Below are 453170 nucleotides of genomic sequence, written 5' to 3' on the forward strand. Positions count from 1 at the left end.
CGTCCGGCCGGCGGTTTTGAGCGTCGCGACGACCGCCCGCGCGGTCCGCGTCGCGATGACGACCGTCCCGGCGGCTTCCGCCGCGACGACAACCGTGGCGGCAGCACCGGCGGCGGCTTCCGCCGCGACGACAGCCGCGGTGGCAGCACCGGTGGTGGTTTCCGCCGTGACGACAGCCGCGGTGGCGGTTTCGAGCGTCGCGACGACCGTCCCCGCGGTCCGCGCCGTGATGACGACCGTCCCGGCGGCTTCCGCCGCGACGACAACCGTGGCGGCGGCACCGGTGGTGGTTTCCGTCGTGATGAGCGTGCTCCGCGGCGTGAGGACGACCGGGGTGGATACCGCGGTGGTCAGCGTGATGACCGTGGCGGTCGTCCGGCCGGCGGTTTTGAGCGTCGCGACGACCGCCCGCGCGGTCCGCGTCGCGATGACGACCGTCCCGGCGGCTTCCGCCGCGACGACAACCGTGGCGGCAGCACCGGCGGCGGCTTCCGCCGCGACGACCGCGGCGACCGTGGTCCGCGTCGTGATGACGATCGGCCGAGTACCTTCCGTCGTGATGAGCGTGCTCCGCGGCGTGAGGACGACCGGGGTGGATACCGCGGTGGTCAGCGTGATGACCGCGGTGGCCGTCCGGCCGGCGGTTTTGAGCGTCGCGACGACCGCCCGCGCGGTCCGCGCCGTGACGACGACCGTCCCGGCGGCTTCCGCCGCGACGACAACCGTGGCGGCAGCACCGGCGGCGGCTTCCGCCGTGACGACAGCCGCGGTGGCAGCACCGGCGGCGGCTTCCGCCGCGACGACCGCGGCGACCGTGGTCCGCGCCGTGACAACGACCGGGGTGGCGACCGTGGCGGCTTCCGGGGTCGTGACGACCGCGGTGGTTACCAGGGACGTGACGACCGGGATCGTGAGCCCGTCAAGCGGCTCCCGATCCCCGACGAGGTCACCGGCCACGAGATCGACAAGGACGTACGGCAGGAGCTCATGAGCCTGCCGAAGACCCTCGCCGAGGACGTCGCCCGGAACCTCGTCATGGTCGCCCGTCTGATCGACGACGACCCGGACCAGGCGTACGCCTACTCCCGCATCGCCCTGCGGCTGGCATCGAGGGTCGCCGCCGTGCGTGAGGCTGCGGGCTTCGCTGCGTACGCCACGCAGAAGTACGCCGAAGCGCTGGCGGAGTTCCGCGCGTCGCGGCGTATGACCGGGTCCGTCGAGCTGTGGCCCGTCATGGCCGACTGCGAGCGGGGCCTCGGGCGTCCCGAGCGCGCGATGGCCATGGCCGGTGAGCCGGAGGTGCAGAAGCTGGACAAGGCCGGACAGGTCGAGATGCGCCTGGTCGCCGCCGGCGCCCGGAGGGACATGGGGCAGATCGACGCGGCCATCGTCACGCTGCAGGGTCCTGAACTCGCCTCCAACGCGGTCCACTCGTGGACTCCGCGGCTGCGCTACGCCTACGCCGACGCGCTCCTGGAAGCAGGTCGCGAGAACGAGGCCCGTGAGTGGTTCGGCAAGGCGCTGGAGGCGGACAAGGACGGTGCGACCGACGCGTCCGACCGCCTGGCCGAACTCGACGGAGTTGAGTTCGTCGACGCCCTCGGGGACGACGACGAGCAGTCCGCCGGGACAGCCGGCGCCGACGTGCACGAGGCGGCCGACCGCGACGAGGAGCTGGACGACGCCGACGCCCACGCCGACGCCCACGATGCGGACGAGCGTGAGCACGACGGCGACGGCGATGACGACGATGACGATGATGACGACGACGCGGATGACTCCGCGAAGGTCTGATCTCGCCTGAGGCACGGATGAAGGGCGGCACCCACGCGGGTGCCGCCCTTTGTGCGTTCCGGGCCGTCCGTTTCGTATGCTCCGGGCCGTCCCGAGCCGTGGACCAGGCTCTCGTGCGGCCGGCGGTTCAGTCGGTGGTCAGGCTCCGCAGCACCAGTCCCGTGGCCGGCTTCGGGCCGAACGACGTCGATTTGCGAGGCATCGTGACCCCCTGCCGGGCCAGCCGCCGGACGACTTCCTCGCGTACCGGATGCATCAGGACCGCCGTGGCGTCATGCCGTTCCGCCTGCTCCACCACCGCTGCGGTGTCGTGGATGTAGGCGATGTGCCGCGGGTCGTCCGGGATGCCCCAGACCTCGTCGAGGAGGGTGGAGTGCAGCACCGTCGCGTCCAGAGTCCGCCAGGCGTCCGGCCGGTCCGTGCGGATCGTGCGGGCCAGCAGGCGTTCGTCGGGCCGGTCGGCCAGGTGGTACCGGCCGTCGCCCGCGAGCAGGAAGGCGTTGCTCTCCGAGGCGGCCTCCGCGAGGGCGTCGAGTGCCCCGGGGAGGGGCAGGTCGACGGTACGGACACGGAAGCGGCCGCCGAGGGCTTCGAGTGCCCGGGCGACCGGGAACCGGTGCAGCAGCCGGTGGATGGCGCGTACGCGCAGCGGGTAGCGGGCCGTGTCGACGAGCAGCACGAGACCGAAGTCCCAGGGCCCCGGCGTCGACTGTTCCTCCTGGAGCCGGAGATAGGTGGCCCATCGGTGGTGGCCGTCGGCGATCAGTGCCTGGCGCCGGGAGAGGTCGGACTCGATGCCGGCCCGCTCGTCGGGATCCGAGACGGCCCAGAGGCGGTGGCCGAACCCGTCCTCGGTGGTCGTGTCGAGCAGCGGTGGGCGCTCCGCCACCCGTTCGACGACGTCCGCCGCGCCATTCGGCCCGCCGTCCCCGGCGTAGCTGAGCAGCAGTGGTTCGAGGTGCGCCGCCACGGTCCGCATCAGGTCGGCCCGGTCCTCGACGATGTCCGCCATCACGTCCTCGTGCGGCATCACGATCCCCTCCGACGCGGGGGAGAGCGCGAGGGCGCCGATCACGCCGCGCTGGAGGATGTCGCCGGAGCGCTGCTCGTAGACGTAGAGCACGGGTTCCGGGTCCGGCGCGAGCACGCCCTCCGCGAGCCACTTCTTCAGGGTCGCGGCGGCCTGGCGGTGGCGTTCGGTCGCCGTGCCGGCCTGCGGGAGGATCAGCCGCACGATGTTGTGCGGGTCCGCGGACTCCAGATGGTGCAGCCCGTCCGGCCGCACGACGACGTCGTACGGCGGCGAGGTGACCGCCGCCAGGCTGCCGACCCGGTCGGGGACGTACCGCAGTCCGCGGAAGGGGGTCAGCCGCAGTCCCCTGCCGGCGGCGGGCCCGGTTGTGTTCATTCCGGCATCGTATGTGCGCTCCCGACATGCGCGATGATCGGGGGAGAAGCATGGAAAGAGGAGCGCAGGCATATGAGTCAGCAGGACAGGTCCCGGCCGCTCGGGAGCAGCAAGGCGCTCAGTGAGGCGTACGACACCGCTCTGCTCGATCTGGACGGTGTGGTGTATGCGGGCGGGCACGCGATCGTCCACGCGGTCGAGTCGCTGGCCGACGCCCGGAAGGGCGGCATGCGGCTGGCGTACGTGACGAACAACGCCCTGCGGACGCCGGACGCCGTGGCCGGGCACCTGACGGAGCTCGGAGTGCCTGCCGAGCCCGCCGACGTCATCACGTCCGCGCAGGCGGTGGCCCGGCTGATGGCCGATCAGCTGCCGTCCGGGGCGAGGGTGCTCGTGGTCGGCGGGGAGGGTCTGCGCGTCGCACTCCGCGAGAGGGGTCTGGTGCCGGTGGAGTCCGCGGACGACGAGCCGGTCGCCGTGGCGCAGGGATACGGCGGGCCCGATCTTCCGTGGGGCCGGTTCGCCGAGGCGGCGTACGCGATCGCGGGCGGTGCCGTGTGGTTCGCGTCCAACACGGATCTGACGATCCCGAGCGCCAGGGGTATCGCACCTGGCAACGGCGCCGCGGTGGAGGTCGTGCGCATCGCGACCGGTGCCGAGCCGCAGGTGGCCGGCAAGCCGCTGCCCCCGATGCACCGCGAGACGGTGCTGCGGACCGGGGCCGAGCGGCCGCTGGTCGTGGGGGACCGGCTGGACACGGACATCGAGGGGGCGTTCAACGGCGGTGTGGACTCGCTGCTCGTGCTCACCGGGGTGACCGACGCCGCGCAGCTGCTCGCGGCCGAACCCAAGTACCGGCCGACCTATGTGGACCGGGATCTGCGCGGGCTGCTCACCGGCCAGCCCGAGGTGTCGCCGGAGGGCGACGGGTTCGGCTGCGGCGGCTGGACGGCACTGGTGCGCGGGGACGCGCTCGCGCTGGAGGGCGGCGGCGACCCCGTGGACGGGCTGCGGGCCCTGTGCGCGGCCGCGTGGACGCACGCCGGGGACGGGGCGTGCGGGCTGGACTCGGCCGGGGCCGTGGCGGCGCTGAACCTCTAGGTGTGTCCACGCGGCCGCGTCCGGGGCTCTCGCGGAGCCCTGGCCCCGGGTGCGTCACCGCGGAGTTGGAGCGGTGGGAGGATAGGCTAACCTAACCACGTGTTGGTCGAGAGTCCCCCCGAATCGAGTCCCGGTTCCGCGCCCGCGCCGGACACGTCCGGGCGCGCCGGGCGCCATGCGTTCCGCGCAGCCGGTCTGCTGGTGGCCGTGGGCGTTCTGGTGCTGGTGTGTCTCGCGAGTGTCGCGGTCGGCGCAAAGGCCCTTCCGCTCCCCGACGTGTGGCACGGCCTGTTCCACTACTCCGGGACGAACGGCGACGTCCTCGTCCGGGACGTGCGAGTCCCGCGCACCGTGCTCGGGCTGATCGTCGGGGCCGCACTCGGGCTCGCCGGGGCGGTGATGCAGGCGCTGACCCGCAACCCGCTCGCCGAGCCCGGGCTGCTGGGCGTCAACGCGGGCGCGGCCGCCGCCGTCGTCTCGGCCATCAGCTTCTTCGGCGTCACATCCCTGACGGGATACGTCTGGTTCGCGTTCGGCGGCGCCGCCCTGGTGTCCGTGGCCGTGTACCTCCTCGGCGGCAGCCGGTCCGCGAACCCCGTGCGGCTGGCGCTCGCCGGCACGGCGGTCACCGCGGCGCTGTTCGGCTACGTCAACGCCGTACAGCTGCTGGACTCGGCGGCCCTGGACCGGCTGCGCTTCTGGACCGTCGGATCGCTGGCCTCCGCCAACACGGAGACCGTCGGCAAGGTCTGGCCGTTCATCGCGGTCGGCGTGGTGCTGTCGCTGCTCATCGCCCGGCCGCTCAACGCCCTGGAGATGGGCGACGACACGGCCAGGGCGCTGGGCGCGCACCTGACCCGCACCCGCGTCCTCGCCATGGTGTCCGTCACCCTGCTCTGCGGGTCCGCGACCGCGGCCTGCGGTCCGATCGTCTTCATCGGGCTGATGATCCCGCACCTCGTCCGCACCATCACCGGGCCCGACATGCGGTGGATCCTGCCCTACGCGGCCGTCCTCGCGCCCGTGCTGCTGCTCGGCGCCGACGTCGTCGGCCGGGTCGCCGCCCGGCCCTCCGAACTGCAGGTCGGCATCGTCACCGCGCTGCTCGGCGGACCCGTCTTCATCCATCTCGTACGACGCAAGAGGATGGCCCAGCTGTGAAGGCCGCGCAGGACACCACCAGGACGGTCCACGCCGTGCGGACGGCCGGCGGGTTCTCCTTCCGGGTGGACGCCCGGGCCTTCGCGGTGATCGCACTGCTCCTCGCGGTCGCGGCCTTCATGGCCGTGGTGCTCATCGGCAGCGGCGACTACCCGATGTCCCCCGGCGAGGTCGTCACCACGCTGTCCGGCAACGGGACCTTCCAGCAGGAGTTCATCGTCACGGAACTGCGGCTGCCGCGGGTCCTGGTCGGGCTCCTCGTCGGCGCCGCGCTCGGTGTCGGCGGCGCGGTCTTCCAGAGTGTCTCCCGCAACCCGCTCGGCAGCCCCGATGTGCTCGGCTTCGGGCAGGGCGCCGCGGTCGGCGCCCTCGCCGTGATCGTGCTCTTCCACGGCGGGCCCACCGAGGTCGCGGCCGGCGCCGTCGCCGGCGGCCTGCTGACCGGGGTGGCCGTCTACCTGCTCGCGTGGAAGCGCGGGGTGCACGGCTACCGGCTCGTGCTCGTCGGCATCGGGGCGGCCGCCATGCTCACCGCGGCGATCCACTACCTGATCACCAAGGCCAACCTCGTCGACGCCACCCGTGCCGTCGTCTGGATGACCGGCTCCCTGGACGGCAGGGACTGGGCCCAGGTGTGGCCGCTACTCGCGGTCTGCTGCGCGCTGCTCCCGGTGATCCTGGGGCACGGCCGGGCACTCCGCATGATCGAGATGGGCGACGACGCGGCGCACGCCCTGGGCGTGGGAGTGGAACGCACCAGGCTCGTCCTGCTCGGCTGCGCCGTCCTGCTCGTCGCCGTCGCGACGGCCGCCGCGGGCCCCATCGTCTTCGTGTCGCTGAGCGCCCCGCAGGTCGCCCGGCGGCTGACCCGCGCCCCCGGGCCCAACCTGGCCGCAGCGGCCGGCGCGGGCGCGGCCCTGCTCCTCGTGGCCGACTGGACGGCGATGAACGCCTTCGGGGACCGCCAGCTCCCCGTGGGCGTGGTCACGGGCGTGCTCGGCGGCTGCTATCTCCTGTGGCTGCTGGTGTCCGAGCGCCGGGCGGGACGCATATGAAGCCGGGCACGCCGGACCCCTCGCAGACCACGCCCACCGATTCCGGGAGTACGACCATGCAGCGCCTCACCGCAGACTCGGTGACCCTCGGCTACGACCAGCGTGTCATCGCCGAGAACCTCTCGGTCGAGATACCCGACCACTCGTTCACGGTCGTCGTCGGCCCCAACGCCTGCGGCAAGTCGACCCTGCTGCGCGCACTCTCCCGGATGCTGAAGCCGAGCAGCGGGGACGTCCTGCTGGACGGGGAGTCCATCCACCGGCTGCCCGCGAAGAAGGTCGCGAGGACGCTGGGCCTGCTGCCCCAGTCCTCCACGGCCCCCGACGGAATCACCGTCGCCGACCTCGTCTCCCGCGGCCGCTACCCCCACCAGGGACTGCTGCGCCAGTGGTCGCCCGAGGACGAGCGGATCGTGAAGGAGTCCATGGAGTCGACCGGGGTCGGGGAACTCGCCGACCGCTACGTCGACGAACTGTCCGGCGGCCAGCGCCAGCGCGTCTGGATCGCCATGGCCCTCGCCCAGCAGACCCCGCTGCTGCTGCTCGACGAACCGACGACGTACCTGGACATCCAGCACCAGATCGACGTGCTCGACCTCTGCGCCGAACTGCACGAGACGCGGGGACGCACCCTGGTGGCCGTCCTGCACGACCTCAACCACGCGGCCCGCTACGCCACCCACCTCATCGCCATGCGCGCGGGGAAGGTCGTCGCCGAGGGGGCGCCCGGTGACATCGTCACGGCGGAACTCGTCGAGGAGGTGTTCGGGATGAGGTGCCAGGTCATCGACGACCCGGAGACGGGGACGCCGCTCGTGGTGCCGGCGGCCCGCAGGAAGCGCACGGAGACCGCCGTCTGAGGCCCCCCGGCCCGCCGGTCCCGTCCCCCTCAGAGCATGGACTTGAGCTTCAGCAGATCGCGGAAGCCCGCCTCCAGCCGCACCCGGCCGGAGGCCCACGCCTTAGCGAAGTTGAGTTCTCCGTCGACCATGGCCACCAGGTCGTCACCGGTCATCGCGAGCCGGATCTCGGCCTTCTCCCGGGGCGGGCCGTCGAGGGTGTCCACCACCTGGATGCGGCCGTGTGACAGCCGCCCGGTGAAGGTCACGTCGAGATCCCTGATGTGGCAGCTCAGCGAGCGGTCGAGGTCGGCGGCGCCGCGCACGTCGCCGTCCGCGCCCGCCAGATTGCCGGAAAGTGTGTCGAGTGCGCTGCGGCACTCCTCCATGGTCGCCATCGTCACCGACGGTACACCGGCCCTTCGGGGTAGCGTTCCCGCATGAGCGACAGGATGCCGGGGCCGGAGCCGGTGCAGCGGGCCGGGGCGGACGACGGAGCCGCACCACCCGCCGCGCCCTCCCACGACCCCGCCCCGCCCGAGCCCCTCGGCGTCGCGCGCACCCCGACCGGGCATCCCGGAGTGGACGCGCGGCTGGAACGGCTGGCCGACGCCGACCACCTCGCCGCCGACGGCCACACCGAGGTGTACGAGGATGTACACCGTGGGCTGCGCGAAGAGCTGACCGCTCTGGACGCCGGGCCCGCACCCGCACCGACGCCCGCGCACGACAACAGGAGCTGAACCGAACGTGGCAGGAGTGGCACGTCGCCGCCTCGACGCCGAGCTGGTACGCCGCAAGCTCGCCCGCTCGCGTGAGCACGCGAGCCAGCTGATCGCGGCGGGGCGGGTGACCGTCGGCGGCAACACGGCGACCAAGCCGGCGACCCAGGTCGAGACCAGTGCCGCCGTCGTCGTCGTCAAGGACGACAGCGACCCCGAGTACGTCTCGCGGGGCGGTCACAAACTCGCGGGCGCCATCGCCGCCTTCGCGCCCCTGGGGCTGCGGATCGAGGGACGGCGGGCCCTGGACGCCGGCGCCTCGACCGGCGGGTTCACGGACGTGCTGCTGCGCGCCGGGGCCGGCCACGTCGTCGCCGTCGACGTCGGGTACGGCCAGCTCGCCTGGTCGCTCCAGTCGGATGAACGCGTCACCGTCAAGGACCGTACCAACGTGCGTGAGCTGACGCTGGAGCAGATCGACGGGAAGGCGGTGGACCTGGTGGTCGGGGATCTCTCGTTCATCCCGCTCGGTCTCGTGCTGCCCGCCCTCGCGCGCTGCGCGGCCCCCGACGCCGACCTGGTGCTGATGGTCAAGCCGCAGTTCGAGGTGGGCAAGGAGCGCCTCGGCAGCGGCGGTGTGGTCCGCAGCCCCGAGCTGCGGGCCGAAGCGGTACGCGAGGTGGCACGCCGGGCCGGACTGCTGGGCCTCGGCGTCCAGGGGGTGACGGCGAGCCCGCTGCCCGGGCCGTCGGGAAATGTCGAATACTTTCTGTGGCTGCGGGCCGGCGCACCTGAGCTGGACCCCGCGGACGTCGATCGTGCAGTGGCGGAGGGGCCCCGTTGACGACGCATGCTGCACAACCCGGTAACCCGGAACGAACCGTCTTCCTGCTCGCGCACACCGGCCGACCGGCCGCCATCCGCAGTGCGGAGCTCGTCGTCGAGGGCCTCCTGCGGAACGGCCTCGGCGTCCGGGTGCTGGCCGCGGAGGCCCAGGACCTGCCACTGCCGCCGTCCGTCGGGACGGTCACGGACGCCACGCCCTCCGCGGTCGAGGGGTGCGAGCTGCTGATCGTCCTCGGCGGGGACGGGACGCTACTGCGCGGTGCCGAGATCTCCCGTGCCTCCGGCGTGCCCATGCTCGGCGTCAACCTCGGGCGGGTGGGTTTCCTGGCCGAGGCCGAGCGCGACGACCTCGACCAGGTCGTCGACCGGGTCGTCACCCGGGCCTACAAGGTCGAGGAGCGGATGACGCTCGACGTCGTCGTGCGCAGCAACGGTGAGATCGTGCACACCGACTGGGCGCTCAACGAGGCCGCGGTGCAGAAGGTCTCACCCGAGCGGATGCTGGAGGTCGTCCTGGAGGTCGACGGCCGGCCGGTGACCGGCTTCGGCTGCGACGGAATCGTCTGCGCCACCCCGACGGGATCCACCGCGTACGCCTTCTCCGCCGGCGGACCCGTGGTCTGGCCGGAGGTGGAAGCCCTGCTCATGGTGCCGATCGGGGCCCACGCGCTGTTCGCCAAGCCACTGGTGACCTCGCCCGACTCCGTGCTGGCCGTGGAGGTACAGCAGCACACTCCGCACGGAGTGCTGTGGTGCGACGGGCGCCGGACCGTCGAGCTGCCCGCCGGGGCCAGGGTCGAGGTGCGGCGCGGCGCCGTGCCCGTGCGGCTCGCGCGGCTCCACCAGGCATCGTTCACCGACCGCCTGGTGGCCAAGTTCGCGCTGCCCGTGCAGGGCTGGCGGGGCGCTCCGCACTGATCCGCGGGCGCGCCGCTCACACCCGCGTGAGTGAACCGGTCACCGGGGTCCGTCGCACACCGGGCTCCGGACCTCGTAAGGTCATGTCCGTGTTGGAGGAGATGCGGATACGGTCGCTCGGAGTCATCGACGACGCGGTGGTGGAGCTGTCACCCGGCTTCACCGCGGTGACGGGCGAGACCGGCGCGGGCAAAACCATGGTCGTCACCAGCCTCGGGCTGCTGCTCGGCGGCCGTGCCGACCCCGCCCTGGTGCGGATCGGTGCCAAGGCCGCGGTCGTCGAGGGGCGCATCACCGTGTCCCCGGGCGACGCGGCGGCGGTGCGGGCCGAGGAGGCCGGGGCCGAGATCGAGGACGGCGCGCTGCTCGTGAGCCGTACCGTTTCGGCGGAGGGGCGCTCCCGTGCCCACCTGGGCGGCAGATCGGTGCCCGTCGGTGTGCTCGCCGAACTCGCCGACGAGCTCGTCGCCGTGCACGGCCAGACCGACCAGCAGGGGCTGCTCAAGCCGGCCCGCCAGCGCCAGGCCCTGGACCGCTACGCCGGCGGTGGTGTCGACGTGCCGCTGGCGAAGTACTCCGACGCCTACCGGCGGCTGCGCGCGGCCGTCACGGAGCTCGACGAGCTGACCACCCGGGCCCGGGAGCGGGCGCAGGAGGCCGATCTGCTGCGCTTCGGCCTCGACGAGGTCGCCGCGGTGGAGCCGCTGCCCGGCGAGGACACCGAACTCGCCGCCGAGGCCGAACGGCTCGGCCACGCCGAGGCCCTCGCGTCCGCGGCCGCCCTGGCGCACGGGGCGCTGGCCGGGGATCCGGAGGACCAGGAGGGCGTGGACGCCACCACGGTCGTCGCCGCCGCCGGGCGCTCCCTGGACGCCGTGCGGGCGCACGATCCCGCGCTCGCCGCGCTCGCCGACCGGATCGGCGAGATCTCGATCCTGCTCGCGGACGTCGCCGGGGAGCTGGCCGGTTACGCCGACCAGCTGGACGCCGACCCGCTGCGGCTCGCCGCCGTGGAGGAGCGGCGGGCCGCGCTGGCCGCGCTCACCCGCAAGTACGGCGAGGACATCGCCTCCGTGCTCGCCTGGGCCCAGGAAGGCGCCTCCCGGCTCACCGAACTGGAGGGCGACGACGACCGCATCGGTGAACTGACGGCGGAGCGCGACGCGCTGCGCGGTGAACTCTCCGCCCTCGGGCAGGAGCTGACCGACGCGCGGACGGAGGCCGCCGCGCGCTTCGCCGCCGCGGTGACGGAGGAGCTGGCGTCGCTCGCGATGCCGCACGCCCGGGTCTCCTTCGCCATCCGGCAGACCGAGGCGCCGGACGAGGCCTCCGGCATCGACGTCGGCGGCCGGAGCGTGCTCTACGGGCCGTCCGGCGCCGACGAGGTGGAGCTGCTGCTCGCGCCCCACCCCGGGGCGCAGCCCCGGCCGATCGCCAAGGGCGCCTCGGGCGGTGAGCTGTCCAGGGTGATGCTCGCCGTCGAGGTGGTCTTCGCGGGCTCCGATCCGGTGCCGACGTATCTCTTCGACGAGGTCGACGCGGGTGTCGGCGGCAAGGCGGCCGTCGAGGTCGGCCGGCGGCTGGCGAAACTCGCCAGGTCCGCGCAGGTCGTCGTGGTCACCCACCTGCCGCAGGTGGCGGCCTTCGCCGACCGCCAGTTGCTGGTCGAGAAGACCGTGGACGGATCGGTGACCAGCAGCGGCGTCACCGTCCTGGAGGGGGAGGACCGGGTCAGGGAGCTGTCCCGGATGCTGGCCGGCCAGGAGGACTCGGAGACGGCCCGCGCCCACGCCGAGGAGCTCCTGGAGACCGCGCGCGCCGACGGCTGAGGGACCGGCGGACGTCAGTTCCGGACCGGCCGCCTCACTCGTAGGAGTGAGGCGGGGGTCCCGTCGCCGCCGAGACGGCGGGAGCAACGTTTCATCGGTCCCGGAACGTGCGTACGGACTGGCATCCTTGGCGCTGTACCTTCCACCGACTCGGGAGCCCCGGGAGCCGATCAACGTGTCACAGCTGCGTACGGTCCAAGTCCTCGGCGGTGGTGCCGGAAGCAGCGCTCACGTCAGCTCGCTCGCCGCCGGCCTCGTCGCCCGGGGGGTCCAGGTCACCGTCTGCGCCCCCGCCGGCGCCGGCCGTGCCCACGGCCTCCCCGCGACGGGGGCCCGCTTCGTCGCGGTGCCGCGCCGCAGCGACCCCGCCGCCGTCGCCGCCCTCCGCACCGCCTGCACCGGTGCCGACATCGTCCACGCCCACGGCCTGCACGCCGCCGTGCGCGCGGCGATCGCCATCAGCGGACGCGGTACGCCGCTGGTGATGACCTGGCACTCCCGCGTCCACGCGGAGGGCACCCACGGCCGGTTGCTGCGCCTGCTGGAGCGAAGAGCCGCGCGTGCCGCGGCCGTCGTCCTGGGCACCTCGTGGGAGCTGGTCGACCGGGCCCGCCGGCGCGGTGCCAGGGATGCCCGGCTCGCACCGGCGGCCGTCCCGGTGAGCCTCTTCGGCGGCGCGGCCGACGCGGACAAGACGCGCGCCGAACTGGGCGCGGTGGGAAGGCCGTTCCTCGTCTCGGTGACCCAGGACGGAGACGACACGCTGCTGGACGCCGTACGTGAGTGGCGTGCGCTGGACCCCTTGCCCCTGCTGGTGGTCGTGGGAAAGGGCGCCAGGTCCGGGGCGCTGCGGCACCGGATCGTGGACGAGGACCTGCCCGTCGTCCTCGCGGACGGCCGGGAGGACGTCGGCGCGCTCCTCGCCGCCGCCGACCTGGCCGTGCTCGCGGGCGGCGGGGACGACGGGCCGGTGCTCGCCCGGGAGGCGCTGCGCCGCGGCGTCCCGCTGGTCGCGGCCCGGAGCCACGGTCTGCCCGAACTCGTCGGCGACGCAGCAGCGTTCGTGCCGCCCGGCGACGCGGCGGCGCTGGCGGCCACCGTCGTACGCCTCCTCGGCGACGCGGAGCAGTGCGCGCGGCTCGTCGACGCCGGGCGTGCTCAGGCAGCCGGCTGGCCGACCGAGGACGACACGATCGCCCACGTCCTGGCCGTCTACGACGAGCTGGCCCAGCCGTTGGCCGCCGCCCGGGCGTGAACCCTCAGCGGGCGTGACGGCGCGCCCGCAGGGCCAGGCTCAGGGCGAGCACCGCCTGCGGGTCGTCCAGGTCGGTGCCGAGCAGTTCACCGATGCGGGCCAGCCGGTTGTAGAGCGTCTGCCGGTTCAGGTGCAGGTCCCGGGCCGCCTCCGCCTTGCGCCCCGCATGGGCGAGATAGGCCTCCAGGGTGGGCAGCAGCGCGGGGCGGGACGTCCGGTCGTGCTCCCGCAGGGGCCCGATCGCCCGGTCCACGAAGGACGCCAGGTCCTGGTGGTCGCGCAGCCGCCACAGCAGCAGGTCGATGTCCAGGCTGCGCGCGTCGTACCAGGGGCGTTCCCCGAGCACCTGCGCGGCGGCCGCCGCCTCGGCGGCGTGCCGCAGCCCCGGGCCCGCGGACCCCCAGCCCCCCGCGGCCCCCACCACGACGACGACCGGGGTCCGGCCCCCGGCCCGCTCCAGGCCCGCGCGCTCCGCCCCGGCCCGCAGCGCCGCCGCCACCCGGTCCGCGAGCGCGGTGCGCGTCGTCTCCGGGCGCAGCGCGAGCAGCAGCGGCACCCTGTCCTCCACCGGCCGCACCCCGACCAGGACCGGCGCCCCCACCGCGGCCAGCTCTTCCGTCACCGCCCTGGCCAGCAGCGCCCAGCTGCCCGACGGAGCCGACTCGGGGGCGAGCCGCATCACCACCGGCAGCAGCGGGTCCTCGCCCGGCCTGAACCCCAGGACGCCGGCCTGGGCCGGGGCGTCCTCCGGAGCGACCCGGCCCTCGGCGAGATCGGTGAGGAAGTCGCCCCGGCCCCGTGCCGCGACCTCTTCCTCCTGGCGTGCCTGCATCAGCACGACCGCCAGGATGCCCGCGGCGCGCTCCGCGGCCATCCGGTGGACCGTGACCAGCGGCCCCGACACGGCGAGCAGCACCAGCCGGGCCCGCACGGCACCGGCACCCGCGCCACCGCCCGGCACCTCCACCAGGACGGCCCCCGCCGGTGGCGCGTCACGCGCGGCGCGTGCGCCGCGCAGCCCCTCCCAGACCTGCAGCGGGTCGGTGCCCGCCGGTCCCGTCCCGGTGCCCGCCGCGAACAGCAGCCTGCCGTCCGGGGTCTCCAGGAACACCGGGTTGCCGGTGAAGTCGGCCAGGATCTGCAGGACCTGCGGCACCCCGCCCCCGCCGAGGACCGCCTGGGTGCACCGCCGGTGCACCTCCTCGGCCCTCCGCAGCAGCGCGTAGTGCCCGTTGACGATCTCGGTGTGGATCTCCTCGGTCACGGACACGAACGGCACTTCACGGTGCAGCTGCACCAGGGGGAGCCCCGCAGACCGCGCCGCGTCCACGATGGCCGCGGGCAGCACGTCGAAGCGCGGACCGAGCTCCACCACCAGGGCGGCGATGCCGCGGTCCGCCAGCCTGCGCACGTAGGCACGCTGCTCGGCGGGCCGGGTCCCGAGTCCGAGGCCCGTCATGAGCAGCAGCTCCCCGCCCTTGAGGAGCGAGGGGATGTTCGGCGCCTCACCCGCGTGCACCCAGCGCACCGTGCGGTCCAGCCGGTCCTCGCAGGTGAGCACCTCCGGCAGCCCGCCGCGCAGCCCCGGCAGCTCCAGTGCCCGCCGTACGGTGATCCCGCCCTCTTGTTCCACTGGCTCCGGCCTCGTGCTTCCACTCGTGCGCCCGCGCGCTCGTGAACGGGGGACGCGAACGCCCGGTCAGGAAGCTACCGGACGCCGCCCGGGCACGTCACACCACGGCCACCGCGGGCTTCACGTTGTGGTTCAGGCGGAAGACGTTGTCCGGGTCGTAGTGCGCCTTCACCCCGGCCAGGCGCTCGTAGGCCCGCTCGCCGAATCCGGCGACGACGCGTTCCTGTCCCTCACGCCCGATGAAGTTGAGGTACACGGCGCCGCTCGCCCACGGCGCCATCGCGCCCCGCACCTCACGCACCCACTGCCTGACGCGTTCGTCGTCCGCCTCGTCCTCCCAGACGCCGAAGGGATGTACGGCCCACGGGGAGGAACGCCAGGGCAGCGGGTAGTCGGCGGGCCCCCGCGCGACCGCGCCGCCCATCGGGAACAGCACGTGCTGCGAGTTCGTGGGGACGGGCAGGGTGGCCGCGCCCGCGCAGTAGGCGGCCGCCGCCTCGTCGGGCAGGCCGTCCAGGTACTCCGCCGACCAGTAGTTCCGCAGGCCGGGCGGGTCGTCCAGCATGCACTGCAGATCCGCGTAGCCGACCGCGTCGACGATCTCCGCCTCGTGTTCCAGCGCCAGCAGGGGCGCGGCGACCTCACGGGCCTCCGGCACCGTGCCGGCGAAGGTGACCAGAGCCGCGCACACGAGGTGGCCCACCAGTTCCCCTGGCACCCACTCTTCGGGCGGCCCGGTGATGTAGATGCAGGCCCCGCCCGCCTCGTCGGGGGCGGACTCCATCACGTCCCGGTACGTGCGGACCACGTCGGGGCCGCTCTCGGGGCGGAAGAGCAGCAGCACCATGCTCATCGCGGGCAGTGCGTGGAGCCGCAGCGTGAGCGACGTGACCACGCCGAAGTTCCCGCCGCCGCCGTGCAGTGCCCAGAAGAGTTCGGTGTTCTCGTCCTCACTCGCGCGTACGGTCTCCCCGTCCGCCGTCACCACGTCCGCGGCCAGGAGGTTGTCGCAGGCCAGCCCGAACTTGCGCTCCAGCCATCCCGAGCCGCCGCCCAGGGTGAAGCCGCCGACGCCCGTGGTGGAGACCCGCCCGCCGGTGGTGGCCAGCGCGTGGGGCTGCGTGGCCCGGTCCAGGTCGCTCATGACGGCGCCTCCGCCGACGCGGGCCGACCGGGAGTCCGGATCGACGGTCACCCGGGACATCCCGCGCAGGTCGACGACCACCCCGCCCTCGCTGGCGGACATCCCCGCCACGCTGTGGCCGCCTCCGCGCACCGCGACCTCCAGGTCACGGTCGCGGGCCAGCGCGAGCGCACGCGCCACGTCCGCCTCGGAGGCGCACCGGGCGACCACCGCGGGTCTGCGGTCGATCATGCTGTTGAAGACGGTGCGGGCCTCGTCGTAGCCCGGGTCACCGGGCGCGTGGACCTCACCGGCGAAACCGGAGCGCAGGCCGGTCAGGGCGGCGTCCGGCAGGGACGTGCGGGGTGTCATGCTGAGCCCCCTTCGCAGGGCGTGACAGGACCCTTCCATCGTAGGTCCGGCCGCGGACATCGGCCGTTCCACCGAAGCCCTGTCACGCCCGCACGGTCAGCCCACGTACGCCCCGCTGGCCGTCAGCCGCAGCGCCGTGTCGATCAGCGGGACGTGGCTGAACGCCTGCGGGAAGTTCCCCACCTGGCGCTGGAGCCGTGAGTCCCACTCCTCGGCCAGCAGGCCGAGGTCGTTGCGCAGGGACAGCAGCTTCTCGAAGAGCCGGCGCGCCTCGTCGACCCGGCCGATCATCGCCAGGTCGTCCGCCAGCCAGAAGGAGCAGGCCAGGAACGCGCCCTCGTCGCCCTCCAGGCCGTCCACGCCGGCCTCGTCGCCGTCCGTCGGATAGCGCAGGACGAACCCGTCCTCGGTGGACAGCTCGCGCTGGATCGCCTCGATCGTGCCGATGACCCGCTTGTCGTCCGGCGGCAGGAAGCCCATCTGAGGGATCAGCAGGAGCGAGGCGTCCAGCTCCTTCGACCCGTAGGACTGGGTGAAGGTGTTGCGCTCGGGGTCGTAGCCGCGCTCGCAGACGTCCCGGTGGATGTCGTCGCGCAGCTGGTGCCAGCGCTCCAGCGGCCCCTCGGCGTCGCCCGACTCGACCAGTTTGATGGTGCGGTCCACCGCGACCCAGGCCATCACCTTGGAGTGCACGAAGTGGCGGCGCGGCCCGCGCACCTCCCAGATGCCCTCGTCCGGCTCCTCCCAGTGCTTCTCCAGGTACTCGATCAGCTTGAGCTGGAGGCCCATCGCGTAGTCGTTGCGCGTCAGGCCGGTCATGTGGGCCAGATGGAGCGCCTCGGTGACCTCGCCGTACACGTCGAGCTGGAGCTGGTTCGCCGCGCCGTTGCCGACCCGGACCGGACCGGAGTTCTCGTAGCCGGGCAGCCAGTCCAGTTCCGCCTCGCCGAGCTCCCGCTCACCCGCGATGCCGTACATGATCTGCAGGTTCTCCGGGTCGCCGGCGACCGCGCGCAGCAGCCACTCGCGCCAGGCGCGGGCCTCCTCGCGGTACCCCGTGCGCAGCAGAGAGGACAGCGTGATCGCCGCGTCGCGCAGCCAGGTGTAGCGGTAGTCCCAGTTGCGGGAACCGCCGATGTCCTCCGGCAGGGAGGTGGTCGGCGCGGCCACGATGCCGCCGGTGGGCGCGTAGGTGAGCGCCTTCAGCGTGATCAGCGAGCGGACGACCGCCTCGCGGTAGGGGCCGTGATAGGTGCACTGCTCGACCCACTCGCGCCAGAAGTCCCCGGTCGCCTCCAGGGACGCCTCCGGCTCCGGCATGGCGGGCGGCTCGTGGTGCGAGGGCTGCCAGCTGATCGTGAAGGCGATCCGGTCGCCGGGGGCGACGGTGAAGTCGGAGTACGTCGTGAGGTTCTGGCCGTACGTCTCGGCGTCGGTGTCCAGCCACACGGAGTCGGGGCCCGCGACGGCGACCGTACGGCCGTCGACCTTGTGGACCCAGGGGGTGACCCGGCCGTAGCTGAACCGCATCCGGAGCTCCGAGCGCATGGGGACGCGGCCGCTCACCCCTTCCACGATGCGGATCAGCTGGGGGGCGCCGTCACGGGGCGGCATGAAGTCCGTCACGCGGACCGTGCCGCGGGACGTGTCCCACTCCGATTCCAGGATGAGGGAGTCGCCGCGATAGCGGCGACGGTCCGCCGCCGGCGCCGGAGCGCCTTCGGGACGGGCGGGTCCCAGCCGCCAGAAACCGTGCTCCTCGGTGCCGAGAAGTCCGGCGAAAATTGCATGGGAATCGAAGCGGGGCAAGCACAGCCAGTCCGCTGTGCCGTCCCGGCAGACCAGGGCAGCGGTCTGCATGTCTCCGATGAGTGCGTAATCCTCGATGCGCCCGGCCACGTGCGTCTCCAGTCGAACGGCCATGTCGCCCCGCAGGGCGCTTATTGCTGGTCAAGGGGTCGTTGTAATCGAACCGACGAGCTCTTGCGCGGGTGAGCGGGCTGGGGTGGAGCCGCTGGGCCGGCCAACTCGGCAGCGAGTGTCCGAGCAGGATACGACGCACCTGGAAGATCCGCGCGCCTGTCCACAAGTTGTCCGTCGCCTGTCACGGGGCGAATGGGTGGGACCTGAAAGAGACGTGATGATCTTGTGTTCACCGCGGGGGACGCATGGCCGGAAGCAGCCTCTCCTCGTCGCTGTTACCCTGGTGGCCCGTGGACCGGTGGTCGTCCCGACAGTGGACGAGGCCCCCGAACCGCAGCGACGGCACCGACGGAGATCTCCGTCCGGCACGCCGGCACGCACCTCACGATCGCGACCACGGGAGCCCCCTTTGGCTATGCAGCCCTCATCCACGACGACCAAGCACATCTTCGTCACCGGGGGTGTCGCCTCCTCCCTCGGCAAGGGTCTGACTGCCTCCAGCCTGGGTGCCCTGCTCAAGGCGCGTGGCCTCCGGGTCACGATGCAGAAGCTCGACCCCTACCTCAACGTCGACCCCGGCACGATGAACCCCTTCCAGCACGGTGAGGTGTTCGTCACCAACGACGGCGCCGAGACCGACCTGGACATCGGCCACTACGAGCGCTTCCTCGACGTCGACCTCGACGGCTCGGCCAACGTCACCACCGGCCAGGTCTACTCGCAGGTCATCGCCAAGGAGCGGCGCGGCGAGTACCTCGGCGACACCGTCCAGGTCATCCCGCACATCACGAACGAGATCAAGCACCGCATCCGCCGCATGGCGACCGACGACGTCGACGTCGTCATCACCGAGGTCGGCGGCACGGTCGGCGACATCGAGTCGCTCCCCTTCCTGGAGACGGTCCGCCAGGTCCGCCACGAGGTCGGCCGCGACAACGTGTTCGTCGTGCACATCTCGCTGCTTCCCTACATCGGCCCGTCGGGCGAGCTGAAGACCAAGCCCACCCAGCACTCCGTCGCCGCGCTCCGCAACATCGGCATCCAGCCCGACGCCATCGTGCTCCGCGCCGACCGCGACGTCCCCACCTCCATCAAGCGCAAGATCTCGCTGATGTGCGACGTGGACGAGGCGGCCGTGGTCGCGGCCATCGACGCCAAGTCGATCTACGACATCCCCAAGGTGCTGCACACCGAGGGACTGGACGCCTACGTCGTCCGCAAGCTGGACCTGCCGTTCCGCGACGTCGACTGGACGACCTGGGACGACCTGCTGGACCGCGTCCACAACCCCGACCACGAGATCACCGTCGCCCTGGTCGGCAAGTACATCGACCTCCCCGACGCCTACCTCTCCGTCACCGAGGCGATCCGGGCCGGCGGCTTCGCCAACAAGGCCCGCGTCAAGGTCAAGTGGGTCGCCTCGGACGACTGCAAGACCCCGGCCGGCGCCCAGGAGCAGCTCGGTGACGTCGACGCGGTCTGCATCCCCGGCGGCTTCGGCGAACGCGGTGTGATCGGCAAGGTCGGCGCCATCCGGTACGCCCGCGAGAACAAAGTGCCGCTCCTCGGCCTCTGCCTCGGCCTGCAGTGCATCGTGATCGAGGCCGCGCGCAACCTCGCCGGCATCACCGACGCCAACTCCACCGAGTTCGACGCCGCCACGAGCCACCCCGTCATCTCCACGATGGAGGAGCAGCTCGCGTACGTCGAGGGGGCCGGCGACCTCGGCGGCACCATGCGGCTCGGCCTGTACCCGGCGAAGCTCGCCGAGGGCTCCCTGGTCCGCGAGGCCTACGACGGCGAGCCCTACGTCGAGGAGCGCCACCGCCACCGCTACGAGGTCAACAACGGCTACCGCACCGAGCTGGAGAAGAAGGCCGGGCTCGTCTTCTCCGGCACCTCCCCGGACAACAAGCTCGTCGAGTACGTCGAGTACCCGCGTGAGGTCCACCCCTACCTGGTGGCCACCCAGGCGCACCCGGAGCTGCGCTCCCGCCCGACCCGCCCGCACCCGCTCTTCGCCGGCCTGGTGAAGGCGGCCGTGGAGCGCAAGGTCGCCGCACACGGGACGGACGCGTAAGAGCGTCCGGGGCGATACGGTTGACCGGGGTACGGATCCTTCGCGGATGCGTACCCCGGTTTCTGTTTTGTTCGTGGGAGGACGTACATGGGTTTCCAGGACACGCCCGAGGAGTGGCAGGTCACCGAGACGGTGACCCCCTTCACCGGTAACAAGACCAGCGTCCGCACCGACGGCGTCGTGATGCCCGACGGCAGCGTCCACAACCGCGACTACCAGGTCCATCCGGGGTCCGTCGCCGTGCTCGCGCTCGACGAGGAGGGCCGCGTGCTCGTCCTGCGCCAGTACCGCCACCCCGTGCGCCAGAAGCTGTGGGAGATCCCGGCGGGTCTGCTCGACGTCCCGGGCGAGAACCCCCTGCACGCCGCCCAGCGCGAGCTGTACGAGGAGGCGCACGTCAAGGCCGAGGACTGGCGGGTGCTGACCGACGTCTACACCACGCCCGGGGGCAGCGACGAGGCCGTGCGCGTCTTCCTCGCGCGGGACCTCTCCGAGGCCGAGGGGGAGCGCTTCGAGGTCTCCGAGGAGGAGGCCGACATGGAGCACGCCAGGGTGCCCCTCGACGAGCTCGTGCGGAGTGTGCTCGCGGGCGACCTGCACAACAACTGCCTGGTGGTGGGTGTCCTGTCGCTCACCGCCGCGTTCGCCGGTGACGGGGTGGACTCGCTGCGCCCGGCCGACGCGCCGTGGCCGGCCCGGCCGTTCGAGGCCTGACGCCCAGTCCGGCCGCCGCCGGGGAGACCCGTCGGGTCCGGCGCGGGGCACGCCCCGCGACGGGCCCGATCGTATGAAACTCTGATGCGATCGAGGGACGTTTCAGCCCTGCGCGGCAGTGATCGTCCGCACCGCTGAACTACGCTCGAAAGGCCCCGACCGGACTTCCGGCGGGCAACCGCGTGCAGTGAAGTGGAGCGTGGCCCGTGACCGACCAGGCGGTGGACACCAGCATCCCGGCCGGACCGGCCCGGACGGCGGGAGCCGAGCAGCCGTCCGACGTCACCGCGGTCCAATTCTTCGGGCGCGAAAGAGAGTTGAGGGCCCTTCAGGAGGACATCGAGCGGGCCGGACTGGACACCCTGGCCGGCCGTAAGGCACCACGAGCCAGGGTCCTGCTGATCGCCGGGCGGCCCGGATCCGGACGCTCCGCTCTCGCCGCCGAACTCGCCCGCAGGCTCGCCGAGCCGGGCGACTACCCGGACGGGGTGTTCCAGGTCGCCCTCACCGACTCCGGCGGCGAGCGCGTCCCCGCGGAACGCACCGCGCGCCGGCTCCTGGACCTCCTCTCGGTCGCCGCCCCGCCCGGAGCCGGCGAGGACGAACTGTCGGAGATGGTCCGCCAGGCCTTCGCCGTACGCCGTGCCGTGATCCTGCTCGACGACGCCGTGGACGCCGCGCAGGTCGATCCCCTGCTGCCGGACAATCCGGACTGCCTGGTCGTGGCGACGGCCACCGGCCCGCTCACCGGAATCCCCGGCGTCCGCCCGTGCACCATCGGCGGGATGGACCCCGGTTCCGCCGTCCAGCTGCTCGCCCGCACCATCGGCCGGGTCCGCATCACCGTCGACCCGCGGGCCGCCGAGACCCTCACCGAGGAGTGCGGGGGCCAGCCGGCCGCCCTGATCCTGATCGCGGGCTGGCTCGCGGCCCGGCCCGGGGCCTCCGTCGCCGACGTCACCAAGCAACTGTGCGAACAGCAGGAAGGCTCCGAGCAGCTTTCCGGGACGCGGCCGCTGGCCCGGGCGTTCCGGCTGGTCCACGACTCGCTGCCGCCGGCCGCCGCCGCGGTGCTGCGGCTGCTCGCCCTCGCGCCCGCGGGCACGGCCGACGCCCACACGGCCTCGGCCCTCGCCGGATGCTCCGTGTCGGCCGCCGCCGCCGTCCTCGACGACTTCGTGCGGCTGGGACTGCTGCGGACGGACCCCGCAGATCCGGAGCAGTACGAACTGCCGGGCTGCCTCGCACCGCTGGTGCGCGCGATGCTGGACGAGCGGGAGCGGCCCGCGGAGGTCCAGCTGGCCCGGGCCAGGATGCTGGAGCGCACCGTGCGAAGGCTCCAGGCCTGCCGCGCGGTCACCGACCCCGAGGACTCCCCGGCCCGCCGCAAGCTCGCGGCGCTGCCCCGCTCGCTCCGCTTCCCGGATCCCGAGTCGGCGGCCGAATGGCTGCGCGTCCGCGAACCCGCCCTCGTGGCCTCCGCGCGGCTCGCGGTGCGGGACGGAGGCCTCGACACCCTGGCCCGCCGCCTGGTGGCGGCGCTCGTCCGCGCTCTCGCCGTGCACCGGGGCACCGAGGACGCCGCTCCCGTGCTCTACGGGCTGCACGGCCTGGTCCTCGACGTGGCCGAGCGCCGCGACCTGCCCAGGGAGAAGGCCGCGGCGCTGCTCAACCTCGCCGATCTGGACGCCAGTACCGGCCGCACCCGGGAGGCGCTGGTCCGGTACCGGGCCGCACTGGACGCCGGGCGCGCCGCGAACGACCTCTACGCGACCGGCAGGGCGATGGAGTCCGCGGGCGGCGCCTACGCGGAGCTGGGGGACTTCGCCCGGGCCGCCGACTGGTACGGCAGGGCCCTCGCGCAACGGCTGGGCCAGGGGGAACGCGCCGACGAGGCGAGGCTCTACGGGCGGCTGGGAGCCGTCCACACGTACGCCGGCCGCTACGGCGAGGCCCTGCGGAACTGGCGCGCCTCGGCCGCGGGCCACCGACGGCTGGGAGACCTTCCCGCTCAGGCGCGGGCCCTCAGCGAGGCCGCGCGGGTGCAGGAGTACGCGGGCAGGCCGCAGGAGTCGCTGCACACCTGCCGTGAGGCGGTCGAACTGGCCCGCCGGGCGGGCGACGTGCGCCTTCAGGCGGCCCTCGAACTGAGGCTGGCCGACACCCTGGACCGGCTCGGTGATCCGGCTGCGGCCCGCCTGCACCGGGCCGCGGCGGACAGGCTGCTGGGAGAAGACGAGGCTGCCTACGAAATCCGTAGTGCTTCGCCGGAAAGTTAATGCTTTGTAAGGCTGGACAGCGAGAAGTCCTTCATTAATGATGGCTCTGCCGCACATCCCTGCGGTGTCTCCCTTTATGCTTGGTTCATGCGGGTTCGTCCCGCTATGCCCGAGCACCATCCGAGCCAAGGACCGTGATCGACGTGAAGGTCGGCATCCCCCGCGAAGTCAAGAACAACGAGTTCCGGGTGGCGATCACCCCCGCCGGAGTGCATGAGCTCGTCCGTCACGGCCACCAGGTCCTCGTCGAGCAGCACGCCGGCGAGGGATCGTCCATCCCGGACGCGGAGTACGTCGCCGCGGGAGCGCGGATCCTGCCCACCGCCGACGAGGTCTGGGCCGCGGCCGACCTGCTGCTCAAGGTCAAGGAGCCGGTCGCCGAGGAGTACCACCGCCTCCGCAAGGGGCAGACGCTCTTCACCTACCTCCACCTCGCCGCGTCCCGCGCGTGCACGGACGCCCTGATCGAGTCCGGCACGACCGCCATCGCCTACGAGACCGTCGAGACCGCGACCCGCGCGCTGCCGCTGCTCGCCCCGATGTCCGAGGTCGCGGGCCGTCTCGCCCCGCAGGTCGGCGCCTACCACCTCATGCGCTCGGTCGGCGGGCGCGGGGTGCTCCCCGGCGGCGTCCCCGGCACGGGGGCGGCCAGGGCCGTCGTGATCGGCGGCGGTGTCTCCGGCTGGAACGCCACGCAGATCGCCGTCGGGCTCGGTTTCCACGTCACGCTGCTCGACCGGGACATCAACAAGCTGCGCGAGGCCGACAAGGTCTTCGGCACCAAGGTGCGGACGGTCGTCTCCAACGCCCTCGAACTCGAGAAGGCCGTCGTCGAGGCCGACCTCGTCGTGGGCGCCGTGCTGATCCCCGGCGCGAAGGCCCCGAAGCTGGTCACCAACGAGCTGGTCGCGAAGATGAAGCCCGGAAGTGTTCTTGTCGACATCGCGATCGACCAGGGAGGCTGCTTCGAGGACTCGCATCCCACGACGCACGCCGAGCCGACCTTCATGGTCCACGACTCGGTCTTCTACTGTGTCGCGAACATGCCGGGTGCGGTCCCGAACACCTCCACCTACGCGCTCACCAACGCCACGCTGCCGTACATCCTGGAGCTCGCCAACCGCGGCTGGGCCGACGCCCTGCGTCGCGACGCCGCACTGGCCAAGGGTCTCAACACCCATGACGGCCAGGTGGTTTACCGCGAGGTCGCCGAGGCGCACGGTCTCGACCACGTCGAACTGAGCACGCTCCTCGGCTGAGCGGTCAACCCTCCGGGTCAACCTCATGCGTCCGGCCGGACCTTGCCCAGCAAGGTCCGGCCGGACGCATGAGCGGGCCCGTGCCAACTGGCCGGAGACGTAACCCTCTACCCTTTTTGCACCCCTGCGAAAGGTGCGCCGCGAGCGCTCCACACCCTTGACAGGAGGGTGTTCGATTGCCGACACATCGGGCCGGGTCCGGCGGATTGTGTTGCTGCGAACCGGTGACACGCCATAGAGTCGCCAATCGTCGGCATGGTGCCACGCTGACCTATCGATAAGTAGTCCTGGTCACATCCAAGGAGGTAAGACGACTTGTGAATGAGTCGACAATTACTCCCGGGGGTGGTCAACCAGGGATGCCTGCACGGGGTCTGAGCCCGATCGGGCTCGAAGCTGTCGGCTCCGTCGCAGTCCGCACCTTCGCCACCCACCAGCACATGACGACAGCCCCCCAGATGATGGACGGCCAACACGTGAACGCCATGGCCGGCAACGAGAGTGGCCGGGACACCGCCCACTTCGCCGACTTCGCCGAGGTGCCCGAGGGGCACTTCTACGACCCCGATGCCGAATACGAGCCCGATCCGGAGTACGCGGCCACGCTCGCGCCCGACGCCGCCCGCCAGCGCCGCGAGCGCATCGGCCCGACCGGCCGGCCCCTGCCGTACTTCCCGATCCCCGGTCCGCTGACCGATCACGGCCCCGCGAAGATCATCGCGATGTGCAACCAGAAGGGCGGCGTGGGCAAGACCACGTCGACCATCAACCTGGGCGCCGCGCTCGCCGAGTACGGCCGGCGCGTCCTGCTCGTCGACTTCGACCCGCAGGGAGCCCTGTCGGTCGGTCTCGGGGTCAACCCGATGGAGCTCGACCTCACCGTCTACAACCTGCTCATGGAGCGGGGCATGGCGGCCGACGAGGTCCTCCTGAAGACCGCCGTGCCCAACATGGACCTGCTCCCCAGCAACATCGACCTCTCGGCCGCCGAAGTGCAGCTCGTGAGCGAGGTGGCCCGGGAGTCGACACTGCAGCGCGCCCTCAAGCCGCTGATGGCCGACTACGACTACATCGTGATCGACTGTCAGCCCTCGCTCGGCCTCCTCACCGTCAACGCCCTGACGGCGGCTCACAAGGTGATAGTCCCGCTCGAGTGCGAGTTCTTCGCCCTGCGCGGTGTGGCGTTGCTCACCGAGACCATCGAGAAGGTGCAGGAGCGGCTCAACCCCGAGCTGGAGCTGGACGGCATCCTCGCCACCATGTACGACTCCCGCACGGTGCACAGCCGTGAGGTGCTCGCGCGCGTCGTCGAGGCGTTCGACGAGCACGTCTACCACACGGTCATCGGGCGCACGGTGCGTTTCCCGGAGACCACGGTCGCCGGTGAACCCATCACCACGTACGCGTCCAACTCGGTCGGTGCCGCCGCCTATCGCCAGCTCGCCAGGGAGGTGCTCGCCCGGTGTCACGCCGAGTGAGTCTGCCGGGGGCCGACGAGCTGTTCCGTACGACCGGGGGCATGGGCCTGCAGGCCTCGTCCCCCGCCGAGAGGCGGCGCAAGGCGAACGGCGAGGCGCGGGTGCCCGCGCCGGCCGGAGGAAGCGATTCCGCGCCGGGGGACACCGGCCAGGGCGGCGCCCCCGGTGCGGCCCCGGAGCCGTCCCAGGAGGAGCACGCGGCGGCGGACGCCGACGCCGGGGCCCCGCACAGCCGGGCCGAGGGGGGCGACCGCGGTGCGGCCGCCCCGGACCGTTCCCGTACCGCGCCGCCCCAGGAGGCGGCGGTCACCGTCCAGCCCCAGCGGGGGCGCGGCGGCGGCCGGGGGGCGAACCGCAGGCCGAGCGGCCGGGAACGCCACGACGAGAAGATCACCGTCTACGTGTCGGCCGAGGAACTGATGGACCTGGAGCACGCGCGACTCGTGCTGCGCGGTGAGCACGGACTCGCCGTCGACCGCGGGCGCATCGTCCGTGAGGCGGTCGCCGTGGTGCTGGCCGACCTGGAGTCCCGCGGCGACGCGAGCATCCTCGTGCGGAGGCTGCGGGGCCGCTGACCGGCGCGGCGCCGGTAGCCTGCCCGGGGGAAGGGCCGCCGACCGGGCGGCTCCGCCCAGGGCCATCGCCCGACATCCCGCCGCACCCCTGGACCCCAGCACATGCGAGACGCCGACGACCCGCCCCGTCCCACCCGCCGTGCCCTCGGCCGCGGACCGGGGATACGGCCGTCGGCGCATCCCGGCGAGGACACCGGACCTCCGCGCCCGCCCCACGCCGACAGCGGCGTACCCGCCGCGGTTCCTGCGGCCCCGAAGGCCCCTGTGGCCGCCTCCGGGCCCCCGGCGGTCTCTGAGGTCTCCGAGGGGCCGGTGACGGCCTCCGGGCCCCTCCCGGACCACCCCGAGGGTGCGGGGGAGACCGGGGGCGGAGTCCCGGCGGCGGGTGAGGCCCCGGCTTCCGCCGCCCATGGCGACGACCGGCGGTTCACCGTGCGGCTGGTCAACTTCGAGGGCCCCTTCGACCTGCTGCTCCAGCTGATCTCGAAACACCGGCTCGACGTGACCGAGGTGGCGCTGTCCCGGGTCACCGACGAGTTCATGGCGCACATCCGCGCCATGGGACCGGACTGGGACCTCGACCAGACCACCGAGTTCCTCGTGGTCGCGGCGACCCTGCTCGACCTCAAGGCGGCCCGGCTGCTTCCGACCGCCGAGGTGGAGGACGAGGCCGACCTCGCCCTCCTGGAGGCGCGGGACCTGCTCTTCGCCCGGCTGCTGCAGTACCGCGCGTACAAGCGGATCGCCGAGATCCTCAGTGACCGGCTCGACTCCGAGTCGCGCCGCCACCCCCGCACCGTCGGCCTCGAACCCCAGCACGCCGAGCTGCTGCCCGAGGTCGTGATCAGCATCGGCCCGGAGGGGTTCGCCCGGCTCGCGGTCAAGGCGATGCAGCCGAGGCCCGAGCCCCAGGTGTACGTCGACCACATCCACGCCCCCCTCGTCAGCGTGCGCGAGCAGGCGGAGATCGTGGTGGCGCGGCTGCGCGCGGACGGCGAGGCAAGCTTCCGGGAGCTCACCGAGGACGCGGCGGACACCCTCACGGTGGTCGCCCGGTTCCTCGCGCTGCTGGAGCTCTACCGGGAGAAGGCCGTCGCCCTCGACCAGGAGGAGGCGCTCGGCGAACTCCTCGTGCGCTGGGCGGGGGGCGAAGGGGCCGGTCCCGTGGTCACCGACGAGTTCGACCGAGAGGCGCAGGAGGACGTACAGGAATGAGCACTGACGAGGGGCGCGACGCCCGGGTCGCCGCACTCGACCTCAAGCCCGCGCTGGAGGCCGTCCTGATGGTCGTGGACGAGCCCGCCACCGAGGAGCACCTGGCCAAGGTCCTCCAGCGGCCCCGCAGGGCCGTGGCCGACGCCCTGCGGGAGCTGGCCGACGACTACACCGTCCAGGGGCGCGGATTCGACCTGCGGCTCGTCGCGGGGGGCTGGCGCTTCTACACCCGCCCGGAGTACGCGGACGCCGTCGAGGGCTTCGTCCTGGACGGCCAGCACGCCCGGCTGACCCAGGCGGCGCTGGAGACACTTGCGGTCGTCGCCTACCGGCAGCCGGTGAGCCGGTCGAGGGTCTCGGCGGTGCGCGGAGTCAACTGCGACGGCGTGATGCGGACCCTGCTCCAGAGGGGTCTGGTCGAGGAGGCGGGCGCGGAACCCGAAACAGGTGCGATCCTGTACAGGACGACGAACTACTTTCTGGAGCGCATGGGCCTGCGAGGCCTGGACGAGCTCCCGGAGCTCGCGCCCTTCCTCCCGGAGGCGGACGCGATCGAGGCTGAGACGCTAGAGGGTGTGCCGTCGTTCGATCCGGACGCACCGGACACCCCGGAAACTCACGCAGACGACAAGACGGATTTTTGATGCGAAGCAGTGGCAGCAACAGCGGACGTGGCAGCGGCGGCGGCAGGAGTGGCGGCAGCGGCTCCCGGAGCGGCGGCAGCGGCTCCTGGAGCGGCGGCGCGGGCGGCAGGAACAACAGCGGCAGCGGCCGGAGCAGTAACCCGAACCCCCGGGTCTCCGGCTCCGGGCGCGACGACAAGCAGGAGCAGCGCCCCCGCCGGCCCCGTCCCGAGGAGCGCCGCTACGACGTGGGCTCGGACAAGCCGGGCGGCGACGGAGGCCCCCGCAAGGGCCGCGGCGCGGCCGCGCGCGGCGGGGCCAAGGGCGGACCGAAGCCCGCGCAGAACGTGAGCAAGGGCGGCCGCCGGCAGGGCGCGCCCGCCCGTCCGCGCGAGCTCGACGCCAAGATCGAGCAGCGCAACCGCGACCGTTACGCCGAGAAGCCCGAGATCAGGACGCCCAAGACCCACCCGGGCGCCGAGCAGGAGGGCGAGCGTCTGCAGAAGATCCTCGCCCGGGCCGGCATGGGCTCGCGCCGCGCGTGTGAGGAGCTCATCGAGCAGGCCAGGGTCGAGGTCAACGGCGAGATCGTCCTGGAACAGGGCATGCGGGTCGACCCGCACAAGGACGAGATCAAGGTCGACGGCCTGACCGTCGCGACGCAGTCGCACCTGTTCTTCGCGCTGAACAAGCCCGCCGGCGTCGTCTCCACCATGGGTGACCCGGACGGCCGCCAGAACCTCGGTGACTACGTCAACAACCGCGAGACGCGGCTGTTCCACGTCGGCCGGCTCGACACCGAGACCGAGGGCATCATCCTGCTCACCAACCACGGTGAGCTCGCCCACCGGCTGACGCACCCCAAGTACGGCGTGAAGAAGACCTACCTGGCCGCCATCCAGGGTCCGCTCCCGCGCGACCTCGGCAAGCGGCTCAAGGACGGCATCCAGCTGGAGGACGGGTACGCCCGCGCCGACCACTTCCGGGTCGTCGAGAACACCGGCAAGAACTACCTGGTCGAGGTCACCCTCCACGAGGGCCGCAAGCACATCGTCCGTCGCATGCTGGCCGAGGCCGGTTTCCCGGTCGACCGCCTCGTGCGGACGTCCTTCGGGCCCATCCCGCTGGGCGACCAGAAGTCCGGCTGGCTGCGCCGCCTGACCAACACCGAGGTCGGCATGCTGATGCGCGAGGTCGGCCTGTAGCCCGTCCCGACCCGAACGGCCCGCGGCCGGTCCCTCGTTCACTTTTCCGAACGGGACCGGCCGCGGGCCTTTTGCCGCCGCGGATTCTTCTTTATAGTCAGAGTGACTATTAAAGAGAGGGAGGGCGGCGCGTGACGCTCGCGGACATACTCGAACCCCTGCAGCAGCCCCTGGTGACGGTGCTGGACACCCCGGTCGGCTGGACCGAGGTGCTGGGCTTCGGCAGTGGCGCGCTGTGCGTGTGGCTCGTCGCCCGTCAGCACCTCGCGAACTGGCCGATCGGCATCGCCAACAACCTGTTCTTCATCCTGCTGTTCGCCCAGTCCGGTCTGTACGCCGACGCCGGCCTCCAGATCGTCTTCATCGCCCTCGCCGCGTACGGCTGGTGGACCTGGACCCACGGGGGTGGACCGGGGACGTCCGTCCTGCCGGTGCGGAGCACCACCCGCACCGAATGGGCCTGGCTGCTCGCGGCGGGGGCGATGACGACCCTCGGCCTCACCCTGCTGCTGTCCCGGGTCACGGATTCGACCGTGCCGTTCTGGGACGCGCTCACGACCTCCCTGTCGCTCATGGCGACGTACGGGCAGTGCCGCAAGCGCGCCGAGTCGTGGTGGCTGTGGATCGCCGCCGACCTGGTGTACATCCCGCTGTACGCGTACAAGGAGCTCTACCTCACCTCCCTGCTGTACCTCGGCTTCCTCGCGCTCTGCCTCATCGGGCTGCGCGACTGGAACCGAGACATGGCGGCGGGCCGGCGCGACGGCGCGGTGGTGCCGGTATGAAGCGCCACGGACACGGCCTGGTCCTCGGCAAGTTCTATCCGCCGCACGCCGGTCACCACCATCTCGTCCGCACCGCCCGGGACCGCTGCGAGCGGCTCACCGTCCTGGTCTGCGCCGCCTCCGTCGAATCCGTACCGCTCGCCGACCGGGTCGCCTGGATGCGGGAGGCGCACCCCGACGCCCGGGTGGTGGGCGCCGTCGACGACATCCCCATGGACCTGAACGACCCCGCGGTCTGGGACGCGCACATGGCCGTCTTCGGCGCCGCCGTGCCCGAGCGCATAGACGCCGTCTTCTCGTCGGAGAGCTACGGCCCGGAGCTGGCACGCCGCTTCGGGGCGGAATCCGTCCTCGTGGACCCCGGCCGCACCCTCTTCCCCGTGTCGGGCACCGCGGTACGCGCCGACCCGGCCGGCTGCTGGGACTACCTGGAGCCGCCCGTGCGGGCCGCGCTCACCCGCCGGGTCGTCGTCCTGGGCGCCGAGTCCACCGGCACCACCACCCTGGCCCTGGCCCTCGCCGAGCACTACCGGCGCCGCGGCGGGACCTGGGCCCGGACGGGATACGTCGCCGAGTACGGGCGCGAGTTCAGCGAGGCGAAGCTCGCCGCACTCCGCGGCCGGTGGCCCGGCGCCCGGTGGGAGGACGTCAGCTTCACCACCGACGACTTCCCCCACATCGCCGAGACGCAGAACGCGCGGGAGGAGGCCGCCGCGCGCGTTGGGTCCCCGGTGCTGATCTGCGACACCGACTCCTTCGCCACCACCGTCTGGCACGAACGCTACGTCGGAGGCCGCAACCCGCTCGTCGAGAAGACCGCCGACCGGGTCACCCACCACCTCTGGCTGCTCACCGGTCACGAGGGCGTCGCCTTCGAGGACGACGGCCTGCGCGACGGCGAGGAGCTGCGGCCCTGGATGACGGAGCGCCTCCGGGCCGAACTCACGCGGACCGGAAGGAACTTCGTCGAGATCACCGGGAGCCGCCGGGAACGGCTGGACGCGGCCGTCACCGCCGTGGACGGACTCCTTGCCACCGGATGGCGCTTCACCGACCCCCTCCCGGAGCGACGATGAGCACCGTGCCCGAGGGGTACGACCCCCACGCCTTCACCCCCTTCGCGGTCACCGTCGACCTCGCGGTCTTCACCGTCCGCGAGGGGCGGCTGCACGTCCTGCTGGTGGAACGCGGCGAGGAGCCGTACAAGGGCCGGTGGGCGCTGCCCGGAGGCTTCGTCCTGCCGCGGGAGTCCGCCGAGGCGGCGGCCCGCCGTGAACTCGCCGAGGAGACCGGCCTCACCCGGCACACCGCGCGCGCCCTGCACCTGGAACAGCTGCGCACCTACAGCGACCCGGACCGCGACCCCAGGATGCGGGTCGTCTCCGTCGCGTACGCCGCGCTCATCCCCGACCTGCCGGAGCCGCGCGGCGGCGGTGACGCCGCGCACGCGCGGTGGTGGGACGCGGGAAGCACCGGGCCGCTCGCCTTCGACCACGACCGCATCCTCGCCGACGCGCACGACCGGATCGGCGCCAAGCTCGAGTACTCCTGCCTGGCGACGGCGTTCTGCCCCGCCGAGTTCACCCTCGGCGAGCTCCAGCGGGTCTACGAGACGGTCTGGGGCGTCGAGCTCGACCGGCCCAATTTCCGGCGCAAGGTCCTCACCACGCCCGGCTTCGTGCAGGCCGTGGAGGGACCGCCGCGCCGCACCGGCGGACGGGGGAAACCGGCCGCCCTCTACCGGGCGGGTGCGGCCACCGCGCTGCACCCGCCACTGCTGCGCCCGGAAGGACGGACACCATGATTCCCACGAGGATCTCCACCAAGCAGGCGGCCACGGGCGCCCTTACCGGGCTCGCGCTCGGTGACGCGCTCGGCTTCCCGACCGAGTTCAACGACGTGCCGTCGATCCTCGCGAAGTGCGGGCCGTGGCGGCAGATGCCGCTGCCGAAGCCGGCCTTCGTCACCGACGACACCCAGATGACCCTCGCGCTCGGACGAGGCATACGCACCGCCATGGACCGCGGGCTGCTGACCCCGGAGCGGATGGTGGGCCCGGTCCGGGAGGAGTTCGTCCGCTGGAACCGTTCACCTGACAACAACCGGGCTCCCGGACGCACCTGCCTGGAGGCGTGTGAACTGCTGGAGGGCGACCGGATCTGGCAGGAGGCCAGCAGGACCGGCTCCAAGGGCTGCGGCGCCAACATGCGCGTGGCACCCGTCGGCCTCGTGCCCGGCCTCAGCGACGAACAGCGCGCCGGGGCGGCCCAGCTCCAGGCCGCCCTCACACACGGCCACCCGACCGCCCTCGCGGCCTCGGACCTGATGGCCCGCGCGGTGTACCTCCTCGCGCAGGGGGCCGAACCGCTCGGCCTGGTGGGCCGGCTGCGCTCCTACGCGTACGAGAACCGGGACCGCTACCTCACCCGCTGGCTCGGTGACCTGTGGCGATACACCCATGACCCCTCGCCCGAGGCGTTCATCAGCCGCGGCTGGGACGAGTGCCTGGCCGCACTCGCGCGCGTCCAGGACGCCCTGCGCGACCCGTCCCCGGAGACCGACCCGTGCGAGCGCACCGGGGACGGCTGGATCGCCGAAGAGGCACTCGCCACCGCGCTGCACTGCTTCCTGCTCTTCCCCGAGGAACCCGTCACCGCCCTGCGCAGGGCCGCCTGCACCCGGGGCGACTCCGACTCGCTGGCGTGCCTCACCGGAGCGCTGGCCGGCGCGCACCTGGGGGCGGGGGCCTGGCCCAAGGAATGGTCGGAACGCATCGAGTACCGCAGCGACCTGCTGTCGCTCGCCGCGCTCTGGGACGCTTGATCCATGCACATGGACACGACGCTCCTGCGAGGGGCCGGGCTGCCGGACATCGACCTGCCGCGGATACTCGCCGAGGAGCCCAGCCCGCTCCTCTTCGCCACGGTCTCGGGCGCGCACCTGTACGGCTTCCCCTCGCGGGACTCGGACGTGGACCTGCGGGGGGTCCACGTCCTGCCCGCCGAGGACCTGGTCGGCCTGCGGCAGCCGGAGGAGACCCGGGCGAGGATGTGGGAGCACGACGGCGTCGAGATGGACCTCGTCACCCACGACCTCCGCAAGTTCGTCCGGCTCATGCTGAAGCCCAACGGCTACGTACTGGAGCAGCTCCTGTCGCCGCTGGTGGTGCACACCACACCGCTCCACGCGGAACTCGCCGCTCTGGCCCCCACGGTTCTCACACGTCATCATGCCCACCACTACCGGGGATTCGCCGGCACGCAGTGGCGGCTGTTCGAGAGGACCGGCGAGCTCAAGCCACTGCTCTACACCTTCCGGGCGCTGCTCACCGGCATCCACCTCATGCGTACCGGCACCCTGGTCGCGCACCTGCCGACCCTGAGCGGTGAGGCGTCCGCGCCCGCCGGCCTGCCCGCCCTGATCGAGGCGAAGGCCGATGCGGAGCACGGTGCGGCGCACATGGTCGACGCCGCGTCGGCCGCCCGTGACGTCGAGGCCCTCCACGCCGTCCTCGACGAGGCGCAGGCGCGGTCCCGGCTCGCCGAGGCCCCGTCGGGTCTCGACGCCCTGCACGACTTCGTCGTCCGGGTACGGCTGGGGGAGCCCGGTCTGCTCCGGGCTCGGAGCGGCGACCCGATCGGTGGCGGGGAGTCAGGACCGCTCTGACCGCTGCCGGGCGTCCGCCGAGGCCCGCCTGGTCCGGATCAGGAACGCCTCCACCCGGTCCCTGTCCGGCTCGGGCGGCAGCGGGGAGCGCGCCGCCGCTTCGTCGTTCTCGGCGGCCAGGCGCGCCATCCGGCGTTCGACCTCGGCCCAGGTGACCTCGCCCCGCTTCACCGCGAGCAGGTCCTCACGCGCGTCCCCGACCTCGACCCGCAGCTCGCCCGTCCGCAGCAGGTCCCGCCCGGCGGCCAGCAGGCGCAGCAGATGCATGGCGTGCTTCCAGCGCGGGGCGCCGTGCGTGCGGACGTCCGCCTCCAGCTTCCGCCGCTGTCCCAGCGCATAGCGCAGATACGTCTCGTGGGCACGCAGGGACAGGAAGGCCCCGCGGAGACCGAGGAGTTCGCGGCCCGTGTCGTCGATCCGCTCCACGAGCGGGGAGTGCAGGCACTCCAGCACATTGGGGTTGGCCCGGAGCGCCAGCTCGCAGAAGCGTTCCAGCTCCCACGAGAACTGCTCCTCGTCCGGCCCCTCGACGTGGGCCGGCGGCTTGGTGAACCCCCAGAACAGAGGGGTGGGTGCGAGGAACACCCCGCGCCGGTCCGTGTCGCTGCCCTCGGTGGCGAGACCGAAGGCGCGGGACCCCGTCACACAGGAGTAGACGGTGTGATCCCGCACGAGCCGTTCGCCTTCAGGGGTGATCATGGGCGAGACGGTACGCGCCCCGGGTCCTTCGTCCGGATCGGGGTGCGGTTTCAGGACGTGCGAGCCCGGCACGATCCGAACGGGACGGCCCTCAGGCCTGTCGGACCGCACCGCCCTCGACGGTGATCCGCTCCGGGGGGAGCGGCCGTGTCGCCGGGCCCCGCTCGACCGCCCCGTCCTCGATGGCGAACCGGCTCCCGTGGCACGCGCAGTCGATGGTGCCGTCCGCCACCGTCGCGACGATGCAGCCCGCATGCGTGCACACCGCGGAGAAGGCCTTGAACTCGCCCTCCTTCGGCTGCGTGACCACGATCTTGCGGTCCTTGAAGATCGTGCCGCCGCCGACGGGGATGTCCGAGGTCCGGGCCAGCTCGGCACCCCCGGACGCGGGCGCCGAGCTCTCGTCGCCGCCACCGCCGCCCCCGTCCCCGGAGGAGCCGCAGCCGGTCACCAGGACCGCGGCCCCCGCGCCCAGGAGCGTCCTTCGCCGTGCGTCCATGACTCTCCTCGTGTGGTGGTCGTCGTGCGGCGGTCGCCGGACCGCGTGACGGCCGCCGAAGGGCATCGTGGCGCCCCGCGGTGCACCGGCGAAGCAACCGGGCGGCGGCTACGGCCGAGTGGGTGACGGTCCGGCTATTTCCTGTACAGTCGTCCAGAAAATTCCGCCGCAGGAGGCCCCATGCAGACCGCCGCCCAAGTGCTGGTCGCGCTCGTCGCACTGATCCACACCTACTTCCTGGTCCTGGAGATGTTCCTCTGGGACACCCCGCGCGGCCGCAAGGCCTTCTCCACCACCGAGGAGTTCTCCGCGCAGAGCGCCACGCTCGCCGCCAACCAGGGGCTCTACAACGGCTTCATGGCCGCCGGACTCGTCTGGAGCCTGATCGCCGGTGACCCCGTCGGCCACCAGGCGGGGATCTTCTTCCTGAGCTGCCTGATCGTCGCGGGCGTGTACGGGGCTGCCACCGTCAGCCGCAAGATCCTCTACGTCCAGGCGGCGCCCGCCGCACTCGCCCTCGCCGTCGTGCTCGCGGCGGGCTGAGCGCATGGCGCCCGCCGTGACCGGCGGCAGCAAGGACCCGAGGACCGCCCGCACCCGCGCCAGGCTCAGGGCCGCCCTGCTGGAGGCCTGCGAGCAGCAGCCGCCGGACCGGGTCACCGTCGCCGAGGTGGTCCGCCGGGCCGGTGCGGGACGGGCCACCTTCTACCTGCACTACGACGACCTGCACGCGCTCGCCCTGGACGCCTGCGCGGAGACCGTACGGGAAGCGGTCGAAGCCCTGCACGCCTGGGACCGCACGCCGCCCGGCCCCGAATCCCCACCGCGTGAGCTCGTCACCCTGCTCGGCGAGGTCCGCGGCCGGTCAGCCGTCTACCGGAGCCTTCTGGGACCCGGCGGCGGTCCGCTCGGCGAGCTGCTGCACCAGGAGCTCCGCCGCCGCAGCCACGACGAACTGTGCCGCCGCAGGCCCGCGGGAACCGGTCACGACCTGACCGCGAGCGCCGTGGCCGGACTGTTCACCGGCGTACTCACCGACTGGGTCCACGACCGGATCGACGCCGGGCCGGAACAGCTCGCGGGCCAGGTCTGGCGCGCGCTCCTCGCCGTGCACGCGGCCGCCGCGTCTCACGGACGGAGCACGGTGACCGGACCGCCCGCCGCGCCTCTAGGCTGAAAGGGCACGCAGCACGAGCGACGAGGGGTACGACGTGGCGGTACGAGCGGTCCGTGGAGCCGTCCAGCTGGAGCGGGACGAAGCCGGTCACATGGCCGAGCGCGTGAGCGAGCTGCTCACCGCCGTCCTGGAGCGCAACCGGATCGTCGCCGACGACCTGATCAGCGTGTGGTTCACGGCCACCCCGGACCTGCACAGTGACTTCCCCGCGGCCGCCGCCCGGGGACTCGGCATCGTCGACGTACCGCTGATCTGCGCCCAGGAACTCGACATCGCCGGTGCCATGCCCCGGGTGGTCCGCATAATGGCCCACGTCGAGACGTATCTCTCCAAGGCGGAGATCAGCCACGTCTACCTCGGCGCCACCGGCGCCCTCCGCAAGGACATCGCCCAGTGAGAACCGCCCTCGTCATCGGAACCGGCCTCGTCGGGACCTCCGCCGCCCTCGCCCTCGCGGGACGCGGTGTCCAGGTGCACCTCGTCGACCGCGACCCCGCATCCGCGCACACGGCGGCCGCCCTCGGCGCCGGCACGGACGAGCCGCCCGAGGGGCCCGTCGACCTCGCCGTCGTCGCCGTGCCGCCCGCCCACACCGCCTCCGTGCTCGCCGCGGCGATGCGGGACGGGGCGGCCCGTGCCTACCTCGACGTCGCCAGCGTCAAGGGCGGACCGCGCCGCGAGCTGGAGGCGCTCGGCGTCGACCTCGCTCCGTACATCGGCACGCACCCCATGGCGGGCAAGGAGCGCTCCGGCCCCCTCGCCGCCACCGCCGACCTCTTCGAGGGGCGCCCCTGGGTCCTCACCCCGACCCGGGACACCGACACCGAGGTCCTCAACCTCGCCCTGGAGCTGGTGGCGCTCTGCCGGGCCGTTCCGGTCGTCATGGACGCAGACGCCCACGACCGTGCCGTCGCCCTGGTCTCCCACACCCCGCAGCTGATCTCCTCGATGGTCGCCGCCCGGCTGGAGGAGGCCGACGAGACGGCCGTCCGCCTGTGCGGGCAGGGGATCAGGGACGTCACCAGGATCGCCGCCTCCGACCCCCGGATGTGGGTGGAGATCCTCTCCGCCAACCCCGGCCCGGTCGCCGACGTGCTGGCCGGGGTCGCCACCGACCTGGAGGAGACGGTCCGGGCGCTGCGCGGTCTGCAGTCCGCCGACGAGGACAAGCGCCGCTCGGGCACCGAGGGCATCGAGGACGTCCTGCGGCGCGGTAACGCCGGCCGGGTCAGGGTGCCCGGCAAGCACGGAGCGGCTCCGGCGTCGTACGAGGTCGTGGCCGTGCTGATCAGCGACCGGCCCGGCGAGCTGGCCGCGATCTTCGCCGACGCGGGCCGTGCCGGGGTCAACATCGAGGACGTCCGTATCGAGCACGCCACCGGTCAGCAGGCCGGTCTGGTCCAGCTCATGGTCGAGCCGAGCGCGGCACCCTCGCTGAGCGCCGCACTCAGCGAACGCGGCTGGTCGATCAGGCCCTGAAGGACCCGGCGGACGGGCACCCGGCCACAGGGGTGCAAAGGCGCGTCGCGCACTCGGTAACCTTGGGGGGAGGCCTTTCCGTGGCCCGTTCGCCCGCCCCCGTGTACCAGGAAGGTGTCCACCACCGTGGAAACCGTAAGCGCCGCCGCCCGGACCGCTCCGGCCGCAGTGATCGTCGCCATCGACGGTCCCTCCGGCACGGGCAAGTCGAGCACCTCCAAGGCCGTCGCGGCGCAGCTCGGGCTGCGCTACCTGGACACCGGCGCCCAGTACCGCGCGATCACCTGGTGGATGCTGAACAACGGCATCGACGTCCGGGACGCGGCCGAGGTCGCCAGGGCCGCCGCCAAGCCGGTCATCGTCTCGGGCACGGACCCGGCCGCCCCGACGATCACCGTCGACGGCGAGGACGCCTCCGCCCCGATCCGCACTCAGGAGGTCACCTCCCAGGTCAGCGCCGTCAGCGCGGTGCCCGAGGTGCGTGCGCGGATCACCGGGCTGCAGCGTTCGATCGCGGCCGAGGCCGAGGGCGGCATCGTCGTGGAGGGCCGGGACATCGGCACCACCGTGCTGCCCGACGCCGACATCAAGATCTTCCTGACCGCCTCCCCCGAAGCGCGTGCGGCCCGCCGCAGCGGCGAGGTCAAGGGTTCCGACCTGGCGGCCACCCGGGAAGCCCTGATCAAGCGGGACGCCGCCGACTCCGGGCGCAAGACCTCGCCGCTGGCCAAGGCCGGGGACGCCGTCGAGGTGGACACCACCGAGCTGACCCTCGCGCAGGTCATCGAGTGTGTGGTCACTCTCGTCGGGGAGAAGCGGGCGGCGAAGTGACCGGAGCCACCGCCGCGCCCACGCCGCGTGGAGCGGCCGTCGGGCGCGGTATCGGCATCGGGCTCATGTACGGGCTGTTCAGACCCCGTGTGCTCGGCGCGTGGCGGGTTCCCGCCGCCGGACCCGTCATACTCGCGGTGAACCACGCGCACAACCTCGACGGGCCGATGCTGATGGGCACCGCGCCCAGGCCCGTCCACTTCCTGATCAAGAAGGAGGCGTTCGTCGGCCCCCTCGACCCGTTCCTGCGCGGAATCGGGCAGCTGAAGGTGGACCGCACGACCGTCGACCGCACCGCCATCACGCAGGCGCTCGGCGTGCTGGCCGACGGCGGGGCGCTCGGGATCTTCCCCGAGGGCACCCGGGGCGAAGGGGACTTCGCCTCCCTCCGCGCCGGACTCGCGTACTTCGCGGTCCGAGGCGGGGCGCCGATCGTCCCCGTCGCGGTCCTGGGAAGCACCGAGGGGCGCGGCCGGCTGATACCGGCGCTGCCGCCGCTGCGCAGCCGGGTCGACGTCGTCTTCGGCGACGCCTTCCTGGCCGGCGACGGAAGCGGGCGGCGGACCAGGAAGGCGCTGGACGAGGCGACGGCGCGCATCCAGTCCGAGCTGACCGCTCACCTGAGGAACGCCAGGCGTCTCACCGGACGCCTGTGACACTTGAGTAGTGGGCCGCGCGATCGTGGCCCATCGATGATGATGCAAAGAGGAACGGACTTCATGAACGACCAGATTCACTCCGACGGCTCGGACCACGAGCACGGAGCACTTGGCGACGCCGAGTACGCGGAGTTCATGGAGCTCGCCGCGCAGGAGGGGTTCGACCTCGAGGACGTCGAGGGCGCGATCGGTGAGGCCGGTCACGGACCGCTTCCCGTGCTCGCCGTCGTCGGCCGCCCGAACGTGGGCAAGTCGACCCTGGTGAACCGCATCCTCGGCCGCCGTGAGGCCGTCGTCCAGGACAAGCCGGGCGTCACCCGTGACCGGGTGACCTACGAGGCCGAGTGGGCGGGCCGCCGCTTCAAGCTCGTCGACACCGGCGGCTGGGAGCAGGACGTGCTGGGCCTCGACGCCTCCGTCGCCGCCCAGGCCGAGTACGCGATCTCGACCGCCGACGCCGTCGTCTTCGTGGTCGACGCCACCGTCGGCGCGACCGACACCGACGAGGCCGTCGTCAAGCTGCTGCGCCGGGCCAAGAAGCCCGTCGTCCTGTGCGCCAACAAGGTCGACGGACAGAGCGGCGAGGCGGATGCCACCGCGCTCTGGTCACTCGGTCTCGGCCAGCCCCACCCGGTGTCCTCCCTGCACGGGCGCGGCACCGGCGACATGCTCGACGCCGTGCTGGAAGCCCTTCCCGAGGCGCCGGCCCAGACCTTCGGCAACGCGATCGGGGGCCCGCGCCGCATCGCGCTCATCGGCCGTCCGAACGTCGGCAAGTCCTCGCTGCTGAACAAGGTCGCCAACGAGGACCGCGTCGTCGTCAACGAGCTCGCCGGCACCACCCGCGACCCGGTCGACGAACTGATCGAGCTCGGCGGCATCACCTGGAAGTTCATCGACACGGCAGGCATCCGCCGCAAGGTCCACCTCCAGGAGGGCGCGGACTACTACGCCTCGCTGCGTACCGCGGCCGCCGTTGAGAAGGCCGAGGTCGCCGTCATCCTGATCGACTCCAGCGAGTCGATCAGTGTCCAGGACCAGCGCATCGTCACCATGGCCGTGGAAGCGGGCCGTGCGATCGTGCTCGCCTTCAACAAGTGGGACACCCTCGACGAGGAGCGCCGCTACTACCTGGAGCGCGAGATCGAGACGGAGCTCGCGCAGGTCTCCTGGGCGCCCCGCGTCAACGTCTCGGCGGTGACCGGCCGCCACATGGAGAAGCTGGTCCCGGCGATCGAGACCGCGATCGAGGGCTGGGAGACCCGTGTCCCCACGGGCCGGCTGAACGCCTTCCTCGGTGAGATCGTCGCCTCCCACCCGCACCCCGTGCGCGGCGGCAAGCAGCCCCGCATCCTCTTCGGGACCCAGGCGGGCACCAAGCCGCCCCGCTTCGTGCTCTTCTCGTCCGGCTTCCTGGAGCACGGCTACCGCCGCTTCGTCGAGCGCCGGCTGCGCGAGGAGTTCGGCTTCGAGGGCACCCCGCTGCACATCTCCGTGCGCGTGCGCGAGAAGCGCGGCCGCAAGAAGTGAGCTGAGGGCTTCCCCGGCCCCCGACGGGCACACGACGAAGCCCCGGACCGCCCGCCCTCGCGGGAAGGTCCGGGGCTTCGTCGTGCCGTCACGCGTCCGTGGACCCCGGCGGCAACGCGGCCGGCCTGGCACGGCCCGCGTGCCGTCCCACGCGCTGCCAGGAGCCCGGGTTGGCGCCGCCCGCGCCATGACTTCCCTGGGCGTTCGCCGCCGTACGGCCGCTCAGCGGTGCACGGCTGCCGAACATCCCGATGCCGAACGTCCGGAAGCCGAGATTCTCCTCGCCGGTGCGGTCCCCCGGAAGCGCCCGGAACGATCGCCGGTACTCGGAGTACAGCGCGTCGTAGATCGGGGTGGGGGACTTGCCTCCCGAGGGTTCCTGCGACGGGCGCATGGCCGGGATCGGGGGCTGCTGGTGGCGAGAAGGGTCGTATGAGTGCACGTAGGTGCCAACGACCTCACCGCCCGTCGGATGCGGGCCGGACGGAGAAATCGCTGTTCGGCGGGCAGGGGAGAGCGGCGCGGACACGATCAGGTCCCGGCCAGCGGCATCGTCGCGGCGACCAGGAGCCCGTTGACCGCGGCCTTGTCCAGCGCGTCCCGGAGGAGGTCCTCGCGGGGCTGCTGGCCGATGGAGCCGGCGGGCGCGGCGAACACCAGGACGCTCCGCGACTTGCTCGCGGCCGTACGCCAGCCCTCGGTGACCTGCAGCGGCTGGTGCGCCTGCCACCAGGCGACCGGGTTGCCGCCGCCGGCGCCCGGCTGCAGCACGGCGTGCAGCTGACCCATCGCCAGGAGGACCGACCACCCGGGAAGGACGCCGGGGAGCTGGTTCAGGTCCGGGGTGGGCAGGAATCCCTGCTCCAGCAGCAGTTGCAGGAACTGGTCGCCGCCGCTGCCGTCCGTCCCGGGCCGGGCGATCGGACCGGTCGGTTCGACGACCAGCGCCGGGCGGAGGTCGTCCTCGATCAGGACGAGACCGCTGGTGATACCGAGGACGGCCTGTTCGGGCATGAGGCCCTCCGGATTCTGTGGCTCGCTGCCGGTGATGGACCGCACCGCTCCCTGCAACTGGTCCTCCGCGACCTGCACGACCTGCGAGGGGATGCAGGTCGCGTGGGCGAAGGCGAGCACGGCGGTCTCGTCACCGACGAACAGCACGGTGCTGGTGCGTTCCTGGTCGGAGTCGCCGGGGGTGCGGCAGGAAGTGCAGTCGTAACTGCCTGGGGCACTGTCGCCGACGAGCAGCCTGTCGGCTTCGGCATCGCCGATCTCGGCGCGTACGTCCTCGCTGACGTCGAGCATGCGCGGCACGGGTGGCTCCTCGAACTCGGGGCGTGGGCCGGGCGGTTCCCGGCTCATGAAGAGACAACGGCCGTAACGGTCCGGGGGTCACGCGCGAATCGGGAGATTGAGCGGCCGGACCGGCACGGTGGACGGGACGGAGCGGCGAGCGGCGGATCCGGAGCCGGGAGTCCCGTCACATGCCCCTCAGATGACGGCTGTTCGTTCGAATCGTCACGAGTCTGTACGACTCCTGTGCGAGTCCTGTGTTCTCGTCTGACGCCGCGTAAGGTCCGAAGCCGACCAGTCGATCAGGGGACACGACGACGCAATGCACCTTTCGTTTCTGCTTCACAACGCGTACGGCATCGGGGGAACGATCCGTACGACCTTCACGCTCGCCAGAACCCTGGCCGAGCAGCACGACGTCGAGATCGTCTCCGTCTTCCGCCACCGGGACGACCCGGTGCTCGGCGCGCCCGCCGGTGTCCGGATGAGCCATCTCGTCGACCTCCGCAAGTCGAGCGCGGACTACGAGGGGGACGTCGCCGACCACGCCGTACCCGCCTCGGTCTTCCCCCGCGGCGACAGCAGGTACCGGCAGTACAGCCGGCTCACCGACAGGCGCATCGCCGCCCACCTCGGAGCCCTGGAATCCGACGTCGTGGTCGGTACGCGCCCGGGCCTCAACATCCACATCAGCAGGCAGGCGCGCCGGGGCCCGGTCCGCGTCGCACAGGAGCACCTCACCCTGGAGAGCCACGGCTACCGGCTGCGCCGTGAGATAAGGCACCGCTACGGACTGTTCGACGCGCTGACCACGGTCACCGAGGCCGACGCCCGGGACTACCGCAGCAGCTTCCGGCTGCCCGGTGTCAGGATCGAGGCCATCCCGAACAGCGTTCCCGAACCGGACGGACCCCCCGCCGACTGCGACGCGAAGTGGATCGTGGCGGCGGGACGCCTGCACCGAGTCAAGCGCTACGACGTCCTGATCCGTGCCTTCGCCGAGGTGGCGGCCGCCCGTCCCGAATGGCGGCTGAGGATCTACGGCGCCGGTGACGCGTCCGGGAACGAGCGGCAGCCGCTGCGCGCACTGGTCGACGAGCTCGGGCTCGCCGAGCGCGTGTTCCTGATGGGCTCGGTCGACCCGATGGAGGCGGAGTGGCCCAAGGGCTCCATCGCGGCCGTCACGTCGGAGCGCGAGTCCTTCGGGATGACCATCGTCGAGGCGATGCGCTGCGGGGTGCCGGTCGTGGCCACGGACTGCCCCCACGGACCCGCCGAGATCATCGAGGACGGCACCGACGGCCGCCTGGTGCCGCCGGGCGACACGGCGGCCTTCGCCAAGGCCCTCCTCGGTCTGGTCGACGACCACGGTCTGCGGCAGCGGATGGGCCGGGCCGCCCGCGCGTCCGCCGCCCGGTTCGATCCCGGGATCATCGCGGAGCGGCACGAACGGCTCTTCGCCGATCTGGCCGCGCGCGGTGCGGGCGGCCGCTCGCGCGGTGCGCTGCGCACCGCGCTCCAGCGTTCCAGGGGTGATGTCATGGACGGGGCGTACGCGCTGCGCCACAAGGCGGCGGACGTGATCCGCAGGGGCCGGAACTGAGGGCTGTCCCGGAGGCCCCCGGGCGCCGGCGTTCGCCGGACTGTTCCATTCCGGATGGCGCCGGGGGCCGTCTTGCCCGGAGGCTCTCCGCGGGGGAGGGGCGCCGCCGAGTAAGCCCCGTATAAGGGGTCGTGAATTCCGGGTGGCGCGGTCGTGTATTCACCTTTTCCTCGGCACGGGAATGCGGAGATCGCATGGGATTCGTCCTGCGTGCAATTGGGCACGGCGGAGAGGGAGCCGCATAGTGCGAAGGCTTCGCAATTACGGTTCGTCGCAGCCCGTCCGCCCGTTCGGATGAACTGGTCCGGCGTAAACCGTCGTGGGGATCCTGTGACACAAGCGTGACCGTCGAGGGACATCGGGGTGCGCCGGTGCCGGGATGTGCGCCCGCTTCCGTCACGCTGCGACGCGGCCTACGGTGAGGGGTATGGCACCTCTACCCCACGCTTCCGCCCAGCCCGACGACAACCCCGAGTCCTACGTCGGCCTCGCCGCCGAGGCCGCCGACCAGCAGGCCAGAGCGCGCGGCTGGAGTACCGTCCGGGCCCTCCCGCCGGGCACGGTCATCACCATGGAGTTCCGGAGCGGCCGCATCAACTTCGAGGTCGAGGACGCGACGGTGACCCGCTGCTGGGTGGGCTGAAGCCCGTCCCGCGGGAGACCGTGCGTGAGTGTGAGTGAGGGCCCCGGCGATGCCGGGGCCCTCACTCACACTCACGCACGGTCTCTGCCGCCGTCCCCGCAGGTCAGGGGGACACCGTCCCGCCTGTGACGGGACGGGACGGGGTGGTGGCGCCGCGCGGCGCGCGGTCCGCGTGCGGCGGGCGGCGTGAGCCGCCCGGGGTCGGCGGCGTCCGCTCGGAGCGCACGGGGTGCGCCCTCGCCCGGGCCGCCCCCGGATGGCCGGCCGGGCCCGCCTGGCTCTTGGCCGGCTCCTGGGCGCCTTCGCCGACGCTGAGGGACTGCGGCAGGAGGACGACCGGTCCGGGACCCACGGGGATCGCCGGAACGGTCTCCCGGAGCCCGCGCCGGGACCGCAACTGCTCGCGCACCGACAGGATCCACGCCTCGGTACGCGTGATCAGCGGCTCGAACCACGGCAGAGCCAGCAGGATCAGCAGGCCGGCCGCCCAGCCCAGCAGGACGTCGCTCAGCCAGTGGGTACCGATGTAGACCGTGGTGAGCCCCACGCCCAGGGAGACGAACGCCGACACGGCCGACAGGTAGCGCCTGGCGCGCGGCGTGGTGGCCAGGTAGGCGAGGATTCCCCAGGTCACGACGGCGTTGGCGGTGTGTCCGGACGGAAATATATCGCCGCCGGCGAAGAGCTCGGCGGAGCCGATCCGGGTCGCGTAGTGGGGCCCCAGACGCCCGAGGCCGAGCTTGACCGCGCCCACCGTCACGTTGAGCAGCAGCAGGGACGTGCCCAGCGTCAGCAGGGGACGCAGCGTGTGCTGGCGCCAGGAGCGCCAGCCGAGCCAGGCCGCGACCATCACGGCCGTGGGGCCGCGCTGCCCGAGCACGACGTAGTAGTCGAGGAACGCGTGGAGTCCGGGCCACTGCTGATACGGCCGGAACAGCATGACCTTCCAGTCGAGGGCCACCAGCCACGACGAGGCGAGCACGGCGAAGACGATGGCGAGATAGAACGCCAAAGTCCCGCCGAAGAGAGCGATGCGGTGACGGCTCATCCGCGGGATCTCTGTCGTCGGCGGTTCCGGCTCCCGGTCCAGACGGGCAAAGATGTCGGTACGCACGCAATGGACGTTACAGCGAGTGAGTGTGCGATCCGGCCGATCCCGCGTCTTTGTGATGACGATGTGATGTGGACTTCGTCTCAGTCGGGTATCCATTCCCGGCTCTCCACGGAATCTCCCGGACTCCTCCCACTATTCGCATGCGGCGCTATTCGCAGAAATGTTTGAGCGTCGATGAAATGGCGCAGGACAGCTCGCTCGCGCATGCGTGAAGGTATTCGGGGCAGGCACCCGACGGCCCGGCGCCGCACCGCGGACCGGCGGGCGCGGCGGCGCGGAGGACGCCCCGGAGGCCGGAAGTCAAGTGGCGTACGCCACACTCCATGGCTCACGAACGTATGAGGTGCACCACGTGTGACCACGGAGAACTCGCGTACGCTGGCGCCCACTCGCCCGTCGATGCCGGGCCTGGGGGATGCCGGAAGCCGGATCCCCAGCGGTCTGCCGAGCGCGAGGGACTCATTGTGGGAGGTACGTACATGACCGGGACGTCCACAGCCGTGAGCAGGCTGCGCGCTGCGGCCGACGGTGCCAACCGCTGGGTCGTGCTGGTCGTCCTCTGTTTCAGTCTGCTGCTGGTCGCGCTGGACGCGACCGTGCTGCACGTCGCCGTCCCCGCCGTCACCGAGGACCTGCGGCCGAGCGCCGTCGGGCTGCTGTGGATCGTGGACGCCTACCCGCTCGTCTGCGCCTCGCTCCTGATCCTCTTCGGCACTCTGGGTGACCGGATCGGCAGACGCCGGGTCCTCCTGATCGGCTACGCGCTGTTCGGAGTCGCCTCCGCACTGGCGGCGACCGCCGACTCGCAGGGCATGCTGATCGCCGCCCGCGCCCTGCTCGGCGTCGGCGGCGCGATGATCATGCCCGCCACCCTGTCGATACTCCGCCAGGTCTTCCCCGACCGGCGGGAGCGGGCCCTCGCCATCGGGGTGTGGACCGCGGTGGCCGCGGTGGGCGCCGCGGCCGGACCCGTCATCGGCGGATTCCTCGTCGAGCACTACTGGTGGGGCTCGGTCTTCCTGATCAACATCCCGCTCATGGCGCTGATCCTCCCGCTGGGGCGCTGGCTGCTGCCCGAGTCGCGCGGCGGGGACGACGGTCCCTGGGACGTGCTCGGCGCGCTGATGGCCGCGGCCGGAGTGCTCGGTGTCGTCCTCGGGATCAAGAGGATCGGCGGCGGCGAGGGACTGGTGGACCCCGCCACCCTCGTGCCCCTGTTCATCGGCGCCGCCCTGGTCGTCCTCTTCGTGCGCAGGCAGAAGCGCCGTACGCACCCGCTGATCGACATCTCCATGTTCGCCCGGCCCGCGTTCACCACCTCGGTCGGCTGCATCGTGCTGGCCATGCTCGCCCTGGTCGGCCTCGAGCTCATCGCCGTGCAGTACCTCCAGCTGGTCCTCGGGCTCAGCCCGCTGGAGACCGGCCTGCGGCTGCTCCCGCTCACCTTCGCGGCGATGGCGGCGGGCGCCACCGGTTCGTACACCCTGCGCAGGGTCGGCCCGCGCCGGATGGTCGGCTGGGGCTTCGTGCTCACGGCGGCCTCGGTGCTCCTGCTGACCCTGATGGGCGGGCACGACCGGCCCGCGCTGCTCACGGCGGCCTTCGTGCTGCTGGGCTTCGGGCTGCAGTCCACGCTCTTCGGGGCGTACGAGTCCATGCTGAGCGAGGCCCCCGCCGAACGGGCCGGGGGAGCGGCCGCGATCGGCGAGACGTCGTACCAGCTGGGGGCCGGCCTGGGGATCGCCCTGCTCGGCAGCGTCATGAACGCCGCCTACACCCCCGGCCTCTCCCGGCTCCACGAGCAGGGGGTGCCCGCGTCGGCCGGATCGGCCGCCTCGCACTCGCTCGGCGAGGCCTACCAGGTCGCGGGGCGGCTCGGCGGCCCCATGGGGGAACTGCTGCGGGACACGGCGCGGCACGCCTTCGTGCACGGGCTGCACGTCACGCTCCTCGTGAGCGCCGGTCTGCTGCTGCTCGGGGCCCTGGCGGCGCTGCGTCTGCCGCGGGTGATGGACTGCTCCACCGCGCCGGAGTCCCGCCGGGAGCCGTACGCCGCCGTACCGGAGCAGGCCGCCGCGGCCGGCGGTCCGGGCCGCGAGCCGGGGCCGCGCGAGGTGCCGGCCGGGCGGCGGCGCGGGCCGGCGCTGCCCGCACGGCGCGAACCCGCCGAGGCGGCGGGCTCTGGACGGGCCGCACGCTGAGCCGTAACGTCGGCAGGGCGTCCTAAATGAGCACTGCTAGTTTCAGTACCGTGGCGCGTCCGTTTCCGTACCGTGCGAGCCGCCGGAGGCACCCTGATGTCCACCACCGAGTCCGCGAAGCCGTCGAAGCTGCCCCCCTTCGACCCGCGCGACCCCCTCGGCATCGACGATCTCCTCGACCCGGAGGACCTCGCGATCCGGGACACCGTGCGCACCTGGGCCGGCGAGCGGGTCCTCCCGCACATCGCCGAGTGGTACGAGAGCGGAGAGCTGCCCGGCATCCGTGAGCTGGCCCGGGAGCTGGGTTCGCTCGGCGCGCTGGGCATGTCCCTGCAGGGATACGGCTGCGCGGGAGCGAGCGCCGTCCAGTACGGCCTGGCCTGTCTTGAGCTGGAGGCAGCGGACAGCGGGATCCGCTCCCTGGTATCGGTCCAGGGCTCCCTAGCGATGTACGCCATCCACCGCTTCGGCTCCGAGGAGCAGAAGCAGCGGTGGCTGCCCGGCATGGCCGCGGGCGAGACCATCGGCTGCTTCGGCCTGACCGAGCCCGACCACGGCTCGGACCCCGCCGGGATGCGCACCCACGCCAAGCGTGACGGCACGGACTGGATCCTGACCGGACGCAAGATGTGGATCACCAACGGCTCGGTCGCGGGGGTGGCCGTCGTGTGGGCGCAGACCGACGAGGCGAGCGGCGGCGCGGGCATCCGCGGGTTCGTCGTGCCGACGGACAGCCCCGGTTTCTCCGCGCCCGAGATCAGGCACAAGTGGTCACTGCGCGCCTCCGTCACCAGCGAGCTGGTCCTCGACGAGGTGCGGCTGCCCGCCGACGCGGTCCTGCCCGGGGCGGCCGGACTGCGTGGACCGCTCAGCTGTCTCGGTCACGCCCGCTACGGCATCGTCTGGGGATCCATGGGCGCGGCGCGCGCGAGCTTCGAGGCCGCGCTGGACTACGCGAGGTCCCGCGAGCAGTTCGGCAGGCCGATCGGCGGATTCCAGCTCACGCAGGCCAAGCTCGCGGACATGGCCCTGGAACTCCACAAGGGGATCCTGCTCGCCCACCATCTGGGCCGTCGGATGGACGCGGGCAGGCTCCGCCCGGAGCAGGTCAGTTTCGGAAAACTCAACAACGTGCGAGAGGCGATCGAGATCTGCCGCACCTCGCGGACGGTCCTCGGCGCCAACGGGATCTCCCTGGAGTACCCGGTCATGCGTCACGCGACGAACCTGGAGTCGGTGCTCACCTACGAGGGAACCGTGGAGATGCACCAGCTCGTGCTGGGCAAGGCGCTCACCGGCCTGGACGCTTTCCGGTAGGACTCCCCGGCGAGCGCCCTGCTCAGCTCTGGTTGAAGAAGCCGTCGGCCGGCCGGCCGGCGGCTTCGCCGTTCACCACCTGGGTGTGGGCGGGGGTCAGCAGGAAGACCCGGGTCGCCACGCGCTCGATCGAGCCGCGGAGTCCGAAGGTCAGTCCCGCCGCGAAGTCCACGACGCGCTTCGCGTCGGTGGGGTCCATGGCCGTCAGGTTGACGATCACCGGTACGCCGTCCCGGAAGAGCTCACCGATGCCCCGCGCGTCCCGGAAGCTGTCCGGGGTGACGGTGGCGATCCGGCGGCCCGTGTCCTCGGCCTTGTCCGACGCGACCTGAACGCGCGGGTCGGTCACCCAGGGCTGGTTCGTGCCGGTATCGCCGTCCTCGGTGTACTCGTCGTCGTAGTACCGCTCGTCGTTGTCCTCCACGAGGCCCAGCCAGGCACTTGCCTTGCGCACCGATCCCATGGACGCCTCCTCTCACCGCGGTTCTCTGGTGTTCCGCATCTCTTTCCTATCCCTATGGTCGTCCATGATGCGGATACAGCGCCAAGGGGATAGTCGGCGCGCAGGCGATTCGTGACGCTACTGGTGCAGATCATGTGGCGATTCGTCAGGGTTCCTACCGCATAAGTAGGGTTGCGGAAGGAAAATATGACGCTCCCGTCCGTACGGGTGACATGGAGTACGTACGGGTGAACGGATCACTCGATACGATGCACGCCGCGCAGCCGCACGAGTGCGGCGCGTCAGGTGAACGGCTCCCGGGGGATCGTCGTGTTCGGAATCGTGAGGCCCTGTACCCATCGGCTCTCCGAGGGGCTCAGGACGGAGTGGATGGCGCATCTCTGCGGGCTGTGCCTCGCTCTGCGTGCCGACCACGGGCAGTTCGCCCGGATCGTCACGAACTACGACGGCCTGATCGTCTCGGTCCTGACGGAGGCTCAGTCCGCCCGGGACGGCGGGCGGAGGCGCACGGCGGGACCCTGCCCGCTGCGCTCGATGCGGACCGCCCCGGTGGCCCGGGGCGAAGGGGCCAGGCTCGCCGCCGCCGTGTCGCTGGTCCTGGCCTCCGCCAAGGTCCGTGACCATGTGGCCGACCGGGACGGTCTGTTGAAGCGGCGCCCCGTCGCGGCCGCCGCACGCCGGGTCGCCGCAGGCTGGGACAGGGCGGGCGCGCGCACGGGCGCCGAGCTCGGCTTCGACACCGCCGTGCTGGTCGACGCCGTCGACCGGCAGACCGGGATCGAGTCCCTCGCCGGGCCCGGCACCCCTCTGCTGACGGTCACCGAACCCACCGAGACGGCCACCGCCGCGGCCTTCGCGCACACCGCCGTGCTCGCAGGAAAGCCGGGTAACGCCGCGCCGCTCGCCGAGGCCGGGCGTCTCTTCGGCCGGCTCGCCCATCTGCTGGACGCCGTGGAGGACCGGGAAGCAGACGCCGCGTCAGAAGCCTGGAACCCGCTCACCGCGACCGGCACACCGCTCACCGAGGCCCGCCGGCTGTGCGACGACGCCCTCCACGGCGTGCGGCTCGCGCTGCGGGACGCGGAATTCACCGACGCCACGCTCGCGCACGTGCTGCTGGTCCACGAGCTGCGGCGCTCCGTCGACCGGGCCTTCGGCTCCGCGTCGTGCACCCACCAGGAGGGCGGGACGCCGGCCGGATCGTTCGGCCCGCCCCCCGGGAACCCGTACGCCCCGGCCCCCGGAGGCCCGCCCGGCCCGCCGCTCCCTCCCGAGCCGCCTCGCAACCGGCGGGGTCTCGTCGCCGGCTGCCTGGTCTGGGCCGGCCTCGCCTGCACCTGCCAGTTGTGCTGCGCCGGCAGTTTCCACGACCCCTGGAGCGGCCGGGAGCGTGAAGGGCTCTGCCACAAGGCCGACTGCTGCGACTGGTGCGAGGGGTGCGGGGAGGGCTGCAACTGCTGCGGGAACTGCTGCAGCTGCTGCGAGGGCTGCGACTGCGGGTGCGACTGCTGAGACGGGGGCGCCGGGCCGGTGCGCCGGAGCGGGCCCGGAAGCCCGCCGGCACCCGCCCGCCGTCCCGTCCCCGCCGCCTCACCGGATCTCGGGCGGCGAGATCCGGGACGACTCGATGGCCGACTCCCCGGTGCCCCACTTCTTCAGGATGCGGTCGTAGGTCCCGTCCTTCTTGAGGCTGTTGACCGCGGCCTGGAACGCGGGCGCCAGCGGGGTGCCCTTCTTGAAGGCGAACCCGACGTCCAGCCGCTTGAACTCGTTGAGGAACCGCAGCCCCTCCTGCTGCGACACGGCGTACCGCAGCCCGTTGATCGTGCTCATCAGGACGTCGCTGCGGCCCTGCTGGAGCGAGATCCAGACGGCTGCCTGATCCGCGTACGTCCTGACCTCGTACGGTTTCTCCCCCGCGTCTGCGCACACGTGCTTGTTCTCCTCCAGTGTGGCCTCGAAGGTGGTCCCGGCGCCGGTGCCGACCGTCAGGCCGCACAGCTGGGACAGGTCGGTGACCTTCTTGAGCTCACTGTCGTCACGGACGGCGAAGCCCTGACCGTCGTTGATGTACGTCACGAAGTCGATCGTCCGGCGGCGCTCGTCCGTCACCCCGAAGTTGCCCGTGCCCAGGTCGTACTTCCCGCTGCCGAGCGCGGGCAGGATCGCCTCGAACGAGGCCACCTCCCGCTTCAGCTTCAGCCCGAGCTTCTTCGCCACCGCGTCCGCGAAGTCGATGTCCGCGCCGGCGAGCGTCTTCCCGTCCTCCAGGTAGAACGCCCCGGGCGGGGCCCCGATGCTGGACGCCAGGGAGAGGGTGCCCGAGTCGCGCACCTTCCCGGGGAGCAGCTTCGCCGCCGCCTCGTCCTTCCTCACCGACGACACCACGTCCGTGACGGGGACCTTCCCCTTGCCCGCGGCCTTCGCCCCCGCCGCCGGCGAGGCGGCGGGGCCACCCGACCCGCAGGCGGTGAGTGAGAGGGCGGCCACGGTGATCAGTGCGAAGGCAGCGGTGTGCCTGTTTCTGGGCATGACGGAGTTTCTCCGGGTTCGTCGACCGCGCTCCGTGGCATGGGCGGCACGGAGCGTCGCGGCGGGAGATCAGCGATACGAGGGGAGGGCGGAGCGGAGTTGTGCACGCGAAGGAACGCTGCGGAAAGAGCTCGGACGCCGCAGGGGGCGCGAGCGGAAGCAGGGGAGACGCAGGGGGGTCAGCTCAACAGGAACAGGACCACACACGACCGAAGTCGATGTGGGAGCGGGTGACCAGCCACAGCTGCGGATACATGGCCCAAGTGGAACAGGCATCCGGGTGCGCGTCAACTGCCGTGAGACGTACGGCTCATACTGTGGACAGGCTTGACAACAGGCCCCGGATGACGCTTTTCTCAGGAACGGACCGGCGCTGAGGGGCCCGGTCCACGTTGTGTTCGCGCTGAAGGCACGCCCCGTGTTCGATCTCTGCATCCACGGAGCCTTCGCATGTCCGCGCAGACAGACAGCCCTCCCTCCTCGCCCGCCGCGCCGCCCCGCAAGGACGACCACGCCGGGGCCACGGTCCCGCGCATCGTCCCCGTACGCCGAACAGGGCAGTGGACAGCGGCCGTCGTGGTCCTGGCTCTCCTCGCCGGCGTCCTCGTGTCCGTCGTCCGCAACGACGCCTTCCAGTGGGACGTCGTCGGTGACCACCTCACGACCGGCTCCGTGCTGCGGGGCCTCGGACTGACCCTGTGGCTGACCGGCCTGGTGATGGTGCTCGGCTTCGTCCTCGGCACCCTTCTCGCCGTGTTCAGGCTCTCGGGCAACCCGGTCCTGCGGGGCGTCAGCTGGGGCTACATCTGGCTGTTCAGGTCCACACCGATCCTGGTGCAGCTGCTCTTCTGGTTCAACATCGGCGCCCTCTACCCGCAGATCCTCGGCGTGGACACGGTCAACCTGCTCGGTCCCGTCGCCGTCGCCGTCATCGGACTCACCCTCCACGAGGCCGCGTACGCCGCCGAAGTGGTCCGCGGCGGAATCCTCTCCGTCGAGCCCGGCCAGATCGAGGCCGCCCAGTCGCTGGGCCTCGGGCCCTGGCGCCGGCTCCGCCGGATCGTGCTGCCGCAGGCCATGCGCTCCATCGTCCCGCCCGCCGGGAACATGCTGATCGGGACGCTCAAGGGCACCTCGATCGTCAGCATCATCGCCGTACAGGACCTGCTCTACTCGGTGCAGCTCGTCTACCACCGCACCTACGAGGTCATCCCGCTCCTGCTGGTCGCCACCCTCTGGTACGTCGCCGTCACCTCGCTGCTGTCCGTCGGCCAGCACTACGTCGAACGCCACTACGCGCGCGGCACGGCGGGTGCACGATGAGCCGTACACCCGTCCTGGCCGTCATAGGCGGCGGACCGCGCGGCACCGGAGTCCTCGAACGCATCGCCGCCAACGCGGCGGAGCTGTACGGCGACCGGCCCCTGGACATCCACCTCGTCGACCCGTATCCGCCCGGCGGCGGCCGGATCTGGCGCGAGGACCAGTCCCCGCTGCTCTGGATGAACTCCATGGCCGAGGACGTCACCATGTACACCGACGACACGGTCCCGCTCGACGGCCCCGTGCGCCCCGGGCCGGCCCTCCACACCTGGGCCGCCGACGTGCGCGACGGGCGGACCGCCGTCGGAGCCGCCCCCGGGATCCTGGAGGAGATCCGCCGCCTGGGGGACCAGGACTTCCCCAGCCGGCGCCTGCAGAGCGCCTACCTGCGCTGGGTGTACGAGCAGGCGGTCGCCGCACTCCCGCCGGGCATCACCGTCCACGAGCACACCGGCCTCGCACACCGCGTCTCGGGACCCCGTGACGGCCGGCAGCGCGTCTGGATCGAAGGGCACGCCGAACCGGTCGACGCCGACCTGGTCGTCCTCACCGTCGGGCACCTCGACGCGGAACCGGACGGCGAGCAGAGCGCGCTGGCCGCGTTCGCCGCGCGGCACGGCCTCGTGCACCTGCCGCCGGACTTCACCGCCGACACCGACCTGACGGCCCTGCCCGCCGGGGAACCCGTCATCGTGCGCGGCTTCGGCCTCGCCTTCATCGACCTGATGGTGCTGCTCACCGAGGGCAGGGGCGGACGCCACGAGGACGGGGTCTACGTGCCCTCCGGGCGGGAACCCGTCCTGTACGTCGGATCACGGCGCGGTGTCCCGTACCACTCCAAGATCGGCTACACCTGGCAGGGCGAACGCCCGCCCCTGCCACGCCACTTCGGGCCGGAGCAGCTGACGGAGGCCCTGAACCGCCCCGGCCCCGCGGACTTCCGCCGCGACCTGTGGCCGCTGATCGCCAGGGAGCTCGGCCACGCGCACTACCACCGGCTGTTCACCGCCCACCCCGAACGCACCGCCGTCGGCCTCGCCGACTTCGAGGAGAAGTACGCGGTCGCGGATCCCGGCAGCCCCGAACTCGCCGCCCTCGTCGCGTCCGCCGTACCCGACCCGGCGGACCGGCTCGACCTGGACGCCCTCGACCGGCCGCTCGACGGGGTGCGCCACGCCTCGTACGACACCTTGCAGGACACCCTGCGCGACTACATCACCGCCGACCTCGCACGCCGCCACGACCCCCGGCACAGCCCCGACCTCGCGGTGTTCCTCGGACTGCTCTCCGCCTACGCGCAGCTGACCCGGCTGGGCGGCGACACGGGAAGCCACTGGCACGGCTTCTTCAGCTACCTCGCCTCGGGCCCGCCCGGGCAGCGCCTGCGCGAACTCCTCGCCCTCTCACGGGCCGGGATCGTGCGCTTCCTCGGCGCGGGGACGACCGTCGAGACCGACGAGGCACGGGGCGTCTTCCGGGCCCGCAGCGCCACCGTGCCCGGCGCGTCCACCGAGGCCCGCGCCCTCGTCGAGGCCAGACTGCCCGACCCGTCGCTGCGCAGCACCCGCAGCACCCTGCTGAGCGGCCTGTACGCGGACGGGGCCGCCGGCACCGAATCGGGACTCCTCGCCGTCGACCCCGCCGACAGCCGGATCCTGGACCGCGACGGCCGCCCGCACCCCCGCCGCTTCGCGCTCGGCCCCTACACCACCGCACGCTCCAGCGGCGCCTTCACCCGGCCGCGCACCGGCGGGCCGGCCTTCCGGCAGAACGACGCCACGGCCCGTACGGCCCTCGCGTTCCTGCGCGACCTCTCCTGTCGGGACCTCCGCACCGCCTGAACGCGCGTCCCCTTTCCGCACACGTCGCAGAAGGAACCCACACCATGTCGCTGACCAGCGATCCACCCGTCGACAGCCCCGCCGGGGCCGGCCCAGGAAAAGAGGCGGCCGCGCTCGAATACGCGGCTCTGAAAGTCGTCCCCGTGCGCCACCCCTGGCGCTGGGCCGCCGTCGTCGTGACCGCCGTCCTGCTCGCCCAGTTCGTGAACGGGCTGATCACCAACCCCGGCTGGGAATGGGACGTCTTCGCCCGCTTCGTCACCACCGAGACCATCCTGCACGCCGTCTGGATCACCCTCCAGCTCACCTTCTACGGCACCGTGATCGGCTTCGCGCTGGGCATCGTCCTGGCCTTCATGCGGCTGTCCGCCAGCCCGTTCCTCAGGGCGGTCGCGTACGCGTACATCTGGGCGTTCCGCTCGATCCCGCTCATCGTCCAGCTGCTGTTCTGGTTCAACCTCGCCTACCTCTACAAGGAGCTCCGGTTCGGCATCCCCTTCGGGCCCGGATTCGTCTCCTTCGACACCATGAACCTCGTCGGTGCGATGAGTGCCGCCGTGCTGGGGCTCGCGCTGCACCAGGCCGCCTACGCCGCGGAGATCGTCCGCGGCGGAGTGCTCGCCGTGGACGGCGGTCAGCTGGAGGCCGCCGCGGCGCTCGGCATCCCACGGCTGCGGCAGCTGCGGCGGATCGTGCTGCCGCAGGCGATGCGCTCCATCCTGCCCAACGCCGCCAACGAGATCATCTCCCTCTTCAAGGGCACCTCGATCGTCTCCGTCATGGCGATCGGCGAACTCTTCTACCAGGTCCAGGTCGTCTACGGACGCAACGGCCGGGTCGTGCCGCTGCTCATGGTCGCCACGGTCTGGTACATCCTCCTGACCACCGCCCTCTCCGTCCTCCAGCACTACGTCGAACGTCACTACGCCAAGGGGGCCGTGCGATGAGCGCACCCGTCGGGACCACCGGCAGCGAAGCCATGGTCGAGATCCACTCCGTGCACAAGAGCTTCGGCCCCCTCGAAGTGCTCAGGGGCATCGACCTGTCCGTACGCGCGGGGGAGGTGACCGTCGTCCTCGGCCCCTCCGGCTCGGGGAAGTCCACCCTGCTGCGCACGATCAACCACCTGGAGAAGGTCGACCGGGGCTGGATCAGCGTCGACGGAACCCTGGTCGGCTACCGCAGGTCCGGCGACAAGCTGTACGAACTGCGCGAGCGCGAGGTCCTGCGCCAGCGCACCCGGATCGGCTTCGTCTTCCAGAACTTCAACCTCTTCCCGCACCTCACCGTCCTGGAGAACGTCATCGAGGCCCCCGTCGCCGCGCTCGGCCGGCCACGGAAGGAAGCCGTCGCGGCGGCGGAGCGGCTGCTGGCACGCGTCGGGCTCGCCGACAAGGCCGGGTCCTATCCCAAGCAGCTCTCCGGCGGACAGCAGCAACGGGTCGCGATCGCCCGCGCCCTCGCCCTGGAACCGAAGCTCCTCCTCTTCGACGAGCCGACCTCGGCACTGGACCCCGAACTCGTCGGCGAGGTCCTCGACGTCATCAAGGACCTCGCCCACGGCGGCACCACGATGATCGTCGTCACGCACGAGATCGGCTTCGCCCGCGAGGTCGCCGACACCGTCGTCTTCATGGACGAGGGGCGGATCGTCGAACAGGGCCCGCCCGCCGACGTACTCGACCGCCCGGTCCGGGAACGCACCCGCGCCTTCCTCTCCAAGGTCCTCTGAACCGTGGAGCGGCAGGCCGTGCACCCGAGAACCGCGTCCCCGGGATCGCCGTCCCCGGGCGCCGCGCCCGCGAGGGGCCTTTCCCCGAACGTCACTTCCCCGAACGTCACGTCCCCGCAGTCAAGGAGCAGCCACGTGTCCGTCCCCCGCACCCTCACCACCGCCCTCGCCACCCTGACCGCCGCGGGGCTGCTCACCGCCTGCGGCGCCAGCGACGCCACCGAGGACGTGATCCGTCCCAAGGGCCAGAAGGACACCGGCATCAACATCGGTCCCGACCAGAACCGCATCAGGGGCAAGAAGGTGGACGCCCTCGCGGCCGAGGTGCCGGCCGCCGTCCGGAAGCGGGGCACGCTGCGCTTCGGCGCGAGCGCCGACGCCTCGCCGCCGCTCGGCTTCTACGCGACGGACGACAGGACCCGGATCGGCAGCGAGATCGACCTGGCCACCCTCATCGCCGACACCCTCGGTCTGAAGCCCGAGTTCGAGGAGGTCTCCTGGGAGAACCTCTTCGTCGGCCTCGACAGCGCGAAGTTCGACGGAGTCCTGTCCAACGTCACGGTGACCGAGGAGCGCAAGGAGAAGTACGACTTCGCCACCTACCGCCTCGACAACATCGCCTTCGAGGCGAAGAAGGGATCGGGCTGGAAGGTGAAGGGCCCGGCCGACGTCGCCGGGAAGACGGTCTCCGTCGCCTCCGGCACCAACCAGGAGAAGATCCTCGTCGACTGGAACGAACAGAACGTCAGGGCCGGACGCGAGCCGGTGGACATCAAGTACTTCCAGAAGGACACCGACTACTACCTGGCCCTCCAGTCGGGGCGCATCGACGCCTACCTCGGGCCGAGCCCCTCCGCCAACTACCACGTCGCCTCGGCGGGTCAGTCCGAGATCATCGGCACGCTCTCGGGCGGTGGCGACGGTGTCCAGGGGAAGATCGCCGCCACCACGAAGAAGGACAGCGGGCTGGTCAAGGCCTACGGGGCCGCGATCGACCACATCATCCAGGACGGTTCGTACGCCGAGGTGCTGGGGCGCTGGGGCCTGTCCAACGAGGCCGTCGAGAAGTCCGAGATCAACCCGCCCGGCCTCCCCAGGACCAAGAGCTGACGCCCGGCCTCCCCACGACCGAGACCCGATTCCGAGAGGTCCGCATGTCCGCCACCAGGCCACTCCACCTCGCCGCCGAGATCGGCGGCCCGCCCCGCTACGACGCCGGCAGCCACGTCGCGCTCGCCCGCCTCGCCGAGCAGGGCGCCCTCGACTACGTCACCCTCGACGACTCCTTCGCCCGCCCGGGCCCCGACGCGCTCGCCGTACTGGCGCGCGTCGCCCCCGCCACCAGCCGGATCGGTCTCGTGCCGACCGTCACCACCACGCACACCGAGCCCTTCCACGTCTCGTCCGCCGTCGCCACCCTCGACTGGGTCAGCAAGGGCCGCGCGGGCTGGCAGGCCGACGTGTCCACGACCGAGGCCGAGGCGAGGCTGTTCGGCCGACGCTCCGCCGCACCCGCCGCCGAGCTGTGGGAGGAGGCCGGCGAGGTCGCCGACGTCGGGGCCAGGCTGTGGGACAGCTGGGAGGACGACGCGGAGATCCGCGACGTCACCACCGGCCGCTTCGTCGACCGGGACAAGCTGCACTACGTCGACTTCGAGGGCCGCACCTTCTCCGTCCGGGGTCCGGCCATCGTGCCCCGGCCACCGCAGGGACACCCCGTGACCGTCATCGACGGCACGAGCGGCGCGGCGAGGGAGCCCGCCGCCCGGCACGCCGACGTCGTACACATCCGGGCGACCTCGCCCGAGCAGGCCGGAGCCCTCGCCGACGACCTGCGGCGCAGGGCCGCCGCCCACGGGCGCGACCCCGCAACCCTGCGGGTCCTGGTCGCGCTCACCGTCGACCTCGGGGACGCGGAGACGGCACCCGAACCGGGGCTGGAGAGCGGTCCGCGACTGGCCGGGCGGGGGACCTACTTCCGGGGCGGGCCGGTCGACCTCGCCGAACTCGTCGCCCAGTGGCACCGGGGCGGAGCCGTCGACGGGTTCCACCTCACACCGATCGCCCCGGAGCGCGATCTGGAGCGGATCGTCAACGGGACCGTGGCCCTGCTCCAGCACCGCAGCCTCTTCCGCACCTTCCACCCGGGCGGCACCCTCCGCGAGCACCTCGGCCTGGCCCGGCCGGCCGGCCGTTTCGCAGCCGCGAGCACCTCGGAGCCGCGCTCATGAAGCAGATGCACCTCGCCGCCCACTTCCCGGGCGTCAACAGCACCACGGTGTGGACCGACCCCCGCTCCCGCAGCCAGATCGACTTCAGTTCCTTCGAGCACCTGGCCAGGACGGCGGAGCGCGGCAGGTTCGACTTCTTCTTCCTGGCCGAGGGGCTTCGTCTGCGCGAGCACAACGGCCGGATCCACGACCTGGACGTGGTGGGCCGCCCCGAGTCCCTCACCGTCCTGAGCGCGCTGGCCGCCGTAACGGACCGGCTGGGGCTCGCCGCCACGGTCAACGCCACCTTCAACGAGCCCTACGAACTGGCCCGCCGACTGGCCACGCTCGACCACATCAGCGCCGGGCGCGCCGCGTGGAACGTGGTGACCTCCTCCGACGCCTTCACCGGCGAGAACTTCCGCCGGGGCGGCTATCTCGACCGCGCCGACCGGTACTCCCGGGCCGCCGAGTTCGTGGCGACCGCGCGGGAGCTGTGGGACTCCTGGACGCCGGACGGCACGTCGCGGCCGTTCGCCCACTCCGGTCCGCAGTTCGACATCGCCGGGGAGTTCACCGTCCCCCGCTCACCCCAGGGGCACCCGGTCGTCATCCAGGCGGGGGACTCGGGCGAGGGCCGGGAGTTCGCCGCCTCCACCGCCGACGTCATCTTCACCCGGCACGGCACCCTGGAGGCCGGCCGGACGTTCTACGCCGACGTCAAGGGACGCCTGGCGAAGTACGGCAGGCAGCCCGAGGACCTGAAGATCATGCCCGGTGTCACCGTCGTGCTCGGCGACACCGACGCGGAGGCCCAGCACAACGCCGTGGAGATCCGCACCCAGCAGGTCTCGCCGCAGAACGCCATCCTCGCCCTCGAACAGGTCTGGGGCCGCGACCTCTCCGCCTACGATCCCGACGGCCCCCTCCCCGACATCGATCCGGACCCCGGGTCGAGCCTGGTCCAGGGCCGGGTGAGGGTCGCGGACCCCCTCGCGGTGGCCGCGAGGTGGCGCGCGCTCTCGGAGGCCAAGGGGCTCTCGATCCGGCGTACGGTCATCGAGTCCACGGCCCGGCAGTCCTTCATCGGCTCACCGGAGACGGTCGCCGCCGAACTCGCGAGGTTCGTCGCCGCCGACGCGGCCGACGGCTTCATCCTCGTACCGCATCTCACCCCGGGCGGCCTCGACGGCTTCGTCGACCAGGTCGTCCCGCTCCTCCAGGAACGCGGAGCCTTCCGCTCCGAATACTCCGGCTCCACGCTGAGGTCGCACCTCGGCCTGGCCGAGCCGGTATGGAAAGGTTGACCGCATGAGCACGGACGCACAGCAGGACAGCGAGGAGTTCCACGCCTGGCAGCGCTGGCACGAGGGCCGCATCGTCGCGGTGGCCGCGCCGCACGGACCTCTCTCCCTCACCGGCACCCACTGGCTCGCCGACCACCCGGAGGGCCGCATTCCGGCCGTTCCCGGACAGTGGATCGAGGACGGCGACGAGGTGGTGCTCACCGCCGGCCCCGAGGACACGCTGACGGTCGACGGGAAACCGTTCACCGGCGAGGTCCGCCTGGACGCCGACCGCGGCGCCATCGACACGTCGAGGGTGGCCCGGGGCGAGCGCCGACTGGTCGTGCTACGCCGCGAAGGGCTCTGGGCGGTCCGGGACTTCGACCCGCTCTCGCCCGCCAGGCACGCCTTCCGGAGCATCGACGCGACCCCGTACGACCCGCGGTGGTCACTGGACGGCACCTTCAGGCCCTACGCCGCAGAGAAGAACATCAGGGTCGGGAACGCCGACGGGCGTGAGCGGGGGCTGGGCCTCTCGGGCGAGATCGCCTTCACCGTGGACGGAACCGAGCACACCCTCCAGGTGGCGGTCGAACCGGACGGCTCGCTCTGGGCCGTCTTCGCCGACACCACCAGCGGCACGAGCAGTTACCGCTTCCGTTTCCTGCGGCCCGAGGCGCCGGCCGGGGACGGCACGGTACGAGTCGACTTCAACCGCGCACTGCTGCCGCCGTGCGCCTTCGCGGACCACTTCATCTGCCCCTTCCCGCCGCCCGGCAACACGCTCCCCGTGGCCGTACCGGCGGGGGAGCGGAACCGCATCGACGGCTGATCCGTACCCCTTCCAGCCGGTCACCGAGGCGCTCAGTGCCTGCGGGGTGAGCGTGTTCCGACCCGGCCGGGCACCGCCGCACTCCCGTGAGCCCCTGCCGAATCCCCGGCGGGGGCTCCCGTTCGGCCGGGAGCCTTTGAGAGGATGACGGTACGGTCGGTCGCATTGGCATCACGGGGGCGGAGGCTGTGCGCTCCGGAGGTGTGCCCTCCGGAACCCCCGCAGACACCAGGGGGTTCCAGGTCCGTGAAACGCATCGGAGTGACCGGTCACCGCTCCATCCCCCCGGAGGTCCACGCCCATGTGCTGGAGGGCCTGAGAGCGGCGCTCTGCGGTCACGAAGGTTCCCTCGAAGCCCTTTCCAGCCTGGCGGTCGGGGCCGACCAGCTCTTCGCCGACATCGCACTGGCCCACGGCGCCGAGCTGACCGTGGTCATCCCCAGCGGGGACTACGAGGAGGGCTTCGCCGACCGGGCCGAACTCACGCGCTACCGGGCTCTGAAGGCGCGTGCCGCGCGCGAGGTACGGCTGGACTTCCCGCACTCCACCGACGAGGCCTACTACGCGGCGGGTGCGTACATCGCCGACCACTGCGACCGGCTGCTCGCGGTCTGGGACGGCCTCCCGGCACGCGGGCTCGGCGGCACGGGCGACATCGTGACGTACGCCCGGGCGCTCGGCCGGCCGGTCACCGTCATCTGGCGGGACGGCGTGGAGCGCGGGTGAGGCGTGTGCCGGCCGGCACGGGACCGTGACCGGGGGCGGTGTCACGTCCGGTGGCGGCGTCACGTCCGGTGTCGGACCAGCCAGTCCGTGTGTTCGGGGGAGACGATCCGCTCGGTCTCGAAGACCGCCGCGGCCCAGTGCCGCTCGGTGAGGGTCGTCTCCATCGCGGCCTGCATGTTCTCCAGGTCCTCCTCCACCAGGGAGTGCGCCGAGACGAGAGGGTGATGCCGCCTCATCTCGTTCCAGGCGAGACAGGCGGCGGCAGCGGCGGAGAACGACCCGGTCAGGGCGAAGGAGTCGGCTCTGCCGAACGCCTGGAGCACGGCGAGTACCAGCGCGGGGAGCGTCAGCAGGGCGATGGTGCTCGACCAGACGAGCGCGCCGCGCCGCGACACCTGCATGCGCCTGCGGTACCAGCGCCGCTGCTCGATCAGCCGGTCCCGGACGTACGTCTCCTTGCGCACGGTGAACGCCTTGTCGCGTAACTCCCGCATGGACGCGGTGATGAGCCCGCCCCCGGAGTCGGCCATCCGCTCCCGGGGGTCGTCCCAGCCGACCTTCCGCAACTCCTGGAGCCCCTCCTCCAGCCGGCTGGCGAACACCGCCTCCGGGTGCTGGATGCCGCTGTCGAAGGGGGAGCCGTGGACGGCGTAGCGCCAGCAGTTGGACTTGATGAACTCCGCTGCGGAGCGGTTGAGTTGCCAGTGCGACTTTGCTTTGCGGCGAGAGGCGAGGAAGGTCGTGATCAGGACACCCGTGTAGGCCGACACCGCCAGCAGATCCAGGAGCTGGAACGAGCCACCGACCTGTGCGTGCCAGGGCAGCGCGGCGGGCACGGTGCCCAGGACGAGAAGGAACAACTGCGCGCGGGTGCTGTTGACCGCCTCCCGCTGGCGCGCGACGGCGACGGCGTCCGTGTGGTGGAAGAGCGCGGGCAGGTCGGCGCTCCTGAAGACCATGCTCTGCAGCGGTCCGGGAATCGCTGTCATGTTCACCCCCGTCGGCAGTTACGGCTCACGTGCGGGTCGTGCGGCCGGGGCCGGCTGCCGGGCCGGGACCGACGGTGCTGCCCGGGGCTCTGAGGGTGCGCGGCCGCCTGCCGGGGCCACGAGAGTAGGTCGCGCCTCCGTCGACGGCAATGGCGCCTCGGTGGCGCACGGAGGCACGGAGGCCTCCGGGGGACACTCTCGTGCGATGCGCACTCCTGTGCGAGTATCGTCCAACAGCGTTTCTGTGCAGGGGAGTTGTCGGGCAACGGGAGGCGGCTGCCTCCTCGTCGGACCAAGGAGGGCCGAGTGGCCGAAGCGGGGCCGGGGGGTGCCGCACCCAGGGCCGGTGCCCAGCGCAGAGTGCGCCGGAGCCCGTTGCTGTTCACCGCGCCCCTGGTGCTGCTCCTGCTGCTGGCGCTGGTCCTCGTGTGGGAGTCCGTGCGCGCCAACGTCGGACCCGGGACGCGGAGTGACTGGCCCTGGCGGTTGCAGCTGCTCGACACGGAGGCCCTCGGCAGCCTTCTGGCCGTCGCCGCCGGCGCGGTTCTGGCGCGGGCCCAGTACGCCCGGACCGTGCGCCCCTACCTGGGCTGGCGGGGAACCTGGGCGAAGGAACACCTCAGGGGCAGTGTCCAGGCATGGAGGGTCGGCCTGCTGAACGGCGGTCAGCACATCGCCGCCGTCCAGTCGTACGACTTCCTGGTGGTCCCGGCCGGATCGGCCGCCCCAGGCCGTGCCCGGTGGACCGATGTCGCGGGCACCGCGACCGAACTGACGGCCCTCGGCCTCACGGTCGCCGAGGACTTCCAGCTCATCGACATCGGGCCGGGATTCCCGCTGGTGGGTACCGGCAGCTATGAGACGGTGCTGGTGGGCGCCTTCTCGAAGAAGTGCCTGGAGCGTGTCGACGCGCTCTACACGCGAGTCCGGGTGGTCGACGTCGTCGGCGACAGCCATGAGCGCATCGGGGACTGCCTGAGGGGTGCGCGGGCCACGGCCTTTGCTCCGCTCGACTGACCCCCGAGTCCGGCGCGATCCCCGGGACGCAGGGTGTCTGAGCGCCGGACGGGTGAACACCGTTTGTGTGGAAGCCTGTTGGCGCGAGGCGTGCCGGTGCTCCCCGTGCGCTGCCGTTCGGGTGGTACCGCGCCGCGTGGTGTATGACGCGCGGGCAGGAGGTGAAACCGCCGTTCGCAGCCAGAATCACGAGGTGGAGCGGCCCCGTCACCCCGTGTGTCCGGACGCCGGTGCGCGGCGCAGCCGATGGGCGCTCACTCACGTGGCTCAATCGGCGTCAGGATTTCGGCCATCGCAATTCGGCGTAAACGCAGGATTTCCTCTCACGGCGGCGTTTGCGGCCGCCCGTGAGGACGGTAAAGTCGTGCCGCCGGGCACTGTGAATATGCAGGTACCGGCTGTGATCCAGTGTCCAGAAACAATCCATCAAGGACGGCCCGTGAAGACCTACGAGACCTCCCCCTCCTTCGCCATTGCGAAGAAGAGCCGTGTACCGCTCGCCAAGATCGACGCCCGGGGCGCCGACGCGTCAAGGAAGATCGGGCGGGTATTCGGCACCTCCACGAGTCGCCCCACCGAGATTTCGACCTTCAGCTCCGCACTCTGAGGCGAGGGCCGATGGCTAGACTGGGGGAATGACAGGACCCCTGGTCCCCTTTCGCGAGGTCGTGCTGAAGGTTCACAGCAGATGTGACCTCGCGTGCGACCATTGTTACATCTATGAACATGCAGATCAGAGCTGGCGCACCCGCCCTAAGTCCATCTCTGACGACGCCATTTCATGGACGGCTCGACGGTTGGCCGAGCATGCCTCGCAGCATGCACTCGATTCGATGTCAGTGATCCTGCATGGAGGCGAGCCGCTCCTGGCCGGCCCTGCGCGACTGCGCCGCGTCTGCGAGGAGCTCACATCGGCGTTGGACGGTATCGCTGAGCTGGACCTGAGGATCCATACGAACGGCGTCCAGCTCAGCCCCCGCTATCTCGACCTCTTCGACGAGTTCGGCGTGCGGGTCGGCATCTCCCTCGACGGCGACCGTGCGGCGAACGACCGGCACCGCCTCTTCGCCAACGGCCGTACCAGTCATCCCCTGGTCCTCAGGGCCGTCGAGCTCCTGCGGCAGGACCGCTACCGGCACCTGGATCTCGGGCTGCTGTGCACCATCGACATCCGCAACGACCCGGTCGCCGTGTTCGACGCGCTCGCGGATCTCGACCCTCCGCGAGTGGACTTCCTTCTGCCGCACGCCACCTGGGACGAAACTCCGTTGCGGCCCGACGGCTCACCCACTGCCTACGCCGACTGGCTCCTCGCGGTCTACGACCGCTGGACGGAGCGCGGCCAGGAGGTGCCGGTGCGGCTCTTCGCGTCGGTGCTCTCGACGCTGAGCGGTGGCCCCAGTCTCACCGAGTCCCTGGGACTCGCGCCGACGGACCTCGTCGTCATCGAGACGGACGGGCAGCTGGAGCAGGTGGACTCGCTCAAGAGTGCCTATGAAGGCGCGGCGGCCACCGGGTTCGACGTCTTCGGGAACACCTTCGACGACGTGGCCGCACACCCCGGGGTGCGGTCGCGTCAGCTCGGGCTGGCCGGCGTCAGCGAGACGTGCCGCTCGTGCCCCGTCGTACGTTCGTGCGGGGGTGGGCTCTACACGCATCGTTACCGCTCGTCCAACGGCTTCGACAACCCCTCCGTCTACTGCGCGGATCTGGCGGCGCTGGTGCGCGGTATCGAGGAACGCGCCGCCGTGTCCCTCGGATCCGCCGCGGTCACCGACCCCGCGGAGCTCGTGGCGGCGGGACTCGACGTCAACAGGACCCTCCTCGCCGGACTGCACACCAGGCTCGGCGGGCGCGGGCACGACGGCTGGGAGGAGGCCTGGAGTCTGGCGGCCGAGGTCGAGCGGACCGAGCAGGGGGCCGTCGCCCTGGACGAGGTGCTCGCCCACCCCTTCACCCGTGCCTGGCTCCGCGAGGCGAACGCCGCGCCGGACGGTCTCGCACACGCCGACCGTGCGGCCGGGCGACTGGCCGTGTCGGTGGCCGCCGCGGCCGTCCGTGCGAGGCTCGCCGCCGCCGTCCCCGTCGAGTTCGCGGACGGGGCGCTCTTCCTGCCCACTCTCGGCGAGGTGCGGATCGGTGGCCCGGTGGAGCGGGGCCGCGTTCTGGTGAGGGCGGAGGGGGAGGGGTTCCTGGTCCTCGGTGCCGACGCCGGAGCCGGGCGGCGCGTCGCCTCCCTCACGGAGGAGGGCCCGGACTGGCTGCCACTCAGGCGGACGGGGGGTGACGGCACGCCCGAGCTCGTCATCGACGACCTGGACCCGTACCGGATGTGTTTCGACGTCCCCGCGGCCGCGCGGCTCACCGCTCGGGAGGCCGGGGACCTGGGCGCGAGGCTGGCCCTGGCCTGGAAGCTGTTGCGGGAGAGGGTGCCGGCGCAGGCGGCCGAGGCGGCGGAGACCCTGGTGACACTGACACCGCTCGCCACCGGACCCACCCGTGCCGGAGGACATGGTTACGGCGCGCTGGGCATCGGTGACGACGGCGGCGAAGAGGAGCTGGCGCTCGCACTGCTGCGCGGATTCCGCCGCACCAAGTTCCAGGCTCTCGTCGAAGTGACGGATCTTTTCGCGTCGGACGGGGCATGGAATTACCGGGTGCCGTGGAATCCGGAATCCGTGCCGATCTCGCAAGCACTCTCGGAGACTTTCGAACGGGTCGGTGCGGGACTCTTCGCTCCGAGGCTCCTGAACGGCGTGCGCCACGCCCTGGATTCGATCGAATCGGCTCCCGAACTGACCATCGACGGAGCGCGGATTCTGAGTGGTCTTCGAAAGGAGATCATCGACGGCGCACAGGGGACATCCGGGGAAGAACGACTGCAGGGCCGTTTCTGATCAAGAGCAGCGCTGACCGCACGTGGGGATGGATGACTGAAAAGCAACGGTGAATGACCGAACGGCAGGGGGGTGGAGTGTGGTCCGCTCCGTAATGATGATTTCGCTCGCATCGATCGTTCCACTTCCTGATGCGAGTGCTCACACAGGACGGGGGTCGTGTGCACGCATCGACGCAGCAGCGAGCGGCGGACCATCGGCCGTACTTCTTTCTGAGTTACGCGCACACACCGGGGTACGGCGGTGGCACGGACCCCGACATGTGGGTCGAACGGCTTTTCCAAGATCTCTGCGGTCATGTGATGGCCATGACCGATCTGCCGGCGGGCGCGTCCGCCGGCTTCATGGACCGGGAGATACGCTCCGGCGAGGGCTGGTCGGAACGCCTGGGCGGCGTCCTCGCCACCTGCCGGGTCTTCGTTCCGCTGTTCTCGCCGCGCTATTTCGCCAGTGAGATGTGCGGCAAGGAGTGGTACGCCTTCGAACAGCGGGCCATCCACCACCGGGCACGCTCGAACCAGCCCGCGGAGGCCATCGTGCCCGCGCTCTGGGTTCCGGTCCCACCTCATCAGATGCCTGGTTCCGCCGAACGTCTGCAGTTCAACCACCGTGATTTCGGGGAGCGTTACGTCAGTGACGGGCTCTACGGGCTGATCAAACTCAGGCTCTTCGCCCAGGAATACGAGCGTGCCGTCTACGAGTTGGCCAAACGCATCGTCAGCGTCGCCGACACGGTGCGCATAGACACCGGGAGACCGGTGGACTACCGGCTCGCGCCGAGTGCCTTCGGGTCTCCCAGCAGCGGGGTGGGAGCGCCGCGGCCGATGCAGATCACCATCGCCGCGCCCACGCGCCACGACCTTCCGGACGGGCGCGCCGCCGAGTACTACGGCGACCACCCGCAGGACTGGAACCCCTACCATCCGGCTGCCGCGAAGCCACTGGCCTACGTCGCCGAGGAACTGGTCCGCTCCCTCAACTACCAAGCGGTCATCACGTCGTTCGACGAGGACACGGGGCAACGGGAGGGCAAGCAGCCCCCCACGACACCCGAGATACTGCTGGTCGACCGCTGGGCTCTGCGGGACGAGGACCTCAGACGCAGACTCGCCGCCTTCGACGCCGAGAACAGGCCGTGGGTGACCATGGTCGTCCCCTGGTGCCGGGACGACCACCAGAGCAGGGCGGCCGAGGCCGAGCTGATCGAGAAGCTCGAACAGACGATGCCGACGAAGATGCGGCAGGGCAGGGCCTTCTGCCGGGCCGCCGCCAAGGGCGTGCCGACGATGGAGGCATTCGGGCAGGTGCTCCCCCAGGTCGTCGAGGTGGCCGCGCAGCAGTATCTGCGGCACGCGACGGTGTATCCCCCCGCCACGGGCGGACGGCAGAGCGAACGGAAGCGGCTGATGGGTCCCATGGGCGACACACAGTTCATACCCGACAGGCACGACCCTGCGACGAATGCGGAGGACGTATGACAGCCGGGCGTGACGGGCGCGTCGTCACTTTCTACTCGTACAAGGGCGGCACGGGGCGCACCATGGCCCTCGCCAACACCGCCTGGATCCTCGCGGCCAACGGCAAGCGGGTGCTCGCCGTCGACTGGGACCTGGAGGCACCCGGGCTGCACCGGTTCTTCCACCCCTTCCTCGACCCCTCGACACTCGGGGCGACCACCGGTGTGATCGATCTGATCACCGAATACGCCTGGGCGGCCACCAATCCCGCCCAGCGCGCCGACGACTGGCACCGCGACTACGCACGCATCCAGCCGCACGCGGTCTCGCTCAACCCCGAGGCCCTCGGCTGGGAGTTCCCGCGGGGCGGCACCCTCGACTTCGTCTCGGCCGGCCGGCAGAACCGTGAGTACTCCGCGACCGTCTCCACCTTCGACTGGGACAACTTCTACGACCGGCTCGGCGGCGGCCACTTCTTCGACGCCCTGCGGGACGACATGAAGGCCAACTACGACTACGTCCTCATCGACAGCCGTACGGGTCTCAGCGACATCGCCGACATCTGCACCGTTCACCTCCCGGACGTGCTGGTCGACTGCTTCACCCTCAGCGACCAGTCCATCGACGGCGCGGCCTCCGTAGCCCGCCAGATCGCCGAGCGCTACACGGGCCGGCCCATCTCCATCTTCCCGGTCCCCATGCGGATCGACGAGGGCGAGAAGGAGAAGGCGGACGCCGGCCGTGCGCTGGCGCGGCTCAAGTTCGACCGGCTGCCCCGCGACCTCTCCGGCGACGAACTCACCGCGTACTGGGGAGCGGTCGAGATTCCGTACCGCCCCTACTACGCCTACGAGGAGACCCTGGCGACCTTCGGCGACGAGGCGGGACTGAGCAACTCGCTGCTGTCCGCCTTCGAGCGTCTCACCGCGGTCGTCACCGAGCAGGAGGTCACCGCCATGCCCCCGGTGGGGGAGGAGGTGAGGCTGCGCATCCGCGACGCGTTCACCCGGCGCAGGCCCGCGCTGCCCGCGGATCTCTTCCTGAGCTACGTGGCGGAGAACCGCATGTGGGCCGACTGGATCGAATCCGTCCTGAGCAGGGCCGGATTCCGGGTGGTCCCGCGCGACGTCTCGGCCGACAGCGGGACGGCGGATCCCACGCAGCCCACACCGGAGAGCGCCGCCCGCACGGTCGTCCTCCTCTCCAGCGCCTACCTCAAGTCCCAGCGCGCCGTGAACCTCTGGGAACGCGCCGTCGCCGAGGACCCGGGCGGCGGGCGGCGCCAGCTGCTGCCGCTCAGGATCAGCGACGTGCGCCTGTCCGCGCCGTACATCGACCGCAACCCGGTCGACCTGTTCCGGCTGGACGAGGTCAACGCCACCACGGCACTGCTGCGCGCCCTGGACCGGCCGGTACAGCTCGGCGACGGGGTGTCGCCCGGGCCCCGCTTCCCCGGCACGGTGCCCAGGATCTGGAACGCGCCGCCTCGCAACCCCGGATTCACGGGGCGCTCCCTGGTCCTGGAGCGCATGCGTGACCAGCTCGGCGGAGGCATGGCCGTGGTGCTGCCACAGCCGCAGACCCTCTACGGTCTCGGCGGCGTGGGCAAGACCCAGGTCGCACTCGAGTACGTGCACCGCTTCATGGCCGACTACGACCTGGTGTGGTGGATATCGTCGGAGCAGACCGACGACGTGATCGCGGGGCTCGCCGAACTGGCCGTACGGCTCGGTGCCCAGGGCGGCGACGACATGGCGGCGGCGTCCCAGGAGGCCGTGGACCTGCTGAGGCGCGGGGTGCCGTCGGACCGGTGGCTGCTGGTCTTCGACAACGCCGACGACCCGGAGCGGCTCAGGCGCTACTTCCCGCAGGGCGGCTCCGGGCACATCCTGGTCACGTCACGGAACCAGGCCTGGTCCCAGCACGGGGACGCGCTTCCGGTCGACGTCTTCCTGCGGGAGGAGTCGATCGAGCACCTGCAGCGCAGGGCGCCCGGCCTCAGCGTGGAGGACGCGGCACAGGTGGCCACGGCCGTCGGCGACCTTCCCCTCGCGGTCGAACAGGCCGCCGCCTGGATCGCGGAGACCGCCACCCCTATCGACACCTACCTGGAACAGCTCGCCCAGCAGGCTCCGCAGGTCCTGGCCCTGAACCAGCCCGCCGGCTATCCGCAGCCCGTCGCGGCGACCTGGAACATCTCCATCGAACGCCTCAAGGAACGCTCGCCCGCCGCGGTACGCCTGCTCCAGCTCTGCGCGTTCTTCGCGCCCGAGCCGATCTCCGCCAATCTCCTCTACAGCAAGGAGATGATCGAGGCGCTCAAGCCCTACGACTCCTCGCTCCAGGAGAAACTGGTGCTCGGCCGGGTCATCCGGGAGATCGGCCGCTTCGCCCTCGCCAAGGTCGACCAGGTGTCGAACTCCATCCAGGTGCACCGTCTCGTGCAGGCGGTGATCAGGGCCCAGCTCAGCGAGGAGGAGCAGACCGAGGCCAGGCACGTCGTCCACCTCATTCTGGCGGGAGCCCGGCCCGACGACACCGAGCCGATCGACAACCCCGCGACCTGGCCGCGCTTCGCCACGATCTGGCCGCACCTCGCCACTTCGGACGCCCGCTACTGCAGGGACCACGAGACCCGCAGACTGCTGATCGACCGCGTCCGGTACCTCTGGAAGCGGGGCGACGTCCGGACCGCCGGGACCCTCGGGGAGGAACTGCGGGAGGCCTGGCTGGAGATGCTGGGCGAGCGCGACATCCAGTACCTGTACCTCTGCTTCCACCTCTCCAACATCCTCCGCACCCGTGGGCGCTACGTGGAGGCCAAGGAACTCGACGAGTTCACCCTGCGGCTCCAGCGGGAGGTGCTGGGCCCGGAGCATCCGCACACCTACATGACCACCAGCAGCCTGGCGATCGACCTGGGGCTGCTCGGGGACTACGCGAAGGCGATCGAGCTGGCGACGGAGGCCCACGAGGGCTTCAACCAGATCTTCCACGAGCGGCACGCACGGACCCTCGCCGCGGCCAACAACCTGGCGCTGAACCTGCGGAGCGTGGGGCAGTACGCCAGGGCGCGGGAGATCGACCAGGACTGCTACGACCTGCGGTCCGAGGTGCTGGGCCAGGAGCACCCGCACAGCCTGTCGTCCGCACTGAACCTGGCTCGCGACCTGCGGGAGGTCGGGCGGTACGAGGACTCCGTCGCACTGCTCAGCCGCACCTACGACAGCCTCAAGGCCACCCTCGGACGGACCTACCCCACCACGCTCAGCGCCGCCAAGAGCCTGGCCGTCTCGCTCCGCCGGGCGGGGCAGCTGGAGGACGCCCGCCGGCTGACGGTGGCGACCCGGGCCAGGTACCGCGCCAAGTACACCTCGGCCAACCCGGAGTCGCTGGCCTGCGACCTCAACATGGCCTCCGACCAGTACGCCTCGGGGGAGGCGATCGAGGCGCGGGACACCGCCCAGGAGGTGGTCGACCAGTACATGAAGGTGCCGGGGGAGCGGCATCCGTACACCCTCGCCGCGCAGAACAACCTCGGCGTCTACCTGTCCGGCGCGGGCGCGTCCCGGGAGGCGGAGCAGCTGCTGACGCGGGTGGTCGCCACGATGCGCGAGGTGTTCGGGCGCGAGCACCCGAACACCCTGTTCACCGTGATGAACCTGGCCAACGCGACGGCCGAGCTGGGCGGTTTCGACATCGTCCTGGAGACGGAGAGGCGGGTTGCCTCCCAGCTCCGGGAGGTGCTGGGAGCGCACCACCCGGAAACCCTGGCCATGACCTCGAACCTCGCGGTCACGCTCACGGCCATGGGCCGCACGGACGAGGCGCTGCGCGTGCGGGCCGAGACGGGTGACGAGCTGGCGCGCCAGCTCGGCGACGACCATCCGCTGACCCGGATAGCGAGGGACGAGGCACGGTTCCAGCGGGAACTGGAACCGATGTCGGTCTGAGCCGTCGGTCCGGGCCCCGGTCGACGGGGTCCGGACCACCGGGATCGCTGATCCGGCGCCGCGGAGACGCCCGGAATCAGCAGACGGCGGCCTCGGGGTTCTCCTCCAGCAGCCAGTTGAGGATCGTGGGGAGCACCGACAGCGCGTCGAAGTGCGCCGCGGCCGGCTCCAGCACGGTGGTGGCGCCCGGGATCCGGCCGGCGAGCCAGCGTGAGTGCCCCACCGGTGAGAACACGTCCTTCACACCGTGCCACAGCATCACGGGACATCTGATCTCCGCCGGATCGAAACCCCACGGCCGGCAGAAGGCGATCGCGTCGTCGATCCATCCGTACGCCGAAGTACGCAACCCCTCACGGTAGTTGGCGAGCAGCATCGTGCGGATGCCGGCATCGTTGACCACGGTCCGGTCGGAGTCGGTCAGCTCCCGTCGCAGGTCGTCCAGCAGCCGGACCGGGTTCTGCCGGATCTCGGCGGAGCGGCTGATGAAGGACTCGGCCAGCCCGTCGGGGTCCGCCGCCGCGGTGGAGTAGGCGAGGACGTTCGAGGCCGCCATCCCGTCGAACCAGTCGAGCCCCACCGCGTCCCACGGGGCCAGGCTGACCAGTGCCGCGCCCCGGGTGACCCGTTCGGGCATCAGCGCGGCGCAGGCCAGGGCGTGGGGCGCTCCGCCGGAGCGGCCCACCACGGCGAAGCGTTCGAGGCCGAGCGAGTCCGCTATCGCGCGTACGTCCTCGACGACGTCCCTCACCCTGCGCCCGGGCAGCCGGTCCGAGCCGCCGTATCCCGGACGGTCGTACGTGATCAGCTGCGTCTTGCGCTGGTAGAGGACCATGCCGCGGGGAGCGGGGCCCAGCCTGCTCCCCGGCATCCCGTGCAGGAGGAACACCGGTCTGCCTCGCGGATCCCCCTGACGCTCGACCATCAGATGCCGTCCGTCCGCCGTGCGCACCCGACTTCGCACGCCGCCCCCTCCACTCGGTCCGGGCGTCAACTGCCCGATGGGTGTTGCCAGTTCGATGATGTCCTATCGAAAGCGATACCGGCACTCCCCGCGGGGATGAACCGGTGGTGTTCGGGGCGTCCGGGAGCGTTGGGTGGTGTTCGGCTTCAGGGACGCCCTCCGCGGCATCCGGACTCCGGCCGCGATTACAGGACAGGACTAGTCCTCACCCGCTGCCGATCCCCGATCGCACCGGGTGTTCGCGAACGGAACCGACGTGGTGCGAAGCCCGGGTTGTGAACAAGCCGCGGGTGAACGGTCGCCGTCATGTGCGCGTCCGGAAGTCGACCTTGTGTGCTATCGGCGGCATCGGAATAGTGGGCGCCCCATCCTCCGTGTTCCGGGCACCCCACTTGCCCGTGCACGGCCCCACAGGAGGTCGAAGTTGAAGCACCGACGCATATCCAGGAAGCGCGCGGCGATGGCCGGATCGGCCGTCCTCGCCCTGGTCGCAGCAGGAGTGACGTTCCAGACTGCGAACGCCAGTGACGACGTACCCCAGTTCACGGCGAAGACCCTCGACGCCCACTCGGCCGGCAGTCTCGCCGCCACCCTCGACAAGGCTCTGGGCGGCGACACGGCGGGCGCGTACTACGACGCCGATAGCAAGAACCTCGTCGTCAACGTCGTCGACGAGGCGGCGGCCGAGCACGTCCGCCAGGCCGGCGGCAAGGCCAGACTCGTCCAGAACACACTTGCCGAGCTGACGAACGCCCGCCGCACCCTCTCGGCGAAGGCGACCATCCCGGGCACCTCCTGGGCCGTCGACCCGGTCAGCAACAAGGTGATCGTCACCGCCGACCGCACGGTCGACGGCGTGGCCTGGGACAAGCTCAGCACGGTCGTCAAGGGGCTCGGTGCCAAGGCCGAGCTCACCAAGTCGGCCGGGGAGTTCAAGCCGCTCATCGCCGGAGGCGACGCGATCTGGGGCAACGGCGGGCGCTGCTCCCTCGGGTTCAACGTGGTCAAGGGCGGCGAGCCGTACTTCCTGACGGCCGGGCACTGCACCGAGTCGATCACCAGCTGGTCGGACTCCCAGGGCGGCGGGGAGATCGGCGCCAACGAGGGCTCCAGCTTCCCGGACAACGACTACGGCCTCGTCAAGTACACGTCGGACACGGCGCACCCGAGCGAGGTCGACCTCTACAACGGCTCCACCCAGGCGATCACCAAGGCGGGCGACGCGACCGTCGGCATGACGGTGACGCGCAGCGGCTCCACGACCCAGGTCCACGACGGCGAGGTCACCGCCCTGGACGCCACGGTCAACTACGGCAACGGCGACATCGTCAACGGCCTCATCCAGACGACGGTCTGCGCCGAGCCGGGCGACAGCGGCGGTTCGCTGTTCGCCGGCGACACCGCGATCGGCCTGACCTCCGGCGGCAGCGGCGACTGCTCCGCCGGCGGTGAGACGTTCTTCCAGCCGGTGCCCGAGGCGCTGGCGGCATTCGGCGCCGAGATCGGCTGACACACGGTCCGGACGTCATACGGTCCCGACGCCCCGACGCCCCGCTCACCTCCGAGGAGGCGGGCGGGCCGTCGGCTGTGACGCCTGCCTGCGGGCGGCGTCGCGCGTACGGACTCAGCACCGGACCGGACTGCCTGCCCAGTCGTACCTCAGGTGGCGGACCCCGGGGACGCCTCGATAGTGGGCTTCTTCGCCAGCGGGTCGTTCTCGCAGCCGAGTGCCTCGGCGGCTCTATGGGTCATGAGATAGAGGAAGGTGACCTGCTGCTCGATCGTCTTCCGCTGGACGTCGGTTCCCACGAGCAGCGTATTGGAGGCTTCTCCCCGAAGCAGAACCTTCCGCGACGCCTTCTCGAGATCCGGCAGCCGACACGGCACCGTGAGTCGTGACAGCGTGTCATTGGCCTGCACGGTCGCGTCGTTCACGGTGAAGCGACGGACCTTCCCGGGAAGGACTTCGGAGCTTCCCCCGGCTTCCTCGCGGGGAAGCCAGCCGAACTCGATGCTCACCGTACGCGCGCCGGTGGTCTTCGCCGGACGGTACGAGCACATGCGCAGGGGGAGCGCCGACCTCTCCGCACCGCCCGGCTGCAGCCAGTCCCGCATGCTCTCGGTGAGATCGTCGGTGTCGTTGGAGATGTCCGTCCTGACGTCGTCGTCACCCAGCAATCGACGCAGCGTGCCGCTCTCGCCGGAGCCCGGGGCGAGCCGGCACAGCTCATCGTGGGCCTGAGGCCCGGCGGAGTCACCGGACGTACACCCTGATGCCGCGATCGCCAGCGCTGCCACCACACATGCGGCGCCCGGACCGCGGCGCTTCCTACCCAAGGTGGGCTTCAGCGGCTGCGCGCCCGCCGGAATACGCGTCGTTCGCTTCGTCCTTGGCCGTTCTGTGAGCCCCGGTGCCGGAGATCCCATTCTGCTCTCCCCATTTGTCCATGAGCTCGTTGGTTCCGTTCTTGCCCTTGGAGTAGTTCTCGCTTGAATCCTGCTTGCCCTGTTCCTCGGCCGCGTCGGTCACGTCCTTCGTCCAGTCGTACTTGACGGAGTCGATCAGCGCTCCGCCTGCGGTGCCCAGAACGGGGATCTCGCCAATGAGCCCGTTGGCGCCGATGGACGAATACTCCGCCATGTCCTCGGCCCACTCGACCTTGTCCTCCTCCTTGTCCTTGCAGACGTCGGCGCCGATGCCGTTCATGGCTCCCATCGCCGATCCGACTTCGTGCCCGCGATGGTTCCAGTCCGCACTGACGCCATGATCGGGGTCGCCGCTGTATGCGGGTGCTTCGGCAAGGACGACGGCGGAGTAGGTCCGCTCCGCCTCGTACAGCAACGAGTAGGACGGCGCGTCATCGGAGATGCCTCGCATCACCCGGATGAGGCTTCCCTGACCGACAGCGATATGGGACTTGTCGCCCGAGCCGTGGACGGAGTCCTGGCCGTCCGAGCCACCGTAGGCGGATTCCTGACCGCCGAGGATGATGTGCGTGTCGGAGACGTAGTCCGCCAGGGTCCTGGCCATCGGCTGCTGCAGATTCTTCAGGTCCTCGGGGAACTCGTCCCCGCCCATCTCGCTGTCCAGGTAGCGGATGGTGTTGTGCATGACGCGTGCCTGGCCCTCGGTGTGCGGACCCGGAGCTCCGAGCCTCTCTCCCGGTACGTGGCCGGTGGCGGCTGCCTGAATGGCAGCTCCCAGCCCTGTGGCCTTGCCCGCGTCCTCGACGTCCATGACCCGGCCGGGCCCGGAGAGGTACTCGTCGGGCCATTCCTTGCGGTCCGTCAGCAGGTACTTCAGGTGGTCGTTCCTGTTTCCCCCTGCCTCCGGGTCGAGGAAGTAGGTGGCCGCTTCCGGATCCTTGCCCATGATGCCCAGGACGCCGTCCAGCGGGTCGTTCGCCAGAGTCGGGCGCTGGGCGTCGACGTGGTGCAGCCAGACGTTCGGGTTCTTCTTCTCGGCGTCGATGATGTCGTTCGCGACGTCGTTGAGGAACTGCTTCCCGTACCCGCTGCCGTGTTGCATGAGGGTGATCGCGGTCTGGTATCCGTTCACCGGACGGAGGTTGTCACCGATGTTGTCCGTACCGGCGTCCTTGAGTCCCTCGACGAACGGCCGGTACGCGTAGCCGGTCGGATCCTTCGTGGCCGAGGCCACTGTGTTCGCCAGGCTGGTGTTGATCGAGTCGTAGAGTTTCTTGTCTTCCCGCGACACGCCTCGTTCATTGGCCGCCAGCTCCATCCTGTCGGCCAGGTCCAAGGTGCCTTTCGCGCCGAGACCGTTGATGTAAGCCTCGCCGAAGTGCTTGTCCTCGGCGTTCTCGTTCATGATGTCCCGGTAGCGGCGCAATTCCCTCTCGGAGGTCTTGCCGGATCGGACCTTCTCCGTGAGACCGAGCGCCTCGACGGCCTCGACGTCGTCGACCGGCTTCGCATTGAATCCGAAGAGCCCCGATTTGTCGGCACCCGAGGCCTGAAGGAGGGCTGCTTTGACGTCGTGATCGTATTCGGTCACGGATTTCACGGCGTCGGCGACTGCCTGCGTGTAGGAATTCTCCACGTTCCGCAGGTCAGGATCGTGCTGGATGCTGTACTTCATCTGTGCGTCGACCTTGCTGAAGTCATAGCTCGCCGTCCCCCGGGCCGAGACCTTCATTCCGGCCTTCTCGGCCGCCGCCACGGCGGACTTGACGCGCCCGATCAGCTCGATGAGCCGGTCATGGGCATCGCGAAGGAGTGACTCCATGGCTTTCGCCTCTTTTTGCGCGGCATCGTACTCGCTGCGCGTCAGAGCGAAGTTCGTGGATGATACGGAGGCGCTTTCGCCCGTCCAGAGCTGCCCCTTGGAGATGCTCTGGACTTCGTCCTCATACATGTCCTCCAGCGTCTTGAACTTGCCTGCCATCGTCTTCCAGCCGTCCGCCGCCGTGATGAGCGCGGAGAGGTCTGTCTGTGTGATCTCTTCGTACGTCGGCACCGGTTCCCCTAGACGCCCGAGACCTTGGACACCGGGACGAAACCCGCCTCGGTCTCCAAGTCATTGTTGCTGAAGAGGACCGCAGTGCTGCGGAGCGCCGACTTCTCCTGACTCAGCCGCCCCAGCAGTCGCTTGACCTGCTCGTCCCAATGAGAGTGGGCCTTCTTGAGTCCTGCGGACGTCTCCCATCCCGTGAATTCCGCAATGGCGCCGCGGACGGACTCGTCGGCGACATCGGCGGCGGTCCTGGTGCCCGGCTCGATGTTGTTCTCGATGCTGTTCGCCGCCTTCTTCTTCCCGGCGGACGTGGTCGCCAGGTCCGGTGACTGGCTGCTGCCCAGCAGGGGCGGTTGTCCGGTGGGGCCCTGGTCACCCTGAAGCTGATTCAGTCGCATCTGCGTCGAGTGGCGGTCCGCCACCTCGTCCTTCCGCTGCGCCCATTCGCGCTCGAACGACATGGGGTCCCCCTTGCTGGCTTCGCTGATTGCAGTAGCGATCACTCTATCGAGCGGCTCGCATCCCGATCGGCAAGGGGAATCGCGCATGTATGTACATGTAACCGACCCCATTTGGAGGGCATATCTGCGCATATGACTCAGGGGCTCTTCGTGGCTCGTCCACGGAGTGGGTCATCAAGTTCGGTGTGTTCGGATCGTGAAGGGCGGGAAGATCTCGCATGAACCAGGGGTCCGGAGTTCGGAGCCCCTGGTTCACACGGTGAGCTGCGGCGTGTGTGCCGGGTCGCGGCGGGCGGTCGGTCAGGCGGCCTGGGGCAGTCCCGCGGGGGTCGCCTTGGCCGGTGCGACTCCGAAGATGTCCACGGCGTGGTAATACGTCCAGGCCGTGGCGTTACACGAGGTCAGCGTCGCGCCGGAGTAGGCCGCGCACACTCTCTTGAGGTCCGAGTAGAACGCCGAGTCGATGCGCGACTTGTTGGCGGAGAAGGTGCCCGCGGCCTTGTAGTTCCGGTAGCCGAAGTCGTGCCGGGCGCAGGCCGTCTGGAAGGGGAAGCCGAAGGGGTTGTCGGGGGAGGTGCTGCAGTAGTCCGTGGACCAGTCGAAGCCGTAGGCGGACCAGGCGCCCTGGTTGTTGCGGGCGGAGTTCCACGCGTTGTAGCTGGAGGCGCTCGTCTGGGTCCAGGAGCTGAGGACCTGCGGCTTGTCCGACGGGGCGGCCGAGGCGGACGCGGCGGGGATCAGAGCGAGCGGGAGTGACAGGGCTACAGCGATGAGGGGGGCGGCGAAGCGGCGACGCATGAACAACCTCCGTGGGATGAAAGGGGGTCGAGAGCAGCCGTGCACCTCGTGGGTCCCACGAGGCCGCTCCAGAATGACGCCACGGACCTGCCGTGCATAGCCTGCGTCGAGGGAACATCCTGCTGTCTTCGGATGACCGGCCGGTGATCGCGGGGGACTACCCGATGACCACGGTCCGCGCCCACTCGGGCGGTGACCTCGGGACGTGTTCGGGATCGTCCTCGTCCCACGACGTGCGGTGATGTTCCCGGGGGAAAAGACCCACCACCGTCCGGCATTCCGGTTTCACCGACGGCCAGCGTGTCTGACCATCCGTCAGCACCACGACGACGTCCGGGCGAGGCCGGGACCGGAGCGCCCTGGCGAAGCCCGCGCGCAGGTCCGTACCCCCGCCGCCCACCAGCGGAATACCCTCGGCACGGCACAGCGGGTGCACGACGCCGGCGGCGGCGTCGCACGAGAGGACGCTCACCAGATCGCGACGCCCGCCCACCGCACGGGAGATCGCGGCGACCTCCAGGAGCGCGCTGCCCAGTTCCGCGTCGCTGACCGAGCCCGACGTGTCGATGACCACGGTGACCCGCGGCGGCCTGCGCCGGAGGCTCGGGAGGACGGCGCCCGGCACCCCGGCCGAGCGCCGTGACGGTCGGCCGTACGTGTAGTCCTCGCCCGCACCGGACGCGGAGGCGGCCGAACGGACCGCCGCGCCCAGCAGGTCCCGCCACGCCTGCGGCGGATGGAAAGCCTCCTCGGCCCATCGCTGCCAGCCCCTCGACGCGTTCCCCGGGCGGCCCGTGATGCCCTGGGCCACCCGGAAGCGGACCGCGTCCTGTTCCTGCGCGCTGAGGGCGTGCGCACCGTCCGGGCCCAGATCCCACTCCCGCTCCAGCCCGTCCGCCCCGCTGCCGCAGTCCAGCCACGTGAACTCCCGGGTACGGGGGCCGAGTCTGAACTGGCGCAGGTAGTCCTCCATGAGTTCCCCCGGGGCGAGGTGCAGGGACTCCGGCATGACGGCGCCCTCCGGCCGGGCCAGCCCCTCGCCGAACACGTCGTCGTTGATCTCGCAGTCCGCGGCGATGTTCATCCGCAGCCGTTCTCCCGGGCCGGTCAGCCCGCGTTGCCGCGCGACCCGGTCACTGCGGCCGTGATGGTCGCGCAGCAGATGCGACACCTCGTGCACCCATACGCCGGCGAGCTCCTCCACCGGGGTCCGCGTCACGAAGCCCGGGGAGACGTAGCACCGCCAGTGCCGGTCGACCGCCATCGTGGGGACCTTCCGGGACTCGACCGTGTGCAGGGCGAAGAGGGCGGTCGCCAGATAGGGGCGGGCCCGGACCGCCTGCAGCCGGGCGGCGAAGAGTTTGTCGAGGTCCAGTGACCCCGGAGCGTTCGCGCTCATCGGCCGGCCTTCACCGCCGCGACCCGGGCCGCCGCGTCGTCCGCCCGCCGGGACAGGGAGATCACCCCGGCGAACCGTTCGATCGATGCGGGGACGTCCCAGTCCTCCCGGCGCAGCGAGGCGAGCGAGGTCGCCGGCACGACGACCAGGTCGGGGGCGCCCGTCTCCAGTGCTCGGACCAGCAGGGCCCAGGCCGCGTCCCAGCGCGACTTCTCCGGTCTGGTGCGGACCGCCGCGACCACCCCGTCGAGCACGGCCTGACGCAGGTCTCCCCGGTCGGGCAGGACCGCCGCCGCAGGATCGGCGAGCAGCACTTCCGGGTCCGGCAGGTCCATCCGGTCCAGGCTCGCCAGCAGTTCCAGCCCCGGCCCGTCTCCCACGGTGCCCCTGACCAGCAGCGCGAGTACGTCGCGCGAGGAGCCGGCCGCCGTTGCGAAGGCGATCAGATGCAGGGCCATCTCCCAACTCCTCGGAGACGGCCACGCACCGCCCCGGCGTGTCTCGCTGGAGGGCAGCCTGTGGATGAGTTCGGGCCTGGCCGCGAGGAGGCCGCACACCCCGCGGCGGGCGAGGTCCACCGCTTCGGGCAGCCGCTCGGGGGCGAGCCGCGGCAGTGTCGCCCGGGGCCAGGTGCCCCCGAGGCCGCGTATGACGACCTCCTGGTCGTGGACCCACTGGAGGTGGACGAAGCGGTTGGCCAGCGGCGGGCTCAGTTCCCACCCGTCGGCCGCCGAGGACCGCGGGTTCGCGGCGGCCACGATCCGTACGCCGGGCGGCAGACGGAGCACACCGATGCGGCGTTCCAGGACCAGGCGGAGCAGAGCGGCCTGCACGGCCGGTGGTGCGGTGGACAGTTCGTCCAGGAAGAGCAGTCCCCGGCCCGCCCGTACCAGGCGGACCGCCCAGTCCGGTGGGGCCATCGGGACACCCTGCTCCGCCGGATCGTCTCCGATGACGGGCAGCCCCGAGAAGTCGGACGGCTCGTGCACGCTGGCGATCACGGTGGTCAGGGGCAGGCCGAGGGACTCGGCCAGCTGCGTCAGGGCCGCAGTCTTGCCGATCCCCGGCTCACCCCACAGGAGCACCGGCAGGTCGGCGGCGACGGACAGGGCCAGGGCCTCCAACTGCATGTCCGGGCGCGGTTCGGTGGTGGTGTCGCGGAGCAACGCCGTGAGCGAACCCGCGACTTCGAGCTGGTCCGTGGCGAGGCCGGGCTGTGGCGGGTGGGGCTTGTCGGGGAGGGCCGCAGTCGTGAGGAACGGGGTGCACGTGGGCATGTCTGATCACCTGTGGGTTCGCGAAGGGGGCCCTGGAGGCCACGGAGGCAGGAAGGGAGGGAGGAAGGGAGGAGAGGAAAGGAGAGGGGGAAGAGCAAGAAGGCGGAGACGGGGCGAGAGGGTCAAGGCACGCAGCCGGGCGCGGGTTCGTATCCCGGTGTGCAGGGGGCAGGGGTCAGCGGGCGGTGGCGCGGCGCCTGCGCGAGGGGCGAGTGCGGGCGGACCTGCGGTCGGGGCGGTGGCTGCCGGGCCCCGGTCCGGTCATGTCCGCCCGGAACAGGCCGTAGGTGATCCGTCGCAGCGCCGCCGTCTCCAACTCGTCGCGCAGGGGGCCGTCGCGCAGCAGCGCCCCTGGTCCGAGCAGACCCTCGACGACGGCCAGCGCACCGGCGATGTCGCCGTGGTCCAGGCGCTCCCGGACGCCGGTGAGGCATTCGGGACGCCGGTGCGCCGCATCGATGACCTGGAGGCAGGGTAGGGGGGTACCGGTCAGCGCGACCAGCAGTTCCTCCCGGCGGATCTCGTCCGCGCCGTGGTCCAGCGGGACCAGCACCCCGTCGACCTGACCGATTCTGTGCCGGGCTCCGCGGCAGTCCACGACATGCGGCTGCCCGGGGCCGGCGGGACCGTCCGCCGGTACGGCCCGCGGATGGTCCGGTGCCAGGGCGGAGGCGACCAGCGGGTGCAGCCGGCCGGCCTCGATCGCACCGGTACGGAGGAGTTCGAGGTCGGGCAGCACCCAGGCCGCCGCATCGGGCAGGAGCGGCAACGCGGAGACGTCACGGCTCGCGGATGCCGTCGTGATCCGCAGGGCGGACGGCCCCGCGTCCTGGTCCCCGGCCCGCTCCAGGAGCAGCCGGTGCCGCGCGCCGAGCCGCACGGCCACGGTCCCGGAGACCCGCCCTTCCGCACGCAGCAGGATCCCGGCCTCCGCCGCCCACCGCCCCATGGCCCAAGTGCCCGCCCGGGGAGCCGTGTTCGTCGAATCCCGTTCCAGCGGCGGCAGGTCCGCGGCGGGCGGCCGGTCGGCCCCGGAGCGTATGCGCAGCTCGCCGGTTCTGCGGGCGTCCCACAGGTGCCGGTGCAGGTCGAGCCGGAACCGCCTGTCGGGGTGGGGGTGCGGATGGCGGCGGGCCGAGGCCTCCGCCCGCCAGGAACCGTCCCACAACGCGAGGCTGATCCGCTGGCCGGCATCCGCCCAGGCCGGAGGGGTCCGGGCCACGAGGTGCACTGTGCGCACCCCGTCCCGCCCCGCCTCGTCGTACCGGGCCAGGGCGACCGTCAGGCCCGGGCGCAGCAGTCCGTCGGGGGCGATCCTCGGCATGTGCCAGCGCAGCAGGTCGGGAGCCAGATGGCGCAGGTCGTCCCTGAGGCGGGCCGCCAGTTCACGGCCGTGGGTCCGTGCCACGGACCGTGGGGCGACATCGACATCCACGCCGGCCGCGGCACAGGCTCCTGCCCAGTCCCCGGCATGACGCCGGGCGGTCGCAGTCTCGATCATGGAGGCCGGTACGGCGAACTCGCGTACGCGCGGCCAGAAGGACGGGAGGGTGTCCCCGTTCGCGATTTCGGTGAGCATCAGCACTCACCTTGCGCGGACGGGTCCCCCATTCTGTTCACAGAGTGAGTGGTCATCGCGGAGCAGCGTAGCGCTCCGTGATGACCATGGCCAGAGTTTTTTGTCCGCGCCGGTACGGGGGGCGGCGTACCGGGCCAGTGCGTCCTCATCGCCGTGGACCTGAAACGAGTGATCACCCGTGTCCCGGTCGGCGCGGGATCTGAAGCAGGGTCCGGCGAACGTCACGACGCGGGCCGCCGATCTCGTCGAGGGGATGCTGGGCCGGCCTTCGGTCTCAGGCCGGGCCCGGGCCGTTCCCGGGGGAGGCCGTGTATCAGAGGAGAGGCGCGGCGCCGGGGGCCCCGGCTTCCCGCTTCCGCCCCTCGTCGCGCCCGCCCCGCATCGACAGCAGCAGGGTGAGCACCGTGCCGCCGACTGCCCAGGCAGAGAGCACCAGCAGGGGGCCGGTGACCGCGTTGCCCTTGAAGTACGCGATCGAGCGGGCCGTCCAGGTCCCCGCGCCGGGCGGCAGGGCGGGGCCGATCGACCGCCAGAAGTCCGGGAGCATCGGCAGCGGGAAGGCGCCGCCCGCGCTCGGATTGCCCGCGATGACGATGATCAGGACGGCCAGGCCGATGCCGACGATGCCGGTGAGGGCCTCCAGGGCGAGTGTGATCATGCCGACCGAGAAGACGACCAGGGCGCCCAGCCCGGCCAGTGCCCACACGCTGCCGGGGAGTGCCCCGAGGATCGGGCCGATGATGACCGCGCCGCCGATCCCGCCCGCGATCGCGTACAGCGCCATGACCGCGGTGCGGATCACCGCGCGCTGCCGGTTGGCGGGCTTGGTGCCCGCGCTGATCGCGAGGATGGAGGCGCAGAGGTAACCACCGACGCACCAGCCCACGACCAGATAGAACGACGAGAGCCCGTCGAAGTCGTCGGGGGAGGCCGGTGCCACGTCCACGGTCCTCACCGTGCGCTGCCGGGGTGCTTCCGCCTGCCTGATGATCTTGTCGAGTGAGGTGGCCAGCACGGTGCCGCCGCCGGAGGCGACGAGCACGGTGTCGGCCGGCCCGGTGGGGTTGACGATCAGGGCGCCGTCGATCTCGCGGTTCTGGATCTGCCGGCGCGCCTCGGCCGCGTCGGACACCGCCCGGGGGTCCAGCGGGCCGCCCGGCAGGCCGTCCAGCCGGGTGACGAGCTGCCCGGACACCTGCTGGGGGGCGACGACCCCGAAGGGGACGTCCGTCGGATCGGGCCGGTGCAGTGCGCCGACGTAGGAGGCGATGAACAGCAGCTGCAGTCCCAGTACGCCGATGACCAGCAGCGCGGCCCGTGCGGTGACGGCGCTCTTCACCTCGTCAGCGAAATTCATGCCCCCACCGTCCGGCGAGTCCGGAGTTCGCGCAGGCGGGACCGGCCGAATGGCGGAGGAGCGGCCGAACGGCGGGGGGCCGGCCGCATGGCGGGGGAGCGGCCGATTGCAGGAGGAGCGGCCGTGCCCTCGGTTATCGTACGAACGTTCGAAACTTGGTCTATGGTGGAGAGCGAGGGGGTGGCGAGTACGGATCGGTCCAGGAGGTGCGGTGCCAGGGTTCACGCATCTGCACACCGTTTCCGGGTTCTCCCTGCGGTACGGGGCGTCGCATCCGGAGCGGCTGGCCGAGCGCGCCGCCGAGCGGGGGATGGACTCCCTCGCGCTGACCGACCGCGACAGTCTCGCGGGCACGGTCCGCTTCGCCAGGGCCTGTGAGAAGGCCGGGATCCGCCCGCTCTTCGGGGTCGAGCTCGCGGTGGCACGGCAGGCGGAGGGCGAGGGCCGCGTACACCGGCCCCGTACACCGGCCCGGGGAGGTTCCTTTGTCGACGAATCCGCACCCCGGGTCACCTTCCTCGCCCGGGACGGCGCACTCGGCTGGGCCGGGCTGTGCCGGCTGGTCACCGCCGCCCACGCCCCGGAGGCGGGCGCCGGGCAGCCGCTGCTCGCCCGGTCCGCGCTGCCCGCCGACGGGCTCACCGTGCTGCTCGGCCCCGCCTCCGAGGTCGGGGCGGCGCTGGCCGCCGGCCGCCCCGACCGGGCCGCCGCACTGCTCGCCCCCTGGCGGGAGATCTACGGCGACGCCCTGCGCCTCGAAGCCGTCCACCACGGCCGTGAGGGCGCCGGGCCCGGCTCGCTGCGGCTCGCCGCGCGTACCGTCGGGTTCGCCGCCGAGCAGGGGGTGCGGGCCGTGCTGACCAACGCCGTCCGGTACGCCGACCCCGGGCAGGGCCCGGTCGCCGACGTGCTCGACTCCGCCCGCAGGCTCGTCCCCGTCGACCCGCGGCGTTCCCCCCTCGACAGCGGGGAGCGCTGGCTCAAGGACGCCCGCGCGATGCGGGAGACCGCCGGGCGGATCGCCACCGCCGCCGGGCTCGGGCGGGACGCGGGGGAGCGGCTGCTCGCGGAGACGCGGGAGACCGCCGACGCCTGCCGCGTCGGTCCGGCGGACGACCTGGGCCTTGGCAGTGTCCACTTCCCCGAGCCGCACCTCGTCGGGGCCGGGCTGCGTACCGCCCAGCGGGTACTGGCCTCCCGCGCCGCCGCCGGCATGGTGCGGCGCGGCTACGACCGCCGGCGCGACCACTGGGAGCGGATGCACCACGAGCTGGACATCATCGCCCACCACGGCTTCGCCTCCTACTTCCTGACGGTCGCCCAGGTGGTCGACGACGTGAAGGGGATGGGGATACGGGTCGCCGCGCGCGGCTCCGGCGCCGGGTCCCTGGTCAACCACCTGCTCGGGATCGCCGACGCCGACCCGCTCGAACACGGGCTGCTCATGGAGCGCTTCCTGTCCAAGCGGCGCTTCGTGCTGCCCGACATCGACATCGACGTGGAATCGGCCCGGCGCCTCGACGTCTACCGCGCGATCATCGACCGCTTCGGCGTCGAGCGGGTCGCGACCGTGTCCATGCCCGAGACCTACCGGGTGCGCCACGCCATCCGCGACGTGGGCGCCGCGCTCTCCATGGACCCGGCCGAGACCGACCGGCTCGCCAAGGCGTTCCCGCACATCCGGGCCAGGGACGCCCGCGCCGCGATGGAGGAACTGCCCGAACTGCGGGAGGTGGCCGGGCGCAAGGAGAGGTACGGCCGGCTCTGGGAACTGGTCGAGGCCCTGGACGCGCTGCCGCGCGGTATCGCCATGCACCCGTGCGGGGTGCTCCTCTCCGACGACTCGCTGCTGCGGCGTACGCCCGTCATGCCCACCAGCGGCGAGGGCTTCCCGATGGCGCAGTTCGACAAGGACGACGTCGAGCACCTCGGGCTGCTCAAGCTCGACGTGCTCGGCGTGCGGATGCAGTCGGCGATGGCGCACGCGGTGACCGAGGTCAAGCGGGCCTCGGGGCGGGAGGTCGACCTGGACGCCGTGCCGCAGGGCGACCCGGAGACGTACCGGCTGATCAGGAGCGCCGAGACGCTGGGCTGCTTCCAGATCGAGTCGCCCGGCCAGCGTGACCTGGTCGGCAGACTCCAGCCCGCCACCTTCCACGACCTGGTGGTCGACATCTCGCTGTTCCGGCCGGGCCCGGTCGCCGCCGACATGGTGCGGCCGTTCATCGAGGCCAGGCACGGACGCGCGCCCGTGCGCTACCCGCATCCCGACCTGGAGGGCGCGCTCCGCGACACCTACGGCGTGGTCGTCTTCCACGAACAGATCATCGAGATGGTGGACATCATGACCGGCTGCGGCCGGGGCGAGGCCGACCGGGTGCGGCGCGGACTCTCCGACCCCGGGTCGCAGGACCGGATCAGGGTCTGGTTCGCGGGGCGCGCGGCGGAGCGGAAGTACGGCGCCGAAGTGATCGCCCGCGCCTGGGAGATCATCGAGGCGTTCGGCAGTTACGGCTTCTGCAAGGCGCACGCGGTTGCCTTCGCCGTGCCGACGTACCAGTCCGCCTGGCTCAAGGCGCACCACCCGGCGGCCTTCTACGCCGGGCTGCTCACGCACGATCCGGGGATGTACCCCAAGCGCCTGCTGCTCGCGGACGCGCGGCGGCGCGGGGTCCCCGTGCTGCCGCTGGACGTGAACCGGTCCGCAGCCGCTCATCGGATCGAACTGGTGTCTGGCGAGAATGGAGATAAATGGGGATTGCGGCTGGCCCTCTCGGACGTCCACGGCATCAGTGAGGCCGAGGTCGCCCGGATCGAGGCCGGGCAGCCCTACGCCTCACTGCTGGACTTCTGGCAGCGGGCCAGGCCCGGGAAGCCCGCCGCCGAACGGCTCGCGCAGGTCGGCGCACTGGACGCCTTCGGTGCCAACCGGCGGGATCTTCTGCTGCACCTGTCCGAGCTCCACCGCGCCCAGCGGAGCTCCGGCTCCGGCGCGGCGGGAGCCCAGCTCCCGCTCGGCGGCGGACACCGGACCGGCAGCATCGGGCTGTCCGACCTCAACGACGCCGAACGCCTCAGCGCCGAGCTCGGCGTGCTCAGCATGGACGTCTCGCGCCACCTGATGGGTGATCACCACGCGTTCCTCGAGGAGCTGGGCGCGGTCTCCGCCAAGCGGCTGCGGGAGGCCGGGCACGGGGAGACCGTGCTGGTCGCGGGCGCCAAGGCGGCCACCCAGACCCCGCCGGTCCGCTCCGGCCGCCGGGTCATCTTCACCACCCTGGACGACGGTACGGGCCTGGTCGACCTGGCCTTCTTCGACGACAGCCACGCCGCCTGCGCGCACACCGTCTTCCACTCCTGGCTGCTGCTGGTGCGCGGGGTCGTCCAGCGGCGCGGCCCCCGCAGCATGAGCGTGGTCGGGTCGGCGGCCTGGAACCTGGCGGAGCTGGCCGAACTGCGCCGCACCGGCGGCCTCGACGCGGTCGCCGCACGGCTCGCGGAGGTGCCCGGCGCCGACGAGGGCGAGGAGGAGGCCGCGGAACCCGGCCGCCGCATCCAGATGTCCACCGGCTACGAGATGAACCCCTGGGCCGACCTCCGGCCGGCCGGTGAAGGGACGCCCACCGGAAGGAAGCTGTGGCACCGGAGCCCCGGGAGCGCGGGATGAGCGACGAACCGGCCGTCCTGTACCTGCGGTTCCGCCGGATCGGCGGAGGACCGCCGGACAGCGCTGACTACGAAGGGCTGCTCGCCCTCCTCGGGGCGTTCACCCCGGTCGTCGAGGCGGCTCCGCCCCGCGCGGCGCTCGCCGACGTCGGCGGGGCGCTCCGCTACTTCGGACAGGACGCGGCGGGCCTGGCCTCGGTGATCCGGGTGCGCGCCCTCGCCCTGCACGGGGTGGACTGCGCGATCGGGGCGGCCGTCAACCCCATGCTGGCGCGGATGGCCGCGCGCCGGGCGCCGGCCGGGACGACCCTCGTGGTGCCGCCCGGTGAGGCCGCCGGCTTCCTCGCGTCCCTGCCCGTGGCCGCCCTGGACGGTGTCGGGGCGGCGACCGCGCGCACCCTGTGCGGATACGGCCTCGACTCCATCGGCCGGACCGCCGCGGCGCCGCTCGCCACCCTCCAGCGGATCACCGGGGTGCGGGCCGGGCGCGAACTGTGGGAGCGGGCCAACGGCATCGACCGTACGCGGGTCGTGCCCAACGCCGCGGCCCGGTCCGTCGCCGCCGAACGCACCTTCCCCCGCGACGAACTGGACCCGGAGCAGCACCGGCGCGCGCTCCTCTCGCTCACCGAGGAACTGGGTGCCAGGCTGCGGGGCGACGGGCAGGTGTGCCGCTCGCTCGCGGTCTCGGTGCGCTACGCCGACCGGAGCGGGTACGCGACGCTCACCCGCAGCCGCACGCTCGCGGAGCCCACCGCGCACTCGGCGGCGCTCACCTCGCTCGCGTACCGCATCCAGGACTCCTTCGCCCTGCAGAGGGCGCGGGTGCGGGGCATCGGGCTGCGGGCGGAGGGGCTGCACGACGCCGAACGCGCCTCCCGCCAGCTCACCTTCGACCCGGTGGACGAACGGGCGCGGCGGATCGAGGCGGTGTCCGACCGGCTGCGCGCCAGGTTCGGCCCGCAGGCGGTGAAGCCCGGGCGGCTCGCGGCCTGAATCCCGCGCCGTCCGGCGTCCGCGATTTTTTACCGACGCGTAACTTCCCCCGCAACCTTACTCATGCGTAATTTGGCATGAGCACGCAGAACTGGCAGTTCACTGTGGTCCGGGCCGCAGGGCGCACCGACATCGCACCTCCCTTGAGCCGCAAGGAGACCACCCGATGCTGCCCTGGACCCGCCCCCGGCGCTCCCCCCGCGCCCGTCGCACGATCACCGCCCTGATCCTCGCCCTCACCGCGTTCGTCGCCGCCCCCACGGCGACCGCCGGTGCGGCCACCACGGGGACCGCCGCACCCTCCCGCGGGTGGAACGACTACTCCTGCAAGCCCTCCGCCGCCCACCCCCGCCCCGTCGTCCTCGTCCACGGAACCTTCGGGAACTCGGTCGACAACTGGCTCGTCCTGGCGCCGTACCTCGTCAACCGGGGCTACTGCGTCTTCTCCCTCGACTACGGACAGCTCCCCGGCGTCCCGTTCTTCAACGGTCTCGGCCCGATCGAGAAGTCGGCCGGTCAGCTGGACGTGTTCGTCGACAAGGTCCTCGGTGCCACCGGCGCCTCGAAGGCGGACCTCGTCGGCCACTCCCAGGGCGGCATGATGCCCAACTACTACCTGAAGTTCCTCGGCGGCGCCGCAAAGGTGAACGCCCTCGTCGGGATCGCCCCCGACAACCACGGCACCACGCTCCTCGGCCTCACGCGGCTGCTGCCGTACTTCCCCGGCGTCGAGGACCTCCTCACCACGAACACCCCCGGACTCGCCGACCAGATCGCCGGATCCGCCTTCCTCACCAAGCTCAACGCGGGCGGTGACACCGTGCCCGGAGTCCGCTACACCGTCATCGCGACCCGGTACGACGAGGTCGTCACGCCGTACCGCACGCAGTACCTGAGCGGTCCGAACGTACGCAACGTCCTGCTCCAGGACCTGTGCCCGGTCGACCTCTCGGAGCACGTCGCGATCGGCACCATCGACCGCATCGCCTTCCACGAGGTCGAGAACGCCCTCGACCCCGCGCACGCCACACCGACGACCTGCGCCTCGGTCATCGGCTGAGACGTGCTGCCGGACCCCGCACCGGGGTCCGGCAGCCGTCCGGCGCGCCGTCAGCGCCGGTGGGCTCCACCGGCGGCCCGCCGGCGCACGGAGACGAACAGGGCGCTCGCCCCGAGGGCCAGCGCCGCCGCTCCGCCGACCGTCAGGTACGAGGTGGCGGCGCTGCCGCCCGTCTCGGCGAGGACGTCGCCCCCGGCGGGAGCGGCGGCGCTGTCGGGCTCCGGGGCGTTCGCGCCGGCCTCCGCGGTGCCGCCGGATCCGGCGGTTCCGGCTGCCGGAGCGGCTTGCGTGACCTCCGCGCCGGTCGCCGCGTCGTCGTCGCCGTGGCCGCCGTGCTCGACCGACGACTTGTCCGCGCCCTCGTCGATGTCCGTCTCGGAGGGAGCGGAAGCGGCCGGCGCCGGGGCGGTCCCGGCCGCGCCGCCCGAACCGCCGCTTCCGCCTCCGAAGACCACGTCGGAACAGGCGTAGAAGGCCTCGGGGGAGTCCGAGCGCTGCCAGACCGTGTAGACCAACTGCCGCCCGGACGCCTGCGGCACGGTGCCGTCGAAGACGTACGACCCGTCGGTCAGGGCCGGGTCGGTGACCGTGGCGAACGGCTTCTCCCGGAGGTCCGACCACTTCAGGGGCTGCGACGGGTCGTAGCCCGGCTTGGTCAGGTACAGCTCGAACGAGCCCTTGTGCGGGGCGGTGGCCCGGAAGCGGAAGGTGTGCCTGCCCGCCTCCATCGGCGTGGACGGCCAGTCGGCGCGCGGCAGGTCGAGCCCCTTGAACTTGTCGTTGCCCGCGCTGCAGAGCCTGCCGTCCGGGATCGGCCCGCGGTGGTTGCCCGCCGCGTTCGCGATGTTCACACCGTTCCAGTCGTACAGCGCCTGGGTGCCGCCCGCCGCCACCGCGGCCCGGCACGCCGCCGACCGGGGGTTCTCCGGCCCCTCCGCGAAACAGGCCGAGACCCGGCTGACCGGATCGGTCAGCGAACCGTGGGCGGCGGCCGGAGTGGCGGCGAGCGCGGTCAGCGCGAGCGGAGCGACGCCGAGGGCGACGACGGCTCCGGCGGCCTTGCGGCGGGCGGTGATGAGGGCGGCCATGGTGGTGGTTCTCCTTCGGCGGGCACGGCTGGGTGATCAGCAAACTAGCCGCCGCCGAGGGCGGATTCGGGCGCGGAAAGCCGCAGGTGGGCATCGTTATGGCGGGCTTAAGGGGCGGTTAGGGGAGGGTTCAGGCACCTCCCCGCAGCGGGCACGGGCACCCCGTCTCCGGGGTACCCGTGCCACGGTGAGGAGGGGTCAGATCTGGACCCCCGGTGTGCCGTCCTCCACCACGACGCTCGCGCGTGTGCTGATCGGCGCGTCCGGCTTCGTCACGAAGGGCAGGACCCGGTAGTCGCTCGTCCAGCGGTCGGGCTCCACGGTCACACGGACGTAGCCGCGCTGGTTGTTGAAGAACTTCATGTGCGGATTCGCCGCCAGGAACGTCCGGCCCTGGGCTGTCATGTCGGCGCCGTCGCCACCGCTGGTGATCGACGTCCCCACGAACTCCGACCCCACGGTCCGCGACTCCGGGTCGGAGTAGTCGCGCTTGAGGTCCCACGCGTAGTTCTGGTGCCGGTCGCCCGTGATGACGACCAGGTTGCGCACGCCCCGGTTGTCCGCCTGAGCCAGGAGCCGGTTGCGTTCGGCGACGTAACCGTCCCACGGGTCGGTCCAGACCGTCGTGCCGGGGCCCGGGTCCTGGTCGGTCTGGCCCATCGGCGCCTGGTTGCCGAGGATCTGCCAGCGGGCGGGCGAGCGGCCGAAGCCCGCGAGGACCCAGGCCCGCTGGCGGGGGCCGAGCAGGGTGCGGTGCTTGTCGAAGCGCTCCGCGCAGTCGGCCGACGAGCCGTCGCCGCACGCCTGGTCGTCCCGGTACTGCCGGGTGTCCAGCATCGTGAAGTCCGCGAGCCGGCCGTAGCGGAGCCGCCGGTACATCTGCACGTCGGGACCCTTCGGCAGCTGTGCGCGGCGCAGCGGCGCGTGCTCGTACAGTGCCTGGAACGCGGCGGCGCGGCGCAGCAGGAACGTCGCGGGGTCCTCGTCGTTCTCCGAGGTCTCGTCCGCCCAGTTGTTCTCCACCTCGTGGTCGTCGAACGTCATGATCCACGGGAAGGCGGCGTGTGCCTCGCGCAGGGGGGCCTCGGACTTGTAGAGGCCGTACTGGAGCCGGTAGCGGGCGAGGTCGAGCGTCTCCGTGTGGAACCTCGGGTCGGTGACCACACCGCGCTTGTTCGTGCCGACCCCGTACTCGTAGAGGTAGTCGCCGAGGTGCACCACCAGGTCGAGGTCCTCCTGCGCCATGTGGTGGTAGGCCGTGAAGTAGCCGTCCTGCCAGGCCTGGCAGGACGCGAAGGCGAACTTCAGCTCGCGCGGTGAGCCGGAGGGGTCGGGAGTGGTGCGCGTGCGCCCCACGGGAGAGATCGAGGATCCGGCCCTGAAACGGAACCAGTAGGTGCGGTCGGGGGCGAGCCCGTGCACCTCGGGGTGGACGGAGTGGGCCAGCGCGGGGCTCGCCACGACGCTGCCCCTGCGTACGACCCGGCGGAACAGCTCGTCGAGCGCCACCTCGTACTGGACGCGGACCGGTGCCGCGGGCATGCCGCCGAGGCCGTCCTGGGCGAAGGGGTCGGGAGCCAGACGTGTCCACAGCACGAAGCCGTCCGACGTCGGGTCGCCCGAGGCGACCCCCAGGGTGAACGGGTCACCCTTCAGCGGGGGCGCGGCGAACGCGGACTGTGCCTCCCACGCCCCCGTCCCGAGCATCAGCGCGGCGGCTGCCGCGCCGCCGAATCCGAACATCTGCCTGCGGGACACGGATGGTGCGGCCACGGGGCCTCCTCGGTCGGTCTGCGTCAACCTGAAACAAACTGACGGGAGTTGATGTCGTGCTCGCGCGCGGTGGGTGGCCGGTGGCCGAGCGGTACGTGAACACCGCAGCTATCACCGCCGGGTGACGGGCCGGCCGTCGCCCCCGCCCCGCCCCCGGCGTCCCATCGATCCTGGTGGGGCCCCTGGTGAGGAAGCCGCGGTGCGGACATCGGGTGTGACGGGCTGTCGGTGGCGGCTGACAAGATGGTTCCCATGACCACGATCGACTGGGACGCCGCCGCCGACTCCTTCGACGAGGAGCCCGACCACGGGCTCCTGGACCCGGTGGTCCGCAGTGCCTGGGCACAGCGGATGGAGACCTGGCTGCCCGCCACGCGCTGCGAGGTCCTCGACCTCGGATGCGGCACGGGCAGTCTCGCCCTCCTCGTCGCGGGACAGGGCCACCGGGTGACGGCCGTGGACCGCTCGGTGCGCATGGTGGAACAGGCACGGACGAAGCTGGCCGGCACCGGCAGCGAGGTCCTGCTCGGGGACGCGGGCCTTCCCCCGGTCGGCAACCGGCGCTTCGACGTGATCCTCGCCCGCCACGTGGTCTGGCTGATGCCCGATCCCGACGCGGTCCTGCGGCACTGGTTCTCGCTGCTGCGGCCGGGCGGGCGGCTGGTGCTCATCGAAGGGGTGTGGGGCGGCGTGGGCCTCTCCGCCGACCGGCTCACCACCCTGCTCCGCCGTCACACCGAGAGCGTCCACCACGAGCCCCTCGCGGGCGACGCCCGGCTCTGGGGCAAGGAGGTCGACGACGAGCGGTACGCCCTGGTCGCCCGCCTGGAACCGCCCCGCCGGCACCGCGAGGTCGTCGACGTCCACCTCATCCTGCGCAGGGGCCCGGACGTCCTGCTCGCCCGGCGGTCCGGCACGGGATACGCCGACGGGCTGCTGCACGCCCCCTCCGGCCACGCCGAGGACGGCGAGGACGTCCGGGAGGCGGTGATCCGGGAGACTGCGGAGGAGATCGGGGTCGTCCTGGACCCGGACGAACTCCGGACGGCGCTGGTCATGCAGCACAAGGGCCCGGGCGGGAATCCGCGGATGGGCTGGTTCTTCGAGGCGCGGTACGACCCCGAGCGCCCGCCCCGCAACGCCGAGCCGGAGAAGTGCTCCGAGCTCGCCTGGTTCCCGCTGGACGCGCTGCCGGACGACATGGTCGCGTACTGCCGGGCGGGACTCGACGGTTACCGCACCGGGGAGCGCTTCCTCATCCACTGGCACGAGGACGGCGACCCCGTCGCGTTCTCACCGGAGGGGGCCCGGCGGGCCGTCCCGCTGCCCGCGACGGCCGCCCCCGCCGGCGGGGTCCATCACATCGAGCTGTGGGTGCCCGACCTGGCGCAGGCCGAGTCGGACTGGGGCTGGCTGCTGGGAGAGCTGGGCCACGTCCCGTACCAGCGCTGGGCACGGGGCCGCAGTTGGCGGCGCGGTGACAGTTACGTGGTGGTCGAGCAGTCACCCGACCTGACCGGTGACACGCACGACAGGATGCGCCCCGGCCTCAACCACCTGGCGTTCCACGTCCAGGACCGCGAGACCCTGGACGCGCTCGTCCGCCGGGCCCCCGAGCACGGCTGGCGACCGTTCCTCCCGGGCGGCTCCGCGGGCACCGGAGGCGGCGGGCACCGTGCGGCGTACCTGGAGAACACGGCGGGGTACGAGGTGGAGCTGGTGGCGCCCTGACCTGTGCGGAGGAGACCTCGCGAGGTGCCGTCCCCGCGGCGGGCACCAGCCGCGGGGACGCGGACCGGCCTCAGCCGAGGAGACCCGTCAGGCCCTCGGTCCTGGCCAGGTGTTCCAGCTCGTCCAGGGCCCGGACGGCCGCTCCTGCCGCCCGCGGGTCCCGGGCCGCGAGACCGCTCTCCTCGAACTCGTCCTCGTCCAGCCGGAGTACGGCGGATCCGTCCGCGGACACCCACAGGTCGAGGTCCAGGTCCTCGACCACGAGCTCCGCGCCCCGCAGCACGGCCGGCCTGGTGATGTCGCAGTACCAGCCCTTGAGCTCCCCGCCGCCGGTGCGGACCTCCTTGACCGCGTACCACCGGTCCCGCCAGTAGTGCTCGGTGAAGACGTCCCCCGGCTCGAAGCGCACGAAGCCGAAGTCCCGTGCCCCCGGGGCCGCCCACGGCGCCCGGACCGTGATCCGGCTGCCGGCGTCGCCGACCCGCAGCGCCGGATACCGGATCTTGGTGCGGCCCGCCTTGACCAGAATGACCGTCAGCGCGGCCGAGGCGTCAGACGATGCTGCGGACATGACGCACCTCGGTCGCGCAGACCTCGTAGCCGAACCACCGGTTGACCGCCAGCATCGGACCGTTGCCCGCGTCGTTGCCCGTGTACGCGTCCGTGCAGCCGGCGGCCCGCGCCCGGTGCAGCGAGTCGTTCTTGGCGAGCTTCGCGAGCCCCCGGCCGCGGAAGGCGCGCCGGGTGCCCGTCATGGCCGACGAATAGCGGGTCAGCCCATCGGTCAGTGCCGCACTGAACGCCGCGACCTCTCCGTCGACCGTCACGACCGTGGTGAGCGCGTGGTCGAAGCCCGGCCGGTGCCAGGTCGTGGCGAGCCAGGCCTCGTAGTCGCTGAACTCCGCCGTGACGTCGCTCGGTTCGTCGGCGGTGACCTCCGCGTCCGCCTCGAACAGCGGGCGCGGATCGTCCTCGAAGTCGGCGCCGCTCAGCAACGCGACCCCGGCTGGCAGCTCCGGGAGGGGCGGCAGCGATCCGCCCGCCAGGTCGAGGCGGAGGAAGTGCGCGGACCGGCGCGCCTCGTACCCGCGCTTCTCGGCGAAGGCGCGGTTGGCCGGCTCGTCGAGGACCCAGGAGAAGACGTCGGTCGCGCCCGCGGCGGCGAGGTGTTCCTCGGCGGTCCTCAGCAGCAGCGACCCCGCGCCCCGCCCCAGCCGGTCCGGACGGACGTAGGGATTGCAGAAGCCCTGGCCCGGGACCGGGCTCTCGTGGGCGATGCCCACCTGGGCGGTGCCGATCAGTTCGCCGTCCTCCTCCGCGACCAGCAGCCGGAGACGCCGGTCCGGATGGGATGCCGCCAGGTCGTTCAGGACCCCCTCGGGAGTCGTCACCATGTAGGGCAGCGCCGCACGGCGCACCCGCACCCAGGCTTCGGCGTCGGCAGGGAGGAAGTCGCGCACGGATACCGTCATGCCCGGACGGTACGTCGCACACGGGGAGGACCGCTCCCGAATTTCCGGCCGCGAGACGGAGCCCGGACCCCGGGGTGGGAGACAATCGCCGCGTGACCCTGAAGATCGCCGTTGATCCGGACTCCGCCACCGCCCCGTACGAGCAGCTGCGCGCCCAGCTGTCCGAACAGGCCCGCTCCGGCATCCTGCCCGTGGGCTACCGGCTCCCGACCGTGCGGGGCCTCGCCGGGGAGCTGGGCCTCGCCGCCAACACCGTCGCCAAGGCCTACCGGGCGCTGGAGTCCGACGGGGTCATCGAGACCCGGGGCCGCAACGGGACGTTCGTCGCCCCGGCAGGCGACGCGGCGGCCCGTCACGCCGCGACGGCGGCACAGGAGTACGCGGAGCAGGTGCGGCGCCTCGGACTGTCGGAGGCCGACGCGCTCGCCCGGGCCGAGGATGCGGTGCGGGCGGCCTACGCCCGCTGAGACCACGGGCCGCCGCAGCCGCACGCGTCCGGAACGCGCACCGGCGCCCGCCCCCGGCACAGTCCCCCCGAGCGACGGCGTGCGGACCTCCGCCGGGGGTCCGCACGAAAGCTCAGAGGTACAGGCCGGCGTCCGCCCCGGCGTCCTGCTTCGGCACGGACGCCGGGCCGCCGCCCCGGCGCAGTGCGTAGAGCTCGGCGAGCGTGGCGCCCTCCCTGCCCAGTCCCTCCTCCGTGCCCAGCCAGGACACCGACTCCGGGCGGGTCAGCGGTCCCACCTCGATGCGGGCCAGGCACCGGCCCGGCCGCACGACCGCGGGGTGCAGCCGTTCCAGGTCCTCGTTCGTCGTCACCCCCACCAGCACGTTGCGGCCCTGGCCCAGCAGACCGTCCGTCAGGTTCAGCAGCCGGGACAGCGCCTGCCCGGCGGTGTGCTTCGCCTCGCCGCGGATCAGTTCGTCGCAGTCCTCCAGGAGCAGCAGACGCCACCGGCCCTTCGCGGAGCCGTCGTCCTCACCGATCGCGATGTCCATCAGGTATCCGACGTCGTTGAACAGCCGCTCCGGGTCCAGCACGCAGTCGACCTGGCACCAGTCCCGCCAGGAACGGGCGAGCGTGCGCAGCGCGGAGGTCTTGCCCGTGCCCGGCGGGCCGTGCAGCAGCAGGAGACGGCCGGAGATGTCGTCCGGGGTGACCTTCATCAGCCGGTCCATGGCGTCGGCGACCCGTGCCGTGTAGTTGGGCCGCACCTCGTCCCAGGTGCCCGCGGCGATCTGCCGGGTGGTGCGGTGCGGGCCACGGCGCGGGGAGACGTACCAGAAACCCATCGTCACGTTGTCCGGCTGCGGTTCCGGCTCGTCCTGCGCGCCGTCGGTCGCCTCGGACAGGATCTTCTCGGCGAGCTCCGGCGTCGCGGCGGTCACCGTGACGTCGGCGCCGCGGTTCCACCGTGAGACGAGGACGGTCCACCCGTCGCCTTCGGCGAGCGTCGCGCTGCGGTCGTCGTCCCGGGCCGACCGCAGCACCTTGGCCGCCGGGGGCAGCAGGGTCGCCCCCGACTTCACCCGGTCGAGGGAGGAGCTGTGCGAGTACGGCTGCTCGCCCGTCGCGAAGCGGCCCAGGAACAGCGCGTCCACGACGTCGGACGGCGAATCGCTGTCGTCCACGTTGAGCCGGATCGGCAGGGCGGACTCGGGGTTGGCAGACATGACGCCCATGATCCGGCACGGGGGCGGCCCGCGCACCCGGGTTTCGCGACCTGCCCGCAGACGCCGGGCCGGAGTGGGGCCCCGGCGGGCAGGCCGCTCGGGCGCTCTGTCCGCGAGGGGGTTTGCCCCTCGGTGTGCCGGATGTCGGAACACGTATGACGCACCGTCAAAAATGTTTTGCCCAGGCACCCTTGAAGCATTTTGGCATGAACACTTCCGGAATCCCGGTGGGTCCTGCTACCACGGAGTAGGCAGAGATCCTGCCCAAGGAGGTTCCATGAAAATGTCCAGACTCGTGGCGTTCTCGTCCTCTCTCCTGCTCGGCACCGTTCTCGCTCTGACCGGTGCCGGCGTCGCCCAGGCGAAGGAATCCGCGGCCGTCGACTACGTGGCCCTGGGTGACTCGTACTCGTCCGGAGTGGGCGCGGGCAGCTACGACAGCGCGAGTGGTGACTGCAAGCGCAGCACCCGCGCCTATCCGGCTCTCTGGAAGGCGGCCAACAACCCCGCGTCGTTCGCCTTCACCGCCTGCTCGGGAGCCAGGACCGGTGACGTCACGGCCGGTCAGCTCGGTCCGCTCAGCTCCGCCACCGATCTCGTCTCGATCACCATCGGCGGCAACGACGCGGGCTTCGCCGACGTCATGACCACCTGCGTCCTGCAGTCCGAGGCCACCTGCCTCAGCCGGATCGCCACCGCTCGCGCGTACGTCGACTCGACCCTCCCCGGCAAGCTGGACGCCGTGTACGCGGCCATCAGCGCCAAGGCGCCCTCCGCGCACGTCGTCGTCCTCGGATACCCCCGCTTCTACAAGCTCGGCGGCAGCTGCATCGCCGGACTGAGCGAGGCGGAACGCTCCGCCATCAACGGCGCCTCCGACTATCTCAACGCCGCCACCGCCAAGCGGGCCGCCGATCACGGCTTCACCTTCGGCGACGTCTCCTCCACCTTCACCGGGCACGAGATCTGCTCGGGCAGCGCATGGCTGCACAGTGTGAACTGGCTCAACATCGGCGAGTCCTACCACCCCACGGCCGCCGGACAGTCGGGCGGCTATCTGCCCGTGCTCAACGCGAAGGACTGATCCGCCGGGTGCGACGTGCCGCGCCGGGCCGGCGCGTCCGCCCGGGGAGGAGGCCCCGCCCTCGGGGGCCTCCTCCCGGTGCCTCCCGCAGCCGTGCCGCGCACCTCCGGGGGCGCGACCGGCCCGGCCCCGGCGCCGAGCGCTTCCGGGCGGCGCACGGAAGCAGCCGAGCGCGAAGGGGCCCGCCGAAGGCCGCGTGGCGCGCCCGGCGTACGCTCGGAGCGAAGGAATCCGGCCGGACGGCCAGATCACCCGCGACGGCAGGCGGGGCAGGGTGTCCGGGCCGCCGCCCGCCGGAATCCGGCGAATCACGGCCAAGCCGGCCCAACCCGCGCCGTCCCCGGCGGGGTTGCGGTAACGGCCCGTCAACACCCGTACGCGGGGATGCAATCCTGCGGCCGGGATACACGAGTGTCGTCGCGGGACGATAGGGTTAACCTGCCCGGGCCGGGTGCCCTCGTACGGGTGGGGAGTGACATGGAACAGATAACGATGCGCAGCAGGCCGCGTGTGCCTGCCATCACATGCGGGAGCGGAGCGACCAGTTCGCGCCTCGACCGCCATCTCGCAGTGCTGGGCGGCCCCGCCGTCCCGCAGCGCGAGTCCGCGGAAGCGACGCTGCTGATGCTCGAGCTCACCTCGCGCGACGCGGCGCACACCCGCAGGAGCAGGAGCGCGCGTGTCTCGCTCTTCGCCCCCCTGCGGCGACTGCGGCGTTCGCTCTTCGGCAGCCGCCACTGACCGACGGCTGTCACGAACGGTCCGGCCCTCCGCTCGGGGCCGTGCCCACGATCACTCCGTCCCGGCGCAGTGCTGCTGTCTGCCCGTCCGTCATCCCCAGGGCCCGCAGCGTTGCGTCGGTGTGTTCCCCCAGCGCCGGTACGGCACCCATCGGCGCCGGCGCTCCGCCCGGCAGCGTGATCGGGGGAAGCAGGGCCCGCAACGCGCCGACGGGCGTGTCCACCTCCCGCCACCGGTCCCGCGCCGCCAGCTGAGGATGGGCGGCCACGTCCGCGACCGTGTTCAGCCGCGCGCAGGCGATTCCCGCGGCGTCCAGCCTCGCCAGTGCCTCCTCGCACGTCAGACCCGCGAGCACGCCCCCCACGACCGCGTCGGTCCGCTCCCGGTTCGCCGTCCGGGCGGTGTTCGTCGCGAAGTCCGGATCGTCCGCCAGACCCGGCCGCTCCAGCACCTGGCAGGCGAGCCGGCGCCACTCCCTGTCGTTCTGCACGGAGAGCAGCACCTGCCCGCCGTCAGCGGTGGCGTAAGCGTCGTACGGTGCGATCACCGCGTGCGCGAGCCCCGTGCGGGCCGGGGCGGGGCCTCCGTGCATCCCGTGGTGCAGCGGATGGCCCATCCACTCGGCCAGCGAGTCCAGCATGGAGATCTCCACGGGGCCCCCGCGTCCCGTCGTGGCGCGCCTCAGCAGGGCGGCGAGCACACCGGAGAAGGCGTACATCCCCGCCGCGATGTCGGCGGCGGGCACCCCCGCCTTGACCGGCCGCTCCGGCGTCCCGGTCACGGACACCAGGCCCGCCTCGCACTGCACGAGCATGTCGTAGGCCCGCTTGTGCGCGTACGGACCCCCGGCGCCGTAGCCGGAGATGTCCACCGCCACCAGCCGTGGGTGCGCGGCGCACAGGGAAGCCGCGTCCAGGCCGAGTCTCGCGGCCGCCCCCTGCGCCAGGTTCTGCACGAACACGTCGGCGCGGGCGGCCAGTCGGAGCACCACGTCCAGACCGCGCGGATCCTTGAGGTCGACCGCGACGGACTCCTTCCCGCGGTTGCACCAGACGAAGTGGGAGGCTAGGCCCCGCGCCGCCGTGTCGTAACCGCGCGCGAAGTCACCGCCGTCCGGACGTTCGATCTTGATGACGCGTGCGCCGAGGTCCGCGAGCTGGCGGGTCGCGAAGGGGGCGGCGACTGCCTGCTCGACGGCCACCACGGTGACGCCGTCCAGGGGGAGGGGCTGTGTGCTGCTCATGGGCAGCGTGCTTACCGTGTGCGTGGCCGCCCTGTCACCCGGGCACGCGGACGACGGCCCGGCGCCCGCACCTCACAGCAGGGCGAACTGCCCCTCGGGCCCCTCTTCCCGGTGGCCCAGGACGGACGCGGGCCGGCGGGACGCGGCGGGGACGGGAAGGACCCCGGCCGCACGCAGCCCGCCCCGGGTCAGGGCGTCCGACCCCAGGAGACGCTGCCGCAGCGCCTCCTGCCGGGGCCGCGCCGCGCCGAGCAGTGCCAGCAGCGTGATCAGTTCCAGCAGCTCCGAGGTGCGCTCCTGCGGCCAGCCGCGTGGGCCCAGCATCGCGAGCCCCGCCGCCGGCCGCGTGGCCCGGCGCTCGAACCAGAGGTCCAGCACGCGTACTCCGCTGACCCGGAAGTCCCAGGCCTCCGCGGGCACGGGCGAGACGCGCCCGTCGCCGACGGAGAGCGTCTCGTCCCCGGCGTCGTACGCCAGGCCGTCCGGCACGGCCGGTATCGCGGCGCGTACGTACGGCCGCCGCCCGCCCGGCAGCCGGGGCCGCACCCCGTCGCGCGCCCCGCGCAGCTGGAGCCGCAGCAGCTCCCGGCCGAGCTCCACGCCCTCGGCCCACAGGGCCGCCCCGGAGGGCAGCGGGACCAGGGGCCCGGCGGGGGACGGTCCCGCGGCGGCGAGCGTCCAGGCCAGGACGCACTCGGCGGTGACCGGTGCCCCGTAGCGGGCCTCCAGCAGGGCGGCCAGACCCGGGGTCAGATTGGGCTCCAGTCCGCCGGGCCGCCGGTAGAGCGGCCGTATCCGGCCGGGACGCCCGGCGGGGGAGTGCCCGTCGGGCAGCAGGGCGGTCGCGGACAGCGCGGGCCCGGTGTCCTGGGAGACGTAGCCGTGCTCCACGGCGAAGAGCTGGTGCGCGTCGGCGACCCGCCACAGCTCGGGGCGGGCCGCGTCGAGCAGGCGGTGGTCGGGGATCATCCACTGCTCGTCGAAGGGGCCGTGCAGGATGCGCACGGGCTCCGGATACGGCCCCGGCTCCCTGGCGAACGCGCGCGTGGCGGTGCGCCGGCCGGGCAGCGCCGCCGCCGGGGTGTGCGGCGAGCGGGACCGGGTGGCCCCGAACAGCTCCTCCTGCTCGGCGCCCTCGGTCCCCGCCAGCAGATCCCACCGTGCCCGGAGCGAGGCCGCGTCCGGGGCCGTCACCCAGGCGCGTCCCGCTCTCAGGGGCCGCACCGACCAGGGCATGAGGTCGTCGAGCAGAGGGGACCCGTCGTCCCCGCCGGCTCCGGCCGCCACCCGTGCTGCCACCGTGCCGTCCTTCCCCGTCACCGCGTCCGCCGCCCCCGGCATCGTAACGACCGGCGCCCGCGGGCCGTCAGTGCGCGTCGACCGTCACGGAGAAGGAGAAGCGGTCGCCCCGGTAGCGGATGCGTGCCACGTCCACCACGGTGCCCTCCTCGTCGTACGTCACCCCGGTGTAGTGCAGGATCGGGCTGAGCAGCGGGACCTGCAGCAACTCCGCCGTCTCGGGGTCGGCGAGGCGGGCCTCGACGGTGTCGGTGATCCGGGAGATCCGCACGCCGACGGCGTCGCGCAGGACCTTCGTCATCGGCCACCGCTCCAGATCGGCCACGTCGAGCCCGGCCGCGATCTCGGGCCGCACCGCGTTCTCCGCCCAGTTGGTGGGCTCACCGGTCTCGTCGTCGCAGCGCAGCCGCCGGTAGGCGGCCACCTCGGAGCAGCCGGGGAAGTACTCCGCGAGGTCACCGGGGACGGGTGTCCGGCCGTGACCGAGCACGGTCGTCCGCTCGCCCGACTGCTGGGCGACGATCGCGTCGATGGACCCCATCAGCTGGACCGGTGACACCCGCCGGGCGCGCGGCTCGATGAACGTGCCGCGCCGCCGGTGCCTGCTGATGAGCCCCTCGCTCTCCAGCTCCTTGAGGGCCTGGCGCATCGTGAGCACGCTGACCCCGTAGTGCACCGCCAGCTGCTCCTCGGTGGGCAGCCGCGTCGACGCGTCCTGCGGGCGCCCCAGTATGGAGGCCCGCAGGGACTGCGAGACCTGGTACCAGAGCGGCAGTTTCCGGTTCAGCACCAGGGAGTCGGGAGCGAAGCCGGGGGTGTGACGCAGTTCGTTCACCTGATTCATCCGGTCCACCTGAGCTCTCTGCGCTGTTCGCCGGTCATGCGGTCACGGCCGGAAGTTGCCGCTCAGACCCTGCCATACGTCGTCGTATCCCTGCTGGAGGTGTCCGGCACCGGCCGCCTGCGCGGTCGCCGTGACCGGCCAGCGCGTCTCGAACATGAACGCCAGACCGTCGTCGATCCGCTGCGGCTTCAGCTCCGCCGCACTCGCCCGGTCGAAGGTCTCACGGTCCGGGCCGTGCGCCGACATCATGTTGTGCAGCGATCCGCCACCCGGCACGAACCCGCCCGCCTTGGCGTCGTAGGCGCCCTCGATCAGGCCCATGTACTCGCTCATCACGTTGCGGTGGAAGTACGGCGGCCGGAAGGTGTCCTCACCGACCAGCCAGCGCGGGGCGAACACCACGAAGTCGACGCCGGCCAGACCCGGAGTGTCGGAGGGCGAGGTCAGCACGGTGAAGATCGACGGGTCGGGGTGGTCGTAGCTGATGGTGCCGATGACGTTGAAGCGGCGAAGGTCGTAGACGTACGGCGTGTGGTTGCCGTGCCAGGCGACGACGTCGAGGGGCGAGTGGCCGTACGTCGCCGCCCAGAGGTTGCCGCAGAACTTGTTGACCACCTCGACCGGGCCCTCGTGCTCCTCGAACGCGGCGACGGGCGCCAGGAAGTCGCGCGCGTTCGCGAGGCCGTTGGCACCGATGGGGCCCAGGTCGGGGAGGACGAACGGCTGCCCGTAGTTCTCGCAGACGTAGCCACGCACGGCGGGGTCCAGCAGCTCGACGCGGAAGCGGACGCCGCGTGGGATCAGCGCCACGTGTCCCGGCTCGACGCGCAGCAGGCCCAGCTCGGTGCGCAGCAGCAGCCCGCCCCGCTCGGGGACGATCAGGAGCTCCCCGTCGGAGTCGCTGAACACCCGGTCGGTCATGGAGGCGTTCGCGCTGTACAGGTGGACGGCCATGCCGGAGCGCTGCGCGGCGTCGCCGTTGCCGCCCAGTGTCCACAGTCCGGCCAGGAAGTCCGTGCCCGGCGCCGGGTCGGGCAGCGGGTCCCACCGCAGCCGGTTGGGATCGGGGGCCGTCTCCGTGAAGGGGGCGGTGCGCAGGGCGCCGTTGCCGATGCGGGTGAAGGCGGGATGCGCCGCCGAGGGGCGGATCCGGTAGAGCCAGGAACGGCGGTTGCGGGCCCGGGGTTCCGTGAAGGCCGACCCGCTGAGCTGCTCCGCGTACAGCCCGAGGGGCGCCCGCTGAGGGGAGTTGCGGCCGTGCGGCAGGGCTCCCGGCACCGCCTCCGAGCTGTGCTCGTTGCCGAAGCCGGATGTGTGGCCGAGGCCCTCCGCCGTCTTTCTCGCCTGCTCGATGCCACTCATCATGCGCTCCCGGTGGACTGGGGATCCCGTGGATCCCACCGAAGGATCCCCTGACGAAGATTCCTATGGATCACCGTAGGAATCGAAGGGCGGCCCGTCAACGGCATACCGGCATCATGGGGAACGTGTCCCGTGCTCATACGAACCTCCGACGCGTCCCCGTGCAGCAGCGCAGCGCCGACCGTCTCGCCCGGATCCTCGACGCCGGCGCCGAACTCCTCGACGGCGGCGGCTACGAGCAGTTGTCCACCCGGGCGGTCGCCGGCCGCGCCGGGGTGCCCATCGGCTCCGTCTACCGCTTCTTCCCCAACAAGAGAGCGCTCGTCGACGCCCTGGCCGAACGCAACCTGCAGGTCTACGCCGAACGAGTCACCGGCAGGCTCGCGGAGATACCGGAGCAGGAGTGGCGCGCGGCCATCGACGCCGTGCTCGACGAATACCTGGCGATGAAGCGCTCCGTGCCCGGATTCGCGCTGGTCGACTTCGGCCTTCCCGTGCCGGTCACGGGCCCGCTCGACGACGTGAACCGGCTCGTGGCGGCCCGTCTCGCGGAGCTGCTCTCCGGGCACCTCGGGCAGGGGCGCGACGGGGCCGTCGACGATCCCGGGCTGCTCCGCACGGTGCTGGTCTGCGTGCAGGCCGCCGACGCGCTGCTGCAACTCGCCTTCCGGGCCGACCCGGAGGGGGACCCGGACCTGATAAGCGAGACCCGGATCCTGCTCCAGGCCTACCTCGCCGGGGTCCTCGGCTGAGGGCGCTCCGGTCAGGTACCAGGGAGGGCATCCGGTCGGGCGTCCGTTCGGGCATCCGGCGGCGCGAACACCTCGCCACCATCCGTACCGGTCGGTATGCTCGGTCCCGCCGGGAACCCGCGCCGCCGTGCGCGCCGCGGGAGGCCGGCCGACGCCCGCGTGCCACCGCCGCCGCCCCGGGGAGGGCCCATGTCTCACGAATCCCGCACCGCCCTGCGCGTCTGCCCGCTCTGCGAAGCCACCTGCGGACTCACCCTCACCATCGAGGGGACGACCGTCACCGGGGCGCGGGGTGACCGCGACGACGTCTTCAGCCAGGGCTTCATCTGCCCCAAGGGCGCGTCCTTCGGCGGTCTCGACGCGGACCCCGACCGGCTGCGCGCCCCACTCGTCCGCACGGACGGCGTCCTGCGCGAGGCGACCTGGCGAGAAGCCTTCGACCTCATCGCCGAACGGATCCCCGCCCTGGTCGAGGAGCACGGCAAGCAGGCGGTCGGGGTCTTCCTCGGCAACCCCAACGTGCACACGGTGGCGGGCGCGCTCTACCCGCCTCTGCTGCTCTCCGCGCTCGGGACCCGCAACGTCTTCACCGCGAGCACCCTGGACCAGATGCCCAAGCACGTCTCCAGCGGACTGCTCTTCGGCGACGCCCAGGCCATCCCCGTACCCGACCTGGACCGCACCGCGCACCTGCTGCTGATCGGAGCCAACCCCCTGGAGTCCAACGGCAGCCTGTGCACCGCCCCCGACTTCCCGGGCAAGCTCAAGGCGCTGCGCAAGCGCGGCGGCACCCTCACCGTCATCGACCCCCGCCGCACCCGCACGGCGCGGCTGGCCGACCGGCACGCCGCCATCCGGCCCGGCACCGACGCCCTCCTGCTCGCCGCGCTCACCCAGGTCCTCCTCGACGAGAAGCTCGCCGACCCGGGAGCGCTCACCGGACACCTCGACGGCTACGACGAACTGGCCGAGGCCATAGCCGACTTCACCCCAGAGGCGGTGTCCGGGGCGTGCGACCTGGAGCCGGACACCATCAGGGCGATCGCCCGCGAGCTGGCCGCGGCCCCCGCCGCCGCCGTCTACGGGCGCATCGGCAGCTGCACCGTGGAACACGGGACGCTGGCCAGCTGGCTCGTCGACGTGCTCAACATCCTCACCGGCAACCTCGACCGGCCGGGCGGCGCGCTCTTCCCGCTCTCCGCCACCGGACGCGCGCCCCGCGCCGCCGCCCCCGGCAAGGGCTTCGCCCTCGGGCGCTGGAGGAGCCGGGTCTCGGGACACCCCGAGGCCAAGGGCGAACTCCCCGTCGCCGCGCTGGCCGAGGAGATCGAGACCCCGGGGGAGGGGCGGATCCGGGCCCTGATCGTCATCGCGGGCAACCCGGTGCTGTCCGCACCCGACGGCGACCGGCTGGACCGGGCGATCACCGACGGCGTCGACTTCATGGTCAGCGTCGACCCGTACCTCAACGAGACCGCGCGCCACGCCGACGTCGTGCTGCCCCCGCCGCCGCCCTCGCAGAGCGCGCACTTCGACTTCGCGTTCAACTCCCTCGCCGTACGCAACCAGGTCCGCTACAGCCGCCCGGCCGTGCCCCTGGAGGAGGACCGGATGGCCGAGAGCGAGATCCTCGCCCGGCTGATCCTCGCCGTCGGAGGCATGCACGGGGCGCCCCCCGAGGCCGTCGACGATCTCGCCGTGTCCACCGCGCTCGCGAAGGCGGGCGCCCCCGAGTCCCTCGCGGCCGGTCTGACCGGCACCACGGGGGCCGAGCGGCGCCTCGACCTGATGCTGCGCCTCGGTCCCTACGGCCTGACGCTGGACCAGCTCCTGGCGCACCCGCACGGGATCGACCTCGGCCCGCTGGAGCCCCGCGTCCCCGAGGTGCTCAGGACCCGCAGCGGCCGCATCGAGCTGTTCCCGGCGCCGATCGCAGCCGACCTGCCCCGACTGCGCGCGTCGCTCGGCGCGCGGCCCGAGGGGCTCGTGCTCGTCGGCCGCCGCCACCTGCGGTCCAACAACAGCTGGATGCACAACGTCGCCGCGCTCCGCGGAGGTTCGAACGTCTGCACCCTGCAGATCCACCCCGCCGACGCCGCCCGGATCGGGCTCGCCGAGGGCGACACCGCCCGGATCACCGCGGCGGGCGGCGAGGTCGAGGCCCCCGCCGAGATCACCGACTCGGTCCGGACGGGTGTCGTCAGCCTTCCGCACGGCTGGGGCCACAGCCGTCCGGGCACGCGCATGGCGGTCGCGGGGTCGGAGCCCGGTGTCAACGTGAACCAGCTCCTGGACGGCACGCTCCTGGACCCCCTGTCCGGCACCTCGGTGCTCAACGCCGTCCCGGTCTCCGTCACGCCACGTCGCTGACCTGGGGTTCTGCTCATATTGCTCACGCGCCGACATCTTGTCGACGCCGTTTCGGGGCCCCTAACGTCATCCGGACCGCCGGCACCGGCGGGAGTTCGATGGTGAACGTGAGGCAGCCCCTATGTTGACAATCCTCGGCTTCGTCATGATCGCGACCTTCCTGGTCCTGATCATGACGAAGAAGATGTCGCCGATCGCGGCGCTCGTCCTGATCCCCGCCCTCTTCTGCGTGGCCGTCGGACAGGGCGCGAAGCTCGGCGACTACGTCATCGAAGGGGTCGGCACCCTCGCGCCGACCGCGGCGATGCTGATGTTCGCCATCGTCTACTTCGGCGTGATGATCGACGTCGGCCTCTTCGACCCGATCGTCCGGGCCATCCTGCGCTTCTGCAAGGCCGACCCGATGCGGATCGTCGTCGGTACGGCGCTGCTCGCGGCCGTCGTCTCGCTGGACGGCGACGGGTCCACCACCTTCATGATCACGGTCTCGGCGATGTACCCGCTCTACAAGCGGCTGAAGATGAGCCTGGTCGTGATGACGGGCGTCGCCGCCACCGCGAACGGGGTCATGAACACCCTCCCCTGGGGCGGGCCCACCGCCCGGGCGGCCACCGCGCTCAAGGTGGACGCCGCCGACATCTTCGTCCCCATGATCCCGGCCCTCGCCGTCGGTCTCCTCGCCGTCGTCCTGCTGGCCTGTGTCCTGGGCCGCCGCGAACGCAGGCGGCTCGGCACCCTCAGCCTCGACGAGGTGCGCGCCGGTGAGCCCGAGACCGTCCTCGCCGGTGCCGGCGACCGGCTCACGAAGAGCGGTACCGTCCCCAAGCGCGCCGGAGGCACGGGAGGCACCGGTGACGCCCCGGGCGCCGACGGCGGCACACGGGGTGCGGACGGCGCCGAAGGCGGCCCCGGGGACGAGGAGTTCCAGGGCCTCGACCCCCGCAGGCCCACCCTGCGGCCCAGGCTCTACTGGTTCAACGCAGGTCTCACCATCGCCCTGCTGACAGCGATGATCACGGAGCTCATGCCGATCCCGGTGCTCTTCCTGCTCGGCGCGGCCCTCGCCCTCACGGTCAACTTCCCGCACATGGCCGACCAGCGGGCACGGATCGCCGCGCACGCCGACAACGTCCTCAACGTCTCGGGCATGGTCTTCGCCGCGGCCGTCTTCACCGGCGTGCTCACCGGCACCGGCATGGTCGACCACATGGCGGACTGGCTCGTGGGCGCGATCCCGGAGGCGATGGGCCCGCACATGGCCCTCGTCACCGGCCTCCTGAGCCTCCCGCTCACCTACTTCATGTCGAACGACGGCTTCTACTTCGGGGTCCTGCCCGTGCTCGCCGAGGCCGGGGCCACCCACGGCGTCTCCTCGCTGGAGATCGCCCGCGCGTCCATCGTGGGGCAGCCGCTGCACATGTCGTCCCCGCTCGTGCCCGCCGTCTTCGTCCTGGTCGGCATGGCCCGGGTCGAGTTCGGCGACCACACCCGCTTCACCGTCAAGTGGGCCGCGCTGACCTCGCTCGTGGTCCTCGGCGCGGGCATCCTCTTCGGAATCATCTGATGCCCGGCGGACCACGGCCCGGCAGGGGCTGGCTGCTCCGCCTCGTCATCGCCTTCGCCTTCGCGCAGGGGGCGGTGTCGATGGCGCGGCCCGCCGTCTCCTACCGGGCCCTCTCGCTCGGCGCCGACGAACGGGCCGTCGGCGTCATCGCCGGGGTGTACGCGCTGCTGCCGCACTTCGCCGCCGTACCCCTCGGACGGCGGACCGACCACGGCCGCTGCGCACCCCTGCTGCCCCTCGGTGTCGTCCTGATCGGCGGCGGCTGCGCCCTCGGCGGCGCCGCGGGCTCGCTCCCGGCCCTGGCCGCCTGGAGCGGAGTGATGGGCCTCGGCCACCTCTGCTTCGTCATCGGCGCCCAGTCGCTCGTCGCCCGGCAGTCGGCCCCGGCCGAACAGGACCGCAACTTCGGACACTTCACCATCGGGGCCTCCCTGGGCCAGCTGATCGGGCCGATCGCCGCCGGCTGGCTGATCTCCGAGCGGGACGGGGCCATGGCCCGCACGAGCGCCCTCGCGCTGCTCGTCTCGGCGGCCGTCGCCGCGGTCTCCCTCACCTCACTGTGGCGCATCGAGCACACGCGGTCCGCCGCTCCGCCCCGACGGGTCGCCGGGAGGGTGCCGGTCGTCGGCATCCTGCGGAGCAGGGGGGTCCCGGCGGGCATTTTCATCAGCCTCGCCGTGCTGAGCGCCACGGACATCCTCACCGCCTACCTGCCGGTCGTCGGCCAGGACCGCGGGATCGCCCCCGCCACCGTGGGTCTGCTCCTCAGCCTGCGGGCCGCCGCCACCATCGCCTGCCGACTGGTCATGACGCCGATGCTGCGTCTGGCCGGCCGGGCCGCCCTGCTCTCCGTGACCTGCCTGGCCGGCGGCCTCCTCTGCGCCGCCGTCGCGCTGCCCGTCCCCGTGTGGGCGCTCGCCGTCGTGCTCGGCGCGCTGGGCTTCTGCCTCGGCGTCGGCCAGCCGCTGTCCATGACCACGGTCGTCCAGGCCGCTCCGGCAGCCGCCCGCTCCACCGCCCTCGCGCTCCGGCTGACCGGCAACCGGCTGGGCCAGGTCGCCGCCCCCGCGTCGGCCGGGCTGATCGCCGGACTCGCGGGCACGGCGGCGCCGTTCGTGATGCTGGGCGGCCTGCTCGTCGCGGCCGCGGGGCTCGGTCTGCGGAGCGGCGGGGCGGGGGAGGCGCCCGGCAGCGCCGCGCCCGTTCCCGGCAGGCGTGCCCCGGCCGGGCGGAGCTCCGGCTGAGGCACGGCCCCCCGTCGTGCCGCGCCGACCCGGGACTTCCGCGGCGAGCCGTGCGAACGCGGGCCGGCCGCGCGTGATCTGTGTCTCCGGCCGTTCCCTGGCGCCGAAAAACTAACAGCGCTAGTTTGGGGCCGGGACGGCATACGTCCGTACGACGCACGGCTTCGGCGGCAGGCACAGTGAGCCCGGGAGGGGCAGCCATGAAGGCGCATGACGGGATGTACATCGGCGGGGAGTGGCGGCCCGCCGCCGGAGGGGACACGATCGCGGTCGTGAACCCGGCGGACGAGCAGGTCATCGGACACGTCCCGGCGGGCACCGCCGAGGACGTCGACGCCGCGGTGCGCGCCGCCCGCGCGGCCTTCCCCGGCTGGGCCGCCACTCCGCCCGCCGAGCGCGCCGCACGGCTCTCGGCCCTGCGCGACGCCCTCGCGGCCCGTGCGGACGAGATCGCCGGGACCGTCACCGCCGAACTCGGCTCACCGCTGCCGCTGTCCCGGGCGGTGCATGCGGGCGTACCGGTGCTCGTGGCAGGTTCGTACGCCGAACTGGCCGCCTCGTACCCCTTCGAGGAGAAGCTGGGGAACTCCACCGTCCTGCTGGAGCCCGTCGGCGTCGTCGGGGCGATCACGCCCTGGAACTACCCGCTGCACCAGATCGTCGCCAAGGTGGCCCCGGCGCTCGCCGCCGGCTGCACCGTCGTACTGAAGCCCGCCGAGGACACCCCGCTCACCGCGCAGCTCTTCGCCCAGATCACCCAGGAGGCCGGTCTGCCCGCCGGTGTCTTCAACCTGGTCACCGGGACCGGTGCCGTCGCGGGCCAGGCGCTCGCCGGACACGAGGACGTCGACCTCGTGTCGTTCACCGGGTCCACCGCGGTCGGCAGGCAGATCGGCGCCACCGCCGGAGCGGCCGTCAAGCGCGTCGCGCTGGAGCTCGGCGGCAAGTCCGCCAACGTGATCCTGCCGGGCGCCGACCTCGCCAGGGCGGTCAACATCGGCGTGGCCAACGTGATGTCCAACTCCGGTCAGACGTGCAGCGCCTGGACCCGGATGCTGGTCGACGCGGAGCGGTACGAGGAGGCCGTGGCACTCGCCGCGGCGGCCGTCGCCAAGTACGTCCCCGGTGAGCGCGTCGGCCCCGTCGTCAACGCCAGGCAGCAGGCCAGGGTGCGGGGTTACATCGAGAAGGGCGTCGAGGAGGGGGCCCGCCTGGTCGCGGGCGGTCCCGAGGCGCCCATGGAGCGGGGCTACTACGTCAGCCCCACCGTCTTCGCCGACGTCACCCCGGACATGACCATCGCCCAGGAGGAGATCTTCGGCCCGGTGCTCTCGATCCTGCGGTACGAGGACGAGGACGACGCCCTGCGGATCGCCAACGGCACCGTGTACGGCCTGGCCGGGGCCGTCTGGGCGGCCGACGACGAGGCGGCCGTGGCCTTCGCCCGCCGCATGGACACCGGGCAGGTCGACATCAACGGCGGGCGCTTCAACCCCCTCGCCCCCTTCGGCGGGTACAAGCAGTCCGGTGTGGGCCGCGAGCTCGGCCCGCACGGCCTCTCCGAGTACCTCCAGACCAAGTCCCTCCAGTTCTGAGTACCCCGCCGATCCGCCGAGGAGTCCATTCGTGGTCCGCGCAGCCGTACTGCCCGCCGTCGGTTCCCCCCTGGAGATCACCGACATCGAACTCCCGCAGCCCGGCCCCGGCCAGGTGAGCGTCAGGCTCACCGCCGCCGGGGTCTGCCACTCCGACCTGTCCCTGTCCGACGGCACCATGCGGCTGCCGGTCCCCGCCGTCCTCGGCCACGAGGGCGCCGGCACGGTGCTCGCCGTCGGCGAGGGCGTCACCCACGTCGCCGCGGGTGACCCCGTGGTCCTCAACTGGGCGCCGTCCTGCGGGGTGTGCTTCCACTGCGGGATCGGCGAGGTCTGGCTCTGCGCCGACGCGCTGAAGGGCGCGGCCCGCGTCCACGCCCGTACGGCGGACGGGACCGAGCTCCACCCCGGGCTCAACGTCGCCGCGTTCGCCCAGGAGACGGTCGTCGCCGCGAACTGCGTGCTGCCCGCCCCGGCCGGCATCCCGCTCGACGACGCCGCCCTGCTCGGCTGCGCCGTCCTGACCGGATACGGAGCGGTGCACCACTCCGCCCGGGTGCGCGAGGGCGAGAGCGTCGTCGTCTTCGGGATCGGAGGCGTGGGCCTCGCGGTCCTGCAGGCGGCCCGGATCGCGGGGGCGTCCAGGATCATCGCCGTCGACGTGTCGCCGGAGAAGGAGGAACTGGCCCGCCGGGCCGGCGCCACCGACTACGTCGTCGCCTCCGACACCACCCCCCGCGCCGTACGCAGACTCACCGGCGGCCAGGGCGCGGACGTGGCCGTGGAATGCGTCGGACGGCCCGCCACGATCCGGGGGGCCTGGGAGTCGACGCGCAGGGGCGGCCGGACCACGGTCGTCGGCATCGGCGGCAAGGACCAGACGGTCTCGTTCAACGCCCTGGAGATCTTCCACTGGGGCCGGTCGCTGACGGGCTGCGTCTACGGCGACAGCGTCCCCGAGCGCGACCTGCCCGTGCTGGCCGAGCACATCCGCGCGGGCCGGTTCGACCTCTCCATGATGGTCACCGAAAGGATCGCGCTGGAGGACATCCCGACCGCCTTCGAGAACATGGTCGCGGGCAAGGGCGGACGCGCGCTGGTGGTCTTCTAGCCCGGCCCGGGGGCGGGGGCGTCGATTCGCCGCCCCCGCCCCCGCCGTTCGCGGTGCCCGTCCGGCCCGCCGTCCGCCGTCAGCCGCGCGTGGAGCCGACGACCTCGTTCAGCGGCCGGCGCGGCGAGGCCGGGGGCTGCGCCGTCGCGTATCCCATCCGCAGCACCATCTGCGGGCAGCCGTAGTGCGCGGCGCCGTCGGACACCTCGGGGCGCAGGTCGGCGTCCTCCAGCGGCTGGTTGGCGAACGAGGCCGCGATGCCGTGCCCGGTCGCCTCCAGCAGGAGCCTCTGCAGCGCCTGGCCCGCGTGGATCCAGGCGGCGGGTTCGTCGTCGGCCGTCTCCAGGACGGCCAGATCGGGGTGCGGCTCGAAGGACGCGCTCGTGCGCGCGGGCAGGTCGAGGCCCTCGGCCATGTCCCGTACGGGCGGGTCGTCGGGGAGTTCGCGCCGGGGCACGGGCCCGAGGTTCCCGGCGGGGATCGCCGGCGATCCGGTCCGGGACGAGAGCCGGGCGTCGCGGTCGGCCCGGACCTCCTCGTCCTCGGTCCAGGTCGCGCGGCGTATCGACGTCAGCATCCGCTGGTACTCGGGCTCCCCGTCCAGGAGCCGCAGAGGCTCGTCGTGCTCAGGGCCGGTCCACCGCCACCTGCTCGGCCCCCGCGGACGGCTCCGACGCCGCCGCCCCGCCGCCGGGCGCCGTGCCGCGCCGCCCCCGGGTCCGCGAGACCGCCACCCCGGCCAGGCACAGCAGCCCGCCGCCGACCGTCAGCAGCGCGGGAACCTCGTCGAGCAGTACCCACGACATCAGCACCACCAGAGCGGGCACCGCGTAGGTCGTGGCGCCCATCCGCCCCGCGGTCGTCCGCGCCAGGGCGTACGCCCACGTCGTGAAGGCCAGAGCCGTCGGGAACACACCGAGGTAGACCATGTTCAGGGTGGCCTGGAGCGGGGCGTGGGCCGCCTCCGAGACGAGCACGCCGCTGAACGGCAGGCAGGCGGCCGTACCGATCAGACAGCCGAACGTGGTGATCTGCAGCGGTGAACCGTGCCGCAGCGCGGGCTTCTGGATGACCACCCCGCCCGCGTACGACAGGGCCGCCAGCAGGCACAGGAGCACGCCCAGCACCGAGGAACCCCCGTGGCCCGACATCGACAGGCCGACGACGACGGCCCCCGCGAACGAGACGCCCATGCCCGTCAGGAGCCGGCGCGGCAGGCTCTCCCCGAGGAGCCTGGCGCCCAGCAGCGCCATCAGGATCGGCCCGATGTTCACGATCATGGCCGCCGTGCCCGCGTCGACCTGCTGCTCACCCCAGTTGAGCACCACCATGTAGAGCCCGAACCACAGCAGTCCGGATCCGATGATGCCGGGCCAGGCCGCCCGCGACGGCAGCCCCTCGCGGCGCAGCAGGAGGATCGCGCCGAGGGTCAGCGTGCCCGCGAGCAGCCGGCCGAGGGCCAGGGCCCCGGGGGAGTAGGCCTCGCCGGCGCTGCGGATGGAGACGAAGGCGGAGGCCCACAGGAGCACGGTGGTGCACGCGGCGGCCGGTGCGCGCCAGTCGCGGGCCGGTGAGGAGGCCACGGGCGGTGGCGGTGTCGACGTCATGACGACGACCGTAGGGCCGTCACGCCTCGGAGCCCACCGAATTGTCGGGGAGCGTCAAGTGACGCCGTGTCGACTCCCCGGAGCCGCGCCGGGGCATCCCACGCAGGGGCGTGCCCGGGACGCGGCGGGGATGCGGCCGGGGTGCGGCCGGGTCGTGCGGTGCAGGGGCGATGTATCCGGGAGGCGTCAGGAGCCGTTCGGTGACGGCCGGCCCGTACGGCCGGCCGCCGCCTGCTCGTACTGCAGCTCCAGGCCGTCCAGCAGGGCGCGCAGTCCGGTCTCGAACGCGCCCTCGTCGACCTGCTGGCGGCGGTCGGCCAGCAGATGGGCCTGGCCGAGGTGGGGGTAGTCCGCGGGGTCGTAGGCGGTCTCGTCGTCGACGAAGCCGCGCGCGAAGGAGCCGAGGGCCGAGCCGGTGATGAAGTAGCGCATCAGCGCGCCGATGTAGGTGGCCTGCGCGGGCGGCCAGCCGGCCCGGACCATGGCGCCGAAGACCGCGTCGGCGACCCGCAGGCCGGCCGGGCGGCGGCCCGGGCCCTGGGCGAGGACCGGGACGATGTGCGGGTGCGCGGCGAGCGCCGCCCGGTAGGAGACGGCCCAGTCGTGCAGGGCGGCGGGCCAGTCGCGCGGGTCGGACTCCTCGAACATCGACAGGTCGACCTGTGCGGAGACGGCGTCGGCGACCGCGTCGAGGATCTCGTCCTTGTTCCGGAAGTGGTTGTAGAGCGAGGGGCCGCTCACCCCGAGTTCCGCGGCGAGACGGCGGGTCGAGACCGCGCCCAGTCCTTCGGCGTCCACGAGCGCGCCCGCCGCCTCGACGATGCGGTCTCTGCTCAGGAGGGGCTTGCGCGGTCGGGCCATGCGGCACATAGTAGGGCCTGCGAATCAAAAACTAGCAGTGCTAATTAAAAGTGGGGTGTCGCAGGATGAACCTGGAGCTGAGCGAGGAGCAGGAAGCCGTCCGGCAGCTCGCCGAGGACTTCGTCGTACGGGAGATCACCCCGCACGTCGTCGCGTGGGACCGTGCCGAGAGTGTCGACAAGTCGATCGTGAAGAAGCTCGGCGCCCTGGGCTTCCTGGGGCTGACGATTCCCGAGGAGTACGGCGGCTCCGGCGGCGACCACCTCGCGTACTGCCTGGTCACCGAGGAGCTCGGGCGCGGGGACTCCTCGGTGCGCGGCATCGTGTCCGTATCGCTCGGCCTGGTCGCCAAGACGATCGCGTCCTGGGGGAGCGAGGAGCAGAAGCGCCGGTGGCTGCCGCCGCTCACCGCGGGCGACGCCGTGGGCTGCTTCGGTCTCACCGAACCGGGCACGGGCTCCGACGCCGGCAACCTCACCACCCGTGCCGTGCGGGTCCGAGGGGCTGCCTCCGGGTCGAGCGGAGACGGCAGCGAGGGAGAGTACGTCCTCAACGGCACCAAGATGTTCATCACCAACGGCACCTGGGCCGACGTGGTCCTGCTCTTCGCCCGCACCGGTGACGCGCCCGGGCACCGGGGGATCTCCGCGTTCCTGGTGCCGGCCGACTCCCCGGGCCTGACCCGGCGCACGGTCCACGGCAAGCTCGGGCTGCGCGGCCAGGCCACCGCCGAACTGGTGCTTCAGGACGTCCGCGTCCCCGCCTCGGCCATGCTGGGCCCCGAGGGGAAGGGCTTCTCCGTCGCCATGTCCGCCCTGGCCAAGGGGCGGATGTCGGTCGCCGCGGGCTGCGTCGGGATCGCCCAGGCGGCACTGGACGCGGCGGTGCGCTACGCGGGCGAGCGCGAGCAGTTCGGCAAGCCGATCGCGAGCTACCAGCTGGTCCAGGAGCTCATCAGCGACATCTCCGTGGACGTCGACGCCGCCCGCATGCTGACCTGGCGCGTGGCCGACCTCGTCGACCGGGGGAAGGATTTCGCCACCGCGGCGTCGACGGCCAAGCTGTTCGCCTCGGAGGCCGCGGTGCGCGCCGCGAACAACGCCCTCCAGGTCTTCGGCGGCTACGGCTACATCGACGAGTACCCCGTCGGCAAGCTGGTCAGGGATGCCCGCGTGATGACCCTGTACGAGGGCACCAGCCAGATCCAGAAGCTCATCATCGGCCGCGCCCTGACGGGTGTCTCCGCCTTCTGAGCGGTGCGGCTCCGGCGGCCGGTCCCCCGTGGGCCGGCCCCGCCCGCCTGAGTACCCACTGAGTACGCCGACGGATGCCCGCGTCCTGCGGCGCGGTGGATGCTGTGGCACATGAGTGAGACAACATCGGTCAAGCAGCAGAACACCGCCGCCTTCTACGGCCAGGCCGTCCTCTCCTTCGCCGTGGCGGCGGGGGCCGTGGCCCTCGGCATCTTCTTCCTCGACGCCGACGCCTGGGTGCGGGCCTTCCTCGCCATCGGCGTCCTCTACCTCATCACCTCGTGCTTCACCCTCGCCAAGGTCATCAGGGACCGGCAGGAGGAGGGCCGGATCGTCAGCAGGGTCGACCAGGCCCGGCTGGAGAAGATCCTCGCCGAGCACGACCCCTTCCAGAAGCTCTGACGATCTCCGTCCGACGGTCTAAGCGCTTGCTCAGGTTCGCGGTATGGTGTTCGTCCTGCCAGCGGAAAGGGGCACGTGGCGATGAGCACGGCGGAGCAGACCGACGGCGAGAACGCGCCGTGGAGCGAGGTCACGCCCGAGGCGGCCAGGCGGCTGCTCGTCGCGGCCGTCGAGGCGTTCGCCGAGCGCGGCTACCACGCGACCACCACCCGGGACATCGCCGGCCGTGCGGGGATGAGTCCGGCCGCTCTCTACATCCACTACAAGACGAAGGAAGAGCTGCTCCACCGGATCAGCCGGATCGGTCACGACCGCGCGCTGCTCCTCCTGGAGACGGCCGCGGGCAGCGGCGGCACCGCGTCCGAGCGGCTCGCCGACGCGGTGCGGTCCTTCGTCAGCTGGCACGCCGAGCGGCACACGACGGCCCGGGTCGTGCAGTACGAGCTGGAGGCTCTGGCCGAGGAGCACCGCACGGAGATCGTCGCCCTGCGCCGCAGGACCGACGCCGTGGTGCGCCGCATCATCGGTGAGGGTGTCGAGGCCGGCGAGTTCGACGTCCCCGACGTACCGGGAACCACGCTGGCCGTGCTCTCGCTCTGCATCGACGTCGCGCGCTGGTTCAACGCGCAGGGCAGCCGGACCCCCGAGGAGGTCGGCACGCTCTACGCGGACCTGGTCCTGCGGATGGTCGGCGCCCGGAAGTGACGCCGGGCCCCCCGGGGGCCCGGCGCCGCCCGCCGCTCAGAAGTAGTAGCGCGACACGGACTCCGCGACACAGGCGGGCTTGTCGCCGCCCTCGCGTTCGACGGTGACGAGGGCGGTCACCTGGACGCCGCCGCCGGCCTCCTGGACGTCCTTGACGACCGCGGTGGCGCGCAGCCGCGAACCGACGGGGACGGTCGAGGGGAAGCGGACCTTGTTGGTCCCGTAGTTGATGCCCATCTTCGCCCCCTCCACCCGCAGGATCTGCGGGACGAGCACCGGCAGCAGCGACAGCGTCAGGTAACCGTGCGCGATCGTCGTGCCGAAGGGGCCGGCCGCGGCGCGCTCCGGGTCCACGTGGATCCACTGGTGGTCGCCGGTGGCTTCGGCGAACTGGTCGATCCGCTTCTGCTCGATCTCCAGCCAGTCGCTGTGACCGAGTTCCTGGCCCACTCCGTCCCGCAGCTCCTGAGCGGACGTGAAGATCTTCGGCTCTGCCATGTTCCTGGTCCCTGCCTTCCGGCTGTCTGCCGCCATGTCCGGGCAATGTCTAAGCGCTTGCTCAGCATGCTGGGGGCGCGCGCTCCTGTCAACGACGGTCCGGGGGGTCCGGGCACGGTCACCGGGCCCCGGCAGCGGCCGTCCGCCGGAGCCGCCGGCCGGCTCGTCGGGCGGGAGCACCGCGGATCACCGGAGTCCGAGGAGGGAAATCCGGCAACCGCGCGCGCGACGCGCCCAGTTCGCCGCAGGCATGGCCCTCGGGGAGATCCGCCGAACCTGCTTCCTCCCCCTCGGCCCGAGCCGTACAGTGATCGCCGCGATGCTCGCGCACGATGCCGTGGACCTTCCGTGCGGCGGATCGTGCCCCACCTCGGGACGCCGTCCTCGCCGGACCTCCGGCAAGGACCGGGCACCCTCGGCGCAGAGATGAAGTGCGGTGTCGGACGACCTCATAACAAAGCAGAAGCAGGAGCAGGCCGCGGCCGGCCGCGGGAAGGAGTCCTTCAGGGGGACCGGGTTCCTGCGCCTATGGTCGGGCGAGACGGTGTCCCTGGCCGGCACCGAAGTGACCTTCATGGCCATCGGGATCGCCGCGGCCACCACCCTCGCGGCGACCCCGTGGCAGATGGGTGTCCTGGAAGCCGCGGAGTCCGCGGCCGTCCTCCTGCTCGGTCTGTCCGCGGGCGTCTGGGCGGACCGCTACGAGCGCCGCCGCATCATGCTGGTCGCCAACCTGGCGCGCTGCGTACTGATCCTCTCCGTCCCCTTGCTGTACTGGCTGGACGCGCTGTCGATGCCCGTGCTCTACGCGGTCGTCTTCCTCGTCGGCGCGCTGACCCTGCTCTTCGACAGCGCGATGTCGGCGTACCTGCCGCGCCTGCTGCCACGCAGCCGGCTGGAGCGCGCCAACTCCTGGATGGAGGCCAGCACCTCGGTCGGTTCGGTCGCGGGTCCGGGACTCGCCGGGATGCTCATCCAGGTCATGAGCGCACCGGTCGCGCTGCTCGTCGACTCCGTCTCGTACCTGGTCAGTTACCTCACCCTGGCCCGGCTGCCCAAGGCCCCGCCGTCCGCCGACCCGGACGCCCCGGACTCCGAGCCGCGGGAGTCTCACCGGCGGGCCGTGCTCAAGGGGCTGCGCCTGCTGCGCGTCGACCGCATCCAGCGACCGATGATCCTGGCCGCCGCGCACTTCAACATCTTCCACACCATGTTCTTCGCCGTGCACACCCTCTTCGTGCTGCGCGTGCTCGGCTTCAGCCCCGGCCTTCTCGGCGCGACCAGCATGGCCGGCGGTGTCGCCGGCCTTCTCGGCGCGTCCTTCACCCCGGCCCTCACCCGTCTCCTGGGCCAGGGCCGCACCCTGATCATCGTCTACGCGGCCCCCGGTGTCTCGGCGCTCCTGGTGCCGCTCGCCGACCACGCGGGTCACCGGGCCGTCGCCATCGCCCTGGTCTCGGCGTCCACCTTCACCTGGACGTTCGCCGTCGTGGTCAATCTGGTCATCAGCGAGACGGTCAAACAGGCTCTGGTCCCCGACCACCTGCTGGGCCGGGTCACCGCCACGACTCGCTTCGTCAGCTGGGGGGTCCAGCCGGTGGGCGCCCTCGTCGGCGGCTGGCTCGGCGGCAGGCTGGGGCTCTTCGAGGTGATGCTCATCTCGGCGGCGGGCTTGTTCACCTCCGCGCTGTGGCCGCTCCTCAGCCCGGTACGCGGTCTCGTCTCCGTGCCCGGGGACGATGAGACGGCGAACGGCGGGAACGACGGCGGAGGAACTCCGTGACCGGGCCACCGTTCCGGTGCGCAGGGCCTGAAACCGTCCCTGGGCCCCGCCGGCGACGGGGCACGGGCCCCTCGCGCGGGCGGTGAGGGCCGTAGGGTTCGAGGGGTGCCCCAGATCCCGCAGACACTTCACGAGCTCACGGTCGGCCAGCTCTCCGCGCGCAGCGGCGCCGCCGTCTCGGCCCTGCACTTCTACGAGTCCAAGGGCCTGATCAGCAGCAGTCGCACCAGCGGCAACCAGCGCCGTTACACCAGGGACGCCCTGCGCAGGGTGGCTTTCGTGCGGGCGGCCCAGCGGGTGGGCATCCCGCTGGCCACCATCAGGGACGCGCTGGCCGAACTGCCCGAGGAACGCACGCCGAACCGCGAGGACTGGGCGCGGCTCTCCCGGGCGTGGCGCTCGGAACTCGACGAACGCATCGAGCAGCTGGGGCGGCTGCGCGACCACCTCACCGACTGCATCGGCTGCGGATGCCTGTCGCTGGAGACCTGCGTGCTGTCCAACCCCGACGACGTGTTCGGCGACCGGCTCACCGGATCGCGCCTCATGCCGGAAAAGGGCACGGCGAAGCGCCCCTGAGCGCGCCGGGCTCCGTGCGGCGTGCTCCGCGTGCGTGCGCGACGGTCCCGCGCGGGGCTGCCCGCGCGCACGCGCCTCGGGCGGCGGGTGTCTCCGGGAGGGCACTCAGGCCGCCGACGCCGCCAGGTTCCTGGTCCGCGCACCCCGGGCCCTGGCCAGCGCGCCCGCCGTCAGGACGGGCCGGGGAACCACGATCCCGCACCGTGTGCAGACCGGGCCGGCCCCGGGTTCGCGGTCCAGGTCCTGCCGCCAGACGATTCCGGTCCCGGTGCAGACCGGACACGCGGTGCCGGGCTCGGCACCGAGGGCCGAGATCAGCCGGCCCAGCACCTCGGCCAGGGGCGCGCTCGGGTGGACCTCCGGATCGTCGCAGTGCGCGATCCCGTATCCGCCCCAGGTCCTGCGGTGCCAGTCGTCGAATGTGCCGGGCCTGCGCAGCCCGTCGTGCTTCTCACGGCGCCGCCGCTCGGCGAAGCCCGTCTCGTACACGAGCCAGACGGCCCGTGCCTCCTCCAGTTCCTCCAGCGCGTGGATCAGTCGCGCCGGGTCGGGGGCCCGGTCCTCGGGCCCGAACCCGTGCCGGGCGCACAGGTGATCCCAGGTCGCCCGGTGACCGTACGGGGCGAATCGCTCCAGGCATTTGCGCAGCGAGTACCGCCGCAAAGCCAGATCGCCCCGTGGATCGCGGACCTGTCTCGCAAGACTCCGGAAACCGGCCATGGCACTGCCACCTCCGTCGCTCGTACTTCGGCGTCAAGGGATGGACGTACGACTGCCCGATTCGGCTCCATCGAAAGGTGAAATGCGTCCACGGATCGAGACGGTGCCTGTGAGGCGGTGCACAGGCGTGTGGCGATTCGGAAAAAGTGACTGATGTTCATCTTACCGGCGGGGCGTACCGCCAGTAACCTCCGGCGCATCGGCCACCCGGAGGAGCACGCATGCCCCCACGCACCCGCACGCTCACAGCCGCCGCAGTCGCGGCCGTTCTCGCTCTCGGCACGTCCCTGCTCGCCTCGGCGCCCGTCGCCGGAGCCGCGCAGCCGAAACCCCTCGCCGTCACCGACCACTGCGCGAACCAGTGCGCGGACATCCTGCCGCCCGGCGAGAACGGCAACGCGACCCTCGTCGAGATCCTCGGCAACAAGGCGTTCGGCACGCACCCCGCACACAGCGACGACCAGCTCGACCGTTACAACGGCCTGGTCGCGGGCCACACCGGCCTCACCGACCAGAAGCTGACCGACTTCTTCAACGACGCCTCCTTCGGAGTCGCCGCGAACCAGGTGGAATCCGTCATCTCGCCACGCGAGGACGTCACCATCACCCGCGACAAGAAGAGCGGCGTGCCGCACATCAAGGGCACCACCCGCTACGGCACCGAGTTCGGCGCGGGGTTCGCCGCAGGCCAGGACCGGCTGTGGCTGATGGACCTCTTCCGGCACATCGGGCGCGGCGAGCTGACCTCGTTCGCCGGCGGGGCCCTGGCCAACCAGGGGCTGGAACAGCAGTTCTGGCCGCAGGCCCCGTACACCGAGGCGGATCTCGAAGCCCAGGTCGAGCGCATCAGGGCCACCGAGGGCGCGCTCGGCGAGCAGGCGATGGCCGACGCGCAGGCCTACGTCGACGGGATCAACGCCTACCGGGTCAAGTCGAAGAACGGCCGCTACTTCCCCGGCGAGTACGTCCTCACCGGCAAGATCGACTCGATCACGAACGTGGGCGAGATCCAGCCGTTCAAACTGACCGACCTGATCTCGATCGCCTCCGTCGTCGGCGGGCAGTTCGGCGGGGGAGGGGGCGGCGAGGTCCAGGCCGCGCTCTCGCTGCTCGCCGCCCAGCAGAAGTACGGCGTCGAGGAGGGCACCCGGGTCTGGGAGTCCTTCCGCCAGCGCAACGACCCCGAGGCCGTCCTCACCGTCCACGACGGCACCTCGTTCCCGTACGCGGGCAAGCCCGACAACGCCCGCGGCACCGCGCTGCCCGACCCGGGCTCCGTCACCCCCGAGCCGCTCATATACGACCGCACCGGATCGGCGGGCAGCAACCGGAAGGCGCCCGTCGACGCACCGGCCGCACTGAAACCGGTGCAGGGCGTGTTCGACGACGGCGTGATACCCGAGGGGTCGCTCCCCGGATCCGGCGACGGCGCCCAGAAGCGGGGCATGTCCAACGCCCTCCTGGTGTCCGGCAAGCACACCGCGAGCGGCAACCCGATCGCCGTCATGGGCCCCCAGACCGGCTACTTCGCACCACAGCTGATGATGCTCCAGGAGCTGCAGGGCCCGGGCATCAGCGCCCGCGGCGTCTCCTTCGCCGGAGTCGGCATGTACATCCAGATGGGCCGGGGCCAGGACTACGCCTGGAGCGCCACCTCCGCCGCCCAGGACATCACCGACACCTACGCCGTCGAGCTCTGCGAGCCCGACGGGTCCACGCCCACCAAGGACTCCGCGCACTACCGCTTCCGGGGCGCCTGCGCGGCGATGGAGAAGCTGGAACGCAGCAACTCCTGGAAGCCCACCGTCGCCGACTCCACCGCCAAGGGCTCCTACCGGATGCAGGTGTGGCGCACCGACTACGGCATCGTCACCCACCGCGCCACGGTCGGTGGCAAGCCCGTCGCCTACACCTCGCTGCGCACCACCTACCGCCACGAGGCCGACTCGATCATCGGCTTCCAGCTGCTCAACGACCCCGCGTACGTGACGGACGCGGCCTCCTTCCAGCGGGCGGCGAGCCACATCGACTACGCCTTCAACTGGTTCTACGCGGACTCGCGCACCGCGGCCTACTACAACAGCGGCATGAACCCGGTGCGCGCCGCCGGCGTCGACGCCGCTCTGCCCGTCAAGGCCGAGCAGGCGTACGAGTGGCGGGGCTACGACCCGGCGGCCAACACCACCGACTACACCCCGTTCGCCGAACACCCGCAGTCCAGCGGCCAGGACTACTACATCTCGTGGAACAACCGGCAGGCCAAGGACTACTCCACGGCGGCGTTCGGATTCGGCGCCGTGCACCGGGGCGACCTCCTCGACGACCGGGTCTCCGCACTGGTCGAGGCCGGCGGCGTGACCCGCGCCTCCCTCACCCGTGCCATGGCCGAGGCCGCGCTCACCGACCTGCGCGGTGAGCAACTGCTGCCCGAACTGCTGAAGGTGCTGCGCTCCCAGCCCGTCACCGACCCGGCGCTCAACACGGCGGTGCAGCAGCTGGACTCGTGGCGGGCCGCCGGGGCGCAGCGCAAGGAGACCAGCCCCGGATCGCACACGTACACGCACGCCGACGCGGTACGGATCATGGACGCGTGGTGGCCGAAGCTGGTCGAGGCGGAGTTCCGTCCCGGGCTGGGCGACGGCCTCTGGACCGCGCTCACCGCGAACCTGGCCACGGACGAGTCCCCGGCCGCGAGCCACGGCCCGAGCGGCGCGCACAGCGGCTCCGCGTTCCAGTACGGCTGGTGGGGCTTCGCCGACAAGGACCTGCGCCAGGTCCTCGGGCAGACCGTCAAGGGGCCGCTGGCGAAGACGTACTGCGGGGGCGGCGACCTCGGCGCCTGCCGTGCCGCACTGCTCGCCACCCTGAAGGACGCGGTTGCCGTGCCCGCGGCCACGGTCTACCCGGGTGACGACAGCTGCAAGGCCGGCGAGCAGTGGTGCACCGACTCGATCGTGCACCGTCCGCTGGGCGGCATCTCGCACAAGTCGATCCACTGGCAGAACCGGCCGACGTACCAGCAGGTCGTGGAGTTCCCCTCCCACCGCTGAGCGGCACCCGCAGCACCCGGTCGTTATCTGACGCATCAACAGAAATGCCTCCCTGTACCGCTGTTGTTCACGGCGGTACGGGGAGGCGCGTTCCCGGGGGAGCCGGATACCCGCGGGCGTCCGGGGCCTTGGGGCCGTAGGATGCGCAGTTCGATCAAGCTGCATCAAGGGGTGGGGACAACTTGAGAGTGAATCGGGTACGCGGGACGGCTGTGGCCGCCGCACTCGGAGTCATCGCCGTTCTGGGGTTCCAGAACGCGGCGAACGGCGCCGCCGCCGAAGACCCGCGGAACGAAGGCCTGCCGGCCGCATACAGTGCCGCGGCGGACCGGGACGGCCCGGTCAGGAGCGAGGTGCACCGGCTCGCCCTGAAGTCAGAGGGGCGGGGAGAGGCCGCCCTCTCACGGCGTATGACGCAGCCGTTCGGCATGCTGGGCGTGTCCTGGCCCGACGCCGACGCCGAGGTCGACGGCAGGATCGAGGCGAGGACCCGCAGCGCGGAGACCGGGGAATGGTCCGACTGGATCACCCTGGAGCCGTACCGGCCCGGCCTCGACGGCGAACGTCCCTCCGAGCGCGGCTCCACCGAGCCCGTCTGGGTCGGCCGCTCCGACGGCGCCGAGGTGCGGGTCGGCGACGGCGCGGCCTCCGGCACCCTTCCGGCCGGGCTCCGGCTCGACATGATCGACCCGGTGGCCGGCGGGAGTCCGGCACGGGACGGGGCCGCGGCCTCAGCACCCTCTGCGGTCGACCCGGGCCCCCCGTCGACGGTTCCTCAGCCGCCGGTCGTCACCCGTGCCCAGTGGGGTGCCGACGAGTCGCTGAACGACGAGGGTCCGACCTACCTCGAGAAGGGCGTCATCAAGGCCGTCTTCGTCCACCACACCACGGACGGGGCCTACAACTGCGCCGACTCCGCGGCCGTCGTGCGGGCCCTGCACGTCTACCACGTGAAGACGAACGGCTGGCGCGACCTCGGCTACAACTTCCTGGTCGACAAGTGCGGGGCGATCTTCGAGGGGCGTCAGGGCGGCATCGACCAGCCCGTCATGGGCGCGCACACCTACGGCTTCAACAGCGAGTCGACCAGTGTCGCGATCATCGGCGACTACACGGCCGCCGGTGCGTCGGCCGCCGCTCTCGAGGCGACCGCGCGGGTCGCGGCGTACAAGCTCGGGCAGTACGGCGGTGACCCGGCCGGCGAGACCACCCTGGTGGCCGGCGCCACGCAGAAGAACTACGCCGGCAAGGACTTCGTCGCCGGGCAGTCGTACTCCTTCGGGCAGATCTCGGGACACCGGGACGGATTCAACACCGAATGTCCCGGGATGAAGCTCTACCCGCAGCTTCCGGCCATCCGCACGCTGGCCGCCGGACCCGTGCAGGCGCTCAAGGTCACGTCGGTCGGAGGCGGGGCGTTCGCCGTCGACTCCGGCTACGAGACCCCCGGTCCCGTCTCGCTGAACTGGTCCACGGACACCCCGAGTTCGCTCATCAGCGGCTTCGAGCTCCTTGTCGACGGCCGCACCGTGGCGACCGTCGCGGGCAGTGCCCGCTCCGCGTCCACGACACTCGTCCCGGGCGCCCACAGGATCGAGGTGAAGGCCGTGCACCAGTCGGGCAGGACCGCCGTCACCTCAGCGGTGAACGTGAACGTCCCGAGCCCGAAGAAGTTCGTACCCGTGACCCCCGAGCGCGTGATGGACACCCGCGCGGGCCTCGGGGTGCCGAAGGCGCCGGTCGGCGCGGACGGAGTGGTCACGCTTCAGGTGACCGGTTCCAACGGCATCCCGTCCACCGGCGTCGGCGCCGTCGTGCTGAACGTGACGGCGACGAACGTGACCGGGACGACGAGTTACGTGTCGGTCTATCCGGACGGCACGACGAGGACCAGCGCGTCGAACCTGAACCTGGTGAAGGGGCAGACGGCTCCGAACCTGGTGATCGTGCCGGTCGTGAACGGCAGGGTGAGCTTCTACAACCGCTCCGGCACCCTGGACCTGATCGCGGACGTCACCGGCTACTTCACCTCGGTCGGTGAGGGGGCCACGCACGTCAACCTGGGTCCGAAGCGTCTGATGGACACGCGTGCGGGTCTGGGTGTGCCGAAGGCGCCGGTCGGTGCGGACGGTGTGGTGACCCTGCAGGTCGCCGGTGTCGACGGTGTGCCGGCGGAGGGTGTCACGGCGGTCGTGCTGAACGTGACGGCGACGAACGTGACCGGGACGACGAGTTACGTGTCGGTCTATCCGGACGGCACGGAACGCACCAGCGCGTCGAACCTGAACCTCGTGCAGGGGCAGACCGCTCCGAACCTGGTGATCGTGCCGGTCGTGAACGGCAGGGTGAACTTCTACAACCGCTCCGGCACCCTGGACCTGATCGCCGACATCACCGGCTACTTCGCCTCCGGCGACGGTGGCGCCTCGCACGTCAACCTGGGTCCGAAGCGAGTGATGGACACGCGTGCGGGTCTGGGTGTGCCGAAGGCGCCGGTCGGTGCGGACGGTGTGGTGACCCTGCAGGTCGCCGGTGTCGACGGTGTGCCGGCGGAGGGTGTCACGGCGGTCGTGCTGAACGTGACGGCGACGAACGTGACCGGGACGACGAGTTACGTGTCGGTCTATCCGGACGGCACGGAACGCACCAGCGCGTCGAACCTGAACCTCGTGAAGGGCGAGACGGCCGCGAATCTGGTGATCGTGCCCGTGGTGAACGGCAAGGTGAGCTTCTACAACCGTTCCGGCACCCTGGACCTGATCGCGGACGTCACCGGCTACTTCCGCAAGTGAGCTGACACGGAGGCGGGGTGGTACGGGACGCCCCGCACCACCCCGCCTCCGTGCGCCGCCGGCCGGCCGCTCACCGGTACAGCAGGTACTCCCGCCGCGTCTTCCGGAACGCCGCCAGGTCGGCCTGCCACGCCCCCACGACCTCGTCGGTGCCGGCCCCCGCGTCGATCATCGTGCGCACCCGCGTGTTGCCCGAGAGCCGGTCGATCGCGTTGTCGGGACGCCAGCCGAAGCCGCTCCAGGTCCGCTTCGCCGTCACCAGCAGGCCGATCCCGGTGCGCACCGGGTCGAAGACCTCCCGGTCCTGGACGTGCACCTGCACCCCGCCCACCGTCTTCCCCTGGAACTTGGAGAACGTCGGCGTGAAGTAGGCCTCGCGGAACGCCACCCCGGGCAGCTCCAGCGCGTTCGCGGCGGCCGCCCAGCGGTGGTCGACGCCTTCCGCTCCCAGCAGCTCGAAGGGCCGCGTCGTGCCCCGGCCCTCGGACAGGAGCGTGCCTTCGAACAGACACGTACCCGAGTAGACCAGCGCCGTCTCCGGGGTCGGCATGTTGGGGCTCGGCGGGACCCACGGCAGACCCGTCGCGTCGAAGAAGTCGCCGCGCCGCCACCCCGACATCTTCACGACGTCCAGCTCCACGGGGCGGTCCGCCAGGAACTCGGAGTTGAAGAGCAGCGCCAGCTCCGCGACCGTCATACCGTGCGCCTGGGAGATCTCCCGGCGGCCCACGAACGAGGCGAAGGCCCGGTCGAGCACGGGCCCCAGGGCGGCGCGGCCGGTGACCGGGTTGGGCCGGTCCAGCACGACGAACCGCTTGCCCGCGAGCGCCGCCGCCTCCATGCAGTCGTACAGCGTCCAGATGTACGTGTAGAAGCGGGCCCCCGCGTCCTGGATGTCGAACACCACGGTGTCGACCCCGGAGGCCGTGAAGATGTCGGCGAGCGCCTGCCCGCTCTTCAGATACGTGTCGTAGACCGGGAGCCCCGTCGCGGGGTCGTCGTAGCGCCCCTCGGAACCGCCCGCCTGCGCCGTCCCGCGGAAGCCGTGCTCGGGTCCGAAGACCGCGGTCAGGTTCACCCGGTCGTCGGGGTGCATCACGTCGACGATGTGCCGGACGTCCGAGGTGATCCCGGTCGGGTTCGTGACGATGCCGACCTTCTCCCCGGCCAGCATCCGGTAACCGTCGGCGGCCAGCCGGTCGAAGCCGGTGCGGACACCGCCGCGCCCGGCTCCGTGCCCCCGGCCCGCCGCCGCGGCCGTCCCTGGCCCGGCCGCGGCGGCCGCGAGGGCCCCGATCGCTCCGCCGGCGGCCAGCACACCACGCCTGGACAGGGTCATTCCACTACCTCCATGATCGCGACGACTGCCATGGTCAGGCACGCTAGCGCGGGTGTGGTCTACACGGAACGCCTGGGACTGGGCAGATTCCCAGTCCTGCCCCAGGCCCCTTCCCGGATCACATACCGACTGGTTAGTCTGCCGGGTAGGACGGACGGGAAAGGCGGGACCGATGAGTACGGTGCAGGGCGCAGGAGTAGTGGTGACCGGAGCCGGAGGCGGCATCGGAGCCGCCCTGGCCCGCAGATTCGCCGCGGAGGGCGCTCGGGTCGTCGTCAACGACCTGAAGGCGGACCGGGTCCAGGCCCTCGCGGAGGAGATCGGCGGCACCGTCGTGGCCGGCGACGCGTCCACGGTCGTGGACGCCGCACGCGAAGCCCTCGGCGGCACGGTGGACGTCTACTGCGCCAACGCCGGTCTCGCCTCGGGAGGCGACGCCTTCGCCGACGAGGAGGTGTGGGCGGCGGCCTGGGACGTCAACGTGATGGCGCACGTCCGCGCGGCAAAGGCCCTGCTGCCGGACTGGCTGGAGCGCGGCAGCGGCCGTTTCGTCTCCACCGCGTCGGCGGCGGGTCTGCTCACGATGATCGGGGCGGCTCCGTACAGCGTGTCCAAGCACGGCGCCGTCGCCTTCGCCGAATGGCTCTCCCTGACCTACCGGCACCGCGGCGTCAAGGTCCACGCGATCTGCCCCCAGGGGGTGCGCACGGACATGCTCGCGGCCGCCGGATCGGCCGGGGACCTCGTCCTCGCGCCCACCGCGATCGAACCGGAAGCGGTCGCCGACGCGCTGTTCGAGGCCATGGAGCAGGACCGCTTCCTGGTGCTGCCGCACCCGGAGGTGGCCGGCTACTACCGCGCCCGGGCCAAGGACCCCGACCACTGGATCGGGAGCATGAACCACCTGCAGCAGAAGTGGGAGGAGGCCGGAGCATGACCGAGTCGATCTACGCGGCGAAGCCCTGGACGGCACTGCTCAGCGAGGCCCAGCTGGCCCCCGTGCACCCCGCCGAGACCGTGGTGCACGCCTTCCGCGCCGCCGTCGGGCGGGCCCCGGAGCACACCGCGCTCGCCTATTTCGACGGACGCATCGGCTACCGCGAGGCCGACGCGCTCTCGGACTCCGTGGCCGGACACCTGGCGGCCGGGGGACTGGAGCGCGGCGACCGGGTGGCGATCATGCTGCAGAACACCCCGCACTTCGTGATCGCCCTGCTCGGCGCCTGGAAGGCCGGAGCGACGGTCGTGCCGCTGAACCCGATGTACAAGTCCGGCGAGGTCGGGCACGTGCTGAAGGACGCGCAGGCCGCCGCGCTGATCTGCTCCGACCGGGCCTGGGCGTCCTACCTGCGGGCCACGGCCGAGGCCGCCCCGGCCGTGCGGATCGCGGTCACCGCCTGCGAGCTCGACCTCCAGTCGGCCGACGACCCGCGCGTCCTGAACGTCGAGCGGATGCCCGCGCCCGGCCCGGACGACTGGGCCGACGACCTGCTGGACGTGGCCCGCCGGGGCCTCGCCGCCCCCGCGGACCGGGAACTCACCGCCGCCGACACCGCCCTGATCAGCTACACGTCCGGGACGAGCGGCACCCCCAAGGGCGCCATGAACTCCCACGGCAACATCATGGTCAACGCGGAGCGGCAGCGCGCCGGCCACCCCATCGCCGAGGGTTCGGCCTACTTCGCCCTCGCACCGCTCTTCCACATCACGGGCATGGTGTGCCAGCTCGCCGCCTGCATCGCGAACGCCGGAACCCTGGTCCTCGCCTATCGCTTCGAGGCCGGCGTCGTCCTGGAGGCCTTCGCCGAGCACCGCCCCGCCTACACCGTGGGCCCCTCGACCGCCTTCATGGCGCTCGCGGCTCACCCGGACGTCACCCGGGAGCACTTCGCCTCGTTCCAGGTGATCTCCTCCGGCGGCGCCCCCCTGCCGCCGGCGCTGGTCGAGAAGTTCCGCGAGGGCTTCGGCCCGTACATCCGCAACGGCTACGGGCTCACCGAGTGCACCGCGCCCTGCGCCTCCGTGCCACCGGAGCACGAGGCGCCCGTAGACCCCGTGTCCGGAACCCTGTCGGTCGGCGTCCCCGGGCCCGACACGCTGGTGCGGATCATCGACGAGAAGGGCGACGACGTCCCGTTCGGCGAGCAGGGCGAGATCGCCGTACGCGGTCCGCAGGTCGTCTCCGGCTACTGGAACCTGCCCGAGGCCACCGAGGCGGCCTTCCCCGGCGGGGAACTGCGCACCGGCGACATCGGCTTCATGGACTCCGCGGGCTGGCTGTACGTCGTCGACCGCAAGAAGGACATGATCAACGCCTCCGGATTCAAGGTCTGGCCGCGCGAGGTGGAGGACGTCCTCTACACCCACCCGGCCGTGCGCGAGGCCGCCGTCGTGGGTGTCCCCGACGCCTACCGCGGCGAGACGGTCCGGGCCTACGTCAGCCTGCGCCCGGGAGCCGTGGCGGACGGCGCCGAGCTCGGCGCGTACTGCAAGGAGCGGCTGGCCGCGTACAAGTACCCCCGCGAAGTGGAGATCCTGACCGAACTTCCCAAGACGGCGAGTGGGAAGATCCTGAGGCGGGAACTGCGTTCCCCCCGGTAGAACGGTTCACGCGCGGTACGAGAGGGCAGGTGGCGGCAATGGCCAAGGCGACGGACGGGGACGGTGTGCCCGTCCCCCAGAGGCTGCTGGCCGCCGCCACCCGCCTCTTCGCGGAGCGCGGCTACGACCGCACCTCCGTCCAGGAGATCGTCGAGGCGGCGGGGGTCACCAAGGGCGCCCTTTACCACTACTTCGGCTCCAAGGAGGACCTCCTCCAGGAGGTCTACGCCCGGGTGCTGCGGCTCCAGCAGGAGCGCCTCGACGCGTTCGCCGACGCCGAGGCGCCCGTCGAGGAGCGACTGAGGGACGCCGCCGCCGACGTCGTCGTCACGACCATCGACAACCTCGACGACGCCTCGATCTTCTTCCGCTCCATGCACCACCTGAGCCCGGAGAAGAACAAGCAGGTGCGGATCGAACGCCGCCGCTACCACGAGCGCTTCCGGGCGCTGATCGAGGAGGGGCAGCGGTCGGGGGTCTTCTCCTCCGCGACCCCGGCCGACCTGGTCGTCGACTACCACTTCGGCTCGGTGCACCACCTCTCCACGTGGTACCGCCCGGACGGCCCGCTCACCCAGCAGGAGGTCGCCGGCCACCTGGCGGACCTGCTGCTGCGGGCGCTGCGTCCCTGAAGGTCCCCTGGTGCCCGCCCCGCCGCCGGAAGCCGGCGCATGACGAGGGGCCGCCCGCCCGGTCAGCCGGGCGCGCGCGTTGCTGACCGGCCGGGCTCGTCATCGGGCCGTCGGCGCTGCGGGCTCCGCAGGACCGTGTGTCCCCGGCGATCCGGCATCAGGAGACGGGCGGACAGAGCACCAGCAGACAGCTCTGGACCCGCACGTCGTCGATGACGGGTCCGCCGACCCCGGGACTGGTGCCGGCGAAGGTGAGGGTGACGGAGTTCTTCAGGAGGTTGGTGAAGACGGCGGTCTGCCGGGTCCAGCCCATGTTCCGGAAACCGTGGCCCGTGATGTCGAAGGCGAACGTCTTCACCGGGACGCCGTCGACCCTGAGTTCACCCGTCTTCAGCGCGGGAGCCCACGCGGGGTTGCCCGCCAGCTGGAAACTGACGACGTACGAGGTCAGGGGGTGCGTCGATATCTCCTGCGAGACACTGCCGGACATGCTGCCGTTGAGGTCCAGCGACTGGCTGCCCTCGGCGGCGTCCCACAGGCGGTCGGAGGTGAGGTCCACGCTGTGGCCGCCCGCTGTCCAGGGGCCGACGGCCTGTTCGCCGAGGTAGGTGGTGAAGGGGGACGGAGCAGGGACGACGGGCGTCTCGAAGCCTCCGCCGGCGATGTCCGGCACGGTGGTGTGCGTCTTCGTGTCGTGCGTCCTCGCGTCGTTCGGGTGGGCGACCGCGGTGGTCGAGGCGGCGGCCAGCAGGAGGGCCGCGGCGGACAGGGAAGCGGCCGACAGGCGGAGCGGGAGCATGGTGGGCCTCTCGTTTCACGCTACGTGGACTTCGTGGGCGGGGCTGCCCGGCTGCGAGCCCATTCGGAGTGTGCGGCCACCGGCGCACCCCGCCAAGAGGCCTGACGACGGCGCGTGAAGCGCGCTGAGCAGGCAGAACACCACGGCTGAGCGCCCCCGGCGCGTGGCCTGCCGTCAGACGCTCCGGCACACGCGTGAGTCGGCTCCAGGAGATGTGGTGTCCGGTCAGCGAACGCTCCTGTCCGAATCCCACCCTTGACGGTACTCGGTCATCTACCCGAGCATCGGGGGCGCGCTTCCAGCCCTACCGCTCCAGGTCCAGGGCCGTGCACCGCCCTGGGACCCCCCGCACGTTCCGTCAGTCCCCGAACGGAATCCGGAGCCCTCGATGAGACCTGTCAGACGCACACTCCTGCCCGCCGCTGCGGTCGCCGCCGCTGCTCTGCTGGCGACCGCCGCGCCTGCCGTCCAGGCCGCACCCGCGAAGGTCGCGGCCGCCCCCGACATACCGCTCGCCAACGTCAAGGCGCACCTCACCCAGCTGCAGTCGATCGCCACCGCCAACGGCGGCAACCGGGCCCACGGGCGCACCGGTTACAAGGCGTCCGTCGACTACGTGAAGGCCAAGCTGGACGCGGCCGGATACACCACCGCGCTCCAGCAGTTCACCTCCGGCGGCGCCACCGGCTACAACCTCATAGCCGACTGGCCGGGCGGTGATCCGAACAGCGTCCTCATGGCCGGCTCGCACCTCGACTCGGTGACCTCCGGGGCCGGGATCAACGACAACGGTTCCGGATCGGCGGCGGTGCTCGAAACCGCCCTCGCGGTCTCCCGGGCACAGCTCGCGCCCGACAAGCACCTGCGCTTCGCCTGGTGGGGAGCCGAGGAGCTGGGCCTCGTCGGATCGAAGTACTACGTCAACAACCTGGCCTCCACCGAGCGTTCCAAGCTCGCCGGCTACCTCAACTTCGACATGATCGGCTCGCCCAACCCGGGCTACTTCGTCTACGACGACGACCCGGTCATCGAGCAGACCTTCAAGGACTACTACGCGGGTCTGTCGATACCCACGGAGATCGAGACCGAGGGCGACGGGCGTTCCGACCACGCCCCGTTCAAGAGCGCGGGCGTCCCGGTGGGCGGCCTGTTCTCGGGGGCGGACTACACGAAGACGAGCGCGCAGGCCCAGAAGTGGGGCGGCACGGCCGGCCAGTCCTTCGACCGCTGCTACCACTCGTCGTGCGACACGACGACGAACATCAACGACACGGCCCTCGACCGCAACAGCGACGCGGTGGCCCACGCGGTGTGGACCCTGTCCGCCGGGACGGTCACCCCGCCGACCGGGACGGTCTTCAGCAACGCCGCCAACTTCAACGTGCCCGACAACGGCGCCGCGGTGACCTCGCCGGTCGCGGTGACCGGGCGCACGGGCAACGCCCCGTCCGCGCTGAAGGTCGGTGTGGACATCAAGCACACCTACCGCGGTGACCTCGTCGTCGACCTCCTCGCCCCCGACGGCACGGCCTACCGGCTGAAGAACTCCAGCAGCAGCGACTCCGCCGACAACGTGATCGCGACGTACACGGTCAACGCGTCGAGCGAGGTCGCCAACGGCACCTGGAAGCTCCAGGTCAGGGATGTCGCCGCGCAGGACACGGGTTACATCGACAGCTGGCAGCTCACCTTCTGACCCGAGGGGGAGGCGCTCCACGGGCGCCTCCCCCACCGGTTCAGAGGTACTTCTTGATCTCCCGCCGCGCCAGCGACCGCTGGTGCACCTCGTCGGGGCCGTCCGCCAGCCGCAGCGTCCGCGCCGAGGCCCAGAGTTCGGCCAGCGGAAAGTCCTGGCTGACACCCCCGGCGCCGTACAGCTGGACCGCCCGGTCGAGGATGTCGCAGACCGCGCGCGGGGTGGCGATCTTGATCGACTGGATCTCGGTGTGCGCCCCGCGGTTGCCCACCGTGTCCATCAGCCAGGCCGTCTTCAGCACCAGCAGCCGCAGCTGCTCCACCGTCACCCGGGCGTCCGCGATCCAGTTCTGGACGACGCCCTGCTGTGCGAGCGGCTTGCCGAAGGCGTTGCGGGCGACGGCCCGCCTGCACATCAGCTCGATCGCGCGCTCGGCCATCCCGATCAGCCGCATGCAGTGGTGGATACGGCCGGGACCCAGTCGGGCCTGGGCGATGGCGAAGCCGCCGCCCTCCTCGCCGACCAGGTTCGAGACCGGCACGCGGACGTCCGTGAACACGACCTCGGCGTGGCCTCCGTGCGAATGGTCCTCGTAGCCGTACACCCGCATCGCCCGCCGGACCTCCAGGCCCGGGGTGTCGCGCGGGACGAGGACCATCGACTGCTGGCGGCGGATGTCCTCGCCGTCCGGGTCCGTCTTGCCCATCACGATGAAGACCGCGCAGTCCGGGTTCATCGCCCCGGAGATGTACCACTTGCGCCCGTTGATCACATAGGAGTCGCCGTCGCGTGCGATCCGCGTCTCGATGTTCGTGGCGTCCGAGGAAGCCACCTCCGGCTCCGTCATCGCGAACGCCGAGCGGATCTCCCCGGCCAGCAGCGGCTCCAGCCACTGCTTCTTCTGCGCGTCCGATCCGAACTGGGAGAGCACCTCCATGTTCCCGGTGTCCGGGGCCGCGCAGTTCAGCGCCGTCGGTGCCAGATGAGGGCTGCGGCCGGTGATCTCGGCGAGCGGGGCGTACTGGAGGTTCGTCAGCCCGGCGCCGTACTCCGCGTCCGGGAGGAAGAGGTTCCACAGGCCCCGCCTGCGCGCCTCCGCCTTGAGGTCCTCGACGATCCGGGGGGTGTCCCACGGCGAGGCGAGCCGTGCGCGCTGCTCCTCGGCGACCTCCTCGGCGGGGTACACGTGCTCGTCCATGAACGCGAGCAGCCGGGTGCGCAGCTCCTCGGTACGGGCGTCGAATGCGAAGTCCACGGTGTGGTCAGCCTTCCTGGAGGGTGGTGAGGCCGTGCGCGATGAAGACGGGGACCAGGTCGCCGATGCGGTCGAAGCCCGCACCGACCGTCTGGCCCAGCGTGTAGCGGTAGTGGATGCCCTCGAGGATCACGGCGAGCTTGAACCACGCGAACGCCGTGTACCAGGAGATGGCGGAGGTGTCACGGCCGGAGCGCTCCGCATAGCGCGCGATCAGCTCGGCGGGGCCGGGGTGGCCCGCCGCTCCGCTGGTCGTGGAGACCGGTGACTCGGGCAGGTCCAGGTCGGAGCTGTACATCACCAGCAGGCCGAGATCCGTCAGCGGGTCGCCGAGCGTCGACATCTCCCAGTCCAGCACGGCCTTGATGCGGTCGTCGTCGCCGATCAGCACGTTGTCCAGGCGGTAGTCGCCGTGCACGACGGTGGGGGCGGCGGAGGCGGGGAGCTCCCGGCCGAGCGAGGCGTGCAGCTCGTCGATGCCGGGGAGTTCGCGGTTGCGGGACGCGTCCAGCTGCTTCCCCCAGCGCCGCAGCTGCCGGTCGAGGAAGCCGTCCGGGCGCCCGAAGCCGCCCAGGCCGACGCTCGCGGGATCCACCGCGTGCAGGTCGACCAGGGTGTCGACGAGCCCCAGGACCACGGCGCGGGTGCGTTCCGCGCCGAGTGGGGCGAGCTGCTCGGCGGTGCGGTACGGCGTCCCCTCGACGTACTCCATGACGTAGAAGGGCGCGCCGATGACCGAGTCGTCCTCGCAGAGCAGGAGCGGCCTCGGCACCGGGACCGCCGTCGGGTGCAGAGCGCTGATCACCCGGTGCTCGCGCTTCATGTCGTGGGCGGTGGCGAGGACGTGACCCAGCGGCGGCCTGCGCACGACCCACTGCCCGGAGCCGTCGGTGACGACGTAGGTGAGGTTCGAGCGTCCGCCCTCGACGACCCGTGCGTCGAGCGGCCCGCCGGCCAGCCCCGGCCGCTCACGGTCGAGATGGCCGCGCAGCAGGTCCAGGTCGAGACCTGGCGGGTGGACTGGGCTCATGGTGCGCACCTCCGGGGCGGTTGAACGATCGGCACCATGATGCCGACCAGTCGGTATGTCGTCCAGTGTCCGCCCGGAATCGGCCACGTGATCTCCGGCTCCCCGTGCCGGGTGCCGGCCGGCCCCTGGCGGTCCGCCGGGCGCCGTCGAGGGCCGGTGGCCCGGACGTGCGGCCGGTCAGAGGAGCGTGGCGACGCCGAACACCGCGAGCGCGACGGTGCACCCGGCCGCCGTCAGCGCCTGGCGCGGCGACAGGGGGACGGGCCGTGCGCTGCCCATGCCCGTGACCCGGCGGTGTGCCACCGCGAGGAAGCCCAGCCAGGCCGCCAGACTCAGCGCCACCGCGAGCACACCGGCCGGCCGCGCCCCGCCGTGCAGGGCCTGCCGGCCCGCCAGCAGACCCACCACGGTGCACGCCAGCGTGGTGCGCCGCCATGCGAGCCGCGTCCGTTCCGGCTGGAGACCCGGATCGCGCGGCGGTCCGGTCACCGGCCCTCCCAGCCGAACAGGACGACCACCACCATCGCGACCGCCACCACGGCGACGACCAGGCTCAGCAGCGCGGGGAAGCGTGATGCGGGCAGATCCTCGCCGCGCCGCATGGCCCGTTCGCACCTCACCCAGTGGTCCACCGCCCGGAGCGCGCAGAGCACCCCCGCCGCGAGCAGCCCGAGGGCGAGGCCCGCCCGGACGCCCCATGCCAGGTCCGGCAGGAACTGGTCGACCGCGAAACCGCCGCCGATCAGTGCGAGTGCGGTCCGGATCCAGGCCAGGAAGGTGCGCTCGTTGGCCAGGGAGAAGCGGTAGTCCGGTGTGTCCCCCTCCTCGCGGATCCGCTCCGGCGCGAACCACAGCCGCAGCCCCCGCACGAAGCCGCTCACCCGCGCGCGCCCGGCGAGCCCGCCCGGAAGGCCCGCAGCCGGTGGTACGTCTCCAGCCCGTCCGGCACCCAGGTCCAGCCGGACAGCCGCTCCGACAGCTCCGAGTCCGTCAGGAAGGTGTGCCAGGCGACCTCCTCGCGCTGCGGCAATACGGGCAGTTCGCAGCGCACCTCGTACACGTACGACCACCAGCTGTGCCCGTCGCCCTCGTAGAGGAACCTGAACAGCGGTGTCGGGCGGGGGAGCCCCGACACCCCCAGCTCCTCCTCGGCCTCACGCAGCGCGGCCGCGTCGTAGGACTCGCCGGCGCCGACGACGCCGCCGACGAACATGTCGTAGTGCGAGGGGAAGACGAGCTTCGTCGCCGTTCTGCGGTGCACGAACAGGCGGCCCGCGCCGTCCCGCGCCTCGATGAAGACGCAGCGGTGGCGCAGCCCGCGCGCGGTCGCCTCACCGCGTGTCGCCTGTCCGACGACCTCGTCGTTCTCGTCGACGATGTCCAGTAGCTCGTCAGCCGGATTCATGCCTTCCATCCAACATCAACCGGTCGGCGGCCGTGGAACCGTGCTTCTCCTTCCCCGCCGGCATGGCCGGGTGCAGCCCCAGCAGCACGATCCCGGCCACGATCGCCGCCAGCCCCGCGGCCTGCCAGGCCAGCGCCCCGGTGTCGGTGCGCACCTGGTCGCCGAGGAAGCCGATCCCGCAGACGATCCCGGCCAGCGGCTGGGCCGCGGTCAGCGCCGGCAGAGACATCCGCAGCGGGCCCGCCTCGAACGCGCTCTGGACGAGGATCAGGCTGGTCACACCCAGCACGACGAGGGCGTACGGCTGCCAGCCCGTGAACAGCGCCGCCCACCCGCCCTCCTCCAGCCGCAGGACGCAGACCCGGGTCAGGGCGTCCTGGAGCCCGTACAGCAGACCCCCCGCCAGGCCCAGCAGCGTGGGGGTCCACGGCATGCGCGGGTGTCTGGCGAAGGCGGTCAGGGCCAGCGCGAGCCCGACCACCAGACCGATCACCAGCCAGTGCCGGAGCGGTTCCGTCACCGCCTCGCCGCCGCGCGGCTGGCCGGCCAGCAGGAACGCGGTGACGCCGCCGGCCAGCAGCCAGAGACCGCCCCAGCCCTGGCGGCCGAGACGCTGTCCGGTGAGGAAGCGCGAGAGGGCGAGCGCGAAGAGCAGATTGGTGGCCAGCAGCGGTTCGACGACCGACACCTCGCCCCGCCCGAGCGCCAGTGCCCCCAGGACCATGCCGCAGATCATCAGGCCGATGCCGGCCAGCCAGCTCGGCACCCTCATCAGGTCCAGCAGCAGCCGGGGCGAGAGGAAATCGCTCGGCGGCGCGTGGCGGGCCGCGTCCTGCTGCAGGACGAAACCGAAGCCCGCACAGCACGCCGCAGCCACGGAAAGGGCGATCACCAGCAAGGACACGGTCCGACGATAGCCCTGCGGCTGTATCGGAGACGTGAAGCCGGCGTCGACCGGACGGTTGACGCGGGCGCGGCACGTACAGAAGATCTGACCCACAAGTAACTTCGCCCCGCCTCCCGCCCCGCACAGCCCCGAAGGATGGAACCCATGGCGTACGACGCTGATGTGATCGTGATCGGGGCAGGACTGGCGGGGCTCGTCGCCACCGCCGAGCTCGTCGACGCGGGCCGCACCGTCATCCTCCTCGACCAGGAGCCCGAGCAGTCCATCGGCGGGCAGGCGCACTGGTCCTTCGGCGGGCTCTTCCTCGTCGACTCGCCCGAGCAGCGCCGCATGCGGATCAAGGACAGCCGGGAGCTGGCCCTGCAGGACTGGTACGGCACGGCGGGCTTCGACCGCGAGGAGGACGACTGGCCGCGGCGGTGGGCCGAGGCGTACGTGGACTTCGCCGCGGGGGAGAAGCGGTCCTGGCTGCACGCCCAGGGGCTGCGCTTCTTCCCCGTCGTCGGCTGGGCGGAGCGCGGCGGCTACGACGCCACGGGGCACGGCAACTCCGTACCCCGCTTCCACATCACCTGGGGCACCGGTCCGGGGGTCGTCGCGCCCTTCGAGCGGCGGGTCCGCGAGGGCATCGCCAAGGGCCTCGTCCGGCCGCGCTTCCGCCACCGGGTGACCGGGCTCGGCCGCTCCGCCGGAGCGGTTGACACCGTCACCGGTGAGATCCTCGCGGACAGCGGCGCCGAGCGGGGCACCGCGAGCAGCCGCGAGGTCGCGGGGGCCTTCGAGCTGCGGGCCCAGGCCGTGATCGTCACCTCCGGAGGCATCGGCGGGAACCACGACCTCGTGCGCTCCCAGTGGCCCGAGCGGCTGGGTACCCCGCCGGAGAAGATGCTCTCCGGGGTCCCCGCCCACGTCGACGGGCTGATGCTGGGCATCGCGGAGAAGGCGGGCGCCCGCCACATCAACCGCGACCGCATGTGGCACTACACCGAGGGCATCGAGAACTGGGACCCGATCTGGGGCAAGCACGGCATCCGGATCCTGCCCGGCCCGTCCTCGCTCTGGCTGGACGCCCGCGGCAAGCGCCTGCCGGTGCCGCTCTTCCCGGGCTTCGACACGCTGGGCACCCTCGAACACATCATGCGGTCCGGGCACGGCTACACCTGGTTCGTCCTCGACCAGAAGATCATCGGCAAGGAGTTCGCCCTCTCGGGCTCCGAGCAGAACCCCGACCTCACGGGCAAGTCCGTCCGCGGTGTGATCGGCAGGGCGCGTGCCGACGTCCCCGCGCCGGTGCGGGCCTTCATGGACAAGGGCGCCGACTTCGTCGTGGAGAAGGACCTCGGCGCGCTCGTACGGGGCATGAACGCCCTCACCGGCGAGGGCCTGATCGACGAGGACGACCTGCGGCGCGAGATCACCGCCCGCGACCGCGAGATCGCCAATCCCTTCACCAAGGACCTGCAGATCACGGCGATCAACGGTGCCCGCTCCTACCTGGGCGACAAGCTGATCCGCACCGCGAAGCCGCACCGCATCCTCGACCCGGCCGCCGGTCCGCTGATCGCCGTCCGGCTCAACATCCTGACCCGCAAGTCGCTGGGCGGACTGGAGACCGACCTGTCCTCCCGGGTCCTCGCCGAGGACGGCGCCCCGCTGCCCGGGGTGTACGCGGCGGGAGAGGCGGCCGGCTTCGGCGGCGGCGGGGTGCACGGCTACCGGTCGCTGGAGGGGACGTTCCTGGGCGGCTGCATCTTCTCAGGCCGTGCCGCCGGCCGCGCGGCCGCCGAGGCCGTCGGCTGACGAACCGTGTGACGGGCGCTCCGCGTCCCCCCGTCGCGCGGCGGCTTCGCACCGCCTGGACCGGTGTGGCGGGCGTCCGGACCACGGCTGCCCGTCACACCGGTCCGGCTGCCCGTCACAGCAGCCGCTCCACCACCCGGAACCGCTCGGCCACGATCATCGTGGCGTCGTCCACGGTGAACAGCGGGTCCCCGAGGGCCTCCCGCATCTCGTCGCCGTGCCAGAACTCCTCGTGCGCCGCCCGCCACTCCGCCACCGAGGTGTGTCCTTCTCCTTCGTCCCGTACGTGCCGTTCGTCGACCGACCCCAGGGGCAGGACCCGGACCTCCGTCAGTTCGACGACGGCGACCTCCCGCCCGGCGGAGTCGATGAGCGCGGACCGTTCGCCGACGGGTGGCAGCTCCTCCTTCTCCGCCTCGTACTCGGCGAGCAGGCCGGAGGTCGATACCTTCGCGCCGGAGAGCACCGCCGCCACCAGCCGGTCGCGCAGGGGGCCGGGAAAGGCGAGGAGGAAGGGCTTCAGCGGTTCACGGTTCTCCATGGCGGCAGTGTGGCACGCGTCACCTCACCCCCACCCGTCACTTCCCTGACCGGGGCGCGAACTGCACGAAAGGACCGGTCCAACCCGTCCGGACGCCAACTGCTTCTTAATCAAGCGTAGTTGGGACAGGCTGCCGCTTGACTTGAAGCGTTGCCTACCGCTTTGCTGTCCGCGATCGTTTGCTCGCACACAGCATCGATATGTGCCGTGCCATGTCGAAGTGGAAAAGGAACCCCGCGGATGTCTCCGCCTCCGCCACCCCTGGGCCGCGCCCGCCGCAGGGGCGGGCGCTCGGACCACACCTTCGACCCGGCGCTCGACGACGGCGAACTCATCGAAGTGCGCGGTCAGTTCGCCCAGGGCCGATGGACCCGGGCCCGCTCCCTGCTCGTCGCCACGGGCACCGACTGGGACCACAGGGGCCACCGCATGCTCACCCTCGCCGCCGTTCCGTCCGCCGCCGGGTGGGCCGGTGACTGGCTGCTCGCCGAACCGGACAGCGCCGACGCGGCCACGCTGCTCGCCTGCGCCGCCGTGGCGCGCGCCCAGCGGCCCAGGGCCGGGGCCGACGAGCGCGACCGGGCCCGCGAGGCCTGCCGCACCGCCGCGGCGCTGGACCCGGCCGATCCCACCCCGTGGCTCGGGCTGATGGCGCTGGAGCGCACTCATGGCACCCAGGAGACGGTCGCCCGGTACTTCGAGGAGATCCGCGCCCGCCACCCCGAACACCACCAGGCCCACCACCTCATGACCGCGGGCATCGCCGAGGCGCGCCCCGAGAGCGACCCGCTCCACGAGGTGTACGACTTCGCGGCCTGGGCCGCCGAACAGGCCCCGGCCGACTCGCCGCTCGCGGTCCTCCCCGTCGTCGCGCACGCGGAGCGCTACCGCGTCCTCGTCGCCGCCGGAGCCCTGGAGGACGACCCGGCCGCCTCCGGCCACTGGACCGGCCGCCGCGCCCGGCAGGTGATGAAGGCGGCCTTCGACTGGTGGCTCGAATGGGAACGGGAGGACCACCCCCGCCACCGCGCCGACCTCAACTTCCTGGCCCACGCGAAGATCTGCGAAGGCAGGCCCGCCGAGGCGGCGGCCCTCTTCCACCGCATCGGCCCCCATGCGACCGAGGCCCCCTGGTCGTACTCGGGCCGCGACGCCTACCCCGAATTCCTCGCCGCGCGCACGTACGCGCTCGGCGCCCCGTGATGCAGGTTGCTCTCAACGAAGGGACCACCCCCGCCATGTCGACGGGCAGATCAGATACGAGCGGGACCACGACGGGCCGGGCGGCCGACGGCACCGGCGGCATCAACACCTACAAGGGTGCGGAGCGCGCCCTGCGCGCCGACCGGCTCGGCACCCCGGGGCTGCTCCTGTCGGTCCTCGCGGCCAGCGCCCCGCTGATGGTCGTCGCCGGAGTGATGCCGACCGTCTTCGGCGTCATGGGCATCACCGGACAGCCCCTGCTGTACGTCATCCTCGGCCTCGTCCTGATGCTGTTCAGCGTCGGCTACGCGGAGATGAGCCGGCACGTCCACAACGCCGGCGCCTTCTACGCCTACATCGCGCGCGGCCTCGGCCCGACCGCCGGCGCGGGTGCCTCGCTCGTCGCCCTGGTCGCCTACAGCGCCATGCAGGTCGGCATCTACGGCATCCTCGGCTTCGAGGTCTCCGGCCTCTTCGCCACCTACCTCGACATCGACCTGGTCTGGTGGGTCCCGGCCCTCGTCTCCGTGGCCGTCGTCGGCGTGCTCGGCTGGCTGAAGATCGACCTCAACGCGAAGGTGCTCGGCGTGCTGCTCGTCGTCGAGTGCGCCCTCGTGGTGGTCTTCGACATCGCCGCCGTCGGCAAACCCGGACCGGAAGGGCTGTCCCTGCACGCGTTCAACCCGGAGACGCTCACCGGAGCCGGCCTCGGCACCGCGCTCTGCTTCTGCATCGCCGCGTTCGTCGGCTTCGAACAGGCCCCGGTGTACGCGGAGGAGACCAGCCGCCCCCAGATCGTCGTCTCCCGGGTGATGTTCCTCGCCGTCGGCTACGCCGCCCTCTTCCTCGCCGTCAGCTCCTGGGCGCTCACCGTCGCCGCAGGCCCGTCCTCCATCGCGGACACCTCGCTGAAGCAGGGCCCGGGCATGCTCTTCGGCCTCACCGAGGAGCGCCTCGGCTCCACGTTCACCGACGTCCTGCACGTCCTGTTCGTGACCGGCATGTTCGCCGCGCTGCTCAGCTTCCACAACGTCGTCGCCCGTTACGCCTTCGCCATGGGCCGCGAGGGACTGCTGCCCGCCGGCTTCGGCCGCACCAGCAGGGCGAGCGGCGCGCCCGCCACCGGATCCATGCTCCAGTCCGTGTTGTCCGTCGTCATCGTGCTGGCCTTCGCGCTGGCCGACGACCACCCGGTCGGAGACCCCACGGCGCCCGTCCTGCACCTCTTCACCTGGATGGGCAACGTCGGCGCGCTCGGAGTCATCGTGCTGATGGCCGCCGCCTCCTTCGCCGTCATCGCGTTCTTCGTACGCCGCGGAGCCGGCCGGGCCCAGGCGCCCCGCCTCGTCGCCTCGGGACTCGCGGGAGCCGCCCTCCTCGCCATAGCCGTCTTCACGGTCCGGGACTTCGACGTCCTGGTCGGCTCCGGCCCCGGCTCGGTGCTCGGCTGGGTGCTGCCCGGCGTCATCGTCCTGGCACTCGTCGTCGGCCTGGCCTACGGCGCCGTGCTGCGCCGCACCAGGCCCGAGGTCCACGCGAGGATCGGGCTCGGCAACGAGGCCTTCCAACTGGAGAAGGCGTCGGAGGGCGCGGCAGCGGACCCGCGCTGACAGCCCGTCGCCCACCGAGGAACGACATGCGCCCGCGGCCCCCTGATGACGGGACGGCCGCGGGCGCGCGAACGGGCCGGGTCCTGGCACCCGCTGTGGGCGGGAGCCGGACGAGCAGGGGAGAGTCCTCGCGCCGGCTACAACACCAGTGACAGCAGCAGGATGAAGGCCAGTGAGACGACGGAGATGATCGTCTCCATCACCGACCAGGTCTTCAGCGTCTGCGGGACGTCCATGCCGAAGTACTCCTTCACCAGCCAGAATCCCGCGTCGTTGACGTGGCTGAAGAAGAGCGAGCCCGCACCGACCGCGAGGACCAGCAGCGCCGTGTGCGAGGACGACATGCCGGCGGCCAGCGGGGCGACCAGACCGGCCGCCGAGATGGTCGCCACGGTCGCCGAACCCGTCGCCAGACGGATCGCGACGGCGATCAGCCAGCCGAGCAGCAGGGCCGGCACCGACCAGTTCTCGGAGAACTCCAGGATCATCCGGCCCACACCGGCATCGATGAGGGTCTGCTTGAAACCGCCGCCCGCACCCACGATCAGCAGGATGCCCGCGATCGGGGCGAGCGACTTCTCCACGGTGGCGCTGAGCCGGTCCTTGGTGAACCCGGCCGCGCGGCCCAGGGTGAACATGCCCACGATGACGGCCGCGAGCAGGGCGATCAGCGGCGAGCCGATGACGTCGGTGACCCGCTGGACGTGGTTCTCGGGATCGTCCACCACGATGTCGACGAGGGCCTTGACCAGCATCAGGACGACGGGAAGCAGGATCGTCGCCAGGGTCGCACCGAAGCCCGGGCGGCGCTCCAGGTCCTCGGACGGCCGCTGCGGGATCATCTTCTCCGGCGCCTCGATGTCCACCCAGCGGGCGGCGTAGCGGGAGAAGACGGGCCCGGCGATGATCACGGTCGGGACGGCCACGAGCACGCCGAGGGCCAGCGTGACACCGAGGTTGGCGCCGAGAGCGTCGATCGCCACCAGCGGGCCGGGGTGCGGCGGGATCAGCCCGTGCATCACGGAGAGACCGGCGAGCGCGGGGATGCCGATCCGCATCAGGGAGTAGTTGCCGCGCTTGGCGACCAGCAGCACCACCGGAATCATCAGCACGATCCCGACTTCGAAGAAGAGCGGAAGCCCGATGATCGAGGCGATGAGGACCATCGCCCACGGCATGGCCCGGCCGCCCGCCTTCGCGAGGATCGTGTCGACGATCTGGTCGGCGCCGCCCGAATCGGCGAGCAGCTTGCCCAGGATGGCGCCGAGCGCGATGAGGACACCGACACCCGCGACCGTGGAACCGAGCCCCGCGGTGAAGCTGGTGATCGTCTTCGCCGGATTGGCGCCCGCGAAGGAGCCGAGGGCGAGGGAGCCGATGGTCAGCGCGAGGAACGCGTGCATCTTGAACTTGGTGATGAGCAGGACGATGACGGCTATGCCCGCCAAGACGGCGATGCCCAGCTGCGCGTTGCCGGCCGAAGTGATCGGTTCGACGGCGTCCGCTGCCAGCATCTCGACGCTGAGATCTGCCACGGTGATGATCCTCAGTTCTCGAGCCGGCGCAGCGCGGCGACGGCCCGGTCGGTGATTTCCTCGGGTGTGCCGGAGACGTCGACCGACACCCCGGCCTCGTCCTCCTCCAGCGGCTGCAGGGTGGCGAACTGGGAGTCGAGCAGGGCCGTCGGCATGAAGTGGCCCTTGCGGGCCGCCATCCGGCGTTCGATGAGCGCCCTGTCGCCCGTCAGGTGCAGGAAGAGGGCGCCGGGCGCCTCGGCGCGCAGCCGGTCGCGGTAGACGCGCTTGAGGGCGGAGCTGCTGACGACACCGCCGAGCCCCGCCCGGCCGTGTGCCCACCGGCCGACCGCGTCCAGCCAGGGCCAGCGGTCGTCGTCCTCCAGCGGGGTGCCCGCGGACATCTTCGCGATGTTGGCGGGCGGGTGGAAGTCGTCGCCCTCGGCGTAGGGAACGCCGAGCCGGTCGGCGAGCAGGGGACCGATCGTGGTCTTGCCGGTCCCTGCTACGCCCATCACCACGACGACGTGGGGGGTACTCATCGGTGCCTCGCTGTCTTCATCGACATCGGTCCGTCGACATCGGTCCGTCGCGCTACTGAAACCCATTACATATGACTTATTCAAGAGGCTGTGACATAAACGTCGTACTTTTTGGTCTCGGGGTGGCACCGTAGGCTGGTGAGCATGACCACACAGGGCCAGGGGCTGCATACACATGTGCTGGACACCCTGGGTCTCGAAATCGCCGCGGGTGACAGCCCGCCCGGCAGGATCCTGCGCACCGACGAGCTCGCGCAGCGCTTCGACGTCTCACGCACCGTCGTACGCGAGGTGATCCGCGTCCTGGAGTCCATGCACCTGGTCGAGTCCCGCCGCCGGGTGGGCGTGACCGTGCGGCCCGCCGAGGAGTGGAACGTCTACGACCCGCAGGTCATCCGGTGGCGTCTCGCCGGCTCGGACCGGCCCCGGCAACTGCGCTCCCTCACCGTCCTGCGGTCCGCGGTGGAGCCCGTCGCGGCGGGCCTCGCCGCACGCCACGCCACGGCCGAGCAGTGCGCGGAACTCACGGAGTGCGCCCTCGGCATGGTCGCCACCTCGCGCGGCGGGCAGCTGGAGGGCTACCTCCGGCACGACGTCGCCTTCCACCGCATCGTGCTCAACGCCTCCGGCAACGAGATGTTCGCGCGGCTCGGCGACGTCGTCGCCGAGGTCCTCGCCGGCCGCACGCACCACCAGGTCATGTTCGAGGACCCCGACCCCGCCGCGGTCACCCTCCACGTGCGGGTCGCCGAAGCCGTGCGCGAGGGCGACGCGGCGGCCGCCGAGCGGCTGACCAAGGAGATCGCCGTGGGCGCGCTCCACGAACTGGACGTACTGGCCCCTTGAGCCGAGCCCCTTCCGGGTACGGTGGGCGGGCCCGATCCTCGGGCGGACGGGGCAGTCGGAATGGGAGACCACGGCATGGCGCAGCAGGTACAAGGAGTCATCGCACCGGGCAGGGACGAGCCCGTTCGCGTCGAGACGATCCTCGTGCCGGACCCCGGGCCCGGCGAGGCCGTGGTCAAGATCCAGGCGTGCGGCGTCTGCCACACCGACCTGCACTACAAGCAGGGCGGGATCAACGACGACTTCCCCTTCCTCCTCGGCCACGAGGCGGCGGGTGTGGTGGAGTCCGTCGGCGACGACGTCACCGACGTCGCCCCCGGTGACTTCGTCGTCCTCAACTGGCGTGCCGTGTGCGGCCAGTGCCGCGCCTGTCTGCGCGGCCGCCCCTGGTACTGCTTCAACACCCACAACGCCAAGCAGAAGATGACCCTCCTGGACGGCACCGAGCTGTCCCCGGCGCTCGGCATCGGAGCCTTCGCGGAGAAGACCCTCGTCGCCGCCGGTCAGTGCACGAAGGTCGACCCGGAGGTCTCCCCGGCCGTCGCGGGCCTCCTCGGCTGCGGTGTCATGGCGGGAATCGGCGCGGCCATCAACACCGGCCAGGTCGGACGGGGCGACTCCGTCGCCGTCATCGGGTGCGGCGGAGTCGGCGACGCGGCGATCGCCGGCGCCCGGCTCGCGGGAGCGGCGAAGATCATCGCGGTCGACATCGACGACCGCAAGCTGGAGACGGCCAAGAAGATGGGCGCGACCCACACCGTCAACTCCCGGTCCGACGACCCGGTCGAGGCGATCCGCGCGCTGACCGGAGGCAACGGCGCCGACGTCGTCATCGAAGCGGTCGGCCGCCCGGAGACGTACAAGCAGGCCTTCTACGCCCGCGACCTCGCCGGCACCGTCGTCCTCGTCGGCGTCCCGACCCCCGAGATGCGCCTCGAACTCCCGCTCCTCGACGTGTTCGGCCGCGGAGGTTCACTCAAGTCGTCCTGGTACGGCGACTGCCTGCCCTCCCGCGACTTCCCCATGCTCATCGACCTCCACCAGCAGGGCCGCCTGGACCTCGGCGCCTTCGTCACGGAGACCATCGGGCTGGGCGACATCGAGCACGCCTTCGGCCGGATGCACGACGGCGACGTCCTGCGCTCGGTGGTGGTCTTCTGATGACCGCCCGCATCGACCACCTGGTCACCTCCGGCACCTTCGCCCTCGACGGCGGCGAGTGGGACGTCGACAACAACGTCTGGATCGTCGGCGACGAAAGCGAGGCCGTCGTCATCGACGCCGCCCATGACGCCGCGGCCATCCGGGCCGCACTCGGCGGACGCACCCTGCGCGCGATCATCTGCACCCACGCCCACAACGACCACATCGACGCGGCCCCGGCCCTGGCCGACGCGACCGGGGCGCAGATCCTGCTGCACCCCGACGACCTGCCGCTGTGGAAGCAGACCCACCCGGACCGCGCCCCCGACGGCGAACTCACCGACGGACAGGTGCTGGAGATCGCCGGCGAACGCCTGACGGTCCTCCACACCCCGGGCCACGCCCCCGGCGCCGTCTGCCTCCACGCCCCCGGCCTGGGCACCGTCTTCACCGGCGACACCCTCTTCCAGGGCGGGCCGGGAGCCACCGGCCGGTCGTTCTCGCACTTCCCGACGATCATCGACTCGATCAGGGACCGGTTGTTGGCCCTCCCGCCGGAGACCACCGTCCGCACCGGGCACGGCGACTCCACCACGATCGGCGCCGAGGCGCCGCAGCTGGACGACTGGATCGCCCGCGGCCACTGACGGGCCGCTCACTCCCCGCCCGGCCACGCGGCGAGCCGCAGCCCGCTCTCGAAGCGGCGCGGCTCGCCCGTGACCGGGTCGGTGAACTCCAGAAGCCTCGACAGGAGCTGCAGCGGCCGCCCGTAGTCCCCGGGGGCCGGCTCCGGCTCCACGACCGGATAGACCGGATCGTTCACCAGCGGCAGCCCCAGCGCGTTCATGTGGACCCGCAGCTGATGCGTGCGCCCGGTCACGGGCAGCAGCCGGTACCTGCCCAGCCCGGCCCGGTGGTCCAGCAGCTCCACCCGGCTCTCGCTGTTCGCCTCACCCGGCTCCTCACGGGCGGCGATCACCCCGCGCTCCTTCACGATCCGGCTGCGTACCGTCCGGGGGAGCGCCACCCCGGGGTCGTGGGGTGCCACCGCCTCGTACTCCTTGCGTACCAGCCGGTCCCGGAACAGCGTCTGGTACGCGCCCCGTTCACCCGGCTGTACGACGCAGAGCACCAGGCCGGCGGTCAGCCGGTCGAGCCGGTGCGCGGGCTGGAGCTCCGGCAGCCCGAGCTCGTCGCGCAGCCGTGCGACCAGGGTCTCGGTGACGTGCCGGCCGCGCGGAGTGGTGCTGAGGAAATGCGGTTTGTCCGCGATCACCAGGTGCTCGTCGCGATGGACCACCCCGACGGGGAAGGGCACGGGCACCTCGGGAGCGAAGTCCCGGTGGAACCAGAGGTACCGGCCGGCCGTGTACGGCTCGTCCGCCCCGACGGCCCGGCCGTCCGCCCCGACGAACCTGCCGCCGGCCAGCATCGCCGTCACGCGTTCCGCGCCGACCGCCCCCGCGAACCGCGCCAGAAGATGGTCCCCGACCGTCCGCCAGGCCCCCTCGGGGTCGGCCGGCAGCCGCACCCGCACGGGATCCACGCCCGCGCGCTGGGGAAGTGGGGCGGGAGGCGGTTTCGCCCGTCCTCTCATGGCATCGGTCCTTGTCGACGGAGGGGCCCGAGGGACGGGCGCGGCCCGGCCGTCATCCCGCCCGCACCCCCCGACTCCGGGCCTCGCGCGATGTCCGTCCGCCCGTCCGCCGAAGAGCTGCGTGAAAAGCGAAAACCCCCAGGTGACCTGGGGGTTTTCCGCTGTGTCCGAGGGGGGACTTGAACCCCCACGCCCGATAAAGGGCACTAGCACCTCAAGCTAGCGCGTCTGCCATTCCGCCACCCGGACCGGGTGCGTCTTCCCGGGCCCTGCCCGTTCCGACGTGGAAAACCATAGCAAACATTCGGGGGTGCTCGATCACGCCCCCGGGCTTGTGAAAGGCGCATGACGAGCGACGGGCGGCCTTGGGTGCGGGGCGCGGGCGCGGGAGTATGAGTAGGGAGTACCACCGCGACAGTGGAAGGAACCAGCGTGAGCGAGACCAGCACGGCCCGGGCCGGCACCGGCGAGAGCGCCGAGAGCGAGGTCGTCGACCTCTGTCGCGACCTGATCCGGATCGACACCAGCAACTACGGAGACCACTCCGGCCCCGGTGAGCGGGCCGCCGCCGAGTACATCGCGGAGAAGCTCGCCGAGGTCGGGCTCGAACCCCAGATCTTCGAATCCCACAAGGGCCGGGCGTCCACCGTGGCCCGGATCGAGGGCGAGGACCCCTCCAGGCCGGCGCTCCTGATCCACGGGCACACCGACGTCGTGCCGGCCAACGCGGCCGACTGGACGCACGACCCGTTCTCCGGCGAGATCGCGGACGGGTGCGTGTGGGGCCGCGGCGCGGTCGACATGAAGGACATGGACGCGATGACCCTCGCGGTCGTACGCGACAGGATGCGCAGCGGCCGCAAGCCCCCGCGCGACATCGTGCTGGCCTTCCTCGCGGACGAGGAGGCGGGGGGCACGTACGGCGCGCGGCACCTGGTCGACAACCACCGCGATCTCTTCGACGGGGTCACGGAGGCCATCGGCGAGGTCGGCGGCTTCTCCTTCACCGTCAACGAGAACCTGCGCCTCTACCTGGTGGAGACCGCGCAGAAGGGCATGCACTGGATGCGGCTCACCGTGGACGGCACGGCCGGTCACGGGTCGATGACCAACGACGACAACGCGATCACCGAACTCTGCGAGGCCGTCGGCCGGCTCGGCCGGCACAAGTGGCCGGTCAGGGTGACCAAGACCGTGCGGTCGTTCCTCGACGAGCTGTCCGACGCGCTCGGCACCCCCCTCGACCCCGAGGACATGGAGGCCACCCTCGCCAAGCTGGGCGGGATCGCCAAGATGGTCGGCGCGACCCTGCGCAACTCCGCGGCCCCCACCATGCTCGGCGCCGGCTACAAGGTGAACGTGATCCCCGGGCAGGCCACCGCGCACGTCGACGGGCGCTTCCTGCCGGGTTACGAGGAGGAGTTCCTGGCCGACCTCGACCGGATCCTCGGGCCGCGGGTGAAGCGCGAGGACGTGCACGGCGACAAGGCGCTGGAGACCGGCTTCGACGGCTCCCTGGTGGACGCGATCCAGCTGGCGCTCAAGGCCGAGGACCCGATCGCGCGCGCGGTGCCGTACATGCTCTCCGGTGGCACCGACGCCAAGTCCTTCGACGACCTGGGCATCCGCTGCTTCGGGTTCGCGCCGCTGAAGCTGCCGCCGGAGCTGGACTTCGCCGGCATGTTCCACGGTGTGGACGAGCGGGTTCCGGTTGAGGGGCTGACCTTCGGGGCGCGCGTGCTCGACCGTTTCATCGACCACTCCTGACCCTGCCGTCCACCCAATTCGCCTGCCTGTACGGCCCTCACCGGAAAGGGTGAAAGGGGCCGCGCAGTCGTAGCCCCCTCACCCCCTCCTCGTTACACGGGATGCGGTCCGCGGCTGGGACCGCACTTGTCAACACAGGAGGAATAATGATCAAGAAGGTCGTCGCAATCGCGGCTGCTACCGGTGGTCTCGTGCTCGCTGGTGCGGGTATGGCTTCCGCCGACGCCGGTGCCCAGGGTGCCGCCATCGGCAGCCCCGGCGTGCTCTCGGGCAACGTCATCCAGGTTCCGGTTCACGTCCCGGTGAACGTGTGCGGCAACACGATCTCCGTGATCGGTCTGCTGAACCCCGCCTTCGGCAACACCTGCGTCAACGCGTGACGATGCGCGTCAACCCGTGAGGGTTTGAGTCCGGTCGGCCCCGGAGTGCGCCCCATGCACTCCGGGGCCGCTGGGCATTCGGCCCCGCGCGCTCGTGCCGGGGCATTTCGTTAGGCAGAAGGCAGGAAAGCAACCTATGCGACAGGTCACACGTAAAGGCCTGATCACCATGGCCGCGGCGGGCGGAGTGCTCGCGCTCGGTGGCGGCTACGCGCACGCGGACGCGGGTGCGGCCGGCGCCGCGACGAACTCGCCCGGAGTGCTCTCCGGGAACTCGATCCAGGTCCCGGTCGACGTTCCCGTGAACGTGTGCGGCAACTCCGTGGACGTCGGTGGTCTGCTCAACCCCACGTTCGGAAACGACTGCGGAAACGGATCTTCGGATTCCGGTCAGGCGCGGGGTCACTCGCGCGGGTCCTCGCACCACGAGGACGGCGGCTCGGGGCACGGTCCCGACAGCCGGGCGTCCGGCCACCAGGACACGCGTCACGGCCAGGAGGGGACCGGCAGGCACCGGGCCTCCGGCACCTCGGCGCAGGCGGAGACGACCGGTTCGCCGGGAATCCTGTCCGGCAACCAGGTGCAGGCGCCGGTGGAGATCCCCGTGAACCTCTGCGGGAACAGCGTCACCGTCGGAGGGCTGCTCAACCCGGTCTTCGGCAACGACTGCGAGAACATCGCCGAGGACGTCCCGCCCCCCGCGGTCCCGGAGACGCCGGAGACCCCCGGGACGCCGGTCAGCCCGCACGTCCCCCACACTCCCGAGCCCCAGCTCGTGCCGGGCGAACAGCTCGCGCACACCGGAGCCGGCGGTCTGGGTCTGCTGATCCCGGCGAGCGCCGGAATGATGCTCGCCGGCGCGGGCACGGTCCTGTACCGGCGTTCGCGCAGCGCGGCGTAGCACCGGCACGACGGCCGGCGCACGACGAGCGGGTTCCGCACACGCGGGACCCGCTTCGCGCTACCAGGTGGGCCGGAGCTGACGGATGATCCTGCGGCGGAGCCGCACCCGGCGGCTGCCGTCGCGGCGCAGCGTCAGCCGGTCCAGCTCCCAGTGCCCGTACTCGGCGTGGTCGGTCAGCAGTCGGGCCGCATCTGTGCGGGAGACCCCGCGCGGCACGTACACGTCGACAAATTCGTATTCCGGCATCGCATCTATTGTGCGGGCAGACCCCCGGTACGGATAGCGTCTGTCCCATGTCTGATGCTGCGCAGCCCACCGCTGCCGAGGTACGCGCCGCCGCCGATGCGGTCAAAGCCGCGCTCGACCGCCACCTCGAGGCCGTCGAGCGCCGTACCGGGGACGATGATCCCGCCGTCTTCGACGCGTTCAACGCACTGGCCGCCGCGGCCGAGGTGTACGACGAATTCCTCTACGACCGGTACGACGAGGTCACCCCCTTCGAGATCCCCGGTGCGGAGGACTCGCTGCCGCCCTACGCGGGCCCGGAGGAGCCGCACGCGCTGAGCGTGCTGATCAGGCGCGACTACGCGGTGGCGCAGCCCGCGCGGCTGCTCGCCCAGGCGCAGCGTCTCGCGGATCTCGACCCCGAGGGCCGTGAGGGCGACCCGGTGCCGGTCGTCGGGGCCGGTGTGCACGCCGCGCTGGGTGTGCTCTTCGGCGAGTACGAGGCCGACGAGATCGCCTCCCGGCACAAGGAGTTCGGCCTGGAGGAAGGGGACTCGACGCTCTGGGTCTCGGCACTGGAGGAGCTCCCCGAAGCGGGGGAGTGGCTCGGGGCGCCGTTCGAGGACGCCGATCCCGAACTGGTCGTGTGCCGCTTCGACGTGAGCTCGGTCTTCGACGAGGAGGACGAGCGGGACGGCGAGCGGGACGACGCCGTCCCGGAGCGCGCCTGACCGCACGGTGAGCGGACGGCGGCCCCGGTGCGTTCGGCGCACCGGGGCCGCCGTCATGTCCCGGCCGTTTCGCGGCCGTCGTGTTCCGGCCGCCCCGCGGTCCCGGACGTCGCCGCCCACGAGTGCGGCTCAGCCGCCCCGCGCTACGACGCGTCCGGTGTCGGCAGAGCCTCCAGCAGGGGGCGCAGCCTCGTCGTCCGCTCCTGCGCGGGGATCTCCGCCACCGCACGGGCCAGCGCCTGGTCCACGCCGTGGACCACGGACAGATGCCGCTCACCCCTGCTGAACGCGGTGTACACCCAGGGCCGGCTCAGCCCTCCCGCCGCGTCACCCGGCAGGACGACGACGGCCGCCGGCCACCGCATCCCCGCCGCCTGGTGGGCGCTGAGCGCCCACCCGTGGCGTACCGCCGTCTCCACCAGCTCCTGCGGTACGACGACGGGTGTGCCGGAGCAGTCCAGGTGCAGGCCCTCGGCATCGGCCGAGACGACGGTGCCCGGCACCGCCCTTCCCGGTGCGGGCACGTGGACCACACGGTCGCCCGGGTCGAAGCCGCCGAACCGCCCCGGGCCCGGGTTGAGCCGCTGCTTGAGCGCCGCGTTCAGTGCCGTCGTCCCCGCGGAGCCGCCGTGCCCGACGGTGATGACCTGCGTGTCCGAGGACGGCACGCCGAGGGCGCGCGGTACCGAGTCGGCGACGAGCTGCACCGTGCGGTGGACCGCCTCGCCCGCGTCGCGGACGGGCACGATCACCACCTCTCTGCCCGGCGCCTCGACCTGTGCGAGCTCCCCGACGCCGATGCCCGAGACCAGCTCGCCGATCGGCCCGGGATCGGGCGTGCGCGAGACCACGTGCGGGCAGGCGCGCGCGGCGATCACGTCCGCGAACACCTGGCCGGCCCCCGCGGACGCGAGAACCCCCGGATCACCGCTCAGCACCAGCCGTGTGCCGTCGGCGAGGGACTCCACCAGCACCGCGGCGGTCTCCACGTCGAGCTGCGGGGCGTCCAGCACGACCAGCAGGTCGACGGCGAACGCGCCGTCCGCGTCGCGTCCCGGACCCGCCTCGCCGGAGAGCAGGGCGGAGAGCGTGACCGCGGCCTTCGGGTCACCCACGGCCGCCGCCAGCCGGTGGAGGCCGTCGACGCTGTGGGCGGTGCCCACGGCACGCAGCCCGAGACGGCGAGCGGCGGCGATCAGGGCCGCGGGCTCGGCCCTGGCGCTCTCACCTCCGCTGTGCACGACCAGGCCCGCGGTCGCGGCGGTCCGGATCAGCTCGGCCGCCGAAGGCGAGGGGGCGCCGGCGGCGGCCTCCGCCCAGTCGGCGCCCTTCTCCACGGAGTTGACCAGCCGGGCCAGGCCGTCGGCGAGACTCTCCTCGGCCAGCGCGTACCGGTCGAGCCCGAGCAGGACGAGCACCGGCGCCTCGTCGTCCCCCGTCCCGGCTTCCGGCGCGTCCCCGGGGTCCTCCCCGGCGTCCTCCCGCTGACCGGCCGGCTCCTGCGCACCGTCCTCGCCGTCCTGGAAGACCAGCACGACGCCCTCGGCCACCGCGTGCTGGACGGCCGCGCCGGGGTCGGTGACCGCGAACCCGGACAGTGCCGTACGCACTTCGGCCGCGTCCAGGGCCGTGTGGCCCCGCAGCGCCGCCCGCTCCAGCAGCCAAACGACGAGTGCCGCGGTGCGCCGCTCGTCGTCCGGGCCGCACTCCCCGCCCAGCAGCGCCCGGGCGAAGCCGTCCGCCTGCTCCGGGCGGACACCGGGCAGCGACAACAGCTGCCAGGGATCCTCCCGGAGGATCGCGGCCGCCTGCTCGCCGAGCGCCGCGGCCGCGGGGCGCGCCAGCGCTTCGGGGGCCCCTCCCTCGGCGAGCACCGCCGCGGCCGAGGCGGCGGCCTCCGGGGACGCGCCCCGTGGGGCGGGCTGTCCGGCAGCCGTGGCCGCCCGAGCGGGCGCGGCTGCCGCCTGCGGGGCCGCCCTGCGGGGCGACGGGGCGGACGCGGGTGAGTCGAAGAAGGCGCTGCCCGGCTTCTCGCCGCTCTCCACGGCGCGCACGGCCGCGAGCAGATCGGCGGCGGGGCCGCTCAGTTTCGCGCCCGCGGCGATGGGGCCCTCCTTGCCGGCCTTGCGCTGCTCGATCCGCAGGCGCAGCTCGCGCTGCGCGGCCAGCTCGGCCGCGGCCTCCGACATCTCGGGCGTCCCGGACGCCTGCGCCGTGTCCCGGGAGGTCTCCCCGCCCGCGTCGGCGCCTTCCGCGCCGGTCTCTTCCGCGCCGGTCTCTTCCGTAGCGTCCGGGCCCTCACCGGCGCCGGCGCCGCGCGCGGCCCGTGTCGCCCCGGCATCCTGGGCGGCACCGGTGTCCTGCGGCGCGTCCGCGCCGTCCGCGGCCTCCGTGCCGTGCTCGCCGGGCGAGCCGGCCGCTGCCGCGGCCTCGTCGCCGGTGCCCTCGCGGCCCTCGTCGTCCTCGGCGGCGGGGTCCGGGGATTCTCCCCGGGGAAGCGCAGTCACAGCGTGCTCCAGTCCTGGTCGGGATAGCGGTGCACGGGCGCCGACACATCGTCGAGCGCCTGGCAGATCTCGTCAGGAAGACTAAGCGCCTCCACTGACAACGCCTCGGTCAGCTGCCGTGCGTTGCGCGCGCCCACGACCGGTGCCACCACTCCCGGCCGGTCGCGCACCCAGGCCAGCGCGACCTGCAGAGGCGTCGTGGAGAGGCCGTCGGCGGCGGTGGCCACCGCGTCCACGATGCGGCGCGCCGCCTGGTCGAGGTACGGCTCGACGAACGGAGCGAGCTGCTCCGAGGCGCCCCGGGAGTCCGACGGGGTGCCGGTGCGGTACTTGCCCGTGAGCACACCGCGGCCCAGGGGCGACGACGGCAGCAGCCCCACCCCGAGGTCCAGCGCGGCCGGCAGCACCTCCCGCTCGACGCCCCGCTGCACCAGCGAGTACTCCATCTGGGTGCACGCCAGCCGGGTGCGCACCCCGGGCGCGGCGAGCTGCCAGGTCGCGGCCTTGGCCAGCTGCCAGCCGCTGAAGTCGGAGACGCCCGCGTAGCGCACGCGGCCCGACGACACCGCGATGTCCAGCGCCTGCAGCGTCTCCTCCAGCGGGGTCACGGGGTCGAACGCGTGGATCTGCCACAGGTCGACGTAGTCCGTCCCGAGCCGCTTCAGGGAGGCGTCCAGTGCGGCGAGGAGATGTCCCCGGGAGCCGTCGAAGCGCCGGTAGGGGTCGGCCACGCTGCCGGCCTTGGTCGCGACGACCAGATCCTGCCGGGGCACCAGCTTGTCCAGAAAGCGGCCGAGCAGGTATTCGGCCTCCCCGTCGGCGTAGACGTCGGCGGTGTCCACCAGGGTGCCGCCGGCGTCCCAGAAGGCCTTGAGCTGGTCGGCGGCGTCGTGCTCGTCGGTGTCCCGGCCCCAGGTGAGGGTGCCCAGCCCGATACGGGACACGCGAAGGCCGGTACGGCCGAGATGCCTCTGCTCCATGGGCGCTGAGATTACTGGCCAAGGCCCGGCCCGGTGGAAGCCTGTGGACAACCCCGGCGCCCGGGGGCGAGCCTGCCGGATTCCGGTGCCCCGCGCTAGAGTCCCGGGCACAAGTACGTTACTGATCAGTAGAGGGAGCGTGGCTATGCGGCTCGGCATCAATCTCGGTTACTGGGGTGCGGGAATGGACGGCGACAACCTCGCCGTCGCCCAGGAGGCGGACCGGCTCGGCTACGACGTCTGCTGGGCCGCCGAGGCCTACGGCTCCGACGTGCCGACGGTGCTTGCCTGGGTCGCCGCCCGGACCGAGTCCATCGACGTCGGCTCCGCCATCATGCAGATCCCGGCCCGCCAGCCCGCGATGACGGCCATGACGGCCGCCACGCTCGACTCCCTCTCCGGGGGCCGCTTCCGCCTGGGGCTCGGCGTCTCGGGACCGCAGGTCTCGGAGGGCTGGTACGGCGTCAAGTTCGACAAGCCGCTGGCCCGCACGCGCGAGTACGTCGAGATCGTGCGCCGGGCCATGTCCCGCGAGCGGCTGTCCTACGAGGGCGAACACTGGACCCTGCCGCTGCCCGACGGACCCGGCAAGCCCATCAAGCTCACCGTCCACCCGCAGCGCGAGCACATCCCGCTCTACATCGCCGCGATCGGCCCCAAGAACCTGGAGCAGACCGGGGAGATCGCCGACGGCGCCCTCCTGATCTTCCCGTCCGCCGAACACATCGAGGAGACGGCGCTCAAGCACCTGCGGGCCGGACGGGAGAAGGCAGGGAAGACCATGGACGGGTTCGACGTCTGTCCGACCCTGCCCCTGGCGGTCGGAGAGGACATCAACGGCCTCGCCGACATGTTCCGCCCCTACACCGCGCTCTACGTCGGCGGCATGGGCAGCCGCAAGCAGAACTTCTACAACCAGCTCGCCCAGCGCATGGGGTACGAGAAGGAAGCGGCCGAGATCCAGGACAAGTACCTGTCCGGCGACAAGGCCGGCGCGGCGGCAGCCGTGCCGCACCGGCTCATCGACCAGACCACGCTGCTCGGCTCCGTGGAGCGGATCGCCGACCGGATGCGGGCCTACGCCGAGGCCGGCGTCACGACGCTGACGCTCGCCCCCGCCGGCTTCACGCTCGACGAGCGCCTCGCGGCCCTGCGGGCGGGCACCGACGCCCTCGAGCGCTCCGGCGTCGCGGCGTAACGGAAGCCCGTCACTCTCCGGGCGCGGAGCCGGTCTTTGGGCGCGGGAGGGAGACCACTACGGCCGTGGTGGGGGCTCGGGGGTCCTCCCCGCCACGGCCGTCACGGGGAACAACGCCGCGCGCCGCTCGCGGTTACGCCCCGTACCCCTCCCGGCGCGGCGTCACCGGTCCGGGAGCCGTGCGGCGCCCGTTCGGCCCTGCCCCGCCCCGCTCGTGTTGCCTACCGGGCCGTACCGAATTTGACTGTGTCTCCGCGGACACCGGTGCGAAAGGTGGCAGTGATGCTCTCGGCAAAGAGTCTGTTCCAGGAGATCCTCGACAACGACGAGTCGTTCCGGCTGTTCTGCTCGATCGCCGCGGGCGGGGAGGCCCAGGGCGGCTGGGAGAACGGGCGCATCGCCGCCCTGGTGCCCCCGGGACTGCGCGAACTCGCCCCCAAGGTCGCCCGGCACGGTGCCGACGAGGACAAGCACGGCCGGATCTTCAACGCGCTTCTGAAGCAACGCGGACTCCAGGCCGTGGCGGTGCCCTACGAGACCGACTACACCCTCCTGCTGGAGCGCCACGGCATCGGCCTGGCCCACGACCGGCTCAGCCGCGAGGAGCCCCTCACCGAGCGGGACATCATCGTCTACCTGGCCCACAGCAGGGTGACCGAGCAGCGAGCCTCCGAGCAGATGCGGCTCCTCCTGCGGCACTTCTCCGAACACCCGGTGCTCGGCCGCGCCGTCAGGATGATCTCGCGCGACGAGGACAACCACCTCGCGTACTGCCACGAGGAACTCCTCCGCTTCGCCCGGGCCGGACACGGCCGGACGATCCAGTCCGTCCTGCGGGAGTGCGCCCACGCCGAGATCCGCGTCTACCGCGACGTCAGCCTCGCCGTGATGCGTCACATGGGCGAGGTGCTGCGCTGGTCCCGTGCCAAGAGCACGCTGCTGAGTGCCGGCATCCACGCGATGTACGCCTACGAGCGGCTGGTGGGCTGGCAGCGCATGGTGAGCCTGCGTCAGCCCGTGCTGCGCGACGCGCTCGGCGCCCCGGCCGCCCCGGAGACCGAGTTCGCCTGAGGGCCGCGGCGGGCCTACATCCAGCCGCGCCGCTTGAACATGCGGTACAGGCTGAAGACCGCGACGCCCATCAGCGCGATCACCGTGGGGTAGGTCCACACCCAGTCGAGCTCGGGCATGTGCTCGAAGTTCATGCCGTAGATGCCCGCCACCAGGGTCGGCACCGCGGCCATGGCGGCCCAGGCCGAGATCTTCCTCATGTCGTCGTTCTGCCGCACGCCGACCTGCGCCAGGTGCGCCGAGAGGATGTCCGAAAGCAGCCGGTCCAGGCCCTCGACGTGCTCGACGGCACGGGTCAGGTGGTCGTTCACGTCGCGGAAGAACGGCTGCGAGCCGACGTCGACGAACGGCACGCCCGCGCCGGACAGCCGTGCCATCGGGCCGCTCAGCGGGTTCGTCGCCCTGCGGAACTCCAGCACCTGCCGTTTGAACGTGTAGATGGCCGCGGCCGTGTTCGTGGTGTCGCGCGAGCCGGTCGGCGCGAACACCTGGGCCTCCAGCTCCTCCAGGTCGACCTGGAGTTCGGCGGCGACCTCGATGTAGTGGTCGACCACCGCGTCGCTGACCGCGTACAGCACCGAGGTGGGCCCGTGCTTGAGGACCTCCGGCTCGGCCTCCAGACGACGCCGTACGGCAGCCAGCGGCGCGCCCTGGCCGTGCCGCACCGTGACGACGAAGGAGTCCCCTATGAACAGCATGAGCTCCCCGGCGCTCACGGTGTCGCTCTCCTGCTCGTAGACCACCGGCTTGATCACCACGAACAGGGAGTCGTCGTAGATCTCCAGCTTGGGCCGCTGATGGGCGCGCAGCGCGTCCTCGACGGCCAGGGGGTGCAGCGCGAACTCGCTGGTGACGTGCTCGAACTCCTCCTCCGTCGGTTCGTGCAGCCCGATCCAGACGAACGCGTCGCCCGTGGCCCGCGCCTCGTCCAGGGCATCGGAGAAATCGGCGGGACCATCGGTCCTGCGCCCGTCCCGGTAAATTCCGCAGTCGACGATCACCCGCCGCATTCTTCCCCGCCCGCGCTCCTCCACGCACCTTTACGCTGGCAGGCATGCCCACGCTCATCCTCGTACGCCATGGACGCTCGACCGCCAACACCGCCGGAGTGCTCGCCGGACGGACTCCGGGGGTCGCTCTCGACGAACGCGGCGCCGCCCAGGCCGCCGCCCTCCCGGACCGGCTGTCCGGCATCGCCCTCGCGGCGGCCGTCAGCAGCCCGCTGCAGCGCTGCCGCGAAACCCTCCAGCCGCTCCTCGACGCCCGCCCGGACCTCGCGTCGCACACCGAGGACCGGATCAGCGAGTGCGACTACGGGGAGTGGTCGGGCCGCAAGCTCGCCGAGCTCTCCGACGAACCCCTGATGAAGGTCGTCCAGCAGCACCCCTCGGCCGCGGCGTTCCCCGGCGGCGAGTCGATGCGCGGCATGCAGACCCGGGCCGTGGAGGCGGTGCGCGAGTGGAACGCCCGTATCGAGGCGGAGCAGGGTGAGGACGCCACCTACGTCATGTGCTCGCACGGCGACATCATCAAGGCGATCGTCGCCGACGCCCTCGGCATGCACCTCGACCTCTTCCAGCGCGTCCACGCCGACCCGTGCTCGGTGACCGCGATCCGCTACACCCGGCTGCGGCCCTTCCTCCTGCGCCTCGGTGACACCGGCGACCTCGCGTCCCTCGCGCCTCGTGAGCAGGCCCTCGGAGCCGACGCGACGGGTGACGCGACGGCGGACGCGGCCGTCGGCGGCGGCGCTGGGGCGCCGTGATCGCTCAGCGCAGTAGGGTGGACGCGCCGTAGCGGCCTCGCGGGAGGAATCCCCCAGGGCCCGGGCCGAACCCCATTCGCCATCACATTTCAAGGGAGACAGGACGTGTCCCGTCAGGTGTTCCTCTACGACCCCCCGGACCGTTTCGTGGCCGGTACGGTCGGGCTGCCTGGCCGCCGTACGTTTTTCCTGCAGGCGACCTCGGGCGGACGCGTCACGAGCGTGGCCCTGGAGAAGACCCAGGTCGCCGCGTTGGCCGAACGGATCGACGAGCTGCTCGACGAGGTCGTCCGGCGGACCGGCGGCAACTCACCCGTGCCCGCCGTCGCACCCACGGACGTCGCCGACACCGCACCGCTGGACGCCCCCGTGGAGGAGGAGTTCAGGGTCGGCACGATGGCGCTCGCCTGGGACGGCGACGAGCAGCGCATGATCGTCGAGGCGCAGGCACTCGTCGAGCTGGACGCCGACTCCGACGACGACCTCGCCGAAGCCGAGGAAAGGCTCCTGCAGGACGAGGAGAACGGCCCGCCGATGCTCCGCGTCCGGCTGAGCGGCGCGCAGGCGCGGGCCTTCGCCAAGCGGGCCCTGGACGTCGTGAACGCCGGCCGCCCGCCCTGCCCGCTGTGCAGCCTCCCCCTCGACCCGGAAGGACACGTATGCCCGCGCCAGAACGGATACCGTCGCGGGGCCTGACGGAGGCCGGGCTGCGCACCCTGCTCACCGAGGGGGAGCTCACGGTCCTCGGGCAGGTCAGGGGCGCGTCGAACGCGGTGCTCTACTGCACCGTGGCCCATGAGGGCGAGGAGCGCACCTGCGTCTACAAACCGGTCGCCGGGGAGCAGCCGCTGTGGGACTTCCCCGACGGCGACCTCGCCCGGCGCGAGGTCGCGGCGTACGAGGTCTCCGAGGCCACGGGCTGGGGCCTCGTGCCCCCCACGGTGCTGCGCGAGGGCCCCTACGGCGAGGGCATGTGCCAGCTGTGGATCGAGGCGGAGGAGACCGCGGACGACGACCCCGGCCGGACCCACGGACTGCCCCCGCTGCTCGCGCTCGTCGAGGACGAGGAGCCGGGCGAGGGCTGGAAGGCGGTGGGCTTCGCCGAGGTGGGGGAGGGCCGGACCGCGCTGCTCGTGCACGCCGACGACCCCCGGCTCCGCCGGCTCGCCGTACTGGACGCGGTGATCAACAACGGGGACCGCAAGGGCGGGCACCTGCTGCCCGCGCCCGGCGGCCGGCTCTACGGCATCGACCACGGCGTCACCTTCAACGCGGACGACAAGCTGCGGACGCTGCTGTGGGGGTGGGCGGGCGAGCCCCTGACGGCCGAGGCCGTGGCCGTGCTCGGCGGGCTGTCCGCCGCTCTGGCCCCCGGTACGGCGCTCGCCACCCGGTTGGCGGAACTGATCACGCCCGCGGAGCTCGACGCCCTGCGGGCCCGGGTGGAGGCCCTGCGTACGTCCGGGCACCATCCGCAGCCCAGCGGTGAGTGGCCCGCGATCCCGTGGCCCCCGGTCTGACGGCCGAGGCCCCCGCACACGGCCCACCCGCCGGACGGCAGCCCCTCCCGGGCCCGTCCGGCGGCGCCGGCCGCGCGGCCCGCGAAATCACGCCGGGAGGCGACGCGTACGGGGGGACAGCCGACGGCGGCGTTTCGCGCAAGACCGCCTCTTCGGCCACGATCCGTCATCCGGTTCGTATCCGGAAGCATCGTCCGGTTACGCTCATGACATGCATGCCTGGCCCGCTTCTGAGGTCCCCGCCCTGCCTGGCAAGGGCCGCGACCTTCGGATCCACGACACCGCGACCGGCGGACGGATCACCCTTGACCCCGGTCCCGTCGCCCGCATCTACGTCTGCGGCATCACGCCGTACGACGCGACCCACATGGGTCATGCGGCGACCTACAACGCGTTCGACCTCGTTCAGCGCGTGTGGCTCGACACCAAGCGGCAGGTTCACTACGTCCAGAACGTGACCGACGTGGATGACCCGCTGCTGGAGCGGGCCGTGCGCGACGGCGAGGACTGGACCGAGCTCGCGGAGCGCGAGACGACCCTCTTCCGGGAGGACATGACCGCTCTGCGCATGCTTCCCCCGAAGCACTACATCGGCGCGGTGGAGGCGATACCCGGGATCGTCCCGCTCGTCGAACGCCTCCGGGACGCGGGCGCCGCCTACGAACTCGACGGCGACGTGTACTTCTCGGTCGAGAGCGACCCCCGCTTCGGCGGGGTCTCCGGTCTCGACGCCGAGGCGATGCGCCTCCTCTCCGCCGAGCGCGGTGGTGACCCGGAGCGCCCCGGCAAGAAGAACCCGCTCGACCCGATGCTCTGGATGGCGGCCCGCGAGGGCGAGCCGAGCTGGGACGGGGGCACGCTCGGCCGCGGACGGCCCGGCTGGCACATCGAGTGCGTCGCGATCGCGCTCGACCACCTCGGCATGAGCTTCGACGTCCAGGGCGGCGGTTCCGACCTGGCCTTCCCGCACCACGAGATGGGCGCCTCGCACGCCCAGGTGCTGACGGGCGAGCACCCGTTCGCCCAGGCCTACGTGCACGCCGGCATGGTCGCCCTCGACGGCGAGAAGATGTCCAAGTCCAAGGGCAACCTGGTCTTCGTCTCGGCGCTGCGCCGGGACGGCGTCGACCCCGCCGCGATCAGGCTCTCCCTGCTCGCGCACCACTACCGGTCCGACTGGGAGTGGACGGACCAGGTCCTCGCTGACGCGGTCGAGCGCCTGGCGCGGTGGCGTGCCGCCGTCTCCCGGCCCGACGGACCCTCCGCGGAATCCCTGGTCGAGGAGGTCCGGGAGGCACTGGCCGACGACCTGGACGCCCCGGCCGCCCTCGCCGCCGTGGACCGCTGGGTGGCCCGGCAGAACGCGGACGGGGGCACGGACGAGGGCGCCCCCGGCGTCGTCTCCCGCACCGTGGACGCCCTCCTCGGCGTCGCGCTGTAACCCCCTCGGCAGACGAGACGGCCCCGGTCCCCGCGAGAGATCGCGGGGACCGGGGCCGTCTCCGGTTCCGGCCGTCGGGCGGTCAGCCGTCCGACGGGTCCTCGTCCGGCCCGGACGGCGGGTCGCCCGGTGTGCCCCCGTCGCCGTCCTTGGGCCGCCCCCTGTCGGGGCGCTGCGGCTTGGGCGGCCGCGTGCGCCCTCCGGAGGTGTCCCGCAGGTACGGCGCGTCGCCGCTCTCCGTCGCGTGCCCGCCGGGCGCCTGCCCGGGGCCGCCGACGTCCCTGCGCCGGAGATACCGCTCGAACTCCCGCGCGATGGCCTCGCCGGACGCCTCGGGCAGCTCGGCGGTGTCCCGCGCCTCCTCGAGGGTCTGCACGTACTCCGCGACCTCGCTGTCCTCGGCGGCCAGCTGATCGACCCCGAGCTGCCAGGCGCGGGCGTCCTCGGGCAGTTCGCCCAGGGGGATCCGCAGTCCGAGCAGGTCCTCCAGCCTGTTCAGGAGCGCCAGCGTCGCCTTGGGGTTCGGCGGCTGCGACACGTAGTGGGGCACCGCCGCCCAGAGGCTCACGGCGGGCACCCCGGCGTGCGTACAGGCCTCCTGGAGAATGCCCACGATGCCGGTCGGGCCCTCGTAGCGCGTCTCCTCCAGGTCCATCGTCCTGGCCAGGTCGGGGTCGGAGGTGACACCGCTGACGGGCACCGGCCGCGTGTGCGGGGTGTCGCCGAGCAGCGCCCCCAGGATCACGACCATCTCGACACCCAGCTCATGCGCGAAACCAAGGATCTCGTTGCAGAACGAGCGCCAGCGCATGGAGGGCTCGATGCCTCGGACCAGCACGAGGTCACGGGGCTTCTCCCCGCCGATCCGGACCACGGAGAGCCGTGTGGTGGGCCAGGTGATCTTGCGGGAACCACCGTCCATCCACACCGTGGGGCGATTGACCTGGAAGTCGTAGTAGTCCTCGGCGTCGAGCGCCGCGAAGACCTCGCCCTTCCATTCCCGGTCCAGATGTCCGACCGCGGTGGAGGCGGCGTCACCGGCGTCGTTCCAGCCTTCGAACGCGGCCACCATGACCGGGTCGATCAGCTCGGGTACCCCCTCGAGCTCGATCACCCAGGCCTCCTTCCCAAGTTCCCTTGTGTACGGACCAACCTTACGACTTCCGGGTCCCTGTGCCGCAGCCCGTTTGCATGCGGCGGCGAACCGTGCTGTGCGTGATTCATCCGGGCCGTGGGGGTCCGTCCCGGCCGGTGGCCTGTCACTTCCAGAGCGTGGAGGGAGCCTCGCGCCGTACGACCGGCGCGATCTCCTCGGCGAACCTCTGCAGCGTCTCCAGCTGCTCGCCGAGCGCCAGGCCGAAGCCGTCCACGGTGACCGACTGCAGATCGTGCCGGTAGGCGGCGTGGAAGCCCAGGATCTTGTCGATGATCTGCTGCGGGGAACCGATGAGCTGGGGGCCGCCGGCCATCGCGTCCTCGATCGTGCGGAACGGCGTGTTGTATCCGGCCCTGCCCTCCAGATGCGGCTTGAAGGCCTGGGCGACCCTGGCCTCGTACAGCTCCTTGTAGCGTGCGACGGTCCGGCGCGGGGTGTCCCCGATCAGCAGACCGCCCGAGCCCGCCGCCACCCGTGCGGTGGCCGGGTCGTGTCCGTACTCCTCGTGGCGGCGCCGGTAGTGGGCCACCAGCTTCGCGTACGCCTCACGCGGCTGGACCGCGTTGGCGGTGAACAGCGGGTCGCCGTGCCGCGCCGCGAGTTCGGTGGACTCGAGGCTGGTGGCCGAGCCGTGCCAGACGCGCACAGGGCCCGCGTACGGGCGCGGCACGGTCGTCACGTCCTTCAGCGACGGCCGGAACTCGCCCTCCCAGTCCACCCCCTCCTCGGCCCACAGGCGCCTCAGCAGCTCGTACTTCTCCCTCTGCAGATCCCACTGCCGGGCCTCGTCCAGACCGAAGAGGCTGAAGTGGCCCGCCTCCGCACCCTTGCCGACGACGAGTTCGACCCGGCCCCGCGCTATCTGGTCGAGGGTCGCGAAGTCCTCCGCCACCCGCACCGGATCGAGGATGGCGACGACCGTCACCCCGGTCAGCAGCCGGATCGTGGAGGTGCGGGCCGCCAGCGCGCCCAGGACCACGCCCGGACTGGAGGAGAGGAACGGTCCTGCGTGCCGCTCCCCGACGGCGTACGCGTCGAAGCCGAGCGCCTCCGCCGCCACACCGGTCTCGATCACCTCGTGGAACCGGTCCGCGGCCGGGAGCAGTTCACCGGTGAGGGGATGCGGGGCATGTCCGACGAGGGAGAGTACGGAGAATCTCACAGGACTCGTTCCTTCCGTGGCAGGGGATCCGGGCGGTGCCGGACCGCCCGGCGGCACGGCCGGCCGCAGCCGTCGGCGCCGTCCGGACATCCCTCCACTCTCCCCGCGCCACGTTGCGCCCGTATGGCGGCGGTGTGGCACGGTCCCGGGCGCCACGCGGCGCCCCCGGTCCGGCACGCCGCAGGGGCGGCCCCGTCCCGGGAACCGCCCCTGTCGCGTGTGCAGTGCAGTGCCGTCAGCGTCCGTCGGCCAGCATGTCCTCGACCCGCGTCCGGATGTCGTCGGTCGCCAGACCGCGGATCGTCAGCGTCGTCCGGCGCCGCAGCACGTCGTCCGCGGTCTGCGCCCACTCGCGGTCGCGCGCGTAGGCCACCTGCGCCCAGATCTCCGGGGCGTCGGGGTGGATGCGCTCGGCGAGCGCCGGGTCCTCGTCCGCCAGCCGCGCGATGTCGAAGGAGAGCGAGCCGTAGTGGGTCGCGAGGTGCCGCGCGGTGTCCGCGGACATCTGCGGCCCCGGCACCCCGCCGCCCGACAGGAGCCGGTGGGCGACCGCGTTCGGGTTGGCGATGCCGGGCAGCGGCATCTTCCTCGGCAGCCTGGCCATCGGCTGCATGTCCTCGGCGAGCGGCTGCCCGGGGAGTTCGGCCAGCTTGTTCATCACCGTACGGCCGATGTGGCGGAACGTCGTCCACTTGCCGCCGGCGACCGACAGCATCCCGCCGCGGCCCTCGGTCACGACCGTCTCGCGCTTCGCCTTCGAGGTGTCCCCGGGGCCGCCCGGCAGCACCCGCAGGCCCGCGAAGGAGTACGTGATCAGGTCGCGGGACAGCTGCTGGTCCCGGACCGAGAAGGCCGCCTCGTCGAGGATCTGCGCGGTGTCCTTCTCGGTGACCGAGACGTCGGCCGGGTCGCCCTCGTACTCCTCGTCCGTCGTGCCGAGCAGGAGCATGTCCTCCCACGGCAGGGCGAACGTGATGCGGTACTTGTCGATCGGGGTCGCCAGCGCGGCCCGCCACGGACGGGTCCGCTTGAGCACCAGGTGCGCGCCCTTGGACAGGCGTATGGAGGGCGCCGCGTTCGGGTCCTCCAGCTTCCGCAGGTGGTCGACCCAGGGCCCGGTGGCGTTGAGCACCAGGCGCGCGTCGATGCCGAACTCCGTGCCGTCCTGGCGGTCCTTCAGCTCGGCGCCGGTCACCCGGCCCCTGGTGAAGCGCAGTCCGGTGACCGCGGCGTGGTTGAGGACCTCCGCGCCCGCGTCGACGGCCGCGCGGACGGTCATCAGTGCCATGCGGGCGTCGTTCATCTGGTCGTCGCCGTAGACGGCGACGGCCTTCAGGTTCTCCGTGCGCAGCTCGGGCACGTCGCGCTGGGCGCGGGCCGGGCTGATCACGTGGCCGACGCCGTCACCGAAGGCGGACAGCGCCGAGTAGGCGAAGACGCCCGCGCCGAGCTTCGCGGCGCCGTGCGGGCCGCCCTTGTAGACCGGCAGGTAGAAGGTGAGCGGGTTGGCCAGGTGCGGGGCGACCTGGCGCGAGACGGCACGCCGCTCGAAGTGGTTCTCCGCGACCAGCTTCACCGCACCGGTCTGCAGGTAGCGCAGACCGCCGTGGAGCAGCTTGGACGAGGCGGACGAGGTGGCGCCGGCGAAGTCGCCGGCGTCCACCAGGGCCACCCGCAGTCCGGACTGCGCCGCATGCCAGGCGGTGGAGATGCCCAGGATGCCGCCGCCGATCACCAGGAGGTCGTACGTCGCCTTGGAAAGCCGCTCCCGGGTCTCGGCGCGGCTCTGGAGGGAGCCGGAGGCCGGATGCGTCCCGAGGGCGGGGACGCTCTGCAGGGTGGTCATGTCGTGTGCTCCTCAGCTCTCTTCGTCCTCGATCCAGCCCATGGTCCGTTCGACGGCCTTGAGCCAGCTCTTGTATTCGCGGTCACGCGTGGCCGCGTCCATGCGGGGTGTCCACTCGGCGGCCCGGCGCCAGTTGGCGCGCAGTGCGTCGGTGTCCGGCCAGAAGCCGACGGCGAGACCGGCGGCGTAGGCGGCGCCGAGGCAGGTGGTCTCGGCGACCATGGGGCGCACCACGGGCGCGTCCAGGAAGTCGGAGAGGGTCTGCATCAGCAGGTTGTTGGAGGTCATTCCGCCGTCGACCTTGAGCGCGGTCAGCTCGACGCCGGAGTCCTTGGTCATGGCGTCGCTGATCTCGCGGGTCTGCCAGGCGGTGGCCTCGAGCACGGCACGGGCGATGTGCGCCTTGGTGACGTAGCGGGTGAGGCCGGCGATGACGCCGCGGGCGTCGGGCCGCCAGTACGGCGCGAACAGGCCGGAGAACGCGGGCACGAAGTACGCGCCGCCGTTGTCCTCGACGGACGAGGCCAGCGTCTCGATCTCCGCGGCGGACTTGATCAGGCCCATCTGGTCGCGCATCCACTGCACCAGCGAGCCGGTGACGGCGATGGAACCCTCCAGGGCGTACACCGCCTTCTGGTCGCCGATCCGGTAGCCGACCGTCGTCAGCAGGCCGTTGTACGAGTTCACCGGGGTGTGGCCCGTGTTCATCAGCATGAAGGTGCCGGTGCCGTACGTGGACTTGGCCTCGCCCTGGGCGAAACACGTCTGGCCGAACAGCGCCGCCTGCTGGTCGCCCAGCGCGGAGGCGACCGGGACGCCGTCGAGGACGCCGCCCCTGGCGTTGCCGTACACCTCGGCCGACGAGCGGATCTCGGGCAGTACGGCGGCCGGGATGTCCATCGACTGGACGATCTTGTCGTCCCACTGCATCGTGTGCAGGTTCATCAGGAGGGTGCGCGACGCGTTGGTGACGTCGGTGACGTGGACGCCGCCGTCGGTGCCGCCGGTCAGGTTCCAGATGACCCAGGAGTCCATGGTGCCGAAGAGGATGTCGCCCCGCTCGGCGCGCTCGCGCAGCCCCTCGACGTTGTCGAGCAGCCAGCGGACCTTCGGCCCGGCGAAGTACGACGCGAGCGGGAGCCCGGTCTCGCGGCGGAAGCGGTCCTGGCCGACGTTGCGGCCCAGCTCCCGGCAGAGTGCGTCGGTGCGGGTGTCCTGCCAGACGAGGGCGTTGTGGACGGGCTCACCGGTGTTCTTGTCCCAGAGCAGGGTGGTCTCGCGCTGGTTGGTGATGCCGATCGCCTTGACGTCGGCGGAGGTGATGCCGGCCTTGACCACGGCCCCGGCGACGACCTCCTGGACGTTCTCCCAGATCTCCTTCGCGTCGTGCTCGACCCAGCCCGGCTTGGGGAAGATCTGTTCGTGCTCCTTCTGGTCGACGGAGACGATCCGGCCGTCCTTGTCGAAGACGATGCAGCGGCTGGACGTGGTGCCCTGGTCGATGGCCGCGATGAACGGGCCGGTGGTGTGTGCGTCGGTCACGGTGTGCTCCCGGAAGTCTGTGTGGTGTGCGGTCTGGCTCAGGCGAAGGCGAGGTTGTAGAGACCGCCCGCGAGCGCGGCCCCGATGAGCGGTCCTACCACCGGTACCCAGACGTAGCCCCAGTCCGAACCGCCCTTGTTCGGAAGCGGCAGCAACGCGTGCACGATCCGCGGACCGAGGTCGCGCACCGGGTTGATGGCGTAGCCGGTCGGGCCGCCGAGCGACAGGCCGATGCCGACGACCACCAGCGAGGTGATCAGCGCGCCGAGTACGCCGAGGCCGTTGCCCTCTGCGTTGAGGCCCTGGGTCAGGATCGCCAGGATCAGCACGAAGGTGGCGATGATCTCCGTCACGATGTTCTGCACGCCGTTCCGGATCTCAGGTCCCGTGCTGAAGACGCCGAGTACGGGGCCCGCCTTCGGCGCCGACTTCTGGTCGACCATGCCTTCCTCGGCCGGCTGGGCCCGCGCGATCTCGGGGTCGGTCAGGTGCGCGTGGAACTGTCCGTAGTAGACGGCCCAGACGAGCACCGCGCCGATCATGGCCCCCAGCAGCTGGGAGGCGAAGTACAGGGGCACCTCGCTCCACGGGGTGCTGCCCTGGATCGCGAGGGCCAGCGTGACCGCCGGATTGAGGTGGGCGCCGGACACGCCGGCGGATATGTAGGCGCCGGTCAGCACGGCGAAGCCCCACCCGAAGGTGATGGCCAGCCAGCCGGCGTTCTGCGCCTTGGAGCGCTTGAGCGTGACGGCGGCACAGACACCGCCGCCGAGCAGGATGAGTATGGCGGTACCGATGGTCTCGCCGATGAAGATGTCGGAGCTGGACACCCGCGACTCCTTTGTCCTTCGTCCAGGGGAAGGCGAAACACCGGGTCCCTCCGGTGGATCGCGCCCCAGGTGGGTATCCGTCTGACGGCGGCTACTCACCTGTAGGGCTTGACCGGCCCTCGGCACTGTCACACTCTAACGCGTATTGCCGTTAGGTGTTCGGCAATGCCGACCGGTGAGCGGCAATGTTTCTCCCTGGCAGGGGGTGAGTCAAGGGGTGTGTGACGCGCGACTCGATCGTTACCGACGCCGCGGGTACCGCTCAGAAGCGCCCGGCGCCCAGGTCCCGGGAGACGGCCCGCGCGCAGTCCCGGACCGCCGCGACGAGCTCGGGGCGCATCTCGCCGCCCACGCAGACCCGCTCGACCGCCCCGGTCACGGCCACGGCGCCGACCGGCATCCTGCGCCGGTCGTGCACGGGGGCGGCCACCGCGGCCACGCCCTCCCAGGTCTCCTCGACGTCCGCGGCCCAGCCCTGGGCCCGGATCAGGTCGAGCATCGACTCGAACTCCGCGTCGCCGGTGACGGTGCGGGGCGTGAAGGACCTGCGCTCGACCTCGGTCGCCTCGCTGTGGGCGACGGGGTCGTACGCCGCGATCACCTTGCCCAGGGCGGTGGAGTGCAGTGGCTGCATGGCGCCGACCTCCAGGACCTGCCGGCTGTCGTCCGGGCGGAAGACGTGGTGGACGATCAGGACGCCGTGCTGGTGCAGCACGCCCAGGTGCACGCTCTCGCCGCTCGACCGGGCCAGGTCGTCGGTCCACACGAGCGCCCGGGCGCGCAGTTCGTGCACGTCCAGGTAGCTGTTGCCCAGCCGCAGCAGCTCCGCGCCGAGCTGGTAGCGACCGGACGCGGCGTCCTGCTCGACGAAGCCCTCGTGCTGGAGCGTGCGCAGGATGCCGTGCGCGGTGCCCTTGGCCAGGCCCAGGGAGGACGAGATGTCGGACAGTCCGAGCCGACGCTCGCCGCCCGCCAGCAGACGCAGCATCGCGGCTGCCCGCTCCAGCGACTGGATGTTCTTCGCCATCGCGCCGTACTCCTCCACCTCGGTTCGACAATGCTGAACACTATCGGTCGATGTCGACCTCTGTCCGGTCGCGCGAACATTCTCCGTCACCGGGTGAGCGGGCCCGCTCACCCGACAGCATGCAGTCCGCCCCGTGGGACACGGCGACCGCCCCGGGCACCGCCCGGCTACGCTGGCCGCGTGCCCTCTCCGCAGATGGGCGCAAAGCCGACAGCCGTCGCATCCCAGGGAGAACATCCATGGCCTCGTCGCCGACCCCCTCAGCTGACAGCCGGAACCGGGCCGCTGCGCTCCGCGAGGCGCTCGCCACCCGCGTGGTGGTGGCCGACGGTGCCATGGGCACCATGCTCCAGGCCCAGGACCCGACACTCGAGGACTTCGAGAACCTCGAAGGCTGCAACGAGATCCTGAACGTCACGCGCCCCGACATCGTCCGCTCGGTGCACGAGGAGTACTTCGCGGTCGGCGTCGACTGCGTCGAGACCAACACCTTCGGGGCCAACGCCTCCGCCCTGGGCGAGTACGACATCCCCGGACGGATCCACGAGCTGTCCGAAGCGGGCGCCCGCATCGCCCGCGAGGTCGCCGACCGCTTCACCGAGTCCACCGGACAGCAGCGCTGGGTGCTCGGTTCCATCGGCCCCGGCACCAAGCTGCCGACCCTCGGCCACGCCCCCTACACGGTTCTGCGCGACGGCTTCCAGCAGAACGCCGAGGGCCTGATCGCCGGCGGCGCGGACGCGCTCATCATCGAGACCACCCAGGACCTGCTCCAGACCAAGGCCGCGGTGCTCGGCGCGCGGCGCGCCCTGGAGGCCATGGGCAGCGACCTCCTGGTGCTGTGCTCGCTGGCCTTCGAGACCACCGGCACCATGCTGCTCGGCTCCGAGATCGGGGCCGCGCTGACCGCGCTCGAACCGCTCGGCGTCGACATGATCGGCCTGAACTGCTCGACCGGCCCCGCCGAGATGAGCGAGCACCTGCGCTACCTCACGCGCCACTCCCGCATCCCGCTCCTCTGCATGCCGAACGCCGGCCTGCCGGTCCTCACGAAGGACGGCGCCCACTTCCCGCTCGACGCCGAAGGCCTCGCCGACGCCCAGGAGACCTTCGTCCGGGAGTACGGCCTCTCCCTCGTCGGCGGCTGCTGCGGTACGACGCCGGAACACCTGCGCCGGCTCGTCGAGCGCGTGCGCGGCACGGCTCCGTCGGCGCGCGAGCCGCGCCCCGAACCCGGCGCCGCCTCGCTCTACCAGACCGTCCCGTTCCGCCAGGACACCTCGTACCTCGCCATCGGTGAACGCACGAACGCCAACGGATCGAAGAAGTTCCGCGAGGCCATGCTCGAAGCGCGCTGGGACGACTGCGTGGAGATGGCCCGCGACCAGATCCGGGAGGGCGCGCACATGCTCGACCTCTGTGTCGACTACGTGGGCCGCGACGGCGTCGCCGACATGGAGGAGCTGGCCGGCCGCTTCGCCACCGCCTCCACCCTGCCCATCGTCCTCGACTCCACCGAGGTGCCCGTCCTGCGCGCGGGCCTCGAGAAGCTCGGCGGCCGCGCCGTGCTCAACTCGGTCAACTACGAGGACGGGGACGGCCCCGAGTCCCGCTTCGCCCAGGTCAGCGCGCTGGCCGCCGAACACGGCGCGGCGCTGATCGCGCTGACCATCGACGAGGAGGGCCAGGCCCGCACCGTCGAGCACAAGGTCGCCATCGCCGAGCGGCTCATCGAGGACCTCACCACCAACTGGGGCTTCCACGAGTCCGACATCCTGATCGACTGTCTGACCTTCACGATCTGCACCGGTCAGGAGGAGTCCCGCAAGGACGGCGTCGCGACGATCGGCGCGATCCGCGAGCTGAAGCGGCGCCACCCCGACGTGCAGACCACCCTGGGCCTGTCCAACATCTCCTTCGGCCTGAACCCGGCCGCACGCGTCGTACTGAACTCCGTGTTCCTGGACGAGTGCGTCAAGGCCGGACTCGACTCGGCGATCGTGCACGCCTCCAAGATCCTGCCGATCGCCCGGCTGGAGGAGGAGCAGGTCAAGGTCGCGCTCGACCTGATCCACGACCGCCGGGCGGAGGGCTACGACCCCCTGCAGCGGCTCATGGAGCTCTTCGAGGGCGTCAACACCAAGTCGATGAAGCAGGGCAGGGCCGAGGAGCTGAAGGCCCTGCCGCTGGACGAGCGGCTCCAGCGCCGCATCATCGACGGCGAGAAGAACGGCCTGGAGGCCGACCTCGACGAGGCACTGCTGACCACGCCCGCACTCGAGATCGTCAACGACACCCTCCTGGCGGGCATGAAGGTCGTCGGAGAGCTCTTCGGCTCCGGTCAGATGCAGCTGCCCTTCGTGCTCCAGTCCGCCGAGGTCATGAAGACGGCGGTGGCCTACCTGGAGCCGCACATGGAGAAGTCGGACGACGAGGGCAAGGGCACGATCGTGCTGGCCACGGTCCGCGGCGACGTCCACGACATCGGCAAGAACCTGGTCGACATCATCCTGTCCAACAACGGCTTCAACGTCGTGAACCTGGGCATCAAGCAGCCCGTCTCCGCGATCCTGGACGCCGCCCAGGAGCACCGCGCCGACGTCATCGGCATGTCCGGTCTGCTGGTGAAGTCCACCGTGATCATGAAGGAGAACCTGGAGGAGCTGAACCAGCGCAAGCTGGCGGCCGACTACCCGGTGATCCTCGGCGGCGCGGCCCTCACCCGGGCCTACGTCGAACAGGACCTCCACGAGATCTACGAGGGCGAGGTCCGCTACGCCCGGGACGCGTTCGAGGGCCTCCGGCTGATGGACGCTCTCGTCGCGGTCAAGCGCGGTGTCCCCGGTGCCGCCCTCCCCGAGCTGAAGCAGCGCAGGGTGCCCAAGCGCGACACCCCCGCCGCGGAGGCGGAGCTGCCCGAGGAGGGCGTGCGCTCCGACGTCTCCGTCACCAACCCGGTCCCGGAACCGCCCTTCTGGGGCACCCGGGTCGTCAAGGGCATCCAGCTCAAGGAGTACGCCTCCTGGCTGGACGAGGGCGCGCTCTTCAAGGGGCAGTGGGGCCTCAAGCAGGCCCGCGCCGGCGACGGGCCGACGTACGAGGAGCTCGTGGAGACGGAGGGCCGCCCGCACCTGCGCGGCTGGCTGGACAAGCTCCACACCGAGAACCTGCTCGAAGCCGCCGTCGTCTACGGCTACTTCCCCTGCGTGTCCAAGGGCGACGACCTGATCCTGCTGCACGAGGACGGCTCCGAGCGCACGCGCTTCACCTTCCCGCGCCAACGCCGCGGCCGCCGCCTCTGCCTCGCGGACTTCTTCCGTCCGGAGGAGTCGGGGGAGACCGACGTGATCGGACTCCAGGTCGTCACCGTCGGCTCGAAGATCGGCGGGGCCACCGCCGAACTCTTCGAGGCCAACTCCTACCGCGACTACCTGGAGCTGCACGGGCTGTCCGTGCAGCTGGCCGAGGCCCTCGCCGAGTACTGGCACGCGCGGGTCCGCAGCGAGCTCGGTTTCGCCGGCGAGGACCCGTCGGACGTCGAGGACATGTTCGCGCTGAAGTACCGCGGCGCCCGCTTCTCCCTGGGCTACGGCGCCTGCCCCGACCTGGAGGACCGGGCGAAGATCGCCGCGCTCCTGGAGCCCGAGCGGATCGGGGTCAAGCTCTCCGAGGAGTTCCAGCTGCACCCCGAGCAGTCCACCGACGCCATCGTCATCCACCACCCCGAGGCGAAGTACTTCAACGCACGGTAGTCAGATGTTCGACGCGCGGTAGTGCCCCGTTGCGAGCGCCGCGCGCGGACGAGTCGTAGACTGGTCGGTCCAGTGCAGGCCGGTCGCCGTTCCCACCGGGAAGGCGGCCGGCCTTCTCGTCCCTCATGGAGGTGTGCCGGATGACCAGTACGGTTCCCGCGTCCCTGACCCGTACGACCGAAGGGTCGGCGCTGCAGGCGGTTCTTCTCGACATGGACGGCACGCTGGTCGACACCGAGGGATTCTGGTGGGACGTGGAGGTCGAGGTCTTCGCCGACCTCGGTCACCGTCTGGAGGAGGCATGGCGTGACGTGGTCGTCGGCGGCCCCATGACGCGCAGCGCCGGCTACCTCATCGACGTCACCGGTGCGGACATCGCCATCGAGGAACTCACCGTGCTGCTCAACGACCGCTTCGAGAAGCGCATCGGCCGCGGGGTGCCGCTGATGCCCGGGGCCGCGCGACTGCTGGGCGAGCTCGCGGCGCACCAGGTTCCCACCGCGCTGGTCTCCGCCTCGCACCGGCGCATCATCGACCGTGTCCTGGAATCGGTGGGCCGTCACCACTTCGCGCTCACGGTCGCGGGCGACGAGGTGACCCGCACCAAGCCGCACCCGGAGCCCTATCTCGCGGCGGCGGCCGGTTTCGGCGCCGATCCCCGGCGCTGCGCGGTCATCGAGGACACCGCGACCGGGGTCGCGGCCGCCGAGGCCGCGGGCTGCCGTGTCGTGGCGGTGCCCTCCGTCGCGCCGATCGCGCCCGCGCCGGGACGGGTCGTCGTGCCCTCGCTGGAACACGTGGATCTCGCGTTCCTCCGTGAGCTGGTCACGGTGGAGCGATAGCCGCCGCACCGGGAGTCCTCGTCAAAAGACGACAGGAATCCGGGGCCGAAGTCTGTCCGGTCCCGGCTTTCCCGCGGCGGAAAAATCAGGTCCATGTCAATGCGCCACTTGAGGCACCGATGTGATCCTCATCACTCCCTGCGCCCGTCGAAGCGCTTGCGGCCCGACCCGTCCGTCCGTTTCGTACACCCAAAAGTCCGGTTGGTGAAGCCGTGTACGAAACATTCTCCAGCGTGACATGGACAGCCGGTCATCGCCGATAACCGAGTGGATACGGGGCCGTCCGGTGCCGGTGAAGTGCCCCCGGCGACGCCTACTAATCTCAGTTTTCTCACATGCCGGAATGAGGGAGAACGCCCAGATGAACCGCAAGACGCTGGTGCTGCCGGCCGTAGTGGGCCTGCTCGCGCCCGTGCTCGCCGCCTGTGGCGGGTCGGACGAGGGGGGTGAAACCATCGTGGTCGGGACGACGGACCAGTTCATCGCCTCGGCGGACAGCCCGGCACCCCTCGACCCGGCGATCGGCTACGAAGCGGGCGTCTGGAACGTGCTCCGGCAGACCGTGCAGACACTCACCCACATTCCGCGCGGCGGCGGCGAGCCGGTGCCCGAGGCGGCCGAGCGCTGCTCCTTCACCGACACGGAGAACGAGAGCTACCGCTGCACCCTGCGCGACGGGCTCACCTTCGCCGACGGCACCCCGGTCACCCCGGAGGACGTGAAGTACTCCATACAGCGCGTCATCGACATCAAGGACGAGAGCGGTCCGATCGGTCTGCTCGACAACATCGACACGATCGAGACCAAGGGCGAGAAGGAGGTCGTCTTCCACCTCCGCACGCCGGACGCGACCTTCCCGTACAAGCTCGCGACGCCGGCGGCCGGCATCGTCCCGAAGGACAAGTACCCGGCGAAGTCCCCCCGTGAGGGCTTCCAGGTCGACGGTTCCGGCCCGTACACCATGAAGCCCGAGGTCAAGGACAACCAGGTCGTCAAGGTGGTCTTCACCAAGAACCCGAAGTACAAGGGTGACCTGAAGATCAAGAACCAGAAGGTCGAGCTGAACCTCTTCCCCGACGCCGCGGCGATGGGCAAGGCGCTCGACGACAAGAAGATCGACATGATGACGCGCACCATGTCGCCCGAGCAGTCCCAGAAGCTGCTCGCGGAGCCGAAGGAGGGCGTCAAGCTGACCGAGATGCCCGGACTCGCCATCAGCTACCTCGCCTTCAACACCGAGGCCCCCGAGGTCAGGAACAAGGCCGTGCGCCAGGCGATGGCCCAGGTCATCGACCGCGGGTCGATCGCGAGCAAGGTGTACGGCAGCACCGCCGAGCCGCTCTACTCGCTGATCCCCTCCGGCATCACCGGCCACACGACCCCGTTCTTCGACAAGTACGGCGAGCCGAACGTCTCGAACGCCGCGGAGACCCTGGACAAGGCGGGCATCAGCACGCCGGTCAAGTTCACGCTGCACTACACGACGGACCACTACGGCCCCGCCACCAAGACCGAGTTCGAGGCGCTGGCGAAGCAGCTCAACGCCTCGCAGCTGTTCCAGGTCGACATCGAGGGCAAGCCGTGGGACAAGTACCGTCCCGAGCAGAAGAAGGGCAAGTACGCGGTCTACGGCATGGGCTGGTTCCCCGACTTCCCGGACCCGGACACCTACACCGCGCCGTTCCTCGACAAGAACAACTTCCTCAACTCCCCGTACCAGTCCACCCTGGCCCAGAACACGCTCATCCCGCAGTCGCGACGTGAGGCCGACCGCAGCGCCGCGAGCCCGGCCTTCGAGAAGCTCCAGGACATCGTCGCCACCGACGTCCCCGTGCTGCCGATCTGGCAGGGCAAGCAGTACGTCGCCTCGCTCGACGGGCTGAACGGCGTCGAGTACGCCGTCAACTCCTCGGCCGACCTGCAGCTCTGGGAGCTGGGGCGCGGCACCTCCTGACGGAGCGCCGTCCGGACGACCGGTGCGGGCCAGGGCCGACGGCCCTGGCCCGCACCGGTTTCGCACGCACCGTCACTGTGCGCCGGGACGCACCAGTCCGCTCTCGTAGGCGTAGACCGCGGCCTGCACGCGGTCGCGCAGTCCCAGCTTCGTGAGCACGTGGCCGACGTGTGTCTTGACCGTCGTCTCGCTCACGAACAGGTCGGCGGCGATCTCCGCGTTCGACAGTCCGCGCGCCACCAGCTTCAGCACCTCCACCTCACGCTCGGTGAGCGTGTGCAGGGCGTCCGGGACCGGCTCCTCGCCCGACGGCAGGTGGTCGGCGTACTTGTCGAGCAGCCGGCGCGTGATGCTGGGCGCCAGCATCGCCTCACCCGCGGCCACCACGCGGATGGCCTGCACCAGTTCGTTGGCGGGCGCGTCCTTCAGCAGGAAGCCGCTGGCCCCCGCGCGCAGCGCCTCCACGACGTACTCGTCGAGGTCGAAGGTCGTCAGCACCAGGACCTTCGCCGGGCCGTCCCGGCCGGGCCCGGTGATCTGGCGCGTCGCCTCCACGCCGTCCATCCGCGGCATGCGGATGTCCATCAGCACCACGTCGGGCTGCAGCGCCCGCACCTGTTCGATGGCCTGCAGTCCGTCGCCGGCCTCGCCGACCACCGCGAGATCGCCCTCCGCCTCCAGGATCATCCGGAACCCGGTGCGCAAGAGGGGCTGATCGTCGACGAGCAGGACGCGGATAGCCACGGAATCTCCTTAAGGGCCTTCGAGGGCCACCGGTTGTCCGGCCTCGGACGGGACCGGCTCCATTCTGCCCTGCACACCCTCCACCGGGTCCGCCGGGCGGACGGACAGCGGATATACCGGGGGAGTCCCGCCGAACTCGGGGCAGACCGCCCGGTGGTCGCACCAGCCGCACAGCTTCGTCGGCCTCGGCCGCCACTCGCCCGTCTCCGTCGCCACCCGGATGGCCTCCCACAGCGCGAGCAGCTTGCGCTCCATCCGCTCCAGGTCCGCCGGGACCGGGTCGTACGTCAGCACGTCACCGCTGCCGAGATAGACGAGCTGGAGCCGGCGCGGCACCACGTTCTTCAGGCGCCACACCACCAGGGCGTAGAACTTCATCTGGAACAGGGCGCCCTCCGCGTACTCCGGCCGCGGCGCCTTGCCCGTCTTGTAGTCCACGATCCGGACCTCGCCGGTGGGGGCCACGTCGACCCGGTCGATCACCCCGCGCAGCCGTAGCCCCGAATCCAGCTCGGTCTCGACGAACAGCTCCCGCTCGGCCGGCTCCAGGCGCGTCGGGTCCTCCAGGGAGAACCACCGCTCCACGAGCCGCTCCGCCTCGCCCAGCCACCCCGCGAGCCGCTCGCCCTCCGGATCGCCCGCGAACAAGCCGGTCAGCTCGGGCCTGGACTCGAGCAGCCGGTCCCACTGGCCGGGGATCAGCGCCTTGGCCCGCGGCGCCGTACGGTCCGCGGCCGGAGCGTCGAACAGCCGCTCCAGCACCGCATGCACCAGCGTGCCCCGGGTAGCGGCCTCGCTGGGCTTCTCGGGCAGCTTGTCGATCACCCGGAAGCGGTAGAGCAGCGGGCACTGCATGAAATCGCTCGCGCGCGACGGCGACAGGGACGAGGGTGGCGAAGGCGGGCGCGGTACGGACGTCATGTCGCAGACCCTACGGCCCGCCACCGACAGCCACCGGCATACCATCGACCACAGAGCTCGCGCACAGCACGACCGTGGCAGCAGCCACCGACCGGAGGGATCCCGTGGACGAGAGCGGCGACAGCGGGCGCCCGCAGCCCGGCGCAGGGGGCGGTGACCCCGGCACCGGACCCGGCAAGGGCAAACCGCGACGTCCGGCCGACCCCGGCGGCGGCCTCCTCATGGGCCGTCCCTTCGGGGTGCCCGTGTACGTGGCCCCCAGCTGGTTCGTCGTCGCGGCCCTGATCACGTGGGTGTTCGGCGGCCAGCTCGACCGGGTGCTGCCCGGCCTCGGCGGAGCCCGCTACCTGGTCGCGCTCTTCTTCGCGATCGCCTTCTACGCCTCCGTCCTGGTCCACGAGCTCGCCCACACCGTCGCGGCCCTGCGCTACAAGCTGCCGGTCCGCCGCATCCAGCTCCAGTTCTTCGGCGGCGTCTCCGAGATCGAGAAGGAGTCCGAGACCCCGGGGCGCGAGTTCGTGCTCGCCTTCGTGGGGCCGCTGCTCTCACTCGTCCTCGCCGGGATCTTCTACATCCCGCTCCAGTTCGTCGAGGCCGGCACCGTCCCCGGCGTGCTCCTCGCCGGGCTGATGATCTCCAACCTCATCGTCGCCGCCTTCAACCTGCTGCCCGGCCTGCCCCTGGACGGCGGGCGCATGCTCCGCGCCGTCGTGTGGAAGATCACCGGCAAGCCCATGAGCGGCACCGTCGCCGCGGCGTGGGTCGGCAGGGGTCTCGCCGTCACCGTCCTGATCGGCCTGCCCCTGCTCACCCACACCGGCGCCCTCGGCGACGCCGGCAGCGACATCGGCGGGGTGGAGACGGTCACCGACGCGCTGCTCGCAGCGATCCTCGCCGGCATCATCTGGACCGGGGCCGGGAACAGCCTCCGCATGGCCCGTCTGCGGGAACACCTCCCCGACCTCAGGGCCCGCACCCTGACCCGGCGCGCGGTCCCCGTCGAGTCGGCCACCCCGCTGTCCGAGGCGCTCCGCCGCGCCAACGAGGCCGGCGCCCGCGCCCTGGTCGTCGTCGACGGACAGGGCAGTCCCAAGGGCGTCGTGCGGGAGGCCGCCATCGCCGGGGTCCCCGAGCACCGCCGCCCCTGGGTGCCGGTCAGCGGCCTCGCCCAGGACCTCACCGACGGCATGAAGGTCCCCGCCGAACTCGCGGGCGAAGCGCTCCTGGACCGGCTCAAGGCCACCCCCGCCACCGAGTACCTGGTGATGGAGGAGACCGGCGAGATCTACGGCGTCCTGTCGACGGCCGACGTGGAGCGCGCGTTCGTCGCGGCCATGGCCCGTCCCTCGTCCTGAGGCCCCCGGAAGGCCGCCCCCGAAATACCGGTAGGCTGGCCGCATGTCCGAACCGACCGGTGCCGCCCGCCGTCGCGGCCCATTCAAAGTCGGGGACCAGGTCCAGCTCACCGACCCCAAGGGACGCCACTACACCTTCACGCTCGAGGCCGGAAAGAACTTCCACACCCACAAGGGTTCTTTCTCCCACGACGAGCTGATCGGTGCTCCCGAGGGCAGTGTTGTCCGAACCACGGGAAACGTCGCCTACCTCGCGCTGCGCCCCCTGCTCCCCGACTACGTCCTGTCCATGCCCCGCGGCGCCGCCGTGGTCTACCCCAAGGACGCGGGGCAGATCCTGGCCTTCGCCGACATCTTCCCCGGCGCCCGCGTCGTGGAGGCGGGGGTCGGCTCCGGAGCGCTCAGCACCTTCCTGCTGCGCGCCATCGGTGAGCAGGGCATGCTGCACTCCTACGAGCGCCGCGAGGACTTCGCCGAGATCGCCCAGCAGAACGTGGAGCGCTACTTCGGCTCCCCGCACCCGGCCTGGGAGCTCACGGTCGGCGACCTCCAGGACAACCTGTCGGACACCGATGTCGACCGGGTCGTCCTGGACATGCTCGCCCCGTGGGAGTGCCTCGACGCCGTCTCCAAGGCCCTGGTGCCCGGCGGCATCCTCTGCGCGTACGTCGCGACGACGACCCAGCTGTCGCGGACGGTCGAATCCATCCGCGAGATCGGCTGCTTCGCCGAACCGCAGCCGTGGGAGTCGATGATCCGCAACTGGCACGTCGAGGGCCTGGCCGTCCGGCCGGACCACCGCATGATCGGCCACACCGGCTTCCTCGTCACCGCACGCCGGCTCGCGGACGGCGTCGAGCCGCCCCTGCGCCGTCGCCGCCCCTCCAAGGGCGCGTACGGCGAGGACTACGACGGTCCCGGCGCCCGGAGCGGCAGCGCGAACCGCGACTGACCTCCCGTAACCCACAGGCGCCGCCGCCGAGTTCCCCGGACCGATCCGGGGAGCCGGCGGCGGCGCCTTTCCGTGGCTGACGGCCGTCTCGACGGACCCCGCCGTTCCGCTGCGGTGTGAGGTGTGGCACGATGCTGGCCACCCCCCGCCCGCCGAGGTCCGCTCGGCACCGCCTCTACAGGCTTCCAGGAACCACATGGAGACATACCGCGTGCAGACCTCCGCGCTCCCGGACCTCGCGCACACCGACGCCAGGGCGGTGCACTGGCTCGCCACGGCCACGGCGATGGCGGCCGTGGTCGCCGTCGCGGGGCTGCTGCAGCCCGAAGCGGCCACGGCCACGGCCTCGGCGTCCGGACACGGCGTGACCTCCCGCCACGAGGGCGCCCCGGCCGAGGCGCCCGATCCGGCCGGTGTGACCTTCCCGCTCGACTGCGCAGGCGCCGGACAGACCGTGGCGGACAGCGCCCCCGGGGACCTCGACGGGGACGGCGGCCCCGAGACGGTCGCGGTCGTCCACTGCGCGGCGGGTTCCGGCACCCCTCCGAGCGGCATCTACGTCGTCACACAGCGGAGCGGGGCCGCACCCCGGGTCGTGGCGACCCTGGTGGACCCCGCCCAGAAGCTGGCGGTCACCGGCCTCGCCGTACGTGACGGCCGGATCTCGGCGAACCTGCTCGGCTACTCGTCGGCCGACGTGCCGCGCTGCTGCCCCGACGAGACCGAGAGCGCCTCCTGGCGGTGGAAGGGCAACGCGTTCGTCCGCTCCTCCGTGCCCGGCGGCAGCGCGCGTCCGGCCTGAGCCGTCACTCGGCGTCCGGCCCGAAGACCTCCACGCTGTCCGAGACGCGACGCACGTGAATGCAGTCGCCCGGGCACTCCTTGGCCGAATCCACCACGTCCTGGAGCAGGGGCAGCGGCACCGGAGTGGTGGCCCCCTTGTCCTGGAGCAGCTCGTCCTCGGGGCTCTTGACGTACGCCAGACCGTCGATGTCCAGCTCGAACACCTCGGGTGCGTACTGCACGCAGATGCCGTCGCCCGTACAGAGGTCCTGGTCGATCCAGACCTCGAGGTCCTGGGTCCCGGTGTCTCCCGGAGCGTCCTGCTGCACGGTCATGTGTCCTGCCGTTCCCTGCGTATCTGCACCAATTGAAGCCAGCCCTGACGGGTGTTGAACACTTCGACGATACAACCGGCTGCTTTCCGGTGCCGAAGGGTGGGTATTCCTCTGGCGTGAGGGAGAGCGCAAGGGTGAAGATCGGACAGACACCCGGGTCTTTGTGATCTAGGGGTTTCAATCATCACCCACCCAGGTAGGGTCAGGAAGCGTCCAGCTCCCCTTGGAGGAGGTGAGGACCGTGGCAGCCCACGACGACGACATCAACCGCGGCATCCGGCCCGGGCGAGGGTCGGAAGACCCAGCCGGGCAGGTTGCCTTTCTCGAGCAGGAAATCGCCGTCCTGCGACGTAAGCTCGCCGACTCTCCGCGTCATACGAGGATTCTCGAAGAGCGGATCGTCGAGTTGCAGACCAGTCTGGCCGGCGTGTCCGCGCAGAACGAGCGGCTCGCCAACACGCTCCGCGAGGCCCGCGACCAGATCGTGGCCCTCAAGGAGGAGGTCGACCGGCTGGCCCAGCCACCGGCAGGCTTCGGTGTCTTCCTGCAGGCCAACGAGGACGACACCTGCGACATCTTCACCGGGGGCCGCAAGCTCCGGGTGAACGTGAGCCCGAGCGTCGAGCTCGAAGGCCTCCGGCGAGGCCAGGAGGTCATGCTCAACGAAGCGCTCAACGTGGTCGAGGCCATGGAATTCGAGCGGGCCGGGGACATCGTCACCCTCAAGGAGATCCTCGAGGACGGCGAGCGCGCCCTGGTCGTCGGGCACACCGACGAGGAGCGGGTGGTGAGGCTCGCCGAGCCTCTGCTGGACATCACCATCCGCCCCGGAGACGCCCTGCTGCTCGAGCCCAGGTCCGGCTACGTCTACGAAGTGGTGCCCAAGAGCGAGGTCGAGGAGCTCGTCCTCGAAGAGGTACCGGACATCGACTACGAGAAGATCGGCGGCCTGGGCGACCAGATCGAACTGATCAGGGACGCGGTCGAGCTCCCGTACCTCCACCCGGACCTCTTCAAGGAACACGAACTGCGTCCGCCGAAGGGCATCCTGCTCTACGGCCCTCCCGGCTGCGGCAAGACACTCATCGCCAAGGCCGTCGCCAACTCGCTGGCCAAGAAGGTCGCCGAGGTGACCGGGCAGCCCGCGGGGAAGAGCTACTTCCTCAATATCAAGGGCCCCGAGCTCCTCAACAAGTACGTCGGCGAGACCGAGCGGCACATCCGCCTCGTCTTCCAGCGTGCCCGGGAGAAGGCGAGCGAGGGCACCCCCGTCATCGTCTTCTTCGACGAGATGGAGTCCCTCTTCCGCACCCGTGGTTCCGGTGTCAGCTCGGACGTGGAGAACACCATCGTCCCCCAGCTGCTCGCCGAGATCGACGGTGTGGAGGGCCTGGAGAACGTCATCGTCATCGGCGCCTCCAACCGCGAGGACATGATCGACCCCGCGATCCTGCGGCCCGGCCGGCTCGATGTGAAGATCAAGATCGAGCGTCCGGACGCGGAGGCGGCGAAGGACATCTTCGCGAAGTACCTCACCCCCTCGCTCCCGCTGCACTCGGACGACCTGGCCGAGCACACGGGATCGAAGGAGGCGGCCGCCCACGCGATGATCCAGTCGGTCGTGGAGCGGATGTACACCGAATCCGAGGAGAACCGCTTCCTCGAGGTCACCTACGCGAACGGCGACAAGGAAGTCCTGTACTTCAAGGACTTCAACTCCGGCGCGATGATTCAGAACATCGTCGACCGGGCGAAGAAGATGGCCATCAAGGCATTCCTCGAGCAGGGCCAGAAAGGCCTGCGCGTCTCCCATCTCCTCCAGGCGTGCGTGGACGAGTTCAAGGAGAACGAGGACCTGCCCAACACGACCAACCCGGACGACTGGGCCAGGATCTCCGGAAAGAAGGGAGAGCGGATCGTCTTCATCCGCACTCTCGTCACCGGAAAGCAGGGCGCGGACACCGGTCGCTCCATCGACACAGTGGCAAATACCGGACAGTACCTGTAAAACGCAGACCGGCTGCGGATGCCCGGCAGGGTATCCGCAGCCGGCCGTTTTCCCGGCAGGTCCGGCCACACCCGAACAATGACGCAATTGATCTCCCCACCGGCGCAGAGGCGCTCTAGGCTCTGCCGTACCGCCGAGTCGCGCAGTGCGGGGACGGGCACCGCGGACCAGCAGCGGTACTTGAGCGCCGCTTCCGCAGGGGGGCGCCGCCGGGCAAGGAGGGCCGCATGACCGTACGGCGAGTGATGGGCATCGAGACGGAATACGGGATCTCCGTTCCCGGCCAACCCAACGCCAATGCCATGCTCACCTCGTCCCAGATCGTCAACGCCTACGCGGCGGCGATGCACCGGGCGCGCCGCGCCCGCTGGGACTTCGAGGAGGAGAATCCGCTGCGCGACGCGCGAGGCTTCGACCTCGCCCGCGAGACCGCCGACTCCAGCCAGCTCACCGACGAGGACATCGGCCTGGCCAATGTGATCCTCACCAACGGTGCGCGGCTGTACGTCGACCACGCACACCCCGAATACAGCTCACCCGAGATCACCAACCCGCTGGACGCGGTGCTCTGGGACAAGGCGGGCGAGCGGGTGATGGCCGAGGCGGCGGAGCGTGCCGCCGCGATCCCCGGGGCCCAGCCGATCCACCTGTACAAGAACAACACCGACAACAAGGGTGCGTCCTACGGCACGCACGAGAACTACCTGATGAAGCGGGAGACCCCCTTCTCGGACATCGTGCGCCACCTGACACCGTTCTTCGTCTCCCGCCAGGTCGTCACGGGCGCGGGAAGGGTCGGCATCGGCCAGGACGGGCACGAGCACGGATTCCAGATCAGCCAGCGCGCCGACTACTTCGAGGTCGAGGTCGGCCTGGAGACCACGCTCAAGCGCCCCATCATCAACACCCGCGACGAACCGCACTCGGACGCCGAGAAGTACCGCAGGCTCCACGTGATCATCGGCGACGCCAACCTCTCGGAGATCTCGACCTACCTGAAGCTCGGCACCACGTCCCTGGTCCTGGCCATGATCGAGGACGGTTTCATCAACGTCGACCTGGCGGTGGACCAGCCGGTCCGCACCCTGCACCAGGTCTCGCACGACCCCACGCTGAAACAGCTGATCACCCTCCGCAGCGGCCGGACACTCACCGCTGTGCAGCTCCAGATGGAGTACTTCGAGCTGGGCCGCAAATACGTCGAGGAGCGGTACGGGGCGGACGCCGACGAGCAGACCAAGGACGTCCTGGCCCGCTGGGAGGACACCCTGAACCGCCTGGAGAACGATCCGATGAGCCTGTCCGGCGAGCTGGACTGGATCGCCAAGCGGGAGCTCATGGAGGGCTACCGGCGCCGGGACGGCCTGGACTGGGACGCCCCGCGCCTGCACCTGGTGGACCTCCAGTACGCCGACGTACGGGCCGACAAGGGCCTGTACAACCGCCTGGCGGCCCGGGGGAAGATCAAGCGGCTGCTCGACGAGGGCGACGTCGAGCGGGCCCGTACGAAGCCTCCGGAGGACACCAGGGCGTATTTCCGGGGCCGCTGCCTGGAGCAGTACGCGGACGACGTCGCCGCGGCCTCCTGGGATTCGGTCATCTTCGACCTGCCCGACCGCGACTCGTTGCAACGGGTCCCCACCATGGAACCCCTGCGCGGTACACGCAGTCACGTCAAGGAGCTCCTGGACCGCTGCCGCACGGCGGAAGAGCTGGTCCGGACGCTGACGGGGGCCTGAAAGGCGCTCCGGCTGGGAATCAATGAGATGACCTCCGGACGTTGAGGAAAGTACCGGGCCAATGTCGGACCCCGTAGGTAGGGTCTGATCAAGTGCTTCGAACCGAGCGGGGTGAGCTACATGGCGACCAAGGACACCGGCGGCGGACAGCAGAAGGCGACGCGCACCAACGAGGAGACCGAGGAGCAGGCGCAGGACGCGCAGGCCTCCGAGGACCTCGCGGAGCGGCAGGAGAAGCTCAGCGACGACGTCGACGACGTCCTCGACGAGATCGACGACGTCCTCGAGTCGAACGCCGAGGACTTCGTACGCTCGTTCGTCCAAAAGGGCGGCGAGTAACAGCCGGAGATCCCGTCCGGACGATCATCGGCGGTCTCGCGCCGCCGGCCGGAGCTTTCCGTGGGGTGCCCTCGCGCGCACGGGCACCCCACGGAACCGCTTCCGCATCCAGGATCATGTTGATCACCGTCACGAGGCGGGTAGGGTCCGTGGCGTACCGTGCCGCACCTGCAATCCGGCCATCGGCAAGTCGGGGGATGATCCTGACTCCTTGCGCAGGGCCATCGCATACCTGGAGGGAAACGCGTGGAAGCCAACACTCGTAGCACCGGGCGTCTACCAGCTGCCTTCCTGACGCCGGGATCGTCCTCGTTCATGGACTTCCTGTCCGACCAGTCGCCCGGGATGCTTCCGGGGAACCGGCAGCTGCCGCCCATGAAGGGCGTCGTCGAGGCTCCGCACGGCACCACGATCGTCGCGGCCACCTTCCCGGGCGGCGTCGTGCTCGCCGGTGACCGGCGCGCGACCATGGGCAACATGATCGCGCAGCGCGACATCGAGAAGGTGTTCCCGGCCGACGAGTACTCGGCGGTGGGCATCGCCGGCACGGCCGGCCTCGCCGTCGAGATGGTCAAGCTGTTCCAGCTGGAGCTGGAGCACTTCGAGAAGGTCGAGGGCGCCACGCTCTCCCTGGAGGGCAAGGCCAACCGGCTCTCCACGATGATCCGCAGCAACCTGGCGATGGCCATGCAGGGCCTGGCGGTCGTCCCGCTGTTCGCGGGCTTCGACGTCGACCGCGAGAAGGGCCGCATCTTCTCCTACGACGTCACCGGCGGGCGTTCGGAGGAGCACGGATACGCGGCGACCGGATCCGGCTCCGTCTTCGCCCGGGGCTCGATGAAGAAGCTGTACCGCAACGACCTGACGGAGGAGCAGACGCTCACCCTGGTCGTGCAGGCGCTGTACGACGCGGCCGACGACGACTCGGCGACCGGCGGCCCGGACGTCGCACGCCGGATCTACCCGATCGTCACCGTCATCACCGACGAGGGCTTCCGCAGGCTGGACGACACGGAATCCTCGGAGATCGCGCGCGCGATCCTGGAGCGCCGCCTGGAGCAGCCCGACGGCCCGCGCGCCGCGCTGCTCTGACCGTTCCTGATGCTCCTCCGATGCACTCGTCACTGACAGAAAGGGACGGATAGCCGGTGTCGACGCCGTTCTATGTCTCACCTCAGCAGGCCATGGCCGACCGGGCGGAATACGCCCGGAAGGGCATCGCCCGTGGTCGCAGCCTGGTTGTGCTGCAGTTCGCCGACGGCATTGTGTTCGTCGGCGAGAACCCGTCCCGCGCGCTGCACAAGTTCAGCGAGATCTACGACCGGATCGGCTTCGCAGCGGCCGGCAAGTACAACGAGTACGAGAACCTCCGGATCGGTGGTGTGCGCTACGCGGATCTGCGGGGCTACACCTACGACCGCGACGACGTGACGGCCCGTGGGCTGGCCAACGTCTACGCGCAGACGCTCGGCACCATCTTCTCCAGCGCGGCCGAGAAGCCGTACGAGGTGGAGCTCGTGGTCGCCGAGGTCGGCGCCGGGCCGGAGGGCGACCAGATCTACCGCCTCCCGCACGACGGATCGATCGTGGACGAGCACGGCTCGGTGGCGGTCGGCGGCAACGCGGAGCAGATCAGCACCTTCCTGGACCAGCGCCACCGCGACGGCATGTCGCTCGCGGAGGCGCTCAAGCTGGCCGTGCAGGCACTGTCCCGCGAGGCCAACGGCAACGAGCGGGAGATTCCCGCCGAGCGGCTCGAGGTCGCGGTGCTGGACCGCACGAGGCCGCAGCAGCGCAAGTTCAAGCGGATCGTCGGGCGCCAGCTGGCCCGGCTCCTCGGCGCCGACGGCGCCGGGGCCACCCCGACGGACGCCCCGTCGGACACGGAGGAACCGGACGGCCCCGTGGCTCCCGCCGCCGGGACCGACGCCCCGGGTGCGGACACCGACGGTCCTTCCGAGGACACGGGCGGGTCCGCGAAGAAGTAGCAGGTCGCTCCGGCGACCGCTTCGACCGGTGCCCCGGGGCGCGACGCGCGTCCCGGGGCACCGTCATGAGGCGGGCGGGGGAGCGGTGGAGCCGCGTACCACCAGGCCGACCGGGAGGTCGCTGTCGTCGGCGGCCCTGCCGTCCAGGACGGCCAGCAGGGCCGACATGCCACGCCGCCCCACCTGTTCGGCGGGCAGGCGCACCGTGGTGAGTTCCGGTTCGACCGCGGTGGCCAGCGCCAGGTCGTCGAAGCCGGTCACGGAGATGTCGTCGGGGACCCGCAGCCCGCGTCGGCGGACCGCCTTGCAGGCACCGGCGGCCAGGATGTCGTCGTCGCAGACGACGGCCGTCGGAAGCGGACCGGGAGACGACAGTACGGCCTCGACGGCCTCCCGCCCCGCCCTCACGTCCAGCGGCGCCGTGACGGTGCGCAGGACGGCCCCGGGAACCTCCCGCACCGCGTCGCCCAGTGCCCGGGCGCGCACCGCGAACGTCCAGGAGTCCACCGCGGACGCCAGATGGACGATCCTGCGGTGCCCGAGTCCCAGCAGATGGTCCGTCACCTGACGCATGCCGTCCGCGATGTCCAGGTTCACCCGTGCCGCCGCACCGCGGTCCCCGGGATCGCTGTCCAGCATCACGAGCGGCAGTCCCGCGGTCCTCAGCGCCCCGAGCGCGCCGGCGGCCATCGACGACGCGATCACCCCGTCGAGGGCCGCCCGTGCCGAGGCGAAGGGGTCCCGGGCGGGCCCGGTGCCGTCGGGCGACGGGTACAGGACGACGCCGAAGTCGTGCTCGGCCGCGACGGCGGCGGCGCCGGTGTGGACGCGGGCGAAGAACTCGTTGGTGAGCGCGGGGACGACCAGGAGAGCGGTACGCGTGCGGCCCAGCCGGAGGCTGCGGGCGGCCAGATTGGGCCGGTAGCCGAGCTCCCTGGCGGTGTCTCGCACCCGGTCTGCCGTCGCCGCCGACACCCGCCCGCGCCACTTGCCGCCCATCACCAGGGAGACGGTCGCCTGGGACACGCCCGCGGCCCGGGCTACGTCACGGCTGGTGGGCCGGGGTGGGGCGGGCTGCCGCGCGCTGCTCACTCGTGCCTCCGTGCTGTGCCGGCCGGGCGCCCGGGATGGACTCGCGGACTGCCCACATGGTACGTATGAGCGCAGACGTTATACGTAAAACCCCGAGGGTGCGAAGCCCGGCCGGGGGAGAGGGGCGGAGATGGCCGCGGGATATCTGGACATCCTCCGGGCGCGGCACGCCGCCCGGCTCCTGGCGGGCACGCTCGTGGGGAGGCTCCCGAACGGCACCGCCCACATCGCGATCGTCCTGTTCACCCGCGCGGAGGGCGGCAGCTACACGCTGGCCGGCGCCCTGGCGGCCGCGTACGGACTCGCCACCGCTGTCGGGCAGCCGCTCCTGGGCCGGGCCGTCGACCTGCACGGCCAGCCGCGCGTCCAGCTGCCCGCCGCCGTCCTCTCCGCCCTCGGCATGGCCGCGCTGGCCCTCGCCGGTCTCGGGTCCCTCCCGGTGGCGTACGCGGCGGTGGTCGTGGCCGGTGTCTTCACGCCCCCTCTGGAGGGCGGCCTGCGAGCCCTGTGGCCGACGGTCCTGGGCGGCGAGGACCGGGTGCACCGGGCGTACGCCATGGACGCGGTGGCGCAGGAGGTCATGTTCACCGTGGGGCCGCTCCTGGTGACGGTCCTGGTCGCGCTCTGGTCGCCGGCGGCCGCGCTGCTCGTCATCAACGCCATAGGAGTCCTCGGGGCCCTGTCGGTGGTGCTCTCCGAGCCCTCCAGGACCTGGCGCTCGGCGCCCCGCGAGGCGCACTGGCTGGGCGCCCTGCGCTCTCCCGGTCTGCTGGCCCTCCTGGGCGCGTTCTTCTTCGTCGGACTCGCTCTCGGCTCGATCACGGTGGCCGGTGTCGCCTACGCCGACGACCACGGCAGGGAGTCCGTGTACGGCTGGCTGATGGCCGCCCTCGGCCTCGGGGCCCTCATCGGCGGAGTCGCGTACGGGGCGCGGCAGTGGGCCGGGACACCCGAACGGCGGCTGCGCGGCATCGTCGCCCTCCTGGCCCTGTGCTACCTGCCGTTGACGCTCACGCCCGGCGTGGCAGCCATGACCGCCCTGTCCGCGCTGGCGGGGGTCTTCCTGGCCCCGGCCATCGCCTGCTCGTTCATCGTGGTGGACCGCCACGCGCCGCGGGGCACGGTCACCGAGGCCTTCTCCTGGCTCGTGACGACCTTCGGGGTGGGGGCTGCCGCCGGAACGGCGGTGGCCGGCCCGGCGGCCGAGACCGGCGGTACGGCGTGGAGTTTCGCCGTCGCCGGGGCCGGTGGAGTGGCGGCGCTGCTGGTCCTGCTGGCCACCGGAAGGGTCCTCGCAGCTCCCGGGCGTACGCCCGCTGTCGTGGCCGGTTCGGAAAATGATCGAAACGGTGCAGCCGAACCCGGTTTCAGCTCAGGCCATAAGGCGTAATGTTCAGTCATGGACCGCCGCATTTTCGGGCTGGAGAACGAGTACGGCGTCACGTGCACGTTCAGGGGACAGCGCCGACTGTCACCTGACGAAGTGGCGCGCTACCTCTTCCGCCGTGTCGTGTCATGGGGCCGCAGCAGCAATGTCTTCCTGCGGAACGGCGCCCGCCTGTACCTCGACGTGGGATCGCATCCGGAATACGCAACCCCCGAATGCGACAACGTGACGGAACTCGTCACGCACGACAAGGCAGGCGAACGCATTCTCGAAGGCCTGCTCGTCGACGCCGAACGCCGCCTGCACGAGGAGGGAATCGCGGGCGACGTCTATCTCTTCAAGAACAACACCGACTCGGCTGGAAACTCCTACGGGTGCCACGAGAACTACCTCGTCGCCCGCCACGGAGAATTCTCCCGGCTCGCGGACATCCTCATTCCGTTCCTCGTCACCCGGCAGCTGATCTGCGGTGCCGGCAAGGTGCTGCAGACGCCGCGCGGGGCCGTCTACTGCGTGAGCCAGCGGGCGGAACACATCTGGGAGGGCGTCAGCTCCGCGACGACCCGCTCCCGTCCGATCATCAACACCCGGGACGAACCGCACGCCGACGCCGAGCGGTACCGCCGCCTCCACGTCATCGTCGGCGACTCCAACATGTCCGAGACGACCATGCTCCTCAAGGTCGGTGCCACCGACCTCGTGCTCCGCATGATCGAGGCGGGCACCGTCATGCGCGACCTGACCCTGGAGAACCCGATCCGGGCCATCCGCGAGGTCAGCCACGACATCACGGGGCAGCGCAAGGTGCGCCTGGCCAGCGGCCGGGAGGCATCGGCGATCGAGGTCCAGCGCGAGTACTACGAGAAGGCCGTCGACTTCGTCGAGCGCCGCGGCATCCGTACCGGCAACGTCGACCAGGTCCTCGAACTGTGGGGCCGCACGCTGGACGCCATCGAGGCCGAGGACCTCGACCGGATCGGCACCGAGATCGACTGGGTCATGAAGTACAAGCTCATCGAGCGCTACCGGGCGAAGCACAACATGACGATGTCGAATCCGAGGGTCGCCCAGATAGACCTCGCCTACCACGACATCCACCGCCGCCGCGGGCTCTACTACCTCCTGGAGCGAAAGGGGCAGGCCGCCCGCATCTGCAACGACATGAAGATCTTCGAGGGCAAGTCGGTGCCCCCGCAGACCACCAGGGCGCGCCTGCGCGGTGACTTCATCCGGCGGGCCCAGGAACAGCGCCGGGATTTCACCGTCGACTGGGTCCACCTCAAGCTCAACGACCAGGCGCAGCGCACCGTGCTGTGCAAGGACCCGTTCCGCTCGGTCGACGAGAGGGTGGAAAAGCTGATCGCGGGCATGTGACCGGGACGGAGAACTCCCGCCCCGCGTAGGTGATCGGGCCCCGTACGTACCTCGTGCGGGGCCCCTCGCGCGGCCCGGGGGCCGTTCCGCAATCCCCGGCAGGTGTCGTCGCGTGCCCGCCGGGGATGACCGGACAGCCCTTAGAGTGTCGGGGACCACTCACGTGCCGTCTGAGATCTGAGGAACCAGTGCGCCGACTTGCCGGCCTTCTCGTCGTCCCCCTTCTGCTGCTTTCCACAGCGGCATGCGGCGATGACAAGGCCTCCGACTCCGCCTCGACCGAGAAGGGTGTTCCCGCGATCACGGCGGGAGCCAAGTTCGGCGAGAAGCCCACTCTGGCGAAGGGTGAGGGCGATCCCCCCAAGGAACTGAAGACCGACGTCATCAGTGAGGGTGACGGCGCGAAGCTCAAGAACGGCGACGCGATCCAGGTCAACTACCTCGGACAGGCCTGGGACTCCACCAAGCCGTTCGACAACAGCTTCGACCGCAAGCAGCCCTTCGACCTGACGCTCGGTGCGGGCATGGTCATCCAGGGCTGGGACAAGGGTCTCGTCGGCCAGAAGGTCGGCAGCCGCGTCGAGCTGGTCATCCCGCCGGACCTCGGCTACGGGGCGCAGGGCCAGGGCGACATCAAGCCCAACGCCACCCTCGTCTTCGTCGTGGACATCGTGAAGGCGACGCAGATCCCCGCCTCCGCCAAGGGCACCCCGGTCGCCCAGGACAACATCGACCTGCCCAAGGTCGGCACCAACACCGACGGCAAGGCCCCGACGGTCACGATCCCCAAGAGCGACCCGCCGAAGAAGCTGGTGTCCAACTACGTCCTCGAGTCCGACGGCGAGGTCATCAAGGACACCGACAGCGTCGTCGTGAACTACGTCGGTCTGCTCTGGAAGGGCAGCAAGCCCTTCGACAACACCTACGAGGCGGGCAAGACCCAGACGTTCCCGCTGGCGCAGGTCACCCTCAAGGGGCTGAAGGACGGTCTGGTCGGCAAGAAGGTCGGCAGCCGTGTCCTGCTGGTCATCCCGCCGGCCCAGGGATTCGGCGACAAGGCCCAGCAGGCCGTGCCCGCCAACTCCACCCTCGTCTTCGCCGTGGACCTCCTGGCGAAGATGTAAGACTGTCCCGGTTGACCAGTTCATCAGTAGGAGGAGCAGTTCAGTGAGCATCGAGAAGCCCGAGATCGACTTCCCGGGCGGCGAGCCGCCGGCCGACCTGGAGATCAAGGACATCTGGGAGGGCGACGGACCGGTGGCCGAGAAGGGCCACAACGTCTCCGTGCACTACGTCGGCGTGGCGTTCTCCACCGGCGAGGAGTTCGACGCCTCCTGGAACCGCGGCGCGCCGCTCAAGTTCCAGCTCGGTGCCGGCCAGGTCATCGCGGGCTGGGACCAGGGTGTCCAGGGCATGAAGGTCGGCGGCCGCCGCCAGCTGACCATCCCCGCGCACCTCGCCTACGGTGACCGCGGCGCGGGCAGCGCCATCGCCCCGGGTGAGACGCTGATCTTCGTCTGCGACCTCGTCTCGGTCTGATCCCCCCGGTACAGGAGCCAGGGCCCGCGCCGCAAGGCGCGGGCCCTGGCTTTTGGTCCGGACACCCCGGAGCGGTACGGTCGACGGTCGGAGAGCACGTCGAGAAAGGGCGTCGATGGCGATTGCCAAGGCCGAACGGCTGATGAACCTGGCACTGTGTCTGCTGGGTACCCGGCGCCCGCTCAGCAAGCGTGAGCTCCGCGGATCCATCGAGGCCTACCTGGAAGCGGGCTCCGACGAATCCTTCAACCGCATGTTCGAGCGCGACAAGGACGATCTGCGCGAACTCGGCCTGGTCATCGAGACCGTGGAGAACCTGGACGGCGACACCGGCTACCTCGCCCGCCGTGACAGCAACCGGCTGCCCCCCATCACCCTGGACGCCGAGGAGGCCGCCGCCCTCGGGCTCGCCGCCAAGGTCTGGCAGCAGGCCCGCCTCGCCGGGGCGGCCAGCGGCGCCCTGCAGAAGCTGCGCGCGGCCGGGATGCCGGAGGCCGAGGACGACTACGAGCCGCACAGCGCCCTCGAACCCCGTATCCCCGTCCACGAGGCCGCCTTCGAACCGCTCATGCTCGCCTGCCGGGACCGCCGCACCGTGACCTTCGACTACCGCAAGGGGAACGCGGCCCGTCCAGAGCAGCGCCAGGTCGAGCCCTGGACCCTGGAGTGCTGGCGCGGCCACTGGTACCTGGCGGGCTGGGACCGCGACAGGGGGGCCGAGCGCGTCTTCAGGCTGTCCCGGATCGCGGGCCGCGTCCGCTCCCGCGCCGGGGCGTTCACCGCTCCCGTTCCCGACGCGGTGACCGTCCGGGAGACCGTCGAGAGCTGGGCCGGCGAGACCGCCACCAGGACCGCCCGCATCCGGCTGCGTACCGGCGCCGGATACCCGCTGCGCTCCCGCGCCATATCGGTGCGGGAACTCGGTGACGGCTGGGACGAGTTGGAGATCCCGTACGGACACGGCCTGGACGCCTGGCTCGTCGAGTTCGGTCCCGACGTGATCGTCGGCGAGCCCGCCGATCTGCGGGCCGACGTGATGGACCGGCTGCGCGCCGTGGCCAAGGACTGAGGGGCCCGTACACATGGCGACCAACGCGATCGACCAGACCCGGCGGATGCTCTCCCTGGTCACCTATCTGCGGGAGCGACCCGGCGCCCACGTCCAGGACGTGGCCCGGGCCTTCGGCATCACCGAGGACGAGCTGATCTCCGACCTCGACGTGCTCCCCATGTGCGGGACCAGCTTCCGCGGCGGTGACCTGCTCGACATCGACACCGACGGCGACCGGATCTGGTGGCACAACCCGGACGACGTGGCCGAACCGCTGCGGCTCGCCGCCGACGAGGCGACCGCGCTGCTCGTCGCCGCCCGTGCCGTGGCCACCCTCCCGGGCCTGCGCGAGAGCGACCGGGCCGCGCTCGTGCGCGCGACCGCGAAGCTGGAGACCGCGGCCGGCGAGGTGGGGGCCGCCAGCTCGCGGCTCTCGGTGACCTTCGAGTCCGAGGGCGGCGTCTTCGCCGACGTGGACCGGGCGATCTCCGAGAGGCGCCGGCTCTGGCTGCGCTACTACTCACCGGCCCGCGACGAGCTGACCGAGCGCGAGGTGGACCCGATCCGGCTGTTCGCCGTCGGCCACACCTACATGGAGGGCTGGTGCCGGCTCACCGAGGCGCGACGGACCTTCCGTCTCGACCGGGTCGCGGAGATCCGGCTGCTGGACGCCCCCTCAGCCCCGCCGGAGCTGGAGCTGCGCGACCTCTCCGAAGGCCTCGTCCAGCCGGCCGCCGAGGACCCCGAGGTCGTCGTCGAGGTCGGGCCCGGTGGCCGGTGGGTCGCGGAGTACTACCCGCACGACAGCGCGGAAGAGCTGCCCGACGGCGGACTGCGGATCACCCTGCGCACCCCCGACCCGGCCTCGCTGCGCAGGCTGGCCCTGCGACTGGGCGGGGAAGGGCGCATCACCGCCCCGCAGGAACTCGCCGAGAGCGCCAGACGGGCCGCGCGTGAGGCATTGGCCGGCTACGACGACGCGATCTGAGCGGGGCACCGGTGCACCGAGGAGACAAAGTTCATATGACTGCGATATCCGGCATGCGGACCGGCCCGGCCGCGGTCGCGGTGTCCGCCGCGATACGGTTCCGGGCCGCATGCCCCGACTGCCGTGAGCGTTTCGAACTCTCGGCGGGGGCGCTGCGGCTGGCGATAGGGGCCAGCCGGCGTACGACCTTCTACTCCTTCACCTGCCCCGAGTGCGGCTCCGCGGTCCGCAAGCCGGCCGGGGAGCGCATCGTCGAGCTCCTCAGCGGCGGCGGAGTGCGGACGCTGCGCCTCCACACCGCCCTGCGGTAACCCCCACAGGCCGCCCCGCGGCACACGAACACATCGAGGCTCCGTCCATGTTCTGGCCCATGCTCGCCATCGCTCTGGGATTCCTCGGCCTGGCCGTTCTCGGCGTGCTGGCCGTCAAGGTCTTCATCGAGGCACAGCGGCTCGCGCAGCAGATCTCCGCCACCACCGGCAGGATCAACCGAGCGGCGGAAGATCTCGAACGAGCGGCCACCACGCTCGCCGACACCGGCGAAGCCCTGCGTTGACCGGTCGCGGCCTCCAGTTTCACCGGTTCGGGGGGTACGCTGCATGAGCGGCCCAGGCAGGGAGGTGTGGGCCGCAATCGGGAGTATGCGCGGGCATTGCCCCGCGTTCACCCCTGCGGGTTACGATCGCTCCCAGCGTGCAAGCCGGATGCATGTCCGGGTGAACGGGTAGCGAGCCCACCCTCCAGACGCCTCAGTTGAGAAGGAAGTCGCACATGATCGGCAATCTGAAGCCCCTCGAGATCGTTCTGATCATCGCTGTCATCCTGCTGCTCTTCGGTGCCAAGAAGCTTCCCGACATGGCGCGTTCGCTCGGCAAGTCGGCCCGCATCCTCAAGAGCGAGGCGAAGGCCATGAAGAAGGACGACGAGCCCGCGGCGCCCGCCACGGAGACTGTTGCCGACACCGCGCCGCCCGCGGCCGCCGCCCGCACGATCCAGGCCGCTCCGGGAGACGTCTCCAGCTCCCGTCCCGTCGGCGAGGCCAAGCCCACCACCCAGAGCTGACAGCTGATCCGCACGACCGGCAGCTGCCGCACGAGACGAGGGAAGTGGGTTGCTCAAGTCTGCCCGCAAGCAGGAGAAGGACGACGAGGGGCGGATGCCCCTCCTCGATCACCTGCGTGAGCTGCGCAACCGGCTGCTGAAGTCGGTCCTGGCGATCGTGATCGCCGTGATCGTCGCGGCGTTCTTCCAGAAGGAGATCTTCGAGTTCCTGATGAAGCCGATCCTGGACTCGGTCGGCTGCAGGAACGGCGCCCTGACCATGGTCAACGGTCGGCCCTGCGCGGAGATGACCACCAACGGTCTGCTGTCTCCGTTCACCATCGCGCTGAAGGTGTCCCTGATGGCGGGCGTGCTGGTGGCCACGCCCATCTGGCTCTACCAGCTGTGGGCGTTCGTCGCCCCCGGCCTGCACAAGCAGGAGAAGCGCTACTCGATGGCCTTCGTCGCCGCCGGGGTCCCGCTCTTCCTGGCCGGTGCCTACCTGGCGTACGCGATCCTGCCGCAGACCGCGCAGATCATGCTCGGTTTCACGCCGGACAACGTGAAGAACCTGCTGCCGCTCGACGACTTCCTGGACCTGATCACCCGCATGGTGATCGTCTTCGGGCTCGCCTTCGAGCTGCCGCTGCTGCTGATCCTCCTCAACATGACCGGGGTCCTGTCGGGCGTCCGCATGCTGCGCTGGTGGCGCGGCATGATCGTCGGACTCACCGCGTTCGCCGCCATCGCCACACCGGGCGGCGAGCCCATCTCGATGCTGCTGCTCGCGGGCCCGCTCGCGGTGCTGTACTTCATCGCGGTCGGTATCTCCCTGCTCAACGACAAGCGCAAGCGGCGGGCCAACCCCGACGCCGAGCTCGATGACGACGAGGCGTCGCGGCTCGACCTCACCCCGGAACCCGTCGGCGCGGTCGAAGGCGTATCCACCCCGCGTGCCGCACTGCCCGAGCAGGCGAGCGGCGACTCGGACGGCGGGCGGTCCCACCGGCTCAACGGTTACGACGACATCACCTGACCTTGTAGGGTCCCGCAGGTGACCAGCGAGATCACCCTCTTCGTCAATCCCACCGCGGGAAGCGGCCGGGGCGCGCGTGCCGCGCAGCCGGCCGCTTCCGCGTTGCGGGACGCCGGCTTCTCCGTCCGCACCGTGCTGGGCGAGGACGCGGGCGACTCGCTGCGCAGCGCCCGGGAGGCCGTGGCGGGCGGCACCGGCGCGCTGATAGCCGTGGGCGGGGACGGCATGATGTCCCTCGCCCTCCAGGCCGTCGCGGGCACCGCGACTCCGCTCGGCGCCGTGGCCGTCGGCACCGGCAACGACTTCGCCCGGGCGCTGGGGCTCCCGATCAGGGACCCTGCCGCGGCCGGACGCCTGGCCGCTGAGGCGCTCAAGGCGGGATCGGTGCGCGAGATCGACCTGGGGCGGGTCGGGGAACGCTGGTTCGGTTCCGTGCTGGCCTCCGGCTTCGACTCCCGGGTGAACGACCGGGGCAACCGGATGCGGTGGGCCGGCGGACGGTTCAAGTACGACCTGGCGATCCTCGCCGAGCTGGCGACGTTCAAGCCGATCCCGTACCGCGTCAGGCTGGACGGCGGGCCCGTGACCGAGATCGAGGCGACCCTGATCGCGGTGGGCAACGGGACCACGTACGGCGGCGGCATGCGGATCTGCGCCGACGCGGTCATGGACGACGGGCTCTTCGACGTGACCGTCGTGGGCGACTGCAGCCGCACCACCCTGCTCAAGGTCTTCCCGAAGGTGTACCGGGGGACGCACCTGGGGCACCCGGCGGTCACCGTGCACCGGGTCTCCTCGATCGAGCTCGCCGCGGCGGACGTCACGGCGTACGCGGACGGCGAGCCGATGGGCGCCCTGCCGCTGACCGCCACCTGTGTGCCCCGCGCGGTCGGGGTCCTCACCGCGTGAAATAAAGATCGGGCTGACTGTCATACGTGGCGGGTAGGCTCGTATCAAGATGACAGAGGACCTCTCACCAGCTGAGCGATACCAGGCTTCCCGGGTGCGTGCCGCCGAGCAGGCGACGGCCCTCGGGCCCTTCCGCGACATGTACGAATTCGGTCTGGACCCGTTCCAGATCGAGGCCTGCCAGGCCCTGGAGGCGGGCAGGGGAGTGCTGGTCGCGGCCCCCACCGGGTCGGGCAAGACGATCGTCGGCGAGTTCGCCGTCCACCTCGCCCTGCTGCAGGGCCGCAAGTGCTTCTACACCACGCCGATCAAGGCGCTGTCCAACCAGAAGTTCACCGACCTCGCGCGCCGCTACGGCGCGGACAAGGTCGGTCTGCTGACCGGCGACAACAGCGTGAACGCGGACGCGCCCGTGGTGGTCATGACCACCGAGGTCCTGCGCAACATGCTGTACGCGGGATCCCAGTCCCTCACCGGCCTCGGCTACGTGGTCATGGACGAGGTGCACTACCTCTCCGACCGCTTCCGCGGTGCCGTGTGGGAGGAAGTGATCATCCACCTGCCCGAGTCCGTCACCCTGGTCTCGCTGTCGGCGACCGTGTCCAACGCCGAGGAGTTCGGCGACTGGCTGGACACCGTCCGGGGCGACACCCAGGTGATCGTCTCGGAGCACCGTCCCGTGCCGCTGTGGCAGCACGTCATGGCCGGACGCCGGATGTACGACCTCTTCGAGGAGGAGAGCGATCACGGCGGCCGGGGCACCGGACGCCGCGAGGTCAGTCCGGACCTCGTCCGGCTCGCCCGGATGGAGAACCAGCGCGGATACAACCCGCGCGAGCGCCGGCGCGGGAAGATGGTGCGTGAGGCGGACCGGGAGAGGGAGCGCCGGCAGCGCAGCCGGATCTGGACACCGTCCAGGGCCGAGGTCATCGACCGTCTCGACGCCGAGGGGCTGCTGCCCGCCATCACCTTCATCTTCAGCCGGGCCGGCTGCGAGGCCGCCGTGCAGCAGTGCCTCCAGGCCGGACTGCGGCTGAACGACGAGGACAAGCGCCGTCTGGTGCGCGAGATCGTGGAGGAGCGGACGGCGTCCATTCCCCCGGAGGACCTCCACGTCCTCGGCTACTACGAGTGGCTGGAGGGGCTGGAGCGGGGCATCGCCGCCCACCACGCGGGCATGCTGCCCACCTTCAAGGAGGTCGTGGAGGAGCTGTTCGTCCGCGGTCTGGTCAAGGCCGTCTTCGCCACCGAGACCCTGGCACTCGGCATCAACATGCCGGCCCGGTCGGTGGTGCTGGAGAAGCTGGTCAAGTGGAACGGCGAGCAGCACGCCGACATCACCCCGGGCGAGTACACCCAGCTGACCGGACGCGCCGGGCGCCGCGGCATCGACGTCGAGGGCCACGCGGTCGTCCTGTGGCAGCGCGGCATGGACCCCGGCGCGCTCGCCGGCCTCGCGGGCACGCGCACGTATCCGCTGCGCTCCAGCTTCCGGCCCTCGTACAACATGGCCGTCAACCTCGTCCAGCAGTTCGGCCGGCACCGGTCGCGCGAGCTGCTCGAGACCTCCTTCGCGCAGTTCCAGGCGGACCGGTCCGTCGTCGGGATCTCCCGGCAGGTCCAGCGCAACGAGGAGGGCCTCGAGGGCTACCGGGAGGGGATGACCTGCCACCTCGGGGACTTCGAGGAGTACGCCCGGCTGCGCCGCGACCTCAAGGACCGGGAGACGGACCTCGCCAAGCAGGGCGCGGCCCAGCGCCGGGCGGCGGCGTCGTCGTCCCTGGAGAAGCTGAAGCCGGGTGACGTCATCCACGTGCCCACCGGCAAGTTCGCCGGGCTCGCGCTGGTCCTCGACCCGGGGATTCCGGCGGGGCGGGCCAACGGGCATCGCGGGCTGGAGTACAACGATGGCCCGCGTCCCCTGGTCCTGACCGCCGAGCGGCAGGTCAAGCGGCTGGCCCAGATCGACTTCCCGGTCCCGGTGGAGGCACTGGAGCGGATGCGGGTGCCCAAGTCGTTCAACCCCCGCTCCCCGCAGTCGCGCCGTGACCTCGCCTCCGCGCTGCGGAGCAAGGCCGGGCACATCGATCCGGGCCGGCACCGCAAGCAGCGGGCGGCCGCGGCCGACGACCGGGAGATCGCCCGGCTGCGCACGGAGCTGCGGGCGCACCCCTGCCACGGCTGCGACGAGCGTGAGGACCACGCCCGCTGGGCCGAGCGCTACCACCGGCTGCTGCGCGACACCAAGCAGCTGGAGAACCGCATCGAGGGCCGGACGAACACCATCGCCCGCACCTTCGACCGCATCGTCGCCCTGCTCACCGAGCTGGACTACCTGCGGGGCAACGAGGTCACGGACAACGGCCGGCGGCTCGCGCGGCTCTACGGCGAACTGGACCTGCTCGCCAGCGAATGCCTGCGCGACCGGGTCTGGGAGGGCCTGAACCCGGCCGAACTCGCCGCGTGCGTCTCGGCGCTGGTCTTCGAGGCACGTCAGGCGGACGACGCCGTGGCGCCGAAGCTGCCGTCGGGTCCCGCGAAGGTGGCGTTGGGCGAGATGGTCCGCATCTGGGGCCGGCTCGACGCGCTGGAGGAGGACTTCAAGATCAGCCAGACGGAAGGGGTCGGCCAGCGCGAGCCCGATCTCGGCTTCGCCTGGGCGGTCTACATGTGGGCCTCCGGCCGCACGCTGGACGAGGTGCTGCGCGAGGCGGAGATGCCCGCCGGTGACTTCGTGCGGTGGTGCAAGCAGGTCATCGACGTGCTCGGCCAGATCGCGGCCGCCGCTCCCCGTGACGGGAGTTCGGTGGCCAAGAACGCCCACAAGGCCGTCGACGCGGTGCTGCGGGGAGTGGTGGCGTACAGCTCGGTGGGCTGAGGCGTACACGAGGGCGGACCCGGGGGGCCGGGCCGCCCGTGAGGGCAGAGGAGTGGCCGCAGGCGGATCGCCTGTGGCCACTCGTGCGCCTACCCCCTCAGGTTTTCTTGTTCTTGAACGCGACCCCCGCACAGACCGCCCCCAGCACGATCGCCAGGCCGCCGACGATGACGTTGTTCAGGATCACGCCCAGGTCCGGGCCCGAACCCACGACCCAGGTCGACACGATGAGCCAGACACCCAGTGCGCAGATGGCGAGGCTCATGCCCGTCATCCGCTCGGGCATGGCGGTGAAGCAGAGTGCCAGCACGGCTATCGCGATGCCGATGACGAGGTTGTGGGTCACCAGGGAGGACTGACTCGCCGTGAAGTGGAGGACCCACGGGGAGACGGCGCAGTACAGACCGAGCAGGAACACCGGAGCGTCGGCCATGGCCGTGCTGCGTCCACCGCCCATCACCCGGTCGTGGCGGGCCCGCATCTCCTCGGCATCGGGATGCCCGGAGAGGTCCCTTCCGGTGTGTGAGAGGTTACTCATGAGGATGGTCTCCTTCGAACTTGCCGGAGCGACCGCAGTCAGGAAGGCGGTCCTGTGCTCTCCTGACCAGTGTGCTCTTACATGTCCCTTATGTGTAGTTTTTCTGGTGACCAATTCCTGCGATTCCGTCGAGGCGGCGCCGGACGCGCTCCACGCGCCTCTGCCCGGATACGGGGCCCGGGTACCGCTGCTCCACCGCGGGGCGGACCACCGCGCGGACGGCACGAGCCCCGCGGTCCGTGCCGCTCCGGCCGTTCGGTCGGAGCGCGCGGTCCTCGGGGCTCGTCGGTGTCATTCCGTCAGCGTGGTGACGGGCCGTGAGGTCAGCTCGCCGGCATCAGCACGGTGTCGACGATGTAGACCGTGGCGTTGGCGGTCGGGACGTTGCCGCAGACGACCTTGGAGGAGTCGTTCACGGTGTAGGAGGTGTCCGACCCCGACGTCGTGAGCCCGGTCTTGGCCAGGGTGTCGAACGACCCCTTCTCCAGCTGCTTCGGCGCCAGCTTCTCGCCGACGACATGCGCGGTGAGCACCTTGGTGAGCTGGGCCTTGTCGGCGAGCAGCTTGTCCAGGTCGGCCTTCGGGATCTTGGCGAAGGCGTCGTTGGTCGGGGCGAACACCGTGATGTTCTGGGCGCTGTTCAGGGTGTCGACGAGTCCGGCCTGCTTGACGGCCGCGACCAGGGTCGACAGCGCCGGGTTGTTCGACGCGGCCGTGGCGACCGGGTCCTGGGCCATGCCCGCGAACGAGCCCGCGCCCTCCTTGGGAACCGTCGCACAGCCCGGACCGAACGGCTCGTCCATGGTCGCGGCGCTCTCGGTCTCCTTGGCCGGGGCGGACGCGGCCTTGTCCGCACCGGAGTCGGACGACTTGCCGGAGTCGCTGGAGCACGCGCTCAGGGCGAGCGGCAGCAGCGCCGCGGCGGAGACGGTGACGGCGATGCGGCGAAGGTGACGGTTGTTCATGGTGTTCTCCTGGATGGATCGTTGTCCGGTAAGGGGAAAGGAAGAGAAGGGGATTCGGTGAGGGGCCGGTGGTCAGGTCACGTCGACCACCACCGAGTGCCACCCGGTCGCACCGTCCGGCACGGTGCCGGCCCGCTCGTCGGTCTGTGTGACGCCGGTACGGTCCGTGGCGCGGACCTCGAGGATGTGGTGGCCGGCCGTGGCGGGCCACTCCCACATCCACTGGCGCCAGGTGTCCCGGCCGGCCTCGTCGGCCAGCCGTGCGGTGTGCCACGCGCCGCCGTCGACCCGGACCTCGACCCGGGCGATGCCCCGGTGCTGGGCCCAGGCGACACCGGCCACGGGCACGGTGCCCGCCCGCGGTGCGGCGAAGGGGCGGGGCGTGTCGATGCGTGACTGGGTCTTGACCGGAGCCTCGCGGGACCAGTCGCGCTCGACCCAGTAGGCGTCGTACGCGTCGAACGTCGTGAGCTCGATGTCCTGGATCCACTTGCACGCCGAGACGTAGCCGTACAGGCCCGGGACGACCATCCGGACCGGGAAGCCGTGGTCGAACGGCAGCGGTTCACCGTTCATCCCGACCGCGAGCAGGGCGTCGCGGCCGTCCATGACCTCCTCGACCGGGGAGCCGATCGTCATCCCGTCCACGGAGCGCGCCACGATCTGGTCGGCCGGTCCGCCCTCGGACGGGGACTTCACCCCGGCCTCGCGCAACAGGTCGGCCAGGCGCACCCCGATCCACCGGGCTGTGCCCACGTAGGGTCCGCCCACCTGGTTGGACACGCAGGTCAGCGTGATGTCGCGCTCGATGAGCTCGCGTCCCAGGAGGTCCTGGAAGCCGAGGGTCAGCGGGCGCGCCACCCCCTTGCCGTGGATCCGCAGCTGCCACCGGTCGGCGTCGACGCGCGGAACCACCAACGCGGTGTCCACCCGGTAGAAGTCCTTGTTCGGCGTGGTGAACGAACTCAGACCCCGGATGCCCAGATCCGCCCCGCCCGGTATCGCGCGGGCGGGGGAGCCCGGCGCCGGGAGGACGATGTCGCCGCGCGAGGCGGAGACCCCGGCCAGCCGGTTCGCCTGGAGTCGGCGCCCCAGGAGCCCCGCACCGGCCGAGGCCGCCGCCGCAGCGGTCGCCGCGATGACGAATCCGCGGCGGTCGAAGGCACCTTGTTCCCCGACGCCCGTCTCCCCAGCCGCGGGAGACGGGGCGTCGGCGGAGGTGAGCCGTCCGGTCAGGAGATACAGCACTCCCGCGGCCACCAGGGCACCCACGGCCGAAGGCAGTACGTCGCCCGGACGGCCCTCGGGCCGCCCGGCCGCGGACACTGCCCCGACCACACCGAAGACCAGTACGGCCGCAGCGCCGGTCAGCCGGTGCCGGAGCGCGAGGATCCCCACCGCCATGGCGAACAGCGCCAGGAGCACGAGGATGCCGAGCTGCAGCACCAGTTTGTCGTCGGTTCCGAAGTTCCGGACTGCGAAGTCCTTGACGGCCGGCGGGGTGCGGTCGATGACCGCACCCCCCACGGCCGTGACCGGACCCGCCTCGGGACGGACGGCGGCCGCGACGAGTTCGGCGGCGCACAGGGCGGTGAACCCGGAGATCAGACCGCTGAGCGCGGCGAACGCGGCGCGCGCCCAGCGGGATCGCCGGGACCCGGAAGCCCCTTGCTCCTGCGAAACGTATCGGTCTGTTGTCACACCGGGAGTTCGGCGCCGATCGCCCGGCGGATTGGTCGTTCACCCGATCGAAGGAAGTCCGATCATCGGCCAATCCGCGGCGCCCGCTGCCTCGAATGACCTCTGAGGGGCACTCCAGCAGGGCTCCGGCCAGCCATGCGACACCGGAAGGAACCCGAATGACAGGGGAGCGGCGGCGGACAGCCGTAGTGGGCAGCGGGGTGGCGGGACTCACCGCCGCGCACGTCCTGGGGAAGGCCCACGACGTGACACTCGTCGAGGCGGACGACCGCGTCGGCGGGCACGCCCACACCCATGACCTGACCTCGTCGGACGGCCGGACGCACCGTGTCGACTCGGGGTTCATCGTGCACAACCGCAGGACGTACCCGAACCTCCTGCGGCTCTTCGACGAACTCCGGGTGGCCACCCAGGAGTCCGAGATGAGCATGTCCGTGCGCTGCGAGGGGTGCGGACTGGAGTACGCGGGGGCCCGGGGCCCCGCCGGGCTCCTGGCCCGGCCCGGCTCCCTGTTCCGGGGCCCGTACCTGCGGATGCTCACCGAGGTGCCCCGATTCCACCGGGCGGCGCGGGCGTTGCTCGCCATGCCCGAGAGCGCCGGGGTCATGACGCTCGGGGAGTTCGCGGCGCGCGGCCGGTTCTCCCCGTACTTCCGCGCGCACTTCCTCACCCCCGTGGTCTCCGCGGTCTGGTCCTGCGACCCGGTGACCGCGCTGAGTTACCCGGCGCGCTACCTCTTCCGGTTCCTGGAGCACCACGGGATGCTCTCGATCGGTGACTCGCCGGTCTGGCGGACGGTCACGGGCGGATCGCGTGAATACGCCGACCGCATCGCCAAGCAGGTGCACTCCGTGCGGACGGCCACCCCGGTCAGGGCGATCCGCCGGCACAGCGACGGCGTCGAGATCGTCACCGAGGACGGCACCACCGAGGACTACGACGCGGTGGTCGTCGCCACACACCCCGACCAGGCGCTCCGGCTCCTCGCCGACCCCACCGACGCGGAGCGGGAGACCCTCGGCGCGTTCCGCTACTCGCACAACCCCACACTGCTGCACACCGACACCACCCTGCTTCCGCGCAGCCGGGGTGCGGCGGCCTCGTGGAACTACCTGATGCCCTCCTGTGCCGCCGACGCCGACCGGGTCACCGTCAGCTACGACATGAACCGCCTCCAGCGCCTGGACGCGCCCGAGCGGTTCGTTGTCACGCTGAACGGCGCCGACCGGGTCGACCCCGACCGCGTACGGGCCCGCATGGTGTACGAACACCCCGTCTTCACACCGGAGTCCGTCGCCGCCCAGACCCGGCTCCCCGCGCTCTCGGGACCCGTCACCGCCTACGCGGGCGCCTACCACGGCTGGGGCTTCCACGAGGACGGCTGCCGTTCCGGGGTCGAGGCGGCCGCCGCACTGGGGGTGGCGTGGTGAGCGGCGCCCTCTATCCCTGCACCATCACCCACGTACGGACCGCGCCCCGCAGGTACGCGCTGCGGCACCGCACCTACCTGTGGCTCATCGACCCGGACCGCCCGCCGGGGCTGCCCGCCGTCCTGCGCCCGCTGGCCCGCTTCGACGCGCGCGACCACTTCGGCGGCACCGCGCCCACCATTCGCGCCGGACTCGAACGCTTCCTCACGGCCCGCGGCGTGGACCTCGGCGACGGCACCGTCACCATGCTCACCCAGGCCCGGGTGCTGGGCCACGTCTTCAACCCCCTGACCGTCTACTGGTGCCACCGCCCCGACGGCAGCCCGCTCTGCGTGGTCGCCGAGGTCCACAACACCTACGGCGAGCGCCACTGCTACCTGCTGCGCCCGGACGCCGACGATCAGGCGGTGACCGGCAAGGACTTCTACGTGTCGCCGTTCTTCCCGGTGGACGGCGACTACCGGATGCGGCTGCCCGAACCGGACGGGCGGCTCAGCCTGACCGTCCATCTGGAGCGTGAGCAGGCCCGCCCGTTCACCGCGACCGTGCGCGGCACCCGGCGCCCCGGGACGCCCGGCCACCTGCTCCGGCTGTTCCTGCGCCACCCCTTCTCCACCCTGGCCGTGTCCGCCGCCATCCGCCTGCACGGTGTCCGGCTGTTCCTGCGCCGGCTGCCCGTCCAGCCCCGTCCCCGTCATCGCACCCAGGAAGGCATGCAGTGAAGGTGCCCACCTCTCCCAACCCGCCCGCCGCTCCCGCCCGCAGCGGCACCATCCCGGCCCAGGCCCGTCCCGCCACCGTCCCCTTCGCGGGCGTGGACGCGGACCGGTGGCCGGACATCGCCGCCCAGCCGGCGGCTTCCGGGCTCAGAACCGCCGTGGCCGAACGGCTCGTACGGCATGCGCTCTCCAGGCTCCCGCTGCGCGCCCGGCTCGCCGGCCGCGACAGCATCGGGCTCGGCGGGCCGCTCATGGAGATCCGCCGGCCCGACGCGTTCTTCCGCCGGATCGGCGCGGGCGGCCTCATCGGCTTCGGCGAGTCGTACATGGCCGGTGAGTGGGACTCGCCCGACCTCGTCGGCGTCCTGACCGTCCTCGCCGGACACGCGGCCGGCCTCGTGCCCGCGCCGCTGCAGAAGCTGCGCAAGGTGTGGGCGCCCCGGCAGCCCGCCGCGCAGGCCAACACCCCGGAGAACTCGCGCGACAACATCAGCCACCACTACGACCTGTCGAACGACCTCTTCGCCCTCTTCCTCGACGACACCCTGACGTACTCCTCCGCCGTCTTCCGGGGGTTCCCGGCGGAGCACGACCTGCTGCCCGCCGCCCAGCACCGCAAGATCGACCTGCTGCTCGACATGGCCGGCGTGGGCGAGGGCACCGAGCTGCTGGAGATCGGCACCGGCTGGGGAGAACTCGCCCTCCGGGCCGCCGCGCGCGGAGCCCGCGTCACCACCCTCACGCTCTCCCGGGAACAGCGGGAACTGGCCAGGGGCCGCATCCGCGAGGCCGGCCAGGAGGACCGGATCGACGTGCGGCTCTGCGACTACCGCGACGTCACCGGCACCTACGACGCCGTCGTCAGCGTCGAGATGATCGAGGCTGTCGGCGAGGAGTTCTGGCCGGTGTACTTCAGGACCCTGGAGCGCTGCCTCGCCCCCGGCGGACGGATCGCGCTCCAGGCCATCACCATGCCGGACGACCGGATGCTCGCCAGCCGCAGCACCTACACCTGGATCCAGAAGTACATCTTCCCCGGCGGCCTGCTCCCCTCCACCGAGGCCGTCGAGCGCGTCACCACCGCGCACACCGGCCTGCGGACGCGGCAGCGCAGCACCTACGGCATGCACTACGCCGAGACCCTGAGGCTCTGGCGGGAACGCTTCGAGGAGCGGGCCGCCCAGGTGGACGCCCTCGGCTTCGACGCGACCTTCCGCCGCATGTGGACCTTCTACCTCGCCTACTCGGAAGCCGGCTTCCGGTCCGGCTACCTCGATGTGCAGCAGCTTCTCCTGACCCGTGAGGACACCGCGTGAACACCTTTACCGACACCCCGGGCACCGGCGCGGCGCAGCGGATCGCCCCGGTCATCGAGCAGTTCCTCGGCGGCCCGCCGCCCGTCAGGATCAGGATGTGGGACGGCAGCGAGACCGGTCCCGAGGACGCCCCCACGGTGCACGTCCGCTCCCGGCGCGCACTGCGCCGGCTCCTCTGGCAGCCGGGCGAACTCGGCCTCGCCGAGGCCTACATCACCGGTGACATCGACATCGCCGACGACCTCGCCGACGGGCTGCGCGCCATGCGCCGCGCGTCGCGGCAACAGGGCCTGGGACTGCCGCGCCCCGGCGTCGCCGACCGCCTCCGGGCGGCCGGCACCGCCCTGCGACTCGGCGCGGTCGGCCCCCGCCCGCCCGTCCCGGCGGCCAGGGCCGGACTCAGCGGCGCGCTGCACAGCAAGGCCCGCGACCGGGCGGCCATCAGCCACCACTACGACCTGTCGAACGCCTTCTACGCCCTGCTGCTGGACGCGACGATGGCGTACTCCTGCGGTTACTGGACCGGCGGCGGGCCGGACTACGGCCTGGCCGACGCCCAGCGCGACAAGCTGGAGCTGATCTGCCGCAAGCTCGGGCTGCGGCCCGGCGCGCGCCTCCTCGACATCGGGTGCGGATGGGGGTCCCTGACCCTCCACGCGGCCGCCCGGCACGGGGTCCGCGTCACCGCGGTCACCCTGGCCAAGGAGCAGGCGGCGTACGTGCGCGGACAGGTGACGGAGCGCGGCCTGGAGGACCTCGTCGAGGTGCACTGCTGCGACTACCGCGACGTCGCCGCCCTGCCGGACTTCCGGGGCGGGTACGACGCCGTGTCCACCGTCGAGATGGGGGAGCACGTCGGGGACGCCGAATACCCGGCCTTCACCGCACTGCTCCACTCGGTGCTCCGCCCGCAGGGGCGCGCCCTGGTCCAGCAGATGTCCCGCGGCTCCACCGCGCCCGGCGGCGGGGCCTTCATCGAGTCGTACATCGCGCCGGACATGCACATGCGCCCGCTCGGTGAGACGGTCGGACTCCTCGAAGGGGCGGGGCTGGAAGTGCGTGACGTGGAGTCGATGCGCGAGCACTACGTCCTGACCGTCGAGGCCTGGCACCGCACCCTGGAGGAGCGCTGGGCCGAGTTCACGGCGCTCGTCGGCGAGGAGACCGCCCGGGTGTGGCGGCTCTACCTGGTGGGCGGCGCCCTGGCCTTCGAGGAGCGGCGCATGGGGGTGGACCAGATCCTGGCCGTGCGGCCCGACGCGGAGGGGACGGCGCACATGCCGCCCACCCGCCACGGCTGGTACGCGGGGCTCGGCGCCGCGGAGCACAGCGCCGACGCCCCCGCCGAACCGGCCGTCGCCGCGCAGCGCGCCGGCTCAGCCCGGTGAACGGCTTCGCCTGGCAGGCCTTCGCCACGAACCTCGGGGCGGCGGCGGGGGCCGCCCTCGCCGTCATGCTCGTGACGTTCCTGATCGCCCTGCGCAAGCGCCTGCACCGGATCGTCGACGTGGCGTGGGGCCTCGGCTTCGCGGCCGTCGCCCTCGTCTCGTACGCCGCGTCGGCCGACGCGGGGGACCAGGGACGCCGGCTCCTCGTCACCGCGCTCACCGTCGTCTGGGGTGTGCGGCTGGCCGTGCACATCGGCCGGCGGGGCCGCGGCCACGGGGAGGACCCCCGCTACGCGGCCATGCTGGCCAAGGCGCCGGGCCACCCCGACCTCTACGCCCTGCGCAAGGTCTACCTGCTCCAGGGCGCGCTGGTCTGGGTCATCTCCCTGCCGGTACAGGCCGGTTACTACCTGCCCGGGCCACTGGACGGCTGGGCCTGGGCCGGTGCGGCGCTGTGGGCGCTGGGCCTGGGGTTCGAGGCCGTCGGCGACGCCCAGCTGGCCCGCTTCAAGCGCGATCCCGCGAACAAGGGCCGGATCATGGACCGCGGACTGTGGTCCTGGACCCGCCACCCGAACTACTTCGGCGACTTCTGCGTGTGGTGGGGGCTGTTCCTCGTCGTGTGCGCCGACCCGGCGGTGGCGGCCACCACGGTCGTCTCGCCCGTCGTGATGAGCCTGCTGCTCACGAAGGGCAGCGGAAAGGCCCTGCTGGAGCGGCACATGGAGGGGCGGCCCGGTTACGCGGAGTACATCGCCCGCACCAGCGGCTTCTTCCCGCTGCCGCCCGGCACTCCCCGCCGGGGCCGGTGCACGTGACGAGGCGTGTGCCCCCGGCCGACGGCCGGGGGCACACGCGTGGGCGGGGCGGTTCAGGCGCCGCCGAACTCCATCAGGGCCACCGGCTGCGAGGTCGGCTCGTCCGAACCGCCCGCCGGCTCGACGGTGATGCCCATGCCGGAGGCCCGGTCCACGGGGCCGTCCAGCAGCACGGTCTCGTCGGTCACCGCCGGGTCCATCAGACCGGCCGAGCGCATGGTGCCGGCGTCGTTGAACCACAGTTGGTACACCTTGCCGCCCGGTGGCCGCGTCAGGTCCGAGGCCAGGAACACCGCGCGGTTCACGCTCTTCGAGACCACCACCGTGCCCCGCGCGCCGTCCGCCAGGTCCGAGGCGCTGGTCGAGGCGTCCGGCGCGGTCAGCACCTGAGCCACCCGCTCGTTGTGCTGCCGCGCCCGGGCCGCCTCCTGCCGGGCGTCCTGGGCGACCTGGTTCTGCCACACGGCCACTCCGCCGAGCGCGGCGGCCGCGGCCACACACGCGGCCAGCGCGTACGTCGTCCACCTGCCGGCCCGGCCGGTGGACGACCCGGCCCGCACACCGCGCCCCTGGGAGGGCGCCTCCTGGCGTACGGTCGTGATCTCGCGCATCACCCGTTCCTTCAGCGGGGGCGGCGGGGCCGCGGACACCGCGAGCCCGAGCCGGGCGGCGGTGGCGGAGAACTCCCGTACCTCCTGGCTGCACGCCTCGCAGGCACCCAGGTGGCGTTCGAACGCGACCCGCTCGTCGTCCGGCAGCGCGTGCAGGGCATAGGCCCCGGTCAGCGTGTGCAGCTCGGCGGTGCTCATGCGTTCACCCCCAGGCAGTCGCGCAGCCGGATGAGCCCGTCGCGCAGTCGTGTCTTGATGGTTCCCAGCGGCACGGACAGCAGTTCGCCCACCTCGCGGTAGGTCAGGCCCTGGTAGTAGGCCAGGGTCACGGACTGCCGCTGGATCTCCGAGAGCGTCCGCAGACAGCGCCTGACCTGCTCCCGTTCGAGCCGGGACTCGACCTGTTCGGACACCTCGTCGAACTCCGGTGTGCGGTCGAGCAGCGCGGCCCTGTGCTCCCGCGCGGCCGTCGCCTCGGCGGAGCGCACACGGTCCACGGCCCGGTGATGAGCCAGCGTCAGCACCCAGTTCATGGCGCTCCCGCGGGACGGCTGGTAGCGGGGAGCGGTGCGCCAGACCTCGACGAGCACCTCCTGTGCCACCTCCTCCGACTGGGCCGGATCGCGGAGCACGCTCCGCACGAGGCCGAGAACCGGCCCGCTGACCTGGTCGTACACCCGGGTGAAGGCGTCCTGGTCACCCCGTGCCACCTGGACGAGCAGCTCCTGGAGGTCGGGCCCCGCCGTGGGGATCCCGCTGATGTGTACTGCTTCTTTCACGCGGACGTTCCTCCCGGAGCACGCATCGGTTTTCCAGGTGATTCGGAGCCGGCGGCCATGCGGATTGGTGGGCGGCCGGACATCTTCGCACGCCCTCCCCCCGAACACGCACGCGTCAGCGGGACGTCCGGCGTCCGCCCGCACGGAGGGCGGGAGGGCCCGCACCGTCCCCGAGCGCGCCGTCCCCGGGTGACGCGACGCCGGGAGCCCGGTCGCCGTCGGGACGGCGACCGGGCTCCCGGCTCTGCTGGTGCCTTACGCGACGTTCTCCTGTTCGCGTTCCACCTGCGCGTTCCACTCGCGCTTGACCGCGCGCCAGGCGTCGTCGTTCTGGCCGAGCCGCCAGTAGCCCGAGATCGACAACCGCGCGAGCGGTATGCCGCGTTCCACGCGCAGATGGCGCCGGATCTCCTTCACGAAGCCCGCCTCGCCGTGCACGAATGCCTGCACCTCGCCCTCGGGGAAGTCCAGCCCGGCCACCGCCGCGACCAGACCCTCGCCGACCGGACGGGCACCGCGGTGCAGCCACGTCAGCGAGACGCCGTCGGGAGCATCGAGCTTCTGTTCCTCCGACGCGTCCTGCACCTCGACGAAGGCGTGGCCCCGCGCGCCGGCCGGCATCTGCTCCAGCGCGGCCGCGATCGCGGGCAGGGCGCTCTCGTCGCCCACCAGAAGGTGCCAGTCCGCCGACGCCTCGGGGGCGTAGCCGCCTCCGGGGCCCAGGAAGGTCACCAGGTCGCCCGGCTGCGCCCGCGCCGCCCAGGGGCCGGCGAGGCCCTCGTCGCCGTGCACCACGAAGTCGACGGCGAGCTCACGGGCACGGGGGTCCCAGGAGCGCACCGTGTACGTCCGGGTGGTGGGCCACAGCTCGCGCGGTTGCTCCTCGCGGATGGCGGCCATGTCGAAGGGGTGGGCGTAGTCGGCGCCCTCGGGCGCGAAACACAGCTTGACGTAGTGGTCGGTGAAGCCCGCGAGGGCGAAACCGTCCAGCCCTTCGCCGCCGAGGACCACGCGCACCATGTGCGGGGTGATCCGCTCGGTGTGCAGGACCTGAGCCCCCTGCGCTGTCGGGGTCCGGCGTTGCGGCCGCTCTGCCACGAGGTTCTCCCTGCGTCTGGACATGCCTGAGGTCCGGTGGACTTAGGTTTACCTAAGCTACACCCTCAGGTCTGCAGTGTGAGCAGGAGCCTCTGCAACGAGCCACCCAGACCCCAGCGGTTCGCGAGTTCCTCCAGCGCGGCGGGGTCGCGGGGCTCGCGGGGGAGGGCCGCCCGGAACTCCGGCAGGGGTACGTCGCCGGCGACACGGACGACCTTCGGGGCGACCGCCACGTAGTCCCGGGCCTCGTCCAGCCGCTTGCGCTGGGACGGCGTCAGCCGGGAGGCGGGGTCGTCCACGGCGGCCATGATCCCGGCCAGGTCGCCGTAGGCGTCCAGCAGCTTCGCCGCCGTCTTCTCGCCGATGCCGGGGACCCCCGGCAGGCCGTCGCTCGGGTCGCCGCGGAGCAGGGCCAGGTCGACGTACCCGGCGCCGTCCACGCCGTACTTGCCGCGCAGCCACTCCTCGTCCGTCACCTGGAGCGTCCCCACGCCCTTCAGCGGGTAGAGGACCCGCACCCGGCGGGCGTCGTCCACCAGCTGGTACAGGTCGCGGTCCCCGGTCACGATGTCCACGGGCCCGGCGGCGAGCCCGGTCAGTGTGCCGATCACGTCGTCCGCCTCGTACGGCGAGACGCCCACCCGGGCGATGCCGAGAGCGTCCAGCACGGCCTCGATCACCGGGACCTGCGGGGAGAGGGTGTCGGGGACCTCCTCCTCGTCCGGCACGCCTTCGGAGGTCTCCGCGGCCACCCGGTGGGCCTTGTAGGTCGGAATCAGGTCGACCCGCCACTGCGGGCGCCAGTCGGCGTCCATGCAGGCGACCAGGTCGTCGGGCCGGTGGTCCTGCACGAGCCGGGCGATGAAGTCCAGCAGTCCGCGCACGGCGTTCACCGGGGTGCCGTCCGGTGCGCGCACCGAGTCCGGGACGCCGAAGTAGGCGCGGAAGTACAGGGAAGCGGTGTCGAGGAGCATCAGGCGTCGCGTCACACCCCGATGATGCCGCACCCCGCCGACAGGGCCGGGTGCGGCAGGCGCGTGAGGCCGCGGCCGTGACCGGCCCGCGGGCGCGTGGTTCCCGGATCGGGCGGCGTTTCGAGTGAGCTGGATCACACAAGTGTTTGGGTCGCGTAAGTGCGGGCAGGCGCGGCACCGGAGCGGACCACGTCCATTTCTCGACGGATGGCCCGTGCTCTGCGGACCGAATCCGCACCGCTCCACGGTCTGCCGGCGGGGGTGGCGGACCGTTTCGGTTCAACGCGTGAGGTGTATGTGTCAAGGCTGCAAGCGGAGCACTTGTACAAGGTGTTCGGCAGACGACCCGATCAAGCCGTGCAGAAGCTCGAGAACGGTGCCCACCGCGACGAGCTGCGCGCCGACGGAACGACCGCAGCGGTGATCGACGCCTCGTTCACCGTGGAACCGGGACACATCTTCGTCGTCATGGGGCTCTCCGGATCCGGGAAGTCCACGCTCCTGCGGATGCTGAACGGGCTCCTGGAGCCGACGGCCGGCCGCGTGCTGTTCGACGGCCAGGACCTCACCGCCCTGAGCCCCCGCGAGCTGCGCGGCGTACGTTCGAACAAGATCAGCATGGTCTTCCAGCACTTCGCGCTCTTCCCCCACCGGAGCGTCCTCGAGAACGCCGCGTACGGCCTGGAGGTCCAGGGCGTGGCACGCGCCGAACGGGAGGAGCGGGCCGCACAGGCACTTGAGCTGACCGGTCTCGCGGGCTGGGAGAAGTCCTGGCCGGACGAGCTCTCCGGCGGCATGCAGCAGCGCGTGGGCCTGGCCCGCGCACTCGCCACCGACGCCGACCTGCTGCTGATGGACGAGTCCTTCAGCGCGCTCGACCCGCTGATCCGCCGCGACATGCAGGACCAGCTCCTGGAGCTGCAGAAGCGGCTGAAGAAGACGATCGTCTTCATCACCCACGACCTCAACGAGGCCATGCGCCTCGGCGACCGCATCGCCGTGATGCGCGACGGCGAGATCGTCCAGCAGGGCACCGCCGAGGACATCCTCGTACGGCCCGCGAACGACTACGTGGCCTCCTTCATCCAGGACGTGGACCGCTCCCGGGTGCTCACCGCCGGCTCGATCATGGAGGTGCCCGGCGCGGGCGTCTCCCACGCGGATCTGCTGGCCGAGGCACCCGCGACCGTCACGTCGCAGACGCCCGTCGCGGAGCTCTTCGCCCCCTGCTCGACCAGCGGTGCGGACGTCGCCGTCACCGACCAAGACGGCGGCCTCATAGGCGTCGTCCCGCGCGAGCGGCTTCTGGCCGCGCTCGGCGAGGAACCGAGGGTCGAGGCGCAGGCCGGTACCCAGGTGCCCGCCGCCCGGGTCGAGGCCATGGAGGAGAAGGTGATCGCCGGTGCCTAGGATCTCCTTCGGTTCATGGGTCGAGGACGCGGTCGACTGGCTCCAGTCGAACCTCACCTGGATCTTCGACGCGATCAAGGCCGTGCTCGGCGGGATGTACGACGGCGTGTACGCCGTGCTGGGCGGCGGCGAACCATTGCTGATGGCCGCCATCTTCGCCGTCATCGCCTTCTGGCTGCGCGGCGCGATCCCCGCCGTCCTCACCTTCGCGGGCTTCGCGCTCATCGACTCCCTCGCCCTCTGGGACGAGGCGATGGCCACCCTCTCGCTGGTCGTCGTGGCCGCGGTGATCACGATCGTGATCGCGGTGCCCACCGGTATCTGGGCCGCGCGCAACAGCAGGGTCAGCGCCGCGCTGCGGCCGGTGCTGGACGTCATGCAGACGATGCCCGCCTTCGTCTACCTGATCCCCGGCGTCATGTTCTTCGGTGTGGGCGTCACCCCCGGCGTCATCGCCACGATCGTCTTCGCGATGCCGCCCGGTGTCCGCATGACCGAGCTCGGCATCCGCCAGGTCGACGGCGAGCTGGTCGAGGCCGCCGAGGCCTTCGGCACCACGCCCAACCACACCCTCACCCGGGTGCAGCTGCCGCTCGCCCTGCCGACGATCATGGCCGGAATCAACCAGGTCATCATGCTGGCCCTGTCGATGGTCGTCATCGGCGGCATGGCCGGCGCCGGCGGCCTCGGCGAGAAGGTGTACGCGGCGATCACCCAGCTCCAGGTCGGCCTCGCCGCCGAGAGCGGCATCGCGGTCGTCATCCTCGCCATGTACCTGGACCGGATGACCGGCGCGCTCAACGAGCGGGTCTCCCCGCTCGGCCGCCGCGCCGCCGCCAAGGTCGCCGCCGGTGCGCGACGGCTGAAGTTCGCGCACTACAAGCCGGGTACCGCCGTCGCGATGACCGGTGTGATCGTCCTCGCGCTTGTCGCGGGCGGCCTCAACATCGCCGGTTCCGGAGACTCGAAGGCCGCGCAGGCCGGTGGCGCCGACGTCGGCAAGGGCCAGAAGATCAACATGGGCTACATCCCCTGGGACGAGGGCATCGCCTCCACGTTCCTGTGGAAGGAGATCCTGGAACAGCGCGGCTTCGAGACCGGGATGACCCAGCTCGACGCCGGGCCGCTCTACTCCGGTGTCGCCCGCGGCGACATCGACTTCCAGACGGACTCCTGGCTGCCCACCACGCACAAGGACTACTGGGACAAGTACAGCGCCCAGCTCGACGACCTCGGTTCCTGGTACGGGCCGACGTCGCTGGAGCTGACGGTCCCCTCGTACGTCAAGGGCATCGACTCGCTCGACGACCTCAAGGGTCAGGGCAAGAAGTTCAACGGCAAGATCATCGGCATCGAGTCGAGCGCCGGGATGATGGGCACCCTGAACAAGAAGGTGCTCAAGGAGTACGGCCTCGAAGGTGAGTACAAGGTCGTCTCCTCCAGCACGTCCTCGATGCTGGCCGAGCTGAACCGGTCGATCAAGAAGAAGGAGCCGGTCGTGGTGACCCTGTGGTCGCCGCACTGGGCCTACGGCAAGCACGACCTGAAGAAGCTCAAGGACCCGAAGGGTGCCTGGGGCAAGGGCGAAGAGGTCCACACCGTCGCGCACAAGGGCTTCGCGAAGAAGTCGCCCACCGTGGCCAAGTGGCTCAAGGACTTCAAGCTCACCGAGAAGCAGCTCACGGGTCTCGAGAACGAGATCCAGAACGCCGGTCAGGGCCAGGAGCAGGACGGCGTCCGCGCCTGGCTGAAGAAGAACCCCGGCCTCGTCGACAAGCTCGCACCGGTCCCGGGTGGCGGCACGCAGCAGGGCAAGGATGCGGGCAAGACCGTCGACATGGGGTACTTCCCGTGGGACGAGGCCATCGCCACCACCTACCTGTGGCAGAACATGCTGGAGGACCGGGGGTACAGGACCACGGTCAAGCAGCTCGACCCGGGCCCGCTGTACACGGGCCTCGCACAGGGCCAGCTGGACGTCCAGTTCGACTCCTGGCTGCCGACCACGCACAAGGACTACTGGGACCGGTACAAGGACGACCTGACGGACCTCGGTTCCTGGTACGGGCCGACGTCGCTGGAGCTGTCCGTTCCCTCGTACGTCAAGGGCATCGACTCGCTCGACGACCTCAAGGGTCAGGGCAAGAAGTTCAACGGCAAGATCATCGGCATCGAGTCGAGCGCCGGGATGATGGGCACCCTGAACAAGAAGGTGCTCAAGGAGTACGGCCTCGAAGGTGAGTACAAGGTCGTCTCCTCCAGCACGTCCTCGATGCTGGCCGAGCTGAACCGGTCGATCAAGAAGAAGGAGCCGGTCGTGGTGACCCTGTGGTCGCCGCACTGGGCCTACGGCAAGCACGACCTGAAGAAGCTCAAGGACCCGAAGGGCGCCTGGGGCAAGGGCGAGCAGATCCACACGGTAGCCAAGAAGGACTTCGCGAAGGACTTCCCCGAGCTCACCGGGTGGCTGAAGGACTTCAAGCTCAGCGAGGCGCAGCTGGCCTCGCTCGAGGTGGAGCTCCAGAAGGGCGGCGCCGGCAAGGAGAAGGAGTCCGCCCGCCGCTGGATGGACGCCAACCCTGACGTCGTGGCGAAGCTGGCGCCCGTCGCCTGACCCCTCCCGTCCACGGCAGGCGAGTCACGAAGGGGGCGGCCCGGGTAGCGAACCCGGGCCGCCCCCTTCAGGCTGGTCGGAGGGAGTCCCCGAGGATCTCCCGTCCGCCCGGGTTCGCAGGCTTCGGCTCCGTCACGCGAACGACATGCGTAGGGTGCTGGCAACCGGGAGGATGGTGAACCGGGGAGGGAGCCGGACATGGACGACAAGGAAGCCCTTCGAGTGGGTGCCGCGGTTCGCCGACGCCGCAGGACCCTCGGACTCACCCTGGCCGCGGTGGCAGGGCGCAGCGGCCTGTCCGTGCCGTTCCTCAGCCAGATCGAGAACGAACGGGCCAGACCCAGCCCCCGGTCGCTGGACCGGGTGGCTCAGGCGCTGGAGACCACGACCGAGCGGCTGAGGGCGGCGGCGGACTCGGCGCGCGCCGTGGACGTCGTGCGGGCGGACGACGAGGACGGTGTGCGGCGCCTGGTGCGCGGCCGCCATCAGCTCAGCGCCCTGGAGTTCACCGGCGAACACGACCTCGGCCGCGAGTTCCAGCACCGCAACGACGAGGTGATGTACGTCGTGGAGGGCGCCGTCGAGGTCGAGGCGGAGGGCAGGGCGCACCGGCTCGGCCGGGGTGACAGCCTCTTCCTCTCGGGCGGGGTCCGCCATCGCTGGCGGGCGACCGGCCCCGGCACCCGGCTGCTGGTCGTCTCGGTCGCCGAGCACATCGACGCGACGTACGACGCACGGCGCTGACGGGGCAGGGGCATGCGCGTCGTCTCCCTCGTCCCGTCGCTCACCGAGGCGGTCGCCGTCACCGGCCCGGGCCTGCTCGCCGGAATCACCGACTGGTGCAGCCACCCCGCCGGGCTGACCGTCCCGCGGATCGGGGGCACGAAGAACCCCGACACCGCTGCCGTCGTGGCTCTGCGCCCGGACCTCGTCATCGCGAACGAGGAGGAGAACCGGCCTGCGGATCTGGACGCCTTGCGGGATGCGGGACTGAACGTCCTGGTCACCGAGGTCCGCACCCTGGACCAGGCCTTCTCCGAGCTGGAAAGGGTCCTCACGGCGTGCGCCCTGCCGGAGCCGGACTGGCTGCGGGAGTCCCGGGCCGCCTGGGCCGCCCTGCCTCCCGCCCCCGTCGGGCGCCCGGCGATCGTGCCCGTCTGGCGCAGGCCCTGGATGGTGCTGGGGCGGGACACCTTCGCCGGGGACCTGCTCGCCCGGCTCGGGGTGCGGAACGTGTACGCCGGCCACGAGGAGCGCTACCCCCGCGTGCCGCCGGCCGAGCTGAACGCCTCCGGGGCCGAGCTGGTCGTGCTGCCCGACGAGCCCTACCGCTTCACCGCGGCGGACGGCCCGGAGGCGTTCCCCGGCCTCCGGGCCGTACTCGTCGATGGCCGGCACCTCACGTGGTACGGACCGTCGCTGGCCGAGGCGGCCGGGGTGCTGCGAGCAGCGCTCCGCTGAACAGTCCGCCCAGTGTGCGCACACCGGCGAAGGCCCAGGCGGTGACCAGCAGCGCGTAGAGCGCCACGGCGAGCCAGGTGAAGGCGGTCAGTCCCGTGTGCCGGGCCAGCCCCGCGGCGCCGGTGACGCAGGTGCCGACCGGGAAGGTGAACCCCCACCACGTCATCGTGAAGCCCATCCCGCGCCGCATCGCCCGGACGACCAACGCTCCGGACAGGGCGAGCCACAGCAGGGCGAACCCCATCACGGGGACCCCGTACAGCACGGCGAACGCACCGAAGGCGGGGGCGTACGGCGCCGCGATCGCTCCGGGCGCCACGTCGGCGAGCTGGTTGACGGCCGTCGTCGACTGTCCCAGGGGACCGAGCACGAGGAAGAGCGCAGGGGTGAGCGCGAGCGGCAGCGGGCCCTCGTGGACCAGCCGCGAGAAGACGAGCGGGAGGACCACCAGGGTCGCCAGAAGGGACAGCCCGAACATCGCGTAACAGGCCAGCAGGAGCGCCTCCCGTCCCTGGCCCGGCGGCAGCTCGCGCACCAGCAGGGGGCCGACGGCCGCCGAGACCATGGGCGCCACCAGCGGCAGCAGCCACACCGGCGACGCACTGCCCGGCCGCGGACGGTGGCGGACGATCATCAGGTACGGGATGACGACGGCGCAGGCGAGGCCCGCGACGGTGCCCGCGGTGAACAGCACGGTGTCCACGGCGACGGCGGCCCGGTGGCCCACGACGTCCCGGCCCACCGCGAGGGTTCCCGCACCGACGGCGAGCAGTGCCATGGGCACGCAGCCGTAGAAGGGGGCCACCGCGGGGTCCAGGAGATGCGCCCGCGCCCGGTCGCGGTGGTGGATCCAGTGGCCGGCGCGCGCAGTGAGCACCGCGGCGAGCAGGAGCGCGGACCCGGCCCACACCGCGACGCAGAGGCCGCGCAGCCCGGGCACATGGACGGGCAGAGCGGCCCCGGCCGTGGCGACGATCGCCGTGCCCATGACCGTCGCGTACCAGTTCGGGCCCAGGTGCCGCAGGAACGGGAGCCGCCGGGCGGTCGCGTCGTCGGGGCCGGAGTCCGCCTGGGCGACGGTGGCGGGCGGGGCGTGCGGAGCGCGGGTCCGCGAATGGATGGCCATGCCACCATGTTCGGCGGCCGGGGCGAGGGCCACCAGGGAGTCCGGACCTATGAGGTCATAAGCTGTATTTATGTCTTCCTCGGTCCCTCCCGCCGACTCGTCGGTGCCTCCCGCCCGCCCTGTGCCGACTCCCGGTGCCGGTGCCGCGGCCGGGCTGCGTCACCGGGTGCCCGACCTGGGAGCCATGGTCCTGCTGCTCGCGGTCGCCCGGCACGGCAGCCTCGGCGGCGCCGCGCGGGAGGTCGGGATCACCCAGCCCGCGGCGTCGAGCCGCATCCGGTCCATGGAGAAGCAGCTCGGCGTCGCGCTCCTGGACCGCTCGCCCCGCGGCTCCCGGCTGACCGACGCGGGCGCCCTCGTCACCGACTGGGCGCGCAGGGTCGTCGAGGCCGCCGAGGCCTTCGACGCGGGCGCGCAGGCGTTGCGCGACCGGCGGGACTCCCGGCTCCGGGTCGCCGCCAGCATGACCATCGCGGAGTACCTGATGCCCGGGTGGCTGATCGCCCTGCGGGCCGGGCGTCCCGACACGGCGGTGTCCCTGCTCGCCGGGAACTCCGCCGCCGTGGCGCAGCGGCTCCTCGCGGGCGAGGCCGACCTCGGCTTCGTCGAGGGCCTGTCGGTACCGGAGGGGCTCGACGGAACCGTCATCGCGCACGACCGCCTCGTGGTGGTGGTCGCCCCACCGCACCCCTGGGCCCGCCGGCGCACGCAGCTGACCCCCCGCGAGCTGGCGGCGACCCCGCTGATCCTGCGCGAACCGGGTTCCGGGACCCGGCAGGTGCTGGACGCCGCGCTCGCCGTGCACGGCGGCCTGGCGCGCCCCCTGCTGGAGCTCTCGTCCACCACCGCGGTCAAGGGGGCCGCCGAGAGCGGCGCCGGACCCTGCGTGCTGAGCGAACTCGCGCTGGACGAGGAGCTCGCGGCCAGGCGCCTGGTCGAGATCCCCGTCGCGGGGGTCCGGCTGCGCCGGCAGCTGCGCGCGGTCTGGCCCGCGGGGCACCGGCCCACCGGCCCGGCCCGGGACCTGCTCTCGTTGACCGCGCATCCCTCGGGACCCGCGCGCGGCTGAACCGGCGCGACGGGGCGGGGAGATGGCCGGCCGGGTGTGTCAGGCCCGTTCCGCCACGGGCCGCGCCGCTGCCGAAGCCGCACGGGCCGCGTCCACCAGGGCGCGCATGATGCGCAGGTCGTCGCCCATCTCCGGGTGCCACTGAACGCCCAGCACCCACTGGTCGCCCGGAAGTTCGACCGCCTCCACCGTGCCGTCCGCCGCGTGGGCGCACACCACCAGACCCGGCGCGAGACGGTCGACGGCCTGGTGGTGGTACGTCGGTACGGACGCCTCCTCGGGCACCAGTGACGCGTACAGCGTTCCGGGCACCGGGGTCACCGTGTGCTCGCCGAGGACCCCCTCCTTGCCGAACGGGCCCGCGTGGCCGTCCAGATGCTGGGTCAGCGTGCCTCCCAGGGCCACGTTCAGCAGCTGCATGCCCCGGCAGATCCCCAGGACCGGAGTGCCCGCGGCGCGCGCCGCGCGGAGCAGGGCGACCTCCCAGGAGTCGCGCTCATGGGCGGGCGGGCCCGTCCTGAAGTCGCGCTCCGCGCCGTACAGCCCGGGGTCGACGTCCGCCCCGCCCGCGATGACCAGTCCGTCCAGCCGGGCCACGACGTCCGCGGCACGTTCCGGGGCGTCCGGGGGCAGCAGGGCGGCCAGACCGCCGGAGCGCTGCACGAGCCGCGGATACGCTGCGGGGAGCACCGCCGCCGGTAGTTCCCAGACGCCCCAGCGAGCCGCCGGCTCCAGATAGGTCGTCACGCCGATCAGCGGTTCGTGCATGGTGCGGTCCCTCCGGCGGCCGGCCTGCGGGCCGGCCCGGTGCAATGGTGTCGCGACACACCTTTGTTCGTCGCGGGCCGCCGCGCAAGAGCGGTGATCCGGAAGAGCGGGATCAAGCCAGAAAACCCCTGAGCAGCGCGGCCGTCCCGGCACAGTGCTCCCGCGTCACGGCGCGGGCCGCCTCCTCGTCGCCGTCGAGCACCGCCTCGACGAGGGCCGTGTGCTGGGCCTGCGAATGCTCCAGGTTGCGTACGAGCAGGGGGATGCAGTCCAGCAGGTCGTTGACGGTCGCCCGGACCGCCGCGTACCGGGCGGCGAGGGACGGGGAGCCCGAGAGCTCGGCCAGCGTCAGATGGAAGAGGGTGTCGAGCCTGCGGTAGTCGGGCAGAGGTGCCTCGTGTGTCGCCGCCAGAGCCGTGCGCAGCCGGTCCGCCCCCGCGTCGTCGAGCCCGCGCGACGCGCACAGCCCGGCCGCGCCCGCCTCCAGCACCTCGCGGAAGAGCAGCACGTCCTCGATGTCGGTGTCCGCGACCCTGCGGCGCAGCTCGTCCCCGTCGGCGCCGCCGGGCCGGGGGAGCACGAACGTACCGCCGTACCTGCCGCGTCTGGCCTCCAGCAGCCCCTGGTCCTGGAGCACCTTCAGCACCTCGCGCAGGGTGACGCGGCTGACGCCGAGCAGACCGGCCAGCTCGCGCTCGGCGGGCAGCCGTCCGCCCGCGGGGACCAGGCCGAGCCGGACCACCTGGAGTATCCGCTCCAGCGCCTCCTCGAAGCCGTTGCCCGCCCGCACCGGTCTCAGCGCGGGCAGCAGCCGCTCGGACGGCCCCGCTTCCCCGGTCTCCTCCGCCACGCCACGATCCCCTTCCCCCCAATGGTTTTCTCCCATACCTTAAGCCTTCCGGCTGACCGAACGAGGAGTATCCCGTGGCAGACCGAACACCCCCGCTCCAGGTCGAGGAGCTTCGCGGGCTCGTCGCGAGCGGTGAGATCGACACCGTCGTCCTCGCCTTCCCCGACATGCAGGGCAGACTGCAGGGAAAGCGGTTCGCGGCGGCGTTCTTCCTGGACGAGGTGCTCGAACACGGCACCGAGGGCTGCAACTACCTTCTCGCCGTCGACACGGACATGAACACCGTCGACGGCTTCGCGATGTCCTCCTGGTCCGACGGCTACGGCGACTTCGCGATGCGCCCCGACCTCGCCACCCTGCGCCGCGTCCCCTGGCACGACGGCACGGCGCTGGTCATGGCCGATCTCTCCTGGGAGGACGGGACACCCGTCGTCGCCGCGCCCCGCCAGATCCTCCGGCGGCAGCTGGAGCGGCTCGCCGCGCACGGACTCACCGCCCACGTCGGCACCGAGCTCGAGTTCATCGTCTTCAAGGACACCTACGAGCAGGCGTGGGACCGCGACTACCGAGGCCTGACACCGGCCAACCAGTACAACGTCGACTACTCCGTCCTCGGCACCGGCCGCATCGAGCCGCTGCTGCGCCGCATCCGCAACGAGATGGCCGCCGCCGGGCTGACCGTCGAGTCCGCGAAGGGCGAGTGCAACCCCGGCCAGCACGAGATCGTCTTCCGCTACGACGAAGCCCTCGTCACCTGCGACCAGCACGCCGTCTACAAGACCGGCTCCAAGGAGATCGCCGCCCAGGAGGGCGTCTCGCTCACCTTCATGGCCAAGTTCAACGAGCGCGAGGGCAACTCCTGCCACATCCACCTCTCCCTCCAGGACGCCGGCGGACACAGCGTCATGGCGGGCGACGACGGGACGATGTCCCCCGTGATGCGCCGGTTCCTCGCGGGCCAGCTCGCCGCCCTGCGCGACTTCTCGCTGCTGTACGCGCCGAACATCAACTCCTACAAGCGGTTCCAGCCCGGCTCCTTCGCCCCGACCGCCGTCGCCTGGGGCCACGACAACCGCACCTGTGCCCTCCGCGTCGTCGGACACGGCCGCTCCCTGCGCTTCGAGAACCGCCTGCCCGGCGGCGACGTCAACCCCTACCTCGCCGTCGCCGGACTCGTCGCGGCGGGACTCCACGGCATCGAGAACGCGCTCGAACTCCCCGAGGCCTGCGAGGGCAACGCCTACACCGCCGGATACGACCAGGTGCCCACCACCCTGCGCGAAGCCGCCGGCCTCTGGGAGACCAGCGAGATCGCCCGGGAGGCCTTCGGCGACGAGACCGTCGCGCACTACCGCAACATGGCGCGCGTCGAACTGGAGGCCTTCGACGCCGCGGTCACCGACTGGGAACTCCGCCGCTCCTTCGAACGCCTGTGAGGAAACCCGTGATCCACGAGCACCACGTCCTCGACCCGGCGACCGAGCAGCTCGTCGCCACCGTCCCGGCCACCACCGCCGCCGCGGTCGCCACCGCCGTCACCCGTGCCGCCGCCGCCCAGCGGACCTGGGCCGCGCTGGCCCCCGCCGACCGGGCGCGCCTGCTGCGCCGCTTCGCCGTGCTCGTCGACGAGCACGGCGAACGACTGGCCCGGCTGGAGGTCACCGAGGCCGGCCACACCCTGGGCAACGCCCGGTGGGAGGCCGCGAACGTCCGGGACCTGCTGGACTACGCGGCCGGGGGAGTGGAGCGCCTGACCGGACGCCAGATCCCCGTGCCGGGCGGCATCGACCTCACCTTCCTCGAACCGCTTGGCGTCGTCGGCGTGATCGCCCCGTGGAACTTCCCGATGCCGATCGCCGCGTGGGGCGCCGCCCCCGCCCTCGCGGCCGGGAACGCCGTACTCCTCAAACCGGCCGAGACCACTCCGCTCACGGCCCTGCACCTGGCCGGGCTGGCACTCGACGCGGGGCTGCCCGAGCACCTCTTCCAGGTGCTCCCCGGTGCCGGGGACGTGGCGGGCAACGCCCTGGTCCAGCACCCGGGTGTCGCCAAGATCGTCTTCACCGGGTCGACCCGCGTCGGCAAGCAGGTCATGGCGAAGTGCGCCGACCGGGTGAAGCGGGTGACGCTCGAACTGGGCGGCAAGAGCCCCAACATCGTCTTCGCCGACGCCGACATCGAGGCCGCGGCGCTCTCCGCCCCCATGTCCTTCCTCGACAACGCCGGCCAGGACTGCTGCGCCCGCTCCCGCATCCTGGTCCAGCGGTCCGTGCACGACCGCTTCCTCGAACTCCTCCTGCCCGCGGTCGCCGCCGTGGTCGTCGGGGACCCCTCGGACGAGAAGACCCAGATGGGCCCGCTGATCTCCCGGACCCAGCTGGAGCGCGTCCGGACGCTCGTGCCCGAGGACGCGGACGGCATCCGGGGCAGCGCGCCCACCGGCCCCGGATTCTGGTTCCCGCCGACCGTGCTCACCGGCGTCGCCCCCGACGCCCCCGTCGCCACCGAGGAGGTCTTCGGGCCGGTCGCCGTCGTGCTGCCCTTCGACGACGAGGCCGACGCCGTCCGGCTGGCCAACGCCACCGAGTACGGCCTGGCCGGCTCGGTCTGGACCCGCGACGTGGGCCGGGCGCTGCGCGTCTCCCGGGCGGTCCGCGCCGGCAACCTGTCCGTCAACTCCCACTCCGCCGTCCGCTACTGGACCCCCTTCGGCGGGTACGAACAGTCCGGACTCGGCCGTGAACTGGGGCCCGACGCCCTCGCGGCCTTCACCGAAACCAAGAACGTCTTCATCGGCACGGAGGCCTGACACGCAATGAGCACAGACGAAGCGAACATCTGCCGCCGCCTGAACGGCCGCACCGCCGTCATCACCGGGGCGGGCAGCGGCATCGGCCTCGCCACCGCGCACAGACTCGCCTCCGAAGGAGCCCGGGTCGTCTGCGGCGACATCGACGAGAACGCGGGCAAGGCCGTGGCGAAGGACGTGGGCGGCACCTTCGTACGGGTGGACGTCACCGACCCGGACCAGGTCGAGGCGCTCTTCGCCGCCGCCGACGACACCTACGGCTCCGTCGACATCGCCTTCAACAACGCCGGCATCTCGCCGCCCGAGGACGACTCGATCCTCACGACCGGGCTGGAGGCGTGGAAGCGGGTCCAGGACGTCAACCTCACCTCCGTCTACCTCTGCTGCAAGGCCGCCCTGCCGTACATGCGGCGCCAGGGCCGCGGCTCGATCATCAACACCGCGTCCTTCGTGGCCCGGATGGGCGCCGCGACCTCCCAGATCTCGTACACCGCGTCCAAGGGCGGCGTCCTCGCCCTGTCCAGGGAGCTCGGGGTGCAGTTCGCCCGCGAGGGGATCCGGGTCAACGCCCTGTGCCCCGGCCCGGTCAACACCCCTCTGCTGCAGGAGCTGTTCGCCACGGACCCGGAGCGGGCGGCGCGCCGGCTCGTGCACATCCCCCTGGGCCGGTTCGCCGAGGCGAAGGAGATCGCGGCCGCCGTCGCCTTCCTGGCAAGCGACGACTCCTCGTTCGTCAACGCCAGCGACTTCCTCGTCGACGGCGGCATCTCGGGGGCGTACGTGACCCCGCTCTAGGGTCGCCGGGGCCGTCCGGACACCCGCTCGGGGTCCCGGCGGCCCCCGCCCCGGCGGCGGCAGCAGCCGCTAGAGGAACGTCAGGCCCTCGCCGCGGTACGTCGGCACGGTCGCGGTGATCCGGTCTCCCTCGATCAGCCGCAACTCGTGGAAGCGCTCGCACAGTTCGCCCGCCTTGGCGTGCCGGAACCACACCTTGTCACCGATCAGCAGATCGTCGGCGGGGGCGCCGAGCAGGGGCGTCTGCACCTCTCCGGCGCCTTCCTGCGGGTCGTAGCGCAGCCCCTCCGGCAGATACGGCACCGGCAGCCGGTCCGCGCCCGCCGCACCCGACGCCGGGTAGCCGCCGCCGAGCACCGTCACCACGCCCACCCCCGGGCGCCGCACCACGGGCAGGGCGAACAGGGCGGCCGGCCGGGCCGTGAACGACGTGTAGTTGTCGAACAGCCGGGGCACGTAGAGGCCGGACCCGGCGGCGATCTCGGTCACCGCCGCCTCGGCCGCGGTGTGCTGGACGCTCCCCGTGCCGCCGCCGTTCACGAACTCCAGGTCCGGCGCCACCGCCCGGACCGCCCGCACGACCTCCGCGCGCCGGGCCGCCAGCTCCTTGCGGGCCGCCGCCTGCATCAGCCGGACCGCACGCGAGCGCAGGGGCCGGCCGGCCACCGAGTCGCCGACACCGGCGACATGCCCCTCGTACGCCATCAGGCCCACCAGCCGGAAACCGGGCCTGCGCGCCACCGAGCGTGCCAGGTCCGCCAGCTGGGCGGGGGAGCGCAGCGGGGAGCGCAGCGCGCCGATCCGGACGCGGCCACCGAGCAGCCGCAGTGACGTGTCCAGTTCCAGGCAGACCCGGATCTCCTCGGAGCCCCCGGCCCGGGCCCCGTCGATCAGCTCCAGCTGCGCGAGATCGTCGACCATCACCGTCACGGCGGCCGCGAGCTTGGGATCGGCCGCGAGTTCCGCGTAGGCGGCCCGGTCGGCCGACGGATAGGCCAGCAGTACGTCGTCGAACCCCGCCCGTGCCAGCCACAGCGACTCGGCCAGGGTGAACGACATGACGCCGGCGAACCCCGGACGCGCGAGCACCCGCTCCAGCAGCGCGCGGCAGCGCACCGACTTGCTCGCCACCCGGACGGGCTTCCCGCCGGCCCGGCGCACGAGGTCGTCGGCGTTGGCGTCGAAGGCCTCCAGATCGACGACGGCCAGCGGCGCGTCGAGATGGGCGGTGGCCCGGTCGTAGCGGCCCCGGTCAGCCGTGCGGACAGTCATGGCCGCAGCTTGCCAGACCGCCGTACCAGTGGGTAGGGGACGTTCGGTGCAGATCCCCCCGGAGCCTGCTTCCCGTGCCCACCGGGCGCCGCCCACCCCGTAGAGTGACCGTCACGCGACGGACGGACGGGCCCGTGCCCGACGGTGGTCCGTGCGGTACGGGGACGCGGACCAGGGGGACGGATGAGTACCGAAGCGCAGCGCGCTCCCGTGCCGCCCCGCCCGGCCTCCCCGCCGGCCGTACCGGGTCCGCCGCCCCCGCGCACCGAGCCCGCGCCGCCCGGGACGCGCCAGGAGAGCGCACCGCCCGCCCCGCGGGCCGAGCCCGGCCCGGCGGAGACCACCACCCGGCTGCGGGCCGTGCCGCCCGCACCCGCGACCCCTCCCGTCACCCGGCGCCGGCCCGTCGGAGCGGTGGATCTCACCCCGCGCCCCGGTGCCGTCCCCGCCCCGCCCCGGGCCTACCACGCCTACCCGGAGACCCCCGCGGAGACCACCACGCGGCTGCGCCCCGTCAAGCCGGGCAGCCCCGTCAGGACCGCCCTCGCCGCCGTCTGCGCGGTGCTCGGCCTCGGGCTCATGGGCGGAGCCGTCGCGGGGAGCTGGCTCATCGGGGACTCCGCGGCGGACTACGGCCCCGACGACGTGTACGCGGCGAGCCGCTCCGCCTGGCACAGCGTGCCCGTCGACACCCTCTTCCCGCGCTCCCTGAAGGGCGACGGCGCGGGCCCCGGGGCCACCGACCGGGTCTGGACCCGGATCGGCGTCGCCGGTGACGGCGGATGCGCGGCGGGGCTCGATCCGCTGCTGCTCAGGGCCCTCGGCCCGGTCGGCTGCGAGCGCCTGGTGCGCGCGACCTACACCGACGCCACCCGCAGCAGCGTCACGACCGTCGGCCTGGTCTTCACCGAGGCGGACGCCACCTCGATGAGCGCGCTCGGCACGCGGTTCGCGTCGCAGAAGCTCGGCGACCGCACCGACCTGATGCCCCGTACCCATCCCGTCCCGGGCACCGTCGCCGCGGGCTTCGGCGACCGGCAGCGCGCCAGCTGGACGGTCCACGTCCTGACCGAGGTGCCCGTCGTCGTGTTCTCGGTCTCCGGGTTCGCCGACGGCCGTACGGTCGCCGAGCCGCAGCCCGCCGCCGCGGCCATGGCGGCCGGTGCCGCCACGGTCCCCGCCCAGGCCGGGCTCGGATACGAGGCGAAGGGCGTCGCCGACCGGATCGAACGCGCCCTGCGCAGGACCGTCGCCACGCTCGCGGAGAAGCCGGAGTGACCCGCCCCCGCCCCCGCCCCCGCCGGGCGCTCGTCGCGGCGGCCACGGCCGCCGCCTTCGTGGTCCTGCCCGCCGTGCCCGCACGGGCGGACGCGATCCGGGACCAGCAGTGGGGCCTGGAGGCCCTGCACACCGACCGGGCCTGGCAGACCACCAGGGGCGAGGGGATCACCGTCGCCGTCCTGGACACCGGCGTCGACGACCAGCACCCCGACCTCGCCGGGCAGGTGCTGCCGGGCAAGGACTTCATAGGCTTCGGAGCCGGGCGCGGCGACCGCTCGTGGGCCCTGCACGGCACGGCGATGGCAGGCATCATCGCGGGCCGGGGGAACGGTCCCGGACGGGGTGACGGCGTACTCGGCGTCGCGCCCGGGGCGAAGATCCTGCCGGTCCGGGTGATCCTCGAATCCAACGACCCGTCACGCACCAAGGCCCGCGAGTCACGCGGCACCGCGCTCGCCGAGGGCATCCGCTGGGCCACCGACCACGGCGCCGACGTCATCAACCTCTCCCTCGGCGACGACAGCAAGTCCGCCCACCCCGAGCCCGGGGAGGACGCCGCCGTGCAGTACGCCCTGGGCAAGGGCGTGGCCGTCGTCGCGTCCGCGGGCAACAGCGGCGAGAAGGGCGACAGGATCTCCTACCCCGCCGCCTATCCCGGCGTGATCGCCGCCGCCGCCGTCGACAAGTACGGCACGCACGCCGCCTTCTCCACTCGTCGCTGGTACGCCACCGTCAGCGCCCCGGGCGTCGACGTGGTCGTGGCCAACCCCGACCGGCACTACTACATCGAGTGGGGCACCTCGGCCGCGTCGGCCTTCGTCTCCGGCGCCGTCGCGCTCGTGCGCGCCGCCCATCCGGGACTCTCACCCGCCCAGATCAAGACCCTGCTCGCGGACACCGCCCGCAACTCACCCGCCGGCGGGCGGGACGACGCCCGCGGCTACGGCCTGGTCGACCCCGCCGCCGCGATCGAGGCCGGCGCGAAGACGCGACCCGACGCCCCGAACGCCCGGTCCGCCGAGGCCGGTTACCGCAAGCGGTACTTCGGCACGGGCCCCGCCCCCGAGCGCCATGACGAGGACCCGGCCGGACTGCTCGCGCCCGCGGCCGGCGGCCTCGGAGCCGTACTCCTCGCCCTGGCCGTCGTGCTGTGGCGGGGGAGGAACACCGCAGGCCGGCGGAACACGCCGTACGTCCCCGGCGTCGGCGGGCCCCGCTGACGGACACCGGGACCGAGAGGGTGCCGACCCGAAAGTGAGACCCGCCCGCGAGGCGCGCGGGCAGCGCCGGAGTCAGCGTGACGCGGCCACCGCACCCATCACCCCGGCCGCGGCCTTCGCGACGGACTCCACGACGGCGACGCCCGCCTCCTTCGTCGCGTGCCCCCGCGACAGCACCGCCACCAGCAGGGTGTGACCGCCGCTCGCCACCCGCCCGATGCTGTTGACGTCCCACAGCCCCGTCGTCGTGCGCGGCATCCAGCCGTTCTTCAGCGCCCAGTCCGTGCCCGCCGCGGACACCCCCCACTCCTGGTCCGCCTCGACCCCCTCCATGAGCTCCGCCAGATACGCCCGAGAGCCCGCCGACAGCTCCGAGTCCGCACCGAAGACCGCCTCCAGCAGCCGCACCTGGTCGGCGGCCGTCGTCTGGGTCAGGCCCCACGCGTGGGCGGCCTTCGTCGCGGTCAGCCCCAGCCGCCCGTGGGCCGCGTCGAGCGCCTCCTCCCCACCGATCACCCTGAGCAGCCCGGTGGCCGAGGTGTTGTCGCTGCGCCGGATCATGGCCTCCGCGTACGCCAGCTCCGCGCCGTTCAGCTTCCGCCCCTCGTCCTGCGCACGCAGCAGGAGCGCCGCCAGGATGCCGACCTTGACGATGCTGGCGGTGTCGTACGCCTCGTCCCCGTACGCGGCACGCTCGCCGCTCTCCGTGTCCAGCACGGCCACCGACACGTCGGCACCGTCCGCCAGGGGCGCCAGCGCGCCGGCCAGCTCCGCGTCGAGATCCACGTCGGGCTCCTCGCTCCGGCCCGACCCGGCCGGCGGGCTCGACGCGGACGATACGGCGGCCACCGGGGCGGCCGCGTCATCCGGCGGACGACCCACCGGGCACGCACCTCCCGCGGTGGAACCGGCCGGCGGGCCGGCTGAGCGGGCCGGGTGGCCGGACAGCGCGTCGCCCCCGCACCTGTTCGGGCGCGACCAGGACCGGGGGACCGCCGGCCCGTGCGCTCCGTCACGGGACGGCCCCCGGGCGGCGCGGCAGGCGGCAGCCCGGGCCCGACCTGTCGCCGAGGCGGGACGACCGACCCACTAGGCTCGTCGTGTGGCGCTCAAGAACATCCCGGACTCCGGCTTCTCCGACGACGACGGCTCGGCCTCGCCCGAACTGGCGGCGGCCCTCGCCGCCTGGGCCGAGGACCGGACGGCCGTCGGCCCCGTCCTCGCGGCACTCCGCGGCGCCCGGCTCCTCGTGCCGGTCGTCGCCGTGCTGGGGGAGGTCGAGGAGGGACACGAAGACCACGGGAAGGGCGCCGACGGGCGCCGGGGGGCCGGGCTGCGCCGCGAGAAGACCAGCGACATGGCCGTGCCGACGCTGCAGGCCGGTGACCGGCGCGCCCTGCCCGCCTTCACCTCCACCGCCTCGCTCGCCCTCTGGGACGCCGGGGCACGCCCCGTCGCCGTGCCCCTGCACCAGGCGCTGCAGGCCGCCGCGCACGAGAAGGCCGACACCGTGGTGCTCGACCTGGCGGGACCGGTCGCCTTCGAGCTGACCGGCCCGGCGCTCCTGGCTCTGGCCGAGAACAGGACCAGCACGGATCCGCTCGACGACCCCGCCGTGGTCGGCGCGGTGCGGGAGGCCGTCGTCGCCGAGCCCACGGTGCTCCGGGCGCACCTCGGCCCCGGGCGGGCCGACGGCACCCTGGCCCTCGTCCTCGCCCCGGACGCGGTGGCGGCCGAAGCCGCGCGCCGCGTCGCCGACGCGCTGTCCGCGAGTGAGGTCCTGCGCGCCCGGCTGGTGCGCGGGCTCGACCTGGCGCTGCTGCCCGCCGGCGCCGAGGCCCCCGGCGAACCGCTGTTCATCCGCTGACGCACATGAGCCCGCCGCCTGTCGGACAGGCGGCGGGCTCATGTGCGGCGCGCGGACGGCCGGGCGCGGGATTGCCGGACGGGAGGTCCTCGAAGGCCCTCCCGTACAGCCCTCAGCCGTAGACGGGGCCCGTGTACTTCTCGCCGGGGCCCTGGCCGGGCTCGTCCGGTACGAGGGACGCCTCACGGAAGGCGAGCTGGAGCGACTTCAGTCCGTCGCGCAGCGGCGAGGCGTGGAAGGTGCTGATCTCGGTGGCGCTCGCGTCGAGCAGCCCGGCCAGCGCGTGGACCAGCTTGCGGGCCTCGTCGAGGTCCTTGTGCTGCTCGCCCTCCTCGGTCAGGCCGAGCTTCACCGCCGCCGCGCTCATCAGGTTGACCGCCACGGTCACGATCACCTCGACCGCGGGGACCTCCGCGATGTCGCGGGCCATGTCGTCGAAGCCGGGGTTGTCGGTGCTGGGGGAGGTCGTGTCGCTCATGCCCACACGATAAGGCCAGGCCGTGCGCGTCCTTCCCGCGGGAGCCGCCGGGGGACGGATTAGCGCCCGCGCGACCGGGCTGCTAGTCTTGTATCACGACCGGCCGGACACCTATGTGCTCGGCCCACAAGTGGAGGCTCCGATCTCCCACCCGACCGTCCTCACGGATGGCGGGTCACCGGTCTGGTGGCGACCATCGTTCCGTACGGACGATGGAGCTGCCCGATGCGCCCCGCGGTAGACGCGGCGGTGTTCCGGTATGTGCCTGGAGCCCCGCCTGTGTCCCGTCCGGGGCTTTTCTGCTTTCCCGGCTCGGTTGGTCTCACAGAAGACGTTACGTGGCTGTCCGCCAGGCGGTCGCGTGGTGCTACCGAGGAGGATCCATCAGCGCCGAGCCCCGCATCAACGACCGGATTCGCGTTCCCGAGGTGCGACTTGTCGGTCCCAGCGGCGAGCAGGTCGGGATTGTTCCGCTTGCCAAGGCCCTGGAGCTCGCACAGGAGTACGACCTCGACCTGGTCGAGGTGGCGGCGACAGCCCGTCCCCCCGTGTGCAAGCTCATGGACTACGGGAAGTTCAAGTACGAGTCGGCCATGAAGGCCCGTGAGGCGCGCAAGAACCAGGCGCACACGGTCATCAAGGAGATGAAGCTCCGGCCGAAGATCGACCCGCACGACTACGACACCAAGAAGGGTCACGTCGTCCGGTTCCTCAAGCAGGGGGACAAGGTCAAGATCACGATCATGTTCCGCGGTCGTGAGCAGTCCCGTCCCGAGCTGGGCTTCCGACTGCTCCAGCGTCTCGCTTCGGACGTCGAGGACCTCGGCTTCATCGAGTCGAACCCGAAGCAGGACGGCCGGAACATGATCATGGTTCTGGGCCCGCACAAGAAGAAGACCGAAGCCATGGCCGAGGCCCGTGAGGCCCAGGCCGCCCGCAAGGCGGAGCGCCAGGGGTCCACCCCCGGCGCCGAGTCCGAGGGTGACACCGCTGAGGCCCCGGCCGCAGCGGCCGAGGCTCCGGCCGAGACACCTTCCGAGTCGTGACCTCCGGGGGCCGCCATCCAGGCGCCCCCGGGTCCCTCGGGAACCACCCAAAGATCTGACGCCCCTGCATTCCGGTGCCCGCACCGCGAGGGGCGCCACTGACGAGGAGATAACGGCGCTATGCCGAAGAACAAGACGCACAGCGGTGCCAGCAAGCGCTTCAAGATCACCGGCTCCGGCAAGGTGCTCCGTGAGAAGGCCGGCAAGCGCCACCTGCTCGAGCACAAGTCGTCCAAGAAGACCCGCTCGCTGACCGGCACGGTCGTCGTGGCTCCGGCCGACGCCAAGAAGATCAAGAAGCTTCTCGGCAAGTGAGGCCGCGGCCTCCGGTCCAACCGGAGGCGCGACCTCGATCCGACCGGGACCAATTCGTTTCCGGGCTTGGTGAGTCGACAACGTGATTCCCAGCCCCGCTGCAAGGAGTTAAAAGTGGCACGCGTCAAGCGGGCAGTAAACGCCCACAAGAAGCGCCGGGCGATCCTCGAGGCCGCCAAGGGTTACCGCGGTCAGCGTTCGCGCCTGTACCGCAAGGCCAAGGAGCAGGTCACCCACTCCCTGGTCTACAACTACAACGACCGCAAGAAGCGCAAGGGCGACTTCCGTCAGCTCTGGATCCAGCGCATCAACGCGGCCGCCCGCCAGAACGGCATGACGTACAACCGCCTCATCCAGGGTCTGAAGGCCGCCAACATCGAGGTGGACCGCAAGATCCTGGCCGAGCTCGCGGTCAACGACGCCAACGCGTTCGCCGCCCTCGTCGAGGTCGCCCAGAAGGCCCTCCCGAGCGACGTCAACGCCCCGAAGGCCGCCTGATCCAGGCAGTACTTCGAACGTTCCAGCGTTTCGAGCCGGACCCGCAGGCGTGTGCCGTCTGCGGGTCCGGTGCGTTCCACCACGTGTCGCGTACGCCGCCGGCCGTACCCGCGGAGACGTACGCGGAGAAGCCGCACCACGCAGAGAGGCCCGCCGCCGACCATGGGCACCCCCGAACTGATCTCCGCGCGATCGCCGCGAATCGCCGCCGCACGCCGGCTGGCCAGGCGTAATTTCCGCGGCAAGGAGCGCAGGTTCATCGCCGAGGGGCCGCAGGCCGTGCGGGAGGCGGCCGCGCACCGCGGCGGCGACGGCCGGCCCACGCTGACCGAGCTCTTCGCCACCGTCGAGGCGGCCGAGCGCTACGCCGACATCATCGGCGCCGCCCGCGACGCCGGAGCCCGGGTGAGCCTCGCGGACGCCGACGTGCTCGCCGACGTCTCGCAGACCGTCACCCCGCAGGGCCTGATCGGCGTCTGCCACTTCCTGGACTCGCCCTTCGCGGACGTCCTCGCCGCGAAGCCCACCCTGGTCGCCGTCCTCGCGAACGTGCGCGACCCCGGGAACGCGGGCACGGTCCTGCGCTGCGCGGACGCCGCGGGTGCGGACGCCGTCGTCCTCACCGACGCCTCCGTCGACCTCTACAACCCCAAGTCGGTACGGGCCTCGGTCGGCTCCCTCTTCCACCTTCCGGTGGCCGTCGGCGTCCCCGTGGAGCAGGCGGTCCGGGGCCTGCGGGACGCCGGTGTGCGCATCCTGGCGGCGGACGGCGCGGGCGACAGGGACCTCGACGACGAACTCGACGCCGGCACGATGGGCGTCCCCACCGCCTGGGTGTTCGGCAACGAGGCCTGGGGTCTTCCGGAGGAGACGCGCGCCCTGGCCGACGCGGTCGTCAGGGTGCCGATCCACGGGAAGGCCGAGAGCCTCAATCTCGCCACCGCCGCAGCCGTGTGCCTCTACGCCTCGGCCCGCGCCCAGCGCCCGCGCCGCACCGTCTGAGAGCCCCGCCGGCCGGGACCCCGCCGCCCGATACCGGCCACAGGCGCCGGTGCGCCGCCGCAGGGTGTCGCTCGTCCGCCGACGCCTAGTAGGGTGACGAACTCGGGGGCCCACTGCACCGGTTCGAGAGGTGGGGTACGGGATATGGCTGTCGGTACGAGCGGGTCGCGAGCGGCACACACGCCCCCCGCGCGCGCCCTGACCGACGGGGCCGGCGAGGACCCGGCCACCGGGGGTTCCGCCCTGGGCGTCCACCCGGACGACCTGCCCGACGGCCTCGTCGTCGCCGACGGTGCCGGACGCGTCATCTGCTTCAACGCGGCCGCCGCCCGGATCACCGCCACGCCCGCCGCCACCGCCATCGGACTGCCGCTGGAGCAGGCCCTGCCCCTCGAGGACCTCAAGGGACGCCGCTGGTGGGCCCTGACCGATCCGTACCACGGGCTCTCCACGCGGACCGGCCAGCCCGAGCACAACCTGCTGCTGCCCGGTGGCCGCGAGGTCCTCGTGTCCGCCCGCTATGTGCGCGAGAGCCCCACCGGGCCCGTCCGCCGGCTCGTCGTCTCACTGCGCGGCACCGAGGCCCGGCGCCGCACCGAGCTCAGCCACGCCGAGCTGATCGCCACCGTCGCGCACGAACTGCGCTCCCCGCTCACCTCGGTCAAGGGCTTCACCGCGACACTGCTGGCCAAGTGGGAGCGGTTCACCGACGACCAGAAGCGCCTCATGCTGGAGACCGTCGACGCGGACGCCAACCGTGTCACACGGCTCATCGCCGAGCTCCTCGACATCTCCCGGATCGACTCCGGACGGCTGGAACTGCGCCGCCAGCCCGTGGACGTCTCCGCGGCCGTCGAACGCCACATCCAGGCACACACCGCGAACGGCCAGGCGCCCGACCGCTTCCTCGTGCACACCCGCCATCCGCTGCCCATGCTCTGGGCCGACCCCGACAAGGTCGACCAGGTCCTCGGCAACCTCCTCGAAAACGCGGTGCGCCACGGCGAGGGAACGGTCACAATCGAGATCGCCCCTGCGCCCGCACCGGCGAAGAGCGACGAGAGCGGAACGGCAGTCACCGTGAGCGACGAAGGCCCCGGCATCCCGGAGGAGTCGATGGCCCGCGTCTTCACCCGTTTCTGGCGGGGGAGCAAGCGGGGCGGGACCGGCCTGGGCCTCTACATCGTCAAGGGCATCGTCGAGGCGCACGGCGGGACGATCACCGTCGCCCGCGGGCCCGGCGGCGGAGCCGAGTTCCGATTTATCCTGCCCGTGAGCGCGCCGGCCTACCTGTCCCAGGGGGCCTGAGCGGCCCACGGGCTCCCTCGCAGTCCCGCGGACCGTAGACTCGACCTTTGGCACCTTTGCGTCCTCGGTCGTCGAGCGGGGACCGCGAAGTCCGGGGTGTCCCCGGTTCAGCGCAGTATCAGCCAATCGGAAGCACGGGAAGAGATGTCGGCACCGAACAAGTCGTACGACCCAGTCGAGGTCGAGGCACTGAAACCGGAAGAGATCGAGCGCATGCGGGACGAGGCGTTCGCCGCCTTCGCCGCCGCCGGCGACCTCGACGCGCTCGCCCAGGCGAAGACGGCGCACACCGGTGGTACCTCCCCCCTGTCGCTCGCCAACCGCGAGATCGGCGCGCTGCCCCCGCAGGCCAAGGCCGAGGCGGGCAAGCGCGTGGGCCAGGCCCGCGGCGCCGTCTCCAAGGCGCTGGCCGCCCGGCAGACCGAGCTGGAGGCCGAGCGTGACGCCCGGGTGCTCGTCGAGGAGGCCGTGGACGTCACGCTGCCCTACGACCGCACCCCGGCCGGCGCGCGCCACCCCCTGACGACCATCATGGAGCGCGTCGCCGACGTCTTCGTGGCCATGGGCTACGAGATCGCCGAAGGCCCCGAGGTCGAGGCGGAGTGGTTCAACTTCGACGCCCTGAACTTCGTGCCGGACCACCCGGCACGCCAGATGCAGGACACCTTCTTCGTCCGGGGCGCGGACGGCGCCAGGAACGACGAGTCCGGTGTCGTGCTGCGGACGCACACCTCGCCCGTCCAGGCGCGCTCGCTGCTCAGCCGCAAGCCCCCGGTCTACGTGGTCTGCCCGGGCCGGGTCTACCGCACCGACGAGCTCGACGCCACGCACACCCCGGTCTTCCACCAGATCGAGCTGCTCGCCGTCGACGAGGGCCTCACCATGGCCGACCTCAAGGGCACCCTCGACCACATGGTCCAGGCGCTCTTCGGCCCGGAGGTGAGTACCCGGCTGCGGCCGAACTTCTTCCCGTTCACCGAGCCGTCCGCCGAGATGGACATGGTCTGCTACGTCTGCCACGGCGAGTCCGTCGGCAACCCCGACCGCCCCTGCCGCACCTGCGGCAGCGAGGGCTGGATCGAGCTCGGCGGCTGCGGCATGGTCAACCCGAAGGTGCTCGTCGCCTGCGGTGTGGACCCCGAGAAGTACAGCGGATTCGCCTTCGGGTTCGGCATCGAGCGGATGCTCATGTTCCGCCACAACGTAGAGGACATGCGAGACATGGTCGAGGGTGACGTCCGGTTCACCCGGCCGTTCGGGATGGAGATCTGATGCGCGTCCCGCTTTCCTGGCTGCGGGAGTACGTCGACCTGCCGGCGACGGAATCCGGCCGTGACGTACAGGCCAAGCTCGTCACCGTCGGTCTCGAGGTCGAGGCCGTGGAGCAGACCGGCGCCGGGCTCAAGGGCCCCCTCGTCGTCGGACAGGTACTGACCATCGAGGAGCTGGAGGGCTTCAAGAAGCCCATCCGCTTCTGCACCGTGGACGTCGGCGACGCCAACGGCACCGGCGAGCCGCAGGAGATCGTCTGCGGCGCCCGCAACTTCGCCGTCGGCGACAAGGTGGTCGTGGTCCTCCCGGGCGCCGTGCTGCCCGGTGACTTCGCGATCGCCGCGCGCAAGACGTACGGCAAGACGTCGCACGGCATGATCTGCTCCACCGACGAGCTCGGCATGGGCGACGACGGCACGCACGGCATCATCGTGCTGCCGCCGGAGTTCGAGCCCGGCACCGACGCGATCGAGCTTCTGGAGCTCGTCGACGAGGTCCTCGACATCGCCGTCACGCCGGACCGCGGCTACTGCCTGTCGATGCGCGGTGTCGCCCGCGAGACCGCCATCGCCTACGGGCTGCCGCTGCGCGACCCGGCGCTCCTGGACGTCCCCCCGCCCAACGCGCACGGCTACCCGGTGAAGGTGTCCGACCCGATCGGCTGCAGCAACTTCACCGCGCGCACCGTCACGGGCCTGCGGCCCGAGGCGCGCTCCCCGATCTGGATGCAGCGCAGGCTGCAGAAGGCCGGGATGCGCACCGTCTCGCTCGCGGTCGACATCACGAACTACGTGATGCTGGAGCTCGGCCAGCCGCTGCACGCCTACGACCGCAGCCGGGTCAACGGCGCGATCGGCGTGCGCCGCGCCCAGCAGGGCGAGAAGCTCACCACGCTCGACGGCGCCAAGCGCGTCCTGGACGCCCAGGACCTCGTCATCACCGACGACCGCGGGCCGATCGGCCTCGCGGGCGTCATGGGCGGCGCCGACACGGAGATCGCGGACACGGCCGAGGAGGCCGGGACCACCGAGGTCGTCATCGAGGCCGCGCACTTCGACGCGATCACCATCGCGCGGACCGCACGCCGCCACAAGCTGAGCTCCGAGGCGTCGAAGCGCTTCGAGCGCGGCGTCGACCCGCAGGCCGCGGCCGCCGCCGCGCAGCGCACCGTCGACCTGCTGGTCCTCCTTGCGGGCGGCACGGCCGAGGCGGGCGTCACCGAGATCACCGCACCGTCCGCGCCCCGCACCATCGCGATGCCCGCGAGCCACCCCGACCGGGTGGCGGGGGTCGCGTACGGCCGCGAGACCGTCGTACGCCGCCTCCAGGAGGTCGGCTGCGACGTCTACGGGCAGGACGATCTCATCGTCACCGTGCCGTCCTGGCGTCCGGACCTCTCCGCGCCGAACGACCTCGCCGAAGAGGTCATCCGGCTGGAGGGGTACGAGAACCTCCCGTCCACGCTGCCGACGCCGCCCTCCGGGCGCGGGCTCACCGACCGCCAGCGGCTGCACCGCCGCATCGGCCGGGCGCTCGCCGGTGCCGGTTACGTCGAGGCGCTGAACTACCCGTTCATCGGTGCGGCCGTCCTCGACCAGCTCGGACTGGAGCAGGACGACGACCGCCGCCGCACGGTCGACCTCGTCAACCCGCTCTCCGACGAGGAGCCGGCGCTGCGCACGACGCTGCTGCCGGGACTGCTCGGCGCACTGCGGCGCAACGACGGCCGCGGCAGCCACGACCTGGCGCTCTTCGAGACCGGGCTGGTCTTCAGGCCCACCGGTGAGGAGACGAAGGCCGTCCGGCTCCCCGTCGACCGCCGGCCGACCGACGAGGAGATCGCCGGACTGGACGCCACGCTGCCGCGCCAGCCCCGCCGTGCCGCCGTCGTCCTCGCGGGCGCCCGCGAGCAGGCCGGCTGGTGGGGCGACGGCCGTCCGTCCGGCTGGGCGGACTCCGTCGAGGCGGCCCGCACGATCGCCCGCGAGGCGGGCGTCGAGGTGACGGTCCGCGCCGACCGCCACGCCCCGTGGCACCCCGGCCGCTGCGCCGCCCTGTACGTCACGGTCGACGGCCGGGAGACGCTCTTCGGGCACGCGGGCGAACTGCACCCGCGGGTCGTCAAGGAGCTCCACCTGCCCGAGCGGACCTGTGCCATGGAGGTCGAGCTCGACGTCCTGGAGCAGGCCGTCGACGGTGCGCTCCAGGCTCCCCGGATCTCCACCTTCCCGGTGGCGACCCAGGACGTCGCCCTCGTCGTCGCCGCGGACGTGCCCGCCGACGCGGTCGAGAAGGCCCTGCGCGAAGGCGCCGGCGACCTGCTCGAATCGCTGCGCCTGTTCGACGTGTTCACCGGCGAGCAGATCGGTGAGGGTCACAAGTCCCTGGCGTACGCGCTGCGGTTCCGTGCCCCGGACCGCACGCTCACGGTCGAGGAGGCCACCGCGGCCCGCGACACGGCGGTCGCCCTGGCCGCCGAGCGCACCGGCGCGGTGCTGCGCGGCGCCTAGGCACCCATGTGGAGAGGGGCGTGTCCGGCCACCGGACACGCCCCTCTCCGTTCTCGCGGGACGGCCCGGTGACCGCACACGGGCCCGGCTGTCATCGGGGCAGTGGGCTGTGCGGTCCGGCGCCGTCCGTGCCGCCACGGAGTGTCGGGCAGGCCGGCGGACGAACGGCGCGGGTGCGGGTCGTCGAACTGTACGAGGGGGAGCCGACGACCCGGCCGCCTCTTGCGAGGCACTCATTCAAGCGAGCGGTGATCCGGCGCGGCAGAGTGCACAGGGGGACGGTTCGGGCATTCCGTTCACACCCCGTGTGAATCGTGCTCCACTAGGCTCATCGCGACGCGCACATGGGGGGGCAATGGAGCCCAACGTCCTGCTCGAATCCCTGATCGACGAGGCGGGTGTGTCCCGGGCGGGACTCGCCGGTCACGTCAACCAGGCCGGCCGCGCCCGCGGGCTGTCCCTGCGGTACGAACACACGGCGGTCGCCCGCTGGCTCAAGGGCCAGCGTCCCCGCGGCCAGGTCCCCGACCTGCTGTGCGAGGTCCTCGGCCGCCGTCTGCGGCGGCCGGTCACGCTCGACGACATCGGCATGGGCATCTCCGGGGCGTACACCGCGCCACACGGGGGCGGGCTCCCCGGCTTCGTCGAGCACGCGACCGCCCTGTGGCGTTCCGACGACCAGCAGCGCCCGGACCTCGCGGCGGTGCCGGCCGTCACGGGCACGACGGCGGTGATGCCCGTGTGGGAGTGGGAGAACCCGCCCGAGGACACGGACGTGTCCCGTCCCGGGCCCTCACGGGTGAGCATGGCCGACATAGCGATGCTCCGGGCCGCCCGCGCCCACTACGAACAGATGTACAGAAAAGCGGGAGGCATGGCGACCAGGTCCCGGGTCGTGGGGTTCCTCAACGCCGAGACCGCTCCGCTGCTGCGCGGCGGCTACAGCGACGCGACCGGCCGCCGGCTGCACCGCGCGACCGCCGGGCTGGTGGCTCTCGCCGGCATCTGCGCGTACGACTCGGACGCCCACGGGCTGGCCCAGCGCTACTTCCACCAGGCCCTGCGCCTGGCCAAGGCCAGCGGGGACCGGGGCCTCGGCGGTTATGTCATCGCGCTCCTCGTGAACCAGTCGCTGTACCTGGCCGACTTCCGCCGGTCCGTCGCCTTCGCCGAAGCCGCCCTGAGGGCGGCGGGACCGCACATCACCCCGGCGCTCGCCGCCGACCTGCGCGCCATGCAGGCCAAGGCCTACGCACAACTGGGCGACCACCGGGGCTCCCTGGAGTGCATCCGCCGGGCCGAGGCCCAGGCCGGCCGCATCGGGACGGGCAGCGAGCCGGACGAGACGGGTTACGTCCAGCCCGGCCTGGTCAACGTCCAGGTGGCCGAGGCGCTGCTGAACCTGGGCGATGTCGTCGGAGCCCGGGAGCACGCCGCCGCGGCCGTACGCTCTCCGGCGCACGACCGCGGGACGGTGCACAGGCTGGCCATGCTCAGCCACCTGGAACTGCTGCAGGGCGAGGCGGACCGGGCGGCCGGCACCGCGTGCGAAATGGCCGAACGCGCCCGTGGCATGGACTCGCAGCGGCTCCGGGACCGGATGCGGTCCGTCCGTGAACATCTGGCCGCGAGCGGCAGCGCCGCGGCCGAAGCGGCGGCCGACGTCATCGAAGGGGCGCTGCGCGTGCCTCTGTGAGCCGTGCGCCGGAGGTCTCCGCACGTTCCCCCGCGAGCCGGAGCCTGCTCGGATGTTGCCATCGACCAGTCGGAAGGTGGCAGAACTGTGCAGTGGACGAACTTAAATGAGCAGACCGTGTACGAGAACCCCTGGTTCCGGGTCAATCTGGCGGATGTCGAACTCCCCGACGGCCGACACCTGGACCACTTCCTCATCCGGCTCCGGGCCGTCGCCGCGGCGACGGTCGTCAACGAGGCGAACGAGGTCCTGCTCCTGTGGCGGCACCGCTTCATCACCGACAGCTGGGGCTGGGAGCTCGCCGCCGGCGTGGTCGAGGACGGCGAGGACATCGCCGCCGCGGCCGCACGGGAGATGGAGGAGGAGACCGGCTGGCGCCCGGGCGAACTGCTCCCGCTGATGACGGTGGAGCCGGCCGGCGGCCTCATCGACGCGCGGCACCACCTCTTCTGGTCCCGCGAGGCGACGTACACCGGTCATCCGGCGGACGCCTTCGAGTCCTCGCGCCGTGAGTGGATCCCGCTCAAGCTCGTGCCGGACATGATCGCGCGCGGTGAGATACCGGCGGCCGGCATGGCTGCCGGGCTGATGATGCTCCATCACATGCTGCTGGGCTGAGGGCGTGTACCCGTGCGGCGGGTCGACCGGACCGGCAGGCCCGCCGCGCTTCCGCGTGCGACGGAACGGCCGGCCCGCCGCACGGGTAGGGCCGTCAGGGCGCCCAGGGCTTGAGCATGTCCTTCATGGCGTCCGTCATCGCGAACTGCAGGAGCGGGCCGTAGGTGATCCGGCCGACGCCGAGGCGGCGGAAGCGTTCGAGGTCGTGCTTGACGGGATGGGCCGTCGAGTTCACGGGGACGCCGACGGCGCCGGTCACGGCCGTGAGCAGGTCGTCGTCGTCCTGGATGGTCACCGGGTAGACGCTGTCGGCACCCGCCTGCTCCAGGGCCCGCAGCCGCTCGATCGCCTCGTCCAGGACGTCGGAGGCCTTGTCCGCGTGCAGGAAGAGGTCGGTACGCCCGTTGATCCAGACCGGGATGCCCGCCTTGTCGGCCGCCGCACGCAGGGCGGCGATGTAGCTTGCGTGCTCCTGCGTGCTGCGCAGGCGGCCGCCCTCGGAGTGCACGGTGTCCTCGATGTTGAGGCCGACGCCTCCGGCCTCGGTGAGGCCCGCGATCAGGTCCGCGGGGTCCTCGCCGTATCCGGCCTCCAGATCCACGGAGACGGGGACGTCGACCGCCGCGATGATGGGCCTGACGGCGTCGATCACCTCCGCGAAGGTCTGCCCCTCGTGATCGGCGGCACCACGGGAGTCGGCGAGCGGGTGGCTCCCGATGGTCAGCGCGGGGAACCCGGCGCCGACTGCCGTGCGCGCCGACCAGACGTCCCATACGGTCGGCAGCACGAGCGGCCTGTTCTCGGCGTGCAGCTGCTTGAAGCGTTGAGCGCGCTCAACGGTGGTACCAGAGTTCATGGCGCACACGCTACCCCTGCGGCCTCGCACTCGACCTGCCCCAGGGGTGCTTCGCGCCGGGGCGCGCATCCCGCGGGCCGCCGCCCCTCACCGAAGAGGCGGCCCGGCCGGCGTCCGGGCTTCGTCAGCCCTCGCGCCGGCGGGCCCGGTTCGGTCCTCGCGCCCGGTTCAGCCGCGGCCGAGTTCCCAGAGCTGGAGCACCGAAGAGGAATTGATGGCGTAGGCGATGCCCGTGACGTCGCGTCGTGCGGCGACGTACTGCTTGCCCTGCCAGAGGGGCAGGATGGGCACGTCTTCGGCGACGGTGTCCTGGATCTTGGCCAGGGGAGTCGCGGCCGCGGACCGGTCCGCCTCGCGCCGGGTCTGCGGGATCAGCGAGCGCTGGATGGTCGTGTTCGAGTAGGGCAGGCCGAGGAAGTTGTCCTTGTCGAGGAAGGGGGCGACGAAGTTGTCCGCGTCCGGGAAGTCCGGGAACCAGCCCATCCCGAAGACGTCGTACTCGCCCTTCTGCTCGGCGGGCCTGAACGTCGCCCAGGGGTGGCCCTGAATGGTGACGTCGAAGAGACCGCTGTCGTTGAGCTGCTTGCGCAGCTCCTCGAACTCCTGCTTCGTGGCGGATCCGTAGTGGTCCGTCGTGTAATGCAGCGTCAGTTTCAGCGGGGTATTGACTCCGGCTCCGGTCAGCAGGGCCTTCGCCTTGGCTTTGCTCGGCTCCCCGTACTTGTTGAAGAAGGAGTTGGTGTGACCGGTGACGAACGCCGGGACCAACGAGTACAGCGAATCGGCCTGCACGCTGTAGACGTTGGCGACCAGTTCGTCGCGGTCGATGATCTGGGCGACTGCCTGGCGGACCGCCTTGTCCTTCAGGGTCGAGGCGGTGGTGTTGAAGGCGAGGTAGCGAATCTCCAGACCGGGAAGGTCCACGAGCTCGACGTTCTTGTCCGTTCCCGCGTCCAGTCCGTCGATCTGTGACGGCGACATCGTGCGGATCATGACATCGACCTTGCCGCTGTCGATAGCGGCCCCCATGGCGTCTGAGTCCTTGTGGACGCGCAGCACGACCTTGTCGTTGTTCACCTTGAGGCTTCCGCGGTAGCGGGGATTCCTCGCGTAGGTGATGCCGGTGATCGCATTGTTCCGGACGTCGGCCTTGAAGGTGTAAGGGCCGGAGCCGTCCACATCGAAGCCGTCACGCAGGCTCTTCCGGTCGTATTCCTTGGGGTTGACGATGCTCGCGACCGGTGTCGTCAGTTTGTAGGGGAAAGTGGCGTCGGCCGTCTTGAGGTGGAAGATGACCTCGCGACTCCCCTTCGTCTCGATCGTGTCAATGGTGTTCAGCAGGGCGGCGACACCCGTGTCGGCATTGATGTTGAGGGACCGTTCGATGGAGCTCTTCACATCGGTGGCCGTGATCGGGGCCCCGTCGGAGAATTGCAGGCCCTTGCGCAGTGTGCACGCGTAGCGTTCATTCCCCTTGTCCGTGAAGAGACAGTTCTCCGCGGCCTCCGGAACCGGTTCACCCTGTCCCTTGGGCTGAACCATCAAGGTCTGCATCGTCTGCCGCAGAAGGTTCCAGGTGCTGGTGTCATACGTGTACGCGGGGTCGAGCGGCGCCGGGGCGTCCTTCGTGGCGACGAACTGGTCGGTGGTGGCGACGACTATGGATACGCCCTCTTCCTTGCCACAGGCGGAAAGAGCTGGAGAGAGCAGGCTGACCGCAGCTGCAAGCACCAGAAGTTTGCGGTTCATGGGAGTTTCTCCAGTAATCGATGCGGCCGCATACCTGGCACGCACAGTGGTGGGTCAGCGTGTCGTCATAGCGGCAGTGCTATCGACCGGCCCTGATGTTCGGCAAGTGGGTGCTCACAATGAACACGTGGTTGCGCCCCGGTGGTTCGGCGCAGTCGAATGTCGGCCGTCCCTGGAGTTTCGCACGCACAACAAACACTTGATGTGTCAATTTTATGAGGGGTGTGTGTGCACTGTCAATGTTTGCCCGGCCGTCCGGCATACCCAGCCAGACGCCGCCGTAAGGGAGTTATGGGGATTAACCACTCCGGACCGCGGAGGCCCCCAGGGCTGCCACGCCTCGGGCCGCCGCGGCCTCCCCGCTGTACCGGAGCCCCGTGACCGGATACCTGACGCACCCGGCTCCCACGAGCTGTCGTCGTCGGCTCGTCACCGCCGTCGCACTGCCGCCGCGCTTCAGGAGGACGACGGCGCCGCGCCCGGTCCAAGGAGGTGTGCCGAGTTCGTTGGACCGGGGCGCGTCGTGTCAGGGGGCGGTGGACACCACCGGCGCGGGGCCGGCCCCGGGGGTGAGGTGTTCCAGGAAGCCCGCCACGGTCGACACCGGCACCTCCCATCCCAGGCGCCGGCCGAGCCGGGTCATCTGGGGTAGTTCGAAAGCCTGGCCGGCCGTATCCGCGGCCTGCGCCAGCCAGCGGTCGACCGGCCCGTCCCAGGAGATCCTGCCTTCCTCCAGGACGATCACACGGTCGAAGTGCTCGGCGCAGAAGTCCATGTCGTGAGTGATGGCCAGTACGGTCCGGCCGGCTGCCCCGAGGTCGTCGACCAGCTTCCCCAGCAGGACCACCGACGCATGGTCCTGCCCGGTCGTCGGCTCGTCCAGGACGACGACCGGGGTGTCCATGGCCAGGACGGAGGCCAGGGCGACCCGTTTGCGTTCGCCGAGCGACAGGTGGTGGGGATGGGTGTCGCGCGACTGCGCCAGCCCCGTCCTCCGCAGGGCGGACTCGACCAGCTCCTTACGTCGCGCGGGGGCGAAGCGGAGGTTGCGCGGGCCGAACTCCACCTCCTTGGTGACGCTTGCCGCGTGGAGCTGGTCGTCCGGATTCTGGAACACGAAGCCGACGGTGCGGGCGAGTTCGGCGATGCCGAGCCCGTCGGTCCGCCGCCCCGCGATCTCGATGAATCCGGAGGCCGGGCGTTCGATGCCGACGAGGTGACGGGCGAGGGTGCTCTTGCCCGCGCCGTTGGGGCCGACGATCGCCACGCGTTCGCCGGCCGCGAGGGACAAGGACACCTCGTCCAGTGCCGTGGTCCCGTTGGGGTAACGGAACGTCAGGGACTCGATCCGTACGATCATCGCCGGTCTCCTCGGTCGAGGTGGGTCACCGGCGCGCCGAATCCCTCGGCGGCGGCGTCGAGCGTGACCGGCAGATGCCTGGCGTCCGGCCAGAGCCCCCTGGCCGCGGCCCGGCGCGCGGCCACGGTGTAGCGCAGTGGCGCGACCCCCCATTCCTCCAGCCGCTCGTCCGCCAGTACCTCGCCGGGTGAGCCCTTCGCCACGATCGTGCCCCCGTCGAGGACGAGGACGTGGTCGGCGGCGCGGGCCAGGCGCTCCATCCGGTGTTCGATCAACAGGGTGGTGATGCCCTGCTCCTTGAGGGTGCCGAGCGCTTCGAAGACCAGCGCGCTCCCGGCCGCGTCCAGCTGCGAGGTCGGCTCGTCGAGGACCATGACGGTCGGACGCATGACCAGGACGGACCCGATGGCCAGCAGTTGCTGCTGTCCGCCCGAGAGTTCGTACGGGGAGCGGTCGCGCACCTTGGTGAGCCCGAGGTCGTGCAGGACGGTGTCGACCCGGGACGCCATCTCGTCCCGGTGCACACCCATGTTCTCCAGACCGAAGGCGATCTCCTCGCGTACGGAGAAGCGGGCGCCTGATATCTGGTTGAACGGATTCTGCATGACCAGCCCGACCTCGCCCACCAGTCCGGACAGCGAGGTATCGGCGAGATCCCGGCCGTTGACCTGGACCAGCCCTTCCGTCGTGCCCCCGGTGAGATGGGGAATGGTGCCGCTCACCACGCCGGCCAAGGTGCTCTTGCCCGCGCCGCTCGCGCCGACCACGGCGCAGAGTTCGTGCGGCCCGACGTCGAACCCGATGTCGTGGAGGGCCGGACGGGAGCCGGTCGGATAGGTGAAGGAGAAACCCTTGATTTCGATCAACGCATTACTCCCCACACGTTCACGGTGACCGCGGCCACGGCACAGAGCATCATCGCGGCGCGCGCGCTCCGCTGCGCCGTGCTGTCAGGAACCGTGATGAGGCTCGTCGGGCGCCGGGTGGCGCCGAAGCCCCGGGTCTCCATGGCGGCGGCGCGCTCGCCCACGTCGGTGAAGGCGCCGAGGATCAGCGGCCCCACCAGGGGCACGAGGGCGCGCGCCCGGCCGCGCAGACCGTGGATCACCTGGCCGCGTGCCTGCTGTGCGTGGAGGATCCGCGTGGCGCGCCGGCTGAGTGTCGGCACGATCTGCAGTGCCGCCGACACGATGTAGATGAGACTCGGCGACACATTGCGCTCGCTCAGTGCGCTCATGAGGGTCGCGGCGTGCGTGGAAAGGAGCAGCAGGAAGAATCCGCCCATCAGCACCAGGATGTGCAGCGCCGTAAGGAGGGCGTAGGCGACCCCCTCGCTCTTGAGTTCCAGCGGGCCGAATCGGGCGATGACGTCATGTGCTTCGGGAAAGAAGAAGCCTTGGACCACAAAGAGTATTGCGGCGACCGGAACCCAGAACGTGGCGAGCATGAGCAGGAATCTGCGTAACACCTTTGCGGCGATCGCGGCCGGAAGGATGAGGGCGCAGAACAGCAGTAGGGGCCACCGGTAATCCACGACGGCAAAAGCGCAGACGGTCACGGTGACGGCGAAGGTCAATTTGGTCAGGGGGCTGAGCCGGTGGACAAGTGAATCGCCTGTCGCGTGGGGGCTGTCCCGCACGGTGCTCACCCCGCCCTCACCGGGTCGGGCCGGGGTGCCAGGACGTGCCGGTCCCGGACGAAGGGGAAGCGGTGCAGGAAGCCTGGTGGCAGCCCTTTCAGGATGGCCATCGCCAGCACCACCGTCAGGGCCTTGTCCAGGGGGTCCGCCACCAGTCCTTGCAGGGTGGCGGCCTTGAGCATCCCGTTGCCGAACGCCTGGAAGGTCGCGATCAGGGCCGACTGGCCCACCGATCCGCCGGCGTTCCCGAAGACGAAGGCGGTGATGGGTGCTGAGATGACGCCCGCGACCACACCGATCAAGCCACCGGCGAGCACCGCCGTGGGCAGCCGTCGGAACAGCCCCGCACGTGCCAGCATGCCGGCGGTGAAGCCGATCATGGCCGCCGTCACGGCGTACGGCAGGGCACCGGGTGTGATGGTCATGCCGACGATGACGCTGGCAAGGGCCCCGGTCGCGGCGCCCGCGGCAGGTCCCGCTACGACTCCCACCAGCACGGTCCCGATGGAATCGAGCTGCAGGGGGAGACCGCTGAAGTAGACGATCTTGCCCATGACGATGTTCACCGTGATCGCCACGGGCAGCAGGGCCACGGTGGTGGCGGGCAGGCGGGCCACGGCGCCGGAGACGATCAGCAGGGCGCCGAGCGTGTAACCCACCAGCGCCAGCAGCGCGATCGGGCCGCCCACGCCGTGCTCCGATGCGGGGCGTAAGGCGATGAGCCCCGCGTAGGTCACGAGCACCACGCCCGTGCCCCACCCGATGCGCCATCGCTCATCCAGCCATGACGGTGCGGAGCGGCTGAATCCAGCCATTGTTTGACCCCATTCCCCCGACAGTGAGGTAGCTACGGGAAATTCAAGCGCGCACACTAGCAGGGGCTCTCCCGTGGATGTCAATGGCGAAAACGAATCCGCCGATTCCGATGCCTCGCAGGTCGTGACAGTTCCAAAATGCCGTGCACCAGGGCCGGTTGACAACGATGAACGGCTGGTGTGGGATCGATCGGTCAGGTGATCAAGGGACCACGATGCTTTGTCCGAATTGCGCGAGGTGAGCTTTCGCGCGCCGCCCTCGCGCACATTTCACATTTAAGGGGAATGCGGCATGGATGTTTTCCATTCTTTTGCCAATTCGTATACGTCCGGTCTGCAGGCCGTCCTGGACGAGGGGAACGACGTCCCGTCCGTCCGCGACCCGCTCTCGAAGGCCTCGGACTTCGGCCGGAACGACCGCCCTTACCGTGAGCTGATCGCTCACCGCAGCACGGTCGAGGACCCCACTTCCTGTCTCGCGGTCACCCCGCACCTGCCGGTGAACCTCGCGTACTGCTTCGGGCTCCTCGCCTGGTCGCTCGACGGGCGCAACGACGTGGAGACGCCCGCGTACTACCGCCGCGGCGCCCACGAGTACTCGGACGACCAGCACACGCTCAGCGGAGCCTTCGGCCACCGGCTGGTCACGGCCAACGGCAACCAGCTGGAAGAGGTCGTCGGCCGCATCGAGCGCGACCCCGCCCACCGGCGGGCCTTCGCCCTCGTCCTGGAGCCGCAGGACAACTTCCGCCAGTCGCGGGAGTACCCGTGCGCCGTGGGCGTGCACCTCTTCCTGCGGGACGGGGCCCTCATCTGGCTCACCGTGATGCGCGCCCAGCAGGCGCTGACCGTCCTGCCCTACGACGCCTTTCTCTTCATGGGCATGCAGCAGTACGCCGCCGGTCTGCTCGGGGTACCCGCGGGCCGGTACATCCACCAGTCCGGCACCTTCCACTTCTACGACAACGAGAGCGCGCTCGCCCGGAAGATCGTGGGCGACCCGGTGGTACCGGCCTCCCTGCCGGCCTTCCCCACCACCCCGGACGGCGCCCGCGAAGCGGCGCGTGAACTCGTCGACCTCGAATCCCGGCTGCGTCTGGCCGCCCAGGCGCAGGACACCGCCACCGTGGACGCGATCGCCGGGACCCCGGCCGCCACCGACTACGCGGACGTCGCCCGGGCCTGCCTGGCCACCCACGCCTACCGCAAACTCGGCGACACCACCTCCCTGGTCACCAGCCGGGCGGCCGGCACCGCCGTCGCCGATCTGATCGCCGCCATCTGATCGCAGGAAGCGCAGGGCCCTCCGTGATACTGACGCTTCGTCCACCCCTGGAAGAACGATGTCCGGCCCCACCCGCCCCGTCGGTCCTGGCCGGCCGTCTCGCCGGCCGGCGAGAACTCTTCGAGGGTGCCGCCGGCACCTCCGGCACCGACCGCTACCACTTCCCGATCATGGCCGCCCTGGTCCCCGTCGCCACGAGCCGCGGCGGGGAGGTCGCCTACCCCGGCGATCCCATGTGCCTCTACTCGGCGCTCTCGCTCACCGTCGAACGCTCCGTCGCCCGCCTGGAACGCGGGCTCGCCCCCCAGCCGTCGCTGGACGACGTCGTCCCCGACTGGGGGCGCTACCCGGACGCCGCCTACCGCCGCTCCGAGGACGGCCCCCGCTCCGTGCTCATCGCGGACAGCCCCACCACCGACGGCCACGTCTTCGACCCGCGCATCTGGGACGACGTGGCCCGGCGGGCCTTCATCTCCGAACTCCAGGCGCTGCGCCCCAAGGTGCTGCTGCTCAGCTCGGTGTCGGCCGGCCACCGCTATGCGCTGGAGATGGCCGAACTGGCCAGGGAACACGCGCCGCACTGCTTGGTGGTCCTCGGGGGCAGGCACGCCGACGAGACCGTGCGCTACCAGCACGCCACCGGGACGGCCGACCTCTCCTGGAGCAGCACCGTGGAAGTCATCCGTGACGGCCGCGCCCTGCCCGTGGTCGACTTCGTGGTGGCGGGGGACGGAGCCCCCCTTCTCGACCTGCTGTTACGCGCGGTCGGACTCGTCGCCACCCCCGGTTTCGGCCCCACTCCCGTCGAGGAGGTCCTCGACGCGATCCCGCTCGTCGCCGCCCACGACGGGACGACGAAGGGCGTCGGCAGCATCGTCGGCCTCACGGCGGACGAGGCCGTGCTCGTCCCCGTGCGGGGAGAGCGCGTCAACGCGGCGCAACTCCCGTCTCCCTACGAAGCGTTCTCCGTCCGGGCCCGGTTCGGGATCTTCACCCGTGCGGGGAGTTCGACCCTGGGCAGCCGGACCGCGCACGTGATGACGCTGGACGCCTGCCCGTTCAAATGCACCTTCTGCTCCGAGAGCATCCAGGTGTCGCAGCGGCCCACGCGCTTCGCGGTGTCCGAGACCGAGCACGTCGCACAGCGCATCGGCCGGCTCGTCGACTGGGGAGCCGAGGCGGCCTTCTTCGACGACCCGGTCTTCTGGGGCGGCAACTGGAAGGCGATCACCGACTTCTGCCACGACCTGGCAGGCCTGCGCGAACGCAGGCCGGAGGTCCGGTCGTTCGAGTGGGGCGCCCAGCTCACCGTCGACGTCGTCCTCAACCGTGCCAAGGCGGACGAGGTCGGCGCTGCCCTCGACCTCATGAGGGAGAACGGCTGCACCTACATCTACATCGGCATCGAGAGCATGGCCCAGCAGGTCATGCGGAACGTCGGCAAGAACCTGCTGCGGCGCAATCCCGAAGCATGGGTGAGCAAGGTGCGCGAAGCCCTGACCACCATCAGGTCCCACGGGATCCGCGTCGGCAGCTCCGTCCTCTTCGGACTCGACGGCGAGGACCGGGGGACCATCGAGGAGACGATCGAGGAGATCGGCCGCCTCATCGACGACGGGCTGCTCATCATGGCCAGCCCGAACATCCTCACCTACCACCCCGGGACCGCCATCACCGCGGAGCACGGGCAGGACCGGCTCGACTACCACTCGCGGAAGGACAACCGGCCGCCCTACACGTACTTCGAGGAGGCCTACCCCGAGGTGGTCTCCCGCCTCCTGGACGAGGACGACATCTGGTTCATCCACGAGGCCTCGGCCAAGCGATGGGGCAGCACCCGCAACAGCGCCGCCGAGTCGGTGGCCTCCATCGGCGCATGACACACACCACCGAAGGGATCGCCTTGAAAGGCCATGTGCTGGACGTCGACGAACAGAGCTACTGGGGGCCGTACTACTCGTACTTCCCCGCGCTCGCCCGCTACATCCCGCTGGGCGAGTACGCCCGCCGGGTCCGGCCGAGGGCCTGCGTGCTCGGTGCCTCGGACGGCAAGTTCGCCCTTCCCCTGCTGCGCGCCGGCTGGGAGGTCGTCGGCGTGGAGACCGACGCGCTCTTCCTGAACGGGGGCGAGTTCGACCTCGTCGACGGCCACCACGAGGTCGTGGGCCTGCGGCAGAGACTGTCGTCGGAGGGCCTCACCGAGGCCTGCACCATCGTCGAGCAGGACTACATGACCCTCCCGGCCTCGGGAGACTTCCAGCTGGTGCTGGGCAGCGGCCTGTGGTCGATGCCCCCCAACCGGGCCCACACACTGGAAGCGCTCATCCACCACGCGATGGACATGGTCGCCCCGGGCGGCATCTTCTTCGGCGAGTACCTGATCGGGCTCAACGACGAGGAGCGCCGGTGCGGTTACTACCCGCCCCGGGAGGAGATGGACCGCATCGTCGACCGTCCCGGCTGGCAGCTCTTCGAGAACGCCGACCTCGGTATCCGGGGTGAGAGCCACCTCGGCTACGAGCAGTGGCACTACCACCGGTACGCCGCCGCCATCACGCACCGCATGCCGCTGCCCGCCACTCCCGAACCGTCCCCGTGACCTCGGCGGACACCGCACGCACCGGCGGGCGCCCCCACCTACCCGGGGGCGCCCGCCCCGCAGTCGTGGTCTCGGACCTGGACGGCACACTGCTGGACGCGGACCGCAAGGTCGGCGAACGCACCCGCCGGGCCCTCACCGCCGCCGTGGCCGGCGGTGTGCACCTGGTGCTCGCCACCGCACGGCCCGCGTGGTCGGCCCGGCAGGTGCTGGGGCCCCTGCGCGGACTGGGTGCTTCCCTCGTCTCCTCCAACGGAGCCGTCACCGGCGGCCTGGACGACCCCCGGCCGAGGCGGGTGCGCGCCATGGCCCCGGACCGGGTGCGCGAGGCGCTCGCCCTGCTCGGACCGGTCCCCTGGGCGGTCGACCGCCCCTCCGGGCGGCTGCTCGGGCCCGACTGGCCGGACATCCTCAGCAGTGGCGGGGAGGGAGCGCCCCGGGTGGCCGAGGTGCCGGACGACGAGGAGGTCCTGTGCCTGATGATCCGTCACGCCCGCCCCCCGTCGCCCGGCTTCCTCGCCCCCACCGGTCTCATCTGGACGTCCTCGGACGCGGGCCTCGTCGAGGTCTCGGCACCCGGGGCCGACAAACGGTCGGCCGTCTCCTGGCTGCTCGCCGGCCGGGGTCTCGACTGGAGCGCGGTCGTCGCCTTCGGCGACGCGCCCAACGACATGGCTCTTCTCGGCGCTGCGGCCACGGGCGTGGCGATGGCCAACGCCGCATCTGACGTACGGTCTTCGGCAACGGAACTGACGGATAATCATGATGAGTTCGGGGTGGCCAAGTGGCTGGAGAGGAACCTCCTGTGAACGAAGTGCACCCTCCCGGCGGACCGCCGGTGGGGAAAGTGTGGATAGTCGGCGGGCCGGGCTGCGGCAAGTCGACCCTCGCCGGGCTGCTCGCGGAGCCCGGCGCGCCCCTGGTCCGCCTGGACGCCCTGTTCTGGGGACCGGGCTGGACGCCGGTGCCGGAGGACACGTTCCTCGCGGAGATCCGGAAGGCGCTGGAGACCCGGGGCTGGGTGGTCGACGGCCAGTTCCCCGCCGCCGTCGCGGCCTTCGCGCACACCGCCGACTGCGTGGTCTGGGTCGACACGCCGCTGCGCGTCGCCTGGCCACGGCTGCTGCGCCGCACCCTGCGCCGCTGGATCCGCCGGGAGGAGCTGTGGGGCGGCACCCGGGAGACCTTGTGGACCGTCGTCGGTCCCCGGTCGATCCTCTGGTACGCCCTGAAGGTGCGGGCGGATCAACAGCGGGCCAACCTCGAACTGTTCGCGCGCCTGTCGGAGACCGGCGTGCGCCTCATCCGGTTCCGCGGCGGCGACGTACGGAACCTCGTCGGCCGGATCGCCCCGTGATCCGCTACAGGCCGCCGGAACAACCCTCTTGTCAACATCGGGAGTCACCCATGGATGTCCGCACCTACGACACGGCCGGCGCGCTGCCCGCCGCCGACTGGGGGACCCTCGCTTCCGGGTCCACCCTCTACTCGACCACGGGCTTCCAGGGCGTCCGGGAGGAGGAGCTGCCACCGGGTGCGCGGGCCCGCCGCATCGTGGCCCACAGCGCCGAGGGCACCCCGACGGCCGGTCTGGAGACCTACACGTTCACCCGGCCTCCCCACGGCCTCTACACGCCCGCCGATCTCCTCGCCGGCCTCGTCGGTGAGGAGCGCCACGCCGCTGTCGCCTCGCGCCCGCTGGCGATCGGCGCGGGCTGGTCGGAGTTCCGCGGCCAGGTCGTCCACCACCCGGACGCCGGTCCCGGACAGCGGGCGGTGGCCGTCGAGGCTCTGACCGCCGAGGCGCTGAACTTCGCCAAGGGGGCCGAGGCGTCCGTCCTCGCCTACTACTACCTCCCCCGTGAGGACGCCCTCGACATCGCCCGCGCACACGAGCACGCGGGGGCCGTCGTCCTCTTCCACGACGTGGAGACGGTGCTCCCGATCGGGCTCTGGGACGGACTGGACGACTACTACGCCTGGCTCCCCGCCAAGCGCCGACCCCGTGCCCGGCGCGAGGTCCGCACCTTCCGTGACAGCGGGCGCACCATCCGGGAAGTGGCTCTGCCCGAGGTCGTCGACCGCATCGCCCCGCTCAACAGCGCCCTCATGCGCAAGCACGGCCACGACTACGGGGTCGAGCGGGCCGCGGAGGTCTACGGCAGGCAGGGACGGCACCTGGGCGACAGCAGCACCCTGCTGCTGGCCGAAGAAGGCGACACCCCCGTCGGCTTCGCCCTGCGGTACCACCACCAGGACATGCTCTACGCCCGCGTGGCGGGCTTCGACTACGACTTCGCCAACAAGGCGGACTACTTCAACCTGGTCTTCTACCACCCGATCGACCAGGGAACGGGGCGGTCCACCAGAGCCATCCACCTCGGCCTGGGGACCTTCGAGGCGAAGCTGACCCGGGGTGCCCAGCCGGTCCCCCTCTACACGGTGCTGGTGGGCGTCGACCAGCCCCTCGATGCCGATCCCGACGTCGTACGGGAACGCAACCGCCAGGAGACCGAGGCGTTCGGGGACGCGTACGCGCGGCATGTCGTGGGTGGGCTCGACACGAAGGAATGGCAGCTGTGAACAGGAGTACCCGCCCGAAGGCCGGATCGTACGGCAGGAGGCCCGGCCGTGACTGAGACCAGGCACCTGGCGTCGATCGGCGAGATCGAACGGGCCACCTGGGACTCCCTGGCGCCCGCCTCCTGCTTCTACCAGAGCCACGGCTGGCTCGCCGGGCAGGAGCGTCCCGACTTCGCCACGGCCACCTACACCGTGGTGACGTCGGGGAGCGGACTCCTCGCCGCGACCCCGTCCTACGACTTCCCCGCCGAGAACGCCCCGGCACTCCCTCCGGTCGCCGCCGGCCGCGAGGTCCTGCGCGTGGGCACCCGGACCGGATACCACAACGAGTTTCTGCTGGCCGGAACCGAAGCCGAACAGCGGTCCGCGCTGTCCGAGTTGGTCGAGGGCCTCGCGGATCACGCCGCCGGCCTCGGCCGCGACGCCCTCCTCTTCGACTTCCTCACCACCGACAGCCTGCGGCTGCTCGCCGGTCTGTTCCCGGTCCGCGCCCAGCTGCGCAGCGCCGAGGCCGTGGTCCACAACGAGGGTGGCACCTTCGAGTCGTACAGGCGGATGCTCGGACGGAACGTCCGCAAGCGCGACTACGAGGTGCGCAAGTTCGAGCGGGCCGGGCTGCGGCTGGAGACGGCGCCCCTGTCGGCGTGCGTGGACGAACTCGCTCCCCTGATCGGCCAGACCATGGACCGCTACGACGCCTCCCTGGACCAGGGGGAGATCAGGACGTTCCTCAAAGCGCAGGCCGATCAACTGGACGGCGTCAGCACGGTGTTCCGCGTCGTCGACGAGGAGGGCGGGCCGGTCGGCGGGCACGTCGCCTTCGCCTGGCGGGAGATGCTCTACGCCCGGGTGGCCGGCTTCGACTACACACGGACCAGGGACGCGTACGAGTACTTCAACGCCGTCTACTACGGACCGCTGCGCCACATGGAACAGCACGGGCTCAACGCCCTCCATCTCGGCCTGTCGGCGGTCGAGGCCAAGGTCAGACGCGGAGCGCGGCTCCACCCCGTATGGGCGGCCGTTCTGCCCCTGCCGCTGGTCCGGGGTGCCGGCCTGACCCGTGACGCCGCCGCCGACCAGGCTCTGGCCGACTCGGTGCGGACGGAGGCCGGCGGCGGGATGGCCGACGAGGAGTGGGAGCTGAGCCGGGTCACCCCGCTCTGATTCCCGCGGCCGTCACCGCGGGGCGCCGGAGGGCGGCGGCACCCCGCGGCACGGTCTCACCCGCGGGCGGGCCAGAGGGTGGGGCAGAAGTCCGGATCGGCGTAGTCCGGCTCACCGGCCGGGGTCCGCCGCACCAGGGCGTCGTGCTTGTAGGGCTGCTGGCGGCCGTCGGAGTTCCGGTAGTGCCGGTAGGTGTTGGTGCTGTCCTGGAGGTGGAACGAGATCGCCCGCCGTGGGTCAGGACTGCGGTTGGGGCCGCTGCCGTGGTAGAGCAGGCAGTGGTGGAAGGTCATGTGGCCCCGGGGAATGTGCACGGGGACCCGCTCGGCACTGGCGCCGTTGCGCTCCGCGTCCCCTTCCAGCAGGTATTCGCGGGCCACGTCGGCCGGGTCACCGGCCGGCCGCTCGGCACCGTGACGCCGCTTCCACCGGTGGCTTCCCGGCACCATCGTGATGGTGCCGGTCTCCTCCGTGCAGTCATGGAAAGGGATGAAGGCCGTCAGCATGTTGTCGGACGAACAGGTGGGCCAGAAGTATTTGTCGAAATGCCATGAGACGATGTTCGACGTTTCTTCGGGGGCTGCCGGCTTGTAAATGAGAGTCGCCATGAAAGTGCGTATCTCCGGTGTTCTCGCAAGGCGCGCGGCCACGGCGGCGACCACGGGTTTGCGGAGAATTCCGGCAATGGTTTCATCCCGGTAGTGGATGTAGTCGTTGTTGCGCTGGATCTCACCGTCGGCAGGTGACCAGTCGGCCAGCCGGTCTGGCCGGGCCGGCAAGTCGTGATCGCGCTGACCTGCGTAGAAGCGCTCGCTGGCCTGAGTCAGGGCCTCGGTTTCCGCGTCGCTGAGCAGCTTCTGCGAAAGGTACCAGCCAGTCTTCTCGTAGCGCAGGACATCCTCGTCCGACGGTAGTAGGCGCAATTCTTTTTCCGTCAGTACCGAATATTCCGACACCATACTCTCATCTCTCCGAACATCTGTCGGATCGTCGGGTCCGACCACACCCTAGCGAACACCTGGGGCGTGTGCTAGGTTTCTTCGACAACTGGTTCGATGGGGGATGGAATGGCGATCCTAGACGAGGAAGTCCGGGTTCTCCTCAAGGAGAACAGGGATTTCCGGAATGTGTGGACCGGGGAGTCCGCCGCTCATTTCGGGACCCAGCTGACCAATTTCCTGCTGCCTCTGGTCGCGGTGACCGCCCTGCACGCGAGCGGCACCGAGGTGGGCCTCATCTCCGCCGTGCAGTTCGTTCCGATCGTCCTGCTGTCGCTGGTCGCCGGAGTGGTGGTCGACCGCCACCCGCCCCGCCGCACGCTGGTGGTCACGAGCGTGGCCCGCGGTGCCGCGCTCGCGCTCCTCGGTCTCGCGCAGGCCACCCAGGGGCTGACGATCACCCATGTGGTGGCGGCTGCCGCGGTCATCGGCACGGCGACGGTCTTCTACGAGGTCGCGTACCAGTCCACCATCCCCAAGATCGTCTCCGTGGACTCCATCCCCTCGGCCAACGGACTGCACCAGGCCACCTACTCCGTCAGCCAGCTGGCCGGCCCGTCCGCGGCCGGCTTCCTCGTCGGCAAGCTGGGGCTCTCGCCCACCTTCGCCGTCGCCGCCGCCTTCTTCGTCGGGGCCACTCTCAGCGGAGCACTGCTGCGTGATGTCAAGGCGCCCGGCGTACCGAGGCAGTCGGCGCTGCGCACGATCGAATCAGGGCTGCGGTACACCTGGTCCCTGCGCCCCCTGCGTGACCTCTGCACGCAGGCGGGCCTGTCCAACCTGCACGAGCAGTGCTTCCTCACGGTCTTCCTGATCTTCGCCGCCCGCGAACTGGGCCTCAGCGGCACGGCGATCGGACTGGTCATCGGCGTCGGCAGCGTCGGCGCGCTGGCCGGCTCGCTGGTGGCCGCCCGCATCGGCGCCCGGACGACCGTGGGCCGTACCCTCACCGGGGGTGTGGTCCTCGCCGCCGCCGGTCTCCTCCTCGTCCCGGTGGTGGCCGTCCCCGACCTCGGCGTCGTCGTCCTGGTTTCCCTCCTCGCCCTCGCCTTCGTCGTGAACGGCTTCGGCGTGGCACTCTTCAACGTCTTCGCGGTGAGCCTCCGGCAAGCCATCCCGCCCGAGCACCAGTTGGGCGCGGTCACCGCGAGCTACCGGCTGGTGGCCCTGGGGACGCTGCCGGTCGGCGCATTCGCCGGCGGGGTCCTCTCGGACGTCCTGGGGGCCGGCCGCGCCATCTGGATCGTCGGGGTCTCGTACCTGTTCGTCTCGTTCTGGCTGATGTTCTCGCCGCTCCGTTCGGCCACCACCCTCGAACAGGCCCGCGCGCTCGGCGTGCGGCCGGCGTCCGGAGAGACCGCCGGCGAGCAGACCCCCGCCCCCTGACCGGCCCCGAACCACCCCGATCACCCCCGCCCCGAACCACCCCGATCACCCCCGCACCGCGCAACCCAGAGACAGAAGGCGAGCACCGACGTGGCTGAAGAGCGAGACGTCCTGATCTACTCCAAGCGCTTCGAGGGCGGCGTGCGCCTCGTCTCGCGCATGCTCGAGGGCATGGGACGCCGCCCGGTCCTGGTCTCGGACGAGCCGGAGGACGTCAACCGCGCCCACTGCGCCGCCCACGTCGTGGTCGACTGGGAGACGGCGAGCCTGGAGGAACTGGTGGCGGCGGTCGGCGCGGCGGGCGTGGTGCCGACAGCCGTCGTCAACTTCGTGGACTCGCTGATCTCCTGGCAGGTGCGCACGGCGCGGCACTACGGGCTGACGGGCGGCGAGCAGGGTCGCGAAGTCCTGCTGAGCAAGGCGCGGGTACGGGCGGCCATGGCGGACCGGGGCCTGTCCTCGCTGGCCTTCGTGGCCGGAACCGCCGCCTCCCTCGACACCGACGCGGTCACCTCGTACCCCGTCATCGTCAAGCCCGACCAGGACTCGGGCGGTTCACGGCTCGTCCGTCGCGCCAAGGACGCCGCCGAGCTCGTCTCCTGCCTCGGGGAGCTGGCCGCCGCCGCGGGTCCGGAGACGGACGTCATCGTGGAGGAGTACATCGACGGCATCGAGTTCTCCGTCGACGGCCCGGTGCTGGACGGCCGCTTCCATCCGCTCTTCGAGGTCGAGAAGACGGGCCACGACGACCGGCGGCACCACGACGCGGGACTCCTCATCTCGCCTCCGGTCTCCGCGCCTGTGCGTTCCGCCGCGGGCGAGCTGTCGGCGCGGGTCGGGGCGCTGTGCGCCTCCCTCGGCCCGGGGGACAGCTGGCTGCACGTCGAAGGGCGGGCGCGCGCGGACGGCACCTGCGAACTGGTCGAGATCAATCCGCGTCCCGGCGGCCGCATGTACCGGGCGGCCACCCAGCGGGCCTGCGGTGTCGACTCCATCGACGTGTCGGTACGCATGGCGCTCGGCGAGCGTCTGGACGGCGTCCTGGCCGAGGCGGCCACCGGCGGCACCGAGCTGCTGGCCATGCTCCCCTTCGAGGCCGACCGCGTGGGCACCCTGGCGCGTGCCACCTCCGTCGAGGAGCTCAAGCGGATTCCCGGGGTGGTGGACGGCTACCTGTTCGAGAACTTCCGCGTGGTGACCATGGACCGGGAGAACTTCTTCGCCGAGGCCATGATCGCCGCCGACAGTGTCGCCGAGCTCCACAGGACAGCCGAACAGGTCCGCTCGGTATTCACCTTCACCTTCGAGTGACCCGCAACGGGCGGAGGCGCGCTCAAAGCCCGCCCGGGCCCCGGGCGGGTGCTCCGGGGGTGACTGGCGCCGCGTAGCAGTGCACCGTCACGGTCCGGTCCGGCCCCCACCGCTGGTCGACGGTGGCCAGCCGGGTCCACCCCAGGCGCTCGTACAGGGCGACGGCAGCCGTGTCGGAGGTCAGGACGTCCAGGACCGGATGCAGCCCGCGCCGCCGGGCCTCCCACGCCGCCCGCTCCGTCAGCAGGGCGCCGGCACCGTGGCCGCGTGCGGCGGGGGAGACGAACAGACGGCTCATCACCGCGGTCTCCTCGACGGGCACGCCCGAACAGCGGCTCCACAGGCCCGGCGCCCGGTCCTCCGCGCCGCCCCCCGTCAGGCCGACGTGGCCGACGACCTTCCCGTGCAGTTCGGCCACCCAGGCGCCGAACAGAGAGGGTCGGGCCAGCCAGTCACCGGGGCGTTCGGGCCACAGCTCGGGGTAGCCGTCGCGCTCGTGCACGTCGGCCAGCACCTGCACGCAGGCGTCGAGGTCGGAGCCTTCGCGCCACCGGACCCGGCAGCCGGGTGCCTCTCGCGAAGTGAGGTCGGTCTGTTGTCCCACCGCAGCATGAAATCACTCTTCGACCGCCGTCGCGCGAAGGCCGGTACGGGGGCGGCACGGCAGGTGGCCGGATCGGCGGCGCCTTCCCGACGGGCCCGGCGGTGTGAGCGCCGGGCCTCGCGGGCGGTCAGCCGTACGGGTAGAACCCCGACCCCGTCTTGCGGCCCAGCCGGCCCGCGTCGACCATGCGCTGGAGCAGCGGGGGAGCGGCGTACAGGGGCTCCTTGTACTCCGCGTACAACTGGTCGGCGTTGGGCGTAGCCCTGTGACCAGTAGTCGAGTGTGACCTTCGGGGAGGAGTGCCCAGCCAGGTCGCCACGCTCACGATGGACTCGCCGGCCTCCAACTGCACGCTCGCGAAGGTGTGACGCAGGACGTGGAACATGTCCGGCCGTGAGCGCTCGTAGACGGGGTGGAGGCGGACGCGGGAACCGTAACTCTCCGCCTTCTCGCCGACCTGGCGCAGAACCCCTGCGGTTACGAGAGCGGGCTTCCAGCTGCGCTCGTTCCAAGTCCCGGGATTGATCCGAAGCCCGTGGGAGGTGCTCAGCACGAGTCGCAGGGTGATCGGCTTGCGCTGACGCTCTTCCAACTCGGTCGTCGGCGTCTCGGGATTACGCCACGGCAGGGTGCACTCGACCGGCGGGAAGAGCTGGAAGTGGAGCCGAACGCGGCGGGCGAGGTTCGGCGGAAGGGGAACAGTACGGGTCTTTCGGCCCTTGGGGAGGCAGACGTGCGGCCGCCTTTCCCGTCCCAGCGGAGCTGACGCCGTATGTGGACCACCTCCGCCCTGAAGTCGAAGTCCTCTTCCGCGAGGCCGAGCGCCTCGCCTTGACGAACTCCGAGTGCGAGCCCGAGGTCCACGGCGATCCGGTACCGCTCCTGTAGACCCTCCCGCACCGCGTCGGCCGTGGTTCGAGACCACGCCTTCGCCTTCTTACCGACCGGCTTGGGCCACTTGATCGATCGGTGGGCAGCGATGGGGCTCTTCAGCAGGCGCTTGTCATCAACCGCGGAATTCAGAGCCTTCTCCGCGTGGATCAACCGGTACAACGCGGTCACCGGTCGCTCTCCTTCATGAAGAAGGCGCGCCGAGCTCGTAGTGGACGCCCTCGACATGGCCCACGGCCGAGGCGGTCCGGAGCCCGGATGCGTGGTCCACAGTGATCGCGGAAGCGAGTACACCGAAGCTCAATTCAGCTACCGAATAATGCAGTTGGGGCTACGGCAGAGCTGCGGACGCACCGGCTCGTATTTCGACAACGCCGCAGCAGAGAGTTTCTGGGCCCTGCTCAGGGAAGAGATCGGAACTCGGACGTGGCCCGACCGGGCCACCGCCCGCACCGATGTCTTCACCTTCATCGAGACCTTCTACAACCGCCGCCTGGGCAAGCACAGAATCTTCGGCTACCTCACCCCGGCGGAGACCAGGCAGCGACATCAACACGCCCTCGCGGCATAACGAACGAGTGTCCAGGATCACGGGGAACTTCACAAGGGCAGGTGTTCACCCGGATCGGTTGGAGCAACTGAGCTCCACCGCTACAACGCACCGCCCCCGGCATTGGAGCTGCTGGGGGCGGTGCGTTTCGCGTCGTAGCCGGAACCTGAATCGTCCCCTTGCTCGGAGTTCTGGCGGTTGCCGCGCGAACTTCGCTGCAGCACCGTCCTGATCACCGATACGGCCACGGCTGCACTCGTCCGTCACCTCGCGACGTCACGCTGAACGGCGCAGGGCTTACTGAGTCATTTTCCAGTGACCGACACTGGTGAAGTCCGCTGCCCGTTTGTAGTCAATTGCCCCGTTCGCCTGGGTGCGAACGTAGTAGAGAAGGGCGTTGGACGCGATGACCAGAACCGTGTGAACCGCGGTATTGCGACTGATCTCGTCGTACCACGAGCTGGCGGCTCCCCCAGCGGAAATCGCAACGCTGGAGATGGTGTCATCGTAGGAATTGACCATCGTGACCAGCCCCCAGCCGTTGTCGGTCAGCGCGATGGACGGGGAGTAGTCCGTCGAGCGCGGCACGCTGCCGCCCAGGGGGTAGGGGTCGGTCCAGTAGCCGCTCCCGTACGTCTGCCGGGAGATGAAGACCTGTCCCGTAGGGGTGCCGCGCCAGACGATGACGATCTGGTTCCAGCTGCTGATCTGAGCGGCGATGGCGGGGGCGTCGAGGGTGCGGGCACCCGGGACGGCCGAGGGGGCCTGGAAGCGGTTGTTCCCGCCGTTGAAGAACATCGTCCAGACTTCCGGGCCGTTTTCACCAGCCCAGGCGAGTATGAAGGAGTTGTTCGGCAGTGCGGCTGCGGACGGGCCGGTGTATATCGACGTCCTGGCAGTGTTGGGCACCTGAGTCACACGAGGGATCACTGTGGGCAGGTATCCGTCGGACCTGAGCTGGACGCGCGTCTGGTAGATGTTTCCGTCGAGGCCGGTGTGGAAGATGCGGAAGTTTCCACCGCTTCCGTTGTCGGTCCAGACGACGGACGGGGCGGCGCGCGTCTGCGCGAAGGTGTCATCGAGCAGCGCCGGCACCTGGCGCGCGTTCGAGCGGTTCACCGAAATCCAGAGGGAATTGTCGGTGTGGGAACGCCACGCATGAACGATGTTGCCGTGACTGTCCCTGGCCTCTCCCTCTGTGCTCTGGGAGTAGATCTGACCGTCTTGGTACTGCACCGGCTGCCAGCCGATGTCCTCATCCGGGAGGCCGGCGGCGTTGGCGGGGACTGCGATTCCGAAGACGACGGCACTGGCGGCGATCAACGCGATGATCGCCATCCGGAATCGTTTGAATTGTGCGAGCATGTTTCCCTTATTCGTTCTCAGGGTGAGCTGGCACGTCCTCGAATTTCGCGCTTTTCGCCATGTGGCACGGGTGCTGAGCACTGCTTCCGGCACGCCGAAAGAGGCGGGCGGAGGATGTTGCACGCTCACCGAGAAGGTTGCTTCGTCAAGCACCTTAACAGTTCACTTAGGTGTGGAGGTCACCCGGTCCCGGTTCATGTAAAAGGATCTTGTAATCGCGGTCTTTCGTTGCGGTGATCGATCCGAGGATGACTTCGTGGCAGGCCGGCGGGCGACGGCGAAGCCAGCTAAGCAAGGACGTCTTTGCGACGGTCCTCTTCACCGAGGATGGCGAGCATGTCAGCCAGAGCGCCGCAAGATCGGCTGCGACTTCCGGGCCCTCCTGCCGGAGCAAATGCCAGGCGGTATGCGGGTTGCCGGGCCGTACGGGCTGTGTCGGCCTCGGGGCGGTGCCGGGCGGGCACGGCACCCGTTGCTCCGTGGCGCTCCGGATGGCGTCGGGGGGCCAGCGGTAGGAGGCAAGGCTCTTCGGGGCCGTACACGGTCCTGACCTAGGAGAACGTGCCCCGGCGGGCCCGGCGGCCTGAGCGCCGGGCCCGCCGACGAGCGGTCACGCGTACGGGTAGAACCCCGACCCCGTCTTGCGGCCCAGCCGGCCCGCGTCGACCATGCGCTGGAGCAGCGGGGGAGCGGCGTACAGCGGCTCCTTGTACTCCGCGTACATCGAGTCGGCGACCGACGCCACGGTGTCCAGGCCGATCAGGTCGGCGAGCTTGAGCGGACCCATCGGGTGGGCGCAGCCCATCTCCATGCCGTTGTCGATGTCCTCGCGGCTGGCGATGCCCGACTCGAACATCCGGATCGCCGAGAGGAGATACGGGATCAGCAGCGCGTTGACGACGAAGCCGGACCTGTCCTGGGCGCGGATCGCGTGCTTGTCGAGCACGTTCTGCACGACCGCCTCGGCACGCTTTATGGTCTCGTCGGACGTGGTCAGCGCCGGGATCAGCTCGACGAGCCGCTGCACCGGGGCCGGGTTGAAGAAGTGGATGCCGATGACCTGGTCCGGGCGGGACGTGGCCACGGCCAGCTTCACGAGCGGGATGGAGGAGGTGTTCGAGGCGAGGATGGCGTCCGGACGGGTCACCACCTGATCGAGTACCTGGAAGATCTCGGTCTTGACCTGCTCGTTCTCCACGACGGCCTCGATCACGAGATCGCGGTCCGCGAACTCGCCGAGGTCGGTGGTGAAGCTGAGGCGGGCGAGGGTCTCGTCACGCTCCTCAGCGGTGATCTTGCCGCGTTCGGCAGCCTTGGAAAGGGAGTTGTGCAGCCGGGTACGCCCTATCTCCAGGGCCTCGCCGGTGGTCTCGGCCACCTTGACCTCGAGGCCGCTGCGGGCACACACCTCCGCGATGCCTGCGCCCATCTGGCCACAGCCCACCACTCCGACGCGTGCAATGTCGGCCATAGAGTCCGTCACCTCGTGCCTTTCGCTGATCTTCGTGCGGCAGGTCCCGTCTGATTCCGGTGTCCGCCCCGACCCCACGACGTTACTCCGCGACGAGGCTCCGGTGAGCTGCGGGGCGCACGGAACCGGGTCGGGCATGATCGGCGTCACGCACTGCTGGTGTGATGTACGGACACAGGGAAGCGAAAGGTATATACATGCGTCGTTTGGGCCGTAGGTCTTTCGTCATGGGTGCGGTGAGCACGGTGGCCGCGCTGACGACTGCGGGTGATGCCGTCGCCGTGCCCCGGCCGGGTGCCGGACGGCGCCGGCGCCGCAGAGCGGGGGAGGGGGAGATGCGCGGGGTGTGGATCGCCACGGTCGCGAACATCGACTGGCCCTCGGCGACCGGCCTGAGCGCGGCCGCCCAGCAGGCGGAGCTGATCGCTCATCTGGACCGGGCGGTGGACCTGAGGCTGAACACCGTCGTCCTCCAGGTCCGGCCGACCGCCGACGCCCTGTGGCCGTCGTCGTTCGAGCCGTGGGCCGAGTGCCTCACGGGTGTCCAGGGCAAGGACCCCGGCTGGGACCCGCTGGGGACGGCGGTGCGCGAGGCGCACGCGCGCGGTCTGGAACTGCACGCCTGGTTCAATCCCTACCGGGTGGCCAATCACACGGACCCCTCGAAGCTGGTCGCCACCCATCCGGCGAGGATTCACCCGGAATGGGTCCTGCCGTACGGCGGAAAGCTCTACTACAACCCGGGACTGCCCGAGGTCCGGAAGTTCGTCCAGGACGCGATGCTCGACGCCGTCAGCCGCTACGCGATCGACGCGGTGCACTGGGACGACTACTTCTACCCCTACCCGGTGGCCGGCCAGGTCTTCGACGACGACGACGCGTTCGCTCTGCACGGCGGGGACTTCACCGACAAGGAGGCCTGGCGGCGCGACAACACCGACCGGCTGGTGCGCGAGACCGCCGCCCGGATCAAGGAGGTCAGGAGCGGCACGCGGTTCGGGATCAGCCCCTTCGGCGTGTGGCGCAACGCCTCGACCGATCCCGCGGGCTCCGACACCGCGGCGGGCGTGGAGACGTACGACGACCTGTACGCCGACACCCGGAAGTGGGTCAAGGAGGGGTGGATCGACTACATCTGCCCGCAGGTGTATTTCAAGGCGCAACGCTCTGGCCAGGCAGTTTCGTACAGCAAGCTGGTTCCCTGGTGGGCTGAAACCGTCCGCGGTACGGGTGTGGACCTCTACATCGGAGAGGCCCTGTACAAGGTCAACACCGAGGACTGGCCCGCCTCCGAGCTGGTCACCCACCTGGACATCGCAGCCCAGTATCCCGAGGTCAAGGGACACATGCTCTTCTCCGCCAGCGTCGTTGCGAAGAACCCCAAGGGAGTGATGACAGCCATCGCCGGGGAGTGGGCTCGGTGAACCCGCATGACCTGATCGCGGATCTACTCGACCAGCTAGGAGAAGAGGAGACCCTTAGGGCGTTAGCCGCGCTCGGGCAGCGAGCCGAGGATCCGGAAGAGCCAGCGCAAGCCGTGGAGGCTCCGACAGCACTGCCCTCACCCAGGACCGAAGGCCGGCGCATGAAGGTAGTGGTTCGTCGAGTCTGACTTTGCGGCCGGCGCGAAGCGCCGCGAGGGTCTGCGCGTCCCCGGCTGCGGGGACCGCGTGAACGAGAGCCTTGACCGGAGACCGACCGATCATGGTACGGTCGTCACGCATTCAAGAAATTCACACAGAGAGACCCCCTTGAGGCTGCAACCTCGCGGGGGTCGATCACTCACACCGAAGAGGTCTAGGTCTTCGATGCAGGTTCAGCGTACCAAGCACACGTCCGGCTTCACCATCGTCCCGAACGCCATAGTTCAGCACAGCACCCTGAGCCTCACGGCTCGGGGGCTGCTGGGGCTTCTCCTCTCTCAGCCTGACCGCACGGCCGAGACTGTTCGGGAGCTGACTGAGGGATGCGCCGAGGGTCAGAAGCGTGTCGGCAACGCCATGAAGGAGTTGCAGGCTGCTGGGTACGTCATCTGTGCCCGTGTCCAGAGCGAGCGGGGCCACTGGTCCACTCACGTGACCGTGTTCGACCTGCCTCAACTTGCCGTGGCACCGGAGACCGTTTCTCCGAAGCCCGGCCGTCCGAAGCGGCGGCTCGCCGGGATCAACCCCTTCGGGGAAAGGACCCAGGAAAAGAACCCCCCTGCCCCCCAGGAGTCCGAGGAGCTGGCCGAGTACGGCCAGGCACCGGACACGCACCAAGGGGAGGGGGAGGAAGCTCCGCAGATACAGGAAGACGACCAGGAGCACGGCCGCGCTGCGGCTCTCCTGGGTCGCCTGGCCACTGCTGACGCATCGTTGGCACTCTCGGCCAGCGACGTCATGAAACTCGCTCCGCTGGCCGCTCAGTGGCTTCAGCGTGGCGTCTCCGAACTCCAGCTCCGCAATGAGCTGGTTGGCGGTCTCCCGTCCAGGATCAAGAGCCCTCGCGCTCTGCTGGCCGACCGCCTGACTCGCAAGATGCCGTCCGTGCCGGTCAAGGTCGAGCCCTTGGCCGAGTGTGGTGACTGCGGCGGCTTCCTGCCCCGTGGCCAGCAGGCCGGTATCTGCCTGCGGTGCGCTGGTGTGGCTGCTGCCCCCAGCCCTGCCGCCGAGGTTGGCCAGACGTCTGAGTCTGCCTCTCTGCTGGCCGCAATCCGTCAGCGCCGTGAGAGCGGGTCCATCAAGGGCACCTCTCACCGTGGCTTCGCCACCGTCACGGCCTGACAAACACACCCACCCAATCTGAGGGGATCACTGTGTCTACTGTGCCCTGGTACATCAAAGCTGTGCTTCGCATAGCCCTCCCCGCGGCCTGCCTTGCCGCGCTGTATCTCTCCATCCCCGGAGAGGTCGCCTTGGCGAAAACGGCCGGATGGTCTGAGCACTACGCCCCGGCCATGCCGATCTGCCTCTCGGTCTACGCCCTCGCTGCGGGTGCCATCTCCGGCTTCCGCCGGAAGATGAGGCTTCCCGGAGAGAAGACGGCCCTCATCGGCGGCGTGATGGCTCTCGCCCTCGCCATGGGCGCTCAGTCCATCTCTCACCTGATCGAGCAGAGCTACATGGCGGGCTCTGCCGCTCTCACCGTGGCTGTCTCGTGCATCCCCCCTCTGGTGATCGCTCACCTCATCCACATGGCTGAGACTCCCGCTGTGGTCAGGACGGCTTCCGAGGAGCTGGAGGAGCTGAGGGAGGTCTCTCAGTCCCTCATGACTGAGCTGGTTGCCTCTGAGAGTGCCGCACTCGCCTCTCACACTCGCCTCGTGCTGAGGGAGCTGGGCGCCGCCACCAACAACGTGTCGGAGCTGAACGAGGAGACGGAGGAGCTGAACGAGAGGCTGGAGGAAGCTCTCGGAGAGGAAGAGGCCATGGCGACTGAGGAGCAGGGGAAAACGCAGAAGAAGCGTCTCTCTATCGCCCGGTCGATCGAAGGGGCCCGTGAGAGCCTGGCGGCTCAGGGCAAGAAGGCGACCGTGGCGAGGGTCTGCGAGACCCTGGGTATCTCCAGCGCCACCTACTACCGCTACTACCAACCGAAGACTGACACCTCCTCTGAGGGGATGCTCAGCTTCTCGGTTGGCTAGGACATGAAGACGAGGCCCGGACAGGCTAAAGGTCCGGGCCTCTAATTCATTCCTTCAGCCCTGCGGGCAGAGCGTGTGTTAGACCTGAGCCGCCTTGGCGTACTCCACGAAGGAGGACCAGGCGGACGGGGACAGGGTGAGGGTCGGGCCGGCATGCACCTTGCTGTCTCGGACAGGGACCTGACCGGAGGAGGCGACGACGGAGGGCGCCCACTCCACGCAGTTGCCACCATCCGTATTGCTGTAGCTGGACTTGGCCCACTCAACGGTCACAACTTCTCCATCTGCTCTCTGATGATGTCCGCGCTTCGTCGGACCGAGTGAGCCTCACTTAGAAGGCTCTCGAAGGTCCGGACGGCAGCCCTCACATGCTCGGGGTCCTCAACGATCCCCGTCATACGGTACGTCTCAACGTAGACAACTGTCGCCAGGGTAGGGGCCGTCAGCAGAGTTGCCGCCGAGTCGATCAGAGTGTGTGGTTCGGCGCTCAGAGGTAGTACCTGAATGCTGGTTGTCGATCGCCTCATGTGAGCGAGCAGGCTTCCCAACTGCTCTGCCATGACCTCAGGGGCAGCCACCTGCCTCATGAGCACCGACTCGCAGAGCACCACCCGCAGGTCCGGGGGAGCCTCCGACCGGAGCACTCCTTGTCGAGCGATCCGCTTCGCTGCCTCCGCCGCGATCTCTTGCTCGGTGGCTCGGGGAGAGCCCGCTCTCAGTAGGGCGTGGGCGTACGGCTCCGTCTGGAGCAGGCCCGGGATGATGGTGGGGGACCACTCCCATATCTGGACGGCTCCGCGCTCAAGCTCCATCCGCCGCCGGTACAGCTCCGGGAAGGACGCGGCCACTGTCTGTTCGGCCAACCGCTTGAACTTGCCGTCTGTCCGGAAGACCTCATCCAAGAGGGCCGGCAGCGCCGCGGGAATCGGTCCTGTGTTCTCCAGGCGGCTGACTGTGCTTTTCGAGACCTTCAGCATGCCCGCTAAGTCTGACTGAGTCAGCGGGCCCCCCTCGTACAGCTCACGTTCGCTTTTCAACTCTTCGGCGAACTCACGTCGCGGGTCAACATCTTCACTCATAAGTCCCCCTGACCACAGGTTTGGTCACGAACCGTCAGCACCCCTAGTGCACAGGTCAGAAGCCTTGGCATATGCCTGCGCGACCAGTACCGAGGTTGGGCGCTGAAACCCTTCCCATGCTAGACGCGGAGGGCGAACCTCGTACTACGGAGAGTGGAAGTCCCCCCAAGGAGCACCCATGGTCTACCCCCTCGAACAAGCCTTCAGCGAGCCGGCGACGCCGCAGATACAGGGTCAACAGACCGTGAGACAACTGCGAGATGTGCTGAGTGCTCACGGCCTCGAATTCCGCACCATGCGGCTCTCGGGGTTTGATCAGCGGGTGCCGGCCATCTTTCTTGGGGAGATCAGCATCGAGGCTGGACGAAAGCTCACTGACCTGCTGGGGGAGACCCGGTGACGTCCAAGGAAGCTGCTGAAGCAGCGTGCGTGGGCCTGTATGAGGCCGCCCTGGGCCGAGGCGTCAACCTCCGCAGTATCCGCCTTGAGGGCCTGAATATCCGGCTGAAGGGCCTGGACGCAGCCAGGATCGACCTGCCCGACGAGGACCAGGAGATGACCGCGGAAGAGGCCGCGCGCATCTCTGACCGACTGCGCAATACCTCGCGCTAGGAGCCTCATGGGTTCGCATCGCCTCTACGTTCCCCGCATCGGGGACATCGTGAAGGACTCCGCAAAGAAGGCCCCGGCCGGCACGGTGATGGGCCATGAGGGGCCGTACTACCAACTGCGACCCCTTGGCGGCGGCAAGGAATGGGACGCCCGCCCAGAGGACATCGAGCCGGTCCCTCAGATCGAGCTACTGAGCCTGAGAGCTGCCGAGGCGACTCGGCGGGGGCTCCAAGACTCCTAGTCGGCTGTCTCCCTTCAATCGGCGGGGACGAGCGACAGTCGACTAGGGCATGCCCCTCTCCCGCAGGGTCCCCCCTCCCTGTGCCCTGCGGGAGAGGTTCGCAAGGTAACTGCTGGAAGTACCATCGAGCCCGGAAGGGGTTTGTAGTGGAATCCGAATACAGGTACGACGAAGAGAGCCAGGTCAACGTGACGCCGGAAGGCGTCCCGTTCGTGGAGGTGGCGGACTTCTTCGGCCCGAGCTACACCCACAACAGCAGCGGCCACAAGAAGGACGATGACTGATCATGCCAACTGTCCTCATCGTGACATCACGTGAGGACGTCACCGCCGACCTCGTCGTACGCGCCTGCGACGGGGTCGGCTCTGACGTTCTCGTACACCGGATTGACCCTGCGGACATCTCTAAGGGGTCGCTTCACCTCAAGGGCATCATCAAGGAGGGGCGAACGGCCTTCTCCCTGGCGGACAGCCACAGAGTCACCAACTCCCCGGACATCACTGCCATCTGGTGGAGGAAGCCATCGGTTGACGAGACGTCCGAGGCTGTAACCCAGCTCTACGGAATGCTGCGGACCCTGGACCACGCCCTTTGGGTCAATCACCCTGACGCCAACCTGAGCGCCGGCCACAAGCCGGTACAGCTCAAGGCTGCCGCCGAACTCGGCTTCAAGGTGCCCGATTGCCTCATCACGGACAATCCGGAGGATGCCCAGGAGTTCATCCGAGAGCACCGCGGCGAGGTCATCGTGAAGCCCCTCCGGAAGGGGGAATTTGTGCCCACTCAGGCCGTACCTGCCGACTTCCGCCCTGATGAACCCGTATTTCTCCAGCGGAGAATCATCAAGACTCACGACATTCGGCTGACCCTGGTTGAGCAGAGAGGCTTTCCGTGTCGAATCACCACCGACACCGATGCCTTGGATTGGCGCGTTGAGCAGGAAAAGGCCACTTACGAGCCTATTTCCGTGGCTCGCCCTCTCATGGAGAAGTGCCAGAGGTACATGAAGCACTTCGGCCTGCAATATGCGGCCTTTGACTTCGCCGTGGACGCCAACGGCACAGCTTGGTTCCTCGAATGCAACCCCAACGGGGAATGGGGATTCATTGAGTCCCGCACGAAGATGTCCATTTCACGAGCCATGGCTGAGCATCTGATCTGGTCGCCGATTGACCGCCTTGCTTTTGACGGTAAGGGAGGCCACCAAGCCTCATCTACCCACAAGGCACGTACTCTCTAGGATTCATCAGGTGAACCGGGGCCGCCCCTCTTGTGGGGGCGGCCTCAGTCGTGTCTTGAGGTCTCTGTGGGGGGCATAAACCCCCCACCATAAAAGATGTCGGTGTCAATCAGTCGATCTTGGTACGCAAACCCCCTCAAGTGAGGTCGAACTCACACCACGAGGGGGTTATTTCATTCCTTCCGGGCTCCCTGACAGGGGGTGTTGGATGCCGGCACGGCTCACTGAGGGCAGTAAGGCGGGTTCGGAGGGTAAGGAAATGGCTAATGGGCCACTTTCTTAAACCCGTACACGATGGCAGGAAGGTACCCCCGGTGGGTCCAGTTCGATGCAAATAAAGTATTACCCCCCATATGCACGTGTATATGCGAGAGAAACATTTGTGTTATCACATAGAGATATGCATTCCAATTCATCTATATAACCACGCGTGACCGTCCATTACTCTGTGAATTCATTCCCTTGTTTACGAACAGTGAGAGGGCAAGTGCTAGGGGTCACTGAGGTAGGGTAATTAGCCTCTCTAATGTGTCGCAATTGTCGCATGGATATGTCCCCTAGTGGGGCATTCCAATGTCCATAATGCCTGCAATGTCTTCCCTTATGTCCTTAATGTCGCCCCAATATGTCCCCTTTTGGCATTAACTTGAATCCGTGACGGTGGGCTATTATTAGGACATCGAAAGGGGAAAGGCAAAACCCCCCGATCGCCCCCCCGCGCATCGCGCGGGAGCGGGCATCGGGTTGGGCGCCCTACCTTTCGCGCGAACAACGGATAGGCCCACCGAGGGTCTATTCGGTGTGCCCAAAAGATGGGTGCACCAGGAAGGCGGTAAGGCTTGGTTAGGCATAGGGCCCTCGCGGGCTAGCACCATACGCGCAGTACAAAGCGGGCCGTCAAGGCTCTCATAGGCATGCCCTGTGGCAGTACGTACATAGGGCCTCTGCGGTATTCAAACGCGGGCCACACCCCTTCTAGGGGGAGTGCCGCAAGCCGGGCTAGGCATAGGTGATCCGCCTATGTGATCGGTGCCCAATGGCGGGAAAGCCGTCGTCGCATACCTTGCGCCATGGGGGTGTGTGGTTGATAACTCTATAGCGTGCCAACTCTCTAATCCTGAACGGGTGAACGAGTCTAGGTCGTGTGGATTGCGACTGAAAGCCAATTGGGCCGGTAGGACACAAGGCTTGCCTTGTGTGAGGTGCCCATATTGGTTGCTCGGGTGAACACGTAGGGTCCTGAAGCCGAAAGGTGCATGAGACCGGGGAGTGAAGCACGCTTGCAACTAGAGACATAGAGACCCGTTTAAGCGCCATGTAGTCACAGATGGTGTGTACGCGCGGGATTAACTTTGGTCGGTACGCGGCGCGCTCGGTAGGGCGCGCTCGTACTGAATTCTTTCCCTACCCGTTGCGGTGTGGGTTATCACCGTAGGGCGACGGTCGGTCAAACGGCCGTCGCTCACTGTTCCCTGTTCGACACTCCGTATCACAAAGGAGGCACCATGCCCAAGGTCGAGTCTGACTACAAAACCGCCGAGCGAATGGCGAAAGGTGCAAGCGGTGAGTGGGGGATCAAGCCTCTGCCTGTCGTGAGCAGGAGTGCGCGTAAGCGCATCGCTGCTGACGCGCCTAAGCGCAAGTTCGTCACCATCGACGGTGAGCGCAAGGAGGTCAGGCAGGCGCCTAAGCGTGAAGCGCGGCCTTACCCGTCCGCCCCTGTCACAGCACGCCCCGGCAGCCGCGTAGCGGCCACGGTGCTGCGTGGACACGTCGAGCACATCCCTCATCTGCCTTTCCGGCGCGTCGGCGCCGAGCTGGAGGTAGGGCGCAAGCTCACCAAGCCTCAGCAGGCGAACCACGTCCCGTTCATGCCGGAGTTTCAGGCCGAGGGACAGCCCTTCCCGCGAATCTCGCGGGACAAGGACGGAAATGCTGTGCCGCGTGTCCGGACGGACAACGGCATGACCAAGCAACTCCAAGGGAGGGGCATCGGTCGCCGCGAGGACGGCAAGCCGACGTACACCAAGCGGCAGCTCGCAGAGTTCGAGGCCGAGCAGAAGCGACGTCTGGAGACTGCCCAGGAGGTCACACGCCTACGTGAGCTTGGCCAGGCTCAGGAGGACTCGCACAAGGCCGCGAAGCGGGCGCTACAGGACGCCATGGGGCGTGAGCGCGAGGCCCTGGCCCATGGGGACGTGGACGCGGCGGAGGCCGCTCGGGCGGACGTCCGGAGGTTCCGTAAGGCAGCGCGTTTCCAGTAGCCCTACCCAAAAACTTGAATCCGTGACGCAGGGCGTGCAGTATGAGCATGCCCCCGGCACACAACCGGAGGTAAGACCGTGACCATCTGTACCCGCAATCTCCGCAAGGCTCCCAACCGCCGTGGGGCGGCCTACGCGAACGCCTTCCTCAAGGAGCTTTTCAGGCTGCAACGGAGGCAGTACTACCGCGGAATCGGGGCCGACTTCCGCGCCATGCGGAACGGGGGTCCGCGCACCTTCCTGCCGGTCGTCTAGGCACTCTCAGGGTCCTGTCCTGCCCACGCTGTGGGCAGTGGCGGAACCCGGTAAGCGCCCATGCGAAACCGGTGGAATGAGATAGGTGGGCAAGTGGCCACCATTGACATAGCCGTCATCCGGACCGGTCTGGAAGGCAAGACCACCCTGGAACTCTGCGACGACTTCAAGCACCTGCGGAACTCCACACGGCCGATGCCGTGGGCTGAACAGGCCATCTCTGACGTGCTGTTCGGGCGGAACGAGACGGCGTGGTTCGAGTGGCAGTTGGAAGGCGATCTCTTCGGCCGCGCGCTGCCTCACAGGTACTTCGGCCTGATCTAGCCCGCACATAGGGAAAGGCCCGGATAGTGAAAGTATCCGGGCCCTTCCTGTCCTCAAAGCATACAGGAAAGGCTTTGCCATGCCCGTGTACTTCCTGCCCGAGACGGAAGAGGATCGCCGACTCGCCCCCCTGCTCGACAGGTGGATGCGAGGAGACGACAAGGAGCCCTGTGGGCTCTGTCTGCGTGAGTCGCGCAAGACCACCTACGGATACATGTGCTGGGAGTGCGAGGAGTCGCGTCCCGTCTGGGAAGCGCACTTGGAAGTGATCGTGAGGGCCGAGTGGAAGCGCAGGGCTGAGGCCTATGACGGCATGTGCCACTCGTGTGCCCTGACTCGCGTCAAGGGCAGCTTCGAGTGCGAGCCCTGCCGCACGGAATGGGAGGGCTGACATGGGCTCGACCTACCGCTACTGCTGGTGCTGCGGCCACGACCACGTATCGACCACTGCGGCCGTGAAGCCCCTGTGTCCCGAGTGCATCGAAGAGGGCTGCGACGAGGACTCGCCGGCCTGCACATCCGCCTGACCGTACCCAGTGAGCGTGATGCAGGCCGGCCCCAGGTCGGTCCTGCGTCGCGGCCTCTGTGCGGCCAGTACATCCACAAACGTAAGGAAGGAATTTGCCATGCGCGCACGCTCTTTCGTACACCCCCGTAGGAACGTCTCGATGACTCCGGCTATCCGCAGATGGGGCCAGCCCCGAATTCCCGGCCGGTACCGCGTCGTCGAGGCCATCAACGGCACCTTGACGCCCGGCCGCTCGCTCTCCCGCATCGATGCCATCCGCACCTTCCAGCGCTTCGTGAAGGGCTTCTGATGCCCAGCACGCTTTCCAGCGCTCAGCGCAAGAAGCCTCCCGTAGTCATCACGGGCCAGGCGGATCTTCTCGTCGAATGGCGAGACACCGGCAAGATCACCCCCTCCCAGTTCAACACCTTTACCCGAACCTCCCCCAAGGGAAGCTGATGTCCAAGTTCCAGAGCAGCGAGGCCGAAGAGCTGTACTTCCACCGCCCCGAGGACGAGGTGGGTGACAGCTCCGATGGGCCCGCTTGGTACGGCCTCTATCAGCTCGAAGCAGCGATCCTCACCGAGGACGCTGACGGGTCCGTCTACATGCACAAGTACGAGACCACGGAAGAGCTGAACGAGGCTTGGGAACTGATCATCCACAACACCTATCCGGCAAAGGACTTGGTCTGATGTTCGACTACAGCCCCGCGCAGGACAACAGCGAAGCCGCGTGGATCGATTCGGTTCTGTACTCCGACCAGACGGCCGACAACTTCACGCCCTACGGCGCGAATGGGTTCGGTGCCGCGATCTACAGCGTGGTGTCCATTCTCGATGGCAAGGACGCGGACGTTTACGAGGGCGCGGACGCGAAGCGGGCCGAGAGTGAGGCCATCAACGCCTATCACCGTCTCCACGGCAAGGCCGAAGTCCTGGTGATGCAGGACGGAAGCAATTGGAAGTGGGTGTTCGGCCTGCCCAAGCATCAATTCCCCGACTCCCGGCCGCAATTGGTGGAGGCCGGATTCTGCACGGACCCCCGATGCGGACAGGTCAACCCGCTGGATTGCTTCTGCCGCTACAGCATGACCCCCGAAGAGGTCGCGCGCTGGGAAAAGTACGACTGAGGAGAAGCTGTGACTTCTGAAGAGATCGAGTTCCGCGGTGTGCCCTGGAGAACCAGCACGCTGGCCGGGAAGATCGTGGAAGCACTGGACGAGAACACGAGGGCTCGCGGCGGGATCGACATCCCTCTTGACGCTGAAATTCGTGTCGGCCCCATGGCCTTCCGATACGACGACAGGCGAACGCGTAAGCGCTGGTACATCGCCGAACACCCCAAAGATTTCTGAGGAGAAGCAATGCCACACGTGATGCTTAAGACGTACGAGGTCGAGGCCGGAAACATCCTCTTCACCGGAACATCCGCCTTCAAGGTCGAGGAGGTTCGGGAGCCCAGCCACCCGCTCTTCCCTGGCCTGGTCTTCGAGGGCTACTACTTCGACACCAAGCGCGGCGTCTGGGGGCGTAAGACCACCCTGAGCGCCGAGTACGGCGCCAAGTGGCGTGAGTACGACTTCCCCTTTCCGGACGCCCACTTCTCGGCCTACCTGAGGAAGGGTGATCCGGCTGTGGTTCGGGACTACAGCAATGGTTCCTCCGTATGGTCCCAGGAAGTGAAGTGCAAGGTGGTCGAGTTCGGGGAGCTGACCTCCCGCGTGAGGGTTACCGGCGACTCCTGGCAGTTCGTCAAGCACACCACCGTAGAAGTCCCCTCCCAGCGTCTCTACCGTCGAAAGGACAGCAAGTGAGCACAAGCCAGTTCAAGCGTGGGGACTACGTATTCGTGCACGAGGCCGGACGCGTAACTGGTGCCGGTCAGATCACGGATGGCTGCTTGGAGAGCATCCCCTTCATCGTCCGTATGGCCGGAACGAATCACTACGTGCAGAAGTGGGGGAAGGACCTGGAGATACACCCGCAGCAGGACTACCGCCACTTCCTCAAGAAGGAGGTGCCTGTGCCCGAGAAGACCTACACCGAGGCCCAGGTGAGCGAGGCCGTGAATGCGGCCATGGATCTGATCATCGGCGAAATCGAATGTGACCAGGAGTGGGAAGACCTGCTGTCCCTCATGGCCAATGCGACCCTGACCGTTCTCAAGTCCGAGATGGGTGCCGACCTCGAAGACGTCGTGGAGGAGAACTACGGCGAAGAGCTGGACGAGTTCAAGAGCGCAAGGGGGTTCTAGTGGCCCACTCCCTGACCCTGTGGGATCGCCTCACCGAGTGGGAGCGGGATCTCCTCGCAGCCATTCCGCTCGGGGGTGACTGCTTCTGGTGTGAGACACCGCTCCCCACCGAGGCGGATCACGCCAAACACTTTCGGTTCGCCGACCGCGTGACTACGGGCGTCGGCTACTGCCCCAACAAGGAAAAGAGTCTTCTGATGGAAACGCAGATCCCCGCGTGGCACAGCACGGTGGGCTACCCGCAGCTCGGCAAGGGACCGGACTACCGCGGATACGTGGTGAAGGTCCAGGGCACCGACGACGGGCACCCCGAGCGCTGGTTCACCTACGCCTTCGACCAGGACGCCAGACACACCTACTGGATCGGGATGACCGACAGCGCCGACGAGGCGAAGGCGGTCCTGGAGCGGCTTCTCAAGGACGGATGGATCTGCGAGCACTACATAGGTGACGACGCCGGCCACTGCTCGGACCGCGCCATGACCGTCCGATCCACGTGGGATGAGGGGCGGACGAAAAAGTTCCGAGTCCTGCTGTGCGAGGCACACAGGAACATCTTGCCCGACTGGGATCGGATGACCATCGGACAGTACGTCCGCACCTTCAGCGGCCTGGAGCAGGACGAGCCGATAAAGGGCGCCCGTAAGTAATCACGTTCGAGCGCGTTTGTCGAGAGGCCCGGAGTGGCTAATGCTCCGGGCCTTTTCCATGGGCGCTCGCCCAAAACACCTCACAACTCGGAAGGTTCATCATGCGCATTCCGTTCTTCACCACCCGCCGCAACCGTCACGTCAGTGAGATCGAGCAGGCCGACGCGATTGCCGATCTCCTGGTCTCGCATGTCCAGCTTGCCGACGAGGTGCGGTCGCTGACCGACCAAATGGCGCAGCTGGTCAAGCTGAACCAGCGGCGGGAAAACCTGGTGACCGCAGCCATGGACGTTGCCGACGGGTTCGACAACGCCTCGATCGCATCCGACGCGGCTCCGCACTTCACCGAGTCGGAGCTTACCCCGCTGCTGCGACTGTTCCACGCGGCCGGCCGTTACGAGGCCGCCGAAATCTGGGAGCGGCTGAACGACATCCCTGACGTGGACCCGTTCGCGGTTCAGAGCCAGACCGTCAACGCCTGAAAGGAATCATCATGTCCCGCAAGTACCCCAAGAAGTTCCGTAAGGAACAGGCGGAAAAGCTCAAGGCCGCTGACGCATTCACGGATGCGTGGATGACGTCCGGGTTGGCTTACAGCCTGATATCCGACTACTCGTGCACGCTCACCTGTGAGGAGGCCATGACGTACGCATGCATTTTCCGCGCCTTCAAGTACCCGGACACGGCCGAGCAGATCCTTGCTGACCACGGCGAGGACTGCGACAACCCGCACTACCACGAGGACCAGGGTGTTTGGACGTTCACCCTCCAGCCGGGAGGCAACGAGGCGGACGGAGAAGGCGAGTACACCATCGTCGCGGACGGCAGGGACGGGTCGGACGCCGAAGAGCGTGCGAAGGAATTCCTTCGCCGCAAGCTCAAGCAGAAGTACAAGACGTACTTCTGGATCGATGTGCAAGAGGTTGAGGCCGGAGTTCCCGGCTCGACCGCCCTTTACTCCTGGACCGACATTCGAGAGGCAGCGTAATGAGCTGGCGATACGTGGTGAAGAAGTGCAAGGCCGAGACGCACGGCGAGAAGTGCGGTCCCTGGACGATCGTGGAATCCATGCTGGACGCGGGATGGAAAGACATGTACCGCCTGGCGGCTACTCTGCCGCACGCGATCGTCTCTCGCACGTACGTGGGAACTCAGAACTGGTCCACATCGCCTTACAAGGCATTCGAGCACATTGAGGGAGGTGGCCTCTGCTACTTCTGCGGCAAGGGCCGTGGACCCCTCTGCAAGACGGGCGACGGAAATCACTTCCTGTGCGAGCCCTGCCAGAAGATTTCCCGCAGGGACCACAAGCAGTGGGCGCGGGACAACGGCACCACGCCGAGTCCGTTCACCTACGTACCGATCATCGAAACCCTCGACCACACCCACTGAAAGGGTCCCGAATGTACGTCGCTCACATCGGACCGGCCTGGCACAGGCGTTTCGACAACTACGCGGAAGCGGTCACGTACGCGGCCTCTTACGGCCTTCCCTCCGTGTGTGTGGAACTGGACCTCTACAAGCGCAAGCGCGCTCGCTGACGGAGGAAAGTAATGGAGCGAAACGCAGTGGGTAGCGAACCGGTGATGACGCTCAGCTTCGTGGGATTCGAAGAGCCGAAGCGTTGGACCTCTGATGGTGGGCGGCTCCACTGGGTGGCGTACGGCCACGTAGTGGTGACGTGCTCGGAGCACGGAGAAATCATCCGCTTCCTCGCGACTTCGAGCCTCCACAAGACCGACCCGCGGGGACACGGGAACGCGGTTCTCTGGGAGGGCAACCACCTGCGCCAGGATCACGGGATCGATAGGGGTTGGTGACGATGTACCTGACCAACGATTGGCTCGTAGAGGCGGCTGCCGATGCCAGGCGTCGCAAAAGCGAGAGCACGGTATGGGTGGACACCCTCACGGCCAGACTCCACGGCAACATGCATTTCAACGCCGCTTTGGCTCTGGCGAATTCCAGAGTGGAGCGTTACCTCGAAATGAACGATCTACAGGAAAGCCCGGACCTTATTCGGGAGCACTTGATCCTGTGGAAGGTTCGGGAGGAGGGAGATCGGTCGGCGCTTCTCTCTCCCGAAATACGGCTCTTCAACGCTCGCTATCCGGCTCACCTTCGGAAGGTGGCGGAAGAGAAGGCGAGGCGTGAGGAGTCGAAGCGCATAGCGGCCGAGTCCCGCAAGTCCGCTGAGCGGGCCGCACATCGGACGTGGCTCATGAAGGACATGCGCGAATGGGGCCGGAAGAACGGCCACTTCGTCGGTACGCGGGGCAGCATCCCGCGCAAGGTCATCGACGCCTACACGGAGGCAAAGGGAAAATGAAGAACATCGCTGTGGGGATCATCCCCGAGGACCTGGTGAACCTCGTCGTCACGGTGGAGTGGACACCGGAGATCAGTGACTACACGGTCACCCTGCTGACCAGCGAGGGCGAGCCGATGGCCGGCCAGGTCTACACCCTCAAGGCGAAGGACCCGATCGGGTACACCCCGGAGCCCTCCGACCTGGACGGACTCGTGATGCGGGGCCTGGAGCACGTTCTCGCCTTCCCCGCTCGCCTGACCCGCTCTCTCGCGCTGTTCGCGCACTTCGAGTGGCACAACCCGGCCCAGATGAGCAACAAGGACCGGGCCAAGTACGGGGCCGCCGCGTGAGCGCGATGAAGCACCTGTTGATGCAGCGCCTGGACGTCGACCTCACCGAGCTGGGGACGCAGGCCGCTAATGCGGCCTTGCTCGACACCTCCGCGGAACGGCTCAAGGCCCTTACCGCCGTGTTCGAGGAGTGCGGAGAGCGGGCGAGCACCTACGACTCCCCCCATTCGACCGTAGAACAGTTGGTCCGCTGGGTGGCCATGGACTTCCAGATATCCCGCAAGAACGCTCGTGAAATGGAGTACGCAAATGCCTGACCAGTTCTGGACCACCATCAAGGAACAGCTCAAGGAGCTGAAGTCCGCCGAGAATGCGGATGACGTGATTCGGATTCTGTCTCCCGAGCGAAACCCCTACGGACCCGAATGGGACGGAATGGATGGCGCCGCCTCCGGGTTCTTCGCGGGGTCCGGTAGCGGAGACACCATAGATGACGCCTTGGACGATGCCGGCTGGTCGTTCGTGTGGTCGGCATGGGCACATCACTACTGCATGAAGGCGCCGGACGGCTCGATGATCACCTACATCGAGGGTGACATCTACCGAGGGAACAAGCGCTAACTCGGCCTGCTTGTACAGCAGTTGACCCAATGAGGTGCCGTGGTGGAGACCGGGCGTTGCCCGGTCTCTTGCCATGGACTCTTAATTGAGTCCGTGACGACCAAAACTTGAATGTATGATGCGCGAGAGAGGATCACTGATGGCCCGCAGAGTGGTTGAGACCGTGACGTGCGATGCCTGCTCGAAGAAGGGTTTGGAGGTCACGGGAACCGTGACGCTCACGATCATGGACGACAGCTACGACCTGTGCGACGAGCACGGGGCCCGGTTCCGGGACCAGCTTCGCGCCGCCCTTGCGCCGTCCCTCGACGTCGCTCTCTCCGCCTAACAGAGAAAGCAGAGATCACCTCATGACAACGTTTTCACAGATGAAGTTCGGCCCTCTGGGCGAGGCCATCGAGGCAGCGATGCCGACGAGCGAGGCCGACCCCATCGGAGTGTGGGCGGCCAGTCTCTCGCTGTACTCGGCCGCGATCAGCCGCCGCGTGCGTACCGAGGACCGGCGGCCCATCGTGGTCTGGACCGTCCTCGCCGGTCGGAGCGCCATCGGGCGCAAGGGCTATGCCCTCGGGACGGCGACGGCCCTGCTCGGCAAGTCGATCGGGGGATTCATACACACCCGGAAGCGGTCTGGTGTGTCGTCCGGCCCGTCTCTGGTGGACATGCTCGCGGGTTTGGAGCTGGACACGATGGGGGCGGACGGAGGCATTGACGGACGCTGCATGCTCCTTGAAGAGGAGTGGGCGGCCGTGCTCAAGACGCAGAAGAAGTGCGCCAAGTTCAGCACCCTGTTCCGCACGGCGTGGGACGGGAAGCCGATCAGCAACCGCACCAAGAAGGACGGCTTGCAGTCGGTTGCTCAGCCTCTCCTTGGGTTCCATGCCCACATCACTCCGGGGGAGTGGGCCAAGTACGTCTCGGCGAGCGAGGCCCTGGGCGGCTCGTACAACCGACTCCTCCCGGTTCTGGTCGAGCGCTCGAAGATGCTGCCCTACAACAACAAGTGGCAGCTCCCGGACACCTCGGCGCTCAAGACGGCGTACACCTGGGCTCAGGAAGAGGACAGGGTGATGCGGTTCAGCGTCGAGGCCGGCGAGCGGTTCGACGAGATCCGGGCCCTGGTCGAGGACCGGATGGCCGAGCTTCCCGAGCTGCTGGCCTCGTACATGGAGCGATCCGCCGAACAGGTTCAGCGTGTCTCCGCCGTGCTCAGCGCCACGGTGATGGAGGAAGAAATCAGTCGTGAAGCCGTAGAGGCGGCCTGGAACTTTGTTTCCTTCAGCATGGCCAGCGTCGAAAAGCTCGTGAAGGACGCGGCTACCAACAACGAGGGCAACAAGCCCATGAAGACCCCTGAGGAGCTGGTCAGGGAAGTGCTGAAGCGGTACGGGGGTCAGGCGAAGTCGTCGGACATGCTGAGGCCCCTGTGGGGGAAGCTCAACGCGGCGGCTCTGAAAGAGACGGTCGAGGGCATGGACGACGTGGAGATGTGGACCGAGAGGACCGGGAGCCGCGGCGCCCCCTCGATCATGTTCCGTCTGGTCGAGGAGGTCCAGGCCCCCGAGCCCAAGCGGCCGGATGCCCAAGTGATCGACATGCAGGAACTTTTGAAGAGTAAGAACAAGCCGGTTGATCCCCCCGCTCTGGGCAACTTTTTCTCGGGACTCATCTAATGACGTGTACGCGCTCCACCATCTTTACCAGACCCTCCAAGCGAGTCGAAATGATCGCAAAGGAGCCCACTTCCGGGATGGCGTACACGGTCGCCGAGGAGTGGGCTTCCAAGATTCGGAAGCTCGGAATGACGGACCGGTTCGGGATGCAGATGGATCCGCTTCCGCGGGGCTTCTGGGGCGTCTACCTCATAGACCGATCGATCCCGGAAGACCAGCCCACCAACGCCAAGCGTAAGTAATTAGGAGACCTGACATGAGCGACCTCAAGACCCTCCCCGTGCCCGGACAGCTCCGCAGGCACGTCCTGAAGAACCTGCGGCCGACGACCAAGGGGGAGAGAGACCTCCTGGACGCCAGCCAGGTCGGTGCCGATGAGCTGGTGGCGCAGGGGATGAACTCTCTGAACTCCATCGATCTGCACCTGACCAACGACGCCATCGGCGCCGCCATCGACATCGCTCGGGGTTGGCTCGACAGCGACAACGGCAACAACGTCATGGCGGGCAAGTCGATGCTCAAATACGAACTGGAGTTCGAGCCGGACGACCCGCGCGAGATCCGGCACCAGATCAAGATGCCCAAGAGCCTCGCAGGTCAGTTCGTGGACACGTACGGTTTCAACGTCGATGCCTGGCAGTTCAAGGATCTCTCCGAGGCCGTGAAGGTCGACCTTTCCGGGATGAGCTGGACAGGTACCGGCGCGTCCGGTCGGGTGCGCGCTGAGACTCTGGGTTGGTTCCTGGCGAAGGCTCGTCACCTGTGCTCCCACCCCAACAGCGCCGTCCAGCGATCAGCTTCCAAGTTCTTCCACACCTTCACCGAGCCGTTCGAGCAGACCCAGCGACTCATCAACGGGTACCTGTCGACTGACACCGTCGAGGACCAGGCCCCGGAGCCTGCCGGTGATGAGCCCGACTTCACGGAGGCCATTCACGGCCGCCAGGATGAAGCCGCGGCTCCTCCGAAGCGCCTCGTAGTGGTGGCCTGCGGAGGTAAGAAGGCGGACGCTCCGGGGAGGATCCCCGCAGATGAGCGATACACCGGAAACTACTTCCGGGCCTGCATGATGGCCGCCGAGGTCATGGACGGCCCGACGCTAATCCTCAGTGCGAAGTACGGGTTCGTCTCTCCCAGTGATGAGATCGAGAACTACGACGTGAAATGGGGCGGCAAGGGCAGCATCCGACTCGCGGCCGTGAGGCAGCAGGTCAAGGGGATGGGCCTGGAGGACGCGAAGGTCACTGTCCTCGGGGGCGAGCGGTACGTGAAGGCGGCCCGCCAGATTTGGCCGGACGCGGAAGCCCCGCTTGAGGGAGGCATAGGGCAGCAGCTCAAGCAGCTTGCTGGCATCTACGACGGTGAGGCCCTGGGCGACGACGAGGCCGGCGAGGGCCCTTCGACCTGGACCTCTGGACAGTTCCGGGAGGTCAGCTACCTGCCGAGTCGGACCCGTCCCGACGGTCCGGTCATCTGGTACGGCGGTAAGGCCGGAAAGGCGAACCCGAAGCCTGGCCGATGGGTGAAGGTCAAGATTGTCTACACCGGTGACAGCCGCTATGACCTGGTGGACCAGGAGACTCGTGAGTCTGCGCAGACCGTCACCCTCGTCTCGAAGGTGCATTGGGCTCTCGTCGAGAACGCGCCGGCCCCCGTCGAGGTTGAGGCCGAGGTCGAGGAGATCCAGGCCCCCGAGCCTGGGCCCGCGACGAAGCCCGCGACCAAGGCCGGAAACTACGAAGTCTCCGAGAACTGGCTTGAGTTGGCCGAGGAAGGCAACACCGAGGCTGCCCGCCGCTACTGGACGCGCAGGTGCGAAGAGTGGCGTCTCACCGGCAAGTAGTCCGACTCACAACGAAGCGGCCCTGTCCAGGCTAATTGGACAGGGCCGCTCCTGCGTAAATCCTACAGGAGCAGTGATGCGCGAAAAGTTCCGCAGAGAGCTGGACGGATACAGAGAGGACATCCGGGAGGGGGACCAGGTCACGCACCACACCCACCCGAACGAGGTGGGGGAGGTGGTCCGGGCGCAGCCCGTTCGAACCGGTGGCACGATCTTCCACGTGGTGTGGCCAGGGGGTACGTACTCCGTCCCCTACCCGAGCACGAGTGCACTGACGAAGTACGAGGGAGAGCTGTGAGTGAAGAGCGCCGAAAGTGTGCCGACTGCGGAGGCTTCTTGCCTGATGGGGTCAGCCGTGTCGAGTGCCGGCACTGTTCCAAGTGCATCAACCTAGCCTGTGGCTGGGGTCACGGTGGAGGCAGGGAAGGCGAGAAGGCCATCTAGGGGGAGACAAAAAAGAGGCCCCCGGCCGAAGCCGGGGGCCGTTCTTTCCTTCTCTCTCAACCCAGGTGCACCCCTGCACCTAGCCTGTGGGCTGTCTCGGCCTACTCGGTCGAGGCCGCTCGTGCTCTGCGGGTCTTGGTGTCCTCATGGGTGGCAGCAGCCACACCGGCACCGAAGAGGGCCGCGGAGGCGGTCACGATGGCTTCCCACGGGACGTGGGGCCAGACGATCAGAAGTGCCGGCACGAGTGCCGCGAGCACGGAGTAGATACGAACCCCGTGGACGGAAATGAAGTTGGTCATGGTCGTTCTCCTTAGCTGAACAGACGCTTCCAAGTGGTCGGGCCGGGGTAGCCGTCTGCATCCGAACCGGTCCAGTGCTGGGCCTTCTGGAACGCCTGCACCGCCTTGCGGTCGGCCTCACCCCAACGAGGGCCAGGACCAACGGCGTAGAAGCGTCCGTAGCCCTTCTTCACCAGCTGCTTGCCGAGCTGCGTGACGTGGGCGTTGTCGGCGCCGGCCTTGAAGTACTGCTTGCCGGGGAAGACCGGGACACCCGGCTTGCCGACCGGTGCAGCATCGAAAAGAGCCTTCGGTGAGATGGATCCCGGGTCACCGTGGTCGTTCCCGGGGATGTTGGAGTGGCAGTAGTGCCCCGCCGTGGTCAGCCAGATCGCACGGTCTCGACGAGAGGCGCCGGGGTAGGCGGGAGGGTTGCCCATCGGGAACGCGTCAGGGACACCCCATGAGCGGATAGCCCCCATCAGCTTCCGGAAGTTGGGGCCGGGCTTCCACGTCTTGGTGAACGGGCTCTTGGCTCGCGCCAGGACTTCGATCTGAATGCACACCTTGCCCACGCGGTTCGTCCGGGAGGATCCGTCGTTCCGCAGTGCTCGCGCGCTCTCGTTGAGCGGGCCGAACTGTCCGATGCGGTCAGTGCTCGGGTCGTAAAGAATGTGGGGCTCGGAGCCGTTCTGTATCAGGTAGTTGGCAACGCTCTTGAAGGCAGCGTCACCGTCTCCGGACTCCGTGGTGTGCCAGACGACGCGGGCGCCGGCCTTCGGCAGGTCCATCGCACCGCCAATGGTGCCGTCGCCCAGGCGCTCAGCGCCTGCAATCCAGTTAGTTGCCATTAGTCCTCCAAGGAAGTATTAGTCAGCCGAACAACGGCCAGGCGAGATGGGTCTAGGGAAGTGAGGAGCTGAACCAGTCGCTCGTTTTCCAGCTCAATGCGGGAAAGGCGCGTGTTGATCTCCTTGAGAGAAGCCTCTAGCCGGTCGGCGCGACTCTTTTGGGCTTCCGCCTCTTCTCGCCAAATCTTTGCGGTGTTGGTTCGGAACGATGCGATAACCACGACACCGGCCGCGATCACTACAGAAACAGTTCCAGCGTGATTGAAAATCTCCGAGGGGAGCAACTAAACCCCTCCTTCTGTGTGTGGGCAGCAGAAAGGGCCCCTAGGTATCGTCTAGGGGCCCTGGTGCGATGCGAGGTTACGGATTCAGTAAAGGAAGGATCTGGCTGGCGATGAACGAATGCCCTGCGTCAGACAGGTGAACCGAGTCGGGACCAGGCTGACCTACCTCCACAGGGTTCCCCCAGTAACCGAGATCGTTCCAGTAGTCCCAAGAGTTTCGGCCGATGGGCCAGAGATTGATGACGGCTGCGCCGTACGCGTCTGCGATTCCTCGTGCCCGGGTCACATAGTCCTGATACACGTAATTGCTCACGTCGTGCTTCCCGAGGTGCGGGAGGACAAGCAGAAGGTCCGTCTTCCCCTTGTTCGCGTCCTTGACGGCTTGGAAATACTTGGCAACGGACTTTGCCCAAGCGTCGCCAGAGGTACCAGCGGCAGCGTCGCTAGGATCTGCCGTGAAGATAACCAGGTCTGCCGGGTAGTCCTTCCCGCCGTTCCATACGGAGTTCAGCGCGGAAGCCTCGGGCTTGTCATACGCCGAGGCTCTGCCTCCCGCCTTCGCGAGGTTGTCCACGACAATTCCCGAGCTGTTCTCTCCACTCACACCTACAACGGACAGGGACTGATTCGTTCCCGATGCCGTTCCGGCCCACGTGATAGTTACCGTGTGCTGAGCCGAGGAAAGACCCGAAGCGCTGACAACCTGAATGGTGGTGGCGGAACCTCCTGCGTCGGCCACTGCGACCGGAGCACCTGAGTCGATCGTGTAGGTGTAACCGGCTCGGGCCGACTCTCCCGTAAGGGTGAAAATCCGGACGGTAGAGCCGGTTACCTTGAAGGTCAGGCTCGCGTTCGTCGTATCGGCGTAGAGGTAGGTAGCTCCCGGACCGTAATTGCTCTCACCGAGAGACCAAAGGCCAGACTGGGTGAGGATCGATCCATTGCCCTTCCAGGCCGCCACCGCGGCGGCATCGGAATCACCCGAAATGTAGGTCGCAGACCGAGAGGCCGAGAACATGCCCGACCCACCATTGCCCCACTGTGCCTGTAGGGCTGTTCGTATGCTTCCAACCCATCCACCTGAGTGCAGGTTCGTTGCGTAGTAGCCCTGCGCGGTTGAACCGCCGACCACGATGATTCGAGCCTTCCCACCGGTAAGGGTGCTGGCTCTCGCCGCCTTCCAGTGGGCTCCCCAGCCTGAAGGGCTGTAGCTCCCCGCAGGGCACACCGACAGCTGGTCAGCCGGAACCCTGCCGTACTCGTCAAGGGAAGCCAGGCCCGAAGGAGCACCCTTCTGGCCTGTGACGAAATCCTGGGCAGCGCTGAAAGACCCGTGAGGGTCAGGAGCCTCCAGGTGGCCCGCCAGGCGCTCGCCTACGTTCGTGGCCACGAGAGCAACGCGGCCGGCCCCGAAATCAACCCATAGGCGCTCGACGCCTTCAGGGCCCTGGAACTGAGCCACCATGCCCTGAGCATCTGCCCGCAGGCTTGAGATGGGCCCATTCTGCGCGTCGATTAGGTCGGTGATCTGCCGAGCGTTTTCCCCGATCCCGTCCCAGACGGCGCCGACAGCGCCAGGAAATCGAGCGCCTGCCGCGTCCTCTGCGACGTCCGCAGCGGTTCCACCGAAAGTATTTCTAACCATATGTGGTCCTCACTTACTAGAAGATGTTGGCCTCATATGTGCCAGAGAAGGTGAGCGTGGCCTTAGGCGGAAGAGTCTTGAAGTTATCAAGGCCGGAAGCCGGGTTGGTGGCACTAGGCATGTAAATGCTCATGAAGGTGTTAGATGCTCCCGTTCCTGAGAAACCCGTCAAGGTAGTGAAACCAGGTATCCCATTGAAGGTGACTGGGTTGTTCAGGACACCGTGAAATACCTGACGCATAGTTGCGTGAGCCGGAACGGGAAGCCGAATGCCGTAAGCGACTCCGCCATCGGTTTGGAACGTCGTGCCGAGCGGGTTGTTGATGCTGATAGCGAACGAGACCGTATTGGGGGCGATCCATCGCCATTGCCCCGAGGAGGCCGCGTCAATAAAAGAGTTAGGCAGGTCACTGTCATTCAAAAGGGCAGGAAGATAGGGGCCAGGCGGGCCCATCGTCCTGGTTGCAACAACCGCCTCCCTGTCGTTGTACCTTTCGTTTCTCACTCCGTCGACGTTGCTATCCATGTCGTAGCTGAACGTTCCGGCAGGCAAAAGCAGTGCGCTCTCTCCCGCGTTCCAGGGGAAGCCCACTGCCGAGGGCATGTCGTATGGCGCCCTACCGATAAGCGAGATCGCCCCTCCGTTAGCCGGAACAGAGACCTCGTACAGAGGGAGTTCCGTAATTCCGCCCACTCCGCGAACAGGCATGGGGACGAGAGGCGAGGCGGCGGCCACGCCGGCGCGAACCGCCAAGTTCACTCCGGGCTTCGACATATCAAGTCGAAGAACGATGAGGTCCTTGCGCCCGGTGCTTCCTGAGTTGGCGGTAATGGACACCGTCTTGGCGGCCGTCAGTTCGTAATAAAAGCCGCCGACCCAAGCCTTTCCAACGCCTACCTGGACGGTCGTTACGTTGACTACCGAGCCCGGGAAGGGAAGGTTTCCGGCGCTCTGAGCGCCGAACCCGAGCTGGAGGTCAACCCGGTCGCTTCCCCACATGTGGGCCATCTTTTGCCACTGGGCTTCCGATACGGCCTTGGCGGCGCCGGTAGTCGCATTGTCCGCATTGAACGGGTAGGAAATCTCGGCCATGCTTCACATCCTCGCCTCAAGTTTGCGCAGCTTCTCGCGCATATCGAAAACCGTCTTGTACAGGTTGAGCGGGTTACCTGAACCCTGTTCACCGATGGTCGGAGTAATGGTTTCGGAGTCTCCGCCCTGGTCTACGGTGATGGAGACCTCACGCACAATGTCCGTGTACTCGACCCCGTCAATGGAGACCGTGACAATGTCGCCGACGAAGTAGTCCCGGCCGAACTTGATCTGTTCGGTATCGACGGGGTAAATCTGGAAGTTGCCGTTCTTGGCGCCTGTATTCAGGGCCTCCGCAGCAGCGTCCAAGACGGCCTGCTTGGCGGTGGTGAACTGCGCGTCAGTCACCGAGAGGTCGGCCTTGATCGGGAGTCCCGTAGCCGGGTCAGCCTTGAGGGGCAGGTCCCTACGGTCTAGGAACTGCTCGACCTGAAGGCCCCACTCGGCCTCGGTGGCGCTGTCGATCTGCTGGTACAGGTACCGGCCCTTGCCGGTGCCCTGGCAGGCCACGATGACCCGCGTGACGGTCGGAGCCGTCAGGGACCAGGTGAACTCTCGAAGGTTCCCCAGTTCCTTGCTGAACCTGACCGCCTTGGAGCGGTCCCGCGGAGTGAACAGGCTCAGGTTGATCTTCTTGGCGTTGGGGTCGTACAGGAACCGGTAGCCGGTCGTCTTGGTGTCGATCCACGATTCGAGCTTCGTGCCGATGACATCCCACTGGAGGTTGTCAGAGACCGCTTTGCCGAGCGCGACATCGTTCCCGATCTCGACGCCGGCCGCCCGACGGCTGGCCAGCGCACCAGCCCCCATCGCCTTGTTCAACTCGTCCCATACGAGGTGACCAGCGAGGCCGGAAACTGCTCGACCGTTGTCGGTCGCCTGCCACTGCTGGGTTGCAGCCTTGGTCGGGTCAGGGAAGGCCAGCCGGTTGTACGCCAGCTTGTTGTCGCATTTTCCGCCGAAGTACAGGGAGCCGAGGGAAGTGTGTTGAGCGCTTGTCCAATAGTGCTGGAAACTCTCAATCTGCCCGGTGAGGATGGGGAGGGCGACACCATCCTGATAGATGGCGACGCCGCCGCCCTTCTGGAGAAGGTCAGCCTGAGGAGTCCCCGCGGCCACGAGTATCTGCCATGTGCCTTGCTGGCAATACCGAACTACTAGATCCATCGAGATCCATGTGTCGATGATGCCTATTCGGTTCAGGGCAGCGTCGCGCACCTCCACTCGGTATCCCATGTGCACCTCATGTCAGTAAGTCAAATAGCGTGGATAGAGCGTCATCTTCACCGTTGGGCGACCGCTACCGGCGAGAAGATCGGCTTGAGCTGTCGAGGTGCCGGGAGGCACAGACCAGAGAGAGGGACTGGCAGACAGCAGAGGGAAATAAATCTGTCCAGTGTCGTCCGCGACCGTCTTGAAGCCGGGACGGCAGTCCACTGTCAGAGTTCGTCCTGTGGCGATCACGTCGGCTCCGCCTGGCTGATCAGAGATGCCGAAGGATGTGCCGTCCGGCCCGGTGAACTTGAATCGCTTTAGCGGGCCGGTGATTTCCCAGACGGGCCAAGCCTCGATGTCCCCCGGATTCTCAACGGTGAGAGTTCCTGTGGACGCCACTCCCTTTGCCAGGGTCACGGGGAGGAACGAGCTTGAGAGGAGAGGCTGGTCCAAGCCGAAGGACCAGTTGGCGGCTGTCGCGGTGTCTCCGTAGAAAAAGGGATCCGCGGCGGTGAGCTGGATGCCATAGGAGATCCAGGTGAACCCCGAGCTACCTACTGCCTCGCTGCCTTCCATTCCTCCCGCGTAGTAACACTTCAGTCGCCTGGTCTCTCCGTCCTGCTCAATGAACGTCAGGACGGAGTAACCCAGCCTGGGATTCAGAGCGTTGGCTAGCTTCGCTTTGAACTCCCGCAGGGTCTTGCGGTCAATTCCGTAGATGAAGATGGGGAGCATCACGGGCCTAGCTGTCGCCCTGGCACCGCGGACTGTCGCACCGTCCAGGTTGGGAGACTCGTCCATGTGGACGGCGTACGGGGGCATGTCGAGCCCGGTAGCCCCTGGCTGTAGCACCATGGCCGGCCAGGAGCCGGACCGGAGGCCGGTGAGGGGGATCTCCTCCCCCTCACCGTTCCTGCCTCGTATTGACACGTAGGTGCGCTGCCATCGCTCAGGTACTGGGTAGATCACTACGGGATCTTGATCATCACCAGTAGCTATTGAGCGTGCGGGAATCGGCATTTAGCACTCCTTCATTAGCGCTCCTATGTGTCAGAGGGCGGCCATCGTTTCTGCGTATTTCAGCGCTCGAAGGACAGACTGAGTGGTGTCCTCAGCCTTCGCTTCATGAATGTGGATCTCGTAGCGAGGGCCCAACATTCCAGCGGTGTCCTGGGCGTTGAAGACGCGCTCACCGCCCTTGAAATTGATCAGCTCCTTACCTCTCTCGCCCACGAGAGCCATTCCGGGAGCCGCAGACCGGGTACCGGTCGCATAGCCCTTCATCTTCGTGACCTTGGTAGAGGTAGTGGTCTTTCCGCCCACGGTCCGCTTAGTGACCGTGGTGGTAGTGCCCTTGGCCGGATCCGTCGTGGTCGTGGTGACCGTCGTGACCTTGCGACCGTCAGAGTCCGTCGAATAAGTCGTGGTCGTCTTAGTCGTCTTCTTCTTTCCGGTGTTGCCTCCGCCCTTGACCGCCTGGCCCTGACCCGTGAGCCAGGTCAGGAGACTTGCGAGGGAGGAATCAACCGGGGTGCTGGTGCTGATCTTCAGCTTGCTCTTTAGCTTCTTCTGGATGGCCGTGGCCAACTTCTCGATAGCCTTGGTCAGCTTCTTGTCGTCAGCCATCAAGCCGTCAACGAGAGCCTGTGCAGCGGCCTTTCCGGTGGAGTAGTAGGAACTCGCCACGGACTTCCCCAGGGAGCTGGCCTGTGTGCCGATGGCCTTATAGGTGTTGTTGAACTCGGTGATCTGAGCACCGGTAGCGTTCATCAGTTCCTTCGCCATGGCGCCGCCCTCTACGGGGCCCGCCTCTGCAATCTCCGCGATGATCTCCTTGGAGAACCCGCGCTTAACCAGGCCGGCAACGTTGGACTGGAACGACTTGATGGCGGCCAGGCGCTCCTTCAGTCCAGAGATGGCCGAGGAGACAGAGACGCCCTCCGTGTTGAACAGAGAGGTGAGGGAACGTTCCTGCGTCGCCTTGTCCGCGATGGACGAGGCCATGTCGCTTTCCTGTGCCTTCACGTCTGCCAGCTTGGTATTCGCGTCCTTGAGCTTGGTCGCGATAGTCGTCCGGTCAGACACGAGCTTCTGAAGGGTCTTGTTCTGCTTGTCCAGCCACTTGTTCAGGCTGTTAGCAGTGCCGGATCCGATGCGGCCCGACGAGAACGCCTTGCTGATGATCGAATACAGCTTGTTGACCGCAGTGTTGAGCGTGGAAACACCCTTCAGCGCATCCACGGCGAGTCCCGTGGTCCTGGTGCTCGACGTGCCCGAGGCGTAGCCCCGCATCGCCGATCCAGCGGACATCACGCTGTCCTCGTGCGTCAGGACGGTTTCCCCGCCCTTGAAGTTCACGAGTTCCGGGCCTTGCTCGCCAACCCATGCCCAACCCTTTGCAGCCCCATCAGTGCCCTTGGCGTAGCCCTGGGTCCCGGACAGAGCCTTGCGCCAGCCCGAGCCGTAGCGCGAGGTGGCGTAGTTCAATCCGGCGTAGATGCTGGCCAGGGGGTCAGTGATGCCCCGAGACTTGTACGGGCCGGCGTATGCCGCGAACGTACTGGGGATCGTCTGCATGAGGCCCTGCGAAGGGTGGCCGGCCTTCGCGTTGGAGTCCCACAGGTTGATCGCATTCGGGTTGCCTCCCGACTCGACCTTGATGCGGTGAAGCACCAGAGCCAAGTCAGAGGCCGGAAGGCCGAGTTGCGCCAGGACCGCCTTGACCTGCGGGGTCCAGCGGGAAACGCTGTCTCCCACACCTGGGACGGAACTGCCCGCTCCTTCGAGGAGCTTGGAGATATCGGGAGGGCCGGACGTGAGTCCGTCCCCACTGAAATCGAAGAGCCCTGTCAGATTGGGAAGGTTCTCCTTGGCAGTCTCGAAGACCTCACCGGCTACCTCTGCCCCGTAGGTCAGGGGGTTTTGGTATATCTCCTTGATGCCCTTCACGGTGTCTACGAAACCGTTGAACGTCTCCCGGGACATCTCCCAGACGCCGTTTACACCCTCCTTGATCGTGCCAACGGGGTCGGAAAGAAATGCCGTTCCGCCCTTCCACAGAGACTTCAGGGTGTCTACCGTGCCCCCGAAGAGATTGCCGATTACCGACTTCAGTGTCTTCATCGACAGAATGTCACTCATGTACTTCTTGCCGCGTTCGAGGACGTTGCCTTCGCCCTTCCAGACGTCATTCCAGAAGTACTCACTCTGAACCGGTGCAAGCGCGCCGCCGAGTACACCAATGACCTGGCTTACCCCGCTGGGGATGGGCGCCTTCTTCAGCAGCTCAAAGACGTCCGTGGAGATGAAGTCATACATCCCTCTGGACTTTCTTCCGACGTCAGAGCCGATGAAGTTGTTACCTCGACGGCCAGCGCCCTTCATGCCCTTCTGGGTGTCTCCGCCGAGAGCGTCGGAGGACTGGTACATACTCACGGCGCTAGCGGCGCCGAGGACGTCCCTGCCGACGTTGAAGTTGCCTGCGGCGGCAACGATGTCGTCCAGGCCGAGTTTCCCGAGGATGCCGCCCTTGGCGAACCGCATGGCCCGACGAACACCAGCCACACCCTTGGTGCGAGCAACGTTGTTGAGGCGGGTGACCTCGTCGGCACCCATCGCGGCCGTCCACTCAGGCCGCATAACCGACTCACCTCCGGAGAGGTGCAGTTCGCCGGCCGTGGGGCTGCTGAACACATGGACGTCTCTGCCGGGTGTGTAGCCCGGAAGGACACTCCCGAGAGCGCTGCGCTTCTTGGGAGGCTTCGGCTTGCCCTTGGTCCCACTAGCAGGAGCGTGCTCCGAGATGGAGTTCAGGCGCGAGTTCAGCGTGTTGGCCTTGCCCGCCGCGTCGTCGAGGGCGTCCTTGAGGGCCTTGATCTGCTTGACGACCGATCCCGTGCTCATCTCATTGAGCTGACCCACTCGGCTGATCAGGGAGGATTTCCCTCCGCCAACCTTGCCGCGGGCATCGTCCGCCGCATCCTTGACGTGGTTGACCTGGCCCTTGAGCTTGCCCAAGGTCTTGTCGTTGAGATTCCCGGCCTGCTTGGCGGCCTCGCTGAGAGCGGAGTCCAGCGCCTTCGACTTGCCCTTGGCGCCGGACAGCTCGCCGTCCAGGTCCCCGAGCCCCTTGCCGTTCAAGTCTGAGACGTTGGAGGCAGCCTTTCGGACCTGGCTCTTGAGGGAGCTGGAGGTCTCCGCGACCTTGTTGAACTCGCCGTCGAGGGCCTGGAGCTTGAGCCCCTTGAGGTTGGTCGTAGCGGTGTCCGCCTCACGGACAGCCTTTGCGGCCTTCTCCGCCGCAGCCCTCACGCTGCGGTCGGCACCCGCCAGGTTCTCGGCCAGCTCGTTGAAGTTCTCGCCCCGGAAGTTCCGGATCTTGGTCCGCAGGCTCTCGATCTCGTCGTCGAGTTCCCTGATGTTCTGCTGAGCCCGGCTGGTGTCGAGCTGAAGTGCATCAGCCTGTCGGCTGGGGCTCTGAGCTGTACGACGCTCGTTGTAGCCGTTCTTGAAGCTGTCGCCTCGGGCCTTGGAGGCAATACCGCTAGCTACCGCAGAACCGATCCTCGTTGTTCCCCTGCCGGCCTTGTACAGACCGCGGGCCAGGCCCACGACAGGGGAGAAGACCTTGGTGAGGAGTCCGAACGTCTTGATCACGGCGCCCAGTGCGAGAGACGCAACGCCGACCAGGGCGGCGAACTTGCCGATCTCGATGACTGCGTCAGTGATCCCAGGGTTGTCCTTGAGTACCTGGACGGCCTTCTTGACCCACCCTCCCAGGATGGTGAGATCCTTGAACAATTCGGCGATCAGCTTGCCGGACGGATTCTTGAGATCGGCTCCGAGCCCAGACACGGTGTCCAGCAGGCCGTTCTTGCCCATAAGTGCCGCGCCAGGTCCGGCGTACCGGTATTCGCCCGTCTTCTTGTCGGGCTGAATGAACATCTCGGAAAGGCCGTACTTGGCCTGCTCGAACATGTTGGCCAGTCGAGCCGTAATCGTGGCGGTACCCAGACGCTTGGCCGGCGCGTCGTCCGTGCCGGTGCCAATGGCCTTTCCCTTGCCAAGGATGGCTTCCACGATGCTTTCGCCCGGCACACCACCGGTCTCCATCGCGTTCTGCATCCACTTCATCATCTGAGATGCGGCAGTGGACTTCGTAGGCATCTTCCAGGAGACGCCGTTCTTCTCCATCAACTTCTTCTGAGCGTCAAGTTCCTTCTCGTTCAGCTTCCTGTCCTTGAAGCCGAGAAGATTCGCAAGTTCCTGAACTGTGAGGCCGGCGTTCTGTGCCAGCGACTTGACGTTACGGAGCCCAGCACGGTCGGACTCCTGGATGGTGGCGACAGCCTGATAGGCGCGCTTGACCATTTCCGGATCGGTGATACCCGAGTACGCCGCCAGGTCACCAATCGACATGACGAGATTGGTGGAACGAGTCGTCGCCTGCTTCGAGCTCAGCCCATGAGACTGGGCAGCACGGGTGTACAGGGTTCCGTACTGAAACATATCCTCGACGGTGTACGGAGTCTGAGTACCGTATTCCTTCAGGACGTTGAGCTGATTCGTGGCGTCCTTCGCGCTGACACCCATTTTCTCAAGGGCGCTCTGTGACTGCATGATCGAGTCAGCAGCCTTGATGCCGAAGAACGACATAGCAGAGGCCGCGGCAAGCAGCGGCGTAACCATGTTGCTGTTGATCGTGCGGCCGAACTCACTCACCGAGGAGCCGAAGGAATTCAGCTTCTGGCCCATGGTGTACGTGGCCTTGGTCCAGGACTTCGACGTCTTGTTGGCGTTGTCCTGGAGGGCCTGAACGGTGCGGTTGTTCGCCGCGATCTGCTGCTGAGATGCCTTCCTCGCGGACTGTGCCGCAGCCACCTGCCCTTGAGCCGCTGCGATGCTCGCGGCCTTCAGACCGTTCATCGTGGAAAGAATCTCGGCCTTGCGGGTGGCGTACGCCGCCGTGTGGGCTGCCTGTGCCGTACGAGCGGCCTTGACCGCCTCAGCGGTCTCCATCTGAGCCTGACGGATGACCAGAGCCGACAGGGTCTTGACCTGGGCCTCACGGGCCTTGGTCTGCTTCAGGTTCTCCGCAGCGACCTTGCGCTGTTCCAGGACTTCAGCCGCAGACCACTGCTTGGCCTCGTTGATCCTGACAAGGGAGAGGCCCTTGTTCTCCTTCATCATGGCCGCAACGTCCTTGCGGTACGAAGCAGCTACCTCGCTGCCGTAACGCACCTCAAGGTTTCGAGAGTTGAGGGCTATCCGCTCGCGCTGTCGAGCGGCCTTCTCCCTGGCCATGGTCTGGGCGCGCTCAGCCGCAGCGCTGGCCTCGGTGACCGTGGAGAACGCCTTGATGACGGCGGCTGTCTCGGTCTTGTTGTACTCCTCGCGCTTCGCTGCGGCAGCCTGCTCCAGCTTCACGCGCTTGGCGGCCTCTTCGCCGTAGCGAGCAGTGACGTACTCTTCGAGCTTGGTACGGAGGTTGGCGGTCTGACGGGCAAGCGTTTCCGTCTTGCCGCTGAATGCCGCGATTTCCTTCTCGGCTCTGTCGAGCTGTGCCTTCAGCTGAGAATGATCCAGCTCAGGGGTAATCTTGATCCAGGCGTTTCCGACCTTGATGCTTCCAGATTCGGGCATCGATCCCCCTTAGAGGCTATTCATCCGGCTGAAGAAATCCACCACCTCTTCGGTTGAGGCATAGCTAGGCGTCGCAGGCTCGGGAATCTCTTCCTCTTGGCCAGGGCGAAGCATCGGCGTGGGTGCGGGGACCTCTTCCGCGTCCTCACCCGAATTGGCCTGGTAGAACAGCCAATTAGAAAGCTCAAGGGCGTCGTGCACCCGGGCGAGTAGGTGATCCGAGTTTGACCACTCGGCACTCTCGTCCACAGCAGCAGCAAGGGCGGATCGGCCCGGCTGCCTGAGGAGAGATCCAATCAGTACGTTGATTCGGCGTAGGGAGAGCTGCCCACTCCACAAATCCAGGAAGTCAACCCCGAAGAACTGAAGCAAGTCCGCTTCGAGTTCTTGGGGAAACTTCCTGATGATGTAGACAGCTCGGCTCAGTTTCCCGAAGCTGCGTTGATCTTGTTGTTCAGCTCCTGGAAGTCGCGAATGGTCGGCTTCGCCTTCCGGTACTCCTGCCACTGGGCCTCACCCAGGACGATGCGGACGGCCTCAAAGTCGTTGTCCGCGAACACGACATCAACCGGGTAGTCCAGAGGGGACGGCAGGATGTACGTCTTGCCGTTGTGCTCGATGGCGACTCCATCGCCCTTTGCCTCAGCAGCAGCGACACCAAGCTCAGCGTCCGCGTTCGGCACCTCGGTCTCGACAACGACCTCATCGGCCGGCGCGGAGAGGTTCTTGGCAGCAGTCTTCTTGGCAACAGTCATTGAGAACTCCAGGTGGGTGGGGACAGCAAAAGGGCCCCGCTGAGGGGGCCTGGATGGGTGAGAGAAGGAGCCGGGGACTACGAGCCCTCCCCGGCAGGGGAGTTGGGAATCAATTCCCAAGGACTACGGGGCGACGGTCGTCATGTCCTGGTTCGTCAGGACGTAGCCGAGGATGCCGTCAGAGTCGAGGGCGTCAATGGTGAGCTGGTACTCCTGTGCCGCATTGCGAACAAGGGTGATCGCGCCGCGCTCCTGGACCATCGACCGCGGGATGACGACCCGAGTCAGGTGGGCGCCCTGGCCCCAGTCCACGACGAGGGAAATTTCCTGGAGGTCCGGGGTGCTGGCGAGGTCCAGTCGCCAGGTGTCCACGGTGCCCCCACCGGCAGGCTCGACCTCGGTCCAGGACGCACCGAAGAACAGTTCAGTGGTGTTGATGCTGGTCTCAGCGAAAGTCGCCGCGATGGTGAACGTGGCGGCCGAGACGTTGAACAGGACCGGTACCGCCGACTGCCAGACGTTGACCGGGTCGGCCGTCACTGTGGGAGTGATGACGACACCAGCGTCGGTGACGTAGCCGAGGGACTTGTAGCCAGTGGGAGCGGTCTTGCCGTCGCCGACTGCGGTAGGCAGCGTGGCACCTACGGCAGGTGCGATGTAGACGTTGCCCTTCGGGGCGAACCGGATCTTCGAGGGGTCGTTATTGGCCATACAGGCTCCTTTGGGGACACAAAAAAACGGCCCCAAAGGGCCGTTAGGACTGCGGAGTTGGAGGGGGGTCAGTCGTCAGTCACGAGGTACACAGAGACCTCGCCCGAGTAGGCGGGTTCTAGGGACTGTTTGTCCGGGTGCCAGCTCGGGGCGTCCTCTTCGCGCACGTCCAGGACCAGGGCGCCGTTGAGGCTCTTCCCTGGTAGCTGCTCAAGCAGGTACTCGCGGACGGTGTAGGCCAGTGCCCCGGCCTCAGCCGGGCTTGCTCCGTACACGTCGTAGACGATGAAGAAGCGGTCTACGCGGTCCCGCTTGCTGCGGTATCCACCGGACTGCATGAGGTAGATCGTTGTCTCTCCCACATTCCGGCCTACGAGGGTGCCGGTCACTGCACCTGCGGGAATCTCGGGGAGGGACCTGAGGAAGCCGACGATCAGGGGTATCGGGTCTTGTCTCATTCCACCCGCTCACTCTGAAGGACTGAGCGGAGGTAGAAGCGGCCTGCGTGCCGGCGCCCTGCCGGGTCGCGGTAGCCCCGTTCCTGAAGCATCGCGTGGCGTGCTCGATCGTTCTCTTCGACGACCACGAACCCAACCCACTCATCGCCAACCTGCTCGACGTATGGGTGGATGTTTTTCTTGATTGAGTAGGCGTCGGTGGTGACGTGAGGCCCGCGGGGAGCGGCCTTGATCATGTTGCCCGCCATCTCGCCCGTCTTCGCAGCGACCAGGGCGCGCACCTCACCGGATTTCATGAGCTTCGTTTCAAAGCCCAAGTCGGTCTCGAAGGTGAAATCCTTGGTGCCGGATCGGGTGTACTGCTTTCCCCGCTTTGGAGTGGCCATTACTTCGTCACCCCTCGAACGTGGATCATGGTGTATTGGCGGGAGCCGAGCCGCCACTTCCACGGCTCTCCCTCGGGCGTCCAGAGCTTGGACTGAAAGAGGATTTGGTCGGACGAGTCCACCGGCAGGTTGCCGGGAAGGTAGATCGTCGCCTTGTTCGTAGTCGTCTCCCGGATGGGAGTCTCGGCCTTGTGCGTCCGCAGGTAGGGGACGCCGGCCCCAAACCCGGACCAGACAATCGTGTAGGTGTCCCAGTCGCGGTGATGGCCGTAGGCGTCCTCGACAAGCGGCGTGCGGCGGACCTCGATGAAGTCGTTAAACAGCGCCATCCGGATCCACCTCCGTCCAGGTGATCAGACGGATTGATCCGAGACGCTTCCTGTACCTGGACAGCATCGACTTGGCGGACTCTGAGAGGCCCGCTATGAACGCGGTCTGTGCGTACTCGACCTGGAGGTCTCCGGTCTTTTCCATGACGGTGCCTGGAGAAACAGAGAGCCAGCGGATTACCTCGGAGCAGACAGCGGCCTTCACTGATCCCGGCACTGCATCCCATGTCGGCTGCTGGAAATCTGTCCCGCAGTAATCGCACACAAGGGCAGTGGCGTCTTCAATGAAGGCCGCGATCCGGGCCTCTTCCGTGGCGTCCGTCGCAGGTCGCCCGAGACGGGTGAGCACATCGTCAGTCGTCACGAGAGGCATAGGGTTACGGCGTCTCGGTGATGGCGATCTTCAGGCCCCTGACGAACTTCTCGCCGATCAGGGTGCCTCGCACCGCGTAGTCCGGGTCTTCCTTGACGGTGGCCAGGCCGTACATGGTGTCGAGGCCAAGCGTGTCCGCCTTCTTGGCGTAGTCGTAGTCGACCAGCAGCCGAGTGGCGACGCCGTTCACGTCCTGGACCGAGCCGGTAACCGCACCCATCGGGATGGCGGGGCAGGCCGAGACCATGAGGAGCGCGCTCTTGTGGAAGAGGTACATCTCCAGCGCGAAGGAGTTGTGAATCACGATGTCGAAGCCGTAGATGCGGCCGATCACGGCCCGACGCAGAGCGTTCGTGTCGCCGCTGTAGTCGACGGCCACGAATTCCGGGTCCTTCAGAAGGATCGCCTCGACCTCGGGGCCGGCAATCAGGAACCGCTCACTGACGGGGACCTGCGCGAGGTTGAGCGCGAGGCGCGCATCGACCAGTGCGGTTCGCAGGGCCAGGGCCCGCGCGGACATGTTGGCCGCAGTGCCGTCCACCTTGGGGAGGGTGACGGAGACGTCGCCACCGATCGCCGTTTTCTGTCCGGCAGTCAGACCCGCTCGGTTGATGTTCGCCTTGATGAAGGCAGCCGTGGTGTCGTCGAAGTACTCGGCGAAGCCTCGGGTGAGCTTGGAGAGCACCTGAGAGCCGAACTGGCGGAGGTCAAAGGCAACCTGCTCCATGGACAGCGTGGTTGCGTTCTGTGCCAGCGTGGTGAGCTGGACCGGGAACCTCGACTCGTTGATGAAGCCGGCCGGGGCCTGGCGGGCAGCCGCGGGAAGCGGCCTGTCCGACGCAGCCGCGAAGACGTTCTTGTCGCCGGTGATGGGGTTCACGATCGGCGAGGAGATGCCACCGGCCACAACCGGGATGCCTCGCGACTCACGGTTGACGTTGATCACGTCGCCGAGACCGCCGGTGAAATTCAGCTCGGAGTATCGGGCCGGGATGGCACCAAGGGTCAGCTGACGGTCCAGGAGGCCGAGAGCGGCAATTGTGACCTGCTTGGGGTCGAGATTAAAGTGATGCGTAGTAAGCGGCAAAGAAGCCTCCATCGGGCATGAAAAAAGCCCCCCAGAAGGAGGGCTGAACTAAGGGAATGGAGAGGCTAAATAAAAGCCCCGCCCGTGATGTAGTCGGCAAGCGCGCCCGGATCGTTGCTGGTGAACTCTCCGCCGTTACCACCCTTGTTGTGGCCAGCGCCTGCGATCTGCGGGAATCCCGCTCCGGAATTGCTCTGCTTGGGCAGAGACTCAATGAACGACTTGACGGCATCCTCGTTCGGGCGGGAGTCCTCGCCCGTGAACCGGTTGAGGTCGAGGTAAGACAGGTCAGGAAGGTCGGCACCTACACCCGCGGCCTGGAGTCGCAGTTCCGCAGTCACCAGCTCCGTGGAGACCTCTGCGAGAGCGGACGTCCGGCCCTCGGTGCGAGCGGTCTCGATGGCCGCTGGCTGTGCGGCCTGGAACTGCTGAAGCTCGGCACTGGTGTCGTTCCAGCGCTTCTCATTGGTCTTGCTGAGTGCCTGCCACTTGTCGCGGTCGGCAATGACCTCTTCCAGCGTCGGACCAGTGGAAGGAGCGGGAGGATTTCCCTCGTTGCCCTGCTGGCCGGCGTTGTCGTCCTGAGTAGTCATGCGTGATTCCATTTCGGAAGGGACTCGCCATTTCGGCGGGTCAGGGTTTAGCCTCATGGATCTTCCGGTTTGCATTACCGGAGTTGCCCTGTGGAGGCTTGTTGGGGTTGGGCTGTTGGCCCTGAGGAGTAACCTGCGGCTGGGGCATGAGCTTCTGAATCTCGGCCTGAGCCTTGGCGTCTTCCTTCCGCATTTCACGGAAGTCAGCAATCTGAGTTCCGGAGAATCCAGCCTCGTGCCACAGGAATTCGAGAGGCACCTCAAGCTGCTTCAGCTTGAGTAGTGCGTCAACGTGCTGTGCTTCAGTGCGGTACTCCGGGTCGCGCCAACGCGTCTCCATTTCGAAGGCGTCCTTGCGCTTGTCACCCTTGACCGCGAAGCAAAGTCGAATGACTCGTTCCCACGATTCGCCGAAGTGGAGCATCCGTTCCCGGACCTTGGCGACAAGGCCGGCCTCTGCCGAGATGATCGCTTCTCCGGAAGGGGCGGTAGTCGTGTTAACGAGGAAGTAATGGCTGGGCACCCTCGAAACCGTCGCGAGGTGCTGGACGAGCATGTCTACCAACGTCACGTAATTACTGAGGTCAGCAGCAGCGAAGGAACCGAACTTGGCAGCCGGATCCTCAGCCTGAAGTAGCTTGTCCTGGCCGACGTTGTACGGCTCGATGGGATTGCCGTTGCTGTCTTCCTGAATCTCCAGGCCCGTAACGAAGCGCTGGGGGAAGGCCGCGAACTCGGACGCGGTCAGTGCGTCCATGGTCGTCTTGTTGATCGCATCCTGAATCGGGATGCAGTTGGCGAGTTCGGATACCGGATCCATGCCGAGTCGAGAGCGGTTCTCGAAGGGCACTACGGGGACGATCCCGAGAGGGTTGGGCTCCTTTACGCCCTGGTCCCATTCGGTCGTGCCGTAGGCCACCTCATAGACGTAGTCCTCAGTCCAAAGGGTGACCTGCTGCCGGCCCCACGAGTCCATCTCGAAGCGCGCCGCGGCCTCCAGCTCCCACAGGGAGCCAGGCTTGTAGGAGACAGCCATGCGGGAGCTGGGAACTGGGGTGATGGTGGGCTCGCCCTTGGCGTCAGCCCAGACGACTACGTACGCCACACCCGTGATGAGGGCTTCTAGGTGCACTGACGACGAGTAGGCGTCCATGCTCGACCGCTGCCAGAACTCCCGGGCTTCCGCACCGTCGTCCTCTCCGGAGATCCGGAAGGAATCAACGTGGAGCCGTTCGTTCGTGGAGTCCACGATCGTGCCGCAGAAGTTGTCTCGCCACTCACCGAAGACCGAGGCGAAAGCCGCCTTGTACTTCATCTGAGAGAAAGCGAGCTTCTGCTGTTCACCCTCGTAGTACTTCGAGAAGATGTGGTTCTCGTGAAGCGGGCCCGGCACCTTCCCATATAGGTACATGAGCCACTGGTCTGGGGTGTCCGGCTTGCCTATGAAGGGGGTATGGCTACCAGGGGGGACAATCATAGGCGGGCCTCTTTCTAGAAGCCCACGACGCGTGACCTTCTCAGTTTCATTCGTCCATCAGCAATGGCATCCGCCCTGGCCTCCATAGCAATTACGGCGCACACGGCGAGGTCCACCTTCCGTTTGGATCGAGGGGAGTCTTTTTGGATCAGGATTCCTTGCGGAACTTCGCGGGTGACCGCGTTCAGGACATGCCGAGTGAGGCGGGGATCCCCGTCGTGCTTGAGATCGCCCACCATTGCGGCTGTGCGAAATCGTTCAACGGCCTGCACCATGCGAGTCGGTTTGTTCGTCCAGAACTCGAATACGGTGTCATCGCCGTGCGTGATGGACCATCGCCCGATCGCTTCCTGCCAATAGGGCGGGTCGGCGTACATCCACGCGACGCGGTATGTGTCGAAGGCTCGATGGACCGCAGCTTCTACCGCGAGGACATCGACTTCCCATTCGTCGGGAGCGTGCTCGGGGCGTTCCCAAACTCCGATGACAAAGAGCTTGGCGTCTCGCAATCTGACGCCCACAATTCCTGTGGCGTCTCCGCGGATACTCCCATCGAATCCCAAAGCGATTTGGTCGCCGGGCTTGATGGGGTCCTGGTCGTCCTCGCGTGCATCCCACTCGGGCTTGGACATCCAACCGTCTGAAGACTCTGCTATTCGGTTGCAGAAGAATCGGAGATAGGTGGAGTCAGGAGTGGTGCGGTCGAAGAGGATGGTTCGAGTCAGGCCGTCAATGTCGGCCCAAGACGCATCGCCATACGCCTCTGTGAGGGCCTGGCGGACCTTGGCCTCATCCCGCATCTCATCGGGCTCGATGGAGCCTTCAATGCAGTCGTACAGCCAAAAGCCCTGGGTGATCATGTCACTCTCGTGAATGACCTGGGCGACGCTGTCTTCGTTCGGGTTGTACGCGTTAGTCGTAGTGACCCAGCGAGATCCAACCGCGGCGAGCTTTTCGACGTTACGCTTCAGGGTCTGGAAGAATTCCGGACCGCCATTCGAGCCCACCCAGTGGTGGACTTCATCCATGAGTACGAATCGGCATTCGTCTGGACCCCAGCAGAACTAATCCGCCGGGGCCCAGACAAAGGTTGGGCGATTCCCCTCGTTGGTTCGTCCGGCGGTCGCCTTCGGCTTGATAGAGCCGGGCTTGCCACTCTTGAACTGAATGACGGCCTTGCCGATGTCGAGGCTGTATTCCTTCTCGGCAGGAGACTCGGACAGACATCCACGGATGAACTCCATGGTCTGCTCGGTCTGCTCGTACGCCGTGGCACCAACCTGCACCGTCGGCAGAGCAACGCGCTTGGCCACGGGGAGGCCGAAGGCGTTGAAGTGGGAGAACCGACAGGGGCCGATGAACTCGACGATGGCCAGGGTCGCCAACAGAGGTGTCTTGCCCCAGCCCTTGGCCCTCCGCAGAGTGCCGGCGCTGTAGCGCCAGGTCCCATCAGGCTTGATGGCGTAGAACCAGAGGACGAATCGAAGCTGTTCCTTGGTGAACTGCCAGGGCTCGCCTGCTCGATCGCCGTCAGGCTGGACGATGTACTTGCTGCACCAACGAATGACCTCGTACCCAAGGGTCTCCTTGGGGGAAGGGACGCCCTCAGGCAGGTTGCCTGTCTGCACGGGCGTTCACCTCTATTCAGTCGCTCAGGAGTCGGAACAGCTCCTCGTCTAGGTCTGTCGTGGTGGCTTCGGGGGAGTCGGGCACGTCGCCCTGGTCCTGGTCCTCGGTGTCCTCAAGGGACATGCGCAGTCGTGCGCGGTCCTCGGTGGTAGCGCCCCACTTGGCCACGCGTTGGCGGATCTCACCGGCGAGCTTCACGTCACCGCCGTAGAAGGCATCTGTGAGCTTCACGGTGATCTCAAGCTCGGCCCAGTCGGTCTCAGCCCAATTGCCGGCCTGCGGCGAGGTCGCCCAGGTCCGCCAGAAGCGGCGGGCGCCAGCAGTCTTGATCCCAAGGCCAGGCGGAAGGGCCCGGCCCTCAGTGGTCGAGGAGCTGAGTGTCTGCGCGTACTCGTGCTTGTTGCGCCTCTGCGCGTTCTCCTTGGGCTTCGGTCCGCGGGTCACAGGGTCACCGCACCAGGGTCGATGCCGTAGAGGTCGCCCAGCTCCTCAAGCTCGAAGAGCGCGTCTTGGCGCCAGGACCGCTCAGCGGCCTTGGACGGCCGGCGCTTAGGTGCCTCAGGCCCGCAGAAGTCGTATGGGCAGTCATCACACCTGCCGTTGCATGCGGACATGGGACACCTCCGAGGGGAGTAAGTAGGGAATGAAAGAAGCCGCCCTCAGGGGGCGGCGTGAAGGAGTGGCCGGGTGCAGGTGGGGGACTCGAACCCCTGGTGGCCAACCACGTTGAACGCGCCGGTACCCACCGGCCTCACCTTTCCCCTTGTGTGCCTGACCGGATTCGAACCGGCGTTGCCCCCTTGCGTGGGGGAGTCCTAGACCACTGGACGACAGGCACCGTGCTTCCGTCCCCTGATCAGGGAGAGTTTCAGCACCTACGGGCGCTACCCGTATGGCATGGGTGGAGGGATTCGAACCCCCGCCATCTGGTTTTGGAGACCAGCGCTCTACCTGGCTGAGCTACACCCCATATGTGAGACAGGCTGACCGACGAGCGGCCTCCGCTGTCTCCAGCTCCCCGACCTGGACTCGAACCAGGGACACACGGATTAACAGTCCGTTGCTCTGCCGACTGAGCTATCGGAGAACGAGGCCGCTCACTGGCGGCCCTCGCTGTACGTCTTGCGCTTGTGGCAGGTCCGGCACAGGACCCAAAGGTTGTCCAGCTCCCAGGAACCCCCTCGGGCTACCGGGACGATGTGATCAACTTCCAGCTCTTTGTGCGACCCGCAGTGTTGGCAGGTGAACCGATCTCGTACAAGCGTTCGAGTTCTACGTTTTGACCAATCCTTTGGTCTCGAAGCATTTCGAGCAGACGTTCGATTCCAGCTCTTCCGAGCCTGGTGATCGAGGCACCTCCCGTCCCTTGCTGCGGGTGCCAAGCAGCCTGAGTTCAGGCAGATGGATTTGGCTCTCGGCAAGGGTGCTCCTGCGGTCTGGGGCCCCGGCCGGCTACTTGTCTGGCAGCCGGGGCCGTGTCCTGGATGCCTGGTCAGGGGCCTGTTAGGGCTCATCTGACGGATCAACAGGAAAACTTGCATCGAAGATGAAACTAAAGAACTTACGGGTCCGTAGGTGGTCCTGCCCTGGTCTCTACCTTTAGAGGCACCCAGTACAAAAGGGACTTTGGAAACAGTGTTGTCTAAGTTCTCCTTGGGTCCTTCACATCTTGTTCACGTAGGCCGTTCGTTCGCTCGTTTCACTCGCTCTCTCACTAATGATGTCGGTGTCAAACCGCCCGACTTGGGACGCTGTTGGTGGCAACTGAGACTCAGGTCACCTCCCTTGGCGTCTGCCGAGTGGTTCCCCTGTGAAGGAAACTTGATTTCGTGACGCCCGTTAGCTACGTTAGGTCAAACCTTCGAGAGGACCGGGGCCCACCCATGACCAAGCTGCCGGACAACGAGACCTTGAGGCGCTTCTATCGGGAAGGGCTAAGCGATAAGGAAATCGCCAAGGCTTTCGACTGCTCGGTTCAAGCAGTTAATCTCCGGTTTGGGAAAATGAACCTTCCGCGAAAGCCGTGGAGCAATACGGCTGCTGCAATCCTGGAGGCTGGGTGGCCAAGGGACGAGTTCGACCGAACTAGGTTCACTCGATTTAACCGGGCCCGGGATCTCACCACCTTCATAAGGTGGCGCCTCGGAGACCCCGACCTAACGGACAGGCAGCTGGAGCGCGCCGAGCGATTCACTGCCCACCTTGAGCGTCATAACGTCGTGCTGACGGTGGACTGGGGCAAGGAAAACCCTTGGGTATTCGTACCCAGGGAAGAGTCAGACGGCCGGCGCGTCATCCGCTGGCCTGAGGGTCGAGAGATGCCTAAGGGACCTCACTTGGATGCCATCTCGCTCCCACCTGCGGTGGCGACCCCTGGCATTGCCTCAGAGTCAAACGCCTGATCCCAGCTCAAACCGGACACCTCGGCCCTCTGCGTCTTACGCAGGGGGCTTGTTGCGTTCCTTTGCGATGTCTTGACTCGGGGGAGCACAACCTACTGGCGGGTTAACAAGTGAAGATTTTTACCCATTGCCGTCACACGATCAACCTGTATGTTGGAGACAGGAGGACGGGCCTCCTCCGCTTACGGATCAGTGACACGGTCGGTGAAGATGAACGAAACGCGTGCATGGCTGGGTGCCCTCTCCACGGGGGCAATCAAGACGAACAGCCGAAGTACATGGAATGCGCGCGTGGTTGACATGCGAGCGGACTACAGCACCTTGGGTGTCCTGGTGCTGTACTCCCGAGGAGTAGTGACGGAGTGGGTAGACCTGATCATCTCGGATCTGTCACTCGAAGCCCTTACGGCTCAAAGGATTCTGGCCCTCGAACGTGAGCTGGGGGCCCGAGTCGGCGCACTGGAGATTGCACGTGCCCATCACTGTCGGGAGCACGCCGAGATACCTGGCTCCAGTGCGTTCACCATCATCAGACTGAGCACCATAGGAGCTAACAGCATTGAGTGTTGAGAACCAACCGCGGTCGGTCTCGCAGACAGAGCAGTACGAGAAGTGCGCATGGCGCTGGTACCTCCAGCGCGTAGTGCGGGTGAGACCCCGACCGGCAGCTTGGTCCTTCCATGGGACGGCCTTTCACACCGCCGCAGAGGCGTGGGAGAGGTCGTCTCGTGCGTTGGGGGCCGATGAGGTCACAGCGATCTTCCACGACGAGTACACGTCCAAGGTGAACGAGGCCCTGGAGGAGGAGCCCAACACCGACGTGTGGCTGGCCGCAGGTCGCTACACGGGTGGTGAGGACATCGAGCGCCGGTATCACCTCGGGATGGAGCAGACAGCGGCCTACGTCGAGTGGAGCAAGGCCAACAAGCCTGCCCTCTGGACGGAGCCGAACACCGGAGGGCCGGCGCTTGAGCTGTCCTTCATGGTCGAGCTGGGTGGCATCAAGGTCAGGGGCTTCATCGATCAGGCTCTCGACGAGACCGAGAACAAGGTTCGAGTGAGGGACCTGAAGACCGGCACCATGAAGAGCAAGTTCCAGCTTCAGACGTACTCGGTGGCCATGCGGCAGCAGTGGGGCGTTGAGGTCGAGCGGGCTGACTGGTACCTGGCCAGGGACGGCCGCCTTTCCCGGCCCGTGAAGGTCGAGGCCGTGTCGGAGGACGAGATCGGCCAGAGGTTCGCAGACATGGACGCCGGGGTGAAGGCCGGCAACTTCCCGGCGAACCCCGGTTTCGACTGCAACTTCTGCGACGTGTCCCATGGGTGCATATTTTTTTCACCCAGAACTTGAATCCGTGACGACGCTCATCTACCTTGAAAACAGAGGGAAGGAAACAACATTTACAGCCTCACGCAGTCGGTAGACCAGAAGGGGGCGGCAGGTGAACCGCTGCCGTCGCCGTACCAGGGCCTTGCCCGCCATGAGGTCGAGTTCCGGCGCGGAGAGTTCTCGTTGGTCGCCGCCGGGCCCGGGACGGGGAAGTCTCTCTTCGCCCTGAATCTGGCACTGTTCGGAAACATCCCGGTCATGTATTTCAGTGCCGACTCCAACGCTGCTACGCAGCTCACCCGGTCCACGGCCATCATTACCGGGGACAACGTCAGAGATGTGAAGCGGAAGCTCCTGGCGGACAACTTCGGCGAGTACATGGACACGCTGTCTAAGCGCTGGTGGATCAGGTTCGACTACGACGCAAGGCCGACCCTTGCGGCGATCGAACTGAAGCTCAGGGCTTACTTCGAGGTGTTCGGGATGTTCCCTCACCTGATCGTGGTGGACAACATCACGAACGTGCAGGGAGATAATCCGGCCGGTGATGCGGAGTCCTTCACGTTCGGGCTGGAGGCCATGTGTGAGTATCTGTCGGACATGGCTCGGGTGACTGGGGCTCACGTCCTGGCCCTGCATCACGTCACTGGTGAGCACAGCGACGGCCTCAACCCCATCCCTCTATCGGGAGTGAAGGGCAAGATCGGCCGAGTCCCGAACGTCATTGTGACCCTTCATAAGGAGATTGACGGGATGGACGGGCGGATCGTGCACGCCTCGTCGGTGAAGAACCGGGAGGGCTTCGAGGACTCGTCGGGGCAGACGTTCAGTTCGTATGAGTTCAACTCCACGAACATGAGACTCGTGGACATAGCAAACACCCTGTAAGTGACATAGGCCACAGGATCAAGGGCTTACGAAACTTGAATCCGTGACGGGGTGAGCCTATATTGGAAATAGGGAAAGGGGCGGGGAAATGAACAGGTCTTGCGGGTACAGCCTTCAGCGGGAGATTGTAGATGTTCTGCTGAATGAGAACCCCGAAATCTCGGGTATCGAGATTCGAAATGCTGGCGGGGGAGTTGTCGCCCTCGTGCTCGCAGTCGAGAGGCCGCGGGGGCTACGCCTCTACCGTCTGGCAAAGGAACTTCGGTTCCATTCCCGCCACAGCGCCGCTCAGGTGGTCGCCGTGACGATGCCGACGAAAGGCGGGCCGGCATGGGAAGTCCTGCCCCTCACGTACCTCCAGAGCTTGGCCGATGACGCTGTTGCCTTCCACGATCAGCGTCGGCTTCAGGCGGCCCTGAGGCCCCGTGTCCGATAAGCCTCGCGCCGGATACCGGAAGTGCACAAGGTGCGAGAAGAACAGGGCAGTTCGGTTCTTCACGCCCCAAGGGCGGGTGTGCTCGACCTGTAGGAAGAAAACTCGCAGAGCTTCGTCCCACGAGGCGCGGGTGACCAACACCTACGGCCTTGAGCCTGGCGAGTTTCAGGCCCTCATGGACTACCAAGGTGGCGTGTGCGCCATCTGCGGACAGCCAAGGCGATACCGGCTCGACGTAGACCATGACCACAAGACCGGCCTCGTGCGAGGGCTCACCTGCCGTCAGTGCAACCGGCGGATCCTGCCTGGTGCCAAGGACAACCCCGAAACGCTGCGATCCGCAGCGGACTACCTAGATGACCCGCCTGCGGTCCGATTCCTGGGACCGAGATTTCACATGGATACGCGAGGAGTCACCGATGAGTGAGGCAGCCATCAAGCTCGACTACCGCAAGTGGAGGGGCGAGAAGGAGTTCCTAAGCTCCGCCAATCGTCAGTACAACTTCCCGGTCCATGTGAGGCGGATCGGTGAGCCGACCCCGCGCAGCGGTCAGTAGGCCGCCGATAGCGGAGGTGCTGAAGCACTACTACTCAATAGACGTGAAGCAGCGGGCAGGGTGGATCAAAATCCCCTGCCCGCTTCACGTTGACGAGAACCCCAGCGCCTCAGCCAACACCGAGAAGGACCGTTGGAACTGTTTCGTCTGTCAGGTCTCCGAAGACTCGATAGACGTCGTGATGCGAGAGGAAAAACTTGGCTTCCGAGAAGCCCAGGCATGGGCACATGCCCGGTTCGGTGGAAGCGGCGAGAACGTACTTCCAGCAGTACAAGGGGAGTCCGGCCGAGGAGTACATGAAGGCCCGCGGCCTGGCGGACGTAGCCGAGAAGTTCACTCTGGGGTACGTCGGTTCGGCTCTGACTGGACATGAGCCGAAAGCCGGGATGCTGGTCATCCCGTACCTGCGGCCGGCCGGTGGCCCTCACGCCGTAGCTACCATCCGCTTTCGCTGCATCGCAGACGACTGCGTACGGGACGAGGACGGAAACTACTTCGCCCCCACCCGCAAGGAAGACCACTCCAGCCACAAGAAGTGGTACGGGAAGTACTGGGGTCTCCCCGGTGATATCCCCCGCATGTTCAACACGCGGGCCCTGCTTACCAATTCGCCGTTCATCGTCGTCACCGAAGGCGAATACGACGCCATGGCATGGGAGTCGGTTGGTTCGCCGGCCATCGCCTACCAGGGCACTACGAGCTGGCGCGACTACTTCATACCTCCACTGCTCGGCTTCGGGACGGTCTTCATCATCGCTGACGGGGACGAACCCGGAACCAAAGCGGCCGAGAAGTTGGCTGCTCTGCTGCCCAACGCCAAGGTCATCGTCCTTGGTGACGGACACGATTCAAATTCATACCTTCACGAGTACGGGGCTGCTGCCCTGCGAGAAAGGATCGGGCTTCTGTGAAGTCGATTTGGGAGCCGGGCACACGCGTCCGAGTCCGCAAGAGTCCCCTTGAGGGCCTTTCCGGGATGGCGGGAGTGATCCAGGAAGTCAACTACGCGCAGTTCGAGGAAGCTACCTCCGTTCTGCTTGACGAGGGTGACGCAGCACTGAATGCCCTGGGCCTTGGTGCCTTCTTCTATGACTACGAGCTGGAGGCAGAGTGACGTACGAAGTTGGCGACGAGGTAATCATCGCGACCCCTTCCACCCCCTATGTGCAGATGTTTAAGGGGATGCAGGGAACCGTCACGAGGGTCGTTTCGGATTACCCGTTCCCCTTTGAGGTCCGAGTAGATAACCGTCTACTCTGCTTCGCTGGCCGGGAGCTGGCGCCGGTCGATCTCGCAGACATCAGTGACTTCCGGAAGGTACTGGACGAGGTACACGCAACCCTGTGGGCCGAGGTGCTGGAGCCGGTTGAGGACGAGGTGAACAGCCCCTCGCACTACACATGGCTGCCAGGTGGCATCGAGGTCATCGACATCACAGAGCTGCTGAACTTCAACGTTGGCAACGTCGTGAAGTACGCCCTCAGGGCCGGCCACAAGACGGAGGACCCGATCACGGATCTCCGTAAGGCGGCTTGGTACATCAACCGTGAGATCGAGCGCCTGGAGGCGGGCAAGTGACCATCAAGTTTGGGGACTTCTTCGAGTCCCGGAATACGACGCTGGCGATTCACGCCTACAAGACGTTCATCTCCTTCGATCTTCACGAAGATAGCGACAGCGATGCGCGCATATTGATGTCGAACATCTCGGTAGCTGAGGCAAAGAAGATCCGCGGTGAGCTGGACACCGCTATCAAGGAGATCGAGGAGACGGCCAAGTGAGCACTGAGAAGCGTATTGAGAACCTGGTCATTGAGTGGTTGGCCAAGTTCCGGGACATCGAGGCTGTGTCAGCGCGAATCGATGAAGACGACTGGGCGATGAAGACCGGATCCAGTGGAGGGTGCGACACCTGTGCCTGGACCACGGAATATATGGAGCTGACCATCTGGTACACCCAGGAAGGCGGCTACAGCAGCTATGTGGAAGTGCCCATGGACCCGCTCAACTTCCTGTCTGAACTGCTGAATCTGGAGGACGCAAAGTGACTATCGAAGAGCACGCAAAGGCTATTTCAGAGGCCATCGATGCCGCTTTCGGCGATGGCTACGAGCTGGACAACGGGAGTGGCAGTCCCATTTTTGAGATGGATCTGAACTCAGTGGTGGCCGGAACGATCAGCGATTGGGTCGCGATTGAGCTGCCCAAGTCGACCTACTACTGAGGAATCAATTGAAGCGTGTTGTAGTCATCTCCGACGTCCAGGCTCCTTTCGAGGATAAACGGGCGCTGAAGAACGTCATCCAGTTCATCGGGGAGTTTCAGCCCGATGAGGTCATTCAGATCGGTGACTTGGTGGACTACCCCGCGCCGTCCCGCTGGTCCGCGGGGACCAGGGCGGAGTTCGAGGGCAACGTCATCCGGGATTCCGAGTACACCAAGAGGAACTTCCTTGCCCCTCTGCGGGCCGTCTATGACGGCCCCCTGGGTGTCCTGGAGGGAAACCATGACGAGCGTCCCCAGAAGTACCTAGCGAGCCGCGCGCCGGCCCTTGCGGCGGAAGACACCTTCTATCGCTTTGAGAACCTGCTCGACTTTGCGGCCTACGGCGTGAAGAAGCTCCCGCCCTACTACGGCTTCGCTCCGGGCTGGGTGGCCATCCACGGCCACGAGTCGCCCGGACTCAACCAGGTTGCGGGCCGTACAGCAGCCAGCAAGGCAAGGAAGGCCGGCACTTCGGTTGTCATGGGCCACACCCACCGCCTTGCTATCTCCCCGGAGTCCACGGGATACGGCGGAAAGCTGAAGACGATCTATGGGTTCGAGGTCGGACACCTCATGGACGTTCGAAAGGCGGGCTACCTGAAAAACGGTCCGGCCAACTGGCAGAAGGGCTTTGGCCTCTTCTACGTCGGCAAGTACAACGCAACCCCTCACGCCATTCCGGTTGAGGACGATGGCTCTTTCGTAGTGGAAGGTCAGAGATTCGGGAAGATCGAGCGAGGGCCTAAGGGGCAGTTCGCGCAGAAGGACGGGCGATGACAGCAGTCGATTGGGAGGCCCTTGAGCCCCTAGCCGAGAAGGTTTCTCGTGAGATCGCCGGTAAGTGGCTGATCGTAGACGCCGATGACGTGAAGCAAGAGATTCTGCTTCACGCCTACCAGGAGAAGCACCTGATCGCCCAGTACCAGGGCGATACCGAAATTCTCCGCAAGATTTTTTGGAACGCCGGGCGACGATACGCCGCCAAGGAGCGTGCCCATCTTGACCTCATGGACGACCAGTACCACTACACCCCGGAGGAAGTTCGGGGAGTGATGCGGTCCTTCATCTACACAGATGCCGAGGTGTCCCAGCAGATCGGCAAGAAGGACGACCTGACGCGCTGTGTCATCACGGACAACATCACGTCGGCCCGACTGGATGCCGAGAAGGGCATCGAACGCCTGAATCGGGACTACCAAGAGGTAATCCTGCGGCTGTTCGTCTACGGGCTCAGCCCTGCGGACGACGCCGACCGAAAGCGGGGATACAGAGCTATCGATGCTCTCACCGCTGAAATGAATCGCACTATACGAACAGGTAGGTAAGACCCTGACTAACTGGAAGACACCCACCGCAAAGACTGTCTACGAGCGTACGTATCGGCGCGAGCTGCCCTCTGGGGAGCTGGAGACGTGGCCCCAGACTGTACGGCGAGTGGTTGACGGGAACCTGGCCCTGGTCCCCGCTCGGTACATCGAAGAGGGCGAGCGTGAGCGCATGGTCGAGCTGATCGAGAGTTGGGCGGTGATGCCCGCGGGCCGTCACCTCAAGTCCTCGGGCGTGAACGACTATGCGTTGAACAACTGTTGGGCTGCGGGCTGGGAGCCGGATGACCCGGCCGAGCACTTCACTTTCACGTTGCTGCGACTGGCGGAGGGTGGGGGAGTGGGTTCCAACTACTCGAACCACTACCTCAAGGACTTCCCGGCCGTGGTGAGTCCTGTGCGAGTGCACGTGGTCTGCGATCCGGCCCACCCTGACTACCTGGACATGGTGGAGTCTGGGCTCATCTCCACGGAGTACGCCTACACGTGGGCAGGTGCCTACGGTGTCGAGGACTCCCGAGAGGGTTGGGCCGAGGCCCTGGGCGACCTGATCCGTACGGCACACAACGCAAGCACCGAGCATCAGGACCGCGTATACGACGTGAGTCGGGTCCGCCACAAGGGTGCCCCGCTGCGGTCCTTCGGAGGTACGGCCTCGGGGCCGGCGCCCTTCGCCGAGATGCTGGTGAACGTCGGCGCGATCCTCACTCAGTCGACCTTCGGGCCAGTTGAGTACGCCCCTCTCAGCGGCATTTCTGCCATGGAGATTGATCACGAGATTGCGCGCTGCATAGTCAGCGGCGGAGTCCGTAGGTCGGCCCGGATGAGCATCATGCGGTGGGACGACCCGGACATTGACGAGTTCCTGGCCTGCAAGGCGGACATGTCTCGCCACTGGACGACGAACATCAGCGTCGAGGTCGACGACGGCTTCATTGAGGCCGTGCACGCTGGCCACATGGGGGCCGAACTCGTTCTTCGCACCCTTGCCGAGGGTGCGTTGGGCAACGGTGAGCCGGGCTTCTGGAACTCGTCTACGTCGGCTGCCGGTGAAGTCGATGGCGTGTTCACCACAAATCCATGTGGAGAGGCCCTTTTGACTCCATATGAGCCTTGCAATCTCGGTTCCGTCAACTTGTCAGCATTCGTCGACAAGTTCGGTGAGGTGGACACGGCTGGACTGCTTGAGGCCCACCGGCTGGTGACTCGATACCTGATTCGTGCCACCTGCGCAGAGGTCGCTGACCCGAAGTCTGAAGCGGCCATCTCTCGGTACCGACGCATCGGCGTGGGCCACACCGGCTTCGCCGATTTCCTGGCCAAGAACGGGCTTCGGTACTCCGAGGCGGCTGAGAGCCGACGCGTGCGGGGTGTGCTTGAGGTCCTGGCCGAAGAGGTGGACGCGGCTGCGGTCGAGTACGCCAACGAGATGCGCATCCCTGTACCGATCAAGACGCGAGTCATCGCACCCACGGGAACGATCTCCAAGGTGGCCGGCGTCTCGGGGGAGGGTATCCATGCTCCTTTCAGTGACTACTTCATTCGTCGCATCCGGTTTTCTCTGGTGGAGCCGGAGGAGAAGCGGCAGGTGGAGGAGTACAAGGCCCTGGGGTACAAGGTCGAGGACTGCGTATACGCCGCCAACACGGCTGTCGTCAGCATCCCGACTCAGGACCCTCTTGTCTCCGAGGTCATGGATCCGTCCGTGATCGAGCACGCTGGCGTGCTGACCCTTGAGGACATGCTGAGCGTCCAGACGCTCTACCAGGAGGCATGGGCCGACCAGGCGGTGTCTTACACGGCCTCCGTGGATCCGGAGAAGTACAGCGTCGATGACGTGGCTGCGATCCTGCTCGACTTCATGCCGCGGCTGAAGGGTTCCACCATCTTTCCGGAGATGTCCCGAGCCCAGGCGCCGTACGAACGGATCACCCGTGATCAGTACCTCGTCGAGCAGCGGGCGCTTGGCATCGTGACCGAGGACACCGGCTTCGACGAGCTTTGCTCGTCTGGCGCCTGCGGCATCTAAGTAGACCGAGTGATGGGCGCCACAATGGCTCCCAAAACTTGAATCCGTGACACAACTCCCGCATTATGAAAACAAGGAAGTGAATCCGAGTGAGCTATCCGGATCCGTTCGATGAGCGTTCACCCTGGGATGAAACTCCCGAGACCATGACCCCTAAGAAAGAGGAATCGCCTGTGACTTCTACCGCTCCTGAAGGCCCCGCCCCGTTCGTCATCGGCTTCACCCTGAAGGCCGGCACTGGCTTCGATGCCGAGTGGCTGACTCCCAAGGTCTACGGCTACACGGCCGATGAGACCGCGGAGCGCGGCGCCGAACTGCTGTCTGCGATGAAGTCGAAGGGCCTGATCGATCTCACGTCGAAGGCCGCTGACTACACCCGCAGTCAGTACAAGGGCGGCGGAAACCCGGGCGGTGGTGCTGCCCCGAAGCGATTCAACGGCGGCCGGGTCGAGGCCAAGGACCAGGCCCCCAAGACGGTCGGTGACGACTGCCCTCACGGCCGGTCGCTCGTGTCCAAGTCCAATTGGACGGCCCTCTTCTGCGACGGCCCGGACGGTGACAAGTGCGAGCCGCTGTGGAAGCAAAAGGACGGCTCTTACAAGGCCAACAAGTAACGCCGAAGGCTGTTGATGGGGAGCCAGGAAAGGCCCTGGCTCCCCTTTTTCATGGGAGAAACATGGACTTCCAGTCCGAGATGTACGTCGAACTCGTAAGGCACTCCGCATCCGATTTCGATGTGGCTGCCGCGGCCCGGGTGTCCACCATCGGCGCCAACGGCCTGGACCTCAACCTTCCGACCGAAGGTCTCATCAACTTCCTGATGCGCGACCGGCACGGCTCGCCTTTCGAACACACCAGTTTCACGTTCTACGTCGAAGCACCCATCTTTGTCGCCCGCGAGTTTTTCCGGCACCGCGCCGGGTGGTCCTACAACGAGGAATCCGGCCGCTACAAGGAGCTGGCTCCCGTTTTCTATGTGCCGGCCGATGGTCGGCCCCTGCGTCAGGTCGGAAAGCCGGGTGCCTACCAGTACAAGTTGGGCACCTACAAGCAAGCCATGGTGGTGAGCGGGGATATCCGCCGTATCAGTACCGAGGCGTATGAGACCTACAAGCGGCTCCTGGACCTCGACGTGGCCCGTGAAGTGGCCCGCATGGTGCTTCCGGTGAACATCTACACGTCGTTCTACGCCACGTGTAACGCCCGGTCCCTGATGCACTTTCTGAGCCTCCGAACCAAGAGGGACAACGCAGCCTTCCCCTCCTTCCCTCAGAAGGAAATCGAGATGGTTGCCGACCAGATGGAGAACGAGCTGAAGGAAACAATGCCCCAGACATACGCGGCGTTCGACAAGCACGGAAGGGTTGCCCCGTAATGCGACTCGCTGGCTTCCTCATGGTTCTCACCCTCTTGCTTGCGGGCTCTATTGCCTTCCGGGCTTACGCGCCCTGCAAGGCGTATGGGCTCTCCTCCATCGGAGACGTGCCCGCGCGGTGCCTGATGCCGAAGTGACCAATCTCGGAAGGGTCATGGTCTACGGCTGGGATAACGGCGGAGTGGAGATCGCCTGTCGTAATTGCGGAGAGTGCATTGCGTCGGGCGGGTGTACCTGCTGCGAGGACAACCAAGTCACGCTGCTTGACCTTGTTTCGGCTATGCGCGAGCACGTCTGTAAGGAATCCCTGAATGTATGACTCGGCCGACCTGTTCGGCTTCTTTCTGCTCGGCACTGTCTTCGGGGCTGTCGGGCTGCTATTCATCCTGGCTCACCTCGGAAGAAAGGCACAGCGCTAATGACTGAGAAGATCCGCGTCACCGTCGTCATGGAGTACACACCGAACCTGAAGCACTATCCGGATGAGGATTCGGTCGCTGCTGCTGCGGAGTTCGACGCGAGGGAGAACCCGTTCGAGGAGTTCCCCTCCGCATATCTCGATGACCTCGTGTCCGTCGCGTACGAGGTAATCCCCGCAGAATAGGAGTGCGTGTGAAGGTCCTGCATTACGAGATCAAGCGTCAAGCGGTACGCATCAACGTCTGTGAGACGCCCTGGGACCTTGACCGCTTCATCGACTTCGTGGAAGCCAACCCAGTAATGGGTTACGACACGGAAACTACCGGTCTGAACTGGTGGGACTCAGGTCGGGGTTTCCGTATCCGTCTCGCTCAGTTCGGCAACGGCGTTGAGAGTTGGGTTCTGCCGGTCGAGGTGAATCCGCAGTTCAAGGTCGCTGCCGTCTGGGCGCTCCGGAAAGCGTATCGACTGATTGCCCACAATGGCACCTTCGATCAGCACGTCAGTGAAAAGACTCTCGGTGTCACTCTCGAAGAACTCGCGCCGAAGATGCTCGACACCAAGATATTCGCCCACCTCGTTGACCCGAGGCAGGTCAAGGAGTTCGGGCCGGGCCTCAAACTCGAAGAGCTGGTGAAGTTCTACATCGACCCTGCCGCGGCCGACGAGGTCAAGGGCTCGATGGCGGCGATAGCCAAGCGGTACAAGGTCAAGAAGGAAGCCATTTGGCCTCTGGTCCGCACCTTCGACGAGGAATACTTGCTCTACGCAGGTATGGACCCGATTTGGGCGTATCGGCTGCTTCACATCCTCATGCCCAAGGTGCCGGCCCGCTCGAAGATGAAGGGCCTGATCGGCTGGGAGCACCGTCTAGCGCACGTCACTGCCCTGATGGAGCGAACGGGCTACATCGTTGACCAGGAGTACGCAGAGATGCGTATTGCTGAGCTGAAGGTCGAGGAAGAAAAGTGGGTGAAGGTTGCGAGCCAGTGGGTTGACAATGTCAACTCCGACAAGCAACTGATTGCGGCATTCCAGAGTTTCGGGTTCAAGCTCACGAAGAAAACCAAAAAGGGCAACCTGTCGATGGATGCCGAAGTGTTGGACTCCATCGATCACCCCCTGGCGGAGGCCGTCAAGAAGGCGACGAAGGCCGCTAAGTGGCGAAAGACGTGGTTCGAGGCGGCCATCAACGGCATGGACCCTGAGGGGCGCGTCCACGCGTCAATGAACACCTTGGGTGCCAGGACAGCCCGCTATTCCATCTCGGGCGCCATTGCTGCACAGACATTCCCCGCGGGGGATGGGTATGTGCGCTCTGCCTTCTTGGCTGAAGAGGATCACGTTTCTGTCTCCATCGACTTTGGAAACATGGAACTGCGGGTCATGGCTGCGGCCTCGGGCGACCCGATCATGATGAAGGCATTCCTTGCTGATGAGGACTTGCACAACATCACGGCCATCGCTGCATTCGGGCCGATGAAGCCGGGTCAGAAGAAGCACGAGAAGAGGCCGGCGGGCAAGGGAACGAACTTCGCCATTGGATTCGGTGGAACATGGAGAGCCGTCACTGATGGATTCGGGGTTCCCGAGGCGGATGCGAAGAGGGCGGTTGACGCTTTCTGGGCGACGTATTTGGGGGTTGGCCGCTTCGGGGACAAGCTCAAGGATGAGGCGCGTCGGACCGGCTACATCTACACGGCTACGGGCCGGCGTCTTCCCGTAGATCGCCGCCGCCTCTACTCGGCGCTGAACTACTACATCCAGTCGAGTGCTCGGGACATCACCGCTCGGGCGATTCTTAATCTCCATGCAGCCGGATTCAGTCCTTGGATGCGTCTCCCGGTGCATGACGAACTGGTCTTCTCCTTCCCAGCGGACAGGGCGAAGGAGTTGACCGAACAGGCTGCTCGAATCATGGAATTCACTTTCAGAGGACTCCTGATCCCGGCTGAGGGTGAAATCGGTTTGCGTTCGTGGGGCTCCATCTTGGACATGGAAGAGAGTAAGCATTGATCACGACTCGCAAGAAGCGGCGCTACGACGTGACGATTCGAGACGTAGGCGACTACGAGGGGACGTCGTGGGGATGGTCGGTCCGCTCCAGTGGAGAAGTAATCGATTCAGGAATCAGTGAGTGGCGTTTCTTCGCCGTGAAGGCCGTGAGGCGGACGATCCGCCTACACGCAAAGGGCAAGGTCGACACCGCAGGCTCTGAGTTCACAATCTGGTACTAGGAGAGCGTATGAAGCTGAGTGAACTGATTGCCGACGCTGAGCGGACGTTGGAGGAGTTCGGGGACATTCCCGTCGTCATGCCCGACCCCGGCTGTTCCTGCTGCGCTAGTGGGGATTTCGAGGACGTTGAGACTCGTGTAGAGCGGAACTCGGTGCGCGTCTGGGAAGGATCTAAGGCTGTCAAGGTACCTGTCGCATTCATTGTGGCCTGAGCCTTTGTACGAAGACTTTGAGGAGATCCAGGACTGCGAATGGTGTCAGAACGCTGATTCCGTAGGGCTTTTCGACCTGGATGACGTAGAAACCGGCCTGTGTGCCGAGTGCGCTGAGAACAACGCTGTGGAGAGGCACATATGACTGAGAAGTACGAGGATGCGAACTCGATCATTTCGGACCTCGAAAGCCAGATGGCTCGTGCGAACCTGATCAAGAGGGGCGAGTACGCGGCGGGCATCGCCGTTCTGGCCGGGGCAGTCCTGAAGTCTGCACTGGAGGCCGGCGTCCCGTATGCCCTGGCCGAGGAGATGGCGGGCGACTTCTGGAAGGCCGAGATGCTGGCGGACACAGTTGCCGGCCTCCTCCGCAACGCCGAGGTAGAGGAGGACGACGAATGAGGTTCTTCGCCGTCGTGACCCTGTTCGTGATCGTTGCCATGATCCTCACGGGGTGTGAGGTGGACACTCGGAAGTGTCTGAAGTCCCACACAGACCTCATGCCGATAACCATGGTTGGCGCCAAGGGCCAGCCGTATGTCACGTGGATGCCCGTGGACACGTGTGACCGCTACGAGGAGAAGCCCGCGCAGTGAGTTGCAGAAACCTGTACGCCTGCACGGTGTTGCTTGGGCAGAAGCGCCCCTGTTGGGACTGCTACTTCCTCGGGATCGCTGAAGCGGCCAGTGGCCGCGGTGACTGCATCCGGAAGCAGGTCGGCGCGGTCCTGGTCCGCCCGGATCATCGGGCTGTGATCACGGGATACAACGGCTCCGAGCCGGGTGGCCCGAGCTGCCTCGAAGGTGAGTGTCCGAGGTGTCTGAGCGATGTGCCGGCTGGCACGTCCTACAAGGGGTGCGTCGAGTACCACGCTGAGCACAACGCCCTCATGTGGTCCCGACCTGAGGACCGTATCGGGGCGACGCTGTACGTCACGTGGGAGCCCTGCGGGGACTGTCGCAAGTTGATCCGCGGGGTGGGTGTCGCCCACGTCGTGTGGCTCGAACACGGGACCAAGCTCCGTCGCTGGACGGTCTGAAGGCCGTGTACGGTTGGCGCTGGTCGAGGTGGGAGCCTCGTGAATTCTGTGTTCTTGGACTGGACGCCGAGCCATCTCGACCACCGGGGAGTCCTCCCCATGCACCAGGCCTGCAAGCATCGGTGCACACGAGGGCTCCCCTTCGCCGTACTCGGGCCGTCACAGCTACACCAATCGTCGCTGGACAGTCTGAAGGAATGAATCATTGAACATGAGCAAGGACGAGTGTCCTGCCCGTGAGCTGACCGTATGAAGGTTCTTGTGTACCGAGTGGACTCGGAAGGAAACAGAACCCTGATACGTGTCAGAGAGAAGTAGGAACGCCCCCCGCCCTGATGGGCGGGGGGCGTTTTCTGTTCTCAGAACTGTCTCTCGAACTGGTCCTCTTGGATGGCGAGCCGCTGCTTCACGTCCTCGGGGATGAGCAGTGCTCCAACGGCCTCTTCTCCATCCTGGCCTTCGCTGATCACGAACTTGATGCCAGCCCTCAGCAGGTCCTTCGACATCGTCTCCATCCCTCCGGACTCCCACTCCTCCCGGTAGGTATTCCCTCCCGCTGTGTAGACCCATCGGTCCTTCGCGGCCTCCGGGTCGATGTCGTCCATCTGGCTCATGAGGCTGTTCAGCGTCTCTTCGGCGGTCTCCTGGACGAAGCCACCACGGGCGTACTTGCCGCCCGGAGCCAGCTCCTTCATGTAGTGCGAGACGCCGGCCTCGATCTCCTTGAGCTTCTTGCGGGTCTCAGCCCCTCGCGCGTACTCCCGATGCTCAACAGGCTGGTCGCCAAGCTCCTCCAGGACCACGTCAACGAGGGAGCCATACAGCTCACTCGGGTTCTGACCCTTGCTCTTGCAGTCTCGGCATCTGAGGTATTCGTACTGCTTCCCCCGACTCACCGACGTGCGCTTGGTGTAGTTGCCCCCGCAGCGTGCGCAGGTGATGACCCCAAGGAATTTGGTTGAGCCCGGAGTCCAAGGGTTGAGGTTCCTCCGACTCATCCCGTCGAGCACCTTTTGCAGTTCCTCGAACTCCTCCGGGGTGGCGATGGGCGGACCGACCTTGATCGGCTTGCCGTCGCTCCCGTAGACGAGCTGGGACCTCTTGGGCCCGTCGTAGTCCTTCCTCTCTTCAGTTCTCAGGCCCATCAGGGCCGGGTTCCTGAGGATGATCAGGAGAGACGTCCCGTACCAGAGGCCGCCGCTCGGTCCGGGCACACGGCCCCGGTTGAGGATCTTGCACAGCCTGTATGCGGAAGGCTTCTTCTTCCGCTTCAGCAGTGCCTCAATCACCCACCTGAGGAAGCGGTAGGGCCGTTCGTCGTGGTCCAGGACGTACTTGCCGTCCGGCCCCTTCACGGTCTTGTAGCCGTACATGGGGGCACCGGTCAGCCACTTGTCCTGGGTCTTGTTGAACTCCCAGAGAGATGCCACTCGTACACCCGTGTTCGCGGCCTCAATCTCCGCGATGGCGGCAATCAGGGTCGTGATCGTGGTGCCAAGAGGGCTTGAGAGGTCAATCGGGTCGTTGAGGGATTTGAGGTTCTTCTGAAACCTCTCGCACCACTGGATCATGACCTGGAGGTCGAGGATTCGCCTCACGAAGCGGTCGATCTTCCAGAAGTAGAGGACATCGAACTCAGGTACTCGGTGCTGGAGCCAGTCACCGAGGTCCCGGCGCTTCCACGGTGGAACCTTGGTCGCGGAGACGTTCAGGTCCCGTGCAACTCCGACGACTCTCACGCCGTCCGAGTTGGCCAGTCGCCAGAGGTCAAGCTCTTGGCGGATGGGAGAGGTTGTGTCCTCGGTCAGGATGGACAGCCGGACAGAGAGAAGGCCCCGCTGGGCGTCATGGGGGAGGGTCTGATTGATCGCCCGTAGGGCTTCGAGTTCCTTGATCTCATCGGCGGACCAAGTGACTCCGACCGTAGGCACATTCACGACTGACGGAAGCATGTTCGATGACATAGTCCCAGGTTACAGCGTTGTGCCAACAGATATACATGCCCCCAGATCTACTGGAATATCGGCTTCGCCGCCGCCGACTACGCGAAGCTGCTGTCGTGGTGGGCCGGGACGGTCGAGGGCACGGGGGTCGACCTGTACGTGGGGGAGGCCCTGCACAAGGCCGGCGACCCCGCCCAGCCGGCCGCCTGGCAGGACCCGGCCGAACTCTCACGGCACCTGGACCTCGCGGCCGGTCATCCGGAGGTGGGTGGCCACATCTACTTCTCCGCCAAGCACGTGAAGGCCGACCGCATCGGGGCCATGGCCCGGGTGGTCGCCGACCACTACACGACGCGGGCCCGCGCGCCACGCTGACACGGTGGGCGCGGCCCCGCAGCCGCCGGACGCGTACGCCGCGGGCCACTCGTGCCCCGGCGCACGCGCGTCCTAGCCGTCCCGGTCCTCGGGAGCGCCGTGCTGTACGACGCTGTCGGGTCCCGGGGACCTGATCGACTCGTGCCCGTCCTCGAAGCGCAGACGGTACGGCGGGCTGCCCCCGTCACCGAGCACCTCGACGATCTCTGCGACCCGGTCGTGCTGCCCCACGGTCCTGCCGTGCGTCAGCAGCCGGTCGCCCGCGTGTGCCTCCATCGGGAGTGACCTCCTCACGGGTGGCTGTCCATGTCGACAAGTCTATGACCGAAGGCGTCCGGTGTGTCCGGTGGAGAGCGTTGCCGGGCCGTCCGCCGGGCGACTCTCCCGGCCTCCGGACCGCTGGGTGACCGCGATGCAGACCAGTACGGCGACAGCCGCCACCGGGGCCGCTGCGGACACCTCCTCGCCGAGGGCGAGGAAGGACCAGACGAGCGTGAGCAGGGGTTGCGCCAGCTGCAGCTGGCTGGCCCGTGGAACTCCGATCTCCGCCATGCCCCGGTACCAGACGTACAGACCGAGGAAGGTGGACCCCGCGGCCACCCAGACCAGCCCGATGACCCCGTGGGCCGTCGGGCGCACCGGTTCGAGGGGCAGGGCCACGGCCGTGCCGGCCACCGCGAGGGGGAGCGAGAGGATCAGTGCCCAGCCGATGACCTGCCAGCCCGGCATCACCTTCGCCAGCCTGCCGCCCTCGGTGTAGCCGGCCGCGCAGACCAGGAGCGCCCCGCACAGGTACGCGTCGCCGCCGGAGAGCGCGCCGCCGCTCTGCTGGAGCGTGAAGGCGATCACTACGGCGGCACCCGCCGCCGCCGCGGCCCAGAAGGCTCGCGGCGGGCGCGAACCGGTGCGCAGGGCCGAGAACAGCGCGGTCGTCAGGGGCAGCAGCCCCACGACGACGGCCGCGTGCGAGCTGGTGGAGGTCCGCAGCGCCAGCGTGGTCAACAGCGGGAATCCCACCACCACCCCGCCCGCGACGACCGCGAGGCCCGGCCAGTGGAGTCGGGCGGGCACCGCGACCCGGCCCGCCACCAGCGCACCCGCGGCGATCAGCGCGGCCAGCAGGCTGCGCAGGGCGACCAGGGACCACGGGCCGAAGCTCTCCAGCCCCCACACCGTCGAAGGGAAGGTCAGGGAGAAGGCGACCACACCGAGTCCGGCGAGCAGGACCCCGGCGTCGGGCCTCCTGGACGATGCGGGGCGGTCCGGTGCGACCGCTATCGCCGCACGGTCGGTAGCGCTATTCTCTGCTCTCATGCAGGAGCGTAGCAGCGTGTCGGAGCTGGCGAACTTTCTGCGGGCTGAGCTCGACCGCTACTCACCGGGTGGAAAGCTGCCGTCCAGCCGCGCTCTCGTGGAGCGCTTCAAGGTGAGTCCGGTGACCGTCTCCCGGGCCGTCGCACAGCTCGCGGCCGAAGGGCTCGTCGTGACCCGGCCCGGTTCCGGGGCGTTCCGCGCCCAGCCGCCCGCCACCGTGCCCGAACCCGGTGACACCTCGTGGCAGGAGGTGTCGCTCAGCGGCGACAGCGGTCCCGAGGTCGTGCCGCGTACCGTCGACGCCGCCGGAGTGCTCGTCACGCTCGCGGCCCCGCCGCCCGGGGTCGTGGAGTTCAACGGCGGCTATCTGCATCCGGGCCTCCAGCCCGAGCGGGCGATGGCAGCCGCGCTCGCCCGGGCCGGCCGCCGGCCCGGGGCATGGGGGAGGCCGCCCACCGACGGGCTCGCCGGGCTCCGGGCCTGGTTCGCCCGGGAGATCGGCGGGACGCTCCGCGCGTCCGACGTCCTCGTCACGGCCGGTGGCCAGAGCGCCCTGGCCACCGCCCTGCGTGCCGTCGCCCCGCCCGGCGCCCCCGTCCTCGTCGAGTCGCCCACCTACCCGGGCATGCTGGCCGCCGCGCGGGCCACGGGCCTGCGGCCCGTACCCGTCCCCTTGGACGCCGAGGGGGTGCGGCCGGACCTGCTGGAGGCGGCGTTCCGTGCCACCGGGGCCCGGGTGTTCGTCTGCCAGCCGCTGTTCCAGAATCCGACGGGTGCGGTCCTCGCGCCGGAGCGTCGTGAGCGGATCGTCCGGGCCGCCCGCGCGGCGGGCGCGTTCGTGGTGGAGGACGACTTCGCCCGCCACCTCGTCCACGAGGGCGCCGGACCGTCGCCCGAGCCGCTGGCCGCCCACGATCCGGACGGGATCGTCATCCATGTGCGCTCCCTCACCAAGATCACGTCGCCCAGCCTGCGCGTGGGCGCCCTCGCCGCCCGTGGGCCCGTCCTGGAACGCCTGCGTGCCATCCAGGTCGTCGACAGCTTCTTCGTGCCGCGCCCGCTCCAGGAGGCGGCGCTCGAACTCGTCGGCTCGCCGGCCTGGGAACGCCATCTGCGCACGGTGGCCGCCGAACTCGGCCGCCGCCGCACCGCCCTCACGGCCGCGCTGCGCACCAGGCTGCCCGAACTCACCCTGCCTCACGTGCCGTCGGGCGGTGGCACCCTCTGGCTCCGCCTGCCCGCCCCGGAGACCGAGCCCGCGCTGGTGTCCGCCGCCCTGCGGGCCGGCGTCGCCGTGGCCCCGGGCCGCCCCTACCACTGCGCGGAACCCCCGGCCGGCCACATCAGGCTGAGCTTCGCGGCCGTGTCCGGGCCGGCCGAGATCGCTGAGGGAGTACGCAGGCTGCGCGCGGCCTGGGACGAACTGCCCCCGCACGGGCGATAGCCTCCGCCCATGACCGACACCGGCATATCCGCGCCGCGCCACGACATCTCGTCCGACCCGGCACGCCTCGACCACGCCCGCATCCACCACTGGCTCTCCACGGACGCCTACTGGGCGCTGGGCCGTTCCCGGGAGAAGCAGGACCGCGCGATCGCCGGTTCCCTCAACTTCGGTGCCTACGACACCGCGACGGGCGAACAGGCCGCCTACGCGCGCGTGGTGACCGACCACGCGTCCTTCGCGTGGATCTGCGACGTGTACGTCGACCCCGCGGCGCGGGGCCGGGGGCTGGGCACCCGGCTCGTCACCTCCGTCCGGGACCATCTGGCGCCCCTGGGCGTGACCAGGTTCCTCCTCGCGACGAAGGACGCCCACGGGGTCTACGCGAAGATCGGCTTCGCGCCTCTGGAGGTCCCGGACATGTGGATGGCCCTCCAGGCGGGCTGAGGAAGCGCTTGTACGGCGCCGAGCGGCCCTCTTGACCGGCGCGGCGTTCGCCTCCACGATCGCGCCCATGAGTGTTCGCGTCTCACTGGTCGCCGCAGCACGCAGCTCCGCCCTGCTCGCCGAGCGCTTCGACGACGACCGGCCGCTCGACGACACGGGCTGGCACGAGGTGAGGCTCGCCGCGCACGCCCTGGTCCCGCTCGGCGCCGCGGAGATGCGCTACTGCTCGCCCACCCCGCGCAGCCGCGCCACCGGCGACGCCCTCGGCTTCGCCCCGCTGGTCCAGCCCGCCCTGCGCGACTGCGACATGGGCCGATGGCGGGGCTACACCTTCTCCGAGGTCGCCGCCGGCGAGCCGGCCGGTGTCCACGCCTGGCTCACCGATCCGCGCTCGGCCCCGCACGGCGGGGAGTCGCTGCTCGCCTTCATCTCCCGTATAGGGGGCTGGCTCGACACGCGTCCGGTCCTGGAGGGTTCCATCGTGGCCGTCGCCGAACCCGCCGTCGTCCGCGCCGCCCTTGTGTACGCGCTCAAGGCCCCGCCGATGACGTACTGGAGCGTCGAGGTGCGCCCGCTCTCCACGGTGACGCTCGTGGGACTGCCCGGCCGCTGGACCTTCAGCCTCGAAGCGCTTCCGCACTGAAGGCGAGCCGCTCGCGGGGGAGTTCGGAGCCCCGCTCATCTCCCCGGCGTGCTCCGGCCGTCCTCCGGCCGTCCCCCGGTCGAAGGAACAGCGCCCCGGCTCCTTTCCGCCGGTCCGACCAGTCGGTATGGTGCGAGCACCGAGACGAGGAGAGACCCGTGCCGCAGATCCATGGCCACTGTGACGACCGCTTCACGGCGGTGCGCGACGCGTTCACGGCGAACTTCGCCGAGCGCGACGAACTGGGTGCGGCCGTCACCGTCCTGGTCGACGGTGCTCCCGTCGTGGACCTCTGGGGCGGCTGGGCGGACGGCGGCCGGACCCGGCCGTGGGAGCGTGACACGGTCGTCAACGTGTGGTCCACGACCAAGGGGCCGACGGCGCTCTGCGCCCACGTCCTCGTCGACCGCGGCCTCCTCGACCTGGACGCCCCGGTCGCGGACTACTGGCCCGAATTCGCGGCCGAGGGAAAGGAGTCCGTGCGCGTACGCCATCTCCTCTCGCACCGCTCGGGAGTCGCGGGCCTGCGCGATCCGCACACCCTGGCCGAGCTCTACGACTGGGAACTGACCACGGCCCGTCTGGCGGCCACCGCCCCGTGGTGGGAGCCCGGCACCCGCTCCGGCTACCACGCGATCTCGTACGGCTTCCTCGTCGGCGAGGTCGTCCGCCGCGTCACCGGCCTCCTGCCGGGGGAGTTCCTGCGGCAGGAGATCACCGGGCCCCTGGGAATCGACTTCAGCGTCGGGCTCCCGGAGGAGGAGGCCGGGCGCGTCGCCGAGCTCGTCCAGCCGAAGTCCGTCGCACGCGAACAGGCCGCCCTCTTCGCCCGGATGGAACCCGTCGCCCTGGCGTCCCTGCTGAACCCCGGCACGGGCATCGCCGCCGCGAACACCCCCGGCTGGCGTGCCGCCGAGATCCCCGCGGCCAACGGCCACGGCACCGCGCGTGCGGTCGCCGCGCTCTACGGCATCATCGCCGGACACGGTTCCCTCGACGGCCGGCGGATCCTGTCGAAGGAGGCGGCCGAGCGGGTCCGCGAGGGACAGGGCAGCTGCCGGGACCTGGTGCTGGGAGCGGGCTTCACCCACGACACCGAACTGGGCCTCGGCCTCTGGCTGAGCGGCCCCAACGGCTCCTACGGACCCAACCCGCGCGCGGTCGGCCACGACGGGGCGGGCGGTTCGTGCGGCCTCGCCGACCCCGAGGCCGGCGTCGCCCTCGGATACGTCATGAACCGCATGGGCCCGAACATCGCCGACGACCCGCGCAAGATGGCCCTGATCGACGCGGTGTACGGCGTGCTCCGGCGGACTCAGTAGCCGGACGGCCGCACCAGCCCTGATTCGTACGCGTGGGGTGGTCCCCGCTAAGGACGTCGGCGCGGCTTGCCCCGCTTGGCCGCCCCCTTGGGGTTCTTGGCGCCGGAACCGCCCCGCGCGGTCTTGCCCGCCGCGGGCTTCCGCGGCGACGGCGTCTTCTTCTCCGCGCGCTTCGTCTTCGGCTGCGGTGGTGTCGGGGGGCGCCCCCGGGTGCTGTTCACCGTCCGGCCGCGGACGATCCCGATGAACTCCTCCACCAGGTCCGTGGTCTTCTCCTCCGGCCACGACAGGGCGATCCGCGACTCGGGGACACCGGCGAGGGGCCGGTAGGTGAGGTCCTTGCGGTGGTGCAGACGGGCGAGTGACTGCGGCACGACGAGGAGCCCCACCCCGGCGGCGACCAGCTCGACCGCGTCCGCCGTGGTGGCGGGCCGTTCGAAGGCGGGCCGGCCCGGCGGGCGCTCCCAGTCGAGGACGTCGTCGAGGGGGTGCAGCACGATCTCGTCGGCGAGGTCCTCCACCGACATCTCCTCGACGGCGACCGCGGCGTGGTCCTTGGGGATCACGACGACCGTGGTCTCCGTGTAGAGCGGGATCGCGCTGAGGTCCGTGCGGTCGACGGGCAGCCGTACGAAACCGGCGTCGGCGCCGCCGTCACGCAGCAGATCCGCCGCCTCGCCCGAGGGGACGCCGACGAGGGACAGAGGGGTACCGGGCAGGCGCTCGTTCCAGATCCGCACCCACTTGGTCGGGGTCACGCCGGGGACGTAGGCGAGCCGGAACGCAGGGGGAACTTCCGAGCCAGTCACCCCGCCAGGTTACCGGCCGTGGTCGGAGCCGGCGCACATGCTCGATACCCTGGAACCATGACGTCGCACCAGACCACCCAGACCATGAAGCCCGCCACCGCGGCGAAGAAGCTGGGTGTGTACCTCGAAGCCACACCCGCCGAGTTCCAGGAGGGCGTCGTCTCGCGCGCCGAGCTGAACGCGCTGCAGAGCGACCCGCCCCAGTGGCTGCAGGAGCTGCGCCAGAACGGCCCGCACCCCCGCCCGGTGGTCGCCTCGAAGCTGGGCGTCTCCATCGCAGGACTCGCGCGGGGCGGCGTCACCGAGCCGCTCACGACCGAGCAGATCGAGGCGCTCAAGGCCGAGGGCCCGGAGTGGCTGGCGAAGGAGCGCGCCACCCAGGCCGAGGTCCGCAAGGAGACCGTCCGCATCAAGGAGCGCAACGCGGCGAGGGCCGAGCAGGCCGACCGCAACGCCTGATCCCGGTGCGGACCGGGCGGCTCCGGCCCGTCGCCACGGGCGGGAGCCCGGTCCACCGCCCCGCGTACGCCGTCCGTGCGGCGACTCCACGGTCCGGCGGCCGAGCGCGCCGGGCCCCGTGGGTGAGCCTGGTGCCCCTTCGGGACGCCCCCTGCCCGCCGTCGCCCGCGTAGGGATTCGCCCGCGTACGGATTCGCCTTCGCCGCGTACGGAGAACACCGGGCGGAACCACCGGGCCGAGGACTCGTCGGTCCCGCCTCCCCGCCCTCGCGTCGCCGTCGGCCGCGCTCGGTGCCGGGGCGGTTCCGGGCTCGTGGCGCTCCGGGCTGGTGGCGCTCCGGGCTCGTGGTGCGTTTTCCCCGACCTGCGCAACCCGGGCACCTCACCCGAGGATCTTTGCATAAAACTGCATCACTGCGTATAGTCATGCCATCGATGAGGAGGATGTCCGATGGTGGTACGTGTGGCAGTGGCAGGGGCGAGCGGATACGCCGGCGGTGAACTGCTCCGTCTGCTCCTCACCCACCCGCAGGTGGAGATCGGGGCCCTCACCGGCCACTCCAACGCCGGAGAGCGCCTCGGCGCGCTGCAGCCCCACCTGAGGCCCCTCGCGGACCGGGTGCTCGCGCCGACCACGGCCGAGGTGCTCGCCGGACACGACGTCGTCTTCCTGGCGCTGCCGCACGGGCAGTCCGCCGCCGTCGCCGAGCAGCTCGGGGACGACGTGCTCGTCGTCGACATGGGCGCCGACTTCCGGCTGAAGGACCCGGCCGACTGGGAGAAGTTCTACGGTTCGCCCCACGCGGGCACCTGGCCCTACGGCCTGCCCGAACTCCCCGGGGCCCGCAGCGCGCTGGAGGGCACCAAGCGGATCGCCGTGCCCGGCTGCTACCCCACCGCGGTGTCCCTGGCGCTCTTTCCGGCGTACGCGGCCGGCCTCGCCGAGCCCGAGGCCGTCGTGGTCGCCGCGTCCGGCACCTCCGGCGCGGGCAAGGCGGCCAAGCCCCACCTGCTCGGCTCCGAGGTCATGGGCAACATGACCCCCTACGGCGTCGGCGGGGTCCACCGGCACACCCCGGAGATGATCCAGAACCTCGGCGCCGCCGCCGGGGAGCCGGTCACCGTGTCCTTCACCCCCACCCTCGCCCCCATGCCCCGCGGCATCCTCGCCACGTGCAGTGCGAAGGCCAGGCCGGGAGTGGACTCCGAATCGCTCCGCGCCGTCTACGAGAAGGCTTTCGCCGACGAGCCGTTCGTCGACCTGCTGCCCGAGGGGCAGTGGCCGTCCACCGCCGCGGTCCACGGTGCGAACGCTGTTCAGATCCAGGTCGCCCACGACGCGGCGGCCGGCCGGATCATCGTGATCAGCGCCATCGACAACCTGGCGAAGGGCACCGCCGGAGGGGCCCTGCAGAGTATGAACATCGCCCTCGGGCTTCCCGAGGACACCGGCCTTTCCACGATCGGAGTCGCACCGTGAGCGTCACGGCAGCACAGGGGTTCTCGGCGGCGGGCATCGCCGCCGGGATCAAGGAGAACGGTGGTCCGGACCTCGCCCTCGTGGTCAACAACGGGCCCCGCCGCGCCGCCGCGGGCGTCTTCACCTCCAACCGCGTCAAGGCCGCTCCGGTCCTCTGGTCGGAACAGGTGCTCAGGGGCGGCGAGGTGACCGCCGTCGTGCTCAACTCCGGCGGTGCCAACGCCTGCACGGGCCCCCAGGGGTTCCAGGACACCCACGCCACTGCCGAGAAGGCCGCCGAGGTCCTGCCCGGCCACAGTGCCGGAGAGATCGCCGTCGCGTCGACCGGCCTGATCGGTCTGCTCCTCCCGATGGACAAGCTCCTGCCCGGCGTCGAGAAGGCCGCGGCCGCCCTCAGCGAGCACGGCGGCGAGAAGGCCGCCATCGCGATCAAGACCACCGACACCGTCCACAAGACGAGCGTGGCCACCCAGGACGGCTGGACGGTCGGCGGCATGGCCAAGGGCGCGGGCATGCTGGCCCCCGGTCTCGCCACCATGCTGGTCGTGCTCACCACCGACGCCGACGTCGAGGCCCCGGCGCTGGACGCCGCACTGCGCTCCGCCACCCGCACCACCTTCGACCGGGTCGACTCCGACGGCTGCATGTCGACCAACGACACCGTGCTGCTGCTCGCCTCGGGGGCGAGTGGCATCACCCCCGCGCGGGCCGATTTCGACGAGGCCGTCCGGACCGTCTGCGCCGATCTGGCCCGGCAGTTGATCGGTGACGCCGAGGGTGCGTCCAAGGACATCCGCATCGAGGTGGTCAACGCGGCCACCGAGGACGACGCCGTCGAGGTCGGACGCACCATCGCCCGCAACAACCTCCTCAAGTGCGCCATCCACGGCGAGGACCCCAACTGGGGCCGCGTCCTGTCGGCGATCGGCACGACGAAGGCCGCCTTCGAGCCGGACCGGCTGAACGTCGCCATCAACGACGTCTGGGTGTGCAAGAACGGCGGCGTCGGCGCGGACCGCGACCTCGTCGACATGCGCTACCGGGAGGTCCGGATCACCGCGGACCTCGCGGCAGGGGACGAGTCGGCCGTGATCTGGGCCAACGACCTCACCGCCGAGTACGTCCACGAGAACAGCGCGTACAGCTCATGAGCGCCGCGAGGAAGCACACCGCGCTGCCCAAGGCGCAGATCCTCATCGAGGCGCTGCCCTGGCTCACCCGGCACAACGGCCGGACCGTCGTCATCAAGTTCGGCGGGAACGCCATGATCGACGAGGAGCTGAAGGCCGCCTTCGCCCAGGACGTCGTCTTCCTGCGGCAGGCCGGCCTCAAGCCGGTCGTCGTGCACGGCGGCGGCCCGCAGATCAACGCCCAGCTCGACCGGCACGGCCTGGTCAGCGAGTTCAAGGCCGGGCTCCGCGTCACGACCCCCGAGGCCATGGACGTCGTGCGCATGGTGCTGGCCGGACAGGTCCAGCGCGAGCTCGTCGGCCTGCTCAACCAGCACGGCCCGCTCGCCGTCGGCATGACCGGCGAGGACGCCCACACGATCACCGCCACCCAGCACCGCCCGGTGATCGACGGTGAGGCCGTGGACATCGGCCGGGTCGGCGAGATCACCGCCGTGGACACGGGGGCCATCCAGGCGCTGCTGGACGACGGCCGGATCCCGGTCATCTCCTCCATCGCCCGGTCCGCCGAGGACAACCACGTCTACAACGTCAACGCCGACACCGCCGCCGCCGCGCTCGCCGCCGCACTCGGAGCCGAGACCCTCATCGTCCTCACGGACGTCGAGGGCCTCTACGAGGACTGGCCCCACAGCGACGACGTGATCAGCCGTCTCACCGCCACCGAGCTGGAGAAGCTGCTTCCGTCCCTCTCCAGCGGCATGGTGCCCAAGATGGAGGGCTGCCTGCACGCCGTACGCAACGGTGTCGAGACCGCTCGCGTGCTCGACGGCCGGGTGCACCACTCGATCCTGCTGGAGATCTTCACGGACGAGGGGGTCGGCACGATGGTCGTGCCCGACGCGGCCCCCGGCGCACAGACCGATTCCGAGGGGGAGTCATGAACAACGGGGAGTTCGCGCGGCGCTGGCAGGGAGCGCTGATGGACAACTACGGCACTCCGCAACTGCCGCTGGTGCGCGGCGAGGGCGCCCGGGTGTGGGACGCGGACGGCTCGGAGTACCTCGACTTCGTCGGCGGGATCGCGGTCAACGCGCTCGGCCACGCCCATCCCGCGGTGGTCGAGGCCGTCTCCACCCAGATCGCCACCCTCGGGCACGTCTCCAACCTGTACACCGCCGAGCCGCCCATCGCTCTCGCCGAGCGGCTGCTGCAGCTCTTCGGCCGTACCGGCAGGGTGTTCTTCAGCAACTCCGGCGCCGAGGCCAACGAGGCCGCCTTCAAGATCGGCCGGCTGACCGGGCGCACGCACATGGTCGCCACCGGTGGCGGCTTCCACGGCCGGACCATGGGCAGCCTCGCCCTGACCGGTCAGCCGGCGAAGCGCGAGCCGTTCCTGCCGCTGCCGGGTGACGTCACCCACGTGCCGTACGGCGACGCCGAAGCTCTCCGTGGCGCGGTCACGACCGACACCGCACTGCTGATCATCGAGCCGGTGCAGGGCGAGAACGGCGTCGTCGTACCGCCCAAGGGCTATCTGGAGGCGGCCAGGGAGATCACCCGGGCCACCGGCACCCTGCTGGTCCTGGACGAGGTGCAGACCGGGATCGGCCGGTGCGGCCACTGGTTCGAGCACCAGGCGCACCAGGGCGTCGAACCCGATGTGGTCACCCTCGCGAAGGGGCTCGGCGGCGGGCTGCCGATCGGCGCCACCGTCGCGTTCGGCGCCGCGGCCGAGCTCCTGAAGCCCGGTCAGCACGGCACGACGTTCGGCGGCAACCCCGTCGCGTGCGCGGCCGGCCTCGCGGTGCTGGACACCCTCGCGGCGGACGGGACCCTCGACCAGGTCAAGCGGCTCGGCGAGCGGATCCGCGACGGTGTGGAGGGCCTCGCCCATCCGCTGGTCTCCCATGTCCGGGGCTCCGGGCTGCTGCTGGGTATCGTGCTCAACGGGCCCCTCGCACCGAAGGTGCAGCAGGCGGCTCAGGGAGCCGGACTCCTGGTGAACGCGCCCGCCCCCGACGTCGTGCGGCTCATGCCGCCGCTGATCATCGGTGACGCCGAGGTGGACGCGTTCCTGCGGATTCTGCCGGGAGCCCTCGACGCGGCTTACGGGGAAGGACGATCCGGAGAGTGACGTTCCGGAGAATGAGGCGACGACGATGACCGAGGCGCAGGACACGGACCACGGCGGGCCGTCGGTGCCGCAGACCCGCACCGCACGCCACCGCAGGATCGTGGACATCCTCAACCGGCAGCCGGTGCGTTCGCAGAGCCAGCTGGCGAGGCTGCTGTCGGACGACGGGCTGAGCGTCACCCAGGCGACGCTCTCGCGGGACCTGGACGAGCTCGGCGCGGTGAAGATCCGCAACACCGGTGGCGAGCTGATCTACGCGGTGCCGAGCGAGGGCGGGTTCCGCACCCCGCAGGCGCCGCTCGGCGGGTCCGCCAAGGAGGAGCGGATGCGCAGGCTCTCCGCCGAACTGCTCATCTCCGCGGAGGCGTCGGCCAACCTGGTGGTGCTGCGCACACCTCCGGGCGCCGCCCAGTTCCTCGCCTCGGCCATCGACCAGGCCGAACTCCGGGCGATCCTCGGCACGATCGCGGGGGACGACACCCTGATGCTGATCAGCCGCGACCCGAACGGCGGCCAGGCACTGGCCGACCATCTGCTGAGGCTTGCCCAGAACGACCGCTGACAGGCCGTCAGTAACGGGTGACCGCAGTGGGTCCGGAGACCGTTCCGATCGCGATGTGCGGACGGCGGTCCGGATCGGCCCACGCCAGGATCCGGTCCACGGCGGCCGCCGGCACGGAAACGCAGCCGGCGGTCGCGCCCTTGCCGTCGACATGGAGGAAGATCCCGGCGCCCCTGCCGCGCACCGGCCGGTCGTAGTTGAAGCCGATGACGAGCGCGCGGGCGTACTGCGTGGAGTAGGCCACCAGGTGTTCGGCCTCCTCCGCCCGGCAGCCGGCGGGCAGTGGCCGGACCCACCGGTTGTAGTCACTGGACTCGTTGTCCTGGCACCACCAGGCGCTGTCGTCGGCCAGGCGGTACGGATAGCGGGTCCCGGGCCGGGGTGCCTCGGTGCCGAACGCGTAGGGCAGGTCGTAGAGTCCGGTCGGCGTGGTGTTCGTGCCCTGGATCCGCGTGGTCCCCTCGGTCAGGCCGTTCGCCCCGAAGCGCGCGGGCGCGGAACCCGCCTCCGTCCACCCCCCGGGGCCCCGGTCCCACCAGGTGACCGTGCCCGTGGTGGAGCCGGTCCCCGGAGCCTCCGCGGTGATCAGCTGACTGCCGCCACCGGTGTCCGCCATCCGCTCGGGCAGGGGGGCGGGCCCGGCCGGGCCCGCCCCGAGCGAACCGGCGAGTGCCAGCAGGACCGACCCGGTCACCAGGAATCCGCGCATGCTCCGGACCGTACGGGGCGCGAGGGGGAGGCCGCACCGCGCTTGCTCCGTACGGCCCAGCGGCTCACCCCGTGGGCGGGGCCGGCAGCGCGGGCAGTGGCAGGGGGAGCCCGGGGAGCCCGTCGATGCTGGTGGCGATGTCCGTTTTGCTCTCGAAGTAGCGGCTCAGGCTCTCGTCGTCCTCCCGCGCGAAGCGGCCGGAGTGCAGGGAGCGGTCCTCGTCGTAGGACATGAAGGGCACCGCGTATCCGCACGTGTCCCGGATCAGGTCGGCCGTCACCACGATGACCGCGCGCAGCCCGTGCCGTGTGTGGTCCACGGTGGGGAAGTGGCCGAGGAGCGCGGGGAACCGGGGGTCGTCGCGGAAGACCGGCTCGCCGCGGCCGTGCACACGGACGATGTTCGGGGGCCCCTGGAACGCGCACCACATCAGGGTGATGCGCCCGTTCTCGCGCAGGTGGGCGATGGTCTCGGCGTTGCTCCCCGCGAAGTCGAGGTAGGCCACGGTGCGTTCGTCGACCACGGCGAAGGACCCGCTCATGCCCTTGGGGGAGAGGTTGACCGTGCCCCGCTCGCCCAGGGGCGCCGTCGCGGTGAAGAACATGTGCTGTTCCTCGATGAAGGCTCTCAGACGTCCGTCGATGCGTTCATGCGTTTTTCCCATGATCGCAGTATCCCGTGAAGTGCTCCCCGGGCCGGCGGATTCAGCTCGTGGAGCCCGCCGGCGGCAGCGGCTCGTAGCGGGCGCGCTGCGCCTCGTGGGCGACCTCGGGATCGTCGTCGTCCTCCAGCGCCGCCAGTACGCGCTTGCGCAGCGCGAGACTGTGGGCGCAGAGCAGCCGCAGGCCCGAACGCCGCACGTGCCGGGGGCGATCCGGCGCCACCAGGGAGGCGAGCCATTCCTCCGGGACGAGCAGTACGTAAGGGACGAGCGCCTTGCGGGCCGTGCGCACCACCGGCGGGTGCGGATCCTCCATCGCGGACATCAGCTCGTCGGGTGAGACCGCGTCCAGCATGCGCAGCGAAGCGAGCGCCGCGGCGCGCACCCGGCCCTCGGGGTGGGCCGCCAACGGTCTCAGCAGCGCGGGCGCGTCCGGCACCCCCGACTCGGCCGTGCCGAACAGCGCTCCCGGGGGCGGGGCCGTGTCCCCGCACATCGCGCGGTAGCGCGCACCGGGGTCCTCACCCTCCAGACGCAGGACGAGACGCGCGGCCGAGCGCACGACGGCGGACGGGTCGGCCAGGTACGCGCCCGCCTCGCGGCCGCGGCCCGCGCGGTGCAGCGCCGTCACGGCCGAGGAGCGCGTCACCGCGGAGGACGCGCCGAGCAGCGGATCGAGCAGCCGTGCGGGATCGCCGGCGGTCACGCGGGCCAGCAGCGCACCGGTGCACAGGTGCCGTACGGCCCGGTCGTGGGCGCCGAGTGCCGCCTCCGTCAGCGCGCCGGAACCGGGGGAACCGTGTGCGAGGCGCGACCGCACCCCGAGGAGCCGGACCGCGGGGTGCGGACTCGCGCCGATGCGGGCAGTGACAGCGGACGGCAGGGGGCCTGCGGCGTCCAGGAGCCGTTCCGCCGCCCATGCCCCGTGCGGGCGCAGGGTCATGCGCAGGGCGACGGGGACCAGGTCAGGGGCCGGGACCGCGTTCCCCTCCAGCGCCGCGGCCAGCATGCGGCGGGCGCGCTCGCGCACTTCGCGGCGGCCGTCCGCGCAGCGGACGACGACCAGCGGCAGCAGCGCCGTCCGCCCCGCGGTGAACGCCAGCGCGGCCTCGCGGGCCTGCCACCGGTGGTGGCACAGCACGAGGGCCGTCTCGGGCTCGGTGGGCGGGAAGCGGGACCAGGTGACGTCGTGCGCCTCCTCGTCCCAGTGCGGCGCGGCGGCCCAGTCGACGGACCCGCTCCCGTCCCGGTGTCCCTCCCGGACCAGGTCCGCCACCGGGAGGTGCCCCTCGCCGCGCGCTGTCGCCGCCGCCGTGAGCCTGTCGAGTCCGGCCCACGCCTCGGGGTCGGCCGCGTCCAGCACCGCGGCCAGGGGCTTCCCCAGCAGGAGGCGGTCCTGCGGGGGGAGGAGCAGGGTGGGGGACAAGGGGATCAGGTGCCGCATGGGTGCAGCCTAGAACCGGCCCGTACCCCGTCGCACCGGCCTCTTTGACAAAACATACGGACCACTGCATAGTTATACCAACCAGTGATCGTGACGACCCCGGCCGTCCTCGAAGCCCGCGGCGAGCGCGGCCTGGCCGATCCACCGCTTCACCGTCTGCCCGCCCGCGCACCCGGGCGGGCGGGCGGCCCAGTTCCCCCTCGCACCCCCTTGCACTCCGAGGAGCACGCAGTGAGCAACGGCACCGGCAACAGCGACGTACGCCTGTGGGGCGGCCGTTTCGCCGACGGCCCGGCCGAGGCGCTGGCCAAGCTGTCCGCCTCCGTCCACTTCGACTGGCGGCTCGCGCCGTACGACATCGCCGGATCCCGTGCCCACGCGCGTGTGCTCAACAAGGCGGGCCTCCTCACCCAGGACGAGCTGACCCGCATGACCGCCGGACTCGACGCGCTCGAAGCCGCCGTCGCCGACGGGTCGTTCACCGGCACCATCGCCGACGAGGACGTCCACACCGCACTGGAGCGCGGGCTCCTGGAGCGTCTGGGCCCGGACCTCGGCGGCAAGCTGCGGGCCGGCCGCTCCCGCAACGACCAAGTGGCCACGCTCTTCCGGATGTACCTGCGCGACCACGCCCGGATCATCGGAGGCCTGATCGCGGAGCTCCAGGACGCGCTCGTGGGCCTGGCCGAGGCGCACCCGGACGTGGCCATGCCCGGCCGCACGCACCTTCAGCACGCCCAGCCCGTGCTCTTCGCCCACCACGTGCTGGCCCATGTGCAGCCCCTGATCCGGGACGCCGAGCGGCTTCGGCAGTGGGACCAGCGGACCGCCGTGTCCCCCTACGGTTCCGGTGCGCTCGCCGGGTCGTCGCTCGGCCTCGACCCGGAGGCGGTCGCGGCCGATCTCGGCTTCGAGCACGGATCCGTGGCCAACTCCATCGACGGCACCGCGTCCCGGGACTTCGTCGCGGAGTTCTCGTTCATCACGGCGATGATCGGCGTGAACCTCTCCCGGATCGCCGAGGAGATCATCATCTGGAACACGAAGGAGTTCTCCTTCGTCACCCTCCACGACGCCTTCTCCACCGGCTCCTCGATCATGCCGCAGAAGAAGAACCCGGACATCGCCGAGCTGGCCCGGGGCAAGTCCGGCCGGCTCATCGGCAACCTGACCGGCCTCATGGCCACGCTCAAGGCCCTCCCGCTCGCCTACAACCGCGACCTCCAGGAGGACAAGGAGCCGGTCTTCGACTCCTGCGACCAGCTGGAGCTCCTGCTCCCCGCCTTCACCGGCATGATGGCCACGCTCACGGTCAACCGGGAGCGCATGGAGGAGCTGGCCCCGGCCGGCTTCTCCCTCGCCACGGACATCGCCGAGTGGCTCGTGAAGCAGGGTGTCCCCTTCCGTGTGGCGCACGACGTCGCCGGCGAGTGCGTCAAGGAGTGCGAGCACCACGGCATCGAGCTCGACGAGCTGACGGACGAGCAGTTCGCGAAGATCTCCGAGCACCTCACGCCCGAGGTGCGCACGGTCCTCGACGTGCCCGGCGCACTCGCCTCCCGGGACGGCCGCGGCGGGACCGCCCCCTCGGCCGTCGCCGTCCAGCTGGCCGAGGTGAAGGCCGACCTGGTGACGCAGCACGCGTGGGCGACCGCACGCGGATGATCGGCAGGCATCGCGGGCTACGTTGACGGGAAGGCGTTCGGAACCGACCCAGAGGAGCCCGCGATGCCCTTCGCCCGCCTGAACCGAGCGACCACCCCGACCTCCCACATCGGGCTGGGCCTGGCCGCCGTCGGCAGGCCCGGCTACATCAACCTGCGGCGCGACCGGGACCTCCCGGCCGACCGCAGCGTCGACGCGCTGCGGGCCCGCACGCACGAACTCCTGGACGCCGCCTACGCCCAGGGCGTCCGCTACATCGACGCGGCCCGGTCCTACGGCCGTGCCGAGGAGTTCCTCGCCGACTGGCTCGCCGCCCGCCCCGACGCGGCCGACATCGTCGTCGGCAGCAAGTGGGGCTACACCTACACCGCCGACTGGCGCGTGGACGCCGAGGCGCCCGAGGTGAAGGACCACGGCCTCGCCGCCTTCGAGCGGCAGTACGCCGAGACCACCGGCCTCCTCGGCGGCCGGCTCGACCTCTACCAGGTCCACTCGCTGACGGCCGACAGCCCGGCACTGGGCGACAAGGACCTGCACGCGCGCCTCGCCGAGCTGGCCGCGAGCGGCACCACGGTCGGCTTCTCGACCAGCGGACCCGCGCAGGCCGACGCCATCCGGGCCGCGCTCGCCGTGACCGTGGACGGCGAACCCCTCTTCCGCACGGTCCAGGCGACCTACAACGCACTGGAGACCTCCGCCGGGCCGGCGCTCTCCGACGCGCACGACGCCGGGCTGACCGTGATCGTCAAGGAGGCCATGGCCAACGGACGGCTCGCCGGCACCGAAGCGCCCGCCGTCGTCCAGGAGATCGGCGCCGACGCGGGACTGGAGGCCGACGCCGTCGCCCTGGCGCTCGTGCTCCACCAGCCGTGGGCGGGCGTCGTGCTCTCCGGCGCGGCCACCGTCACCCAGCTGGCGGCCAACCTGCACTCCCCGCTGCTCGACCTCGACCCGGAGCGGCTCGACCGGCTGTCCGCCCTGGTGGAGGAGCCGGAGGCCTACTGGCGCCACCGGGCCTCGCTGCCCTGGAGCTGAGCGCCCGCCGTACCGTCCTGAGGGGCCGGGCCCCGGCGTGCGGCGCCGTGCACGCTCAACGCGCCCAGTCGGCGAGCGCGTCGAAGTCCGTCCGCGACAGGCCGACCCACGGGTCGATCCGCCGCAACAGGGCGCGCCCCGGGTGGTGCGCCGCGACCCAGGCCGTGTCGAGGCCGGAGATCTCGTCGTCCACCCAGGCGAACGGCCGCCCATCGGCGTAGTCGACGACGTAACGCGTCTTCCAGTACGTGCCGTTCGACGTGACGCCGTGCATCGAGGGCCAGTCGATGTACGGCAGCGGGGGCAGCCCGAGGAGCGGGCCGACCCACTCGTTCGCCTCGTCCTTCCAGGTGGTCGCCCAGACGAGTTCGTACCGGGCGGCGAGGGCCAGGAGCTCGCCGCCGTGCTCCGCGCGGAGCAGCACCGGCAGCGGCGTCCCCTCCTTCCACCCCGTCGGCCGCATGCGATGGAGTGTGTAGCCCTCCGGGACGGGGCGACGGGCGAGCGCCGCGTAAGGATTGAGCGGACCGTCGATGTCGATCAGCAGCAGCGGCTTCATGGCGCCATGGTGCCCCTGGAACGCCCGGGCGACACGACTCCGCACGTGAGACATCGATGTCTCAGTCGAGTTAATGTCGTCTCATGACACTCGATCGCGAGCAGGTGCTCCGCAGCGCCGCCGCACTGCTCAGCCGCAGATCCACCGCGACCATGGACGAGGTCGCCCGGGCCGCGGGCATCGGCCGGGCCACCCTGCACCGGCACTTCGCCGGGCGTGACGCCCTGGTCGGCGCGCTCGAGGACCTCGGAATCCGGGAGTTCGAGTCCGCGCTGGACTCTGCCCGCCTCGACGAGGGCACCGCCGAGGACGGACTCCGCCGGCTGATCGCGCACATCGAGCCCGGCGCGGCCCTGCTGTCCTTCCTCGTGACCGAGAATCAGCTCTTCGAGGGTGACGACGTCAACGAGGGATGGAGCCGTCTGGACGCCCGGGTCTCCGCCTTCTTCCGGCGCGGCCAGGAACGCGGCGAGTTCCGTATCGACCTCACACCGGCCTGGCTCACCGAGGCGCTGTACGGCCTGATCGGCAGCTGCGCCTGGGCCGTGCGGACGGGACGCGTAGCCGCCCAGGACTTCACCCACATGACTGTCGAGTTGCTCCTCGGCGGAGCACGTCGGAGCGTGGAGAAATGAGCGGCCCCTACCAGTCGGCGGACACCACCGGCCACGTGCGTGATCCGGGGCGGTGGATCGCCCTCGCCGTCCTCGTCCTGGCCGTGCTGCTCGTCGCCGTCGACGCCACCGTCCTCGGCCTGGCGACGCCCTTCCTCAGCGAGGACCTCGAACCGACTGCCACCCAGCTGCTCTGGATCGGTGACGTCTACTCCTTCGTGATCGCCGGCCTCCTCGTCTCCATGGGCAGCCTCGGTGACCGCATCGGCCGCAAGAAGCTGCTGCTGACCGGGGCCACGGCGTTCGGCGCGGTCTCCGTGCTCAACGCCTACGCGTCCAGCCCCGAAATGATGATCCTGGCCCGGGCGCTGCTCGGAGTCGCGGGCGCCACTCTGATGCCGTCCACCCTCGCGCTGATCCGGAACCTCTTCCACGATCCGCGCGAACGCAGCCTCGCCATCGGCATCTGGGGGGCGATGGCCTCAGCGGGAGCGGCCGTGGGGCCGGTCGTGGGCGGCCTCCTGCTGGAGCACTTCTGGTGGGGGTCGGTCTTCCTGATCAACCTGCCGGTGATGGCGGTCCTCGTGGCGGTCGGCATCAAGATGATCCCGGAGTCCAAGAACCCGGCACCGGGTCCGTGGGACCTCCCCAGCGTGGGGCTGTCCATGATCGGCCTGATCGGCGTCGTGTACGCCATCAAGGAGGCGGCTGCCCACGGGGTGAGCTGGAAGACCGTCCTGGTGGTGGTCGTCGGCGCGGGGGCACTCGTCTGGTTCGTGCGCCGTCAGCTCAAGCTGCCCGCACCGCTGCTGGACATGCGCCTCTTCCACCACAGGGGGTTCTCCGGCGCGGTCCTCGCGGACCTGCTGACCATCCTCGGCCTGTCCGGGATCGTCTTCTTCCTCTCCCAGTTCCTGCAACTGGTCCAGGGGCGGGGCCCGCTCGAGGCCGGGCTCGCCGAACTGCCCGCGGCGGTCGGCGCGGTGACCGCCGGGCTGATGGCCGGCACGGTCGCGCGCCGCTTCTCCGTGCACAACGTGGTGGGCGGCGGACTGGGTGCCATCGGAGTGTCGCTCGCCGTGGTCACCGTGATCCACAAGGAGACGGGCTACCCGCTGATCGGGGCCCTGCTCCTGGTGGTCGGCGTCGGCGCGGGCTTCGCGTTCACCATCACCTCCGATGTCATCCTCTCCAGCGTCCCGAAGGAACAGGCGGGGTCGGCCTCCGCGGTCTCCGAGACGGCGTACGAACTCGGCGCCGCCCTCGGGATCGCGCTGCTCGGCTCCATCGTCACCGGCGTCTACAAGGGCTTCGGCACACCCGAGGGCATCCCGCCCCGCGCCGCCGCCGCCGCTCACGAGTCACTCGGGGGAGCCGTGGAGATGGCCGACAGCCTGCCCGCGCCCCTGGCGGGCGAGCTCGTCACGGCGGCTCAGGAGGCCTTCGTCAACGGGCTGCGGGTGTCGGCGGCGGTCGGCGCCGTCGTGCTGCTCGCCACCGCTGTGGCTGCCTGGTTCATGCTGCGCAACGAGAAGCTGCAAGAAGGGATCGTCGCAGACGAGTGAGGGGGGCCCGGCGCGTCCGCGCCGGGCCCCCCTCACTCGCACTCGTCCGGCTCAGGCGGCCTTCGCCTTCGTGGCGTACATGTCGACGTACTCCTGGCCCGACAGACGCATCACCTCGGCCATCACGGAGTCCGTGACCGCCCGCAGCACATAGCGGTCGCGGTCCATGCCCTCGTAACGGGAGAACTCCATCGGCTCACCGAACCGGACCGTGACCTTGCCCGGCCGGGGCAGCCCGGCGCCGCCCGGCTGCAGCTTGTCGGTGCCGATCATCGCGAAGGGCACGACCGGGGCGCCCGTCATGAGCGTCAGCCGCGCGATGCCCGTGCGGCCCCGGTAGAGGCGGCCGTCGGGGGAGCGGGTGCCCTCCGGGTAGATGGCGAAGGCGTTGCCCTCCTCCAGCACCCGGCGGCCCGTCATGAGCGCCGCGACGCCGCCCCGGCCGCCGTCCCGGTCCACCGGGATCATGCCGCAGCCGGTGAAGAACCAGGCCATCAGCCGGCCCTTGAGGCCCTTGCCCGTGACGTACTCGTCCTTGCCGATGTAGAACACCGGCCGGTCGCAGCAGACCGGCATGATCATCGAGTCGATGAACGTGAGGTGGTTCCCCGCGAGAATCACCGGACCGGTCCCGGGGATGTTCTCGATCCCCTCCACCTGTGGCCGGAAGAGCAGGCGCAGGATGGGTCCGAGCACTGCCTTGATGACCGTGAGTCGGGACAACGCTTCCTCCGGTGTCGTGGCCGGGCGGCCGGTGCGGAAATTCGCGAGGGTCTGTGCAGGTGAGGACGATACTCGCGGGTACGCCCTCTCCGCACATCGGGTTCACCGAGCGGATACGCAGTGTTGACGTGTGTTTCCGCCATGTTCGTCCACGGGCCGCCCCGCCGATGGCGTAGCTGCCTACGATCAAGCCTTCCCCGAAGGGGCCGGACATCACAGGCGAGGAGTATTCATGACAGAGCGCGCGCAGACGGGTCCCGGGCGGCGGACGCTCCTCGGAGCGGCCGTCCTCGGCTCGGCGGCTCTCGGAATCACCGGAACGGCGAACGCGGCCGGGCGTGGCGCGCCCGACGCGAAGGGCGGGCACCACGGCTCCTTCCGGGACCTTCCCGTGCCCACGGTCATCGGCCACCGCGGAGCGAGCGGCTACCGCCCCGAGCACACCCTCGGCTCGTACCAGCTGGCGCTGGACATGGGCGCGCACATCGTCGAGCAGGACCTCGTGCCGACCAAGGACGGACACCTCGTCTGCCGCCACGAGAACGACATCACCGCGACCACGGACGTCGCCGACCACCCCGAGTACGCGAGCCGCAGGACCACCAAGAAGGTCGACGGCGTCTCGCTCACGGGCTGGTTCACCGAGGACTTCACCCTCGCCGAGCTGAAGACCCTCAGGGCCAAGGAGCGCATCCCGGGCAACCGCCAGCGGAACACCCTCTACGACGGCCGCTGGGAGATCCCCACGTTCGAGGAGGTCCTGCGCTGGGCCGACAAGGAGGGCCGCCGGCGCGGCCGCCCCGTCTGGCTGTACGTCGAGACCAAGCACCCCACCTACTTCAGGGGTCTCGGACTCGGCCTGGAGGAGCCGCTGGCCCGGCTGCTGCGCCGCTACGGCCGGCACCGCGCCGACTCCCCGCTGATCCTGCAGTCCTTCGAGCCGGGCTCGATCCAGCGGCTGTCCGAGCTCGTGGCCACACCGCGCGTCGTCCTGCTGTCCGGGCCCAAGGAGCGGCCCTGGGACTTCGTGGAGGCGGGTGACCCGCGCACCGTGGCCGACCTGGTGACGCCCGCCGGACTGAAGTGGATCGCGTCCTTCGCCCAGGGCATCGGCCCCACCCTGGACCTGGTCATCCCCAAGGACGCCTCGGGCCGGCTGACGGCCCCGACCACCCTGGTCGCCGACGCGCACGCGCGGGGCCTGATCCTGCACCCGTACACCATGCGCAACGAGAACAGCTTCCTCCCGGCCGACTTCCGTCGGGGCACCGACCCCAACGCCTACGGCGACGCCTTCGGTGCCTTCCGTACCTACTTCGCGACGGGCATCGACGGAGTCTTCTCCGACAACCCGGACACCGCGCTGCTCGCGGCGGCCGATTTCGGGAGCGCCTGAGGCACCCGCCCGGTCCACGGCCACGTCAGCCGCCCGGCCGGGATGCCCCGGTCGGGTGGAGCTCCCCGCGCGCGGCAACCGGCGGTGCCCGGGGAGCGTTGACGGGACATGACACTTCTTGATCACGTTCCGCGGGGCCGGGGCCGGGGCCGGGGCGATGAGCGCGGGCACGGTCCGTCCGGGCGCCCGGCCGCGGCCCGGACGGACCGGTCCCCCGACGAGGGGCAGGATCTGGTCCGCGCCCTGCACGCACTGGTCCGCGCCGAGGCGGGGGCCGAGGCGCACGCCGCGGGCGCCGAGGCCGCCGACCTCGAACAGTCGGTGTGGCTGCGCCTGCTGGAGGGCCGGGACGTGAAGGCGGCCCTGGCCGACCCCGCCCGCTGGGTCCGCGCCGCCGTACGGACGGAGGCACGCGCCGCCCGCCGCAGGGTCCGGCACGAGCGTGCGTACGCGGTGGGCGAATCCCCCGCGGACTGGGCCGGATGCCCCGAGCGGATCGCGGTGGGTGCCGACGAACGCCGGGCCGTGCGCCGCGCGGTGGGAAGACTGCCGGGACGGTGCCGCAGGTTACTGGAGGCGATGCTCGCCCCCCACGATCCGACCTACCGCGAAATCGCAGGGGAGTTGGGTATGTCACAAGGCAGTTTGGGCCCGATGCGTTCCCGATGCCTTGGATGTCTGCGCAGAATGCTCGCGGCGGAGGTTGTAGCTCCTGAACTGCGGGGAATGGAGCGGTAGACAACCGGTGGAGCAGGTGAGCGGGAGGCATGCACACATGGGCATGAGTGTGACCATCTCGGCGGCGACGGCGCAGGACGTCGAGCAGATCTTCAGACTCCAGTACCTCTGCTTCCAGAGCGAGGCGGAGCTGTACGGCAATTACCGGATCGATCCCCTCGTCCAGACACTCGATTCGGTGCGCGAGGAAGTCGCCACGGATCTCGTGTACGTGGCCCGGCTCGGGGAGGAAGTCGTCGGCTCCGTACGGGGTTTCACCGACGAGGACGGTGTCGGCCGGATCGGCAAACTCTGCGTCCACCCCAGGCTGCGCAACCACGGGCTCGGCACCAGGCTGCTGGCGGCCGCCGAGTCGGGGCTCGCGGACGGGCGTTCGGCCACCCGCTTCCGGCTGCACACGGGTGAGCGCAGCGAGGGCAATCTGCGCCTCTACCGCAAGGCGGGGTACGCCCGGGTGGGCGGCACGACCGGAGGCGACGGCGTGCGGCTGGTCCTGCTGGAGAAGGACGCGGACGCGCCCGACTTCGTGGCCAGTGCCTGAACGCCGCCTGTGAGGGGCGGTGTCAGGCCTTACGTGCCCGGCGCAGCCAGAGCATCCCGGTGACCGGCAGGATCACCGGGATGAACAGGTAACCCATGCCGAACCCGGACCACACGGTGCTGTCCGGGAAGGCGGACGGCTCCACCTGTGTCCACGTGCCGACGATCAGGACGCCCGCGAGCTCGGCGGCGCAGCACATCAGCGCCGCCCTGCGCGCCTTCTCGCCGCCCCGGACCAGTGAGTACGTGATGAAGCCGTATACGACCGCGGCGACGGCCGACAGGGTGTAGGCGAGCGGCGCCTTCCCGAAGTCGAGGATCATCTCGACGATCGAGCGGGACGCCGCGGCCACGGTGAACACCCCGTAGAACCAGACGAGTACCCGCCCCGGCCCGGTGCCGAGCTCGAACTGCTGCCTCTGCCGGGGGGCAGAGGGCGTTGCCGTGCGGTCGGTGTCGCTCATGGTCACTTTCCCCAGATGTCGTAGAGCCGCACTTCGAGGACGGCGAGCACGACCGCACCCGCCGCCACCGTCACGGAGCCCCACCGGGTCCGCTCCGTCAGCGACAGGAAGCCCGCCGCGGGCACGGCGGCCGCGGCGCCGATCAGATAGGCGATGAAGATCGTCATGCCCTGGTCGGGCCGCTCGCCGCGCGCCAGTTGAACGATCCCCACGACCAGCTGCGCCAGTGCCAGCACGGAGACGACGGCCATGCCGATGAAATGCCAGTCCTTCGTGGGCTGGTCCCGGTAGGCGGCGTGTCCGCACCAGGCGGCGAGGGCGAGCGCGGTCACGGAGACCGCGACCGTCAGGGCATCGAGCATGAAGCGAGGGTATTACGGGCGGAGGGAGCTCCCACGTGCGGGCCCCGGCGTGCGGAGCCTGTGTGCGTACCGTGGCCTTTGCCACAGCACCCGCGCCGGGCGGCCCCTGCGAACCCGGCCGGGCCGACGCCGACCGTTCCGCGTTTACGCAGGTCACAGCGGTGCGTGGGGGAGCGGCGGCCATCGGGGTGACGCGTCCACGGCTGTCCGCGATGCGGACACGGGGGCCGGCCCGAAAATTACGTCTGTTTTACTTGGGACATGACCACGACGAGCTACCGCAGCCCTGCGACCGAGGCGGACACGACGCCCGGTGCTCGTTGTATGTGTCGAATGCGCGCCTTCTGAGGGCCCCCGCCTGAGCCTCGCGCCCCGAAGCGAGACCGACCCGTGCCGTCCGCGTCCAGCGGATCGAGCCTGCTCACGCATGTTCCGCGCCGCCTCGGGCGGGACCGTGCCCGGGACTCCCACCGGTCGACCACTGAGAACAGTCTCATCAGACGAATGCCCCGTGCCCGGCGTGACGCATCGCCGTGCACTCGACAGCGACGGAAATCCTGTGATCACCACTTCGGGCCTCACGAAGGTCTACCAGTCACGCGGCCGTGACGTCACCGCCCTTGACGGCGTCGACCTGCACGTCCGCGAGGGCGAGGTGTACGGCGTCATCGGACAGAGCGGCGCCGGCAAGTCCTCCCTCATCCGCTGCGTCAACCTCCTCGAACGCCCCACCTCGGGCACCGTGACCGTCGACGGCCAGGACCTCACCGCGCTCGCGGGCCGCGGCCGCCGGGCCGGCGGGGAACTCCGCCGGGCCCGCAGCCGCATCGGCATGGTCTTCCAGCACTTCAACCTGCTGGACTCCCGCACCGTCCGGGACAACGTCGAGCTCCCTCTGGAGATCCTGGGCGTCAACGGCCAGGCGCGTACCCGCAAGGCGCTGGAGCTCCTCGACCTCGTCGGCCTCGCCGACAAGGCGAAGGCCTACCCGGGTCAGCTCTCCGGCGGGCAGAAGCAGCGCGTCGGCATCGCCCGCGCGCTGGCCGGTGACCCGCAGGTGCTGCTCTCCGACGAGGCCACGTCGGCGCTCGACCCCGAGACCACCCGCTCCATCCTGCAGCTCCTGCGCGACCTCAACCGGGAACTCGGCCTCACCGTCCTGCTCATCACGCACGAGATGGACGTCGTCAAGACGGTCTGCGACTCCGCGGCCCTGATGAGGAAGGGGCGCGTCGTCGAGTCGGGCACGGTCGGCGACCTGCTGGCCACCCCGGGCTCCGAGCTGGCCCACGCGCTGTTCCCCGTGGGCGGCTCGGCCTCCGGCCCCGAGCACACGGTCGTCGACGTCACCTTCCACGGGGAGTCGGCCGCCCGGCCGGTGATCTCGCAGCTCTCCCGCACGTACAACATCGACATCTCGATCCTGGGCGCGGCGATGGACACCGTCGGGGGCAAGCAGATCGGCCGCATGCGCATCGAACTGCCCGGCCGTTTCGAGGAGAACGTCGTGCCGATCGGCTTCCTGCGCGAGCAGGGCCTCCAGGCCGAGGTCGTGGAGGCCGACACCGCCCCCGGCCGCACCCCCGCCGCGCTCACCGAGGAGGTTGCCAAGTGACCTGGTCCGAAATGCAGCCACTGCTCTCGCAGGGAACCGTCGACACGCTGTACATGGTGTTCTGGTCGACCCTCGTCACGGCCCTCGGCGGGCTGCCGCTCGGCATCCTGCTCGTCCTCACCGACAAGGGCGGACTGCTGCAGAACACCGTGGTGAACAAGGTCACCGGCGTGATCGTGAACATCGGCCGCTCGCTGCCCTTCATCATCCTGCTGATCGCCCTGATCCCGTTCACCACCTGGGTCGTCGGCACCTTCATCGGCCCGTCCGCGATGATCGTGCCACTCGCCATCGGGGCCATCCCCTTCTTCGCGCGGCTCGTCGAGACCGCGGTGCGCGAGGTCGACCACGGACTCGTCGAAGCCGTCCAGTCCATGGGTGGATCCATCCCGACCATCGTCCGCAAGGTCCTGCTGCCGCAGGCGCTGCCGTCGATCGTCTCCGGTGTCACCACGACCGTGATCGTCCTCGTCGGCTACTCCGCGATGGCCGGTGCGGTCGGCGGCGAGGGCCTGGGTTCCAAGGCCGTCACCTACGGATTCCAGCGCTTCGACAACCGGTTCATGCTCATCACCGTCGCGCTGCTGATCGTCATCGTGACCGTGGTCCAGCTGATCGGCGACGGAGCCGTACGCCTGCTGGCACGCCGTGGACGCACCACCTCCTGACTTCCCTCCCCCCCCCCAAAGAGCCCCGAACTCCTTGTCCGGGCGCACCACCATCACCACCGGAAAGAGGCACTCTTCGTGCGTAAGAACATCAAGCTCTCCGCGGCCGCCGCCGTCACCGCCGCCCTGGCCCTCGGACTCAGCGCCTGCGGTACGGACTCCGACCCGTCCGCCAAGGGCGCCACGGGTGCGGACGCGGACACCTCCAAGGCCCTGGTCGTCGCCGCGTCCCCGACGCCGCACGCCGACATCCTGAACTTCGTCAAGAAGAACCTGGCGCAGAAGGCCGGCCTCAAGCTGGAGGTCAAGGAGTTCACGGACTACGTCCTGCCGAACACCGCAACCGAGAACGGCCAGGTCGACGCCAACTTCTTCCAGCACAAGCCCTACCTGGACGACTTCAACAAGAAGAACAACACCCACATCGTCCCGGTCGTCGACGTGCACCTGGAGCCCCTCGGCCTCTACTCCAAGAAGGTCAAGGCGCTCAAGGACATCAAGGCCGGCCAGACCATCGCCGTCCCGAACGACACCACCAACGAGGGCCGTGCGCTCCAGCTCCTCGCCGAGAACGGCCTGATCACCGTCAAGGACGGTGTCGGCACGAACGCGAAGCTCAGTGACATCACGGACAAGAAGGGCCTGGAGTTCAAGGAGATCGAGGCCGCGACCGTCCCCCGGGCCCTGGGCGACGTCGACGCCGCCGTCATCAACGGCAACTACGCGATCGAGGCCGGCCTCCAGCCCGGCAAGGACTCCCTGGTGCTGGAGAAGGCCGAGGGCAACCCCTACGCCAACCTCCTCGCCGTCAAGAAGGGCAACGAGAAGGACCCGCGGGTGGAGAAGCTCGCGAAGCTCCTGAACTCCGACGAGGTCAAGAAGTTCATCGAGGACACCTACAAGGGGTCGATCATCCCCGCCTTCGGTGCCCCCGCCAAGTCCTGACCCCACGGCGTCACTTGCACCGCGAGCCCCGCACACCCCCACACGGTGTGCGGGGCTCCGCCGTGCGGACCCGCCCATGCGCACCGCCCGCCCGATGCTGCATGCTGTGTCTTCACACGGTCTTCGGCATGGAGCTGCGCATGACTCTCACCTTCCCGTCCATCTCCATCAGCACGGACCGGTTGGTGCTGCGGCCCTTCGACATGGCGGACGTACCCGCGTACATCGAGATGATGAACGACGAACTGGTCGTCGCCTGGACCGAGGCACCGCACCCCTATACGCAGACCGACGCCGAACGCTGGGTGCGCAGGATCGCTCCGGCCGAGCGGTCCCAGGGCCACGGCATCGTCTTCGCCGTCACCGAGTTCCTCACGCAGCGCCTGGTCGGATCGGTCCGTCTCCTCAACACGGACCGCCGCACCCTCGCCACCGAGGTCCGCTACATCACGGCCCCCTGGGCCCGTGGCGAGGGCTACGCCACGGAATCCGTACTGGCCCTCGCCGAATGGCTCTTCCGGGACCAGGGCTTCGAGCGCATCGAGCTGCGCACCCCCGCCGGGAACACCGCCTCCCAGCAGGTCGCCCAGAAGCTGGGGTGCATCAGCGAGGGCGTCCTGCGCAACGCCCGCATAGCCAGGACCGCGACCGAGGACGGCGGCTGGACCGACATCAGGACCGACCTCATCGTGTGGGGACTCCTGCCGGAGGACCTGGACGGCGTCGCCGAACAGCTCGCGGAAGCTGGCGGATACGGCGCGTACCAGGACTGGAACTGATTCGCGTACCGGGCCCGGAACCGATCCGCGTGCCGGGGCCGACCCCGATCCGCGTACCGGGCCCGGGGAGCCCCCCGAGGAGCGCTGGTACGGACCGGATACGCTCCCCCTTGCTCCGCGACATCCCGCGGAGAGGTCCCGCACGCGACACCCCAGGAGACTGACGACGATGGCCGACCGCGTCACGGTGATCGGCTGGGACGGCTCGCCCCTGTCCAGAGCGGCCACTGCCGCACTCTCGGCCGCCACGCTCGTCGCCGGCGCCGCCCATCACCTCGCGCTGCCCGAGGTCCCGGGCCCCGCCGAACGCATCCGCCTCGGCAGTGTCGACCTGGCCGCCCGCAGGATCGCCGGCCACCGGGGCAGCGCCGTCGTGCTCGCCGACGGGGACCCGGGTTTCTTCGGCGTGGTGCGGACGCTCCGCAAGCCGGAGCACGGCCTGGAGGTCGAGGTCGTCCCGGCGGTCTCCTCCGTCGCCACCGCCTTCGCCCGGGCCGGGATGCCGTGGGACGACGCGCAGGTCGTCGTCGCGCACCCGCGCACCCTGCGCCGCGCGGTCAACGTCATCCGCGCCCACCACAAGGTCGCCGTGCTCACGTCCCCCGGCGCGGGGCCGGCCGAGCTGGCGCTCCTCCTCGACGGCGTGCACCGCACCTTCGTCATCTGTGAGGAACTCGGCACCGCACGCGAGCGCGTCACCGTGCTCACCTCGGACAAGACCGCCGACCACACGTGGCGCGACCCGAACGTCGTCATCGTCGTCGGCAGCGGCCCCGAGGCCACCGCCAACGGCGCCTGGATCGCGGGACGCCGCCCCGCCCAGCGCGAGGACGTCAGGGGCTGGGCACTGCCCGGCGCCTCCTACGACGGCTCGGGTGACGGCGGCGAGGGCGAGTCCCCGGGCCTGCGCGCCGCCCAGCTCGCCCGCCTCGGCCCGCGCACCGGTGACCTGGTCTGGGACATCGGCTCGGGCGGCGGGGCCCTGGCCGTCGAGGCGGCCCGCTTCGGCGCCGCGGTGCTCGCCGTCGACAGCGACCCCGACGCCTGCGCGCGGACGGCGGCCGCGGCCCGCAGCTTCCAGGTCGCCGTCCAGGTCGTCCGCGGCTCGGCTCCGCACGTTCTGGAGAGCCTGCCCGAGCCCGATGTCGTGCGGATAGGCGGCGGGGGCGTGCCGGTGGCCATCGCGGTCGCCGACCGGCGGCCGGAACGTATCGTCACCCACGCCTCGAACCGGGACGAGGCGGAGGCCCTGGGAGCGGCACTCGCGGAGAACGGTTACACCGTCGAGTGCGCGCTCCTCCAGTCGGTCGAACTGGACACCTCCGCCTGGACGGAGCGCGAACGCTCCGTCGTCTTCCTGCTCGCGGCGGTGCGTTCCGACCTCGCCCCCTGAACGTTCGCGGCGGTACGCGAGGTAGGCTGACCGATTGTTGTACCGCGCCCGGGTGTTCGATCATTCGTTCGTCAATGTCCGGAAAAGTGGACCGTATTGGTCCGCGATGTGGTACAGCGCAGCCGGGGGACGCGCAACGTGGCGCAGTCCACAGCGAGCCGAGGCGGAACTGTCTGTCGCGGCGGTGATCGCCCGCGAGAATAGGTGGCTCCGCGCGCGTTTCGTGCCGCGCGGCGAGCCCGCTCGTTCTTGTTGACGAGCGCCGGCGTGCCGTGGTTCGGGCATCCCGGGCGAGGGCGAAGGAGCACTGACGATGGGCGAGGGGTACGCATGACTGACACCGGCCAGATCCCGGGCGAGGGACTGCCGGAGAACGCAGGCATGGTGGAGCAGCCGGGCGTACCCGCCCTGGACGCCTACACCTACCTCGAACCCTCCGAGCACACCCCCGAGGACGACGACCTCCTCCTGATGCCCGCGGCGCAGGGCGCGTGGAGCGACGCCCCGTCGACCGGACAGTACGAGAACGTCGTGCCGCAGCAGGTCCCGGCGCAGGGCGGTCCGGCGAACGGCACGCATCCGTCCGGTGCCGCCGAGGTCAACGGCGTGCGCATCCCGGCGCACCAGCCTGTCCAGGTCCCGGTCGCCGCCGCGCCGGTCCGGCGGCCCCTGCACCGAGGCCCCTCGTCCACCGAGGCCCCCTCCTACGGAGGCGCCACCGGAGTGGTCCGCTCGCTCGCGGACCGAGGACCTGCAGGCGCCCCGCAGGCCGCGGCCCCGGTCCGGCACGCCGGTCCGCCCACGACGGGTCCCGAGTACTTCGACGCCCCCGCGGACGACGGGGCCCTGCTGCCCGGGCCGCAGCTGGGGGAGATCCCGCCGCAGGGCTCGCCCGCATGGGGCGCGCCGGAGCCGGTCGCGACGCCCGAGGCCACGCCCGAGCCGGTCGCGGCCCCCGTCGGACCCTCCGCGCCGGAGCCGGTCGCGACGCCCGAGCCCGTCCCGGCGGAGCCGGTCGTCCCCGTCCAGTCCGCACCCCCCGTGGAAGCGGCTCCCGTCGCCGAGACCCCGGTCACCGCGCAGCCCGCCGAGCCGGCGGTCTCCGCCCCGCCCGCACAGACCCCCGCCCAGGACGAGGCGGCTCCGGTCGCGCCCGCCGACGCCCCGGCGGCGGCCGCTCCCGCAGAAACGGTCGCCCCCGAGCCCGCCGTGGTGCCCGAGACCCCTGCGGAAGAGCCTTCCGCGGAGGCTCCGGCCGGGATCACGGAGGCCGATCCGGTCGAGCCGACCGTGGCCGCCCCGGTCGAGGCGGCCGCCGAGCCCGCCCCCGTCGTCGCTCCCCCCGTTCCCGTTCCGGCCGCCGTGGCCGAGGCGCCGGACGCGCCCGTCGAGCCCCCGGCCGTCGCCGCGCCGGAGCCCGTTCCCGCCGAGGTGCCGGCCGCTGCCGAGCCCGTACCGGTCGTGGCACCCGAGGCGCCCGTCGTCCCGGCATCCGAGCCCGTGGCCGTCGTGGAGCCCGAGCCGGCCCCGGTCGCCGAGCCCCGGGCCGGTTTCCAGGACTTCACCGAGCCGGAGCCCGGCACCGGGCCCGAGATCATCGAGACCCCCGAGGCCCAGGCGGACGTCAGCCCGGTCCCCGACCCGGCCGAGGCCCCGGTGCCGGTCTACGTCTCCGAGGTCCCCCTGCTCGCCGATCTGCCCGTGCCGCCCGTGCCCGCCGAGGAGCCCGTTGCGGCCGAGGAGGACCCGGCGGCCGAAGAGCCCGCGGTCGCCGAGCAGCCCGTGACGGCCGAGGTGCCCGAGGCGCCGGCAGCGGTCGACGCCGCCGAGTCCGCGGAAACGGCCGCGTCCGCCGAGGCCGCCGAAGCGGTCGAGTCCGCCGAAGCGGCACCCGCGACCCCACCCGCCCCCGGCTACGACGACGCCGAACGCGAAGCCGTCCTGCGCGTGATGCGTGAGCGGCGCGACATCCGCAACGGCTTCCGAGGCGACCCCATCCCGCACGAGGTCCTCCTGCGTGTCCTGGAGGCGGCGCACACCGCGCCGAGCGTCGGCCACTCGCAGCCCTGGGACTTCGTCGTCATCCGCTCCGCGGAGACACGCCGTTCCATGCACGAACTGGCGCAGCGCCAGCGGGAGGCGTACGCCAAGTCGCTGCCCAAGGCGCGGGCCAAGCAGTTCAAGGAACTGAAGATCGAGGCGATCCTCGACACGCCCGTGAACATCGTCGTCACCGCGGATCCCACCCGCGGCGGCCGCCACACCCTCGGCCGTCACACCCAGCCGCAGATGGCGCCGTACTCGTCCGCGCTCGCCGTCGAGAACCTGTGGCTCGCCGCCCGCGCCGAGGGCCTCGGCGTCGGCTGGGTCAGCTTCTTCGACGAGCGCGAGATGGTCCGCGCCCTCGGCCTGCCCGAACACCTCGAAGTCGTCGCCTACCTCTGTGTCGGCTACGTCGACGAGTTCCCCGAGGAGCCCGAACTGATGCAGGCGGGCTGGTCCAAGCGCCGCCCGTTGTCCTGGGTCGTCCACGAGGAGACGTACGGCCGCCGGGCCCTGCCCGGCGAGGAGCCGCACGACCTGCTCCAGGAGACCATCGCCGGCATCCGCCCGCTCGACGCCAAGGCCCTCGGCGAGGCATGGGAACGCCAGAAGAGGATGACGAAGCCCGCCGGGGCGCTCGGCATGCTGGAGATCATCTCCGCCCAGCTCTCCGGCCTCTCCCGGCTCTGCCCGCCGCCGGTACCCGAGCCCGCCGCCGTCGCGATCTTCGCCGGTGACCACGGAGTGCACGCCCAGGGCGTCACGGCGTGGCCGCAGGAGGTCACCGGCCAGATGGTCGCCAACTTCCTCGGTGGCGGCGCGGTCTGCAACGCCTTCGCCGCGCAGGTCGGCGCCGAGGTCTGCGTCGTCGATGTCGGCGTCGCGACCGAACTCCCCGCGACCCCCGGGCTGCTGCCCCGGAAGGTCCGCCCCGGTACGGCCGACTTCACCACCGGCCCCGCGCTGACCCGCGAAGAGGTGCTCGCGGCGATCGAGGTGGGCATCGAGACCGCCCGCGACCTTGTGGCGGCCGGCAACAAGGGCCTCCTCACCGGCGAGATGGGCATCGCCAACACCACCGCCTCGGCGGCGCTGATCTGCGTCTACACCGGCATGGATCCGGCCGAGGTGACCGGCCGGGGCACCGGGATCAACGACGAGATGCACGCCCGCAAGGTGGACGTCGTCCGCAGGGGTCTGGAACTGCACCAGCCCGACCCCACCGACCCCATCGGCGTGCTCGCCGCGATCGGCGGTCTGGAGCACGCCGCGATGGTGGGCTTCCTGCTGGGCGGCGCCTCCCTGCGTACACCGGTGATCCTCGACGGCGTGAGCGCCGGCGCGGCCGCGCTGGTCGCCCGGGCGATCGCCCCCGAGGCGCTCGCGGCCTGCATCGCGGGCCACCGCAGCGCGGAGCCGGGTCACGTCGCGGCCCTCAACAAGCTGGGCCTGCGCCCGCTGGTCGACCTGGACCTGCGCCTCGGCGAGGGCACCGGCGCCCTGCTCGCGCTCCCCATCGTGCAGAGTGCCGCGCGCGCGATGCACGAGGTGGCCACCTTCGACTCCGCGGGTGTCACCGAGAAGTAGGCACCCCTGTGTCCGGGCGGGCCCGCCCGCCCGGACACGTCCCCGTACACGCGCGCCGACCGGTGGCCCGACAGGTCTGCCCGGTGAGCGGGACGTCCGCCATCACCGGATCCCGCGCCGCCGCGTGATCCGGGTGCGGACCAGCCCCGGGCCCCGTGCGCGAACCGGCGCAACCGGACCCGGCACAGCGTGAACCGGTGCTGACGGGCCCCGGCACCCCTGCCCGCACGGAGCCGGCGGGACGATGCGGGCCACCGCCTCCGCCCGGGGCCCCGCCGTCACCACCCCGTATCGTGGTCCCACGCGCCACCGCCCCACTCAGCCCACGTCACAGCCGCTCCACCGCCGCAGCGGCCCGCAGCACACCGCACCCTGCACGAGGAGCCCGCACGACCATGGCCGAGCATGACGATCACCCTGCCTACCCCGTCGGTCTGCGCCTGAACGGGCGCCGTGTCGTCGTCGTCGGCGGCGGCCAGGTCGCGCAGCGCCGGCTGCCCGCGCTGATCGCGGCCGGGGCGGACATCACCCTGGTCTCCCCGTCCGCGACCGCCTCCGTCGAGGCGATGGCCGACGCGGGCGAGATCCGCTGGGAGCGCCGCAGGTATCAGGACGGCGACCTCACCGACACCTGGTACGCCCTCGTCGCGTCCTCCGACGCCGTCGCCAACGACGCGGCGTCCGCCGAGGCCGAACGCACCCGCACCTGGTGCGTCAGGAGCGACGACGCGGAGGCGGCCACCGCCTGGACGCCCGCCACCGGCCGCAGCGAGGGCATCACGGTCGCCGTCCTCAGCACCACCTCGGAAGGCCGCGACCCCCGTCACTCCGCTGCGGTCCGCGACGCGATCGTGGAGGGCCTGCGCGACGGAACGCTCGCCGCGCCCCACCACCGCACCCGCGCCCCCGGCGTCGCGCTCGTGGGCGGCGGACCCGGCGACCCCGACCTGATCACCGTCCGCGGCCGCCGCCTCCTCGCCGAGGCCGACGTGGTCATCGCCGACCGGCTCGGCCCCCGTGACCTCCTCGACGAGCTTCCGCCGCACGTGGAGGTGATCGACGCCGCGAAGATCCCCTACGGCCGCTACATGGCGCAGGAAGCGATCAACCAGGCGCTCATAGACCACGCCAAGGCCGGGAAGTCCGTGGTCCGTCTGAAGGGCGGCGACCCCTTCGTCTTCGGCCGGGGCATGGAGGAGGCCCAGGCGCTGGCCGCCGAGGGCATCGCCTGCACCGTCGTCCCCGGGATCTCCAGCTCGATCTCCGTACCGGGTGCCGCCGGAATCCCCGTGACCCACCGCGGCGTGGCACACGAGTTCACCGTGGTCAGCGGTCACGTGGCGCCCGAGGACCCCCGCTCCCTCGTCGACTGGAAGGCGCTCGCGCAGCTGCGGGGCACTCTGGTCCTCCTGATGGCCGTCGACAAGATCGGCGCCATCGCGCGCGCCCTCATAGCCCACGGCAAGTCCCCCGACACCCCGGTGGCGCTGGTCCAGGAAGGCACCACCGCGGCGCAGCGCAGGGTCGACGCCACCCTGGCGACCGTCGGGGAGAGGGCCGTCGCGGAAGAGGTACGGCCCCCCGCCGTCATCGTCATCGGTGACGTCGTCGCCGTCGGCACGGAACCGGCCGGGGAGCTCGAAGGCTGACCCCGCCCCCTCCGACCCGCCGGCCGCACCCCCACCCCACCCGACAAGGCAGTCGCACCCCGTGGCAGAACTCATCACCGTCGACGACCCGGACGACCCGCGTCTCGGCGACTACACCGGCCTGACCGACGTCGAACTCCGGCGCCGGCGGGAACCGGCCGAAGGCCTCTTCATCGCCGAGGGCGAGAAGGTGATCCGGCGCGCCGCGAACGCCGGGTACGAGATGCGGTCCATGATGCTCTCCGCCAAGTGGACCGAGGTCATGCGCGACGTGATCGACGGGGCGACGGCACCGGTCTACGCCGTCACGCCCGAACTCGCGGAGCGCGTCACCGGCTACCACGTGCACCGCGGTGCCCTCGCGTCCATGCACCGCAGGCCGCTGGCCGACGCCGCGACCCTGCTGGCCCCGGCGCGGGGAGACGTGCGCAGGGTCGCCGTGTTCGAGGACATCGTCGACCACGCCAACCTCGGGGCCGCGTTCCGCAACGCCGCGGCCCTCGGCGTGGACGCCGTCCTGCTGACCCCGCGCTGCGCCGACCCGCTCTACCGGCGGGCGGTGAAGGTCTCGATGGGATCCGTCTTCCACGTCCCGTGGACCCGTCTTACCTCGTGGCCCGACGACATCGGGCTGCTCCGCGAGGCCGGGTTCACCACAGCCGCGCTGTGCCTCAGTGACCGGTCGATCACCCTGGACGAACTCGTCGCACAGCGCCACGAGAGGCTGGCGCTCGTCTTCGGGACGGAGGGCGACGGCCTCACCCCCGACGCTCTCGCGGCGGCCGACGCCCACGTCCGCATCCCGATGGACGCCGGGGTCGACTCGCTCAACGTCGCGGCGGCCTCCGCGGTCGCCTTCTACGCGACCAGGGTCGCGCCGTCCTGACCCGCGCTGACGGACCGGGCCGTCAGGGCCCGTCCGTCCGCGGGGACGGCGCGGCGGCCCCGTCGTACGTGTGCGACCGCGGTGCATCCAGTCCCCGGGCGGGCCCCTGACAGCCCTGCGCCGCCGCGATCCCCAGGGCCACGAGCAGCGTCACCACGACGAAGACGACCAGGCGCTGACGCAGCAGCCGGGGGTTGGCCGGACGCCGCTTCCCGCTCTTCCCGGCCGAGGTCGTCCGGACCCCGGGCCGGGTCCCGGGCCTGCCGTTCGCGGCCTTCTGCCCCTGCGGGTGCTGACCGGAGCGTGGGGCCCCCCGGGGGGCCCGCGAGGGCGCGCCGTCGGTACGGGGAGCCCCCGAGCGCGACGCCGTGGGACGCCGGCCCTGGGAGCGCGGCGCGGGCGCTCCGCCACCGCCGGCCCGCCGGGTCGCCTGCTCGGTGTACTGGCCCTCCAGCCGGCCCGTCGGGCGGTCGAGCTCCTGCTCGCTCCGCGGCGCCGGCGGCCGGCGCTCCTGCAGTCCCTGCGCCTCGCGCGCGGCGATCTCCTTGAGCCGCATGGAGAGCTGCAGAGTGCTCGGCCGTTCCTCCGGGTCCTTCGCCAGACAGGCGCGTACGAGCGGGGCGAGCGCGTCGTGGACGTCGAGCAGATGGGGTTCCTCGTGCACCACGCGGTACAGCATGACTTCGGAACTGCCGTGCCCGAAGGGCGAGTCGGCCATGGCCGCGTACGCGAGCGTCGCCCCGAGGGAGAACACGTCCGTCGCGGGGGTCACGGCCGCGCCGCGCACCTGTTCGGGTGCCAGGAAGCCCGGCGAACCGACCGCCGTACCGACATGGGTCAGCGTGCTGGCGCCGGTCGACCAGGCGATGCCGAAGTCGATGATGCGGGGGCCCTTGGGGGAGAGGAGGATGTTCGACGGCTTCAGGTCCCGGTGGACGACGCCGGCCTCGTGCACCGCGACCAGCCCCTCCGAGAGCGCGGCGCCGATCGAGGCCACCTCGGCCGCGGAGAGCGGACCCTCTTCGGCGACCTTGTCGTGCAGCGAGGGACCGGGCACGTACTGCGTCGCGAACCAGGGGCGGTCGGCCTCCAGATCGGCGGCCACCAGCCGGGCCGTGCAGCCCCCGCGGATCCTCCGTGCGGCGGACACCTCGCGCGCGAAGCGGGAGCGGAACTCCTGATCCTCCGCCAGGTCCGGCCTGATCACCTTGAGGGCCACCCGCTGCCCCCGGCGGTCCGAACCCAGGTAGACGACGCCCATGCCGCCCGCGCCGAGCCGTCGGTGCAGCCTGAACGAGCCGACGACACGCGGGTCCTCGCGCCGGAGCCGCATCATCGCCATCGTCTGCCCATCCCCGCTGCCTGGTCCGCCTGACGAGGCACAGCTTACGTACCCCCGGCGCGGGGCGCTCAGAGGCCGCGCCCTCGCCGTCCCATCGATTGTCAGTGCCCGGTGGGAGAATTGAGCAGTGGTCAGAGAGCCGGGGATCCAGGCTCACCGGCCGCTGCGAGATCTCAAAGGACCGTCGCAGAAGGGGGATTGGATCAATGAAGGGCGATCGTGTGGAAATAGTCGTGGACGCGGGTGACACGACCAGGACGTACGAAGTGGTGGCCTCCAGGGCAGGCCGCCGGGTGGAGACAGCGGTCCGCCGGGGTGTGGTGGAAGTGAGCGAAGTCACCCGAAGTGGATCAGTTGTCCGTACCGCCCGCTTCATGGCGACCCGGGTCCTCGCCCTGGTCGAACAGCCGGTCCCCCGGGAGGACGCCTCCGAGCGCCCCCTCCGGGACGACCCCGAGGCGTAGAGCCCCCTCGCCGGGCCGGAGCGCCCCCGGAACCCCCGTCCGTGGACCGGCCCGGCCCCTAAGGGAGAGGGCCGCGATCGAGGCCCGGTCTCCACCCAGGGGAGTACGGCCGGGGCGGTCGGCTCATCCTCCGGGAGGCCCGACATTCGGTACGCGGGCATGACGCCGGGCCGGCTCCGCGTCCCTAGTGTTGAAGTCATGCGGCGGGCGCGGAACTCGTCCCCCGAGGCCATGCGCCCGCCGCTCCGACAGGCCAGGAGAGGAACCATGGCGGACACGGCTGCGCGGACCATGAGCCGCACGCGGGAACGCAGGGCGTACGCCTCGTTCGGCGCACGCCCGTCCGGGACGCGCCACCCACTGGTGGCGACGGCCATGGTCCTCCCTCTGGCGGCCCTGCTCGTAGTCGTCTTCGGCGGCTGGGACGCGGTGGTCACACAGGCGTCGTCCGTGGGCGTGATGCTGGGGCGCTGAGCGGCGCCCCGGGTCCGGAAGAGCGGTCCGGACCGGGACATCCGGCCAACAGCCCCGTGGGGACGGGGGTGCGGCGGACGGCAGCGTTTGTCCGGCCAGCTGGGGAGCTGGCCGGACATCGCGCTGTCCGGGGCCTTTTCCCGCCGCGTACGATCGGCGCCGGGGCCCGCCGCCGGGCCGGGCCGATCAGCGCCGTGGAGCCGAGCCGATGACCACCACCCCCGTCGTGCACGCACTGGGCGACCTCGCGCACGGCCGTGCGCACGCGGCCGACGCCGCCTGCGCGTGCGCTCCGCCCGAGGTGCTCGCCGACCGCCCCGACGGAACGGTGGTCCGCAGCGGGCCGGTCGTCGCCAAGGCCCACGCCCCCGACACGGAGACGCCCGCACTCGCGGCCCGCCTTGCCCTGGCCGCCCGGCCGGGGCTGTCCGGCACCCTGCTGCCGCCGCTGCCGGCTCCGGACGGGGCGCCGCGCACCGTCGCCGGCCGGGCCGTCAGCCTCTGGCCCTACGGCGAGCCCGTCGACCCGGCCGATCCCGACGCGGCCCCCTGGGAGGAGGCAGCCGCCCTGCTGGCGCGGCTGCACCGCACCCCGCCGCCGCACCCTCTTCCGCCGATGCGCGGGCCGGTGAAGGCCGCCCGGGCCGTCGCCCGGATGTGCGAGGCCCGGCCCGCGGACCCGGACCTCGCTCCCGTCCTCGCCGCCTGGGAGGGGCTTCCCCGCTGGGCGCGCGGCGAGAGCCCGCCGCCCGAGCACCGGGGCGGATTCCTCTGCCACGGGGACCTGCACCTCGGCCAGCTCGTCCGGCATCCCGCCCGGCCCGGAGCCTGGCTGCTGATCGACATCGACGACGCGGGCCTCGGCGACCCCGCCTGGGACCTCGCGCGGCCCGCCGCCTGGTACGCGGCCGGACTGCTGGCACCGGAGGTGTGGCTGCGCTTCCTGGGCGCCTACCGGGCCGCAGGGGGGCCTGCCGTGCGTGCCGACGGGGACCCGTGGCCGGAGCTGGACGTCGTGGCGCGGGCGCTCACGGTGCAGACGGCCGCCCTCGCCCTCGCCAAGTCCGCGGCGGAGGAACGCCGTCCGGACGAGGTGGAGCAGTCGATGATCGACGCATGCGCCCGCATCGCTTCCCTCCCACCCGAGTTGGCAGCCGGACACGCGTCGTAGGGTGAACCGATCGTCGCCGGGCATGCATCCGGTGACGTCGTCACGACTGAGGAGCCGACTCGATGATCCAGTGCCCCAAGTGTCACGCCCAGATGCACACGTACAACCGCAACGGTGTCCAGATCGAGCAGTGCAGCGGCTGCCGCGGGATATTCCTCGACTACGGCGAGCTGGAGTCCCTGACGCGCCTGGAGTCGCAGTGGACGCAGCAGGCCCCGCCGCAGGCGCCCCCGCAGGCCTACCCCGCGGCGCCCGCTCCCGCCTGGGGCGCCCCGCACCACGGCGGACACCACGGTCACCACCGTCAGAAGAGCTTCGGCCGGATGCTGTTCTCCTCCTGACCGGTCCGCGCGGCGGCCGTCGCCGCAGGGCGGGTCCGGGCCCCGTGCCCGGACCCGCACCGCACGCACGCGCCCCCGTGACCGGCCCGTACGTCGCGCACGCCGCGGGACGCGCGAACCCGCCGTGCGCGTACGGGGCGGAATGTCCCGACCGCATTGCATACGGTCGACGCTCTTCCGTAAATGATCTAGTCACGGCCCCGGCTGATGCCTAGAGTGCGGATCCATGAACTTCCTCGACAGGTCCCGAACTGTCGCGCCCCCGGGGTGGAGCCGCTGGCTCGTACCACCCGCCGCGCTCGCCGTGCACCTCTCCATCGGACAGGCCTACGCCTGGAGCGTGTTCAAGCCACCGCTCGAATCCGCTCTCGGCCTCTCCGGCACGGCCAGCGCCCTCCCGTTCCAGCTGGGCATCGTGATGCTCGGCCTCTCGGCCGCCTTCGGCGGCACCCTCGTCGAACGCAACGGCCCGCGCTGGGCGATGTTCGTCTCGCTCGTCTGCTTCTCCACCGGCTTCCTCGTCGCCTCGCTCGGCGCGGCCACCGGACAGTACTGGCTCGTCGTCCTCGGCTACGGCTTCATCGGCGGCATCGGCCTCGGCATCGGCTACATATCCCCGGTCTCCACCCTCATCAAGTGGTTCCCCGACCGCCCCGGCATGGCGACCGGCATCGCCATCATGGGCTTCGGCGGCGGCGCCCTCATCGCCTCGCCCTGGTCCACCGGGATGCTGGAGAGCTTCGGCACCGACCGCTCCGGGATCGCCACGGCCTTCCTCGTCCACGGGGTCGTCTACGCCGCCTTCATGGCGCTCGGCGTCCTCCTCGTGCGGGTGCCGCCGGACGGCTGGCTGCCCGACGGCTGGGAGCCGAAGCAGGAGACCCGCAGGCTCGTCACCACGGCCCAGGTGTCCGCGCGCAACGCGCTGCGCACCCCGCAGTTCTGGTGCCTGTGGGTGGTCCTGTGCATGAACGTCACCGCGGGCATCGGCATCCTCGAGAAGGCCGTGCCCATGATCCAGGACTTCTTCACGGGCACCTCCGCGCCGGTGTCGGTCTCCGCCGCCGCCGGCTTCGTCGCCCTGCTCTCCCTGGCCAACATGGGAGGGCGCCTCCTGTGGTCCTCCACCTCGGACCTGATCGGCCGCAAGAACATGTACCGGATCTACCTCGGCGTCGGCGCCCTCATGTACGTGGTGATCGCCCAGCTGGGCAACGACTCCAAGCCGCTCTTCATCTGCTGCGCCCTGGTGATCCTCTCCTTCTACGGCGGAGGCTTCGCGACCGCCCCGGCCTACCTGCGGGACCTCTTCGGCACCTACCAGGTCGGCGCCATCCACGGCCGGCTGCTGACCGCGTGGTCCACGGCCGGTGTGCTCGGCCCGCTCATCGTCAACCGGGTCGCGGACGCGGGGGAGCGGGCGGGACACAGCGGCCCCAGCCTCTACACGGCTTCGCTCACGATCATGATCGGGCTGCTCGTCGTCGGCTTCGTCGCCAACGAACTCATCCGTCCGGTCCACGCACGCTTCCACGAGGCACCGGAAGGGAGCCCCCGTGTCCACCAGCAGTCGTAAGCCACTCATGGTGTTCGTCTGGCTCTGGGTCGCCGTCCCGTTCGCCTACGGGCTGTACGAGCTCGCCCGTAAGGCCACCCAGCTCTTCACCGGCTGAGTCCAGCACCCCCTGCACGACAGAACCCCCGGTCGTCGAGACGACCGGGGGTTCCGGATGGTGCGCGATACTGGGATTGAACCAGTGACCTCTTCCGTGTCAGGGAAGCGCTCTCCCGCTGAGCTAATCGCGCAGGGTGACCCTGCGTGTACTGCGTGCGCGATACTGGGATTGAACCAGTGACCTCTTCCGTGTCAGGGAAGCGCTCTCCCGCTGAGCTAATCGCGCGGGGATCCTTGCGGACCGGTGGACGATACTGGGATTGAACCAGTGACCCCTTCCGTGTCAGGGAAGTGCTCTCCCGCTGAGCTAATCGTCCTTGGAGGTGGAGACGGGATTTGAACCCGTGTAGACGGCTTTGCAGGCCGTTGCCTCGCCTCTCGGCCACTCCACCAGGGGCGGGAGCTCGGGAAGATCCCCCACCTTCTGCGAGCGGACGACCAGGTTCGAACTGGCGACCTCAACCTTGGCAAGGTTGCGCTCTACCAACTGAGCTACGTCCGCTTGTCTTTCCCGGTCCGCTTGCGCTTCCCGGCGACGTGTTGAACTCTAGCGGATTCCCGGGCCAGTACAAAAACGCGTTTGCGCAGCGTGCTGAGCCGCCACCGCCCCGCCGCAGGTCACCGCGCGCCGTCCTAGACTCGGTCGCGTGCACGAGCTCACCCCCCTGGCCCGCTTCGGTGGCCTTGTCGCCTCCGGTCTGCGGGACGTCACGAGCGACCCCGCGGCTCTTGAATCATCCGGTTTCTGGGCCGTATGTGCCGATTTCGAGGGCCGTCTCGTCTGCGCGCGCTTCGCCGACGTGCGGTCCGAGCAGGTCCCGCCGCCGGTGCCCGGAGCCTGGCGGGGACCCGCCCCCGATGCCTGGACGTCCTCACTCGACGAGGACGCCTACGTGGCCGGCGTACGGCGGATCCGTGAACACATCGCGGCCGGCGAGGTCTACCAGGCGAACCTCTGCCGCGTCCTCTCCGCACCGCTGCCCGGCCCGCGGGCGGACGTCGACGCCCTCACCGCACTGCTGGCCCGGGGCAACCCGGCGCCTTACGCCGGGACGATACGGCTGCCCCGGCACGGGGTGGAGATAGCCACCGCGTCCCCCGAGCTCTTCCTCTCCCGCGACGGCCGGACCGTCGTCTCGGGACCGATCAAGGGCACCGGGCGTACCGAGGGCGACCTCCTGGAGAAGGACCACGCGGAGAACGTGATGATCGTCGACCTGGTCCGCAACGACCTCGGCCGGGTCTGTGCGACGGGCAGCGTCGAGGTTCCTGACCTCTGTGTGGTCGAGAAGCATCCCGGGCTCGTCCACCTCGTCTCCACGGTGCGGGGGCGCCTCGCCGACAATGCGGGCTGGCCGGAACTGCTCGGCGCGGCGTTCCCGCCCGGGTCCGTCACCGGTGCGCCCAAGTCCAGCGCGCTGCGGATCATCGAGGCCCTGGAGACGTCGCCCCGCGGCCCGTACTGCGGAGCCGTCGGCTGGGTGGACGCCGATCGCGGCACCGCGGGGCTCGCCGTCGGCATACGCACCTTCTGGATCGACCGCACCGGCCCCGAGCCCCTCCTCCGCTTCGGCACCGGGGCGGGCATCACCTGGGGGTCGGACCCGCGGCGCGAGTGGGCCGAGACCGAGCTCAAGGCGTCACGGCTGCTCGCTGTAGCGTCGGGCGTCCACGAGGAGACAGGAAGGACCGCGTCATGAGGATCTGGGTCGACGGCGGACTGAAGGACGCGGGGGAGGCCCGGCTGTCCGTGCTCGACCACGGTCTGACCGTGGGGGACGGCATCTTCGAGACGGTCCGGGTGGCCGGGGGCCGGCCCTTCGCCCTCACCCGTCATCTCGACCGTCTGAGCCGTTCGGCCAGGGGGCTGGGACTGGCCGAGCCCGACCACGACGAGGTCCGCCGCGCGGTGGCGGCCGTCGTCGAGGGCAACCCTGTGGAGCTCGGCCGGATGCGGATCACGTACACCGGCGGGCTCTCCCCGCTCGGCTCCGACCGGGGCGACGCGGGCCCCACGCTGGTCGTCGCGATGGGGGAGACCACCCGGCGGCCCGACAGCACAGCGGTGGTGACCGTCCCCTGGACGCGGAACGAGCGCGGTGCCGTGACCGGCCTGAAGACCACCTCGTACGCCGAGAACGTCGTCGCCCTCGCACGCGCCCACGAGCAGGGAGCCTCGGAGGCCCTGTTCCCCAACACGGTGGGGCGGCTCTGCGAGGGCACCGGCTCCAACGTCTTCGTCGTCCTCGACGGCCGCATCCACACGCCTCCGCTCGCTTCGGGATGCCTCGCCGGAATCACCAGGGCCCTGGTCGTGGAGTGGGCGGGTGTCCGCGAGACGGACCTGCCCCTCGACGTGCTGGAGGAGGCCGACGAGATCTTCCTGACCTCCACACTGCGGGACATCCAGGCCGTGCACCGGATCGACGGGCGCGAGCTGCCGGGGGCGCCGGGGCCGGTGACCTCCAAGGCGATGCGGATCTTCGACGAGCGCGCCGCGGACGACCTCGACCCCTGAGCGGGTTCCGGGGTCCCGGCAGGGTGACCGGGATTCCGGCAGGGTGCCCGGGATTCCGTCGCGGTTCCGTAAACGGGGTGACGGAGAGTCCTCCAGCGGATAGAACACCCTGATGACCACGACCCTCCGGCCCGCCGGGCCGATCGAGCAAGGCGCCGACGGCGCACGGGCACGCACCTACGACGTGTGCGACAACGGGCGGCCCGTCGGTGCCGTCGGCATCGCCACCGACCCGGAGTTCGGGACGTCGGCGGGCGTCATCCACTCCCTGCGCATCGACGAGGCCGCCCGGAGGCGGGGCCGCGGCACGATCGCCGCGCTCGCGGCCGAGGAGGTCCTGCGCGGCTGGGGGTGCACCCGGGTCCGTCTGGTGGCCCCGGCCGGCAACGAGGCGGCCCGGGGCCTGGCGGCCGTGCTCGGTTACACCGAACGCAGCCGCAACATGCTGAAGCCCCTCCGGCGGACCGCCCCCGCACTGCCGGAGGGGATCACCGGGCGCCCCATGACGGAAGCCGAGTTCGCGGAGTGGGCCTCGACCAGCATCGAGACCTATGCGCGAAGCTGGGTGGAGCGTGGGGTGACGGAGGAGCAGGCCCGGCACAAGTCGGAGTCCGACCACGCCAGACTGCTGCCGGCCGGTCTCGCCACTCCGGACATGTACATCCACGTCCTCGTGCGGGAGGGCGAGACCCTCGGCCACGTCTGGGTCGCCCGCCACCGGCAGGAGGAGGGCGACGACATCGGCTACGTCTTCGACGTCGAGGTGCGTGAGGCCCACCGGGGGAACGGTCACGGCAGGGCGCTGATGCACCTCGCGGAGGACATCACCCTCGACGCGGGCCTCGGAAGCCTCGGCCTGCACGTCTTCGCCTCGAACACGCCCGCGCTGCGGCTGTACGAGTCGCTCGGGTACGAGACGACCCGTTACAACCTGGCCAAGGCCCTCTGACGGGCGCGTGCCCCCCCGCCTCTCAGCCCTGGCCGGCCAGCAGACGGTCGGCGATCTCCTCGATCCGCTCCCGCAGCCCTTCCTGGCTCTTGCCGCCGTCGAGCCGCTCGTCGCCGATCACGTACGTCGGCGTTCCGGTGACACCGATGGCCTTGCCCTCGGCCTGGTCCGCGTCGACGATCAGCAGATGGCGCCCGTCGATCAGCGCCGTGTCGAACTCCTCCGCGTCCAGGCCGAGTTCGTCGGCGACTTCGAGCAGCAGAGACTCCCCCGCGGTGGCGAGCCCGCCGGTCCTGGCGAGCACGGCCTCGACGTACGGCCACCCCTTGCCCTGCACGACGGCCTCCTCGGCGGCCTGCGCCGCCGCGTACGCGTGCTTGTGCTTCTCCAGCGGGAAATGGCGCAGCCGGATCGCCATCCGGTCGCCGTAGCGTGCGCGCAGGGTGTGGATGTCGGCGAGTGCCCGGTGGCAGTCGGGGCACTGGAGCTCGCACCAGACGTCGAGGACGACCGGCGCTGCGAAGGGGGAATCGCTCATGCGGGCAGTCTTCCAGTCCGGACCGGAGCATCCCAATCGGGACCTGAGGAGGAGCGCGGCCCTGAAATGTCCCCGAACGTGGGCCGGGGTCGTGGCCCTGCCGCCGGTGGCCGGTGCAGGATGGAAGGGACGTTTCCCGACGGCTGGAGGCCATGATGCTTGCCGAGACCATCTGTTCCGCGGTGTCGGCGGCCGGCCTGGGCATCGCCGCCGTCACCGCGTACCGCAAGAGGTTCCTCGCGGCCACGCGGATCGCCGCGTACTCCCTGGTGCCCGTGGGCCTGGTGCTGACGGGAGTCGTCGACTGGCTGGCGGACGTCGTCTTCAAGCCGACGGTCTGGCTCGGCTTCGGTCTGCTGGCCCTGGCCTGGCTCCTTTTCATGATCACGCGCGCCGTGGAGCGCCGGGGCGGCGGGACCCGCAAGGAGCGCAGGGCCGCGCGGGCCGCGTCGAAGGAGGGTGCGGTCGCCCCCGGGGCGTCCTCGCCGTCGCTGACCTCGGGGACGCCCCCGCTCACCTCCGGAACCGGGGCGTCCGCCGCTCCGGGGCGGGGGAAGAAGCCGAAGCAGGAGTCCGGCGACGACTTCAGCGACATCGAGGCGATCCTGAAGAAGCACGGCCTCTGACCGGGGGCCGGCCGTGCGCCGTCGCGGCACGGGGCTCATGATGAGGGTGTGAATCGATTCACGACGCCGTCGGGCGTCGGTGGATGCCGCCCGCGTCGGTATATTCGGGTCGCGTCGCGATGTTCGGTGTCGTGGCGAGTGGATCTTGACGACGTCCTGGGGTGCGACTAGCGTCCCGGGATCTCTTGAAACAATTCAATCCGGCAGGAAACCGCGCCGCCGTGCGGCGGCGATACGCATCAGTGGGGCAGGGCAAGTGGGGCGTGTGGCAGGGATCAAGGACGTGGCCCGGCAGGCCGGAGTCTCGGTCGGCACGGTGTCCAATGTGATCAACCGTCCCGAGGCGGTGCTGCCCGACACCCGCGCGCGGGTGCTCGCGGCCATCGAGGAGCTCGGCTACGTCCGCAGTGAGTCGGCCAGGCAGCTCAGGGCCGGCCGCAGCCGCATCATGGCGCTCCTGGTGCTCGACATGGGCAACCCGTTCTTCGTCGACATCGCCCGGGGCGCCGAGCGTGCGGCGCGGGACGCCGGTCTCGGTGTGATGGTGTGCAACAGCGGCCAAAGCCCGGAGGAGGAGGCCGAGTACCTCGGCCTCTTCGCCGAACAGCGGGTGTGCGGCGTGCTGGTCACCCCGGCCGACGCCACCGGCGGCAATCTCGAGGCATTCGCCCGCCACCGTATCCCCCACGTGCTGGTCGACCGGGTGGCGTCGTCGACCGACACCTGTGCCGTCTCCGTCGACGACGTGCGCGGGGGTGTGCTGGCCGTCGGGCACCTGGTCTCGGCCGGTCACCGGTCCGTCGCCTACGTCAGCGGGCCGGGCGACCTGCATCAGATCAGGGACCGGCGCGAGGGAGCTCTCGCCGCCCTGGCGGAGGCCGGGCTCGGCCCCGAGGCCCTCGTGGAGATCCCCTCCGACCGCCTCGACGTGGCGGCGGGGCGGGACGCGGGGGCCCGGCTGCTCGGTCTCGTGCCGCGGCCGACGGCCGTGTTCTGCGCCAACGACCTGCTGGCGCTCGGCGTCCTGCAGGCGCTGTACGCGGCCGGGGTCCGGGTGCCGCAGGACGTGGCCATCGTCGGATACGACGACATCGAGTTCGCCGCGGCCGCCGCGGTACCGCTCACCTCCGTCAGGCAGCCCGCCGTCCTCATGGGAAGGATGGCCGCCGAACTCCTCCTGGAGGAGGCGGACGACGGCGACGGCAGCCACCGGCACCGCAGCGTGGTGCTCCAGCCCGAGCTCGTGGTCCGCGCCTCCAGCGCCGCTCCGCGCTGACGCCCGGGCGGCCGTGCGCCGACGTGGCGGTCGTGGCGGCGGAGTGGCGGGGCGCGGGGTGCGAATGCGTGACGGGATTTCGGACGGGAGAGCGAGACCCGTTCATCCGGGAGTGGTCGAACTTCCCCTGAAGGATGCCCTGTTGACGTACGAAGCGCTGCTCTGCGTCATGATCGCTACGAGATGGTGGACACAGCCCGGGGTGAAGCCCCCGCACCCAGTGCCGAAGAGCCGCGCGGCTGCCTCTTCGCGCTTTCCCAGCCGCCCCTGATGATCTTCCTCACGGTGGTCGGCGGCCTCCTGCTCATGGCCGCCCTGCACGATCTCTTACTGCTGTGAGCGGCCGCCGGGCGATCCGGTCCGGGCCCCCTCCGGGCGTGTCAGCCCGCCGCTTCCCGGCGGCGGGCCCGGTAGGCGGCGACGTGGAGCCGGTTGCCGCAGGTGCGGCTCGAGCAGTAGCGGCGGGAGCGGTTGCGCGAGAGGTCGACGAAGGCGTCCCGGCAGTCCGGTGCCTCGCAGCGACGCAGCCGCTCCTGTTCGCCCGCCACGACGATGAAGGCCAGCGCCATGCCGCAGTCCGCCGCGAGGTGGTCGGAGACCGAGGCGTCCGGTGCGAAGTAGTGCACGTGCCAGTCGTAGCCGTCGTGGTTCGTGAGCTGCGGTGTCGTCCCCGCGGCGGCGACCAGGCCGTTGACGAGCTCCGCGGCGGTCGGGGCGTCCGTGGCCGCGAATATCGCGGCGAACCTGGACCGCACCTCCCGCACGGCCCGCAGGTCCTTGTCGCCGAGGGTTCCGACGCCGCTGATGCGGTTCCGCTCCGCGAAGGCGTAGAGGGCGGGGACGTCGGCGAGTCCGTCGTCGGCGCCGGCCTCCGGCGCGGTGTTCACCAGATCGACCACCGTTTCGAGGGCGATCCGGGTGTCGTGTGGGATCAGCACGCTTCGCTCCCTGGCCTCCGGCTGACGGGTGTCCGCCGATGCGGGCTGACTCTACTGGCTCACAGGAAGGCCTCAGGGGCGGGTGTGGGCTTGCGCGGGAGGTGCGGGGCGCCTCGTGGTCGCACGCGGGGCCGCCGGAGCCCTCTGCGCCTCCTGGTGGCTTCGGTGGCGGTTCCACGCGCGAACCGCGCCGACGCCGCCGCCGCGGTGGGTTCCGCGGCGACGGCGCCGGTGTGTGGCGTATGCGGTTGTCCGCGCGACGCCGTCGCCCCGAGTCGGACGGCGTCCCGCAGCTCTCGGCCTGGCTCAGCTCTCGGCCAGGATGTGTGAGAGCTCCGTATCGAGGTCGAAGTGACGATGCTCGGTGCCGGGCGGAACCGCGGCGTCGGTCCTCTTCAGGAACGACTCCAGGGCCCTCGCCGGGGCTTCCAGCAGGGCTTCGCCCTCCGGGGAGCTCAGTGCGATGCATACGACGCCTTGGCCGTGACTACGAGATGGCCAGACGCGGACGTCTCCGGTGCCGGTGGGCCGGTGCAGCCCCTCGGCAAGGAGGTCACGGGCGAAAACCCACTCGACCGTCTCCTCCGCTCCGGTGTGGAAGGTGGCGTGCACGGCATAGGGATCGGCCGTGTCATACCGCAGGCCCGCGGGTACAGGCAGTGAGGACTCGCTCGACACAACGAGGCGCAGGTGCAGCTCGCAGCTGACCGTGGTGTTCATAAGCGCCAGGGCCTTTCGCTCAGTGTGCGCTCGGGGATTCGCACGTCGGCGAAATCGACATGCCACCTACGGTGGCGTTGTAAACCCCTCTGACCTATTTGTGTCGCTTCGGGTCGCTCGTACAGCGGTGTGTAACTTTGAGTCATGCGTCCATTCCAGTGACGGAAGCGGGTCCGGTAGGTTGGTTCCCATGAACGCGGAGAGTGACGAGCGGGGAGCGGCGGCCGCGACGGTGGCCGTCGGGTCCGCCGCGGGGGACGAACGGGCGGCGGGGCGGGAGCTGGGGTCCCGGGCACCCGGTTTCATCCGGGCTTCGAGGGTGCTGCACGTGAGCTGGCAGGTGGGGATCTTCGTCGTCGGCCTCGCCGTCGTCGGGGCGGGCATCGTGATGCTGCCGCTGCCGGGTCCCGGATGGCTCGTGATCTTCGGCGGCATGGCGATCTGGGCGACCGAGTTCGTGTGGGCGCAGCTGGTGCTCCGGTGGACCCGCCGCAAGGTCACCGAGGCCGCCCAGCGGGCCCTCGACCCCAAGGTGCGCCGGCGCAACATCATCCTGACCGCGGTGGGGCTCGTGATCATCGCCGTGCTGGCCGGGATCTACCTCTGGAAGTTCGGCATCGTGATGCCGTGGAAGATCGAGCAGTGACTCCGCAGTGGTCCGGAGGCGCCGCTGACATGGGGTAATGTTTGCGGTGCGCCGGGGCGATTAGCTCAGTGGGAGAGCGCTTCGTTCACACCGAAGAGGTCACTGGTTCGAACCCAGTATCGCCCACCCGGAACCGATGGCCCGGAAGCTCCAGAAGCTTCCGGGCCATCGGCGTTTTCCGTGTCCCCGACGGCCGCCCGCCGTGTGTCCCGCCGGCACGGGGAGCCCCGTAGGGCCCCCGCCTCGCCTTCCCCGGCCGTCACCGCATCCGGCCGAAGCTCTCCCTGACCCGGCGCGCGTCGCGCAGCCGCTGCTCGTACGTCGCGCCGACGGCGAGCAGCAGCAGCCCGGCGAGCGCCGGGGGCGCCCAGCGGGGGAGCGCGTCGAAGACCTGCACCACGTGCGGCGCGAGCTCGTGCAGCCCGTCCAGCGCCAGCACCGCACCGCCCAGCACCAGGGGGGCCTGCAGCCGCCATCGGGCCCCGGCCAGGGTCACCACCAGCGCGGCGATCCCCAGCAGCAGGGGGCGCAGCCAGTGCGGATCGGTCCACGCCACGACGAGACTCGGCACCATCGTCATGGACAGGGCGGGGCCGTAGGCCACCCAGGAGGAGGCGGCGGCGTCCCCGCGCCGGCGCAGGTGCCCCACGACGAACGCCGCCACCGACACCGGCAGCGTGTACGCCTCCGGGTCCGACACCCCGGACGCCGCCAGCCGCACCCATGCGGCGGACACGAACAGGGCCGCCGCGACGTACCCCGCCACCGGCCTGCGCTCCGGCCGCAGCGCCGTCGCGGCGGCCAGCACCCCGCACAGGCCGAGGACCAGTGCGAGGACCGGCGGGTCCGTCAGCGCCAGCCCGACGGCCACTGCGGCACCGAAGGCACCGGCCGACTCCACGGACACCGCGGTCGCCGGCTGCGGCAGTCTCCGGCCGAGGAACACCGTCACCGCCGTCACCACCAGCAGGAGCGGGGCCGTGTGCGGGGCGCTCCAGTCCAGCGAGGCCCCCGCCGCGGCTGCCACCGCGACCGCGGCCAGCACCGAACCACAGGCGAGCAGCGACCGGACGGCCGGGACCCGGGACCGGGCCGCTCCCGCCGCAAGGAGCACCGTCAGGCTTCCGGACACGGCGTGGGTCGCGGGCTCGGCGGCCAGCCCCAGCAGACCGGCGCTCACGGCACCGGCCAGTGCGCACACGAGCCAGGTCACGGCGAGGACGCCCGTGGGCCGCCGCACCGCGAGGGCCAGCAGTGACGCGGTCAGGGCCAGTTCGACGGCCACGGCCACCGCGTACGGCACGTCCGCCACCGCGAGCAGCGCCAGGACCGATGCCCAGCCCAGGACCGAGGCCGAAGCCCCGGCCGCCGCCCGCCGGCCGCTCCCGGGGAGGGGGCGCGGCCACCTGGCGTGCAGCGCGGCCGCCAGGGCCGCGGCCGTCCCGAGCACCGCGGGAGCGGCTGCCGACCAGGGCCGGGGGGCCGAGGTGCCGAGTGCGCCCCGGAACCCCTCGGGCGCCCCCGCCCACACGTCCGGCAGCAGCGAGACCGGCCCGAGGAGGACCGCGGCGACCACGGGCGCCGCGCACAGCACCGAAACCGCCAAGACCGCGGCCGACGCCCCGAGAAGGCCCCGGAGTACCGGTCGCGGAACCGGGAGGCGGAGCGCCACGGCGGGAGCCGCACCGCACACGAGGTAGGCGACGACCGCCCAGTCCCATGGCAGCGGCGTACGCACCACACCGCCGACCGCGGCCACCACCGCCAGGCCGGCGACGGCGCCCGCCGCCACGGCCATGGCCTTCGGCGCACGCCATGCGCCCATGAGCGCGACCGCCGCCCCGGCCAGCAGCAACGCCCCCGCGCCCGCGGCCTCCACGGCGCCGTCGGACGTCACGGACAGGCCCAGACCGAGCGTGAGGGCGATCGCTCCCGTCAGCCACGCGCCGGAGCACGCCGTGATCCGCACCGCGGTGCCCCGGCCCCACAGGGCCACCGTGACGTCAGCCGCGGCCGTCAGCGCGAGTGCCCAGCCGAAGCCCGTCGCGGAGGCCCCCGCCGCCCACGCGGTCAGCACCAGCGGCAACTGCCCTGCCACCACGGCCGCGGGGAGCGGCACCCGGAGACGGCCCAGGAGCAGCCCGTACGCCGTCCAGGACGCGGCCAGCACCGCGGACGCGACCGCCGCGAACACGAGCCCGTCCGTGTCCGGCGCCGCCACGGCGTGCAGGGCGAACGAGTCCAGGGCCGTCAGCACCAGAGCGAGCGCGGCCACCGACTCCGCCGTCGCGGGGAGCCGGCGGCCCAGCAGCAGGGCCGGTGCCGCCAAGGCGCCCGCGGTCACGATCGCCAGCACGGCCGAACGGCCGGCGATCCCCATCTCGCCCCAGCTGAACAGGGTGAACGCGATCGCCGCGACGGTCAGCAGCAGGCCACCGAGGACCAGCAGCACGTTCTGGACACCGTGCGCGGGCGCTGCGGGCGGGCGGGGAGCGGGCCGGGCGGCAGGTGCGGGGAAGGGCGGCGGACCGGCCGGCGTGCGCAGCGCGTTCACCAGCCAGGCGCGTCGGTGCAGCAACTGCAGACGGCGGGCGTCCAGCCGGGCCAGTTCGTGATCGAGAAGGGCCAATTCCTCGGCGGGTGGCGGCACATGTGTCATGCAGGCGAGTGTGGCGGCGGCCACATCCGCGCACATGGGTCCGGATACTCAGTTCCGCCACTGAGTAGGAGTTTGAACCCGGGGCGCTCGGCCCTGTATGGTTCAACCCGTTCCCGGGCGATTAGCTCAGTGGGAGAGCGCTTCGTTCACACCGAAGAGGTCACTGGTTCGAAACCAGTATCGCCCACCCGGGAAGAGCCGGTCCGTCAGCATCACCGACGGACCGGCTTTCGCGTGCCGGGGCCCGGATCAGGCGGCGGCCGGCAGCGCCGGACGCAGGGGCCAGGACGGATCCACCGTCTCGGGGGTGCCGCTCTTCTCGAACCACGCCTGCAGACCCCGGGCCTGCGCCGCGTGCCACACCGCCTGGAGCGAGTGGACCTCGGCGGCCGACAGCCGCTCCAGCCTGGTGGAGAACCGCCGGCCCACCGCGCGCACCAGCTCCAGGGACGCCGCCGCGTCGGCAGCCGCGTCGTGCGCCCCGTCGAGCGTCACCCCGTACAGCTCGCACAGGTCCGTCAGCGTGCGGCGGCCCTTGCGGTAGCGGTCCAGATGCTTGTCCAGCACCCGCGGATCGAGCACGCACAGCGGTGCGTTGCCCAGATAGCCGGCCAGCGAGGAGGCGCGGTGTCGCCTCAGCTCCCGGTCGAGCAGGGTCAGATCGAACGGCGCGTTCATCACGACCAGCGGCCGGCCCGTCGCGCACTGCTCGGCCAGGGACCGGGCTATCTCCTCGACCACCGGTGCCGGCCACCGGCCGTTGCGCTGCAGATGGTCGTCGGTCAGCCCGTGGATCTCGGTGGCGCCGGGCGGCACCGGGATCCCCGGATTGACCAGCCAGCGGGTGACGCGCAGCCGCCCGCCGGCCGTGTCCTGGACGACCAGGGAGGCCGAGACGATCCGGTCCTCCTCGACGTCCACGCCTGTCGTCTCGGTGTCAAAAGCCGCCAGCGGCCCCTCGAACCAATGCATCATCCCCGAACTCCTCGCATCGGCTTGGCAGATGGCGGGATTACTCCGCCCGATTCGGTGATACCCGCGCCCTATGCCTGATACGCCGTTTACGGGACCTCTCCTGCGGTGACAACACAAGTGACGAGCAAGGAAGTTGACCAGCCCGTCAGTGGAGACCGGGCAACCGGTCGGCACAGCCCGGAAGGCACGGAGCCATGGCGCTCGCGCAGCCGAACCCAGGGAGTCCCGCCCGCACCGAGGACCACGGGGGAAAGCCGCCGTCGCAACGGAACGCACCACCGCTGTGCGGCACACTCGCCACCACCGCCTGCATGGAGACCCTCCAGGTGGGCTACCTCCACGCCGTGGCCGCCGCGGCGGGCTGCTCGCTCTCGCAGCCCTTCCCCGACAACGGCATCGACTGGCACGTCAGCCACGGCGCTCCCGACCACACCGTCGACGACGAAGTGACCGTCAAGGTGCAGCTGAAATGCACCTACCAGATCCCCCCGCACCCGCCCGGCGCCGCCTTCTCCTTCACCCTCGACAACGCACACCTGGTGAAACTCGCGCGCACGCCCGTGTCGGTGCACAAGATCCTGGTCGTGATGCTCGTCCCCCGCAGCCAGGACGACTGGCTGCGGGCCGGGCACGAACGGCTCGACCTGCGCCACTGCTGCTACTGGACGAATCTGGCCGGCCACCCGGTGACGGGCCGGTACCGGACCACCGTGCGCATCCCGACCTCGCGGATCTTCGACGACCGCGCCCTCTGCGAGATCATGGCCCGGGTCGGGGCGGGAGGGAGACCCTGATGCACCGGTCGATGGACGAGCCCACCGGAGGAACGCCCCCGGCGGGCACACGGACGCACCCGTACACCGACGACACCGACGGCCGTTCCCGCGCGGACGGGCTCGCCCCGGTCCCGTACGCCGGACCGGCATCCGAACCCGGCCCGGGACCCGACCCCGCGCAGGTCGACCCCGCCGTCCTGGGCGCCCTCCTGCTGCGGCACGGGTGGCGGCGCGGGGGCCCGAGGGGGCGCTACGGCCGGTGGACCCCGCCCGGCCCCGCGGCCTCGGGCACGAGCCTGCTCGTGCCGGACACCACCGGGTTCCCCGACAGCGTGGACCTGCTCGCCGAAGCCCTCACCGCCCTCGCCCGCAGTGCCGAGCCGTCGGCCCGGGACGTCCTCGTCGCGCTCACCGTGCCCAGCGACGAGATCCGCTGGTGGCGGGACGTGCCCGAAGGGGCAGCGGGCGCCGCCGACTGGACCGGCGCGGACCAACTGCGCACGGCCGCACGGCAGATACTGCTCGCCGGGGCCCTGGCCGTGCGCGGCAGGGCCGGTTACCACGGAGCACGCCACCGCAGGAAGGCACGGACGGCGCTCGACGGCACCCTCGTCGGGCCGGCCGCCGGAGGCCGCGCCCTCACCGCGTTCGTGCCGGTGGCCCGGGGCCGGGACGTCGCCGTACAGCTCTACTCGGCGCTGCACGCCACCCGGGAGGCGGTCGACTACCAGCGCGCCACCGGCGGGATGGAGGCCTTCGACGCGGCGGTGGCCGCCGGGGTCAGCCGTGAACTGACCGAGGCGGTCGTGGCGCTGGTCAGGGGAGCCGAAGGTGCCGGGATCACCCTGGCCTGGGCGCCCTCCGCCGGAACCCCGCCGGGCTGCCCCGCGAGCCCGGAGCCCGTCGAGTTCTCCCCCGGCGACCTGCCCGCGCTCCGTCTGGCGGGGGTCCGCTACCTCCGCGACGAGCCGGCCGTTCCCGTGCGGATCACCGGAGCCGTCGTCCGGCTGCGGCGCCCGGGGCCGCGCGGGCCCGGCGTCGTGCGCCTGAGGGTGCTCGCGGGGGCCGAGGTCGCGCACGTGCGGATCGAACTCGACGAGGAGGCCTACCGGATCGCGGGCCACGCCCACCTGGTCGGACTGCCGCTGCGGGTGGAGGGCCGGCTGGAGAACCGGGGCGGGTTCCGCCGTCTCACGGGCGCCTCGCAGGTCGCGCCCGTGCAGGTGGACGAAGCGGAGCGGGACCGGCTGATGAAGTCGCTCCACGAGAACCTCGACTACTTCGAGGAGGCCTGCTCGGGGGACGAGGAGTAGCCCCGGGTATCCCTTTCGCGTCGAGGGCCCCCGGCTCGGTACGATCGCTCTTGCGCGCGCAGAGGAAAGCGGCGTACCCCCTCAGTCAGGAGAGACCGGTGTCAGACGTCCGTGTGATCATCCAACGCGATTCCGAGCGGGAAGAGCACGTGGTGACGACGGGCACGACGGCCGCCGAACTCTTCCCCGGGCAGCGCACCGTCGTCGCCGCGCGGGTCGACGGCGAACTCCGGGACCTGGCGTACGTGCTCGCGGACGGCGAGGTCGTCGAGCCCGTGGAGATCTCCTCCGAGGACGGCCTCGACATCCTGCGGCACTCCACCGCACACGTGATGGCCCAGGCCGTGCAGGAGCTGCACCCCGAGGCCAAGCTGGGCATCGGCCCGCCGGTCAAGGACGGCTTCTACTACGACTTCGACGTCGAGAAGCCGTTCACGCCCGAGGACCTCAAGGCCATCGAGAAGAAGATGCAGGAGATCCAGAAGCGGGGGCAGCGGTTCTCCCGCCGGGTCGTCAGCGACGAGGCCGCACGCGAGGAGCTCGCGGACGAGCCGTACAAGCTGGAGCTCATCGGCATCAAGGGGTCCGCGTCCTCGGACGACGGCGCGGACGTCGAGGTGGGCGGCGCCGAGCTGACCATCTACGACAACCTCGACGCCAAGACCGGCGAGCTGTGCTGGAAGGACCTCTGCCGTGGTCCGCACCTGCCGACCACCCGGTTCATCCCGGCGTTCAAGCTGATGCGGAACGCCGCGGCGTACTGGCGCGGCAGCGAGAAGAACCCGATGCTCCAGCGCATCTACGGCACCGCCTGGCCCACCAAGGACGAGCTCAAGGCGCACCTGGAGTTCCTGGAGGAGGCCGCCAAGCGCGACCACCGCAAGCTCGGCAACGAGCTGGACCTCTTCTCCTTCCCCGACGAGATCGGTCCCGGCCTCGCCGTCTTCCACCCCAAGGGCGGCGTCATCCGCCGGGCCATGGAGGACTACTCGCGGCGCCGCCACGAGGAGGAGGGCTACGAGTTCGTCTACAGCCCCCACGCCACCAAGGGCAAGCTCTTCGAGAAGTCCGGCCACCTCGACTGGTACGCCGACGGCATGTACCCGCCCATGCAGCTCGACGACGGGGTGGACTACTACCTCAAGCCGATGAACTGCCCGATGCACAACCTGATCTTCGACGCGCGCGGCCGCTCGTACCGTGAGCTCCCGCTGCGCCTGTTCGAGTTCGGCACGGTGTACCGCTACGAGAAGTCGGGTGTCGTCCACGGACTGACCCGCTCGCGCGGCTTCACCCAGGACGACGCGCACATCTACTGCACCCGCGAGCAGATGGCCGAGGAGCTCGACCGGACGCTCACCTTCGTCCTGAACCTCCTGCGCGACTACGGCCTGACCGACTTCTACCTGGAGCTCTCGACCAAGGACCCGGAGAAGTACGTCGGCTCGGACGAGACCTGGGCGGAGGCCACCGAGACGCTGCGGCAGGTCGCCGAGAAGCAGGGCCTCCCGCTGGTCCCGGACCCGGGCGGCGCCGCGTTCTACGGCCCGAAGATCTCGGTGCAGTGCAAGGACGCCATCGGCCGGACCTGGCAGATGTCGACCGTGCAGCTCGACTTCAACCTGCCGGAGCGCTTCGACCTGGAGTACACCGGCCCGGACGGCACCAAGCAGCGCCCGGTCATGATCCACCGCGCGCTGTTCGGCTCCATCGAGCGCTTCTTCGCGGTGCTGCTCGAGCACTACGCCGGGGCCTTCCCGGTCTGGCTCGCCCCGGTCCAGGCCGTCGGCATCCCGATCGGCGACGCCCACATCCCCTACCTGCAGGAGTTCGCCGCGAAGGCGCGCAAGCAGGGTCTGCGGGTGGACGTGGACTCCTCGTCCGACCGCATGCAGAAGAAGATCCGCAACCAGCAGAAGGCCAAGGTGCCCTTCATGATCATCGCGGGCGACGAGGACATGGCCAACGGTGCCGTCTCCTTCCGCTACCGCGACGGTTCGCAGGAGAACGGCATCCCGGTCGACGACGCCATCGCCAAGATCGCGAAGGCCGTCGAGGACCGCGTCCAGGTCTGATCCGGGCCGCGAGGAGGCCCCCGGGGAGCGCTACGCGTCCCCCGGGGGCCTCTCGTCCTCCCGCCTGAACACCTGCAGCAGCCACGACGAGAACGACCCCGTCACCGCGCCCAGCAGCGCCAGCCCGCAGGCCATCAGCACGACCGCGACGGCCCGGCCGCCGAACGTGACCGGGACCGCGTCGCCGTAGCCCACCGTCGTCAGCGTCGCGCACGCCCACCACACCGAGTCACCGAAGGTGCGGATCGAGGCCCCGGGCGCGTCGTGCTCCTGGTGGTAGACCGCGAGCGCCGCCGAGAAGCCCAGCAGGACCGCCGTGAGACTGGCGTACGCCATCACCCGTGCGTAGAGGCTCAGCCGGGGTCTCTCCCGTCGCTTCTGGACCGCCGTGTAGACCTGGACCATGCGCAGCGGCCGGAGCAGCGGCAGCAGCAGGACCACGGTGTCCAGCCAGTGCACGCGCACGAAGCGCCTGCCCAGACCGCTGAGCCGGAGCCTCGTCGCGTAGTCCGCGGCGAAGAGCAGCCAGGTCGCGCAGACCAGGGCGAGGGCGAGGTCGCGCAGGGGGCCCGCGTCGCCGGGGGCGAGCACGCGGACCGAGTAACCCAGCAGGAAGACCATCGCCGCGACGAAGAGCGGCCCCTCCGTGCGCTGCTCCCACTCCAGGAGCCGAGGGGGGACGGGGGCCGGGGGGCGGTCGTTCATGGCGCCAGCATCCCGGTGGGCCGGCCGGGTCGGCCCCGGCGACACGCGCGGCGGGAGTGACGCAATATGCTGACCGGTATGACGAGTGAGCCGGAGCAGCAGTTCGGAGTGGGGACGCCCGACGCGTTCCAGCGCCTGTGGACGCCCCACCGGATGGCCTACATCCAGGGCGAGAACAAGCCGAGCGGCCCGGGGTCCGGGGACGGCTGTCCCTTCTGCGTGATCCCCTCGAAGTCGGACGAGGACGGGCTCGTCGTCGCGCGCGGCGAGAAGGTCTACGCCGTGCTCAACCTGTACCCCTACAACGGCGGGCACCTCATGGTGGTGCCCTACCGGCACGTCGCCGACTACACGGAGCTGGACGGTCCCGAGACGGCCGAGCTGGCCGACTTCACCAAGCGCGCGATGGTCGCGCTGAGGGCGGCCTCGGGCGCGCACGGCTTCAACATCGGGATGAACCAGGGCGAGGCCGCCGGTGCCGGCATCGCCGCCCACCTGCACCAGCACGTGGTGCCCCGCTGGGGCGGGGACACCAACTTCATGCCGGTCGTCGGGCACACCAAGGTGCTGCCGCAGCTGCTCGGGGACACCCGGACGATGCTGGCCGGCGTATGGCCCGAGGGCGGGGCGGCCTGATCGCGGGTCCGCCCCGGGGAGCTCACGCGTCGTAGACGTCGGCCTTCCTCGGGGCGGCGTCCTGGACCAGCCCGCTGAGGACCATGGACCGGTTGTCGAAGCGCTCGGTCGCGACGCCGTGCTCCTGCAGGACCCGCTTCGCGGCGGAGTGCACGACGCGCAGGACCGGGGTGGCCGCGCGCATGGCGTCGTCGGCCATGAACCGGTGGCCCCACGGCTTGGCCGCCCAGGCGTGGCGCAGACCGAACGGCTCGGGCAGGACGATCTTGCCGCCCAGGTAGTCGAGGAGCGGCGGATACCAGGTGAGCGGGGCGCGCAGGGCGAGCCTGACCACCTCTTCGGCCTTGACGAGCGGGAGCGCGACCTTCCGGGTCTCCCAGAAGCGGACGGCCTTCTTGACCGTCTTGGTCGGCGCCTCGGGCTTGGTCAGGAAGAGACCGTGGACCGGGCCCAGGGCGTGTCCGGTGACCTCGATCCGCAGGGTCTCGTGCAGCACCGTGACCGTGATCAGCATCGTGATCACGAGCTGGCCGTCCCACAGGGTGAACTGGACGCCCAGGTAGTGGCGGTCGCCGCTGCCGAACTGCTGGTGATTGCAGATCCGCTGTATCTCGTGGGGCTTGACCTGGAAGGTGGCGACGTCCTCGCCCGCGGGCCGGGACACCGAGTCCGCGTTCTCGCCGACGGGGGAGACGATCCAGTGTTTGACGGACGGGGTGGGGAAGCCGCCGGTGTTCAGCGGTCCGCGCTCCAGCAGCTTCAACTGGTCGTGGATGGCGCGGACGACGTCCCAGCTGCGGAACTGGTGGATCTCCTTGGCCGGATCCTCCGGGGTGAGTTCCTCGGCGAGCTGCCAGCTGCCCCAGCGCGTGCCCATGCCGAGGACGCCCTTGGGGCCCGCGTAGAACACGGAGTTGGACTGCTGCTCGGCCGAGAGCTTCTCCAGGCCCTGGCGCAGGGCCTCGCGAGCCGTCTCGTTGGGGTTCTTGGGCGCGGCTTCGGGAATCTTCGCGCTGACGCCGGCACCGGAGAGGAGCCCCTCCCAGCGGGCGCGCAGATCCCGCACCGACGATTCCGCGATCCGCTTGGCCAGCACCCAGCCGATCAGAGGCGCGACGGCGGCGGCACGCAGATAGAGCGCCGGCAGCCCGGTGAGCGGCATGGCGATCAGGAAGACCGCGGCGAGGCCGCCGATCACGACGAGCAGGACGCCGCCGAGGGCCTTGAAGAACGAGTCCTTGGACTTGTTGAGGGAGTCGCGCAGCCGGAAGGCGAGGACCCAGAACAGCAGCCCGGGCAGGAAGACGATGCCGCAGACCGCGGTGATCACGGTCAGCCTGGTGTCCCGCGCCTTGCGCAGCCGGGTCGCGGACAGGCAGTGCTCGACGACGGTCTGAGGGTCCGTGCCGAACGACTGGATCAGTGCCGCGCGGCCACCGCCGAGCATGCGCTCCTGGACGGCCCTGGAGTACGCCTCGCCCAGATTGGGCTTGAAGTAGTCGGACTTGAACAGCTTGGACTCGCCCGTCTTCACCTCGGACTTGTGCCACTCGCTGTTGGCCTTCAGGATCTCCTTCACGTCGCTGTCCCGGTACGCGGCAGAGGCGAGCGCGTTCGTCGCCACCGCCTGTGCACCCGCACCCTGGAGCGGGATCTGCGCTCCGGGAGAGAAATCGAATCCGTCGTTGGCCACTGTCGCCCCCACTCGCCCGCACGGCCTGCTTCTGCGGCTGTTCCCAACTATCGGACGTCGCACACCTTCTGAGCTGGGATCACAGCGTATCGTCCGGGCCGGGCGGCCGGCCTCCCGTTCTGCCGACGGAGGCCGGAAGACGTCGTACGCGGTCGGTCAGGCGGTGTTCGCGGTGTTCTCGTGTGCTGTGCGGAGGCGGTCGGCGAGCTGCGGGGGCATGGGTTCGTGCCGGGCGTACGCCCGGTCGAACCGGCCGGTGCCGTGCGTCAGCGAGCGGAGGTCCACCGTGTAGGTGCCGATCTCGATCTCCGGAACCTCGGCCCTCACGAGGGTTCGCCCCCCGGCCTCCTGTTCGGTGCCGACGACGCGGCCGCGCCGTCCCGAGAGGTCGCCCATGACGGCCCCCACGTAGTCGTCGGGGACCAGGACCGCGACCTCCGCGACGGGTTCGAGGAGGTCGACGCGGGTGTCCGCGGCGGCGTCACGCAGGGCCAGCGCGCCCGCGGCCTGGAAAGCGGCGTCCGAGGAGTCGACCGAGTGGGACTTCCCGTCGAGCAGGGTCACGCGCACGTCCACCAGCGGGTGCCCGGCCGCGACCCCGCGGGCCGCCTGCGCGCGTACCCCCTTCTCCACGGACGCGACGAACTGCCGGGGCACCGAGCCGCCGGCCACCTCGTCGACGAACACCAGACCCGCGCCCGGCGCCAGCGGTTCCACCTCGATCTCGCAGACGGCGTACTGGCCGTGGCCCCCGGACTGCTTGACGTGGCGTCCGCGTCCGGTGGAGCGCGCGGCGAACGTCTCGCGGAGCGGGACCCGGTGGGGCTCCGCGTCGACCTGGACGCCGTACCTGCCGCGCAGGCGCTCCAGCGCGACGCCCGTGTGGGCCTCGCCCATGCACCACAGGACCACCTGGCGGGTGTCCGGGTTCCGCTCCAGGCGCAGGGTGGGATCCTCGGCGACGAGGCGGGCCAGGCCCTGCGAGAGCTTGTCCTCGTCCGCCTTGCCGTGGGCGCGCACGGCCAGGGGCATCAACGGGTCGGGCATGGACCACGGCTCCATCAGCAGCGGATCACCGGTGGCGGAGAGCGTGTCGCCGGTCTCCGCCCCGGTCAGCTTGGACACGCACGCCAGGTCTCCCGCGGCGCAGCTGTCCAGGGGGCGCTGCTGCCCTCCGAAGGGAGCCGTGAGCGCCCCCACGCGTACGTCGGCCTCGTGGCGGGGGCGCGGTCCGCCCGAGGGATCGGTGAGGCCGTGGCCCCACACGTGCACGGTCTCGTCGGGGCGCAGGGTGCCGGAGAAGACGCGGACGAGGGAGATCCGTCCCACGTACGGGTCGGATGCCGTCTTCACGACCTCGGCGACCAGGGGCGCCCCCGGATCGCAGACCGGAGCGGGACGGGCGGCGCCGTCCGCACCGGTGACGGCGGGCGCCACGCGCTCCGACGGCGCGGGGAACCCGGCGGTGATCAGGTCCAGCAGCTCCACCGTCCCGATCCCCTGACGGGCTCCCGCGGCGGCCGGGGCCGCGGTGAGGACCGGGTGGAAGGACCCCCTCGCGACGGCGCGCCGCAGGTCGCGGACGAGCGTGCCGGTGTCGATCTCGCCGCCGCCGAGGTAGCGGTCCATCAGGGTCTCGTCCTCGCTCTCGGCGATGATCCCCTCGATCAGCCGGGCACGGGCCCTCAGGAGCGGCTCCCGCTGCTCCCCGACGGGCGGCAGCTCGCGCCGTTCCCCCGAGGAGTAGTCGAGGATCCGGCCGGTGAGGAGCCCGGTGAGCCCGGTCAGCGGGGCGCGCCCGTCCGGGCCCTCGGGGCCCTCCACCGGCAGGTACAGGGGGAGTACGGCGTCGGGGTCGCCGCCGCCGAGGACACGACCGCAGACCCGCGTCAGCTCTTCGAACGGGGTGCGCGCGGTGTCCAGGTGCGTGACGACGACGGCCCTCGGCATCCCCACCGCCGCGCACTCCTCCCAGAGCGCCCGGGTCGTGCCCGCCACGGCCTCCGCCTCCTGCGCGGCCGAGACCACGAAGAGGGCCGCGTCCGCCGCGCGCAGACCGGCCCTCAGCTCCCCGACGAAGTCCGCGTAGCCGGGGGTGTCCAGAAGATTGATCCGGCAGCCCTCCCAGTCGACCGGGACCAGTGAGAGCTGCACGGAGCGCCCGCTGCGCCGCTCGATCTCGTCGTGGTCCGACACGGTGGCCCCGTCCTCGACCCGGCCGGCCTTGTTGACGGCACCCGCCGTCAGCGCGAGGGCCTCGACCAGCGTGGTCTTTCCCGAGCCGCTGTGGCCGACCAGCGCGACGTTCCGTACGGAACCGGGCGGGCCGGCCGCCGTCGCCCCTCCGGCGGCCCCGGGGTGCGTGTGTGTCCTGTCACCCATGACGCGTGCCTCCCGATCGGCGGCGCGATACCGCGAGAACTGGGAGCGGACGACCGGCGGCGGCCGCGGCGGCCCCGGCGACGCCCGCGGTCATTCGAGCTTCGCACCCGTGGCCCACCCCGTCCATACGTCGCCCTCCGCGCGCCCGGACATCCGGGAGACCCGACGGGACGGGGTGCCCCGCCGTTGCCCGGCACGGCTCGTGACTACGATGGTGCGGCCGGTGGCCGAAGGGGCCGCACGGCGCCCACCGAACCTCGGGAAGGCCATGCTGAACAAGTACGCGCGTGCATTTTTTACGCGTGTCCTCACACCGTTCGCCGCTCTGCTGCTCCGACTCGGGGTCAGCCCCGACGCGGTCACACTCGTCGGCACGGCCGGAGTGATGGCAGGTGCGCTGGTCTTCTTCCCGATGGGGGAGTTCTTCTGGGGCACGATCGTGATCACGGTCTTCGTCTTCTCCGACCTGGTCGACGGCAACATGGCCCGCCAGGCCGGGATCTCCAGCCGGTGGGGCGCGTTCCTCGACTCGACGCTCGACCGGGTGGCGGACGGGGCGATCTTCGCCGGCTTCGCGCTCTGGTACGCGGGCAACGGTGACGACAACGTGCTGTGCGCGGTCGCGATCTTCTGCCTGGCCAGCGGCCAGGTGGTCTCGTACACCAAGGCCCGGGGCGAGTCGATCGGGCTTCCGGTCGCGGTGAACGGCCTGGTGGAGCGCGCCGAGCGGCTGGTCATCTCCCTGGTCGCCGCCGGCTTCGCCGGCCTCCACGCCTTCGGGGTCCCGGGGATCCAGATCCTGCTGCCGATCGCCCTGTGGGCCGTCGCCGCGGGCAGCCTGGTGACCCTGGTCCAGCGGGTGGTGACCGTGCGCCGGGAGTCGGCGGAGGCGGACGCCGCCGCGGCCGTCCAGGGCGGGTCCGCGGAACGCGGGAGCGGGACGGCACAGTGACCGGCACCGCGTCCGACCTGAGGGAACGGTTGACCGACGGGCTCTACGGGCTCGGCTGGGGCGCCGTCAAGAAGCTTCCCGAGCCGGTGGCCACCGCACTGTTCCGCACCCTGGCCGACCAGGTGTGGAAGCGGCGCGGGAAGTCCGTCCTGCGCCTGGAGTCGAACCTCGCGAGGGTGGTTCCCGACGCGGACGCCGCCCGGCTCGCCGAACTGTCCAGGGCCGGCATGCGTTCGTACATGCGCTACTGGATGGAGTCCTTCCGGCTGCCGACGTGGAGTCCGCGGCGGATCAAGGAGTCCATCAACGTCCGTGACGCCCACCGGCTCACGGAGGGTCTGGACGCGGGGCAGGGCGTCGTCCTCGCGCTGCCGCACCTCGGGAACTGGGACCTGGCGGGCGCGTGGGTCACCACCGACCTCAAGGTGCCGTTCACGACGGTCGCCGAACGGCTCAGGCCGGAGACCCTCTACGACCGTTTCGTGGCCTACCGCCAGGGCCTGGGCATGGAGGTCCTCCCGCACGAGGGGGGTGCCGCCTTCGGGACCCTGGCGCGCCGGCTGCGCTCCGGCGGCCTGGTCTGCCTGGTCGCCGACCGCGACCTGTCGGCCTCGGGCATCGAGGTCGACTTCTTCGGGGACACCGCGCGCATGCCCGCCGGGCCCGCCCTGCTGGCTCAGCAGACCGGCGCGCTGCTGCTGCCCGTCACCCTCTGGTACGACGGCACACCCGTGATGCAGGCACGCGTGCACCCGCCGGTCGCCGTGCCGGAGACGGGCACCCGCGCCGAGAAGACGTCCGCCATGACACAGGAGCTGGCGGACGCCTTCGCCGGCGGGATCGCCGAGCACCCGGAGGACTGGCACATGCTGCAGCGGCTCTGGCTCTCCGATCTGGAACCCCAGGGGGAAGCTCCGTGAAGATCGGCATCGTCTGCCCGTACTCCTGGGACGTCCCGGGCGGTGTGCAGTTCCACATCCGCGACCTCGCCGAGCACCTGATCCGCCTCGGCCACGACGTCTCGGTGCTGGCCCCCGCCGACGACGACACCCCGCTGCCGCCGTACGTCGTCTCCGCGGGCCGGGCGGTGCCCGTCCCGTACAACGGCTCGGTCGCCCGGCTCAACTTCGGCTTCCTGTCGGCGGCGCGGGTCCGGCGCTGGCTGAAGGACGGCACCTTCGACGTCATCCACATCCACGAGCCCACCTCGCCCTCGCTCGGACTGCTCACCTGCTGGGCGGCCAGCGGGCCGATCGTGGCCACCTTCCACACGTCCAACCCGCGCTCCCGCGCCATGATCGCGGCCTACGCGATCCTGCAGGCGGCCCTGGAGAAGATCAGCGCCCGTATCGCGGTCAGCGAGTACGCGCGGCGGACCCTGGTCGAGCACCTCGGCGGCGACGCGGTGGTCATCCCCAACGGGGTCGACGTCGACTTCTTCGCGGCGGCCGAGCCGAAGGCCGAGTGGCAGGGCGGCACGCTCGGCTTCATAGGGCGCATCGACGAGCCCCGCAAGGGGCTTCCCGTCCTCATGAAGGCACTCCCGGCGATCCTCGCCGCCCGCCCGGACACCCGGCTGCTGGTCGCCGGACGCGGGGACGAGGAGGAGGCCGTCGCCTCCCTGCCCGAGGAGATGCGCGGCCGCGTCGAATTCCTCGGCATGGTGAGCGACGAGGACAAGGCGCGGCTGCTGCGCAGCGTCGACGTCTACGTCGCCCCGAACACCGGCGGTGAGAGCTTCGGCATCATCCTCGTCGAGGCGCTCTCGGCCGGGGCGCCCGTGCTCGCCAGCGACCTCGACGCCTTCGCCCAGGTCCTGGACCAGGGCGCCGCGGGCGACCTCTTCGCCAACGAGGACGCCGACGCGCTGGCGGCGGCTGCCGTCAGGCTCCTCGGGGACCCGGAACGGCGCGCCGGACTCCGGGAGCGCGGCAGCGCGCACGTGCGCCGCTTCGACTGGACCACGGTGGGTGCGGACATCCTGGCGGTGTACGAGACGGTCACGGACGGTGCGGCCGCCGTGGACACCGACGAACGCCTCGGGCTGCGCGGGCGCTTCGGCCTCGCCCGGGACTGAGAGCCGGGGGCCGGGGCCCGGAGGCGGGTACCGGCCGGAGCCGACGGTAGCCTTGCCGCCCGTGATCGAAATCCTCATCTGGACCGTCGTCGCACTCGTCGCGATCGGCCTGTACCTGAGCTGGACCGCCGGGCGGCTCGACCGGCTCCACGCCCGTATCGACGCGGCACGCGCGGCGCTGGACGCCCAGCTGCTGCGGCGCGCCTCGGTCACCCAGGAAGTGGCCACATCCGGTGTCCTGGACCCCGCGGCGTCGATCGTGCTGTACGAGGCCGCGCACGCGGCCCGGCAGGCCGCGGAGGAGCAGCGCGAGGTCGCCGAGAGCGAGCTGAGCACCGCTCTGCGCGCCGTGTTCGGCGAGCCCGCGCAGGTGGAGGCGGTGAAGGAGTTCCCCGGCGGCGAGGACGCGGCGAGGGAACTGGCCGCCGCCGTGCGCCGCGTACCGATGGCCCGCCGCTTCCACAACGACGCGGTGCGCGCCGCCCGCGCACTGCGCAGGCACCGGACGGTACGGCTGTTCAGGCTCGCCGGCCACGCGCCCTTCCCCCTCGCGGTCGAGATGGACGACGAGCCGCCGGTGGCTCTTGCGGACCGGCCCGGAAGCTGAGGGGCCGCACGCGGAACGATCCACGCGCTGTCCATTGGCCCTTGCTGTGGACCGGGCCCGGAGCGTTTGCTCGGATCTGCAGCATTCCGAGTCTTTCACCCCAGTGAGGTCGATCCGTGTCCACGCTTCCCAGCACCCCGCAGTCCGCCGAGACCCCGGCCACCGGTACCGCCCGCGTCAAGCGCGGTATGGCCGAGCAGCTCAAGGGCGGCGTGATCATGGACGTCGTCGACGCCGAGCAGGCGAAGATCGCCGAGGACGCGGGCGCCGTGGCCGTCATGGCCCTGGAGCGGGTGCCCGCCGACATCCGCAAGGACGGCGGCGTGGCCCGGATGTCCGACCCCAACATGATCGAAGAGATCATCGAGGCCGTCTCCATCCCCGTCATGGCCAAGTCCCGCATCGGCCACTTCGTCGAGGCCCAGGTGCTCCAGTCCCTCGGCGTCGACTACATCGACGAGTCCGAGGTCCTCACCCCGGCCGACGAGGTCAACCACAGCGACAAGTTCGCCTTCACCACCCCCTTCGTCTGCGGCGCCACCAACCTGGGCGAGGCCCTGCGCCGCATCGCCGAGGGCGCGGCCATGATCCGCTCCAAGGGCGAGGCCGGCACCGGCAACGTCGTCGAGGCCGTCCGCCACCTGCGCCAGATCAAGAACGAGATCGCCCGGCTCCGCGGCTTCGACAACAACGAGCTGTACGCCGCCGCCAAGGACCTCCGCGCCCCGTACGAGCTGGTCAAGGAGGTCGCCGAGCTCGGCAAGCTGCCCGTCGTCCTGTTCTCCGCCGGTGGTGTCGCCACCCCCGCGGACGCGGCCCTGATGCGTCAGCTCGGAGCCGAGGGCGTCTTCGTCGGATCCGGCATCTTCAAGTCCGGCGACCCGGCCAAGCGGGCGGCGGCCATCGTGAAGGCGACCACCTTCTACGACGACCCGAAGATCATCGCGGACGCCTCGCGCAACCTGGGCGAGGCCATGGTCGGCATCAACTGCGACACGCTGCCCGAGGCCGAGCGCTACGCCAACCGCGGCTGGTAAGCACCGATGAACGACACCCCTGTCATCGGAGTCCTGGCTCTGCAGGGCGACGTGCGGGAGCACCTGACGGCCCTGGCCACGGCGGACGCCCTGGCCAGGCCGGTCCGGCGCCCCGAGGAGCTCGCCGAGGTCGACGGGCTCGTCATACCCGGCGGCGAATCCACCACCATGTCCAAGCTCGCCGTGCTGTTCGGCATGATGGAACCGCTGCGCGAGCGGGTCGCCTCCGGGATGCCGGTCTACGGGACCTGCGCCGGGATGATCCTGCTCGCCGACAAGATCCTCGACCCCCGCGCGGGCCAGGAGACCGTGGGCGGTATCGAGATGATCGTGCGCCGTAACGCTTTCGGGCGGCAGAACGAGTCCTTCGAGGCGGCCGTCGAGGTCGACGGAGTGCCCGGCGGCCCGGTCGACGGCGTCTTCATCCGGGCCCCCTGGGTGGAGTCCGTGGGCGCCGGCGCCGAGGTCCTCGCGACGCACGGCGGTCATATCGTGGCCGTACGCCAGGGAAACGCCCTGGCGACCTCGTTCCACCCGGAACTGACCGGGGACCATCGTCTGCACGCGTTCTTCACCGACATGGTGCGCGCCGTGGGCTGATTCGATCCCGGTAGGATCTCTCGGGTTCGGATCGATTTTGGTGACGCGAAGGAGAAGGCAGATGTCCGGCCACTCTAAATGGGCTACGACGAAGCACAAGAAGGCCGTGATCGACGCCAAGCGCGGCAAGCTCTTCGCGAAGATGATCAAGAACATCGAGGTCGCGGCCCGTACGGGCGGCGCCGACGTGTCCGGTAACCCGACCCTCTTCGACGCCATCCAGAAGGCGAAGAAGAGCTCGGTCCCGAACAAGAACATCGACTCGGCGGTCAAGCGCGGTGCCGGCCTCGAAGCCGGTGGCGCCGACTACGAGACGATCATGTACGAGGGCTACGGCCCGAACGGCGTCGCGGTGCTCATCGAGTGCCTGACCGACAACCGCAACCGCGCCGCGTCCGACGTCCGTGTCGCGATGACCCGCAACGGCGGTTCGATGGCGGACCCGGGTTCGGTGTCGTACCTGTTCAACCGCAAGGGCGTCGTGATCGTCCCCAAGGGCGAGCTGTCCGAGGACGACGTGCTCGGTGCCGTGCTCGACGCGGGTGCCGAGGAGGTCAACGACCTCGGTGACACGTTCGAGGTGCTCAGCGAGGCCACCGACATGGTCGCGGTCCGCACGGCGCTGCAGGACGCCTCCATCGACTACGACTCGGCCGAGGCCAACTTCGTCCCGACCATGCAGGTCGAGCTCGACGAGGAGGGCGCGCGCAAGATCTTCAAGCTGATCGACGCGCTGGAGGACAGCGACGACGTGCAGAACGTCTTCGCCAACTTCGACGTGTCCGACGAGGTCATGGAGAAGGTCGACGCCTGAGGGCGGTGACACGCGGTACGCCGGCGGGCCGACGGGACACACCCCGTCGGCCCGCCGCATTGTCGGTGGGACCCGATAGCCTGCGGGAACAGGTGACCGAGCGGCGGAGGGGGCCCTCAGATGCGGGTGTTGGGCGTGGACCCGGGGCTGACCCGGTGCGGTGTCGGAGTCGTCGAGGGCGTCCCCGGCCGGCCGCTGACCATGCTCGGCGTCGGCGTCGTGCGGACCCCGGCCGACGCGGAGCTCGGCCACCGGCTGGTCGCCGTCGAGCGGGGCATCGAGGCGTGGCTCGACGAGCACCGCCCCGAGTTCGTCGCCGTGGAGCGGGTGTTCGCCCAGCACAACGTCCGCACGGTGATGGGCACCGCCCAGGCCAGCGCGGTCGCCATGCTCTGCGCCTCCCGCCGGGGCATCCCCGTCGCCCTGCACACCCCCAGCGAGGTCAAGGCGGCCGTCACGGGATCGGGACGCGCCGACAAGGCCCAGGTCGGAGCCATGGTGACCCGGCTCCTGCGGCTCGACGCGCCCCCGAAGCCCGCGGACGCCGCCGACGCACTCGCCCTCGCCATCTGCCACATCTGGCGCGCACCCGCGCAGAACCGACTGCAGCAGGCCGTCGCCGCCCATCGCACGCTGAAAGGCCGCACCGCATGATCGCCTTCGTCTCCGGCCCGGTGGCCGCCCTCGCTCCGACCACGGCCGTGATCGAGGTCGGCGGCATCGGCATGGCCGTCCAGTGCGCCCCCGGCACCCTCGCCGGCCTGCGGATCGGCCAGGAGGCCAGGCTGGCTACCTCCCTCGTCGTGCGGGAGGACTCGCTCACGCTCTACGGCTTCGCCGACGACGACGAGCGGCAGGTCTTCGAACTCCTCCAGACCGCCAGTGGTGTCGGCCCCCGGCTGGCCCAGGCCATGCTCGCCACACACAGCCCGGACGCCCTGCGCATCGCGGTCGCCACCGGTGACGAGAAGGCACTCACCGCTGTGTCCGGCATCGGCAAGAAGGGCGCGCAGAAGCTCCTCCTGGAGCTCAAGGACCGGCTGGGCGAGCCGGTCGGCGCGCACATCGGGCAGCAGGGCGTCGGCACCGCCGTCAGCTCCTCCTGGCGCGACCAGCTCCAGGCCGCCCTGATCGGCCTCGGCTACGCCACCCGCGAGGCGGACGAGGCGGTCACGGCCGTGGCACCGCAGGCCGAGGCCGCGATCGCGGGCGGGGGACAGGCCCCCGTGCCCCAGCTTCTCCGCGCCGCCCTGCAGACGCTCAACCGCGCACGCTGACCCCGGGGGCGCCGACGCGCCCCGCACGCCGGCCGGAACACCGCACGGACCGGCACCGAAACACCCGAGGCGGGACTGACGAGATGAACTGGGACGAGACCGGGCCCGACACCGGCGAACTCACCGACGAGCGGCTGGACGACCGCCTGGTCGCCGCCGGGGCGGACGGTGAGGACACCGCGGTCGAAGCGGCCCTGCGCCCTAAGGACCTCCATGAATTCGTCGGCCAGGAAAAGGTGCGCGAACAGCTCGACCTGGTCCTGAAGGCGGCCCGCGCACGGGGGGCCACGGCCGACCACGTCCTGCTCTCCGGCGCCCCCGGTCTCGGGAAGACCACCCTTTCCATGATCATCGCCGCGGAGATGGGCGCCCCGATCCGCATCACCTCCGGCCCCGCGATCCAGCACGCCGGAGACCTCGCCGCGATCCTCTCCTCCCTCCAGGAGGGTGAGGTCCTCTTCCTCGACGAGATCCACCGCATGTCGCGGCCCGCGGAGGAGATGCTCTACATGGCGATGGAGGACTTCCGGGTCGACGTCATCGTCGGCAAGGGCCCCGGCGCCACCGCCATCCCGCTGGAACTGCCCCCGTTCACCCTGGTCGGTGCCACCACCAGGGCCGGACTGCTGCCGCCCCCGCTCCGCGACCGCTTCGGATTCACCGGCCACATGGAGTTCTACGCCCCCACCGAGCTGGAGCGGGTCATCCACAGGTCCGCCGGGCTCCTGGACGTCGCCATAGACACGGCCGGCGCCGCCGAGATCGCCGGACGCTCCCGGGGCACGCCCCGAATCGCCAACCGTCTGCTGCGCCGTGTCCGGGACTACGCCCAGGTCAAGGCCGAGGGACACATCGACCGGGACATCGCGGCCGCCGCCCTGCGGGTGTACGAGGTGGACGCCCGCGGGCTCGACCGCCTGGACCGCGCGGTGCTCGGCGCCCTGCTGAAGCTCTTCGGCGGAGGCCCCGTCGGGCTCTCCACCCTCGCGGTGGCCGTGGGGGAGGAGCGCGAGACGGTCGAGGAGGTCGCCGAGCCCTTCCTCGTGCGGGAGGGACTGCTCGCCAGGACGCCGCGCGGCAGGGTCGCCACCCCCGCAGCCTGGGCGCACCTCGGCCTCGTGCCTCCGCAGCACGGCGTAAAGGGACAACAGGGCCTGTTCGGGGCGTGACGTGTCACGGGTTGGCCAGCAGGGGAACCCGGGTGCCATGCTGGACGTTGTTCCAACGATGCGGACTCGCTTAGACTCCGCCGATGCCGCCCGTATCGGGTCGGTGTACCCACACCCCCGTAGACCAGGCCGCGTGAATTCCAGCGTGGTCGTGCGAAGGAAGTCCGTCCCGTGAGTCTCGTGACCCTCCTCCCCTTCATCGTGCTCATCGGGGCCATGTTCCTGATGACCCGGTCCGCCAAGAAGAAGCAGCAGGCGGCTGCGCAGATGCGCACCGAAATGCAGCCCGGCACGGGCGTCCGGACGATCGGGGGCATGTACGCCACCGTCAAGGAGATCCAGGACGACACGGTCCTCCTCGAGGTCGCACCCGGCGTCCACGCCGTCTACGCCAAGAACTCCATCGGTGCCGTCCTGGACGACGCGGAGTACAACCGCATCGTCCACGGCGACGACTCCGACGGCACGCTCGTGCCCGACGACGCCTCCTCGCTGACCGGCGGTGAGCCCGCGGAAGCGGACGCGGCCGACGACGTCGCGAAGATCGACCTGGGCAAGAAGGCCGAGGGCGAGACGGTGGCGAAGGAAGCCAAGGGCGCCGAGTCCAAGGACGCAAAGGCCGACGGCGAGAGCGACGCCAAGTAGTTCCACGACCCACAGACGCCGGGCACCTTCGGGTGTCCGGCTTCTCACGGGCCGTGCGGCTTTCTGCGGGGGCGGGTCCTCACAACACTTCGTGGCCGCTCGGGCGCGTACCCGGCGCGGGGCGGTTGGACAGGGAGAAACAAAAAGGTGGCAGCACCGAAGAAAGGCCGGGGCTCAACCGGTGGACAGGGCAGGCCGGGCCGTGCCCTGGCTCTGATCCTGATTGCCATGGTCGCCCTGACCGGCGGGATTTTCCTGTCCGGTCACACCACGCCCCGGCTCGGTATCGACCTCGCCGGCGGTACATCGATCACGCTCAAGGCGAAGAGCCAGCCCGGCAAGCCTGACGCGATCAACGAGACCAACATGAACACCGCGGTCGGCATCATCGAACGCCGTGTCAACGGTCTGGGCGTCTCCGAGGCCGAGGTTCAGACCCAGGGCGCGTCGAACATCATCGTCAACATCCCCAAGGGGACGAACTCGAAGCAGGCCCGGGAGCAGGTCGGCACGACCGCCCAGCTCTACTTCCGGCCCGTGCTGACGGTCGCGGACGGTGCACCGACGCCTGAGGGCTCCGCGAGCCCGTCGGCGACCGGTTCGGCGAAGCCGAGCGCCAAGGCGACGGAGCCGGAGACCGCGTCCGGCTCGAAGGCGACGCCTTCGGACGGTGCCACCACCCAGGGCCGTGCCGTCACCGGCGCCCTGAAGAAGGACGCGACGCCGACGCCCAAGGCCAGCACCTCCGGTGCGGCGGAGTCCTCGAAGAGCCCTGCGGCGACCGAGGCCCCCGACCCCGCCACCGCGGCGCTCCAGAAGAAGTTCACGGAGCTCGACTGCGCCGACAAGGAGGCCCGCGTGGCCGCCGGCGTCGGTGTCAAGCCCGAGGACCCCACGGTCGCGTGCAGCTCCGAGGGCGACGCCAAGTACCTCCTCGGCCCGGCCGCGGTCTCCGGTACGGACGTCGACGACGCGAAGGCACAGTTCGACCAGCAGCGCGGCATCTGGCTCGTCTCGATGGAGTTCACCGACAAGGGCTCCAAGAAGTTCCAGACGATCACCAAGAAGCTGTCCGCGCAGCAGTCCCCGCAGAACCAGTTCGCGATCGCCCTCGACGGTGAGGTCGTCTCCGCGCCCCAGGTGAACGAGGCGCTCAGCGGCAGCGCCGAGATCTCCGGCAGCTTCACCCAGCAGTCCGCGGAGGACCTGGCGAACGTCCTGTCCTACGGTGCGCTGCCGCTGTCCTTCAGCGAGGACACGGTCACCACCGTCACCGCCGCACTCGGCGGCGAGCAGCTGCAGGCCGGTCTCATCGCCGGTGCCATCGGTCTGGCCCTGGTCGTCATCTACCTGGTGGCCTACTACCGCGGCCTGGCGCTCATCGCGCTCCTCAGCCTCCTGGCCTCCGGCATCCTGACGTACACGATCATGGCGCTGCTCGGCCCGGCCATCGGCTTCGCGCTGAACCTCCCGGCCGTCTGCGGTGCGATCGTGGCGATCGGCATCACAGCGGACTCGTTCATCGTCTACTTCGAACGCATCCGTGACGAGATCCGGGAGGGCCGCACGCTCCGTCCGGCCGTCGAGCGCGCGTGGCCGCGTGCCCGCCGCACCATCCTGGTGTCCGACTTCGTGTCGTTCCTCGCCGCGGCGGTGCTCTTCCTCGTCACCGTCGGCAAGGTCCAGGGCTTCGCGTTCACGCTCGGCCTCACGACCGTGCTCGACGTGGTCGTGGTGTTCCTCTTCACCAAGCCCGTCATGACGCTGATGGCCCGCACGAAGTTCTTCGGCGGCGGTCACCCGTGGTCCGGCCTGGACCCGGAGCGGCTCGGCGCCCAGCCGCCGCTGCGCCGCTCGCGTCGCGTCAACGCCCGCACCGACCACCCGAAGGAGGCGTGAGATGTCGCGACTCGGCGATCTCGGCGCCCGGCTCTACCGTGGCGAGGTCGGTTACGACTTCATCGGCAAGCGCAAGATCTGGTATGGCGTATCGATCCTGATCACCATCACGGCCATCGTCGGCCTGGCGGTCAGTGGTCTCAACCTGGGCATCGAGTTCAAGGGCGGTGCCGTCTTCACGACGGACACCAAGGCCAAGATCTCGGTCTCGCAGGTCCACGAGGAGGCGGTTGCCGCCTCCGGTCACGAGGCGATCGTCCAGGAGCTCGGCAACGGCGGGCTCCGGATCCAGATCACCGAGGTCGACACCGCCAAGGCCGACCAGATCAAGACCGAGCTCTCGAAGGACCTCGGCATCCCCGAGGCGAAGATCAACGCCGACCTGGTCGGCCCCAGCTGGGGCGAGCAGATCGCGAACAAGGCCTGGACCGGCCTCGGCATCTTCATGGTCCTCGTGGTGGTCTACCTCGCGATCGCCTTCGAGTGGCGCATGGCGGTGGCGGCCCTCATCGCGCTGATCCACGACATCACGATCACGGTCGGCGTCTACGCCCTGGTCGGCTTCGAGGTCACCCCGGGCACCGTGATCGGTCTGCTCACCATCCTCGGTTACTCCCTCTACGACACGGTCGTCGTCTTCGACAGCCTCAAGGAGGGCACGAAGGGGATCACCAAGCAGACCCGCTGGACCTACAGCGAGATCGCCAACCGGTCCATCAACGGCACGCTGGTGCGTTCCATCAACACCACCGTCGTGGCGCTGCTCCCGGTCGCCGGCCTGCTGTTCATCGGTGGCGGCGTCCTGGGCGCCGGCACGCTGAACGACATCTCGCTGTCGCTGTTCGTCGGCCTGGCCGCGGGCGCGTACTCCTCGATCTTCATCGCCACTCCGCTGGTCGCCGACCTCAAGGAGCGCGAGCCGCAGATAAAGGCACTGAAGAAGCGCATCCTCGCCAAGCGTGCCGCCGCCGCGGCCAAGGGGGAGTCCGCCGAGAGCGAGCACGAGGACCTGGTGCAGGACTCCGACGGCGACACCGAGCCCGCGGGCGCGGTCGTCGGCCAGCGCCGGCAGGCCGGAGGCCACGGCCGCAGTCCCCGGAACCGCCGATGACGAGCGTGACCGACGCGACCCGGGAGCTGCTGCTCAGCCGGATCAGGGACGTACCGGACTATCCGAAGCCCGGAGTGCTGTTCAAGGACATCACCCCGCTGCTCGCGGACCCGGTCGCCTTCGCCGCCCTCACCGACTTCTTCGCGGACCTGTGCACCCTGCACGGAGCCACCAAGATCGTCGGGCTCGAGGCGCGGGGGTTCATCCTGGCAGCGCCGGTCTCCGTACGGTCCGGGATCGGGTTCGTGCCCGTGCGCAAGGCGGGCAAGCTGCCCGGCGCCACCCTCGGGCAGGCGTACGAGCTGGAGTACGGCACGGCGGAGATCGAGATCCACGCCGAGGACCTGTCCGCCGACGACCGGGTCATGGTCATCGACGACGTCCTCGCCACCGGTGGTACGGCGGAGGCGTCGCTGGAGCTCATCCGGCGGGCCGGCGCCCAGGTCGTCGGGGTCTCGGTGCTGATGGAGCTCGGCTTCCTCGCGGGCCGTGCCCGGCTCGAGGCCGGACTGCGCGGAGCGCCGCTGGAGGCTCTGATCACCCTCTGACCTGCACCGTGCGGCAACAGCACGTGTGTGGAGACGCACAGGACGGGTACCCGGGAACATCCGGGTACCCGTCCTGCGCTGTAAGGGGTTCACACGCCCCGGGCGAGGACCTGCCCAGGGGTCGTTACCATGGGCTTTCCGGTAGCCCGGATCCGCACGAGGAGCGCTCTTGCCAGACGAGGCCCAGCCAGTCGCCGCCCCGCAGCCCGAAAAGCCCGCGGGGGCCTCAGACACGCCCGGGAAGGCCGCGCCCGACCGGGGGTCCGGTTCCGCGGGCGGACACGCGCAGGGTCCCGCCGGCACACCCGGTGCTCCGGCCAAGCCGACACCTCCCCCGGGCGCCAAGGCCGCGGCCCCCGGCGCCAACGCGGCGCACGCCCCGCAGACCGGCTCCCCGGCGCCCGCGTCCCCCGCTCCCGCCGCCAGGCCTCCGGCGCCCGCTCCCGCCGCGAAGCCTCCGGCCAAGCCCGCCACCGCCCCGCCGGCGGCCACCGGGCGGGCGGGCGGCTCGTCCAACCGCGTCAGGGCACGGCTCGCCCGGCTGGGCGTACAGCGCTCCAGCCCGTACAACCCGGTCCTCGAGCCCCTGCTCCGCACGGTCCGGGGCAACGACCCGAAGATCGAGTCCGCCACCCTGCGCCAGATCGAGCGCGCCTACCAGGTGGCGGAGCGCTGGCACCGCGGCCAGAAGCGCAAGAGCGGCGACCCCTACATCACCCATCCGCTCGCGGTCACGACGATCCTCGCCGAGCTGGGTATGGACCCGGCGACCCTGATGGCCGGCCTGCTGCACGACACCGTCGAGGACACGGAGTACGGCCTCGACACCCTGCGCAAGGACTTCGGCGACCAGGTCGCCCTGCTCGTCGACGGCGTCACCAAGCTCGACAAGGTCAAGTTCGGTGAGGCCGCGCAGGCCGAGACCGTGCGCAAGATGGTCGTCGCCATGGCCAAGGACCCCCGGGTCCTGGTCATCAAGCTCGCCGACCGGCTGCACAACATGCGCACCATGCGCTATCTCAAGCGGGAGAAGCAGGAGAAGAAGGCCCGCGAGACCCTCGAGATCTACGCGCCGCTGGCCCACCGCCTCGGCATGAACACCATCAAGTGGGAGCTGGAGGACCTCGCCTTCGCGATCCTCTACCCCAAGATGTACGACGAGATCGTCCGCCTCGTCGCCGAGCGCGCGCCCAAGCGCGACGAGTACCTCGCCATAGTGACCGACGAGGTCCAGGCCGACCTGCGGGCCGCCCGCATCAAGGCCACCGTCACCGGCCGGCCGAAGCACTACTACAGCGTCTACCAGAAGATGATCGTGCGGGGCCGCGACTTCGCCGAGATCTACGACCTGGTGGGCATCCGCGTCCTCGTCGACACCGTCCGCGACTGCTACGCGGCGCTCGGCACCGTCCACGCCCGGTGGAACCCGGTGCCGGGGCGGTTCAAGGACTACATCGCGATGCCGAAGTTCAACATGTACCAGTCACTGCACACCACGGTGATCGGTCCCAGCGGCAAGCCGGTCGAGCTCCAGATCCGTACGTTCGACATGCACCGCCGCGCCGAGTACGGCATCGCCGCGCACTGGAAGTACAAGCAGGAGGCCGTCGCGGGTGCCTCCAAGGTGCGCACGGACGTCCCGAAGAACACGGGCGGCCGCGGCCAGGACACCGTCAACGATATGGCGTGGCTGCGCCAGCTCCTGGACTGGCAGAAGGAGACCGAGGACCCCAGCGAGTTCCTGGAGTCCCTGCGGTTCGACCTGTCGCGCAACGAGGTCTTCGTCTTCACGCCGAAGGGCGACGTGATAGCGCTGCCCGCCGGCGCCACGCCGGTCGACTTCGCGTACGCCGTCCACACCGAGGTCGGGCACCGGACCATAGGGGCACGGGTCAACGGACGACTCGTCCCGCTGGAGTCGACTCTCGACAACGGCGACCTCGTGGAGGTCTTCACCTCGAAGGCCGCCGGCGCGGGGCCGTCCCGCGACTGGCTCCAGTTCGTCAAGTCGCCCCGGGCGCGCAACAAGATCCGTGCCTGGTTCTCCAAGGAACGCCGCGACGAGGCGATCGAGCAGGGCAAGGACGCCATCGCGCGGGCGATGCGCAAGCAGAACCTGCCGATCCAGCGGATCCTGACCGGCGACTCCCTCGTCACGCTGGCGCACGAGATGCGCTACCCGGACATCTCGTCGCTGTACGCGGCCATCGGCGAGGGCCACGTCGCCGCCGCGGGCGTCGTCCAGAAGCTCGTCCAGGCACTGGGCGGCGAGGACGCCGCCAACGAGGACCTGGCCGAGAGCTCACCGCCCTCGCACGGCCGGAACAAGCGCCGTGCCAAGGCTGATCCCGGTGTCGTCGTCAAGGGTGTCGAGGACGTCTGGGTCAAACTGGCCCGCTGCTGCACGCCCGTTCCCGGCGACCCGATCATCGGGTTCGTCACACGGGGCAGCGGCGTCTCCGTCCACCGGGCGGACTGCGTCAACGTCGACTCGCTCTCGCAGCAGCCCGAGCGGATCCTCGACGTCGAGTGGGCGCCCACCCAGTCGTCGGTCTTCCTCGTCGCCATCCAGGTCGAGGCGCTGGACCGCTCGCGACTGCTGTCCGACGTCACGCGCGTCCTGTCCGACCAGCACGTGAACATCCTGTCGGCTGCGGTGCAGACGTCGCGCGACCGTGTGGCCACCTCCCGCTTCACCTTCGAGATGGGGGACCCGAAGCACCTGGGGCACGTCCTGAAGGCTGTGAGGGGCGTTGAGGGCGTCTACGACGTCTACCGGGTCACCTCGGCACGACGCCCGTAGCGGGCGGTCGCAGAGGCCTCCACGGCCGCCGGTGGCGGCCGACCCGCCCCCGGCACACGAGAGGGGCTCCCGTACGCGATGCGTACGGGAGCCCCTCTCGTCGGTCCTGGCGGACGTCAGCCGCCGAACTCCTCCAGACCCTTCAGCGCCTGGTCCAGCAGCGCCTGCCGGCCCTCGAGCTCGCGGGAGAGCTTGTCGGCCCTGGCGTTGTTGCCCGAGGCGCGTGCCGTGTCGATCTGCGTACGCAGCTTGTCGACCGCCGCCTGGAGCTGACCGGTCAGACCCGCGGCACGCGCACGCGCCTCCGGGTTCGTCCGGCGCCACTCGGACTCCTCGGCCTCCTGGAGCGCGCGCTCCACGGCCTGCACCCGGCCCTCCACCTTGGGACGCGCGTCCCGCGGCACATGACCGATGGCCTCCCAGCGCTCGTTGATGGAGCGGAACGCGGCCCGCGCCGCCTTCAGATCCGTCACCGGCACCAGCTTCTCGGCCTCGGCGGCGAGCTCCTCCTTGAGCTTGAGGTTCTCGCCCTGCTCGGCGTCCCGCTCGGCGAAGACGCCGCTGCGGGCCGCGAAGAACACGTCCTGGGCGCCGCGGAAGCGGTTCCACAGGTCGTCCTCGGCCTCCCGCTGCGCGCGTCCGGCCGCCTTCCACTCGGTCATCAGGTCGCGGTAGCGGGCGGCAGTCGTGCCCCAGTCGGTCGAGCCCGAGAGCGACTCGGCCTCGGCCACCAGCCGCTCCTTGACCTTGCGGGCGTCCTCGCGCTGGGCGTCCAGCGCGGCGAAGTGCGCCTTGCGCCGCTTGGAGAAGGCGGAACGGGCATGCGAGAAGCGGTGCCACAGTTCGTCGTCGGACTTGCGGTCCAGACGGGGCAGCCCCTTCCACGTGTCGACGAGCGCCCGCAGACGCTCACCCGCCGACCGCCACTGCTCGCTCTGCGCCAGCTCCTCGGCCTCGACGACGAGCGCCTCCTTGGCCTGACGGGCCTCGTCGGTCTGCTTCGCCTTCTGGACCTTCCGCTCCTCGCGGCGCGAGTCGACCGTCGCGACGAGCGTGTCCAGCCGCTTGCCGAGAGCGGCGAGGTCACCGACGGCGTGGTGCTCGTCGACCTGCACACGCAGGTGCTCGATCGCGGTGGTGGCGTCCTTCGCCGACAGGTCGGTGGTCTTCACCCGCCGTTCGAGGAGGCCGATTTCGACCACCAAGCCCTCGTACTTGCGCTCGAAATAGGCCAGAGCCTCCTCGGGGGAACCGGCCTGCCACGATCCGACCACCTGCTCGCCCTCGGCCGTACGCACGTACACGGTGCCCGTCTCGTCGACACGGCCCCACGGGTCGCTGGTCACAGCGCCTCCTCCACCTGATGCGTCGAAGGGGGTTCGCCCCCCTCGCATCGTCCACAGTTTCCTCGGGCGGGCTGCGCCCGCCCTGCACAACGCCAATCTAGGCGACCGGCCACCCGGCTGTCCGCACTCAGCGCGGCTGAAATTCTCCGGTCCGGCCGTGAGGCCGGGCGCCGGCCGCCCGCGGGACGGTCAGTCCTTGCCGACCGTCGCCTTCTCGACCGTCACGGCCTTCTTCGGCGCACCGTCACCCGCTCCGCCCGTCACACCCGCCTCGGCGACCTTCTTGACGGCCGCCAGACCGGCGTCGTCCATGGTGCCGAACGGCGTGTAGCTGGGCGGCAGTTTGGTGTCCTTGTACACCAGGAAGAACTGGCTGCCGCCGGTCCCCGGCTGCCCGGTGTTCGCCATCGCGACGCTGCCCGCCGGATACGTCACCGAGCCGTCGTCGCCCGGCTTGCCCAGCGCGTCCAGGTTCTCGTCGGGGATCGTGTAGCCCGGACCGCCGGTTCCGTCCCCCTTCGGGTCGCCGCACTGCAGCACGAAGATGCCCTCCGTGGTCAGGCGGTGACACTTCGTGCCGTCGAAGTACTTCTTGTCCGCGAGCGCCTTGAACGAGTTCACGGTGTGCGGGGTCTTCGCCGCCTCCATCGCGATCCTGATGTCGCCCTGGTTCGTCTTCAGGGACATCGCGTACGCGGCCTTCTTGTCGATGGCCATCGCGGGCTCGGGCGTCTTGCTCTCGCTCGCCGAGGGGGACGGGGGTGCGGAGGGGCTCGCGCTCGCCGCCGCGTCGGCGGAGTCCTTCGAGTCGTCGCCGTCGAGGAAGAGGTACGAGCCCGCAGCGATGACCGCCACCACGGCCACCGAGGAACCGATGATCGCCGTGAGGCGCCTGGTCCTTCGGCGGGCCTCCTCCCGGCGCTGCTGCTGCCGCTCGAACTTCTCCCGGGCGAGCTGCCGCCGCCGCTGATCGCTGCTGACCACCGGATGGTCTCCTTGTACGTCGTGTGTTCGGGCCTCGATTGCCCCGTACGGTATATGGGTTAGCTGTGTGATGAGGAGCGCCGGTAGGCTCTGATCTGCCGCATTCCTCTCCACAGCCCCTGCTCGTCGGACGAACTCTAAGGACGATCGTGCTCATTGCCGGGTTCCCCGCCGGGGCCTGGGGGACCAATTGCTACCTGGTCGCCCCCGCCGCCGGTGAGGAGTGCGTGATCATCGACCCGGGCCACCAGGCCGCCCAGGGCGTCGAGGAAGCGCTCGCGAAGCATCGGCTCAAGCCCGTCGCCGTCGTGCTCACCCACGGGCACATCGACCACGTCGCCTCGGTCGTCCCGGTGTGCGGCGCCCACGACGTCCCCGCCTGGATCCACCCCGACGACCGCTACATGATGAGCGATCCGGAGAAGGCGCTGGGCCGTTCGATCGGGATGCCGCTCATGGGCGAGCTGACGGTCGGCGAACCGGACGACGTGTGTGAGCTGACGGACGGTGCCGCACTGCGGCTGGCGGGCATGGAGTTCGGCGTCGCGCACGCGCCCGGCCATACGAAGGGGTCGGTGACGTTCAGGATGCCCGAGGCCGCGGACGTACCGCAGGTCCTCTTCTCGGGCGACCTGCTCTTCGCCGGCTCCGTCGGACGCACCGACCTGCCCGGCGGCGACCACGCCGAGCTGCTCGAGTCGCTGGCCCGCGTGTGCCTGCCGCTCGACGACTCGACCGTGGTGCTGTCCGGCCACGGCCCCCAGACGACCATCGGCCGCGAGCGCGCCTCCAATCCGTACATGCACGGACTGGACGCGCCCCGCCGAGGAATGTGACGAGAGAAAAAACCTGTGAGCACCTTCCAGGCCCCCAAGGGCACCTACGACCTGATCCCGCCCCGCTCCGCGAAGTTCCTCGCGGTGCGTGAGGCCATCTCCTCGCCCCTGAGGAACTCCGGCTACGGATACATCGAGACGCCCGGTTTCGAGGACGTCGCGCTGTTCGCCCGCGGTGTGGGCGAGTCCACCGACATCGTGTCCAAGGAGATGTACGCCTTCGAGACCAAGGGCGGCGACAAGCTCGCGCTGCGCCCCGAAGGCACCGCTTCCGTGCTGCGCGCCGCGCTGGAGGCCAACCTCCACAAGGCCGGCAACCTGCCCGTCAAGCTCTGGTACTCGGGCTCGTACTACCGCTACGAGCGCCCCCAGGCGGGCCGCTACCGCCACTTCTCGCAGGTCGGAGCAGAGGCGATCGGCACCGAGGACCCGGCCCTCGACGCCGAGTTGATCATCCTGGCCGACCAGGCCTACCGCTCGCTCGGCCTCACGCGGTTCCGCATCCTGCTGAACTCCCTGGGGGACAAGGAGTGCCGCCCCGTCTACCGCGAGGCGCTGCAGACGTTCCTGCGCGACCTCGACCTCGACGAGGAGACCCGTCGGCGCATCGAGATCAACCCGCTGAGGGTCCTGGACGACAAGCGTCCCGACGTCCAGAAGCAACTGACCGGCGCCCCGATGCTGCGTGACTTCCTCTGCGACGCCTGCAAGGCGTACCACGAGGAGGTCCGCGACCTGCTGACGACGGCGGGCGTCGCGTTCGAGGACGACGAGAAGCTGGTCCGCGGCCTCGACTACTACACCCGCACCACCTTCGAGTTCGTCCACGACGGTCTGGGTTCCCAGTCGGCGGTGGGCGGCGGCGGGCGTTACGACGGCCTGTCCGAGATGATCGGCGGCCCCGCACTGCCCTCCGTCGGCTGGGCCCTCGGGGTGGACCGCACGGTGCTCGCCCTGGAGGCCGAGGGTGTCGAACTCGACATCCCCGCCGCCACCAGCGTCTACGCGGTGCCGCTCGGCGAAGAGGCACGTCGGGTGCTCTTCGGCCTGGTCACCGAGCTGCGCAAGGCGGGCGTCGCCACGGACTTCGCGTTCGGCGGCCGCGGCCTCAAGGGCGCGATGAAGAGCGCGAACCGTTCCGGCGCCCGCTACACGGTCGTGGCCGGGGAGCGGGACCTCGCCGAGGGCAACGTCCAGCTCAAGGACATGGAGTCCGGCGAGCAGAATGCCGTGGCGGTCGGCGACCTGGTGGCCGTGCTCCGGGCCGAACTGGCCTGATACCGGGCCACGCGTCAACACCCTGTGCCCGCCCGGTCCGTCCGGGCGGGCACAGGGCGTCACGGCGCCCGGCGCACCGCCGGTGTGCCGGGCGACGCGCAACCGGTCCCTCACACCCACGGCTTCCGGACCGTCAACCCGGAGGAATCCGATTCACCTGCCGTACGCACCTGATCCGGGTGGGCCCGAGCGGGCCCCGGCCGGTCGCGAGCACCGCGGCCGTGCGGGCGTCGCGGTCCCGGTGGTCCCGGGCGGCCGCCGGGGCCGTCCTCCCTCCCGCCTCGTTCCGCCCGGACGTCTCCCCGGCGCGGATCCGCAGGTCGGGGCCGTCCACCGCTGCCGGGCGGCCACGTCGTCCACACGGCCCCCGGACCTTCTGCGCAGCCCCTCCCTCACCGGGGAGAACGTGCCGGAGCCCCCCGGCACGGCGTGCGGTGTGGAACACGTTTATGCGCATCGAACGGATGGCTGCATCGCAGGTGCGGCACAATGACGAGGCCCGGCCGGCTACTCAGTGATGGAACGGCGATTATGACGATGGCAGCGGTAGACCACCCCTCCTCCGCGCAGGACGAGGACAACGGTGCGAAGACCTTCGGCGGCAGCCGCGCGCTCGCACTGCTGCTGGTGATCACGGGAGCGGCCGGCCTGCTCGCCGCCTGGGTGATCACCATCGACAAGTTCAAGCTGCTCGAGGACCCGAGCTTCACCCCGGGCTGCAGCCTGAACCCGGTGGTCGCGTGCGGCAACATCATGAAGAGCGAGCAGGCCTCGGCCTTCGGCTTCCCCAACCCGCTGCTCGGCATCGCCACCTACACCGTGGTCATCGGCATCGGCCTGGCACTCCTCGCCGGCGCCCGCTTCCGCGCCTGGTACTGGCTCGGCCTGAACGCGGGCACCCTGTTCGGCGTCGGCTTCTGCACCTGGCTGCAGTACCAGTCGCTCTACAACATCAACTCGCTCTGCCTGTGGTGCTGCCTGGCCTGGGTCGCCACGATCTTCATGTTCTGCTACGTCACGACGCACAACATCAAGCACCGCATCATCCCCGCCCCCGCCGGCCTGCGGAACGCCCTCACCGAGTTCCACTGGGTGCCCCCGGTGCTCTGGATCGGCATCATCGGCATGCTGATCCTCACCCGGTGGTGGGACTTCTGGACCAGCTGACTCGACCCGCGGTCCTGTCAGTGGGGTGACATAGGCTTCACGACGTGGAGCCCGACCTCTTTACCGCAGCCGCCGAAGACCGCCAGGAGAAGGACCCTTCCAGCAGCCCCCTCGCTGTCCGGATGCGTCCCCGCACGCTGGACGAGGTGGTCGGACAGCAGCACCTGCTCAAGCCGGGGGCGCCGCTGCGCCGTCTCGTCGGCGAGGGCAGCGGAGGCCCCGCCGGTCCCTCGTCGGTCATCCTCTGGGGCCCGCCGGGCACGGGGAAGACGACTCTCGCGTACGTCGTCAGCAAGGCGACCAACAAGCGCTTCGTCGAGCTCTCGGCGATCACCGCGGGCGTCAAGGAGGTCCGCGCCGTCATCGAGGGCGCGCGCCGCGCCACCGGCGGTTTCGGCAAGGAGACCGTCCTCTTCCTGGACGAGATCCACCGCTTCTCGAAGGCCCAGCAGGACTCCCTGCTCCCCGCCGTGGAGAACCGCTGGGTCACGCTGATCGCCGCCACCACGGAGAACCCGTACTTCTCGATCATCTCGCCGCTGCTCTCGCGCTCCCTGCTCCTCACCCTGGAGCCCCTCACTGACGACGACCTGCGCGCCCTGCTCCGCCGTGCCGTGGCCGACGGGCGAGGGCTGGGCGAAGCCGTCACGCTGCCCGAGGACGCCGAGGCGCACCTGCTGCGGATCGCCGGGGGCGACGCCCGCCGCGCGCTGACGGCGCTGGAGGCCGCCGCGGGCGCGGCGCTCTCCAAGCACGAGCAGGAGATCACGCTGGAGACGCTCGAGGAGACCGTCGACCGCGCGGCCGTGAAGTACGACCGGGACGGCGACCAGCACTACGACGTCGCGAGCGCACTGATCAAGTCGATCCGCGGGTCCGACGTGGACGCCGCCCTGCACTACCTGGCCCGGATGATCGAGGCGGGGGAGGACCCGCGCTTCATCGCGCGGCGGCTGATGATCTCCGCCAGCGAGGACATCGGGCTGGCCGATCCCACCGCGCTGCCCACCGCCGTTGCGGCGGCCCAGGCCGTGGCCATGATCGGGTTCCCCGAGGCGGCGCTCACCCTCAGCCACGCCACGATCGCGCTGGCGCTCGCCCCTAAGTCCAACGCCGCGACGCTGGCGATCTCCGCCGCGCAGGAGGACGTGCGCCGAGGCCTCGCGGGACCGGTCCCGGCCCATCTGCGCGACGGCCACTACAAGGGCGCGGCCAAGCTCGGCCACGCCCAGGGGTACGTCTACCCGCACGACGTCCCCGGTGGGATCGCCGCCCAGGAGTACGCCCCGGAAGCCGTCCGTGACAGGCGCTACTACGAACCCACGCGATACGGCGCGGAGGCGCGTTACGCCGACGTGGCGGAGCGGGTCCGCGAGCGGCTCGGCCGCGGAGGGCCCGGGGACGGCACCGCGTCCTCGTGACGGCAGCGGCTCAGCGGGCCGCGGCCTCGAACAGCGCGTACATGGCGCGGCGCAGTTCGCCGACGTCGCGCACGGGGTCGGGGAAGTCGAACCGGGCGTCGAAGCAGGCGCCGGCGTGCTCGACGAACCGCACCCGCAGGCCGAAGCGGTCGAGGGCGACCGGGACGGCGGCGGGCAGGTGCTCGCCGTCGGCCCGCGCCCGTCCGCCGAGCAGCGCGGACAGCGACCGCATCTGCTCCGCGTGGGCGGCGTGCAGATGCTGGAGCAGTTCGGTCTCGTGGGCCACCAGCGGATCGGCGACGGCGTCCCGGAGCGCGTCCGGCTCCACCTCCTCGGCCCCCCAGAGATCGTCGACCGACGCCTCTCCGGTCTCCAGGCGGAGCGTCGTCCCGCCGGGCCCGACCGGTCCCGGTGCGGCGGTGAGCCGGCCGGCGATCCTGGCACGGCCGCGGATGCGGTGCGGGACGGAGACCGGGGCGACGTCGGTGATCTCCAGCACGGCCGCCAGTTCGTCGCCCTGGGCGCGCGTCGCCGCCCGTGCCACCGGAGAATCGGCGGGGAAGCCGAGGAGCAGGTCCCCGTCCGGGCCGATGCTCCTGCTGTCGGGCATCAGCTGGTCCGGATGGATGACGGACAGCCCCGGTACGAGCAGCACCGCGGAGCAGGTACTCTGTACGAGAGTTCGTGTGCGCTCGGCTGCTGACGGCATCCGAGTGTTTTCAAGCCCGCTGGGACGCGGCTGACCACGATCAGATCGGCCTTCCGTCGTTACGGCACCCTTGTGTGTGCCGTCGCTGTCTGTGCTGTCCGTGACGTGTGTGGTGTTCCCAGGGCGAGACATGCGATCTCCTTGAGTAAGGTAAACCTAACCTACAACGGAGGTCTGGAGAACGTGCCTAACCAGTCGCGTCCCAAGGTCAAGAAGTCGCGTGCCCTCGGCATCGCCCTGACGCCGAAGGCTGTCAAGTACTTCGAAGCGCGCCCCTACCCGCCGGGCGAGCACGGCCGTGGCCGCAAGCAGAACTCGGACTACAAGGTCCGTCTGCTGGAGAAGCAGCGCCTGCGTGCGCAGTACGACATCAGCGAGCGCCAGATGGCGCGTGCCTACGACCGCGCCAAGAAGGCCGAAGGCAAGACGGGCGAGGCGCTGGTCGTCGAGCTCGAGCGTCGCCTCGACGCCCTGGTCCTGCGTTCGGGCATCGCCCGCACCATCTACCAGGCCCGCCAGATGGTCGTCCACGGCCACATCGAGGTCAACGGTGGCAAGGTCGACAAGCCGTCCTTCCGCGTGCGCCCCGACGACATCGTGCAGGTCCGCGAGCGCAGCCGCTCCAAGGTCCCCTTCCAGGTGGCCCGCGAGGGTGGCTACGACACCGACGGCGAGACCCCGCGCTACCTCCAGGTGAACCTGAAGGCCCTGGCCTTCCGCCTGGACCGTGACCCGAACCGCAAGGAAATCCCGGTCATCTGCGACGAGCAGCTCGTCGTCGAGTACTACGCCCGCTGATCCAGGCGTAACGCTCACCCGAGCTCGGGCCCGCCCCTCCCTGTCGTACGGGAGGCGGCGGGCCTTCGCGCATCCCCGCCGCCCGCGGCCCCCTCCCGGGACGGTCTCGCGTCCTGAGGCCTGCCGCCCGCCGGCCTCCCTTGCGTCCGCACGCCGAGCGCCCGCGTCACGGCGGCTCTCGTGTCCAGCCGGCTGCCGGTGAGCCGCTCCGTCTCGTACCGCGCGTCACCCAGCTCCGCCCTGGCCCGTTCCTCGCACTGGGCCCGGGGCCTGCCGTAATGGACCGAGCCGAACAGCGGCAGACCCACCGAGGGCCAGATCCGGTCCGCGGCTCCCTGCAGCAGCGCCGCCTCCGCGGCGTCCCCCTCGGTCACCGTCACCAGGGCCAGGAGCTCCAGCGAGAGGACCGTGCCCAGCAGGTCGTGGAAGGCGTGCGCGATGGACAGGGCCTCGCCGAGCATCCGGCGGGCCCGCTCGCTCGATCCCTCCTGCAGCGCCGCGTACGCGAGGACGTACAGCGCGTAGGCCATGGCCCACCGTTCTCCGTGGTCCTCGCAGACGTCCCGGACCTCGGCGCAGATCTCGGCGGCTCCGGCCAGGTCGCCGCGGAAGGCCACCGCCATGCCCAGTTCGACCTGAGCCATCAGCACGTTGCTGTTCAGCTCGCCGATCTCCCGGTAACGCCCGAGCGCCTCCCGCAGGAGCTCCTCGGCGCGTACCGGGTCGTCCGTGACGATGGCGAGACAGCCCGTGCGGTGCACGGCATAGGCCACGGCGGACGCGTCCCCCGCCCGCTCGCCCTCCTCGCGGCACTCCTGCAGCGCCGACACCGCGCCCACCGGGTCCCCCTGGAGCACGGCGACGTAGCCGAGCACCCACAGCGCCTTGAGCCGGGCGTGGTCGTAGGGCGACTCCTCCTCCAGGACGTGGTCCAGCCAGTGGCGGCCCTCCGACAGGCGCCCGCAGCCCGCCCAGTAGAACCACAGCGTGCCCGCCAGGTACTGCGCGAGATGGATCTCGTCGGCGCTCTCCATCGAGCACTCCATCGCCCGGCGGAGATTGGGCAGCTCGCCGTCGATCCGCGCGGCGGCCTCGGCCTGTCTGGGGCTGAACCAGTCGAGTTCGCACCAGGTCGCCAGCCCCAGGTACCAGTCCCGGTGCCTGCGCCGCAGCCGCTCGGCGTCCCCGGTCGCCCGCAGCCACTCCGCGCCGTACTCCCGCACGGTGTCCAGCAGCCGGTAGCGGCTGCCGAGCGGCGAGTCCTCGCGCAGCACCACGGACTGCGCCAGCAGCGCGTCCAGCACGTCCAGCACGGAGTCGGCCGGCAGTCCGGGGCCGCTGCAGATGTACTCGACCGCCTCCAGGTCGAACTGCCCCGCGAACACCGAGAGCCGCGCCCACAGCAGCCGCTGCTCGGGGGCGCAGAGCTCGTGGCTCCAGCCGATCGCCGTACGGAGGGTCTGGTGCCGGGGCAGTGCGCTCGGGCTGCCCCCGGTCAGCAGCCGGAAGCGGTCGTCGAGGCGCTGCAGCACCTGTTCCACGGTCAGGGCCCGCAGCCTCCCGGCGGCGAGTTCCAGCGCCAGCGGAATCCCGTCGAGGCGACGGCACAGCTCCCGCACGGTGTCCCGGTTTCCGTCGGTCAGGGCGAAGCCGGGGCGCACCGAGGCCGCCCGCCGGGCGAACAGTTCCATCGCGTCGACGTCGGTCATCGGCGCCAGCGGATAGGTGAGTTCACCGTCCACCCGCAGCGGGCGGCGTCCCGCCGCGAGCACCTGGAGGCCGGGTGCACCGCGCAGCAGCTCCCGCACCAGCGCCGCACAGTCGTCGGTGAGATGTTCGAAGCCGTCGATCACGAGCAGCAGCCGGCGGGCCGCGCAGTGCTCCAGCAGCATGGTGCGCGGCGGTCTGCTGGTGTGGTCCGTCAGCCCCATCGCACCGGCCAGCGTGTGCTCCAGCAGCCCTGGATCGTGGAGGGTTGACAGCTCGGCGATCCACACCCCGTCGCAGTACCGTTTCTCCATCAGCGCGGCGATCCGGCTGACGAAACGGGTCTTGCCGGCCCCGGCGACCCCCGCCACGGTGACGAGCCGGTGTTCACCCAGGAGCGCCCCGACCTCGGTCAGTTCCTCTTCGCGTCCCACGAAGGCGTCGAGCTCCGCCGGGAGATTTCCCCGTACGGGACGGGACTCCGCGTCGTCGGATGCGGGGAAGTGGCGCTGAGGGCGTCGCATGAGACACGCAGAGTACTGGCACATAAGCTCTCCGTACAATCTCCATGCTCGCGGGGCCCGCAGCGCGCGCCCGTAATGCGGTACGGGGCGTGACGCCCGGCGCGATAGGCTCGGGGGACGACGACCGGCAGCGACGGCGGCACGCGCCTGCCGAACCGAGACAGGCCGGGCGGGCCGGGGACGACCGGCCCGTGCGGGCGACGAACAGAGAGCGGTGCACTGTGTCCGGTGGAGAGGTGGCCGGCATTCTGGTGGCTGTCTTCTGGGCGATCCTGGTTTCCTTCCTCGCCGTGGTTCTGGTGAGGCTGGCCCAGACGCTCAGGGCCGCCACCGCCCTGGTGGCGGACGTGACGGAGCAGGCGGTCCCGCTGCTCGCCGACGCCTCCGCGACGCTGCGTTCCGCGCAGACCCAGCTGGACAAGGTCGACGCCATCGCGAGCGACGTCCAGGAGGTCACCTCCAACGCCTCCGCGCTCTCCACCACCGTCGCGTCGACGTTCGGCGGCCCGCTCGTGAAGGTCGCGGCGTTCGGTTACGGGGTGCGTCAGGCGATCGGCCGCCGCACCGCCGCGGAGCCGGAAGCGGCCCGCCGGACCCCGCGCCGCACCGTGATCGTCGGCCGTACCGTGCCGTCCGCCCGCGACAGGAAGCGGAACGGCCGAAGCAGCTCCCGCGGACAGAAGGACTGACGCAGCGATGTTCCGCCGTACGTTCTGGTTCACCGCCGGCGCAGCCGCCGGCGTCTGGGCCACCACCAAGGTCAACCGCAAGATCCGGCAGCTGACCCCCGAGAGCCTCGCGGCGCAGGCCGCCGACAAGGCGCTCGAGGCAGGTCACAAGCTGAAGGACTTCGCCCTCGACGTACGTGAGGGCATGGTCAGGCGCGAGGCCGAACTGGGCGGGGCGCTCGGCATCGAGGCCGCCGACGACCCCGGCCCCGCAGGCTACCGATCACTTCCCTACAACTCGAACAACCGGAATGAGGACCACTAATGGAGTCGGCTGAAATTCGCCGCCGCTGGCTGAGCTTCTTCGAGGAGCGCGGTCACACCGTCGTGCCTTCGGCGTCGCTCATCGCGGACGACCCGACTCTGCTGCTGGTCCCCGCGGGCATGGTTCCCTTCAAGCCGTACTTCCTCGGCGAGGTCAAGCCGCCCGCCCCGCGCGTGACCAGCGTGCAGAAGTGCGTGCGCACGCCGGACATCGAAGAGGTCGGCAAGACCACGCGGCACGGCACGTTCTTCCAGATGTGCGGGAACTTCTCCTTCGGCGACTACTTCAAGGAAGGCGCCATCGAGCTCGCGTGGGCCGCGCTCACGAACTCCGTCGAGGACGGCGGCTTCGGGCTCGACCCCGAGCGTCTGTGGATCACCGTCTACCTCGACGACGACGAGGCCGAGCAGATCTGGCGCGAGAAGATCGGCGTTCCCTCCGAGCGCATCCAGCGCCTGGGCAAGAAGGACAACTTCTGGTCCATGGGCGTCCCCGGACCCTGCGGCCCGTGCTCCGAGATCAACTACGACCGCGGCCCCGAGTTCGGCGTCGAGGGCGGCCCCGCCGTCAACGACGAGCGCTACGTGGAGATCTGGAACCTCGTCTTCATGCAGTACGAGCGCGGCGCGGGCGACGGCAAGGAGGACTTCCCGATCCTGGGCGACCTGCCGTCGCAGAACATCGACACGGGGCTCGGCCTGGAGCGCCTCGCCATGATCCTCCAGGGCGTACAGAACATGTACGAGACGGACACCCTGCGCGTCGTCATGGACAAGGCCACCGAGCTCACCGGCGTCCGCTACGGCGCCGACCACGGTTCGGACGTCTCCCTGCGCGTCGTCGCCGACCACATCCGCACCTCGGCGATGCTCATCGGCGACGGCGTCACCCCCGGCAACGAGGGCCGCGGCTATGTCCTGCGCCGCATCATGCGCCGAGCCATCCGCAACATGCGCCTCATGGGCGCCACCGGTCCGGTCGTCCGCGAGCTGGTCGACGTGGTCGTGGAGACCATGGGCCTGCAGTACCCGGAGCTGATCACCGACCGCAAGCGCATCGAGACCGTCGCCCTCGCCGAGGAGGCCGCCTTCCTCAAGGCCCTCAAGGGCGGCACGAACATCCTCGAGACCGCCGTCACCGAGACGAAGGCCGCCGGGGGCCGGGTGCTCGCCGGGGACAAGGCGTTCCTGCTCCACGACACCTGGGGCTTCCCGATCGACCTCACCCTGGAGATGGCCGCCGAGCAGGGCCTCTCGGTCGACGAAGAGGGCTTCCGCCGCCTGATGCAGGAGCAGCGGGACAAGGCCAAGGCCGACGCCAAGGCCAAGAAGACCGGCCACGCCGACCTCTCCGCCTACCGTGAGGTCGCCGACAGGTCCGGCGTCACCGAGTTCACCGGCTACACCTCCACCGAGGGCGAGTCGACGGTCGTCGGCCTCCTCGTCGACGGTGTGCCCTCGCCCGCCGCGAGCGAGGGCGACGAGGTCGAGATCGTCCTCGACCGCACCCCGTTCTACGCCGAGGGCGGCGGTCAGCTGGCCGACCAGGGCCGCATCAGGCTCGACACCGGCGCGGTCATCCACGTCCGCGACGTGCAGCAGCCCGTGCCCGGCGTCTCGGTGCACAAGGGTTCGGTCCAGGTCGGCGAGGTGACGCTCGGGGCCTCGGCCCACGCCTCCATCGACAACACGCGCCGCCGCGCCATCGCCCGCGCCCACAGCGCCACGCACCTCACGCACCAGGCCCTGCGCGACGCGCTCGGTCCCACGGCCGCCCAGGCCGGCTCGGAGAACTCGCCCGGCCGCTTCCGCTTCGACTTCGGCTCGCCCGCCGCCGTGCCCGGCACGGTGCTGACCGACGTCGAGCAGAAGATCAACGAGGTCCTCGCCCGGGAGCTCGACGTCCAGGCCGAGGTCATGTCCATCGACGACGCCAAGAAGCAGGGCGCCATCGCGGAGTTCGGCGAGAAGTACGGCGAGCGGGTCCGGGTCGTCACCATCGGCGACTTCTCCAAGGAGCTGTGCGGCGGCACGCACGTGCACAACACCGCCCAGCTCGGCCTGGTGAAGCTGCTCGGCGAGTCGTCCATCGGTTCCGGTGTGCGCCGTATCGAGGCCCTCGTCGGCGTCGACGCGTACAACTTCCTGGCCAAGGAGCACACGGTCGTCGCGCAGCTCCAGGAACTGCTGAAGGGCCGTCCCGAGGAGCTCCCCGAGAAGATCTCCGGCATGCTCGGCAAGCTCAAGGACGCCGAGAAGGAGATCGAGAAGTTCCGCGCGGAGAAGGTCCTCCAGGCCGCCGCCGGGCTGGTGGAGTCGGCGAAGGACGTGCGGGGCGTCGCCCTGGTCACCGGGCAGGTGCCGGACGGAACCTCGGCCGACGACCTGCGCAAGCTGGTCCTCGACGTGCGCGGTCGCATCCAGGGCGGCCGGCCCGCCGTGGTGGCCCTGTTCACGACGGCGAACGGCCGCCCGCTGACGGTCATCGCCACCAACGAGGCCGCCCGCGAGCGTGGCCTCAAGGCCGGTGACCTGGTCCGTACCGCCGCCAAGACCCTCGGCGGCGGCGGTGGCGGCAAGCCGGACGTCGCCCAGGGCGGCGGTCAGAACCCGGACGCCATCGGCGACGCCGTCGCCGCTGTCGAACGCCTCGTCACCGAGACGGCATGACGTCGGACATGCCGCAGATGCGCCGCGGACGCCGACTCGCCGTCGACGTCGGGGACGCCCGTATCGGGGTCGCCTCGTGCGACCCCGACGGGATTCTCGCCACGCCGGTGGAGACCGTGCCGGGACGTGACGTCCCGGCCGCCCACCGGCGGCTCGGCCAGATCGTCGAGGAGTACGAGCCGATCGAGGTCATCCTCGGGCTGCCCCGCTCCCTCGGCGGGGGAGAGGGGCCGGCGGCCGCGAAGGTCCGTGCCTTCGCCCAGGTGTTCGCACGCGCGATCGCACCGATCCCCGTGCGTCTCGTGGACGAGAGGATGACCACAGTCACGGCCACGCAGGGGCTGCGGGCGTCGGGCGTGAAGTCCAAGAAGGGCCGGTCTGTCATCGACCAGGCTGCCGCTGTGGTGATCCTCCAGAACGCTCTGGAGTCCGAACGGGCGTCAGGCACTGCTCCGGGCGAGGGCGTCGAAGTGGTTGTCTGATCGCGATACGGTAACGTTCCGCGCGATGCGCCGGTGTTCGAACAGACACCGCACAGCCAAGCGAAGAGGCGGAGCGTCGTCTCGCGGCTCAAGGGGATCCATGACTGAGTATGGCCGGGGCTCCGGCTCCGAACCGTGGAATCCCGAGGACCCCTTGTACGGGGACCAGGGATGGGGCGGCCGCGAGGCCGCCCACGGCCAGGGCCAGTACGACGGCCGGCAGCAGCCCTATGCGCAGGACCCGTACGCCCAGCAGGGCTACCAGCAGGACCCCTACGCGCAACAGCAGCCGCAGCAGCACCAGCAGGACCCCTACGCGCAACAGCAGCCGCAGCAGCACCAGCAGGACCCCTACGCGCAACAGCAGCCGCAGCAGCACCAGCAGGACCCGTACGCCCAGCAGCAGTACGCCGCTCAGCCGGATCCCTACGCGCAGCAGCCGCAGGACCCGTACGCCCAGCAGCGGCAGCACCCGCAGGACCCGTACGCGCAGCAGCAGTACGCCACTCAGCAGGACCCCTACGCCCAGCAGCCGCCCTACGGCGCCGGCTGGGACACGGGCCAGCAGCCTGCTATGCCGTACGGAGCCCAGCAGCCCTACGGCAACCAGGCCGGCGGCTACGGCGAGCAGCCCGACTCCTACGGCACCTCCGAGGCATACCCGCCGCCGCAGCCCCCGGGCCGCCGCGACGAGCCGCCTCAGCAGCAGAGCCCGGACTGGGATCCGGACGTGCCAGAGGAGGAGACGCATCCTTTCTTCACGGGTGCGGACGAGCCGGCCACCGACCGGCGGTCGCGGGATTCCCGGGACTCCGGTGGCTCCGGGGATGAAGACGAGTACGACGACGACCCCCGTGAGGCCCAGCGAGGTGGCGGCGAGCGACGCGGCAAGGGCAAGAAGAAGAACCGCAGCGGCTGCGCGTGCCTCGGCGTCTCGCTGATCCTTGTCGGGGGACTCGGCGGCGTGGGCTACTTCGGCTACTCGTACTACCAGAACCAGTTCGGCGCGGCGCCCGACTTCACGGGCAGCGGCACCGTCTCGGTCGAGGTCGAAATCCCTGAGGGCGCCCTCGGGAACGAGATCGCGAACATCCTGAAGAAGGCCGGCGTCGTGAAGTCGTCCGACGCCTTCATCTCGGCCCAGAACGCGAATCCCAAGGGAAAATCGCTCCAGGCCGGTGTCTATCTCCTGAAGAAGGAGATGTCCGCCGACAGTGCCATCGAGTTGATGTTGAGTCCGGGTAGTCAAAACGCGCTCGTCATTCCCGAGGGCTCACGGAACGCTCGCGTCTATGAGCTGATCGACACGAAGCTGAAACTCAAAGCCGGGACGACTGCGAGCGTCGCCAAGGCCAAGTCCGGGAGCCTCGGCCTGCCGAAATGGGCAGACGACGATCCGGTCCTCAAGGACCCCCTGGAGGGGTTTCTCTATCCGGCTGCATACCCGGTCTCCAAGGGGATGAGCCCGGAAACGGTGCTCAAGAAGATGGTCGGGCGGGCCAACGCAGAGTACGGGAAGCTCGATCTGGAAGCCGCGGCTAAGAAGTACAACCTGGACGGGCCCTGGCAGGTGATCACGGTCGCGAGTCTCGTGCAGGCCGAAGGGCTCACGCACGACGACTTCCGGAAGATGGCCGAGGTCGTCTACAACCGCCTGAAGGCGGATAACACCGTGACCAATCGCAAGCTCGAATTCGACTCCGCCTTCAATTACCTGAAGAAGCAGAGCAAGATCAAGATCGGGTCGAGCGAGATTCGTAGTAACGACGACCCGTACAACACGTATTACCATGCGGGCCTGACGCCCGGTCCGATCAGCAATCCGGGTGACGACGCGATCAAGGCAACGCTCAATCCGACCGAAGACGGCTGGCTTTTCTTCATTTCGCTCGACGGTGAGAAGACCGACTTCTCCAAGACGGCCGACGAGCACGAAAAGATGAACCAGAAGTTCAAGGAGTTGCATGGTCTCGGATGAAGGACGCCGCCGAGCGGCCGTACTCGGCTCGCCCATCGCGCACTCCCTCTCGCCGGCCCTCCACCGGGCCGCCTACGCGGAACTGGGCCTGGAGGACTGGTCGTACGACCGCTTCGACGTCGACGAGGCGGCGCTGCCCGGCTTCATTGAGGGCCTGGACTCGTCCTGGGCAGGCCTCTCGCTGACCATGCCGCTCAAGCGCGCGATCATCCCGCTGCTGGACGGCATCAGCGACACGGCGGCGTCGGTCGAAGCGGTCAACACCGTCGTATTCACCGAGGACGGCCGGCGGGTCGGTGACAACACGGACATTCCCGGGATGGTCGCCGCCCTGCGCGAACGCGGGGTCGAGAAGGTGGAGTCGGCCGCCGTCCTCGGCGCCGGCGCCACCGCCTCCTCGGCGCTGGCCGCCCTCTCGGAGATCTGCACCGGGCCTGTCACGGCCTATGTGCGCAGCGCGGGCCGGGCCGACGAGATGCGAGGCTGGGGTGAACGTCTCGGCGTCGACGTCAGGATCGCGGCCTGGGACGCGGCCGACGAGGCGCTGCGGGCCCCCCTGGTGATCGCCACCACCCCGGCCGGTGCGACGGACTCCCTCGCGGACAGCGTCCCCACGAGGCCAGGCACCCTGTTCGACGTGTTGTACGAACCCTGGCCGACGCCGTTGGCCTCGCGCTGGGCGGCAACCGGAGCAGGTGTTGTGGGAGGCCTCGACCTCCTGGTCCACCAGGCTGTTCTCCAGGTCGGGCAGATGACCGGGCTCGACGCTCCCCTCGCGGTCATGCGTGCCGCGGGAGAGGCCGCGCTTTCGGCCCGGTAGGGCGGGGATGTGCCTCGGCGGACGGTCGTCCCTGGCCATTGGGGCAGGGACGACCGTCCGCATTCTTGCTAGCCGCAGTTCCCCAGCGGGCTTGTGTAGGTTTCGTACCACACGCTGGACGCACCGCTCTGGTAGGTCTTGCCCCAGAACTGCACGCATTTGCTCGCCGCGCTGATGTACACGGGGCCCGCGTAGTACGCATACGCACCCTCGTCCTTGACCCAGGATCCGTCCTCGGCCCGGATGCCGGCGCCCAGGGTGGTCTTGTCACCGTAGAAGGAGGAGGACGTGGGGTGCTTAAGGGTGACCGCACAGTTCTTCTTCGAGCTGGAATTGTAGAGCTGGAACGCGGTCACGCCCTGTGTTTCGCGGTCGGACAGGACGGAGGATCGCTGGACGTAATAACCCGATCCGCAAATCGCCGCAGCCTCACTGGAAAGGCTGGCCGCCTGTGCCGGGCTCCCGAGGAGCGCGGAGCTGAAAACCGCGGTGGCGGAAGCTGTCACGGCGATTCTTCGGGTGGTCTTCTTCATGTGCTGTCCCGTCCCCTGTGATGTCGTGTGCATCGATCGCCCGTGAGCGTATATCGCCTGCCACGCTGAGTGCCGCTGAATTATGAGAATTGCTTTTCTTGGCTGTTTGTCCACTTCTTGATCTGTTCCTGTTGGTACCGGACCCGTCGCCCGAAACGCGGAAGGTGCGGAGGAGAAGGAGAGGAGGCGAGGGCGCGTCGGTCCGTCTGCTGGACCGGGGCAGGTCCGCACCCCCGGACGTGGGAGGATCGGGGGCGGCGGGCCAGGGCCGCGCACCCGGTCGCGCCGTCGCAGTTTCAGGCGCGAGCATGAGGAGCACCGTTGAGCAGGTTGCGCTGGCTGACCGCGGGGGAGTCGCACGGCCCCGCACTGGTGGCGACGCTGGAGGGCCTTCCCGCCGGCATCCCCGTCACCACGGAGATGGTGGCGGACGCGCTCGCCCGGCGCCGGCTCGGTTACGGGCGCGGTGCGCGGATGAAGTTCGAGAGGGACGAGGTCACCTTCCTCGGCGGCGTCCGGCACGGTCTGACCATGGGCTCGCCCGTCGCCGTCATGGTGGGCAACACCGAGTGGCCCAAGTGGGAGCAGGTCATGTCGGCCGACCCGGTCGACCCCGAGGCGCTGGCGGCGCAGGCCCGCAACGCCCCGCTGACCCGCCCCCGGCCCGGTCACGCCGACCTCGCGGGGATGCAGAAGTACGGCTTCGACGAGGCCCGGCCGGTCCTGGAGCGCGCCAGCGCCCGGGAGACCGCGGCCCGTGTCGCCCTCGGCGCCGTGGCCCGCTCCTACCTCAAGGAGACCGCGGGCATCGAGATCGTCAGCCACGTCGTCGAGTTGGCCGCCGCCAAGGCGCCGTACGGCGTCTACCCCAAGCCCTCCGACGTCGAGCGGCTCGACGCAGACCCGGTGCGCTGCCTGGACGCCGACGCGTCCAAGGCGATGGTCGCGGAGATCGACCAGGCCCACAAGGACGGCGACACCCTCGGCGGCGTCGTCGAGGTGCTCGCCTACGGCGTACCCGTGGGCCTCGGCTCGCACGTGCACTGGGACCGCAGGCTCGACGCCCGCCTCGCCGCCGCCCTGATGGGCATCCAGGCCATCAAGGGCGTCGAGGTCGGCGACGGCTTCGACCTCGCCCGGGTGCCGGGATCCAAGGCGCACGACGAGATCCTCGCCACCGAGAACGGCATCAAGCGCGCCTCCGGCCGCTCCGGCGGCACCGAGGGCGGGCTCACCACCGGTGAGCTGCTGCGGGTCCGCGCCGCGATGAAGCCCATCGCGACCGTGCCCAAGGCGCTGGCCACCGTCGACGTCGTGACCGGCGAGGCGGCGAAGGCCCACCACCAGCGCTCCGACGTCTGCGCGGTCCCGGCCGCCGGCATCGTGGCCGAGGCCATGGTCGCCCTGGTGCTGGCCGACGCGGTCGCGGAGAAGTTCGGCGGCGACAGCGTCGCCGAGACCCACCGCAACGTGCAGTCGTACCTCTCCCACCTCCAGATCCGGTGAGCGGGCCGCTGATTGTCCTGGTCGGCCCGATGGGGGTCGGCAAGTCCACGGTGGGCGAGCTGCTCGCCGAGCGTCTGGGCGCGGGCTACCGAGACACCGACGCGGACGTCGTGGCCACGGCCGGCAAGGCGATCGCCGAGATCTTCTTCGACGAGGGCGAGGAGCACTTCCGCGCGCTGGAACGGGAGGCCGTGAGGGCCGCGGTGGACCAGCACACGGGCGTCCTCGCCCTCGGCGGCGGCGCCGTACTGGACGAATCGACCCGGGCGCTGCTGGCCGGGCGTCCCGTCGTCTACCTCTCGATGGACGTGGACGAGGCCGTGCGGAGGGTCGGGCTGAACACCGCGCGCCCCCTCCTCGCGGTGAACCCGCGGCGGCAGTGGCGCGAACTCATGGACGCCAGGCGCCCTCTGTACGAGGAAGTGGCCCGGGCCACTGTCACCACCGACGACCGCACCCCCGAAGAGGTCGCCCAGGCGATCCTCGACGCACTGGAACTGCCGGAGCGCACGGGTGAGCCCGTGACGTCCGGCCGGGAGAGCACAACCATGACCGAGCAGGGCACCACGCGCATCCAGATCGCCGGCACCGCGGGCACCGACCCGTACGAGGTCCTCGTCGGGCGGCAGCTCCTCGGCGAGCTGCCGGGCCTCATCGGCGACCGCGTCAAGCGGGTCGCCGTGCTGCACCCCGAGGCACTCGCAGAGACCGGTGAGGCGATCCGTGAGGACCTCGCGGCCCAGGGTTACGAGGCCATCGCGATCCAGCTGCCGAACGCCGAGGAGGCCAAGACCGTCGAGGTCGCCGCCTACTGCTGGAAGGCGCTCGGCCAGACCGGCTTCACCCGCACCGACGTCATCGTCGGTATCGGCGGTGGCGCCACCACCGACGTCGCGGGCTTCGTCGCCGCCTCCTGGCTGCGCGGAGTGCGGTGGATCGCCGTCCCCACGACCGTGCTCGGCATGGTCGACGCGGCCGTCGGCGGCAAGACCGGCATCAACACGGCCGAGGGCAAGAACCTCGTCGGCGCCTTCCACCCGCCGGCCGGGGTGCTCTGCGACCTCGCCGCGCTCGACTCGCTGCCCGTCCACGACTACGTCTCCGGCATGGCCGAGATCATCAAGGCCGGATTCATCGCCGACCCGGTGATCCTCGACCTCGTCGAGGCCGACCCGCAGGGCGCCCGTACCCCCGCGGGCCCGCACACCGCCGAGTTGATCGAGCGCTCCATCCGGGTCAAGGCCGAAGTCGTCTCCAGTGACCTCAAGGAGTCCGGGCTCCGGGAGATCCTCAACTACGGGCACACGCTCGCCCACGCCATCGAGAAGAACGAGCGCTACAAGTGGCGCCACGGGGCGGCCGTCTCCGTCGGCATGGTCTTCGCCGCCGAACTGGGCCGCCTCGCCGGGCGCCTCGACGACGCCACGGCCGACCGGCACCGTGCCGTCCTGGAGTCCGTCGGACTGCCGCTCACCTACCGCGGCGACCAGTGGCCCAAGCTCCTGGAGAACATGAAGGTCGACAAGAAGTCCCGCGGCGACCTGCTGCGCTTCATCGTCCTGGACGGCATCGGGAAGCCCACCGTGCTCGAAGGCCCCGACCCGGCCGTGCTGCTCGCCGCCTACGGGGAGGTCTCCGCGTGAGCCGCAGGGTCCTCGTGCTCAACGGACCCAACCTCGGACGCCTCGGCTCCCGCGAGCCCGACGTGTACGGGGCGACGTCCTACGCCGGTCTCGTCGAGGCCTGTCAGGCGCTCGGCAAGGAGCTCGGCTTCGACGTCGAGGTCCGCGAGACCAACGACGAGGGCGAGCTGATCCGCTGGCTCCACGAGGCGGCCGACGGCTCCCTGCCGGTCGTCATCAACCCGGGTGCGTTCACGCACTATTCGTACGGGATGCGGGACGCGGCGGCCCAGCGCACCGCCCCGCTGATCGAGGTGCACATCTCGAATCCGTACGCGCGCGAGGAGTTCCGCCACACCTCGGTGATCGCACCGGTGGCGACCGGAACCGTCGCGGGGTTCGGGATCGGCTCCTACCGGCTCGCCCTGCGCGCCCTCGCCGGCGAACTGGCGGACTGACACCGGGCACTTCGGGCCCTCCCCGCCCGTTCACAGCGTGGCGGCCGGGGAGGGTACCGTTGCCGTCGACCAGCGCCAGTTGCCTGCACGAGACGGAGTGGCACCGGATGCAGCACGCAGTGGGGGCCCCGCTGCCGCCGCCCCAGGGTCCCGGGAACGGACCGTGGGCGCACCAGGCCCAGCACCCAGGCCATCCCGGCGTCCCGGGGACGCCGCCTCCCGCGGCACCGGCGCCCCAGACGCCGCCCACACCCCGGCACGCCCCGATGCCGCCCTCCAGGGAGTCCACCGGGCACATCCAGTTGCCACCCGGCGGACCCGTGCCGCTGCCCGCGCCGCCCGCCGAGGCGGGCACCGGGGCGGCGACCCTGGCCGTGCTGCTCATCGGTCCCGCCGGAGCGGGCAAGACCACGGTCGCCAAGCTCTGGGCGGGCCGCCGCCGCGTCCCCACCGCGCACGTCTCGCTCGACGACGTCCGCGAATGGGTCTGCTCCGGCTTCGCCGACCCGCAGGCCGGATGGAACGACCACTCCGAGGCCCAGTACCGCCTGGCCCGGCGCACCTGCGGCTTCGCCGCCCGCAACTTCCTCGCCAACGGCATCTCCTGCATCCTCGACGACGCCGTCTTCCCGGACCGGCCCGTCGTCGGCCTCGGCGGCTGGAAGCGGCACGTCGGCCCCGGCCTGCTCCCCGTCGTCCTCCTGCCCGGCCTGGAGGTCGTCCTTGAGCGCAACGCCGCCCGCAGCGGGAACCGCAGGCTCTCCGACGAGGAGGTGGCGCGCATCCACGGCCGGATGGCCGGCTGGTACGGCTCCGGCCTGCCGATCATCGACAACTCCACCTACGACGTCGAGACGACCGCCCGGGTCCTCGACGACGTCCTGGCCCGCTCCATAGCCAGCCCGCCCTCCTGGTAGCGGCCCCGCGGGACCCGGTCGGATGCGCTGGCCGGGCGGGCCGCCCCCCGCGCTCGTACGCTCGAAAACATGTCAGAGGTGTACGCCGTCCGACGCGGGCTGCTGCGCGACCGTTACGCCGCCGCCGGATCAGCGGCCGCCCTGGTCTCGCGCCCCGCCAACGTCCGCTACCTCGCGGGCGCCGCCCCGCCGGGCGCCGTGCTGCTGCTCGGGCCCCGCGAGGACGTCCTGCTCTGCCCCCGGGCACCGGCCGACGACTCCGTCCACGGCCGTCCCGACGAACAGCTGCGGGTGAGCGTCCTGCCGGACCCGGCGGGCGACCCGGTCGTCGCCGCGGCCGGCCTGGCCCTCTCCTCGGACGCCGGCTCGCTGTCCGTCGAGGAGAACGACCTCACGGTGGCCCGGCACCGCGCCATGCTCTCCGTCGCCCCAGGGCTGCGCCTGGCCGACCTCGGCCTCGCCGTGCAGCAGCTGAGGATCGTCAAGGACGAGGAGGAGCTGGCCTGCCTGCGGATCGCCGCGGAGATCACCGACCACGCGCTCGGAGAGCTCCTGGAGTCGATCCTCGTCGGCCGTACCGAACGCCACCTGGCCCTGGAACTGGAGCGCCGGCTGGTGGACCACGGGGCCGACGGGCCGGCGTTCCCCACATCGGTCGGGACCGGTCCCAACTCGGGCAGAGGGCGGCACAGGCCCTCGGACCGAAGGGTCGAGGAGGGGGATTTCCTTTCGGTCTGCCTCGGGGCGAACTACCGCGGATACCGCTGCGAGATCGGGCGCACCTTCGTCATCGGGACCAGCCCCGCGGACTGGCAGATCGACCTCTACGACCTCGTTTTCGCCGCTCAGCGGGCCGCGAGGGAGGCTCTCGTGCCCGGGGCCGCCTACCGCGACGTCGACCGTGCGGCCCGCCAGCTCCTGGACTCCGCGGGTCACTCGGAAGGCCTCCAGCCCAGTACCGGTCACGGGGTCGGGCTCGAAATCGACGAGGACCCGCAGTTGGCACCGACAGCCATGGGTAAACTGGACGCTTGTGTGCCGGTCACCGTCGAACCGGGGGTCCACCTCCCGGGCCGGGGCGGTGTCCGGATCGATGACACGCTCGTCGTGCGCCCCGAGGCGGACGGCGGACCCGAGCTACTCACCATTACGACCAAGGAACTGCTCGCGCTCTAGGAATCTCCTCGCGGAGGATCCGGCGCGCGTCCCCGGTCGTCCACCAGCTTCAGTCCAGGAGATTCCGCAACCGTGGCTTCCACGAACGACCTCAAGAACGGCCTGGTGCTCAAGCTCGACGGAGGCCAGCTCTGGTCCGTCGTCGAGTTCCAGCACGTCAAGCCCGGCAAGGGCCCCGCCTTCGTGCGCACCAAGCTCAAGAACGTGCTCTCCGGCAAGGTCGTCGACAAGACGTTCAACGCCGGCGTGAAGGTCGAAACGGCCACCATCGACCGCCGGGACATGCAGTTCTCGTACATGGACGGCGAGTACTTCGTCTTCATGGACATGGACACGTACGACCAGCTCATGGTCGACCGCAAGTCCGTCGGCGACGCCGCCAACTTCCTCATCGAGGGCTTCACGGCCTCCGTCGCGCAGCACGAGGGCGAGGTGCTCTACGTCGAGCTGCCTGCCGCGGTCGAGCTGACCATCCAGCACACCGACCCGGGCGTCCAGGGCGACCGCTCCACCGGTGGCACCAAGCCCGCCACCCTGGAGACCGGTTACGAGATCGGTGTCCCGCTCTTCATCACCACCGGCGAGAAGATCAAGGTCGACACCCGCACGGGCGACTACCTCGGCCGGGTGAACAGCTAACCGTGGCTGCCCGGAACAAGGCCCGCAAGCGCGCCTTCCAGATCCTCTTCGAGGCCGACCAGCGCGGTGAGTCCGTGCAGACGGTCCTCGCGGACTGGGTGCGGCTCTCGCGGACCGACGACCGTCAGCCGCCGGTCGGCGAATTCACGATGGAGCTGGTCGAGGGGTACGCGCAGTACGCGGACCGCATCGACGACCTCATCGTCACCTACGCGGTGGACTGGGAGATCGACCGCATGCCGGTCGTCGACCGGAGCATCCTGCGGCTCGGCGCGTACGAGCTGGTCTGGATGGACTCCACCCCCGACGCCGTGGTGATCGACGAGGCGGTACAGCTCGCCAAGGAGTTCTCCACGGACGACTCCCCGGCCTTCGTGAACGGCCTGCTGGCCCGGTTCAAGGACCTCAAGCCGAACCTCCGCCGGGAGCAGCAGTAGCGTTCCGGCGGCGTTGAGCCGAACGAAGGGCCCACGGCCGCTGGACACCACTGTCCGGCCGTGGGCCCTTCGGCGTACCCGGCGCCCGGGCGTGCCGCCGGGGCCCGCGGGCGGAGCACGAAAAAGCCGGGCCGGCGGGGCGCCCTGAGGCACCCCGCCGGCCCGGCGGTACGTTTCTGCGGCGGGCCTGTCAGCCCTCGTCGTGGGCGACCGCGCGGCGCGCGTCCGCGTCCAGCACGCCCCAGCTGATCAGCTGCTCCGTGAGCACGGAAGGCGACTGGTCGTAGATCACGGCCAGGGTGCGCAGGTCGTCCTGGCGGATCGAGAGCACCTTGCCGTTGTAGTCGCCGCGCTGGCTCTGGATCGTCGCCGCGTAACGCTGCAGCGGACCGGCCTTCTCCGGCGGTACGTGGGCGAGGCGCTCCAGGTCGAGGACGAGCTTCGGCGGCGGCTCGGCGGCACCGCCGGGCGTCGTGCCGGGCAGGAGCTCCTGGACCGGGACGCCGTAGAAGTCGGCCAGCTCGGCAAGGCGCTGCACGGTCACCGCGCGGTCGCCGCGCTCGTAGGAACCGACCACGACGGCCTTCCAGCGGCCCTGCGACTTCTCCTCCACGCCGTGGAGGGAGAGGCCTTGCTGGGTGCGGATGGCGCGGAGCTTGGCCCCGAGCTGCTTTGCGTATTCGCTGGACATAGGGCTCCCCGGACGCTGGAACGTGTCGCGGCTGTGCCGCGTGGCTGGTAACTCACTGTGAGGTTACGCAGCGTTACTTGGCTGCGTCAAGCCGAAAGGTCCGCAGTGCCACCTCCTGGGGGCGGGGCCGGGGGCTCGCGCAAGCCCTGGTAACGTGGATGACGCAATTTCGACGTCCTTTAACGTCCGTCCAGTGAGGCGGAGAAGGAGGTCCGTTTCTTATGGACGCACAGCATGACCACACCGGCAATGCGGCACGCCCCGTTCTGGAGGCTCCCGACATCGCCCGGGTTCTGACCCGGATCGCCCACGAGATCGTCGAACGCGCCAAGGGCGCCGACGACGTGGTGCTCCTCGGCATCCCGACGCGGGGGGTGTTCCTCGCCCGCCGGCTCGCCGGGAAACTCGAGGAGATCACCGGCTTGAAGGTGCCGGTCGGATCGCTCGACATCACGATGTACCGCGACGACCTCAGGCTGCGTCCCGCGCGCGCCATCGGACGCACCGAGATCCCGGGCGAGGGCATCGAGGGCCGTCTCGTCGTGCTCGTCGACGACGTGCTCTTCTCCGGCCGCACGATCCGCGCGGCGCTCGACGCGCTCGGCGACATCGGCAGGCCCCGCGCCGTGCAGCTCGCGGTCCTCGTCGACCGGGGCCACCGCGAACTCCCGATCCGCGCCGACTACGTCGGCAAGAACCTCCCCACGTCCCTGCGGGAGACGGTCAGGGTCCAGCTCTCCGAGGAGGACGGCCGCGACGCCGTGCTGCTCGGCGTCAAGCAGACCGTCCCGGCGGGCGAGCAGTAGCGCGGTCCGGTTCCGTGCGCCCCAGCGGCCGCACGGAGGCTTCCGCACGCCCGTTTGCCTGAATCCTCCACCCCTCTCGGAGATCCCAGATGCTGCGCCCTCCCGGGGAACACCCCCGGACCCCCCGTCACCTCATCTCGGCCGCCGACCTCACCCGTGACGACGCCGTCCTGATCCTCGACACCGCCGAGGAGATGGCCCGGGTCGCGGACCGGCCGATCAAGAAGCTCCCCACCCTGCGGGGCCGTACGGTCGTCAACCTCTTCTTCGAGGACTCGACGCGGACCCGGATCTCGTTCGAGGCCGCCGCCAAGCGCCTCTCCGCCGACGTCATCAACTTCTCCGCGAAGGGCTCGTCCGTCTCCAAGGGCGAGTCGCTCAAGGACACCGCCCTGACGCTGGAGGCCATGGGCGCGGACGCCGTGGTCATCCGGCACGGCGCCTCGGGCGCCCCGTACCGTCTCGCGACGTCCGGCTGGATCGACAGCGCGGTCGTCAACGCGGGCGACGGGACGCACGAGCACCCCACCCAGGCCCTCCTGGACGCCTTCACGATGCGCCGCAGGCTGGTCGGCCCCGACGCGGGGATCGGCCGCGACCTCGAAGGCCGCCGGATCACGATCGTCGGCGACATCCTGCACAGCCGGGTGGCCCGCTCCAACGTCCACCTGCTGCACACCCTCGGCGCGCACGTCACCCTGGTGGCCCCGCCGACCCTCGTGCCCGTCGGCGTCGAGCAGTGGCCCTGCGACGTCAGCTACCGCCTCGACGACGTGCTGCCGAAGTCCGACGCGGTCATGATGCTCCGGGTGCAGCGCGAGCGCATGAACGCCGCCTACTTCCCCACCGAGCGCGAGTACTCCCGCCGCTACGGCCTGGACGGCGAGCGCATGGCCCGGATGCCCGAGCACGCCATCGTGATGCACCCCGGCCCGATGGTCCGCGGCATGGAGATCACCGCCGAGGTCGCCGACTCCGACCGCTGCACCGCCGTGGAGCAGGTCGCGAACGGTGTCTCCACCCGCATGGCCGTCCTCTACCTGCTGCTGGGCGGCTCCGAGACCGCCCTGACGTCCGCCGCCGCCCGTACCGAGGAGAACAAGTAACCATGAGCAAGATCCTTATCCGCGGTGCGAAGGTCCTCGGCGGCGAGCCGCAGGACGTCCTCATCGACGGCGAGACCATCGCCGCGACCGGCACCGGGCTCGACGCCCTGGACGCCACCGTGATCGAGGCGGAGGGGCAGATCCTGCTGCCCGGTCTCGTCGACCTCCACACCCACCTGCGCGAGCCGGGCCGTGAGGACTCCGAGACCGTCCTCACCGGCACCAGGGCCGCGGCGATCGGCGGCTTCACCGCCGTCCACGCCATGGCCAACACCTTCCCCGTCGCCGACACCGCCGGCGTCGTCGAGCAGGTCTGGCGGCTCGGCAAGGAGTCCGGCTACTGCGACGTGCAGCCCGTAGGCGCCGTCACCGTCGGCCTGGAGGGCAAGCAGCTCGCCGAACTCGGAGCCATGCACGACTCCGCCGCCGGGGTGAAGGTCTTCTCCGACGACGGCAAGTGCGTCGACGACGCGGTGATCATGCGCCGCGCCCTGGAGTACGTGAAGGCCTTCGACGGAGTCGTCGCCCAGCACGCCCAGGAGCCCCGCCTCACCGAGGGCGCCCAGATGAACGAGGGCGTCGTCTCGGCCGAGCTCGGCCTCGGCGGCTGGCCCGCCGTCGCCGAGGAGTCGATCATCGCCCGCGACGTCCTGCTCGCCGCCCACGTCGGCTCCCGGGTGCACATCTGCCACCTGTCGACCGCCGGGTCCGTCGAGATCGTGCGCTGGGCCAAGTCCAAGGGCTGGAACGTCACGGCCGAGGTCACCCCGCACCACCTGCTGCTCACCGACGAACTCGTGCGGTCCTACAACCCGGTCTACAAGGTGAACCCGCCGCTGCGCACCGAGGCCGACGTCATGGCCCTGCGCGAGGCCCTCGCCGACGGCACCATCGACTGCGTGGCCACCGACCACGCACCGCACCCGCACGAGGACAAGGACTGCGAGTGGGCCGCCGCCGCCATGGGAATGGTGGGCCTGGAGACCGCGCTCTCCGTGGTCCAGCAGACCATGGTGGAGACCGGGCTCATCGACTGGGCGGGCGTCGCCGACCGCATGTCGTTCCGTCCCGCGGCCATCGGCAGGCTCGAAGGACACGGCCGGCCCGTCTCGGCGGGTGAGCCCGCCAACCTCGTCCTGGTCGATCCGGCATACCGTGGAGCAGTGGACCCCGCGGGCTTCGCCTCCCGCAGCCGCAACACTCCCTACGAGGGTCGCGAGCTGCCCGGCCGAGTGACCCACACGTTCCTGCGGGGCCGTGCCACGGTCGTCGACGGGAAGCTCGCGTGACATCACTCAACTCCGGACCCCGGCTGTACCTGCTGGCCGCGGACCAGAAATCGGCCGAGGTGACCGACTGGTCCGCCCGCATCAGCTGGGTCGTCGGACTGATCGTCTTCGTCGCGTTCGTCTACTGGCTCATGCGCCAGGGATGGAAGTGGCGGGGCCGCCTGCAGTCCGGCATCCCCGCACTCGCGACCACCCCCGAAGGCTTCGCGGACGGCGGGACGCTGCTCACCCTGACCGGTCGCTACCACGCGTCGACGACCGCCGGGCAGTGGCTCGACAGGATCGTCGCGCACGGCCTCGGCACCCGGAGCCGCGTCGAGCTGACCCTCACCGAGCAGGGCCTCGACGTCGTACGCCCCGGCGCCTCGGACTTCTTCGTCCCGGCGGCCGCGCTGCGCGAGGCCAGGCTCGACAAGGCCCTCGCGGGCAAGGTCCTGCCGGAGGGCGGCCTGCTGGTCATCACCTGGGCGCTAGGCGACCGGCTGATCGACTCGGGCTTCCGCTCCGACCGCGCGGCCGAGCACCAGGCCTGGGTCGACGCGGTCAACCACCTCGGCGGCGCAGCCGCCGACCACCCCACCAGCACGACGGAAGGCACCGCACGATGACGATCTCCACCCGGGGAGCCGGAAAAGCTCCCGCCGTACTCGTCCTGGAGGACGGCCGCTCCTTCCGCGGCCGTGCCTACGGGGCCGTGGGGGAGACCTTCGGCGAGGCTGTGTTCTCCACCGGCATGACCGGCTACCAGGAAACGCTCACCGACCCCTCGTACCACCGCCAGGTCGTCGTCATGACCGCCCCGCACGTCGGCAACACCGGGGTCAACGACGAGGACGCCGAGTCGAAGCGGATCTGGGTCTCCGGTTACGTCGTGCGCGACCCCGCACGCGTGCCCTCGAACTGGCGCTCGCGCCGCTCCCTCGACGAGGAGCTCGCGAGCCAGGGCGTCGTCGGCATCAGCGGTGTCGACACCCGCGCCCTCACCCGCCACCTGCGCGAGCGCGGCGCGATGCGCGTCGGCATCTTCTCCGGCGAGGGCATCGCCGACGAGGAGACGCTCCTCGCCCGCGTGCGCCAGGCGCCCGAGATGGCCGGCGCCGACCTCGCGGCCGAGGTCGCCACGAAGGAGGCGTACGTCGTCCCCGCCGTCGGCACCAAGAGGTTCACGGTCGCGGCCGTCGACCTCGGCATCAAGGGCATGACCCCGCACCGCATGGCCGAGCGCGGCATCGAGGTGCACGTCCTGCCCGCCACCGCCACCCTGGAGGACGTGTACGCGGTCGAGCCCGACGGCGTGTTCTTCTCCAACGGCCCCGGCGACCCGTCCACCGCCGACCACCCGGTCGCCCTCATGCGCGGCGTCCTGGAGCGGAAGACCCCGCTCTTCGGCATCTGCTTCGGCAACCAGATCCTGGGCCGCTCGCTCGGCTTCGGCACCTACAAGCTGAAGTACGGCCACCGCGGCATCAACCAGCCGGTGCAGGACCGCACGACCGGCAAGGTCGAGGTCACCGCGCACAACCACGGCTTCGCCGTCGACGCCCCGCTCGACAAGGTCTCCGACACGGAGTTCGGCCGGGCCGAGGTCTCCCACGTATGCCTGAACGACCAGGTCGTCGAAGGGCTGCAGCTGCTCGACCAGCCGGCCTTCAGCGTCCAGTACCACCCCGAAGCAGCCGCGGGCCCGCACGACGCCGCGTACCTCTTCGACCGTTTCGTCACCCTGATGGAGGGCCAGCGTGCCTAAGCGCTCCGATATCCAGTCCGTCCTGGTCATCGGCTCAGGCCCGATCGTCATCGGTCAGGCCGCCGAGTTCGACTACTCCGGGACCCAGGCCTGCCGCGTGCTCAAGGCCGAGGGCCTGCGCGTCATCCTGGTGAACAGCAACCCGGCGACGATCATGACCGACCCGGAGATCGCCGACGCCACGTACGTCGAGCCGATCACCCCCGAGTTCGTCGAGAAGATCATCGCCAAGGAGCGCCCCGACGCGCTGCTCCCGACCCTGGGCGGCCAGACCGCGCTCAACACCGCGATCTCCATGCACGACAACGGCGTGCTGGAGAAGTACGGCGTCGAGCTCATCGGCGCCAACGTCGAGGCCATCAACAAGGGCGAGGACCGCGACCTCTTCAAGGGCGTCGTCGAGGCCGTCAAGGCCAAGATCGGCTACGGCGAGTCCGCCCGCTCCGTCATCTGCCACACCATGGACGACGTCATCGCCGGCGTCGACACGCTCGGCGGCTACCCCGTCGTCGTCCGCCCCTCCTTCACGATGGGCGGCGCCGGTTCCGGCTTCGCCCACGACGAGGAGGAGCTGCGCCGCATCGCCGGACAGGGGCTCACGCTCTCGCCGACCACCGAGGTGCTCCTGGAGGAGTCCATCCTCGGCTGGAAGGAGTACGAGCTGGAGCTCATGCGCGACCGGAACGACAACGTCGTGGTCGTCTGCTCCATCGAGAACTTCGACCCCATGGGCGTCCACACCGGTGACTCCATCACGGTCGCCCCGTCGATGACCCTCACCGACCGCGAGTACCAGCGGCTGCGCGACATCGGCATCGCGATCATCCGCGAGGTCGGCGTCGACACCGGCGGCTGCAACATCCAGTTCGCCATCGACCCCGCCGACGGCCGGGTCATCGTCATCGAGATGAACCCGCGCGTCTCCCGGTCCTCCGCGCTCGCCTCCAAGGCCACCGGCTTCCCGATCGCCAAGATCGCCGCCAAGCTGGCCGTCGGCTACACGCTGGACGAGATCCCGAACGACATCACCGAGAAGACGCCGGCCTCCTTCGAGCCGACCCTCGACTACGTCGTCGTCAAGGCCCCGCGCTTCGCCTTCGAGAAGTTCCCCTCCGCCGACTCCACCCTCACCACCACCATGAAGTCGGTGGGCGAGGCCATGGCGATCGGCCGGAACTTCACCGAGGCGCTGCAGAAGGCCCTGCGCTCCCTGGAGAAGAAGGGCTCGCAGTTCGCCTTCACCGGTGAGCCCGGCGACAAGGCGGAACTGCTCGCGGAGGCGGTGCGCCCGACGGACGGCCGCATCAACACCGTCATGCAGGCGATCCGCGCCGGCGCGACCCAGGAGGAGGTCTTCGACGCCACGAGGATCGACCCCTGGTTCGTCGACCAGCTCTTCCTGATCAAGGAGATCGCCGACGAGCTGGCCGCCGCCGAGCGGCTCGACGCCGAGCTGATCGCCGAGGCCAAGCGGCACGGCTTCTCCGACGCCCAGATCGGTGAGATCCGCGGCCTGCGCGAGGACGTCGTGCGCGAGGTCCGGCACGCGCTCGGCATCCGCCCCGTCTACAAGACGGTGGACACCTGCGCGGCGGAGTTCGCCGCGAAGACGCCGTACTTCTACTCCTCCTACGACGAGGAGAGCGAGGTCGCGCCCCGCACCAAGCCCGCGGTGATCATCCTCGGCTCCGGCCCGAACCGCATCGGCCAGGGCATCGAGTTCGACTACTCGTGCGTCCACGCCTCGTTCGCGCTGAGCGACGCGGGCTACGAGACCGTGATGGTCAACTGCAACCCGGAGACCGTCTCCACGGACTACGACACCTCCGACCGGCTCTACTTCGAGCCGCTCACCCTGGAGGACGTCCTGGAGATCGTGCACGCGGAGTCGCTGGCCGGCCCGATCGCCGGTGTCATCGTGCAGCTCGGTGGCCAGACCCCGCTCGGCCTCTCGCAGGCGCTCAAGGACAACGGCGTCCCCGTGGTGGGCACCTCCCCCGAGGCCATCCACGCCGCCGAGGACCGGGGCGCCTTCGGCCGGGTGCTCGCCGAGGCGGGCCTGCCCGCCCCCAAGCACGGCACCGCGACCACGTTCGCCGAGGCCAAGGCCATCGCCGACGAGATCGGCTACCCCGTCCTCGTACGCCCGTCGTACGTGCTCGGCGGGCGCGGCATGGAGATCGTCTACGACGAGACCCGCCTCTCCTCCTACATCGCGGAGTCCACCGAGATCAGCCCCACCCGGCCGGTCCTGGTCGACCGCTTCCTCGACGACGCGATCGAGATCGACGTCGACGCGCTCTACGACGGCACCGAGCTCTACCTCGGCGGCGTCATGGAGCACATCGAGGAGGCCGGCATCCACTCCGGCGACTCCGCCTGCGCGCTGCCCCCGATCACGCTCGGCGGCTTCGACATCAAGCGGCTGCGCACCTCGACCGAGGGCATCGCCAAGGGAGTCGGCGTCCGCGGGCTGATCAACATCCAGTTCGCGCTCTCCGGCGACATCCTGTACGTGCTGGAGGCCAACCCGCGTGCCTCGCGGACCGTCCCCTTCACCTCGAAGGCGACCGCGGTCCCGCTGGCGAAGGCCGCCGCGCGCATCTCGCTCGGCGCGACCATCGCGGAACTGCGCGCCGAGGGCCTGCTGCCCAGGCAGGGCGACGGCGGCACCCTGCCGCTGGACGCGCCGATCTCCGTGAAGGAGGCCGTCATGCCGTGGTCGCGCTTCCGCGACGTCCACGGCCGCGGCGTCGACACGGTCCTCGGCCCGGAGATGCGCTCCACCGGTGAAGTCATGGGCATCGACTCGGTGTTCGGCACCGCGTACGCCAAGTCGCAGGCGGGCGCCTACGGTCCGCTGCCCACCAAGGGCCGCGCCTTCATCTCCGTCGCCAACCGCGACAAGCGTTCGATGATCTTCCCGGCGCGCGAACTCGTCGCCCACGGCTTCGAGTTGTTCGCGACCTCCGGCACCGCCGAGGTGCTCAAGCGCAACGGCATCAACGCCACCGTCGTGCGCAAGCAGTCCGAGGGCGAGGGGCCCAACGGCGAGAAGACCATCGTCCAGCTGATCCACGACGGCGGGGTCGACCTCATCGTCAACACGCCCTACGGCACGGGCGGCAGGCTCGACGGCTACGAGATCCGCACCGCCGCCGTGGCCCGGTCCGTGCCGTGCCTCACGACGGTCCAGGCCCTCGCCGCCGCCGTGCAGGGCATCGACGCGCTCAACCACGGAGGGGTCGGCGTACGTTCCCTCCAGGAACACGCGGAACATCTGACCGCGGCACGCGACTAGCAGTCAGGCCCAGCAGGGGGACACCGGAAACGGTGTCCCCCTCTTCATGAGGACACCGTGATGTACAAACTCTTCTTCCAGCTGGTCTTCAAGCGGATGGACCCGGAGCAGGCCCATCACGCGGCGTTCCGCTGGATCCGCCTCGCCGCCCGGATCCCCGTGCTGCGCACCTTCGCCGCCGCCGCGCTCGCCCCCCGGCACGAGGCGCTGCGCACCGAGGCGTTCGGCCTGCGGATGCACGGCCCCTTCGGTCTCGCGGCCGGCTTCGACAAGAACGCCGTCGCCATCGACGGCATGTCGATGCTCGGCTTCGACCACATCGAGATCGGCACGGTCACCGGCGAACCGCAGCCGGGCAACCCCCGCAAGCGGTTGTTCCGGCTCGTCGCCGACCGGGCGCTGATCAACCGGATGGGCTTCAACAACGAGGGCTCGGCGGCCGTGGCGGAGCGCCTCGCCGCACGACGCCCGGTCTTCCGCACGACCGTCGGCGTGAACATCGGCAAGACCAAGGTGGTCCCCGAGGCCGAGGCCGTGGGCGACTACGTGAAGTCCACCGAGCGGCTCGCCGCCCACGCCGACTACCTCGTCGTGAACGTCTCGTCCCCCAACACCCCGGGCCTGCGCAACCTCCAGGCCACGGAGTCGCTCCGGCCCCTGCTCACCGCGGTGCGCGAGGCGGCCGACCGCACCGTGACGGACCGGCGCGTCCCGCTGCTCGTCAAGATCGCCCCGGACCTCGCGGACGAGGACGTCGACGCGGTCGCCGACCTCGCCGTGGAACTCGGCCTGGACGGCATCATCGCCACCAACACCACGATCGCCCGCGACGGCCTCGGCCTGAAGTCGCCGGCGGCGCTGACGGGCGAGACCGGCGGGCTCTCCGGCGCGCCCCTCAAGAAGCGCTCCCTGGAGGTCCTGAGCCGCCTCTACGCCCGCGTGGGGACCCGGATCACCCTGGTGGGCGTCGGAGGGGTCGAGACCGCGGAGGACGCCTGGCAGCGCATCCTCGCCGGTGCCACGCTCGTCCAGGGCTACAGCGCCTTCATCTACGAGGGCCCGTTCTACGCCCGGGCGATCCACAAGGGGCTGGCCGCCCGGCTGGCCGCCTCCCCGTACGCCACCCTCGCCGAAGCCGTCGGCGCCGAGACACGGAAGGCCACCCGGTGACGACCGAACCCTTCGGCGCGCGTCTGCGCCACGCCATGGACACCCGCGGGCCGCTCTGCGTCGGCATCGACCCGCACGCCTCGCTCCTGACCTCGTGGGGCCTGAACGACGACATCGCCGGCCTGGAGCGCTTCACGCGCACGGTCGTGGAGGCCCTGGCCGACCGCGTCGCCGTCCTGAAGCCCCAGTCGGCGTTCTTCGAGCGCTTCGGCTCGCGCGGCATCGCCGTCCTGGAGAAGGCGGTCGAGGAGGCCCGCGCGGCCGGGGCCCTGGTGCTGATGGACGCCAAGCGCGGCGACATCGGCTCCACGATGGGCGCCTACGCGGCCACCTACCTCGACAAGGACTCACCGCTCTTCTCCGACGCGGTCACCGTCTCGCCGTACCTGGGCTTCGGCTCGCTGCGCCCGGCACTCGACGCCGCCGCGGTCTCCGGCGCGGGCGTCTTCGTCCTCGCACTCACCTCCAACCCGGAGGGCGCGGAGGTCCAGCGGGCCGCCTCGGCCGACGGGCGGACCCTGGCCCAGGTGATGCTCGACCACATGGCCGCGGAGAACGAGGGCGCGACGCCGCTCGGCTCCGTCGGCGCTGTGGTCGGTGCCACCCTCGGGGACACGGGCGCGGATCTCGCGATCAACGGCCCGCTGCTCGCTCCCGGCATCGGCGCCCAGGGTGCGACGCCCGCGGATCTGCCCCGCGTGTTCGGTGCCGCGGTGCGCAACGTGGTGCCCAGCGTGAGCCGGGGCGTGCTCCGCCACGGACCGGACGCGTCAGGGCTGCGCGAAGCCGCCGGACGGTTCGCGGACGAGGTCCGTTCGGCCGTCCCGGAAGGCTGACCATGCCACGTAACAGCCTGTCGACGGAATCCTGACCAGAAATCCGGGTTGTTATGGCCGAAATGTCCCGGTCGGCCACAGCTGACCAGGACTTTTCGTCTGTTCTCGCTGACTCGGGCGGCCTTGGCCGCTAGTCTCCGTCGAGAGCCAACGAGCACAAGCTGTTCGTTGCTCACCAGGTGCGGGGCCATCAGGCTCCTCACCGGTCCGTATCCGACAGATCGACATCCGAGGTGACGTAGGCGTGGCTCTTCCGCCCCTTACCCCTGAACAGCGCGCAGCCGCGCTCGAAAAGGCCGCCGCGGCTCGCCGGGAGCGGGCCGAGGTCAAGAATCGACTCAAGCACTCCGGCGCCTCCCTCCACGAGGTCATCAAGTCGGGCCAGGAGAACGACGTCATCGGCAAGATGAAGGTCTCCGCCCTACTGGAGTCCCTGCCGGGCGTGGGCAAGGTCCGCGCCAAGCAGATCATGGAGCGGCTCGGCATCTCCGAGAGCCGCCGGGTCCGGGGTCTCGGCTCCAACCAGATCGCATCTTTGGAGCGTGAGTTCGGCGGCAGTCCCGCCTGACGTTCTCAGGCACTCCTGAGAAGCTGGATAATCGCTCCATGGCTGCAACATCCCGGGGGACGTCCCCCGTACCCCCGGACGTACGTCCGCGGCTGACCGTGCTCTCCGGCCCCTCCGGGGTCGGCAAGAGCACGGTCGTCGCTCACATGCGCAAGGTTCACCCCGAGGTGTGGCTCTCCGTGTCGGCCACGACACGCAAGCCGCGCCCCGGGGAGAGCAGCGGCGTCCACTACTTCTTCGTGGACGACGAGGAGTTCGACAAGCTCATCGCCAACGGCGAGCTGCTCGAATGGGCCGAGTTCGCGGGCAACCGCTACGGCACGCCCCGCCGCGCCGTGCTCGACCGCCTGGACGCGGGCGAGCCGGTGCTGCTGGAGATCGACCTCCAGGGCGCCCGGCTGGTCCGGCAGTCCATGCCCGAGGCGCAGCTGGTCTTCCTGGCCCCTCCGAGCTGGGACGAACTGGTGCGCAGGCTCACCGGCCGCGGCACCGAGGCGCCCGACGTGATCGAGCGCAGGCTCACGGCCGCGAAGGTCGAGCTGGCGGCCGAGGACGAGTTCGACACCACGCTCGTCAACACCTCCGTCGAGGACGTGGCACGCGAGCTGCTAACGTTGATGCTGCAGGCTTCCGGCCTCCGCGGCACCGACGACTGACCCTCACCGGTCCCCTCGCCGTTCCGCGGACGCAGAGCATCACCACTGCGGAACCAGCACGATCAAAGATCTCTTTGATCTCTATCCCCTTCGGAAGGCAGAGAGTGTCCTCTTCCATCACCACGCCCGAGGGCATCATCAACCCGCCGATTGATGAGCTCCTCGAGGCCACCGACTCGAAGTACAGCCTTGTGATCTACGCCGCCAAGCGCGCGCGCCAGATCAACGCGTACTACTCGCAGCTCGGTGAAGGCCTCCTCGAGTACGTCGGTCCGCTCGTCGACACCCACGTGCACGAGAAGCCGCTCTCGATCGCGCTCCGCGAGATCAACGCGGGCCTGCTGACCTCCGAGGCCATCGAGGGCCCCGCGCAGTAAGCAGGCGGCAAGACGCACCTTCACCACAGGCCCGGCGGTCCTCACCGCCGGGCCTGTGGTGTGTCCGGCACCGGGCACCCGCCGCAGGCCGGAGTGCGCCGTGAGGCAGCATGGAGTCCGTACGCCACGGGCCGCCGGAGGCCGGGTGCGCCAGAGACACGAGTGCGGGGAGACGCAGTGGAGAAGCCGAGGGTCGTCCTGGGGGTCAGCGGAGGCATCGCCGCGTACAAGGCGTGCGAACTGCTGCGCAGGCTGACCGAGTCCGGCCACGACGTGCGGGTCGTGCCGACCGCCGCGTCGCTGAACTTCGTCGGGGCCGCGACCTGGTCGGCGCTGTCCGGGAACCCCGTGTCGACGGAGGTCTGGGACAGCGTGCACGAGGTGCCCCACGTGCGGATCGGCCAGGGCGCCGACCTCGTGGTGGTCGCCCCCGCAACCGCCGACACGCTGGCCAGGGCCGCCCACGGCCTCGCCGACGACCTCCTCACCAACACCCTGCTCACCGCGCGCTGTCCGGTCGTCTTCGCGCCGGCCATGCACACCGAGATGTGGGAGCACCCCGCCACGCAGGAGAACGTCGCCACGCTGCGCCGCCGTGGTGCCGTGGTCATCGAGCCGGCCGTGGGCCGGCTCACCGGCGTCGACACGGGCAAGGGCCGGCTGCCCGACCCGGCGGAGATCTTCGAGGTCTGCCGGCGCGTCCTGGCCCGGGGCCCCGGCACGCCCGACCTGGCCGGACGCCATGTGGTGATCAGTGCGGGCGGCACCCGCGAACCCCTCGACCCGGTCCGCTACCTCGGCAACCGTTCCTCGGGCAAGCAGGGCTACGCGCTGGCCCGTACCGCCGTCGCCCGGGGAGCCAGGGTGACGCTGATCGAGGCGAACACGGGTCTCCCCGATCCCGCAGGGGCCGACGTCCGGCGCGCCGGGACCGCCGTGCAGCTCCGGGAGGCCGTCCTGGAGGCGTCGGCCGACGCCGACGTGGTGGTGATGGCCGCGGCGGTCGCCGACTTCCGCCCCGCCGAGTACGCGACGGGCAAGATCAAGAAGAAGGACGGCCAGGAACCCGCGGCCGTCGCGCTCGTCCGCAATCCGGACATCCTCGCCGAGGTCGCCGCCGACCGGGCCCGGCCGGGGCAGATCGTCGTCGGATTCGCGGCCGAGACGGACGACGTCCTCGCCAACGGCCGCGAGAAGCTCCGCCGCAAGGGCTGTGACCTCCTCGTCGTCAACGAGGTGGGGGAGCGCAAGACCTTCGGGTCCGAGGAGAACGAGGCGGTCGTGCTGGGGGCCGACGGCGGCGAGACCGCTGTGCCGTACGGTCCCAAGGAAGCGCTGGCCGACACGGTGTGGGACCTCGTCGTGGCGCGCTTCGGCTAGATTGCCTCCGCGTCCGGTCGAACGGCAGGCGAGCAAAAGGCCCATATCTTGCACCCGAAAGAAGGGATTGTCGTACCGTCGTCAACAGTGCCGCAGGTCACAGACCTCCCAAGGGGCGAGACGTGTGGCTCAATCACCGGATGCGACCGATAAACTGGTCGACGGAATGTGCCGGGCGCAGCTCCCGGGCGTTCCAACCATGATCAGCCAGCAGCCGCTGCAACCCCAGGGAGCGATGTGTCCCGCCGTCTCTTCACCTCGGAGTCCGTCACCGAGGGCCACCCCGACAAGATCGCCGACCAGATCAGCGACACGATTCTCGACGCACTCCTGCGGGAGGACCCCACCTCGCGCGTCGCCGTGGAGACCCTGATCACCACGGGTCTGGTGCACGTCGCGGGTGAGGTCACGACCAAGGCCTACGCCGACATCCCCAACCTCGTGCGCAACAAGGTGCTGGAGATCGGATACGACTCCTCCAAGAAGGGCTTCGACGGGGCCTCCTGCGGTGTCTCGGTGTCCATCGGGGCGCAGTCCCCGGACATCGCCCAGGGTGTCGACACCGCCTACGAGAAGCGGGTCGAGGGCGCCTCCCGGAGGGAAGAGGAGGACGAGCTCGACAAGCAGGGTGCCGGCGACCAGGGGCTGATGTTCGGCTACGCCTGCGACGAGACGCCCGAGCTGATGCCGCTCCCGATCTACCTGGCGCACCGGCTCTCCCGCCGGCTCTCCGAGGTCCGCAAGAACGGGACCATCCCGTACCTGCGCCCCGACGGCAAGACCCAGGTCACCATCGAGTACGACGGCGACAAGGCCGTCCGTCTCGACACGGTCGTGGTCTCCTCGCAGCACGCGTCGGACATCGACCTGGACTCGCTGCTCGCGCCCGACATCCGCGAGTTCGTCGTGGAGCACGTCCTCTCGCAGCTCGTCGGGGACGGCATCAAGCTCGACACCGAGGGCTACCGTCTGCTGGTGAACCCGACCGGGCGCTTCGAGATCGGTGGCCCGATGGGTGACGCCGGCCTCACCGGCCGCAAGATCATCATCGACACGTACGGCGGCATGGCCCGCCACGGCGGCGGCGCCTTCTCGGGCAAGGACCCGTCCAAGGTCGACCGCTCGGCCGCCTACGCCATGCGCTGGGTCGCCAAGAACGTCGTCGCGGCCGGTCTCGCCACGCGCTGCGAGGTCCAGGTCGCCTACGCGATCGGAAAGGCCGAGCCGGTGGGCCTCTTCGTCGAGACCTTCGGCACCGCCGCGGTCGACACGGAGAAGATCGAGCACGCCATCGGTGTGGTCTTCGACCTGCGCCCGGCCGCGATCATCCGCGACCTCGATCTGCTGCGCCCGATCTACGCCCAGACCGCGGCGTACGGTCACTTCGGCCGGGAGCTGCCCGACTTCACCTGGGAGCGCACCGACCGCGTCGACGCGCTGCGCACGGCGGCGGGTCTCTAGCACCGCCTCTCCCGTCTTCGCTCCGGGGCCCGGACACCGCCACACGGTGCCCGGGCCCCGGAGCGTTCGCCCGGAGCCCGGAGCCCGGAGCCCATAGCAGGTAGCCCGGAGCCGTAGCCCGGAGTCCGCAGCGGACCGCACCGCCGTCCGGGCCGGCTGTCGGTGGCATCTGGTAGGAATTCAGCTGTGAGCAGCGACGACGAGCGGTCCGACGAGCCCGAGGGCGGGGCACCGGAGCAGCTTGCGTTCATCCGTGAGACGGTGCGCGCCGCCAAGGTGCCGCGGGCCAAGCCCAGGACCTGGCGGGGAGCCCCGCTCGCCGCGGAGCTGCCGGTCGCCCGTGTCCTGGTGAACAAGGGTGCCCTCCACCTCGACCAGTACTTCGACTACGCCGTCCCCGAGGAGCTCGACGCCGACGCACAGCCCGGCGTGCGCGTCCGGGTCCGGTTCGGCGCCGGCGGACGGCAGGTCCGCGGCGGGAGGCGCGAGGGCGGCGGGCTCATCGACGGCTTCCTGATCGAGCGGCGCGCCTCCTCCGACTACCAGGGCGCACTCGCGGCCCTCGCCTACGTGGTGTCACCCGAACCGGTGCTGGGACCGGAGCTCCTGGAGCTCTCGCGCGCCGTCGCCGACCGTTACGCCGGCAGTCTCGCGGATGTGCTGCAGCTCGCCGTGCCGCCCAGGAACGGACGCGCGGAGTCCAAGCCCTCGCCCGCGCCCCTGCCCGTGCCGCCCGCTCCGTCCGCCGGGACGTGGGAGCGCTATGCACAGGGACCCGCGTTCCTGCGCGCGCTGGGCGAGGGCGGGGCGCCCAGGGCGGTCTGGACGGCGCTGCCGGGACCGCACTGGCCCGAGGAGATCGCCCGCGCTGTGGCAGCGACCCTGGCCTCGGGCCGGGGCGCGCTCGTCGTCGTGCCGGACGGGCGCAGCGCGGGGCGGGTCGATGCCGCACTGACCGAGGTCCTGGGGGAGGGCCGCCACGCTCTGCTGACCGCCGACTCGGGCCCCGAGAAGCGCTACCGGGAGTGGCTGGCGGTCCGCCGCGGTTCCGTGCGCGCGGTGGTAGGCACCCGGGCCGCGATGTTCGCCCCGGTCGCCGACCTCGGCCTGGTGGCCGTCTGGGACGACGGCGATTCGAGCCACAGCGACGACAACGCCCCCTTCCCGCACGTCCGGGAGGTCCTGGAGCTGAGGGCGGCACACGGCCGCTGCGCCTTCCTGCTGGGCGGGACGAGCTGCACCGTCGAGGCGGCGCAGCTGGTCGAGAGCGGCTGGGCCCTGCCCCTGCGCGCGGAGCGAGAGCAGCTGCGGATCGCCGCACCCCTGGTGCGCACGGTGGACGACGGGGAGCTCGCGCGGGACGGCGCCGCCCGCTCGGCGAGGCTGCCCAGCCTCGCCTGGCAGACCGTACGGGACGGGCTGCGCAGCGGTCCCGTGCTCGTCCAGGTGCCCCGCCGCGGATACGCGCCCCGGCTGGCCTGCGAGCGCTGCCGTGAGCCCGCACGGTGCAGGCACTGCGCGGGGCCGCTCCAGGCGCCGGACCAGCGGGACCTCGACTGCGCCTGGTGCGGGCGGCCCGAGACCGCCTGGAGCTGCACCGCCTGCGGCGGTCTGCGGCTGCGCGCGCAGGTCGTCGGCGCCCGCCGGACCGCCGAGGAGCTGGGACGCGCCTTCCCCACCGTCCCCGTGCGCACGTCGGGCCGGGACCACGTGCTGGACTCCGTGCCGGATCAGCCCGCTCTGGTCGTCAGTACGCCCGGGGCGGAGCCGGTGGCCGAGGGCGGTTACGCGGCCGCCCTGCTGCTGGACGGCTGGGCGATGGTCGGACGGCCCGATCTGCGGGCGGGGGAGGAGGCGCTGCGGCGCTGGACCGCCGCCGCGGCGCTGGTGCGCGGGCAGCCGGAGGGGGGCACCGTGGTGATCGTGGCCGAGCCGACCCTGCGGCCCGTGCAGGCCCTGGTCCGCTGGGACCCGGTCGGCCACGCCCGCCGGGAGCTCGCCGAGCGGGCCGAACTCGGCTTCCCGCCGGTCTCCCGGATGGCCTCGGTGACGGGCCCACAGGAGGCGGTGGCCGCCTGCATCGCCGGCGCCGAGCTGCCCGCCGAGGCCGAGGTGCTCGGACCGGTGCCCGTCGCGCGAGCCGTGCCGGGCAGGCCCCGGCGGCAGGGTGACGCCCCGCCGGGCGAGACCTGGGAGCGAGCGCTGATCAGGGTTCCACCGGGCCGGGGGGCCGCACTGGCGGCCGCGCTCAAGGCCGCGCAGGCGGCCCGGACGGCCCGCGCCGCCGGTGACCCGGTGCGGATCAGGATCGACCCGCCGGACATCGGCTGACGCGGCCGCCGTGCGCGCGACACGTCCCGGCGGGGCCGGGGGCCCGCCCGCGGGCGGGCGTCCGCACGGAACGGCCGGTGTCAGCCGTTGCGCGGGCCGGGGAAGGCCCCCGGTCGGAGCTCCTCGCGCGCGGCGGGCTGCTGGTCCGACGGCTGCGGCGGCATCGAGCGGGCGGCGGGTACGGCCGGCAGGGCGGCGCCCGGGGCAGACACCGCGCGGCTCACGGACTCCGCGGTCTCGGCGGGCGCCGGCTGCGGGGCGTTCCTGCGCGCGCCGTAACGGCGGTGCACCGCCTGCTTGGTGACACCGAGCGCGGAGCCCACCGCGTCCCAGGAGAAGCCCAGCGAGCGGTCGAAGTCCACCGCGGCGGTGACCAGCGTCTCGACGCTGTCCCGCAGCTCCTGGGCGAGCCGGACCGTGGGTGCCGGGGCCCTGCCGTAGACGACGAAGCCCGCGGAGGGCCCCGAGCGGCGCGGACGGTAGACGTTGCCCAGCTGCGCAGTGAGGGTACGCAGGGCGTCCACCTGCCGCCTGACCCGCTCGATGTCCCGCACCAACAGGTGCAGACTGGCACGCGCTTGGGCGTCGTGGGTTGCGTGGTCGGCCATGAAGAAGCCTCTCGAACCGGCGTTGAAAGGGATCGGACCGCACGGTGGCGGCCCACTTCGGTCAATCTCACTTGACCAACGCGTCACCCGGCCATGTGGTCACGCAATAGGGGCGTATGTGCATATGCGCGGGGCGCACGGGCGTGCGTACGCCCCCCGGCCCCGGGCTCTAGACTGGTGCGCTGCTCGCCACGTCACGTTCCGGCCCGAGAGGCAGTGCGCCACCCATGAAGCTCGTCTTCGCAGGCACCCCCGAGGTCGCCGTCCCCGCTCTGGACGCCCTGATCGCCTCCGACCGTCACGAGGTCGCCGCGGTGATCACCCGCCCGGACGCCCCGGCCGGCCGGGGCCGGAGGCTGGTCGCCAGCCCGGTGGCCGAGCGCGCGGAGGAGGCGGGCATCGAGGTGCTCAAGCCCGCCAGGCCGCGCGACGAGGACTTCCTGGCCCGGCTGCGCGAGATCGCACCGGACTGCTGCCCCGTCGTCGCGTACGGTGCGCTGCTGCCGAAGACCGCCCTGGACGTGCCGGCCCGCGGCTGGGTCAACCTGCACTTCTCGCTGCTGCCCGCCTGGCGCGGGGCCGCGCCCGTGCAGCACGCGGTCATGGCCGGGGACGAGGTCACGGGGGCCTCCACCTTCCTGATCGAGGAGGGGCTGGACTCCGGACCCGTGTACGGCGTGCTGACCGAGGAGGTCCGGCCCACCGACACCAGCGGCGACCTGCTCACCCGCCTCGCCTTCGCGGGCGCCGGCCTGCTCGCGGCGACCATGGACGGCATCGAGGACGGCACGCTGCACGCCGTTCCGCAGCCCGGCGAGGGCGTGACGCTCGCCCCCAAGATCACTGTGGAGGACGCCCAGGTGCAGTGGTCCGCGCCCGCGCTGCGCGTGGACCGTGTCGTGCGCGGCTGCACACCCGCGCCGGGCGCGTGGACGCTCTTCCGCGGGGAACGCCTCAAGCTGGTCCAGGCCGTACCGGTGCTCGACCGCACCGACCTGGCGCCCGGCGAGCTGTCCGTGGGCAAGAACAACGTCTACGCGGGCACCGGTTCGCACGCGGTCGAGCTCCTCTGGGTCCAGCCCCAGGGCAAGAAGCCGATGAAGGCCGCCGACTGGGCGCGCGGTGTGCGCATCGCCCACGGGGAGCTGCTGGGCCTCTGAGCCCGACGGGGCCGCCGGGCCCCGGGCGGCGGGAGGGGCGGCCGGTCCCGGTGCCCTCCGGACCGGGCCGGCCGGCCGGGCGACGTACGCTGGACGGGTTCGCCCCCTCACCATCAGCGGAGCACCTTTCACGTGAACGACCAGCAGCGTCGCCGTCCCGCCAAGCCCCACCGCCGTCCGAAGAAGGACCCGGTGCGCTTCCTCGCGTTCGAGGCACTCAGGGCCGTAGACGAAAGGGACGCGTACGCCAACCTCGTCCTCCCGCCGCTGCTGAAGAAGGCGCGGGCCAAGGGCGACTTCGACGGCCGGGACGCCGCGCTGGCCACCGAGCTGGTCTACGGCACCCTGCGCCGCCAGGGCACGTACGACGCGATCGTCGCCGCCTGCATCGACCGGCCCCTGCGCGAGGTCGACCCCCCGGTGCTGGACGTGCTCAACATGGGCGTCCACCAGCTGCTCGGCACCCGGATCCCCACCCACGCTGCGGTCTCCGCGAGCGTGGAGCTGGCGCGGGTGGTCCTCGGTGAGGGGCGCGCCAAGTTCGTCAACGCCGTCCTGCGCAAGGTCTCGGCCCACGACCTCGACGGCTGGGTCGAGCGAGTCGCCCCCTCGTACGACGAGGACGCCGAGGAGAACCTCTCGGTCGTCCACTCGCACCCCCGCTGGATCGTCTCCGCCCTGTGGGACGCGCTCGGCGGGGGCCGCGCCGGCATCGAGGACCTGCTGGAGGCGGACAACGAACGCCCCGAGGTGACGCTCGTGGCGCGCCCCGGCCGCTCGACCACCGACGAGCTGCTGTCCGCCCTCGGCGAGGAGAACGGCCTCCCGGGGCGCTGGTCCCCGTACGCCGTGCGGATGGCCGAGGGCGGGGAGCCGGGCGCCCTTGACGCCGTGCGGGACGGCAGCGCGGGCGTGCAGGACGAGGGAAGCCAGCTCGTCGCCGCGGCTCTGGCGGCCGCCCCGGTCGAGGGCGGGGACACCCGGTGGCTCGACGGCTGCGCCGGTCCGGGAGGCAAGGCCGCCCTGCTGGCCGCGCTCGCCGCCGGACGCGGCGCGACGCTGCTCGCCGCGGAGAAGCAGCCGCACCGGGCCCGCCTCGTGGAGCGCTCGCTGGCCGGCAACCCGGGCCCCTACCAGGTGATCACCGCCGACGGCACCAGGCCGCCGTGGCGGCCCGGCTCCTTCGACCGCGTCCTGATGGACGTGCCGTGCTCCGGGCTCGGCGCACTGCGCCGTCGCCCCGAGTCCCGCTGGCGCCGCCGCCCGGAGGACCTGGAGAGCTTCGCCCCGCTGCAACGCGGCCTGCTGCGCGAGGCGTTGAAGGCGGTGCGGGTCGGAGGCGTCGTCGGATACGCGACCTGCTCGCCGCACCTCGCGGAGACCAGGGTCGTCGTCGAGGACGTGCTGAAGGGGCGCGGCGGTCCGTCCGTCGAGGCCGAGTGGATCGACGCCCGCCCGCTCATGCCCGGGGTGCCCGCGCTGGGTGACGGGCCCGACGTCCAGCTGTGGCCGCACCTGCACGGCACGGACGCGATGTACCTGGCCCTCCTGCGCCGGACGGGCTGACCGGCGGGACAGGTCCTTCGGCCCCGTGACGGCTGTCGGACGCGCCGGAACGCCGGGAATGCGCGAACCGTGATGATCCCGTGAGCCTTTGCGCCGCACCGGGGCGGGGAAGTGGCGCGGAGCATGGCAGGCTTGGGGCATGGCCCAGATCAACCCCAGCATCCTGTCCGCCGATTTCGCACGCCTCGCCGAGGAGGCGAAGGCGGTCGAAGGCGCGGACTGGCTCCATGTCGATGTCATGGACAACCACTTCGTGCCCAACCTCACGCTCGGCGTGCCCGTCGTGGAGGCGCTGAGCAGGGCAACGGACACCCCGCTGGACTGCCACCTCATGATCGAGGACGCCGATCGCTGGGCGCCGCAGTACGTCGAGGCCGGTGCGGGCTCCGTGACCTTCCACGCGGAGGCCGCGGCCGCGCCCGTGCGCCTCGCCCGCGAGATCAGGGCCAAGGGGGCCCGCGCCTCCATGGCGCTGAAGCCCGCGACGCCCATCGAGCCCTACGAGGACCTGCTCCCCGAGCTCGACATGCTGCTGATCATGACGGTCGAGCCGGGCTTCGGCGGTCAGTCGTTCCTGGACATCATGCTGCCGAAGATCCGCCGGACCCGTGACCTGATCTCGAAGCACGGCCTCGAACTGTGGCTGCAGGTCGACGGCGGCGTCTCGGCCACGACCATCGAGCGGTGCGCCGAGGCCGGCGCGGACGTGTTCGTCGCGGGATCGGCCGTCTACGGCGCCGAGGACCCGGCCGAGGCCGTGCGGGCGCTGCGCGCACAGGCGGAGACGGCGACGGCTTCCGCCCCCTGGGTGTGCGGCCACTGAACCAAGCGTGGATGAACGCGGCCCGACGGGCCGGATCAAGGGTCGCCGGATCTGACAGGATGAAGGCGTACCGGGCGTGTGAACAGCAGTGAGGAGATCGCGGTGTCTGGCATCTCGGCGGGTCGGTCAGCCATGCGGATGGGACCCGCGGAGCTGGTGCAGGCGGCGGCCATGGCGCGTCGTTTCTACCTCGAGGGCAAATCGAAGATCCAGATCGCCGAGGAGTTCGGCGTCAGCCGCTTCAAGGTGGCACGGGTCCTCGAGACGGCCCTCGAGCGTGATCTCGTGAGGATCGAGATCCGGGTACCGGCGGAGCTGGACGCGGAGCGTTCCGACGCGCTCAGGGCACGCTACGGCCTGCGGCACGCCGTCGTGGTCGAGTCCCCGGCGGAGGAGCAGGACGACGCGGCCGACCCGGAGAACCTGGGCGAGGTCGCGGCCGAGCTGCTCGGCGAGCTGGTCGACGAGGGCGACGTGCTGGGGCTGGCCTGGGGCCGGTCCACCATCCACATGGCGGCGGCGCTCGACCGGCTGCCCCCGTGCACGGTCGTGCAGCTGACGGGTGTCTACGACGCCGGGACGGCCGAGCGCGGCTCGGTCGAGGCCGTCCGCCGCGCGGCGCAGGTGTCCGGTGGCGAGGCGCACCCGATCTACGCCCCGATGCTGCTGCCCGATCCGGCGACGGCGGCCGCGCTGCGACACCAGACGGGCATCGCCCGCGCCTTCGAGTACTTCGACAAGGTGACGGTCGCCGCGGTCTCCATCGGCTCCTGGGAGCCGGGCATCTCCACCGTCCACGACATGCTCTCGGACGACGAGCGGGCCCATTACGCCTCGCTCGGCGTCGCCGCGGAGATGTCCGCGCACCTCTTCGACTCGGACGGCCGCCGGGTCGGCCGGGACCTCGGCGAGCGGTGCATCACGGTGGAGGCCGACCGGCTGCGCCGGATCCCCGAGGTCGTGGCCATCGCCGGCGGCCAGCGCAAGGCGGCGGCGATCGGCGCCGTGCTGCGCTCCGGCCTCGTCACCAGCCTCGTGACGGACACCGCGGCCGCGGACTTCCTGCTCACCGAGTCCGCCGCCGGGCAGCGGCCCGCCCTGGAGCGCGCCGACCCGGACGACTGAGCCCGGACCCCGTGCACGGCGGAGGCCGGACACCCCTCGGGGTGTCCGGCCTCCGCCGTGCTCACTTCAGGACGCTGTCGGTGCCCGCGACGCGTCCGGCGCCGTCCGCGCCCACGCCGAAGACGGTCTCCTCCAGATACGCCCCGGGTTCCGCGTACTGACTGACGTCCGCGGGGTTGTAGCGCGGTGTCTGCCGGGACCAGTCCAGGTTCCCCTTCATCCAGCTCCGCATCCCGTCGAGGTACGGCACGAGGACGGCCGACAGCCGCGGGTACATGTCGAGCAGCTCCTCCTCGGCGGTGAGGAAACGCTCGGTCTCGGTGGCTATCTCGTCGCACACGTGCTCGAGCGCCTGCCGCTCCCCGTAGCCGCGGTGGTGGCGGACCAGGTGGACGAGGTTGTGGATCTCGCCGAGCACCTGCTCCTTCTCGTAGGAGTAGACGTCGTTCGCCCAGCACACCACGTTGCAGGAGGCTTCCAGGGCCGTGATGAACCGGGGATCGTTGTGGACCCACTCCGGTGCCTCCACACCGGCCACGATCTCGATCAGATCCATGCACACGTGGATCGCCCCGGTGTGCCGCCGCCGGGCTATGTAGGTCGCCTCGGACGGCACGATGCCGTTGGCGCGGTTGCCCGCCTCCCAGGTCGTCGTGGTCGTCAGGTACATCATGAGGTGCCAGGCGAAACGGGTGCGCCAGTGCGGGGCGGCCTGCGGAATCGTGCGATCCCACAGATCGAACAGGGCGATGAGGGCGGCCGGTGCCTCCTCGTCCGGCCCCGGGCGCTGTGCCGTGCCCTCGACCACGGCACGCATCTGCTCCACCACGTCGCGTACGCGTTCGGGGCTGCGGCCCAGGTGCCCGTCGTCCAGCTGGTCGTCGACGAGGAACAGCCAGACGAACCAGTCGG

General features: G+C 70.4%; 434 protein-coding genes, 11 tRNA genes and 3 pseudogenes (1 of these 448 running past the window's edge). 301 read left to right on the top strand and 147 right to left on the bottom strand.

Annotated features, from left to right (window positions below; genetic code table 11):
• Positions 1–957: hypothetical protein (locus tag ACFYY2_RS10810; protein WP_388740083.1), on the bottom strand; the 957-nt coding region annotated here is incomplete at its 3' end.
• Between the two features lie 30 nt (positions 958–987).
• Between ACFYY2_RS10810 and ACFYY2_RS10815 the strand changes: the two genes are divergently transcribed.
• Positions 988–1794 carry a hypothetical protein gene (locus ACFYY2_RS10815; protein WP_388740086.1) on the top strand — a complete coding sequence of 269 codons (807 nt, stop codon included), beginning with the start codon at positions 988–990 and terminating at the stop codon, positions 1792–1794.
• Between the two features lie 127 nt (positions 1795–1921).
• Here ACFYY2_RS10815 and ACFYY2_RS10820 read toward each other — a convergent pair whose 3' ends face one another.
• On the bottom strand, positions 1922–3202 hold the full coding sequence (locus ACFYY2_RS10820) for a DUF1015 family protein (RefSeq protein ID WP_388740089.1): 1281 nt from the start codon (positions 3200–3202) through the stop codon (positions 1922–1924).
• Positions 3203–3274: 72 nt separating this feature from the next.
• On the opposite strand from ACFYY2_RS10820, the gene ACFYY2_RS10825 reads away from it, so the two are divergent.
• The 4 genes from ACFYY2_RS10825 to ACFYY2_RS10840 all read left to right on the top strand — a co-directional run bounded on the left by ACFYY2_RS10825 (position 3275) and on the right by ACFYY2_RS10840 (position 7379).
• Positions 3275–4303 carry an HAD hydrolase-like protein gene (locus ACFYY2_RS10825; RefSeq protein ID WP_388740091.1) on the top strand — a complete coding sequence of 343 codons (1029 nt, stop codon included), beginning with the start codon at positions 3275–3277 and terminating at the stop codon, positions 4301–4303.
• 99 nt (positions 4304–4402) lie between these two features.
• Complete coding sequence (locus ACFYY2_RS10830) at positions 4403–5464, top strand: FecCD family ABC transporter permease (protein ID WP_388740093.1); 1062 nt, start codon at positions 4403–4405, stop codon at positions 5462–5464.
• Positions 5461–6519, top strand: a complete 1059-nt coding sequence (locus ACFYY2_RS10835; RefSeq protein WP_388740096.1) for a FecCD family ABC transporter permease — start codon at positions 5461–5463, stop codon at positions 6517–6519. Before ACFYY2_RS10830 ends, ACFYY2_RS10835 begins: the two co-directional genes overlap by 4 nt.
• A gap of 56 nt (positions 6520–6575) precedes the next feature.
• A complete protein-coding gene (locus tag ACFYY2_RS10840) occupies positions 6576–7379 on the top strand; it encodes an ABC transporter ATP-binding protein (RefSeq protein ID WP_388740099.1) in 804 nt (267 codons plus the stop codon).
• Between the two features lie 29 nt (positions 7380–7408).
• On the opposite strand, the gene ACFYY2_RS10845 is transcribed toward ACFYY2_RS10840, so the two are convergent.
• Complete coding sequence (locus ACFYY2_RS10845; protein ID WP_388740102.1) at positions 7409–7756, bottom strand: SCP2 sterol-binding domain-containing protein; 348 nt, start codon at positions 7754–7756, stop codon at positions 7409–7411.
• A 42-nt stretch (positions 7757–7798) separates the two neighbouring features.
• Here ACFYY2_RS10845 and ACFYY2_RS10850 point away from each other — a divergent pair, with 42 nt between their 5' ends.
• The 5 genes from ACFYY2_RS10850 (at position 7799) to ACFYY2_RS10870 (ending at position 12928) form a co-directional block, all read left to right on the top strand.
• The gene (locus tag ACFYY2_RS10850) at positions 7799–8101 is read left to right on the top strand and encodes a hypothetical protein (RefSeq protein ID WP_388740105.1); all 303 of its coding nucleotides are present in this window, start codon (positions 7799–7801) and stop codon (positions 8099–8101) included.
• A 7-nt stretch (positions 8102–8108) separates the two neighbouring features.
• Positions 8109–8924, top strand: coding sequence for a TlyA family RNA methyltransferase (locus ACFYY2_RS10855; protein ID WP_388740108.1), 816 nt, complete (start codon positions 8109–8111; stop codon positions 8922–8924).
• Positions 8921–9844 carry an NAD kinase gene (locus ACFYY2_RS10860; protein WP_388740111.1) on the top strand — a complete coding sequence of 308 codons (924 nt, stop codon included), beginning with the start codon at positions 8921–8923 and terminating at the stop codon, positions 9842–9844. Before ACFYY2_RS10855 ends, ACFYY2_RS10860 begins: the two co-directional genes overlap by 4 nt.
• A gap of 83 nt (positions 9845–9927) precedes the next feature.
• Positions 9928–11673: a DNA repair protein RecN gene (gene recN, locus ACFYY2_RS10865; RefSeq protein ID WP_388740114.1), complete on the top strand. Its 1746-nt coding sequence runs from the start codon at positions 9928–9930 to the stop codon at positions 11671–11673.
• Positions 11674–11848: 175 nt separating this feature from the next.
• The gene (locus ACFYY2_RS10870) at positions 11849–12928 is read left to right on the top strand and encodes a glycosyltransferase (RefSeq protein ID WP_388740116.1); all 1080 of its coding nucleotides are present in this window, start codon (positions 11849–11851) and stop codon (positions 12926–12928) included.
• A 4-nt stretch (positions 12929–12932) separates the two neighbouring features.
• On the opposite strand, the gene ACFYY2_RS10875 is transcribed toward ACFYY2_RS10870, so the two are convergent.
• The 3 genes from ACFYY2_RS10875 to ACFYY2_RS10885 all read right to left on the bottom strand — a co-directional run bounded on the left by ACFYY2_RS10875 (position 12933) and on the right by ACFYY2_RS10885 (position 17955).
• Positions 12933–14561 (bottom strand): PucR family transcriptional regulator, encoded by a 1629-nt coding sequence (locus tag ACFYY2_RS10875; protein ID WP_388740118.1) that lies wholly within the window; start codon positions 14559–14561, stop codon positions 12933–12935.
• A gap of 97 nt (positions 14562–14658) precedes the next feature.
• Positions 14659–16056, bottom strand: coding sequence for an FAD-binding oxidoreductase (locus ACFYY2_RS10880; protein ID WP_388740121.1), 1398 nt, complete (start codon positions 16054–16056; stop codon positions 14659–14661).
• A gap of 96 nt (positions 16057–16152) precedes the next feature.
• The gene (locus tag ACFYY2_RS10885; protein ID WP_388741297.1) at positions 16153–17955 is read right to left on the bottom strand and encodes a glycoside hydrolase family 15 protein; all 1803 of its coding nucleotides are present in this window, start codon (positions 17953–17955) and stop codon (positions 16153–16155) included.
• A 439-nt stretch (positions 17956–18394) separates the two neighbouring features.
• Here ACFYY2_RS10885 and ACFYY2_RS10890 point away from each other — a divergent pair, with 439 nt between their 5' ends.
• The 14 genes from ACFYY2_RS10890 (at position 18395) to ACFYY2_RS10955 (ending at position 33858) form a co-directional block, all read left to right on the top strand.
• Positions 18395–20059 (top strand): CTP synthase, encoded by a 1665-nt coding sequence (locus ACFYY2_RS10890; RefSeq protein WP_388740124.1) that lies wholly within the window; start codon positions 18395–18397, stop codon positions 20057–20059.
• Positions 20060–20146: 87 nt separating this feature from the next.
• Positions 20147–20773 carry an NUDIX domain-containing protein gene (locus ACFYY2_RS10895; protein ID WP_388740127.1) on the top strand — a complete coding sequence of 209 codons (627 nt, stop codon included), beginning with the start codon at positions 20147–20149 and terminating at the stop codon, positions 20771–20773.
• A gap of 206 nt (positions 20774–20979) precedes the next feature.
• Entirely contained in the window at positions 20980–23052 is a 2073-nt protein-coding gene (locus tag ACFYY2_RS10900) for a tetratricopeptide repeat protein (protein ID WP_388740129.1), read from the top strand.
• A 143-nt stretch (positions 23053–23195) separates the two neighbouring features.
• Positions 23196–24311 (top strand): alanine dehydrogenase, encoded by a 1116-nt coding sequence (gene ald / locus ACFYY2_RS10905; RefSeq protein ID WP_388741300.1) that lies wholly within the window; start codon positions 23196–23198, stop codon positions 24309–24311.
• Positions 24312–24670: 359 nt separating this feature from the next.
• A complete protein-coding gene (locus ACFYY2_RS10910) occupies positions 24671–25789 on the top strand; it encodes a ParA family protein (protein ID WP_388740131.1) in 1119 nt (372 codons plus the stop codon).
• A complete protein-coding gene (locus tag ACFYY2_RS10915; protein ID WP_388740134.1) occupies positions 25774–26364 on the top strand; it encodes a hypothetical protein in 591 nt (196 codons plus the stop codon). Before ACFYY2_RS10910 ends, ACFYY2_RS10915 begins: the two co-directional genes overlap by 16 nt.
• A gap of 102 nt (positions 26365–26466) precedes the next feature.
• The gene (locus tag ACFYY2_RS10920; RefSeq protein ID WP_388740137.1) at positions 26467–27579 is read left to right on the top strand and encodes a segregation and condensation protein A; all 1113 of its coding nucleotides are present in this window, start codon (positions 26467–26469) and stop codon (positions 27577–27579) included.
• A complete protein-coding gene (gene scpB / locus ACFYY2_RS10925; RefSeq protein WP_388740140.1) occupies positions 27576–28223 on the top strand; it encodes an SMC-Scp complex subunit ScpB in 648 nt (215 codons plus the stop codon). Before ACFYY2_RS10920 ends, scpB begins: the two co-directional genes overlap by 4 nt.
• Positions 28223–29407, top strand: coding sequence for a pseudouridine synthase (locus tag ACFYY2_RS10930; protein ID WP_388740143.1), 1185 nt, complete (start codon positions 28223–28225; stop codon positions 29405–29407). The genes scpB and ACFYY2_RS10930 overlap by 1 nt, the downstream gene beginning before the upstream one ends.
• Positions 29408–29538: 131 nt before the next feature.
• A complete protein-coding gene (pnuC, locus tag ACFYY2_RS10935; RefSeq protein ID WP_388740145.1) occupies positions 29539–30192 on the top strand; it encodes a nicotinamide riboside transporter PnuC in 654 nt (217 codons plus the stop codon).
• Positions 30189–31268 carry an AAA family ATPase gene (locus tag ACFYY2_RS10940; protein WP_388740148.1) on the top strand — a complete coding sequence of 360 codons (1080 nt, stop codon included), beginning with the start codon at positions 30189–30191 and terminating at the stop codon, positions 31266–31268. The genes pnuC and ACFYY2_RS10940 overlap by 4 nt, the downstream gene beginning before the upstream one ends.
• Positions 31265–31996, top strand: a complete 732-nt coding sequence (locus ACFYY2_RS10945) for an NUDIX domain-containing protein (protein ID WP_388740150.1) — start codon at positions 31265–31267, stop codon at positions 31994–31996. Before ACFYY2_RS10940 ends, ACFYY2_RS10945 begins: the two co-directional genes overlap by 4 nt.
• Positions 31993–33015 carry an ADP-ribosylglycohydrolase family protein gene (locus ACFYY2_RS10950; protein ID WP_388740153.1) on the top strand — a complete coding sequence of 341 codons (1023 nt, stop codon included), beginning with the start codon at positions 31993–31995 and terminating at the stop codon, positions 33013–33015. The genes ACFYY2_RS10945 and ACFYY2_RS10950 overlap by 4 nt, the downstream gene beginning before the upstream one ends.
• A 3-nt stretch (positions 33016–33018) precedes the next feature.
• Positions 33019–33858 carry a DNA polymerase beta superfamily protein gene (locus ACFYY2_RS10955; protein WP_388740156.1) on the top strand — a complete coding sequence of 280 codons (840 nt, stop codon included), beginning with the start codon at positions 33019–33021 and terminating at the stop codon, positions 33856–33858.
• Here ACFYY2_RS10955 and ACFYY2_RS10960 read toward each other — a convergent pair.
• Positions 33844–34557 carry a DNA polymerase beta superfamily protein gene (locus tag ACFYY2_RS10960; RefSeq protein ID WP_388740159.1) on the bottom strand — a complete coding sequence of 238 codons (714 nt, stop codon included), beginning with the start codon at positions 34555–34557 and terminating at the stop codon, positions 33844–33846. The genes ACFYY2_RS10955 and ACFYY2_RS10960 overlap by 15 nt on opposite strands.
• 91 nt (positions 34558–34648) lie before the next feature.
• Positions 34649–35056, bottom strand: coding sequence for a Rieske (2Fe-2S) protein (locus ACFYY2_RS10965; protein WP_388740162.1), 408 nt, complete (start codon positions 35054–35056; stop codon positions 34649–34651).
• A 180-nt stretch (positions 35057–35236) separates the two neighbouring features.
• Between ACFYY2_RS10965 and ACFYY2_RS10970 the strand changes: the two genes are divergently transcribed.
• The 7 genes from ACFYY2_RS10970 (at position 35237) to der (ending at position 40732) form a co-directional block, all read left to right on the top strand.
• Positions 35237–35599 carry a DUF1304 domain-containing protein gene (locus ACFYY2_RS10970; protein ID WP_388740164.1) on the top strand — a complete coding sequence of 121 codons (363 nt, stop codon included), beginning with the start codon at positions 35237–35239 and terminating at the stop codon, positions 35597–35599.
• A 4-nt stretch (positions 35600–35603) separates the two neighbouring features.
• Positions 35604–36233: a TetR/AcrR family transcriptional regulator gene (locus ACFYY2_RS10975; RefSeq protein WP_388740166.1), complete on the top strand. Its 630-nt coding sequence runs from the start codon at positions 35604–35606 to the stop codon at positions 36231–36233.
• Positions 36234–36267: 34 nt separating this feature from the next.
• Positions 36268–36630: a chorismate mutase gene (gene aroH / locus ACFYY2_RS10980; protein WP_388740168.1), complete on the top strand. Its 363-nt coding sequence runs from the start codon at positions 36268–36270 to the stop codon at positions 36628–36630.
• Entirely contained in the window at positions 36627–37712 is a 1086-nt protein-coding gene (locus ACFYY2_RS10985; protein WP_388740171.1) for a prephenate dehydrogenase, read from the top strand. Before aroH ends, ACFYY2_RS10985 begins: the two co-directional genes overlap by 4 nt.
• A gap of 114 nt (positions 37713–37826) precedes the next feature.
• Positions 37827–38543 carry a (d)CMP kinase gene (gene cmk / locus ACFYY2_RS10990; RefSeq protein WP_388740174.1) on the top strand — a complete coding sequence of 239 codons (717 nt, stop codon included), beginning with the start codon at positions 37827–37829 and terminating at the stop codon, positions 38541–38543.
• Positions 38540–39199, top strand: a complete 660-nt coding sequence (locus ACFYY2_RS10995; protein WP_388740177.1) for a lysophospholipid acyltransferase family protein — start codon at positions 38540–38542, stop codon at positions 39197–39199. The genes cmk and ACFYY2_RS10995 overlap by 4 nt, the downstream gene beginning before the upstream one ends.
• Before the next feature lie 63 nt (positions 39200–39262).
• Positions 39263–40732: a ribosome biogenesis GTPase Der gene (gene der / locus ACFYY2_RS11000; protein ID WP_388740180.1), complete on the top strand. Its 1470-nt coding sequence runs from the start codon at positions 39263–39265 to the stop codon at positions 40730–40732.
• Positions 40733–40820: 88 nt separating this feature from the next.
• Here the strand turns inward: der and ACFYY2_RS11005 are convergent, their stop codons facing one another.
• A complete protein-coding gene (locus tag ACFYY2_RS11005) occupies positions 40821–41126 on the bottom strand; it encodes a hypothetical protein (RefSeq protein ID WP_388740183.1) in 306 nt (101 codons plus the stop codon).
• A 137-nt stretch (positions 41127–41263) separates the two neighbouring features.
• On the bottom strand, positions 41264–42046 hold the full coding sequence (locus tag ACFYY2_RS11010) for a hypothetical protein (protein ID WP_388740185.1): 783 nt from the start codon (positions 42044–42046) through the stop codon (positions 41264–41266).
• A 301-nt stretch (positions 42047–42347) separates the two neighbouring features.
• Here ACFYY2_RS11010 and ACFYY2_RS11015 point away from each other — a divergent pair, with 301 nt between their 5' ends.
• The gene (locus ACFYY2_RS11015) at positions 42348–43628 is read left to right on the top strand and encodes a glycosyltransferase family 4 protein (RefSeq protein WP_388740188.1); all 1281 of its coding nucleotides are present in this window, start codon (positions 42348–42350) and stop codon (positions 43626–43628) included.
• Between the two features lie 427 nt (positions 43629–44055).
• On the top strand, positions 44056–44271 hold the full coding sequence (locus tag ACFYY2_RS11020) for an I78 family peptidase inhibitor (RefSeq protein WP_388740190.1): 216 nt from the start codon (positions 44056–44058) through the stop codon (positions 44269–44271).
• A gap of 103 nt (positions 44272–44374) precedes the next feature.
• Here ACFYY2_RS11020 and ACFYY2_RS11025 read toward each other — a convergent pair whose 3' ends face one another.
• Positions 44375–45385, bottom strand: coding sequence for a phosphatase PAP2 family protein (locus tag ACFYY2_RS11025; RefSeq protein WP_388740192.1), 1011 nt, complete (start codon positions 45383–45385; stop codon positions 44375–44377).
• A gap of 479 nt (positions 45386–45864) precedes the next feature.
• Here ACFYY2_RS11025 and ACFYY2_RS11030 point away from each other — a divergent pair, with 479 nt between their 5' ends.
• Together ACFYY2_RS11030 and ACFYY2_RS11035 are read left to right on the top strand one after the other, a co-directional pair.
• Positions 45865–47586: an MFS transporter gene (locus ACFYY2_RS11030; protein WP_388740194.1), complete on the top strand. Its 1722-nt coding sequence runs from the start codon at positions 45865–45867 to the stop codon at positions 47584–47586.
• A 96-nt stretch (positions 47587–47682) separates the two neighbouring features.
• Positions 47683–48903, top strand: a complete 1221-nt coding sequence (locus ACFYY2_RS11035; protein WP_388740197.1) for an acyl-CoA dehydrogenase family protein — start codon at positions 47683–47685, stop codon at positions 48901–48903.
• A 22-nt stretch (positions 48904–48925) separates the two neighbouring features.
• On the opposite strand, the gene ACFYY2_RS11040 is transcribed toward ACFYY2_RS11035, so the two are convergent.
• Positions 48926–49366 carry a cell division protein SepF gene (locus ACFYY2_RS11040; protein WP_388740199.1) on the bottom strand — a complete coding sequence of 147 codons (441 nt, stop codon included), beginning with the start codon at positions 49364–49366 and terminating at the stop codon, positions 48926–48928.
• Positions 49367–49675: 309 nt separating this feature from the next.
• Here ACFYY2_RS11040 and ACFYY2_RS11045 point away from each other — a divergent pair, with 309 nt between their 5' ends.
• Entirely contained in the window at positions 49676–50878 is a 1203-nt protein-coding gene (locus ACFYY2_RS11045; protein ID WP_388740201.1) for a DUF5685 family protein, read from the top strand.
• A gap of 78 nt (positions 50879–50956) precedes the next feature.
• Here ACFYY2_RS11045 and ACFYY2_RS11050 read toward each other — a convergent pair whose 3' ends face one another.
• Positions 50957–51898, bottom strand: a complete 942-nt coding sequence (locus ACFYY2_RS11050) for an ABC transporter substrate-binding protein (protein ID WP_388740203.1) — start codon at positions 51896–51898, stop codon at positions 50957–50959.
• A gap of 450 nt (positions 51899–52348) precedes the next feature.
• Here ACFYY2_RS11050 and ACFYY2_RS11055 point away from each other — a divergent pair, with 450 nt between their 5' ends.
• The 9 genes from ACFYY2_RS11055 (at position 52349) to ACFYY2_RS11095 (ending at position 61848) form a co-directional block, all read left to right on the top strand.
• The gene (locus ACFYY2_RS11055) at positions 52349–53221 is read left to right on the top strand and encodes an amino acid ABC transporter permease (protein WP_388740205.1); all 873 of its coding nucleotides are present in this window, start codon (positions 52349–52351) and stop codon (positions 53219–53221) included.
• Complete coding sequence (locus tag ACFYY2_RS11060) at positions 53218–55062, top strand: FAD/NAD(P)-binding protein (RefSeq protein ID WP_388740208.1); 1845 nt, start codon at positions 53218–53220, stop codon at positions 55060–55062. The genes ACFYY2_RS11055 and ACFYY2_RS11060 overlap by 4 nt, the downstream gene beginning before the upstream one ends.
• 44 nt (positions 55063–55106) lie before the next feature.
• Entirely contained in the window at positions 55107–56009 is a 903-nt protein-coding gene (locus tag ACFYY2_RS11065) for an amino acid ABC transporter permease (RefSeq protein ID WP_388740210.1), read from the top strand.
• A gap of 32 nt (positions 56010–56041) precedes the next feature.
• Positions 56042–56794, top strand: a complete 753-nt coding sequence (locus ACFYY2_RS11070) for an amino acid ABC transporter ATP-binding protein (RefSeq protein ID WP_388741302.1) — start codon at positions 56042–56044, stop codon at positions 56792–56794.
• A 135-nt stretch (positions 56795–56929) separates the two neighbouring features.
• A complete protein-coding gene (locus tag ACFYY2_RS11075; protein WP_388740213.1) occupies positions 56930–57904 on the top strand; it encodes an ABC transporter substrate-binding protein in 975 nt (324 codons plus the stop codon).
• Between the two features lie 44 nt (positions 57905–57948).
• Complete coding sequence (locus ACFYY2_RS11080; protein ID WP_388740216.1) at positions 57949–59025, top strand: LLM class flavin-dependent oxidoreductase; 1077 nt, start codon at positions 57949–57951, stop codon at positions 59023–59025.
• Positions 59022–60311, top strand: coding sequence for an NtaA/DmoA family FMN-dependent monooxygenase (locus tag ACFYY2_RS11085; protein WP_388740218.1), 1290 nt, complete (start codon positions 59022–59024; stop codon positions 60309–60311). Before ACFYY2_RS11080 ends, ACFYY2_RS11085 begins: the two co-directional genes overlap by 4 nt.
• Positions 60312–60315: 4 nt before the next feature.
• Complete coding sequence (locus ACFYY2_RS11090) at positions 60316–61122, top strand: DUF1684 domain-containing protein (protein ID WP_388740220.1); 807 nt, start codon at positions 60316–60318, stop codon at positions 61120–61122.
• A 246-nt stretch (positions 61123–61368) separates the two neighbouring features.
• Positions 61369–61848: a hypothetical protein gene (locus tag ACFYY2_RS11095; RefSeq protein ID WP_388740223.1), complete on the top strand. Its 480-nt coding sequence runs from the start codon at positions 61369–61371 to the stop codon at positions 61846–61848.
• A 59-nt stretch (positions 61849–61907) separates the two neighbouring features.
• On the opposite strand, the gene ACFYY2_RS11100 is transcribed toward ACFYY2_RS11095, so the two are convergent.
• Positions 61908–62837 (bottom strand): DUF4231 domain-containing protein, encoded by a 930-nt coding sequence (locus tag ACFYY2_RS11100; protein WP_388740226.1) that lies wholly within the window; start codon positions 62835–62837, stop codon positions 61908–61910.
• A gap of 306 nt (positions 62838–63143) precedes the next feature.
• On the opposite strand from ACFYY2_RS11100, the gene ACFYY2_RS11105 reads away from it, so the two are divergent.
• The 5 genes from ACFYY2_RS11105 to fxsT all read left to right on the top strand — a co-directional run bounded on the left by ACFYY2_RS11105 (position 63144) and on the right by fxsT (position 72161).
• Positions 63144–63854 (top strand): hypothetical protein, encoded by a 711-nt coding sequence (locus ACFYY2_RS11105; RefSeq protein ID WP_388740228.1) that lies wholly within the window; start codon positions 63144–63146, stop codon positions 63852–63854.
• A gap of 439 nt (positions 63855–64293) precedes the next feature.
• Positions 64294–64461: an FxSxx-COOH cyclophane-containing RiPP peptide gene (fxsA, locus tag ACFYY2_RS11110; protein ID WP_388740231.1), complete on the top strand. Its 168-nt coding sequence runs from the start codon at positions 64294–64296 to the stop codon at positions 64459–64461.
• Positions 64462–64489: 28 nt separating this feature from the next.
• Positions 64490–66751, top strand: coding sequence for a radical SAM/SPASM protein FxsBH, inactivated beta-hydroxylase extension form (fxsBH, locus tag ACFYY2_RS11115; RefSeq protein ID WP_388740234.1), 2262 nt, complete (start codon positions 64490–64492; stop codon positions 66749–66751).
• A gap of 131 nt (positions 66752–66882) precedes the next feature.
• Positions 66883–68229, top strand: a complete 1347-nt coding sequence (fsxC, locus tag ACFYY2_RS11120) for an FxsC protein (RefSeq protein WP_388740236.1) — start codon at positions 66883–66885, stop codon at positions 68227–68229.
• The gene (gene fxsT / locus ACFYY2_RS11125; protein ID WP_388740238.1) at positions 68226–72161 is read left to right on the top strand and encodes an FxSxx-COOH system tetratricopeptide repeat protein; all 3936 of its coding nucleotides are present in this window, start codon (positions 68226–68228) and stop codon (positions 72159–72161) included. The genes fsxC and fxsT overlap by 4 nt, the downstream gene beginning before the upstream one ends.
• Before the next feature lie 76 nt (positions 72162–72237).
• On the opposite strand, the gene ACFYY2_RS11130 is transcribed toward fxsT, so the two are convergent.
• On the bottom strand, positions 72238–73125 hold the full coding sequence (locus ACFYY2_RS11130) for an alpha/beta fold hydrolase (protein ID WP_388740240.1): 888 nt from the start codon (positions 73123–73125) through the stop codon (positions 72238–72240).
• A 331-nt stretch (positions 73126–73456) separates the two neighbouring features.
• Here ACFYY2_RS11130 and ACFYY2_RS11135 point away from each other — a divergent pair, with 331 nt between their 5' ends.
• Positions 73457–74635 carry a S1 family peptidase gene (locus tag ACFYY2_RS11135; RefSeq protein ID WP_388741304.1) on the top strand — a complete coding sequence of 393 codons (1179 nt, stop codon included), beginning with the start codon at positions 73457–73459 and terminating at the stop codon, positions 74633–74635.
• A gap of 149 nt (positions 74636–74784) precedes the next feature.
• Here the strand turns inward: ACFYY2_RS11135 and ACFYY2_RS11140 are convergent, their stop codons facing one another.
• The 8 genes from ACFYY2_RS11140 to ACFYY2_RS11175 form a co-directional block, all read right to left on the bottom strand.
• Positions 74785–75303, bottom strand: coding sequence for a hypothetical protein (locus ACFYY2_RS11140; protein WP_388740242.1), 519 nt, complete (start codon positions 75301–75303; stop codon positions 74785–74787).
• A 151-nt stretch (positions 75304–75454) separates the two neighbouring features.
• The gene (locus ACFYY2_RS11145; RefSeq protein WP_388740244.1) at positions 75455–77605 is read right to left on the bottom strand and encodes a DUF6571 family protein; all 2151 of its coding nucleotides are present in this window, start codon (positions 77603–77605) and stop codon (positions 75455–75457) included.
• Positions 77606–77613: 8 nt separating this feature from the next.
• The gene (locus ACFYY2_RS11150; protein WP_388740246.1) at positions 77614–78063 is read right to left on the bottom strand and encodes a hypothetical protein; all 450 of its coding nucleotides are present in this window, start codon (positions 78061–78063) and stop codon (positions 77614–77616) included.
• A gap of 300 nt (positions 78064–78363) precedes the next feature.
• Entirely contained in the window at positions 78364–78861 is a 498-nt protein-coding gene (locus ACFYY2_RS11155; RefSeq protein ID WP_388740248.1) for a phospholipase, read from the bottom strand.
• Positions 78862–79018: 157 nt separating this feature from the next.
• The gene (locus tag ACFYY2_RS11160; protein ID WP_388740251.1) at positions 79019–80260 is read right to left on the bottom strand and encodes a VWA-like domain-containing protein; all 1242 of its coding nucleotides are present in this window, start codon (positions 80258–80260) and stop codon (positions 79019–79021) included.
• Positions 80257–81537, bottom strand: coding sequence for an AAA family ATPase (locus ACFYY2_RS11165; protein ID WP_388740254.1), 1281 nt, complete (start codon positions 81535–81537; stop codon positions 80257–80259). Before ACFYY2_RS11165 ends, ACFYY2_RS11160 begins: the two co-directional genes overlap by 4 nt.
• A gap of 175 nt (positions 81538–81712) precedes the next feature.
• On the bottom strand, positions 81713–83116 hold the full coding sequence (locus tag ACFYY2_RS11170; protein WP_388740256.1) for a hypothetical protein: 1404 nt from the start codon (positions 83114–83116) through the stop codon (positions 81713–81715).
• 313 nt (positions 83117–83429) lie between these two features.
• Positions 83430–84473, bottom strand: a complete 1044-nt coding sequence (locus ACFYY2_RS11175) for a DUF3533 domain-containing protein (protein ID WP_388740259.1) — start codon at positions 84471–84473, stop codon at positions 83430–83432.
• A gap of 211 nt (positions 84474–84684) precedes the next feature.
• Between ACFYY2_RS11175 and ACFYY2_RS11180 the strand changes: the two genes are divergently transcribed.
• The 3 genes from ACFYY2_RS11180 (at position 84685) to ACFYY2_RS11190 (ending at position 90195) form a co-directional block, all read left to right on the top strand.
• Complete coding sequence (locus ACFYY2_RS11180) at positions 84685–88140, top strand: DNA polymerase III subunit alpha (RefSeq protein WP_388740262.1); 3456 nt, start codon at positions 84685–84687, stop codon at positions 88138–88140.
• A complete protein-coding gene (locus tag ACFYY2_RS11185; protein ID WP_388740266.1) occupies positions 88137–89135 on the top strand; it encodes a hypothetical protein in 999 nt (332 codons plus the stop codon). The genes ACFYY2_RS11180 and ACFYY2_RS11185 overlap by 4 nt, the downstream gene beginning before the upstream one ends.
• 166 nt (positions 89136–89301) lie before the next feature.
• Positions 89302–90195, top strand: a complete 894-nt coding sequence (locus ACFYY2_RS11190; RefSeq protein ID WP_388740269.1) for an esterase/lipase family protein — start codon at positions 89302–89304, stop codon at positions 90193–90195.
• A gap of 50 nt (positions 90196–90245) precedes the next feature.
• Here the strand turns inward: ACFYY2_RS11190 and ACFYY2_RS11195 are convergent, their stop codons facing one another.
• Both ACFYY2_RS11195 and ACFYY2_RS11200 read right to left on the bottom strand, forming a co-directional pair.
• On the bottom strand, positions 90246–91283 hold the full coding sequence (locus ACFYY2_RS11195) for a lytic polysaccharide monooxygenase (protein ID WP_388740272.1): 1038 nt from the start codon (positions 91281–91283) through the stop codon (positions 90246–90248).
• Positions 91284–91481: 198 nt separating this feature from the next.
• Positions 91482–93056 carry an alkaline phosphatase D family protein gene (locus tag ACFYY2_RS11200; RefSeq protein ID WP_388740275.1) on the bottom strand — a complete coding sequence of 525 codons (1575 nt, stop codon included), beginning with the start codon at positions 93054–93056 and terminating at the stop codon, positions 91482–91484.
• 252 nt (positions 93057–93308) lie between these two features.
• On the opposite strand from ACFYY2_RS11200, the gene ACFYY2_RS11205 reads away from it, so the two are divergent.
• Positions 93309–94787 (top strand): trifunctional class I SAM-dependent methyltransferase/NUDIX hydrolase/VOC family protein, encoded by a 1479-nt coding sequence (locus ACFYY2_RS11205; RefSeq protein WP_388740278.1) that lies wholly within the window; start codon positions 93309–93311, stop codon positions 94785–94787.
• Positions 94788–94857: 70 nt separating this feature from the next.
• Here the strand turns inward: ACFYY2_RS11205 and ACFYY2_RS11210 are convergent, their stop codons facing one another.
• On the bottom strand, positions 94858–95358 hold the full coding sequence (locus ACFYY2_RS11210) for a DUF402 domain-containing protein (RefSeq protein WP_388740281.1): 501 nt from the start codon (positions 95356–95358) through the stop codon (positions 94858–94860).
• A complete protein-coding gene (locus tag ACFYY2_RS11215; RefSeq protein ID WP_388740284.1) occupies positions 95339–96259 on the bottom strand; it encodes a GNAT family N-acetyltransferase in 921 nt (306 codons plus the stop codon). Before ACFYY2_RS11215 ends, ACFYY2_RS11210 begins: the two co-directional genes overlap by 20 nt.
• 92 nt (positions 96260–96351) lie before the next feature.
• On the opposite strand from ACFYY2_RS11215, the gene ACFYY2_RS11220 reads away from it, so the two are divergent.
• Entirely contained in the window at positions 96352–96726 is a 375-nt protein-coding gene (locus tag ACFYY2_RS11220; RefSeq protein ID WP_388740287.1) for a GntR family transcriptional regulator, read from the top strand.
• 112 nt (positions 96727–96838) lie between these two features.
• Here the strand turns inward: ACFYY2_RS11220 and ACFYY2_RS11225 are convergent, their stop codons facing one another.
• Entirely contained in the window at positions 96839–97933 is a 1095-nt protein-coding gene (locus ACFYY2_RS11225; protein ID WP_388740289.1) for a DUF5925 domain-containing protein, read from the bottom strand.
• A gap of 277 nt (positions 97934–98210) precedes the next feature.
• On the opposite strand from ACFYY2_RS11225, the gene ACFYY2_RS11230 reads away from it, so the two are divergent.
• Together ACFYY2_RS11230 and ACFYY2_RS11235 are read left to right on the top strand one after the other, a co-directional pair.
• Positions 98211–99017, top strand: coding sequence for an SGNH/GDSL hydrolase family protein (locus ACFYY2_RS11230; protein ID WP_388740291.1), 807 nt, complete (start codon positions 98211–98213; stop codon positions 99015–99017).
• A gap of 477 nt (positions 99018–99494) precedes the next feature.
• Positions 99495–99758: a hypothetical protein gene (locus ACFYY2_RS11235; protein ID WP_388740294.1), complete on the top strand. Its 264-nt coding sequence runs from the start codon at positions 99495–99497 to the stop codon at positions 99756–99758.
• Positions 99759–99768: 10 nt separating this feature from the next.
• Here the strand turns inward: ACFYY2_RS11235 and ACFYY2_RS11240 are convergent, their stop codons facing one another.
• The 4 genes from ACFYY2_RS11240 to hmgA all read right to left on the bottom strand — a co-directional run bounded on the left by ACFYY2_RS11240 (position 99769) and on the right by hmgA (position 104506).
• Positions 99769–101001 (bottom strand): CaiB/BaiF CoA transferase family protein, encoded by a 1233-nt coding sequence (locus ACFYY2_RS11240; protein WP_388740297.1) that lies wholly within the window; start codon positions 100999–101001, stop codon positions 99769–99771.
• A gap of 72 nt (positions 101002–101073) precedes the next feature.
• Entirely contained in the window at positions 101074–102300 is a 1227-nt protein-coding gene (locus ACFYY2_RS11245; protein WP_388740299.1) for a type ISP restriction/modification enzyme, read from the bottom strand.
• A gap of 67 nt (positions 102301–102367) precedes the next feature.
• Entirely contained in the window at positions 102368–103144 is a 777-nt protein-coding gene (locus ACFYY2_RS11250; RefSeq protein WP_388740302.1) for a GntR family transcriptional regulator, read from the bottom strand.
• Between the two features lie 42 nt (positions 103145–103186).
• A complete protein-coding gene (gene hmgA / locus ACFYY2_RS11255; protein WP_388741306.1) occupies positions 103187–104506 on the bottom strand; it encodes a homogentisate 1,2-dioxygenase in 1320 nt (439 codons plus the stop codon).
• Positions 104507–104622: 116 nt separating this feature from the next.
• On the opposite strand from hmgA, the gene ACFYY2_RS11260 reads away from it, so the two are divergent.
• The 6 genes from ACFYY2_RS11260 (at position 104623) to ACFYY2_RS11285 (ending at position 113142) form a co-directional block, all read left to right on the top strand.
• Positions 104623–105258 (top strand): TetR/AcrR family transcriptional regulator, encoded by a 636-nt coding sequence (locus tag ACFYY2_RS11260; RefSeq protein ID WP_388740304.1) that lies wholly within the window; start codon positions 104623–104625, stop codon positions 105256–105258.
• Positions 105259–105447: 189 nt separating this feature from the next.
• Complete coding sequence (locus ACFYY2_RS11265) at positions 105448–107628, top strand: molybdopterin oxidoreductase family protein (RefSeq protein ID WP_388740307.1); 2181 nt, start codon at positions 105448–105450, stop codon at positions 107626–107628.
• Between the two features lie 121 nt (positions 107629–107749).
• Positions 107750–109192 (top strand): CitMHS family transporter, encoded by a 1443-nt coding sequence (locus tag ACFYY2_RS11270; RefSeq protein WP_388740309.1) that lies wholly within the window; start codon positions 107750–107752, stop codon positions 109190–109192.
• A complete protein-coding gene (locus ACFYY2_RS11275; protein WP_388740312.1) occupies positions 109192–110436 on the top strand; it encodes an MFS transporter in 1245 nt (414 codons plus the stop codon). Before ACFYY2_RS11270 ends, ACFYY2_RS11275 begins: the two co-directional genes overlap by 1 nt.
• A 200-nt stretch (positions 110437–110636) precedes the next feature.
• Entirely contained in the window at positions 110637–112031 is a 1395-nt protein-coding gene (locus ACFYY2_RS11280; protein ID WP_388740314.1) for an aldehyde dehydrogenase family protein, read from the top strand.
• A gap of 31 nt (positions 112032–112062) precedes the next feature.
• Positions 112063–113142, top strand: a complete 1080-nt coding sequence (locus ACFYY2_RS11285) for a Zn-dependent alcohol dehydrogenase (RefSeq protein WP_388740317.1) — start codon at positions 112063–112065, stop codon at positions 113140–113142.
• Positions 113143–113221: 79 nt separating this feature from the next.
• On the opposite strand, the gene ACFYY2_RS11290 is transcribed toward ACFYY2_RS11285, so the two are convergent.
• The 3 genes from ACFYY2_RS11290 to ACFYY2_RS11300 form a co-directional block, all read right to left on the bottom strand.
• Positions 113222–113719 carry a hypothetical protein gene (locus ACFYY2_RS11290; RefSeq protein ID WP_388740320.1) on the bottom strand — a complete coding sequence of 166 codons (498 nt, stop codon included), beginning with the start codon at positions 113717–113719 and terminating at the stop codon, positions 113222–113224.
• Positions 113720–113768: 49 nt separating this feature from the next.
• The gene (locus ACFYY2_RS11295) at positions 113769–114749 is read right to left on the bottom strand and encodes a DMT family transporter (RefSeq protein ID WP_388740323.1); all 981 of its coding nucleotides are present in this window, start codon (positions 114747–114749) and stop codon (positions 113769–113771) included.
• Between the two features lie 186 nt (positions 114750–114935).
• Positions 114936–115610, bottom strand: coding sequence for a TetR/AcrR family transcriptional regulator (locus tag ACFYY2_RS11300; protein WP_388740326.1), 675 nt, complete (start codon positions 115608–115610; stop codon positions 114936–114938).
• Positions 115611–115675: 65 nt separating this feature from the next.
• Here ACFYY2_RS11300 and ACFYY2_RS11305 point away from each other — a divergent pair, with 65 nt between their 5' ends.
• The 3 genes from ACFYY2_RS11305 to ACFYY2_RS11315 all read left to right on the top strand — a co-directional run bounded on the left by ACFYY2_RS11305 (position 115676) and on the right by ACFYY2_RS11315 (position 117970).
• Entirely contained in the window at positions 115676–116863 is a 1188-nt protein-coding gene (locus ACFYY2_RS11305) for an acyl-CoA dehydrogenase family protein (protein WP_388740329.1), read from the top strand.
• 111 nt (positions 116864–116974) lie between these two features.
• Positions 116975–117265 carry a YiaA/YiaB family inner membrane protein gene (locus ACFYY2_RS11310; protein ID WP_388740331.1) on the top strand — a complete coding sequence of 97 codons (291 nt, stop codon included), beginning with the start codon at positions 116975–116977 and terminating at the stop codon, positions 117263–117265.
• Between the two features lie 81 nt (positions 117266–117346).
• On the top strand, positions 117347–117970 hold the full coding sequence (locus ACFYY2_RS11315) for a TetR/AcrR family transcriptional regulator (protein ID WP_388740334.1): 624 nt from the start codon (positions 117347–117349) through the stop codon (positions 117968–117970).
• Positions 117971–118006: 36 nt separating this feature from the next.
• On the opposite strand, the gene ACFYY2_RS11320 is transcribed toward ACFYY2_RS11315, so the two are convergent.
• Positions 118007–118468, bottom strand: a complete 462-nt coding sequence (locus ACFYY2_RS11320) for a MaoC family dehydratase (RefSeq protein WP_388740336.1) — start codon at positions 118466–118468, stop codon at positions 118007–118009.
• A 436-nt stretch (positions 118469–118904) separates the two neighbouring features.
• On the opposite strand from ACFYY2_RS11320, the gene ACFYY2_RS11325 reads away from it, so the two are divergent.
• Together ACFYY2_RS11325 and soxR are read left to right on the top strand one after the other, a co-directional pair.
• Positions 118905–120251, top strand: coding sequence for an MFS transporter (locus ACFYY2_RS11325; protein ID WP_388740338.1), 1347 nt, complete (start codon positions 118905–118907; stop codon positions 120249–120251).
• Between the two features lie 105 nt (positions 120252–120356).
• The gene (gene soxR / locus ACFYY2_RS11330; protein WP_388740341.1) at positions 120357–120830 is read left to right on the top strand and encodes a redox-sensitive transcriptional activator SoxR; all 474 of its coding nucleotides are present in this window, start codon (positions 120357–120359) and stop codon (positions 120828–120830) included.
• 105 nt (positions 120831–120935) lie between these two features.
• Here the strand turns inward: soxR and ACFYY2_RS11335 are convergent, their stop codons facing one another.
• The gene (locus ACFYY2_RS11335) at positions 120936–121550 is read right to left on the bottom strand and encodes a hypothetical protein (protein ID WP_388740344.1); all 615 of its coding nucleotides are present in this window, start codon (positions 121548–121550) and stop codon (positions 120936–120938) included.
• Positions 121551–121771: 221 nt separating this feature from the next.
• Between ACFYY2_RS11335 and ACFYY2_RS11340 the strand changes: the two genes are divergently transcribed.
• Complete coding sequence (locus tag ACFYY2_RS11340) at positions 121772–124600, top strand: penicillin acylase family protein (RefSeq protein WP_388740346.1); 2829 nt, start codon at positions 121772–121774, stop codon at positions 124598–124600.
• A gap of 188 nt (positions 124601–124788) precedes the next feature.
• Positions 124789–127392 carry an N-acetylmuramoyl-L-alanine amidase gene (locus tag ACFYY2_RS11345; protein WP_388740349.1) on the top strand — a complete coding sequence of 868 codons (2604 nt, stop codon included), beginning with the start codon at positions 124789–124791 and terminating at the stop codon, positions 127390–127392.
• Between the two features lie 70 nt (positions 127393–127462).
• Here ACFYY2_RS11345 and ACFYY2_RS11350 read toward each other — a convergent pair whose 3' ends face one another.
• Entirely contained in the window at positions 127463–128731 is a 1269-nt protein-coding gene (locus tag ACFYY2_RS11350; protein WP_388740352.1) for an exo-beta-N-acetylmuramidase NamZ domain-containing protein, read from the bottom strand.
• Positions 128732–128903: 172 nt separating this feature from the next.
• Between ACFYY2_RS11350 and ACFYY2_RS11355 the strand changes: the two genes are divergently transcribed.
• The 3 genes from ACFYY2_RS11355 to ACFYY2_RS11365 are packed head-to-tail and all read left to right on the top strand — an operon-like array spanning position 128904 to position 131964.
• Positions 128904–129668, top strand: a complete 765-nt coding sequence (locus tag ACFYY2_RS11355) for an SDR family oxidoreductase (protein WP_388740355.1) — start codon at positions 128904–128906, stop codon at positions 129666–129668.
• Positions 129665–131332, top strand: a complete 1668-nt coding sequence (locus tag ACFYY2_RS11360; protein WP_388740357.1) for an AMP-binding protein — start codon at positions 129665–129667, stop codon at positions 131330–131332. Before ACFYY2_RS11355 ends, ACFYY2_RS11360 begins: the two co-directional genes overlap by 4 nt.
• Before the next feature lie 38 nt (positions 131333–131370).
• Complete coding sequence (locus ACFYY2_RS11365) at positions 131371–131964, top strand: TetR/AcrR family transcriptional regulator (protein ID WP_388740359.1); 594 nt, start codon at positions 131371–131373, stop codon at positions 131962–131964.
• 157 nt (positions 131965–132121) lie between these two features.
• Here ACFYY2_RS11365 and ACFYY2_RS11370 read toward each other — a convergent pair whose 3' ends face one another.
• Entirely contained in the window at positions 132122–132763 is a 642-nt protein-coding gene (locus ACFYY2_RS11370) for a DUF642 domain-containing protein (RefSeq protein ID WP_388740362.1), read from the bottom strand.
• Between the two features lie 388 nt (positions 132764–133151).
• Between ACFYY2_RS11370 and ACFYY2_RS11375 the strand changes: the two genes are divergently transcribed.
• Positions 133152–134459 (top strand): M28 family metallopeptidase, encoded by a 1308-nt coding sequence (locus ACFYY2_RS11375; protein ID WP_388740365.1) that lies wholly within the window; start codon positions 133152–133154, stop codon positions 134457–134459.
• Positions 134460–134499: 40 nt separating this feature from the next.
• Here ACFYY2_RS11375 and ACFYY2_RS11380 read toward each other — a convergent pair whose 3' ends face one another.
• From ACFYY2_RS11380 to ACFYY2_RS11405, 6 genes are all read right to left on the bottom strand, one after another.
• On the bottom strand, positions 134500–135714 hold the full coding sequence (locus ACFYY2_RS11380) for an acyl-CoA dehydrogenase family protein (protein ID WP_388740367.1): 1215 nt from the start codon (positions 135712–135714) through the stop codon (positions 134500–134502).
• A 7-nt stretch (positions 135715–135721) separates the two neighbouring features.
• Entirely contained in the window at positions 135722–136744 is a 1023-nt protein-coding gene (locus ACFYY2_RS11385; protein ID WP_388740370.1) for a phosphotransferase family protein, read from the bottom strand.
• A gap of 177 nt (positions 136745–136921) precedes the next feature.
• A complete protein-coding gene (locus ACFYY2_RS11390) occupies positions 136922–137233 on the bottom strand; it encodes a DUF202 domain-containing protein (protein ID WP_388740372.1) in 312 nt (103 codons plus the stop codon).
• On the bottom strand, positions 137230–137625 hold the full coding sequence (locus ACFYY2_RS11395) for a DUF202 domain-containing protein (protein ID WP_327120225.1): 396 nt from the start codon (positions 137623–137625) through the stop codon (positions 137230–137232). The genes ACFYY2_RS11390 and ACFYY2_RS11395 overlap by 4 nt, the downstream gene beginning before the upstream one ends.
• Positions 137622–138149, bottom strand: a complete 528-nt coding sequence (locus ACFYY2_RS11400; protein WP_388740375.1) for an NUDIX hydrolase — start codon at positions 138147–138149, stop codon at positions 137622–137624. Before ACFYY2_RS11400 ends, ACFYY2_RS11395 begins: the two co-directional genes overlap by 4 nt.
• Entirely contained in the window at positions 138136–139053 is a 918-nt protein-coding gene (locus tag ACFYY2_RS11405) for a DMT family transporter (RefSeq protein WP_388740377.1), read from the bottom strand. Before ACFYY2_RS11405 ends, ACFYY2_RS11400 begins: the two co-directional genes overlap by 14 nt.
• Before the next feature lie 147 nt (positions 139054–139200).
• On the opposite strand from ACFYY2_RS11405, the gene ACFYY2_RS11410 reads away from it, so the two are divergent.
• Positions 139201–140856: an FAD-binding dehydrogenase gene (locus ACFYY2_RS11410; protein WP_388740379.1), complete on the top strand. Its 1656-nt coding sequence runs from the start codon at positions 139201–139203 to the stop codon at positions 140854–140856.
• Positions 140857–140971: 115 nt separating this feature from the next.
• Here ACFYY2_RS11410 and ACFYY2_RS11415 read toward each other — a convergent pair whose 3' ends face one another.
• On the bottom strand, positions 140972–141397 hold the full coding sequence (locus tag ACFYY2_RS11415) for an ASCH domain-containing protein (protein ID WP_388740381.1): 426 nt from the start codon (positions 141395–141397) through the stop codon (positions 140972–140974).
• A gap of 240 nt (positions 141398–141637) precedes the next feature.
• Here ACFYY2_RS11415 and ACFYY2_RS11420 point away from each other — a divergent pair, with 240 nt between their 5' ends.
• Positions 141638–142600 (top strand): hypothetical protein, encoded by a 963-nt coding sequence (locus tag ACFYY2_RS11420; RefSeq protein ID WP_388740383.1) that lies wholly within the window; start codon positions 141638–141640, stop codon positions 142598–142600.
• 35 nt (positions 142601–142635) lie between these two features.
• The gene (locus ACFYY2_RS11425; RefSeq protein WP_388740386.1) at positions 142636–144210 is read left to right on the top strand and encodes an APC family permease; all 1575 of its coding nucleotides are present in this window, start codon (positions 142636–142638) and stop codon (positions 144208–144210) included.
• Between the two features lie 137 nt (positions 144211–144347).
• On the opposite strand, the gene ACFYY2_RS11430 is transcribed toward ACFYY2_RS11425, so the two are convergent.
• The gene (locus ACFYY2_RS11430; RefSeq protein WP_388740388.1) at positions 144348–145745 is read right to left on the bottom strand and encodes a GntP family permease; all 1398 of its coding nucleotides are present in this window, start codon (positions 145743–145745) and stop codon (positions 144348–144350) included.
• An 11-nt stretch (positions 145746–145756) separates the two neighbouring features.
• Positions 145757–146266, bottom strand: coding sequence for a gluconokinase (locus tag ACFYY2_RS11435; protein WP_388740390.1), 510 nt, complete (start codon positions 146264–146266; stop codon positions 145757–145759).
• 144 nt (positions 146267–146410) lie between these two features.
• On the opposite strand from ACFYY2_RS11435, the gene ACFYY2_RS11440 reads away from it, so the two are divergent.
• The 3 genes from ACFYY2_RS11440 (at position 146411) to ACFYY2_RS11450 (ending at position 148902) form a co-directional block, all read left to right on the top strand.
• Positions 146411–147112 carry a FadR/GntR family transcriptional regulator gene (locus ACFYY2_RS11440; protein WP_388740392.1) on the top strand — a complete coding sequence of 234 codons (702 nt, stop codon included), beginning with the start codon at positions 146411–146413 and terminating at the stop codon, positions 147110–147112.
• Between the two features lie 75 nt (positions 147113–147187).
• Positions 147188–148273 carry an S-(hydroxymethyl)mycothiol dehydrogenase gene (locus ACFYY2_RS11445; RefSeq protein ID WP_388740394.1) on the top strand — a complete coding sequence of 362 codons (1086 nt, stop codon included), beginning with the start codon at positions 147188–147190 and terminating at the stop codon, positions 148271–148273.
• Positions 148273–148902 carry an MBL fold metallo-hydrolase gene (locus ACFYY2_RS11450; RefSeq protein WP_388740396.1) on the top strand — a complete coding sequence of 210 codons (630 nt, stop codon included), beginning with the start codon at positions 148273–148275 and terminating at the stop codon, positions 148900–148902. The genes ACFYY2_RS11445 and ACFYY2_RS11450 overlap by 1 nt, the downstream gene beginning before the upstream one ends.
• An 8-nt stretch (positions 148903–148910) precedes the next feature.
• Here ACFYY2_RS11450 and ACFYY2_RS11455 read toward each other — a convergent pair whose 3' ends face one another.
• A complete protein-coding gene (locus ACFYY2_RS11455) occupies positions 148911–149852 on the bottom strand; it encodes a pseudouridine synthase (RefSeq protein ID WP_388740398.1) in 942 nt (313 codons plus the stop codon).
• Positions 149853–150016: 164 nt separating this feature from the next.
• Positions 150017–150101, bottom strand: a tRNA-Leu gene (locus tag ACFYY2_RS11460).
• 183 nt (positions 150102–150284) lie between these two features.
• On the opposite strand from ACFYY2_RS11460, the gene ACFYY2_RS11465 reads away from it, so the two are divergent.
• From ACFYY2_RS11465 to ACFYY2_RS11475, 3 genes are all read left to right on the top strand, one after another.
• Positions 150285–151619, top strand: a complete 1335-nt coding sequence (locus ACFYY2_RS11465) for a M20/M25/M40 family metallo-hydrolase (protein WP_388740400.1) — start codon at positions 150285–150287, stop codon at positions 151617–151619.
• A 146-nt stretch (positions 151620–151765) separates the two neighbouring features.
• Positions 151766–151999, top strand: a complete 234-nt coding sequence (chpH, locus tag ACFYY2_RS11470; protein WP_073751329.1) for a chaplin ChpH — start codon at positions 151766–151768, stop codon at positions 151997–151999.
• Positions 152000–152135: 136 nt separating this feature from the next.
• A complete protein-coding gene (locus ACFYY2_RS11475) occupies positions 152136–152900 on the top strand; it encodes a chaplin family protein (RefSeq protein WP_388740403.1) in 765 nt (254 codons plus the stop codon).
• 60 nt (positions 152901–152960) lie between these two features.
• Here the strand turns inward: ACFYY2_RS11475 and ACFYY2_RS11480 are convergent, their stop codons facing one another.
• Positions 152961–153149, bottom strand: a complete 189-nt coding sequence (locus ACFYY2_RS11480) for a DUF5703 family protein (RefSeq protein WP_388740406.1) — start codon at positions 153147–153149, stop codon at positions 152961–152963.
• 47 nt (positions 153150–153196) lie between these two features.
• On the opposite strand from ACFYY2_RS11480, the gene ACFYY2_RS11485 reads away from it, so the two are divergent.
• Positions 153197–153859: a hypothetical protein gene (locus ACFYY2_RS11485; RefSeq protein ID WP_388740409.1), complete on the top strand. Its 663-nt coding sequence runs from the start codon at positions 153197–153199 to the stop codon at positions 153857–153859.
• A 143-nt stretch (positions 153860–154002) separates the two neighbouring features.
• On the opposite strand, the gene ACFYY2_RS11490 is transcribed toward ACFYY2_RS11485, so the two are convergent.
• Both ACFYY2_RS11490 and ACFYY2_RS11495 read right to left on the bottom strand, forming a co-directional pair.
• The gene (locus ACFYY2_RS11490; protein ID WP_388740411.1) at positions 154003–156366 is read right to left on the bottom strand and encodes a helix-hairpin-helix domain-containing protein; all 2364 of its coding nucleotides are present in this window, start codon (positions 156364–156366) and stop codon (positions 154003–154005) included.
• Positions 156363–157346, bottom strand: coding sequence for an aldo/keto reductase (locus ACFYY2_RS11495; protein WP_388740414.1), 984 nt, complete (start codon positions 157344–157346; stop codon positions 156363–156365). Before ACFYY2_RS11495 ends, ACFYY2_RS11490 begins: the two co-directional genes overlap by 4 nt.
• Positions 157347–157491: 145 nt before the next feature.
• Here ACFYY2_RS11495 and ACFYY2_RS11500 point away from each other — a divergent pair, with 145 nt between their 5' ends.
• Both ACFYY2_RS11500 and ACFYY2_RS11505 read left to right on the top strand, forming a co-directional pair.
• Positions 157492–158544 (top strand): LLM class F420-dependent oxidoreductase, encoded by a 1053-nt coding sequence (locus ACFYY2_RS11500; RefSeq protein ID WP_388740416.1) that lies wholly within the window; start codon positions 157492–157494, stop codon positions 158542–158544.
• Between the two features lie 282 nt (positions 158545–158826).
• The gene (locus ACFYY2_RS11505) at positions 158827–159615 is read left to right on the top strand and encodes a ferritin-like domain-containing protein (protein ID WP_388740418.1); all 789 of its coding nucleotides are present in this window, start codon (positions 158827–158829) and stop codon (positions 159613–159615) included.
• Between the two features lie 14 nt (positions 159616–159629).
• Here ACFYY2_RS11505 and corA read toward each other — a convergent pair whose 3' ends face one another.
• Complete coding sequence (gene corA, locus ACFYY2_RS11510) at positions 159630–160625, bottom strand: magnesium/cobalt transporter CorA (RefSeq protein ID WP_388740420.1); 996 nt, start codon at positions 160623–160625, stop codon at positions 159630–159632.
• A 44-nt stretch (positions 160626–160669) separates the two neighbouring features.
• Here corA and ACFYY2_RS11515 point away from each other — a divergent pair, with 44 nt between their 5' ends.
• The 4 genes from ACFYY2_RS11515 to mshC all read left to right on the top strand — a co-directional run bounded on the left by ACFYY2_RS11515 (position 160670) and on the right by mshC (position 164341).
• The gene (locus tag ACFYY2_RS11515; protein ID WP_388740423.1) at positions 160670–161380 is read left to right on the top strand and encodes a histidine phosphatase family protein; all 711 of its coding nucleotides are present in this window, start codon (positions 160670–160672) and stop codon (positions 161378–161380) included.
• A 105-nt stretch (positions 161381–161485) separates the two neighbouring features.
• The gene (locus ACFYY2_RS11520) at positions 161486–162076 is read left to right on the top strand and encodes a DUF3090 domain-containing protein (RefSeq protein ID WP_388740429.1); all 591 of its coding nucleotides are present in this window, start codon (positions 161486–161488) and stop codon (positions 162074–162076) included.
• Positions 162040–162900: an SCO1664 family protein gene (locus ACFYY2_RS11525; protein WP_388740431.1), complete on the top strand. Its 861-nt coding sequence runs from the start codon at positions 162040–162042 to the stop codon at positions 162898–162900. The genes ACFYY2_RS11520 and ACFYY2_RS11525 overlap by 37 nt, the downstream gene beginning before the upstream one ends.
• A gap of 211 nt (positions 162901–163111) precedes the next feature.
• Complete coding sequence (mshC, locus tag ACFYY2_RS11530) at positions 163112–164341, top strand: cysteine--1-D-myo-inosityl 2-amino-2-deoxy-alpha-D-glucopyranoside ligase (protein WP_388740433.1); 1230 nt, start codon at positions 163112–163114, stop codon at positions 164339–164341.
• 82 nt (positions 164342–164423) lie between these two features.
• On the opposite strand, the gene ACFYY2_RS11535 is transcribed toward mshC, so the two are convergent.
• From ACFYY2_RS11535 to ACFYY2_RS11560, 6 genes are all read right to left on the bottom strand, one after another.
• On the bottom strand, positions 164424–165455 hold the full coding sequence (locus ACFYY2_RS11535) for a PAC2 family protein (RefSeq protein WP_388740435.1): 1032 nt from the start codon (positions 165453–165455) through the stop codon (positions 164424–164426).
• Positions 165456–165600: 145 nt separating this feature from the next.
• Positions 165601–166659, bottom strand: coding sequence for an LLM class flavin-dependent oxidoreductase (locus ACFYY2_RS11540; RefSeq protein ID WP_388740438.1), 1059 nt, complete (start codon positions 166657–166659; stop codon positions 165601–165603).
• A gap of 235 nt (positions 166660–166894) precedes the next feature.
• A complete protein-coding gene (locus tag ACFYY2_RS11545; protein WP_388740441.1) occupies positions 166895–168505 on the bottom strand; it encodes an FAD-dependent oxidoreductase in 1611 nt (536 codons plus the stop codon).
• Positions 168506–168517: 12 nt separating this feature from the next.
• Complete coding sequence (glpK, locus tag ACFYY2_RS11550; protein WP_388740444.1) at positions 168518–170047, bottom strand: glycerol kinase GlpK; 1530 nt, start codon at positions 170045–170047, stop codon at positions 168518–168520.
• 38 nt (positions 170048–170085) lie between these two features.
• Positions 170086–170877, bottom strand: a complete 792-nt coding sequence (locus ACFYY2_RS11555) for an MIP/aquaporin family protein (RefSeq protein ID WP_388740446.1) — start codon at positions 170875–170877, stop codon at positions 170086–170088.
• Between the two features lie 262 nt (positions 170878–171139).
• Positions 171140–171904, bottom strand: coding sequence for an IclR family transcriptional regulator (locus ACFYY2_RS11560; protein ID WP_388740449.1), 765 nt, complete (start codon positions 171902–171904; stop codon positions 171140–171142).
• Positions 171905–172143: 239 nt separating this feature from the next.
• Here ACFYY2_RS11560 and metH point away from each other — a divergent pair, with 239 nt between their 5' ends.
• From metH to ACFYY2_RS11575, 3 genes are all read left to right on the top strand, one after another.
• Positions 172144–175656, top strand: coding sequence for a methionine synthase (metH, locus tag ACFYY2_RS11565; RefSeq protein WP_388740452.1), 3513 nt, complete (start codon positions 172144–172146; stop codon positions 175654–175656).
• A gap of 140 nt (positions 175657–175796) precedes the next feature.
• Positions 175797–176498 (top strand): HAD family hydrolase, encoded by a 702-nt coding sequence (locus ACFYY2_RS11570; protein ID WP_388740455.1) that lies wholly within the window; start codon positions 175797–175799, stop codon positions 176496–176498.
• A 361-nt stretch (positions 176499–176859) separates the two neighbouring features.
• Positions 176860–178452, top strand: coding sequence for an ABC transporter substrate-binding protein (locus tag ACFYY2_RS11575; protein ID WP_388740458.1), 1593 nt, complete (start codon positions 176860–176862; stop codon positions 178450–178452).
• A 72-nt stretch (positions 178453–178524) separates the two neighbouring features.
• Here the strand turns inward: ACFYY2_RS11575 and ACFYY2_RS11580 are convergent, their stop codons facing one another.
• Positions 178525–179196, bottom strand: coding sequence for a response regulator transcription factor (locus ACFYY2_RS11580; protein ID WP_327120297.1), 672 nt, complete (start codon positions 179194–179196; stop codon positions 178525–178527).
• A gap of 9 nt (positions 179197–179205) precedes the next feature.
• On the bottom strand, positions 179206–180051 hold the full coding sequence (locus ACFYY2_RS11585) for a RecB family exonuclease (protein WP_388741308.1): 846 nt from the start codon (positions 180049–180051) through the stop codon (positions 179206–179208).
• A gap of 170 nt (positions 180052–180221) precedes the next feature.
• Between ACFYY2_RS11585 and ACFYY2_RS11590 the strand changes: the two genes are divergently transcribed.
• The 3 genes from ACFYY2_RS11590 (at position 180222) to ACFYY2_RS11600 (ending at position 183226) form a co-directional block, all read left to right on the top strand.
• Positions 180222–181472, top strand: a complete 1251-nt coding sequence (locus ACFYY2_RS11590; protein ID WP_388741310.1) for a site-2 protease family protein — start codon at positions 180222–180224, stop codon at positions 181470–181472.
• 43 nt (positions 181473–181515) lie between these two features.
• Positions 181516–182424, top strand: coding sequence for a tRNA (adenine-N1)-methyltransferase (locus ACFYY2_RS11595; RefSeq protein WP_388740462.1), 909 nt, complete (start codon positions 181516–181518; stop codon positions 182422–182424).
• 211 nt (positions 182425–182635) lie between these two features.
• The gene (locus tag ACFYY2_RS11600) at positions 182636–183226 is read left to right on the top strand and encodes a hypothetical protein (RefSeq protein ID WP_388741313.1); all 591 of its coding nucleotides are present in this window, start codon (positions 182636–182638) and stop codon (positions 183224–183226) included.
• Positions 183227–183230: 4 nt separating this feature from the next.
• On the opposite strand, the gene ACFYY2_RS11605 is transcribed toward ACFYY2_RS11600, so the two are convergent.
• Positions 183231–183542, bottom strand: coding sequence for a ferredoxin (locus ACFYY2_RS11605; protein WP_388740464.1), 312 nt, complete (start codon positions 183540–183542; stop codon positions 183231–183233).
• A 241-nt stretch (positions 183543–183783) separates the two neighbouring features.
• On the opposite strand from ACFYY2_RS11605, the gene arc reads away from it, so the two are divergent.
• The 6 genes and pseudogenes from arc (at position 183784) to prcA (ending at position 189616) form a co-directional block, all read left to right on the top strand.
• A complete protein-coding gene (gene arc / locus ACFYY2_RS11610) occupies positions 183784–185550 on the top strand; it encodes a proteasome ATPase (protein ID WP_329035772.1) in 1767 nt (588 codons plus the stop codon).
• A gap of 227 nt (positions 185551–185777) precedes the next feature.
• Positions 185778–187289, top strand: coding sequence for a depupylase/deamidase Dop (dop, locus tag ACFYY2_RS11615; protein WP_388740467.1), 1512 nt, complete (start codon positions 185778–185780; stop codon positions 187287–187289).
• 120 nt (positions 187290–187409) lie between these two features.
• Positions 187410–187628, top strand: a complete 219-nt coding sequence (locus ACFYY2_RS11620; protein ID WP_327120307.1) for a ubiquitin-like protein Pup — start codon at positions 187410–187412, stop codon at positions 187626–187628.
• Positions 187629–187743: 115 nt separating this feature from the next.
• Positions 187744–187923, top strand: a pseudogene (locus tag ACFYY2_RS11625) (endonuclease domain-containing protein); the annotation flags it as partial.
• On the top strand, positions 187875–188720 hold the full coding sequence (gene prcB, locus ACFYY2_RS11630) for a proteasome subunit beta (RefSeq protein WP_388740470.1): 846 nt from the start codon (positions 187875–187877) through the stop codon (positions 188718–188720). The pseudogene ACFYY2_RS11625 and the gene prcB, both read left to right, overlap by 49 nt.
• Before the next feature lie 56 nt (positions 188721–188776).
• The gene (gene prcA, locus ACFYY2_RS11635) at positions 188777–189616 is read left to right on the top strand and encodes a proteasome subunit alpha (RefSeq protein WP_388740472.1); all 840 of its coding nucleotides are present in this window, start codon (positions 188777–188779) and stop codon (positions 189614–189616) included.
• A 63-nt stretch (positions 189617–189679) separates the two neighbouring features.
• On the opposite strand, the gene ACFYY2_RS11640 is transcribed toward prcA, so the two are convergent.
• Complete coding sequence (locus tag ACFYY2_RS11640; protein WP_388740475.1) at positions 189680–190708, bottom strand: LacI family DNA-binding transcriptional regulator; 1029 nt, start codon at positions 190706–190708, stop codon at positions 189680–189682.
• A gap of 130 nt (positions 190709–190838) precedes the next feature.
• Between ACFYY2_RS11640 and ACFYY2_RS11645 the strand changes: the two genes are divergently transcribed.
• From ACFYY2_RS11645 to ACFYY2_RS11700, 12 genes are all read left to right on the top strand, one after another.
• Entirely contained in the window at positions 190839–192098 is a 1260-nt protein-coding gene (locus tag ACFYY2_RS11645; protein WP_388740477.1) for an MFS transporter, read from the top strand.
• Between the two features lie 9 nt (positions 192099–192107).
• A complete protein-coding gene (gene pafA, locus ACFYY2_RS11650) occupies positions 192108–193469 on the top strand; it encodes a Pup--protein ligase (protein ID WP_327120317.1) in 1362 nt (453 codons plus the stop codon).
• A gap of 188 nt (positions 193470–193657) precedes the next feature.
• Complete coding sequence (locus ACFYY2_RS11655) at positions 193658–194593, top strand: FKBP-type peptidyl-prolyl cis-trans isomerase (RefSeq protein WP_388740480.1); 936 nt, start codon at positions 193658–193660, stop codon at positions 194591–194593.
• Between the two features lie 43 nt (positions 194594–194636).
• Complete coding sequence (locus ACFYY2_RS11660; RefSeq protein ID WP_388740483.1) at positions 194637–195008, top strand: FKBP-type peptidyl-prolyl cis-trans isomerase; 372 nt, start codon at positions 194637–194639, stop codon at positions 195006–195008.
• A gap of 115 nt (positions 195009–195123) precedes the next feature.
• Positions 195124–196077: a helix-turn-helix transcriptional regulator gene (locus ACFYY2_RS11665; RefSeq protein WP_388740485.1), complete on the top strand. Its 954-nt coding sequence runs from the start codon at positions 195124–195126 to the stop codon at positions 196075–196077.
• A gap of 13 nt (positions 196078–196090) precedes the next feature.
• Positions 196091–197047 carry a helix-turn-helix transcriptional regulator gene (locus ACFYY2_RS11670; RefSeq protein ID WP_388740488.1) on the top strand — a complete coding sequence of 319 codons (957 nt, stop codon included), beginning with the start codon at positions 196091–196093 and terminating at the stop codon, positions 197045–197047.
• Between the two features lie 35 nt (positions 197048–197082).
• Positions 197083–197358, top strand: a complete 276-nt coding sequence (locus tag ACFYY2_RS11675; protein WP_388740491.1) for a hypothetical protein — start codon at positions 197083–197085, stop codon at positions 197356–197358.
• A gap of 47 nt (positions 197359–197405) precedes the next feature.
• Positions 197406–197603, top strand: a complete 198-nt coding sequence (locus ACFYY2_RS11680; protein WP_388740495.1) for a hypothetical protein — start codon at positions 197406–197408, stop codon at positions 197601–197603.
• 215 nt (positions 197604–197818) lie between these two features.
• Positions 197819–198109: a Sec-independent protein translocase subunit TatA gene (gene tatA, locus ACFYY2_RS11685; protein WP_388740499.1), complete on the top strand. Its 291-nt coding sequence runs from the start codon at positions 197819–197821 to the stop codon at positions 198107–198109.
• Between the two features lie 49 nt (positions 198110–198158).
• Positions 198159–199124: a twin-arginine translocase subunit TatC gene (gene tatC / locus ACFYY2_RS11690; RefSeq protein ID WP_388740502.1), complete on the top strand. Its 966-nt coding sequence runs from the start codon at positions 198159–198161 to the stop codon at positions 199122–199124.
• 18 nt (positions 199125–199142) lie between these two features.
• On the top strand, positions 199143–200033 hold the full coding sequence (locus ACFYY2_RS11695) for a YegS/Rv2252/BmrU family lipid kinase (protein WP_388740505.1): 891 nt from the start codon (positions 199143–199145) through the stop codon (positions 200031–200033).
• Positions 200034–200082: 49 nt separating this feature from the next.
• On the top strand, positions 200083–202911 hold the full coding sequence (locus tag ACFYY2_RS11700; RefSeq protein ID WP_388740508.1) for a DEAD/DEAH box helicase: 2829 nt from the start codon (positions 200083–200085) through the stop codon (positions 202909–202911).
• Between the two features lie 97 nt (positions 202912–203008).
• Here ACFYY2_RS11700 and ACFYY2_RS11705 read toward each other — a convergent pair whose 3' ends face one another.
• The 3 genes from ACFYY2_RS11705 to ACFYY2_RS11715 all read right to left on the bottom strand — a co-directional run bounded on the left by ACFYY2_RS11705 (position 203009) and on the right by ACFYY2_RS11715 (position 206115).
• Positions 203009–203449, bottom strand: a complete 441-nt coding sequence (locus tag ACFYY2_RS11705) for an SPW repeat protein (RefSeq protein ID WP_388740511.1) — start codon at positions 203447–203449, stop codon at positions 203009–203011.
• Between the two features lie 323 nt (positions 203450–203772).
• Positions 203773–204414: a fasciclin domain-containing protein gene (locus ACFYY2_RS11710; RefSeq protein WP_388740514.1), complete on the bottom strand. Its 642-nt coding sequence runs from the start codon at positions 204412–204414 to the stop codon at positions 203773–203775.
• Between the two features lie 72 nt (positions 204415–204486).
• Entirely contained in the window at positions 204487–206115 is a 1629-nt protein-coding gene (locus ACFYY2_RS11715; RefSeq protein WP_388740517.1) for a molybdopterin-dependent oxidoreductase, read from the bottom strand.
• A 158-nt stretch (positions 206116–206273) separates the two neighbouring features.
• On the opposite strand from ACFYY2_RS11715, the gene ACFYY2_RS11720 reads away from it, so the two are divergent.
• From ACFYY2_RS11720 to ACFYY2_RS11740, 5 genes are read left to right on the top strand one after another with little or no spacing between them, the layout of a single operon-like run.
• The gene (locus tag ACFYY2_RS11720) at positions 206274–207545 is read left to right on the top strand and encodes an NAD(P)/FAD-dependent oxidoreductase (RefSeq protein WP_388740521.1); all 1272 of its coding nucleotides are present in this window, start codon (positions 206274–206276) and stop codon (positions 207543–207545) included.
• Entirely contained in the window at positions 207542–208267 is a 726-nt protein-coding gene (locus ACFYY2_RS11725) for a DUF1365 domain-containing protein (protein ID WP_388740524.1), read from the top strand. The genes ACFYY2_RS11720 and ACFYY2_RS11725 overlap by 4 nt, the downstream gene beginning before the upstream one ends.
• A complete protein-coding gene (locus tag ACFYY2_RS11730) occupies positions 208264–209580 on the top strand; it encodes a class I SAM-dependent methyltransferase (RefSeq protein WP_388740527.1) in 1317 nt (438 codons plus the stop codon). Before ACFYY2_RS11725 ends, ACFYY2_RS11730 begins: the two co-directional genes overlap by 4 nt.
• On the top strand, positions 209577–210968 hold the full coding sequence (locus ACFYY2_RS11735) for a class I SAM-dependent methyltransferase (protein WP_388740529.1): 1392 nt from the start codon (positions 209577–209579) through the stop codon (positions 210966–210968). Before ACFYY2_RS11730 ends, ACFYY2_RS11735 begins: the two co-directional genes overlap by 4 nt.
• Positions 210965–211786, top strand: coding sequence for a DUF1295 domain-containing protein (locus ACFYY2_RS11740; protein WP_388740532.1), 822 nt, complete (start codon positions 210965–210967; stop codon positions 211784–211786). Before ACFYY2_RS11735 ends, ACFYY2_RS11740 begins: the two co-directional genes overlap by 4 nt.
• 53 nt (positions 211787–211839) lie before the next feature.
• Here ACFYY2_RS11740 and ACFYY2_RS11745 read toward each other — a convergent pair whose 3' ends face one another.
• The 4 genes from ACFYY2_RS11745 to ACFYY2_RS11760 form a co-directional block, all read right to left on the bottom strand.
• A complete protein-coding gene (locus ACFYY2_RS11745) occupies positions 211840–212595 on the bottom strand; it encodes an anti-sigma factor domain-containing protein (protein ID WP_388740535.1) in 756 nt (251 codons plus the stop codon).
• On the bottom strand, positions 212592–213176 hold the full coding sequence (locus ACFYY2_RS11750) for a sigma-70 family RNA polymerase sigma factor (RefSeq protein WP_388740538.1): 585 nt from the start codon (positions 213174–213176) through the stop codon (positions 212592–212594). Before ACFYY2_RS11750 ends, ACFYY2_RS11745 begins: the two co-directional genes overlap by 4 nt.
• A 255-nt stretch (positions 213177–213431) precedes the next feature.
• The gene (locus ACFYY2_RS11755; RefSeq protein ID WP_388741316.1) at positions 213432–214274 is read right to left on the bottom strand and encodes a siderophore-interacting protein; all 843 of its coding nucleotides are present in this window, start codon (positions 214272–214274) and stop codon (positions 213432–213434) included.
• Positions 214275–214339: 65 nt separating this feature from the next.
• Positions 214340–215248, bottom strand: a complete 909-nt coding sequence (locus ACFYY2_RS11760; RefSeq protein WP_388741318.1) for a 5'-3' exonuclease H3TH domain-containing protein — start codon at positions 215246–215248, stop codon at positions 214340–214342.
• 297 nt (positions 215249–215545) lie between these two features.
• Between ACFYY2_RS11760 and ACFYY2_RS11765 the strand changes: the two genes are divergently transcribed.
• The 4 genes from ACFYY2_RS11765 to ACFYY2_RS11780 all read left to right on the top strand — a co-directional run bounded on the left by ACFYY2_RS11765 (position 215546) and on the right by ACFYY2_RS11780 (position 220733).
• Positions 215546–216658 (top strand): glycine betaine/L-proline ABC transporter ATP-binding protein, encoded by a 1113-nt coding sequence (locus ACFYY2_RS11765; RefSeq protein ID WP_388740541.1) that lies wholly within the window; start codon positions 215546–215548, stop codon positions 216656–216658.
• Positions 216651–219272 carry an ABC transporter permease/substrate binding protein gene (locus tag ACFYY2_RS11770; protein ID WP_388740543.1) on the top strand — a complete coding sequence of 874 codons (2622 nt, stop codon included), beginning with the start codon at positions 216651–216653 and terminating at the stop codon, positions 219270–219272. Before ACFYY2_RS11765 ends, ACFYY2_RS11770 begins: the two co-directional genes overlap by 8 nt.
• A gap of 198 nt (positions 219273–219470) precedes the next feature.
• Positions 219471–220016, top strand: coding sequence for a helix-turn-helix domain-containing protein (locus ACFYY2_RS11775; RefSeq protein WP_388740546.1), 546 nt, complete (start codon positions 219471–219473; stop codon positions 220014–220016).
• Positions 220017–220028: 12 nt separating this feature from the next.
• A complete protein-coding gene (locus ACFYY2_RS11780; protein WP_388740549.1) occupies positions 220029–220733 on the top strand; it encodes a helical backbone metal receptor in 705 nt (234 codons plus the stop codon).
• Here ACFYY2_RS11780 and ACFYY2_RS11785 read toward each other — a convergent pair.
• Positions 220672–221859, bottom strand: coding sequence for a TDT family transporter (locus ACFYY2_RS11785; RefSeq protein ID WP_388740551.1), 1188 nt, complete (start codon positions 221857–221859; stop codon positions 220672–220674). The two genes, ACFYY2_RS11780 and ACFYY2_RS11785, sit on opposite strands and share 62 nt — an antisense overlap.
• A gap of 184 nt (positions 221860–222043) precedes the next feature.
• On the opposite strand from ACFYY2_RS11785, the gene ACFYY2_RS11790 reads away from it, so the two are divergent.
• Positions 222044–222928, top strand: a complete 885-nt coding sequence (locus tag ACFYY2_RS11790; protein WP_388741321.1) for a LysR family transcriptional regulator — start codon at positions 222044–222046, stop codon at positions 222926–222928.
• Positions 222929–222967: 39 nt separating this feature from the next.
• Here the strand turns inward: ACFYY2_RS11790 and ACFYY2_RS11795 are convergent, their stop codons facing one another.
• Positions 222968–223696 carry a gamma-glutamyl-gamma-aminobutyrate hydrolase family protein gene (locus ACFYY2_RS11795; RefSeq protein WP_388740553.1) on the bottom strand — a complete coding sequence of 243 codons (729 nt, stop codon included), beginning with the start codon at positions 223694–223696 and terminating at the stop codon, positions 222968–222970.
• A gap of 112 nt (positions 223697–223808) precedes the next feature.
• Positions 223809–224582, bottom strand: coding sequence for a FadR/GntR family transcriptional regulator (locus tag ACFYY2_RS11800; RefSeq protein WP_388740556.1), 774 nt, complete (start codon positions 224580–224582; stop codon positions 223809–223811).
• A 38-nt stretch (positions 224583–224620) separates the two neighbouring features.
• On the opposite strand from ACFYY2_RS11800, the gene ACFYY2_RS11805 reads away from it, so the two are divergent.
• Genes ACFYY2_RS11805 through ACFYY2_RS11815 form a run of 3 tightly spaced genes read left to right on the top strand, consistent with a single transcriptional unit; the run spans position 224621 to position 228150 of the window.
• Positions 224621–225982, top strand: a complete 1362-nt coding sequence (locus ACFYY2_RS11805) for a glutamine synthetase family protein (protein ID WP_388740558.1) — start codon at positions 224621–224623, stop codon at positions 225980–225982.
• 8 nt (positions 225983–225990) lie between these two features.
• Positions 225991–227355 (top strand): aldehyde dehydrogenase family protein, encoded by a 1365-nt coding sequence (locus ACFYY2_RS11810; protein ID WP_388740560.1) that lies wholly within the window; start codon positions 225991–225993, stop codon positions 227353–227355.
• Positions 227356–227361: 6 nt separating this feature from the next.
• Positions 227362–228150 carry a 3-oxoacyl-ACP reductase gene (locus tag ACFYY2_RS11815; protein WP_388740563.1) on the top strand — a complete coding sequence of 263 codons (789 nt, stop codon included), beginning with the start codon at positions 227362–227364 and terminating at the stop codon, positions 228148–228150.
• Positions 228151–228219: 69 nt separating this feature from the next.
• Here ACFYY2_RS11815 and ACFYY2_RS11820 read toward each other — a convergent pair whose 3' ends face one another.
• Entirely contained in the window at positions 228220–229422 is a 1203-nt protein-coding gene (locus ACFYY2_RS11820; RefSeq protein WP_388740566.1) for an amino acid deaminase/aldolase, read from the bottom strand.
• Positions 229423–229836: 414 nt separating this feature from the next.
• Between ACFYY2_RS11820 and ACFYY2_RS11825 the strand changes: the two genes are divergently transcribed.
• Together ACFYY2_RS11825 and mycP are read left to right on the top strand one after the other, a co-directional pair.
• Entirely contained in the window at positions 229837–230700 is an 864-nt protein-coding gene (locus ACFYY2_RS11825; protein ID WP_388741324.1) for a hypothetical protein, read from the top strand.
• A complete protein-coding gene (mycP, locus tag ACFYY2_RS11830; protein ID WP_388740568.1) occupies positions 230697–231923 on the top strand; it encodes a type VII secretion-associated serine protease mycosin in 1227 nt (408 codons plus the stop codon). The genes ACFYY2_RS11825 and mycP overlap by 4 nt, the downstream gene beginning before the upstream one ends.
• Before the next feature lie 72 nt (positions 231924–231995).
• Here mycP and ACFYY2_RS11835 read toward each other — a convergent pair whose 3' ends face one another.
• A complete protein-coding gene (locus tag ACFYY2_RS11835; protein ID WP_388740570.1) occupies positions 231996–232709 on the bottom strand; it encodes a serine hydrolase in 714 nt (237 codons plus the stop codon).
• A 316-nt stretch (positions 232710–233025) separates the two neighbouring features.
• Here ACFYY2_RS11835 and ACFYY2_RS11840 point away from each other — a divergent pair, with 316 nt between their 5' ends.
• Positions 233026–233790 (top strand): SseB family protein, encoded by a 765-nt coding sequence (locus tag ACFYY2_RS11840; RefSeq protein ID WP_388740572.1) that lies wholly within the window; start codon positions 233026–233028, stop codon positions 233788–233790.
• A 112-nt stretch (positions 233791–233902) separates the two neighbouring features.
• On the opposite strand, the gene ACFYY2_RS11845 is transcribed toward ACFYY2_RS11840, so the two are convergent.
• Positions 233903–234268: a DUF1844 domain-containing protein gene (locus ACFYY2_RS11845; RefSeq protein ID WP_388740575.1), complete on the bottom strand. Its 366-nt coding sequence runs from the start codon at positions 234266–234268 to the stop codon at positions 233903–233905.
• A gap of 338 nt (positions 234269–234606) precedes the next feature.
• Between ACFYY2_RS11845 and infC the strand changes: the two genes are divergently transcribed.
• The 9 genes from infC to ACFYY2_RS11890 all read left to right on the top strand — a co-directional run bounded on the left by infC (position 234607) and on the right by ACFYY2_RS11890 (position 244533).
• On the top strand, positions 234607–235314 hold the full coding sequence (gene infC / locus ACFYY2_RS11850; protein WP_388740577.1) for a translation initiation factor IF-3: 708 nt from the start codon (positions 234607–234609) through the stop codon (positions 235312–235314).
• Positions 235315–235434: 120 nt separating this feature from the next.
• A complete protein-coding gene (gene rpmI, locus ACFYY2_RS11855; RefSeq protein WP_030918579.1) occupies positions 235435–235629 on the top strand; it encodes a 50S ribosomal protein L35 in 195 nt (64 codons plus the stop codon).
• A 114-nt stretch (positions 235630–235743) separates the two neighbouring features.
• Positions 235744–236127: a 50S ribosomal protein L20 gene (gene rplT / locus ACFYY2_RS11860; protein ID WP_007457565.1), complete on the top strand. Its 384-nt coding sequence runs from the start codon at positions 235744–235746 to the stop codon at positions 236125–236127.
• Between the two features lie 162 nt (positions 236128–236289).
• Positions 236290–237129: a TrmH family RNA methyltransferase gene (locus ACFYY2_RS11865; RefSeq protein WP_388740580.1), complete on the top strand. Its 840-nt coding sequence runs from the start codon at positions 236290–236292 to the stop codon at positions 237127–237129.
• 144 nt (positions 237130–237273) lie between these two features.
• The gene (locus ACFYY2_RS11870) at positions 237274–238437 is read left to right on the top strand and encodes an ATP-binding protein (protein ID WP_388740583.1); all 1164 of its coding nucleotides are present in this window, start codon (positions 237274–237276) and stop codon (positions 238435–238437) included.
• 144 nt (positions 238438–238581) lie between these two features.
• A complete protein-coding gene (gene pheS, locus ACFYY2_RS11875) occupies positions 238582–239709 on the top strand; it encodes a phenylalanine--tRNA ligase subunit alpha (protein ID WP_388740586.1) in 1128 nt (375 codons plus the stop codon).
• Entirely contained in the window at positions 239709–242219 is a 2511-nt protein-coding gene (pheT, locus tag ACFYY2_RS11880) for a phenylalanine--tRNA ligase subunit beta (RefSeq protein WP_388740588.1), read from the top strand. The genes pheS and pheT overlap by 1 nt, the downstream gene beginning before the upstream one ends.
• A 355-nt stretch (positions 242220–242574) precedes the next feature.
• On the top strand, positions 242575–243915 hold the full coding sequence (locus ACFYY2_RS11885) for a transcriptional regulator (RefSeq protein ID WP_388740591.1): 1341 nt from the start codon (positions 242575–242577) through the stop codon (positions 243913–243915).
• A gap of 87 nt (positions 243916–244002) precedes the next feature.
• Positions 244003–244533 carry an NUDIX domain-containing protein gene (locus ACFYY2_RS11890; RefSeq protein ID WP_388740593.1) on the top strand — a complete coding sequence of 177 codons (531 nt, stop codon included), beginning with the start codon at positions 244003–244005 and terminating at the stop codon, positions 244531–244533.
• Between the two features lie 94 nt (positions 244534–244627).
• Here the strand turns inward: ACFYY2_RS11890 and ACFYY2_RS11895 are convergent, their stop codons facing one another.
• The 6 genes from ACFYY2_RS11895 to ACFYY2_RS11920 all read right to left on the bottom strand — a co-directional run bounded on the left by ACFYY2_RS11895 (position 244628) and on the right by ACFYY2_RS11920 (position 250952).
• Complete coding sequence (locus tag ACFYY2_RS11895) at positions 244628–245389, bottom strand: isocitrate lyase/phosphoenolpyruvate mutase family protein (RefSeq protein ID WP_388740596.1); 762 nt, start codon at positions 245387–245389, stop codon at positions 244628–244630.
• 168 nt (positions 245390–245557) lie between these two features.
• On the bottom strand, positions 245558–247138 hold the full coding sequence (locus ACFYY2_RS11900) for an ABC transporter substrate-binding protein (RefSeq protein WP_388740598.1): 1581 nt from the start codon (positions 247136–247138) through the stop codon (positions 245558–245560).
• Positions 247139–247664: 526 nt separating this feature from the next.
• The gene (locus tag ACFYY2_RS11905) at positions 247665–248498 is read right to left on the bottom strand and encodes an energy-coupling factor ABC transporter ATP-binding protein (protein ID WP_388740601.1); all 834 of its coding nucleotides are present in this window, start codon (positions 248496–248498) and stop codon (positions 247665–247667) included.
• Positions 248495–249364, bottom strand: a complete 870-nt coding sequence (locus ACFYY2_RS11910) for an energy-coupling factor ABC transporter ATP-binding protein (protein WP_388740604.1) — start codon at positions 249362–249364, stop codon at positions 248495–248497. Before ACFYY2_RS11910 ends, ACFYY2_RS11905 begins: the two co-directional genes overlap by 4 nt.
• A complete protein-coding gene (locus tag ACFYY2_RS11915; protein ID WP_388740606.1) occupies positions 249361–250146 on the bottom strand; it encodes an energy-coupling factor transporter transmembrane component T family protein in 786 nt (261 codons plus the stop codon). The genes ACFYY2_RS11910 and ACFYY2_RS11915 overlap by 4 nt, the downstream gene beginning before the upstream one ends.
• Positions 250143–250952: a hypothetical protein gene (locus tag ACFYY2_RS11920; RefSeq protein ID WP_388740609.1), complete on the bottom strand. Its 810-nt coding sequence runs from the start codon at positions 250950–250952 to the stop codon at positions 250143–250145. The genes ACFYY2_RS11915 and ACFYY2_RS11920 overlap by 4 nt, the downstream gene beginning before the upstream one ends.
• A gap of 292 nt (positions 250953–251244) precedes the next feature.
• Here ACFYY2_RS11920 and ACFYY2_RS11925 point away from each other — a divergent pair, with 292 nt between their 5' ends.
• From ACFYY2_RS11925 to ACFYY2_RS11955, 7 genes are read left to right on the top strand one after another with little or no spacing between them, the layout of a single operon-like run.
• Positions 251245–252237 carry a thymidylate synthase gene (locus tag ACFYY2_RS11925; protein WP_388740612.1) on the top strand — a complete coding sequence of 331 codons (993 nt, stop codon included), beginning with the start codon at positions 251245–251247 and terminating at the stop codon, positions 252235–252237.
• Positions 252238–252260: 23 nt separating this feature from the next.
• A complete protein-coding gene (locus ACFYY2_RS11930) occupies positions 252261–254117 on the top strand; it encodes a B12-binding domain-containing radical SAM protein (RefSeq protein WP_388740614.1) in 1857 nt (618 codons plus the stop codon).
• Complete coding sequence (locus tag ACFYY2_RS11935) at positions 254114–254836, top strand: hypothetical protein (RefSeq protein ID WP_388740617.1); 723 nt, start codon at positions 254114–254116, stop codon at positions 254834–254836. The genes ACFYY2_RS11930 and ACFYY2_RS11935 overlap by 4 nt, the downstream gene beginning before the upstream one ends.
• Positions 254833–255645, top strand: a complete 813-nt coding sequence (locus ACFYY2_RS11940) for an HAD family hydrolase (protein ID WP_388740620.1) — start codon at positions 254833–254835, stop codon at positions 255643–255645. The genes ACFYY2_RS11935 and ACFYY2_RS11940 overlap by 4 nt, the downstream gene beginning before the upstream one ends.
• The gene (locus ACFYY2_RS11945; protein ID WP_388740622.1) at positions 255642–256193 is read left to right on the top strand and encodes a hypothetical protein; all 552 of its coding nucleotides are present in this window, start codon (positions 255642–255644) and stop codon (positions 256191–256193) included. Before ACFYY2_RS11940 ends, ACFYY2_RS11945 begins: the two co-directional genes overlap by 4 nt.
• A gap of 50 nt (positions 256194–256243) precedes the next feature.
• Positions 256244–257419: a GNAT family N-acetyltransferase gene (locus tag ACFYY2_RS11950; protein WP_388740625.1), complete on the top strand. Its 1176-nt coding sequence runs from the start codon at positions 256244–256246 to the stop codon at positions 257417–257419.
• Positions 257420–257467: 48 nt separating this feature from the next.
• Positions 257468–258586: a hypothetical protein gene (locus ACFYY2_RS11955; protein WP_388740628.1), complete on the top strand. Its 1119-nt coding sequence runs from the start codon at positions 257468–257470 to the stop codon at positions 258584–258586.
• A 56-nt stretch (positions 258587–258642) separates the two neighbouring features.
• Here the strand turns inward: ACFYY2_RS11955 and ACFYY2_RS11960 are convergent, their stop codons facing one another.
• Positions 258643–259545, bottom strand: coding sequence for a phytanoyl-CoA dioxygenase family protein (locus ACFYY2_RS11960; protein WP_388740631.1), 903 nt, complete (start codon positions 259543–259545; stop codon positions 258643–258645).
• Between the two features lie 108 nt (positions 259546–259653).
• On the opposite strand from ACFYY2_RS11960, the gene ACFYY2_RS11965 reads away from it, so the two are divergent.
• Positions 259654–260970 carry an MFS transporter gene (locus ACFYY2_RS11965; RefSeq protein WP_388740633.1) on the top strand — a complete coding sequence of 439 codons (1317 nt, stop codon included), beginning with the start codon at positions 259654–259656 and terminating at the stop codon, positions 260968–260970.
• A gap of 90 nt (positions 260971–261060) precedes the next feature.
• Entirely contained in the window at positions 261061–262281 is a 1221-nt protein-coding gene (locus ACFYY2_RS11970; protein WP_388740636.1) for an acetyl-CoA carboxylase biotin carboxylase subunit family protein, read from the top strand.
• Between the two features lie 22 nt (positions 262282–262303).
• Here ACFYY2_RS11970 and ACFYY2_RS11975 read toward each other — a convergent pair whose 3' ends face one another.
• Together ACFYY2_RS11975 and ACFYY2_RS11980 are read right to left on the bottom strand one after the other, a co-directional pair.
• Positions 262304–262885 (bottom strand): GNAT family N-acetyltransferase, encoded by a 582-nt coding sequence (locus ACFYY2_RS11975; protein WP_388740640.1) that lies wholly within the window; start codon positions 262883–262885, stop codon positions 262304–262306.
• A gap of 127 nt (positions 262886–263012) precedes the next feature.
• Positions 263013–263135 (bottom strand): annotated as a pseudogene (locus tag ACFYY2_RS11980) (3-hydroxyacyl-CoA dehydrogenase family protein); the annotation flags it as partial.
• Between the two features lie 960 nt (positions 263136–264095).
• On the opposite strand from ACFYY2_RS11980, the gene ACFYY2_RS11985 reads away from it, so the two are divergent.
• Complete coding sequence (locus tag ACFYY2_RS11985; RefSeq protein ID WP_388740643.1) at positions 264096–264347, top strand: hypothetical protein; 252 nt, start codon at positions 264096–264098, stop codon at positions 264345–264347.
• 276 nt (positions 264348–264623) lie between these two features.
• Here the strand turns inward: ACFYY2_RS11985 and ACFYY2_RS11990 are convergent, their stop codons facing one another.
• Together ACFYY2_RS11990 and ACFYY2_RS11995 are read right to left on the bottom strand one after the other, a co-directional pair.
• Positions 264624–265664: a hypothetical protein gene (locus ACFYY2_RS11990; RefSeq protein WP_388740645.1), complete on the bottom strand. Its 1041-nt coding sequence runs from the start codon at positions 265662–265664 to the stop codon at positions 264624–264626.
• Positions 265665–266301: 637 nt separating this feature from the next.
• Positions 266302–267162 (bottom strand): 3-hydroxybutyryl-CoA dehydrogenase, encoded by an 861-nt coding sequence (locus ACFYY2_RS11995; RefSeq protein WP_388740648.1) that lies wholly within the window; start codon positions 267160–267162, stop codon positions 266302–266304.
• A gap of 197 nt (positions 267163–267359) precedes the next feature.
• Here ACFYY2_RS11995 and ACFYY2_RS12000 point away from each other — a divergent pair, with 197 nt between their 5' ends.
• The 3 genes from ACFYY2_RS12000 (at position 267360) to ACFYY2_RS12010 (ending at position 270787) form a co-directional block, all read left to right on the top strand.
• Entirely contained in the window at positions 267360–268586 is a 1227-nt protein-coding gene (locus ACFYY2_RS12000) for a glycoside hydrolase family 10 protein (RefSeq protein ID WP_388740651.1), read from the top strand.
• A gap of 384 nt (positions 268587–268970) precedes the next feature.
• Positions 268971–269927, top strand: a complete 957-nt coding sequence (locus ACFYY2_RS12005) for a hypothetical protein (protein WP_388740653.1) — start codon at positions 268971–268973, stop codon at positions 269925–269927.
• A 41-nt stretch (positions 269928–269968) separates the two neighbouring features.
• Positions 269969–270787 carry a hypothetical protein gene (locus ACFYY2_RS12010; protein WP_388740654.1) on the top strand — a complete coding sequence of 273 codons (819 nt, stop codon included), beginning with the start codon at positions 269969–269971 and terminating at the stop codon, positions 270785–270787.
• Between the two features lie 78 nt (positions 270788–270865).
• Here the strand turns inward: ACFYY2_RS12010 and ACFYY2_RS12015 are convergent, their stop codons facing one another.
• Both ACFYY2_RS12015 and ACFYY2_RS12020 read right to left on the bottom strand, forming a co-directional pair.
• On the bottom strand, positions 270866–271060 hold the full coding sequence (locus tag ACFYY2_RS12015; protein WP_388740657.1) for a DUF397 domain-containing protein: 195 nt from the start codon (positions 271058–271060) through the stop codon (positions 270866–270868).
• Complete coding sequence (locus ACFYY2_RS12020; protein ID WP_388740659.1) at positions 271057–271764, bottom strand: DUF5753 domain-containing protein; 708 nt, start codon at positions 271762–271764, stop codon at positions 271057–271059. Before ACFYY2_RS12020 ends, ACFYY2_RS12015 begins: the two co-directional genes overlap by 4 nt.
• Positions 271765–272044: 280 nt before the next feature.
• Here ACFYY2_RS12020 and ACFYY2_RS12025 point away from each other — a divergent pair, with 280 nt between their 5' ends.
• The 30 genes from ACFYY2_RS12025 (at position 272045) to ACFYY2_RS12170 (ending at position 287252) form a co-directional block, all read left to right on the top strand.
• Positions 272045–272266 (top strand): hypothetical protein, encoded by a 222-nt coding sequence (locus ACFYY2_RS12025; RefSeq protein WP_388740661.1) that lies wholly within the window; start codon positions 272045–272047, stop codon positions 272264–272266.
• Positions 272263–272478 carry a hypothetical protein gene (locus ACFYY2_RS12030; RefSeq protein WP_388740664.1) on the top strand — a complete coding sequence of 72 codons (216 nt, stop codon included), beginning with the start codon at positions 272263–272265 and terminating at the stop codon, positions 272476–272478. The genes ACFYY2_RS12025 and ACFYY2_RS12030 overlap by 4 nt, the downstream gene beginning before the upstream one ends.
• A gap of 7 nt (positions 272479–272485) precedes the next feature.
• Positions 272486–272719: a hypothetical protein gene (locus tag ACFYY2_RS12035; protein ID WP_388740667.1), complete on the top strand. Its 234-nt coding sequence runs from the start codon at positions 272486–272488 to the stop codon at positions 272717–272719.
• A gap of 146 nt (positions 272720–272865) precedes the next feature.
• Positions 272866–273003, top strand: coding sequence for a hypothetical protein (locus ACFYY2_RS12040; RefSeq protein ID WP_388740670.1), 138 nt, complete (start codon positions 272866–272868; stop codon positions 273001–273003).
• Between the two features lie 2 nt (positions 273004–273005).
• Positions 273006–273959: a hypothetical protein gene (locus ACFYY2_RS12045; RefSeq protein WP_388740673.1), complete on the top strand. Its 954-nt coding sequence runs from the start codon at positions 273006–273008 to the stop codon at positions 273957–273959.
• Between the two features lie 1505 nt (positions 273960–275464).
• A complete protein-coding gene (locus tag ACFYY2_RS12050) occupies positions 275465–276223 on the top strand; it encodes a hypothetical protein (RefSeq protein WP_388740675.1) in 759 nt (252 codons plus the stop codon).
• A 78-nt stretch (positions 276224–276301) separates the two neighbouring features.
• Complete coding sequence (locus tag ACFYY2_RS12055) at positions 276302–276478, top strand: hypothetical protein (RefSeq protein ID WP_388740678.1); 177 nt, start codon at positions 276302–276304, stop codon at positions 276476–276478.
• A 93-nt stretch (positions 276479–276571) separates the two neighbouring features.
• Positions 276572–276802, top strand: a complete 231-nt coding sequence (locus tag ACFYY2_RS12060) for a hypothetical protein (RefSeq protein WP_388740681.1) — start codon at positions 276572–276574, stop codon at positions 276800–276802.
• A 79-nt stretch (positions 276803–276881) separates the two neighbouring features.
• On the top strand, positions 276882–277193 hold the full coding sequence (locus ACFYY2_RS12065) for a hypothetical protein (protein WP_388740685.1): 312 nt from the start codon (positions 276882–276884) through the stop codon (positions 277191–277193).
• Positions 277194–277470: 277 nt separating this feature from the next.
• Positions 277471–277620 (top strand): hypothetical protein, encoded by a 150-nt coding sequence (locus tag ACFYY2_RS12070; protein WP_388740688.1) that lies wholly within the window; start codon positions 277471–277473, stop codon positions 277618–277620.
• Complete coding sequence (locus ACFYY2_RS12075; RefSeq protein WP_388740691.1) at positions 277620–277769, top strand: hypothetical protein; 150 nt, start codon at positions 277620–277622, stop codon at positions 277767–277769. The genes ACFYY2_RS12070 and ACFYY2_RS12075 overlap by 1 nt, the downstream gene beginning before the upstream one ends.
• On the top strand, positions 277769–278005 hold the full coding sequence (locus ACFYY2_RS12080; RefSeq protein WP_388740693.1) for a hypothetical protein: 237 nt from the start codon (positions 277769–277771) through the stop codon (positions 278003–278005). The genes ACFYY2_RS12075 and ACFYY2_RS12080 overlap by 1 nt, the downstream gene beginning before the upstream one ends.
• Positions 278005–278442: a hypothetical protein gene (locus ACFYY2_RS12085; RefSeq protein ID WP_388740695.1), complete on the top strand. Its 438-nt coding sequence runs from the start codon at positions 278005–278007 to the stop codon at positions 278440–278442. Before ACFYY2_RS12080 ends, ACFYY2_RS12085 begins: the two co-directional genes overlap by 1 nt.
• A gap of 9 nt (positions 278443–278451) precedes the next feature.
• The gene (locus ACFYY2_RS12090; protein WP_388740698.1) at positions 278452–278667 is read left to right on the top strand and encodes a hypothetical protein; all 216 of its coding nucleotides are present in this window, start codon (positions 278452–278454) and stop codon (positions 278665–278667) included.
• Positions 278668–278676: 9 nt separating this feature from the next.
• Positions 278677–279126, top strand: a complete 450-nt coding sequence (locus ACFYY2_RS12095; protein ID WP_388740700.1) for a hypothetical protein — start codon at positions 278677–278679, stop codon at positions 279124–279126.
• The gene (locus ACFYY2_RS12100) at positions 279123–279566 is read left to right on the top strand and encodes a hypothetical protein (RefSeq protein ID WP_388740703.1); all 444 of its coding nucleotides are present in this window, start codon (positions 279123–279125) and stop codon (positions 279564–279566) included. Before ACFYY2_RS12095 ends, ACFYY2_RS12100 begins: the two co-directional genes overlap by 4 nt.
• 197 nt (positions 279567–279763) lie before the next feature.
• On the top strand, positions 279764–280216 hold the full coding sequence (locus ACFYY2_RS12105; RefSeq protein WP_388740706.1) for a hypothetical protein: 453 nt from the start codon (positions 279764–279766) through the stop codon (positions 280214–280216).
• Between the two features lie 101 nt (positions 280217–280317).
• Positions 280318–280698 carry a hypothetical protein gene (locus ACFYY2_RS12110; protein WP_388740709.1) on the top strand — a complete coding sequence of 127 codons (381 nt, stop codon included), beginning with the start codon at positions 280318–280320 and terminating at the stop codon, positions 280696–280698.
• 11 nt (positions 280699–280709) lie between these two features.
• Entirely contained in the window at positions 280710–281204 is a 495-nt protein-coding gene (locus ACFYY2_RS12115) for a hypothetical protein (protein ID WP_388740711.1), read from the top strand.
• Positions 281204–281608 (top strand): hypothetical protein, encoded by a 405-nt coding sequence (locus ACFYY2_RS12120; RefSeq protein WP_388740713.1) that lies wholly within the window; start codon positions 281204–281206, stop codon positions 281606–281608. Before ACFYY2_RS12115 ends, ACFYY2_RS12120 begins: the two co-directional genes overlap by 1 nt.
• Positions 281609–281619: 11 nt before the next feature.
• Entirely contained in the window at positions 281620–281757 is a 138-nt protein-coding gene (locus tag ACFYY2_RS12125) for a hypothetical protein (protein WP_388740716.1), read from the top strand.
• Between the two features lie 281 nt (positions 281758–282038).
• On the top strand, positions 282039–282545 hold the full coding sequence (locus ACFYY2_RS12130; RefSeq protein WP_388740719.1) for a histone-like nucleoid-structuring protein Lsr2: 507 nt from the start codon (positions 282039–282041) through the stop codon (positions 282543–282545).
• On the top strand, positions 282542–282877 hold the full coding sequence (locus ACFYY2_RS12135; protein WP_388740722.1) for a hypothetical protein: 336 nt from the start codon (positions 282542–282544) through the stop codon (positions 282875–282877). Before ACFYY2_RS12130 ends, ACFYY2_RS12135 begins: the two co-directional genes overlap by 4 nt.
• A complete protein-coding gene (locus tag ACFYY2_RS12140; RefSeq protein ID WP_388740724.1) occupies positions 282874–283134 on the top strand; it encodes a hypothetical protein in 261 nt (86 codons plus the stop codon). Before ACFYY2_RS12135 ends, ACFYY2_RS12140 begins: the two co-directional genes overlap by 4 nt.
• The gene (locus ACFYY2_RS12145; RefSeq protein ID WP_388740727.1) at positions 283127–283438 is read left to right on the top strand and encodes a hypothetical protein; all 312 of its coding nucleotides are present in this window, start codon (positions 283127–283129) and stop codon (positions 283436–283438) included. The genes ACFYY2_RS12140 and ACFYY2_RS12145 overlap by 8 nt, the downstream gene beginning before the upstream one ends.
• A gap of 139 nt (positions 283439–283577) precedes the next feature.
• Positions 283578–283766 carry a hypothetical protein gene (locus tag ACFYY2_RS12150; RefSeq protein WP_388740730.1) on the top strand — a complete coding sequence of 63 codons (189 nt, stop codon included), beginning with the start codon at positions 283578–283580 and terminating at the stop codon, positions 283764–283766.
• Between the two features lie 40 nt (positions 283767–283806).
• Positions 283807–285111: a DUF3987 domain-containing protein gene (locus ACFYY2_RS12155; RefSeq protein WP_388740735.1), complete on the top strand. Its 1305-nt coding sequence runs from the start codon at positions 283807–283809 to the stop codon at positions 285109–285111.
• A 50-nt stretch (positions 285112–285161) separates the two neighbouring features.
• Positions 285162–285353 carry a hypothetical protein gene (locus ACFYY2_RS12160; RefSeq protein ID WP_388740737.1) on the top strand — a complete coding sequence of 64 codons (192 nt, stop codon included), beginning with the start codon at positions 285162–285164 and terminating at the stop codon, positions 285351–285353.
• Between the two features lie 14 nt (positions 285354–285367).
• The gene (locus ACFYY2_RS12165; protein WP_388740740.1) at positions 285368–286954 is read left to right on the top strand and encodes a DUF6884 domain-containing protein; all 1587 of its coding nucleotides are present in this window, start codon (positions 285368–285370) and stop codon (positions 286952–286954) included.
• A gap of 76 nt (positions 286955–287030) precedes the next feature.
• Entirely contained in the window at positions 287031–287252 is a 222-nt protein-coding gene (locus ACFYY2_RS12170; RefSeq protein ID WP_388740742.1) for a hypothetical protein, read from the top strand.
• A gap of 247 nt (positions 287253–287499) precedes the next feature.
• Here the strand turns inward: ACFYY2_RS12170 and ACFYY2_RS12175 are convergent, their stop codons facing one another.
• The 24 genes from ACFYY2_RS12175 to ACFYY2_RS12290 all read right to left on the bottom strand — a co-directional run bounded on the left by ACFYY2_RS12175 (position 287500) and on the right by ACFYY2_RS12290 (position 308748).
• Complete coding sequence (locus ACFYY2_RS12175; protein WP_388740745.1) at positions 287500–287700, bottom strand: hypothetical protein; 201 nt, start codon at positions 287698–287700, stop codon at positions 287500–287502.
• 11 nt (positions 287701–287711) lie between these two features.
• Positions 287712–288530: a peptidoglycan-binding protein gene (locus ACFYY2_RS12180; RefSeq protein ID WP_388740748.1), complete on the bottom strand. Its 819-nt coding sequence runs from the start codon at positions 288528–288530 to the stop codon at positions 287712–287714.
• A gap of 360 nt (positions 288531–288890) precedes the next feature.
• Positions 288891–290279, bottom strand: coding sequence for a hypothetical protein (locus ACFYY2_RS12185; RefSeq protein WP_388740751.1), 1389 nt, complete (start codon positions 290277–290279; stop codon positions 288891–288893).
• Between the two features lie 196 nt (positions 290280–290475).
• Positions 290476–291552 (bottom strand): hypothetical protein, encoded by a 1077-nt coding sequence (locus tag ACFYY2_RS12190; RefSeq protein ID WP_388740753.1) that lies wholly within the window; start codon positions 291550–291552, stop codon positions 290476–290478.
• 3 nt (positions 291553–291555) lie between these two features.
• Positions 291556–292770 (bottom strand): siphovirus ReqiPepy6 Gp37-like family protein, encoded by a 1215-nt coding sequence (locus ACFYY2_RS12195; protein WP_388740755.1) that lies wholly within the window; start codon positions 292768–292770, stop codon positions 291556–291558.
• 30 nt (positions 292771–292800) lie between these two features.
• On the bottom strand, positions 292801–293787 hold the full coding sequence (locus ACFYY2_RS12200) for a phage tail domain-containing protein (RefSeq protein ID WP_388740758.1): 987 nt from the start codon (positions 293785–293787) through the stop codon (positions 292801–292803).
• A 30-nt stretch (positions 293788–293817) separates the two neighbouring features.
• Complete coding sequence (locus tag ACFYY2_RS12205) at positions 293818–299409, bottom strand: transglycosylase SLT domain-containing protein (protein WP_388740760.1); 5592 nt, start codon at positions 299407–299409, stop codon at positions 293818–293820.
• Between the two features lie 422 nt (positions 299410–299831).
• Positions 299832–300164 (bottom strand): hypothetical protein, encoded by a 333-nt coding sequence (locus ACFYY2_RS12210; protein WP_388740762.1) that lies wholly within the window; start codon positions 300162–300164, stop codon positions 299832–299834.
• Between the two features lie 123 nt (positions 300165–300287).
• On the bottom strand, positions 300288–300875 hold the full coding sequence (locus ACFYY2_RS12215; RefSeq protein WP_388740764.1) for a hypothetical protein: 588 nt from the start codon (positions 300873–300875) through the stop codon (positions 300288–300290).
• Positions 300876–300943: 68 nt separating this feature from the next.
• Complete coding sequence (locus tag ACFYY2_RS12220) at positions 300944–301213, bottom strand: hypothetical protein (protein ID WP_388740767.1); 270 nt, start codon at positions 301211–301213, stop codon at positions 300944–300946.
• A gap of 116 nt (positions 301214–301329) precedes the next feature.
• Entirely contained in the window at positions 301330–301719 is a 390-nt protein-coding gene (locus ACFYY2_RS12225; RefSeq protein WP_388740770.1) for a hypothetical protein, read from the bottom strand.
• On the bottom strand, positions 301719–302048 hold the full coding sequence (locus ACFYY2_RS12230; protein WP_388740772.1) for a hypothetical protein: 330 nt from the start codon (positions 302046–302048) through the stop codon (positions 301719–301721). Before ACFYY2_RS12230 ends, ACFYY2_RS12225 begins: the two co-directional genes overlap by 1 nt.
• Positions 302035–302412 (bottom strand): hypothetical protein, encoded by a 378-nt coding sequence (locus ACFYY2_RS12235; RefSeq protein ID WP_388740775.1) that lies wholly within the window; start codon positions 302410–302412, stop codon positions 302035–302037. Before ACFYY2_RS12235 ends, ACFYY2_RS12230 begins: the two co-directional genes overlap by 14 nt.
• A gap of 13 nt (positions 302413–302425) precedes the next feature.
• Entirely contained in the window at positions 302426–303520 is a 1095-nt protein-coding gene (locus ACFYY2_RS12240; protein ID WP_388740778.1) for a hypothetical protein, read from the bottom strand.
• Positions 303521–303573: 53 nt separating this feature from the next.
• A complete protein-coding gene (locus ACFYY2_RS12245; protein ID WP_388740780.1) occupies positions 303574–304101 on the bottom strand; it encodes a hypothetical protein in 528 nt (175 codons plus the stop codon).
• A 40-nt stretch (positions 304102–304141) separates the two neighbouring features.
• Positions 304142–305578 carry a phage portal protein gene (locus ACFYY2_RS12250; RefSeq protein ID WP_388740783.1) on the bottom strand — a complete coding sequence of 479 codons (1437 nt, stop codon included), beginning with the start codon at positions 305576–305578 and terminating at the stop codon, positions 304142–304144.
• Positions 305579–305592: 14 nt separating this feature from the next.
• Entirely contained in the window at positions 305593–306606 is a 1014-nt protein-coding gene (locus tag ACFYY2_RS12255; RefSeq protein ID WP_388740787.1) for a hypothetical protein, read from the bottom strand.
• 36 nt (positions 306607–306642) lie between these two features.
• A complete protein-coding gene (locus ACFYY2_RS12260) occupies positions 306643–307206 on the bottom strand; it encodes a hypothetical protein (RefSeq protein WP_388740789.1) in 564 nt (187 codons plus the stop codon).
• Positions 307207–307222: 16 nt separating this feature from the next.
• Positions 307223–307651 (bottom strand): hypothetical protein, encoded by a 429-nt coding sequence (locus ACFYY2_RS12265; protein ID WP_388740792.1) that lies wholly within the window; start codon positions 307649–307651, stop codon positions 307223–307225.
• The gene (locus ACFYY2_RS12270; RefSeq protein ID WP_388740795.1) at positions 307648–307821 is read right to left on the bottom strand and encodes a hypothetical protein; all 174 of its coding nucleotides are present in this window, start codon (positions 307819–307821) and stop codon (positions 307648–307650) included. The genes ACFYY2_RS12265 and ACFYY2_RS12270 overlap by 4 nt, the downstream gene beginning before the upstream one ends.
• Positions 307822–307973: 152 nt before the next feature.
• A tRNA-Ala gene (locus ACFYY2_RS12275) sits at positions 307974–308045 on the bottom strand.
• Positions 308046–308100: 55 nt separating this feature from the next.
• Positions 308101–308178, bottom strand: a tRNA-Trp gene (locus ACFYY2_RS12280).
• 43 nt (positions 308179–308221) lie between these two features.
• A tRNA-Asn gene (locus tag ACFYY2_RS12285) sits at positions 308222–308294 on the bottom strand.
• Positions 308295–308304: 10 nt separating this feature from the next.
• Entirely contained in the window at positions 308305–308748 is a 444-nt protein-coding gene (locus tag ACFYY2_RS12290) for an HNH endonuclease (protein WP_388740797.1), read from the bottom strand.
• 342 nt (positions 308749–309090) lie between these two features.
• Between ACFYY2_RS12290 and ACFYY2_RS12295 the strand changes: the two genes are divergently transcribed.
• From ACFYY2_RS12295 to ACFYY2_RS12405, 23 genes are all read left to right on the top strand, one after another.
• A complete protein-coding gene (locus ACFYY2_RS12295) occupies positions 309091–309609 on the top strand; it encodes a hypothetical protein (protein ID WP_388740800.1) in 519 nt (172 codons plus the stop codon).
• 559 nt (positions 309610–310168) lie between these two features.
• On the top strand, positions 310169–310960 hold the full coding sequence (locus ACFYY2_RS12300) for a PD-(D/E)XK nuclease family protein (RefSeq protein WP_388740803.1): 792 nt from the start codon (positions 310169–310171) through the stop codon (positions 310958–310960).
• A 99-nt stretch (positions 310961–311059) separates the two neighbouring features.
• The gene (locus ACFYY2_RS12305; protein WP_388741327.1) at positions 311060–311827 is read left to right on the top strand and encodes an AAA family ATPase; all 768 of its coding nucleotides are present in this window, start codon (positions 311060–311062) and stop codon (positions 311825–311827) included.
• Between the two features lie 566 nt (positions 311828–312393).
• The gene (locus ACFYY2_RS12310) at positions 312394–312690 is read left to right on the top strand and encodes an endonuclease VII domain-containing protein (RefSeq protein ID WP_388740805.1); all 297 of its coding nucleotides are present in this window, start codon (positions 312394–312396) and stop codon (positions 312688–312690) included.
• Positions 312683–312820 carry a hypothetical protein gene (locus ACFYY2_RS12315; RefSeq protein ID WP_388740808.1) on the top strand — a complete coding sequence of 46 codons (138 nt, stop codon included), beginning with the start codon at positions 312683–312685 and terminating at the stop codon, positions 312818–312820. The genes ACFYY2_RS12310 and ACFYY2_RS12315 overlap by 8 nt, the downstream gene beginning before the upstream one ends.
• 43 nt (positions 312821–312863) lie before the next feature.
• Positions 312864–313193 (top strand): CHC2 zinc finger domain-containing protein, encoded by a 330-nt coding sequence (locus ACFYY2_RS12320; RefSeq protein ID WP_388741330.1) that lies wholly within the window; start codon positions 312864–312866, stop codon positions 313191–313193.
• Positions 313117–313731 carry a toprim domain-containing protein gene (locus ACFYY2_RS12325; protein WP_388740811.1) on the top strand — a complete coding sequence of 205 codons (615 nt, stop codon included), beginning with the start codon at positions 313117–313119 and terminating at the stop codon, positions 313729–313731. The genes ACFYY2_RS12320 and ACFYY2_RS12325 overlap by 77 nt, the downstream gene beginning before the upstream one ends.
• A complete protein-coding gene (locus ACFYY2_RS12330; RefSeq protein WP_388740814.1) occupies positions 313728–313934 on the top strand; it encodes a hypothetical protein in 207 nt (68 codons plus the stop codon). Before ACFYY2_RS12325 ends, ACFYY2_RS12330 begins: the two co-directional genes overlap by 4 nt.
• Complete coding sequence (locus ACFYY2_RS12335; RefSeq protein WP_388740816.1) at positions 313931–314398, top strand: DUF3310 domain-containing protein; 468 nt, start codon at positions 313931–313933, stop codon at positions 314396–314398. Before ACFYY2_RS12330 ends, ACFYY2_RS12335 begins: the two co-directional genes overlap by 4 nt.
• Positions 314395–314601, top strand: coding sequence for a hypothetical protein (locus ACFYY2_RS12340; RefSeq protein ID WP_388740819.1), 207 nt, complete (start codon positions 314395–314397; stop codon positions 314599–314601). Before ACFYY2_RS12335 ends, ACFYY2_RS12340 begins: the two co-directional genes overlap by 4 nt.
• Positions 314598–314867 carry a hypothetical protein gene (locus ACFYY2_RS12345; protein WP_388740821.1) on the top strand — a complete coding sequence of 90 codons (270 nt, stop codon included), beginning with the start codon at positions 314598–314600 and terminating at the stop codon, positions 314865–314867. Before ACFYY2_RS12340 ends, ACFYY2_RS12345 begins: the two co-directional genes overlap by 4 nt.
• Positions 314864–315043 (top strand): hypothetical protein, encoded by a 180-nt coding sequence (locus tag ACFYY2_RS12350; protein WP_388740824.1) that lies wholly within the window; start codon positions 314864–314866, stop codon positions 315041–315043. The genes ACFYY2_RS12345 and ACFYY2_RS12350 overlap by 4 nt, the downstream gene beginning before the upstream one ends.
• An 8-nt stretch (positions 315044–315051) precedes the next feature.
• Entirely contained in the window at positions 315052–315861 is an 810-nt protein-coding gene (locus ACFYY2_RS12355; RefSeq protein ID WP_388740826.1) for a metallophosphoesterase, read from the top strand.
• Positions 315858–316409, top strand: coding sequence for a hypothetical protein (locus ACFYY2_RS12360; protein ID WP_388740829.1), 552 nt, complete (start codon positions 315858–315860; stop codon positions 316407–316409). The genes ACFYY2_RS12355 and ACFYY2_RS12360 overlap by 4 nt, the downstream gene beginning before the upstream one ends.
• Before the next feature lie 4 nt (positions 316410–316413).
• Positions 316414–318438 (top strand): ribonucleoside-triphosphate reductase, adenosylcobalamin-dependent, encoded by a 2025-nt coding sequence (gene nrdJ, locus ACFYY2_RS12365; RefSeq protein ID WP_388741333.1) that lies wholly within the window; start codon positions 316414–316416, stop codon positions 318436–318438.
• A gap of 89 nt (positions 318439–318527) precedes the next feature.
• Positions 318528–319052, top strand: coding sequence for a hypothetical protein (locus ACFYY2_RS12370; RefSeq protein ID WP_388740831.1), 525 nt, complete (start codon positions 318528–318530; stop codon positions 319050–319052).
• Between the two features lie 62 nt (positions 319053–319114).
• Positions 319115–319813, top strand: coding sequence for an FAD-dependent thymidylate synthase (gene thyX / locus ACFYY2_RS12375; protein WP_388740834.1), 699 nt, complete (start codon positions 319115–319117; stop codon positions 319811–319813).
• A 418-nt stretch (positions 319814–320231) separates the two neighbouring features.
• The gene (locus ACFYY2_RS12380; RefSeq protein WP_388740836.1) at positions 320232–320417 is read left to right on the top strand and encodes a hypothetical protein; all 186 of its coding nucleotides are present in this window, start codon (positions 320232–320234) and stop codon (positions 320415–320417) included.
• Positions 320418–320425: 8 nt separating this feature from the next.
• Positions 320426–322249 carry a DNA polymerase gene (locus tag ACFYY2_RS12385; RefSeq protein WP_388740839.1) on the top strand — a complete coding sequence of 608 codons (1824 nt, stop codon included), beginning with the start codon at positions 320426–320428 and terminating at the stop codon, positions 322247–322249.
• Between the two features lie 229 nt (positions 322250–322478).
• On the top strand, positions 322479–322682 hold the full coding sequence (locus ACFYY2_RS12390; RefSeq protein WP_388740842.1) for a hypothetical protein: 204 nt from the start codon (positions 322479–322481) through the stop codon (positions 322680–322682).
• A gap of 141 nt (positions 322683–322823) precedes the next feature.
• Positions 322824–323084, top strand: coding sequence for a hypothetical protein (locus ACFYY2_RS12395; protein WP_388740845.1), 261 nt, complete (start codon positions 322824–322826; stop codon positions 323082–323084).
• Positions 323081–323278 carry a hypothetical protein gene (locus ACFYY2_RS12400; protein ID WP_388740848.1) on the top strand — a complete coding sequence of 66 codons (198 nt, stop codon included), beginning with the start codon at positions 323081–323083 and terminating at the stop codon, positions 323276–323278. Before ACFYY2_RS12395 ends, ACFYY2_RS12400 begins: the two co-directional genes overlap by 4 nt.
• A 26-nt stretch (positions 323279–323304) precedes the next feature.
• Complete coding sequence (locus ACFYY2_RS12405; RefSeq protein ID WP_388741335.1) at positions 323305–323721, top strand: deoxycytidylate deaminase; 417 nt, start codon at positions 323305–323307, stop codon at positions 323719–323721.
• A 359-nt stretch (positions 323722–324080) separates the two neighbouring features.
• On the opposite strand, the gene ACFYY2_RS12410 is transcribed toward ACFYY2_RS12405, so the two are convergent.
• Positions 324081–325685: a recombinase family protein gene (locus ACFYY2_RS12410; RefSeq protein WP_388740851.1), complete on the bottom strand. Its 1605-nt coding sequence runs from the start codon at positions 325683–325685 to the stop codon at positions 324081–324083.
• Positions 325686–325715: 30 nt separating this feature from the next.
• Here ACFYY2_RS12410 and ACFYY2_RS12415 point away from each other — a divergent pair.
• A pseudogene (locus ACFYY2_RS12415) lies at positions 325716–326039 on the top strand (hypothetical protein); the annotation flags it as partial.
• Positions 326040–326111: 72 nt separating this feature from the next.
• Here the strand turns inward: ACFYY2_RS12415 and ACFYY2_RS12420 are convergent.
• Both ACFYY2_RS12420 and ACFYY2_RS12425 read right to left on the bottom strand, forming a co-directional pair.
• The gene (locus ACFYY2_RS12420; protein ID WP_388740854.1) at positions 326112–326315 is read right to left on the bottom strand and encodes a DUF1918 domain-containing protein; all 204 of its coding nucleotides are present in this window, start codon (positions 326313–326315) and stop codon (positions 326112–326114) included.
• 42 nt (positions 326316–326357) lie between these two features.
• Positions 326358–327353: a DMT family transporter gene (locus tag ACFYY2_RS12425; protein WP_388740857.1), complete on the bottom strand. Its 996-nt coding sequence runs from the start codon at positions 327351–327353 to the stop codon at positions 326358–326360.
• Here ACFYY2_RS12425 and ACFYY2_RS12430 point away from each other — a divergent pair.
• The 4 genes from ACFYY2_RS12430 to ACFYY2_RS12445 all read left to right on the top strand — a co-directional run bounded on the left by ACFYY2_RS12430 (position 327352) and on the right by ACFYY2_RS12445 (position 331209).
• Positions 327352–328797: a PLP-dependent aminotransferase family protein gene (locus tag ACFYY2_RS12430; protein ID WP_388740859.1), complete on the top strand. Its 1446-nt coding sequence runs from the start codon at positions 327352–327354 to the stop codon at positions 328795–328797. The two genes, ACFYY2_RS12425 and ACFYY2_RS12430, sit on opposite strands and share 2 nt — an antisense overlap.
• 9 nt (positions 328798–328806) lie before the next feature.
• Complete coding sequence (locus tag ACFYY2_RS12435; protein ID WP_388740862.1) at positions 328807–329244, top strand: GNAT family N-acetyltransferase; 438 nt, start codon at positions 328807–328809, stop codon at positions 329242–329244.
• Positions 329245–329311: 67 nt separating this feature from the next.
• The gene (locus ACFYY2_RS12440) at positions 329312–329887 is read left to right on the top strand and encodes a histidine phosphatase family protein (protein ID WP_388740865.1); all 576 of its coding nucleotides are present in this window, start codon (positions 329312–329314) and stop codon (positions 329885–329887) included.
• Positions 329888–330045: 158 nt separating this feature from the next.
• Positions 330046–331209: a serine hydrolase domain-containing protein gene (locus tag ACFYY2_RS12445; protein WP_388740867.1), complete on the top strand. Its 1164-nt coding sequence runs from the start codon at positions 330046–330048 to the stop codon at positions 331207–331209.
• A gap of 47 nt (positions 331210–331256) precedes the next feature.
• On the opposite strand, the gene ACFYY2_RS12450 is transcribed toward ACFYY2_RS12445, so the two are convergent.
• On the bottom strand, positions 331257–332018 hold the full coding sequence (locus ACFYY2_RS12450; protein ID WP_388740870.1) for a LysR family substrate-binding domain-containing protein: 762 nt from the start codon (positions 332016–332018) through the stop codon (positions 331257–331259).
• Positions 332019–332075: 57 nt separating this feature from the next.
• Between ACFYY2_RS12450 and ACFYY2_RS12455 the strand changes: the two genes are divergently transcribed.
• The 6 genes from ACFYY2_RS12455 to ACFYY2_RS12480 all read left to right on the top strand — a co-directional run bounded on the left by ACFYY2_RS12455 (position 332076) and on the right by ACFYY2_RS12480 (position 337786).
• Entirely contained in the window at positions 332076–332477 is a 402-nt protein-coding gene (locus ACFYY2_RS12455) for a DUF5997 family protein (protein ID WP_388740873.1), read from the top strand.
• A gap of 451 nt (positions 332478–332928) precedes the next feature.
• Positions 332929–333957, top strand: a complete 1029-nt coding sequence (gene argC / locus ACFYY2_RS12460; RefSeq protein ID WP_388740875.1) for an N-acetyl-gamma-glutamyl-phosphate reductase — start codon at positions 332929–332931, stop codon at positions 333955–333957.
• On the top strand, positions 333954–335108 hold the full coding sequence (gene argJ / locus ACFYY2_RS12465) for a bifunctional glutamate N-acetyltransferase/amino-acid acetyltransferase ArgJ (protein WP_388740877.1): 1155 nt from the start codon (positions 333954–333956) through the stop codon (positions 335106–335108). Before argC ends, argJ begins: the two co-directional genes overlap by 4 nt.
• Positions 335105–336031, top strand: a complete 927-nt coding sequence (gene argB, locus ACFYY2_RS12470; protein WP_388740880.1) for an acetylglutamate kinase — start codon at positions 335105–335107, stop codon at positions 336029–336031. Before argJ ends, argB begins: the two co-directional genes overlap by 4 nt.
• Positions 336028–337224, top strand: a complete 1197-nt coding sequence (locus ACFYY2_RS12475) for an acetylornithine transaminase (protein WP_388740881.1) — start codon at positions 336028–336030, stop codon at positions 337222–337224. Before argB ends, ACFYY2_RS12475 begins: the two co-directional genes overlap by 4 nt.
• Before the next feature lie 25 nt (positions 337225–337249).
• Positions 337250–337786 carry an arginine repressor gene (locus ACFYY2_RS12480; protein ID WP_327120440.1) on the top strand — a complete coding sequence of 179 codons (537 nt, stop codon included), beginning with the start codon at positions 337250–337252 and terminating at the stop codon, positions 337784–337786.
• A 7-nt stretch (positions 337787–337793) separates the two neighbouring features.
• On the opposite strand, the gene ACFYY2_RS12485 is transcribed toward ACFYY2_RS12480, so the two are convergent.
• From ACFYY2_RS12485 to ACFYY2_RS12495, 3 genes are all read right to left on the bottom strand, one after another.
• Complete coding sequence (locus tag ACFYY2_RS12485; RefSeq protein ID WP_388740884.1) at positions 337794–338495, bottom strand: L,D-transpeptidase; 702 nt, start codon at positions 338493–338495, stop codon at positions 337794–337796.
• Between the two features lie 64 nt (positions 338496–338559).
• Positions 338560–339159 carry a pyridoxamine 5'-phosphate oxidase family protein gene (locus ACFYY2_RS12490; RefSeq protein ID WP_388740887.1) on the bottom strand — a complete coding sequence of 200 codons (600 nt, stop codon included), beginning with the start codon at positions 339157–339159 and terminating at the stop codon, positions 338560–338562.
• Between the two features lie 40 nt (positions 339160–339199).
• On the bottom strand, positions 339200–340600 hold the full coding sequence (locus ACFYY2_RS12495; RefSeq protein ID WP_388740890.1) for a hypothetical protein: 1401 nt from the start codon (positions 340598–340600) through the stop codon (positions 339200–339202).
• Positions 340601–340831: 231 nt separating this feature from the next.
• On the opposite strand from ACFYY2_RS12495, the gene argH reads away from it, so the two are divergent.
• Entirely contained in the window at positions 340832–342265 is a 1434-nt protein-coding gene (gene argH / locus ACFYY2_RS12500) for an argininosuccinate lyase (protein WP_388740893.1), read from the top strand.
• Positions 342266–342328: 63 nt separating this feature from the next.
• The gene (locus tag ACFYY2_RS12505) at positions 342329–343300 is read left to right on the top strand and encodes an aldo/keto reductase (RefSeq protein WP_388740895.1); all 972 of its coding nucleotides are present in this window, start codon (positions 342329–342331) and stop codon (positions 343298–343300) included.
• Positions 343301–343355: 55 nt separating this feature from the next.
• Here ACFYY2_RS12505 and ACFYY2_RS12510 read toward each other — a convergent pair whose 3' ends face one another.
• Entirely contained in the window at positions 343356–343859 is a 504-nt protein-coding gene (locus ACFYY2_RS12510) for a hypothetical protein (protein WP_388740898.1), read from the bottom strand.
• An 83-nt stretch (positions 343860–343942) separates the two neighbouring features.
• Here ACFYY2_RS12510 and ACFYY2_RS12515 point away from each other — a divergent pair, with 83 nt between their 5' ends.
• The gene (locus ACFYY2_RS12515) at positions 343943–344494 is read left to right on the top strand and encodes a TetR/AcrR family transcriptional regulator (RefSeq protein ID WP_388740901.1); all 552 of its coding nucleotides are present in this window, start codon (positions 343943–343945) and stop codon (positions 344492–344494) included.
• Complete coding sequence (locus ACFYY2_RS12520) at positions 344491–346038, top strand: MFS transporter (RefSeq protein ID WP_388740904.1); 1548 nt, start codon at positions 344491–344493, stop codon at positions 346036–346038. The genes ACFYY2_RS12515 and ACFYY2_RS12520 overlap by 4 nt, the downstream gene beginning before the upstream one ends.
• 51 nt (positions 346039–346089) lie before the next feature.
• On the opposite strand, the gene ACFYY2_RS12525 is transcribed toward ACFYY2_RS12520, so the two are convergent.
• Positions 346090–346761 (bottom strand): lysophospholipid acyltransferase family protein, encoded by a 672-nt coding sequence (locus tag ACFYY2_RS12525; RefSeq protein ID WP_388740907.1) that lies wholly within the window; start codon positions 346759–346761, stop codon positions 346090–346092.
• Positions 346762–346993: 232 nt separating this feature from the next.
• Between ACFYY2_RS12525 and ACFYY2_RS12530 the strand changes: the two genes are divergently transcribed.
• From ACFYY2_RS12530 to ACFYY2_RS12540, 3 genes are all read left to right on the top strand, one after another.
• Positions 346994–348157 carry a glycerophosphodiester phosphodiesterase gene (locus tag ACFYY2_RS12530; protein ID WP_388740910.1) on the top strand — a complete coding sequence of 388 codons (1164 nt, stop codon included), beginning with the start codon at positions 346994–346996 and terminating at the stop codon, positions 348155–348157.
• 108 nt (positions 348158–348265) lie between these two features.
• Positions 348266–348895, top strand: a complete 630-nt coding sequence (locus ACFYY2_RS12535; RefSeq protein WP_388740911.1) for a sigma-70 family RNA polymerase sigma factor — start codon at positions 348266–348268, stop codon at positions 348893–348895.
• A gap of 37 nt (positions 348896–348932) precedes the next feature.
• Positions 348933–349436 carry a GNAT family N-acetyltransferase gene (locus ACFYY2_RS12540; protein WP_388740914.1) on the top strand — a complete coding sequence of 168 codons (504 nt, stop codon included), beginning with the start codon at positions 348933–348935 and terminating at the stop codon, positions 349434–349436.
• Positions 349437–349458: 22 nt separating this feature from the next.
• Here the strand turns inward: ACFYY2_RS12540 and ACFYY2_RS12545 are convergent, their stop codons facing one another.
• Both ACFYY2_RS12545 and ACFYY2_RS12550 read right to left on the bottom strand, forming a co-directional pair.
• Entirely contained in the window at positions 349459–349899 is a 441-nt protein-coding gene (locus ACFYY2_RS12545) for a hypothetical protein (protein ID WP_388740916.1), read from the bottom strand.
• A 2-nt stretch (positions 349900–349901) separates the two neighbouring features.
• On the bottom strand, positions 349902–350261 hold the full coding sequence (locus tag ACFYY2_RS12550; protein ID WP_388740919.1) for a hypothetical protein: 360 nt from the start codon (positions 350259–350261) through the stop codon (positions 349902–349904).
• A 559-nt stretch (positions 350262–350820) separates the two neighbouring features.
• On the opposite strand from ACFYY2_RS12550, the gene ACFYY2_RS12555 reads away from it, so the two are divergent.
• The 8 genes from ACFYY2_RS12555 to ACFYY2_RS12590 all read left to right on the top strand — a co-directional run bounded on the left by ACFYY2_RS12555 (position 350821) and on the right by ACFYY2_RS12590 (position 361826).
• Positions 350821–351876 carry a methionine ABC transporter ATP-binding protein gene (locus ACFYY2_RS12555; RefSeq protein WP_388740922.1) on the top strand — a complete coding sequence of 352 codons (1056 nt, stop codon included), beginning with the start codon at positions 350821–350823 and terminating at the stop codon, positions 351874–351876.
• Positions 351873–352544 (top strand): methionine ABC transporter permease, encoded by a 672-nt coding sequence (locus ACFYY2_RS12560; RefSeq protein ID WP_388740924.1) that lies wholly within the window; start codon positions 351873–351875, stop codon positions 352542–352544. The genes ACFYY2_RS12555 and ACFYY2_RS12560 overlap by 4 nt, the downstream gene beginning before the upstream one ends.
• 78 nt (positions 352545–352622) lie before the next feature.
• Positions 352623–353489 carry a MetQ/NlpA family ABC transporter substrate-binding protein gene (locus ACFYY2_RS12565; protein ID WP_388740925.1) on the top strand — a complete coding sequence of 289 codons (867 nt, stop codon included), beginning with the start codon at positions 352623–352625 and terminating at the stop codon, positions 353487–353489.
• Positions 353490–353590: 101 nt separating this feature from the next.
• On the top strand, positions 353591–354268 hold the full coding sequence (locus tag ACFYY2_RS12570) for a GNAT family N-acetyltransferase (RefSeq protein ID WP_388740927.1): 678 nt from the start codon (positions 353591–353593) through the stop codon (positions 354266–354268).
• A gap of 169 nt (positions 354269–354437) precedes the next feature.
• Positions 354438–355661, top strand: coding sequence for a precorrin-6y C5,15-methyltransferase (decarboxylating) subunit CbiE (cbiE, locus tag ACFYY2_RS12575; protein WP_388740929.1), 1224 nt, complete (start codon positions 354438–354440; stop codon positions 355659–355661).
• A 330-nt stretch (positions 355662–355991) separates the two neighbouring features.
• Complete coding sequence (gene cobT, locus ACFYY2_RS12580; protein WP_388740931.1) at positions 355992–359291, top strand: nicotinate-nucleotide--dimethylbenzimidazole phosphoribosyltransferase; 3300 nt, start codon at positions 355992–355994, stop codon at positions 359289–359291.
• 395 nt (positions 359292–359686) lie between these two features.
• Complete coding sequence (gene cobA, locus ACFYY2_RS12585; RefSeq protein ID WP_388740934.1) at positions 359687–360940, top strand: uroporphyrinogen-III C-methyltransferase; 1254 nt, start codon at positions 359687–359689, stop codon at positions 360938–360940.
• Positions 360941–361001: 61 nt separating this feature from the next.
• A complete protein-coding gene (locus ACFYY2_RS12590) occupies positions 361002–361826 on the top strand; it encodes a TrmH family RNA methyltransferase (protein ID WP_388740936.1) in 825 nt (274 codons plus the stop codon).
• 22 nt (positions 361827–361848) lie between these two features.
• Here the strand turns inward: ACFYY2_RS12590 and ACFYY2_RS12595 are convergent, their stop codons facing one another.
• A complete protein-coding gene (locus ACFYY2_RS12595; protein ID WP_388740939.1) occupies positions 361849–363168 on the bottom strand; it encodes a protein kinase in 1320 nt (439 codons plus the stop codon).
• Between the two features lie 206 nt (positions 363169–363374).
• Here ACFYY2_RS12595 and ACFYY2_RS12600 point away from each other — a divergent pair, with 206 nt between their 5' ends.
• From ACFYY2_RS12600 to ACFYY2_RS12620, 5 genes are all read left to right on the top strand, one after another.
• A complete protein-coding gene (locus ACFYY2_RS12600; RefSeq protein ID WP_388740941.1) occupies positions 363375–363632 on the top strand; it encodes a hypothetical protein in 258 nt (85 codons plus the stop codon).
• Positions 363633–363899: 267 nt separating this feature from the next.
• Positions 363900–364106: a hypothetical protein gene (locus tag ACFYY2_RS12605; protein ID WP_388740944.1), complete on the top strand. Its 207-nt coding sequence runs from the start codon at positions 363900–363902 to the stop codon at positions 364104–364106.
• Between the two features lie 208 nt (positions 364107–364314).
• Positions 364315–365277, top strand: coding sequence for a phosphotransferase family protein (locus ACFYY2_RS12610; protein ID WP_388740947.1), 963 nt, complete (start codon positions 364315–364317; stop codon positions 365275–365277).
• Positions 365278–365339: 62 nt separating this feature from the next.
• Positions 365340–365618 (top strand): zf-TFIIB domain-containing protein, encoded by a 279-nt coding sequence (locus tag ACFYY2_RS12615; RefSeq protein ID WP_388740949.1) that lies wholly within the window; start codon positions 365340–365342, stop codon positions 365616–365618.
• Between the two features lie 226 nt (positions 365619–365844).
• Entirely contained in the window at positions 365845–367194 is a 1350-nt protein-coding gene (locus ACFYY2_RS12620) for an OFA family MFS transporter (RefSeq protein WP_388740952.1), read from the top strand.
• 155 nt (positions 367195–367349) lie between these two features.
• Here the strand turns inward: ACFYY2_RS12620 and ACFYY2_RS12625 are convergent.
• From ACFYY2_RS12625 to ACFYY2_RS12645, 5 genes are all read right to left on the bottom strand, one after another.
• A tRNA-Val gene (locus ACFYY2_RS12625) sits at positions 367350–367424 on the bottom strand.
• Between the two features lie 23 nt (positions 367425–367447).
• Positions 367448–367519, bottom strand: a tRNA-Val gene (locus ACFYY2_RS12630).
• Between the two features lie 19 nt (positions 367520–367538).
• Positions 367539–367610 (bottom strand) — tRNA-Val (locus ACFYY2_RS12635).
• A gap of 1 nt (position 367611) precedes the next feature.
• Positions 367612–367685: transfer RNA gene (locus ACFYY2_RS12640), tRNA-Cys, on the bottom strand.
• Between the two features lie 37 nt (positions 367686–367722).
• Positions 367723–367795 (bottom strand) — tRNA-Gly (locus tag ACFYY2_RS12645).
• 145 nt (positions 367796–367940) lie between these two features.
• Between ACFYY2_RS12645 and ACFYY2_RS12650 the strand changes: the two genes are divergently transcribed.
• From ACFYY2_RS12650 to ACFYY2_RS12660, 3 genes are all read left to right on the top strand, one after another.
• Positions 367941–368993 (top strand): chorismate-binding protein, encoded by a 1053-nt coding sequence (locus tag ACFYY2_RS12650; RefSeq protein ID WP_388740954.1) that lies wholly within the window; start codon positions 367941–367943, stop codon positions 368991–368993.
• Entirely contained in the window at positions 368990–369811 is an 822-nt protein-coding gene (locus ACFYY2_RS12655) for an aminotransferase class IV (protein ID WP_388740957.1), read from the top strand. Before ACFYY2_RS12650 ends, ACFYY2_RS12655 begins: the two co-directional genes overlap by 4 nt.
• Positions 369812–369923: 112 nt before the next feature.
• Positions 369924–370760: a GNAT family N-acetyltransferase gene (locus ACFYY2_RS12660; protein WP_388740959.1), complete on the top strand. Its 837-nt coding sequence runs from the start codon at positions 369924–369926 to the stop codon at positions 370758–370760.
• Between the two features lie 22 nt (positions 370761–370782).
• Here the strand turns inward: ACFYY2_RS12660 and ACFYY2_RS12665 are convergent, their stop codons facing one another.
• Positions 370783–371298 carry a DsbA family protein gene (locus tag ACFYY2_RS12665; protein ID WP_388740961.1) on the bottom strand — a complete coding sequence of 172 codons (516 nt, stop codon included), beginning with the start codon at positions 371296–371298 and terminating at the stop codon, positions 370783–370785.
• A gap of 155 nt (positions 371299–371453) precedes the next feature.
• On the opposite strand from ACFYY2_RS12665, the gene ACFYY2_RS12670 reads away from it, so the two are divergent.
• The 3 genes from ACFYY2_RS12670 (at position 371454) to ACFYY2_RS12680 (ending at position 373539) form a co-directional block, all read left to right on the top strand.
• Complete coding sequence (locus tag ACFYY2_RS12670) at positions 371454–371924, top strand: hypothetical protein (RefSeq protein WP_388741337.1); 471 nt, start codon at positions 371454–371456, stop codon at positions 371922–371924.
• A 256-nt stretch (positions 371925–372180) separates the two neighbouring features.
• Positions 372181–373200 carry a LacI family DNA-binding transcriptional regulator gene (locus ACFYY2_RS12675; protein WP_388740963.1) on the top strand — a complete coding sequence of 340 codons (1020 nt, stop codon included), beginning with the start codon at positions 372181–372183 and terminating at the stop codon, positions 373198–373200.
• A gap of 183 nt (positions 373201–373383) precedes the next feature.
• Positions 373384–373539: a hypothetical protein gene (locus ACFYY2_RS12680; protein ID WP_327120509.1), complete on the top strand. Its 156-nt coding sequence runs from the start codon at positions 373384–373386 to the stop codon at positions 373537–373539.
• A 41-nt stretch (positions 373540–373580) separates the two neighbouring features.
• Here the strand turns inward: ACFYY2_RS12680 and ACFYY2_RS12685 are convergent, their stop codons facing one another.
• Entirely contained in the window at positions 373581–374138 is a 558-nt protein-coding gene (locus tag ACFYY2_RS12685) for a CGNR zinc finger domain-containing protein (protein ID WP_388740967.1), read from the bottom strand.
• A gap of 306 nt (positions 374139–374444) precedes the next feature.
• On the bottom strand, positions 374445–374858 hold the full coding sequence (locus tag ACFYY2_RS12690; protein ID WP_003959770.1) for an SsgA family sporulation/cell division regulator: 414 nt from the start codon (positions 374856–374858) through the stop codon (positions 374445–374447).
• Between the two features lie 190 nt (positions 374859–375048).
• Between ACFYY2_RS12690 and ACFYY2_RS12695 the strand changes: the two genes are divergently transcribed.
• Both ACFYY2_RS12695 and ACFYY2_RS12700 read left to right on the top strand, forming a co-directional pair.
• A complete protein-coding gene (locus ACFYY2_RS12695) occupies positions 375049–375504 on the top strand; it encodes a TIGR02611 family protein (RefSeq protein ID WP_388740970.1) in 456 nt (151 codons plus the stop codon).
• 54 nt (positions 375505–375558) lie between these two features.
• Positions 375559–375630, top strand: a tRNA-Val gene (locus ACFYY2_RS12700).
• 133 nt (positions 375631–375763) lie between these two features.
• On the opposite strand, the gene ACFYY2_RS12705 is transcribed toward ACFYY2_RS12700, so the two are convergent.
• Positions 375764–378163: an SCO7613 C-terminal domain-containing membrane protein gene (locus ACFYY2_RS12705; protein ID WP_388740973.1), complete on the bottom strand. Its 2400-nt coding sequence runs from the start codon at positions 378161–378163 to the stop codon at positions 375764–375766.
• Between the two features lie 115 nt (positions 378164–378278).
• Between ACFYY2_RS12705 and ACFYY2_RS12710 the strand changes: the two genes are divergently transcribed.
• Positions 378279–378350, top strand: a tRNA-Val gene (locus ACFYY2_RS12710).
• Between the two features lie 62 nt (positions 378351–378412).
• On the opposite strand, the gene ACFYY2_RS12715 is transcribed toward ACFYY2_RS12710, so the two are convergent.
• Positions 378413–379138, bottom strand: a complete 726-nt coding sequence (locus ACFYY2_RS12715) for a 3'-5' exonuclease (RefSeq protein WP_388740975.1) — start codon at positions 379136–379138, stop codon at positions 378413–378415.
• A 194-nt stretch (positions 379139–379332) separates the two neighbouring features.
• On the opposite strand from ACFYY2_RS12715, the gene ACFYY2_RS12720 reads away from it, so the two are divergent.
• From ACFYY2_RS12720 to thrS, 3 genes are all read left to right on the top strand, one after another.
• Positions 379333–379932: a DUF4365 domain-containing protein gene (locus ACFYY2_RS12720; RefSeq protein WP_388740978.1), complete on the top strand. Its 600-nt coding sequence runs from the start codon at positions 379333–379335 to the stop codon at positions 379930–379932.
• Positions 379932–381227 carry a hypothetical protein gene (locus ACFYY2_RS12725; RefSeq protein ID WP_388740981.1) on the top strand — a complete coding sequence of 432 codons (1296 nt, stop codon included), beginning with the start codon at positions 379932–379934 and terminating at the stop codon, positions 381225–381227. The genes ACFYY2_RS12720 and ACFYY2_RS12725 overlap by 1 nt, the downstream gene beginning before the upstream one ends.
• Before the next feature lie 98 nt (positions 381228–381325).
• On the top strand, positions 381326–383302 hold the full coding sequence (gene thrS / locus ACFYY2_RS12730) for a threonine--tRNA ligase (protein ID WP_388740984.1): 1977 nt from the start codon (positions 381326–381328) through the stop codon (positions 383300–383302).
• Between the two features lie 30 nt (positions 383303–383332).
• On the opposite strand, the gene ACFYY2_RS12735 is transcribed toward thrS, so the two are convergent.
• Complete coding sequence (locus ACFYY2_RS12735; RefSeq protein WP_388740986.1) at positions 383333–384007, bottom strand: potassium channel family protein; 675 nt, start codon at positions 384005–384007, stop codon at positions 383333–383335.
• A gap of 66 nt (positions 384008–384073) precedes the next feature.
• Between ACFYY2_RS12735 and ACFYY2_RS12740 the strand changes: the two genes are divergently transcribed.
• A complete protein-coding gene (locus tag ACFYY2_RS12740; protein WP_388740989.1) occupies positions 384074–384643 on the top strand; it encodes an HIT family protein in 570 nt (189 codons plus the stop codon).
• 22 nt (positions 384644–384665) lie between these two features.
• On the opposite strand, the gene ACFYY2_RS12745 is transcribed toward ACFYY2_RS12740, so the two are convergent.
• Positions 384666–386336, bottom strand: a complete 1671-nt coding sequence (locus tag ACFYY2_RS12745) for a hypothetical protein (protein WP_388740991.1) — start codon at positions 386334–386336, stop codon at positions 384666–384668.
• Between the two features lie 156 nt (positions 386337–386492).
• Entirely contained in the window at positions 386493–388718 is a 2226-nt protein-coding gene (locus tag ACFYY2_RS12750; protein ID WP_388740994.1) for an elongation factor G-like protein EF-G2, read from the bottom strand.
• 268 nt (positions 388719–388986) lie between these two features.
• On the opposite strand from ACFYY2_RS12750, the gene pgsA reads away from it, so the two are divergent.
• The 15 genes from pgsA (at position 388987) to ACFYY2_RS12825 (ending at position 404257) form a co-directional block, all read left to right on the top strand.
• Entirely contained in the window at positions 388987–389670 is a 684-nt protein-coding gene (gene pgsA / locus ACFYY2_RS12755) for a phosphatidylinositol phosphate synthase (protein WP_388740996.1), read from the top strand.
• Complete coding sequence (locus ACFYY2_RS12760; protein WP_388740999.1) at positions 389667–390590, top strand: phosphatidylinositol mannoside acyltransferase; 924 nt, start codon at positions 389667–389669, stop codon at positions 390588–390590. The genes pgsA and ACFYY2_RS12760 overlap by 4 nt, the downstream gene beginning before the upstream one ends.
• Entirely contained in the window at positions 390587–391747 is a 1161-nt protein-coding gene (locus tag ACFYY2_RS12765; protein WP_388741003.1) for a glycosyltransferase family 4 protein, read from the top strand. The genes ACFYY2_RS12760 and ACFYY2_RS12765 overlap by 4 nt, the downstream gene beginning before the upstream one ends.
• Positions 391748–391808: 61 nt before the next feature.
• Entirely contained in the window at positions 391809–392354 is a 546-nt protein-coding gene (locus ACFYY2_RS12770) for a hypothetical protein (protein ID WP_388741006.1), read from the top strand.
• A 116-nt stretch (positions 392355–392470) separates the two neighbouring features.
• The gene (gene pdxS, locus ACFYY2_RS12775) at positions 392471–393391 is read left to right on the top strand and encodes a pyridoxal 5'-phosphate synthase lyase subunit PdxS (RefSeq protein ID WP_388741008.1); all 921 of its coding nucleotides are present in this window, start codon (positions 392471–392473) and stop codon (positions 393389–393391) included.
• Between the two features lie 6 nt (positions 393392–393397).
• Positions 393398–393991 carry a pyridoxal 5'-phosphate synthase glutaminase subunit PdxT gene (pdxT, locus tag ACFYY2_RS12780; protein ID WP_388741012.1) on the top strand — a complete coding sequence of 198 codons (594 nt, stop codon included), beginning with the start codon at positions 393398–393400 and terminating at the stop codon, positions 393989–393991.
• Positions 393992–394052: 61 nt separating this feature from the next.
• Positions 394053–394805 (top strand): YebC/PmpR family DNA-binding transcriptional regulator, encoded by a 753-nt coding sequence (locus ACFYY2_RS12785; protein ID WP_014157346.1) that lies wholly within the window; start codon positions 394053–394055, stop codon positions 394803–394805.
• Between the two features lie 120 nt (positions 394806–394925).
• Complete coding sequence (ruvC, locus tag ACFYY2_RS12790; RefSeq protein WP_388741016.1) at positions 394926–395459, top strand: crossover junction endodeoxyribonuclease RuvC; 534 nt, start codon at positions 394926–394928, stop codon at positions 395457–395459.
• A complete protein-coding gene (gene ruvA, locus ACFYY2_RS12795; protein WP_388741019.1) occupies positions 395456–396082 on the top strand; it encodes a Holliday junction branch migration protein RuvA in 627 nt (208 codons plus the stop codon). Before ruvC ends, ruvA begins: the two co-directional genes overlap by 4 nt.
• An 83-nt stretch (positions 396083–396165) precedes the next feature.
• Positions 396166–397251 carry a Holliday junction branch migration DNA helicase RuvB gene (gene ruvB / locus ACFYY2_RS12800; RefSeq protein WP_327120548.1) on the top strand — a complete coding sequence of 362 codons (1086 nt, stop codon included), beginning with the start codon at positions 396166–396168 and terminating at the stop codon, positions 397249–397251.
• Positions 397252–397422: 171 nt separating this feature from the next.
• Positions 397423–397896: a preprotein translocase subunit YajC gene (gene yajC, locus ACFYY2_RS12805; RefSeq protein WP_388741022.1), complete on the top strand. Its 474-nt coding sequence runs from the start codon at positions 397423–397425 to the stop codon at positions 397894–397896.
• A 147-nt stretch (positions 397897–398043) separates the two neighbouring features.
• Positions 398044–399795: a protein translocase subunit SecD gene (secD, locus tag ACFYY2_RS12810; protein WP_388741024.1), complete on the top strand. Its 1752-nt coding sequence runs from the start codon at positions 398044–398046 to the stop codon at positions 399793–399795.
• A gap of 1 nt (position 399796) precedes the next feature.
• Positions 399797–400906 (top strand): protein translocase subunit SecF, encoded by a 1110-nt coding sequence (gene secF / locus ACFYY2_RS12815; RefSeq protein WP_388741027.1) that lies wholly within the window; start codon positions 399797–399799, stop codon positions 400904–400906.
• Positions 400903–401454, top strand: a complete 552-nt coding sequence (locus ACFYY2_RS12820; RefSeq protein WP_388741029.1) for an adenine phosphoribosyltransferase — start codon at positions 400903–400905, stop codon at positions 401452–401454. The genes secF and ACFYY2_RS12820 overlap by 4 nt, the downstream gene beginning before the upstream one ends.
• 169 nt (positions 401455–401623) lie before the next feature.
• Positions 401624–404257 carry a RelA/SpoT family protein gene (locus ACFYY2_RS12825; protein WP_388741032.1) on the top strand — a complete coding sequence of 878 codons (2634 nt, stop codon included), beginning with the start codon at positions 401624–401626 and terminating at the stop codon, positions 404255–404257.
• 116 nt (positions 404258–404373) lie between these two features.
• Here the strand turns inward: ACFYY2_RS12825 and ACFYY2_RS12830 are convergent, their stop codons facing one another.
• Complete coding sequence (locus ACFYY2_RS12830; protein WP_388741035.1) at positions 404374–405603, bottom strand: DUF349 domain-containing protein; 1230 nt, start codon at positions 405601–405603, stop codon at positions 404374–404376.
• A 189-nt stretch (positions 405604–405792) separates the two neighbouring features.
• Positions 405793–406587, bottom strand: coding sequence for a peptidylprolyl isomerase (locus tag ACFYY2_RS12835; protein ID WP_388741038.1), 795 nt, complete (start codon positions 406585–406587; stop codon positions 405793–405795).
• A 149-nt stretch (positions 406588–406736) separates the two neighbouring features.
• Here ACFYY2_RS12835 and ACFYY2_RS12840 point away from each other — a divergent pair, with 149 nt between their 5' ends.
• The 4 genes from ACFYY2_RS12840 to ACFYY2_RS12855 all read left to right on the top strand — a co-directional run bounded on the left by ACFYY2_RS12840 (position 406737) and on the right by ACFYY2_RS12855 (position 411289).
• Positions 406737–407423, top strand: a complete 687-nt coding sequence (locus ACFYY2_RS12840; RefSeq protein WP_388741040.1) for an MBL fold metallo-hydrolase — start codon at positions 406737–406739, stop codon at positions 407421–407423.
• Positions 407424–407438: 15 nt separating this feature from the next.
• Positions 407439–408701: a histidine--tRNA ligase gene (gene hisS / locus ACFYY2_RS12845; RefSeq protein WP_388741043.1), complete on the top strand. Its 1263-nt coding sequence runs from the start codon at positions 407439–407441 to the stop codon at positions 408699–408701.
• A 531-nt stretch (positions 408702–409232) separates the two neighbouring features.
• On the top strand, positions 409233–409868 hold the full coding sequence (locus ACFYY2_RS12850) for a vitamin K epoxide reductase family protein (protein ID WP_388741045.1): 636 nt from the start codon (positions 409233–409235) through the stop codon (positions 409866–409868).
• Positions 409869–409912: 44 nt separating this feature from the next.
• A complete protein-coding gene (locus tag ACFYY2_RS12855; RefSeq protein ID WP_388741047.1) occupies positions 409913–411289 on the top strand; it encodes a replication-associated recombination protein A in 1377 nt (458 codons plus the stop codon).
• 10 nt (positions 411290–411299) lie between these two features.
• On the opposite strand, the gene ACFYY2_RS12860 is transcribed toward ACFYY2_RS12855, so the two are convergent.
• Positions 411300–411998: a DUF2470 domain-containing protein gene (locus ACFYY2_RS12860; RefSeq protein WP_388741050.1), complete on the bottom strand. Its 699-nt coding sequence runs from the start codon at positions 411996–411998 to the stop codon at positions 411300–411302.
• A gap of 183 nt (positions 411999–412181) precedes the next feature.
• Here ACFYY2_RS12860 and rpsD point away from each other — a divergent pair, with 183 nt between their 5' ends.
• Positions 412182–412796: a 30S ribosomal protein S4 gene (gene rpsD, locus ACFYY2_RS12865; RefSeq protein WP_003970343.1), complete on the top strand. Its 615-nt coding sequence runs from the start codon at positions 412182–412184 to the stop codon at positions 412794–412796.
• A 14-nt stretch (positions 412797–412810) separates the two neighbouring features.
• Here rpsD and ACFYY2_RS12870 read toward each other — a convergent pair whose 3' ends face one another.
• Entirely contained in the window at positions 412811–415027 is a 2217-nt protein-coding gene (locus tag ACFYY2_RS12870) for an ATP-binding protein (protein WP_388741054.1), read from the bottom strand.
• A gap of 236 nt (positions 415028–415263) precedes the next feature.
• On the opposite strand from ACFYY2_RS12870, the gene ACFYY2_RS12875 reads away from it, so the two are divergent.
• The 6 genes from ACFYY2_RS12875 to ACFYY2_RS12900 all read left to right on the top strand — a co-directional run bounded on the left by ACFYY2_RS12875 (position 415264) and on the right by ACFYY2_RS12900 (position 421969).
• A complete protein-coding gene (locus tag ACFYY2_RS12875; RefSeq protein ID WP_388741056.1) occupies positions 415264–415716 on the top strand; it encodes a DUF948 domain-containing protein in 453 nt (150 codons plus the stop codon).
• Between the two features lie 7 nt (positions 415717–415723).
• Positions 415724–416020, top strand: a complete 297-nt coding sequence (locus tag ACFYY2_RS12880; RefSeq protein WP_388741059.1) for a hypothetical protein — start codon at positions 415724–415726, stop codon at positions 416018–416020.
• Positions 416020–418689, top strand: coding sequence for an alanine--tRNA ligase (alaS, locus tag ACFYY2_RS12885; protein ID WP_388741062.1), 2670 nt, complete (start codon positions 416020–416022; stop codon positions 418687–418689). Before ACFYY2_RS12880 ends, alaS begins: the two co-directional genes overlap by 1 nt.
• On the top strand, positions 418686–419171 hold the full coding sequence (gene ruvX, locus ACFYY2_RS12890; RefSeq protein WP_327120584.1) for a Holliday junction resolvase RuvX: 486 nt from the start codon (positions 418686–418688) through the stop codon (positions 419169–419171). Before alaS ends, ruvX begins: the two co-directional genes overlap by 4 nt.
• A gap of 100 nt (positions 419172–419271) precedes the next feature.
• Positions 419272–421149 (top strand): endolytic transglycosylase MltG, encoded by a 1878-nt coding sequence (gene mltG, locus ACFYY2_RS12895; RefSeq protein WP_388741065.1) that lies wholly within the window; start codon positions 419272–419274, stop codon positions 421147–421149.
• A complete protein-coding gene (locus tag ACFYY2_RS12900) occupies positions 421136–421969 on the top strand; it encodes a shikimate dehydrogenase (protein ID WP_388741068.1) in 834 nt (277 codons plus the stop codon). The genes mltG and ACFYY2_RS12900 overlap by 14 nt, the downstream gene beginning before the upstream one ends.
• 68 nt (positions 421970–422037) lie before the next feature.
• Here the strand turns inward: ACFYY2_RS12900 and ACFYY2_RS12905 are convergent, their stop codons facing one another.
• Positions 422038–422502: a serine/threonine protein kinase gene (locus tag ACFYY2_RS12905; protein WP_388741071.1), complete on the bottom strand. Its 465-nt coding sequence runs from the start codon at positions 422500–422502 to the stop codon at positions 422038–422040.
• Between the two features lie 321 nt (positions 422503–422823).
• On the opposite strand from ACFYY2_RS12905, the gene aroC reads away from it, so the two are divergent.
• The 7 genes from aroC to nusB all read left to right on the top strand — a co-directional run bounded on the left by aroC (position 422824) and on the right by nusB (position 429257).
• Positions 422824–424008, top strand: a complete 1185-nt coding sequence (gene aroC, locus ACFYY2_RS12910; RefSeq protein ID WP_388741074.1) for a chorismate synthase — start codon at positions 422824–422826, stop codon at positions 424006–424008.
• Entirely contained in the window at positions 424005–425651 is a 1647-nt protein-coding gene (gene aroB / locus ACFYY2_RS12915; RefSeq protein ID WP_388741076.1) for a 3-dehydroquinate synthase, read from the top strand. Before aroC ends, aroB begins: the two co-directional genes overlap by 4 nt.
• Positions 425648–426088: a type II 3-dehydroquinate dehydratase gene (gene aroQ / locus ACFYY2_RS12920; protein ID WP_388741080.1), complete on the top strand. Its 441-nt coding sequence runs from the start codon at positions 425648–425650 to the stop codon at positions 426086–426088. The genes aroB and aroQ overlap by 4 nt, the downstream gene beginning before the upstream one ends.
• 107 nt (positions 426089–426195) lie before the next feature.
• Positions 426196–427005: a Pro-rich N-terminal domain-containing protein gene (locus ACFYY2_RS12925; protein WP_388741083.1), complete on the top strand. Its 810-nt coding sequence runs from the start codon at positions 426196–426198 to the stop codon at positions 427003–427005.
• 69 nt (positions 427006–427074) lie between these two features.
• Complete coding sequence (locus ACFYY2_RS12930) at positions 427075–428181, top strand: M24 family metallopeptidase (protein WP_388741086.1); 1107 nt, start codon at positions 427075–427077, stop codon at positions 428179–428181.
• A gap of 72 nt (positions 428182–428253) precedes the next feature.
• Positions 428254–428820, top strand: a complete 567-nt coding sequence (gene efp, locus ACFYY2_RS12935) for an elongation factor P (RefSeq protein WP_299540949.1) — start codon at positions 428254–428256, stop codon at positions 428818–428820.
• 2 nt (positions 428821–428822) lie between these two features.
• Positions 428823–429257 carry a transcription antitermination factor NusB gene (nusB, locus tag ACFYY2_RS12940; protein WP_388741091.1) on the top strand — a complete coding sequence of 145 codons (435 nt, stop codon included), beginning with the start codon at positions 428823–428825 and terminating at the stop codon, positions 429255–429257.
• A gap of 190 nt (positions 429258–429447) precedes the next feature.
• Here the strand turns inward: nusB and bldD are convergent, their stop codons facing one another.
• Positions 429448–429948 (bottom strand): transcriptional regulator BldD, encoded by a 501-nt coding sequence (bldD, locus tag ACFYY2_RS12945; RefSeq protein ID WP_014157378.1) that lies wholly within the window; start codon positions 429946–429948, stop codon positions 429448–429450.
• A 221-nt stretch (positions 429949–430169) separates the two neighbouring features.
• On the opposite strand from bldD, the gene pyrR reads away from it, so the two are divergent.
• The 14 genes from pyrR (at position 430170) to ACFYY2_RS13015 (ending at position 446976) form a co-directional block, all read left to right on the top strand.
• Positions 430170–430754: a bifunctional pyr operon transcriptional regulator/uracil phosphoribosyltransferase PyrR gene (pyrR, locus tag ACFYY2_RS12950; protein ID WP_388741096.1), complete on the top strand. Its 585-nt coding sequence runs from the start codon at positions 430170–430172 to the stop codon at positions 430752–430754.
• An 89-nt stretch (positions 430755–430843) separates the two neighbouring features.
• Positions 430844–431860 carry an aspartate carbamoyltransferase catalytic subunit gene (locus ACFYY2_RS12955; RefSeq protein ID WP_388741099.1) on the top strand — a complete coding sequence of 339 codons (1017 nt, stop codon included), beginning with the start codon at positions 430844–430846 and terminating at the stop codon, positions 431858–431860.
• 2 nt (positions 431861–431862) lie between these two features.
• A complete protein-coding gene (locus ACFYY2_RS12960) occupies positions 431863–433149 on the top strand; it encodes a dihydroorotase (protein ID WP_388741102.1) in 1287 nt (428 codons plus the stop codon).
• A complete protein-coding gene (locus ACFYY2_RS12965) occupies positions 433146–433757 on the top strand; it encodes a hypothetical protein (RefSeq protein ID WP_388741105.1) in 612 nt (203 codons plus the stop codon). Before ACFYY2_RS12960 ends, ACFYY2_RS12965 begins: the two co-directional genes overlap by 4 nt.
• Positions 433754–434896: a glutamine-hydrolyzing carbamoyl-phosphate synthase small subunit gene (carA, locus tag ACFYY2_RS12970; protein WP_329035488.1), complete on the top strand. Its 1143-nt coding sequence runs from the start codon at positions 433754–433756 to the stop codon at positions 434894–434896. The genes ACFYY2_RS12965 and carA overlap by 4 nt, the downstream gene beginning before the upstream one ends.
• The gene (gene carB, locus ACFYY2_RS12975; RefSeq protein ID WP_388741108.1) at positions 434889–438197 is read left to right on the top strand and encodes a carbamoyl-phosphate synthase large subunit; all 3309 of its coding nucleotides are present in this window, start codon (positions 434889–434891) and stop codon (positions 438195–438197) included. The genes carA and carB overlap by 8 nt, the downstream gene beginning before the upstream one ends.
• Before the next feature lie 60 nt (positions 438198–438257).
• A complete protein-coding gene (locus ACFYY2_RS12980; protein ID WP_388741111.1) occupies positions 438258–439367 on the top strand; it encodes a quinone-dependent dihydroorotate dehydrogenase in 1110 nt (369 codons plus the stop codon).
• Positions 439364–440203: an orotidine-5'-phosphate decarboxylase gene (pyrF, locus tag ACFYY2_RS12985; RefSeq protein ID WP_388741114.1), complete on the top strand. Its 840-nt coding sequence runs from the start codon at positions 439364–439366 to the stop codon at positions 440201–440203. Before ACFYY2_RS12980 ends, pyrF begins: the two co-directional genes overlap by 4 nt.
• A gap of 244 nt (positions 440204–440447) precedes the next feature.
• Positions 440448–440771: an integration host factor gene (locus ACFYY2_RS12990; RefSeq protein WP_024490957.1), complete on the top strand. Its 324-nt coding sequence runs from the start codon at positions 440448–440450 to the stop codon at positions 440769–440771.
• 38 nt (positions 440772–440809) lie between these two features.
• Positions 440810–441427 carry a guanylate kinase gene (gene gmk, locus ACFYY2_RS12995; RefSeq protein ID WP_388741118.1) on the top strand — a complete coding sequence of 206 codons (618 nt, stop codon included), beginning with the start codon at positions 440810–440812 and terminating at the stop codon, positions 441425–441427.
• Between the two features lie 104 nt (positions 441428–441531).
• Positions 441532–441804 (top strand): DNA-directed RNA polymerase subunit omega, encoded by a 273-nt coding sequence (gene rpoZ, locus ACFYY2_RS13000; RefSeq protein ID WP_003970369.1) that lies wholly within the window; start codon positions 441532–441534, stop codon positions 441802–441804.
• A gap of 177 nt (positions 441805–441981) precedes the next feature.
• Entirely contained in the window at positions 441982–443184 is a 1203-nt protein-coding gene (gene coaBC, locus ACFYY2_RS13005) for a bifunctional phosphopantothenoylcysteine decarboxylase/phosphopantothenate--cysteine ligase CoaBC (RefSeq protein WP_388741120.1), read from the top strand.
• Positions 443185–443421: 237 nt separating this feature from the next.
• A complete protein-coding gene (metK, locus tag ACFYY2_RS13010; RefSeq protein ID WP_388741123.1) occupies positions 443422–444645 on the top strand; it encodes a methionine adenosyltransferase in 1224 nt (407 codons plus the stop codon).
• 186 nt (positions 444646–444831) lie between these two features.
• Complete coding sequence (locus ACFYY2_RS13015; RefSeq protein WP_388741126.1) at positions 444832–446976, top strand: primosomal protein N'; 2145 nt, start codon at positions 444832–444834, stop codon at positions 446974–446976.
• A gap of 80 nt (positions 446977–447056) precedes the next feature.
• On the opposite strand, the gene ACFYY2_RS13020 is transcribed toward ACFYY2_RS13015, so the two are convergent.
• Positions 447057–447584, bottom strand: coding sequence for a hypothetical protein (locus tag ACFYY2_RS13020; protein WP_388741129.1), 528 nt, complete (start codon positions 447582–447584; stop codon positions 447057–447059).
• 227 nt (positions 447585–447811) lie between these two features.
• Here ACFYY2_RS13020 and fmt point away from each other — a divergent pair, with 227 nt between their 5' ends.
• The 4 genes from fmt (at position 447812) to ACFYY2_RS13040 (ending at position 452258) form a co-directional block, all read left to right on the top strand.
• Positions 447812–448744 (top strand): methionyl-tRNA formyltransferase, encoded by a 933-nt coding sequence (fmt, locus tag ACFYY2_RS13025; RefSeq protein ID WP_388741132.1) that lies wholly within the window; start codon positions 447812–447814, stop codon positions 448742–448744.
• A 132-nt stretch (positions 448745–448876) separates the two neighbouring features.
• A complete protein-coding gene (locus ACFYY2_RS13030) occupies positions 448877–450310 on the top strand; it encodes an RsmB/NOP family class I SAM-dependent RNA methyltransferase (RefSeq protein ID WP_388741134.1) in 1434 nt (477 codons plus the stop codon).
• Positions 450311–450449: 139 nt separating this feature from the next.
• Positions 450450–451133 carry a ribulose-phosphate 3-epimerase gene (rpe, locus tag ACFYY2_RS13035; protein ID WP_388741136.1) on the top strand — a complete coding sequence of 228 codons (684 nt, stop codon included), beginning with the start codon at positions 450450–450452 and terminating at the stop codon, positions 451131–451133.
• 78 nt (positions 451134–451211) lie between these two features.
• Positions 451212–452258: a sugar-binding transcriptional regulator gene (locus ACFYY2_RS13040; protein ID WP_388741139.1), complete on the top strand. Its 1047-nt coding sequence runs from the start codon at positions 451212–451214 to the stop codon at positions 452256–452258.
• A 61-nt stretch (positions 452259–452319) separates the two neighbouring features.
• On the opposite strand, the gene ACFYY2_RS13045 is transcribed toward ACFYY2_RS13040, so the two are convergent.
• Positions 452320–453170 carry the 3' portion of a terpene cyclase gene (locus tag ACFYY2_RS13045; protein WP_388741142.1) on the bottom strand. 211 nt of this gene lie beyond the right edge of the window, so 851 of the gene's 1062 nt are visible here — the last part of the coding sequence; the start codon falls outside the window, past its right edge; the stop codon is at positions 452320–452322.

The sequence above is a fragment of the Streptomyces sp. NPDC001822 genome (assembly GCF_042892135.1).
Classification (GTDB): Bacteria; Actinomycetota; Actinomycetes; order Streptomycetales; family Streptomycetaceae; genus Streptomyces.

What these genes read in the sequence shown, in the direction of transcription:
- ACFYY2_RS10815 (WP_388740086.1), top strand. Translation starts at nt 988, where the DNA reads ATGAGCCTGCCGAAGACCCTCGCCGAGGACGTCGCCCGGAACCTCGTC.
- ACFYY2_RS10820 (WP_388740089.1), bottom strand. Translation starts at nt 3,202, where the DNA reads ATGAACACAACCGGGCCCGCCGCCGGCAGGGGACTGCGGCTGACCCCC.
- ACFYY2_RS10825 (WP_388740091.1), top strand. Translation starts at nt 3,275, where the DNA reads ATGAGTCAGCAGGACAGGTCCCGGCCGCTCGGGAGCAGCAAGGCGCTC.
- ACFYY2_RS10840 (WP_388740099.1), top strand. Translation starts at nt 6,576, where the DNA reads ATGCAGCGCCTCACCGCAGACTCGGTGACCCTCGGCTACGACCAGCGT.
- ACFYY2_RS10845 (WP_388740102.1), bottom strand. Translation starts at nt 7,756, where the DNA reads ATGGCGACCATGGAGGAGTGCCGCAGCGCACTCGACACACTTTCCGGC.
- ACFYY2_RS10850 (WP_388740105.1), top strand. Translation starts at nt 7,799, where the DNA reads ATGAGCGACAGGATGCCGGGGCCGGAGCCGGTGCAGCGGGCCGGGGCG.
- recN (WP_388740114.1), top strand. Translation starts at nt 9,928, where the DNA reads ATGTCCGTGTTGGAGGAGATGCGGATACGGTCGCTCGGAGTCATCGAC.
- ACFYY2_RS10880 (WP_388740121.1), bottom strand. Translation starts at nt 16,056, where the DNA reads ATGACACCCCGCACGTCCCTGCCGGACGCCGCCCTGACCGGCCTGCGC.
- ACFYY2_RS10890 (WP_388740124.1), top strand. Translation starts at nt 18,395, where the DNA reads ATGCAGCCCTCATCCACGACGACCAAGCACATCTTCGTCACCGGGGGT.
- ACFYY2_RS10895 (WP_388740127.1), top strand. Translation starts at nt 20,147, where the DNA reads ATGGGTTTCCAGGACACGCCCGAGGAGTGGCAGGTCACCGAGACGGTG.
- ACFYY2_RS10910 (WP_388740131.1), top strand. Translation starts at nt 24,671, where the DNA reads ATGCCTGCACGGGGTCTGAGCCCGATCGGGCTCGAAGCTGTCGGCTCC.
- ACFYY2_RS10920 (WP_388740137.1), top strand. Translation starts at nt 26,467, where the DNA reads ATGCGAGACGCCGACGACCCGCCCCGTCCCACCCGCCGTGCCCTCGGC.
- scpB (WP_388740140.1), top strand. Translation starts at nt 27,576, where the DNA reads ATGAGCACTGACGAGGGGCGCGACGCCCGGGTCGCCGCACTCGACCTC.
- ACFYY2_RS10930 (WP_388740143.1), top strand. Translation starts at nt 28,223, where the DNA reads ATGCGAAGCAGTGGCAGCAACAGCGGACGTGGCAGCGGCGGCGGCAGG.
- ACFYY2_RS10940 (WP_388740148.1), top strand. Translation starts at nt 30,189, where the DNA reads ATGAAGCGCCACGGACACGGCCTGGTCCTCGGCAAGTTCTATCCGCCG.
- ACFYY2_RS10945 (WP_388740150.1), top strand. Translation starts at nt 31,265, where the DNA reads ATGAGCACCGTGCCCGAGGGGTACGACCCCCACGCCTTCACCCCCTTC.
- ACFYY2_RS10950 (WP_388740153.1), top strand. Translation starts at nt 31,993, where the DNA reads ATGATTCCCACGAGGATCTCCACCAAGCAGGCGGCCACGGGCGCCCTT.
- ACFYY2_RS10955 (WP_388740156.1), top strand. Translation starts at nt 33,019, where the DNA reads ATGCACATGGACACGACGCTCCTGCGAGGGGCCGGGCTGCCGGACATC.
- ACFYY2_RS10960 (WP_388740159.1), bottom strand. Translation starts at nt 34,557, where the DNA reads ATGATCACCCCTGAAGGCGAACGGCTCGTGCGGGATCACACCGTCTAC.
- ACFYY2_RS10965 (WP_388740162.1), bottom strand. Translation starts at nt 35,056, where the DNA reads ATGGACGCACGGCGAAGGACGCTCCTGGGCGCGGGGGCCGCGGTCCTG.
- ACFYY2_RS10970 (WP_388740164.1), top strand. Translation starts at nt 35,237, where the DNA reads ATGCAGACCGCCGCCCAAGTGCTGGTCGCGCTCGTCGCACTGATCCAC.
- ACFYY2_RS10975 (WP_388740166.1), top strand. Translation starts at nt 35,604, where the DNA reads ATGGCGCCCGCCGTGACCGGCGGCAGCAAGGACCCGAGGACCGCCCGC.
- der (WP_388740180.1), top strand. Translation starts at nt 39,263, where the DNA reads ATGAACGACCAGATTCACTCCGACGGCTCGGACCACGAGCACGGAGCA.
- ACFYY2_RS11005 (WP_388740183.1), bottom strand. Translation starts at nt 41,126, where the DNA reads ATGCGCCCGTCGCAGGAACCCTCGGGAGGCAAGTCCCCCACCCCGATC.
- ACFYY2_RS11015 (WP_388740188.1), top strand. Translation starts at nt 42,348, where the DNA reads ATGCACCTTTCGTTTCTGCTTCACAACGCGTACGGCATCGGGGGAACG.
- ACFYY2_RS11020 (WP_388740190.1), top strand. Translation starts at nt 44,056, where the DNA reads ATGGCACCTCTACCCCACGCTTCCGCCCAGCCCGACGACAACCCCGAG.
- ACFYY2_RS11030 (WP_388740194.1), top strand. Translation starts at nt 45,865, where the DNA reads ATGACCGGGACGTCCACAGCCGTGAGCAGGCTGCGCGCTGCGGCCGAC.
- ACFYY2_RS11035 (WP_388740197.1), top strand. Translation starts at nt 47,683, where the DNA reads ATGTCCACCACCGAGTCCGCGAAGCCGTCGAAGCTGCCCCCCTTCGAC.
- ACFYY2_RS11040 (WP_388740199.1), bottom strand. Translation starts at nt 49,366, where the DNA reads ATGGGATCGGTGCGCAAGGCAAGTGCCTGGCTGGGCCTCGTGGAGGAC.
- ACFYY2_RS11050 (WP_388740203.1), bottom strand. Translation starts at nt 51,898, where the DNA reads ATGCCCAGAAACAGGCACACCGCTGCCTTCGCACTGATCACCGTGGCC.
- ACFYY2_RS11055 (WP_388740205.1), top strand. Translation starts at nt 52,349, where the DNA reads ATGTCCGCGCAGACAGACAGCCCTCCCTCCTCGCCCGCCGCGCCGCCC.
- ACFYY2_RS11060 (WP_388740208.1), top strand. Translation starts at nt 53,218, where the DNA reads ATGAGCCGTACACCCGTCCTGGCCGTCATAGGCGGCGGACCGCGCGGC.
- ACFYY2_RS11065 (WP_388740210.1), top strand. Translation starts at nt 55,107, where the DNA reads ATGTCGCTGACCAGCGATCCACCCGTCGACAGCCCCGCCGGGGCCGGC.
- ACFYY2_RS11070 (WP_388741302.1), top strand. Translation starts at nt 56,042, where the DNA reads ATGGTCGAGATCCACTCCGTGCACAAGAGCTTCGGCCCCCTCGAAGTG.
- ACFYY2_RS11080 (WP_388740216.1), top strand. Translation starts at nt 57,949, where the DNA reads ATGTCCGCCACCAGGCCACTCCACCTCGCCGCCGAGATCGGCGGCCCG.
- ACFYY2_RS11085 (WP_388740218.1), top strand. Translation starts at nt 59,022, where the DNA reads ATGAAGCAGATGCACCTCGCCGCCCACTTCCCGGGCGTCAACAGCACC.
- ACFYY2_RS11090 (WP_388740220.1), top strand. Translation starts at nt 60,316, where the DNA reads ATGAGCACGGACGCACAGCAGGACAGCGAGGAGTTCCACGCCTGGCAG.
- ACFYY2_RS11100 (WP_388740226.1), bottom strand. Translation starts at nt 62,837, where the DNA reads ATGACAGCGATTCCCGGACCGCTGCAGAGCATGGTCTTCAGGAGCGCC.
- fxsBH (WP_388740234.1), top strand. Translation starts at nt 64,490, where the DNA reads ATGACAGGACCCCTGGTCCCCTTTCGCGAGGTCGTGCTGAAGGTTCAC.
- fsxC (WP_388740236.1), top strand. Translation starts at nt 66,883, where the DNA reads ATGCGAGTGCTCACACAGGACGGGGGTCGTGTGCACGCATCGACGCAG.
- fxsT (WP_388740238.1), top strand. Translation starts at nt 68,226, where the DNA reads ATGACAGCCGGGCGTGACGGGCGCGTCGTCACTTTCTACTCGTACAAG.
- ACFYY2_RS11150 (WP_388740246.1), bottom strand. Translation starts at nt 78,063, where the DNA reads ATGTCGTTCGAGCGCGAATGGGCGCAGCGGAAGGACGAGGTGGCGGAC.
- ACFYY2_RS11155 (WP_388740248.1), bottom strand. Translation starts at nt 78,861, where the DNA reads ATGCGTCGCCGCTTCGCCGCCCCCCTCATCGCTGTAGCCCTGTCACTC.
- ACFYY2_RS11160 (WP_388740251.1), bottom strand. Translation starts at nt 80,260, where the DNA reads ATGAGCGCGAACGCTCCGGGGTCACTGGACCTCGACAAACTCTTCGCC.
- ACFYY2_RS11165 (WP_388740254.1), bottom strand. Translation starts at nt 81,537, where the DNA reads ATGCCCACGTGCACCCCGTTCCTCACGACTGCGGCCCTCCCCGACAAG.
- ACFYY2_RS11170 (WP_388740256.1), bottom strand. Translation starts at nt 83,116, where the DNA reads ATGCTCACCGAAATCGCGAACGGGGACACCCTCCCGTCCTTCTGGCCG.
- ACFYY2_RS11175 (WP_388740259.1), bottom strand. Translation starts at nt 84,473, where the DNA reads ATGAATTTCGCTGACGAGGTGAAGAGCGCCGTCACCGCACGGGCCGCG.
- ACFYY2_RS11185 (WP_388740266.1), top strand. Translation starts at nt 88,137, where the DNA reads ATGAGCGACGAACCGGCCGTCCTGTACCTGCGGTTCCGCCGGATCGGC.
- ACFYY2_RS11190 (WP_388740269.1), top strand. Translation starts at nt 89,302, where the DNA reads ATGCTGCCCTGGACCCGCCCCCGGCGCTCCCCCCGCGCCCGTCGCACG.
- ACFYY2_RS11195 (WP_388740272.1), bottom strand. Translation starts at nt 91,283, where the DNA reads ATGGCCGCCCTCATCACCGCCCGCCGCAAGGCCGCCGGAGCCGTCGTC.
- ACFYY2_RS11205 (WP_388740278.1), top strand. Translation starts at nt 93,309, where the DNA reads ATGACCACGATCGACTGGGACGCCGCCGCCGACTCCTTCGACGAGGAG.
- ACFYY2_RS11210 (WP_388740281.1), bottom strand. Translation starts at nt 95,358, where the DNA reads ATGTCCGCAGCATCGTCTGACGCCTCGGCCGCGCTGACGGTCATTCTG.
- ACFYY2_RS11215 (WP_388740284.1), bottom strand. Translation starts at nt 96,259, where the DNA reads ATGACGGTATCCGTGCGCGACTTCCTCCCTGCCGACGCCGAAGCCTGG.
- ACFYY2_RS11225 (WP_388740289.1), bottom strand. Translation starts at nt 97,933, where the DNA reads ATGTCTGCCAACCCCGAGTCCGCCCTGCCGATCCGGCTCAACGTGGAC.
- ACFYY2_RS11230 (WP_388740291.1), top strand. Translation starts at nt 98,211, where the DNA reads ATGAAAATGTCCAGACTCGTGGCGTTCTCGTCCTCTCTCCTGCTCGGC.
- ACFYY2_RS11235 (WP_388740294.1), top strand. Translation starts at nt 99,495, where the DNA reads ATGGAACAGATAACGATGCGCAGCAGGCCGCGTGTGCCTGCCATCACA.
- ACFYY2_RS11240 (WP_388740297.1), bottom strand. Translation starts at nt 101,001, where the DNA reads ATGAGCAGCACACAGCCCCTCCCCCTGGACGGCGTCACCGTGGTGGCC.
- ACFYY2_RS11250 (WP_388740302.1), bottom strand. Translation starts at nt 103,144, where the DNA reads ATGAATCAGGTGAACGAACTGCGTCACACCCCCGGCTTCGCTCCCGAC.
- hmgA (WP_388741306.1), bottom strand. Translation starts at nt 104,506, where the DNA reads ATGAGTGGCATCGAGCAGGCGAGAAAGACGGCGGAGGGCCTCGGCCAC.
- ACFYY2_RS11260 (WP_388740304.1), top strand. Translation starts at nt 104,623, where the DNA reads ATGGGGAACGTGTCCCGTGCTCATACGAACCTCCGACGCGTCCCCGTG.
- ACFYY2_RS11265 (WP_388740307.1), top strand. Translation starts at nt 105,448, where the DNA reads ATGTCTCACGAATCCCGCACCGCCCTGCGCGTCTGCCCGCTCTGCGAA.
- ACFYY2_RS11270 (WP_388740309.1), top strand. Translation starts at nt 107,750, where the DNA reads ATGTTGACAATCCTCGGCTTCGTCATGATCGCGACCTTCCTGGTCCTG.
- ACFYY2_RS11275 (WP_388740312.1), top strand. Translation starts at nt 109,192, where the DNA reads ATGCCCGGCGGACCACGGCCCGGCAGGGGCTGGCTGCTCCGCCTCGTC.
- ACFYY2_RS11280 (WP_388740314.1), top strand. Translation starts at nt 110,637, where the DNA reads ATGAAGGCGCATGACGGGATGTACATCGGCGGGGAGTGGCGGCCCGCC.
- ACFYY2_RS11290 (WP_388740320.1), bottom strand. Translation starts at nt 113,719, where the DNA reads ATGCTGACGTCGATACGCCGCGCGACCTGGACCGAGGACGAGGAGGTC.
- ACFYY2_RS11295 (WP_388740323.1), bottom strand. Translation starts at nt 114,749, where the DNA reads ATGACGTCGACACCGCCACCGCCCGTGGCCTCCTCACCGGCCCGCGAC.
- ACFYY2_RS11300 (WP_388740326.1), bottom strand. Translation starts at nt 115,610, where the DNA reads ATGGCCCGACCGCGCAAGCCCCTCCTGAGCAGAGACCGCATCGTCGAG.
- ACFYY2_RS11305 (WP_388740329.1), top strand. Translation starts at nt 115,676, where the DNA reads ATGAACCTGGAGCTGAGCGAGGAGCAGGAAGCCGTCCGGCAGCTCGCC.
- ACFYY2_RS11310 (WP_388740331.1), top strand. Translation starts at nt 116,975, where the DNA reads ATGAGTGAGACAACATCGGTCAAGCAGCAGAACACCGCCGCCTTCTAC.
- ACFYY2_RS11315 (WP_388740334.1), top strand. Translation starts at nt 117,347, where the DNA reads ATGAGCACGGCGGAGCAGACCGACGGCGAGAACGCGCCGTGGAGCGAG.
- ACFYY2_RS11320 (WP_388740336.1), bottom strand. Translation starts at nt 118,468, where the DNA reads ATGGCAGAGCCGAAGATCTTCACGTCCGCTCAGGAGCTGCGGGACGGA.
- ACFYY2_RS11335 (WP_388740344.1), bottom strand. Translation starts at nt 121,550, where the DNA reads ATGGCCGGTTTCCGGAGTCTTGCGAGACAGGTCCGCGATCCACGGGGC.
- ACFYY2_RS11340 (WP_388740346.1), top strand. Translation starts at nt 121,772, where the DNA reads ATGCCCCCACGCACCCGCACGCTCACAGCCGCCGCAGTCGCGGCCGTT.
- ACFYY2_RS11350 (WP_388740352.1), bottom strand. Translation starts at nt 128,731, where the DNA reads ATGACCCTGTCCAGGCGTGGTGTGCTGGCCGCCGGCGGAGCGATCGGG.
- ACFYY2_RS11355 (WP_388740355.1), top strand. Translation starts at nt 128,904, where the DNA reads ATGAGTACGGTGCAGGGCGCAGGAGTAGTGGTGACCGGAGCCGGAGGC.
- ACFYY2_RS11360 (WP_388740357.1), top strand. Translation starts at nt 129,665, where the DNA reads ATGACCGAGTCGATCTACGCGGCGAAGCCCTGGACGGCACTGCTCAGC.
- ACFYY2_RS11365 (WP_388740359.1), top strand. Translation starts at nt 131,371, where the DNA reads ATGGCCAAGGCGACGGACGGGGACGGTGTGCCCGTCCCCCAGAGGCTG.
- ACFYY2_RS11370 (WP_388740362.1), bottom strand. Translation starts at nt 132,763, where the DNA reads ATGCTCCCGCTCCGCCTGTCGGCCGCTTCCCTGTCCGCCGCGGCCCTC.
- ACFYY2_RS11375 (WP_388740365.1), top strand. Translation starts at nt 133,152, where the DNA reads ATGAGACCTGTCAGACGCACACTCCTGCCCGCCGCTGCGGTCGCCGCC.
- ACFYY2_RS11385 (WP_388740370.1), bottom strand. Translation starts at nt 136,744, where the DNA reads ATGAGCCCAGTCCACCCGCCAGGTCTCGACCTGGACCTGCTGCGCGGC.
- ACFYY2_RS11400 (WP_388740375.1), bottom strand. Translation starts at nt 138,149, where the DNA reads ATGAATCCGGCTGACGAGCTACTGGACATCGTCGACGAGAACGACGAG.
- ACFYY2_RS11410 (WP_388740379.1), top strand. Translation starts at nt 139,201, where the DNA reads ATGGCGTACGACGCTGATGTGATCGTGATCGGGGCAGGACTGGCGGGG.
- ACFYY2_RS11415 (WP_388740381.1), bottom strand. Translation starts at nt 141,397, where the DNA reads ATGGAGAACCGTGAACCGCTGAAGCCCTTCCTCCTCGCCTTTCCCGGC.
- ACFYY2_RS11420 (WP_388740383.1), top strand. Translation starts at nt 141,638, where the DNA reads ATGTCTCCGCCTCCGCCACCCCTGGGCCGCGCCCGCCGCAGGGGCGGG.
- ACFYY2_RS11425 (WP_388740386.1), top strand. Translation starts at nt 142,636, where the DNA reads ATGTCGACGGGCAGATCAGATACGAGCGGGACCACGACGGGCCGGGCG.
- ACFYY2_RS11435 (WP_388740390.1), bottom strand. Translation starts at nt 146,266, where the DNA reads ATGAGTACCCCCCACGTCGTCGTGGTGATGGGCGTAGCAGGGACCGGC.
- ACFYY2_RS11440 (WP_388740392.1), top strand. Translation starts at nt 146,411, where the DNA reads ATGACCACACAGGGCCAGGGGCTGCATACACATGTGCTGGACACCCTG.
- ACFYY2_RS11445 (WP_388740394.1), top strand. Translation starts at nt 147,188, where the DNA reads ATGGCGCAGCAGGTACAAGGAGTCATCGCACCGGGCAGGGACGAGCCC.
- ACFYY2_RS11450 (WP_388740396.1), top strand. Translation starts at nt 148,273, where the DNA reads ATGACCGCCCGCATCGACCACCTGGTCACCTCCGGCACCTTCGCCCTC.
- ACFYY2_RS11455 (WP_388740398.1), bottom strand. Translation starts at nt 149,852, where the DNA reads ATGAGAGGACGGGCGAAACCGCCTCCCGCCCCACTTCCCCAGCGCGCG.
- chpH (WP_073751329.1), top strand. Translation starts at nt 151,766, where the DNA reads ATGATCAAGAAGGTCGTCGCAATCGCGGCTGCTACCGGTGGTCTCGTG.
- ACFYY2_RS11475 (WP_388740403.1), top strand. Translation starts at nt 152,136, where the DNA reads ATGCGACAGGTCACACGTAAAGGCCTGATCACCATGGCCGCGGCGGGC.
- ACFYY2_RS11480 (WP_388740406.1), bottom strand. Translation starts at nt 153,149, where the DNA reads ATGCCGGAATACGAATTTGTCGACGTGTACGTGCCGCGCGGGGTCTCC.
- ACFYY2_RS11485 (WP_388740409.1), top strand. Translation starts at nt 153,197, where the DNA reads ATGTCTGATGCTGCGCAGCCCACCGCTGCCGAGGTACGCGCCGCCGCC.
- ACFYY2_RS11495 (WP_388740414.1), bottom strand. Translation starts at nt 157,346, where the DNA reads ATGGAGCAGAGGCATCTCGGCCGTACCGGCCTTCGCGTGTCCCGTATC.
- ACFYY2_RS11500 (WP_388740416.1), top strand. Translation starts at nt 157,492, where the DNA reads ATGCGGCTCGGCATCAATCTCGGTTACTGGGGTGCGGGAATGGACGGC.
- ACFYY2_RS11505 (WP_388740418.1), top strand. Translation starts at nt 158,827, where the DNA reads ATGCTCTCGGCAAAGAGTCTGTTCCAGGAGATCCTCGACAACGACGAG.
- corA (WP_388740420.1), bottom strand. Translation starts at nt 160,625, where the DNA reads ATGCGGCGGGTGATCGTCGACTGCGGAATTTACCGGGACGGGCGCAGG.
- ACFYY2_RS11515 (WP_388740423.1), top strand. Translation starts at nt 160,670, where the DNA reads ATGCCCACGCTCATCCTCGTACGCCATGGACGCTCGACCGCCAACACC.
- ACFYY2_RS11525 (WP_388740431.1), top strand. Translation starts at nt 162,040, where the DNA reads ATGCCCGCGCCAGAACGGATACCGTCGCGGGGCCTGACGGAGGCCGGG.
- mshC (WP_388740433.1), top strand. Translation starts at nt 163,112, where the DNA reads ATGCATGCCTGGCCCGCTTCTGAGGTCCCCGCCCTGCCTGGCAAGGGC.
- ACFYY2_RS11545 (WP_388740441.1), bottom strand. Translation starts at nt 168,505, where the DNA reads ATGACCACCCTGCAGAGCGTCCCCGCCCTCGGGACGCATCCGGCCTCC.
- ACFYY2_RS11560 (WP_388740449.1), bottom strand. Translation starts at nt 171,904, where the DNA reads ATGGCGAAGAACATCCAGTCGCTGGAGCGGGCAGCCGCGATGCTGCGT.
- metH (WP_388740452.1), top strand. Translation starts at nt 172,144, where the DNA reads ATGGCCTCGTCGCCGACCCCCTCAGCTGACAGCCGGAACCGGGCCGCT.
- ACFYY2_RS11570 (WP_388740455.1), top strand. Translation starts at nt 175,797, where the DNA reads ATGACCAGTACGGTTCCCGCGTCCCTGACCCGTACGACCGAAGGGTCG.
- ACFYY2_RS11575 (WP_388740458.1), top strand. Translation starts at nt 176,860, where the DNA reads ATGAACCGCAAGACGCTGGTGCTGCCGGCCGTAGTGGGCCTGCTCGCG.
- ACFYY2_RS11585 (WP_388741308.1), bottom strand. Translation starts at nt 180,051, where the DNA reads ATGCAGTGCCCGCTGCTCTACCGCTTCCGGGTGATCGACAAGCTGCCC.
- ACFYY2_RS11595 (WP_388740462.1), top strand. Translation starts at nt 181,516, where the DNA reads ATGTCCGAACCGACCGGTGCCGCCCGCCGTCGCGGCCCATTCAAAGTC.
- ACFYY2_RS11605 (WP_388740464.1), bottom strand. Translation starts at nt 183,542, where the DNA reads ATGACCGTGCAGCAGGACGCTCCGGGAGACACCGGGACCCAGGACCTC.
- dop (WP_388740467.1), top strand. Translation starts at nt 185,778, where the DNA reads ATGACCGTACGGCGAGTGATGGGCATCGAGACGGAATACGGGATCTCC.
- ACFYY2_RS11620 (WP_327120307.1), top strand. Translation starts at nt 187,410, where the DNA reads ATGGCGACCAAGGACACCGGCGGCGGACAGCAGAAGGCGACGCGCACC.
- ACFYY2_RS11645 (WP_388740477.1), top strand. Translation starts at nt 190,839, where the DNA reads ATGGCCGCGGGATATCTGGACATCCTCCGGGCGCGGCACGCCGCCCGG.
- pafA (WP_327120317.1), top strand. Translation starts at nt 192,108, where the DNA reads ATGGACCGCCGCATTTTCGGGCTGGAGAACGAGTACGGCGTCACGTGC.
- ACFYY2_RS11665 (WP_388740485.1), top strand. Translation starts at nt 195,124, where the DNA reads ATGGCGATTGCCAAGGCCGAACGGCTGATGAACCTGGCACTGTGTCTG.
- ACFYY2_RS11670 (WP_388740488.1), top strand. Translation starts at nt 196,091, where the DNA reads ATGGCGACCAACGCGATCGACCAGACCCGGCGGATGCTCTCCCTGGTC.
- ACFYY2_RS11675 (WP_388740491.1), top strand. Translation starts at nt 197,083, where the DNA reads ATGACTGCGATATCCGGCATGCGGACCGGCCCGGCCGCGGTCGCGGTG.
- ACFYY2_RS11680 (WP_388740495.1), top strand. Translation starts at nt 197,406, where the DNA reads ATGTTCTGGCCCATGCTCGCCATCGCTCTGGGATTCCTCGGCCTGGCC.
- tatA (WP_388740499.1), top strand. Translation starts at nt 197,819, where the DNA reads ATGATCGGCAATCTGAAGCCCCTCGAGATCGTTCTGATCATCGCTGTC.
- ACFYY2_RS11700 (WP_388740508.1), top strand. Translation starts at nt 200,083, where the DNA reads ATGACAGAGGACCTCTCACCAGCTGAGCGATACCAGGCTTCCCGGGTG.
- ACFYY2_RS11705 (WP_388740511.1), bottom strand. Translation starts at nt 203,449, where the DNA reads ATGAGTAACCTCTCACACACCGGAAGGGACCTCTCCGGGCATCCCGAT.
- ACFYY2_RS11710 (WP_388740514.1), bottom strand. Translation starts at nt 204,414, where the DNA reads ATGAACAACCGTCACCTTCGCCGCATCGCCGTCACCGTCTCCGCCGCG.
- ACFYY2_RS11720 (WP_388740521.1), top strand. Translation starts at nt 206,274, where the DNA reads ATGACAGGGGAGCGGCGGCGGACAGCCGTAGTGGGCAGCGGGGTGGCG.
- ACFYY2_RS11745 (WP_388740535.1), bottom strand. Translation starts at nt 212,595, where the DNA reads ATGAGCACCGCCGAGCTGCACACGCTGACCGGGGCCTATGCCCTGCAC.
- ACFYY2_RS11760 (WP_388741318.1), bottom strand. Translation starts at nt 215,248, where the DNA reads ATGCTCCTCGACACCGCTTCCCTGTACTTCCGCGCCTACTTCGGCGTC.
- ACFYY2_RS11775 (WP_388740546.1), top strand. Translation starts at nt 219,471, where the DNA reads ATGGACGACAAGGAAGCCCTTCGAGTGGGTGCCGCGGTTCGCCGACGC.
- ACFYY2_RS11780 (WP_388740549.1), top strand. Translation starts at nt 220,029, where the DNA reads ATGCGCGTCGTCTCCCTCGTCCCGTCGCTCACCGAGGCGGTCGCCGTC.
- ACFYY2_RS11785 (WP_388740551.1), bottom strand. Translation starts at nt 221,859, where the DNA reads ATGGCCATCCATTCGCGGACCCGCGCTCCGCACGCCCCGCCCGCCACC.
- ACFYY2_RS11790 (WP_388741321.1), top strand. Translation starts at nt 222,044, where the DNA reads ATGGTCCTGCTGCTCGCGGTCGCCCGGCACGGCAGCCTCGGCGGCGCC.
- ACFYY2_RS11795 (WP_388740553.1), bottom strand. Translation starts at nt 223,696, where the DNA reads ATGCACGAACCGCTGATCGGCGTGACGACCTATCTGGAGCCGGCGGCT.
- ACFYY2_RS11800 (WP_388740556.1), bottom strand. Translation starts at nt 224,582, where the DNA reads ATGGGAGAAAACCATTGGGGGGAAGGGGATCGTGGCGTGGCGGAGGAG.
- ACFYY2_RS11815 (WP_388740563.1), top strand. Translation starts at nt 227,362, where the DNA reads ATGAGCACAGACGAAGCGAACATCTGCCGCCGCCTGAACGGCCGCACC.
- ACFYY2_RS11820 (WP_388740566.1), bottom strand. Translation starts at nt 229,422, where the DNA reads ATGACTGTCCGCACGGCTGACCGGGGCCGCTACGACCGGGCCACCGCC.
- ACFYY2_RS11845 (WP_388740575.1), bottom strand. Translation starts at nt 234,268, where the DNA reads ATGAGCGACACGACCTCCCCCAGCACCGACAACCCCGGCTTCGACGAC.
- rpmI (WP_030918579.1), top strand. Translation starts at nt 235,435, where the DNA reads ATGCCGAAGAACAAGACGCACAGCGGTGCCAGCAAGCGCTTCAAGATC.
- ACFYY2_RS11865 (WP_388740580.1), top strand. Translation starts at nt 236,290, where the DNA reads ATGGGCACCCCCGAACTGATCTCCGCGCGATCGCCGCGAATCGCCGCC.
- ACFYY2_RS11870 (WP_388740583.1), top strand. Translation starts at nt 237,274, where the DNA reads ATGGCTGTCGGTACGAGCGGGTCGCGAGCGGCACACACGCCCCCCGCG.
- pheS (WP_388740586.1), top strand. Translation starts at nt 238,582, where the DNA reads ATGTCGGCACCGAACAAGTCGTACGACCCAGTCGAGGTCGAGGCACTG.
- pheT (WP_388740588.1), top strand. Translation starts at nt 239,709, where the DNA reads ATGCGCGTCCCGCTTTCCTGGCTGCGGGAGTACGTCGACCTGCCGGCG.
- ACFYY2_RS11885 (WP_388740591.1), top strand. Translation starts at nt 242,575, where the DNA reads ATGGAGCCCAACGTCCTGCTCGAATCCCTGATCGACGAGGCGGGTGTG.
- ACFYY2_RS11895 (WP_388740596.1), bottom strand. Translation starts at nt 245,389, where the DNA reads ATGAACTCTGGTACCACCGTTGAGCGCGCTCAACGCTTCAAGCAGCTG.
- ACFYY2_RS11900 (WP_388740598.1), bottom strand. Translation starts at nt 247,138, where the DNA reads ATGAACCGCAAACTTCTGGTGCTTGCAGCTGCGGTCAGCCTGCTCTCT.
- ACFYY2_RS11905 (WP_388740601.1), bottom strand. Translation starts at nt 248,498, where the DNA reads ATGATCGTACGGATCGAGTCCCTGACGTTCCGTTACCCCAACGGGACC.
- ACFYY2_RS11920 (WP_388740609.1), bottom strand. Translation starts at nt 250,952, where the DNA reads ATGGCTGGATTCAGCCGCTCCGCACCGTCATGGCTGGATGAGCGATGG.
- ACFYY2_RS11925 (WP_388740612.1), top strand. Translation starts at nt 251,245, where the DNA reads ATGGATGTTTTCCATTCTTTTGCCAATTCGTATACGTCCGGTCTGCAG.
- ACFYY2_RS11935 (WP_388740617.1), top strand. Translation starts at nt 254,114, where the DNA reads ATGACACACACCACCGAAGGGATCGCCTTGAAAGGCCATGTGCTGGAC.
- ACFYY2_RS11950 (WP_388740625.1), top strand. Translation starts at nt 256,244, where the DNA reads ATGGATGTCCGCACCTACGACACGGCCGGCGCGCTGCCCGCCGCCGAC.
- ACFYY2_RS11960 (WP_388740631.1), bottom strand. Translation starts at nt 259,545, where the DNA reads ATGGTGTCGGAATATTCGGTACTGACGGAAAAAGAATTGCGCCTACTA.
- ACFYY2_RS11965 (WP_388740633.1), top strand. Translation starts at nt 259,654, where the DNA reads ATGGCGATCCTAGACGAGGAAGTCCGGGTTCTCCTCAAGGAGAACAGG.
- ACFYY2_RS11985 (WP_388740643.1), top strand. Translation starts at nt 264,096, where the DNA reads ATGCAGTTGGGGCTACGGCAGAGCTGCGGACGCACCGGCTCGTATTTC.
- ACFYY2_RS11990 (WP_388740645.1), bottom strand. Translation starts at nt 265,664, where the DNA reads ATGGCGATCATCGCGTTGATCGCCGCCAGTGCCGTCGTCTTCGGAATC.
- ACFYY2_RS11995 (WP_388740648.1), bottom strand. Translation starts at nt 267,162, where the DNA reads ATGGCCGACATTGCACGCGTCGGAGTGGTGGGCTGTGGCCAGATGGGC.
- ACFYY2_RS12000 (WP_388740651.1), top strand. Translation starts at nt 267,360, where the DNA reads ATGCGTCGTTTGGGCCGTAGGTCTTTCGTCATGGGTGCGGTGAGCACG.
- ACFYY2_RS12005 (WP_388740653.1), top strand. Translation starts at nt 268,971, where the DNA reads ATGCAGGTTCAGCGTACCAAGCACACGTCCGGCTTCACCATCGTCCCG.
- ACFYY2_RS12020 (WP_388740659.1), bottom strand. Translation starts at nt 271,764, where the DNA reads ATGCTGAAGGTCTCGAAAAGCACAGTCAGCCGCCTGGAGAACACAGGA.
- ACFYY2_RS12025 (WP_388740661.1), top strand. Translation starts at nt 272,045, where the DNA reads ATGGTCTACCCCCTCGAACAAGCCTTCAGCGAGCCGGCGACGCCGCAG.
- ACFYY2_RS12035 (WP_388740667.1), top strand. Translation starts at nt 272,486, where the DNA reads ATGGGTTCGCATCGCCTCTACGTTCCCCGCATCGGGGACATCGTGAAG.
- ACFYY2_RS12045 (WP_388740673.1), top strand. Translation starts at nt 273,006, where the DNA reads ATGCCAACTGTCCTCATCGTGACATCACGTGAGGACGTCACCGCCGAC.
- ACFYY2_RS12050 (WP_388740675.1), top strand. Translation starts at nt 275,465, where the DNA reads ATGCCCAAGGTCGAGTCTGACTACAAAACCGCCGAGCGAATGGCGAAA.
- ACFYY2_RS12065 (WP_388740685.1), top strand. Translation starts at nt 276,882, where the DNA reads ATGCCCGTGTACTTCCTGCCCGAGACGGAAGAGGATCGCCGACTCGCC.
- ACFYY2_RS12070 (WP_388740688.1), top strand. Translation starts at nt 277,471, where the DNA reads ATGACTCCGGCTATCCGCAGATGGGGCCAGCCCCGAATTCCCGGCCGG.
- ACFYY2_RS12075 (WP_388740691.1), top strand. Translation starts at nt 277,620, where the DNA reads ATGCCCAGCACGCTTTCCAGCGCTCAGCGCAAGAAGCCTCCCGTAGTC.
- ACFYY2_RS12080 (WP_388740693.1), top strand. Translation starts at nt 277,769, where the DNA reads ATGTCCAAGTTCCAGAGCAGCGAGGCCGAAGAGCTGTACTTCCACCGC.
- ACFYY2_RS12085 (WP_388740695.1), top strand. Translation starts at nt 278,005, where the DNA reads ATGTTCGACTACAGCCCCGCGCAGGACAACAGCGAAGCCGCGTGGATC.
- ACFYY2_RS12095 (WP_388740700.1), top strand. Translation starts at nt 278,677, where the DNA reads ATGCCACACGTGATGCTTAAGACGTACGAGGTCGAGGCCGGAAACATC.
- ACFYY2_RS12105 (WP_388740706.1), top strand. Translation starts at nt 279,764, where the DNA reads ATGGAAACGCAGATCCCCGCGTGGCACAGCACGGTGGGCTACCCGCAG.
- ACFYY2_RS12110 (WP_388740709.1), top strand. Translation starts at nt 280,318, where the DNA reads ATGCGCATTCCGTTCTTCACCACCCGCCGCAACCGTCACGTCAGTGAG.
- ACFYY2_RS12115 (WP_388740711.1), top strand. Translation starts at nt 280,710, where the DNA reads ATGTCCCGCAAGTACCCCAAGAAGTTCCGTAAGGAACAGGCGGAAAAG.
- ACFYY2_RS12120 (WP_388740713.1), top strand. Translation starts at nt 281,204, where the DNA reads ATGAGCTGGCGATACGTGGTGAAGAAGTGCAAGGCCGAGACGCACGGC.
- ACFYY2_RS12125 (WP_388740716.1), top strand. Translation starts at nt 281,620, where the DNA reads ATGTACGTCGCTCACATCGGACCGGCCTGGCACAGGCGTTTCGACAAC.
- ACFYY2_RS12130 (WP_388740719.1), top strand. Translation starts at nt 282,039, where the DNA reads ATGTACCTGACCAACGATTGGCTCGTAGAGGCGGCTGCCGATGCCAGG.
- ACFYY2_RS12135 (WP_388740722.1), top strand. Translation starts at nt 282,542, where the DNA reads ATGAAGAACATCGCTGTGGGGATCATCCCCGAGGACCTGGTGAACCTC.
- ACFYY2_RS12145 (WP_388740727.1), top strand. Translation starts at nt 283,127, where the DNA reads ATGCCTGACCAGTTCTGGACCACCATCAAGGAACAGCTCAAGGAGCTG.
- ACFYY2_RS12150 (WP_388740730.1), top strand. Translation starts at nt 283,578, where the DNA reads ATGGCCCGCAGAGTGGTTGAGACCGTGACGTGCGATGCCTGCTCGAAG.
- ACFYY2_RS12155 (WP_388740735.1), top strand. Translation starts at nt 283,807, where the DNA reads ATGAAGTTCGGCCCTCTGGGCGAGGCCATCGAGGCAGCGATGCCGACG.
- ACFYY2_RS12160 (WP_388740737.1), top strand. Translation starts at nt 285,162, where the DNA reads ATGATCGCAAAGGAGCCCACTTCCGGGATGGCGTACACGGTCGCCGAG.
- ACFYY2_RS12165 (WP_388740740.1), top strand. Translation starts at nt 285,368, where the DNA reads ATGAGCGACCTCAAGACCCTCCCCGTGCCCGGACAGCTCCGCAGGCAC.
- ACFYY2_RS12170 (WP_388740742.1), top strand. Translation starts at nt 287,031, where the DNA reads ATGCGCGAAAAGTTCCGCAGAGAGCTGGACGGATACAGAGAGGACATC.
- ACFYY2_RS12175 (WP_388740745.1), bottom strand. Translation starts at nt 287,700, where the DNA reads ATGACCAACTTCATTTCCGTCCACGGGGTTCGTATCTACTCCGTGCTC.
- ACFYY2_RS12180 (WP_388740748.1), bottom strand. Translation starts at nt 288,530, where the DNA reads ATGGCAACTAACTGGATTGCAGGCGCTGAGCGCCTGGGCGACGGCACC.
- ACFYY2_RS12185 (WP_388740751.1), bottom strand. Translation starts at nt 290,279, where the DNA reads ATGGTGGCTCAGTTCCAGGGCCCTGAAGGCGTCGAGCGCCTATGGGTT.
- ACFYY2_RS12190 (WP_388740753.1), bottom strand. Translation starts at nt 291,552, where the DNA reads ATGGCCGAGATTTCCTACCCGTTCAATGCGGACAATGCGACTACCGGC.
- ACFYY2_RS12200 (WP_388740758.1), bottom strand. Translation starts at nt 293,787, where the DNA reads ATGCCGATTCCCGCACGCTCAATAGCTACTGGTGATGATCAAGATCCC.
- ACFYY2_RS12205 (WP_388740760.1), bottom strand. Translation starts at nt 299,409, where the DNA reads ATGCCCGAATCTGGAAGCATCAAGGTCGGAAACGCCTGGATCAAGATT.
- ACFYY2_RS12210 (WP_388740762.1), bottom strand. Translation starts at nt 300,164, where the DNA reads ATGACTGTTGCCAAGAAGACTGCTGCCAAGAACCTCTCCGCGCCGGCC.
- ACFYY2_RS12215 (WP_388740764.1), bottom strand. Translation starts at nt 300,875, where the DNA reads ATGGCCAATAACGACCCCTCGAAGATCCGGTTCGCCCCGAAGGGCAAC.
- ACFYY2_RS12220 (WP_388740767.1), bottom strand. Translation starts at nt 301,213, where the DNA reads ATGCAGTCCGGTGGATACCGCAGCAAGCGGGACCGCGTAGACCGCTTC.
- ACFYY2_RS12225 (WP_388740770.1), bottom strand. Translation starts at nt 301,719, where the DNA reads ATGGCCACTCCAAAGCGGGGAAAGCAGTACACCCGATCCGGCACCAAG.
- ACFYY2_RS12230 (WP_388740772.1), bottom strand. Translation starts at nt 302,048, where the DNA reads ATGGCGCTGTTTAACGACTTCATCGAGGTCCGCCGCACGCCGCTTGTC.
- ACFYY2_RS12240 (WP_388740778.1), bottom strand. Translation starts at nt 303,520, where the DNA reads ATGGAGGCTTCTTTGCCGCTTACTACGCATCACTTTAATCTCGACCCC.
- ACFYY2_RS12245 (WP_388740780.1), bottom strand. Translation starts at nt 304,101, where the DNA reads ATGACTACTCAGGACGACAACGCCGGCCAGCAGGGCAACGAGGGAAAT.
- ACFYY2_RS12250 (WP_388740783.1), bottom strand. Translation starts at nt 305,578, where the DNA reads ATGATTGTCCCCCCTGGTAGCCATACCCCCTTCATAGGCAAGCCGGAC.
- ACFYY2_RS12255 (WP_388740787.1), bottom strand. Translation starts at nt 306,606, where the DNA reads ATGGATGAAGTCCACCACTGGGTGGGCTCGAATGGCGGTCCGGAATTC.
- ACFYY2_RS12270 (WP_388740795.1), bottom strand. Translation starts at nt 307,821, where the DNA reads ATGTCCGCATGCAACGGCAGGTGTGATGACTGCCCATACGACTTCTGC.
- ACFYY2_RS12290 (WP_388740797.1), bottom strand. Translation starts at nt 308,748, where the DNA reads ATGCAAGTTTTCCTGTTGATCCGTCAGATGAGCCCTAACAGGCCCCTG.
- ACFYY2_RS12295 (WP_388740800.1), top strand. Translation starts at nt 309,091, where the DNA reads ATGACCAAGCTGCCGGACAACGAGACCTTGAGGCGCTTCTATCGGGAA.
- ACFYY2_RS12315 (WP_388740808.1), top strand. Translation starts at nt 312,683, where the DNA reads ATGAGTGAGGCAGCCATCAAGCTCGACTACCGCAAGTGGAGGGGCGAG.
- ACFYY2_RS12325 (WP_388740811.1), top strand. Translation starts at nt 313,117, where the DNA reads ATGAAGGCCCGCGGCCTGGCGGACGTAGCCGAGAAGTTCACTCTGGGG.
- ACFYY2_RS12360 (WP_388740829.1), top strand. Translation starts at nt 315,858, where the DNA reads ATGACAGCAGTCGATTGGGAGGCCCTTGAGCCCCTAGCCGAGAAGGTT.
- thyX (WP_388740834.1), top strand. Translation starts at nt 319,115, where the DNA reads ATGGACTTCCAGTCCGAGATGTACGTCGAACTCGTAAGGCACTCCGCA.
- ACFYY2_RS12380 (WP_388740836.1), top strand. Translation starts at nt 320,232, where the DNA reads ATGACTGAGAAGATCCGCGTCACCGTCGTCATGGAGTACACACCGAAC.
- ACFYY2_RS12390 (WP_388740842.1), top strand. Translation starts at nt 322,479, where the DNA reads ATGAAGCTGAGTGAACTGATTGCCGACGCTGAGCGGACGTTGGAGGAG.
- ACFYY2_RS12395 (WP_388740845.1), top strand. Translation starts at nt 322,824, where the DNA reads ATGACTGAGAAGTACGAGGATGCGAACTCGATCATTTCGGACCTCGAA.
- ACFYY2_RS12400 (WP_388740848.1), top strand. Translation starts at nt 323,081, where the DNA reads ATGAGGTTCTTCGCCGTCGTGACCCTGTTCGTGATCGTTGCCATGATC.
- ACFYY2_RS12410 (WP_388740851.1), bottom strand. Translation starts at nt 325,685, where the DNA reads ATGTCATCGAACATGCTTCCGTCAGTCGTGAATGTGCCTACGGTCGGA.
- ACFYY2_RS12420 (WP_388740854.1), bottom strand. Translation starts at nt 326,315, where the DNA reads ATGGAGGCACACGCGGGCGACCGGCTGCTGACGCACGGCAGGACCGTG.
- ACFYY2_RS12430 (WP_388740859.1), top strand. Translation starts at nt 327,352, where the DNA reads ATGCAGGAGCGTAGCAGCGTGTCGGAGCTGGCGAACTTTCTGCGGGCT.
- ACFYY2_RS12425 (WP_388740857.1), bottom strand. Translation starts at nt 327,353, where the DNA reads ATGAGAGCAGAGAATAGCGCTACCGACCGTGCGGCGATAGCGGTCGCA.
- ACFYY2_RS12435 (WP_388740862.1), top strand. Translation starts at nt 328,807, where the DNA reads ATGACCGACACCGGCATATCCGCGCCGCGCCACGACATCTCGTCCGAC.
- ACFYY2_RS12440 (WP_388740865.1), top strand. Translation starts at nt 329,312, where the DNA reads ATGAGTGTTCGCGTCTCACTGGTCGCCGCAGCACGCAGCTCCGCCCTG.
- ACFYY2_RS12455 (WP_388740873.1), top strand. Translation starts at nt 332,076, where the DNA reads ATGACGTCGCACCAGACCACCCAGACCATGAAGCCCGCCACCGCGGCG.
- argC (WP_388740875.1), top strand. Translation starts at nt 332,929, where the DNA reads ATGGTGGTACGTGTGGCAGTGGCAGGGGCGAGCGGATACGCCGGCGGT.
- argB (WP_388740880.1), top strand. Translation starts at nt 335,105, where the DNA reads ATGAGCGCCGCGAGGAAGCACACCGCGCTGCCCAAGGCGCAGATCCTC.
- ACFYY2_RS12475 (WP_388740881.1), top strand. Translation starts at nt 336,028, where the DNA reads ATGAACAACGGGGAGTTCGCGCGGCGCTGGCAGGGAGCGCTGATGGAC.
- ACFYY2_RS12480 (WP_327120440.1), top strand. Translation starts at nt 337,250, where the DNA reads ATGACCGAGGCGCAGGACACGGACCACGGCGGGCCGTCGGTGCCGCAG.
- ACFYY2_RS12485 (WP_388740884.1), bottom strand. Translation starts at nt 338,495, where the DNA reads ATGCGCGGATTCCTGGTGACCGGGTCGGTCCTGCTGGCACTCGCCGGT.
- ACFYY2_RS12490 (WP_388740887.1), bottom strand. Translation starts at nt 339,159, where the DNA reads ATGGGAAAAACGCATGAACGCATCGACGGACGTCTGAGAGCCTTCATC.
- ACFYY2_RS12495 (WP_388740890.1), bottom strand. Translation starts at nt 340,600, where the DNA reads ATGCGGCACCTGATCCCCTTGTCCCCCACCCTGCTCCTCCCCCCGCAG.
- ACFYY2_RS12505 (WP_388740895.1), top strand. Translation starts at nt 342,329, where the DNA reads ATGCCCTTCGCCCGCCTGAACCGAGCGACCACCCCGACCTCCCACATC.
- ACFYY2_RS12510 (WP_388740898.1), bottom strand. Translation starts at nt 343,859, where the DNA reads ATGAAGCCGCTGCTGCTGATCGACATCGACGGTCCGCTCAATCCTTAC.
- ACFYY2_RS12515 (WP_388740901.1), top strand. Translation starts at nt 343,943, where the DNA reads ATGACACTCGATCGCGAGCAGGTGCTCCGCAGCGCCGCCGCACTGCTC.
- ACFYY2_RS12520 (WP_388740904.1), top strand. Translation starts at nt 344,491, where the DNA reads ATGAGCGGCCCCTACCAGTCGGCGGACACCACCGGCCACGTGCGTGAT.
- ACFYY2_RS12530 (WP_388740910.1), top strand. Translation starts at nt 346,994, where the DNA reads ATGACAGAGCGCGCGCAGACGGGTCCCGGGCGGCGGACGCTCCTCGGA.
- ACFYY2_RS12535 (WP_388740911.1), top strand. Translation starts at nt 348,266, where the DNA reads ATGACACTTCTTGATCACGTTCCGCGGGGCCGGGGCCGGGGCCGGGGC.
- ACFYY2_RS12540 (WP_388740914.1), top strand. Translation starts at nt 348,933, where the DNA reads ATGGGCATGAGTGTGACCATCTCGGCGGCGACGGCGCAGGACGTCGAG.
- ACFYY2_RS12545 (WP_388740916.1), bottom strand. Translation starts at nt 349,899, where the DNA reads ATGAGCGACACCGACCGCACGGCAACGCCCTCTGCCCCCCGGCAGAGG.
- ACFYY2_RS12550 (WP_388740919.1), bottom strand. Translation starts at nt 350,261, where the DNA reads ATGCTCGATGCCCTGACGGTCGCGGTCTCCGTGACCGCGCTCGCCCTC.
- ACFYY2_RS12570 (WP_388740927.1), top strand. Translation starts at nt 353,591, where the DNA reads ATGCTGTGTCTTCACACGGTCTTCGGCATGGAGCTGCGCATGACTCTC.
- cbiE (WP_388740929.1), top strand. Translation starts at nt 354,438, where the DNA reads ATGGCCGACCGCGTCACGGTGATCGGCTGGGACGGCTCGCCCCTGTCC.
- cobT (WP_388740931.1), top strand. Translation starts at nt 355,992, where the DNA reads ATGACTGACACCGGCCAGATCCCGGGCGAGGGACTGCCGGAGAACGCA.
- cobA (WP_388740934.1), top strand. Translation starts at nt 359,687, where the DNA reads ATGGCCGAGCATGACGATCACCCTGCCTACCCCGTCGGTCTGCGCCTG.
- ACFYY2_RS12595 (WP_388740939.1), bottom strand. Translation starts at nt 363,168, where the DNA reads ATGGCGATGATGCGGCTCCGGCGCGAGGACCCGCGTGTCGTCGGCTCG.
- ACFYY2_RS12600 (WP_388740941.1), top strand. Translation starts at nt 363,375, where the DNA reads ATGAAGGGCGATCGTGTGGAAATAGTCGTGGACGCGGGTGACACGACC.
- ACFYY2_RS12605 (WP_388740944.1), top strand. Translation starts at nt 363,900, where the DNA reads ATGGCGGACACGGCTGCGCGGACCATGAGCCGCACGCGGGAACGCAGG.
- ACFYY2_RS12610 (WP_388740947.1), top strand. Translation starts at nt 364,315, where the DNA reads ATGACCACCACCCCCGTCGTGCACGCACTGGGCGACCTCGCGCACGGC.
- ACFYY2_RS12615 (WP_388740949.1), top strand. Translation starts at nt 365,340, where the DNA reads ATGATCCAGTGCCCCAAGTGTCACGCCCAGATGCACACGTACAACCGC.
- ACFYY2_RS12620 (WP_388740952.1), top strand. Translation starts at nt 365,845, where the DNA reads ATGAACTTCCTCGACAGGTCCCGAACTGTCGCGCCCCCGGGGTGGAGC.
- ACFYY2_RS12655 (WP_388740957.1), top strand. Translation starts at nt 368,990, where the DNA reads ATGAGGATCTGGGTCGACGGCGGACTGAAGGACGCGGGGGAGGCCCGG.
- ACFYY2_RS12660 (WP_388740959.1), top strand. Translation starts at nt 369,924, where the DNA reads ATGACCACGACCCTCCGGCCCGCCGGGCCGATCGAGCAAGGCGCCGAC.
- ACFYY2_RS12665 (WP_388740961.1), bottom strand. Translation starts at nt 371,298, where the DNA reads ATGAGCGATTCCCCCTTCGCAGCGCCGGTCGTCCTCGACGTCTGGTGC.
- ACFYY2_RS12670 (WP_388741337.1), top strand. Translation starts at nt 371,454, where the DNA reads ATGCTTGCCGAGACCATCTGTTCCGCGGTGTCGGCGGCCGGCCTGGGC.
- ACFYY2_RS12680 (WP_327120509.1), top strand. Translation starts at nt 373,384, where the DNA reads ATGGTGGACACAGCCCGGGGTGAAGCCCCCGCACCCAGTGCCGAAGAG.
- ACFYY2_RS12690 (WP_003959770.1), bottom strand. Translation starts at nt 374,858, where the DNA reads ATGAACACCACGGTCAGCTGCGAGCTGCACCTGCGCCTCGTTGTGTCG.
- ACFYY2_RS12695 (WP_388740970.1), top strand. Translation starts at nt 375,049, where the DNA reads ATGAACGCGGAGAGTGACGAGCGGGGAGCGGCGGCCGCGACGGTGGCC.
- ACFYY2_RS12705 (WP_388740973.1), bottom strand. Translation starts at nt 378,163, where the DNA reads ATGACACATGTGCCGCCACCCGCCGAGGAATTGGCCCTTCTCGATCAC.
- ACFYY2_RS12715 (WP_388740975.1), bottom strand. Translation starts at nt 379,138, where the DNA reads ATGATGCATTGGTTCGAGGGGCCGCTGGCGGCTTTTGACACCGAGACG.
- ACFYY2_RS12720 (WP_388740978.1), top strand. Translation starts at nt 379,333, where the DNA reads ATGGCGCTCGCGCAGCCGAACCCAGGGAGTCCCGCCCGCACCGAGGAC.
- ACFYY2_RS12725 (WP_388740981.1), top strand. Translation starts at nt 379,932, where the DNA reads ATGCACCGGTCGATGGACGAGCCCACCGGAGGAACGCCCCCGGCGGGC.
- ACFYY2_RS12735 (WP_388740986.1), bottom strand. Translation starts at nt 384,007, where the DNA reads ATGAACGACCGCCCCCCGGCCCCCGTCCCCCCTCGGCTCCTGGAGTGG.
- ACFYY2_RS12740 (WP_388740989.1), top strand. Translation starts at nt 384,074, where the DNA reads ATGCTGACCGGTATGACGAGTGAGCCGGAGCAGCAGTTCGGAGTGGGG.
- ACFYY2_RS12750 (WP_388740994.1), bottom strand. Translation starts at nt 388,718, where the DNA reads ATGGGTGACAGGACACACACGCACCCCGGGGCCGCCGGAGGGGCGACG.
- pgsA (WP_388740996.1), top strand. Translation starts at nt 388,987, where the DNA reads ATGCTGAACAAGTACGCGCGTGCATTTTTTACGCGTGTCCTCACACCG.
- pdxT (WP_388741012.1), top strand. Translation starts at nt 393,398, where the DNA reads ATGAACGACACCCCTGTCATCGGAGTCCTGGCTCTGCAGGGCGACGTG.
- ACFYY2_RS12785 (WP_014157346.1), top strand. Translation starts at nt 394,053, where the DNA reads ATGTCCGGCCACTCTAAATGGGCTACGACGAAGCACAAGAAGGCCGTG.
- ruvC (WP_388741016.1), top strand. Translation starts at nt 394,926, where the DNA reads ATGCGGGTGTTGGGCGTGGACCCGGGGCTGACCCGGTGCGGTGTCGGA.
- ruvA (WP_388741019.1), top strand. Translation starts at nt 395,456, where the DNA reads ATGATCGCCTTCGTCTCCGGCCCGGTGGCCGCCCTCGCTCCGACCACG.
- ruvB (WP_327120548.1), top strand. Translation starts at nt 396,166, where the DNA reads ATGAACTGGGACGAGACCGGGCCCGACACCGGCGAACTCACCGACGAG.
- secF (WP_388741027.1), top strand. Translation starts at nt 399,797, where the DNA reads ATGTCGCGACTCGGCGATCTCGGCGCCCGGCTCTACCGTGGCGAGGTC.
- ACFYY2_RS12820 (WP_388741029.1), top strand. Translation starts at nt 400,903, where the DNA reads ATGACGAGCGTGACCGACGCGACCCGGGAGCTGCTGCTCAGCCGGATC.
- ACFYY2_RS12850 (WP_388741045.1), top strand. Translation starts at nt 409,233, where the DNA reads ATGACGATGGCAGCGGTAGACCACCCCTCCTCCGCGCAGGACGAGGAC.
- ACFYY2_RS12860 (WP_388741050.1), bottom strand. Translation starts at nt 411,998, where the DNA reads ATGCCGTCAGCAGCCGAGCGCACACGAACTCTCGTACAGAGTACCTGC.
- ACFYY2_RS12870 (WP_388741054.1), bottom strand. Translation starts at nt 415,027, where the DNA reads ATGCGACGCCCTCAGCGCCACTTCCCCGCATCCGACGACGCGGAGTCC.
- ACFYY2_RS12880 (WP_388741059.1), top strand. Translation starts at nt 415,724, where the DNA reads ATGTTCCGCCGTACGTTCTGGTTCACCGCCGGCGCAGCCGCCGGCGTC.
- alaS (WP_388741062.1), top strand. Translation starts at nt 416,020, where the DNA reads ATGGAGTCGGCTGAAATTCGCCGCCGCTGGCTGAGCTTCTTCGAGGAG.
- ruvX (WP_327120584.1), top strand. Translation starts at nt 418,686, where the DNA reads ATGACGTCGGACATGCCGCAGATGCGCCGCGGACGCCGACTCGCCGTC.
- mltG (WP_388741065.1), top strand. Translation starts at nt 419,272, where the DNA reads ATGACTGAGTATGGCCGGGGCTCCGGCTCCGAACCGTGGAATCCCGAG.
- ACFYY2_RS12900 (WP_388741068.1), top strand. Translation starts at nt 421,136, where the DNA reads ATGGTCTCGGATGAAGGACGCCGCCGAGCGGCCGTACTCGGCTCGCCC.
- ACFYY2_RS12905 (WP_388741071.1), bottom strand. Translation starts at nt 422,502, where the DNA reads ATGAAGAAGACCACCCGAAGAATCGCCGTGACAGCTTCCGCCACCGCG.
- ACFYY2_RS12925 (WP_388741083.1), top strand. Translation starts at nt 426,196, where the DNA reads ATGCAGCACGCAGTGGGGGCCCCGCTGCCGCCGCCCCAGGGTCCCGGG.
- ACFYY2_RS12930 (WP_388741086.1), top strand. Translation starts at nt 427,075, where the DNA reads ATGTCAGAGGTGTACGCCGTCCGACGCGGGCTGCTGCGCGACCGTTAC.
- bldD (WP_014157378.1), bottom strand. Translation starts at nt 429,948, where the DNA reads ATGTCCAGCGAATACGCAAAGCAGCTCGGGGCCAAGCTCCGCGCCATC.
- pyrR (WP_388741096.1), top strand. Translation starts at nt 430,170, where the DNA reads ATGGACGCACAGCATGACCACACCGGCAATGCGGCACGCCCCGTTCTG.
- ACFYY2_RS12955 (WP_388741099.1), top strand. Translation starts at nt 430,844, where the DNA reads ATGCTGCGCCCTCCCGGGGAACACCCCCGGACCCCCCGTCACCTCATC.
- ACFYY2_RS12960 (WP_388741102.1), top strand. Translation starts at nt 431,863, where the DNA reads ATGAGCAAGATCCTTATCCGCGGTGCGAAGGTCCTCGGCGGCGAGCCG.
- carA (WP_329035488.1), top strand. Translation starts at nt 433,754, where the DNA reads ATGACGATCTCCACCCGGGGAGCCGGAAAAGCTCCCGCCGTACTCGTC.
- ACFYY2_RS12980 (WP_388741111.1), top strand. Translation starts at nt 438,258, where the DNA reads ATGTACAAACTCTTCTTCCAGCTGGTCTTCAAGCGGATGGACCCGGAG.
- gmk (WP_388741118.1), top strand. Translation starts at nt 440,810, where the DNA reads ATGGCTGCAACATCCCGGGGGACGTCCCCCGTACCCCCGGACGTACGT.
- ACFYY2_RS13020 (WP_388741129.1), bottom strand. Translation starts at nt 447,584, where the DNA reads ATGGCCGACCACGCAACCCACGACGCCCAAGCGCGTGCCAGTCTGCAC.
- fmt (WP_388741132.1), top strand. Translation starts at nt 447,812, where the DNA reads ATGAAGCTCGTCTTCGCAGGCACCCCCGAGGTCGCCGTCCCCGCTCTG.
- rpe (WP_388741136.1), top strand. Translation starts at nt 450,450, where the DNA reads ATGGCCCAGATCAACCCCAGCATCCTGTCCGCCGATTTCGCACGCCTC.